The organism is Rhizobium sp. YAF28, assembly GCF_052113285.1.
Taxonomy (GTDB): Bacteria; Pseudomonadota; Alphaproteobacteria; order Rhizobiales; family Rhizobiaceae; genus Rhizobium.
In genome coordinates this window covers 55,694-487,899 of the sequence record NZ_JBFRCX010000003.1, presented here as the reverse complement: position 1 = coordinate 487,899, position 432,206 = coordinate 55,694, and the positions used below count along the sequence as shown (strand labels likewise).

Genomic DNA, 432,206 nt, shown 5'->3' with positions numbered 1-432,206 from the left:
ACCCGCTCCAAACCTAAGCCAAGAGCAACAAACCAGCATTCCGCCAATCCGCTTGAGTTTCTTTAGAACGAAAGACTTCGTCGCCAGCAGCGCCGCCGCCCTCGTTCAGTGAGTGGGCTTATAAKCCTCACACATCGAAACAGTCAACACTACTCATCCAACTTTTTTGACATTTTTGTAACAGGTTGATTTTGCTGACAATTTTATCGCCTCCGGTCAAAGGGAGGAATTTCCCCGTCAAATCACCCCGTTTCAGATCGACTTTCGCCGATTCCGGCCAATTAGCGGCGGCTTCGCGTACTGCCTTTATATGGGGCGGCGCGCAGGTGATTTCCAGGGCGCTTGCCTCAACCGTCCCAATCGGTAGTTTGACACGGATATATCCATGCCTTTGGGGAGTTCGGAATGCTTGTCCTCGATGAAGATCAGACGCGGTCAGCTCTGCCCTGGGTGCAGCTCATAGATGCGATCGAGGCGATGTTTCGAAGTGATTGCGTCATGCCCGTCCGCCATCATCACGACATGGAGGTTCCGGGAGAAGAGAATGCTACCCTGCTGCTCATGCCTGCCTGGCTTCCCGGACAATATACGGGCATCAAGACGGTTTCGGTGTTTCCCGGCAATGTTCGTCGTAGCCTGCCTGCAATCTTCGGGAGCTATCTGCTTTCTTCTGCGGCAAGCGGGCAGATGCTGGCTGTCATGGAGGGCGGAGAATTGACGGCGCGGCGGACGGCAGCGACCTCAGCCTTGGCATCGCGCTATCTTTCCCGAACGGATGCAGAGGAAATGCTGATCTGCGGCACCGGCCGGCTTTCACTTAATCTTATGCAGGCGCACGGGACAGTCAGGCCGATCCGGCGCTACCGTATCTGGGGGCGCAATAGCGAGGCAACGGAGAAGGCGGCGGCGGAAGCGCGGGCTCTTGGGCTGCGGGCCGAAGCGGTGAGCGATATTGAAGCGGCCGCAAGAACAGCCGATATCATTTCCTGTGCGACACTCTCCAGTGAGCCACTTGTTCGAGGCGAATGGCTGAAACCCGGCGCCCATCTCGATCTGGTTGGCGCCTTTAAGCCCAGCATGCGGGAGAGCGACGATGCGGCCGTACTGCGCGCCGCCGTCTATGTTGACACAAGGGCAGGCGCGCTGAGCGAAGGCGGCGACATCGTCCAACCATTGAGGAGCGGGCTGCTGAAAGAGAGCGATATACGCGGCGAACTGGCAGAGCTGATATCAGGTGCCTGTGACGGGCGGAAAGATGCACAAGAGATTACCCTCTTCAAATCCGTCGGCGCAGCGCTCGAGGATCTGGCGGCTGCCATCCTTGCCTATGAAATGGTGACGGCCCGAAAGTGAAGACGACGCCCTCTTTGCCGGAGCTTCCGGTTTCGCATGTGCTGCCTGATATCAGCGCGGCGCTTGGCAAGGAGAAGCGAGCCGTGCTTTCGGCTCCTCCAGGCGCCGGCAAAACGACGCTGGTACCGCTTCATCTCCTTGGCCAGGCCTGGCGTGACGAAGGGAAGATCATCCTGCTGGAACCGCGCCGGCTGGCGGCACGTGCCGCGGCGGGCCGCATGGCGTCCCTGCTCGGCGAGCAGGTGGGCGAAACGGTCGGTTACCGCATGCGCCTGGATAACAGGATATCGGCCAGGACGCGGATCGAGGTTGTCACCGAGGGCGTCTTCGCCCGTATGATCCTCGATGATCCCGAGCTCTCCGGAGTCTCCACCGTCATCTTCGACGAATTCCACGAGCGGTCGCTGGATGCCGATTTCGGCCTTGCGCTGGCGCTCGACGTTCAATCGGCGCTTCGCGAGGACCTGCGTATCCTTGTGATGTCGGCCACGCTCGATGTCGAACGGGTCGCTGCACTGCTTAATCATCCGCCTGTTGTCGAGAGTACGGGTCGAAGCTTTCCGATTGATATCCGTTATCAGGACCGGCCGGGCGGCGAGCGCATTGAAGACGCGATGGTGCGGGCGATCGCCAGTTTTCATGCGAGCGAACCCGGATCGATTCTCGCCTTCCTCCCCGGCCAGGCGGAGATCACCCGGACAGCAGAGCGGCTCGAGGGGCGGTTCGGCACCCAGACGCTGATTGCACCGCTCTACGGTAATCTCAGCCAGAAGGAGCAGGATGCGGCGATCCGCCCTGCGGCACCGGGCACGCGCAAAATCGTGCTTGCGACCTCAATTGCCGAAACTTCGATCACTATCGATGGCGTGCGGATCGTGATCGACAGCGGGCTGCAGCGACTGCCGGTCTTCGAGGCATCGACGGGCATCACGCGGCTGGAAACCGTGCGGGTGTCGCGCGCTTCGGCCGATCAGCGTGCCGGCCGCGCGGGAAGGACAGAACCTGGCATCGCGATCCGCCTGTGGCATCAGGGCCAGACGGCGGCACTTCCGGCCTTCACACCACCACAGATTCTTTCGAGCGATCTTTCCGGTCTCGTGCTCGATCTCGCCCATTGGGGCGTTCAGGATACGAAATCGCTCGCTTTTGTCGATCAACCGCCGGAGACGACAATCAAGGAAGCACGCGCGCTATTGGCGCAGCTTGGGGCGCTGGACAAAAACGGTGCGTTGACGGCGCGAGGCAAGGTGATGCGCGACCTCGCCCTGCCGCCGCGGCTGGCCGCCATGGTGGTTTCGGCTGGCGAATCGGGTCATGCTAGGGATGCGGCGCTGATATCCGTGCTGCTGACCGAGCAGGGGCTCGGCGGCACTGGCATCGATCTGGAAGAGCGTCTGCGACGGTTCAGAGGTGAAAAAGGCGAAAGGGCCGAGGCTTCGAGACGGCTCGCAGGAAGACTCTCAGAAGGTTTCAACGGGGTTTCGAGCGCTGAACCTGCGCTTGCAGGAAGGCTTCTGCTGCATGCGTTCCCGGATCGAATCGCGCTTCAGCGCGGCGCGCGCGGGCGGTATGTCATGGCGAACGGCCGAGGCGCCGAGCTTGCGGAGACCGAGCGGCTAGCCGGCAGCCAGATGCTCGTAATCGCCGATCTGACGGGTCGGGCCGCACAGGGGAGAATTCTGGCGGCAGCGGACGTTTCCCGCGCCGACATCGAAGCCGAGCTGCCGGGCGAAATCCGCACGGACGATCAGACCTTTTTCGATAGGCAGAGCCGGCAGGTGCGGGCACGCCGGGCCACAAGACTCGGCGCGATCGTTTTCGAGGAAGCGCCGCTTCCACGCCCCTCGGGCGAGGCGGTGGTACGGGCGCTTGCGCAGGGATTGCAGGAGCTGGGGCTCGATCAGCTTCCCTTTTCCAAGGAGGCTCTGCAGCTTCGGGAGCGGATCGGCTTCCTGCACCGGACGATTGGTGAACCATGGCCCGATATGAGCGACGAAGCGCTGCTTGACCGCATGGAAGACTGGTTCATCCCTTTCCAGATGGACGCGCGAGGGCTTTCGGATATTTCCGCCTCCGGGCTCTCCAACGGACTGATGGCACTCGTCCCGCACGACCTGCAGCGCGATCTCGCACGGCTTGCACCAACGCATTTCGATGCGCCGACGGGGCAACGCCATCCGATCCAATACGACGGCGAAGAGCCGACGCTGACGATCCGGGTACAAGAGCTCTTCGGTCTCAAGCAGCATCCGGCGGTCGCCGGCGGACGATTGCCTCTGCTGCTGGAGCTTACTTCGCCGGCGCACAGGCCGATCCAGACGACCCGCGACCTGCCAGGTTTCTGGGCGGGCTCGTGGAAGGATGTGCGCGCGGATATGCGGGGGCGCTATCCAAGACATCCCTGGCCGGAAAAGCCTGATGAAGCGGCGCCGACGACAAGGGCAAAGCCCCGTGGTACATAATCCGCGGCGTTGGAGCGCCGTGCGTTCATTCGGACGCGCAACGGACGCTCTAACTCTTTGAATCTACGCATCAAGCTTTCCGAAATCGATTCCGATTTTCGGAAGATGCTGTAGGAGTGTGGCGTGATTGAGAAGACCGAAATCCAGACACGGGAAGACAGGCTAAGCAGCCGCCGGCTACGCCTGCAGACTTTGGTGCGATTGCGATGGCTGGCGGTCATCGGCCAGGCGGTAACAGTCTTCATCGTCGCGTTCCTGTTAAAATTCCCCCTGCCGCTGGTTGCCAGCTGCTCGCTGATTGCCGCACTCGCCGCGGTGAATTTCTATCTGACGATACGCTATCCGCCGACTCACCGGCTTGAGCCGCGTGCCGCTTTCGCGCTTTTGGGTTTCGACCTTCTGCAGCTCTGCGCGCTGCTCTTCATTACTGGCGGCCTTGCCAATCCCTTTGCGGCACTGGTCTGCGTTCCCGTCATCATTTCCTTCGCCTCACAGCCGATCCGCTACAGCACTGCATTGATCGGCTTTGCGATGGTCTGCATTACCGTGCTTGCCTTCTCGCCCTTTCCACTTCCGTGGTTCGACGGGATGGAAATCAACGTGCACAATGTCATGCAGTTCGGCGTCTGGTGTTCAATTGCTTCGACCATGGCCTTTGCCGCCTTCTATGCCTATCGGGTGTCGATGGAAGCAAGCCAGCTTGCCGACGCGCTGGCGGCAACTGAGCTGGTGCTGCAGCGGGAAAAGCATCTTTCCCAGCTCGACGGGCTTGCGGCGGCCGCAGCCCATGAGCTCGGCACGCCGCTTGCCACGATCAGCGTCGTTGCCAAGGAGATGGAGCGCGAGCTCAAGAATGACGACCGGTTCCGCGAGGATGTGCAGCTTCTGCGCAGTCAGAGTGAGCGCTGCCGCGACATCCTTCGCCGGCTGACGACGCTCTCCGCCGAGGGCGAGGCGCATCTGCGGCGGCTACCCCTTTCCTCGATGATGGAGGAAATCGTGGCGCCACATCGCGAATTCGGCATCAAGCTGGAGTTGATGGAAAAGAGCCCGCGCAGGGGCGAGCCTGTTACCGACCGCAATGCCGGCATCATGTACGGGCTCGGCAACCTCGTCGAGAACGCTGTCGACTATGCGCGGGAGAAGGTGACGGTCACGGTCGAGCATGATCACGAAAAGGTGCTCATCGTCATCGAGGACGACGGCAACGGCTACGCGCCCGATATTCTGACGCGGATCGGCGAGCCTTACGTCACCAAACGGCAGAGGGAAGATACGGCTGGAGGCCTGGGGCTGGGGCTTTTCATCGCCAAGACGCTGCTGGAGCGCTCCGGCGCGTCTTTGATTTTCGAAAACCGTGATCCGGAAAATGCCGGCGCTCGCATTCGAATCGAATGGCCGCGCGTGTTGATAGACGCAAATTCGACAAAATGACTTTGTGGGCATAAACAGAATATAAGCGGTTGACGCATTCGGACATTCAACCGCCGGGACCGTAGCGATGACAGATCAGAACCATGAGATTTCCGCCGGCTCCAACGAGGAGCATATCGGGCCTGACCCGAGCCTGCTGATCGTCGACGACGACGGCCCGTTTTTGCGTCGTTTAGCACGGGCTATGGAGGCACGCGGCTTCCATGTGGAAACGGCCGAATCGGTGGCGGAAGGTGTGGCAAAGTCCAAGGGCCGGCCGCCGAAATATGCGGTGGTCGACTTACGACTCGGTGACGGCAACGGTCTCGATGTCATCGAAGCGATTCGCCAGCGCCGCGACGACACGCGCATCATCGTGCTGACGGGCTACGGCAATATCGCCACCGCGGTGACGGCAGTGAAGCTCGGGGCTGTGGATTACCTGGCGAAACCTGCTGATGCCGATGATGTGTTTGCGGCGTTGACGCAACGGCCCGGGGAAAAGGCGGAACTGCCGGAAAACCCCATGTCGGCGGATCGCGTGCGCTGGGAGCATATCCAGCGTGTCTACGAAATGTGTGAGCGCAACGTGTCTGAGACGGCACGCCGGCTCAACATGCACCGCCGCACGCTGCAGCGCATCCTCGCCAAACGCGCGCCGAAATAGTCAGACATCATCCACGTTGAACGGTTTGCCGTTTGCCCATTCGGCCATCATCAGCCGCTGCGCGGCTGCGCGCGAAAAGTTGAGCGTTACGGCCTTGCGGGTCGCCGGCGGCAGGCGGTGTTCAGGTGCCTCGCGCAGCATATGCGCCCCGTAACCATCTGAAAGAAAAAGGCCGCACTCCTCTGGAAATATATCGACAGGCACATCCTTGTGTGTTGCAAAGAATAGCCGGTCGCAATGCAGACGGTAATCCGGCCATTTACGATCGACCTTGAAGTCCTCGATCGACGTCTTGATCTCGATGATCCAGACCTCTCCCTTTTCAGAGATGGTAATCAAATCGGCCCGGCGGCCGCTCGCCAGAGGCAGTTCCGGCAGCACTGCGTGGCGCATATCGTGGAGCAAAATCTGCATGCCACGGCGCACCATCATGGCCCTGTCCGATTGCCGGCCATCGATTAACGGATTGTTATTGTAAACGCTCAAAATCGTCATGGATAAGTGTCAGGGGGCCTTGGTCATTGTTGCAAAAAAGCCATGCGCTTCTAATTTGCGGCGCAGATGGATTTTGTCGCACCGCAGCAGCCTTGCAAAGGCAAAGTTAATCGAAAATAAACCATAAGCAACGATGGTCGAAAGACTATCCTCCCTTGCCCCAAAACCTTCACGAGTCATCCATGCGCATCCGCAATGCATTCCCTGTATTTGGCCTGCTGGCGACCCTGGCACTGGCCGGCTGCTCCACGACGTCCGAATCCGCGTCCGTCGATGACAAGGGCGCAGGTCCGACCGTTCAGACGGCACAAATCTTCAATGACGCCTACGGTGTGACGTCGGATGCCGGATACTCCCTGCCGGCAATTCCGATCGACCGCGTCAAGCCGGAATTCCGCCGGCAGATCGTCAGCTACCAGAGCGACGAGCGTCCGGGCACGATCATCGTCAACACGCGCGAGCGTCACCTCTATTATATCCTGCCCAACGGCAAGGCCGTCCGCTACGGGATCGGCGTCGGCAAGCAGGGCTTTGCATGGTCCGGCACGGCCTATGTCGCCTGGAAGCAGGAATGGCCAAACTGGCATCCGCCGAAGGAAATGGCCGTCCGTCGTCCTGAAATCGCCAAGTATGTCGAAGACGGCATGGGTCCAGGCCTCAGCAACCCGCTCGGCGCACGCGCCATGTATCTCTTCAACGAGAAGGGCCAGGACACGCTCTTCCGCCTGCATGGTACCCCCGAATGGGCATCGATCGGCACCGCCGCTTCTTCTGGCTGCATCCGCCTGATGAACCAGGACGTGATCGATCTCTACAGCCGCGTCCGTCCGGGCAAGACCACCTCCAAGGTCATCGTTATCCAGTAAGCTAGAAGCTGAATTCGGTATAAAAAAGGCCGCCGGACTTTTGAGTCCGGCGGCCTTTTTGTATCTGGCGGGCTCAGGCGGTCTGCTTTGCCTTGAGCTCGATGCGGCGGCGATGCAGGACCGGCTCGGTGTAGCCGTTCGGCTGTTCCCTGCCCTTCAGGACCAGATCGAGTGCTGCCTGGAAGGCAATCGAATCATCGAAATTCCCGGCCATCTGGATGTAGGCCGAATCGCCGGCATTCTGCTGGTCGACGACGGCGGCCATACGCTTCATCGTTTCAACGACCTGCTCCTTCGTGACGATCTTGTGGTGCAGCCAGTTCGCCATGTGCTGGGCGGAAATCCGCAATGTCGCGCGGTCTTCCATGAGGCCGACATTGTTGATGTCAGGCACCTTGGAGCAGCCGATACCCTGGTCGACCCAGCGCACGACGTAACCCAGAATGCCCTGTGCATTGTTGTCGAGTTCGCGCTGGATTTCGTCCGGCGTCCAGTTCGGCCGTACAACGACCGGCACCGAGAGAATGTCGGCGAGCTTGGCGCGGGTGCGATCCTTCAGGCCTTGCTGCACCTTGGCGACATTGATCTGGTGATAATGCGTGGCATGCAGAGTAGCGGCCGTCGGCGACGGCACCCAGGCTGTGTTAGCCCCAGCCTTCGGATGGGCGATCTTCTGCTCCAGCATTGCGGCCATCAGATCGGGCATGGCCCACATGCCCTTGCCGATCTGCGCGTGGCCGGAGAGGCCGCATTCGAGGCCGATATCGACATTCCAGTTTTCGTAGGCTCCAATCCAGGCGGCCTGCTTCATGTCGCCTTTGCGGATCATCGGGCCGGCTTCCATAGAAGTGTGGATTTCATCGCCTGTGCGATCGAGGAAGCCCGTGTTGATGAAGACGACCCGTTCGCGGGCAGCGCGGATGCATTCCTTGAGATTGACCGTCGTGCGGCGCTCCTCGTCCATGATACCCATCTTCATGGTGTTGCGCGCCATGCCGAGGGCGTCTTCAACGCGTGAGAAGATCTCGACTGCGAAGGCGACCTCTTCGGGGCCATGCATCTTCGGCTTGACGACATACATGGAACCGGCACGCGAATTCTTGCGGCGTCCGGACGGGCCGACATCGTAGAGCGCAATCAAGCCGGTAATTACGGCATCCATGATGCCTTCCGGAACCTCGTTGCCATCGCGATCGACGATCGCCGGATTGGTCATCAGGTGGCCGACATTACGCACCAGCATCAGAGAGCGGCGATGCAGTTCGAAGCTCTGTCCGCCGGGGGCCGCGTAGGCGATATCCGGGTTGAGCTTGCGAACGAATGTCGAACCGGCCTTGGCCACTTCTTCCTGCAGGTCGCCCTTCATGAGGCCGAGCCAATTGCGGTAGACGACGACCTTGTCCTCGGCGTCGACGGCAGCAATGGAATCCTCGCAGTCCATGATCGTGGTGATGGCCGATTCCAGCCAGACGTCAGAAATATGGGCCGGATCGGTCTTGCCGATCGCGGTCGAGGCATCAAGCACGATTTCGATATGGATGCCGTTATTCTTCAGGAGAATATGGGTCGGCGCGTTCGCATCGCCGCGATAGCCGGCAAAGTGTCCGGCATCTTTCAACGCCAGTGTTTTGCCATCGACGGCAGCAATCGCCAGAGCACCATTCTTGACGGCGAGGGAGCCGACATCCTTCCAGGAGCTACCATCGAGGGGAACGGCGGAATCGAGGAAATTGCGCACCCAGGCGATGACCCTTTCGCCGCGCTTGGGGTTGTAGCCACTGCCCTTTTCGGCGCCGTCCGTTTCCGGGATGGCATCGGTGCCATAGAGCGCGTCATAGAGCGAACCCCAGCGAGCATTGGCGGCATTCAACGCATAGCGGGCGTTCATGACGGGAACGACGAGCTGCGGGCCGGCAAGAGAGGCGATCTCGGCATCGACATTGGCAGTCGAAACCTGAAAATCCGGCCCTTCGGGCAGGAGATAGCCGATCTCTTTCAGGAAGGACTGATAAGCGTCCATATCCGTCGGTGCGCCGTTCCGGCGATACCAGTCGTCGATCTTTGCCTGTAGCTGGTCGCGCTTCAAAAGCAGCGCGCGGTTCTTCGGCGCCAGATCATGTACGATCGCCGAGAAATCGGCGAAGAACTTGTCCGCATCGATGGCGAGGCCCGACAATGCCTCCTTCACGAGGAAATCATGAAGGACGGCTTCGATGAAGAGACCATTCTTTTCAATGCGGCTCATGCGGTGTCTCCCTTGCAGTGGCAGCTTTTTTCATGCTGCCACTTTGCCCGGCTTTCATTCACAGTCAATTCAGCAACAATTCGAAAGATTTATGCAGGCTTGGAAACAGTCCGGCGGGTCACGCGCATCGGAAGGCCGTTTTGCGGCTGCGTCGTCAGCTTCTGCACCGGCCAGGGATTCGTCTGATCGGTCGAATCGAAACGGTGGTGCTGCATCAAGACGGCCAGCGCGATAACCGCTTCCTGAAGCGCAAAGGTGGCGCCGATGCAGACGCGCGGACCGGCGCCGAACGGCAGGAACTGGAAACGGCCGATGGAGGCACGGTTTTCCGGCAGGAATCGTTCCGGCATATAGGCGCGCGGCCGATCCCAATGGAGTTCATGGCGATGCAATGTCCAGGGCATGACGAGCACGGTGACGCCAGCCTCGATCTCGACACGCTCGCCCTTGGGGCTCGTCCAGTAATCATCTGCAATGGCAGCGCGATTGATCGAAGGAGCGGGCGGATAAAGGCGGAGTGCCTCCTCGAAGGCGGCGCGGGTCTGTGGCATCAGATCCGGCCATTCAACCGGTTCTGCGCCTGATGCGAGGACCCTATCGATCTCCTCTTCCATCGCCTCGCGGATATGCGGGCTGTTCGATACGCAATAGAGCGTCCAGGCGAGCGCGCGGGCGGTTGTCTCGTGGCCCGCACCGATGAAGGTCAGGATATTGTCTTCGATCTCCTCCTTCGTCAGGCCATCGGGACCGGCCTGCTCCAGCAGCAGGGTCAGGAAATCGTTCGGCGCCGTGCTGCGGTCGGCCTTCATCTTGGCGAGCCGCATATCCATGGTGTTGCGGACGATGGCACGGAATTTCTCAAGGACCTTCTGGCCGCCGATGCGTGTCACACGTGGAACCCAGGACGGGGCCCGCAGCAGATCCATCGGATCGACGCGGCCCATGCGATGCAGCAGCTCGTTGACATCGTCGGCGAAGTGGCCGCTCGATGTGACGATCTCACCGGAAAACAACGTGTCTGCGAGGATGGCGAAGGTCAGCTCCGTCATGTCGGTGCTGATATCGAAAATCGTGCCGGCCTCCTCGACATCGGCATATTTGCGGGCGTAGTCCTCCGACTGGCGCAGCATCTGGTTGGCAAAGCCCTTGGCATGCCGGGGCGTGAAGACGGGGGCGACGGCCTTGCGCGAGCGTTTCCAGACAGGGCCTTCCGCAGTCAGCAGCCCGTCGCGAAGGATCGGGCGCAGGACGAGCTGACGGACATCGGACATGCGGTAATTGTTGGCGTTATCGACCAGCACATGTTTGATGAGGCCGGGATCGTTGACGATCAGCGTTCTCTGGCCGAAGAAATTGGTGCGGATCCAGGGCAGCGTATAGGATGGTTCGCCCCAGAGCTCGAGCGGGTTGCGGAAAATCGTCCTGATGATCTCGAGCCGCGACGGCGGCACGGTGCGCGGCAGCGGTGCCGGCGGTACGAAGGGGTCCGGACGCATGTCCATGAGCATAGCCTTTCGCGGGAAGCTATCGTCTTCCCAGCAGGCCTCGAAAGTTAGAGCAGGCCCTTCAGCTCGTCCAGTTTATCGTTGACCAGCCAGCCGTAATAATTCTCTTCCGGCCAGACTGTCGTGCCGGAGGAGCGATTCTTGGCGGCAAGCGCTGCTGCGCGCTGGCGAGAATTGCCGACATTATAAAGTGTGGCCGTGACTCCCGGATTGCCGGAGATATCCATGCCGGCGATCTCCTTGTAGTCGTCGATCGACCTGCGGATCGAGGCGGCGACGAAGGCAAGCGAGATGTCTGGGTCCATGATTGCCTTGTAGACCGAGCCGGCATTCTTCTCGTTCAGGTTCGGATAGCCGGAAACGCGGGATACGAGATCAGACAGCATCAACGCCGTCAGCGGGTTGACCTGGCCAAGGCCGAAGGTCTGGCCTGCGTAGAAGGGCTGGAAGAAGACGGCACTGAAGCGGTTGTTCGGGAAGCTCTTGCCACCGACGGTCTTTCCACGAAAATCACTTTCCCAGACATCCTCGCGGCAAGTCCAGAGCGTGTAGGAATCGCTCTTGCCGTTGCAGGCGGCAAATTGCGGCCGGTCGACGAAATCGTCGACGTTCTCGCCATCATAGGCAAAGCGGAAGCTCTCACCGGCATAGGAAGCGGCCTTCACATAGTAAGCCTGCAGGCGGTCATAGGCATCGACATTATAAGTATGTTCGCCGACGATCGCGCCGATCACGTGAATGGGATTGATGCCGTAAGCGTTTGATACCTTCTTGATCTTGCCCAGGAGCTCATGGTCGGTCGACAGGAGATCGTACACCTTCTCATATTTGATATCGAAGGTCGTCTTGGTGCCCTTGGTGCGGCGGACCGAAGCGCCTGGAATATCCGGCTGCTCGGCATGACGGTTTCCGGGCGGAACAGCCTGCGCCGCAAGCGCAGGGACCGAGCCCACGATAGTCATGGCAATCACAAGGCTTGTCAAAAGGCGTCGCACGATCTGCTTTCCCGTCTTTCCCTGTCGTCTTCGTGGCGGCTGACTGGACCAGAATCTTGTCCGAATAAAGCCGTACAAAAAACAAAGCGGGCCTTTCACTAAAAAGTAAAAGGCCCGCTGTCGAGAGTTCAGATCGTCAAAGTTTTTGCATTACCTGCGCAAAGACAGGAAACGACGTTCCCCCGATCACAGGATGAAGCGCGACAGGTCGGTATTCTGCGCGAGATCGCCGACATGCTCGCGTACGTAAGCGGCATCGATCTTCACATCCGTGCCGGCGCGATCCGGTGCGTTATAGGAGATGTCGTCCAGCACCCGCTCCATGACCGTCTGCAGGCGGCGCGCGCCGATATTTTCGACGGAGGAGTTCAGATGGACGGCGACATCGGCGAGCGCATCGATCGCGTCATCGGTGAAATCGAGCGTCAGGCTTTCGGTTTCCATCAGCGCCTTGTACTGGCGAATGAGGCTTGCCTCGGTTTCCGTCAAGATGCGGCGGAAGTCTTCCTTGTTCAGCGGACGAAGCTCGACGCGGATCGGCAAGCGGCCCTGCAATTCCGGCAGCAGATCCGACGGCTTGGAAACATGGAAGGCGCCGGAGGCGATGAAGAGGATGTGATCCGTCTTCACCGGGCCGTATTTGGTGGAAACCGTCGTGCCTTCGACGAGCGGCAGCAGGTCGCGCTGGACGCCTTCGCGGGAAACGCCGGCGCCAACACCGCCATCGCGGGCCGCGATCTTGTCGATTTCGTCGAGGAAGACGATGCCGTCATTTTCAACCGAGCGCACAGCCTCGCGCTGGATGACTTCGTTGTCGATAAGTTTATCGGACTCGTCGCGGACCAGGTCTGTGTAGGAGGCCTTCACCGTGGTGCGCACCTTCTTGGTGCGGCCGCCCATCGCCTTGCCGAACATTTCCGACAGGTTCAGCACACCGATATTGGCGCCCGGCATGCCGGGGATATCGAAGCCGCCCATGCCGGAGCCGGTATCGGCCACTTCGATATCGATTTCCTTATCGTCGAGTTCGCCATTGCGCAGCTTCTTGCGGAAGCTTTCACGGGTCGCGGGCGAGGCCGTCGCACCGACCAGCGCATCGAGAACGCGCTCCTCGGCGCTCATATGGGCCTTGGCCTGAACCTCGGCGCGCTTCTTTTCACGCACCAGGCCGATGCCGACTTCGACGAGATCGCGGATGATCTGCTCGACATCACGGCCGACATAACCGACCTCGGTGAACTTCGTGGCTTCGACCTTGATGAAAGGCGCGCCCGCGAGCTTGGCGAGGCGACGGGAGATTTCCGTTTTGCCGACGCCGGTCGGGCCGATCATCAGGATATTCTTCGGCATGACTTCATCGCGCAGGCTCGGATCGAGCTGATGACGGCGCCAGCGGTTACGGAGCGCGATCGCCACGGCGCGTTTGGCTTCATGCTGGCCGATGATGTAACGGTCGAGCTCGGAAACGATCTCGCGGGGAGAAAAAGTAGTCATATCAGATCCGTTTCTTCGGGTAGGTCCATAACCATGAAATGGGCTGGACCATATATGGATGTTCTCGTGTCGAAATGCCGGAAGCCTGCCTTTTCGTAAGCGCGGATCGCTCTTGCATTCGCCGGGTCGGGATCGATCACGATCCGCGTCGCGCCGGCAGCGAAAAGTTCGGCAGCCATCTGCCTGACAATCGTGCTGCCGTGACCCTTGCCCAGCAAGTCCGCATCGCCGATCGAAATATCCAGTCCAAGCGTGCCTTTCGGCTGATCCTGATAAGGATGGCCCTCTTCAAGATGCGGATCGTAACTCTGGAGATACGCAATCGGCGCCCCATCCAGCTCCACGATCATCGGCCGCGTTTCCACGCTCGTCATAGACTCCCTGATCGAAGCAAGCTCCTTGTCGACAGCGCCCCACCATTCCGCAATATGCGGCTCACCGAGCCAGCGCGCCAGAAGCGGAAAATCTCCGTCAGTGACATCGCGGAATGTATATCGGGGTACGCTGTCAGCCTTCGACATCCAGCGTTTCCACGATGACGTTGTGGTTCGTATACACGCAGATGTCGGCAGCAATATCGAGCGAGCGGCGGGCAATCTCTTCGGCGGACTTGTCTGTGTCGGCCAGCGCGAGAGCCGCGGCAAGCGCGAAATTACCACCCGAACCGATGGCCATAACGCCATGCTCAGGTTCCAGCACATCGCCATTACCGGTAATGGCAAGCGTCACCGACTTGTCGGCGACAAGCATCATGGCTTCGAGATTGCGCAAGTAACGGTCAGTACGCCAGTCCTTGGCGAGCTCGACGGCGGCGCGCATCAGCTGACCTGGATATTGCTCCAGTTTCTTCTCGAGCCTTTCCAGAAGCGTGAAGGCGTCGGCCGTCGCACCAGCGAAACCGGCGATCACTTCGCCCTTGCCGATGCGGCGGACCTTGCGGGCATTGCCCTTCATGACGGTCTGGCCGAGGCTGACCTGGCCATCGCCGGCCACCACGACCTTGCCGCCTTTTCGAACTGTAATAATTGTCGTCATCAAACACCTGTTGCCCCAACTCGCGGGCTGTTACAGCGGGCCGAACATCGGCCCTGTCCAACCCTATGTAAGAGGGTCCGCCGCGATTGCAAATGGCCTGCCTTTTCTGCCCTCGCGCTTCTGGATATTTCGCAATGCGCCTGATAAGGAACCACCTTGATTTCAAGGAGAAAGCCATATGGCCGGGACCGCAGCAAGCCGCACGGGAAGCCTTTCCCGCAAGACCAACGAGACCTCCATTTCCGTTTCCGTCAATCTCGACGGCACCGGCAAATCGACGATTTCGACGGGCGTCGGCTTCTTCGACCATATGCTGGAACAGCTTTCGCGACATTCGCTGATCGACATGGAAATCGAGGCCAAGGGTGATCTGCATATCGACGACCATCACACGGTCGAGGATACCGGCATCGCAATCGGCCAGGCGATTTCGAAGGCGCTCGGCGACCGCCGCGGCATCACGCGTTACGCCTCGATCGATCTCGCCATGGACGAGACGATGACGAAGGCGGCTGTCGATCTCTCCGGCCGTCCCTTCCTCGTCTGGAACGTCTCGTTCAGCGCGCCGAAAATCGGTACTTTCGATACCGAACTCGTGCGCGAGTTCTTCCATGCGCTTGCGCAAAATGCCGGGATCACCCTGCATATTCTCAACCACTATGGTGCCAACAACCACCATATTGCAGAGACATGCTTCAAGGCCGTTGCCCGCGTTCTGCGCACGGCGACAGAGATCGATCCGAGACAGGCGGGCCGTGTTCCCTCGACGAAGGGCACGCTCGTCTGAGCCCCAGCAGGGAGCGTCAGATGGCATCCAGCTACGTTTTTCTTGTTCCGCCTGATGGTCAGCGCGAGGACACACGCACGGTCCGCGATGGTTTCTCGTGGCTTGCCTTCCTCTTCCCCTGGATCTGGCTGCTTGCGCATCGTCTCTGGCTTCATGCAATCATTGCCTTCGCACTACAGGCGATCGGCGGCGTGTTGGCAGAGGAATCGGGCTTTGGACTGGCGGGCATGGCGCTCGCCATCGCGGTCAACCTGTTCGTCGGCTTCGAAGGACAAAATTTCCGCATTCGCAATCTCGCCTCCCGCGGCTGGCGGGAAGAGGCCGCGATCGGCGCTTCCTCGATCGACCTTGCGGAAGAGATCTATTTTTCCAGTATCGAGACCGGCGCCGATCTGAAAGCGCCCGAATGGAACCAGGTTTCCGGCCCGCAGGCGCGGCAGAGCCATTCCACTTCCCTCGGTCTCTTCGGTTTTGATGGAGGACGCAAATAATGCGCGTCGCAATTATCGATTACGGCTCTGGCAATCTGCGCTCGGCCACCAAGGCTTTCGAACGCGCGGCCCGTGAAGCCGGTATCGAGGCGGAAATCAACTTGACGGACAAGGCGGAGATCGTTGCCGCTGCCGACCGTATCGTGCTGCCGGGCGTCGGCGCCTATGCCGATTGCCGTCGCGGGCTCGATGCCGTGCCCGGCATGACGGAAGCTCTGCTCGAAGGCGTCGAGCGGAAGGCGCGCCCCTTCCTCGGCATTTGCGTCGGCATGCAGCTCATGTCCTCACACGGTCTTGAGAAGACGACGACCCAAGGCTTCGGCTGGATTCCAGGCGATGTCGTGGAGATGACGCCTGCTGATCCGGAGCTGAAGATCCCGCAGATCGGCTGGAACACGCTCGACCTGAAACATGAACATCCGCTTTTCGACGGCATCCCGACCGGGCCAGATGGCCTGCACGCCTATTTCGTGCACTCCTACCATCTCGCCGCCGAAAATGCCGGCGACGTCATTGCCACCACCGACTATGGCGGGCCGATGACGGCCTTTGTCGGGCGGGACAATATGGCCGGTTCTCAGTTCCACCCAGAAAAAAGCCAGAAGCTTGGGCTGGCGCTGATTGCGAATTTCCTGCGCTGGGCGCCGTAAGGGCTGGCTTTTAATACGCGCGCCTTATTTCTCCTGTAATTGAAAGGGCAGTTACAGGAGCGCGCTCGATGCCGGCTTCGCGGAAATCAGGCAAGATATTCTACAGGTTGCGGCCCTCCAGAGAGGGGCAACCGCCTTTTGTCGATATCAGGCTGCCCGGTGGGGCGATCATCCGCCAGGTGGATGAGGCTCTGCATCACAAAGCACTCGCGAACGCGGCCAAAGCACTCAAAGAGAGGCTCGGCGGCTGATGCAGGAGACCTTTCCAGGAAACGAGAATTCACGGTTGCGATCAGGCGAGATAAGCGCCGGCGATCTCGCCGAAGCGGTGCTGGAATTCTACATCGAAAGCGAGGATGATCTGATCGGCCTGCTTGCCTATGCACTTTACGAGCGCCAGAAGCGCGACTTTATTGTCAGCCATCGCAAGCGCAATGCCGGCCGCTCACCCAATGAGGTGGAAATCGCGGCGGTGACAAGCAACTACCTCTCCGCCGATCTGCGCAGCACGCTGCGCGACCGCGCTTCGCAGATCCTTTCGAGCTATGCCGATACCTATGTCGAAGCCATGGAGCCGCAGATCCAGCTCATGGCCACCAACAGCGAGGCGCTGCGGCAGGCGCGGGATATTGAAAAGTCGGTGAAGAAGCGCACCGGCTTCTGGCGCCAGGTCCGGGTGGCCTTCACCGTGACCCTGCTGCTGATCGTGCTTTTTGCCGCGGTCGCCATTGCCGCTGTCTTTTTTCGTTCGGATATCGTAGATGCGTGGAATGCACTGATGGTGCCCACGACGCTACGGACTTGAGACGAATGATCCTTTTTCCCGCGATCGACCTGAAGGGTGGACAATGCGTTCGCCTGAAGCTCGGCGACATGCAACAGGCAACGGTCTACAACACCGATCCGGCCGCTCAAGCGAAATCCTTCGAAGAGCAGGGTTTCGAATGGCTGCACGTGGTCGATCTCGACGGTGCCTTTGCAGGACATTCGGCCAATGGCGATGCGGTTGAAGCGATCCTCAAGGCCACGAAAAACCCGGTTCAGCTTGGCGGCGGCATCCGCACGCTCGAGCATATCGAGAACTGGCTGTCGCGCGGGCTGCGCCGCGTGATCCTCGGCACCGTTGCCGTCCGTGACCCGGCGCTCGTCATCGAAGCCTGCAAGGCATTTCCGGGCCGTGTCGCCGTCGGCATCGACGCCAAGGGTGGCAAGGTGGCTGTCGAAGGCTGGGCGGAAGCATCCGAACTCGGCATTATCGAGCTTGCGAAGAAATTCGAAGGCGCCGGCGTTGCCGCGATCATTTATACTGATATCGATCGCGATGGCATCCTGACCGGCATCAACTGGGCATCGACACTGGAGCTGGCGGACGCTGTTTCCATCCCGGTCATCGCATCTGGTGGACTCGCCTCGATCGAAGACATCAAGCGCATGCTGCAGCCGGACGCCCGCAAGCTTGAAGGCGCCATCTCCGGCCGAGCCCTTTATGATGGACGGATCGACCCCAAGGAGGCGCTCGATCTCATCAAGGCCGCACGGGCAAAGGAGACCGCATAATGACCCTGAAAGCCCGCGTGATCCCCTGCCTCGACGTCAAGGACGGCCGTGTCGTCAAGGGCGTCAATTTCCTCAATCTGGTCGATGCCGGCGATCCCGTCGAGGCGGCGAAAGCCTATGATGCGGCCGGTGCCGACGAGCTGTGCTTCCTCGACATCACCGCCTCCTCGGACAATCGCGAGACGATCTTCGATGTCGTCACACGCACGGCCGAGCAGTGCTTCATGCCGCTCACCGTCGGCGGCGGCGTGCGGACCATTGCCGATATCCGCAAGCTGCTGCTTTGCGGTGCCGACAAGGTCTCGATCAATTCGGCTGCGGTCAACAATCCGGATTTTGTCGCCGAAGCGGCTGACAAGTTCGGTGACCAGTGCATCGTCGTGTCGATCGATGCCAAGCGCCGGCTGACGCAAAAAGTCGGCGGCGACAATCTCAGCGCCTGGGAAATCTATACACATGGCGGCCGCAACGCGACCGGCATCGATGCGGTGGAATTCGCCCAGAAGATGGTCGCCCGCGGTGCTGGCGAACTGCTCGTCACCTCCATGGACCGCGACGGCACGAAGATCGGCTACGATCTGGAACTGACGCGGGCGATTGCCGATTCCGTCCGTGTGCCCGTCATTGCGTCGGGCGGTGTGGGTGATCTCGACGACCTGGTGGCCGGCGTGAAGGAAGGCCATGCCAATGCGGTGCTTGCCGCATCAATCTTCCATTTCGGCACCTATTCCGTCGGCGAAGCAAAACACTATATGTCTGAGCGCGGCATCGCGATGCGCCTCGACTGAGTTTGAAAGCAGTATCATGAGCGGATTTTCCCTTTCCGACCTTGAGCGGATCGTCGAAGAACGGGCGAAGGCCTCTCCGGACGAATCCTGGACCGCCAAGCTGGTGGCCAGCGGGCAGCAGAAAGCAGCCAAGAAACTCGGCGAGGAAGCGATCGAAGCTGTCATGGCGGCCGTCACCAACGACCGCGATAACCTCACCTATGAAGCAGCCGACGTTCTCTATCACCTAATGGTCGTATTGAAGATTGCTGAAATACCGCTAGAGAATGTCATGACCGAACTTGCGCGAAGGACCGCGCAATCCGGCCTCAAGGAAAAGGCCAGCCGGCAGAATTCATGAGCATCGCGACACAGATTATCGGAGTGGCGGAAAAGCTGGATCACTTCCAGAGTGCATCCTTTTCCCCCTATCACTTCTTCACATCGAAACAGTGGGCTAAGTTTCGTGCCGACACGCCGATGACGCTGACGGCCGATGAGGTCAAACGGCTCCGCTCCATGGGCGACCCGATCGACCTCGACGAAGTCAGGCGCATCTACCTTTCGCTCTCGCGCCTGCTTTCGGCGCATGTGGAATCCTCGCAGCTGCTGTTCGAGCAGCGCAACCGTTTCCTCAGCCTGTCGGACGTGACGAAGACGCCATTCGTGATCGGTATTGCCGGTTCGGTGGCCGTCGGCAAATCCACGACGGCGCGTATCCTGAAAGAGTTGCTCGGCCGGTGGCCGTCCAGCCCCAAGGTCGATCTCGTCACGACGGACGGTTTCCTCTATCCCAATGCCGTGCTGAAGCGCGAGAACCTGATGCAGCGCAAGGGTTTTCCGGAAAGCTACGATACGGGCGCGATCCTGCGTTTCCTGTCGGCGATCAAGGCTGGTCTGCCGGATGTGAAAGCGCCTTCCTATTCGCACCTCGTCTATGACGTGCTGCCGGACGAATATAAGATCGTCGACCGGCCTGACATCCTGATCTTCGAGGGCATCAATGTTCTGCAATCGCGCGATCTGCCAGCTGACGGCAAGATCGTCCCGATGGTGTCCGACTTCTTCGACTTCTCGATCTATATCGACGCCGAGGAAACCCAGATCCACAACTGGTATGTGACGCGTTTTATGCGGCTCAGGGAAACGGCCTTCCGGGATCCGAATTCCTACTTCCACCGTTACGCATCGATCAGCGATGAGGAAGCGATCGCGATCGCAGAGGACCTCTGGGCGAACATCAACCTCAAGAACCTGCGCCAGAACATCCTGCCGACGCGGCCGCGCGCCGATCTCATCCTGCGCAAGGGCAAGGATCATCTGATCGAGCAGGTAGCACTGCGCAAGCTCTAGGATTTTGGTGGGTTAGGGATTAACGCGGCGGAGCGTTAGGTTGATGCGGCCGCCGTTCTTCAGAAGCGTGGAGGTGGCCGGGTAGATGCGGTCCACGCCGTGGAAGCAGAGCCGCCCCTCCCCGCCGAGAATGACGAGATCACCGCTCGATAACTTGAACGACATGGTCTTGTCGTTACGGTTCACTCCACCCACGCGAAACAGGCAGGCATTGCCGAGCGAAATTGAGACGACTGGCGCTTTCAAGTCGTTCTCGTCCTTATCCTGATGCAGGCCCATGCGCGCTTCATCGGAGTAGAAATTGACGAGGCAAGCTTCGGGCGGCTTGTCATAGCCCGAAAGATCATTCCAGATTTCCAGCAATTCCGAAGGGATTGACGGCCATGGCCTGCCGGTCGCCGGATGCATCGGCTGGTAGCGGTAGCCGCGCTCCTTGTCCGTCACCCAGCCGAGCGAGCCGCAATTGGTCATCCGGACCGACATAGGTTTGCCGGTGCCGGGCATGACCGGCACGTAGAGTGGCGCTTCAGCGACGATAGCCCTGATAATGCCCACTAGCGCTTCCTGACGGGCGCGATCCAGATATTCGGGAAGATGGCGGACGCCGCTTAGGAGTTCCGGCATATCATTCTCCGCCGCCCGGCCGGCCGCGCATCTTCTTGACTTCTGAACGGCCGGATTTTTCCTTCAGCCGCCGTTCAATCGAGCCCTTGGTCGGCTTTGTCTTCTTACGCGGCGGCGGTGGCGGCTTGGCGGCCTCCAGGACCAGCTCCTTCAGCCGCTCGCGCGCATCCTCGCGGTTGCGGTCCTGGCTGCGGAACCGGCTTGCCTCAATCATCAATACGCCGTCCTTCGACATGCGCCTGCCGGCAAGCTTGATTGCATTGGTCTTGACCCGCTCGTTGAGCGAGGGCGAGTTCGGGATGTTGAAGAAGAGCTGGACGGCGGTCGACACCTTGTTGACGTTCTGACCGCCCGGACCGCCCGCCAGAACGAACTGTTCCGTCAGCTCCCATCCGGCGATGGTAATCCTGTCGTTGATATAGAGCGCGTCGCTGGCCATACCGCCTTCTAGCGCATAATGGCTGCGAATTGAAAGCGGGTGAAATCCAGCGCAAGGGCGACGAAAACCCGGCGCTGGGAACGCCGGGTTTCACGTGAATCGCCAAGAGTTTATTGGTGAATTATTCGGCAGCGACCTTGATGCCGGGTGCTGCATCGCGCACGCCGCCGTCGACATGATCTTCGAACTTGGCGAAGTTGGCGATGAACATGGAGACCAGCTTTTCGGCCTGCGCGTCATAGGCCGGCTTGTCGGCCCAGGTCGAACGCGGATCAAGGATGCCAGTTTCAACGCCTTCGACTGCGACCGGAACGGCAAAGCCGAAATTTGGATCAGCGCGAAGCTCGGCCTTGGCGAGTTCGCCCGAAAGGGCGGCCGTCAGCAATGCGCGGGTTGCCTTGATCGGCATGCGCTTGCCGATGCCGTATGCGCCGCCGGTCCAGCCGGTGTTGACGAGCCAGCACTCGACGCCGTGGCGGCCGATGAGCTCCTTCAGCAGATTGCCGTATTCGGCGGGATGGCGCGGCATGAAGGGAGCGCCGAAGCAGGTCGAGAAGGTTGCTTCCGGTTCCACGACACCCTTTTCGGTGCCTGCCACCTTGGCGGTGTACCCAGAGAGAAAGTGGTACATAGCCTGATCGGGCGTCAGCTTGGCGATCGGCGGCATGACGCCGAAAGCGTCGGCCGTCAGCATGATGATGGTTTTCGGATGGCCCGCAAGACCGGTTTCCGATGCATTCGGAATGAAGTCCATCGGGTAGGCGCAGCGCGTGTTTTCGGTCAGCGACGCATCATCGAAATCCGGCTCGCGGTTTTCGTTGAGAACGACGTTTTCAAGTACAGTGCCGAAGCGCTGGGTGGTGGCATAGATTTCCGGCTCGGCCTCTGCCGAGAGGCGAATGGTTTTGGCGTAGCAGCCACCTTCGAAATTGAAGATGCCGTTTTCACTCCAGCCGTGCTCGTCATCGCCGATCAACGTGCGGGCCGGATCGGCCGAAAGCGTCGTCTTGCCGGTGCCCGAGAGGCCGAAGAAGACAGCGGCATCGCCTTCCGGACCAACATTGGCCGAGCAGTGCATCGGCATGACGCCCTTGGCGGGCAGCAGGTAGTTCAGCACGGTGAAGACCGATTTCTTCATCTCGCCGGCATAAGAAGTGCCGGCAATCAGAACGATGCCGTTCGTCAGATCGCAGGCGATCACCGTTTCGGTACGGCAGCCATAACGCTCCGGATCGGCCTTGAAGCTCGGCAGATCGATGATTGTCAGCTTCGGCGCGAAGCCTGCGAGCGCATCGGCCTTCGGGCGGATCAGCAGGTTACGGATGAAGAGCGAGTGCCAGGCGAATTCGGTGACAACGCGGGTCGGCAGCGCCTGCTCTGCATCGGCACCGCCGATAAGATCCTGCACGAAGAGGTCCTTGCCGGCGGCGTGAGCGAGCATGTCCTTGTGCAGCAGGGCGAAATGCTCCGGCGACATCGGCTTGTTATTGTCCCACCAGATCTGGCCATCGGTGTTTTCCTCGCGGACGACGAACTTGTCGCGCGGTGAGCGGCCCGTGTGCTGGCCGGTGGTCGCGCGAAGGGCGCCTTGGGCTGTCAGTTCGGCCTCTCCCCGGCGAATCGATTCCTCATAGAGAAGAGCGGCGGAGAGGTTGTAACGTACGCTCCGTACGTCGCTGAAACCGATCGTCGCCAGCTCGATTGCCTGGTTATGAACTCCGAACGTCTCCATAGCTTTTCCCTTCGCTGAGGCGCCTTGGCCGTTAAAATTAACGCGAAAATAAGAGGAGAAATTTTAAATGGCAATAGCCCTAATCCAGGAAAAGACAATGATATCAAATAATTAATCGATTTAAATTCTATAAGTTCATTTTAAATCGTTTGAAGACCGCCTGTTGAAACAACTTGTCGCACCACTTCCGATTGCTGCTTATACGGGTAGGCAATCTACCCCTTTATCTTTGCCACAATTTGTTCCACCTTTATCCTCCATAAGCGCAACCGGTCACGAAGACCGCCTGGGGACGACCAATCCGGGAGATTGCGCACTGATGACGGAGACCAACACCATGCCGACAATCGCGCTCGTTGACGACGACCGCAACATCCTCACTTCCGTGTCGATTGCACTGGAAGCAGAAGGATATAAGGTCGAGACCTACACGGACGGCGCTTCCGCGCTGGATGGGCTGCTCGCGCGCCCGCCACAGCTGGCGATCTTCGATATCAAGATGCCGCGCATGGATGGCATGGAGTTGCTTCGCCGGCTTCGCCAGAAGTCGGACATTCCGGTCATCTTCCTAACTTCCAAGGATGAGGAGATCGACGAGCTCTTCGGCCTGAAGATGGGCGCCGACGATTTCATCACCAAGCCTTTCTCCCAGCGTCTGCTGGTTGAGCGCGTGCGCGCTGTGCTGCGCCGCGCCTCGAGCCGCGAGGCGGCAGCGGCCGGTGGCAGCGCAACTGTCGGCGCGCCGAAGGCGGGTGCAGTTCAGCAGGCCCGTTCGCTCGAGCGCGGCCAGCTGGTCATGGACCAGGAACGCCACACCTGCACCTGGAAGGGTGAGGCAGTCACCCTCACCGTCACCGAATTCCTGATCCTGCATTCGCTGGCTCAGCGCCCGGGTGTGGTGAAAAGCCGCGACGCCCTGATGGATGCCGCCTATGACGAACAGGTGTATGTTGATGACCGCACCATCGACAGCCACATCAAGCGGCTGCGCAAGAAGTTCAAGATGGTCGATACTGACTTTGATATGATTGAAACGCTTTACGGTGTGGGTTATCGCTTCCGCGAAGCAGCCTGACGCCTCGAGGCGCGGCAAGAGACGGTTGAGGGCGGCGGGCCGGTCAAGCTGGCCCCGCCCTCCGAAAGGGCCTGTCATTGGCACAGTTGGTGCAGGAAAGGGATCTGGATGATGCGGAGGGCGTGAGCACTCGACGCGTCAGAGGCCGGCGTTGGTCGCATCCCTTCACCCTGATCCGCCGCATCTTCGGCAATGCCGTCTTTTCGAGCCTGACGCGCCGCATCGTCTTCTTCAACCTTGCGGCCCTGCTCGTCCTCGTCGGTGGCATTCTCTACCTCAACCAGTTCCGCGAAGGCCTGATCGACGCGCGCGTCGAGAGCCTGCTGACACAGGGTGAAATCATCGCCGGCGCGGTTTCGGCCTCGGCCTCCGTCGACACGAACTCGATTACCATCGATCCGCAGAAGCTGCTCGAACTGCAGGCCGGCCAGAGCATTACGCCGGTTCCGAACGACGAAGATCTCGAATTCCCGATCGATCCGGAAAAGGTGGCACCGGTTCTTCGGCGGCTGATCTCGCCGACCCGCACCCGCGCCCGCATCTTCGATGCCGATGCCAATCTGCTGCTCGATTCCCGGCATCTCTATTCGCGTGGCCAGGTTCTGCGTTTCGACCTGCCGCCGGTGGAGGAAGAAAAACAGACCTGGAGCGAATGGTTCACAGCCCTCTTCAACAAGGCGCTGCAGCCGGGCAATCTTCCGGTCTACAAGGAAGCGCCTGGTGGCGACGGCTCGATCTATCCCGAGGTGATGAACGCGCTGACGGGTGTACGCGGCGCAGTCGTGCGTACGACGGAAAAGGGCGAGCTCATCGTTTCGGTTGCCGTTCCGATCCAGCGCTTCCGGGCCGTGCTTGGCGTGCTGCTGCTATCGACGCAGGCCGGCGATATCGACAATATCGTGCATGCCGAGCGTCTCGCCATCATGCGCGTCTTCGGCGTTGCGACGCTCGTCAACGTGCTGATGGCGCTCGTGCTTTCCTCGACCATCGCCAATCCGCTGCGCCGGCTTTCGGCGGCGGCCATCCGGGTGCGCCGCGGCGCCAAGGAACGAGAGGAAATTCCAGACTTTTCGGCGCGCCAGGACGAAATCGGCAACCTTTCCATAGCACTGCGCGAAATGACGACGGCTCTCTACGACCGGATCGATGCGATCGAGAGCTTTGCGGCCGATGTCAGCCATGAGCTGAAGAACCCGCTGACCTCGCTGCGCAGCGCCGTCGAAACACTGCCGCTCGCCAAATCCGACGATTCCAAGAAGCGGCTGATGGATGTCATCCAGCACGATGTCCGCCGTCTCGACCGTCTGATCAGCGATATCTCCGATGCATCCCGCCTCGATGCCGAGCTTGCGCGCGTCGATGCCGGATCTGTCGATCTGGAAGTATTTCTGCGCGACCTCATCGACGTATCGCGCCAGATCCGCAGCACCAAGAAGAAGGTCGAGATCGACTATGCCGTCGATCGCAAGCCGAACGTCAAGACGCGCTTCGTCGTCAAGGGACATGACCTGCGTATCGGCCAGATCATCACCAACCTGATTGAAAATGCCCGCTCCTTCGTGCCGGAGCAGAACGGCAAGATCACAGTGCGTCTAGTCCGTACCCGTTCCCGTTGCGTCGTCTATATCGAAGACAACGGTCCGGGCATCCAGGCAGAGAATATCGACCGCATCTTCGAACGCTTTTATACCGACCGGCCGGAATCCGAAGGCTTCGGCCAGAATTCCGGCCTCGGGCTTTCGATCAGCCGGCAGATCGCCGAGGCGCATGGCGGTTCATTGCGGGCCGAAAACATCGTCGACGACGAGAGTGGCAAGCTGCTCGGCGCTCGCTTCATCCTTGCGCTTCCGGCCGATGCCGCGGCATGATCAACATCCACGCCACCGCAATCGTCATCGGAAAGACTGGCCTGCTGTTCACCGGCCCCTCTGGCTGGGGCAAGTCGATAACCGCTTTTACTTGCATGGCGGAGGCACGGCGGCAGGGTATTTTTTCTGTTCTCGTGGCCGATGATCAAGTATTTCTTTCGAAACAGGGCGGAGCAATCATTGCCACCTGTCCGCCCGCGATTGCCGGGCTCATCGAATTGCGCGGCACCGGGATCGTAAAGCACGATCATGTCGCCCAGGCAGCGATGCATTTTGCAGTCCTGCCGGCCAGCGCCACGGGCGAAAACCGGCTCCCTGCGGGGGGAGAAACCGTCGTTCTTGCCGAGGGTTTTGAGCTGCCTGTACTGCGACTATTGCCCAATCTTCCCCTGCCTCTTGCCGTGTTGATGGCAAAAGCACCGGAAATAGGAAGTTGAGGCCTTCCGGACGGCCCGATACGGCCTATACATTTATATTTTTATCTTGCACTTCGGCTTTTGATCGCCAAGATGTGCCCCCACCGGTGGACGTAATTGCTGCGTTGCGATATTGGGGCCACGGTTTGCGTATGCCATGGGAGCAGTAATATCATGATCGGACTTGTGCTTGTCACTCATGGCAAGCTGGCTGAAGAGTTTCGTCATGCCGTAGAGCACGTCGTCGGTCCTCAGAAATTCATCGAAACGGTCTGTATCGGACCGGAAGACGATATGGACCAAAGACGACAGGACATTCTCGAAGCCGTTTCCGGCGCAGACGACGGCCATGGCGTCGTCATTCTCACCGACATGTTCGGCGGTACCCCTTCCAATCTCGCAATCTCGGTGATGAGCAGCGGCCACACCGAAGTCATCGCCGGCGTCAACCTGCCGATGCTGATCAAGCTCGCCGGCGTACGCGGCGAGAACAACATGGAAAAGGCGCTTGCCGAGGCTTCGGAGGCAGGCCGCAAGTACATCAACGTTGCGAGCCGGGTCCTGAGCGGAAAGTAAGAAGCCTCCATGACACCGCTCTCCCGGGAACTCCTTATTATCAACAAGCGCGGCCTGCATGCGCGCGCTTCGGCAAAATTCGTCCAGACGGTCGATGCCTTCGATGCAACGATCACCGTTTCCAAAGACGGCATGACGGTTGGGGGAACCTCCATCATGGGCCTTATGATGCTTGCAGCAAGCCCCGGCTCCAGCGTCATCGTCTCGGCGACCGGCAACCAGGCTGCCGAAGCACTAAATGCCCTCGATCAGCTCATCCAGAACAAGTTCGGCGAAGAAATCTGATCTTCAGCGCCATATAAAGATATAAAGACTTCTTTATATCCCCGTTGCCTTCCCGGCTGAAGCCTGCTAAACGGCGAGCATGACGTGCATTCCGCACGTGTTCGATCCGTTGCGGTCATCGTCGCGTCCTTGCGATGTTTTTGAGACGTTTTCAGCCTGGAGAGCCCTATGAGCACTGAAAAAGATTATGTTGTCGCCGATATCGGTCTTGCAGATTTCGGCCGCAAGGAAATCACCATCGCCGAAACCGAAATGCCCGGCCTCATGTCCTGCCGCGCCGAATTCGGTGAATCCAAGCCACTGAAGGGCGCGCGCATTACCGGCTCGCTGCACATGACGATCCAGACGGCTGTCCTCATCGAGACGCTGGTCGCGCTCGGCGCCGAAGTCCGCTGGGCTTCGTGCAACATCTTCTCAACGCAGGACCATGCCGCTGCGGCGATCGCCGCTTCCGGCGTTCCGGTCTTCGCAATCAAGGGCGAGTCTCTTGAGGATTATTGGGTTTACACCGACAAGATTTTCCAGTGGGCCGATGGCGGCTTCTCCAACATGATCCTCGATGATGGCGGCGATGCCACCATGTACATCCTTCTCGGCGCCCGCGCCGAAGCCGGTGAGGACGTTCTCTCCAACCCGCATTCCGAAGAAGAGGAAATCCTCTTCGCGCAGATCAAGAAGCGCCTTACCGCTTCGCCCGGCTGGTTCACCAAGCAGCGTGAAGCAATCAAGGGTGTCACTGAAGAAACCACGACAGGCGTCAACCGTCTTTACCAGCTCAGCCAGAAGGGCCTCCTGCCTTTCCCCGCGATCAACGTCAACGATTCCGTCACCAAGTCGAAGTTCGACAACAAGTACGGCTGCAAGGAATCGCTGGTTGACGGCATCCGCCGCGGCACCGACGTGATGATGGCCGGCAAGGTTGCCGTCGTCTGCGGTTACGGCGATGTTGGCAAGGGTTCTGCGGCTTCGCTTTCCGGCGCTGGCGCCCGCGTCAAGGTCACGGAAGCCGATCCGATCTGCGCCCTGCAGGCCGCCATGGACGGTTATGAAGTCGTTCTGCTCGAGGACGTCGTTTCCTCCGCCGATATCTTCATCACCACGACCGGCAACAAGGACGTCATCCGCATCGACCATATGCGTCAGATGAAGGACATGGCGATCGTCGGCAATATCGGCCACTTCGACAACGAAATCGAAGTTGCCGCGCTGCGTAACCTCAAGTGGACAAACGTCAAGCCGCAGGTCGACCTGATCGAGTTCCCGAAGGGCAACCGCATTATCCTTCTCTCCGAAGGCCGCCTCTTGAACCTCGGCAACGCAACGGGCCATCCGTCCTTCGTCATGTCGGCCTCGTTCACCAACCAGACGCTGGCGCAGATCGAGCTCTTCACCAAGCCCGGCCAGTACGAGAACAAGGTCTACATCCTGCCGAAGCACCTCGACGAGAAGGTCGCGCGCCTGCATCTCGACAAGCTCGGCGTAAAGCTTACCCAGCTCAGCGAAGAGCAGGCTGCCTATATCGGCGTGAAGCCGCAGGGTCCGTTCAAGTCCGACCACTACAGATACTGATTTCGTCTTCGATATCCACAAGATGTGGTAGCCCCAGCATTGACAAATGCTGGGGCTTATTTTTTGGGCGCTCTCTTTCCGACGATTCCCTTCCGAAGTATTGTTTTGAGACTTGATTCGTGGCTTCGGAGCTCTCCGTTTTCCACGAAAATGGGATGTCTTGTCGTGATGCGGCACATTAAAGGACGGAGACATACCGAGGATGTCGGAAATGAAACACAGCCTGCCCAGCCAGGTGGAGGGTCGCGCATATGCCGCTGACCGTCCGCTTCAGGCAGGCCAAAAATATAGGTTTGCCGCGGTCCTTGTGACTGCAAGGCAAAAGCATTGGTCTTTGGCACGTATTGCAAAGCTGTGCGCTGCGAGCACTGCAGTCGTCGCACCGGCTTGGCCGGCTCTGGCGCAGGCGCAGCCAGGTATTGGTGCGTCAGCACATCTTTTCACCTCCTCGCAAGTCGTCGGCCTTTCCGTCGTCATTGGCGTCATTTCAGCCGCCCTGCTTTCGACGCTCTGGCTGGTGCGGCAGCGCGGCAATCTCGAAAATGAAAGCCGCGAGATCCGCTCGGCACTTTCGGACGCGCAGCAGCGCATCTCCCAATATGAGGCGCTCATTGCCGACAAGAACCGGCGCATCGTCATCTGGGATGGCGTCGCCCGGCCGGAACTCCTCGGCCAGCTTCCGCCGGAAACAGGCGCTCCACAGGACAATGAATTCCTTGCCTTCGGTCTCTGGCTGAAGGCGCGGTCGGCTTCCGAGCTGGAGCGGGCGGTCGGCCGTCTCCGTGAACAGGCCGAAAGTTTCGACATGGTGATCGAGACTATCAGAGACGAGGTAATCGAAGCACAAGGCCGTGTTTCCGGCGGTCGCGCCTTCGTGCGCTTCGTGGCGCTCAACAATCTGCGCGCCGAGCTGGCTGAACTGAAGATCGAGCGCGATCGGCTGATGACGTCGATCTCGGCCTTCCAGAGCATGCTGGACGCCATCGATATGCCGGCCTGGCAGCGTGATACCGCCGGGCGTCTGACCTGGGTGAACCATGCCTATGGCGATGCCGTCGAAGCACAATCGCCGCAGCAGGCCGTCAATGAAGGCCGTGAAATCCTGACGACGATCGCCCGCGAGCGCATCCACGCCACGGCGACGCCGGAATCGCCTTTCCACGACACAATTTCGACAGTCGTGCGCGGCAACCGCACTTTCTTTGATGTGGTCGACGTAAAGGTCCCCAGCGGCTCGGCCGGTCTTGCCGTCGATGTTTCCGATATCGAAGCGGTTCGCGCCGAACTGGAGCGGACGCTTAAGAGCCATGCTGAAACACTCGATCATCTGGCGACACCCGTCGCCATTTTCGACGGCGACCGCCGGCTGCAATTCTACAATCAGGCCTTCGTCTCACTTTGGGAGCTCGATATCGCCTTCCTCGAAAGCAAGCCTGACAATAGCGAACTTCTGGAACGCCTTCGTGCCGCCAAGAAACTGCCGGACCAACTGAACTGGAAATCGTGGAAGGAAACGGCGCTTTCCGTCTATCGTTCGCTCGATACGCAATCCGATCTCTGGCACCTGCCGAACGGGCAGACGCTGCGCGTCTTTGCGACCGCGCATCCGCAGGGTGGCGCGACATGGGTCTTCGAGAACCTGACCGAGCAAGTCGATCTCGAGACGCGCTACAATACGCTGGTGAAGGTACAGGGCGAGACGATTGATCACCTTTCGGAAGGCGTTGCCGTCTTCGGGCCTGACGGCCGTATCCGCCTCTCCAACCCGGCCTTCCGGGCACTCTGGGGCATCACGGAGACTGAAGCCAAGCCCGGCACGCATATCCGCGGCATCGGCGAGGCTTGCGCCCCGTCCTATGACCAGCCCGACGGCTGGAAGACCTTCGCGGAGTTGATCACCAGCTTCGACGACGAGCGTCGTTCCAGCCAGGGAACGCTCGAACTGCTGTCCGGCCTCGTGCTCGACTTTGCTGTCATCCCGCTGCCCAACGCTCAGACCATGCTGACCTTCGTCAACATGACAGACAGCGTACGGGCCGAACGGGCGCTGACGGAAAAGAACGAAGCGCTGCGCAAGGCGGACGAGCTGAAGAATGACTTCGTGCAGCACGTCTCCTATGAGCTGCGCTCGCCGCTGACGAACATCATCGGCTTCACCGATCTGCTGCGCACGCCGGGTGTGGGCCCGCTGAACGAGCGGCAGGCCGAATATATCGACCATATCGCCACCTCGTCCTCCGTGCTCTTGACACTCGTCAACGACATCCTTGATCTCGCGACCGTCGATGCCGGCATCATGCGGCTCAACTATGCGGAAATCGATCTCGCCGATCTTCTCGACGACGTCTCCATGCAGATCGCCGACCGGCTGCACGAGAGCGGCGTTTCGCTGGAGATCACCGCGCCCGCCTATCTGGGCTCGATCGTTGCCGATCCGCAGCGGCTGAAGCAGATCCTGCTGAAGCTTCTGGCCAATGCCGCCAATTTCTCGCCCGAGGGCGTATCGATTGCGCTGGAATGCCGCCGGGAAGGTACGGACTTCGTCTTCTCGGTGCGGGATCGCGGACCTGGCATTTCGCCCGATATGATCGCGACGGTTTTCGACCGTTTCGCAACCGGCGCCAAGAGCGGAAAGCGTGGCGGCGCCGGGCTTGGCCTCTCGATCGTCGACAGCTTCGTCAGCCTGCATAATGGCGAAGTCAGCATCGACAGCGAGCCCGGCAGGGGAACAACGGTGACCTGCCGCATCCCTTCCATCAACCTGCCGCATTCCGTCGCTGCCGAATGACGCAAGGCGACGTCATCTCGTTTTTCCTGGAAGACGAGGCAGCAACCCTCCGCCTCGGCAATGATCTGGCGCTGGCGCTGAAGGCCGGTGATTGCTTGGCGCTGTCGGGCGATCTCGGCGCCGGAAAATCCTCGCTGGCGCGGGCTTTCCTGCGCACCATGGCTGATGATGACGGGCTGGAAGTTCCGAGCCCCACTTTCACGCTGGTGCAATCTTACGATCTGCGCATTCCCGTCTCGCATTTCGATCTCTACCGGCTCGGCGACCCCTCGGAACTGACGGAGCTCGGCTTCGACGAAGCGCTTGAAAACGGCATCTGCATCGTCGAATGGCCCGAGATGGCGGAAGGTGAGTTGCCCGTATCGCGCATCTCCCTGCGGCTCGAACATGAGGGTGCCGGTCGTCGCGTGACGATCAATGCACCAGAGAAGGCGGCGGCCCGCATCCATCGTGTTCTCGCAATCCGGAGATTCCTGACAGATGCAGGTTATGGCGATGCCCAGCGGCGATTCCTTACAGGAGACGCTTCGCTTCGGGCCTATGAATATTTCCATCTGAGCGACGGCACACGGAAAATCCTTATGGATTGGCGGCCCCCTCCGGAAGGCCCGCCGATCTATGACGGCAAGCCCTATCCGAAGGTCGCGCATCTGGCGGTCGACGCCTATCCATTCGTCGCGATCGCCGATGCGTTGCGCGAACGTGGTTTTGCTACGCCGATGATCGAAAAGGTCGATTACGAGCAGGGCATCCTACTGATCGAGGATCTCGGCACTGAAGGCGTTCTGGACGAGAACGGCCAGCCGATTGCCGAGCGCTACCGCGCGAGTGTCGCCTGCCTTGCCCATCTTCATTCGATGCAGATCCCGCAGGATATCCCGGTTACGGCCACACATACGCATCACATTCCGGATTTCGATCGCACCGCCATGAAGATGGAAGTGCGGCTCGTGCTCGACTGGCATATCGCCTGGAAACGAGGCACGGGGCCGACGGATGCCGAGCGTGACGATTATCTGGCGATCTGGGATAATCTGATCGACGAGCTGCAATCGGCCGAGAAGAACCTGCTGCTGCGCGATTTCCATTCGCCGAATATCATCTGGCGCGAACATGAAAGCGGCATCCGCAAGATCGGCATTATCGACTTCCAGGATGCGATGATCGGGCCAACAGCCTACGATGTTGCCTCCATCGTTCAGGATGCGCGCGTCACGATCGAACCGGATCTCTTCCAGGAGTTGATGGATGATTATCTTTCGCTCCGACAGGCCCAGGGCGGTTTTGACGAAGCTGGATTCATGAAGGCGTGGGCTATCATGTCGGCGCAACGCAACTGCAAACTTGCCGGCCTGTGGGTGCGGCTCTTGCAGCGGGACGGCAAACCCGGCTATCTGCAACATATGCCGCGTACGCTGTCTTATCTGAAGGTGGCGCTGGAACACGAGGCGCTTGCCCCCTTGCGCGAATGGTGCACAAGGGCTGGAATAGTCCCAGTCGAATCATAAGACCGGATCAGTATGACCATCAGACAAGCCATGGTACTGGCCGCGGGGCTCGGAACCCGCATGCGCCCGATTACCAACACGATTCCGAAGCCTCTGGTGAAGATCGGCGAAAAGCCGATGATCAACTATGCGCTGGATTCGCTTGTCGAAGCCGGCGTAGAGCGAGCTGCCGTCAATGTCCATCATTTCGCAGATCAGATGGAAGCTCACCTTAAGAGCTATCCCGGGCTTGATATCCTTGTTTCCGACGAGCGCGAGGCGCTGATGGATTCCGGCGGCGGGCTGGCAAAGGGGCTGAAGCTCCTCGGCCGCGAACCGGTCTTCGTCATGAATGCTGATCTCTTCTGGATCGGCGAGCCGGCGGGTCAACCCAGCAATCTGCGACGATTAGCCGGATTCTTCGACACCGAACGCATGGATATGGCGCTGCTGTGCGTGCGCATCAAGGACACGACGGGTCATAACGGCAAGAACGACTTCAGCCTGGGGCCCGACGGTCGATTGACGCGCTATCGCGACGATCCCTCCAATCCGGTTGTTTATGCCGGTGCGATTGTCATGCGCCCTGCGCTGCTGGACGATGCACCCGAAGAACCCTTCAACCTCAATGTCTATTTCGACAAGGCGATCGCCCGCGGCCGGCTTTTCGGCATGATGATGGAAGGTCATTGGCTGACGGTCGGCACGCCTGATGCGATTGACGATGCGGAGGAGACGATCCGGCGATTCCGGGCGTTTGCGTGACGCATGGTAGAGCGGCACCGGCCACGCATTCTGACGATCCCATCCGGCCTTCCCTTCCTGAAGACGCTGGCAAGTTCGCTTTGTGACGGACGCCTGACACCGCTTTTCCGGCATGATCCCGCTGATCCGCTTTCGCTTGCCAAGGTGACGATCTATCTGCCGACCCGGCGCGCCGTACGTGTCCTGCGTTCGGAATTCGTCGATCTGCTCGGCGGCCGCTCGGCGATCTTGCCGGTCATCCGGCCACTGGGAGAGACGGATGACGACAGCGGCTATTTTGACGAGGCGCTGCCCGCGACGATCGATCTTGCCCAGCCGCTTTCCAATACCGCGCGCCTTCTGGAACTGGCCCGGCTGATCCTTGCCTGGCGCAACAAGCTGCCGGAGATCGTCCGGCATATCCATTCGGAATCGCCTCTCGTCGCGCCGGCAAGCCCGGCGGATGCCATCTGGCTTGCCCGCAATCTGGCGGAATTGATCGATTCGATCGAAACCGAGGATCTTGCATGGTCTGAACTCGGCAAGCTTGATACGGGTGACTATGCGGCCTGGTGGCAATTGACGGCGGAGTTCCTGCAGATCGCCAGTGCCTTCTGGCCGGAACGCCTGATCGAACTTGGCCGATCGTCGCCGGCCCGCCATCGCAATGCCATCCTGCGCGCCGAGGCCGGCCGTCTCTCGATGATGATGAAGCCTGCCGGTCCGATCATCATCGCCGGTTCGACGGGTTCGCTTCCTGCCACGGCAGATCTCATCGGCGCCGTGGCGAACCTTCCGGAAGGCGTGATCGTGTTGCCCGGCCTCGACCTTTCCATGCCGGAGGAGCACTGGTCTCTGGTCGCTCCTGATCTCCTGCCGGGTCAACGGGCCAACCCGGCAAGCCGCACGCATCCGCAGTATGGTCTTTCCGTTCTGCTGAAGCGGCTGAAATTCAGCCGCGAGGACGTTCAGCCGATCGAGGAAGCGGAAGCCGATCTGCGCTCTCGGGCGGAAGTCCTCTCGCGGGCGCTTACTCCATCAGAGGCGACGAGCGGCTGGGGTGATTGGAAAAAAGACCTGCCGCAAGGGACCGTTGCCGCGGCATTCGCGGACGTATCGATGATCGAAGCCGCCAACGAGCGCGAGGAGGCGACAGCGATTGCCGTTGCTCTGCGGCTTGCACTGGAACAGCCGGGTAGCGATGGCGAAAGCAGAGCTGCGCTTATTACGCCAGACCGCAATCTGGCGCGCCGTGTTATGGCGGAGCTTTCCCGCTTCGGCATTCTCGCCGACGATTCAGCCGGTACGCCACTTTCGGCAACGCCGCAGGGCACGCTGCTGCAATTGCTCCTGGAGGCGACACTGCGTCCCGGCGATCCTGTCGCCATCGTTTCGCTGCTCAAACACCCGCTTGCCCGCTTCGGGCTGGAGCGCGGCTTTCTGACCGGGGCTGTCGAGGCATTGGAGTTGCTGGCACTGCGCGGCGGCGTGACAGAAGTGGATATCGGATCGCTCGAACAGCTGCTCGACCATCAGCTTTCGGAGCAAGCGCTCGACAGGCACGTGCCGGTGTGGCGCAAATCGCTGCCATCTGAAGCAGCGGAGATGGCCCGCAGGTTAGCCCAGAAAGTTGAACGTGCCGTGGAACCACTGGTATCGGCGCTCGTGCGGCATCGTGGGGATGATGATGGCCTGACGACCGGCATCTCGCTCTCGCAATGGGCCGAACGGACGGGCCGCGCCCTGGAAGGTATCGCTGTCGACGAACATGGCAATCTGGCAGGCCTCTGGTCCGGTGAAGCGGGCGATGCCCTGGCGAGCCTGCTTGGCGAAGTCATCGATACCGATGGCCAGATGGAAGCGGATGGGTCGCAATGGATCGATATCATGGTGGCGCTCTCCGCCGGCCATGCCGTCAAGCCCGGTGCCCTCAGCCACCCTCGCCTCTTTATTTTCGGGACGCTGGAAGCGCGCCTGCAGAATGTCGATACGCTGATACTCGGCAGCCTCAATGAAGGATCATGGCCAGGACAGACCGCCAACAATCCCTTCGTCTCCCGTATGATGAAGACAGAAATCGGGCTGGAGCCGCCGGAACGGCGCATCGGCCAGCTGGCGCATGATTTCGAGATGGCGAACGGGACGCGCCATCTGATCTATTCACGCGCCTTGCGCCAGGGTTCGACGCCAACGGTCGCCTCCCGGTGGCTGCAACGGCTGCTGGCGATCGGCGGCGAGGATTTCGAAGAGCAATTGCGCAAGCGGGGCGCGCGCTTCGTTCACTGGGCAAACCAGATAGACCTCGGCGACAATCAGGCGCCAGCGCAGAGGCCCTCTCCCAAGCCGCCACGGGAACTGCAGCCCAAATCCTATTCCTTCAGCGAAGTCGGTCGGCTGCGCCGCGACCCCTATGCGATTTATGCGCGGCGCGTGCTGCGGCTCGATCCTGTCGACCCATTCAATCGCGATCCGGGCGCAGCGGAACGCGGTACTCTCTACCACAAGATTATCGATCGCTTTGTTCGCGAAGACCATACAGCAGGAACGCCGGAGGCGGCAGCGGCGATGGAAATCATCCTGACCGAACTCTTCGACATAGAGCAGTTGCCGCCGCATATCGACGCCGTCTGGCGGCCGCGCTTCCGCGAAGTCGCGCGCGCTTTCCTGAAATGGGAGGCCGGGCGGCAGCCCGATGTGCAAAAGAGGCTGACGGAAGTGAGGGGCGGTGTCGAACTCGATGGGATCGATATCCGGCTCACCGGCGTTGCCGACCGTATCGATATCAAGGGGCCAAACAGCGCCGACATCATAGACTACAAGACTGGCTACAACCCCTCTCCCACACAGGCCCGCGCCTTGCTCGACCCGCAGCTCGCGCTTGAGGCCGCTGCCCTTCAGGCCGGCGCCTTCCGTGATGCCGGGAGCCTTGTACCGAACGACCTCCTCTATGTCCGCTTGCGGCCGGGCAGTCGCTTCCTGGTGGACAAGGTCAATAACGAGGAGGCCAACAGCGACAAGGCAAAATCAGCAATGCAGCTTGCCGAAGAATCGATCGACCAGCTGGTAAAATTCGTCACCCTGCTGCAGTCCGGCGAGAAGGGTTTTACCTCGCGGCTGATCCCCGCCCAACAATTCGATTTCGGCGGCGATTACGATCATCTTGCCCGCGTTGCGGAATGGGCAACTGCTGACCCGGAAGGAGGAGGCGATGAATGATCCGACCGCGCTTCCGGAGGGTGACGATCCCGGTACCTGGATCGGCTGGACGACGATCCAGCAGGCGATCGCTTCTGATCCGACCCGTTCTGCCTGGGTGTCGGCCAATGCCGGCTCCGGCAAAACGCATGTTCTGACCCAGCGGGTGATCCGGCTGCTGCTTGCCGGGGCACGGCCTTCCGCCATTCTCTGCCTCACCTATACGAAGGCTGCCGCCTCCGAAATGTCGAACCGCGTCTTCGAACGGCTGGCGGAATGGGCGATTTTCCCGGATGAGGAGCTTGCCAAGCGCATCACACAGATCGAAGGTCGTGAGCCGGATTCCCTGAAGCTTGCGGAAGCAAGACGACTGTTTGCCAAGGCACTGGAAACACCGGGTGGTCTGAAGATCCAGACGATCCACGCCTTCTGCGAAGCACTGCTGCACCAGTTTCCGCTGGAAGCAAACGTCGCCGGGCACTTCTCGGTTCTCGACGACCGGGCGGCAGAGACGCTGCTTGCCGATGCGCGGCGTTCACTTTTGACGGCAACGGCACCGGAGAACGACCGGAACCTCGCTGGTGCCTTCACCTATGTGCTTAATCTCGGTGATGAATCCGGGCTCGAAAATCTGCTCGGCGAGATCGTTGCCAACCGTAACGCCATACGCCGCTTCATAACCGCTGCCGAACGGCATGGCGGCGCCGATAAGTTGCTGCGAAAGAAACTCGGGCTTTCACCTGATGATACGGAAGAGGGGCTGGCCGAGCGATACTGGCCCTTGCCGGGTCTCTCGGATGCGGTGCTGGAACTTTATCTTTCGCTCGCCGCTGCAAAGGGTGGCGCGAAGGCTCAAGACGTCGCCGAGGGTTTGCGCCGCGCTGCCCGCGAACGGGATGTTACCGCGCGCGCGCAAATTCTGGAGAAAGTTTTCCTGACATCGAAAGGTGAGCCGAAGACGGACGGGCAATTCTTTGTCAAGGTGATGCTTGCCGAAGCGCCGCAGCTTACTGATGCTATCGCCTCTGCGCGCGCGCATGTCGTCAATTGCCGCGACCGGCTGAAATTGATGCGGATGCACACAGCAACCCATGCCGCTCTCGTGCTCGCGGACCGTCTGAACCGGGATTATGAGGAGCTGAAAAAACAGCGCAGCCATCTCGACTTCGAGGACCTGATCACCCGCACTGCGGACCTGCTCACCAAGAGTGGCGTCGGTCCGTGGATCCATTACAAGCTCGATCAGGGTATCGACCATATCCTCGTCGACGAGGCGCAGGATACCAGCCCTGTTCAATGGAGCGTCATCCAGTCGCTGGCGGAGGATTTCTTCTCAGGAGAAAGTTCGCGGCCTCTCGTCCGGACACTGTTTGCCGTCGGTGACGAGAAACAGTCGATCTATTCCTTCCAGGGCGCGCGGCCGGAACGGTTTTCCGAGGAGAAGGAACGAACGCAGCGTCGCGTGCAGAACAGCGGCCTCGCCTTCTCGACCGTTCGCCTGCCGCTGTCCTTCCGCTCTACCTCCGACGTTCTGCTCGCGGTCGATCACATCTTCACCCCACCGGAGAATGCACGCGGCCTCGGCACCGAGCCGGTCGTTCATCGCTCCAGCCGTATCGGCCATCCTGGGGCCGTCGATCTCTGGGAAATGGTCGTGCCCGATGTCGTGATAAAGGATGAGGACTGGACCGCTCCCTTCGATGCGACGCCCGAGAGCGCGCCGGCCGCCATTCTTGCACGGCGCATCGCTCATACGATCGGTACTCTTGTGGGACGCGAAACGATCGTCGAAAAGGGCAAGGAACGCTTCATAGAAGCCGGCGATATCCTCGTTCTCGTCCGCAAACGCGACGCCTTCGTCAATGCGCTGACGCGTGAACTGAAGCGGCGTGGCGACATCCCCGTCGCCGGCGCGGACCGGCTGGTGCTGACCAGTCATATCGCCGTACAGGATCTGCTGGCGCTGGGCCGTTTTCTGCTCCTGCCGGAAGACGATCTTTCGCTCGCCGCTCTCCTGAAAAGCCCTCTCTTCAATCTTTCGGAAGAGGATATTTTTGCGGTTGCGGCGCTCCGCGACGACCATGAAAGCGTCTGGCACCATCTTCGCAAATATGCCGCCGACGGCAATGAACGCCTCGGCGCGGCCGTCGCAAGGCTGGAGCTCTTTCTTGCCCAGTCCCGAAGCCTTTCGGTCCATGATTTCTATGCCCGTGTCCTCGGCAGTCATGGCGGCCGGCGGCAGTTTTTGGCGCGGCTCGGTACCGAAGTCAGCGATATCCTCGACGAATTCCTGACCTTTGCGCTCGACCACGAGACATCGGGTCTCCCCGGCCTGCAATCCTTCATCTCGACGCTTGAGCTTGAAGCGCCGGAAGTGAAGCGCGAACAGGACAAGGGCCGCAACGAGGTGCGCATCATGACGGTGCATGCCTCCAAAGGTCTCGAAGCGCCAATTGTCTTTCTGGTCGATGGCGGCTCGAAGGCTTTTACCCACACCCACCTGCCAAAGCTCCGGTTGCTTGATGCCGGGCCGGACGAGCCGCCGATACCGGTGTGGATTCCCGTCAGTGATCTCGGCAATTCGCTGACGTTGACCGATGCAGCGCGCATCCAGCTTCTTGCCGAAGAGGAATACCGGCGCCTGCTCTACGTGGCGATGACACGCGCCGCCGACCGGCTGATCGTCTGCGGCTATCGCGGCGTGCGGCTGAACAACGACACCTGGCATATGATGATTTCCACCGCGCTCGACGCCGAGCATCCGCATGTCGAAAAGGCAACTTTTGCAGGTCCGGATGGCGAGTGGGACGGCATGCGCTGGCGTGTGCCGCAGGTCGAGCGCAGCTTCGAGCGAATGGACCGTGCGCCTGAACAGGCAACGGTCATAACGGTCCCCCCTGACCTGTTCCGCCCTCTGCCGCCGCAGAAACAACTGCCGCGGCCACTTAGCCCTTCCGGTGCCGGAACGATCATCGATGAGGAGGCCGATGATCTTCTGGTGACCTCACCGCTCTTCGGCGATCAAGAGGGCAGCGATCGTTCCCTGGAAAAGGGCCGTCTTATCCATCGGATGCTTCAGGCTCTTCCCGATATTCCGGCGGAGGAGCGGGCCGATGCAGCGAAGCGTTATGCTGAACGCGCGGCGCGATTCTGGCCGGCTATAGAGCGGCAGGCTTTGGTCGATTCGGTTGTGAAACTTTTGCAAGATGAAAGGCTTCAAGCCGTCTTCAACGTTCATGCCCAGGCGGAAATCTCGATCATGGGAACCTTGACGCTGGAAGGCCGGGAATATGCCGTCTCAGGCCGGATTGACCGGCTTGCTGTCCTGCCAGACAGTGTCGTCATTCTGGACTACAAGACAAATCGCGTTCCACCGACAAGCGAAGATAAAATCCCTTTTGCGCACAAGGCGCAGCTTGCGATCTATCGGGAAATATTGAAGCCGCTCTATCCTGCCAAACGGATCGATTGCATGCTGGTTTATACAGAAAATGCGACCATCCATACTCTTGGCGAACAGGCTTTGGCTTCGGCACTTGCAGGACTCAACACAAAGTGAAATATCGGACATTGAAATTCCGGCACCGCACCCTCACATGTTACGCAACAGCAAATTCCGGTAAAGGAGCAGCCTATGGCTACCGTTAAGGTCGATATCAACAACTTCCAGTCGGAAGTTCTGGAGTCCGCAGAACCAGTCGTCGTCGATTTCTGGGCTGAATGGTGCGGTCCGTGCAAAATGATTGCTCCGAGCCTCGAAGAAATCGCCACGGAACTGGCCGGCAAGGTCAAGGTCGCCAAGCTCAACATCGATGAAAACCCGGAACTGGCCGCCCAGTTCGGCGTTCGCTCGATCCCCACGCTTGCAATCTTCAAGGGCGGTGAAGTTGCCGACATCTCCATCGGCGCAAAGCCAAAGACGGCGCTTTCCAACTGGATTTCCAGCGCAGCCTGATGATATCGATAGTTCGATGCAAAAAGCCCGGCATTTGCCGGGCTTTTTCATTTAGGGGGTGTGCCGTTTTCCGCCAGCACGTCGCCAACGAGATAAAGAGAGCCGCCGATGAGGATACGTGGCGGCGGCGCCTCCGGGTCGACGCTCGAAGCGATGGCGTCCAGGGCATCGACGACTGATGACATCGGTTCGGCCACAAGCCCGGCATCATAGGCGGCGTGGGCCAGAATCACCGGATCGATCATTGCTTCGCTGCCGCGGATTGGCACGCAATAGATCTTCTCCGCCAGATCCGCAAAGGCCTTGAAATAGCCGACCGGGTCCTTGGTGTTGATCATGCCCGATATCAGGAATAGCGGACGGGACTGGCGCTCTTCGAAATTTGCCATGGCTTCGGCAATCACTTCACCAGCACCCGGATTATGGCCGCCATCGACCCAGATTTCCGACCGGGCCGGCGCGTGGCTCAGAAGCCTGCCTTCTGTCAATTTCTGCAGGCGGCCGGGCCACTCCACCGTTTCCATTGCCTTTTCCATCATCGGTTCGGCGACGGTAAAGCCTGCGGCCTTGACCGCCCGGATGGCGGCTGCGGCATTGGCATATTGATGGCGACCGGGAAGGCGCGGCAAAGGCAGATCCGCAAGGCCGAAATCGTCCTGATAGATCAGCCGGCCATATTCCTCATGCGCGATGAAATCCTGGCCGAAAACGGCGCTCGGGCAGTGCAACCGTTCGGCCGTCGACATCAGCACGTCAAGGGCTGCGTCATACTCCTGATGGCCAATGACGACGGAATGGCCGCGCTTCATGATGCCGGCCTTTTCCGCTGCAATCAGTTCCACCCGGTCGCCGAGATAGGGCTGATGATCGAGTGAAATCGGCATGATGACCGAAACGGCGGGATCCTCGATGACATTCGTCGCGTCGAAACGACCACCGAGACCGACCTCGATGATTGCGACATCGGCTGGATGTTCAGAAAAAAGAATGAAAGTGACGGCCGTCAGTATTTCAAAGACGGTAATCTTCTCCCCGCCATTGGCCTTCGCCGCGCGTCGCAAAACTTCTGCGAAAACGCTATCATCAACCAGTTGACCACGCCCGCCTGGAACACCCAGACGGTAACGTTCATGCCAGTTTACGAGATGCGGAGAGGTATGGACATGGGCGCTGTAGCCGCCCGCTTCCAGAAGCGCGCGGCAGAAAGCTGATGTCGAGCCCTTGCCGTTGGTGCCGGCGATATGGATGACGGGGGGAAGGTTGCGCTCCGGATTGCCAAGCGCCTCCAGAAGGCGCTTGATGCGGTCCAATGACAAATCGTAGCCCTTGGGATGCAATCCCATGAGCTTTTCGATTTCCTGCGCCGCCTCACTCACCGCGATCTGGCCTCTGTCTGTCATCGGCCCGCCCTATTCTGTGAGATCTGCTGCTCAGGCGCTCGCCGCCAGAGCAATCACTCCATTGGCATCATTTGCCGCCGTAGCCGGCTTCTTGGTCAGGATTTTCAACAGACGCGCCAGCGTCTCCGGAATATCATGACGCTTGACGACCATGTCGACCACGCCGTGTTCCAGCAGATATTCCGAGGTCTGGAAGCCCTCGGGGAGCTTTTCACGCAGCGTCTGTTCGATGACGCGCTTGCCGGCAAAGCCGATTTCGGCACCCGGTTCCGCCAGATGAATATCGCCAAGCATGGCGTAGGAGGCCGTTACGCCGCCGGTGGTCGGGTTTGTCAGAACCACGATGTAGGGCTGGCCTGCTTCCTTGAGCATGTCGACGGCCACCGTCGTGCGCGGCAGCTGCATCAAGGATAGAATGCCTTCCTGCATCCGCGCGCCGCCCGAGGCCGGGAACATGACGAGCGGGCACTTCTCCGCAATCGCGCGTTCGAAGGCTTTGACGATCGCTTCGCCGGCAGCCATGCCGAGCGAACCGCCGATGAAGTTGAATTCATGAACGACCGCGACGAGCTTCAGGCCCTTCACGCTGCCGAGACCGGCGAGGATCGTATCTTCCTGCTCGGTCTTGAGGCGGCTGTCGCGCAGACGGTCGCTATACTTCTTGGAATCGCGGAACTTCAGCGGATCCTGGGCGACCTTCGGCTGCGGCAAAGCTTCGAATTCGCCGTTGTCGAACAGGTCGGCAAGGCGCGCCTTTGCCGGCATCTTCATGTGGTAGCCGGAAGCGGGAATGACCCACTTGTTGCTTTCGAGGTCCTTGTGAAAAACCATCTCGCCCGTTTCCGGGCACTTGATCCAGAGGTTCTCCGGCACTTCGCGACGGCCCAGCATGGAATTGATCCGCGGGCGAACGTAGTTAGTGATCCAGTTCAACTCGAATACTCCTGATTGACTAGTGCCAATGTGGGGAAACTATTCGGCAGCAACAAGGCGCGCCGAACGCGTTCCTGTGGAAAGACCGCGAACGAGTGTCGCAACGGCCTGAACCGTGTCGGCCGTCGCCTTTCCATCCGACGTCAGGGTGTTGGCTACCTGATTGACGATCGCCGTACCGACAACCACACCATCGGCCGAAGCACCGATGACCTTTGCGTGCTCTGCCGTCTTGACGCCGAAGCCGACGCAAACGGGCAGATCGGTATGGTCCTTGATGCGCTTGACCGCACCCGAAATCAGCGACGGATCCGGCAGAGCCGAACCGGTGATACCGTTCATAGAAACGTAATAGACGAAGCCAGACGTGTTCTTCAGCACGGTCGGCAGGCGCTTCTCATCCGTCGTCGGTGTTGCCAGGCGAATGAAATTGATGCCCTTCTTCAACGCCGGGATGCAGAGTTCGTCATCCATTTCCGGCGGCAGGTCGACGATGATCAACCCGTCGATGCCGGATGCCAGCGCATCGTCGAGAAACTTCTCGACGCCGTAGATATAGATCGGGTTGTAGTAGCCCATCATGACGATCGGCGTTGCATCGTTGGTCTTGCGGAAGTCGGCAGCGAGCTGCAGCGTCTTCTTCAGCGTTTGACCACCCTTCAGGGCGCGCTGGCCGGACAACTGGATCGCCGGGCCATCGGCCATCGGATCGGAAAAGGGCATGCCGAGTTCGATGACGTCGGAGCCGGCTTCCGGCAGCGCCTTCATGATGCCGAGCGAGGTCTCGTAATCAGGGTCGCCACCCATGAAATAGGTTACGAGCGCCGGGCGGCCTTCCGCCTTCAGATCGGCGAAGCGTTTATCCATACGTGCGGTCATGTCTCTTTACTCACCCATTCCCAGAATCTTGCCGACGGTGAAGATGTCCTTGTCGCCACGGCCGGAGAGGTTCATCAGAATGATCTCGTCCTTGCCCATCTTGGGCGCGCGCTTGATGACTTCGGCAAGCGCATGCGAAGGCTCGAGCGCGGGAATGATGCCCTCGAGACGAGTAAGTATCTGGAAGGCTTCGAGCGCCTCATGATCCATGATCGGCACGTATTCGGCGCGGCCGATATCGTTGAGCCACGAATGTTCCGGGCCGATGCCAGGATAGTCGAGGCCGGCCGAAATCGAATGGCCTTCCTTGATCTGCCCGTCATTGTCCTGCAGCAGATAGGTGCGGTTGCCGTGCAGCACGCCCGGTGAACCGGCTGTGATCGAAGCGCAGTGCTCATCGCCCTGCAGACCTTTGCCGCCCGCTTCGACGCCGACGATCTTGACGTCCTCGTCATCGAGGAAAGGATGGAAGATACCGATCGCATTCGAACCGCCGCCGACGGCAGCGATGACGAGATCCGGCAGCCGGCCTTCGGCTTCAAGGATCTGCTGCTTGGCTTCCGTGCCGATGACGGCCTGGAAATCCCGCACCATTTCCGGATAGGGATGCGGGCCGGCGGCCGTTCCGATCAAGTAATAGGTGTCATCGACGTTGGTGACCCAGTCACGCAGCGCCTCATTCATCGCATCCTTCAGCGTGCCGCTGCCGGCCGTGACCGGCTTTACCTCGGCACCCAGCAGCTTCATGCGGAAAACGTTTGGCGCCTGACGCTCGACGTCGGTGGCGCCCATATAGACGACACAGGGAAATCCGAAGCGGGCGGCGACGGTGGCGGAAGCCACGCCATGCTGGCCGGCACCGGTCTCGGCGATAATGCGCGTCTTGCCCATGCGCTTGGCGAGCAGGATTTGGCCGATACAGTTGTTGATCTTGTGCGAGCCGGTATGGTTCAGCTCTTCACGCTTGAAATAGATCTTGGCACCGCCGAGATGCTGGGTCAGGCGCTCGGCGTAATAGAGCGGGCTCGGGCGGCCGATATAGTGGGTACCGAGCTGCTTCAATTCCGCCTGAAATTCCGGATCGTCCTTCGCCTTGTTCCACTCCTCCTGCAAATCGAGGATCAAAGGCATCAGAGTTTCGGCCACGAAGCGGCCCCCATAAATGCCGAAGCGTCCGTCTTCGTCCGGACCGGCGCGGAAGGAATTCGGTTTAGGCGTCTCGTTCACTTTCAACTCCCTGAGGTCGTTTCAGGCAGGCATGCCTGTTCAACCGCATCGAAAAATTCATCGATCATGTCCAGGCTCTTCACGCCCGGCGCACTCTCGACACCAGAGGCAGTATCGACACCTGGCGCCTTCGTCATTGCAAGCGCCTGTCCGACATTGGCCTTGTTGAGCCCACCGGAAAGCATGTAGTCGACATTGCCGTCAAGCCAGGTGAGCAGACCCCAATCAAAGGAAACGCCATTGCCGCCCGGTAGTTCAGATCCTTTTGGCGGCTTGGCATCGAAGAGGAAGCGGTCGGCGATGCCAATATAGGCCTCGACCCTCTTCAGGTCATCGGTGCTGCGGACCGACAAGGCCTTGATCACGGGGATGCCATACATCGCCTTGATGGTCAGCACGCGCTCAGGGCTCTCGCTACCGTGTAGCTGCAGCATATCCGGGCGCAAAAGTGCAACGATTTCATCAAGATCATCATTGCTCGGATCGACCACGACAGCGACGATCTTCGCCTTGCCGCGCGCAGGTTCCGCGAGCTTGCCGGCAATATCCGGCTCGACGTAACGCGGGCTTTTTTGGAAAAAATTGAAGCCGATATGCGTCGCTCCGCGCTTCAATGCGCGCTCGACAGTCTCAGGCGTCTTCAAACCGCAGATCTTGATATCCGGTCTCATGGCAGCGAAGTGACATGAAACGGGCGAAGAGTCGAGCCAATTTGCAATGGCGGCAGCATTTAACGGTGGCGCTTAATCGAACTCTATAGCGTGCAACTGACTGCCGTGACGCTTCAGCCAGGACTTCGCCTCTTCCATGTGCGGGCAGAGCTTCTTGCAGAGCGCCCAGAAGTGTGGACCGTGGTTCATTTCCTTCAGATGCGCGACCTCATGGGCGGCGAGATAATCAATCACCGACGGCGGCGCCATGACGATGCGCCAGGAGAAGCTCAGATTTCCTTCCGAAGAGCAGGAACCCCAGCGGCTGCGAGTATCTTTCATCGAAATCGAGCGGATCGGCGCCTTGATGGAACCGGCATGCAGCCGCGACAATCTCTCAAGATCGCTGCGCGCCTCCTTCTTGAGGAAGGTCGCGATGCGCCGGCCGATATGTTCCGGCATGCCGCTGACGCGAAGTACCGGTTTGCCGTCCATCACGACAGCCTCAGTCAGCCCACGCAGGCTGCCTGTGTGCTCGATGCGATGTCTGACACCGCGAAAGAGAATTTCGCCGCCGTCGCGCAGGCCCGCATCCGTCGAGAATTTCGCAAGCTTGGTCAGCAGCCAGCCCTGATGCCGATCAAGGAAGGCGTTGACTTCGCGGGCGGCAAGCCCCTTCGGCACCGTCATCTTCAATGCACGGCCGCCCGGCTCGATACGGAGCGTGATCCGGGTTGCCCGATCATGCTGCTTGATCGTCAAGGGCATCAGACGGCCGGCGACATCCAGCGTCCGCTTTTCGGGCGGCGACGGTTTTTTCGTCGTACGGCGGATCTTCGGAAGCGGAAACATAGGGGTTTTCTATACGATTCGGGAGAAATCCGGGCAAAGAAAAACCGGCATCGTATCCGATGCCGGCCGTAGATTCTTTGTGATCACGCCTTACGGCGTCTGGTATTCGGCGACCGGGCCATTATCGTCGCGTCGGTTGTTCTTGCGCTCGCGCATGAAGCGATCGAATTCTTCCTGATCCTTGGCGCGACGAAGCTCGCGCAGGTAGGAATCGAATTCCTCACGCATTTCATCAAGCTTGCGGCGCTCTTCTTCCATGCGATCGAGCTCGGCCTTGCGCCAATCGTCGAAGGCGACGTTGCCCGTCGAGAAATGCGGGCGGTGACGGCCGTGCGAACGGCGGCAGCCTGCAAAGAAGCCATCCGTTGCCTGGTTGACGTCACGCTTGAAGCCACGCAGCCGCTCGCCGAAGATGATATAGGCAAGCATGGCCAGCCCCAGAGGCCAGAAAACCATGAAGCCGAGGATCATCAAGGCAACGGTAGCCGGAGTCCAATCCGGGCGAAGCAATGCTGACTGGTTCATCGTGCGGTATCCTCGCGTTCAGCACCCGACAGGATGCCGAGTGCTGAAAAAACAGATGGTTACCGCGGAACCGGCCTTCAAGACGATTTCAGGTTAAATCGAACAAGACCTTGAATCGATGGCATTAAATCAGCGTTTTCTAACTCACGCCGATTTGCCGCCCTTGATGACGCGCTGGACCGGTGGCTTCTTGGCGCGGGAATGCTGGCGCGTGAAGCTGACGATGCGGGGCGCGATCTCGCGGCGGAAGCGGGAACCGTTGAAGACGCCATAGTGGCCGACATCCGGCTGCAGGTAATGCATGCGCATCTCGTCAGGGATGTTTACACAGATGGTCTGGGCTGCATGCGTCTGGCCGACACCGGAGATATCGTCGTTCTCGCCTTCTACGGTCAGCAAGGCCACGTTGCGGATGGCTGAGGGATCAACAAGCTTGCCGCGATGCATCAACTCGCCTTTCGGCAGCGCATGCTTCATGAAGACCTGCTCCACGGTCTGCAGATAAAATTCCGCGGTGAGGTCCATGACGGCGAGATATTCGTCATAGAAATCGCGGTGCTTTTCCGGTTCGCCGTCGTTCTTCACCAGATGCATGAAGAATTCTTTGTGGGCGATCAAATGCCGGTCGAGGTTCATCGACATGAAGCCGGAAAGCTGCAGGAAACCCGGATAGACAGATCGCATGAAGCCCGGCTGCGGCCAGGGCACGTTCATGACGACATTATCGGCAAACCATTCGAGCGGCCGTTCCTTGGCAAGATTGTTGACGGCTGTCGGATTAATGCGGGTATCGATCGGACCGCCCATCAGTGTCATGGACGACGGCGCGAGCGGATCCTTGGCCTCTTCCATGATTGCGGCCGCGGCCAGCACCGGCACGGAGGGCTGACAGACGGCGACAACATGGGTGTCATGGCCGAGGAAATGCAGCATCTCGATGACGTAGTCGATATAATCGGAAAGGTCGAAGGTGCCTTCGGTCATCGGCACCATGCGCGCATCGATCCAGTCCGTGATGTAGATATCGGCGCTGGGCAGAAGGGCCTCGACGGTGCCACGCAGCAGCGTCGCATAATGGCCGGACATCGGCGCGACGATGAGGATGCGCGGGTCGCCGCTGTGGCCGGCCGGAACATCGCGGGAGAAATGGAGGAGATTACAGAAGGAGCGCGCCCAGACGACTTCCTCGCGCACGGAAACCTTCTTGCCGTCGATGACAGTCTCATTGAGTCCGAATTCAGGCTTGCCGTAACGGCGCGTCGTGCGCTCGAACATTTCGAGACTGGCCGAAATGGTGCGCCCTAGCGGGGTCTGTGAGAAGGGGTTCAGCGGATTGGAATAGGCAAAACGCATGATATCTGCTGCAGCGCGGAAAGGAGCCAACGCTGCATGGTTCAATTCATAAAGCTGGTAGAACATGGAGGGCGCCACCTTTCTCTATCCGGCAAAGACGACGCCAATTGAAGGGCACCGGACTCTTTCCGTTAACGCTGGCACATCAACGTAGGCTAACAGGTTTTTGTTGCACAGCAACATAACATTACAGTTTGAAAGAAAAATGCCGGAAAATTGATCTCCGGCATTATCTTGGCGCACAAAGTTTAAGCTTTTCAGCAAGAAAAGTCGTTAACGGTCTGCTACGAAGAGCTGCTTCTGGGTGCCGAGACCTTCGATACCGAGTTCGACGACGTCGCCGTCCTTCAGGTAACGCGGCGGCTTCATGCCCATGCCGACACCTGGAGGCGTACCCGTCGAGATAACGTCGCCCGGGTGCAGGGACATGAACTGGCTGAGATAGGACACGACGAAAGCCACGCCATAGACCATGGTTTTCGTGGAACCGTTCTGCATCGTCTGGCCGTTGACCTTGAGCCACATGCCGAGGTTCTGCGGATCGGCAACTTCGTCTTTGGTGACGAGCCAGGGGCCGATCGGTCCGAAGGTGTCGCAGGATTTACCCTTGGTCCACTGGCCCGAGCGCTCGGTCTGGAAGGCGCGCTCGGAGACGTCGTCGGAAACGCAGTAACCGGCAACGTAATCCAGCGCTTCGGCCTCGCTCACATATTTCGCGGTTTTGCCGATAACCACGCCAAGTTCGACTTCCCAGTCGGTCTTTTCAGAACCGCGCGGGATCAGCACAGTGTCGTTGGGACCAATGATCGCCGAAGTCGCCTTCATGAAGATAACGGGTTCGGGCGGAACGGTTGCACCGGTTTCAGCCGCATGGTCGGAGTAGTTCAGGCCGATGCAGATAAATTTTCCGGTGCCAGCAACACAAGCACCGATGCGGCCGGGCGCCAGTTCCGGCAGGCTCTTAGGGTCAAGGGCTGCGATTTTCGCAAGACCTGCCGGCGTGATCGCCTCGCCGCCGATATCGGCCACGTGCGCGGAAAGGTCACGGATCTTGCCATCGGCATCGAGCAGGGCCGGCTTTTCGCGGCCCGCTTCTCCAACGCGCATCAGCTTCATGAATGTCCTCCTCAATGGAAAGTAGATGTGCCACCTATGAACGAATTATTCATCGGTGTCATTATGACTTGCCACGGAAGCGGTACGCCCGCTTAGAAAATTTCCGCCAGTGATGGACCAACCGGAACAATACGCGTGGGGTTGAGGCTCTCGATCGAATAATAGCCGCGCTTGATGTGATCGAGGTTCACGGTCTCGGCAATGCCGGGCCAATCCAGCATCCGCCGGCAGAAGGACTTGAGGTTAACATAGTCAGAGAGACGCCGCAGATTGCATTTGAAGAGACCGTGATAGGCGACATCAAAACGCGCCAGCGTGACGAACAGACGGATATCGGCCTCCGTCGGATGGTCGGCAAAGAAGAAACTGCGTCCTTCAAGCTGCGGTTCTATCCAGTCGAGGCAAGCGAAAACCTCGGCAAAGGCCTCTTCATAGGCAACCTGCGTCGTTGCGAATCCGGTGCGATAAACGCCATTGTTCAAGGACGAATAGATACGCTCGTTGAAGGCATCGATTTCACCCCGTCGAGCGGCCGGATAAAGATCGAGACTGCCGCGGGCAAGATCGCCAAAGCCGCTGTTCAGCATGCGCAGAATGTCGGAGGATTCATTGTTGACGATCGTTGCACGTTTCTTGTCCCATAGAACGGGGACCGTTGCTCGCCCGGTAAAATGGGGATCCGCTTTTGTGTAGATCTCGTGCATGTAGGTGACGCCGTTCAGCTCATCCGAAGTCGCGCCGGGATAATCGCCAAAACGCCAGCCCTGCTTGCTGAGCGCCGGTTCGACGATCGAAACCGAGATGACGTCTTCGAGCCGCTTAAGCTTGCGGCCGATCAGCGTACGCGAAGCCCAGGGGCAGATATAGGCGACGTAAAGATGATAGCGTCCTGCTTCTGCGGCAAAACCACCCTCACCCGTCGGACCAGCGCTGCCGTCAGGTGTCACCCAGTTGCGGAAGCTCGATATCTGGCGGACGAAGCCACCCTTCTCATCCTTCGCCTGGACCGGCTGCCAGTCTTCGGTCCATTTCCCATTCACCAGCATGCCGCATCTCCTGATCGATCGGATTTGACGCTGCTTTACCGGGAGTTCCTCGCGCGCGTAAGGCCAGTTTCTGGAAACAGATTGTGCACTGGCCGTGACCAAACTTTGCTTGCCAAGCAAGCGAGCACGGAAATATCACTTAAGTGATCTCCGCAATGGAATCCCCCGTCCATCGCCAACTTCCGGAAGCCAGCATGACCAAAGCCAATAGCCGCGAATCCGAATATCCAATCGATCCGATGTTTCTCGACCGTTGGTCGCCCCGCGCCTTTACCGGCGAGATCATCGAGGAAGCCCAGCTTCTGACGCTTCTCGACGCCGCACACTGGGCGCCGTCCTCCGCAAATATGCAGCCCTGGCGGTTCCTCTACGCCTTAAAAGGTTCCGAGCACTGGGAAGAATTCGTGAGCCTGCTCAACGAAGCCAACCAGGAATGGGCAAAGAACGCTTCAGCGCTGATCTTCGTGGTCTCGCGCAGCTTCAACGGCGCCCGCAGCGAGGGACGGTCAAGCTATACGCACTCTTTCGATGCCGGCACGGCCTGGGGCCATCTTGCCATGCAGGCCCGCATTTCCGGCTTCCATGCCCATGGCATGGGCGGCATCAAGCATGACGAGATCAAGGAAAAGCTTGAAGTCCCCGATGGTTACCGCGTTGAAGCCGGCATTGCCGTCGGTCGCATCGCCGACAAGAGCATCCTTTCCGAGCGCAACCGGGAGCGCGAATTCCCGAGCCAGCGCAAGCCGCTCTCGGAGGTCGTCTTCAACGGCCATTTCATCGGCAACGATTGATCGCCAAATAAAAAGCCCCGCAAGCCTGATGGCTGCGGGGCTTTTTCGCGACTGATTTTTGGTCAGATATCGAGGTTTGCGACGCTCAGCGCATTGTCCTGGATGAATTCGCGCCGCGGCTCGACTTCATCGCCCATCAGGCGCGCAAAAAGGCCGTCGGCATCGGTCGCATCGTTGACCTTGACCTGCAGCAGCGAGCGAACGTTCGGATCGAGCGTCGTTTCCCAGAGCTGTTCGGCGTTCATTTCGCCGAGACCCTTATAGCGCTGCATCGTCAGGCCCTTCCGGCCGCTTGCGAAAACTGCATCGAGAAGGGCGCGTGGACCGGAAATTTCGACATCGCCATCCCGTCGGCTCAGCGCCGGCGGCGTCTGATAGATTTCCTTCATCCGCGGCGTGAGCTGGTCGATAAAACGGGCATCCTGGGAGCCGATCAGCGCCATATCGAGCACGATGACCTCCTTGACGCCGCGAACCATGCGCTCGAGGCGGATACCGCCCTCGCTGGTGAGGCTGCCTTCCCAACCACGCTCGGTTTCCTCGGCGATGATGTCGAGACGCTTTGCCACCTCGATTGCCAGTTCCTGGGCACGTTCGGCATTGCTGACGGTTTCGGCATTGAGCGCGCCGGCGATTGCCGCCTGTTCGACGACCGCACGATTGTAGCGCGAATGCAGGTTGTCGAGTAGCGCGCGCAGGCGCAGGGCATCGTGAATGACCTCATTCAGATCCTGGCCGACACGGACTTCGCCGCTGGCGAGCTTCAGCGCCGCATCTTCCAGACCCTGGCCGATCAGATAATCTTCCAGCGCTTTTTCGTTCTTGACGTACTGGACCGACTTGCCACGCGACACCTTATAGAGCGGCGGCTGGGCGATGTAGAGGTGGCCGCGCTCGATCAGTTCCGGCATCTGGCGGAAGAAGAAGGTGAGCAGCAGCGTGCGAATGTGAGCGCCGTCGACGTCGGCATCCGTCATGATGATGATCTTATGGTAGCGCAGCTTTTCGACATTGAACTCGTCCTTGCCGATTCCGGTGCCGAGCGCAGTGATAAGCGTGCCGATTTCCTGGCTCGACAGCATCTTGTCGAAGCGTGCACGCTCGACATTCAGGATCTTGCCGCGCAGCGGCAGGATCGCCTGATTTTCGCGCGAGCGCCCCTGCTTTGCAGAACCGCCTGCCGAGTCACCCTCGACGAGGAAGACTTCAGACTTGGCCGGATCGCGCTCCGAGCAGTCGGCGAGCTTGCCGGGCAGCGAGGCGATATCGAGCGCACCCTTGCGGCGCGTCAGTTCGCGCGCCTTGCGGGCGGCTTCACGGGCGGCGGCGGCTTCAACGACCTTGCCGACGAGAATCTTGGCTTCGCTCGGATGTTCCTCGAACCAGGTATTCAAGGCCTCATTGACGAGGCTTTCGACGACAGGGCGAACTTCCGACGAAACAAGTTTGTCTTTCGTCTGCGATGAGAATTTTGGATCCGGTACCTTGACCGACAAGACTGCGGTCAGACCTTCGCGACAATCTTCGCCCTGCAGCGTCACCTTTTCCTTTTTCGTAATGCCGGAATTATCGGCATAGGAAACGACCTGACGCGTCAGTGCGGCGCGGAAGCCGGCCATATGCGTGCCGCCATCGCGCTGGGGGATGTTGTTGGTGAAGCAAAGCACGTTCTCGTGATAGCTGTCGTTCCACCACATGGCCACCTCGACGGTAATGCCATCCTTCTCGCCGCGGATCGCGACGGGCTTTTCGACGAGCGGTTTCTTGGCGCGGTCGAGATAGGAAACGAAGGCCTCGAGGCCGCCGTCATACATCATCTCTTCCTGCTTGATGTCGGAATGGCGCTTGTCCGTCAGCAGAATGCGGACGCCGGAGTTGAGGAAGGCCAGCTCTCGCAGGCGGTGCTCAAGTGTGCCGTAGTCGAACTCCGTCATGGTGAAGGTTCCGGTGCTCGGCATGAAGCTGACTTCCGTGCCGGTCTCGTTGCCCGCTTCGCCCGTCACCTTCAACGGAGCATCCGCAACGCCGTGGGTGAAGCTCATCTCATGAACCTTGCCCTGGCGACGGATCTTCAGCTTCAGCCAGACGGACAGTGCATTGACCACCGAAACGCCGACGCCGTGCAGACCACCCGAAACTTTATAGGAATTCTGGTCGAACTTACCGCCGGCATGGAGCTGGGTCATGATGACCTCGGCTGCCGACACGCCTTCGCCGCTGTGAATATCGGTCGGGATGCCGCGGCCGTTGTCCGTCACGGTCACAGAGCCATCGGGATTGAGCGCAACGGTGACGATGTCGGCATGGCCGGCCAACGCTTCATCGATCGCGTTATCGACGACTTCATAGACCATGTGGTGGAGGCCCGAGCCGTCGTCGGTATCGCCGATATACATACCGGGGCGCTTGCGCACGGCATCGAGGCCCTTCAGGACCTTGATGGAGTCTGCGCCATATTCGGTGTTTACGCCGTTTTCCGTCGCGGGTGCATCGGTCATTCTGTCGAGGTTTTCCCTGTTGTCGTAAGCAACGGCGCGCCTTGCGAATCACCGGCTTTTTCAATGTCGAATATAGGTTTTTTGCAGCGAGTTCCCAATGGCAAGGCCCTAAAACAAGGCATAAATCAGGGGATTATGACGCTTTTCCGTCCCCTTTGCCGTCATTTTCAAGAAGCGCCGATAACCGGGCGATATCGGCGCTGTCAAGGCTGCGAATTCGCTTGGCCAGACGATTGGCAAATTCGGTATATTCGGGCGGCAGGCCCGAGGTATCGACGACCACGCGCGGATCGGAAGAGCCGGCAACGAGGAAGAGTTCTTCGGCCTCGTCCCAGATGATGTTGAAGTAGCCGGCGATGCGCTGCAGCAGATCGAAGCTTGGCACGCCGCGCTTTCCATGCTCGAGCGCCGAGAGATAGGCAGGCGAAACATTGAGCGCCGCCGCCATCTGTTTCTGCGTCACGCCCTTGCGGGCGCGCAGCTTGCGAACTGCTTCTGCAAACGGCGTCACGATGTTTCCCCGGCCCGCCGCGAGAGGCGGATATAGAGGGCGCCCGCGCCACCATGATGTTGGGCCGCTGGCTCATAGGACGAAATCAGAAAACGGAATTCCGGCTTGGAGAACCAGAGCGGCACTGCGCGCTTCAAGGCGCCTTCGCTGCCCATGGAGCTGCCCTTGCCTGTGATGACGAGGACGTGCCGCATGCCGCGTTCATGCGCACGGATCAGGAAATCGAGCAGGAAGGAATGCGCTTCGCTCTGGACCATGCCGTGAAGATCGATCCGTGCTTCCAGCGCCAGTTTTCCTTTGGCGATCTTGCGCTTGACCGGCCGCTCCAGTGGATGGTGGACGCCCGAGGGCTGTTTTACAGGCGTCTGAGCTACCGGTTGCTGCGGAAGTGGCGTGGCCGTCTTCTGCTTTTCCGCCTTTTCCTGTTCGGCTGCCGCTTCGGCCTCCGCCAGGAAGGCGTCGAGCGCAGTCAGTTCATCCGTCTTGCCTGGCATGGGCCGGGTACTGCGGGCTACCCTTCCCCAGAGGATTCTCTCGTCTGAGCTGAGCTTGCGGTCCTTCGCCATCAGAGGAACCTCGCTGCAGCGGCATTTGGGATGAGAATTGCGAAATCGGCATCGTTGCGTACTGTTCCCGCCAACTCGCCTGCAGCATGGCCCGAACCGGTGAAAATGTCGCCGCGCGCGGGGCCGACAATTGCCGAACCAGTGTCCAGCGCCAGCATCAGCCGTTGAAACGGCTTACCGGCATCGAGATGCGTCAGGCTTTCGGAGCGGATGAAGAATGGAAAACCGAAAGTATGGATCAGGCGGTCGACGGCGAGCGAACGCCCCGCAAGCAGCGGCACCTTCGCGGCGGCGATCGGTCCGGCATTCGGATTGTCCACCGGTGCGTCCCGGAAGAAAATATAGGATCGGTTATGCCGGAGGACTTCGTCGACTTGGTCCGGATGTGTGGCAAGCCATGCGCGGACCGACTGCATGGAAATTTTCGCGCGCTCGATCTCGCCACGGTCGATCAATAGCTTGCCGATCGCCGAAAATGGGTGGCCGGCTTTTGCGGCGTAGGTGATGCGGCCGATCCTGCCATCCGGATAGCGCAGACGGGCAGCGCCCTGCACGTGGACGAAGAAAAGATCGACCTTCGATTTCGCCCAGGCGATCTCAAGACCACGGCCCTCAAGATAGCCCTGATCGATGTCGTGGCGATCCGGATAGGCATCGATCAGCCCATCACGCAAGCGTCCAAATGCGTAGGAGCCATCAAACTGCGCGGGACGATTTTGATCATCGAGATCGATGAGATCATCCGGGCGCCGGTAGATCGGAAAACGGAAGGTCGCATCCTGTCTGTCGGAAACTTCAATTTCGGGTTCGTAGAAGGCGGTGACGAAACCACTGACGCCGTCAGCCCGGACAATCCGGAATGGCTGGCAGTGTTTTTCAAAAAAGCCACGCGCTTCCTCCGGCGAAGACGGGCGAAATGTCTCTGCTTCCTCCAGCAATGGAAGGAGATCGGCTGAACTCAGCCCCAGCGAACCGTTACGATAAGGTTTCGTTTCGGAAATATGCCGGCGACAGGTAGCCATGACTTCAAAAAGGCTGGAGGGATCATCATCCCTCCAGCCTTCCATTGCGTCGAAACTGACTGCCTGAAGGGCAAAGCCGGCGGCGTCAGTCATGTTCCGATTCAGTCGCGACGAGTTTCCAGTTGGGGTCGCGCGATCGCGTATCGCGAGCGAACGTCCAGAGATCGTTGACCTCCGCGACATTCTCTGCATCGCCGTCGATCAGCGTGTCGTTCTTGTCGTAGGAGGCAGAGATCAGCTGACTGATGATGCGCACGGTGATCTGCGCCTCGCTGCCCTTGGTCTCGGCATGGGTGATCTCAGCCTTGTCGATGCCCACGAAAGTGGACTTCATCTTCTCGCCCTTGTTTTCGCGATCGCTGATCGCCGCGTCGAAGCCGTCATAGACTTCTCGGGAGAGAAGGTTCTTCAGCGATTTGCGGTCACCATCAGCAAAGGCCATGACGATCATCTCGTAGGCCATACGGGCGCCATTCAAGAATTCCTTCGGGTCGAAGGAGGGATCGGCTCTGTTGAGCGCGCGCAGCGATTCGTTCAGCGGCGTGCCGGCCGGTGCGAAAGCGTCGATGGCGGAAAAGCGGTCTTCCTCTTCTCCGTTCACATCGCGCCGCGGCAGGGTTACGACCTTGCCGGCATCGGCGCTGTCGTTCTGCGCGGCATCCCGTGGCGTATAGAGATCACGCGGCGGCTTCTCATTTCCCGTGCGGCGTCCGAGAACGGATCGAAGCTGAAAGAAAATCAGCACCGCCGCCACCAAGAAAAATAATGTGATGAAGTCGTTTGAACTCATATCCCGCCGTTCACTGTTAACATCCCTGATTTCTACCCCCATATAGTCCGGCTATACGAATGATTCAAATCATGGCTGGTATCTTCGCCAGTGCCAAGAGGAGCCCGAGCCACTCGGGGTAAAGAGATGCGTTTTTCCATGCTGCCGGTTTTCGCGCTGCTTCTGCCGCTTGCCGAGATCGCTGGCTTCGTAATTGTCGGCCGCGCAATCGGACTTGCCGCGACGCTGGCGCTTGTCGTACTGGGCTTTGTCGTCGGCTCCTTCCTCTTGCGCCGGCAGGGTATTGGCATCCTGCGCCGCATGTCCGCCGAAGGGCGCAGCGGTACCGTGCCCGGGCGGGAGCTGCTCAATCCGGCGATGACTGTCATCGCCTCGCTGCTCTTCATCATCCCGGGCTTTCTGTCCGATATACTGGCGATCCTGCTTCTTATCCCGCAGGTTCGCAATCTGCTCTGGCGGTCGATCGCAAAGCGTTTCGTTGTCGTTGGCGCGAGCGGCGACGGTTTTTCGGCTTCCTCGCGTTCGGAATTTCGAGGCAAGCCGGGCGATTCAAAGGTGGTCGATCTCGATGAAGAGGACTATCATCGGGAACCGAACGGCAAGTCGCCCTGGTCCGGCAAACGGCTCGGAGACTGATATGGCGGCGCATTAACTGCGCCGGACGCCCAGGGTTGTAAGCCTATTCCCGAAATGTTAGATGGCGGCACCATTCAATGCCCCTCGAGGAAAATCCCATGGCAGACGATAACAGCAGCAACGGCGCAGCGAGCCCGACCCTTTCGATCCTTGCCCAGTACGTCAAGGATCTTTCCTTCGAAAACCCGGGCGCACCGCGCTCGCTTCAGGCCCGCGACAAGGCACCGGCGATCAACATCAATGTAAACGTCAATGCCAATCCGCTGTCCGAAACGGATTTCGATGTCGTGCTTTCGCTGATCGCTGAAGCCAAGGAAGGCGACAAGACGGTCTTCCACACCGAGCTCGTCTATGGCGGCGTCTTCCGCGTTGCCGGCTTCCCGCAGGAGCACATGCTGCCGGTTCTCTTCATCGAGTGCCCGCGCATGCTCTTCCCGTTTGCCCGCCAGATCATTGCCGACGTCACGCGCAATGGCGGCTTCCCGCCGCTGATGATCGACCCGATCGATTTCGCACAGATGTTCGCACAGCGCGTTGCCGAAGAACAGGCCCGCTCCAAGGTTCAGGCCGTTCCGAACTAAGCCGGTTTTACAGGCTCTCGAACTCAAATGCCCGGGCAAACCCGGGCATTTTTATTTTCAGTTGAGCTGATCGTATTTCGACCAGACGGCCTTTTGACCAAGCTTGGCGATGAGAGCGTCATGTGCCTCAACTTCCGCTTCGCTCAATCGCGGCGCCAACGACCGCGGCCTCTCCATGATGGCAGCGACGACGACTTCTTCCACCTCGGCATCGCTCTTGTTCTGGCTCGCAGATCCCGCAACGCCGAGCCCCAGTGCAGCCTGCCGGCCGCCGATCATCTCGATATAGACTTCGGCGAGAAGTTCGGAGTCGAGGAGAGCGCCGTGTTTGGTACGGTGCGAGTTGTCGATGCCGTAACGGCGGCAGAGAGCATCGAGCGAGTTCGGCCCCATTGGATGCTTGCGCCGGGCAAGCGAGAGCGTGTCGACGACGCGATCCGGCAGGATCGGCGGAATGCCGAGCCTGGCAAGCTCGGCATTCACAAAGCCCATGTCGAAAGTGGCGTTGTGGGCGATCCACTTGCCGTCGCCGAAGAATTCCAGAATCTGCTCGAAGACATCGGCAAAAGGCGGCTTGTCCTTCAGGAATTCGTCGCTGATGCCGTGGACGGCGAGCGCATCGGGATGAACCTTCTGATCACCCGGATTGACGAAGAGGTGGAGCGTCCTTCCTGTCGGAAAATGATTGAAGAGTTCAATACCGCCGATTTCGATGATGCGGTCCATGCGGTTGTCGAGGCCGGTGGTTTCCGTATCGAAAATGATCTCACGCATGTGGGACTTCTTCCTTCGCTATCCGCTTCTTCAAGTCGGCGACGATATCTGCCACCTGTTTTCTTGTCGTCTCGATGCTGTGGCTGCTATCCACGATGTAGTCGGCCCGACGGCGTTTTTCTGTATCTGATATCTGGCGGGAGAGAATCATATTGAATTTTTCTTCCGTCATGTTCGGCCGCGCAAGCACCCTCTCCCGCTGAATCTGTGGATCGGCGCTGACGACGACAATAACATCCACCCTCTGATCGGCGTCGGTTTCGAAAAGCAGAGGGATGTCGAGCAGGACCATATCTGCTCCCGCGGCCTCCTGCCGTGCCAGGAATTCACTCTCCCGCTTGCGCACCAAGGGATGAACAATCTGTTCGAGCCGCTTGAAGCCAGCTGGATCTCGAGCGAGTTGCCGGCCAAGTTTCTGACGGTCGACGGTACCGTTCTTCATCGTGCCGGGGAAAGCTGCATCGACCAGAGGTGCCGCTTCACCCGCATAGAGATCGTGCACAACAGCGTCAGAATCGTTGACCGCGACGCCGGCCTCGGCAAAGAGCTTCGCCGCCGTCGACTTGCCCATTCCGATGGAGCCAGTGAGGCCGATCTTCAGCATCAGTGTTTTTCCATATCCGCTGTTATCAATGCGCGCAGCGTTTCATCAACGACAGGCCGCATGCCGAACCATTTTTCAAATCCCGGAACCGCCTGGTGCAGGAGCATGCCGAGGCCATCTACGATGGCAAAACCTTGTTCCTCTGCCTGTGCGAGGATCGGTGTTTTCAGCGGCACATAGACAATATCCGTGACGACTGCGTCCGAAAGCATTGGCGAGAAATCAATGGCGGGTGCCGCCTCTCCATCCATGCCGAGAGAGGTGGTGTTGATGAACAGCCCCGCCCCGGTCATTACTTCGGCGAGTGCTGCGGTCGGATGCGCATGGACCTTCGGGCCGAAGCGGTCGGCCAGTTCCTGCGCCCGCTCGACTGTGCGGTTGACGACGTGGATTTCTTTGAAGCCGCGGTCGCGGACCGCCTGAATGACAGCGCGACTTGCACCGCCGGCACCGAAGATGACGACTCGGTCATGTCGGTCCCAGCCGGGATGGCGTTCATCGAGATTGGCGGTAAAGCCGCGGCCGTCCGTGTTCGTCGCAAGAAGTTTTCCATCCTCCAGCCACAGCGTATTCGATGCGCCGAGTTCTTCCGAAAGCTCATCCGGTTGGTCCGCCAGTTTGAACGCCATCTCCTTGTGCGGAATCGTGACATTGCCGCCAACGAAACCGGCACTGCCGTTCCTTAACGAGGCGATGAAATCCGCAAAGATTTCCGGGGCAACCTCATGCGCCCGATAGCTGCCGGGCAGATCGAGCGTCTTCAGCCAGTAGCCGTGGATCAATGGTGAGCGCGAATGCTTGACGGGAAAACCCGTGACAAACGCTTTCGGCCCATGTGTTTCACGTGAATCATCCATCGATCGCATCCAGTTCCCGGAGTTTTGCGAGGAGAGGCAACATCGGCAGACCGAGGATCGTGAAATAATCTCCGTCGATCTTCTCGAACAGCTGGATCCCTTCCCCCTCAAGCTGATAGGCACCGACGCTTGCCAGAGCCTTTGGTCCCACGCGCTTGAGATGGCGCGCGATAAAATCATCGGTCAGCGGACGCATCGTCAGTTCCGCATGCGCCACGTGTTGCCATAGGACTCCGCCATCTCTGACAATCGCAATCGCGCTGTTCAAGCTGTGTGTTCTGCCGCCAAGCATGCTCAGATGATTGGCTGCATCCGCCATATCCTTCGGCTTGTGAAAGACCTGAGCGCCAAGCGACATCGTCTGATCCGAGCCGATGACGAGTGCACCGCCGAAGCGCCGGCTGACCTCATCCGCCTTTGCTTCGGCAAGAACGAGCGCCACCTGATCGGGTGTGGCGCCCGATTTTTCCAGAGGAGCCTCGATTGCCCGCTCATCGATGTGAGCGGCATGCGCTTCAAAAGCCAGACCGGCATTTTCCATCAGCATCCGCCGGAATGGGCTCGACGATGCGAGAACGAGCTTTGGTGTCATCCCAGTTCCTCGGGAGCGATTCAGTTGTTCAGCGCTTAACGCAGCTTCGGCCGCAGGGCAACGATCGCCGCAGCCGTTTCCTCGATCGAGCGCCGAGTGACGTCGATCATCGGCCAGTTATGGCGGGCACAAAGAGAGCGCGCATACTTCAGCTCCTCCGAGATTGCTGCACGGTCGGTATAGTGTTCCTGGTCGAAACCCGGCGTCGATCCGAGCAGACGATTTTCACGGACTTGAGAAATCCGATCCGTGGTGGCGATGAGGCAGACTATCAGCGGTTTGGTCGCTGCCGCCAAAGCCTCGGGCAAGGGCACGCCATAGACGATCGGGATATTCGCGGTCTTGATGCCACGGTTTGCGAGATAAATGCTGGTCGGCGTCTTCGACGTACGGCTAATGCCGACGATGACGACGTCGGCCTCATTATAATCCTCCGGCATCTGACCATCATCATGGTCCATCGTGAAATTCAGCGCTTCGATGCGCGCGAAGTAGCCGGCGTTCATCACGTGCTGAGCGCCGACCCGCCTTCTGGAGGGAGCGCCGAGATAGATCTGGAACGCGCCGATAACCGGTTCCAAAACATTGACCGAGGCCACGCCCATTTCTGCGCAGCGTTCATCAATGATGCTGGCAAGCTCCGGATCGACGATCGTGTAGAGAACAATGCCGGGTTCACTGTCGATCGCCTGAAGCACCGGCATCAGCTGCTTGCGGTTTCTGATCAGCGGATAGACGTGTTCGATCGGCTGAGAAGACTTGAACTGCGCCGACGCGGCACGGCCGGCGGAGATCAGAGTCTCCCCGGTCGAGTCAGAAATCAGATGCAGATGGAAGAAGTTCGTTCTGTTCTCCACGCTATTTTCCGCTGCCTGTTGAAAAGACTGGACAGCGAAGAGCTAATGGCGTGGCCGGGATCGAGGCAAGGGAAAACATGCCTCCTTATCCACATCCGGAACTTTCGGAGGTCGTTTCAGAGATACCTGTGGAGTGTGGGGACTGTGGTTATGCTTCCCAAAACAATGCACAGCTTATCCACAAGATGGGTGACAAAATGAATTCCTGGAAGCTTCTGGAATCTCTGCGGGATTCGAGTTTCCTACCGCTTTAAGCGCAAATATACGAATCTTGGTTCCCGCTAACCGAGCCTGCGTGACAAATCGCGCTGTCGGTGGATGGATTTTAATCCTTGATAGACACCGACTCTAAGAAATAGAAACCTTTTAAAATATCTTTGTATTTTTATAGGGAAGAAGCGCTTGAGCGAAACGCGCCGGAAAATTATGCGGGTTCTTGATGGCGAGACCCTGACGCCCCCACCCCTCTGGCTCATGAGGCAGGCGGGTCGATATCTGCCCGAGTACAGGGAAACGCGCGCGAAGGCGGGAAGTTTCCTCGATCTCTGTTATTCGCCTGATCATGCCGTCGAGGTCACGCTTCAGCCGATACGCCGCTATGGCTTTGATGCCGCCATCCTGTTTTCTGATATCCTGGTCATCCCCGATGCGATGAAGCGCAATGTACGCTTTACCGAGGGGCATGGCCCTGAGATGGATCCGATCGACGAGGCGGGTATCGCCGGCCTGGATGGAGAAAGCGTTGTCGATTACCTGCAGCCAGTTCTGGAGACGGTGAAGCGCCTGAGGAATGAGCTGCCCACCGAGACAACCCTCCTTGGCTTCTGTGGCGCGCCCTGGACGGTTGCGACATACATGATTGCTGGTCATGGCACGCCGGATCAGGCACCCGCTCGCCTCTTCGCCTACAGGCATCCGCGCGCCTTCGAATATCTGTTGACGCTGCTCGCGGATGTCTCTGCAGATTATCTCGTGGCGCAGATCGATGCTGGCGCTGATGCGGTGCAAATCTTCGATTCCTGGGCCGGTGTTCTCGGCGAGAGGGAATTTGAAGCTTTCGCAATCCGTCCCGTGACGCGCATGATCGCTTCGATCAGGGCACGGCGGCCGCAGGCGCGGATCATCGCCTTTGCCAAAGGCGCGGGCTACATGCTCAAGACTTACCGGCAGAAAACCGGAGCGGATGCGATCGGGCTCGATTGGTCCGTACCACTTGCCTTTGCGGCCGAGCTGCAGAGGGACGGACCCGTGCAGGGCAATCTCGATCCGATGCGTGTCGTGGCTGGCGGTCGTTCGCTGGAGGAAGGTATCGACGATATTCTTCAAGCGCTCGGAAACGGACCGCTGATCTTCAATCTCGGTCATGGCATCACGCCGCAAGCGGATCCGGAGAATGTACGCCTTCTTGTCGATCGCGTGCGTGGCATGGGTGCTGCGTGATGGAAAAGCAGACGGATCAAAAGCCGGGTGCCTATGCCCGCCGGCGTGCCCATTTTGCGCTGGCCTTCTTCGCTCTTCTGGCTGTCGGACTGTTCGTCTGGAATCCTGATAATCTCTATCTTTGGATCAAGGCGCTTCACATCATTGCCGTGATCTCGTGGATGGCGGGGCTTTTCTACATGCCTCGTCTTTTCATCTACCACACCGATGCAGAACCTGGCTCGGTTCAATCCGAGACCTTCAAGGTGATGGAGCGGCGGCTGCTCAAGATCATCATGAACCCGGCGATGATGCTGACCTGGATCCTTGGTCTTTATCTCGCCTGGTCGGTCTATGGTTTCCACGGCGGCTGGCTACATGCGAAGATCGGGTTGGTTGTCCTCCTGACAATCGTCCATGTCTTTTTCAGCAGAGCCGTGCGGGCGTTCGAACGGGATGAAAACCGTCGCTCGGCACGTTACTGGCGCTTCATGAACGAGGCGCCAACAGCACTGATGATCCTCATCGTCATCCTGGTGGTGGTGAAGCCTTTTTGAAGCCCAGGGGTTGCTGAGGTTAAATTTCAGTCATTTTAAGCAGCCCCCTTGCGGGTCGGGTTCCGACTCGCTATTTTCCGGCCATCTCATCTTCGTGGCATGTGTGTAGAGTTCAGTCGCCTGCGAGCCCCTTTCGCAGTACCGAATACGACCCAACATCGCCTTTCCCCTTATAAAATAACGAGTATTGGTCACTTCATGGCTGAAATGAAGCTTCAGGAACTTAAGAGTAAATCCCCGACGGATCTTCTGGCTTTTGCCGAATCGCTCGAGGTCGAAAATGCGAGCACGATGCGCAAGCAGGAGCTCATGTTTGCAATCCTCAAGGTTCTTGCCAGTCAGGATATCGAAATTATCGGCGAAGGCGTCGTTGAAGTCCTGCAGGATGGTTTCGGGTTTCTGCGCTCCGCAAATGCTAACTATCTGCCCGGTCCGGACGATATCTACATCTCTCCCTCCCAGATCCGCCGCTTCTCTCTGAAGACCGGCGATACGGTCGAGGGTCCCATCCGCGGTCCGAAGGAAGGCGAACGCTATTTCGCGCTTCTCAAGGTCAACACAATCAATTTCGATGATCCCGAAAAGATCCGTCATAAGGTTCACTTCGACAACCTGACGCCGCTCTATCCGAACGACCGTTTCAAGATGGAACTGGATGTTCCAACCTCCAAGGATCTTTCGCCCCGCGTGATCGATCTCGTGGCGCCTCTCGGCAAGGGACAGCGCGGCCTGATCGTTGCTCCGCCGCGTACGGGTAAGACGGTTCTCCTGCAGAACATCGCTCACTCAATCACCGCCAACCATCCGGAATGCTATCTGATCGTTCTGCTGATCGATGAACGTCCGGAAGAAGTCACGGATATGCAGCGTTCGGTCCGCGGCGAAGTTATTTCTTCTACATTTGACGAGCCGGCGGTTCGGCACGTCCAGGTCGCCGAAATGGTGATCGAAAAGGCCAAGCGACTCGTGGAGCACGGCCGCGACGTTGTCATCCTGCTCGATTCCATCACCCGCCTTGGCCGCGCCTACAATACCGTCGTTCCTTCGTCCGGTAAGGTTCTGACTGGTGGTGTCGACGCCAACGCGCTCCAGCGCCCGAAGCGCTTCTTCGGTGCAGCACGTAACATTGAAGAAGGTGGTTCGCTGACCATCATTGCAACGGCTCTCATCGACACCGGTAGCCGCATGGACGAAGTTATCTTCGAAGAGTTCAAGGGCACCGGTAACTCTGAAATCGTTCTCGACCGTAAGGTCGCTGACAAGCGTATCTTCCCGGCCATGGATATTCTCAAGTCGGGCACGCGCAAGGAGGACCTGCTCGTTCCGCGTCAGGATCTGCAGAAGATCTTCGTTCTGCGCCGTATCCTCGCTCCGATGGGAACGACCGATGCGATTGAATTCCTCATCGACAAGCTGAAACAGACGAAGAATAATGGTGACTTCTTCGACTCGATGAATACCTGATTATTAGCCGGATTCCTCAGACTGAGGCTGGTGAGTCGTTCACACGACTGCCGGCCTTTTCTGTTTCGAATTGATTCGGAAACGAACCGATAGGCTGAAGACCATATGGAAACGTGGAACGACACCATATTTGCTCTTTCGAGTGGCGCCCCGCCGTCAGGTGTGTCGGTTGTTCGTGTCAGTGGCCCCCAGACCTGTTCTATCCTCGAGGCACTGGTTGGTCGGATTCCATCACCGCGAACGGCCGCCTACAGAACGATTCGGACTCGGAACGGTTTTCCGATCGATGCCGGGCTGGTTCTTTTCTTTCCTGGTCCGGCTTCCTTTACCGGCGAGGACTCCGCCGAATTCCAAGTTCATGGTTCCAGAGCAGTTATAACGGCTCTCTCGAGAGAACTGGCAACATTCTCCGGAACCAGACTTGCAATGGAAGGCGAATTCAGCCGTCGCGCCTTTGAGAACGGCAAGCTTGACCTCGTTGAGGTCGAGGGGTTAGCGGACCTTATAGCGGCTGAGACGGAAATGCAGCGTCGCCTAGCGCTGGAGCAGAGCTCGGGCGGTCTGTCGCGCCTATACGATTCGTGGGCGGAACGAATTACGCGCTCCCGCGCTTTGATTGAAGCCGAACTGGACTTTCCGGATGAAGACGATGTTCCCGGCTCTGTAGCGGATCAGATCTGGGTGTCGCTGGCGGAGCTTCGGCGAGAGATGGAGGATCATCTTTCTCATGCCGAAATGGGAGAGATTGTCCGAGATGGTTTTAAAGTTGTTATTGCCGGGGCGCCCAATGCTGGAAAGTCCAGCCTGATGAACTGGTTTGCGCAAAGGGACGTGGCGATCGTTACCGACATAGCAGGCACGACGCGCGACGTGCTTCATGTCGATATCAATCTGAATGGCTATCTGGTCAAGCTTTATGACACAGCGGGTCTGAGAGACACCGGCGATATAGTGGAGCAGGAAGGTATCAAGAGAGCACAGCTGGCGTTGAACAATGCTGATCTCGTGCTCTTTCTGACTGACATGGGGTCGCCATCACCAATAGATCCTATCGACTTGGAACGCGCTTCATCGCATGTTATTGTCGGCACCAAGCGGGACCTATATCCTTCAACTGTTTCATACGACCTTCAGATTTCTACAATGACAGGTGAAGGCCTTCCGGAACTTCGGGACTTTGTTTCTTCCTTCATCGAACAGAAGTTTGAGGGATTGTCTCTATCCGTTCCGACACGGGAGCGGCATAAGGATTCGCTCTCGAAATGCCTGATTGCCCTATCGGCGGCAATCGATCAGGCAGAGCAAAGCCTGGAGATCAGGGCGGAATCTTTAAGGCTCGCCGGTGATCATCTGGGGCGCATCACCGGACGGGTCGACGTTGAAGATCTTCTTGGCGTCATCTTTTCGGAGTTTTGTATCGGAAAATGATTCACGTGGAACGCCGGTGGCAGCGGCGTGAGAAGTTTCACGTGAAACCTTTTGTGGAGTAGCGCATGAGCGCCAGTAGTTATGACGTTATCGTGATCGGAGGCGGTCATGCCGGATCGGAAGCAGCCGCGGCTGCCGCGAGGATGGGCGCAAAAACTGCCTTGATCACGCATCGGCGCGACACGATCGGCGTAATGTCCTGCAATCCGGCCATCGGCGGGCTTGGCAAGGGCCATCTTGTTCGCGAGATTGATGCGATGGATGGTCTTATGGGCCGTATTGCTGATGCAGCAGGTATCCAGTTTCGTATGTTGAATAAGAAGAAGGGTGCAGCGGTTCGTGGTCCGCGCACCCAAGCCGATCGTAGGCTCTATCGACTCGCCATGTTGACTGCCATCGAGGCAATTGAGAACCTTGATGTGATCGAAGGCGACGCATTTGATCTGGATATCAAAGGCAATCGAGTCGCTGGCGTAATAATGAAAGACGGAAGGCTCATCGTAGGCCCGTCGGTTGTTATTACGACAGGCACGTTCCTTCGGGGACTTATCCATATAGGAAATGAGAAGACACCTGCAGGCCGCACCGGGGAGCCACCTTCGATGGGGCTTTCAACGACGTTCCTGCAATTGGGTTTGAAGCTGGGCCGTCTTAAGACAGGGACACCGGCTCGCTTGAACGGGAAAACGATTGATTGGGAATCTGTCGGGCGTCAGACTGCCGATGACGAGCTGGTGCCGTTCTCCTTCATGACCGATCGGATCGTGAATCCACAGGTCGAATGCGGCGTAACGCGAACGACAGAGGCGACGCACCGTATCATCGTCTCTAACCTGCAAAAATCGGCGATGTATTCTGGACAGATCGAAGGTGTCGGTCCGCGATATTGCCCATCGATTGAAGACAAGCTCGTTAAATTTGGTGAGAGGGACGGACATCAGATTTTCTTGGAACCTGAAGGGCTTGACGACAATACCGTTTATCCAAACGGGATTTCAACGTCGCTGCCGGCCGACGTTCAAGCCGCGTTCATCAGGACGATTCCTGGTTTGGAGCGCGTAGAAATATTACATCCTGGCTACGCGATTGAATATGACCATGTCGATCCAAGAGAGTTGACAGCAACATTGGAAGTTAAAAAACTACCAGGGCTTTTCCTGGCTGGTCAGATTAACGGGACGACGGGTTATGAGGAAGCCGGCGCCCAAGGTCTTGCTGCAGGTCTCAACGCCGCATTGTCGAGTGGCAATTCCAAACCTTTTATATTCAGTCGTACAAACTCCTATATCGGCGTCATGATTGATGACCTGACGACGCGGGGTGTTACGGAGCCGTATCGAATGTTCACGTCTCGCGCGGAGTATCGATTGACACTCCGCGCCGATAATGCTGACGCGAGGCTTACGCCAGGCGCGATCGAACTTGGGTGTGTTTCCAGTGAACGCCAAGCTCGTTTTGCGGCATATCAAGACGAGTTGGAGAGCGGTCGAACGCTCCTTCAGTCTTTATCCGTTACGCCGAATGAAGCGCGTAAGGCAGGACTTAATCTGAATCTCGACGGCCAGCGCCGAACTGCCTATGAACTTCTGTCCTATCCCGAATATGCGTTTTCGCAGTTGGAGCAGGTGTGGGGAGATCTGAAGTCCTTCTCCAAGAAGGTTGTCGAGGCTCTGGAGATCGAGGCGATCTATTCGGTTTATATGGATCGTCAGACCGCGGCCATCGAGGCACAGCGGCGAGATGAGGCGCGCTTGATTCCTGAGAGCTTTGATTACAGCAGTCTATCGGGACTCTCGAATGAGCTGAAGAATAAGCTCAACACACAAAAGCCCGCCAACATCGCTCAGGCTCTGAAAGTGGACGGTATGACGCCAGCGGCGATTTCGCTCTTGCTCGTGCACTTGCGTCGCGGTGAAAGTGTTCGTGGGCAGGTCGCGTAGTCGCTGCAAGGTTTGAGAGTCTTCGGGAATGGAATTAAACGGATTGCGTGTTTCACGTGAAACACAAGAACGTCTGCAATATTTCGCAGAGCTTTTCACGAAATGGGCCAAGGCGATCAACCTCATCGCCCCTTCGACCATGAGTGATATGTGGAACCGGCATATCGCGGATAGTGCGCAGATATTTCAGATCTCCCCTCACCCGCAAACCTGGATCGATCTCGGAAGCGGCGGCGGTTTTCCGGGTGTGATCACCGCGATCTTCCTGGCCGAACAGCAACAAGGTTGGGTTCACCTGGTGGAGAGCAACAATAAGAAGGCGGCATTTCTGCGCACTGCTTTGCGAGAAACCGGCGCGCGAGGCGAGGTGCACGCTATCAGGATCGAAGATGCGCCGGTAGCAATAGCTGCTTGCGACGCTATTTCCGCCCGTGCGCTAGCCGATCTCGATAAGCTGATTGAATACGCGGCGCCCTGGATGGTTGGAAAGGAAAATAATCGCGCATATTTTCATAAAGGCCGGGATTACCAAAGAGAGATCCAGAAAGCACATGGCCGCTGGACTTTTGATCTGCTAGAACACAATAGCGCTGTTGAGCAAGATTCTGTAATTCTCGAAATATCAAGTCTCCAGCGCCTGGTTTAACGAAACGGATATTGCGGCAATGGCTGGCGAACGTAATCGGATTATCACCATCGCAAATCAAAAGGGTGGCGTTGGCAAGACGACCACCGCAATCAATTTGGCAACCGCTCTCGCCGCCATTGGCGAGCGGGTGCTGATTATCGATCTGGACCCACAGGGCAATGCAAGCACTGGTTTGGGTATTGATCGACGCAATCGTAAGCTTTCTTCTTACGATCTGATGGTCGGGCAAGCTGGTGTCGCCGAGACCGCGTTGGAAACGGCGGTTCCTAATCTCTTCATTGTTCCGTCGACGATGGATCTTCTCGGGGTCGAGATGGAAATCTCGCAGCAGAGCGATCGCGTCTTCAAGCTTAAAAAGGCATTGTTGTCCCCCGAAGCGGTGTCTTTTTCTTACATTCTTCTCGACTGCCCGCCTTCCTTCAACCTGCTGACAATGAATGCGATGGCGGCTGCCCATTCTGTGCTGGTGCCGCTGCAGTGCGAGTTCTTCGCGCTTGAAGGTCTGAGCCAGCTTCTGGAGACCGTCAACCAGGTCCGCCGAACGGTCAATCCGCAGCTCGATATTCAAGGCATTGTGCTGACGATGTTCGATGCTCGCAATAATCTTGCACAGCAAGTCGTCAACGACGTGCGGACTCATCTCGGTGAGAAGGTCTATCACACACTTATCCCGCGGAATGTCCGTGTTTCAGAGGCGCCCTCATACGGCAAGCCGGCTATTCTCTATGATCTCAAGTGCGCCGGCAGCCAGGCCTATCTGCAGCTCGCATCGGAAGTTATCCAGCGGGAGCGGCAGAGACTGGCAGCTTGAAAGAGTGCATGACAGAGTAAGCGAGTTTTAAACATGAATGACGATACATCGAAAAGACGGCTTGGCCGCGGCCTCGCAGCCCTTATAGGTGAAATGGATCAGCCTGTTCCGGCCGAGGCGGAGCGGCCTACGGTCAGCGCCGACCGGATGATCCCTATTGAGTTCGTCACTCGCAACCCTCGCAACCCTCGTCGTTTCTTTGATGACACCGAGCTTCACGACCTTGCGAGTTCGATCCGCCAGCATGGGATCGTGCAGCCAATCGTCGCCAGAACGCTCGCGCGGGACCGCTATGAAATCATAGCCGGCGAAAGACGTTGGCGGGCGGCCCAACTGGCGGGTTTGATTGAAATTCCTGTTATTATCAGAGATGTTGATGACAAGACGGCGCTGGAAATTGCGATCGTTGAGAACGTTCAACGCTCCGATCTCAACGCTCTCGAAGAAGCGCTTGGCTATGAGCAGCTCATCGCCGAATATGGATATACCCAAAATGATCTCGGTGAGATTATCGGCAAGAGCCGCAGCCATGTCGCCAATTCGTTGCGCCTGTTGAAGCTGCCCGAGCCCGTTCGGGACATGCTGGCTGCTGGGAGCCTTTCCGCGGGGCATGCGCGTGCGTTGGTTTCGACATCAGACCCCTCCGCACTCGCGCGTACAATTGTTTCCAAGGGCATGTCGGTGCGCGATGCGGAGAAGCTTGCGCAGAACGACATCAAGGCTCAGTCAGAGCCACACGCGCCTGTTCAAAGAAACCAGAAGGATTCCGATACGCTGGCTCTGGAGCGCACGCTATCGGATACGCTCGGGCTTGATGTATCCATCAATCACAAGGCCAGTGGCGGTCAGATCCGTATCTCCTACAAGTCCCTGGAGCAGCTCGAGGAAGTCTGCCGGCTTCTGGAACGCCGCTGATCAGGCTTGGGGGCGTCTTGCCGACTGCAGTGTCGTGGAGAGCAACGTCTGCATGGCGATGCTGTCTTCCAATATCTGACGCTGTCTCGTTTGCAGGACAGCTGCCTGCAGGCGCTTCGTTTCACGCGAGATGGCGTCTGCGCTCCAGCTTTTTAATGCCTGCTCTATAATCGGCTTGCGGCGGAAATGAAGATGTCTGCCCAACGTCTGCATGATCTGCGCGGGCGGCAGTCTCTTGTCATCCATCTCCGCGCGCATCGTATCGAGAAGCTGAAATTGTCGAAGGCAGGCTTGGAGAACCAGAAAAACCGAGGTTTTGGAACTGGTGATCTTCTGCATCGCATGTAGGAAACTGTTGCTGTTGCCGCTCAATATCGCATCCACAGCATCATCGACCGAAATTGCACTGGCGTCCCCGATTATTTCGGTAACGTGATGATCATCGATCGTTCCCGCGCCTCGGCAATAGAGCGCCAGTTTGCGAATTTCGTTTCTGGAAGCAATTCTGTCGCCCCCGATCAGCGCGACGAGAGCTTGCCTGGCAGCAGGCGTTATGCCCAACCCTTCGGCGGAAAGTTCGTTGTCGATCAGCGCGTTCAGCGCGCGGCCGTCGTCAGCATAGCAGGGGATGGCAACTGTTGCGCTACGAGCAGCCTCGACTGTCTTGCGTAAGGCAGATCCCTTTTTCAGATCACCTGCTTCGATGATGATGCTGACTGCTTCAAGGGAAGCGCCGGACAGAAACGCGACAGCATCGACGAGATATTTCTCGTTCGCGCCACCCCTTACCCATATCAGCTTTTCGCCGCCGAAAAGACCGATGGATTGGGCTTCATCAACCAACCGGCCAGGCTCTTTCTGTAGATCGCCGACATCAAGCTTGGTGACGGAGAACGGATCGTTCTGATCTATGCCCGTCTTTCCAGCGATCATACCGGCGCGCTCGGAAACGAGTCCACGGTCCGGACCATAGATCAGATAAATGCGGTACAGGCGTGCGGATTTCTGCAGAAACCCTTCGAACTCATGGGATTTGATTTCCGCCACGCCACCGCTCCCTTAGCGGCTGAGTGCGGCGGCGAGATCCGCTCCCACGAATTCGGCCGCCTGATTGGCGGCGCGATTTTCCGCATCGAGAATTGCTCGCTGCTTGGCAAATTCCTGGCTGGGGAAGTCAACCAGAGATGTTGCAGAGCGGCTACCGGCCTTGATGATCTGACTGTCCTTCGTCGTCCGCAACGTATAGCTGACCGTCACGGTCGCGCGCCCCGCGCGAGACGTATCCGAGGACTGAACAAGCAAAGTATCGGCAACGTATGACGAAACTTGCATATCAACCATGTAATTCGGCTTATCGACTTCTCCGGCACCGCGGGAAGCCAGGAAGATCAGACGATTGCGAACTACCTGTCCGACACGTGTACTTGCTTCGGAAAAGCCGACGGAGCCGAGCTTTTCGGTAACGCCGGTGCTTTCGGAATAGAGCGGCCGAACCTGGCAGGCGGAAAGAAACGCCGTGGACACAAGGATCGTGACGATGCCGGCGCGGCGCGCAAGCTTGCGGGCGAAATCAGACGACAATGTTTACAATCCTCTGTGGAACCACGATGATTTTCTTGGGTGCCTGGCCGTTCAAGGCGCTCTTCACCGCGTCCAATTCCAGCACGGCTTCGGTGACGGCATTCTGATCTGCGTCGCGCGAAATTGTCAATTCGGCGCGCTTCTTGCCGTTGATTTGTACGGGCAGGATCACGTCGTTCTCCACGACCAGCGATCGGTCATAGTCCGGCCAGGCCGTATGGGCGATCAGCTCCTTGTTGCCAAGGGTCATCCAGCATTCCTCAGCCAGATGCGGCGTCATGGGCGCAACGAGCTGGATGAGGATCTCGGCGGCATTTCGGATGGCAGCCCGATAGGCTGCATCGCCTTCACCGGCTGCGACCTTCGTCAGCGGGCCTGCCAGTGCGTTGACGAGTTCGTAGATGCGGGCGACTGCTTTGTTGAACCAAAGCCTGTCATAGTCGTTCTGGACCGCCTTCAGCGTCTTGTGGGCGAGCTGAGAGATTGCGAGGGCTTCGCCGTCTTTCGCGGTCTTCGGTTCTACAGTGGAGAGCACTTCAGCCGCTTCCGAAATCAGACGCCACAGCCGCTGTGTGAAGCGGTGAGCACCTTCAACGCCAGCTTCCGACCAGATCACGTCGCGCTCGGGCGGAGAGTCTGACAGAACGAAGAAGCGGGCAGTATCGGCGCCGTAGGAGGCAATGATATCGTCGGGGTCCACGACGTTCTTTTTCGACTTCGACATCTTTTCGATCGAGCCGATGGTGATTTCTTCGCCGCCTTCCAGCAGATAGGCGTTGCGCTTCCCGTCAATCTCCTCGATACGGATATCGGCGGGGGAAATCCATTCGCGATGCATGCCGGCGCCGCGGCTATAGGTTTCGTGGACCACCATCCCCTGGGTGAAGAGACCCTTGAAAGGCTCCTTGACGTCCACATGGCCTGTCTCGCGCATCGCGCGGGTGAAAAAACGCGAATAGAGCAGGTGCAGGATCGCGTGCTCGATACCGCCGATATACTGGTCCACCGGCAGCCAGCGATTGGCCGCAGCCGGGTCGGTCGGCTGCTTCTCCCAGGGTGCCGTGAAGCGGGTGAAGTACCAGCTGGAATCGACGAATGTGTCCATCGTGTCCGTCTCACGACGCGCATCCTTGCCGCATTGCGGGCAGGCGACGTGCCGCCAGGTCGGGTGACGATCCAGCGGATTACCGGGTTGATCGAAAGTCACATCCTGCGGCAGCTTTACCGGCAGGTCCTTTTTCGGAACCGGTATGACGCCGCAGTCATCGCAATGGATGACCGGAATGGGGCAGCCCCAGTAACGCTGGCGGGAGATACCCCAGTCGCGCAGGCGGAAATTGACCTTGCGTTCGCCCTGCGGCGCATTGCCGAGCAGAGTGGACGACAGCTTGTCGGCAACGATCTGGAAAGCTTCGTCTGCCGTCTTGCCATCAAGGAAGCGCGAGTTGATCATCACGCCCTCGCCGTCATAGGCGACATCGCCGATGGTGAAGCTTGCGGCATCGCCGTCCTCAGGCATGACGACCGGCACGACGGGCAGACCATATTTGCGGGCGAAATCCAGGTCTCGCTGGTCGCCGGAGGGGCAGCCGAAGATGGCGCCCGTGCCGTAGTCCAGCAAGACGAAATTGGCGACGTAGACCGGCAGCTCCCAGGAAGGATCGAGCGGGTGCTTCACACGGATCCCGGTATCCATGCCCTTTTTGTCAGCCGTCTCGAGTGCGGCAAGAGAGGTACCGGCACGGCGGCATTCCTCGCAGAAGGCCTCGATGTCAGCATTCCTTCCCGCGGCCTCCTTGGCGAGCGGATGATCAGCCGCGATCGCCAGGAAGGAGGCGCCGAACAGCGTATCCGGACGGGTCGTGTAGACCACCACTTCGGTTTCGCCGGCAGGTGCGGTTTCCGGGACAATCTCCCAGCGGATCGTGAGACCTTCAGAGCGGCCGATCCAGTTCTTCTGCATCAGCCGCACTTTTTCCGGCCACTGGTCGAGCGTATCGAGCGCGTCCAGCAGGTCCTGGCTGAAATCGGTGATCTTAAAGAACCACTGCGTCAGTTCGCGCTGTTCGACCAGCGCGCCGGACCGCCAGCCGCGGCCGTCGATGACCTGTTCGTTGGCGAGAACGGTGTTGTCGACAGGATCCCAGTTCACCTTGGACTGCTTGCGGTACACGAGGCCCTTTTCCAGGAAGTCCAGGAAGAGATGCTGCTGCTGCTGGTAATATTCGACATCGCAGGTCGCGAATTCGCGGGACCAGTCCAGCGACAGGCCCATCGCCTTCAGCTGTGCCTTCATCGAGCCGATGTTCTGATAAGTCCAGGATGCGGGGTGTACGCCGCGCTCCATCGCAGCATTTTCCGCTGGCATGCCAAAGGCGTCCCAACCCATTGGATGAAGGACGTTATAGCCGCGAGCACGCTTGTAGCGTGCCACGACATCGCCCATGGCGTAGTTGCGGACATGACCCATGTGGATACGGCCCGACGGATAGGGGAACATCTCTAGGACGTAATATTTCTCGCGCGGATCGGAGTTATCGGTCTCGAAGACCTTTTCCTCATTCCATTTCTGCTGCCAGCGGGGCTCGGCGTCGCGCGGATTGTAACGTTCGGTAGCCATGTATCAGAATTTCCGGAAAATCAGGGGAGGTTGGTCGAGACCTTCACCATGAAACCAACCAAGCGTCAAGTTTTGCGGGCGCTTCACGCGTTCGATCTTGGCTATGAGGCGATTTCACGGAGAGAAGCCTTGGCAAGCCCACGGCAGCCCAGTAGTGCATTGCCGATGAATTTATGCCTGTTATCGGGACGAAACGATGGAACTTCAAGAGCGGTTGAAAGATGTATGGTCCAGGATTGCTGCAGCGGGGCGGGATGCGGGTCGTCCGGAACGTTCCGTGCAGCTGGTGGCGGTCTCCAAGACCTTTGAGGCCGATACCATTCGCCTGGCGATCGAAGCCGGTCAGCGCGTCTTCGGTGAAAACCGCGTTCAGGAAAGCCAGGGAAAATGGCCGGAACTGAAGGCGGAAACGCTCGGCATCGAGCTGCACCTCATTGGTCCGCTGCAATCCAATAAGGCTGCCGAAGCGGTTGCGCTCTTCGACGTGATCGAGACCATTGATCGTGAGAAGATCGCGCGCGCCATTGCCGAGGAAATGAAGCGGCAGGGCAAGACGCTGCGTCTCTATGTGCAGGTCAATACCGGCCTGGAGACACAAAAGGCCGGCATTGCACCTGACGATACGGCAGCTTTCGTGAATTTCTGTCGCGATGAGCTCGGCCTTGCCATTGAAGGGTTGATGTGTATTCCGCCGGCGGATGAAAATCCCGGTCCGCATTTCGCCCTGCTCGCCAAGCTCGCAGAAAAGTGCGGCGTCAAAAAACTCTCCATGGGCATGTCCGGTGACTACGAGATTGCCATTGCGTTCGGCGCCACCAGCGTGCGCGTTGGCTCGGCGATTTTCGGCACGCGTTAACAAATGGCGGAAAACGACCTCTTCGAATCAGAGGATTGCTCATGATTCGAAGAGGTATCCGGTGGCCGTTGTTTGGAAAGCGATAATATTCATTAACACGAAAAAAAGTTTAAGACGGCGGTTTTTCCGGTTAATGCTCGGCCACACATCGTTCGCGGCATTCCCCTAAGATACTTAAATTATTGAATAATTTTTGCCGATTTCTCGCGTTTTTGCAAAGCCGGTTGACTGCCGCCGCAAGCCCTAACGAGAGCTTAAATTAAATTTTCAGCAAAGCTAATTGAGGAATTATTAACTATGTTGGGCGCAACCATTCGTTAACGGCAATGACCCAGTTCTCTTGGGTTTTGCATGAAGCGTCGCCGTTACCGGACTCGTCCGGATGACCCCTTTCACTTTGATTGCGGAAAACGGAACATGACAAGCATCCTCACCAACAACGCTGCTATGGCAGCGCTGCAGACCCTGCGCGGCGTAAATGACAGCCTCAAGGATACCCAGGGCCGCGTCTCCTCGGGCTATCGTATCGACAAAGCTGCCGACAACGCTGCTTATTGGTCGATCGCAACGACCATGCGTTCGGACAACAAGGCCCTCTCGGCTGTCTCCGACGCTCTCGGCCTCGGCGCTGCAAAGGTCGATACGGCCTACACTGCCATGGACAACGCCATCGACGTCGTCAGCGAAATCAAGTCCAAGATCGTCGCCGCAACTGAAAAGGGTGTCGACAAGACCAAGGTCCAGGAAGAAATCGACCAGCTGCAGGAACAGCTGGTAAGCATCGCTCAGTCGGCGTCCTTCTCCGGTGAAAACTGGGTTGCCGGCGCCTCGGGCACGAAGAGCGTCGTCTCCTCCTTCGTCCGTGACGGTTCCAATGCCGTTTCGGTCAAGATGACGGACTATGTTCTCAATGCCGGCACGCTCGGCAACGTGCTGTTCGGCATGAACAGCAACGGCACCATCCAGACGACGAGCGGCATCATCGGCACCGCATTCAACGGCACTTATGGCAACGTCACCATCGTCATGCCGTCGATCTATGCACTCGACATCACCACCTTCACTCAGGGCCAGCTCGATGGAGCGCTTTCCGGCGTCGAACTCGTGCTCCAGGCCATGACGAATGCAGGCTCGCAGCTCGGCTCGATTTCGACCAGAATTCAGTTGCAGGAAACCTTCGTCAGCGCTCTGGGTGACTCGATCGACTCCGGTGTCGGCCGCCTCGTCGACGCCGACATGGAAGAAGAGTCCTCCAAGCTCTCTGCCCTGCAGACGCAGCAGCAGCTCGCGATCCAGTCTCTCTCGATCGCCAATTCCTCGGCGCAGAACATTCTCTCGCTCTTCCGCAGCTAGTAGCGCGCAGGAGAACGGCAACAAAAAACCCCGCCATTGGCGGGGTTTATTCATTTCAGGATATGACGATCTCAGAAGTGATCGTCTTCATCCTCGTCCTTGGGGGTCGAGCGCAGCGAGCTCAGCTTGCGGAAGACGGCATCGGCGTCGATTTCCTTTTCTTCCTCACGCTCGTAGCTCGGCGTCAGACGCTCGGTCTCCTGAGCGGACTGCAGCGTTGCTCCGAGTTCGGCAGCGGTTGGCAGCGGACGACCCTTGGATGCCTTTTCCACTTCCATGTCGAGATCGATCTGGCTGCAAAGGCCGAGTGTGACGGGGTCCATCGGTGCCAGGTTTGCCGAATTCCAGTGGGTGCGCTCGCGGATCTGCTCGATCGTCGACTTGGTCGTGCCGACGAGACGCGAGATCTGGGCATCCTTCAGTTCCGGATGGTTACGAACCAGCCAGAGAATGGCGTTCGGGCGGTCCTGACGCTTGGAAACCGGCGTATAGCGCGGGCCACGGCGCTTGGATTCCGGCACGCGGACCTTCGGCTCGGAAAGCTTCAGCTTGTAGTTCGGGTTGCCCTCCGCGCGGGCGATTTCATCACGGGAAAGCTGGCCGGTGGCGATCGGGTCCAGGCCTTTGATGCCCTGCGCGGCTTCACCATCGGCAATCGCCTTGACTTCGAGCGGATGCAGTTTGCAAAACTGAGCGATCTGGTCGAAAGACAGGGCTGTATTGTCGACGAGCCAGATGGCAGTCGCCTTTGGCATGAGCAGCTGTTGAGCCATGGATATAGTCCTTCTATCGTCCGCGCCGGTCGCGGTCCGTGGATTGTCACCACAATGTCCGGGAAATATGGCGCTATATAACCGCACTGTCGCAGAATTGCAATTCTTCAGAAATGAAATGACCTTTGTCTAATTGCCGTCATCAGACTACCTGATATGAATTGCGCAATTCGAGTCCCGGTCGCTGCGTCGAAACCATCGGCCGTTGCATAGCCTTGTGAGGAGGAGTTCCCATGTCGGAGAAGATCTATCCGGTTTCCAAACCGGTGAAGACCCGCGCGCTGATCGATCAGGCCAAGTACGAGCAATGGTACGAGGAAAGCATTGAAAACCCCGACAAGTTCTGGGGTAAACACGGCAAGCGCATCGACTGGTTCAAGCCCTATACCAAGGTCAAGAACACGTCCTTTACCGGCAAGGTCTCGATCAAGTGGTTCGAGGATGGCCAGACCAATGTTTCCTATAATTGCATAGATCGTCACCTGAAGACGAACGGCAACCAGACCGCCATCATCTTCGAAGGCGACAACCCCTATATCGATAAAAAGATCACCTATAACGAGCTCTACGAGCATGTCTGCCGCATGGCGAACGTGCTGAAGAAGCATGGCGTCAAGAAGGGTGACCGCGTCACCATCTACATGCCGATGATCCCGGAAGCGGCCTATGCGATGCTCGCCTGCGCCCGCATCGGCGCGGTGCATTCCGTCGTCTTCGGTGGCTTCTCGCCGGAGGCGCTGGCCGGCCGTATCGTCGACTGCGAATCCACCTTCGTCATCACCTGCGACGAGGGTATCCGCGGCGGCAAGCCGGTTCCGCTAAAGGACAATACAGATACCGCCATCCATATCGCGGCTCGCCAGCATGTCACGGTCAACAAGGTGCTCGTCGTGCGCCGCACCGGCGGCAAGACCGGCTGGGCGCCGGGTCGCGACCTCTGGCACCATCAGGAAATCGCCACGGTGAAGCCGGAGTGCCCGCCAGTGAAGATGAGGGCGGAAGACCCGCTTTTCATCCTCTACACTTCGGGCTCTACAGGCAAACCGAAGGGCGTGCTGCATACGACGGGCGGTTATCTCGTCTATGCGGCGATGACACATGAATATGTCTTCGATTACCACCCCGGCGATATCTACTGGTGCACGGCCGATGTCGGCTGGGTTACCGGTCACTCCTATATCGTCTACGGGCCGCTCGCGAACTGTGCGACGACACTGATGTTCGAAGGCGTGCCGAATTTTCCGGACCAAGGCCGTTTCTGGGAAATCATCGACAAGCACAAGGTCAATATCTTCTACACGGCGCCAACGGCGATCCGCTCGCTCATGGGCGCTGGCGACCATTTCGTTACCCGCTCTTCCCGCGAGAGCCTGCGCCTGCTCGGCACGGTCGGCGAACCGATCAATCCGGAAGCCTGGGAATGGTATTACAATGTCGTCGGCGACAAGCGTTGCCCCGTGATCGATACCTGGTGGCAGACGGAAACTGGCGGCCATATGATTACGCCGCTGCCGGGCGCCACCGCCCTCAAGCCTGGTTCGGCCACCAAGCCCTTCTTCGGCGTCAAGCCGCAGCTCGTCGATAATGAAGGCAACGTGCTGGACGGTGCCGCCGACGGCAATCTCTGCATCACCGATAGCTGGCCGGGTCAGATGCGTACGGTCTATGGTGACCACGAGCGCTTCATCCAGACCTACTTCTCCACCTATAAGGGCAAGTATTTCACCGGTGACGGCTGCCGCCGCGACGAAGACGGTTATTACTGGATCACCGGCCGCGTCGATGATGTTCTGAACGTCTCCGGCCATCGTCTCGGTACGGCGGAAGTCGAATCCGCCCTCGTCTCGCACAATCTCGTCTCGGAAGCTGCTGTCGTTGGTTATCCGCACCCGATCAAAGGCCAGGGCATTTATTGCTACGTCACGCTGATGGCGGGCAATGAGGGCACAGACGAGTTGCGCCAGCAGCTTGTCAAACATGTGCGTGGGGAAATCGGCCCGATTGCAGCACCCGACAAAATCCAGTTCGCGCCCGGCCTGCCGAAGACCCGGTCCGGCAAGATCATGCGCCGCATCCTGCGCAAGATTGCCGAGGACGATTTCGGTTCGCTTGGCGATACCTCGACGCTGGCAGATCCGGCGGTTGTCGAAGATCTGATCGCTAACCGGCAGAACAAGGCTACGGCTTGAGTCAAAGGGCCGCTCCACCGTCAGGAGCGGCCCTATTCTTCCGCGCAGAAAACCTGTGGTTTGCGACCGCCATCATAGGCGCGGACCAGTCCTTCCGAAAGAAGATCCTGTGCGGGATTGCGCCCATCCGCGAAGGTGACATTGGCGAGAATTCGTCCGAAATATTTGTCGCCGGCGATCTCCCTCAGCTGGATAATGGAGACGCCTGATATCATTTGTTCAAGCGCATCTCGTGCCTCAAGACCAGCCTTCCGGATTTCAGCGCATTTCGAATGGATTTCGGGCGCATCTATGCCGCGAATGCGGACATAGACTTCCATGGTCTGCTGCGGCCAGGGTGTTGCGGCAACCAGCAGCGTATCGCCGTCAATGATCCGGATAATCTTCGCCGATACAGGACCTTCGATTTCGTCCCGTGCCGCAAGGGCTGGCACAGACGAAAGAGACAACAGAAGAATCAAAAGCGGCTTAAGCATAACAGGAATAAATTCCGATTATGTCCTGAAGTCAATGGGAATATTTACCTAGAAATCGATCGCACGGCCGTTGATTTCATAGTCGCCGAAGCGGGAGGGCTCAGCTCCGCCCCGTCCGCCGATCTCCGGTGGCAGATCGGCAAGCCTAGCGTTTTTGCGGCGCTCCTCGGCTTCGGCCAACGCACGCTTTGCGGCAGGGGAAAGCATCTTGCGCGGCGGCTCGGAGCCCTCTGGCACCGGGGTTTCCACATTATCGTTATCGGCCGTCTGCATGCTGACTCCCGCCTGAAAATATTGAAAATGGCTGGCGAATAACCAAATCATAGTGCGTTGGCGCCAGGATTTAAAGCATCGCGCTGCAATCAAGGAGATGGAGACCTCTGATGAACCTCGTGCGTACTGCCATGTTGCTTGCCTTCATGACGGCGCTTTTCATGTTTGTCGGCTTTTTGATCGGCGGCAGAGGCGGCATGATGATCGCCTTTCTCATCGCTGCCGGCATGAATTTCTTCTCCTACTGGAATGCCGACCGGATGGTATTATCGGCCTATCGGGCGCAGGAGGTCGATGAGCGCAACGCCCCGGAATTTTACCGTATCGTGCGCGATCTCGCCCATAATGCGGGCCTGCCGATGCCGAAGGTCTATCTCTACGACAGCCCTCAGCCGAATGCCTTTGCGACCGGGCGCAATCCGGAGAACGCTGCCGTCGCGGCCTCGACCGGCCTGCTTGCCGCCCTCTCGCCAGAAGAAGTTGCGGGCGTGATGGCGCATGAGCTTGCCCACGTCCAGAACCGCGATACGCTGACCATGACGATCACCGCCACGCTTGCCGGTGCGATCTCGATGCTCGGCAATTTCGCCTTCTTCTTTGGCGGCAACCGCGAGAACAACAACAATCCCCTGGGCTTCGTCGGCGTGCTCGTCGCGATGATCGTTGCACCGCTTGCCGCCATGCTGGTGCAAATGGCAATCAGCCGCACGCGCGAATATTCGGCCGACAGGCGGGGTGCTGAAATCTGCGGCAACCCGCTGTGGTTGGCCTCCGCGCTCGGCAAGATTGCCCGCGGTGCGGCGCAAGTGCCGAACTACGACGCTGAACGCAACCCGGCCACTGCGCATATGTTCATCATCAATCCGCTCTCCGGCGAGCGCATGGACAACCTGTTTTCGACCCATCCGAACACCGAAAATCGTATTGCGGCCCTACAGGAAATGGCACGGGGAGGTTTCGACGTCTCGACGCGGCCGGTTCGTGCTGCTAATCCGACACGCAAATCGCGCTCGGTTCCGAATACGGGTTCCGGCGGCGGTGGCTCGCAACCGCCAAAGGGTCCGTGGTCTTGAATTCAGACGGCAAGAAGAAGCCAGTTCACAAACATAAACCTTCCCCAGAACGCTCAGCGCAGGCGCCGATAAAACCCGGCCTGCCGGCGCGTGCTGCAGCCGCAAAAATCCTTGCCGCCGTCGTCGACAAAAAACTGCCGCTCGATGGCGCGCTGGATCACGAGCATGGAAATCCGGCCTACAAGGCGCTCGGGGAAAGCGATCGTGCTCTGGTGCGCGCCATCCTCAACACCACCCTTAGGCATCTGCCTCGCATCGATGCCGCCATTGCCTCGCTGCTCGAAACGCCGTTGCCGGAAGGTGCCCGAGCTTTGCATCATGTGCTTGCCGTTGGAGCTGCGCAGATTCTCTATCTCGACGTTCCCGATCACTCCGCCGTCGACCTTTCGGTCGAACAGGCCAATCAGGATCCTCGCAATCGGCGTTTCGCCAAGCTCGTCAATGCGATCCTGCGCCGTCTTAGCCGTGAGAAGGAGCATATCCTTGCCGAGATCGCTGACATTCCGCCAATGCCGGCGTGGTTCATCGCGCGGCTTGCGAAAGCCTACGGGAAAGAGCGGGCACTTGCCATTTCGGAATCCCAGCTTGAGCCGGCGGCGATCGATCTTACCGTTAAATCCGATGCCGCAGGCTGGGCGGAGCGCCTGAACGGCACGGTGCTACCCACTGGCGGCGTGCGACTTTCCGCTTTTGAAGGCGGTATTCCCTTGCTTGCCGGCTTTGACGAGGGTGAATGGTGGGTTCAGGATGCGGCTGCGAGCATTCCCGCGAAGCTCTTCGGTGATCTCACCGGCAAGCGTGTTGCCGATCTCTGCGCTGCGCCGGGCGGCAAGACCGCACAGCTCATCCTTGCCGGTGGCAAGGTGACGGCGATCGACCAGTCCGAAAATCGGCTGAAGCGCTTACGCTCCAATCTGGAGCGGCTGGGCCTCGAAGCCGATACGATCGCGGTGGATCTTACGAAATTCGAACCGTCGGAGCGTTTCGACGCGATTCTTCTCGACGCGCCCTGCTCTTCGACAGGTACGACGCGCCGGCATCCCGACGTGCTCTGGACGAAAGGCGCCGAGGATATCACCAAGCTCGCAGCACTGCAGGAGCGTCTTCTGCGCCATGCTATTACCCTGCTGAACCCTGGCGGCGTGCTCGTCTTTTCCAACTGCTCGCTCGATCCGCAGGAAGGCGAGGAGGTCGTGGCGCGCGTTCTCGAAGATGTGAAGGTCGTTGAACGGGTGCCGATCGACACCGAAAAATGGCCCGGTATGAGCCAGGCGATTACACCACTGGGCGAGTTCCGCACACTTCCTACAATGCTGGATATGCCTGATGGTTTTGCATCGGGCCTCGATGGCTTCTACGCTGCGGTGCTCAGACGCGTCTAAGTTCTATTATATTCCAACTTCATCACAAAATAATACATCGTGGCTAATGAAATCGGTTTTGATTCATCTATTCTTAACCACGAGGGGCAATAGACAATTGATATGCAGTCCGGTCGGCGTCTTGCGAGCATGTATGTTCGGGAAGCTTGGCGGCGCGGTACGCGCCGTGCCGCACTTCTGCGCTTGCGTTTCTTCCGCCATGCCATACCGGTGCCGGAACGCCTGATCGTCGCGCCGACGGATCTGAGAGGCGTCGATTCACACGTTGCCGAAGAAATCATGGACGGCCGGTTTCCGCTTGCCGGGCGTATGTTGGAAACCGGCGGCAAATCCCCCTTCACGTTGACGCTTCCGTCACGCGCTTTTGCGGTCAGGCTTCATAGCTTCGGCTGGCTGCGGCATATGCGGGCCAATAAGAGCGAGCGCGGTTCGGCCGTTGCCCGTGTGATCGTCGATAGTTGGCTCTCTATTCACGGGGGTCGTATTGAAGGGATCGCCTGGGAGACCGACGTCGTCTCGCAGCGTGTCATTGCCTGGCTGGCGCATTCTCCGGTCGTCCTGCAGAATGCCGATCGCGGTTTTTATCGCCGCTTCATGAAGTCGCTCGCCTTTCATATCGGTTATTTGCGCCGCATGGCGCCCTATTCGACTGGTGAAGTCCGCTTCCGCTTGCGCATCGCGCTCGCGACGGCCTCTGTCGCTATGCCAGTGCGTGCCTCGACAGTGCGGCGGGCGGCCCAGGCGCTCGACCGCGAATTCGACAGCCAGATTCTGCCTGACGGAGGCCATATCTCCCGCAATCCACGCGTCGGGCTTGAGCTGCTGCTCGATCTGCTGCCGCTGCGGCAGACCTATGTCAATCTCGGCCACGATCTGCCACAGAAGCTGATCTCCGGTATTGACCGCATGTACCCTGCCCTGCGCTTCTTCCGCCATCAGGATGGAGATCTGGCGCTCTTCAACGGTGCGACATCCACGCTGGCAGACGAGCTGATGTCCGTGCTGCGCTACGACGAGACTGCAGGCCAGCCGTTCAAAGCGCTACCGCATTCCCGCTATCAGCGACTTGCCGCCGGCAAGACGGTGATCATTGCCGATACCGGACCACCCTCGCCCGCCTGCTTCAGAACAGCCCATGCAGGCAGTCTCTCCTTCGAAATGTCCTCAGGCCGCTACCGCTTCATCGTCAACTCGGGATCGCCGAAATTCGCAGGCCAACGCTATGTCCAGATGGCCCGCACCACGGCTGCCCATTCCACCGTGGTCCTGAACGATACGTCCTCTAGTCGGTTCTCTCCCTCGGCTTTTCTGGCCCATATGATGACGGAGCCGGTAGAAACGGTTGCCGCCGAGCGCGTGGAGACCGAGGATGGCCGTGAAGGCATCAAGGCGAGGCATGACGGCTATCTCGATGCTTTTGGCGTCATCCATGAGCGGGAGCTGACGCTGAACGCCGCTGGCTCCATTGTGACCGGCATGGACCGTTTTGTGACGGACGACCGGTATCACAGTGAAGGTCCGCTGCGGGCGGTTGCCCGCTTCCACATCCATCCCGCCATCGTGCCTAGGCAGAACGATACGGAATCCGTGCTGCTGACGGCGCCGGATGGCGAAAGCTGGTTGTTTTCCTCTCCCGGCAATGAAGTGCTGATCTCGGAAGATATTTTCTTTGCTGACAGCGCCGGTATCAGCAGCTCGGACCAGATCGAGATCGATTTCGATTTGGCGGAGAAACCTGAAATTCGCTGGTTTTTATCGCGCAAGGGCTAGCAGCTGTTTGCGCCGGCTCCAAGCTGTGGTAACGCGGCCCCATCAAGCGTCCCTTGCCCGGATGTCTCCCGAAGCCCGAACGGAGAAGGTTCATGGCCGTCATTTCCAAGAAAATCCCCGCCCCCGACAAGGTCGAAGTCAAGACCGCGCTGCTCTCTGTCTTCGACAAGACCGGTATCATCGAACTTGCCCGTGCGCTTTCGGCGCGTGGCGTGCGCCTGCTGTCGACCGGCGGCACTTACAAGGCGATCGCGGCCGAAGGACTTGCGGTGACCGACGTTTCCGAAGTGACGCAGTTTCCGGAAATCATGGATGGCCGCGTGAAGACCCTGCATCCCAAGGTGCATGGCGGCCTGCTGGCGATCCGTGACGATGTCGAGCATCAGGAAGCCATGAAGGCCCATGGGATCGACGGCATCGACCTGCTGGTCGTCAATCTCTATCCCTTTGAGGATGTTCGTGCGGCCGGCGGTGACTATCCGACGACGGTCGAGAATATCGATATCGGTGGCCCGGCAATGATCCGTGCTTCCGCTAAGAACCATGCCTATGTCACCGTCATCACCGACCCGGCCGACTATGCCGAGCTGGCCGAGCAACTGTCGGCCGATGCCGGCAAGACAGCCTATGCCTTCCGCCAGCGCATGGCGGCCAAAGCCTATGCCCGTACTGCCGCCTATGACGCTGCCATCTCCAACTGGTTTGCTGAAGCGCTTTCGATCGATACGCCGCGTCATCGCACCATTGGCGGCGTGCTGAAGGAAGAGATGCGCTACGGTGAAAACCCGCACCAGAAGGCCGCCTTCTACGTGACGGGCGAAAAGCGCCCGGGCGTTTCGACAGCCGTCCTCCTGCAGGGTAAGCAACTTTCCTACAACAATATCAACGATACCGATGCAGCCTACGAACTCGTGGCCGAGTTCCTGCCGGAGAAGTCGCCGGCCTGCGCCATCATCAAGCACGCCAATCCCTGCGGTGTCGCAACCGGTTCAACACTTCTCGAGGCCTATAAGCGGGCGCTTGCCTGCGATTCCGTCTCGGCTTTCGGCGGTATCATCGCATTGAACCAGACGCTCGATGCGGCGACGGCCGAAGAAATCATCCAGCTCTTCACCGAGGTCATCATTGCGCCTGACGTCACCGAAGAAGCCAAGGCAATCGTGGCACGCAAGCCGAACCTGCGCCTGCTTTCAGCCGGCGGCCTGCCGGACGCGCGTGCGGCCGGCATCACTGCCAAGACCGTTTCCGGCGGCCTGCTCGTCCAGAGCCGCGACAACGGCATGGTCGAGGATCTGGAACTGAAGGTGGTCACTAAACGCGCGCCCACGGCTCAGGAACTCGAAGACATGAAGTTCGCCTTCAAGGTCGGCAAGCATGTGAAGTCGAATGCCGTGGTCTATGCCAAGGACGGCCAGACCGCAGGTATAGGCGCCGGCCAGATGAGCCGTGTCGATTCCGCCCGCATCGCTGCGCTCAAAGCTGAGGAAGCGGCCAAGGCGCTTGGTCTCGCCGTTCCGATGACACATGGTTCGGCAGTCGCCTCCGAGGCCTTCCTGCCCTTCGCCGATGGCTTACTGTCGATGATTGCTGCTGGCGCCACCGCCGTGATCCAGCCGGGCGGTTCTATGCGCGATCAGGAAGTCATCGATGCGGCAAACGAGCACAATGTCGCGATGGTCTTTACCGGCATGCGCCATTTCCGCCATTAAGCGGAGCAACGGATATGCCCCCGGCTTTGCGGCCGGGGGAATATGTCAGGCGCGATCCGCCGGATAGGGCGTGCGGATCAGCAGCACCAGGCCTCCGGCCAGGAACAGGATCAGCGTCGACATGCCGAGATGCGCCGATCCGGTCAAATAGGTCACAATCGAAAACAACAGCGTTGCCATGAAGCTCGTGGCGCGGCCGGACAGCGCATAGATGCCGAAATAACGGCCCGCTTCTTCGAGGCTGACGCTGCGCGCCAGATAGGAGCGCGATGAGGCCTGCACCGGGCCAAAGGCAAGACCGATCAACAGGCCATAGAGGATATAGGCTTTTTCTGCCATCGTGCCGAAAAGTCCACCGCCGTCGGCGGTCGAAAGCGGCATCAGTCCGAAGAAAGTGTAGCCGGGGCCGGTGGAAATAATGCCGATCGTGGCCAGCAACAGCATGGTGAGGCTGATGATAACAGTCACCTTCGAGCCGATCCCCCTGTCGACGCGTCCGGCAATCAGGCAGCCGAGGATTGCCACGACATTGAGAATGATCCCGTAGATGCCGATCTCGATCGTGGCCCAGCCGAACATGCCCGCCGCGAAGGCGCCGCCAAGGATCAGCAGGCCGTTGACGCCATCCTGATAGATCATGCGGGCGATAAGGAAGGTCAGGATATTGCGGCGCGTCTTCAGTTCGCCGAGCGTATTGCGCAATTCCCTGAGGCCGAAACGCACGGCAAAGCCGAAAGGCAGTCCCTTGCGGGCATCCGGTGTGAAGAAAAACATCGGCAGGATGAAGATCAGATACCAGACGGCCGAAATCGGACCGGTGACGCGCGCATCCTCGCCCGTATGAGGATCGAGACCGAAAAGCGGATCGAGGCCCAGAATGGTCTTGCCGCTTTCGGGGCTGCCGGCCAGCAGTGCCACGACGGCGATCAGCACGATCATACCGCCGAGATAACCAAGACCCCAGGCGGTGTTGGAAAGCCTGCCAACCTCATCCTTGCCGACAAGGCGCGGCATCATGGAATCGTTGAATACGATCGAAAACTCCGCCGAAATCGAGGCAAGGATCATGAAGATGACGGGATAGATAATTGGCGAGCCCGGGGCAGCAAACCAGAGGCAGCAGAGGCTGACGATCTTGATCACAGCGAAGAAGGCGATCCAGGGTTTGCGTGCGCCGGACTGGTCGGCAATGGAGCCTAGTATGGGAGACAGGATGGCGATGATGATCGAGGAGATCGTCGCCATATTGCTCCACATCGTCTGCGCGGAGACGGGATCGGCCGTCAGCCGCGAGACGAAGTAGGGGCCGAAAATGAAGGTGGTGACCACGGTGAAGAAAGGCTGGGCTGCCCAATCGAAGAGCATCCAGCCCCATATGCCCTTCTCCGTGGCTTTCGGCGGCTGCGTTCCTGTCCAGTCAATGCGATTCAAGCGTCCGCTCCTTTTTGGGGCGGACTGTCTCATCTCGCCCGGTCGCGCGCAAGGTCGGTCAGGATGCCTGCGGCAACAGTGATGCGGGCGAGGTTCGGATCGGCACCGTCGCTGAGGCTCGCAAGCTCCTCGACGATGCGGTTGATGCGGATCCTGTCCTGCGCATGCCAGGCCTGGACCGGCTGCTTTTCCTTGCCGTGATCTGAAAGTGCGGAGATCACGATATCGCGACGGGCGCTGGCGATCTGGTCGATGCTGCGGGCAAGCGCGAGGTTTTCATAGTGGTCCGACGTAATGATGCGGTTCCCCGCAGCAAGCAGCCGGCCGACACGGAAGGTCTGGGTGACGGCAAAATAGTTTTCGGCCGCACGCGGGAGCGCCTCGCCGGTCCGTTCGGCGATCTGCATGATTTCCGGCACGAGGGCGAGGGTCGGTAGAGCTGCAATTTCGGCGGCCAGTTTTTCCGGCAGGCCGGCCTGCTGGTACTCCTGCTGGCGCGCTGAGACTTCGGCTGCTGCCTGCTCGGCAAAGGCGGGTTTAAGTTTTTTCAGAGTAGCCTGCAGCCGGCTAATGATTTCCGCCATCCCGCCTCGGGTCATGCCGGTCTTCAGCAGCAGACGTGTCAGCACGGTGAAGTTATTGGTGATCTCCTCGTAAATCCGGTTCTGGACCTCGCCGGAAACCTTGTTGTCCAGGGCATCGGTTTCGGCCCATAGCCGGTTGAGATCAAAGCCGTCACGGGCGACGATCGCGGCGCGTACGACCTCAGAGGCAGAGGCCGCTGTGGCATCCATCATGCTCACCGTAAAGCCCGGCCCGCCGCGGTTGATCGCCTCATTTGCGAGGACGGTCGCGACGATTTCCCGCTTCAGCCGGTGGGTGTCGATGTCGGATGCGTTAGACTTCTGCATCTTGGCCGGGAAGTAGTTGAATAGCGTGCTGATGAAATAAGGGTCATCAGGTAACTCACTGGCGATCAGCGCGTCGAAGAGGACGATCTTGGCATAGGAGAGCAGCACGCCGATCTCGGGGCGCGTCAGTGGCCGTCCGGCCGTGTAACGTTCGGACAGCGAGGCGTCGTCGGGAAGCGTCTCGACCTTACGGTTCAGTTGGCCGGCTGCTTCCAGCACGCTCATGAAGCGGCCGAGTTCCAGGCCGTTTGCCGTTCCTTTGCGGGATGTCAGTGAGATCGCCAGGGACTGCAGGTAGTTGTTGCGCAGCACGAGGCCGGCCACTTCATCGGTCATGCTGCCGAGAAGCTGGTCGCGCTTTGCCCGGTTGAGGCGCTGTTCATGCATGGCGTTTGCCAGCGCGATCTTGATATTGACCTCGACGTCCGACGTGTTAACGCCGGCAGAGTTGTCGATAGCATCGGAATTGCTGCGTCCGCCCTTCAGGCCATAGGCAATGCGGCCCTTCTGCGTGACGCCGAGATTGGCGCCTTCGCCGATTACCTTGGCGCGCACTTCGTCGGCCGTGATGCGGATCGGATCGTTGGCGCGGTCGCCCACTTCCGCATCGGTTTCCGACGCGGCCTTCACGTAGGTGCCGATGCCGCCAAACCAGAGCAGGTCGACCGGGCTCTTCAGGATCGCCGTCATGATCTCGAAGGGCGTGGCGACCGCCTTGTCGATGCCGATTGCGGCTACGGCCTCCGGCGTCAGCGTAACCGACTTTGCCGAGCGCGAAATGATCATGGCGCCTTTCGAGAGCACGGACTTGTCGAAGTCCTGCCAGCTTGAGCGCGGTAGGTTGAACAAGCGCTGGCGCTCTGCGAGCGTCTTTTCCATATCAGGGTCGGGGTCGATGACGATGTCGCGATGATCGAAAGCGGCGACTAGCCGGATCTTCGGCGAGAGCAGCATGCCATTGCCGAAAACGTCACCGGACATGTCGCCGACGCCGGAAACTGTGAAAGGTGTCGTCTGGATACCGATGTCCATTTCGCGGAAATGACGCTTCACGGTTTCCCACGCGCCGCGTGCGGTGATGCCCATTTTCTTGTGATCGTAACCGGCCGAACCACCCGAAGCGAAGGCGTCGTCCAGCCAGAAGCCCGCTTCCTGAGCAAGGGCATTGGCGGTGTCGGAAAAGGTTGCCGTGCCCTTGTCGGCAGCGACGACGAAATAGGGGTCATCGCCATCGAGACGCACCGTGTTATCAGGCGGGACGATGTCGGCGCCGGAGATATTGTCAGTGATGGAAAGCAGCGTACGGATATAGGTTTTGTAGGCTTCCCTGCCTGCATTGAAGACCTCATCGCGGCTGCCGCCGATCGGCAGTTTCTTGGGATAGAAACCGCCCTTGGCACCGACAGGCACGATCACAGCATTCTTGACCTGCTGCGCCTTCACGAGGCCCAGAACTTCGGTACGATAGTCCTCGGCGCGGTCCGACCAGCGCAGGCCGCCACGGGCAACGCGGCCGAAGCGCAGATGCACGCCTTCCACTTCCACGCCATACACGAAGATTTCACGGAAAGGCTTCGGTTCCGGCAGGCCGTCGACCAGATGCGGGTCGAGCTTGAAGGCGAGCATCGCCTTCGGTGTCCCATCGGCATTGCGCTGGAAATAATTGGTGCGCAGCGTTGCATCGACGATATTGACATAGCGGCGCAGGATACGGTCGTCATCCAGGCTCGGCACGTCGGCAAGCTCGGCTTCGATTGCCTGATGCAGTTCGGCGAGCTTCTTGATACGCGCCTTTTCCGACAGCTTCGTATCGAGCGTGTCGTGGAACAGGCGGAAGATCGAAGCGGCGATAACAGGATATTTGTCGAGGGTGGTTGCGATATAATCCTGCGAATAGGCGATGCCGGCCTGGCGCAGATAGCGCGCATAGGCGCGCAGCACACTAACCTCGCGGGCCGAGAGACCGGCCGACAGGATCAGCCGGTTGAAGCTGTCATTGTCGATCGTGTCACTGAAGGCTGCGACGAAGGCTTCTTCGAGCGGTGCGCCAAAACGTGCGAGGTCAATGTCCGCACCGCTGCGAGCCTCGAGTTCCATGTCGTGCAGCACGACAATGTTGATGGCGCTGTCGGCGGCCGGAACTTCGATATCGAAGGTCCGTTCGCTCAGGACGTTGAAGCCGAGGTTTTCGAGTAGAGGCACGCGGCGCGACAGCGGCAGCTGTTCGCCGCTATGGAAGATCTTCAGCGACAGGATGCGGCCGCGTTCATCGTCCTGGCGATAGTAGAATTCGATGCGGATCGGCTCGCCGGCGGCGCATGCGGCGATGTCGGGCAGATCGCCGACCGCTTCATCCGGCGTGAAGGCTTCCTGGAAGGCGTTGCTGACGCCGAGCTTCGGCGCCTTGGGACCGGCGAGCATCTCGAAGCGGCTGTCCCAGCGCGCGGTGATCTGGCGGATCGTCTCCTCGAGCTTGGCCTGATGGATGCGTGGCGTCTTACCGCCCGAGCGGCCGATGATGAAGTGAACGCGAGCCACTCCACCTTCCGGGAAGGCCGGATAATAGGCGGAAACACGGCCGTCATAGACGGTTTTCAGATAGGCGCCGATGCGTTCGCGCACGATCGAGTCATATTCCTCGCGCGGCACGAAGATGATGACCGAGACGAAACGGTCGAAATGGTCGATGCGCGGCAGCACCCGCACGCGCGGGCGATCGGCGAGGTCATTGATCTGCTCTGCAAAGGTCGCGAGCAGCGGCGTATCGATCTGGAAGAGGTCGTCGCGCGGATAGGATTCCAGCGTATTGTCGAGCATACGGCCGGAGTGGCTCATCGGGTCGAAGCCGAAATGCTCCTTCACCTTCTCGATTTTGGACCGCAGTAGCGGGATTTCGGTGGCCGAGGACGTATAGGCTGTCGAGGTGAACAGGCCAACGATGCGGAGTTCCCCCGTTACGTTGCCCTGTGCGTCGAAGCGCTTGACGCCGACATAATCCATGTAGGCGCGGCGATGGACAATGGATTTCACGTTGGCTTTGGTGACGATCAGGAAATCGGGACCATCGAGGAAGGCGAGAATTTCCGGCGTCGTCGTCACGGCGTCCTTACCGGTGCGCAGAACAAGAACCTCGGGATTGGAGAGAATGCCGAGGCCTGTTCCCTTGTCGCGTTCGACCTTGGAATCGGGACCCTTGCCGGAATAGACGTAGTCGCGCATGCCGAGGAAGGTGAAGTTCTCGTCACGCAGCCAGGTCAGGAAGGCGATCGCCTCGTCACGGTCGGCTTTCTTGCGGCTGGCGTTGTAATTCGAAAGCTCTGAAATCACTTCATCGACGCGGGCAAGCATCGGCTTCCAGTCGGAAACGGCAAGCTCTACCTGCTCGAGTACTGCCTTGATCCGCTTGATCAGGTCGGCGGCCTGGGAGGGGCTCAGAGGCGAAATGTGAAGCTGGATGTGGCTCACCCGCTTTGCCGGGTCGCTCGGCACATCGGCGGAATAGAGTTCCGGAGCCTTGCCGTCTTCCAGGATCAGGATCGGATGAACTGCCATGTAGATGTCGCGGTAGGTGCTGGTCACCTCACCCATGACGGATTCGTAGAGGAAGGGCTTATTGTGATCCGTCACCGAAAGAATGGAGATTGCAACGCCATCGGGCGTGACATCGGCGACCGTGTCGATGCTGACGCGCGGCACCTTGCCGTTCCAGGCGCCGAGCTCGGCTGCCGAGTGTACGGAGGAAAGCGCAAGCATTTCCGGCGTGTAGAGTTCGAGGTCGTCGCCGCTGGCACGGCCGAAGAGAATTTCGGGATCGAGATGGGGTTCGCCGGTCGCGGCCGCGATTTTGCGCGCGCTCTCGATCTGCTTTTCCCGTTTTGGATTGTTTCTGGTGGCCATGGATCATCCCCCCGATTGTTTTGATGTGGGCAAGGTAGCAGAAGGTTCTTCGAAAGAATCCTTAAAAGAGCGCTTCGAAAAGTAGTTTTCGTGCTTTTTTGGCTATGCTGGCGAGAGATTTCGAAAGCTTTTAGGTCGTTTTATGCCTATCGACGGCGAAATGACTTTATCCGGCTTTTTCGTCCCGCCGCACATTTCCACGCTCCCGTGAAGAATGGTTGACAGCGCCTCGTCAAAAAGATCATCAACGGCGGTCGAAATTCGGATTCGGATGCCATGTCGGAAAACGCAGCGGGCGCAGTCATCGTCATCTCCAGCCATGTCGTGCGGGGGTCGGTTGGAAACCGTGCTGCGGTCTTTGCGCTGGAAACGCTCGGCCATCAGGTCTGGGCGCTGCCGACGATCGTGCTGCCCTGGCATCCCGGTCATGGCCGCTCGACACGGCTGACCTTCGCCGATGCCGATTTCGAGGCGGCGATTGACGATCTCATCCGCGCGCCATGGATCGGCGAGGTCAAGGCCGTCTTGTCGGGCTACTTCGGCAACGCCGCCCAGGCCCGCTCCGTCGCGAAACTCGTTGCATCCTTGCGCGAGAAGAATCCGGAGCTGCTCTATGTCTGCGATCCGGTCATGGGTGATCTCGGCGGCCTCTACGTCCCGGAAGCGACAGCCGAGGCGATCCGTGACCATCTGATACCGCTTGCCTCGCTCGCAACGCCGAACCGGTACGAACTTGCCTGGCTTTCAGGGGCGGCACTCGATGACAACAACGCGGTCATGGAGGCCGCTCTTTCGCTCGGCCCCTCACGCATGCTGGTCACATCGGCGGTGCCGATGATGGCGGGGGGCACCGGCAATCTCTATCTCTCCGGAAGGCATGCCCTGCTTGCCGAACACCGTGTCGTTGAAAACCCACCAAATGGGCTCGGCGACCTGCTTGCCGCCCTTTTTCTCTCTCGCCTGCTTTCGGGAATGGAGGATGAAAAGGCGCTGCAGCTGGCGACCGCCAGCGTGTTCGAAGTGTTGGCGCGCGCTGTCAAGCGCGGCAGCAACGAGCTGATGCTGGCAAGCGATGCCTCCAGTCTTTCGACGCCCATGGCAATGGTGCAGATGCGTCACCTGGTCCATCCTGCCCAGCGGCGGAAAAAATAGGTCTCAGGCTTTTGCAGCGCAGCAGTTGATCTTGGCTCACGCGCGCGCTAATCCAGAGACATGATGAGCTTCCCCAACTCCCTGCTGGACGGTTATCGCAACTTCATGAGCGGGCGATATGCCGATGCCCGCGACCGGTATCGGCAGCTTGCAGAAAACGGGCAGAACCCGACGACGCTCGTTATTGCCTGTTGCGACTCGCGCGCTGCTCCCGAGCTGATCTTCGACGCAGGGCCGGGCGAACTCTTCGTCATCCGCAACGTCGCCAACATGGTGCCGCCCTATGAACCGGATGGCCATTTCCATTCCACGTCGGCAGCGCTCGAATTCGCCGTGCAGGCGCTGAAGGTCAAGAATATCGTTGTCATGGGCCATGGCCGCTGCGGCGGTATCCGCGCAGCCCTCGATCCCGATGCCGAGCCTTTGTCATCCGGTGATTTCATCGGCCGCTGGATGTCGCTCGTTCGCCCTGCCGCCGAACAGATTGGCAGCAACAACGTCATGACGCCGGCCGAACGGCAGACTGCGCTGGAGCGGGTCTCCATCCGCAATTCGATCAACAATCTCAGATCTTTCCCTGATATCAAGGCGCTTGAAGAAGAGGGCAAGCTGGAGCTTCACGGCGCCTGGTTCGACATTTCGACCGGCGAGCTCTGGGTGATGGATTCTGAGACACTCGATTTTATCCGTCCCGAAATCTAGGGATAGACCGCTTTAGCAGTTTTTTAAGATATTCCACTAAGCTGCGCTTGCAGGCGGTATATGCGCGTGGATCAGTTATGAATTTCGAAGTGCTGAAATTCAAGAATATCAGAAGGGCAGTACTAGCCGCCATTCTGCTGCCCTTCGTCTTCATGATTGTCGAAGGAGTGGTGTTGATCCGCTCCTCGCTCATGCAGTACCGCGCGCTCGAAAATGACCATCTCTTTGCCGATGTTCTTGCTCGTGGAGGATCGATTGCTGCCAATGAGATCCTGGCGGAACTCGTCGCGACGCGAACCTACATCAACAATCCGGACGAGATAACCAGGGCGGCCATGATGGAAAGGCGGAGCGCGCTCGACAGCGAACGCGCGCGTTTCAACGCCAGTCTCCCGCCCGTTGAAACACTTGATCTCGGTCTGCAGTCACAGCTTTCCGATCTCCGCCTTGCTTACAGCCGTATCGTTGCGGCGCGTTCGGCGGTCGATCGAGGTTATTACGGCAAAGGCGGCAACCCCGTTCATATCTATGGTCAGGCCGGATTGAAGCAGCTTGGTCTCGTCTCGTCGCTTTCGTCGAGGATCCATGATCCCGTGTTGATGCGCAAATCCAGCGAGCTGATGAGTATCCTGCTGACCTACTACGGTGAGCGGCTGATCGGCAACCTTGGCCAGCGTTATTTCGACCAAACCGACTTTTCCGCCATGTCGCACGAGCAGCTCGTTCAAGGCGAAATGATGCTCGGTAACGGCATGGATCGCCTGCGTTTTCATTCTTCCTCGCCTGTCGTCCGGGAGATCCTTGCCTATAGGGCTCAGCCCGACGAGGTCTGGGCCGATACCTTCACAAAGGCCATGGTTTCCGGTGCGCTGCGGCCGGACAAGGCGATCCGAGACAAATGGATTGGTATCCAGAACGAGCGGCTGGATTTCCTGCGGCAGAAAATCGCCTCCGTAACCGATGATATTCATGTGACCGGACAGAAGCTATCGATGCGCTCGCACATTCACATGACGATCGTGCTTGCGTTGTCATCCGGACTGGTTCTGCTCGTTGCCCTTATTGCGGCGCTTGCGGTTCGGGGCATCCGCCTCGTCGCCCGTGTCACCGAAGAGCGTGAACTACTCATCAACGAGCTGCGCAATGCTGCCCAAACCGATCTTCTGACAGGCCTTTATAATCGCCGTGGCTTCGAGGCTGCCGCTTTAGCGCTTCTGATGCAGGCTGAATATGGATCACGTTGGATTTCGGTCGTGTTGTTCGATCTCGATCACTTCAAGAAAATCAACGACGTGTATGGTCATGATGCCGGCGATATCGTGCTGAAGCACGTAGCCGGCGTCGCGCGGGAAAGCTTCCGCTCCTTCGATCTGCTGGTGCGCCACGGTGGCGAGGAGTTCATGGCGTTGCTGCCGGATTCGACACCTGAGGATGCGGCGATCGTTGCGGAACGTGTCCGATTGGCCATCGAGGCTGCTGACATCGTGTTGCCGAGTGGCGAGCGTCTGCGGGTTACCGCAAGCTTCGGCTGTGCGGGGCGTGCAAATGCCGTGAGCAATCGCAATTTCGATGATCTGGTGAAGCGCGCCGATCTGGCGCTCTATGCCGCCAAGGCCTCGGGACGCAATTGTGTCGTTGCCGGGCCGATTGTTCCTTCGGCGGCACCGCAGGAAGAGCGGCGCAAGGCTGCCGGCGGAACCCACGATATCCGCAGTTGAAAAACGCCGCATTCGTATGCGGCGCTCGTATCATTTTCCTATTGAACGTCTCTTCAGTTGCCGTCGATCTGCTGACCGATATAGGCGATTGCCTGCTGATAGACCGTTGCGGCATTCCAGCCCTGGATGGCGACGAAGTTCGGCTCGCCCGGCTGGTAACCGGTGCCGGCACGCCAGCCGTGACCCTTAAGGAAATTGGCGGTAGAGGCCAGCGCATCAGCGCGGGAGCCAACCATATCGACGCGGCCGTCACCGTCACCGTCCGCGCCGTAGCTTACGACGTTGCGTGGCAGGAACTGCGTCTGGCCGATTTCGCCATGGGCAGCACCGCGGGCTTGCGGGCTGAGATAGCCTTCCGAAACGAGCTGCAAGGCTGCATAAAGCTGGTCGGTGAAATATTCCGAGCGACGGCAGTCATAGGCGAGGGTGGAGACTGCGGACATCGTATGCTGGTTGCCCATATAGCTGCCGAAGCCGGTTTCCATGCCCCAGATGGCGATCAGCGGACCGGCCGGAACGCCGAAGCGGCGCTCGATCGAAGCGAAGAGAGCCTGGTTGGCGGCTTTCATCGAACGGCCGCGAGAGATGACGGCCGCACCGCCGCGCTTCTTCATGAATGCGTCGAAGGACAGCTTGAAGCTCTTCTGGCCGCGGTCGGCGGCGATCGTCGGCTTGTTATAGCTGACATTGGCGAAGGCACGGCTCAGGACCGACTGGCTGACGCCATTGGCCGCTGCCGTCTGCTTGAAGTCGGCGACCCAGGCATCGAAACCGGCGCTGGTATTGCCGCATTGGGGACCCTGCGCGAACGCCGGTACCGTATGGAGGACGCCCATTGCCGCGGCGGCCGCCAAAATCAATTTTTTCATGCGCATTGAGAAACCCCGCTCTCGATCTGCATAGCTTTTAAGCCGGGCAAGAGAATGCCAGCCACCGGCGACTTTGTCACGATCACCTTTTAGCGAACGCTTATACGGCGGTATTTGCCCGAAAAAGCCCCGCTCGTCGAGCAGGGGCTTTAGCATATTATGGTTTACAAATGGTATCAGGCTGCCTGCTTGCGCGGCTTGACGAGGCCACGATTGATGAGCAGCTCGGCGATCTGGATGGCGTTGAGAGCCGCACCCTTGCGCAGGTTGTCGGAGACCACCCAGATGTTGAGGCCGTTTTCGACGGTCGCATCTTCGCGGATGCGCGAAATGAAAGTCGCATCCTCGCCGGCGGATTCGTATGGCGTGATGTAGCCGCCATCCTCGTGCTTGTCGATGACGAGGCAGCCCGGCGCATCGCGCAGGATATCGCGGGCCTGGTCAGCCGTAATCTCGTTTTCGAATTCGATGTTGACCGATTCAGAATGGCCGATGAAGACCGGAACGCGGACCGCGGTGCAGGTCACCTTGATCTTCGGATCCAGCATCTTCTTCGTTTCAGCCAGAACCTTCCACTCTTCCTTCGTGTAGCCGTCTTCCATGAAAGTGTCGATGTGCGGAATGACGTTGAAGGCGATACGCTTGGTGAATTTCTTGTTCTCGATCGGATCGGCAACGAAGACGGCGCGTGTCTGGTTGAAGAGCTCGTCCATGCCATCCTTGCCGGCGCCGGAAACCGACTGGTAAGTCGAGACGACGACACGCTTGATCTTGGCGAAGTCATGCAGCGGCTTCAGCGCAACGACGAGCTGGGCAGTCGAGCAGTTCGGGTTGGCAATGATGTTGCGCTTTGTGAAGAGCGAAATCGCATCCGGATTTACTTCCGGAACAATCAGCGGCACGTCGGCGTCGTAGCGCCAGGCCGAAGAATTATCGATGACGACGCAGCCCTGCTGGCCGATCTTCGGGGAGACGCGCTTGGAAACCTCGCCGCCGGCCGACATCAGGCAGATATCGGTGTCGGAGAAATCGTAATTCTCCAGATTGGAGACCTTCAGCGTCCGATCGCCGTAGGAAACCTCGAGGCCCTGGGAGCGGGAGGAGGCGAGTGCTACGACTTCATCGGCCGGGAAACCACGTTCGGAGAGAATGTTGAGCATTTCGCGCCCGACATTTCCGGTGGCTCCGGCAACTGCAACTTTGAAACCCATTTCTCAAGCTCTCTTTCTCTTCTCTCCTCTTGTCCGGTGAGGGGGGGGGAAGCGCGATATCATCGCGGCTTCCTGTCCCCAGCCGGGCCGGGGAGAGAGCGGCAGGCCAGAGACGTCAGACGGTTTTCGTCGTCGTTTTGGCCTTGGTTTTGGAAGAAACCGGAACGGCAAAATCCAACCGGGCATTTTCTGCCAGGTTATTGCGCTCAGCGATGGCGTGCTCGTGGCGAACCATGGATATTCCTTTTCCGTCGTTGCTCATAAAAGGTTTTCCACAGGAGTCAAGGTTTTTACGTGTGGGACGAGAGTAGGAGAAGGGTGCTGCAATGCTGCGGCGTTTTGTCATCCCTCTGTCATTGCCGGGGGGTATCCCCGACCCGTTGTAATAACTGCAACGAAAAACGGGGGTTTTTCCATGCGTATGCTTCTCGCCGCTTTCGCGGCCACCACGATTCTTGCCGGTGCCGCTCAGGCAGCTTCGATCTATCCGCTTGATCGCGCTACGATTCTGGCTGGTTCACCGTTCGACTTCAAGGTCGAGCTCAGCAAGCAGGTCAAGCCGGAAGACGTGAAGATCACGGTCAACGGCCAGGATTACAAAACTGTCCTCGGGGGCGAGGCACAGTTCGTCGAGCTGGAAAAGGGTAAGGAAGACAAGGCTCTCGGTTCCGCTCTCCTGCTGCGCGGCCTGAAGATTTCCGCTCCTGGCGCCTATAAGGTCGAGATCGCCGCCGGCGACGAGACGAAGTCCGTAACCTGGAACGTCTACGACACCGCGGCCCAGCCGAAGGCAAAGAACATCATCTTCCTGCTCGGCGACGGTCTTTCCGTCGCGCATCGCACGGCTGCCCGCATCATGTCCAAGGGCATGACGGAAGGTAAAGCGAATGGCCGCCTGAACATGGACGATCTCGAGCGCATGGCGTTCATCGGTACGTCGGCGACGAATGCCGTTGCCACGGACTCGGCCAACACAATGTCGGCTTACATGACGGGCCACAAGACGGCCGTCAACGCGATTGGCGTTTATGCAGACCGTACACCTGACTCGCTCGATGATCCGCGCGTTGAAACCTTCGCAGAGGCCGTTCGCCGCATGACGAAAAAGTCTGTCGGCATCGTTGCGACGGCCGAAGTCGAAGACGCCACGCCGGCTGCCGTCGTTTCCCATACCCGCAACCGCAGCGACAAGGCCGACATCGTCGGCATGTTGCTCGAAGTCAAGCCGGAAGTCCTCCTTGGCGGCGGCTCGGCCTATTTCCTCGGCAAAGAGGTCGCCGGTTCGAAGCGCAAGGACAATCAGGATTACATCAAGCTCTTCCAGGATGCCGGCTACAAGCTCGCGACCGACAAGAACGAGCTTGCGGCCAATGCATCGGCTAAAGGCAATCTTCTTGGTCTCTTCCATACCGGCAACATGGACGTCACGCTTGATCGTGAGTTCCTGAAGAAGGGCACCGTCGAAAAGTTCCCGAACCAGCCGGGTCTCGTCGACATGACCAAGGTCGCGCTCGACCGTCTGTCCAAGAATCCGGAAGGCTTCTTCCTCATGGTTGAAGGTTCCTCGATCGACAAGATGTCCCATCCGCTCGATTGGGATCGTGCCGTCGTCGATACCATCGAATTTGACAAGGCGGTCGGTGTAGCCCGCGAATTCCAGAAGGCTCATCCGGACACGTTGATCGTCGTCACCGGTGACCACACTCACGGCGTTTCCATCATCGGTACCGTCGATGATGAGAAGCCAGGCACGGAAATGCGCGAAAAGGTCGGGACCTATGCCGAAGCCGGCTTCCCTAACTACAAGGACGAGAATGGCGACGGTTATCCCGATAAGATCGACGTCAGCCGTCGCTTGTTCCTGAGCGCCAACAACGGCCCTGACCATTACGAGACCTTCCGTCCGAAGCTCGAAGGCCCGTTCGTTCCGGCTATCCAGAACGAAAAGAAGGAATATGTCGCCAACGAACAGTACAAGGATGTTCCTGGCGCTGTCTTTGTTCAGGGCAATATTCCGAAGAGCGGCGACAGCGGTGTTCACGCCGTTGACGACGTCGTTCTGCAGTCGGCCGGTCCGGGTGCTGAAGGCTTCCATGGCTACATGGAACAGAGCGATGTCTACCGCGTGCTGGCAGACACTTTCGCTCTCGGCGCCAAGCAGACGAACTGATCCAAGTCGATCCGGCAAGGCCACTTGCTGGCCTTGCCTCTTTCATCGATCATGATCCCGGCCGCTAAGCGGCCGGGAATTTGGTTCCTGGAGATCGCCATGGAAAAATTCTCTTCGCTGCAGCTCAGCAGACGCCAGCTGATCAGTGCTGCCGTCACGCTTCCCTTCGTCGGTTCCCTTGCTCGCGCTGCCGATTCTTCGCTCACTTTCGACGAGCTCTACGGCAAGTTCGGTGTGCTGGGGCTCGAATTCTCCGACAAGGTGAAAACGCTTGCCGGCAAGGACATCAGCATGAAGGGCTTCATGGCTCCGCCGCTCAAGGCAGAGGCACAATTCTTCGTGCTGACCGAAGTGCCGATGTCGCTCTGCCCGTTCTGTTCGTCGGATGCGGATTGGCCGGACAATATCGTCGTCGTTTATCTTGGCGAGAAGCAGACCTTCGTGCAGCCGAGCCAGACGATCGAGGTGCGTGGTATGCTGGAGTATGGATCCTGGCAGGATCCCGAGACTGGTTTCGTCAGCCTGCTGCGCATCCGCCAGGCCGAATATTTCACTGTCTGAGCGTCGATGCTGGCTCTCGATATTGAACATCTCGCCGTGACCTTTCCCGGCTTATCGGCGCCTGCGCTCGCGATCGATCATTTGTCGATTGCCGCCGGCAGCCGTATCGCAGTGACGGGCGGCTCGGGCTCCGGTAAAAGTACCTTCGTCAATGTCATCACCGGACTAGAGCGGGTTCGTGAAGGCCGCATCCGCTGGAAAGGCGAGGACATCGCCGCGCTCTCTGAAAGTCGCCGTGACCGCTTCCGGGCCGCCAATATCGGATTGATCATGCAGGAATTTCACCTTTTTCCCGGCCTGTCTGCTGTCGAAAACGTGTTATTGCCTGCGCGTCTTGCGCGTGCCGCTACGTCAGTAATAGTCGAGCGCGCCCACGATCTCCTTAACATCGTCGGCCTTGAACGCGCCGGGCAGAAGATTGAGACCATGTCGCGCGGCGAAATGCAGCGTGTGGCGATTGCCCGGGCGCTCCTGCGCAAGCCCGGCGTCATCGTCGCCGACGAGCCGACCGCCAGCCTCGATGCGGAAAGCGGCGATGCCGTCGGTGATCTGCTGCTCGATCTTGCCGTGGCCGAAGGCAGCACTCTGATCGTCGTGTCGCACGATTCCCGCCTTGCCAGCCGTCTCGATCGCCGCCTTACATTCCGCTCCGGCCGTATCATCGACGATTCCGACATTAAGGGAGCGGCCGCATGATCCGCTTCATCCTCGCCGATCTGCGCCGGTTGTGGGCTGGTTCCTTCGTTGTCGTGCTGCTGGTGGCGCTTGCAACGGCGCTCGGCGTTTCCGTCATCCTGCAGGAACGTGCCTTACGTCTTGGCAGCGCCCGTGCGGCCGACAAGTTCGATCTCGTCATCGGCGCGGGCGGCAGCGAAACCCAGCTCGTGCTATCGTCGATCTTCCTGCAGCCGTCTGCGCTGCCGCTGATGTCCGGCGACGTTCTGGCCAAGCTTGCCGCCGATCCGCGCGTTGAATGGGCTGCCCCCGTCGGCTTCGGCGATTCCTTCTCGGGCTATCCGATTGTCGGCACGACGAGGGCGTTGACGGAAACGATTTCCGGCGGCTTTTCCGAAGGCCAGGTTTTCGCCAGTGAGGGCGAGGCTGTCATCGGCTCGAGCGTCGACCTTGCCGTCGGCGGCGAGATCAAGCCGATGCACGGCACGATCGAAACCGGCGGCCACACCCATACGGAGCTCGCCTATCATGTGACGGGGCGCCTGCGGCCGACAGGCACAGCCTGGGACCGCGCTATCCTCGTTCCAATCCAGGCCGTCTGGCATATCCATGGACTGGAAGCGGGCGAAGAGCATGAGCATGACCACGCCGGGGAGGCGGATCCTCATGAAGAGGCCGTACACGCGGAAGGTGCCCATGAGGATGCCGACCATCATGCGGAGCCTGATCCCCATGCCGGCCTGAACGAGAGCTGGACCGCGGAAACGCCCGGTCTTCCGGCCATCCTCATCAAGCCAAAGACGATTGCCGATGCCTACAAGCTGCGGCAGGACTATCGCAACGGCACGACGATTGCCGTCTTTCCCGGCGAGGTGCTGACCAGCCTCTATGCGACGCTCGGTGATGCCAAGCAGATTCTCGTTGCTGTTGCCTCCGGCGCGCAGGGGCTCGTCGCCGCCTCGCTGATCCTCGTGACTGTCATCCATATCGGCCAGCGTCGGCGGCAGATTGGCGCGCTACGCGCCTTCGGTGCTCCCCGCGGCGCGATCTTCGGCATTGTCTGGCTGGAATTCTATGTCCTCGTCGCCGTTGGAGTCGGGCTTGGCTTTACACTCGGCTATGGCGCAGCACTCATTCTTTCCGGCTTGTTCTCGCAAAGCAGCGGCGTCAACCTGCCCGTCGGCTTTGCACGCGAAGACGGAACGCTTGCGGTGATCCTTCTCGCCTTCGCCGCTGTTCTCGCCGCCTTGCCGGCAGTGCTCGCCTACCGGCAGTCCCCGGCCCAGGCTTTGCGAGTGTGACGATTGCAGCGTGCCTGTTCCGCCACGACAAGAGCCATGCTAGAGCAATTCCATGCACAAAAATTAGACTAAAGTCATAATCCCAAAGCATCCCTCTTTCTGGCTCGTCTTTTCTGTCAAACTCTCGTCAGGCGTGTCGCGGCTAGGGGTATGCTTTGAGGAGAGTAGGCCGCGACCGTTGCTCATCACTCTGTGGAGGACAGACAATGGCAAATGTCGCAAGCGTCGACGGCGCGAAAGCCGGTCCGATGACGGGCGAGGAGAAGAAGGTCATCTTCGCCTCGTCGCTAGGCACGGTTTTCGAATGGTATGATTTCTATCTTTACGGTTCGCTCGCCACCTATATCGGCGCGACCTATTTCACCCAGTATCCGGAAGCGACACGTAACATCTTCACGCTGCTCGCCTTCGCTGCGGGTTTCCTGGTGCGTCCGTTCGGCGCATTGGTCTTCGGCCGCCTCGGCGATCTCGTCGGCCGCAAATACACCTTCCTGGTGACCATTCTCATCATGGGCTTCTCGACCTTCCTGGTCGGCATCCTGCCGGGTGCTGCCTCCATCGGTATTGCCGCTCCGATCATCCTGATCGGCCTGCGCCTGCTGCAGGGCCTGGCGCTGGGCGGCGAATATGGCGGTGCGGCCACTTACGTTGCCGAACATGCGCCGAACGGCCGCCGCGGCTATTTCACGTCCTGGATCCAGACGACGGCAACGCTCGGTCTCTTCCTGTCGCTGATCGTCATCGTCACGGTCCAGTCGATCATGGGCTCGACCGCCTTTGCCGCCTGGGGCTGGCGCATTCCGTTCCTCGTCTCGGTCGTCCTGCTCGGTATCTCCGTCTGGATCCGGTTGAAGATGAACGAGTCGCCCGCCTTCCAGCGCATGAAGGCGGAAGGCAAGGGATCGAAGGCACCGCTGACGGAAGCATTCGGCCAGTGGAAGAATGCCAAGATCGCGCTGATTGCGCTTTTCGGCGCTACCATGGGCCAGGCGGTCATCTGGTACGGCGGTCAATTCTACGCCCTGTTCTTCCTGCAGAACGTGCTGAAGGTCGATCTGCAGTCGGCCAACATCATGGTCGCGATTGCCCTCTTCCTCGCCACGCCATTCTTCGTCATCTTCGGCGGACTGTCGGACAGGATCGGCCGCAAGCCGATCATCATGGCGGGGCTGCTCATCGCAGCGGTCACCTATTTCCCGCTGTTCAAGGCGATGACTTATACGGCAAATCCAGCCCTCTATGAGGCGCAGGCGACGATCCGGGCAACGGTGACGGTGGATCCGGCGGATTGCAAATTCCAGTTCAATCCGACCGGTACCTCCAAGTTCACCAGTTCATGCGATATCGCAACGGCGTTCCTGACCAAGAACTCGGTGCCTTATGACGTGGTGCCGGGTCCGGCCGGCCAGCCGGCGACCGTGAAGGTCGGTGACGACACGATTACCGGTTACGACGCTGTCGCAGCCGGTGCCGATGCCGCCAAGACCAATGCTGCCTTCGAAAAGGGCGTCAATCTTGCCCTTCATGATGCCGGCTATCCGCTGAAGCGCGGTGTTGCCAAGGTTGCCGATGCCAAGCTCGATGCCTTCATCGCCGCCAATCCGGAACTCACCCTCAATGCCGATGCGATACGCGCGGGCCAGAAGGAAACGCTGCCGGCCGACAAACTCGTTGCCGGCAAGCTGCTGACGGCGGATGAAGCGAAAAGTGTCACCGACATGGCCGTCTACACGATCCCTGGCGGTGGTACGTTCGCGATGGTGGCTGATCCTGCTCGCGTCAACTGGATCGGCACGATCGCCGTCCTGTTCGTGCTCGTACTTTACGTGACGATGGTCTACGGCCCGATCGCGGCGCTGCTGGTCGAGCTCTTTCCGACCCGCATCCGCTATACCGGCATGTCGCTGCCCTATCATATCGGCAACGGCTGGTTCGGCGGTCTGCTGCCAGCTACGGCCTTTGCGATGAGTGCTGCCGCCGGCAACATCTATTACGGCCTCTGGTATCCGATCGTGTTCGCATCGATCACGCTGGTCATCGGCCTGCTGTTCCTGCCGGAAACCAAGAATCGGGATATTCACGCGCTGGATTAAGGCACGGCGGATATCTTGAGAACAAAGCCCGGCGCTCGAAAGGCGCCGGGTTTTTCATGCGTTATTTTTCTTACGCGTCATTTCTTATGCGTTTGGGAAGTATCGCTTGGACATCGGCCAGCCATCCGGCGCAAGTTTGAAAAGCAGGCCGTAGCGCGCACAGACGATTGCTGTCAGCAGCGAGAACCACGCGCCGAAGGCAAGGCCGGCAATGACATCACTTGGATAGTGCGCGCCGACCATGACACGCGTCATGCCGAGCCAGATGGCACCGGCGATGAAGGGCACCCGGTAACGCGGGAAGAGCAGGGCGAAGGCGGCAAAGAAGGCGCCCACCGTGGTTGAATGGCCTGACGGGAAACTTTCCAGCGCTGCATGGCCGGAGAAGGGTGTGAAGGAAAGCACCCCGAGGTCCTGGAAATGTTCGGGGCGCGCGCGGCCGATCGTGCGTTTCAGAAGGTTTGCGAGCAGGCCGGAAAAGACGACGGTCGTAAACAGGTAGGCGCCGATCCAGCTCACATAGAGTGCCTGGGCCCTTGCTTTTGCACTGTTCAAAAGCTTGTAGCCGGCTCTGCCGTGGAAAAAGAGCAGGACGCTGGTGAGGATTAGCCAGGCGGAATTGCCGAAATCGGTCAACATCTCGCCGAAGCGCTGAATGGACTCCGGCAGATGGCCGGCACCGATTGGCGCATCAAGGATCAGCATGGAAAGGATGACGGCGTTCAGCGTAATGAAAAGGCATGCGCGCCACCGCAATGGTGGCATGACGCATCTATTTCTGCGCCAGCGCCTGTCCAAGGAGACTAGAAGTTCCCGCATTCCGACTATCCGTATAACCCTTGGGTATGAGATAGGCGGTAAAAATGCACAGGATTACGACAGAGGGCGGGACTCCCGAGATAATTCTAATCAATTTTGGTAATGGTCCAATTCGTGCCCTGAAGGAGAGGATCAGGCAGAGGCGAGTGAGCGTGATAGCGATGGCAAATGCGACCCGTGCGCTGAATGCCAGACCCTACCGTGACATCATTCATAGGAGCGGGGACGCTGGCTTCAACAAAAAAGCCCTCCGCATGAGGTGCGAAGGGCCGAAAAGCGTTTCACGTGAAATATCAGGCAGAAAGGGCCTTGAACTCGTCGAGGATCGCGTCGCCCATCTCGACGGTGCCGACCTGGCGGCTGCCTGGTGCCATGATGTCGCCAGTGCGGATGCCCTTGTCGAGCACGTTGGCGATCGCCTTTTCGAGGTTGTCTGCTTCCTTGACCAGATTGAAGGAGTAGCGAAGGCACATGGCGAAGGAGGCAATCATGGCGATCGGATTGGCGATGCCCTTGCCTGCGATATCGGGTGCTGAGCCGTGAACCGGCTCATAGAGCGCCTTGCGCTTGCCGGTCTTTCCGTCAGGTGCTCCGAGCGAGGCCGACGGCAGCATGCCGAGAGAGCCGGTCAGCATGGCGGCAACGTCCGAGAGCATGTCGCCGAAGAGGTTGTCGGTGACGATGACGTCGAACTGTTTCGGCTGGCGCACGAGCTGCATGCCACCGGCATCGGCCAGCATATGCTCGAGCTGTACGTCTGAATATTTCGCCTTGTGCGTCTCGGTCACGACCTGGTTCCAGAGCACGCCAGATTTCATGACGTTGCGCTTTTCCATGGAGCAGACGCGGTTGTTGCGGGTGCGGGCCATTTCAAAGGCGACACCGGCAATGCGCTCGATCTCGTAGGTGTCGTAAACCTGCGTATCGATGCCGCGCTTCTGGCCATTGCCGAGATCGATGATTTCTTTCGGCTCGCCGAAATAAACACCGCCCGTCAGTTCGCGAATGATGAGGATGTCGAGACCCTCGACCAGTTCCGGCTTCAGCGAGGAAGCGGAGGCGAGTGCGGGATAGCAGATCGCCGGACGCAGATTGGCGAAAAGTTCCAGATCCTTGCGCAGGCGCAGTAGGCCGGCTTCCGGGCGTACTTCATAGGGAACGCTATCCCACTTCGGGCCGCCGACGGCGCCGAAGAGCACAGCGTCGGCTGCTAGCGCCTTCTTCATGTCGTCTTCGGAGATCGCTGCGCCATGCGCATCATAGGCGCAGCCGCCAACGAGGCCCTCGTCGGTGACAAAACCGGCATTCATCGCCTCATTCATGTAAGCGATGATCTTGCGGACTTCACCCATGGCTTCGGGGCCGATACCGTCACCCGGCAGCAGGAAAAGATTGCGCACTGTCATGAAACCCTCCGCGGAAAAACAAGCTGCGGCTTCTTAGACCCCGGAAATGGGCATTTCAAGCGAGAGAAGGGGTGAATCGGTACGCTTGCCTCCGCGTCATGTGATGTCTGACAAGGTTGCTCCCGTGCCTGCAAACGAGCTAGAACGACAGGCCTGCCTTTCTTTCCCTGGATATTCTCCCATGTCTTTTGCGCCCCTTCATCTCGACACTCCTCTGATCCAGACAGCACCCGATTTCAGCGCCAGCGGCAAGCCGCTTTGGTTAAAGCTCGATGCGCTACAGCCTTCAGGCAGCTTCAAGCTGCGTGGTGTCGGCCGCCTTTGCCAGCATGAGGTTCAAAACGGTGCGCGCGAGATCTTCTGCGCCTCCGGCGGCAATGCCGGCATTGCCGCAGCCTATGCCGGGCGGGCACTTGGCGTGCCTGTTACGATCGTCGTGCCTGAGACGACGGCACCTGACGTGCGTCGAACGATTGCCGCAACGGGCGCCAATGTGCTGGTTCATGGTTCTGTCTTCGATGAGGCCAATGCGCATGCGATCGAACTCGCCGAAAGCCGCAAGGCGACCTATGTGCATCCTTTCGACCATCCGCTCCTGTGGGATGGCCATGCGACGCTGATCGATGAGGTGGTGGCAAAGGGTGCCAAATTCGATTGTGTCGTTACCAGCGTCGGCGGTGGCGGTCTGCTTGCCGGCATCGTCGAGGGGCTGAAGCGGAACGGGCTTTCGGACGTGCCTGTCATTGCCGTCGAGACGGAAGGAGCTGCATCATTTCATGCAAGCCTCAAGGCCAATGAGCGTATTTCGCTGCCGGCCATTACATCGATTGCCACCTCGCTCGGCGCGCGGCAGGTGGCGCAGCATGTCTTCGATCTGCCGAAGCATCACCCGATCGAAAGTGTTCTCGTCAGCGATGCCGATGCCGTGGCCGCCTGCCTGAAATTTGCCGATGCGCAGCGCATCCTGGTCGAACCGGCCTGTGGTGCCGCACTTGCCGTTGCCGATGTGCATGCCGGTCTGCTGTCGCGCTTCGACAATCCGCTGATCGAAGTTTGCGGCGGTATCGGCGTGTCGCTTGAAAAGCTCAGCGTCTGGAGAGAAAAGTTTCTCTGAGATCCGGACAAAGAAAAAGCCGGGCGAAAGCCCGGCTCGATCTCAAAGCAATTTGGTGAGGCTCAGGCGGCCCAGGGGTGCGAAGCGGCGTTCTTCTTTTCGAACTCGTCGATCGCCTTGCCCTTTTCCATGGTCAGGCCGATATCATCGAGGCCGTTCAGCAGGCAGTGGCGCTTGAACTCGTCGAGATCGAACTTGATCGAGCCGCCGTCCGGACCGGTGATTTCGAGGTTTTCAAGGTCGACCGTCAGAATGGCGTTGGAGCCGCGCTCGGCGTCGTCCATCAGCTTGTCGAGGTCTTCGTGGCTGACCTGGATCGGCAGGATGCCGTTCTTGAAGCAGTTGTTATAGAAGATGTCGGCGAAGCTGGTGGAGATCACGCAGCGGATGCCGAAATCGAGCAGCGCCCATGGAGCGTGTTCGCGCGAGGAGCCGCAGCCGAAATTGTCACCGGCAACCAGGATCTTTGCCTCGCGGTAAGCCGGCTTGTTCAGCACGAAATCAGGGTTTTCGGAGCCGTCTTCGTTGTAGCGGGCTTCGGCGAAAAGGCCCTTGCCAAGGCCGGTGCGCTTGATGGTCTTCAGATAGTCCTTCGGAATGATCATGTCGGTGTCGATGTTGACGACCGGCAGAGGGGCTGCAACGCCCGTGAGCTTCACGAATTTATCCATGACCTATGCTCCATTTCAGCAAAACGTACTTTCTGACTTTGCATCTATTCCAGTTTCCCGCCGAAATGAAGAAGAATCTTTCGTTGATGGTGGCCACGCGGTGTTTCGCGCGGCCTGCCGATTGCGCGTGTCCCTTTACTTGGACGGTGCGTTCAGGCCCCAGAGCACGCCGAACGGATCACGAAGCTGGCCGTAACGGTCACCCCAGAACATCAGTTCGACCGGCATGACGACTTCGGCGCCGGCGGCCACTGCGCGGTTCCACCAGAAATCGATATCGTCGATCACCAGCTGGATGGCAAAACCTTCATGGCCTTTGAAGGGATGGCCGTATTCCGGATAGGCATCCGACAGCATGAGCGAGCTGCCATTAATATAGAGATGCACATGCATCGTGCGGCTGCTCTCGTCGACCGGCACGAGATAGGCTTCTTCAGCGCCGAAAGCTTTCTTGTAAAATTCCGCAGCCTTTACCGCGCCGTCGACCGTCAGATAGGGAAGCAGGCCGTTCTTGACCGGCGGCATCTTGGTCTGGTTGTTCTCCGTTGCATCCATGCTCGTCCTCCATTCGTTTTTAAAGTGCCGGCTGAATGCCTGGCTGCTTCAAGGACGTAGCATGGGAACGTGAGCCGACAATGTCGGTCAGAATTTTCAGAGAAAATGATCAGAGATCGATGATCGTGCCGCGGCCGTCGTTCCAGATGCGCATCTCGCGCTTACCATCGGCGCGGGCGCGGACGGGAGCGGGCTTCATCTTCATCGAAAGGGCGCGGCCGACCATGAGCACGGTCAGGATGCCGCCAACGGCGAGCGTGACCGAGAAGGTGAGAAGCAGCATGGCCACGAAAACGGTGGCGCCGGCAAGCATGAAGAAGATGGAGCGAATGTTCTGCATTGGTTTGAAACCTTTCTACGGAAAGGAATGTGGTCCTTCTTTTTCCTCTCTGCAAGCCAAGCGTGGCTTTTTGTTGTCTTGCCGGGCTTTGCGAAGCTTGGCACTAATGGTCCATGAGCCGAACACCACCTCTTCGTTCCCTGCGTCTGCGCCGCTCGGTGCTGAGCGTACCCGCCATCAATGCGCGTGCGCTTGAAAAGACCCATTCCCTTGATTGCGATGCGGTTATTCTCGATCTGGAGGATTCCGTCGCGCCCGAGAGGAAGGCGGAAGCGCGCGACAATCTGAAGGCCTTTTTTGCCGGGTCGCCGCTTGAGGGCAAGGAAAGGATCATCCGTATCAATTCTTTGTCATCCGGATTCGGACTGGCGGATCTGGAACTGGTCAAGGCGCTTTCGCCCGATGCCGTTCTGCTTCCAAAGGTGGATGAGCCACAGGATGTAATGGCTGTCAGCGATCTGCTTGCCGAGGCCTATGCGCCGGAGGAGTTGCGCATCTGGGCGATGATCGAGACGCCGCGTGGCGTGCTGAATGCTGCAGCGATCGCCGAATCCGGCCGCACGCCGGGCTCGCGGCTCGATTGCCTCGTGGTCGGCCTCAACGACCTGCGCAAGGAAACGGGCGTCTTGCCGCAGTCGGGGCGGACCTATCTCGTGCCCTGGCTGATGCAGGTCGTTCTGGCGGTCAAGGCCTATGGGCTCGATGCGCTTGACAGCGTCTTCAACGATTTCCGGGATGACGAAGGTTTCGATGCCGAGTGCGGGCAGGGCCGCGCCATGGGTTTTGCAGGGAAGATGCTGATCCATCCGGCGCAGATTGCAGCCGCCAACGCGCATTTCGGGCCTGACGCGGAGGAGATTGCGGAGGCGGAAGCCATCATTGCCGCTTTCGCTGATCCGGCGACCGAGGGGCTCAACGTGATCAATGCGAACGGGCGGATGATCGAGCGGCTGCATCTTGTCCAGGCCGAAGCTCTGGTCCATAAAGCGCACCTGATTTCTGCAAGAAAGCCCGCCTGATGAAACTCTACCGCTTCCTGACTGGTCCCGACGACGCTTCCTTCTGCCACAAGGTCACGACGGCACTGAACAAGGGCTGGTCTCTGTCCGGCTCGCCCAGCTATGGCTTCAATGCTGCGACCGGCCAGATGCAGTGCGGCCAGGCCGTCGTCAAGGATGTCGAGGGCAAGGATTATCACCCGGACATGAAACTGTCTGAGCAGTAAGCTTAACGTTCGGCCGCCTCTTCGGCGCTCGCCTCGATGCGCTCCATGTCATCGTCGCTGAGGCCGAAGTGGTGGCCGATCTCATGGATCAGCACATGGGTGATGATGTCACCCAGCGTTTCGTCGTTTTCGGCCCAGTAATCGAGGATCGGACGGCGATAGAGGCGGATGCGGTTCGGCATCTCGCCGGTTTCCACGGTAAAGCGCTCCGAAATGCCGCGGCCCTCGAAAAGGCCGAGCAGGTCAAAGGGCGTTTCCAGCGCCATATCTTCAAAAACTTCGTCGTCGGGGAAGTCTTCGATTTCGATGGTCAGATTGGTCGTCAGCTTGCGAAATTCGTCCGGCAGATGACTGTAGGCCTCCATTGCCAGCGACTCGAAGGTGCTGATCGCCGGCGCATGGCGGTCCCGCCAATCATCGCTCTGGTCTATGCGGGCCATAAGTATTCCTTCCTTTGCCGGCCCATATAGAACCTTTATCGCCGATTTTCGAGTGCGGAATCAAAGGCAGGAATAAATTCTTATGAAATGATTGTTGACTCTTCATTAGAGCTCTGGAATCTATAAGAACATAACAGGAACAAGACGAATGGAGAGAACGCCATGGCGCAGACCGCCCTGGCGCGCGAGCGGCTTTTTGCGCTCCGCGAAACCATTGCCCGACTGGAGGGAAAACCCGCGCCGGCGCTTGCCGCGGCGGAACGGGAAGCCCTGGCGGAAGGACGCAAGCGGCGGCAGGAGTGTATGCTGCCACACCTCCCCTTCGGGGTGGAAGCACTCGATGAAGCGCTGGAAGGCGGCCTTCAGCTCGATGCGATTACCGAATTCCGCGCGGCGAGTTCCGGTGATGCAGGGACGGCGAGTGGACTGGCGATGGCTATTGCAGCGCGACTGCAGAAGCACGAGGAGGATACCGGCAGGTTGCTGCCGCTGCTCTGGATCGGTGATGCCGTCGGCACACTGGAGGCGGGTCGTCCCTATGCTCCGGGGCTGAAGGATTTCGGGCTGAAGCCGGAAAGGTTTTTCCATGCCGCGCCGCGCAAGCTGGAGGATGCGCTCTGGCTGGCGGAAGCGGCCATCGAAAGTGCTGCCTTCTCGGTTGTCGTCTTCGAAGTGCGCGGCAATCCCCTGCATTTCGGCCTGACCGAAAGCCGCCGGCTCAGTCTCAGGGCACGCGCCGTCCGCCGTCCGCTCTTTCTCGTCCGCCAGGCCGGGGAGGAGGAGGCGAGCAGCGCTGTCTTCCGTCTGCATGTCGAGCCGGCGCCGTCTGATCTGCGGTCGTTGCCGGATGGATCAAAATTTTCCGGCAGCATCGGCAATCCGATTTTCCGTCTCACGCTGGAGAAGAGCCGCAATCCGGCCCCGCTCTCCTTTCTTCTGGAGTGGAACCCCCATGAACGCGAATTTTTCCCCGTCGACGAGCCAAGCTTCGCTCGGCCTCCAAGCGAACAGTCAGCGCATTCTGGCGCTCAGCTTTCCGCATCTGCCAACGGACCGTATCGCCCGCAGGCGATGGGGCCTGTCCTGGCGTTCGAAAGGGCGTCCTGAAGCGGCACCCCTCGTCTGTTCCGGCAAGCTCAATAATGCCATGCGGCTGACAGCGCTGGATGAATTCGCCGAGAAGCTGGGGCTGAAGAAGGAACAGGGCGTTGCCGAAGCGCGCGCCATGTTTCCGGCGCTTGATGTCCTGGAGGAGGATCCAGCAGCCGATCGACGGTTACTGGAAGGGATCGCCGACTGGTGCGACCGCTATACGCCGATGGTGGCGCTCGACGGCAAGGACGGGCTGTTTCTCGATATTACCGGCTGCGCCCATCTCTTCGGCGGTGAGGAGGCGCTTCTCAAGGATATTCTGTCCCGGCTCTTCCATATGGGGCTCGATGTGCGGGGTGCGATCTCCTCATCGCCGGGCCTTTCCTCAGCCGTCTCCCGTTTCGGGCAGGGCGGCGTCGTGGAGGATGAAGAGATGGAGCGCATGCTGATGCCGCTGCCTGTCGCGGCCTTGCGGCTGGAGGGCCAGACCGTTGATGCCCTGAGGAAACTCGGCCTCAAATATGTCGGCGACGTCATTCATGCGCCGCGGTCGCCGCTGACCCGCCGCTTCGGGCCAACGCTGCTTCTGCGCCTTGATCAGGCGCTCGGCCGTGAGGAAGAACCGATCTCGCCCCGGCTTCCTGTCGCTAGCCTCTCATCCGAACGCCGTCTGGTCGAGCCGATCGGCACGGAAGAGCAGATCCTCGCGGTTACCGGACAGGTCGCCGTGTCGCTAAAACCGTCCCTGGAAGCGCGCGGTGCCGGCGGCCGGGTGTTCGAACTGGTGCTGTTTCGTGTCGACGGCAGGGTTTTCCGCATTTCCGTCGGTGCCTCCCGGCCGCTTCGTGAACCGAAGCTCATTGCCGGGCTGTTTTCCGAGCGGTTGCAGGTGATCTATGACGATATCGATGCCGGCTATGGTTTCGAGATCTTGCGCCTGAACGTGCTGCGGCATGACCCGTTCAACGAGGCGCAGGGCGATTTCGAGGGCGACCGGCAGGGGGAGATCTCGCTTTCGAGTTTTGTCGACCGTGTCGCGGCCCGGCTTGGTTCGGACTGCCTGCAAAGCTTCCAGCTTCGCGAGAGCCATGTGCCGGAGCGCGCCGTGATCACGGTGCCGGCAATGGAGAGCCTTCCGGCCCGGCGGAAAGCGGAACAGGGCAATGCGCTGCCTTTTCGTGAGGAGCGTCCGCTGCGGCTTTTTGCAACGCCGGAGCCAGTCGAGGTCGCATTTGCCGAAGTGCCTGATGGTGCGCCGCAGACTTTCCGTTGGCGTCGCCTGCAGCATCAGGTGGCGAGGAGCGAAGGCCCTGAACGGATTGCCATGGAATGGTGGATCGATGGCGATGATGCCGAAGCGCGAGACTATTTCCGGATCGAGGATGAGGCCGGACATCGCTTCTGGATCTATCGCCGGGGTCTCTACGGTGAGAACCCCGATCCTCGCTGGTTCATGCAGGGGGTCTTTGCATGAGGCCCGAACCCGCATTTTTCGAGATCGGTGCGAAGACGAATTTCTCGTTCCTGGAAGGTGCTTCGAAGCCTGAAGAGATGGTCGTGCAGGCCGCTTGGCTGAAGCTCGGCGGTCTCGGCATTGCGGACCGGAATTCGGTTGCCGGTGTAGTGCGGGCTCATGCGCAGGCAGAACAGCTCAGAGAGAGATACAGGAACAGGGATGCGATTTTAGCCGAGGCGAAGAAGAAGGGAAAAACGGAGATCATTCTCGACCCTGTCTGGGTTCAGCCGGGCGCCCGTCTCGTTTTTTCGGATGGAACGCCTGATATCCTTGCCTATCCGCAAAACCGGCGGGGCTGGGCAAATCTCTGCCGCCTTCTCAGCGCCGGCAATCTGAAGGACGAAGCTGTAAAGGGAACCTGCATCCTGACGGAAGCGGAGCTTATGGAATGGGGTGACGAGATGATGCTCGCCCTTATCCCCGATCGGGCCGCCGTGAATGATCCTGCCCGCCAGTCGGCACTTGAAGAGTATCTGGAACGGTTTCGCAAACGCTTCCGCAAGGCATTTTTTCTGGCGCTGTCGCCGACCTATGACGGCCGCGACCGGCAGGCTTTTGCAGCGCTTGCCATGCTTGCCGTCCGCAACCGGGTGCCGCTGATTGCGACCAATCAGCCACTCTATCATGACCCCGGGCGCCGGCCGCTTTCGGATATCGTGATCGCCATACGGGAGCATGTGGAGATATCGAAAGCCGGATTCCTTCTGGCGCCGAATGGAGAGCGGTATCTCAAGGATTCACGTGAAATATCCAGGGTCTTCCGAGATTACAGAGATGCGGTCGAGAATACGCAGCTGTTTTTCGGCAAGCTGACCTTTTCGTTGAACGAGCTGAAACACAATTATCCCCCTGAAAACGAGCCAGGTGAAACGCCGCAGGAAACTCTCGAAAGGCTGACCAGAGCGGGTGCGCTAGTACGTTATCCTGGTGGCGTTCCCGAGAAAGTGGCCAAGCAGATCGATTATGAGCTGAAGCTCATCGGCGACAAGAATTACGCTTCCTATTTCTTGACGGTTCACAAGATCATTCATCACGCCCGCTATGTGCTCGAAGTTCTCTGTCAGGGGCGAGGGTCGGCGGCCAATTCAGTCATCTGCTATTGCCTGGAGATCACGGAAGTCGATCCCACAAAGACCACGCTTCTCTTCGACCGGTTCATTTCGATGGATCGGGACGAACCGCCGGATATTGACGTCGATTTCGAGCATGATCGACGGGAAGAGGTCATCCAGTCCATTTATAAAAGATATGGCCGTGAGCATGCCGGTCTGACGGCGGCTGTCACCAGCTATCGCACCCGTTCGGCCGGCCGTGAGGTCGCCAAGGCCTTCGGTCTGTCGGAGGATGTTCAATCTGCGATCAGCAGTCTCGTCTGGGGTTGGTCGGAGGATAATCTCTCCGAACGGGACGCGAAGGCGGCCGGCCTCGATATCAAAGACCCGGTGACACAGAACGTGCTCAAATATGCCTCCGAGCTTCTTGGCTTTCCCCGTCACCTTACCCAGCATGTCGGTGGTTTTGTCATTACCCGGGATCGGCTTGATGAAGTGGTGCCGATTATGAAGACGGCGATGCCGGATCGTTACATGATCGAGTGGGACAAGGATGATCTCGACAATGTCCAAATCCTCAAGGTGGATGTGCTGGCGCTCGGCATGCTGACTTGCTTACGCAGGGCCTTCACGCTGCTTGAGCTACACTACGATGTGAAAAAGACACTCGCCGACCTCGGCAATAAGGAGCACGGAGAGGAAGGCGAGCCAGTTTATAAGATGATGTGGCGTGCGGATACGCTTGGCGTTTTCCAGATCGAAAGTCGGGCACAGATGAGTATGTTGCCGCGTCTCCGCCCAAAAGAATTCTATGATCTCGTCATTGAAGTAGCGATTGTTCGTCCGGGGCCGATCCAAGGTGACATGGTTCATCCCTATCTGAAACGTCGGGAGGCAAGGGATAAGAATATCCCGATTGAATATCCGAGTCCGCAGCTAAAGGATGTTCTCAAAAGAACTCTTGGGGTTCCCTTGTTTCAAGAGCAAGCGATGCAGATCGCCATCACTGCTGCCGGATTCAAGCCAGCGGAAGCCGACCGCCTCCGACGGTCAATGGCGACCTTCAAAAGAACAGGCACAATCGATAATTTTGAAGAGCGATTTGTCGAGGGCATGGTTGAGAATGACTATCCTCGCGAATTCGCGGAGCAATGTTTCAAGCAGATCAAAGGTTTCGGCGAATACGGTTTCCCAGAAAGCCATGCAGCTTCTTTTGCACTGCTCGTCTACGCCTCTTCGTGGTTGAAGGCCTATTATCCCGACGCCTTCTGCGCTGCGATGCTGAACTCACAGCCAATGGGATTCTATGCGCCGGCGCAGCTGGTGCGGGATGCGCGCGAGCACGGGGTGGAAATCTTGTCGGCCGATATCAATCGCTCGGATTGGGAATGCACCCTTGAGGAAGCGGTTTTTGACCGAGCAAGTGTCGATTTTCGCCACGGTGAGATGCGAAATATCATTAAGACTCGCCACGCTGTGCGACTTGGCCTTCTGCAGATCAAGGGTGTTTCCATTAAAGATATGGAGCAGCTCGTCGAGAATCGTGGCGAGGGTTACCATTCTGTGCGTGATCTCTGGCTGCGCTCCGGTTTGCAGAAATCCGTTATCGAACGGCTGGCGGATGCGGATGCTTTCCAATCTCTTCAGTTATCACGACGTCAGGCGCTCTGGGCGGTGCGGGCGCTGGATGTGAAAAGCGCAACCGAGGAGCTGCCGCTCTTCGAGAAGGTCCGCCATATCGATCTTCAGCCTGAGCCGGCTGCGAAGCTGCCGGATATGCTGCCGGGAGAACAGGTCATCGAGGATTACCGTTACCTGTCGCTATCCTTGAAAGGGCACCCCGTTTCCTTCCTGCGCGAGGAGTTAGGCAAGGCAGGTGTGACGCGCAATGTCGATCTGCTTCGTGTCGCGAATGGGAGACGAGTGACGATCGCGGGGCTGGTGCTGGTGCGCCAGCAGCCGGGTTCGGCGAAAGGTGTGATCTTCATGACGTTGGAGGATGAGACCGGTGTTGCCAATGCCATCGTCTGGAAGAAGGTCTTCGAAAAATACCGCGCAGTGGTCATGGGCGCCCGGCTTGTGAAGATCTACGGCAAATTACAAAGCCAGAGCGGTGTCATCCATACCGTCGTCGAACATATCGAGGATATGACGCCGCTACTCGGTATCCTTCAGCGAGAGATAAAACGCTTTGGCGTCAGCGAGCGCTCGGACGAGGTGCTGCGCCCGACACAGGATCATCGACAGCGGAAGGCGGCGGATATTCTGGCGCGGGACAACCTGCTCAGAAAGATCGGCGAGCGAAGCCCATCAGAACAAGCGAAAGATGGTGATATCGCAGAGACTGCGAGCGTGATGCCGCGCGGGCGTAATTTTCACTGATGGGCCTTTGCAGCCAGGAAATTGATGCTTCTTAAGGACTTAAGGATGCGCTCGCTGGCGTGTGATATCCTGTCGCTGAATCGTGATCGGATGAGGGTCGCGAATTTTCTTGACAGTTCCCATCTTCTTTTGCAGAAAACACGATAGTAAGTGTCATGTTTGGAATGAAGACGTGCTCGTCTGCAGTTGCAATTACATAACCGACAAGGAAATCCGGGACGTCATCAACAATCTTCTCGATGAAGATTGTTGGCAGCTTATCGTGCCGGCGAAGGTCTATCACGCCATGGCCAAACGCGGCCGTTGCTGCGGCTGTTTCCCGAACGTTGTCGATATCATCATCCAGACAACCGAAGATTATCATGCCCGTCGCCACTCGACGGAAACGGAAATATTTGATTTCATGTCCCGCTTGAAACAATTCCACGAGGAAAACAGGAGAGCGGACATTGAAAGGCGACAAAAAAGTCATCGAGCGGCTTAACGAGGCCCTCTTTTTAGAGCTCGGTGCAGTCAACCAGTATTGGGTCCACTATCGCCTTCTTGAGGACTGGGGTTACACCAAGCTCGCCAAGAAGGAACGTGCCGAATCGATCGAGGAAATGCACCATGCCGACCGTCTGGTCGCGCGCATCATCTTCCTCGAAGGCCATCCCAATCTACAGACGCTTGCGCCGCTGCGCATCGGTCAGAACGTCAAGGAAGTTCTGGAGGCCGATCTTGCCGGCGAATATGACGCCCGCACTGCCTACAAGAAATCGCGCGATATCTGTCATGACGCCGGCGACTATGTTTCCATGAAGCTTTTCGAAGAGCTGTTGGCAGACGAGGAAGGCCATATCGACTTCCTCGAAACGCAGCTCGAACTGCTCGAGAAGATCGGCGAAGCCAAATATGGTCAGCTCAACGCAGATTCGGCCAACGAAGCCGAATAATTCGCAATCGGCAATCTTATCTCAGCCGGCCGCCTGAAAGGCGGCCGGTTTCCTTTTGGAACGCATTGCTGAGCTTCGTTCGATGCTCAATCTTCCGGGATCAAGCCGGAAAGGTGGCTGAATTCCGCCACGACCCGTTCATAGACGGCGCGCTTGAAGGGAACGATCAGGCCGGGCAGGTCTTCCATCGGCTTCCATTCCCAAGCGTCGAATTCCGGCTCATGGCCGCCGGGCGGCGGGTTGATGGCGATCTCACTTTCGTCGCCCTCGAAGCGGAAGGCGAACCAGCGCTGCGTCTGGCCGCGGTACTTGCCCCTCAGCCCGATGCCGATCAGCTGTGGCGGCAGGTCGTAATTGATCCAGTCCTTGGCCTCGGCAAGCAGGGTCACGGTCCGGATGCCGGTTTCTTCGTAAAGTTCGCGATAGGCCGCCTCCAGCGGGTCTTCGCCCTTGTCGATGCCGCCCTGCGGCATCTGCCAGAGCTGGGGTGAACCGTCATACTCCGAATTACCATCAGGAATGCGCCGCCCGGCCCAGACGAGGCCCTCGCGGTTGAGGATCATCACACCGACGCAGGGGCGATAGGGCAGGTCCTCAGCTTTTACGGTCGCTTGGCTCATGGTTTTCTCCGGTCAGGGATTCTTGGGGTCGTTGACGAGTGCAGCAACGCCGACAATCTCGATGCCGCGCATGGTCGCTTCCTCGCTCCATTTGGAGATCGCGTCAATGCTCTCGTCGAAGGCCGAGGCAACACCGATTGCCTGGCCGTTGCGGCGGGCGATGCGCTCCAGTTCGTCGAGTTTCTGCAGGATGGTGTTCACATCGACCTGGCTGTCCAGTTGCAAGTCGGCGAAAGCGTAAGGAAGCTCCGTGCCTTTGGCGACCACGGCGGTCTTGGATTGCGCTGAAGTGCCATCGTCGAGAAACAGCAGCCCGCGCTTGCCGATATCCCGCATGACCGGCTCCATGGCCTTGGGATCGGAGAGGAAACGTCCGCCCAGATAGTTCATGATGCCCGTATAGTTGGTGATCTCGCCCATCGCCCGGTGCAGGCTTTCGAGGTTGTGCGCCACAGGCTTCGACGTCAGCAGCGTATCCGGTCCTGGATCATTAGCTGGGTAATCGAACGGCTCCAGCGGCACCTGCAGCAATATTTCATGGCCGCCGCGCCGCGCATCTTGCATCCAGCGCTGCAGGCTGTTGCCACTGGCGGCGAAGGCAAAGGTGATTTCCTCCGGCAATTGCTTGATGGCGCGCTGCGTGCCGGTCTGGCTGAGACCGAGGCCGCTGAGGACGATCGCGATTCGGGTGCCGCGCGTGCCGGACCACGGCCGCGCATATTGATCCATCGGACGCCGGCCATCGGGACCCGTGATGGGCAGCCGGCCGAAGGGTGTCTCTTCGAGCAGATTGTCGTTGGGGATGGCCGTCATGCGGGGATCCTGGCCCATCTGCATGGAATCGACCAGAACCGGGCCGCTGCCATCGCGCTGGCGAGGGCTGTATTTAGTGACGACAGAACCGTCGCCTGTCACCATCCGTTCTACATTGGCGCCGGATTGTGGCTCGGAGCGCGGCATGCCGTTTGCTGCCTGATTGCCAGATGCCTGCGGCTCCTGGATCGCATCGGTCGGCGGCGCGGCCGCTGTGTCCAGCGATGCCGGAGGCTTCGACTGCTCGAGGCCATCATTGCGAAATGCCGTGTAAAGGGAAAAGCCGCCAATCGCGACAAGACAGACGCTCGCGGCAATCTGTCCGATCCGCAATATGCCGGGGCGCTTTCGCGCGGCCTTGCGGTTGCGGCCTAGAGGTGCATGCAGGTCCGTTCCCAATTCGTTGCCACTCCAAAACCGGGAAACAGCAGAAAGTCTCAAGGCCGGGCGGGCTGCCCGGCCTTGAGATCGATGGATTACTTGGCGACGACGGCCTTTTCAGGGTCCGGCGGGAAGGACGGGTCAGTCTTCTTGCCGCGCAGCAGATCGAGCGCGTAGTTGAGCTGGACGTCATCCTTCGGATCCGGCGGGACGTAGGCAACCGAGCCCGAACCTTCGTCGGTCTCGCTCTGGCCCTTGATGTGGCCGCGCAGGGCAGATTCGCCCTCGGTCACCATCTTGCCTTGCAGATCGGCCGGAAGGGGCTCTTCCACCTTGATGTCAGGCGTAATGCCGGTGCCCTGGATCGAGCGGCCCGACGGTGTGTAGTAGAGCGCCGTCGTCAGGCGCAGCGCACCGTTTTCGCCAAGCGGAATGATGGTCTGGACCGAACCCTTGCCGAAGGAACGCGTGCCGAGAACCGTGGCACGGCGCAGATCCTGCAGGGCGCCGGCAACGATTTCCGACGCGGAAGCCGAGCCGCCGTTGATGAGGACGATCAGCGGCTTGCCATCCGTCAGATCGCCCGGGCCAGCATTGAAGCGGCGGGTTTCATCCGGATTGCGGCCACGGGTCGAAACCACTTCGCCGCGCTGCAGGAAGGCGTCGGAAACATTGATCGCCTGATCGAGCAGACCGCCGGGGTTGAGACGCAGGTCAAGGACGAAGCCCTTGAGCTTGTCGGCCGGAATGGTCGCCTTGATCTTCTGGATCGCCTTTTCGAGGTCCGGATAGGTCTTCTCGGTGAAGGAGATGACGCGCAGATAGCCGACATCGTCCTCGACGCGCGACTTGACCGCCTGAACGGCAACGACGTCACGTACGATCGTAAGTTCGATCGGCTTGTCGGCGCCCTTGCGGATGAGCGTCAGCTTGATCGGCGTGTTGACGGCGCCGCGCATCTTTTCGACGGCGTCTTCGAGCTTCAGGCCGCGAACAGACTGGCCATCGATTTCCGAAATATAGTCGCCGGCCAGAACGCCAGCCTTGGCAGCCGGAGTATCGTCGATCGGGGTGATGACCTTGACGAGTTCGTCTTCCATGGTGACTTCGATACCGAGGCCGCCGAACTCACCCTTGGTCTGGGTGCGCATGTCTTCGGCGTCCTTCGCATTCATGTAGCTGGAATGCGGGTCGAGCGATGAAAGCATGCCATTGATGGCGCTTTCGATCAGCTTGTCCTCGGCCGGCGGCGTTACGTATTGTGCACGCACGCGTTCGAAGACGTCACCGAATACCGAAAGCTCCTTATAGGTCGATGCTCCCGCCGCCTCTGCAGGCACGCCTGCGGAGTAAATGACGCTCATCGCGGTCGCGCCCATCAGTGCGCCGACCAGAACAAGAGAAGCCCTACGAATCATTGCGTGCCTTTCCAGTGTCTTTGGCGGTCCACCACGGTCGGGAATCGACCGGTTTACCGTCCTTTCGAAACTCAATGTAAAGCGTTGGCCGATCTGTTTCCAGCGCCAATGCGGTTGCGCTTGCCACTCTTTTCGCACCCATCACGGCCAGGGGCTCGCCGGAGAAAACGAATTTTCCCTGACGGGTGTTGATCGTATCCATGCCTGAGAGAACCAGGTGATATCCGCCGCCAGCGTCGAGGATAATCATCTGGCCATAGCTGCGGAAGGCGCCGGCGAAAACCACCAGCCCGTCAGCAGGTGCGGTCACCACCGTTTCCGCATTGGTCGCGACCGTCATTCCCATGGCCTCGTGTCCGGTGCCGTCGGCATCGCCGAACTGGCGCAGAATATCGCCTGCCACAGGCAGCTCCAGTTTCGCCTTCAATTCTCCGAAGGGATATGCGGGCGCAATGCGGTTTTTATCGGGCACTCCGCTGTCGGCCAGGGCCTTCGCCTGGGCGCGCTGCTCGTCCGTGAGGAGCTTGCGGTTCTCCTCTGCCTGCCTGGCGGCGGCGGCGGCATCGCGCACGGAGGCGATTTCCGTTTCCATCGAAGCGACGAGGCTTTCGAGCGTCGTTGCCTTGCTTGCCAGCTCCTGAGACCGCTGCTTTTCGGCTTCCAGTTCGGCGGCATTGGAGCGGCTCAGCTTGTCGTTTTCGGCAAGCAGCAGATCCATGCGCCGCTCCTCCTCCAGGCTGTTTGCCATAGTGGTGGTCAGGCCTTCCTTCTCCTTGGCGCTTGCCGTCTGCAAAGCCGCGAGATCGGCGAGATCGGCTGCCAGCTTTTCAGTCTCCTTGCGGATACCGGGAACCACGGCGCCGAGCAGAATGGCGCTGCGGACCGAGGCAAGCGCATCATCGGGTGTGACGAGAAGGGCGGGCGGCGGGTTGCGGCCCATGCGCTGTAAGGCGGCGAGAACCTCGGCCAGGAGGCCGCGGCGCTCATGCAGCGAACGGCGGATGCCATCTTCCTTGACGCCGAGCTCGGCGAGTTTCTTCTCGCTGTCGAGAATTTTGCCTTCCAGGGATTTCCGGCGGGCGGCGGAATCGATCAGTGCCTGTCGAATACTTGCCGTACTCTTTTCCAGATTGTCGATGCTGCTCTGAAGCTCGCTCGCCTTGTCCGAGGAGAGGCTGATCGTCTTCGACAGCTTGTCGAGCTCGGCCCTCGTTTCGTCGCGCTTCTTCGCAAGTTCGGCGGCAGGATCAGGCGGCGGCTGTTTGGCTGATGTGATTGGGGCGGCCGGTTCGGCTGCTGCGGGCGGTGGCGGCGCATCCTGCGCCTGCACGGAAAAGGGGTTTCCCGAAATAACAATGGCGGCCGCACCGAGCCCTGCGGCAACGGCCGGCAGAAACAGGCGGGATCGCTTGGGGGCAGCTCTCGTCATGCGTGTCGGGGTTTACTCGTTCAAATCGCCCGGAACCTAAGCTGATTTGGGGCTGTTGGCCAGAAAGTTTGAATGAGAAGAGGCCCTGAGGCAAAACACGGCTGCGTGAGTGTTTTGGTCTGCATCAGACGCGATGATAAGGGTGGCCGGACAGGATGGTCACGGCCCGATAAAGCTGTTCGGCAATGAGCGTGCGGACAATCTGATGAGGCCAGGTCATCTTGCCAAGGCAAAGGATCATGTTGGCGCGGTCGTAGAGGGAAGGGTCGAGGCCATCGGCACCGCCGATTGCGATCATCAGGTCGCGTTTGCCTTGATCGCGGTAGCCGCCGAGAAGATTGGCGAAAGCTTCGCTGTCCAACGCCTTGCCGCGTTCGTCGAGGAGAACGAGGACACTGCCTTCGGGGAGCGATTTCAGCAGCATGGCCGCTTCCTCGCGCTTGCGGGTGTCCGCATTGGAGGCGCGGCTTTCGGCTACTTCGGCGATACGAGAAAATTCCAGGCCGATCGCAGGACCGGCCTTTGCAAAACGGTCGAAATAACGGGCCGCAAGATCCTTTTCGGGGCCGGGCTTCAGCCGTCCCACCGCAAAAAGACCAATCCGCATTCATCCGCTCCTGCTATGCCGCGCTTCCGAAGCGCAATGTGGACTTACCGGCCAGCTATCGAAAGCCGGCCCGGTCAGCTACCACGTCTCAGGCGCCGGGCGAATGCCAGGCTGCCTGTCAGTGCCGCGTTTCCTCGTCCATATCCGGAGCCGCCCACATCTTTTCGATGTTGTAGAACTCACGAATTTCGGGACGGAACACATGCACAATGATGTCACCGGTATCGATCAGGATCCAGTCACCGCCTTCCTGACCTTCGACGCGGGCAGTACCGAAGCCCTCGTCCTTGAGATCAGTCAGAAGATGATCGGCGATCGCCATGACATGCCTGTTCGAACGGCCGGAGACGACAACCATGTAGTCTCCCAGCGCCGATTTTCCGGCAATGTTGATGGTGACGATATCTTCAGCTTTGGAGTCCTCGAGGCTGACGAGGACGGCTTCCAGAGCACGGGCGGCGGCATCGGCGCCACGTTCCGCACCCTTCGGGATAACGGCAAGCGTTTTTCCCTTGGCGTGTACTGTTGTCAGTGCTTTCCCTTTCCTGGAATGACAAACCATGCACAACACGGATCCAGCACAACCGGATCATGGTTAAGATAGGCATCAAACCATTAATGTTTCAAGACGCGGCGCAGCGCGCGAACGGCCGAAAGCCGCATTTGGCGTCACGAAATCGAGATTTCGACCCTCGGTCGAGATGGAGGTGCGGTGTACAGCGTCTGCGGTCGGGCGTAAAGTGCCGGTGATTTCCGCAAATACCGACCGACATGACCGAAACCGCCAAAAATCCGCTCGCACCTGTCCTGCGAATCACCTTTCCCGATGACGATCGCCTCGGCCACGGCAAGATGGAGCTGCTCGAGCATATCCGCGAGACAGGTTCGATCTCGGCCGCCGGCCGCGCCATGGACATGTCCTATCGCCGTGCCTGGATGCTGGTCGCCGAGATGAACCGCATGTTCAAGGCGCAGGTGGTGGAATCGCAGCGCGGCGGCCAGAAGGGCGGCGGCGCGGCACTGACGCCATTCGGGGAGCAATTGCTGGCGCGCTTTCGCGACATGGAAAAGACGGTGCGCACCAGCCTTGCCGATGATCTCGCCTGGCTGGAAAACAACCGTAATCTGCAGCCGGACGATCGGCGCTGATCAGGCTTCCAGCGCCACGGTCTTGATAACGGCGAAAGCCGGCATGCCCGGGCGTAATCCCAGACGCTCGCAGGACAGCGCGGTGATGCGCGAGAGCACGGCGTTGCCGGTGCAATCGAGGCGGATCTCGACGGTTCCATCCTCCGTCGGCGAAATCTGCGTGACGGTTCCTTCCAGAATGTTGAGGGCGCTCAACCCTTCCGGCTTCCGTGTTGCCAGCATCACGTCTCGGGCGGGGATGTGGATGCGCACAGGCTTGCCTATGGCGGGCGCAGCACCCGGAACATAGAGCCTGCCCGCCTTCAGCAGCACTGTCGAAATCCGATGGGCCAAATCGATACTTTCGACTGTGCCCTCCAGCACTGCACCGGCTTCCTTTCGGTCTTCCGGGAGCAGCGACGAACGGCTGAGGATTTCTGCTGCGGGGCCTGCGGCTTCCACTTTGCCGTCGCGCATGACCACGACCTGATTTGCCAGGCGCGCGACTTCGGAGATCGAATGGCTGACGTAGACGATCGGAATATCCATCTCGTCACGCAGACGCTCGAGATAGGGCAGAATCTCGGCCTTGCGGGCTTCGTCCAATGCGGCCAATGGCTCGTCCATCAGGAGCAGGCGCGGCGAAGAAAGCAGTGCGCGACCGATCGCGACACGCTGCTTTTCGCCCCCCGACAGCTTTGAAGGGCTGCGGGCGAGCAACTGGCCGATGCCGAGCAGGTCGACGACACGATCGAAATTTTCAATGCGTGCGGATCTCGGCGTGAACCAGCGGCCGTAGGCGAGATTTGTCCGGACGCTCAAATGCGGAAAAAGCCGGGCTTCCTGGAAGACGTAGCCGAAGCGGCGGCGGTGCCGGGGAATGAAGATGCCCTTTGCCGTATCCGTCAGCGCCTCGCCGTCGAGCAGGATCCGGCCTTCGGTCGGTCGGGTAAGGCCAGCAATGATGCGGATCACGGAGGTCTTGCCAGAGCCGGAACGGCCGAAGAGCGCCGTCACGCCGCGTTCGGAGGTGAAGGCGGCATCGAGCCCGAAGGCGCCGAGGCGATGTCTTGCTTCGACGATGAGTGTCATTCCGGATCGATCCTCCTGCCGGCGAGATAGGCGAGGAATTCCGAAGCGAGCAGGGCCAGCATGGAAATGGCGATGGAAATGAGGGTGAGCCGCATCGCGACGGCGTCACCACCGGGCACCTGGGTAAAGGTATAGATGGCAGTCGACAGGGTCTGCGTTTCGCCCGGGATATTGGAGACGAAGGTGATGGTGGCGCCGAACTCGCCCATCGCCTTGGCAAAGCAGAGGATCATGCCGGTAATGACGCCGGGAATGATCAGCGGCAGCGTGACGGTCAGGAAGACCAATGCCGGGCTCGCGCCGAGCGTTCCGGCCGCTTCCTCGAGCTTGCGGTCGACGGCCTCGATGGAGAGACGGATGCTGCGCACCATCAGTGGAAAGCCCATGACGCCGCAGGCGAGTGCTGCACCCGTCCAGCGGAAGGAAAGCACGATACCCAGATATTGATCCAGCAGGCTGCCGATCGGGCCGCGGCGGCCGAAAAGGATGAGGAGAATGAAGCCGGTAACAACAGGTGGCAGGATCAGCGGCAGATGGACGATGCCATTTAGGATGGACTTGCCCCAGAAGCGGCCGCGGGCAAGCAGCAGGGCGACGAGGATGCCGAGCGGCAGGCTTGCCACCATGGCGACGAAGGAAATGCGCAGGCTCAGCAGGATCGCCGTCCATTCCTCATCGCTCAAGCCGAACATATCCAAGCGTCATCTTCTCCGAAACAGTGAAGGCCCGCCGAAGCGAGCCTTCACGCTAAGCTTTGGCCCCCAATTACGCAATTATTTCAGGATGGTGAAACCCTGCGCAGTGAAGAAAGGGGCAGCCTTGTCCGACTTCAGGAAGTCGAGATAGGCAGCGGCATCCGGGTTCTTGCTCTCGGCAAGCAGGGCGATCGGATAGATGATCGGCGGGTGGGAATCGGCCGGGAAGGTGCCGACGATCGCAACGCCCTTATCGGCGGCCGCATCGGTCTGATAGACGATGCCGTATGGCGCTTCGCCGCGGGAAACGAGGGCGAGGGCGGCACGCACGCTTTCTGAATAGGCGACCTTGGTTTCCACGGACTTCCAGACGCCGAGTTTGTCGAGTGCTGTCTGGCCGTACTTGCCGGCCGGAACCGATTTTGGCTCACCCATGGTGAGCTTGCCGTCGCCGATGAGGCTTGCGAGATCGAAGCCCGCCTTGATTTCAACTGGCTTCTGCTTGCCGTTTTCAGCGACCAGAACAAGGCGGTTGCCGAGCAGGTTGGAGCGTGTGTCCACCTTGATCAGCTTTTTATCGGCGACGTAATCCATCCAGTTCAGGTCGGCAGAAATGAAGACGTCAGCCGGGGCTGCATTTTCGATCTGCTTTGCCAGCGCGCCGCTTGCCGCGTAAGAAGCAACAGCTTCCTTGCCGCTTTCCATGGCCCAGGCGGCGTTGGCCGCATCAAGCGCATCCTTAAGGCTTGCGGCGGCGAAGACGGTTACCTTTTCGGCGGCTGCGACAGGCGTCGAAAGCGCTGCTGCGCCAAACCAGATCGCCGAGATCACGGCGGTTGCCAGTTTCATCCAGTGGCGGCGGCTCTGCATAATTTATTCTCCCCAGGCTCGAAATATTTAGACGAATATAACGGCGTGTGAACTTTGGCTAGTTGTATTTCATAAAACATAACGACGGCGGAGACGTGATTTGCCCGCGCCGTCTCTTCACGCATTCGTGAGGCGCATGGCTCCCGTCAAGCCGAGAGTTCGTGAGGCAAAAATGTGGCGCTTCTGCTTGGTAAATGGCAAGGGATCTGGCGAGCCAGTTTGGATCAACCTGTTTTTGCTGATAAAACTGGCAGGGAATTCAATTCAGTTCCACGGAGGTTTGCATTTCGTGCATTGCTGCAATGCACTAGCCTATATTCACCTTCTGAACAAATGTGCTAAAACACAATCATCCGACGGCTTCTCCTCCTCCCATAGCCGTCCGATAGGATCGACAACACTCCTCCTCCCAGTTGTCGGTCAAGTTTTAAGCCCGACGCACCTCCTCCCGCGTCGGGCTTTTCATTTCTGGGAACTTTCAAACAATCCGATTTATTCCGCGGCCTTGTGCTGATCGCCGTTGCGGATGGCTGTCGAGCTCAAAGTCGAGCGTGGACCGTGAATGAAGGTCCAGGCGGGCGCCGGCTTCTTCCAGAGAACACGGGCATCATCTTCGTCGATGCGGGCAAAGGCAAAGGTCTTGGCCATTTTCGAGGAAAGGTAAGAGAGCGTCGAGCCCGGTCGGTCGATGACAGCGATCGGAAAGGTTCGCGCGATATTCTGCCATTTCTGCCAGCGATGGAAATTTTCCAGGCTGTCGGCGCCCATGATCCAGATGAAATGCACATGCGGATTGCGCGCCTTCACGCGGGCAAGCGTATTGGCCGTGTAGCTCACGCCAGATGCCTGTTCGAAGGCTGTGACCTTGATATGCGGGTCGGTGGCAATGCTTTCGCTGCGCGCTATACGCTCCGAAAGTGGTGCCAGATAATTGCGGCTTTTCAACGGATTGCCCGGTGTCACCATCCACCAGAGCTGATCCAGACCCAGGCGGCGGATGGCGATTTCGGCAACCAGGGCATGGCCCTCATGCGGCGGATTGAATGAGCCGCCGAACAGACCGACGATCATGCCGCGTTCGCTATGCGGCATGCGGAGATAGCGCCGGTCTATATGCTCTGTGGTCACGTCAGGGCCGCGTCTGTCCATGACCGCGAACGCGGTATTTGAAGGAGGTGAGCTGCTCGACGCCAACAGGGCCGCGAGCATGCATCTTGCCGGTGGCGATGCCGATCTCCGCACCCATGCCGAATTCGCCGCCATCGGCAAACTGGGTGGAGGCGTTATGCAGCAGGATGGCCGAGTCGATCTCCGTAAAGAAGCGTTCGACGACTTCGGGGTCTTCGGCAAGCACGGCTTCGGTATGGTTCGACGAATATTTCTGGATATGGTCGATCGCGCAGGAAATGCCGTCAACGACTGCAACGGAAATGACGGCATCCAGATATTCGGTCGACCAGTCTTCTTCGGTGGCAGGCTTCAGGCCCGGCACGACCTTGAGAACCGTGGCCGAACCGCGAACCTCGCAGCCGGCTTCAACTAGGACCTCGATCAGCGGCGTCAGATGCGTGCCGATGGCGGCGCCGTCGACCAGCAGGGTCTCGGCTGCGCCGCAGACGCCGGTGCGGCGCATCTTGGCGTTGACGATGATGTTCTTGGCCATTTCGAGATCGGCGGAGGCGTCGACATAGATATGGCAGAGGCCTTCGAGATGGGCGAAAACCGGTACGCGTGCCTCGCTCTGAACGCGAGCAACGAGGCTCTTGCCGCCGCGGGGCACGATAACGTCGATTGCACCATCAAGCCCGCGCAGCATGGCGCCAACAGCGGCGCGATCGGTCACGGGCACAAGCTGGATCGCATGCTCCGGCAAGCCGGCTGCCTTCAGGCCCTCGACCATGCAGGCATGGATCGCAGCCGAGGAACGGCGCGAATCCGAACCGCAGCGCAGGATCACCGCATTGCCGGCCTTCAGGCAGAGCGCACCGGCATCGGCCGTGACGTTCGGCCGGCTTTCGAAAATGACACCGATGACGCCGAGTGGCGTACGGACACGTTCGATCTTCAGGCCATTCGGGCGATCCCAGGCGGCGATGACTTCGCCGACGGGGTCGGGAAGAGCCGCAATCGCGCGAATACCCTCGGCCATTTCCGTGACGCGCTTATCGTTCAGCGTCAGGCGGTCGACGAAGGAGGCGAGCATGTCCGTGCCCTCCACATCCTTCAAATCCTTGGCATTTTCCGACAGGATCTGAGCCTTGTTCGCCATGATAGCATCGGCCATGGCGTTCAGTGCCTTGTTCTTCGCATCGGTGGAGGCAAAGCCCAATGGTCGCGCGGCGGCCTTGGCCTTGCGGCCGATGTCGTTCATCAGCACGTCAATGTCAGGGCTCTGCGCAACTGTATCAAGCATAGCTTGCGTCCTTCTTCTGCCTTTCCGATTTCGAACCGATCTGTGCCGTCATGACCATATCGTCGCGATGGACCATGGCGGCGCGGCCGGGATAACCGAGGATCGCCTCGATGTCAGCCGATTTGCGGCCGGCGATCTGGCGGGCCTCCTCCGCATCGTAGCTGACCAGCCCACGGGCGATCTCGCGACCGGAGGGGGCGATGATCGCAACCGTATCGCCGCGGGCGAAATTGCCGGAGATGCTGCGCACGCCAGCGGGCAGCAGGCTCTTGCCAGCGCCGAGCGCCGTGACTGCGCCTTCATCGAGATGCAGCATGCCGGCCGGCTGAAGCTGTCCGGCGATCCAGGTTTTCCGGGCAGTGACGGGCGTGCCCGAAGGCGCAAACCAGGAGGAGCGCGCACCGTTTTCGATTGCCGAAAGCGGGCTTTCCGTCTTGCCCGACGCGATGATCATGGCGCAGCCCGAAGTCGTCGCAATCTTGCCGGCATCGATCTTGGTGCGCATGCCGCCGCGTGAGAGTTCGGAGGCCGCACCACCGGCCATGGCTTCGATCTCGGGGGTGATTTCCGCAATGGTTTCCAGGAATTGCGCATCCGGATCGAGATGCGGCGGGGCGGTGTAGAGACCGTCTATATCGGAGAGAAGGATCAGGAGGTCGGCGCCGGTCATGGTGGCGACGCGGGCAGCGAGGCGATCATTGTCGCCATAACGGATTTCGCTGGTCGCGACCGTGTCGTTCTCGTTGATGATGGGCACGGCGCCGATCTTCAGAAGCTGGTTGATGGTGGCGCGGGCGTTGAGGTAACGGCGCCGCTCTTCGGTATCGCCCAAGGTCAGCAGGATCTGGCCGGCGACGATCTCATCATGTGAGAGGCTTTCGGACCAAGCCCGGGCCAACGCGATCTGGCCGACGGCCGCTGCCGCCTGACTTTCCTCCAGCTTCAGGGCGCCGGAGGGAAGATCGAGCACCGAACGGCCAAGAGCGATGGCGCCGGAGGAGACCACGAGCACATCGACGCCTTTGGATTTCAGCGCAGCGATATCGGCGCACATGGCATCGAGCCATGATTTCTTCAGGCCGGTCTTGCGATCGACCAAGAGCGCCGAGCCGATCTTGATGACGACGCGGCGATAGCGATCCAGCGGCTTTCGGCTACTCATCGCTCTCGTCCTCGTCGGTGAGGATCATGTCGCGATGGCGCAGTTTTGGCGTCTTGGCCGGCTTCTCTACGGTATTGGCTTCGACGATGATGTCGCGCAGCGCGCGCAGCACTTCCGTCATTCCCTTGCCGGTGACGGCGGAAATCAGGAAGGGTGTTTTGCCGCAGGCCTTGGCGAGTTCCTTGGCCTTCTTCTTCAGGGTCGCATCGTCGAGTACGTCGATCTGCGAGAGTGCAACGATTTCCGGCTTGTCGACCAGGTCGTTGCCATAGGCTTCGAGCTCGTGCTTCACCGTCTTATAGGCTTTGCCGACCTTTTCCTCCTGGGCAGAGACGAGATGCAGCAGCACGCGCGTGCGCTCGACATGGCCGAGGAAGCGGTCGCCGATGCCCACGCCCTCATGCGCGCCTTCGATAAGACCGGGAATATCGGCAAGGATGAATTCCCGCTCGTCGATGGTGGCAACACCGAGGTTAGGGTGCAGCGTCGTGAAGGGGTAATTGGCGATCTTCGGCCGGGCGCGTGTCACGGAAGCGAGGAAGGTGGACTTGCCGGCATTCGGCAGGCCGACGAGGCCGGCATCGGCAATCAGCTTCAGATGCAGCCAGATGGTCTTTTCTTCGCCCTCCAGGCCGGGATTGGCCCAGTCCGGCGCCTGATTGACCGAAGACTTGAAGTGGGCGTTGCCGAAGCCGCCATTGCCACCTTTTGCGAGGCAGAAGCGCTGGCCTTCCTCGGTCAGGTCGCAGATGAGGCTTTCCTGATCCTCTTCGAATATCTGTGTGCCGACGGGAACCTTGAGCGTCACGTCGTCGCCATTGGCGCCGGTGCGATTCTTGCCCATGCCGTGCATGCCGACCTTGGCCTTGAAGTGCTGCTGGTAGCGAAAATCGATCAGTGTGTTGAGGCCATTGACGGCCTCTACCCAGACGTCGCCGCCGCGCCCGCCGTCGCCGCCATCCGGCCCGCCGAACTCGATGAACTTCTCACGACGGAAGGAAACGCTGCCTGCGCCGCCATCACCCGACCGGATATAGACCTTTGCTTCATCGAGAAATTTCATTTTACTTCCAGTACTCGGTGCGTTTGGGCGACCCCTCTTGGCCCATTCGATATAGGCGGTTCAGGCGGAGGTCAAAGAATATCGTGATTTTTGCGAGCTATAACATACAGTACGGCTTCGGTCTCGATGGCAGATACGATCTGGAACGCATCGCCAAAAGTCTCGAAGGCGCTGATGTCATCGCCCTGCAGGAGGTGACGAGAGGTTTCGTTCGGAACGATTATGCCGACATGCCCGCCATCATTGCGGCCTTGTTTCCCGACCATTTCTGGGTCTATGGACCGGCCTGCGACATACATGTCGAGGCGCCGGAAGGCCAGGTTTCCCCGCCGCGCGGCACCCGTTTCCAGTTCGGCAATATGGTTCTGTCGCGCTGGCCCATCCTGTCGACGCGAACGCTGCTTCTGCCGCGCAGCCGCACGGTCGACAAGATCAATTTGCAGCGCGGCGCGACGGAAGCCGTTATTGCCATCCCTGATGGTGCTGTCCGCGTCTATTCCGTCCATCTCGACCACGTTTCCATCGACGAGCGCATTGCGCAGCTCCACCATCTCGGCGACCGCATCAATGCGTTCACTCAGGAGGGTGCGTCGCTGACCGGAGCCTGCGAATTCGGGCTTCCCGAGCCGCCGCTCCCGGAGGATTACGTGATCATGGGCGATTTCAATATGGAGCCGGAATCGCCGGAATACTGCACCTTCGCCGGCGCTTTTGACGGGTTTTATGGTCGCACGGCGCGGATCGGCACGCCGATCGATGCCTTTGCGGCGCTTGGCGCCTATGGGCCCGGCAGCTACAGCTGGATGGATCCGGAAGATCACGGCAAGCGCATGCATATCGATTACTGTTTCGTCAGTTGCGGCCTCAAGGACCGGTTGAAATCCGCTGTCATTGATACGAATTCCCTGGGTTCCGATCATTTTCCCCTGAGGGTCGAGATCGGCGATTGAAAGGACGCCGCCCTTAAAGCGTGCCGCGATCTTCAGATCGCTCACCTCGCTTTAAGGTCTTTGTTTCGTGCATGTCGTTATCGCAAAACCGCTGCACACTTTTGCGCGACATGCATCAGAGCGGCGTCCTTCCGATGTCAGGCGACCTTTTTCTGCTGCAGAGCACCTGGCTGCAGCACGGTTTCGATATGGGCGACCATGGTGTTGCGGGCGAAAGAGTAGATTTCGCTGCAGCCGGTCATCCGGAAACCGAGCTTCTCCTGCAGCCGGAGCGATGCAGGATTGTCGGCAAAGACGCCCGAATGAACCGGAACGTCAGGCATGCGCCGCGAGAAACGCTCCAGCACGGCTTCCGCCGCCTCGCTCATATAGCCGCGCTGCCAGTAGTAGCGGTTCAGCCAGTAACCGAGGTGCCAGCGGCCGTGACGAAGTTCTATCGACACATTGCCGATGTGGACGTCGTCATTGCCTGTTATTGCCAGCGCCCAATCCGGCATGACGCCCGATATGACCGGAATCAGCCAGTCCAGCGCATCCTGCCGGTCGTAAGGGGCGGGAACGCGGGCCAGCATGCGGGTGACTGCGAAATCGGAAAGTGATTCCGCAATCGCCGAAGCGTCACTCAGCCTATGGGGACGAAGCGTCAGCCTCGCCGTTGATATGAGCGGCGCGGGGCCGGGCATCATGGGCTTGGTCCCGGGTCTTTGTAGGGGTGCGGCGTTCATGAGATTGCACCCCAGCTTCTGAGCGACATCCAGGTCTTGCGGTCGAGCCGGTACCATTCGACCGGCACGTTGCTGCCGAGTGCCAGCGATGCGGCAAGGCCGGATCCCTGGAACTGGAAGCCGCACTTCTGGATGACGCGGCGCGAAGCGACGTTCATGACCCGGCAGCGGGCATCGATCTGCTCGACCTGCTGCCGCGTCCTGAACACCATGTCGACGAGGGCATGGCAGGCCTCGGTCATATAACCCTGGTTCCAATAGGGTTCGCCCAGCCAGTAGCCGATCTCGACGGTCTTCTCGTCGGTATGCGGCTCTATTCCGCAGCAACCCATGAAGGCGCCATTCTCGGCCTTGGTGATGGCATAGACGCACTTGCCAATCTCGCCATTTCGCGTACGCCAAACAAAGTCGGCGGCATCATTGGCGGTATAGGGGTGCGGCATACGCGATACCATGGTGGCGACTTTGGCGTTGTTGGCGAGATGGGCAAGGGCGTCAATGTCTTCTTCGTGGGGCGCGCGCATGACGAGCCTTTCCGATAACAAGACAGGGCAATCGGTCCTTAGCCGCTCCGGCCTCAGCCGTTCCGTGGAAGACCGCTGGTCTTCCCGGGTTGACCGTGATTGGTCGACCCTTATCAATTCGCCTTGCATGTTCAGTCCTCCTGTTTGGACAAAGAAAAAGGGGAGATGGCGCCCCATCTCCCCTGTTTTCTGGACTGAACCTGGTACGGTCAGCCGGGTCGATGAGACGCCGGCTGTTTTTGAGCGCTACCGGCTTATTCCGCTGCTTCCGCTTTCGGCATTACAGACACGTACACGCGACCATTGGCCTTCGTTCGGTAGTCCACATTGCCAGCCGTAAGCGCAAAAATGGTATGATCCTTGCCGAGGCCGACATTGGCGCCCGGATGCCACTGCGTACCGCGCTGGCGAACGATGATGTTGCCGGCTACGACGTTCTCGCCGCCGAACTTCTTCACGCCGAGGCGCTTGGAATCGGAATCGCGACCGTTACGCGAGGAACCGCCAGCTTTTTTATGTGCCATTGGAGTTCTCCTTTAAACCTGAAACCCGTTGATCTTACTTGGCAGCCACGATGTCCGTGATACGGACAACCGTGTGATGCTGGCGATGGCCGCGCGAACGCTTCGAATTTTGACGACGGCGCTTCTTGAAGGCGATAACCTTCTTGCCGCGGGTCTGGTCGACGACTTCCGCCTTGACGGAGGCGCCGGCTACGAAGGGCGCACCGATCGCTGCGTCGGCGCCTTCGCCGATCACGAGGACTTCGGTGAATTCAATGGAGTCGCCAGCGGTGGCTTCAAGCTTCTCGATGGTCAGCACGTCGTTGGCTGCCACACGGTACTGCTTACCGCCGGTCTTGATGACTGCGAACATTATTTTATCCTTTCATGTTCGATCCAGCTCTCCCCGCAATACGCAGGTGGCTGTCTTCTTATCAGTCGAAGTTAAGCAGGGATTTCAGGGACTAGCCCGGAACTCTGGTCTGCCGGTGAAACCCCGCGCGAGCGCGAGGCGGGCAAGGGGCGGATTACTCCACTCCTATTGCGAAAGCGGGATACGCGAGTGACAAAAAGGTGTCAAGGCAAAAGGATGGAAAAGCTTGAGATTTCGGCTTGCCAGTCTGTCATTTGCTCGTTATGAGAACGCCCGCGCCGAACAAGCGCCGACCAAATATGCGGAGAGGTGGCAGAGTGGTCGAATGCACCGCACTCGAAATGCGGCATACCTGCAAGGGTATCGTGGGTTCAAATCCCACCCTCTCCGCCACGTCCTTTTCATAACCCTTATGAAAAGTGCTTTTTCAGCGCGGATGGCGTGATACCTGTTGTTTACCCTGATCTCAATTCTGCCAATAAGGTCGATTTCAGTTCGCAGAACGTGATCGGCTAGTGGGATATGCTTACGAGTCAGTGCTTTAACCGGCAGTGATGTGGCGCCACTATGTCGCTGATAACTAAAGGCTTTTCATAATGCTTGTTTCAGCCTGAGGTCGGCCGCGTCGAAACAGCATGCGAAACCTGCCGATGTCACAGATCAAACCTCCAGCGCTCACAATATCCGTTCTACTCAGCGATCATTTATTCTTCAGGAGCCACATTTTGCCTGCCATGGTAATGCCCTGCGCGGAGGTTTCCGGGGTCGCATCTGCGTCCAGGCTCTGCAGAAAGCCGTAATCTCGCAATTCGTTCAACGTGGCCGTTGTCAGGAATTTCACCTTGATTGGCCGCTCCTTGAAACGGTCGGTCCTGGCATAGGTGACGGTGGCGTTCAGATGGGTCCATTTATTGCCGTCCTGGGCAAACAGGTCACCGTCCTTGGCGAGCTTTAAACCCCTGATCTGGGTCGGCGTCAGCGAGACCAGTGGCGCCGGCGCGGTGTCTTTGGTGCTTTTTTCGGTTGTAGTCAAAGTTAGGTCCTTGAATGGTGTAATCGTTTTGAAATGCGGGTCTGTGACATTCTCTGCAGTCGCCTTTTATCGCCGCGCGCAGCACGGACATGGCAGGCTTGGCAGCGGGTTTGCGACCGGCATCTGCGATTTCGACCCGATACGGTTGAAAGCCGGCGGTAGCAGCTCTTCGGCATGGGCAGATTGCGGATCGGTGGCAGTTCAATACCAACGAAAAAGGCCAGACATCCGCCTGGCCTTCTATGCCTTCATCACCATGCCAGTACATCCGTGGTCATGGGGAGTTAAGCCTTAAGCGGCCTGAAGCTGGCCTGCGGACATTTTGCCGGACCTTTGGTCCTGCTCAAGTTGATAGCCAAGCTTCTGACCTTCAACGATCGAGCCCATGCCGGCGCGCTCGACTGCGGAGATGTGAACGAAGACGTCCGCACTGCCGTCGTCAGGCTGAATGAAGCCGAAGCCCTTGGTGGCGTTGAACCATTTAACTGTGCCGGTGGTCATAACAAACCCTTTCATAGCAACGATTAATCTGCCGCCGGGCGACGCACGGCGGTTGTTTCGACTTTTGAGAGGGAAAGTTGATCAAGAAGCGCGAAGCGCAGCAAAAACAAATAACGGCAAACAAAGTATCGATGGCGCTCTATATCCATTACTGGTTATCGCGTCAACCTTTGTTCCTCAAAGTTTTGAATTCGCTACCAGAGGATGTATTTCTGACTCGTTGATCTGGATCTCACTCTAATCGGCTTCGGAGATCGATATTGCGTTCGCGGGTTGGGTTGCGTGTGCGACCGACAAGACCAGCTTTCTCTTCGAGGCGGCAAGCGTCTTGACCGTTCATCCGGGTGCCCGCAACGGATTTACCCCTCAATTTCTCTCGCGAAACTATGCAATCATCTGTGGTGGTGCAACTTTTCAGGGCTTCAAGGGCTGTGATCGCCGCTCTTCCTCCGTGTAAATCTCACAACGATTTGAAAAGAGCTTTTCGCTGAGAAAATCGACGAGAACGCGGACCTTGGGTGAAAGATGCCGGTTGGATGGCCAGAGCAGGTGGAACTGGGCAGGGGCGTCTATATGGGCGTCCAGCACGGTGCGCAGCCTGCCGTCGGCCAGTGGGTCGCGCGCGAGAAAATCCGGCATGCAGCCGATGCCCATTCCGCTGATGGTGGCGCCGCGCAGCGCCTCCATATTGTTGCACGTCAGTACCGTTCGCGTTCTGATTTCCGGATGGTCAGGGGAGAGGCTGAGCGGCCAAGGCTGCAGCTTTCCGGAATTGGGAAATCGGAACCGGACGCTCCGATGGCCTTCGAGATCACGGAGGCAATCGGGGGTGCCGTGTTTCTCCAGATAGGCAGGCGCGGCGCATAGCAAGAGTTGAAACGGGCGCAGCGCACGCGACATCAGTCTCGAATCCGGTAAGGTTCCACTGCGGATTGCAACATCGACGCCTTCTTCGATCAGGTCGACAATCCGGTCGTTGAAGTCGAGATCCAGTTCGACCTCCGGGTAGAGTTTCACAAATTCCGGCAGGATCGGCAGGATCAGATGGTAGCTGACAAGCGGCACGCTGACGCGCAGCCGTCCCCGAGGGGTCGCGACAGCCTGTGCCAGTGAGGCCTGGGCGTCTTCCAGGTCATCAAGGATACGCCGGCAACGCTCGTGGAACAGGCGGCCTTCTTCCGTCAGCCGCAAGCTTCGTGTCGAGCGCTGGAACAGGCGGACGCCCAGCTGTTGTTCAAGCGCGGTCACAGCCTTGCCGACAGCGGAGGCGGAAAGGCCGAGAGCACGCCCGGCGGCGACGAAACTTCCGAGATCCGCCGTTCTGACAAATGCCGTGAGGCCACCCAGCGGCTGGTCCATATGCAGGTCCATTCGAGCGGTTTCTTCCTTTATACGCGGAACAAACCATAGGTTATCGAAGAATTATCCTCAATTTATGCTGCTTTCCGCAATCGAAGTCCAGGCGTTTCAGCGCCCCGCGCCCCTCCCAAGCGCGTCCCACCCTCGAACCAGCGGATATCAGATGACCGTTCCCCACAAGTCCAAACCTACAAGTATCGCGGAGAAAATCTTCGTCTTGATCGCCGTCTGCTCTGCGGCCGCGGCTATGCCGCTCACATTCACTGGTCCCGCGGTGGCCCTGCCGGCGATCAGTGCCGAACTTGGCGGCAGCCCTATTGCCCATAATTGGGTCACCAATGCCTTCATGCTGACATTCGGCAGCACATTGATGGCGGCCGGCGCGCTGGCAGACAGCTATGGCCGCAAACGCATCTTCCTGTGTGGCCTTGCCGCCTTCATCCTGTTTGCCGGCGGGCTTGCTTTTTCGCCTGACATTATCTGGTTCGACAGCCTTCGCGCGCTTCAGGGTTTCGGCTCGGCCGCGGCCTTTTCCGGCGGAATGGCATCGCTGGCACAGGAGTTTGACGGAAAGGAACGCATGCGCGCCTTCAGTCTCGTCGGTGCAAGTTTCGGTATTGGCCTGGCGTTCGGACCGATGGCGTCGGGCATGATGATCGAGGCCTTCGGGTGGCGAGCGATTTTCGCACTCGTGGTTGGCCTCGCAATCATCGCTTTCGTTTTCGGGGCGGTATTCCTGACGGAAACCCGCGACCCCGAGGCAAGGGGGCTCGATTGGCCGGGCGCTATCAGCTTCACGCTCGCCCTATCGCTCTTTACTTATGGCGTGCTGCGGGTGCCGGAAAGCGGCTGGGGCGATGCTCTCACGCTTGGGCTCATTCTTGGCTCGGCGCTGCTGATAGCCCTCTTCTGCTTCATCGAGCATCTCGTAAAGCGGCCGATGCTTGATCTGACGCTTTTCCGCTACCCTCGCTTTGTCGGTGTGCAGCTTCTGGCGGCGGCTCCCGCTTATGCTTTCGTCGTCCTGCTGATCCTGCTGCCGGTGCGCTTCGTCGGTGTCGAGCGTTTGAGTGCGGTTGCCGCCGGACAGATGATGATCGCGCTTTCCGGTCCGCTTCTCATCCTGCCGATCGCGGCCGGGCTGCTGACCCGGTGGTTGCCGGCAGCAACGATCTGCAGCGTCGGTCTCGTCATTTCGGCTGCCGGTCTCTTCTGGCTCGCGCACATTCCCGTCGGTTCGGACCATGTGGCGCTTATCGCACCGCTGCTGACGATCGGTATCGGCATCAGCCTGCCCTGGGGTCTCATGGACGGACTTGCCGTCAGTGTCGTGCCGAAGGAGCGTGCCGGCATGGCAACCGGGATCTTCAGTACGACCCGCGTTGCCGGCGAAGGGGTGGCGCTCGCTATCGTGAGTGCGGTCCTCTCCGCACTGACGCAGTCCTATCTTGGAACAAGCCATGAAGCGACAGTGGCGGCACAGCGACTGGTGACGGGGGATCTCAACGGTGCGGGCCAGGCTCTTTCCGGCATGGGAGAACTGGAACTCATCCGTGCCTATAATAGTGCCTTCGGCCTGCTTCTGTGGTTTCTAACCGGCATTACCATTCTGACGGCAATCGTCATTTTCACCTTCATGGGACGAGGTACCGGTGAAGCCGAGGAAGCGGTTGAAGAGTCTATCGCTGTTTGAACATATCAGGGCGGACGAACGTTTCCGCCCTTTTAACTATAGCCAACGAAAAACTACTCTTTTCTAAGCAATTTATCCTGCAAAATTACATCCCGCAGTAACGACTCCTAAAGTCCAGGCTGGCACCTTTATTCTCATTGGTATTGCGTGTGCGTATTTATTGGCTGGGGTTTTTGCAATGAGTCGTAATCGGGATGATTGGGTCAGCCAGCGGGCATATGCCATCTGGGAAGAGGAAGGCCGGCCGCATGGTCGGGGCGAAAGCCACTGGGCGCAGGCGCACAGAGAATTCGAACAGCTTGAAGCCACCAAGGCCTCTGCCGATGGGAGCGATCTCATCGAAAAGCTGAAGGCAGCCGGGCGCCTGATGCGCGCTTATGACGAGGCTGAGGCGCAGGATAGTGATAGCAGCCGGCGCAAGGCGGCTGGCCGCTAGGCTCGGCTGAGGCCGGCGTCGCAGAGGCGCTTTTATATACTGAATGCTAAAGGCTGCTGGCCGTCGCGCCGGCGGCTTTTTCATTGTCAGGCGGGCTTGTTCGCAATCATGGCCTGAACGGTCCTCGGTTCTGTATGTTCATCGAAGCCCCCAACCGAGCATCGCAGCTCCTTCCGATCCTGCCCCGATTACTGGCGAGCGGCCCAACTGAGACCGCGCCGGAGAATGAGGGGCATGTAGGGGTGGCTGAATTCAGCGGCGACATGGCCAAGTGCGGAATAGAAGATGCGGCCCTCGCCGAAATGTCGCTTGAAGACGACGGGCATCGCGACATTGCGCGCGGCAGGATCGTACTGGCCGGTGAAGGTCGTGGTAGCGAGGATTTCGACCGAGGGATCATAGTGCAGATAATACTGCTCCGAGCGGTAGTCGAAGTCTGGAATGCCCTCCATTAACGGATCGTCCTGCCGCGTTACGGCAACCCGGAAGTCAATGACATTGCCGGGATGGGCAACCCAGGTGACGCCGGAGACGTAGCGGAAGGGGGCACTTTCCTTGAAGGAGGTGGCAAGGCAGCCGTGATGGCCGCCGAGGCCGAGGCCACCGCGAACAGCTTCGACCAGGGCATCCGCATGCGGCTTTTCCAGCTTCTCGCCGGTAATGATCGGCACCAGCAGATCGGCGCTGGCGAGGAGCGGCGACCCGAATATGCCTAGATCATTGGTGATTTCGACTGCAAAGCCATCCTCGCGCAGCAATTCGCCAACGATATTGGCGGAGGGCTCCGGCTCGTGGCCCAGCCAGCCGCCCCAGACGATGATCGCCTTTTTCATATTTCCTCCTCTAGGCCTGAATAAGCAGGCTTTCGACGGTAACATTATAGCGCAACGGTTCGTCGGCCAGATGTCGCCTGATCTCTGCGACAACTAAACGGCTGAGACGGCCGCGTTCATTGCCGACGTCGCTAGCGATATAACGAATGTCTCTGATGCGAAAGCCGTTGCCGGCACACTCGAGACGTGTCCGGTTTTTTATGTGGCCGGCAAGTCAATCGCCCTGCCGAAAGGCGTATTCCGTATGCAAGCCGTCTCTAATCTTCTTATTTTTGCAGATATGTAACCGAGATAACTTTTTACTGACGTGTAACTTGGCTAAGGTCTGCGCATCTGTGGCTTGCAAAAGGTGAGATGTATGGCAGGTGAAACGGTACTCGTCGTTGGCGGCGCTGGGTATATTGGCTCGCATACGTGTCTCGATCTGGCGAACAAGGGTTACAAGCCCGTCGTCTTCGATAATTTTTCCAACGGCCATCGCGAATTCGTCAAATGGGGACCGGCGGAAGAGGGTGATATTCGCGATCGCGCCCGGCTCCATGAGGTGCTGGCAAAGCACAAGCCGTCGGCGATCCTGCATTTCGCGGCGCTGATCGAAGTCGGCGAATCGGTCAAGGATCCGGTCTCCTTCTATGAGAACAACGTCATCGGCACGCTGACGCTGCTGTCGGCAGCGCAGGCCGCCGGCATCAATGCTTTCGTCTTCTCCTCCACCTGCGCGACCTATGGTCTGCCGCAGAGCGTGCCGCTCGATGAGACGCACCGTCAGGTGCCGATCAATCCCTATGGCCGTACCAAATATATCGTCGAGCAAGCGCTTGCCGATTACGACCAGTACAAGAGCCTTCGCTCCGTCGTGCTGCGCTACTTCAATGCTGCCGGTGCCGATTTCGAAGGCCGGGTCGGCGAATGGCACCAGCCGGAAACGCATGCGATCCCGCTGGCGATCGATGCGGCGCTGGGCCGTCGCCAGGGCTTCAAGGTTTTCGGCAGCGATTACGAGACGCGCGACGGCACCTGCGTGCGCGACTATATCCATGTTCTCGATCTTGCCGACGCGCATGTGCGCGCCGTCCAATATCTGCTGGATGGCGGCGAATCCGTCGCGCTCAATCTCGGCACGGGCACCGGTACCACTGTGAAGGAATTGCTCGGCGCCATCGAGGACGTCTCCAACAAGCCCTTCCCGGTCGAGTATATCGGTCGTCGCGAAGGCGATTCGCACACGCTGGTCGCCAATAACGACAAGGCGCGGGACGTGCTGGGCTGGGTGCCACAGTATGATCTCTCGCAGATCATTCAGTCGGCCTGGAACTGGCATGCGAGATCAAATCATCACTGAACGCGGGTCACGGCGCAACGTTCTCGTCATCACTGCGGATCAATGGCGCGGCGATTGCCTCTCGGCTGTGGGGCACGCCTGCGTCCGGACACCGAATGTCGATGCCCTGGCGAAGGAGGGAACGCTTTTCCGTCGCCATTATGCCGGTGCGGCTCCCTGCTCGCCAGCGCGCGCCACACTTTATACCGGCCTCTACCAGATGAACCACCGGGTCTGCCGGAACGGCTCGCCGCTCGACCGGCGGTTCGACAATCTGGCGCTGGCGGCAAGACGGGCGGGTTACGATCCGACGCTGTTCGGCTATACGGACACGGCGCCCGATCCGCGCGATATGGATGTCAATGATCCGCATCTGACGACCTATGAAGGTGTGCTGCCGGGTTTCACTGTTCGCCAGCTTCTGCCGGAGCATGAGAGGCAATGGCTTTCCTGGCTGCGTTCGCGCGGCCGCGCTGATGCCGTCAGCCGTGATATCCATATTCCGGTCGGCACTGCAGCAGGGGAAATCTCGAATGCGGCGCCAGCCTATTCGCGCGAAGAGACGCAGACCGCTTTCCTGGCCGGGGAATTCACCCGCTGGATGGGCGAGCAGGATGCGCCGTGGTTCGCGCATATTTCCTTCCTGCGGCCGCATCCGCCCTTCTCTGTGCCGGAGCCATACAACCGCATGTTCAAGCCGGACGAAGGCCCGGCATTTGCACGTGCGATAGGCCGCGAAATGGAACAGCAAGGCCATCCCTATCTCGCCTATGCCATGCCGCGTGCCGACAAGGGCAGTTTCATCCATGGGGCGGAAGGGCCGCTCAGCGATTTGAGCGCTGCCGACTTCGACGCCATCAGGTCGATCTACTACGGCATGATTGCCGAGGTAGACGACCAGCTCGGGCGTATCTGGCAAGCGCTGAAGGATGCCGGCGAGTGGGACAACACGATCGTCGTCTTCACGTCCGATCATGCCGAGATGGCGGGTGATCACTGGACCCTCGGCAAAGGCGGCTATTTCGATGGCAGCTATCATATTCCGCTCGTCATCCGCGATCCTGGCGCGGCTTCCGCCGGCGGTATCGTCGAGAAATTCACCAGTGCCGCCGATGTGTTCCCTACGCTCTGCGATCGGCTCGGTATGAGGCCTGCCAATGGCATCGATGGGCGCTCGCTTGCGCCTTTCCTCGATGGCGGCGCAGCGCAGGGCTGGCGGGATGCGGCTTTCTGGGAATTCGATTTCCGGGATATCGTTCATGGCGAGGCGGAGCGGTATTTCGGCCTTCGGTCGAACGAGTTGAATCTTGCCGTCATCCGCGACGAGCAATTCAAATACGTGCATTTCACCGCATTGCCGGCGCTGCTTTTCGATCTCGTCAACGATCCGATGGAGCTGCGCAATCTTGCCGATCATCCGGCCTATGCCTCGGTGCGGCTCAACTATGCTGAACGGCTGCTGTCGCTCAGGGCGCGGCATCTGGATCAGACGCTTGCCTATACCGAACTGACGGAAAGAGGGCCGGTAATGTACCGGCCCTGATTAAACATCAGAAGTTTCCGAGGAAATCCCGCTTGCCGACCGGCGCACCCTGGTTGCGCAGGATGGCATGTGCCGTCGTCACGTGAAAATAGAAGTTCGGCAGCGCGAAGAGGGCGACATATTCGATGCCTGGAACGACGGAGCCATTGCGGCCCGGCACGGTGATCTCTCTCACATCGCTACCATCAAGAGCTCCGGCGGTGAAGCTCGCAAGGAAAGCTTCGGTCTTTGCCATACGTTCGCGCAGGTCGGCGATCGTCGCTTCATTGTCCTCGAATTTAGGCGCGTCAGTCGCCGTCAGACGGGCGAGCGCGAACTTGGCGCTATCGCTGGCACGCTGGTACTGGCCGGAAAGCGGCAGCATATCCGGGGCGAGGCGAGCGTTTACGAGGATGGTCGGGTCGATCTTCTTTTCCTCGGCATAGGCTTCCGCCTTGTCGAGATAGGTCTTCAGGCTGGCAATGCCGCGCTGGAACATAGGCACGGTCAGGCGATACATCGAAATGGACATTGTCCTGTCTCCAAAATCTTTAAAAAACAGCCGGTGTGCGCAGGCTGTTCGGGGCTCCGACTAGATGGGGATCTCTACGGCTTTCGCAATAAGCGCCTGTGACGGTTCACCGCCCATGATGGCCGGATTGCAACAGGCTGATCATGCAGAATTCACCACAGCAGGCGTCGGCTATTCGGCAACGACAGCCGAAATCAGCAAAGAGGCTTGACGCCGTTTCGATAAAATGGAATGAATATTCCGCGAAACAAATTTTACGGTTTGTTTGTTCCGTTTTGACGGGGCCGCCACGGGAGAGGCGGCGTGGGATTGAGGTCTGCAGACGGATGTCTGGGGCCCCGGCGTGAGGAGGGTGCAGCCGGGCACCGCTTTGTGGAGGAAATGCAATGAAAAAATTCATTCTGGGAACTGCGATGGCGCTCGTCCTGTCGACGGCCGCACACGCAGAAACCGTCGGCGTTTCGATGGCCAAATTCGACGACAACTTCCTGACCGTTCTGCGCAACGGCATGACCGATTATGCAAAGACGCTTAGTGGGGTCACACTGCAGGTTGAAGACGCGCAGAACGACGTCTCCAAGCAGCAGAGCCAGATCCAGAATTTCATCGCCTCCAAGGTCGATGCGATCATCGTCAACCCTGTCGATACCGATGCGACGACGGCGATGTCGAAGCTTGCGGCTGATGCAGGCATTCCGCTGGTTTACGTCAACCGCCAGCCGGTCAACGTCGACACGCTGCCGGACAAGCAGGCTTTCGTGGCTTCCAACGAGCAGGAATCCGGCACGCTGGAAACCAAGGAAATCTGCCGTATTCTCGGCGGCAAGGGCAAGGCCGTCGTCATCATGGGCGAACTCTCCAACCAGGCTGCGCGCATGCGGACCCAGGACGTTCATGACGTCATCAAGACGGACGAATGCAAGGGACTGGAGATCGTGGAAGAGCAGACGGCCAACTGGGATCGTACCCAGGGCGCCGACCTGATGACCAACTGGCTCTCCAGCGGCATAGAGTTCGACGCCGTGATCTCCAACAACGATGAAATGGCGATCGGCGCCATCCAGGCGCTGAAGGCAGCCGGCAAGGATATGAGCAAGGTCGTCGTCGGCGGCGTTGACGCCACGCAGGACGCGCTTGCTGCAATGCAGGCGGGTGACCTCGACGTCACCGTGTTCCAGGATGCCGCCGGCCAGGGCAAGGGCGCGCTCGATACGGCACTCAAGATTGCCAAGGGCGAAAAGGCCGACAAGAAGGTCTACATCCCCTTCCAGCTCGTCACGCCTGCCAACGTCAAGGACTTCGTCACCAAGAACTGAGGCAAACGCCAAGCAGGATGCGGGCTCTGCCCGCATCCTTTCAGCCTGTCCGTATCCGGAGGAGATGATATGGCCGTCAGCCCGTCAACCATGGCCGCCGTGCGCGCGAGCGGCGCAGTTCCGAATGCGGAATATCTCTTGAGCGCAGAGGGTGTTCGCAAGGAATTTCCAGGCGTCGTCGCGCTCGACGACGTGCAGTTCCGGCTGAAGCGTGCCTCCGTGCATGCGCTGATGGGGGAAAACGGCGCCGGCAAGTCGACGCTGATGAAGATCCTCGCCGGCATCTACACGCCCGACAAAGGCGATATCCGCCTGAAAGGGGTCGAAATCCGGTTGAAATCTCCGCTCGATGCGCTGGAAAACGGCATCGCCATGATCCATCAGGAACTGAACCTGATGCCGTTCATGACGGTTGCGGAAAATATCTGGATTCGCCGCGAGCCCAAGAACCGCTTCGGTTTCGTCGATCATGGCGCGATGCATCGCATGACCGAGGAGCTGTTTGCCCGGCTCAATATCGCGATCGATCCTGATATCGAAGTCCGCTATCTCTCGGTCGCAAACCGGCAGATGGTCGAGATCGCCAAGGCGGTTTCCTACAATTCCGACGTCCTCATCATGGACGAGCCGACTTCGGCGTTGACGGAGCGCGAGGTTGAGCATCTTTTCCGCATTATCCGCGATCTCAGGGCCCAAGGCATCGGCATCGTCTACATCACCCACAAGATGAACGAGCTTTTCGAGATCGCCGACGAATTCTCTGTCTTCCGCGACGGCCGTTATATCGGCACGCATGCCTCGACCGAGGTCACCCGCGACGACATCATCCGCATGATGGTCGGGCGCGAGATCACCCAGATGTTCCCCAAGGAAGAGGTGCCGATTGGCGAGGTCGTGCTCTCGGTCAAGGATCTCTGTCTCAACAGGGTCTTCCGCGACGTCTCCTTCGAAGTGAGAGCCGGCGAGATTCTCGGTGTGGCCGGCCTCGTCGGCTCCGGGCGCTCAAACGTCGCCGAAACGCTTTTCGGGGTAACGCCGGCGAGTTCCGGTTCGGTCGAACTCTTCGGCAAGCCGGTGACCATATCCTCGCCGACCGAGGCCATCCGTCACCAGATGGCGTTTCTGACCGAGGATCGGAAAGACACCGGTTGCCTGCTGATCCTCGATGTTCTGGAGAACATGCAGATTGCCGTCCTGCAGGACAGATATGTCAAGGGCGGCTTCGTGCAGCAGGGTGCGATCGAGGCGACCTGCGAAGACATGGCAAAAAGGCTACGCGTGAAAACGCCCAGTCTTTACGAGCGGGTCGAGAATCTTTCGGGCGGCAATCAACAGAAAGTGCTGATCGGGCGCTGGTTGCTCACCCATCCGAAGATCCTGATCCTCGACGAGCCGACACGCGGCATCGATGTCGGCGCCAAGGCGGAAATTCATCGGCTGGTCACCGAAATGGCGCGAAACGGCGTGGCGATCATCATGATCTCGTCCGAGATGCCCGAAGTGCTCGGCATGAGCGACCGCATCATGGTCATGCATGAAGGACGCGTGACCGGTTTCCTCAATCGCGATGAAGCAACGCAGATCAAGGTGATGGAACTGGCTGCGCAGTGATGCGCTGTCCGCGATCGCCAAAGGGAGGTTTGACATGACTACCAAGGCAGCAGAGGGTACGGCTCCGCTCGCAACCCGGCCGAGAAGGCGGCGTGTGCCGCCGGAACTCAGCATCTTCCTCGTGTTGGTTGGTATTGCGCTCATCTACGAAATCCTTGGCTGGATCTTCATCGGCCAGAGCTTCCTTCTGAACTCGCAGCGCCTGACGATCATGATCCTGCAGGTTTCCGTCATCGGCATTATCGCCGTCGGCGTCACCCAGGTCATCATCACCGGCGGCATCGATCTTTCGTCGGGCTCGGTCGTCGGCATGACAGCGATGATCGCAACGAGCTTCGCCCAGTCCTCTACCTGGGGACGAGCCGTCTTCCCGTCGCTGACCGACCTGCCGGCTCTCGTGCCGATCATGATCGGCCTGCTGATCGGGGCGGCGGCCGGTCTCATAAACGGCGCGCTCATCGCCTACACGAAGATACCGCCGTTTATCGCGACGCTCGGCATGTTCGTTTCGGCCAGAGGTGTGGCGAAGTGGTATACGAAGGGACAGCCGGTTTCCGGCATTACCGAGCAGTTTCATTTCATTGGAACCAAGGCGTGGCCGGTTGTCGTTTTCCTCGTCGTCGCGCTGATCTTTCATATTGCGCTGCGCTACACGCGCTATGGCAAGTTCACCTATGCCATCGGCGCGAACCCGCAGGCTGCGCGCGTATCTGGCATCAATATCGAGGCGCACCTCGTCAAGGTCTATGTGATCGCGGGACTGCTTGCCGGTCTTGCCGGTATCGTCACGGCAGCGCGCGCTGAAACCGCGCAAGCGAGCATGGGGGTCGGGTATGAACTCGACGCGATTGCCGCGACCGTCATCGGCGGCACCTCGCTTACCGGCGGCGTCGGGCGCATCACCGGCACCGTCATCGGCACCATCATCCTCGGCGTCATGACGTCAGGCTTCACTTTCCTCAGGATCGATGCCTATTACCAGGAAATCGTCAAGGGCGTCATCATCATCGCGGCCGTCGTCATTGACGTCTACAGGCAGAAGAAACGAACCAAGCACTGAACCGAAAAAAGGGGGCTTCGGCCCCCTTCATTGTTTCATGGAGAATGACTGCGATCACAACGAAGAATCCAGGGCTCCCGATATCTTCACATGTTGCATGAGTTTCTGGCGATCACCCAAAATCATCTCGGAAGGAATATCGGCCGGGTAGAAGAGAGCGATTTCCAGTCCCTCCGCGATAGCGTCATCCATTGGTCCCGGCAGCTCTTCCTCACGCATCCGTGCCTCGAAGACGGTGAGCAGAAAATCGAAGGTTTCGCCTTGTGGTGAAATAAACTTTTTTCGTTCGACTTCGATCAGATCTACCAGGTCCAAAGACACGCCGATCTCTTCAGATATCTCCCGGCGAAATGCGGCGGAGAAATCCTCGCCTTCTTCGACCGTTCCGCCCGGCAGAGACCAGCCTGCATGCATACCGCTTCTCTTCGCCAAGACGATTTGGCCTCTGGCATTATGGACGATGCCGATCGCTCCGCCCAACGCCCGGCGGGAAAAGTGCTTGTGTTTCTGTGTCTCAAAATCGGTTTCCTGCAAGGGCTGATCGGCTGTCGTCAGCCTGGCATCCGGGTATTGTCGAATAAGCGCCTGGAAAATTTCCTCACTTATGGGGTTCTCTCAGATCATTGGCAGAAAAAGACGTTCCGCGGCGGTTGAGCCTGCGGACTGCGGCATCCAAGGTATTTGCGACGTTACCTTTTTACATCGCAAAATTGCACGGTTTCTCCATTGCGCATTTGTAAAAAAATAGGTGGCGCTTTCTGCCAGCTTTTCTATTCTTGCCGCTTCGATCCGCCCGTTCGGGCAGTGCAGGAAAGCAGATGCAACTCGTATTCGACGGTCATAACGACGTTCTCCTTCGACTCTGGTCCCATGCGAAAGACGGAAGTGATCCGGTTGCGGAATTTGCGAACGGCACGACCGCAGGCCATATAGATGCCCCGCGGTCAAAGGCCGGCGGTCTGGCGGGTGGCCTTTGTGCTATCTACATTCCCTCGGGCGATCTGGTTTTTGCCGATCCGGATGGGAACGGCCACTACGCAACGCCGCTTGCTGCCCCCCTTGATCCACTGCCGTCGCTCACAATTGCTACGGAAATGGCGGCGATTGCGCTCCGGCTCGACCGTGCCGGCGCCTGGCGGCTCTGCCGCACGGTGAAAGATATCCGTAAGGCGATGGCATCAGGCATTTTCGCTGCTGTCATGCATATCGAAGGCTGTGAGGCGATCAGCGCCGATCTTGCTGCGCTTGATGTCTTTTATGCCGCCGGGCTGCGCTCGCTCGGCCCGGTGTGGAGCCGGCACAATATCTTCGGTCATGGCGTGCCCTTTGCCTTCCCGAGCTCGCCGGATACGGCGCCGGGTCTGACGGAAGCCGGCTTCGCGCTGGTGAGCGAGTGCAATCGTCTCGGCATCATGGTCGACCTTGCCCATATCACCGAGAAGGGCTTCTGGGATGTGGCGAAGACGAGCGATCAGCCGCTTGTAGCCAGCCATTCCAACGTCCATGCGCTGACGCCGGTCGCGCGCAACCTCACCGACAGGCAGCTTGATGCGATCCGTGAGCGTCGCGGGCTCGTTGGCGTGAACTACGCCACCGCCATGCTTCGTCCAGACGGCCGCTCCGATGTAGACACGCCGCTTTCCGACATGATCCGCCATATCGACTATCTCGTGAACCGCGTCGGGATCGACTGCGTGGCGCTCGGCTCGGACTTTGACGGTGCTACCATTCCGGAAGAAATCGGTGATGCCTCGGGCAACCAGAGGCTGATTGCCGCTCTCCGGCAAGCTGGCTATGGTGAGGAGGACTTGACCAAAATGGCCAGCGAAAACTGGCTTCGCATTCTGGCTTCGGCGTGGAGGGAAGAGGACGCCTGAAACCAAATAATACTTAGTAATCAATCAAAACAGGGGAACAAACCATGATGATTACCAAACTCAACCGCAGCTTTCGTCTTCTTTCCGCAGGGGCTGCGCTTTCGCTCCTGATGGTAGCAGCGCCTGCGGTCTTTGCAGAGACGCCGAAGGACACGCTCGTCGAAGGTTTTGCCATCGACGACATCATCACGATGGATCCGGGCGAAGCTTTCGAGCTTTCGACTGCGGAAGTCACAAGCAACACCTACAGCCTGCTCGTTCGTCTCGACATGAACGACACGTCAAAGATCAAGGGCGATCTCGCCGACAGCTGGACCGTTTCCGATGACGGCCTGACCTATACGTTCAAGCTGAAGCCGGATCTGAAGTTTGCTTCCGGCAATCCGATCACCGCCGAAGACGTTGCCTGGTCCTTCGAGCGTGCCGTGAAGCTCGACAAGAGCCCGGCCTTCATTCTCACCCAGTTCGGCTTGACTGGCGATAACGTCACCGAAAAGGCAAAGGCCGTCGATCCGACCACCTTCACCTTCACTGTCGACAAGGCCTATGCGCCGAGCTTCGTGCTGAACTGCCTGACGGCAACGGTGGCTTCTGTCGTCGACAAGAAGCTGGTTCTCGATCATGTGAAACCGGTCACTGTCGATGCCGACCACAAATACGACAACGACTTCGGCAACGAGTGGCTGAAGACGAATTATGCCGGCTCCGGCGCTTACAAGCTGCGTGAGTGGCGCGCCAACGAAGTCGTCGTCATGGAGCGTAACGACAATTATTACGGCGAGAAGGCAAAGCTTAATCGCGTCATTTACCGCTACATGAAGGAAAGCTCCGCTCAGCGCCTGGCGCTTGAGGCCGGTGATATCGATATCGCCCGCAACCTGGAGCCCGGTGACCTCGACGCCGTGACCAAGAATGCGGATCTGGCGACGACCAATGCGCCGAAGAGCACGGTCTATTATGTCAGCCTTAACGGCAAGAACGAGAATCTGAAGAAGCCTGAGGTCCAGGAAGCCTTCAAATATCTCGTCGACTACGATGCAATCGGCGCGACCCTCATCAAGGGCATCGGCGAGATCCACCAGACTTTCCTGCCGACCGGCCAGCTCGGTGCGCTGAATGAGAACCCCTACAAGCTCGACGTTGCAAAGGCGAAGGAACTGCTCGCCAAGGCCGGCCTGCCGGATGGTTTCTCGGTCACCATGGATGTGCGCAACACGCAGCCGGTCACCGGCATTGCCGAATCCATGCAGCAGACACTCGCCCAGGCCGGCGTGAAGATGGAAATCATCCCCGGTGACGGCAAGCAGACGCTGACCAAGTACCGCGCTCGCACGCACGACATATATATCGGCCAGTGGGGCTCGGACTATTTCGACCCGAACTCCAACGCCGACACGTTCACATCCAACCCGGACAATTCCGACGCCGGTACGGTGAAGACGCTCGCATGGCGCAATACCTGGGAAGCGCCCGAACTCGACAAGGAAACGAAGGCCGCCCTTCTTGAACGTGACGCCGCTAAGCGTGCGGCCATGTATGAGGATGTCCAGAAAAAGTTCCTGGCCAACAGCCCCTTCGTCGTCATCTTCCAGCAGATCGAAGTGGCCGGCTATCGCAAGAGCCTCAAGGACTTCAAGCTGGGTCCCAGCTTCGACACGAACTATGTAGGCCCGATCTCGAAGTGATGAGCCGGCTAGGCTGATCCAGTGAGCATCGTCGAAACAAGACAGGAGGCGCGGCCCCGCAAGGGCCGTGCACTCTCCTTTGCGAAGGCGCTGGGGCGTTTCCTCTTCGCCGCCGCCACCACCTATCTCGGCCTTCTGGCCGTCACCTTCTTCATCGGCCGCGTTGTGCCGATCGATCCCGTGCTCGCCATACTCGGCGACCGCGCGCCGACCCATGTCGTCGAGCGAGTCCGCCGCGAGATGGGCTTTGACCTGCCGCTCTACGAGCAGTTCTATATCTATCTAAAAGGCATCCTTTCCGGTGATTTCGGCAATTCCGTCCTGACCACCAATCCGGTCATGGTCGATATTCGCCGCGTCTTCCCGGCGACGCTGGAACTTGCGACCGTCGGCACGATCATCGGCTCTGTTGTCGGTGTGCCGCTTGGCGTTCTCGCTGCCGTGCGCCGCGGCAGCATTGCCGACCAGGTCGTGCGCGTCATCGGCCTCGTCGGCTATTCGGTGCCGATCTTCTGGCTGGCGCTGATCTCGCTCGTCATCTTCTATGCGCGGCTGCGCTGGGTGGCTTTCCCTGGCCGTATCGACATCGTCTATGAGTACAGTTTTACGCCGGTCACCGGCTTCTATCTCCTCGATAGTGCCTGGCAGGGGCAGTGGGATGTTTTCTACGACGTCTTCCGCCACATCATCCTGCCGGCCTCGCTGCTGGGCTATTTCTCGCTCGCCTATATCAGCCGTATGACCCGCAGCTTCATGCTGAATGAGCTGTCGCAGGAATATGTGGTGGCAGCCCGCGCCAAGGGCCTATCGGAAACGCGGGTGATCTGGGGTCATGCGCTGAGAAATGCGGCGGTGCCGCTCGTCACCGTCATAGCGCTTTCCTATGCGGGCCTGCTTGAAGGCTCGGTGCTGACGGAGACGGTCTTCTCCTGGCCGGGCATCGGCCTCTACATCACCAACTCGCTGCAAAACGCCGACATGAACGCCGTACTTGGCGGCACGATCATCATCGGCACGGTCTTTGTCGGCATCAACCTTATTTCCGATCTTCTCTATCGGATACTCGACCCGAGGACGCGCAACCGATGACGGTTCCGACCACGCCTTCCACGCCCTTGAGCCGCCGTGACTGGTTGCTGTCCGACCGGCCGCAGTCACGCATGCAGGCCCGGCTCGGCCGCGCCTACGTTACCTGGCGGCAGTTTACGGCAAACCGGCTTGCCGTCGTGGGCCTGCTGATCATCGTGGCGCTGCTACTGATTGCTGCGTTTGCCAATCTGATCGCCACCCACAATCCCGTTGTCGGCGATCTCATGAATGCCCGCCTGCTGCCGCCCGGCAGCGCCGGCTATCTGCTCGGCACCGACGATCAGGGCCGCGATATCTTCTCACGTCTCGTTTACGGCTCGCGGCTGACATTGCTCGTGGTCGTGCTGGTCGCCATCATCTCCGCGCCTGTTGGACTCATCGTCGGCACTGTGTCGGGCTATGCCGGAGGATGGGTGGATGCGACGCTGATGCGTATCACCGATATCTTCCTTGCCTTCCCGAAGCTCGTCCTCGCGCTCGCCTTCGTCGCAGCCCTCGGGCCCGGCATCCAGAACGCCATCATCGCCATCGCCATCACCTCCTGGCCGCCTTATGCGCGCATCGCCCGCGCCGAGACACTGACGGTCCGGCGGTCCGACTATATCTCGGCGGTCAAGCTGATGGGCGCCTCGCCGCTGCGCATCATTATCAGGCACGTCATGCCGCTCTGCATCTCCTCGTTGATCGTGCGCGTGACGCTCGACATGGCGGGTATCATCCTGACGGCCGCCGGCCTCGGCTTCCTCGGCCTCGGCGCACAGCCGCCACTGCCGGAATGGGGCGCATTGATCGCCTCCGGGCGCCGCTTCATCCTCGACCAGTGGTGGGTCGCGGCCATGCCCGGCATTGCCATCCTCGTCGTCAGCCTCGGCTTCAACCTGTTGGGTGACGGCCTGCGCGATGCGCTCGATCCGAAGGAGGCCGGCCAATGAGCTCGCTTCTGACCGTCGAAAACCTGCGTGTCAGCTATCCGACCCGCACTGGTGTTATCGAGGCCGTGCGCAGCGTGTCGTTCACGCTCGGCAAGGAGCGTCTCGGTATCGTCGGCGAATCCGGCTCCGGCAAGTCGCAGACCGGCCGCGCCATCATGGGGCTGACACCGACGCATGGTGTCGTCACCGCCGACGCGCTGGATTTCAGCGGCCTCGATCTCCTCAAGGCTTCGGCTGCCGAACGGCGCAAGCTGCGCGGCAAACGTATCGCCATGATCCTCCAGGATCCGAAATATTCGCTCGATCCGGTCATGACCATCGGCAAGCAGATCTGTGAAACATTGCGCACCCATGAGAAGGTCGGCAAAGGCGAGGCGCGAGACCGTGCGCTCGACATGCTGGAAGCGGTACAGATCCGCGATCCCAACCGTGTCTTCGGTCTCTATCCTCACGAGGTTTCGGGTGGCATGGGCCAGCGCGCGATGATCGCCATGATGCTGATCGCCGGGCCGGAACTGCTGATCGCCGACGAGCCCACTTCGGCCCTCGACGTAACAGTCCAGCTCGATGTCTTGAGGATCATGGACCGGCTGGTGTCCGACCGTGGTATGGGGCTGATCTTCGTCTCCCACGATCTGAGACTCGTCTCCTCTTTCTGCGACCGTGTCATCGTCATGTATGCCGGTCGTATCGTCGAAGAGATCGCCGCATCCGAGCTTCGCAACGCGAAGCATCCCTATACGCAAGGCCTGCTGAACTGCATGCCGCAGATCGGTGAAGACAGGCATCCGCTGCCGGTTCTCGACCGCAAGCCGGAGTGGGCTCTATGAGTACGGCGCTGTCTGCAGACCACCTTGGTGTCGTCTACGACCATTTCCATGCGCTGAAGGATGTGAGCGTTTCCATCGAAAGCGGCGAATCCTTCGGCCTCGTCGGTGAGTCCGGCTCGGGCAAATCGACGCTGCTGCGCGCGGTCGCCGGGCTTGCGCCTGTCAGCGAGGGAACGATCCGCATTCACGGCGAGCCGCTTAAAGGTTCGAAGCGCAGCAAAGGCTTCTATCGAAGCGTCCAGATGGTCTTCCAGGATCCCTACGGGTCGCTGCATCCGCGCCAGACCGTCGACCGGCTGCTTCTGGAACCGCTCGCCATCCACGGTATCAGCGACAGCGAGAAGCGCATCGCACGGGCGCTTGACGAAGTCGGGCTCGGCAATGGTTTCCGCTTCCGCTACCCGCATCAGCTTTCCGGAGGCCAGCGGCAGCGTGTGGCGATCGCCCGCGCATTGATTGTCGAGCCATCCATCCTGCTGCTCGATGAGCCGACATCGGCGCTCGACGCCTCCGTACAGGCGGAGGTTCTCAATCTGCTGGAGCAGATCCGGCGGGACCGGAAACTGACATTCGTCATGGTCAGCCACGATCTTGGGGTCATCACCCATATGTGCAAGAGGCTTGCCGTGATGCGCGGCGGCGCTGTTGTTGAACGGCTGACATCGGCCGAACTTGCCGCCGGGAGCGTTCACGAGGAGTACACGCGAAATTTGATGATCGCGAGCAAGGGTTTCGTGAAGGCTTGAAAGCCAATGTTTTCAAGCCCTTGAAAAATATCGCATGCCGTCGGCGTTAAGGATAATGTTTCCCTAAAACACGACCATTCGACTAGACTATTGACAGCTGCCTTAGTTCTGTCATGATCCCGTTAACGACCGTTAGCTTTCGTGATCGATGGAGGTTGAGGCATGTTCTTTCTCGGTGGGATGACCATGGGTTACCTCGATCCTCCTGTTAAGGTCGAGCGGAGGGAAACCGCCTCCGTGACTATCCCGGCAGAAAAGGATCGCCGGTTGATCGAGACATCCCCCAATGCACCCCAGAGCGACAGCGCCGTCGAGCGTTCCTGGATCTGGGCATGGCGCACGCTCTGCTGAGTTGGCGCCTGGGTGGATTTTCTCTTCCGTCTGCTCTGGACGGAATTTTATCTCTATCTACCTTATAGAGAATGTAAGAATATAAATGCGAGCTGGCAATTCGGCCGCAAAACAAACAGGCGGAGGCGACACATGGCAAATCTGGGTATTTCGCATACTCACGTGAACCAGTACGGATCCGTACCGGCAAAGAAGCCGGTCACTACGCGGCACAGAATCCAGACCGCGATCCATGCAACATTTTTCACGGCGGCTTTCCTTTTCGTCGTCGCTATGGTTTGCGGCGTCGTCGGCTGACACCGGCGCGTTCGAGGCGCTGACTGATGGCGTCTATTTGATTGAATATTCTCCTATCCGGAACAATTGGGATGCGTTGGCATTCTCCTGACACTTCGGTGTTGTTTAGGGAGAGTGGTCGTGAAAGGCATCCTGCTATGGCAGATCGGTATCCCGATCCCGTCATCATCCTTCTTTACCTGTTCCACGCAATCTAGCCCATTCCGGAAAGTAGACGTGAGGCGCTGATAGTGCCGTGAACGCCGTGCAGGCGCATGGATATCGTCCATGCGCCTTTTTCACGCCGGCGGAAGGGCAGCGGAGAAACAGGGTCCTTTGACTTGAATTATCGCAAGAATGTCCAACTTTCCCGGGTGGCTTCGCAGGGAGGGCATAAGTCGGCCATGACCGTCGCAAAGTTACGTCCGAAGCCGGTCGGTTCGTTACTCCAAAGCGCTCCGACCGTCCGTTTATCTTGCTTTCCCGACTTCGAAGATGACCGGCGCGTTCATGCAAGAGTCATCGTAAGCAATGCAGAACCTAGCCGAAATCATAACGTCGTTTGGATCCAGAACCGAACCCATGGCCATTTCAAGTCCGTCTCCGAGCCTGTCGTACGAGCCTGAGAACAAGCAGATCGACCACAGTGATTCGATCCGCTCGACTTATCTGTCCAACGAGGACATCAGGGCCATGGGCGAAAGCGTAGCCTGCGGCACCGTGAGCGAGTTGCCGGCCTTCGCAGCGTTCGATTTCTTTGCGCGCCACAAGGAAAACGAGAAGGAAATCCTGCGCGTCTACCGCACAACTGCGACCGACGCCGAGGCCGGGGAGGCGATCACGCCGGCCGCCGAATGGCTGCTGGACAATCACTACATCGTCGAGGAAGCAATTCAGGAAGTCCGCCGCGACTTCCCGCGCCGGTTCTATCAAGAACTGCCGCTCATGAAAGTCGGCGGCGTCGAGATCCCCCGCACGCTCGTACTGGCCTGGCTTTATGTCGCCCATACTCACGGCACCATCTCACAGGAAAGCCTGACAGCGCTGGTCGACGGCTTCCAGCAGCACGAAACCCTCAAGATCGGTGAGCTCTGGGCGTTGCCGTCGCTGGTGCGCTACGTGCTGGTCGAAAACCTCCGTCGTATTTCGAGCCGCGTCGAGCGAAGCCGCCGCCTGCGCCGTCGCGCCAACGAGGCCGCCAACGAATTGGTGCGTCTCGCTGATACCGCAAAGGCTGCCGCCTATCTGAAGACGCTGGAAGAGCTTGCCGAGGATAACACTTTCTCGACCCAATTCCTCTACCGCATGCGTGATGGTTCGCAGACGTCGAGCCTGGCGATCTCCTGGCTCGACGAGCGTTTGGAAAAGCTTGGGCGCGACAGCGAGGAGGCGATGATGGCGGAGCATAGCCGCCTCTCCGCCGGCAATGTCACGATGGGCAACATCATCCGCAGCCTGCGCGAGATCAACGATGCGGAGTGGTCGGTTTGGGTCGAGCAGGTCAGCCACGTCGACAGGTTGCTCTGGGATCAGTCCGGCTACGGTGCTCTCGACTCCGGTTCGCGCAACAGCTATCGCCGGCAGATCGAAAGGCTTGCCAGGCGCTCGCCGCTGAGCGAGGTGCAAATCGCCCAGCTTGCTGTCGATATGGTGTCCGAGGCCAGGCTTTCCGATGAGCCGCTGCCGCATGAGCCTGACATTGGCGGCTTCATTGCGGGCGCTCAACGCCTAAAATTCGAAGCGCGCGCAGACTACCGCCCGACGCTGGCGCAGCACGTCATTCGCGCGGTGCGCAAATTCAATTGGATGGCCATCGCCATTCCGGTCGCGCTGATCACGATCATCGCCATGGGGATCGTCGGCGGGTTTATGGCCAATGCCGGCATGGGGTCGGTTGAAATCGCCCTGCTGCTCATCCTGTTCGCATTGCCGGCCTCGGAAGGTGCGAGCGGGCTTTTCAACACTGTTCTCTCTTTCTTCGTCACGCCGGCGCGGCTTGTCGGTTATGAGTTCAAACAAGGCATTCCGGAGGATGCGCGCACGCTCCTCGTCGTGCCGTGCTTGATTTCTGATCGCGATAGCGTCGATGAGATGGTGCGCAATCTCGAGGTCCATTATCTCGCCAATCCACGCGGCGAGATCTATTTCGCGTTGCTGAGCGACTGGCCGGATAGCGAGGTTGAGGAAACTTCCGCCGATCTCGAAGTGTTGGAATATGCACGCCGGGAGGTCGCTAATCTCTCAGCCCGCTATGCCCATGACGGCAAGACGCGCTTCTATCTGCTGCATCGCCGCCGCCTCTACAATCCATCTGAAGGTGTGTGGATGGGCTGGGAGCGCAAGCGCGGCAAGCTGCACGAGTTGAACCTGCTGCTGCGCGGCGACCGCGATACGACCTATCTGCCAGGCGCCAACACCGTGCCGGCCGATATAGAATATGTCATGACGCTCGATGCCGATACGCGCCTGATGCGCGATACCGTCACGAAACTCGTCGGCAAGCTCCATCATCCGATCAACCGCCCGGTCATTAACCCGGAAAGCGGGCGTGTCGAAAGCGGCTACGGCATTCTGCAGCCGCGCGTCACACCGTCGCTGACGACGGGCAAGGATGCGTCAGTCTTTCAACGCGTCTTTTCGATCAATCGCGGTCTCGATCCCTATGTTTTCACGGTTTCGGATGTCTATCAGGATCTTGCCGGCGAAGGCACATTCACCGGCAAGGGCCTCTATCATGTCGATGCCTTCGAGGCTTCACTGAAGGGGCGTATCGAGGAGAATTCGGTGCTCAGCCATGACCTTCTCGAAGGTTCGATGGCACGTTGCGCACTCGTCACGGATCTCGAACTCGTCGAGGACTTTCCGGTACGCTACGAGGTCGAAACCTCGCGCCAGCATCGCTGGGTGCGCGGCGATTGGCAGCTTCTGCCCTATATGTTCAGTCCGAAACACGGCGTCACCGCGCTCGGGCGCTGGAAGATGTTCGACAATCTGCGCCGGTCGCTGACACCGATCACCTGGTTCGTCGCTTCCGTGCTCGGCTGGTATCTGATGGAGCCATTTGGGGCGCTGATCTGGCAGATCCTGTTGATTTTCTGCCTATTCGTGGCGCCAACCCTTTCGCTCATCAATGGCATCATCCCGCGCAGCAGCGATATTGTCGCCAGCGCCCATCTTTATACTGTCTGGTCGGATATTGCGGCTGCCGATGCCCAGGTGGCGCTGCGCATCATCTTCATTGCCGACACCGTCTGCATGATGGTGGATGCTATCGGCCGATCGCTCCACCGTCTCTTCGTCAGCCGCAAGCTGCTCTTGCAGTGGCGCACTGCGGCCAGCGTCGGGGCAGGCAGGCAGGGTACCATCCTCTCCTACTATAGAGCGATGTGGCATGCTCCGGTTCTGGCGATTCTGTCGGTCGCTTTCGCCGCATTGTCGGGAAATAACTCATTCCTCGTTGGCATTCCCTTTGCGCTCCTTTGGATCTGCTCGCCCGTCGTCGCCTGGTATGTGAGCCAGTCGGCCGAGACGGAAGACCGGCTCGACGTGCCGGATGCAGTCTCCAGCGAGCTGCGCAAGATCGCGCGCCGCACCTGGCGCTACTTCGAGACCTTCACGACGGCGGAGCAGAACTATCTGCCGCCCGACAACGTGCAGGAAACGCCCCATGTCATCGTGGCGACGCGCACTTCGCCCACAAATATTGGCGTCTATCTCCTGTCCGTCATTTCCGGTCGCCATTTCGGCTGGTTCTCCTTCGAGGAGACGATCGAGCGCCTGGAGCAGACGATCGCCACGGTCGACCGCATGGAAAAGTTCCGCGGCCATCTCTTCAACTGGTATCACACCGATACGCTGCAGACGCTGGGACCTCGCTACGTATCGGCGGTCGACAGCGGCAATCTCGCTGGTCACCTGATTGCCATTTCCTCGGCCTGCCGTGACTGGGCGGAAGCACCCTCGGCACATGTCCAGGGCAATCTCGACGGTGTCGGTGACACGGCCGGCATTCTTGATGAAGTGCTGGCTGACCTGCCTGACGACCGCAAGACCGTGCGGCCGCTGCGCCGCCGTCTGGAAGAGCGAATTGCCGGCTTCCAGAATGCGCTTGCCGCCGTCAAGCGCGAGCACGAATTTGCCTCGATCCGTGTCATCAACCTTGCCGTTCTGGCGCGCGACATCCAGAACCTTGCCGGCAACTTGCATCACGAGGTGAAGTCGAAGCAGACGGAAGAGGTCACGTTGTGGGCGGCCTCGCTGGTCAAGGTCTGCGAGGCACACATCTCCGATAGTACCTTCGACCTTTCCAATATCGATGCGTTGCGCCCCCGCCTGATCGCGCTCCGCGACAAGGCCCGCGATCTCGCCTTTTCGATGGATTTCGGCTTCCTATACCGTCCGGAGCGTCGCCTGCTGTCGATCGGGTATCGCGTGGAAAGCGGCGAGCTCGATGCGGCCTGCTACGACCTTCTGGCCTCGGAATGCCGTCTTACCTCGCTCTTCGGTATCGCCAAGGGCGATTTGCCGACGGAGCATTGGTACAAGCTTGGACGCCAGGTCGTGCCGGTCGGCTCTCGTGGTGCACTGGTCTCCTGGTCCGGCTCGATGTTCGAATATCTGATGCCGCCGCTCGTCATGCAGGAGCGCGGCGGAGGCATCCTCAACCAGACCAACAATCTCGTCATTGTCGAACAGATGAACCATGCCCGTAAGCTCGGTACGCCCTGGGGCATCTCGGAAGCGGCCTTCAATGCCCGCGACCATAACCTCAACTATCAGTACACGAACTTCGGCGTGCCTACGCTCGGCCTGAAGCGCGGTCTCGGCCACAATGCCGTCATCGCGCCCTATGCCTCGCTGCTCGCCAGCCAATATGACCCGGAAGCATCGCTCGAAAACCTGCAGAGGCTTCGCAAGCTCGGCGCTCTCGGCAAGTTCGGCTTTCACGACGCCGTCGACTTCACGCCGACACGCGTTCCTGAAGGCAGGAAATGTGCAGTCGTCTATAATTACTATGCCCACCACCATGGCATGTCGATCGCCGCTGTCGCCAACGTTGCCTTCAACGGCCATCTGCGTGAACTCTTCCACTCCGATCCGGTCATCGAAGCGGCCGAACTGCTGCTGCAGGAAAAAGCGCCGCGCGACATCCCGGTCATGAGCGGCAAGGATGAATCCGATACGCCCGCCAGCATCCAGGACGAGTTGATGCGGCCCGTCATCCGTAAAATCGCCGATCCGGCATCGCGCGAACGAGAGCTCGTCTTCCTGTCGAACGGCCATTATTCCCTGATGCTGACTGCAACGGGCGCGGGTTATGCCCGCTGGAACGGTCTATCCGTCTCCCGCTGGAAGCCAGATCCGACCGAAGACCGCTGGGGCAATTTCATCTTCCTGCGCGATACGGTGACCAATGAATGGTGGTCGGCAACATCAGAGCCGAAGAGCGTGGAGGGCGAAACAGTCCGAGTGGAGTTTGCTGACGAGAAGGCCGTGTTCAGCAAGGTTCTTGGCGAGCTTACGAGCGAGGTCGAATGTATCGTTGCCACCGAGCATGATGCGGAAGCCCGCCGCCTGACGCTGTTCAACATGGGTGTGGAGGATCGCTTCATTGAAGTGACGTCCTATCTCGAACCGGTCATCACATCCGACGACACGGACAACGCGCATCCGGCTTTCGCCCGCATGTTCGTCAAAACGGAGATCGACACGCGCGGCGATGTCATCCGTGCCGAGCGCAACAAGCGCGATCCGAACGAAGCGAATATGAGTATCGCGCATCTGATTGTCGACAACGCCGGGGATACGCGACATACGGAATTCGAAACGGAGCGGAGGACGTTCATCGGTCGTGGCCGCAGCCTTTCGAATGCCGCTGCTTTCGATCCGGGTGCCAGCCTTTCCGGCACCGACGGTTTCACGCTGGATCCTGTCCTGTCGTTGCGCCGGACTGTGCGCGTGCCGGCTGGCAAGAAGGTCAGCGTGATCTTCTGGACGATTGCAGCACCTAGCCGTGCCGAGGTGGATAAGGCCATCGATCGCTACCGCCATCCGGATGCCTTCAACCACGAACTCATCCAGGCCTGGACGCGTACACAGGTGCAGATGCGCCATGTCGGTGTCAGTTCGCAGCAGGCGGCAGCGTTCCAGTATCTCGGCCGCTATCTTGTCTATCCCGACATGCAGCTTCGCGGCGAATATGGCGCCGTCCGGGCCGGCATGCAGTCGCAGTCGGCGCTCTGGCCGCTGGCGATTTCGGGCGATTTCCCGATCTTCACGCTGCGCATCGATGACGAGATGGATCTAGAAATCGCCCGCGAAGCGCTGCTGGCGCAGGAATATCTGCGTTCACGCGGGGTGACCGCCGATCTCGTCATCATGAACGAACGGGCCTCTTCCTATGCACAGGATATGCAGCACGCGCTCGACGCCATGTGCGAGGGCGTGCGCCGCATGGGCCAGGCCGATGGTCTGCGCCAGCACATCTTCGCAGTCCGTAAGGATCTAATGGAAGAGGGCACCTATCAGGCACTGCTCGGCGCCTCGCGCGTAACGCTGCATGCGAAGAACGGTAAGGTGGTTGATCAGATCAACCGCGCCCGCCTGCTGTTTACCCCTGTCAAGGAGGAGCCAGAGGACACGGAGATGCCGGTCAAGCGCATACCGCCTCTACCTGCCCCGGCTATCAAGACTATTGCCATTGAGGAGGAAGGCGATCTCGACTTCTGGAATGGCATCGGTGGCTTTGCCCGCGACGGCCGTGAATATGTCGTGCGCCTGCCGGGCGGACAGGCGACGCCGCAGCCTTGGATCAATGTCATCTCGAATGACCGGTTCGGCTTCCATGTATCGGCGGAAGGTGCCGGTTTCACCTGGAGCGTCAATTCGCGTGATTACCAGCTCACCTGCTGGTCGAACGATGCAGTCATCAACCGTTCCGGCGAAGCCCTCTACATAGCGGACCTCGAAAGTGGCGCGGTCATGACGCCGTTTGCAGGGCTTTCCCGTCGCAACGACATTCGCTTCGAAGCGCGCCACGGTCTCGGTTACTCTACTTTCTCCAGCACGCAGCACGAGATCGCGCTGGAAGTGACGCAGACCGTGCATCGCGAGAAGCCGGTGAAGCTGCAGCGCCTGCGTCTGCGTAACACCGGTTCGGCAAGCCGCAAGCTCAGGCTCTACGCCTATGTGGAATGGGTCCTTGGGAATAATCCGCAGAAGACCGCCTCTTTCATCCTGTCGAAACGTGACGAAGAGACAGGCGCGCTGTTTGCGACGAACCCCTACAGCATCGACTATTCGGGTCGCACCGCCTTCCTCGCCGCAAGCGAGACGGTTTCGAGTTTCTCGGCAAGCCGTCGCGAGTTCATCGGCAAGAGCGGGACGATTGAGGCGCCTGTCGCCGTGACCACAGCCGCTGCTCTTTCCGGCTCCACGGACCTTGAAGGCGATCCAGCGGCGATCCTTGCGATCGATATCGAGCTCGGCGCTGACGAAGCGCGCGACGTCACTTTCTTCCTGGGTGATGCGTCCACCGAAGAGGAGGCGCGCACCCTGCTTGCCGATATCAGAAAGGCCTCGTTCGATGAAGCGGTGCAGGCGAACCGGGGCTTTTGGCAGGAGTTTACCGGCAAGCTGCAGATCTCGACGCCGGATCAAGGCATGAACAACCTCGTCAATACCTGGCTGCCCTATCAGAGCCTCGGCTGCCGCATCATGGCCCGGACGGCCTTCTACCAGGCGAGCGGCGCCTTCGGCTTCCGCGACCAGTTGCAGGATACACTCGCCTTCGTGCTGCAGGAGCCTGCGCTTGCGCGAGGCCAGATCATCAATGCGGCCTCGCGCCAGTTCCGCGAGGGGGACGTACAGCACTGGTGGCTGCCGGGGACGGGAGCCGGCGTACGCACCATGATTTCCGACGATGTCGTGTGGCTCGCCTATGCGATCGATCATTATTGCAGTGTCAGCGGTGACAAGAGCGTGCTCGATGAGCAGCTTGCCTTCCTCGAAGGTCCGGCGCTGCTGGAGGGTCAGCACGACTCCTTCTTCAAGCCGGAAATATCCGAGGATACGGTAAGCATCTACGAACATGCAGCCCTCGCGCTCGATCTCGCCATTGCTCGCAAGGGAACGAACGGCCTGCCGCTCTTCCTCGGTGGCGACTGGAACGACGGGATGAATCGCGTCGGCATCGACGGCAGTGGCACGAGTGTCTGGCTCGGCTGGTTCCTTGCCGGCACACTGCGCTCTTTCATACCGTATGCCGAAGACCGGGGCGACAAGGCCCGTGCGAAGCGCTGGAAGGCTCATCTCATCGAACTCAAGAAGGCGCTCGAAAGCGCTGCCTGGGACGGCGATTATTACCGCCGTGGCACTTTCGATGACGGCACGCCGCTCGGCTCGAAGGAGAGCCTGGAATGCCAGATCGATTCGATTGCACAGTCCTGGAGCGTGCTCTCAGGTGAAGGTGATCCGAAGCGGGCCATCAAGGCGATGGATGCGGTGCTCGACCGGCTGGTTGACGAAGATGCACGGATCATCGGCCTCTTCACACCGCCTTTTGAAAGGTCGCTGAAGGATCCGGGCTATATCAAGGCTTATCCGCCGGGCGTTCGCGAGAATGGTGGCCAGTACACACACGCCTCGACCTGGGTGGTCATGGCGCTGGCGGAATTGAAGCGGGGTGACGATGCCCTGCGCTGCTTCCAGATCCTCAATCCGATCACCCATTCGCTGGACAAGGCGGCGGCCGAACGGTATCGCGTCGAGCCCTATGTCGTGGCGGCCGATGTCTATGGCCATGCCCCCTATGTCGGGCGCGGTGGCTGGACCTGGTACACCGGCTCGGCCGGCTGGCTCTACCGCGCGGCGGTGGAAGGTATCCTCGGTATCCGGCTAAAGGGTGGACAACTTTTTGTGAACCCGTCGCTCCCTTCCAATTGGGACGGGTTTGCGGCAGAGATCGAACGCGACGGAAGCAAATACCGCATTTCGGTCTCAAAAGCGTCCAATGCTGAAGGCTACACTCTGTCGATAAACGGCAGCGAAGTCGCCAATCCCCACGAGGGATATCCGGTCGGATAACAGCAATCTCCAAGCTGATTTTCCGACGATTCGCACGGCCAAAGGGGGAACCCTTTTGGCCGGCGTAGCGTTTGCAAAACGGATAACAGGAGAGACACCATGGCAGGTATGCCGACCAAAGCCATTGGCGCCCAACGAAGTTCCATATCAGTGGCGGCGTCCAAGCGTGATACGAGGCTCGATGTGATTCGTGGTCTCGCGCTCATCACGATCTTCATCAATCACGTTCCGGGGCAAATCTTCGAATATATCACGACCAAGAATTTCGGCTTTTCCGATGCCGCCGAAGCCTTCGTGCTGATCTCGGGCATTGCAGTCGGTCTTGCCTATGGCTCGCGCTTCAAAGCGGGTAAGCGGCTGGAAATGGCGATCAAGGCGGCAAGGCGCGCCTTCACACTTTACCTCGCCCATATGATTACCACCTTCGTAACGCTCGCGCTCTTCATCTGCGGCGCCTGGCTGTTCCACCGGCCGGGCCTGTTGGTCGAAATCAACATTCTGGCGGTGCTGATGAACCTGAAGGAGGGCATTCCCGCACTGCTCTTGCTCGGCCATCAGATCGGCTACAACAATATCCTGCCGATGTATGGCGCACTGATGCTGATGGTGCCGTTGATCCTGCTGCTGAACGAGAAGAGCGCGTTGCTGGCGCTTGCCGTTTCCGGCACCGTCTGGCTGCTTGCGGGCATTTACCAGATCGCGCCGCAGAACATGCTTTTCGAGGGAGACTGGTTCCTCAATCCCTTCTCCTGGCAGTTCCTGTTCACGATCGGCATCGTGTCGATGATGCATGTCAAGCGCGGCGGCACGCTTCCCCACCATCCGCTGCTTTTCGCGCTGGCACTCGGCTATGTCGTGCTCTCCTTCATCTGGGTGACGGCGCGTCTTTGGGATATCGGAAACTATCTTGCAGCACTTGGCCTGCCTGCCGTGCTGACCGGCTTCGACAAGACATTCCTGTCGCTGCCGCGCCTCCTGCATGTGCTGGCGCTCGCCTATCTGGTGATCAATATTCCGACGGTGTCCCAGGCTTTCCGCCGCCCGGCCGATCATCCGCTGACGATCCTCGGCCGGCACTCGCTCAATATCTTTGTCGCCGGCACCATCCTGGCGATGGTCGGGCAGGTGCTGCTCTACATTACCAACCGTGACCAGATCATCGGTCCGATCTTTGTGCTTGTCGGCATCGCCGCCCAGTTCGCCTATGCCTATCATCTCGAATACAAGCGCGAACAGGAAAACACTCGGCCTCTTGCCAGCGGCGGCGCTATTCCGGTGCCCGTCCGCATCAGCCGTGGAGTGGACGCCTATAGCCAGGGCAAGCGCAAATAGGCAGGCTTCCTTAAGGAATACGGAGCCGGCGGTCGAAGAGGCCGCCGGCTTTTTCGCCGAGCGTTGGGTGGTTACGCCTTGACGCAGTTGTTCCAGGTGGAATGCGCAGCCGCAAGCGGGACCTCCGGGATCACTATGAGATTTTGATTTTTTAGCTGTTCATCACGAATGGAACGGCTACGCGCCTCGCTCCATTTTGGCTTCCTGAGGCAATGCCAATGATAGGGAGCACGAAGATGTACTTCGAACTCAAGGACGCCACAGCCGATATCCTCGCCAGGAGCCGTCGGCATAACGAACTCTGCGATCTTCCGCTTGACCTGATCTCCTCCAAACGTGAGGCCTATGACATTCAGGCGATTGCGCAGGATGCGCTGGGTTTCGAGCGTAAGGGCTATGCGCTCGTCGGTACGAGCGAGGAATCGCGCCACACTCTCGGTCTTGCAAAGCCGATCTATTCCGAAATTCCTGCCTCCGCACTGTTTGCCGGCACGAAGGAATTCCGGCTGCCGCAAGGCACCATCGGTGTCCAGGGTGAGCTGGTTTTCAGGATGCTGCGGTCTTATCCGGATATCGGAGAACCGATCAACCTCGACAGTGCTGCTGAAGCCGTGCTCGATTGCCGCCCGGCCGTCGGCATTCTCGGCCGGCGCACGCGGCGGGTCTTTACGGGAGATTACGCAGCGATCGCCGACTTCGGCCTGCATGTCGCAACCCTGTGCGGTGATCATACCGGGGCGCTGACATCAGCCGATCTTGCCAGCATCGATATTACAACCTTCCTGTTCAAGCAGACGGTCTTTTCGGGGACATCCGCATCGGTCATGGGCAATCCGCTCAATGCCGTCGTCTGGCTGGCAAACCAACTTTCGGCGAACGGCAGGCAGCTTCAGGCCAACAATATCGTTGCGACGGGATCGTGCACCACCATTCTTCAGGTTTGGCCCGGCCAGCATCTGGCGGCTGATTTCGGACCGCTTGGACAAGTCGAATGCATCTTTGCGTGACACGCATTTCAAGCGGAAAGGACAGGTTATGAGGTCGCAGCGAAAGCCATTCATTGTCGAGATCAAGAAGACGAAACAGTTCTGCCGCAAGCCGGTTCCGGCTGAGGCCAATCGCCCGGACGCAGCGATGAAGACAGGGACAAAGACGGCTGTCGGCCTGGCCATCCGGAGCGAGGGTCGCGCCTGATGGTTAGTCGCAACATTCCTCACGAATATTTCCTGCTTGATGCCGCGAAGGCAGACGGCCCTGTGGTCGGTCATCTTCGCGGCAAACCGATTTCTGCCGTGGTCATCGACCGGAACGGTGGCTGCTATCGGTTTGTCGGCGTTGCCGCCAGAGATGGCCGCGGCAGACTTGATGTCATGTCGCTCAAACAGGGCGAATGGATACTTGCACCTGACCTCGTCTATGCAGAAGCGGCTAAGAGACTCTACGGATCAATCCTTACCGATGATGAGAACAAGCGGGTCTGCCCACAGCGATTCACAGGGAATCCCGCGCAACAAAAAGGCCGGAAGAGCGATGCCCTTCCGGCCTTTTGTCGTGTCCTTGCGAAGCCGATCAGGCAGCTTCGGTCGTATGGGCCTTGCGGACTTCGTCGTCCGTCAGGATGCCGCTGGCGCGGAGCAGAGCGGCGAAGCGGCCGTTCGAGTGGCTGAGCTCATCGAAGCTGCCGTGCTCGACGATGCGGCCGTTATCCAGGAACAGCACCATATCCGCCTCGCGGACCGTCGAGAGACGGTGGGCGATGATGAAGGTGGTGCGGTTCTGGCGCAGGTTGTCGATCGCCGCCTTGACGCGGGCTTCCGTCTCGACGTCGAGAGCGGAGGTCGCCTCGTCCAGCACCAGGATCGGCGCATCCTTAAGAATGGCTCGGGCGATCGCGATACGCTGGCGTTCACCGCCGGAGAGCTTGTTGCCGCGCTCGCCGACATGGGTGTCGTACTGCTCGTCGCGGTTCTCGATGAAGTCGGCAGCGGCAGCCGCTTCGGCGGCGCGGCGCATATCCTCTTCCGAAGCGTTCTCGCGGCCGAGGCGGATATTGTCGCTGATCGAGCGGTTCAACAGGCCCGCGTCCTGGAAGACGGTGGCGATATAGCGGCGCAGCGACTTGCGCGTGACCTTGCTGATATCGTGGCCGTCGACGAGGATCTGGCCGCCCTGCGGGTCATAGACGCGTTGGAGCAGGTTGACGAGCGTCGTCTTGCCAGCGCCGGTCGGGCCGACGATCGCAACCGTCTGGCCGGCCTTCACCTTGAAGGAGACGTTGTGCAGGCCCTGCGAGCTGTTGGCGAAGCCGAAGGAGACGTCGTTGAACTCGACATCACCCTTGACGTCCTTGATCTCGCCGTTGCCGGCCGGCTCTTCGCGTTCGCGGACGGAATCTTCCAGATTGTAGAAGTCTTCCAGCTTCGAACGGGCTTCGAAAATCTGCGTGGCGAACTGACGCATCAGGTCAAGGCGGGCAATCAGCAGGTTGGCGAAGCCAATGAAGGCGATAACGTCGCCGACGCGCAGTTCGCCGTTCTGGACGAGCACGGTGCCGATGACGAGCACGACCATCATGGCGATCGTCGAGGCCATGCGGTTCAGCGCGCTCGCAAGCGCCCACCAGTCGAGTACCGGATACTGCGCCTGCAGCAGGCGATCGGCGAAGGACTTCAGCGCACGCGTCTCGGCATCGATGCGGTTATAGCTATGGAGAACCGAGACGTTGCTGATGGAATCGCTGACATGGCCGAAGACGGTATGATAGTGGTTTTCGACCGAAGCCTGGCCGTCCTTGGTGCGGCTCATGACCACACGGCCGATGATCCAATAGGCGATACCGAGCACGATCAGGACTGCGGAGAGGCGCAGATCCATGGACATTGCGGTCGGAATGAGCAGACCAAGCGCAATGACCGTCGAAAGATGGTTGCGCATGAACTCCAGCCACAGGCCGAACAGGGTTTCGCAAGCGCGCAGCAGCGTGTGCAGCGCGTTGGATGTGCCCCGCTGGTGGTGCCAGGAAAGCGGCATGGAGATGATGCGGCCGAATGCCTCGGTCAGAAGCGTCGCGCGGCGGCCATGGGCCAACCTGTCGGCTTCGCGTGCCACGAGGACGAACGCTATGGTGTTGAAGACGGCAAACGCCGCCCACATCATGAGGATCGGCTTGACCTCGCCCTTGCCGGAAATCGCATCGATGATACGGCCGAATAGTATCGGCTCGGCGATGGTGATGGCCGCCAATACGATATTCGCGATAACGACGAGGGATACGCGGAGCTTGTAGGCGCCAAGATAGCGCAGAGCCCTTGCATAGACCTTGAATAACGACACGTCGGGACCTCTTTTGCATCTGCGAAAAAACGGGATGGTGCGATGCTACAAAGATCTACCTGAACCGACGATTAACGGGATATTCAGGTTTGGAATCCGGCTTCGAAATTCGCGCGTACGGTGCGATCGCTCAGTGCGATAAGTGACCATAGTTTCGAAATTGTTGCTTAGGCATACATCGCGACAATTTGCGCTTGCATTCCCTGGAGCGTCTAGCGCACCATCCAGTTTGTGAACTGCAATTTTTTAATAAAGACCGTTCAGCGGCGGGTTATCAGGCCTGCTCCGGCGGCCTCGTTGGTCCGGGCAAGGGGCATTTTGTGCAAATTCATTCTTTAATTCAATTACTTGTGATTCTAGAGGAACATTCCGACAGCGAAAGCGCGATCGAAGAACTCGACAAGGTGATCCGCGCGAGCGGATTCGATTTCTATGGTCTGCTTCGCCACCCCAAGCAGGGAGACAACCCATGGAGTGTGACTATGGCCAGCCGGTGGCCGGACAGATGGTCACACGTCTATGCAGTGAAAAAATATGTGCTCGTCGATCCGACCGTGCGGTATCTTGCACATGCGCAGCGGCCCTTCCGCTGGCGCGACAGCATGGCCGCTTTTAGGGCCGACCCGCATCAGCGCCGCATGGAGCAGATGATGGTCGATGCCTTCGGCCATGGGCTGGAAGACGGCTATGTCTTCCCGATCTATGGACGAAACGGCATCTTGGGCAGCCTCAGCCTCGGCGGTAAGCCCGTTGAGCTTTCACCGGCTGAAATCTCGCTTTTCGAGGCGATCGCCCGCAAAACCTTCTGGCGGCTGCTCGATCTGCAGGGCGAAGCTGCGACGCTGGAAACGGTGCCGATAACCGACACACAGCTGACCCGGCGCGAAATGGAAATCCTGCATTATCTCGCCGAGGGTATGACGTCGATGGAAATCAGCAAGCATCTGAAGATCTCCAATCATACGGTCGACTGGTACATGAACGGTCTGCAGGATAAGCTGAAGGCCAAGAACCGGCAGCAGGCGGTGGCGCTTGCTTTCCGGTATGGTTTGATTACCTGAGATCCAGAGAAATTCTATTTCGTCGAGACGAGGGAAATTGAACTTTCTGTAACAGCACGTTAAGAATTCTCTTCGCGGGTGCAGCATGGCCCGTTTTTCGTGCTTTGAGGAGAGTACATTGCCCATATCGAAGATCCTTGTCGCCAACCGTTCCGAAATCGCCATCCGCGTCTTCCGCGCGGCCAATGAGCTCGGAATAAAAACGGTCGCGATATGGGCTGAGGAAGACAAGCTGGCGCTGCACCGCTTCAAGGCCGACGAGAGCTATCAAGTCGGCCGCGGCCCGCATCTCGCCCGTGATCTCGGCCCGATCGAAAGCTATCTTTCGATCGACGAAGTGATCCGTGTCGCCAAGCTTTCCGGCGCCGACGCCATTCATCCGGGCTACGGTCTGCTTTCGGAAAGCCCCGAATTCGTCGATGCCTGCAATGCTGCAGGCATCACCTTCATCGGCCCGAGGGCCGATACTATGCGTCAGCTCGGCAACAAGGTGGCAGCGCGCAATCTCGCCATTTCCGTCGGCGTTCCGGTCGTTCCGGCGACTGAGCCGCTGCCTGACGATATGGCGGAAGTTGCCAAGATGGCTGCCGCGATCGGCTATCCCGTGATGCTGAAGGCGTCCTGGGGCGGCGGCGGTCGCGGCATGCGCGTCATCCGCTCCAAAGCAGATCTCGCTCGCGAGGTAACCGAGGCCAAGCGCGAGGCGATGGCTGCTTTCGGCAAGGACGAAGTCTATCTCGAAAAACTCGTCGAGCGCGCCCGCCACGTCGAAAGCCAGATCCTCGGCGATACGCACGGCAATGTCGTGCATCTCTTCGAGCGCGACTGCTCCATCCAGCGCCGTAACCAGAAGGTCGTCGAGCGCGCGCCCGCCCCATATCTGTCGGAAGCGCAGCGTCAGGAACTTGCCGCCTATTCGCTGAAGATCGCGCAGGCGACGAACTACGTCGGCGCCGGCACCGTCGAGTATCTGATGGATGCCGATACCGGCAAATTCTACTTCATCGAAGTCAATCCGCGCATCCAGGTCGAGCATACGGTCACCGAAGTCGTGACCGGCATCGATATCGTCAAGGCGCAGATCCACATCCTCGACGGTTTCGCGATCGGCACTGAGGAATCCGGCGTGCCGAAGCAGGCGGATATCCGCCTCAACGGCCATGCGCTGCAGTGCCGCATCACGACGGAAGATCCGGAGCACAATTTCATTCCGGACTATGGCCGCATCACTGCCTATCGTTCGGCATCGGGCTTCGGCATCCGCCTCGACGGCGGCACGTCCTATACCGGCGCGATTATTACCCGCTACTACGACCCGTTGCTGGTGAAGGTGACGGCTTGGGCGCCGAACCCGCTGGAGGCGATTTCGCGCATGGACCGCGCACTGCGCGAATTCCGTATTCGCGGTGTTGCCACCAACCTGACCTTCCTGGAAGCGATCATTACGCATCCGAAGTTCAGAGATAACACCTATACGACCCGTTTCATCGACACCACGCCTGAGCTCTTCCAGCAGGTCAAGCGCCAGGACCGTGCCACCAAGCTTTTGACCTATCTCGCCGATGTCACCGTCAACGGGCATCCCGAGGCGAAGGATCGGCCACGGCCATCGCAGGATGCCGCCAAGCCGGTCGTACCCTACGCAGACGGCGGCAAGATCCCCGATGGTACGAAGCAGCTTCTCCACCAGCTCGGTCCGAAGAAATTCGGCGAGTGGATGCGCGAGCAGAAGCAGGTGCTGCTGACCGATACGACGATGCGCGACGGTCACCAGTCACTGCTCGCCACCCGCATGCGCACCTATGACATTGCCAAGATCGCCGGCACCTATGCGCATGCGCTGCCGAATCTCTTGTCGCTGGAATGTTGGGGTGGTGCGACTTTCGACGTCTCCATGCGCTTTCTGACCGAGGATCCATGGGAGCGTCTGGGGCTGATCCGCGAGGGAGCTCCCAACCTGCTGCTGCAGATGCTGCTGCGCGGCGCGAACGGCGTCGGCTACAAGAACTACCCCGACAATGTCGTCAAATACTTCGTCCGACAGGCCGCCAAGGGCGGTATCGACCTTTTCCGCGTCTTCGACTGCCTGAACTGGGTGGAGAATATGCGCGTGTCGATGGATGCTGTGGTCGAGGAGAACAAGCTCTGCGAGGCAGCGATCTGCTATACGGGCGATATCCTCAATTCGGCGCGACCGAAGTATGACCTGAAATATTATACGGATCTTGCCGTCGAGCTCGAAAAGGCCGGCGCGCATATCATCGCGCTGAAGGACATGGCGGGCCTCCTGAAGCCGGCCGCGGCCAAGGTGCTGTTCAAGGCGCTGCGCGAGGCAACCAGCCTGCCGATCCACTTCCACACGCATGATACGTCGGGCATTGCCGCGGCCACGGTTCTTGCTGCCGTGGATGCAGGCGTCGATGCCGTCGATGCAGCGATGGATGCACTGTCAGGTAATACCTCGCAGCCCTGCCTAGGCTCCATCGTCGAAGCGCTGCGTGGCTCCGAGCGCGATCCGGGCCTCGATCCGGAATGGATCCGCCGCATCTCTTTCTATTGGGAAGCGGTTCGCAATCAATATGCGGCCTTCGAGAGTGACCTCAAGGGACCTGCTTCGGAAGTCTACCTGCACGAAATGCCGGGCGGCCAGTTCACTAACCTCAAGGAACAGGCCCGTTCGCTAGGGCTCGAGACCCGCTGGCACCAGGTGGCGCAGGCCTATGCCGACGCCAACCAGATGTTCGGCGATATCGTCAAGGTGACGCCGTCGTCCAAGGTCGTTGGCGATATGGCGCTGATGATGGTGAGCCAAGACCTGACAGTTGCCGACGTCGTTAGCCCGGATAGGGAGGTTTCCTTCCCTGAATCGGTGGTCTCGATGCTGAAGGGCGATCTCGGCCAGCCCCCATCAGGATGGCCGGAGGCGCTGCAGAAGAAGGCGCTGAAAGGCGATCAGCCCTATACGGTGCGCCCTGGCTCGTTGCTTGACGATGCCGACCTCGACGCGGAGCGCAAGGCGATCGAGACCAAGCTGGAGCGTGAGGTCAGCGACTTCGAGTTTGCCTCCTACCTGATGTATCCGAAGGTCTTCACCGATTTCGCATTGGCTGCGGACACTTATGGTCCGGTCTCGGTGCTGCCGACGCCCTCCTATTTCTACGGCCTCAAGGATGGCGAAGAGCTGTTTGCCGATATCGAAAAGGGCAAGACGCTGGTCATCGTGAACCAGGCGATGAGCGGTACCGATAGCCAGGGCATGGTCACCGTCTTCTTCGAACTCAATGGCCAACCGCGCCGCATCAAGGTGCCGGATCGGGCGCACGGCGCTTCGGGGGCTGCGGCCCGCCGCAAGGCGGAAGCCGGCAATGCCGTCCATGTCGGGGCGCCGATGCCAGGCGTCATCTCGCGTGTCTTCATTGCGCCTGGCCAGGTCGTCAGTGCCGGTGACGTACTCGTCTCCATCGAGGCGATGAAGATGGAAACGGCGCTGCATGCGGAAAAGGACGGCACGATTTCGGAAGTCCTGGTCAAGGCCGGCGACCAGATCGACGCCAAGGATCTGCTCGTCGTCTATGCCGGTTAAGAAGACGACGGACGATCGTTTCCGGCATCACCCGATTGTGTACGATCGTGTCGTTAAAAAGCTGATTTTTCTATGAGTTAGCAGCCTTCTCGCCTTGCCGGGCGAGGAGGCTTTCTCATAGACTTGAGCTCCCATCACCGCCCCCAAGATCAATCAGGGATCATCTCATGAGCAAGTTGAAGATTGCCGTCATCGTTGGCAGCACGCGTATTGGCCGTTTCGCTGAACATCCGGCCAAGTGGATCGCCGAGCTCGTCGACCAGCGTTCCGATCTCGAAGTCGAGGTTCTCGATCTTCTCGACTACCCGATGCATTTCTTCGGCGAAGCGCGCGCCACCACGGCGGAAAGCGAAACCGCCGAGCGCTGGAAGAAGAAGCTGCGCGAATTCGACGGCTTCATCTTCACGGTCGCCGAATATAACCATGCTCCGACGGCTGTTCTGAAAAACGCGATCGATCTCGGCGAATTCATCCATAAGCCGGTCGGCTTCGTCGGTTACGGCGGCGTCGGTGGCGCACGCGCCGTCGAGCAGCTTCGTCTGGTCTTCGTCGAAATGAGTGCAGCTTCTGTCAGGACGGGGGTACACATCGCGTTCAGCGAATATCTTGCCGTTCTGAAGGAAGGCAAGAGCCTCGGCGATTACGCGCATCTGAACGAAGCTGCCAAGAACCTGCTCGATCAGCTGACCTGGTGGGGAAATGCGCTGAAGGCAGCACGTGCCGTCGTCACTGCCGCCTGATCGGGATTTCCGTATGCCGGGATTTCGCATCCCGGCATCGCCTCAAATATCGTAGGTATGAGCGGCGTTGATGGTAGAGATGAAGCGCTTGGTGCGCTCCTTCTCCGGCGTATTGAAGATCGCTCTGGCGCTGCCGGTTTCCACCACGCTGCCGGCCTCCAGAAAAACCACGTCATTGGCAATCTTGGAGGCGAGGCGAAGATCATGGGTCGCCATGACCATGGTCGTGCCTTCCCTGGCAAGCTGACCCAGCACATCCACCACTTCCGCTGACAGTTCCGGATCAAGCGCAGACGTCGGCTCGTCGCAGAGCAATACGCGCGGCGAAGGCGCAAGAGCGCGGGCGATCGCCACGCGCTGCTGCTGGCCGCCGGAGAGCGTCGAGGGCCAGGCATCGGTCTTGTGCGCCATGCCGACCTTGGTCAGCAGCTCCATGGCGCGTTCGCGCGCCTTTTCCCTTGGCCATTTCAGCACTGTGACCAGACCTTCCATGACGTTTTCGATCGCCGTCTGATGCGGAAAGAGCTGAAAGTTCTGGAACACCATGCCGGTCTGACGACGGATCTTCTGAATTGCCTGCCAGCCGACACGCTTGCCGGGCGTGAAAGAGAGCGTTTCTTCGCCGAGGCGGATGGTGCCTACAGTCGGAATCTCCAGGAGATTGATGCAGCGGAGCAGGGTGCTCTTGCCGCCGCCGGAGGGGCCGACGAGGGCGGTAACGCTGCCTTCCGGGATGCGGATGCTGATATCCTTCAAGATGACGGCGTCGCCGAAGCGCTTTTCGATATTGGAAAGCTCGATCATGCATTTGCCTCCAGCATTCCGCCATAACGGGCGAAGCGACGCTCCAGCCGCTGCTGCAGCGTCGAGAGTACGGAGCTCAAGGCGAGATAGATCAGCGCCGCCTCGATATAAAGGATCAGCGGTTCGTAGGTGGTCGCGACGATGCGCTGCGCGGCCTGGAAGAGCTCGGGTACTGTGATGGCTGCTGCGAGCGAGGTATCCTTGACCAGTGAAATGAAGGTATTCGACAGCGGCGGTACTGCGACGCGGGCGGCTTGTGGCAGGATGGTGCGGCTCATGGCCTGGCGCCAGCTCATGCCGATGGAATAGGCCGCTTCCCATTGGCCCTTGGGCACAGAGGAGATGACGGCACGGATGATTTCGGAGCTATAGGCGCCGATATTCAGCGTGAAGCCGATGAGCGCTGCCGGGAAGGCGTCGAGCAGGATGCCGATGCTCGGCAGGCCGTAGAAGATCACGAAGAGCTGGACGAGCAGCGGCGTGCCGCGGATGACCCAGACATAGAAACGGGCAATGGCTGCAACAGGCGCGGGTCCGAAAAGACGGGCGATGGCGGTGATCAGTCCCAGGATCAGGCCGAAGGCGAAGGAAAGCAAGGTCAAGGGGATGGTAAAGATCAGCCCCGCCCAGAGGAGCGAGGGAAGCGATTCCGCCATCAGTTGGAGCCAGTGCGGCAAGGGCGTGTCCTCAAGAAAAGACGCGTCCGGCGAGTGTTCGCCGGACGCTTTCTCATGCAGCTATAAATGATATGGCGGCAGCGCGAAACCGCCGGTGTCAGGACTTACTTCGAAACGTCCTGGCCGAAATACTTGTCGGCGATCTTCTTGTAGGTGCCATCAGCCTTGATATCGGCGAGCGCCTTGTTGATCGCTTCGAGCAGTTCCGGCTCGCCCTTGCGGATGATGATGCCGGAATAGTCGGCATTTTCCTGCTGGGCCACGATCTTCACTGGAGCGTCCGGCTTGTGCTTCTTGAAGTCCAGGAAGGAGAGGCTGTCGTTGATCGTTGCGTCGGCGCGCTTCGTCAGGACGAGCTGGATCGACTGATCGAAGCCGTCGGTGCCGACGAGTTCGGCGCCCGCTTCCGTGGCGATCTTGCCGAAGTTGCTGGTCAGCGACTGGGCGGACTTCTTGCCCTTGAGATCGGCGAAGGTCTTGATGCTGTCGTCGCCGTCGCGAACGATCAGTACGGCCTTCGACGCGATATAGGGTTCGGAGAAGTCGTACTTCTGCTTGCGTGCGTCGGTGATACCGACCTGGTTGATGACGGTGTCATAACGCTTGGCGTCGAGGCCGGCGATCAGGCCGTCCCATTTGCCTTCGATGAACTCCGCCTTGACGCCGAGCTTGGCGGCCACCGCTTCGCCGATCTCGACGTCGAAGCCGACGAGCTTGCCGCTTTCGTCATGATAGGTGAAGGGCGCATAGGTGCCTTCCGTGCCGATCTTGAAGACGCCGGCAGACTTGATGGCGTTGAGGTTTTCGCCGGCATGGGCGGGCAGCAGGGCTGCAGCCTGAATGAGGGCGGCGGCGGCGACGGTTTTCAACCAGTTCATTGTTCTATCCATCCTTGGGAAGATTGTGTTCGGATGGTCGATACATCGCAGAAAATTGCGGTATCGAAAGCGTAGAAAACTGCAAATAAAAGCGGCAACTGCGAATATTTTTCTCAAGCTGCCACTCTGACCACGAATCTGGCTGAAACCGGTATCAGGCCACGGCGCGACGACGCAATTTTTCGCTGACGATGATGATCAAGCCCGCGCCAAGAATCATCACCGCACCAACGACGACATTCTGCGTGGGTACATCAGCCCAAATCAGATAGCCGAGGATGAAGGCCCAGACGAGCGATGTATATTCGAAGGGCGCGAGCACCGACACTGGAGCCTGACGCATGCCTTCAAAGAGGGCGAACTGGGCGCAGCCGGCGACGACACCGGTGCCGATGAGCAGGGCGAGTTGCGTGAGAGTTGGGGTCTGCCAGGTGTAGATCACGGCAATACCGGTCATTATGAGGAAGAAGACGTTGGAGACCGCAAGCTGGATGATAGTCTTCTCATGCAGCGAGGTTTTGCGCAGCAATACCATGGCGGAAGCCCAGAGCACGGCTGCCTGCAGCGCCAGATAGACCGGCCAGGAGATCGTGAGCCCGACGGGATTGCTGGCGATGAGCACACCGACGAAGCCGACACCGACCGCTAGCCAACGGGCGGGGGTGACCTCTTCCTTCAGGATGAACCAGGCGAGCAAGGTGCCGACGACAGGCGCTGCGTAATAGAGCGTCGTGACCTCGGCGAGCTGCAGATGACTTGCGGCCGTGTAGTATGAAAGCCATGCACAGAGCAGAAGGATGCTGCGGGCAATCATCGGCTTGATGATCGGCGAGGTGATCGCCTGATGCACAAGTTTGCTGCGGCCATAGGCGAGGCAGCCGAGAAGGATGGTGAGGCTGCGGAAGAACAGGATCTGCCAAACGGGAATGCTCGCCGTCAAAACCTTGACGATCGCATCATGGAAAGTGAACGCCATATAGGCGGCGGTCGTGAGCAGGATGCCCAGGCTGACGGAGTTTTTCACGGGGATGTACCAGAGGCGGGCTATGCCGGCGGGAATCGGGAATGCCTGATCGATAGTCCTGCCCCCGGACACGGTCAATATGCGAGATTTCGCCCTGTTCGTGGAGCTTTGTTTCAGAGCGTCAGAAAACGTGTGATCGTGCATGTTGCGTGCACGGTTATCAGTGTTTATGCATGATTTCAGATTTTGAAGGGTTGATCCGGTATAAACATGCAAGATTTCCTGTTGCGGGAACGCCAGACTGTCATTTCCGAGCGACTGAAGACGCATGGCCGCGTGCTGGCTGCAGAACTGGCACTCGAATTCGGCGTCTCGGAGGATACGGTGCGGCGCGATCTGCGCGAGATGGCGGCGGCAGGGCTCTGTGAGAGGGTATATGGCGGAGCGTTGCCGATTTCGCCGGCGCACGGAAGTCTGACCCAGCGCATGAGCTTTGCTGCCGACCGGAAACAGGCGCTGGCCCGCGCCGCGGCAGAGGAAATCGTCGCAGGTACGACGGTATTCTTCGATGCCGGCAGCACCAATCTGGCGATTGCCAATGCTCTGCCGGCCGATCTTCCGTTGACCGCTGCCACAAATGCGCCGGCGATTGCCGCGGCCCTGATCGAGAAGCCCGGTGTAAACGTGATCCTGATCGGTGGTCTGGTCGACCGCCAGACCGGCGGATCGCTTGGCGCAAAAGCCTTGCGGGACATGGAGCAGCTAGCGCCCGACCTTTGCATCCTGGGCGCCTGCGGCGTCGATATCGAGGCGGGTTTGACGACATTCGGCTTCGAGGATGCGGAGTTCAAGAGGTTCGCCACATCCAGGAGCAAGCGGGTCATGGTCGCTGCGACATCGGAAAAATTCGGTACGGCTGCGCCACACAGCGTTCTGCCGGTCGCGCATTGCGAATGCCTTATCGTCGAGCACGATGCGGATGCCGCCATGCTCGAACAATACCGTGCACGCGGGTGCCGGACGATCATTGCGGATAAGACGGCTTGAGACCGTTCCGCCTTTTACAGGGATCGGGCAGGCAAGCCCGATCAAGAGGAAAGACAAGGAAATGGATAATAATGTGAGTGCAGCGCCGTGGGTACGGAGCGGCTTCATTACCAGGAGCAGAGCGGCGGTCTCGCTGCTCTTTCTCATGAATGGTTTCGTCGTCGGCTGCTGGGCGCCGAAGATTCCCGACTTTGCCGAGCGGCTGGGACTCACCAAGTTCGAGCTTGGGCTGATGATTCTCGTCTTCGGTTTCGGCTCGCTGGTGATGATGCCAATCGCCGGCGCGCAGATCGCCAAGCATGGTTCACGCGTTGTCGTGCGGGTGCTTGCCGTCTGTTTGCTGCCAATGCTTCTGGCGCTGACGCTGTCTCCCAACGTCATCACAGGGGCGATCTCGCTCTTTCTGTTCGGCGGTTTCATGGGCGCGATGGACGTGGCAATGAACGCCAATGCCGTGGCGGTGGAAAAATCCATGCGCCGCGCGATCATGTCATCCTGCCATGCGTTCTGGAGCCTTGGCGGTCTGATAGGCTCCGGCCTTGGCGGCCTGGTGATCTCCAGGCTCGGCATTCTCGGCCACGCGGAACTGGCGACCGTGCTGGCCGCTATCTTCCTTGCCGTCGCCTGGCCGATGGTTCTGGCCGATCCGCCGCATCCCGATACCAAGAAGGAGAAGACGAAGCTGCCGATGGTGCCGCTGCCGTGGCTGCTCGGCGTTATGGCGCTGTTCTGTATGGTGCCGGAAGGTGCTGTCCTCGACTGGGGTGCGCTTTATCTCAGGCAGGAAATGGGTGCGTCGGTTGCCCTCTCCGGCCTCGGCTTTGCGGCCTTCTCGGCGGCCATGGCGACCATGCGCTTTGCCGGCGATCTCGTCCGCGATCGTCTCGGCGGGGTTAAGACGCTGCGCATCTGCACGCTCTTTGCCATCGTCGGCATGCTGCTTGCTAGCCTTGCGCCGAATGCCGAAATCGCCATCATCGGCTTCGCACTTTGCGGTATTGGTATTTCGAACATGGTGCCGATCGCGTTTTCGGCGGCGGGCAACATCCCCGGCCTGAAGCCCGGTATCGGCATCTCCGTCGTCACGACCCTGGGCTATTCCGGCATGCTGGTGGCGCCTTCGGTGATCGGCTTCGTGGCCGAGCATGTGGGTTTTGCGGCCGTCTTTATGGCGCTGCCGGTGCTGCTGCTCGTGGTTCTCGCATTCTCCAGGCTCGCGCAATATGCCGACGGGGTCTCGGGCGGCGGCCACTGAGCCGCCTCCAAACAAAAGTGATATACGGGGCGGTTGACAAGCTCGCGGGCTTGATCCACCTGAAAGGCTCTGTTTTCCGGGTGTAAGAGCTCTTTATGTCTGCTTTTGATTTCGATCCGAAACCGCGCCGCGCTTCCGTTGCCGTCGATGTCGGCGGTGTCATCGTCGGCGGCGGTGCGCCGGTCGTCGTGCAATCCATGACCAACACCGATACGGCGGATGTGGATTCCACGGTTGCGCAGGTGGCCGCACTCCATCGCGCCGGTTCGGAGCTGGTGCGCATCACCGTCGACCGCGACGAAAGCGCTGCCGCCGTGCCGAAGATCCGCGAGCGGCTGCTGCGCCTCGGCATGGATGTGCCACTGATCGGCGACTTCCACTATATCGGCCACAAGCTGCTTGCCGATCATCCGGCCTGCGCCGAAGCGCTGGCGAAGTATCGCATCAATCCCGGCAATGTCGGCTTCAAGGACAAGAAGGACAAGCAGTTCGCCGAAATCATCGAGATGGCGATCCGCTATAACAAACCGGTGCGCATCGGGGTCAACTGGGGTTCGCTGGACCAGGAACTGCTGACGCAGCTGATGGACAAGAACCAGGCCGAAGGATCGCCGCTTTCGGCCCGGCAGGTGACGCACGAGGCGATCGTGCAGTCGGCGCTGCTGTCTGCCCAGCTTGCCGAAGAGATCGGCCTGCCGCGCAACCGCATCATCCTGTCGGCCAAGGTCAGCCAGGTTCAGGATCTGATCGCCGTCAATTCCATGCTCGCCGAACGCTCCAACCATGCGCTGCATCTCGGCTTGACCGAAGCCGGCATGGGCACCAAGGGCATCGTCGCCTCTTCGGCTGCCATGGGCTATGTGCTGCAGAACGGCATCGGCGATACGATCCGCATTTCGCTGACGCCGGAGCCGAATGGTGACCGCACCCGCGAGGTGCAGGTGGCGCAAGAACTGCTGCAGGTCATGGGTTTCCGCCAGTTTGTGCCTGTCGTCGCGGCCTGTCCCGGCTGTGGACGCACGACCTCGACGGTATTCCAGGAGCTCGCGCAGAACATCCAGAGCGACATCCGCAAGAACATGCCGATCTGGCGTGAGAAATATCCGGGTGTAGAAGCACTCAATGTCGCCGTGATGGGCTGTATCGTCAATGGACCGGGCGAAAGCAAACATGCCGATATCGGCATTTCGCTTCCCGGCACCGGCGAGACGCCGGCTGCCCCCGTCTTCATCGACGGCAAGAAGGCCCTGACGCTGCGCGGCCCAAATATCGCCTCGGATTTCGAGGCGCTCGTCATCGACTATATCGAGAAGCGTTTCGGCCAGAAGACGGCAGCGGAGTAATCACTCCGCTTTTCGATGAACTGGAGCAGGGCTGGATGGTACCGCCCTTCCTCTGTCTCAATTCTTGCGTTCGGCCACGAAGTGGGCCGTGGCGATCAGCACTGCGGCGCGTTCACCATAGGGGGCGAGCAGCTCTTCTGCGTCCTCGACATGCTGACGCAGCCGCTTCTCCGCCCATTCCATGCCGTGAAGCGCCACCAGCGTTCCCTTGCCGCGGGCGGCATCTTTGCCGGTCGCCTTGCCCATCGTCTTGATATCGGAGATCAGGTCGAGAATATCATCGGCAAGCTGGAAGGCGAGGCCGATCTTCTCGCCGAAGCGGCGCAGGCGCTGCCGGTCTTCGGCCGAAGCGCCGGCAATGATGGCGCCGGCCTCGCAGGCGAAGCGGATCAGCGCACCCGTCTTCATCGCCTGCAGGCGGATGATGCCAGCTTCATCGGGCGCCTGCTTTTCCGCTGCAAGATCAAGGGCTTGCCCGCCGGCCATGCCGCCGAGGCCCGCGGCGCGGGCGATCGCCAGAACGAGTTCTGTCTTGCTGCGGTCCGGCAGGTCGGTTTCCGGGGCTGCGATGATGTCGAAGGCGTAGGTCAGCAGGCTGTCGCCGGCCAGAATGGCGGTCGCTTCGTCGAATTTGATGTGTACGGTCGGCTTGCCGCGGCGCAGGTCGTCGTCGTCCATAGCGGGCAGATCGTCGTGAACGAGCGAATAGCAATGGATGCATTCGAGTGCTGCGCCGACGCGAAGTGCTGCCTGCCTGTTGCCGCCGAGAAGTGCTGTGCTTTCCACGACAAGAAAGGGGCGCAGGCGTTTGCCGCCATTCAGGACGGCGTAGTGCATGGCGCTACGCAAGAGGTCGGGACGGGCGATCTCGTCGGACAGTACGGTGGGAGAGAGCAGGAGATCGAGCAGCGCCTCGATCTCAGCGGCGCTGTTTTTCAACCGTGTCTCGAATGTTTCCCGCTTAGCGTCCATGCGCGCTCTTTGGCACGGCAGAACGGCTGCTGGCAACGGAATTGTCGATCGCCGCGTCAAGATTTCCGCTGCACTCTGGCAATGATGGTTTTCAGGCGGTATGACAACGACAAGGGCGAAATCGGACTGGGACATTGGATATAGCGCCGCAGACAGAGGAGAGCGTCGAGGCGCCGGTTCGCCGGCGCTGGGTTGGAGACCGCCAGGTGCTGAAGCGCATTGTTCTTGCCGTTCTGGCGGTGATGCTTTTTCCCTATGTGCTGATCCTTCTCTATCTGCTGCCCTTCATCCATCCGGTTTCGACGCTGATGCTGCGCGATCTCTTGCTTCTGCGCGGTTATGACCGACGGTGGGTGTCGATCGACGATGTTGCGCCTGTGCTCGTGCAATCGGTGATGATGTCGGAAGACGGGCAATATTGCTTCCACGGCGGTGTCGACTGGGGCGAGATGCGTATGCTGGTCGAAGACACGCTGAAGGGCCAGGAGACGCGTGGCGGCAGCACCATTCCCATGCAGACGGCGAAGAACCTCTTCCTCTGGAACAGCCGCTCCTTCATCCGCAAGGGATTGGAACTGCCGCTGGCTGTCGGCTCCGATTTCGTCTGGTCGAAGCGACGGCTGATGGAGATTTATCTCAATATCGCCGAATGGGGGCCAGGCATTTACGGTATCGAGGCGGCTGCGCAATATCACTTCAAGGTGCCTGCCTCGAAGCTTACGCGCCGCCAGGCATCGTTGCTTGCGGTTTCGCTACCGAACCCGATCGATCGCAATGCCGGAAAACCCGGACGAGGGCTGCGCAGGCTTGCAGCGCTCATCGAACGGCGGGCGCAGGGCTCGGGCGATTACATCAAGTGCATCTATGATTGAATCAGAACTTGTCGTTGGAAGCGGCAAGCGTCATCTGACATTCTTGATCCTGCCATATGGGCGAATGCATCAGCAATCAAAGCCCCGAGTCGCCCATGACCACCACGACACTTTCGCCCGAGCTTCTCCAGTATTCGAAGACCCATAATCCGGCTCCGCCGCGGCATCTCGGCTCCCGCTACCAGAAGCTCGGCGGCTTCCTGCCCGAGCGGGGTAACACGATCGTCTGCCATCCCCCGAGGGGCTCACGAACGCAGCAGGTGCTGATCGAAGCGCGTGAGAGATATCTGGCGATGCCCGAGGCACCACAATTCATCTTCACGCCAATCACCAGCCTCCATATGACGCTTTTTGAAGGCGTGATCGAGACCGGCCGCAAGGAGAACCATTGGCCTGATAATATTCCGCTCGATACGCCGATCGATGACATGACAGAGCTCATGGGCGCGCGGCTCGAAGGCTTCAAGATGTTCGATCCCTTCAAGGTCGCGATCGTCGAAGCCCGTCCGTCCGGCCTGCTCCTCGAGGGTGCGACAGAGGATGACCGCAAGGTTATGCGCGCCTGGCGCGACGCATTCGCCGATCTCCTGGGTTACCGTCAGCCCCACCATGAGAATTACAAGTTCCACATGACCTTCACCTATGCGATCGAGCGGCTGGAAGACGAGGCGCTGCCGCGCTGGCAGGCAATGCTTGACGAGGTGACAGAGGATATCCGCAGCAGGGCGCCGGTACTGGAACTCAACCCGCCGGCCTTCTGCGTGTTCGAGGATATGAACCACTTCCACGAACTGCTGATCTTCGATTTCGAACCCTGACAGGAACACACCATGGACAAGCTGACGCTCTATATCGCCAACAAGAACTACTCTTCCTGGTCCTTCCGGCCGTGGATGGCGCTGACGGGCGTCGGCATCGATTTCGAAGAGGTGCTGATCCCCTTCGATTATCCAAACAGCAATCCCAATATCAAGGCGGTCTCTCCGAGCGGCCATGTGCCCCTGCTGCAGCATGGTGCGCTGAAGATCTGGGAATCCTTCGCGATCATCGAATATGTAGCCGAGCTTTACCCAAATGCCGGGTTGCTGCCGAAGGATCGCGCCGAGCGGGCGCTCGCCCGTTCGGCCTCCATGGAGATGATGTCGAGCTTCCGGGCGCTGCGCAGCGCCTGCCCGATGAATATTCGCCGCCCGAAGGGCAAGATCGCGCTGCCTGACGGCGTCTCTGCCGATATCAGTCGCATCGAGACAATCTGGCGCGACCTGCTGCAGAAATCCGGTGGACCGTTCCTCTTCGGTGCATTCAGCGGAGCGGATGCGATGTTTGCGCCCGTCGTCAATCGCTTCGATATCTATGATCTCGTCAGCAGCACCGATATACTGGCCTACATGAGCGCGATGAAGGCGCATCCGGCCTGGCGGAAGTGGGAAGAAGCAGCCCGAGCCGAGCCGTGGATTGTGCCGGAAGACGAAGTCTGAGCAGACAATCAGAGGCATCGCAAAAAATACATATGGGGACTGGTCAAGGCCGCCCCTTGCATGTATAAGCGCGCAAAATTCCGAAATCGCGACATGTCCGTTTCGGCCGCCAGTCTGGCCGTGGGAATGTTTTGCCCGCAAGTGGAGTAAGAGAAATGGCTGTACCGAAGAGAAAAACGAGCCCGTCCAAGCGCGGCATGCGCCGTTCGGCTGATGCGCTGAAGGCTCCGACCTATGTCGAAGACAAGAACTCCGGCGAACTGCGCCGCCCGCACCATATCGATCTAAAGACCGGTATGTACCGTGGCCGCCAGGTTCTGACGCCGAAGGAAAGCGCATAATTCTTTATGCGGCTTGTCCGATGAAAGTTTTGAAGGCCGGCTCTATGCCGGCCTTTTCTTTTCAAGATATTATAATCTTCAGTGCCTTGAAGTGAGACGGTGATGTCAGGCAGTATTCCCTAGAGATCTGGGAGATATTTCTGCATGATTACCGTAATGCCGCTGATGGTTATTCCATTTATTCTTTACAATCTGGCGATGCTGGGCCTGATGGGTGGCGGCGGCATTCCCTCGCTCCAGCACGATGTGATCGTACTGTCGATGCTTTCGGGAGCGATCTGGAGTATGGCGCTCGGCGATCTTTTCATCGTCGTGGCGCTCGTCGTACTCTTCTTCGAGATCTTGAAGGCGACCCGGAACGCTTCCGGCAACCTCATCAACCACATGCTGTCGATGCTGGTCTTCATCGCCTTCCTGGTCGAGTTTCTTCTCGTCCAGGATGCGGCGACCCAGGTCTTCTTCATCCTGATGACCATTGCGCTGATCGACGTGATCGGCGGCTTTGCGGTGTCGATCCGCAGCGCCGGCCGGGACGTTTCTATCGGCCTATAGGTTGTCGAGCTTGTTCTGCAGCGCGCGAAGCTGTTCCTTCAGCTCGTCGATGTCCTTCGCCTCCGCCTTGCGGCTTTCCTTGGGCGGCGGCGTCATGAAGGGTGAGAACATCTGCATGGCCTGCTGGAACATCTCGGTATTCCGGCGGACCTGTTCCTCGACCATTTGCATGGGAAGCTGCAGGTTCTTGCTGAGCGGCGTTTCGCCGAAGGCACGGTTCACCTGCTCACGGATCTGCGACTGCTGTTCCGTGAAGGCGCGCATGGAATGTTCCAGGAAGCTCGGAACGACCATCTGCATCTGGTCGCCGTAGTAGGTGATCAGCTGACGCAGGAAGGAGATCGGAAGCAGCGTGTTGCCGGTCTTCGATTCCTGCTCGAAAATAATCTGGGTCAGTACCGAATGCGTGATGTCGTCACCGCTTTTGGCGTCCTGAACGACAAAATCCTCCCCCTTCTTCACCATCTCCGCCAGGTCTTCCAGCGTCACATAGGTGCTGGTGCCTGTATTATAGAGGCGGCGATTGGCATATTTCTTGATTACGATCTGACCCTCAGTCTTCGCCATATCAGTCTCCCGAACCCCGTCTGATTGTATGGATACTCCTCCACCAGAGACTGTAGACGCAAAAGAAGGGCGGTGACAATCTCTTTGTGCGATGCGGCAAGCCCTTTCCCTGTACGGATAAATCCATTTGAGGGCGCTGCAGCAAATGGTGGAATAGTCTTGGCATTTGACTTGCGCCTGCAGCTTTGTCAGTTTCCACTTATATGTGTGACGAGAAACGAGGAAACCACCCCATGAGCAGTTCATCCGTCGTCATCGCCAGCGCAGCGCGCACCGCTGTCGGTTCCTTCAACGGTGCTTTCGGCACAATTCCCGCTCACGAGCTCGGCGCTGCCGCCATCAAAGGCGCGCTGGAGCGGGCAAGTGTTTCCCCTGAAGACGTGGACGAGGTCATCCTTGGCCAGGTCCTGCAGGCGGGCGAGGGCCAGAACCCCGCTCGCCAGGCGGCGATGAAGGCCGATGTTCCCAAGGAGGCGACGGCCTGGAGCGTCAACCAGCTCTGCGGTTCCGGCCTGCGTGCCGTTGCCCTCGGCATGCAGCAGATCGCGCTCGGTGATGCGAAGATCATCGTCGCCGGCGGTCAGGAATCCATGTCGATGGCGCCACACGCGGCACATTTGCGCGGCGGCGTGAAGATGGGCGACATGAAGATGATCGACACCATGATCAAGGACGGTCTAACCGACGCCTTTTACGGCTATCACATGGGCGTTACTGCTGAAAATATCGCACGCCAATGGCAGCTTTCACGCGACGACCAGGACCACTTCGCCGTCGGCTCGCAGAACAAGGCGGAAGCCGCACAGAAGGCTGGCCGCTTCCGGGACGAAATCGTTCCCTTCATCATTCAGGGCCGCAAGGGTGACGTAACCGTCGATGCCGACGAATATATCCGCCACGGCGCGACGCTGGAGGCCATGGGCAAGCTGCGACCCGCCTTCGACAAGGATGGCACGGTGACCGCGGCGAATGCCTCCGGTCTTAACGACGGCGCTGCCGCAGCCGTGCTGATGAGCGAAGCGGAAGCGTCGCGTCGCGGCATCCAGCCGCTTGCCCGCATCGTTTCCTGGGCAACAGCCGGTGTCGATCCGCAAGTTATGGGGACCGGCCCGATCCCTGCTTCCCGCAAGGCGCTGGAAAAGGCCGGCTGGTCCGTCGGCGATCTAGACCTCGTCGAGGCCAATGAAGCCTTCGCGGCCCAAGCCTGCGCCGTGAACAAGGATCTCGGCTGGGATCCTGATATCGTCAACGTCAATGGCGGCGCGATCGCGATCGGTCATCCGATCGGCGCTTCGGGTGCGCGCGTCCTCAATACGCTCCTCTTCGAAATGAAGCGCCGCGGCGCCAAAAAGGGTCTCGCCACGCTTTGCATCGGCGGCGGCATGGGTGTCGCGATGTGCTTCGAGGCAATGTAAATAGCGTACAATGCATGTTTCTTGAGGCCTGCCCGAGAGCGGGCTGACAATAACTGGGGAGCGGAACATGAGCAGAGTGGCTTTGGTCACTGGTGGTACGCGCGGCATTGGCGCGGCAATTTCGATGGCTCTAAAGAATGCCGGCTATAAGGTTGCTGCCAACTATGCCGGCAATGATGAAAAGGCCAAGGCATTTCATAATGTTACCGGCGTGCCCGTCTTCAAGTGGGACGTGTCCGACTATCTTGCCTGCGGCGAAGGTATTGCGAGGGTCCAGGCCGAACTCGGCCCGGTCGAGATCCTCGTCAACAATGCCGGCATCACGCGCGATGCGATGTTTCACAAGATGACGCCGCAGCAGTGGCATGAGGTGATCAATACCAACCTCACCGGTCTCTTCAACATGACGCACCATGTGTGGAGCGGCATGCGTGACCGCAGCTTCGGCCGCATCGTCAATATCTCCTCCATCAACGGCCAGAAGGGCCAGATGGGGCAGGTGAACTATTCTGCCGCCAAAGCCGGCGACCTCGGGTTTACCAAGGCGCTTGCCCAGGAAGGTGCGGTCAAGAACATTACCGTCAATGCCATCTGCCCCGGTTATATCGGGACGGAGATGGTGCTTGCGGTGCCGGAAAAGGTGCTGAATGAGAAGATCATTCCGCAAATCCCGGTCGGGCGCCTCGGCGAACCCGAGGAGATCGCGCGCTGCGTGACCTTCCTCGTTTCCGAGGATGCCGGTTTCATTACCGGTTCGACGTTGACGGCCAATGGCGGTCAGTTCTTCGTCTGAACCTATTTCTTCTGGCTGTGGGCGTAGTTGCTCGGGAAGCTGCCGGCACTGTCATAGGGGCCGGCAGATGCGCCATAGGCCGCGAGGGCAATGGTGATGAGGGCGGCGATTGCGATGATCTTGTTCATAGTCTTATCTCCCTGCAGACGGGCGCTCGTATAGTTGCCGTTACGCGGTTCGGTTCATTGATGGCGTCAGGCGTTGGGATGGCGCCGTCTATTGGCTTTGACGGGCACTTTCTGGACGGCGCGGTCCTGGCTGCGGAGGGCGGCGACTGCCGTCGTGAGGAAAGCCGAGGCGATCAGGACGGCGACGGCGGAATTCAGGAAAATCTGGGCCATGGTAGCGTTCCTTTTCTTTCACGGGCGACACAGGCTCTGCTCTTGTGATGTTGAAAGGAATATGCGCTTGGTCCCGGTGGCGCGGTAGATTTGACTTCAGCGACCGATCGTCAACGCGGCGTTGACGACAAAAGCGCGCAAGAAAAACGGGCGCCGAAGCGCCCGTTCAAAATTTCCGATGGGCCGATGCTGATTAGCGGCAACGCGCTTCGTAACGGCGGCCGTAACGGTCGCGATAGATGCAGTAGCCTTGACGTTCGACCGAATGGCCGATCAGTGCGCCTGTCAGACCGCCGGCGACTGCGCCGACTGCCGCGCCACCCCAGCTGTTGCTGACGGCGCCGCCGATGATGGCGCCCGTGCCCGCACCAATCGCCGTGCCCTGCTCCGTCGGGGTGCAGGAGGCGAGAGCGCCAATGAGAGCGCAGCTAAGAACAATCTTTTTCATGTCTAACTCCCCAGGTTACCGGCCTTTAAATTCGGCCCATCAGTACAAGAATGATAATGATGACGAGAACTAACCCCAAACCACCGGAAGGTCCATAGCCCCAGCCGCGGCTATAACCCCAATTCGGCAAGGCGCCGACCAATAACAGAATAAGGATAATAAGAAGTATCGTGCCAAGCATGGTTTTTGTCCTGCCTCATTCTCATTTCGACTGGACTAGAAACCCGCATCCGCGATTTTTGTTCCCGGCTAAACTCTCAGAATATCACGGCGGCGTTATCACCATTGCGACAGAAGCCGTATTTAGCCGGTTCCTTCGAAAGCAAGTCGGCGAAATGCTATCTAGTATTTTCCGGGTATGGTTAAAATTCTCTTTGAATACAATATGTTGCGGTGAACAAAGCAGGAAAATGAAGATGTCTCCGATTCGTCGGCGATTCGTTCCGGCTTTGATCAGCCATGACTTTCCTCAGCCTGTCGGCGCCAGCCTGCTTAAGGCTCCGTAAATTCGGCATGCAAAATATTAATGCGATCCGACCGCTCGGAACGGCTGCGGCAAACCCGGAACCCGTATGTTGGGATCGGTGGCGAAAGTGCCCACAAGATCTCGCCGTGAACGAAAGGGGAAAACCTCGAGATCGGCGATTCGTCTCCGATTCGTTCCGGCTTTGGTCGAAGCGTTAATTTCGGGCTTGACCTTTGCGCCTTTACGATGCGGAAAAAAGCGTTAATCGCGGTTGCCAGCATTTGTTCTCAGGCGAGTCTGCGGATTCAGCATCTAGTGTAAAAAAGCGATTCAAAATCAATACTTAGCCGTGAACAAAAGCTGAATCCGCCGGAGTCAGCGATTCGTCTCCGATTCGTTCTCAAGCTGTTCCGAATCTTAAATCAAGGACTTAGCGGGCTGTGACTTCCGTGCTCAATCCCAAGTCTATTTCAAATCTGCCCTTGCGTTTGAAGCTTCGGCTGTCCATGTGTTCTGTGCCTCATTCGCAGCTCCGACTTGACCCTGGGGCGTCACCGCCTCACTTGCATGGAATATGACCCTGACTTCGCAGCCGATGATACTGAGCGGGCGCGGCGTGACCGCGGTGCTCGGGCCGACCAATACCGGCAAGACCCATTATGCGATCGAACGCATGGTGGCGCATGGGACGGGTGTCATCGGCCTGCCGCTCCGCCTGCTGGCGCGCGAAGTCTACACGCGCGTGGTCGAAAAGGTCGGCGCCCACAACGTGGCGCTAGTGACCGGCGAAGAAAAGATCTCGCCGCCGAATGCGCGTTTCTCGGTCTGTACGGTCGAAGCGATGCCACGGGAAACCAAGGCAGCCTTCGTCGCCATCGATGAAGTGCAGCTCGCTGGAGATCTCGAGCGCGGCCATATCTTTACAGACCGCATCCTGCACCTGCGCGGGCGCGAGGAGACGCTTCTGCTAGGTGCTGCCACAATGCGGCCGATCCTGCAGCAGCTTCTGCCGGGGATTACGGTCACGGAGCGGCCGCGGCTTTCCCACCTTCTCTATGCCGGGCAGAAGAAGATCACCCGGCTGCCGCAGCGTTCGGCAATCGTCGCCTTCTCGGCGGACGAAGTTTATGCGATCGCGGAACTGATCCGGCGCCAGCGCGGCGGTGCGGCTGTCGTGCTCGGAGCGCTCAGCCCCCGCACCCGCAATGCGCAGGTCGCGCTCTATCAGGAGGGCGACGTCGAATATCTCGTCGCGACCGATGCGATCGGCATGGGTCTCAATCTCGATGTCGACCATGTGGCCTTCGCGCAGGACCGGAAGTTCGACGGGTATCAATTCCGCAACCTCAACCCCGGCGAACTCGGCCAGATCGCTGGCCGCGCCGGCCGTCATGTGCGTGACGGAACCTTTGGCGTAACCGGCCAGGTTTCACCCTTCGACGAGGAACTGGTGCAGCGCATCGAGGGCCATGAGTTCGACAATATCAAGGTTCTGCAGTGGCGTACCAAGGATCTCGATTTTTCCTCGATACAATCCCTGCGGGCAAGCCTTGAGACCGGCCCCCGCGTACCGGGTCTGACCCGGGCGCTGCCGGCCGTCGACCAGCAAGCGCTCGAACATTTGTCGCGCTATCCGGAAATTATTGATCTCGCTAGCACGCCGGCGCGGGTCGAAAAGCTCTGGGAGGCTTGCGCTCTGCCGGACTATCGGCGCATAACGCCTGCGCAACATGCCGATCTTATTTCTACCCTCTTTTCCGATCTAGTGCGCTATGGCACGGTGAACGAGCAGTTTCTAGCCGAACAGGTTCATCGTTCGGATCGGACGGATGGAGAAATTGACACGCTTTCGGCGCGAATCGCGCAGATAAGGACCTGGACCTATGTATCGAATCGGCCCGGCTGGCTTGCCGATCCGACACACTGGCAGGAAAAGACGCGGGAAATCGAAGATCGATTGTCCGATGCGTTACATGAAAGGTTGACGAAACGCTTTGTTGATCGCAGGACATCTGTGCTCATGAAGCGCCTGAGAGAGAATGCGATGCTGGAAGCTGAAATCAGTGTGAATGGCGATGTCTTTGTTGAAGGACATCATGTGGGGCAGTTGACCGGGTTCCGTTTCACGCCTGTTGGGGGAACGGACGGGCCGGATGCCAAGGCGGTTCAGGCTGCGTCGCAGAAGGCGCTTGCTCTCGAATTCGAAGCTCGTGCCGCACGCTTGCATGCCGCAGGCAATGCCGATCTGGCGATCGGATCGGATGGACTCGTCCGGTGGCTCGGCGATCCTGTCGGCCGCCTTTCGGGCAGCGATCATGTGATGCGTCCGCGTGTCATCCTGCTTGCCGACGAGCAGCTCACGGGCAATGCGCGCGACCATGTCGCCGCCCGTATCGAGCGCTTCGTCAATCATCATATCAGCACGGTGCTGAAGCCGCTCGACGACCTGTCGCGCGCCGAAGACCTGCAGGGCCTTGCCAAGGGGCTTGCCTTCCAGCTCGTCGAGAATCTCGGCGTGCTCTTCCGCCGCGACGTGACGGAAGAAGTGAAGTCTCTGGATCAGGATGCGCGCGCTTCCATGCGCCGATACGGCATTCGCTTCGGCGCTTATCATATCTTCGTGCCGGCGCTTCTGAAGCCGGCGCCGGCGGAGCTCATCACCCTGCTCTGGGCGCTGAAGAATGACGGTCTCGACAAGCCGGGCTACGGTGATCTCATTCCGGTGCTCGCCGCCGGCCGTACCTCTGTGGTCACCGATCCGAGCTTCGAGCGTATGTTCTACAAGCTCGCGGGCTTCCGTTTCCTCGGCAAGCGCGCCGTGCGCATCGACATCCTGGAGCGTCTTGCCGATCTCATCCGTCCGCTCCTGCAGTGGAAGCCGGGTCAAGGCACGCGTCCCGAAGGCGCCTATGACGGTCGCCGTTTCACGACGACGACGGCGATGCTATCCATTCTCGGCGCGACGCTCGAAGACATGGAAGAGATTCTCAAGGGTCTCGGCTACCGCGCCGATGCCGTGAAGGCCGAAGAGGCAGCCGCATTCCTCGCAACGCAGGATGCAGCATCCGTTCCGGCTTCAGCGGTGACTGAGGCCGCAGCAGAGGAAACGGCTGAAAAGGCCGACCACGATGACGCAGACGGCGCTTCGGAAGAAACGCCCGCTGTCGAAGCCGCACCTGTAGCTGAGGAAACGCCTGCAGTTGCCGAAGATTCGGCTGAGGCGGGCGAAGCTGCAGAGCCGAAGCCGGTTCTCCTGTGGCGCCTCGGTGGCCGCAACGAAAACCAGCGCCAAGCGCGCGGCCATGGCGACCGCCGCGGCGGACAGGGCCAAGGCCAGGGTCAGGACCGCGGTGAGCGCAACAATCGCCGTCAGGGCGGTGGCGAAGGTGGCGAGAGCCGGGACGGTAATCGCAACAACAACCGCAACCGGGATGGCGGCAATCGCGACGGTAACCGGGAAGGCGGCAATCGTGACGGCGGCAATCGTGATGGGGGCAGGCCTCAGCATGCGCGTAATGACCGCAACGAGCAGCGCGGCGACCGTCAGGACCGCAAGGATCGTGGCGATCGCAACGACCGCAACAACAATCGCGGCAATTCGCAGCCGCTGCGCTTCGAGGCCAAGCCGCCGCGCAAGGAGAAGCCGATCGATCCGGATTCGCCGTTTGCCAAGCTTGCAGCGCTCAAGGAGCAGATGAAGAAGTAGTCATGAGTGGAGAGACACAGCCAGGGAGCGGTTCGCGCCAGCGCATCGACAAATGGCTGTTCTTCGCACGCATGGTGAAATCGCGCTCGCTGGCGCAGAGCCATATCCAATCCGGTCACGTCAGCATCAATGGCGCACGCTGTGCACAGCCGAGCCAGATGGTCAAGGTGGGCGATCGCGTTGAGCTGAGGCTGGAGCGGCGGGATGTCATTCTCGTTGTCCGGCTGCCGGGCGAGCGGCGCGGACCCTATGAGGAGGCGAAGCTGCTCTATGAGGATCTGTCGCCGCCTCCGGATGTGGCAAAACGCCTCACGCCCTATGAGCAAGCTATTCGGGCCACCGGCTCCGGAAGACCGACGAAAAAGGAACGGCGCGCAATCGACAGGCTGATGTCGGATGAGGATTAGAAAACTCTTCCTGCCGTCAGCTTTTCGGAGATCGTTTGTCCTTGAAATCCTGCTGTAAAGCCGATACGTGACACACAACCTGCCGGGTAGCGTGCTTGCCTCCCAAGCCTGTCCACGCTTTCTCTCCGGCTTAGGGGACAGGCGCGACGTTCCAGGTTGCCCGGCCCCGCCCGCGTGGAAATCCTGGAGTTCTTCATGACCTATGTCGTGACCGACAATTGCATTCGCTGCAAATATACCGACTGTGTTGAAGTCTGCCCCGTCGACTGTTTCTACGAGGGCGAGAATTTCCTCGTCATCCATCCCGATGAGTGCATCGACTGCGGTGTTTGCGAGCCGGAATGTCCGGCCGAGGCGATTAAGCCCGATACCGAACCGGGTCTCGACAAGTGGCTGAAGATTAACGCTGAATATGCGAGCATCTGGCCGAATATCACGGTCAAGAAAGAGCCGATGGCCGAGGCCAAGGAGATGGACGGCGAGACCGGAAAATTCGAGAAATACTTCTCGGAAAAGCCCGGTAGCGGCGACTGAAAATTTCGACGTGCGGTGCCGATGAAACCGGGTTCAGCGGCAGGTTAAACGTTTCAAATTACGCGTGAGTCACATGGGGGCTATGTGTTGCCCACATGACTCACGTTAAGCAAATTATTGATTTCCTCATATTTTTGTGATACGTTCACCACACTGTTCCATTTGTGGCATGAAGCATGCCCAAAACCATCACGAAAGTAAAACAAATCCGTACGCGGTTTCCGTGACATATCAATAACTTGAGCTGTCGGATCCCAAGATCGCGCGCAAGGATACCTTTTGCTTCTGTCTGGTGGAACCAGAGTGAAGTCACCCGACGGATTTAACCGTCTCATCCGGGCCTGACTGACCCGGCTCCGGCCGCCGCCGGTAGCGTAACAGGGAGTTTTTGATTAGAATGACCACCCAGCAGAAAAAACCTTCTACCGCACGTCACGGCTTCAAGACTGGTGAATCGATCGTGTACCCCGCACATGGCGTCGGTACCATCACGGCTATCGAAGAGCAAGAAGTCGCCGGCATGAAGCTTGAACTTTTCGTCATCGATTTCGAAAAGGACAAGATGCGGCTGAAGGTTCCGGTCGCGAAGGCCATGAGCATTGGCATGCGTAAGCTTTCCGAGACCGATTTCGTCGAGCGCGCCCTCAAGGTCGTGCAGGGCAAGGCTCGCGTCAAGCGCACCATGTGGTCCCGTCGCGCTCAGGAATATGATGCCAAGATCAATTCCGGCGACCTGATTTCCATCGCAGAGGTCGTTCGCGATCTTTATCGTGCCGAGAACCAGCCGGAACAGTCCTATTCCGAGCGTCAGCTCTATGAGGCTGCTCTTGACCGCATGGCTCGCGAAATCGCTGCCGTCAACAAAATGTCTGAAACCGAAGCAGTTCGCCTCGTCGAGACCAATCTCAACAAGGGTCCGAAGCGTGGCAAGGTAATCGAAGAAGACGACTCGCAGGACGAAGCCGCTTAATAGCGCATTGTTTTTGCTGATGAAAAAACCCGGCCTTGGTGCCGGGTTTTTTATTGGAACTTTTTCGCCGCTACGACGTTCATACACAGTAGTGCGGACATGACCGGAGCCTATAAAGCTCGGTTTGACTTCCGCCGAAGCTGTCAACGTTCGATGAGGAGAGGATCATGATTTCCAGAATTTGCCTTTCCGGTAATCTCAAGAAACAGATCCAATCCTGCCGTCTTGGCGGCACATGACGAGAGATAGGGCCTCCTCCTGAAAAGTCCAGGAGGAGGCCTTTATGCATTCAAGACCCTAGTTTGCTCCGGCGCAGCGATGTTCCGGAAACGGTGTTTGCTTGTTCATTTTTAGGCACGTGGCCCATTTAGGAGAGCGATATGAAGAACATGTCTGCAGATCGGCGCATGATCAAAATAGCAATGGCGGCTCCCTATCTTGCCCGTGAAGAAGAGCATAACCTGGCCATTCGTTGGAAAGATCATGAAGACCGCGGCGCCCGCAACCAGATCGCCATGGCGCATATGCGCCTCGTCATTTCCATGGCAGGCAAGTTCCGCAATTTCGGCCTGCCGATGAGCGATCTCGTACAGGAAGGTTATGTCGGGCTTCTGGAGGCCGCGGCCCGGTTCGAACCGGCGCGCGATGTGCGCTTTTCCACGTATGCAAGCTGGTGGATCCGCGCCTCGATCCAGGACTATATCCTGCGCAATTGGTCGATCGTGCGCGGCGGTACGAGTTCGGCGCAGAAGGCACTTTTCTTCAATCTGCGGCGCCTGCGCGCCAAGCTGGCCAAGGGCGATACGCAGCTGACACTGCAATCCATTCATCAGGAAATCGCGGCTGCCCTCGGTGTCAGCCTTGCTGACGTGCAGACCATGGATGCGCGCCTTTCCGGCAACGATGCCTCGTTGCAGGCGCCTTCCGTTTCGGGTGATGCCGACAGTGCAGAAAAGATGGATTTCCTCGTCAGCGACGAACCTCTGCCGGATGAGCAGGTCTCAAACATGATCGACGGCGAACGCCGTCGTGTCTGGCTTGCCTCTGCCCTCAAGCATCTCAACGAGCGTGAAATGAAGATCATCAGCGCGCGCCGGCTTGCCGAAGACGGGGCGACACTCGAAGAGCTCGGCGCTGACCTCGGCATTTCCAAAGAGCGCGTGCGCCAGATCGAAAGCCGGGCGATGGAAAAGCTTCGTACGGCGCTCGTCAGCGCCGATCCGCACATGGCAGCCTATGCCTGACAGGAATTACTCCCCAGCAGCACAGACTGGCCCGGCACAAGCCGGGCCTTCTTTTATTCGGAGATAATCTTCACGCGGTCGCCGGGAGAAACGGCAGCGCCCGTCGGCAGGGCGTTGATCAGTTTGAAGAGATCGAGCTTGCGATCGGTACCCATCATGCGGGAAGCGAGCGTGGTGATGTTCTCGCCAGGGCGGACTGTGACCACCCGCACGCGTAGCGGCTTCAGCGAAGCGGCTTCGTCCGGCGTCATACGGCGGAAGCTTGCGCGCAGAACGTCTGCCGTCGGCTCCAGCGACGGGCTGCCTTTCGGCACCGCCGTCAGAAAGCGGAAGATCTGATTGTTGTTTCTGATGACCGTGACATCGAAGTCCCAACGGTCGGCAGTGGCGCGCGCGGTCGCAGCCTCCATGCCATTGACGTTGATCGGCTGGATGGTCGACGGATCGAGGCCGGTAACCCAGCCGCTGGAAATGTAATTCGTCAGGCTCTGGTTCTGGTTGTCGGCCACGCCGTCAAAGCGGATGGCGATATCGTTCGGGCCGGTTGCCATGACGGCCTCGACCTTGTTGTCGATGCTGAAGTCAGGCGGCACGTCGAAGCGGATGCCGAGGCCGCCGTGCAGGAAGGTCTGGCCGCGCACATAGCCCTCTTCCGGACTGTCGCCGTAGAGAAGGCCGTCGATGCCATCGAGATAGTAGTCACGGCCTTTATCGCCGACGGAGCCTTCCTGGCCAAAGGCGCGAGCGTGGGTGCGGGCAAGCTCGATGCGCTGGGCGGAATTCGGATGGCTCGACAGGAAGTCCAGGCTCTGGTCTGCCTCGGGATCGACCGACATGAAGCGGCTGTAAGCGGCCATGGAGTCGAGGAAACGGGCTGCGGCATAAGGATCATAGCCGGCTTCACCGAGCATGCGTACGCCGATGACGTCGGCCTGCAGTTCCTGCTGACGAGAGAAGGCGGCAAGACGCAGCTTGCCGCGGGCAAGCGCCTGTTTGCCGGCTATATCGCTCGACAGCACTTCGGCGACGACACGGCTGGCAATGACTTCCGCCTCTTCACGCTTCTGCCGCTCGATGCCATGGTTTGCGGTGACGTGGCCCATCTCGTGTGACAGCACGGCCGCGACTTCCGAGGCATCGTTGGCGAGCGCCAACAGGCCGCGGGTGACATAGAGATAACCGCCCGGCAGCGCGAAGGCGTTGATAGCGGGCGAGTTCAGGATGGTGATGCGGTAGGACTGGCTCGGATTCTCCGAGACGGCCGTCAGTGCGCCGGCGATACGCGCGACGAGGCGCTCGGTCCTGGCGTCCTTATACTCGCCGCCATAACTCGCAACGATGCGCGGATGCTCGCGGGCGCCCATGGCGGCGCGAGGGTCGTTCTTCTGCACTTCGTCGACGATTTGCGGATTAGACGAAGGGCCGACGGTCGGCTGATAGGATTGTTGGATCAACGACTCGCAGCCGTTCAGCGCGACGGCGCAGGCCAACAGCAGCAGGAAACGGCGCGCCCAACGGCGCGGCGCAAAAAAGGCATCACTGGAAAGCGCGGGCGATTTCCACGTCGTCATACTGTCCAGTCTGTCTCTCCGCACCATTTTAAGTCGCCGGTCTGCCGCATCTTCGGGCCGGCCGTTGCCAGGAAAATTCAATAGGCTTCCGCCTCGGTTCTCGCGCTGTACAATCGGCCGATCCAAGTCTTTGCTGTAGCCGATTTCCGCGTGGGTTGCATAGCGAGACTCTATCTAAATGTGGCGCCGTTGCATTTCGGCAATGCCCCGCCTGTCGAGGCACTTCTCGCTCCGATGAAATTATGGCGAAAGTTCCATCGCGAGTGCAGATTCCGGCTGCACTGCGGAAAAAATCGGTCAGTACGGCGACCGATGCGGGCACGCGTAACATTCGCGCGAATAATACAATTAATAGTGGTGTTTTCGAGCCGACTAAATTGAAGAGGCGCGGAGGCCGCGCGCTCTGTGCTTACTCCGCGGCTTCGGCGGCGGCGGCGGTGGTCTGGCTGGTCTTCTGTTCGCCGGCGCGGGGGAGCTGCACCGGCTTCAGCATGATGGCGGCGATCAGACCGATCAAAGCGATGCCGCAGGAGGTCATGAACAGCGGCGAGAAGGCGGAGGCGTAAGCATTAGCCACCGCCTGACGGCTGGCCTCGGGAAGTGCTGCCATCATTTTCGGCGTCAGCTCCTCGATATTGGCCACCCCTGGGATGGAGGAGCCGAGCCTGCCGAGCTGCGATGCAATGATTGCACCGTAGATGGAGATGGCAATCGAGGCGCCGCCCATACGCGACAGCGTGACCGAGCCGGTTGCAGCACCCACATCGCGGGCCGGTGCGGCATTCTGAACGCCGATGACCGGAACCTGCTGGGCAAGGCCGATACCGACGCCGTGCAGCAGCATGATCGCGCCGATGAAGGCAATCGGTGTGCCGGCGTGAACCTGTGAGATCAGTGCAAAAGCGATGGCGCTGCAGGTGAGGCTGGCAATTGCGAAGGGCTTGTAGCGGCCTGTCTTCGAAATGATGCGGCCGGCATTCAGGGAGCCGCAGACGAGACCGCCTGTCAGCAGAATGAAGAGCAGACCGGCGCCCGACGGCGAAAGGCCTGTCGTCGTCTGAAGGAACAGCGCGAGGTAGTTGACCATGCCGATGGCGATTGCGCCGCCCATGATGGAGATCACCAGCAGCAGGCTGAACGTGGAATTGCGGAACAGCGGCAGCGGCACGATCGGTTCCGGCGCGCGACGTTCGACGAAAACCCAGGTGATGGCGCAAACCACGCCGAAGGCGATTATGCCGATGCTCTGCGGCGAGATCAGCGCACCGAAAAGCTCGCTGCTGTCGGTCGCAAGCACGATGCTGGTTGTTGTCAGCGCCAGCAGGAGTGCGCCGGCATAATCGATCTTCGGCCGGCGATGCGGCTTGCGGTAGGGCAGCATGAAGGCGAGGCCGGTAAGCACGATGAAGCCGATCGGCACGTTGACGAGGAAGATCGAGCGCCAGCCGAAGAGATCGCTCATCGTGCCGCCAAGGACCGGGCCGATGGCGCCGGAGGCCATCAGTACGAGGCTGGAATAGCTCTGGTAGCGGGCGCGTTCGCGCGGCTCGAAGAGGTCGGCATTGACGGCGAAAATCGAAACCATGATGCCGCCGCCGCCGAAGCCCTGCAGCACGCGGGCGGCAATCAGCGTGTTCATCGAGACGGCGAGACCGCAGACGGCGGAGCCCACCGTGAAGATCGCGATTGCCGTCATCATCACATATTTGCGTCCGAAGAGATCGCCGAGCTTGCCATAGAGCGGCATCACGGCGCTGAGCGCCAGCAGATAGGCCGAACCGATCCAGCCGAAGCGGTCCAGATGACCGAACTCGCCGACGATGGTCGGCAGTGCCGTGGAGACGATCTGGTTATCCAACGTCGCCATGAACATAGCGGTCATCAGGAAGAAGAAGAGGATGAGCCGCCGACGGGGATCCGTTACGAGCGGGGCGGGGGCAAGTTGCATATCCATGGGATGGGCCATTCTCGTTATATAGATATGTTATGTGCTAATGTCATATATTTGTCAACGGCACATTATTGATATTGGCATATTTTATTTTCAACTCCGGTCTGTTATGATTCCGTCATGAACGAGACCTTGACCAAGACAAGAACGACCGAGCTTGATGATCCTTTGGACAGCGTGCCGCGCATCGGCCGCACCATGACGCGCATGCGAATGATGACGGGACGCCGGCTGATCGGCCGCCTGGCGATCCAGAGCGTGGCGCCGGATCTGGAGCTGTCTCATCTCGACGTACTCGATGCCGTGCGTCGCGCACAGGAAAATGGCGAGGTGACGGTCGGCGCCATTGCCGAGATGCTACGCATCGACCCGTCGAGGGCAAGCCGCGTCGTGTCCGATATGGTGGGCCGCAACGTCCTGCGCCGTGAGGCTTCGCAGGCGGATGCGCGACGTATCGTCGTCGTCATGACTCCGCTCGGGAAGGATCTGCTGGCGGAAATCCGGGCCCAGAAGCTCGCCTTCGTTTCCGAGGTTGTGCGGGACTGGCCACAGGAGGAGATCGACACTTTCTCGCTGCTGTTCGAGAAATTCATCGGCGGCTACGAGGCGATCTTCCTTTCGCGCGACAAGGATACGCCGGGCTAAGAAAATAGTCCGAGCGTTTGATCTCGCTCAAGCCGACCCATCCAAGGCAAGCCTAAGTCTCTCCTCGTTCGACGACATCAGGAGAGATTCACATGAAACATCATCCGCTTCGGCTGAGGGGTATTTTTGCCGCTATCGTTTTCGCATCCTTCGGGCATGCGGCGCTTTCGGCCGATCTGGCGCCTTCGGCGGGCTCGCCAATGGCCACGCAAAGCCCATGGCAGGTACGTCTTCGTGCGCTTGGCGTGATCACGCGCGACAACGGCTCAGTCGATGGCATCCCCGGATCCGATCTGTCCTATTCGGACACGGTGATTCCGGAAGTGGATATCTCCTATTTCTTCACCGACAATATTTCCGCGGAGCTCATTCTCGGCACGACCTATGCCAATGTGCATGGCGAAGGCTCGATTGCCGGCCTCGGGGAAATCGGCAAGACGTGGCTGCTGCCGCCGACGCTGACGCTGCAGTATCATTTCACCGATTTCGGTGCCTTCCAGCCCTATCTCGGTGCCGGTGTGAACTACACTGTCTTCTACAACCAGTCCGGCAAGAGTGCCGACAGCCTCGATGTGAAGAACACATTCGGCGTCGCGCTGCAGGCCGGTTTCGACTACATGTTCGATGAGCATTGGGGTGCGAACCTGGATGTGAAGAAAATCTTCCTGCGTCCGGATTTCGATGCGACCGTCGGCGGTGCCGATGTCAGCGGCAAGGCGAAACTGGATCCCTGGCTGATCGGTGCCGGTGTCACCTATCGCTTCTAGAGCATTTGATTACGCAATTCCCGCAAAACGGCTGCACGCTTTTGCGGGAATTGCTTTGAGGGAAAGGCACCGGATCTGCGGCGCCTCTTCCCCTTCACCCCCCGTTTGCGCTATGGGCAATGCCCATGAGCCAATCCACCTTCACCATCCTGCTCGGCGGGGCACTCAGCCTGACGGATCGTCTGCGCGACGCCGTGCGGGAAAGCCGGTTCATCGCGGCCGACGGCGGCATGCGGCATGCGGCGGCGCTGGGCGTGGTGCCGGAACTGTGGGTTGGCGATTTCGATTCGACACCGCCCGATCTCGACCGCGCTTTTCCTGACGTACCGCGCCAGCCCTATCCAGTCGCAAAGGCTGCGACGGATGGTGAAATTGCCGTTAGCGAGGCGATCGAGCGTGGTGCCAAACGCCTGATCCTTGCGGGTGCGCTGGGCGGTGAACGGTCCGACCACGCCCTGCAGCATCTGCTCTACGCCGTGGAGTTGGCGGAAGAAGGCTTCGATATGCTGCTGACCTCGGGCAGTGAGGAGGCCGTGCCTTTGCTTCCCGGCTCGCTGGAGATCGATCTTCCGCCGGGCAGTCTGTTTTCCGTGCCAGGCTTCAGCGAGCTGCGTGGCCTGTTCATCGAAAATGCCCGCTATCCGCTCGCCGACTTCCATTTGCCCTTCGGCTCGTCGCGCACCATTTCCAATGTGGCGGAGGGGCCTGTGCGCTTCACGCTTGCCAGCGGCAGGGCCATCGTGCTCGCGCGGCCCTATGATCTTTCCGGAGTCTGATACTTGGCGCCTCCCATTCTGAAACTCGACGATATCTTCCTGAGCTTCGGCGGTGCACCGCTTCTGGCGGGCGCTGCCCTGCAGGTGGAGTCCGGCGACAAGATCTGTCTCGTGGGCCGCAACGGCTCGGGCAAATCGACGCTTCTGAAGATCGCCGCCGGCCTGGTCGACGCGCAGTCAGGTGACGTCTTCCGCCATCCAGCGTCAACGGTGCGCTATCTGGAGCAGGCGCCGGATTTTGCCGACTTCCAGACCGTGCAGGCCTATGCCGAAGCCGGTCTCGGGCCGGGCGACGATCCCTATCGTGTCAGCTACCTGCTCTCGCATCTCGGGCTGACCGGCGAGGAAAATCCTAAGAACCTTTCTGGCGGCGAAGCGCGTCGCGCAGCACTTGCGCGCGTACTGGCGCCGGAGCCCGACATCCTGCTGCTCGACGAGCCAACCAACCATCTCGACCTGCCGACCATCGAGTGGCTGGAAGGCGAATTGCAGAAGACGCGCAGTGCGCTGGTGCTGATCTCGCACGACCGCCGCTTCCTCGAAAAGGTCTCGACGGCCACCGTCTGGCTTGACCGCGGCACGTCTCGACGGCTCGACAAGGGCTTTGCGTTTTTCGAGGCGTGGCGGGACCAGGTGCTGGAGGCAGAGGAGCTGGAGCAGCACAAGCTCGGCAAGGCGATCGAGCGGGAAGAACACTGGCTGCGCTATGGCGTGACGGCACGACGCAAGCGCAACATGCGCCGGCTTGGCGAGCTGCAGACGATGCGTTCGCAGTATCGTGGCCACAAAGGGCCGCAGGGAACGGTACAGGCAAGCGCTTCCGATGCGCAGGAATCCGGCAAGCTGGTGATCGAGGCCGACAAGATCACCAAAAGCTATGACGACCGGCCGATCGTCGCGCCGTTCTCGATCCGCGTGCATCGTGGCGATTGCATCGGTCTCGTCGGCCCGAACGGCGCCGGCAAGACGACGCTTTTGAAGATGCTGACCGGCCAGCTTGCGCCCGACAGCGGTACGGTGAAGCTCGGCACCAATCTTGATATCGCGACCCTCGACCAGAAGCGTGAGGATCTGAACCTCGACGATACGCTTGCCAACTACCTGACGGATGGGCGTGGCGAGAACCTGCTGGTCAATGGCGAGCAGCGGCATGTGACCGGCTACATGAAGGAATTCCTGTTCCAGCCGGAGCAGGCGCGCACGCCGATCAAGAACCTCTCCGGCGGCGAACGCGCCCGGCTGATGCTGGCGCGCATCCTGTCGCGGCCGACGAACCTGCTCATCCTCGACGAGCCGACTAACGATCTCGACATCGAGACGCTGGACCTCTTGCAGGAGATCGTCACGGGTTTTGCCGGCACCGTCATCCTCGTCAGCCACGATCGCGACTTCCTCGACCGGACGGTGACCTCGACAATTGCGCCGGCCAATCCGGAAGCGCCGGACGGGCGCTGGATCGAATATGCCGGCGGCTATTCCGACATGCTGGCGCAGCGCAAGGGTGCAGCCGAGGAGCGCCGCAGGGCCGAGAAGGCGGCGGAAAAGCCTAAGGCGCAGGAGACGGCTGCCGCACCTTCTGCCTCGAAGGTCAAGCTCTCCTACAAGCAGAAATTCGCACTCGAAAACCTGCCGAAAGAAATGGCCAAGGCAGAGGCGGAGATCGGCAAGCGTGAGGAGAAGATGGCCGATCCGAACCTCTTCACCAAGGACCCGGCAACCTTCAACCGGCTGGCATCCGAGATGGAGAAACTGCGCGAAAGCCTGACCAAGATGGAAGAGGAATGGCTGGAACTCGAAATGCTGCGCGAGGAGCTGGAAGGCTGATCCGATAAAAATTTCCTGAAATGTCGGATCGGGTGGTTTTCTCCGTCCTTGGGCCGAACGTGATCAACGGCATGGTGCCGCCACGTCATTAGGGAGATTTTTTCATGCGCATGATTTTCGTGAACCTGCCGGTCAAGGACCTCGTCAAGTCGAAGGAATTCTTCTCGGCGCTCGGCTTTTCCTACAATCCGAATTTTACCACCGACGATGCTGCCTGCATGATTGTCGAGGAAAACATCTATGTGATGCTGCTGACCCACGGTCATTTCCAGCAGTTCATCGAGGGCGATATCGCCGATACGACGAAGGGCAAGGAAGTGCTGACCTGCCTTTCGGCCGGTAGCCGCGACGAGGTGGATGATTACCTCAAGAAGGCGCTGGCAGTGGGCGGCAAGCCCTGGAAGCCGATCCTCGATATGGGGCCGATGTATGGATGCAGCTTCCAGGACCTCGACGGCCATGTCTGGGAAATCATGTACATGGACATGTCTGCTGCCGGTTGAGCCGGTCTTTTCAAAGGTCTTTCGCGGACTCCGGCGTCTGGAACCGGATTGTCGGGGTCCGCTTTCCTCACTTTTCCTTGATTCGCCCGCGCCGCGTCATGCGGCATAGAGTGCCGCTCAGCTGGGGATCGTGCCGATCAATGGCGACAAGGAAGAGTTACATGTCTTGCAAATCCTATACCAGAATATTGACGGCGCTTGCCGCCAGCGGCTTCGTCGTGCTTAGCCTTTCGCAGGCGGCGATTGCTCAGGAAAACCAGCGCGTGCGCGTTCGTGGCACGATCGAGAGTCTCAACGGCGACACGCTAACCGTCAAGACCCGCGAGGGCAGCGATGCGACGGTGGCGCTCAAGTCCGGCTGGAAGGTCTCGGGTATCAGGAATGCTTCTGTCGATGATATCAAGGTCGGCGATTTCGTTGGTGTCGCCTCCTTGCCGAAGGGCACAGGTCCCGATGGCGCGATCGAGGTGCTGATCTTCCCGGCCGCGATGAAGGGCACCGGCGAAGGCAGCCGTCCGTGGGACGTGCAGCCGAACAGTTCGATGACGAATGCGACCGTCAGCAATGCGGTCAAGGCTGTCGACGGCCACACGATCACGCTCACCTATCAGGGCAAGGAAAAGACCATCTCGATTGCCGAGGGCACGCCGATCGTTACCTTTGCGCCGGCAACGAAAGATGATCTGAAGCCGGGCGCCGGCGTTATCGTCATGGCGGAAAGGGCAGCCGACGGCAGTATCTCGGCCGCTCAGGTCGCCGTCGGCATCAACGGCGTGATGCCGCCGATGTAAGCTCTCCTGGAGCAATTTCAGCCAAACCGCCGCACACTTCTTCTACTGGAATTGATCAGAGCGCCGGGGCACGAGCTGTCGCGGCGCTTGATCCTGCGACGGATGCTACCGGTTCTTCATCGGATTTCGAAGGCAGCGCCAGCAGATGCAGTATGCGCGGATGCAGCGCTTCCAGATAGGTCTCCGAGCGGCCGATATAGATCATGCCGGTGTCCGGCATCGTGGTAAGCAGCTTCGTCATAGTGCGCTGCCATTCCGGCTCCATGCCTTCGAGCACTTCGTCGAAGACGGCCCAGCGCGGCTTGACGAGGAGCAGGCGGGCAAAGCCGATAGCCTTCTGTTCATCGGCATCGAGAAGCTTGTCCCAGCGCGCGCGGCTATCGAGGCGGGCGACCAGGGAATGCAAGCCGGCAGCCTCAAGTGCGGCTTCGATGGCCGCGGTGTCATAGGCTTCGGGTTTTTGGGGGAATGCGATCGCCTCGCGCAGCGTTCCACCCGGCACATAGGCAACCTGGGGGATGAACAGGATGTCGTCAATCGGCGGCAGGCCTATTGTGCCTTTGCCGCAGGGCCAGAGGCCGGCCATGGCCTGGAAGAGCAGGCGGCGGTTCACGCTGTGATCGCCGTTGATCATGACCTTTTCGCCGGCCCTGATCGTCACATCCGTTTCGCGCATCTGGAAGCCGCCGCAATCGTCGATATCCTCGCCAAGCTTGGCAACGATGACGATATCCTTCAGCGTCAGCCTGTCGGGCGCGGTTTCCTCGTAGACGATTGCGTCCTTCAAATCGAAGTCATCATCCATCTCCTGAAGCGCCTGGCGGAAATCGGTGACGCGCATCAGCGTGGCGCGCCATTCGGCAATCGGGCCGAAGTTGGCGACATACCAGCGCAGCGCCGTATTGACCTGGTTGAAGGCGCCGACCGACATCATCAGCTGGCCGAATGTGAGGCCGCCGGAGAAATAGGCGGGGGCTGCAACAATGATCGGGATAACGATAACCAGCCAGCCATAACCCGCCGAGACCCAGGTCAGGTTGGTATTGGCCATGGCGAGCCGCTTGATGACGGTAAGGACGTTGCTGATATCGCCGTTGATGCGTTTGCGCTCGTTCTCTTCGCCACGCGCCACTGTTATCGCCGGCATATTCTCGTTGGCATGCATTAGCGCAAAGCGCAGTTCGGCTTCCTTCGAGAATCGGTCGGCATTGAGCTTGACGAGCTTGCGGCCAACGACCTGGCTCAATAGCGAGGCCGATGCGGCGTAGAAGATCGCCGCCCAGACCATGTAGCCGGGGATGGTGAAGCTGTGGCCGCTGATATGGAAGATGAAACCGCTCGAAAGCTCCCACAAGACGCCGATGAAGCTGACGAGCAGAATGGTCGATTGCAGGAGGCCGAGAGCGAGGTTGGTGGTGCTTTCGGCAAGATTGCGGGAATCTTCGTGAAGACGCTGGTCCGGGTTAACGCCGAGGATGCCGATGGTGGAGAGCTTGAGGGCGCGCTTGCGCTCCAGCCACTGATCGACGAGATCGCGTGAGAGGCCTTCGCGCATGTAGAGGGCGGTCATCTGGTTCAGCCATGCCTGCAACACGTTGAGCAGCAACAGCGCACCGGCGATCATCGCGAAGACTTCGAGCTGGCGGAAGAACTCGCCGAGATCACGACGCTCGAGGGAATCGTAGAAAGGGGCGTTCCATTCGTTGAGGATCACCTGTCCATAGGCGGTCATCAGGATGATGACGACAAGCAGGATCGCAAGTCCCACGACCTTGCCGCGAACCTGCGAATTCCAGAATGCGGAGAACATCACTCCAAGCCGATATGTCAGGCTGAGATCATACCCCACCCGGTCCTGACTCTGGATGCCCTTCCCCCCTTTGACGTCATTTTTCATTATTTTTTCCAAAATCGCCCATCACACCATTAATAACATGGGGGCGTTACTGGTCCATCAACAGATTCCACCACCCATAAAGAAAGCGTGATGGCTTGTGCAGCTGTCTCTATTGACAGTTGATTCGCAGCGCGACTGGCGCTAATTAGGATGCCTCGTGGTGATTTGGCCGGCCGGCTTGCAGCCACGTTAAATAAATCGCTAAAGGGCCGCGTGCGGACCGGTAGCGATTCTTTCGCCGCCGGTTTTTTATTTTGATCGAGTTGACCGCAATGCCCATCAAGATCCCCGATACGCTGCCTGCCTTCGAAACCCTCGTGAACGAGGGCGTGCGGGTGATGACCGAAACGGTGGCGATCCGCCAGGATATCCGCCCCTTGCACATCGGGCTGCTCAACCTCATGCCGAACAAGATCAAGACAGAAGTGCAGATGGCGCGCCTGGTGGGCGCTTCGCCGCTGCAGGTGGAATTCTCGCTGATCCGTGTCGGCAACCACAAAGCTAAGAACACGTCTGAAGAACATCTGCTCGCCTTCTACCAGACCTGGGAGGAAGTGAAGCACCGCAAGTTCGACGGCTTCATCATCACGGGCGCGCCGATCGAGACGCTGCCTTACGAGGACGTTACCTATTGGAAGGAAATGCAGCAGATTTTCGACTGGACGCAGACAAACGTCCATTCGACCATGAATGTCTGCTGGGGTGCGATGGCGGGGATTTATCATTTCCACGGCGTGCCGAAGTATGAACTGAAGGAAAAGGCCTTCGGCGTTTACCGCCACCGTAATCTCAAACCCTCTTCCGTTTATCTCAACGGTTTCTCTGATAATTTCGAGGTTCCGGTGTCGCGCTGGACCGAGGTGCGCCGGGCCGACATCGAGAAGGTCGACGGCCTCGAGATCCTAATGGAATCGAGTGAGATGGGCGTCTGTCTCGTCCACGAGCCGAAGGGTCGGCGGCTTTATATCTTCAACCATGTCGAATATGATTCCACATCTCTTTCGGACGAATATTTCCGCGACGTGAATGCTGGCGTGCCGATCAAGATGCCGCACAACTACTTCCCGCATAACGATCCGGCGCTTGCGCCGCAGAACCGCTGGCGCAGCCATGCGCATCTGCTTTTCGGCAACTGGATCAATGAGATCTACCAGACGACGCCCTACGATATCGAAGAGATCGGCTCGGACATCTGAGCGCCACCGGTCCAGTTTAGAAATGATCCGGTCGCATTTCTGCGACGGCATTTTGTTTTCCGGCCCTGCCCGGTTGCGGTTTGCGGCGAATGGGGGCAGGTTCCGGTTCCTGAATTCTAGGGATGGAGTAAGCGTCGATCATGACGGACAAGTTGGAACGGGAAGTTTTCGGACAGACGAAGGACGGGGAGACCGTCCATCGCGTCGTCATCCGCGGCGGCGGACTGACGGTCAAGGTATTGAGCTGGGGCGCAGTAATCCAGGATATCAGCCTCGAGGGCCATAATGCCCCGCTGGTGCTCGGCTTCGAGGATTTAGGCAGCTACCTCGCGCATTCGCCTTTCTTCGGCGCGACACCGGGACGCTGTGCCAACCGCATCGGCGACGGCAAGTTCACGCTCGACGGCAAGGACTACCAGCTCGAACTGAACGAGAAGGGTGTCACGCATCTTCATGGCGGCAGTAACAATATCGGTACACTCGTTTGGACGATCGTCGAGCACGAGACCGACCGTGTCGTGCTGAAGATCGTCGATCCCGATGGCCGCGCCGGTTATCCCGGCAACTGCACGATCCAGGCGACCTATCGCGTGCATGGCAATGGCGAGCTTTCCGTCAACTACGAGACGACGACGGACCAGCCGACGATCGCCAATGTCTGCCAGCACTCCTATTTCAATCTCGATGGCCGGGAGGATGCGCTGGCGCACGACATCATGATCGCTGCCGACCACTATCTGCCGACCAATGAGAAGCAGATACCGACCGGCGAGATCCGCTCTATCGAAGGCACCGCGTTCGATTTCCGCGCGATGGCGCCGATGAAGCGTTTCGCCGGTCAGGAGCAGGCGCTCTACGATCATAATTTTTGCTTCTCGAGCGAGCGCACGGCCAAGCGCTCCGTCGTACTTGCCCGCAGCCTGCATTCCGGCGTCTCGCTGGAAGTGCGCACGACCGAGCCTGGCGTACAGTTCTATGCCGGCTTCAAGCTCGGCGTGCCGGTGCCGGGTCTCGGTGGCCGCAAGTATGCGCCATTCGCAGGCTTCTGCCTGGAAACGCAGATCTGGCCCGACGCCATCAATCATGCAGGCTTTCCGAACGCGGTTCTGCGTCCAGGGGAGGTGCTGCGGCAGGAAACGGATTACATCTTCACGAAGAACTGAGATCACCCATCCGTCAGGATCAATGAAAACCCTCGCGGTGTCCCGCGAGGGTTTTTCTTTTTGGTGAAGCGAATCCGACTTGCCGATTGGTTCTAAATAGGTTCTATTATGCGTCCATGGATAGAACCAGTCTGATAGCGGAACTGAATGGTCGTGGGCTGCGCGATGAGGCGGCAACGGGGCCGCTTTACAAGCGGCTGGCGCAGGCGCTCACGGGCCTCATTCAGGAAGGTCTGCTGAAGCCCGGAACAACGCTGCCCGGCGAACGCGATCTGGCGGAAGCCCTGAAGCTTGGTCGCGTGACGGTTCGGACAGCCTATCGCGATCTCATGACATCGGGTGCGCTGGAATCGCGCCACGGCAGCGGCACCTTCGTTTCAAGCAAGGTGGAGCGCATGGAGCAGTCGCTATGGCGGCTTTCCTCCTTCTCGGCGGACATGCGCTCGCGCGGACGCTCGCCGGCGGCGAAGATCCTGTCGCGTACCATCAACAATCCGTCTCCCGAAGAATCCTTCCTGCTCGGCCTCGGTGTCGATGAGCCCGTGCTGCGGCTCGACCGCCTTCGTCTGGCTGACGGGCTGCCCCTCGCCATCGAACGCGCGGTCGTGCCGGTCAAGTTTCTCGGCGAGGATGCCGGCGGTGAAGGCTCGCTCTATGATGCGCTCGCCCAGAGCGGCCACAAGCCGGTGCGCGCCATGCAGCGGCTGACCGCCGTCACGCTCGATCCTTCATCGGCGGCTATCCTCGATGTCAAGGCCGGTGCGCCGGCGCTTCTGATCGAACGCGTTTCACGCCTGGAAGACCAGCGCGTCGTTGAATACACCCGCTCGCATTATCGTGGTGACGCCTATGATTTCGTCGCCGAACTGAGAATTGGAGATGACCTATGAGTGAGAACCAGTCGTTGATGCTGCAGGAGGCGGGCCAATCGCCCGAAGTGGTCGCTACCCTGCTCGAAAAAGAAAAGCCGGTCTTCGCAGAAATCGCTCGGCTGTTCTCGTCCGCCCGCCCGAGCGTCGTCACGACAGCGGCGCGCGGCTCTTCCGACCATGCTGCGACCTTCTTCAAATATCTGTTCGAGATTACCTGCGGCGTGCCGGTCGCCTCGATTGGGCCGTCTATTGCTTCCGTTTATGGTGCCTCCCTGCATCTGAAGGGCGGCATCCATTTCACCGTTTCACAGTCGGGCGCGAGCCCTGACATCGTGGCGCTGCAGGAGGCGGCCAAGAAGGGCGGGGCGACGACGATTGCCGTCGTCAACGTCACTGACAGCCCGCTCGCCAAGCAGGCCGATCTCGTTCTTGGCCTCAATGCCGGTGCTGAAAAGAGCGTTGCGGCGACCAAATCCTTCATCGCATCTGTTGCCGCCCTCGCTGGCGTGACGGCTGCGATCAGCGGCAAGGCCGATCTGCAGGCGGCGCTCGAGAAGCTTCCGGCCGCTCTTTCCGCGACGTCCGGCATCGAAACCAAGGCAGCCGAGGATGTGCTGTTCAATGCCGCCTCACTTTATACCGGCGGCCGCGGCCCGGCTTTCGCCATCGCTCTCGAGGCGGCCCTGAAGGCCAAGGAGACAGCTGGTCTTCACGCTGAGGCCTTCTCTCTTGCGGAACTGATGCACGGCCCGATGCGCCTCGTACAACCTGGCTTCCCGATCATCGGTTTCGTGCCTGAAGATGCCGCCTACGACAACAATGTAAAGGCGCTGGAGCGTCTGCAGAAGCTTGGCGCTACCACCGTGCCCTTTTCGACGAAGCCGCTCGCCGGCGTCAATCTGCAGGTTCCGACGACCGGCAACGGTCTCGTCGATCCCCTGGTTTCGCTACTCGTCTACTATCGCCTGATCGAGTCCGTCACCCGCCGGAAGGGCTTTGATCCGGACAAGCCGGCCAACCTTCTCAAGGTGACGGAGACCGTCTGATGACCCGCAAGATCTTCACCGGCGCGCGTATCTTCGATGGCGAACGTTTCCATGATGAACGGGCGCTAATCGTCAAGGACGGACGCGTCGAGGCGATCGTCGGCCCGAATGATCTGCCCGAGGGCGAGGTCGTGATACTGGCAGGCGGCGTGCTGTCTGCCGGTTTCATCGATGCGCAGGTCAATGGTGGTGGCGGCCGCATGCTGAACGACGAGCCGTCGCCGGGTTCGATGTATATGATCGCCGACGGGCATCGGCCGTATGGAACGACGGCGCTGCTGCCGACGCTGATTACCGATACGGCAGAAGCGACGGCCGCCGCGATCGAGGCGGCGAAGATTGCGGTGAAGACCAACCGCGGCGTTGCCGGCCTGCATCTGGAAGGTCCGCATCTGGCGCCGGCGCGCAAGGGTGCACATCTCGCCGAGCTGATGCGTCCGGTCGAGGACAAGGACGTCAAGGGCTTTATCGCCGCGCGCGAGGCGATCGGCACGCTGCTCGTCACCATGGCGGCGGAACAGGTGGCAGTTTCGCAGGTGCGCGAACTGAGCGAAGCGGGCGTCATCGTCAGCATCGGCCATTCCGACAGCACCAGTGAGGCGGCGGAAGCCCGCTTCGATGCCGGGGCTCGCGGTGTGACGCATCTCTTTAACGCCATGAGCCAGCTGGCGCACCGCGCGCCGGGGCTCGTTGGTGCGGCGATCGATCATCCGGCGGTCTGGTGCGGTATCATCGCCGACGGCCATCATGTCGATCCGAAGGCGTTGCGCACGGCGCTGCGTGCCAAGCGCGGCGAGGGCAAACTTTTCTTTGTGACCGACGCCATGTCGCTGGTCGGCTCGCAGATGGATACGTTCACGCTGAACGGCCGCACCGTGCGACGCGAAAGGGGCGGCTTCTGTTCGAAACTGGTCCTTTCGGACGGCACGCTAGCGGGTTCGGATGTCGACATGGCTTCAACGATCCGCTACGGCGTCACCTATCTGGAACTGACGCTTGCCGAGGCACTCAGGATGGCGACGCTCTATCCGGCGCGTTTCCTTCGGCTTGCCGATCGCGGCCACCTTTCGCCAGGCGCGCGCGCCGATCTCGTGCATTTCACCGATGCAATCGAAGTGACGGCGACCTGGCTAAACGGCGAAGCGGCTTGAAGGAGAGCGGCGGATGAGTGACATCACGGACGCGTATTTCTCCAATCTGATCGGCCGGCTGGAAGAGTTGAAGCGGGCACTGGCCGAACCAATGGCGCAGGCCGCCGCCGCGATCCTTGAGGCTGCCCGTGGCGACAAGCGTGTCTATGTCTTCGGCACCGGCCATTCGCATATGCTGGCGGAAGAGGTGCATTACCGTGCCGGCGGACTTGCCTTTACCGTGCCCGTTCTCGTCGGCTCGGCCATGCTGCATGAGGGTGCGGTCATCAGCTCGGTCTATGAGCGCACCCAAGGGCTGGTGCGGCCAATGCTGGAGCGTTACGGCATGCAGCCGGGTGATGTGATCATCATCGCCTCCAATTCAGGCGTGAATGCCGCGCCGATCGAGGCGGCCGACTACGCGCGCGAGATCGGCGCCAAGGTGATCGCCATCACCTCGATCGCCTATTCGACGGCGATCGCCAATGGGCGCCGGCGGCTTGCCGATGTGGCCGACGTGGTGCTGGATAACGGGCTGCCGCCGGGTGACGCCGTTCTTGATCTCGATGGCACGGGCCTTCGGGTCGGGCCGGTCTCGACGGCTGTGGGCGTCACCGTCATCAATGCCATCTTTGCGGATGTCGCCTCCGAGCTTTCGAAATCGGGCGATGCGCCTGTTTACCTCAGCGCCAACATGCCGGGCGCTGCAGAAATCAATCAGAAGCTGGTGAAGAAATACCGGCCGCGTAACCCGCATCTCTGAGCGGGAGGCCGGCGTTTTTGCCGGTCTTTGTCTATTGGCGCTGCCGGAAGCGAATGTGTATTTCCGATCAAATGAAAACGGCCCGAAGCGGTTGCTTCAGGCCGTCCGAATGTCTGGAAACTGATGCAATCAGTTCTTGGCGCGCTCGACGTAGGAATTGTCTTCCGTTGCAATGACGACGCGGGTGCCGGCATCGATATGCGGCGGAACCAAAGTGCGGATGCCATTCGACAGGATCGCCGGCTTGTATGAGGAGGATGCCGTCTGGCCCTTCACGACCGGTTCGGTCTCAACGATCTCGAGGGTGACGTGGCGCGGCAGTTCGAGCGCCAGCGGAATACCTTCGTGGATCGACAGGATGCAGGTCATGCCTTCCTGGAGGAAGGCCTTCTGGTCGCCCATGGTGTCAACGTCGACGACGACCTGATCATAGGTGGCCGGGTTCATGAAGTGGAAGCCTTCGCCGTCTTCATAAAGGTACTGGAAGTTCACATCTTCGACGAAGGCGCGCTCGACCTGCTCGGTGGTGCGCCAACGCTCGGAAACCTTCACGCCGTCAACGATGCGGCGCATGTCGACCTGGGTAACCGGCGTGCCCTTGCCCGGGTGGAAATTCTGAGCCGTGAGAACGACGTAGAGCTTGCCGTCGACATCGAGAACGTTGCCCTTGCGGACCGAAGAGGCGATGACCTTGACCATAAGACTTCCTTGTAAGTCGGCTTTCGGCGTCGTAGAGGACAGTCAGAATGGCCCTGAAGACGCAAAATGTTTTTTCTTCGGGGCGGCACTAACCTAAAATCGCGTAAATAGCCACCCCATCCCGGCCGAATCCGGCAAGGAAAGCGTTGAATGAACCTCACGAGCGCCACAGCGTCTCCCTGGTGGACACCATCAGTGCATGCCGATCGCCGCCCGTTCCTTATCGGGCGTAACGCGATCCAGTCAGCGCTGCGAGGTTATTTCGCCCGTGAGGATTTCATCGAGGTCGATACTGCGACGCTGCAGGTGTCTCCAGGCAACGAGGCGCATCTGCATGCCTTTGCGACGCAAGCGCTGACGACGGACGGACAGGCTGCGCCCTTCTACCTGCACACGTCGCCGGAATTTGCCTGCAAGAAGCTTTTGGCCGCCGGTGAAGAACGCATCGCCTGCTTTGCGCATGTCTATCGCAACCGCGAGCGCGGGCCGCTGCATCATCCTGAGTTCACAATGCTCGAATGGTATCGGGCGGGCGAGAGCTATGAGAGCCTGATGATGGATTGCGTGCGTATGCTGGCGCTCGCTGCCGAAACGGTGAAGACCGCAACGCTTACCTATCGCGGCGCTGAGTGCGATCCCTTCGCCGGGCCGGAGCGCATCAGCGTTGCAGAAGCGTTCGGTCGCCATGCCGGCATCGATCTTCTGGCTTCTGTATCTGCTGACGGCTCGACCGAACGCGAGCATCTTGCCGCGGAAATGCGGCGGGTCGGCATGCGCGTTGCCGATGACGATCATTGGGCTGATCTCTTCAGTCGGGTGCTGGTGGAGAAGGTCGAGCCTTATCTCGGCTTTGGCCGTGTCACCATTCTCGACGAATATCCTGTTTCAGAAGCGGCTCTTGCGCGGCCTTCGGCGCGCGATCCGCGCGTAGCGGAGCGCTTCGAGTTCTATGCGTGCGGGGTCGAGCTTGCCAACGGCTTTGGCGAACTTACAAATGCCGCCGAGCAGCGGCGCCGTTTCGAGATCGAGATGGCGGAGAAGATGCGGGTCTATGGCGAGACCTATCCGCTCGACGAGGATTTTCTGGCGGCGCTGGCGGTCATGCCGGAAGCGAGCGGCATCGCGCTCGGCTTCGACCGGTTGGTGATGCTGGCGACAGGTGCATCGCGGATCGATCAGGTGCTCTGGGCGCCGGTCGCGGAGTACGGCCGATGAATGTCATGCGTCCGATCAAGAGCGTCGACGATCTCGTCAGGGCGGGGCTGGTCGAGGACACGGAGCGACTGGCGCTCGATGAGGTCGCCGCGCGCTATGCCATCGCGCTGACACCTGCCATGGCAAGGTTGATCGATTATGCCGATCCGGCCGATCCGATTGCCCGTCAGTTCGTGCCCGATGTGGCGGAACTCGTTACCACGCCCGAGGAACGGGCCGACCCCATCGGGGACCATGCGCACAGCCCGGTCGAGGGCATCGTGCATCGCTATCCGGACCGCGTGCTGTTGAAGGCCGTGCATGTCTGCCCGGTCTATTGCCGCTTCTGCTTCCGGCGCGAGATGGTGGGGCCGCAGGGGCTCGGCATGCTCGATCCGGCGGCGCTGGCTGCAGCCGTCGACTATATCCGCGGGCATGGCGAGATCTGGGAAGTGATCCTGACCGGCGGCGATCCGCTGGTGCTTTCACCAAGGCGTCTCGGCGACATTCTAAGCGAGCTTGCTGAGATCGAGCATGTGAAGATCGTGCGCTTCCACACGCGCGTGCCCGTCGTCGATCCGCAGAAGATTGATGCGGAGCTGATTGCGGCGCTGAAAGCGAGTGGCAAGACTGTCTATGTCGCGCTTCACGCCAACCATCCGCGTGAGCTGACGACTGAAGCACGCGCCGCCTGCGCCCGGCTGGTGGATGCCGGCATCGTCATGGTCAGCCAGTCGGTGCTCCTGAAGGGCGTCAATGACGATCCCGACGTGCTGGCAGAACTTATGCGGGCCTTCGTCGAGACGCGCGTGAAACCTTATTATCTGCATCATCCGGACCTTGCGCCCGGCACCAGCCATTTCAGGCTGTCGATAGAAGAGGGGCAGAAGATCGTTGCCTCGCTTCGCGGCCGCATCTCCGGTCTCTGCCAGCCCACCTATATTCTCGATATTCCCGGTGGTTACGGCAAGGCTGTCATCGGTGCGAGCGCTGTGAAGACGACCGGGGAGGGCTGCTACTCGGTGTCGGACTATCGCGGCGGCGAGCATTCCTATCCTCCTGCCGGTTAACGCAAAAGCGTGCTCCCGGCGTACCATTTCTGCACTCGATACAGCCGGGGCCATTTACTGCCGGTCGTCTCGGGCCACATCAAACTATTGATAGGAATGAAGTATTAGGCCTCAAGCGGGCATTATTTGTAAAATACAAAGTATGAATGATAGTCATATTTAACTAATTACATTAGCGGAATTTTCTGTTTTCCGCACTAAAAGCACTCCCATGAAAAGGCGATGAATGCCGGCTCAGGATCATGAAAATCTGGAGTTAATGGGATGAACAAGACAATCCGCGACCTCGTAGCCAAGTTCGGTAAGCTTCCTGTTCCTGTTGATCAGGTTGCCGACGATGCGGATCTCTACGCTGCGGGTCTGACGTCCTTCGCCTCGGTGCAGCTCATGCTTGGCATCGAAGAGGCATTCGATATTGAATTTCCTGACAATCTCCTGAACCGCAAGTCCTTCGCAAGCATCTCGGCGATCGCCAAGACGGTCGATCTCATCCGGGATAGCCGAAAGGTCGCCTGATGAACTTCCCGGTCAAGATCACGGAAGACAGCCTGGTCGCAAGGGCTGCCCGGGTCGCAGAAATTGCGGCAAAACATGCGGATGCCGTCGATTTCGAAGGCCGGTTCCCGCAGGAAGCCGTCAACGCGATGAAGACCGAGCGCCTGCTCGGCATCCAGATTCCCCGCCATCTCGGTGGCGAGGCCGCTTCCATCACCCAGATCGCCGAATTGTGCTCGATTCTTGGCCAGGCCTGCGCGGCAAGCGCGATGGTCTTCGCCATGCACCAGATCAAGCTTTCGAGCCTCGTCGAACACGGCGTCGACAGCGAATGGCATAGCGCCTTCATGCGCCGTATCGCCGCCGAACAACTTCTGATCGCTTCCGCCACCACCGAAGGTGGGATCGGCGGCAATCTGCGCAACAGCATCTGCGCCATCGAAATCGACGGCGATATCTGCAGGCTGCAAAAGGATGCGACCGTCATTTCCTACGGCTCGCATGCCGATGCAATTCTCATCACCTCGCGCAGCCATCCGCAGGCCGCTTCTTCCGATCAGGTGCTGACTGCCTTCCTTAGGGATCAGTACACGCTCGAAAAGACGCATATCTGGAACACGCTCGGCATGCGCGGTACCTGCTCCGACGGCTTCCTCTTCAAGGGCGAAGCGCCGGCCGCACAGATCCTGCCGAAGCCCTTCGCTGAAATCGCTGCGCAGTCGATGCTCGCCTCCTCGCACCTGCTCTGGAGCGGTGTCTGGTACGGCATCGCGGTCGATGCCGTTTCCCGCGCACAGGGTTTCGTGCGTGCCGCTGCCCGCAAGTCTCCCGACGCCACGCCGCCCGGCGCGCTTCGCCTCGCGGAGGTTTCCAACCTCCTGCAGATGGTGAAATCGAACGTCGTTGCCGGCCTCAAGGCCTATGAGGATGCCAAGGTTGACGGCGACAAGCTCTCGTCGATGGGTTTTGCCGTGGCGATGAACAATGTGAAGATCGCCTCTTCGGAAACGATCCTGGAAATCGTCAATCATACCATGCTGATCTGCGGCATCATGGGCTACAAGAACGGTACGCCCTTCAGCCTCGGACGTCATCTGCGCGATGCCCATTCCGCACAGCTCATGATCTCGAACGACCGCATCCTCGGCAATACGTCGAGCATGCTCCTCGTCCATAAGCAGGACACTAGCCTACTGGGGTAAAGCCATGGATATGCAGACTTCGTTTCTGGACCGGCTCTTCGAGTCTGGTCTGCTGATCGATACCGGCGTTGACGGTCTTTATGGCCGCAGCGGCCAGTTCGAAGATGTCATCGCTGCCTTCGAGCGGCTGATCGACAAGTTCGGCGGCGGCGATGGCGCCGAAGCGATGCGCTTTCCGCCCGGCATGAACCGCGCGCTCTTCGAAAAGAGCGGCTACATGAAGAGCTTTCCGCAGCTTGCCGGCACGGTGCACAGCTTCTGCGGCGCCGAGCTCGACCATATGAGCCTGCTGCAGTGCATGGAAGTCGGCGAGGACTGGACCAAGGACCAGAAGGCGACCGACATCGTGCTGACGCCGGCAGCCTGCTATCCGCTTTATCCGACGGTCGCCAAGCGCGGCAACCTGCCGGCCAAAGGCGGTCTCTTCGATCTGCAATCCTATTGCTTCCGTCATGAGCCTTCCAAGGATCCGGCCCGGCAGCAGCTTTTCCGCATGCGCGAATATGTCTGCATGGGCACCGAGCAGCATGTGACCGATTTCCGCCAGAGCTGGATGGACCGCGGTGTCGAAATGATGAAGCAGGTCGGTCTCGACGTGACGATCGACGTTGCCAACGACCCGTTCTTCGGCCGTGCCGGCAAGATGATGGTCAACAACCAGCGCGACCAGAACCTGAAGTTCGAGCTCTTGATCCCGATCACCTCCTCTGCAAACCCGACGGCCTGCATGAGCTTCAACTATCATCAGGACTCGTTCGGCGTGAAGTGGGGCCTGAACCTTGAAGACGGCAGCGTGGCCCACACCGCCTGCGTCGGCTTCGGGCTGGAGCGCATTGCGCTCGCGCTCTTCCATCATCACGGCCTTGACGTCAAGGAATGGCCGGCAAGTGTGCGGAAAGTCCTGTGGGGCTGAGCGGCTCGATGACATCGGTCTTTGCGGGTATCGATCCCGATACCTACAAGGCGCATGCGCTGCATTCCGGTGAGCGCATGTGGCCGGAGACCAATTGCTACATCGATCTCTGGATCGAGGTTCTCTCGACCTTCGGTGTTGCGCCGGAAGCGATGCTCGGTTTCACGTTGACCCAGGATTTCGAGGGCGACCAGTTCACCTTCTTCAAGGTGCCGCTGGAGGATCTCGAAGCGCTCTACGGCATTCGCGCCACCGAGCTTGCGATCTACGACCGCGTCGAGCGACATATCGAGGTGCAGATCGCCCGCGGGCGGCTCTGCCTCATCGAGATGGATTCCTTCTACATGCCAGATACGCGCGGCACCGCCTACCGGCAGGAACATGGCAAGACGACGGTTGCGATCAACCGGCTGGACTTTGCCGGCAAGCGTGTCGACTACTTCCATAATGCCGGTTATTTCCGCATCGAGGGCGAGGATTTCGACGGCTTGTTCCAATCCCATCTGACGGATGAGGATGCGCCGTTCCTGCCCTATACCGAATTCGCCAAGTTCCCGGAACGCCCTGTCGGCGAAGCACATCTGCGCGAGGTTTCGCGGCGGCTCCTGGGCTTCCATTTCCATCGCCGCCCAAGCGCCAATCCGATCCGCGCCTTTGCCGAGGTCTTTCCGTTGCAGGTTGAGGCAGTAGCCGATCGGCCCTTCGGTTTCTTCCACAAATATGCCTTCAACACGCTGCGGCAGGTAGGTGCGAATTTCGAACTCGCGGCCGATCATCTGACTTGGCTTTCAGCCGGCGAGTTTGGTGTTGCGGCCGGAGAGGCGCGCCGGATCTCGGAAGTGGCGAAGTCGGTTCAGTTCCAGCTTGCCCGCGCCGTCACCCGCCGCAAGTTCGAGCCTTTGAAAGCGGCACTTGATCCGGCAGCCGATGCATGGGATTCGATGATGGCATCGCTCGCGGAGCGAGTCTGAGGCCGGAGATCTGACCATGCGGGGGCGGTTGGCAAGCATCGGGGCTGAGGAAAGCTTGCTTTCCGAAGGGTGGAATCTGGTTCTGACCGAGCCTGGCGCCTGCGCGACACCCCACGACATCCATCTTTCGGCGCAGTTCATTCCTGCACCTGTTCCCGGCACCGTTGCAGCGGCGCTCGAAAGAGCAGGGCTGTTCGACCGGGAAAATCCACAGCCGCTGAACACCAAGGATGCCTGGTACCTGACCCGCCTCTTCGATACGGAGCCGGGTGAGGCGATCCTGCGTTTTGAGGGGCTGGCGACGATCTGCCATGTTTTTCTCAACGGCCAGGAAATCCTCTTTTCCGAGAGCATGTTCACTGCGCACGAAATGCCGGTGACGCTGACAGGCGGTGATGAACTGGCGCTCTGTTTCCGGGCGCTTGGCCCTCGTCTGTCGGAGCCGGGGCCGCGTGCTCGCTGGCGACCGCAGATGATTACGCCTCAAGGGCTGAAGAATGTCCGCAACACACTGCTCGGGCATATGCCCGGCTGGTGTCCGGAGATCCATGCCGTTGGGCCGTGGCGGCAGATTTCGCTCGTGCGCCGGGGCGTGGCCTCGGTCGATCATGTTTCGGTGCGCGCGGTGTTGGAGGAAAACGGCGCGGGGCGACTCAGCGTTTCGCTTTATACCGCTGGCGAAGAGCCGGTGATGCTGTTGCGTTGCGCCGGCGCCGAGCAGGGTTTCGAGAAGATCGGCGATCGGCATTATTCGGCGATTCTCAAGCTTTCCGACATCGAGGCGTGGTGGCCGCATACGCATGGTGTGCCGCATCTCTATGATGTGACGCTGGTTATCGATGGCGAAGAACATTCGCTGGGCAAAGCCGGCTTTCGTCGTATCGAGGTTGAGCATGGCGCTGATGGCAATGATTTCGCGCTTGTCATAAACGGCGAGCAGGTCTTCTGCCGCGGCGCGGTCTGGACAACGGCCGATATCGCACGGCTGCCTGGCGAGCGGGCCGATTACGAGCCCTTCCTGCGGCTTGCTGCCGAGGCTGGCATGAACATGATCCGCATCGGCGGTACCATGGCCTATGAAACGCCTGACTTTTTCGCGCTCTGCGATGTGCTCGGGCTGATGGTCTGGCAAGACTTCATGTTCGCCAATTTCGACTATCCGAAGAATGACAAGGCTTTTATCGGCCATGTACATACCGAGGTGGAAGAGTTTCTGCATGGCGTACAGCTCTCGCCCTCGCTTGCCGTGCTCTGCGGCGGCAGCGAAATCCACCAGCAGGCGGCGATGTTCGGTCTGCCCCCGGATTTCTGGAGCGGGCCGATCACCGACGAGATCATCCCGGCGATCTGCCAGCGCATGCGGCCGGATGTGCCCTATGTGCCGAATTCGCCCTATGGCGGGGCGATGCCCTTTTCGCCCAACGCCGGCGTGACGCATTATTACGGCGTCGGCGCCTATATGCGGCCACTCGAGGATGCGCGCCGCGCCGAGGTGCGCTTTGCGGCCGAAAGCCTCGCCTTTGCCCATGTGCCGCAGCAGCGGACCTTGCAACGGCATCTCGACGTGCCCCCAGTTCACAGTCCGCTCTGGAAAGAGCGGGTGCCGCGCGACCGCGGTGCTTCCTGGGATTTCGAGGATATCAGAGATTTCTATCTCGGGCTTCTCTACGATCTCGATGCGGCCAGGCTCCGTCGAGAAGACCCCGAGCGTTATCTCGATCTTTCGCGCGCTGTGACGAGCGAGGTGCTGGAGGAGACTTTTGCCGAATGGCGACGCAAGGGATCGTCCTGTAATGGCGCGCTCGTCTGGACCCTGCAGGATCTGTTGCCAGGTCCCGGCTGGGGCGTGATCGACTCAACCGGCGAGCCGAAGCCTGTCTGGCATGCAATGCGCCGCGCCTTCCGTCCGGTGCAGGCGGTTTTTACGGACGAGGGGACGAACGGCCTCTATGTCCACGTCATCAACGAAACGGATAAGGTGGTCGCTGTCGAACTCGATGTCGCCTGCCTGCGCGAGGGGCGCCAGCAGGTCGCGAGCGGCAGCAAGGCTTTCAATCTCGACCCGAGAAGCGTGGAGCGTATCGCTTGCACCGATCTCTTCGGCGGCTTCTTCGATGCGACCTATGCCTTCCGTTTTGGCGCGCCGTCGCATGACGTCAGCGTTGCCTGGCTGCGGTCGACGATGGACGGAGCGTTGCTCGCACAGGCTTTCCATTTTCCGCGAGGCCGAGCCAAAGCCTTCCACGACGCGACGATCGAGGCATCTTTCATGCGTGAGGGCGATGATTGGTTCATCACGCTTGCGACCGACAGGCTGGCCCAATCTGTCCATATCGATGTCGAAGGCTACCGGGCGGAAGAGGACTGGTTCCATCTGGCACCGGGCCCTGCCAAGCGAGTGAAGCTCATCGCCGCTGCGGGCACTGATGGCGATGCATTGCCGGCAGGCGAAATCAGGAGCGTCGGCGCCGCGCGCCGTTTCGCGCTTTAAGGGCTAGGGAGCGGTCATGACCATCAGAGTGCAGGCGGAAGAGGCTCTGCGGGGCGTCTATCGGAGCGTGCGCGGGCATCTGCTGCAGCGGCTTATCGTCAAATCGCGGCTTGCCTTCAATCCGCGCCGGCCGGTTGAGATTGTCGGCTATCTGTCGATGGCGGCGGGTGTAGGCGAATCCGCGCGACTTTGCGTTGGTGCGCTTTCGCGGGCGGGCCGTGAGATCATGCTGGCTGATGTCAGCACGCATCCGGATGAAGGCAAGCTGGTGGAGTGGGCATCTACACAGGTTTCCGACGGCCAGCCGGGAAGCCGCATATGGCATCTCAATCCGCCCATGCTGCCGCGCGCGATCCTGAAGAAAGGCCTCGGGAATTTCACTCGTGCCTTCAACATCGGCTACTGGGCCTGGGAGCTTGAAGTGGTGCCGGCGGAATGGCGCAATGCCATGCACTATATGAGCGCCGTCTTCGTTCCCTCCGAATTCACCAGGCGAGCAATCGCGCCGCATACGACTGCACCTGTCATTGTCGTGCCGCACCCTGTTACCGAGCGGCCGGCGGCTGACGGTATCAGGCAGAAATTCGGAATTGCCGAGGATGCTTTCCTCGTATCGTTCATCTTCAGTGCCGGCTCCTCGATCAACCGCAAGAACCCGCAGGCGGTGATCGAAGCCTTCAGGCTCTTCAGCGCCGAATGCCCCAATGCCTTCCTGCTGATGAAGGCGAGCGGCAACCCGGCCAGGGACGAGACGCTTCGGGCACTCATGCAGTCCGTGGAAGGCGACCGCAACATCCGGATCGTTACCGACAATCTGGCGAGTTCGGAGATCAACGGCATTATCCGCGATTCCAATGCCTATCTTTCGCTGCACCGCTCGGAGGGCTTCGGCCTGACGGTGGCTGAAGCGATCATGCACCGCACGCCCGTCATCTCGACAGGATGGTCGGGCACGGCCGATTTCTGTGATCCCGACAATACCTGGCTGGTCGAGCCGTCGCTCATTCCCGTCGTCGACAGCCATCCGGAATTTGCCGATCTCAAGAATGCCGTCTGGGCCGATCCCTCGCCAGTGGCCGCGGCAGCGCATCTGAAGAGCATCTATTCCGATTCTGATGGTGCGAGGCGAAAAGCGGAGGGGGCTCGGACCTATCTGATGCGCCATCTTGCCGAGCACAGTTATGACAAGGCGCTTTCGAGGCTTTCGACGATGCAGGCGAGCTAAGCTGAGTGCCTCACTCCCCTTTATTTTAACGTTTCCAATTTAGAGATGGCTTGTTTTTCGGCCGCGATGCGGCTTCTAGCGGATGGACGGATGTCGAAGGGCATTATTGCAAACTCGGTGATGAATGCGGCGGCTGGCATGCTGCTTCTGGTGACGGGATTCGTATCCTCGATCATAACCGCACGCCTGCTCGGCCCCGAGGCCAACGGTATCGTCGCCTTTTCGCTCTGGCTCGTTGTCACAGGGGCCTCGATTGCTGAGCTCGGCTCCAGCATCACGCTTCTGAAGACGCTGCCGCAGCTTTCGGCGCAGGGCTACAGTTTCGAGCAACGTAGGGGATTTGCCTCGATCCTGGTCACCTTCATGGTCTGCTCCACGTTGGTGCTGCTGGGGCTCTATGCCCTGTTCTTCCTGACATCGGAGGAAATGCACTGGGCTGATACCGCGCCGTCGGTGGCGCTTGTGACAGGCATTCTCTTCTTCGTCCAGGCGATTGGCTCCTTCGTCAAATTCTACCTCATCGGCGAAAAGCGGCTTGGCACCTTCTTTCAGCTGACGCTGATCGTCTCGGTCTTTCAGCTTGTGGGTGTGGCGGTCGGTGCCGTTTTTTATGGGGTGCTGGGCGTGCTCGTCGGCTATGCGCTCGGCCAGCTCGTGCTTTTCGTCGCTACCTTGCCGATCCTCTTTACCCGTCGTGACCGCTGCGGCGTCTCGCTCAAATATCTGGCTTCGTCGTCGGTCATCCTGTCGATGCAGTTCATCATCGATTCGATCTTCCTCAACCGTATCGAACTGCTCTTCCTGCAGCAGTTCTGGTCGGTGGAAATGGTCGGTTTCTATGCTGCCGGCCTGTCGATCGCCAATATCGCGCTGCAGCTTCCCATCCAGATGAGCGGCAGCCTGCTGCCCTATTATTCTGAACGGCGGCATGCCAGCGCCGACTCGAAATTCCCGGTCGAGGCCTTTGCCGCCGTCATCCGCAGCATGGCCTATATTGTGCTGCCGATGAGCCTCGGGCTTGCTGCGATCTCTACTGAACTTGTGCATGTGGTCTTCGGCGAAGCCTTCGACCGAAGCGGCGGAGTAGTCGCCCTGCTTGCGCTTGTCGCGCCTGCCTACACTCTCATGCAGGTTCTCAGCCTGTACCTGCTTTCAATCGACAAGGCCAATGTACGGTTGAAAATCAGTGTGATAGGTGGCCTCCTGATGGTAGTGGGTTGTTTACTCATCGTACCTAGTCTTGCCGCCGAGGGTGCCGCGCTTGTGCGCATAGCCGTATTTGTTGCGATGTCGGTAATGATGGTCAGGCAAACGGGATTCGGAACTCAGCTTTCGGGCCTTTATCTCAGCCTTACGAAGATTACTCTCGCGGCGGTATTTTGCGGCTGCGGTGCCATCACTGCACTTGAGCTCATCCAGGGTCCGATTGGTCTTGTCGCGGCGATCATCGCTGGCACATTTACTTATTTTGCTGCGTTGAAAGTCCTGCGCGCCGTTCCGGCCGAAGATATCCAGGTGCTGCGCTCGATCCTCGACAAGATGCCGGCGCTGCTGAAGGGACCGGCAAGGCGCGTGGTCAATTTCATCACCCCGCCGACCCGAGAAGGAGAAGCGAAGAAGCCGGTCAACGAAGAATTCTCGCGTGAACCAGCAGAAGGCGCCGGCCGTGCCGCTGCTCTTCCCGTTGTCTTCGATGGCACGATTGGTCTGTTCATGCCCGAAAAGCCTGATGTCGCAAGACGCTCGGCTGCCGTCCTCTTCGTCAGCCCATGGGGTTTCGAGGAAATGTGCACGCGGAAATTCTATCGTGTGGCGGCAGAGCATTTTTCCGATATCGGTGTACCGAGCCTGCGGTTCGACTATACGGGCACGGGTGACGCACTCGATTTCGGAAATCAGACGCCGAGCCTGGAAATCTGGAAGAACTCCATCCGCGCGGCCGCTGTAAAGCTGAAGACGCTCAGCGGCTGCTCGCAGATCATCCTTGTCGGCCAGGGTCTCGGCGGCACGCTTGCTCATTTGACTGGCCATTCGATCGAGGGCGTCGACAGTGTCGCGCTGCTTGCGCCTATTCTAAGCGGCAGGGGGCATCTGCGCGAAATCAACATGTGGTCGCGGATCATCCATGCCGACCTCGGTCTCGGCAAGGAGCATGCGCCGAGCGCCCAGGTGCAGATCGCCGGTCTGACCTTGCCCGACGCGATTGCTGCGGAAATCGGCAAGCTCAATATCAGTTCACCGCAGGGCCTGGCGGCGCCGAATTACCTCATCCTCGAACGCCCGGTTCGGGGTGACGATACGGCCTTCGCCGACGCCCTGAAGGCGCTCGGCGGCAATGTCGAGCAGCGCGTTTTCGAAGGTTATGACGAGCTGGTCACGAACCCGCTCTTTGCCAAGACGCCGATGGCAGTCATCGCGCTGCTCACCGAATGGCTTGTCGAGACAACCGTGTCTGCCGCATCCGCGGGGCACTCTCCGCAGGAAGTCGGAAACCAGTCGCTCGCGGGTGATGGTTTTGAGGAAATTCCGGTTCGATTCGGAGCCTTCCAGCATCTGATCGGCGTCATCAGCCGGCCGCAGGGCGAGATCAAGGGTAATGCCGTGCTCTTTATGTCGACGGCCTATGACCGGCATGCCGGCTGGGGTCGTACGACTGTCGATATGGCGCGTGCGCTCGCTCGCCAGGGCGTCGTTTCACTCCGCTTCGATTCCGCCAATGTCGGCGACAGCGTTCCGCGCCCGGATGCGCCGGAACAGGTTCTCTATTCGGCGACACAGACGGAAGACGCGCTCGCCTCGCTGGATCTCTTGGAAAGCTTTGTCGCCGGACCGATCATGGTCGCAGGTCGCTGCAGCGGCGGCTATGTGGCCCTGCGCGCGGGCATCGAGGATGAGCGTTTGAAGGCGATCGTTTCGATTAATCCCTTCGTCTACTACTGGGATCCCGAGATGCCGGTGCGGCGCGAGCATGTCGTCTCTGTTCCGCGCAGCGTCGACGACTACGGTCAGCGGATGATGCGGCTCGACACGGTCAGACGGCTGTTCCGCGGCGAGGTCGATGTCTTTGCGGCCCTGCAGAACATCTTCATCGCGATCGGCCGCCGGCTTTCGCCGCGCATCGCGCCGCTTGTCGAACTCATTCCAGGCCGCCGTCATATCGCGCGGCAAGTGCGCCAGTCCTTTGCGGCGCTTGGCAGGCGCAAGGTGCCGCTGACGCTGATCTACAGCGAAGGCGATGTCGGTCTCGACCACATGTATTTCCATTTCGGCCCGCGCGGGCACAAGTTTACACGGCATCCGAATGTGCGGGTGGTGATGCTGCAGGATGCTGATCACAACCTGACGCCGCCGGAATCGCGCAAGCTGGTGCTGGACGAGATCGTTCGGTTAGCGAAGGCCTGAGAATTTCCTGCTTTGTTGGAGCACTTCCCGCAAAACTGCGCAGCGGTTTTGTGTTCGGAATTGCGCTAGGCGGCAATGCCGATCGACCGGTAGAGGTCGATATAGCGTTCGGCGACTGCGTCCCACGAATAAGCGTGCGCGGCCTGAACAAGGCTCTCCCGCAGTGCTGTACCCTCGGCGCTTACTTTCCGGTAGGCTTCCTCGATCGCGTCAGCGGCCCGATCCGGCTTCATGAAGTCGGCGAGAATGATCTGCTCGTGCCGCCCGGCAAGTACGCGGTAAGCCTCATTGGAGTTCAGGACTGGCTGCAGGCCGGCACTCATCGCTTCCAGCGCGACGAGGCCGAAGCCCTCATATTCCGAGGCGGAAGCGAAAAGAGAAGCTTTCGCGATGATCTCGCGGATCGTTTGATTATCCGGCGAAATAGTCAGAGTGACGGCCGTGTCCAGCGACCTTGCGGTGATCTCGCGCCTGAGATTGGCGGCATTGAGATCGGATTCGGCGCCGATGATATCGAGACGCCAGCCGGGATTGCGTTCGACGAGCGCTGCCGTTGCATCCAGTAGCAGATCGAGCCGTTTGTTTACCGAGAAGCGCCCGATAGTGACGACGCGCCGTTCGGGGGTGCGCGAGGAGGCATCGGCGAATTTGCCGATATCGGCGCCATTCTCGATGGTAATGCCATCGGGGACGATCTGGATGAACTGGCTGAGATCGGACGCGCTGCAGCAGACTACGCGGCGATAGGCGCTCGCCGAGCGCCGTGTCAGCGTCCTGAACCAGACCTTCTTGATCGCCAGGAATTTCTTCGTGTGAAAGAAGCCGCCATGGGTCGTGACGACCATGGGCTTGCGGTGCAGGAACCTGCCCCAGGCGAGTGCATCGAAGAAGAAGTCGATCGCATGGACATGGATCAGGTCGGCATCGCCGATATGACGGAACACCTGCGGCGCCAGCGGATAGCGGCTGCTGCCCGACCAGGGGATGCGCACGATCTCGATGTCGTCGATGATTTCGCGCGCCGGCAGCTTGTTTTCAGGTGCGGTAAAGAGGGAATTGAGCGTGACGACGCGAACGCGGTATCCGCGTTTCAGGGTCTGGCGGGCGAGATTGGCGACCACATCTTCCAGGCCGCCGCGGTTCGGCAGAAACTGGCGCACGACGTGCACGATGAGAGGCGCAGCATCAAGCTGCGGCCTTTTTTCGACGGTCACTGTCATGGAGACGGACATTTCCCACCTATTCTCTGTGGGAATGACCAGCCACGCCGGCCGTTAAGGTGCGGTATATGAAGATGCACCCCGAGCGGCTTTATTAACAAAAGGGTTAACTGGTTCAGAACGCCTTGAAGGTCAATGTCGTCAGCGAACGGACGATGCCGGGGATGTTGGCGATGTTGTCATTGATGAACTTGCCGATATCCTGGCCTTCTTCGATGTAGACCTTGAGCAGCAGGTCGTAATTGCCTGATGTCGAATAGAGCTCCGAGACCAGTTCGGTCTTGTAGATGGCGTCGGCGACCTCATAGGTCTTGCCTGGAGCACACTGGAGCTGGACGAAGATCGGCTTCATGGGAATTTCCTGCATCGAATTCTGATGGCGCGCATAATGGTCGAAACCGCTGCTGCGATGCAAGCCTTCCTTACATTTCAGGACCCGAACGGGCTTCGGAGACAATCCAGTCGCGGAAGGCGGCAAGCGGAGCGTAATCTGCGCGTTCCGGCGGAAAAGCGAGATAATAGCGTTCGCGGCTTTCCATCTCGCGGTCGACGGCGGGGATGAGATCGCCGCGCTTCAGTTCTTCCTGGATGAGGAAAGTCGGCAGCAGGGCAACACCGAGGCCGGCGATCGCTGCCTGCGCTGCCGTCGCAAACTGGTCGAACAGCATGCCGTGCACGCTTTCGAAGACGACGCCGTTGTCGGCAAACCAGCGTTCCCAGGCGTCGGGCCGGGTTGTCAGATGCAGGAGGGGCGCTGTCAGCAGGTCTTCCGCGCGGGAGATCGCGTTGCGTTTGAGGAAATCCGGGCTGCAGGCGGGCAGCGTGCGTTCCGACATCAGAAAGGCGAGTTCCGCGCCCGGCCAGTGGGGATGACCGAAGTGGATGGCGGCATCGATGGTATCGAGCCGGAAATCGAAGGAGGAGAGCCGGGTCACGAGGTTGATCGTGACGCCCGGATTGGTGGCGAGAAAGCGGCCGAGGCGCGGCGCCAGCCAGCGCGTGCCGAAGGTCGGCAGAATTGCGAGGTTCAAAGTACCGCCATGCGGGTTAGCGCGGAGGTTTAGCGAGGCGCTGGAGATACGGCGGAGTGCCTCGCGGATCTCACGCGCGTAGGCGTCTCCGGCAAGAGTAAGTCGCACGGTCTGGCGTTCGCGCAGGAAAAGCTCGACGCCGAGTTGCTCCTCCAGCGCCTTGATCTGGCGGCTGACGGCGCTCTGTGTCAGGTCGAGTTCGCGGGCGGCTGACGTAACGCTGCCGGTGCGGGCGACCGCCTCGAAGGCGGCGAGGTGCGAGATCGACGGCAAAAAACGTCTTGGTGAGAGCATGATCATTCCATTTCAGAATGAACTATTTCCGAAACGTCGATATTCACCGCTTCGGCGGCCTTGTAAAGAACTTCATCCTGCAAAATCGGAATGAACGCGGAGTTTCTTCATGCCCGGCGCTTTCGTCTCCACGGATCGCATCCGTTCGCTTTTCACCGAAGCCATGTCGCAGATGTACCGGACGGAGGTGCCGCAATACGGCACGCTGATCGAGCTCGTGGGAGAGGTCAACGCCGAAGTCCTCGCAAAAGACCAGGGACTGAGCGAGCGGCTTCGGCGCGCAGGCGAGCTCGAGCGCATCGATGTCGAGCGTCATGGCGCGATCCGTCTCGGAACGGCCGAAGAGCTGTTTACGATCCGCCGGCTCTTTGCCGTCATGGGGATGCAGTCGGTCGGTTACTACGATCTCTCGGTCGCCGGCGTTCCCGTACATTCCACCTGCTTCCGGCCTGTCGATGAAGCGGCGCTGAACGTCAATCCGTTCCGCGTCTTCACCTCGTTGTTGCGCCTGGAACTGATCGAAGACGAAGAGTTGCGCGCTGAAGCCGCGGCAATCCTCGCAAGACGGCGCATCTACACACCGCGCGCCATCGTCCTCATCGAACAGCATGAGAAAGCCGGCGGTCTGACGGAAGCGGAAGCTGCGGAGTTCGTTGCTGGGGCGCTGGAAACCTTCCGCTGGCACGGCGAGGCGACGGTCAGCGCCGAGACCTACAAGCGTCTGCATGATGCCCACCGCCTCATTGCAGACGTCGTCAGTTTCAAGGGGCCGCATATCAACCATCTGACGCCGCGCACGCTCGATATTGATGAAGTGCAACGGCGCATGCCGGAGCGCGGCATCACGCCCAAGGCCGTCATCGAAGGCCCGCCGCGACGCAATTGCGATATCCTGCTGCGGCAGACGAGCTTCAAGGCTCTGGAAGAACCGATTGCTTTTGCCGGCGAGGCCGGGACGACATCAGGCACGCATACGGCCCGCTTCGGCGAGATCGAACAGCGCGGCGTGGCGCTGACGGCCAAGGGCCGGGCGCTCTATGATCGGCTGCTTGCCTCGGTGCGCGGCGAAGTGCAGGTCGGCGCATCCGGCGCCAAGGCCGGCGACTACGATGTCGAACTTGCCGAGCGTTTCAAAGCACTGCCGGACAGCTGGGACGAGCTGCGGCGCGAGGGGTTTGCCTTCTTCCACTATTCGGCGACGCCCGAAGGTATTGCGGCCAAGGGACAGCTGCCCTCCGATCCGGATGCGTTGATCGCCGAGGGCTATCTGCGGTTCGATCCCATCATCTACGAGGATTTCCTGCCCGTCAGCGCGGCCGGTATCTTCCAGTCGAACCTCGGCACGGACCAGCAGCAGAATTATGCGACACGCTCGAATCGGGATGCCTTCGAGGAGGCGCTCGGCGCGAAGGTCCAGGACGAGCTCGCGCTCTATGCCGAGCGGCAGGCCGCCTCGCTCGACATGGCCATGGAAAAGCTCTGCCTTTCCGGCCTGAAGCTAAAGACGGTCGCCTGATATTTGGCCGCTTCCGCAAGGGCGGAGGCGGCGCTAGAGTGCCGATTTCGATCCTGACTGGACTGTCTGATGCTCAATGATCCGCGCTCCCACGGCCTGTGGGAAAAGACTGCTCCCCAGCCACCCGTCACCTCTGTGCTGGAAGGCGCTATCGAGGCCGATGTCGTCATCGTCGGTGGCGGTTATACGGGTCTTTCTTCCGGCCTGCATCTGGCCGAAGCCGGATCGCGGGTCGTGCTGCTCGAGGCCAAGGAGATCGGTTTCGGCGGCGCAGGTCGCAATGTCGGCCTCATCAATGCCGGCATGTGGGTCATGCCTGATGACCTGCCCGGTGTGCTCGGCCCGGTTTATGGCGAGCGTCTGCTCGACCTGCTTGGCAACGCGCCACGGCTGGTGATGGAACTGATCGAAAAGCATGGCATTGCTTGCGAGCTCGAAAAGCAGGGTACGCTGCATTGCGCCGTCGGTCCCGATGGGTTGAAGGAAGTCGAGGAGCGCTACAAGCAATGGTCGGCGCGCGGCGCGCCCGTCACATTGCTCAATGCGGATGAGACGGCAAAACGCATCGGTACGAATGCCTATGCCGGATCGCTGCTCGATATGCGGGCCGGCACGCTGCAGCCACTTGCCTATGCGCGCGGGCTTGCCCATGCGGCGCAGAAGGCGGGTGTCGTGTTGCATACGGCAAGCCCTATTATCGCAACCGAGCGGCAGGGCAGCCGCTGGGTGGTGAAGACGGCGCGCGGACAGGTCACGGCAAACTGGATCATTGTAGCGACGGATGCCTATAGCACTGGACCCTGGGAGCAGGTGCGCAACGAGCAGGTGTTTTTGCCCTATTTCAATTTTGCCACCGTGCCGCTCGGCGACAATCTGCGCCAGTCGATCCTGCCCAATCGCGAGGGTGCGTGGGATACAAAGGAAATCCTCTCCTCCTTCCGGATGGATCAGGCCGGCCGCCTGGTCTTCGGCAGTGTCGGGGCGTTGCGCAATACTGGCCTTTCCGTGCACAAAGGCTGGGCGAAGCGCTCGCTGAAGCGGCTTTTCCCCGAGATCGGCGATATCGAATTCGAGTGCGAATGGTACGGGCAGATTGGCATGACCGACAATGCACTGCCGCGCTTCCACAAATTCGCTCCCAATGTCATCGGCTTTTCGGGCTATAATGGCCGCGGGATCGCGCCCGGGACAGTGTTCGGCCGCACTTTGGCGGAGCATATTCTTGGCCGGATGGCCGAAGCGGATCTGCCTTTGCCACTGACCGATCCGCGTGAGCCGAGCTTCCGCGCACTCAAGGAATTATGGTACGAAGCCGGCGCTCAGGTCGCCCATTTCGCCGATGCCCGTTTCTGAGAACAACAAGAATGGAACCAAGACAATGACCATCGCCGTCCTCGATCTCGCCACCGAAACCGCCAAGCTGCTCGCCGATCTCGGCGTCGATGCCAACAGATATACCGGCGGTACGCTTTCGGTGACATCACCGATCACGGGCAAGGAAATTGGAAAGCTTAAGGAGCATTCTGTTGCGGACGCCAAGGCGGCGATCGACGCGGCGCACAAGGCGTTCCTCGAATGGCGTGCCGTTCCGGCGCCGAAACGCGGCGAGCTGATCCGCCTGCTCGGCGAAGAGCTGCGGGCCTCCAAGGTTGCACTCGGCCGCCTGGTCTCGATCGAAGTCGGCAAGATCACCTCCGAAGGCCTCGGCGAAGTGCAGGAAATGATCGATATCTGCGATTTCGCAGTCGGCCTTTCCCGCCAGCTCTATGGCCTGACGATCGCCACCGAGCGCGCCGAGCACCGGATGATGGAAAGCTGGCATCCACTTGGCGCCATCGGCATCATCTCGGCGTTCAATTTCCCTGTGGCTGTCTGGTCGTGGAATGCAGCACTCGCCATCGTCTGCGGCAATTCCACGGTCTGGAAGCCTTCGGAAAAGACGCCGCTGACAGCGCTTGCCGTCCAGGCGCTGTTCGAGAAGGCGCTGAAGCGTTTTGTTGCTGAAGGCGGCAAGGCGCCGGCAAATCTCTCGACGCTCCTGATCGGCGGCCGCGAGGTTGGCGAAGTGCTGGTCGACCATCCGAAGATCCCGCTCGTTTCGGCCACCGGCTCCACGGCCATGGGCCGCGCCGTAGGCCCGCGCCTGTCGCAGCGCTTTGCCCGCGCAATCCTGGAGCTTGGCGGCAACAATGCCGCAATCGTCTGCCCGACGGCCGATCTTGATCTGACGCTGCGGGGCGTTGCCTTCGCGGCCATGGGCACGGCCGGCCAGCGCTGCACGACGCTGCGCCGTCTCTTCGTGCATGAGAGCGTCTACGACCAGCTCGTTCCACGGCTGAAGAAGGCCTATGGTTCGGTGACGATCGGCAACCCGCTGGAAACAGGCACGCTGGTCGGCCCGCTGATCGACGGGCAGGCCTTTGACAAGATGCAGACGGCCCTCGGCCAGGCAAAGGCCGCCGGCGGCGCTGTCGTCGGTGGTGAGCGCGTCGAGAACGGTTCGGCAGAAGCCTTCTATGTTCGTCCCGCACTCGTCGAAATGTCTGAGCAGACCGGCCCGGTCGAGCAGGAAACCTTCGCGCCGATCCTCTACGTCATCAAGTACAGCGATTTCGACGCTGTGCTGGAGCTGCACAACGCTGTGCCGCAGGGTCTGTCGTCCTCGATCTTCACCAACAATATGCGCGAAGCGGAGACCTTCCTGTCTTCGCGTGGTTCGGATTGCGGCATCGCCAATGTCAATATTGGTCCGTCCGGTGCTGAGATCGGCGGAGCCTTTGGCGGCGAGAAGGAGACAGGCGGCGGCCGTGAATCCGGTTCGGATGCCTGGAAGGCTTACATGCGACGCTCCACCAACACCGTCAATTACGGCAAGACGCTGCCGCTGGCGCAGGGCGTCAAGTTCGACGTCGAATAAGCTAACGCATTGGAATCTAAGAAGCGACGCCTCGCCGGCGTCGCTTTTTTTGACGAAATCCGGATTTATTCCCCGCGAAGATGAAAGATTGAGTCAAGATAATGTGATGTTATTTTTGACCTCGAAACTTGAAGTAATCAGTCAACAAAAATATACGCCTGCCATCACCCTTGGGAGCTCGGGTGACATCGCCACGGAGGCCATCATGAAAATTGCTCTTAACCGTCTTTCCGGCGCGCTTGCGCTTGCCGCTTCACTTCTCGCAGCCACCGCGCTCGCAGGCAGTGCCAATGCGCAGCAGTCCGAAGGCATCGTCGTCTATAATGCCCAGCACGAAAGCCTCGGCCGCGAATGGATCGATGCCTTCACCAAGGAGACCGGCATCAAGGTCACCATGCGCCAGGGCAGCGATATGCAGTTCGCCAACCAGATCATCCAGGAAGGCGATGCTTCGCCCGCCGACGTTTTCCTCACCGAAAACTCGCCGGCCATGACGCTGGTCGATGGCGCCGGCCTGTTTGCGCCCGTCGATAAGGACACGCTGGAGCAGGTTCCGGAGCAGTATCGCCCGGCCGACGGCATGTGGACCGGCATTGCCGCGCGCACGACCGTTTTTGCCTATGACAAGACGAAGCTGACCGAAGACAAACTGCCGAAGTCGATGCTCGATCTGCAGGACCCGGCCTGGAAGGGTCGCTGGGGCGCGGCTCCCGCAGGCGCCGACTTCCAGGCAATCGTTGCCGCCTTCCTGCAGCTGAAGGGTGAAGACGCCACCAAGGCCTGGCTGAAAGGTCTCAAGGACAATGCCACCCCCTACAAGGGCAACAGCGTTGCCATGAAGGCGGTTAATGCCGGTGAAGTCGAAGGCGCGATCATCTATCACTACTACTGGTTCGGCGATCAGGCCAAGACCGGTGAGAACAGCAAGAATGTCGGCCTGCACTATTTCAAGAACCAGGATCCGGGCGCCTTCGTCAGCGTTTCGGGCAGCGGTATCCTGAAGTCCACGCAACACATGAAGGAAGCTCAGGCTTTCCTGAACTACCTCACCAGCAAGGCTGGCCAGACCGTGCTCAAGGACGGCGATTCCTTTGAATACGCCATCGGCAAGGATGCGGCCTCCAACGACAGGCTGGTGCCGCTTTCCGACCTCAACGCGCCGAAGGTTGAAGCCTCGACCCTCGACAGCAAGAAGGTCGTGGAGCTGATGACGGCCGCCGGCCTTATCTAACCTTTCTGCCGCAGTCTTCTTCCAGCCAAAACTATTGCTTTTGGCTCAAGAAAACCTTAGGGCATGACGAAATCTGGCAACCGCTCCTCAAAGGCGGTTGCCTTCCTTTTTCAGCGTGTGAAGGCATCGGCCTTGCTGCAGGACAATAGATTGCTCGCATCCGGCAACGAGGCGCCAAGGACCTCGCGAATGGTTTTGCCGCGCTGGCGCGTGCCGCACGCTTCCGTCGTTCTCGTCGCATCGATCGTAGCGATTTTCAGCCTCGTGCCGCTCGGCTTCATCGGCTGGGTAACCTATGATGTCGGCTGGGGAACGGTAAAAACGCTGGTCTTTCGCCCGCGTGTCGGCGAGCTTCTCGTCAATACGGTTCTTTTGGAATCGATCACCGTTCCGCTGTCTATCGCGCTTGCCGTCACACTTGCCTGGCTGACGGAGCGGACAGATATCCCGTTCGCACGGCTCTGGGCATGGCTGGCCATCGCCCCGCTTGCCGTGCCGGCCTTCGTGCATTCCTATGCCTGGGTGAGCCTGCTTCCAGGCATGCGCGGGTCGCAGAGCGGCGTATTCGTTTCGGTGCTTGCCTATTACCCCTTCCTCTATCTGCCGGTTGCCGCGGCACTCCGCCGGCTCGATCCCGCCATCGAGGATGCCGCTGCTTCGCTTGGCCTCGATCCTTGGCGGGTCTTCTTCCGCACGGTCTTGCCGCAGCTTCGCCTGGCCATCTGCGGCGGCTCGCTGCTGATCGCGCTGCACCTGCTGTCGGAATACGGTCTGTTCGTGATGATCCGCTTCGATACCTTTGCGACCGCGATCGTCGATCAGTTCCAGTCTTCCTACAACAGCCCGGCTTCCAACATGCTCGGCGGCGTGCTCGTCGCCTGCTGCCTGTTCCTGCTCGGCCTCGAGATCCTGCTGCGCGGCAATGAGCGATATGCACGCGTTGGCTCCGGCTCAGCGCGCCCGGCAGACCGTCGCCGGCTCGGCTGGTTCGTAGTGCCCGCCGTGGCTCTGCCGATCGTCCTCGCAGCGCTGACGCTCGGCGTGCCGCTGATCACGCTCGGCCGTTGGCTCTATCTCGGCGGACTCGGCATCTGGCGCATCGAGGTGGCGAGTGCCTTTGCACAGACGATCGTTCTCGCCGTCGCCGGTGGCGTGCTGACGACGATCGCTGCTGCCCCTATGGCCTGGCTCTCGGTGCGCGCGCCGGGCCGCCTCCAGCGCATCCTCGAAGCCTGCCACTATTATGTCGGTTCGCTGCCCGGTGTCGTCGTGGCGCTTGCGCTTGTCTCGATCACCGTCCGTCTCATCCTGCCGCTCTACCAGACCTTTGCAACGCTGCTCGTCGCCTATGTACTGCTCTTCCTGCCGCGCGCCATGGTCGGCCTGCGCGCCAGCATTGCGCAGGCGCCTGTCGAGCTGGAGCGGGCGGCAATGGGGCTTGGCCGCACGCCGGGACAGGCCGTGCGCCAGATAACCATGCGGCTCGCAGCGCCGGGGGCCGCCGCCAGCGTGGCGCTCGCAGCACTCGGCATCACCAATGAACTGACGGCGACGCTGATGTTGTCGCCAAACGGCGTCGATACGCTGGCGACGAAATTTTGGTCGATGACCAGCGAGATCGATTATGTCTCTGCAGCACCCTATGCCTTCATGATGGTCGTGCTGTCGCTGCCACTCACCCTTATGCTCTATGCCCAATCGAAACGGACTGCCGGCCAATGACGCTGCTTACGATCGACGCTATCAGCAAGCGTTATGGGCCGGTTCAGGCCTTGAAGGATATCTCGCTTGAAGTGCAGGCGGGCAGCCGTACGGCGGTTGTCGGTCCCTCCGGTTCCGGCAAGACGACGCTGCTGCGCATCATTGCCGGCTTCGAACAGCCTGACGCCGGCCGGGTAACGCTCGATGGTGAGGTGCTCGCTGACGGGCCGGCATGTGTTCCTGCCCACAAGCGCGGCATCGGCATCGTCTCGCAGGATGGCGCGCTCTTTCCGCATCTGAGCGTGGCCGAGAATATCGGTTTCGGTTTCGAGCGCGGCGCGCCGGATCGCGAGAAGCGAATTCGCGACCTTCTGGAAATGGTGGAGCTGGAAAACAGTATGCTGGATCGCCGCCCGCACCAGCTTTCGGGCGGCCAGCAGCAGCGTGTGGCGCTTGCCCGTGCGCTCGGCCGCCGGCCGCGCCTGATGCTGCTGGATGAGCCGTTTTCGGCCCTGGATACGGGGCTGCGCGAAAACATGCGCAAGGCGGTGGCCCGCGTGTTGCAGGCCGCCGGCATCACCGCCGTCCTCGTGACCCACGATCAGGGTGAGGCCCTGTCCTTTGCCGATCAGGTTGCGGTATTGCGCGAGGGGAGGCTTGTGCAGGCCGGCACGCCGCAGACGCTCTATCTCAAGCCGCGGGATCGCGAGACGGCGCTTTTCCTTGGCGATGCGGTGATGCTGCCGGCGATCATCAAGAATGGTTTTGCCGATTGTGCGCTCGGCAGCGTGCCGGTTGAGGGAGCCCATCAGGGCAAGGCGGAAATCATGCTGCGGCCGGAGCAGATCCGCGTCGTTGTCGGTGAGGACAATGCGAAATATGGCGGGCGTGTCGTGGATGTAGAATTCGGCGGCGCGACCTGCACGGTGGCGGTGTCGCTTGCCGCTGTCGCCCTGCCGCCGATCCTCATCAAGACATCGAGTGTGGCGTTGCCGGCGCGGGGCGATCTCGTTCGCCTCGATATCGCCGGCAAGGCGCATGTCTTTTCGCGTTAGGTTCAGCCCGCCTTCAGAACCAGTTCCTGCGGCTCTTCGCCGGCCAGCCAGCCGCCGGTGAAGCCAGCGCGCTCGAGGCCGAGGCGGATGACCGGCGACTTGCGCATCAGCTTCCAGATGAAGTCTGAGCGGTCGTTCTCGATCGTCATGACGAGAAGGCCCTGGTCTATGGCCACGGTTCGGTCATCGACCCAACCCTCAGGCCGCTTGGTCTGGACTGTTGGGTTGAAGCCGCCAGGGAAGCCGCCTTCCAGGAGCAGGTTCGGATAGGTCGTCAGCAGCGCCTTGGTGCCGTCCAGGGCAGCCTGCCGGTCGTAGGGCAGGCAGCCGAGCGCTGCCCAGGGCGCGATCGTGCCGTCATCGGGGCCGAGCGGAGCACCGCGGGCAGCATAACCCAGTACTTTCGGGCTGCGGCCACCGCGCATGCGCCGCGTCGGCGGCGGGCCATCGCAAGCCGTGAAGCCCCAGATATCCTTGCTGTAGCCGACGAACTGGCCGGGATTGCGTTCCGCGTAGTCGCGCTGGACGTTGATGACGACCTGCGTGTTGCGGAAATAGTCCCAGTTCCGCTCGACCATCGGCTTGTCCTGGATGCCTCGGAAATCGATCCAGGCATGGGAGAAGAGATGGATGAAGAGCGGGCCGGCATAGAGATAGGGCTGCTCGTTGAAGATCATCCACGAATAGCTTGCCGTGAAGGCGTCATAACTCGATTGCGGGATCGGGTAGGTCGGTGATGCCAGCGCCAGTGTGTAGAGAATGATCGCTTCATCGAAGCCATGGTAGCGCCAGCGCAGAAAGCCCGAAGAGGGCTTCCAGCCCATCGAGATACAATCGCCCTTGTTCAGCGCCCAGCGCCAGTCGACGCGCTCATAGATGAATTTTGCGAGCGCGCGAATCTCGGTCTCGGTTTGATCCTCGCCGTCGAAATATTGCGCGGCGGTCAGGATACCGGCGACGAGCAGAGCAGTATCGATGGTCGAAAGCTCGCTGTTCCAGGCGCGGTTGCCGGTATCCACGTGCAGGAAGTGGTAGAAGAAACCGCGATGCCCGGTCGCGTGGCGTTCCGTGCCCTGCTTGGCGTTGGCGAAAAAATGCAGCGTGTTGAAGACGCGTTCGGCAGCTTCCGCGCGGCTGATCCAGCCGCGCTCGACGCCGACGGGATAGGAGGAAAGTCCGAAGCCGACCGCGGCGATGCTCGCCGGCACGCCGGGGATCGACGTATCCGGCACAAGGCCGTTTTCAGAATTGGAATACTTCAGGAAATATTTGAACGCTGAATGCTGCAGCCTATCGACTAGCGCGGCATCAATGTCTTCAATCCGTTGCAGCATGTGCTCCTGCCCAACTGTTCTATCGCCCCATGCTTCAACATGGTGGCTGCCCCCAGGCAAATCAAACCTTTTTGATTCGCAAGGATAAGAGAACACAAACGTCGCCGATTGGCGTTAATAATTCCCACTGAAATAATATCTGGAATAAATGATATAAGCGATGCAGCAAAAGGGATTAAACCGCACCCCCCGTATGTGGTCCGTTCCGTGCAATACCTACCATCCCTAAACTGTCCGTTGAGCCTCCTGGACTAGCTCAGGCGGCTTCCTCCATCCGCACCATATGGCCTGCTACGACCTCGCGGAACTGACGCTTCGGAGGCACGTAACCCACGGGGCGGACGGGGCTTTTCAGTTCGTCGGTGCCGAGGTTGCGGCGAATGCCGCGGCGGGCGGGATCGGGCACCGGAACAGCCGCCATCAGCTTCTTGGTGTAGGGATGCTGCGGATTGCGGAAGAGCTCTTCGCGCGGGCCGATCTCGACGATCTCGCCGAGATACATGACCGCAACGCGGTGGCTGACGCGTTCGACCACCGCCATGTCGTGAGAGATGAAAAGGAAGGCGAGGTTGAGGCTCTGCTGCAGATCCATCAGCAGATTGCAGACCTGCGCCTTGATCGAAACATCGAGGGCGGACACGCTTTCATCCGCGACGATCACCTTCGGGTCGAGCGCAAGAGCGCGGGCGATGCAGATGCGCTGGCGCTGACCGCCGGAAAATTCATGCGGGTAACGCTTCATCATATCCGGCTTCAGGCCGACGCGTTCGAGCAGGTCGGCGGCCTTTTCGCGAGCCTGGGCACGGGTGCCTAGACCATGTTCGACAATGGGTTCGGCGACGGCAGCCCCTATCGTCATGCGCGGATTGAGGCTGGCGAAGGGGTCCTGGAAGATCATCTGGATGCTGCGGCGCATCTGACGCAGGCTGATCGCGTCGAGGTTCAGCACGTCATAGCCGTCAAGGCTGACGGAGCCGGCGTTCGGCTGCACCAGGCGTGTGATCGAACGTCCAGTGGTGGATTTACCGCAGCCGGATTCGCCGACGAGCGACAGCGTCTCGCCCTGGAAGAGTTCGAAGGACACATCCTCCACGGCGTGGATGGCGCCGGTCTTGCGGCCGAGGAGACCGCCGCGAATATCGAAGCGGGTAACGAGGTTCTTCACTTCGAGGATCGGCGTCTTGCGGCGGTCGACGGTTTCGGCCACTTCCACCGGCTCGCGGCGTTCGCCAGTCGCCGTGTCGATCACCGGGAAACGCAGCGGCCATTTGCGGCCATCCATCGAGCCGAGCCGCGGCACGGCAGAGAGCAGGGCCTGCGTATAGGGATGTTTGCCGCGATTGAATATATCGTCCGTCGTGCCGGTTTCGACCGCTTCGCCGCGATACATGACGATAGTGCGATCGGCGATCTCGGCGACGACGCCCATGTCATGGGTGATGAAGAGAACGGACATGCCTTCCTCTTCCTGCAGCACCTTGATGAGATCAAGGATCTGGCCCTGGATGGTGACGTCGAGCGCGGTGGTCGGTTCGTCGGCGATCAAAAGCTTCGGCCTTGATGCGAGTGCCATGGCAATCATGACCCGCTGGCGCATGCCGCCGGAAAACTGGTGCGGATATTCATCGAAGCGGGATGCGGCGTTCGGAATGCGCACCTTCTCCAGGAGGCGGATCGTTTCGGCTCGTGCGTCAGCCTTGCTGATATCGCCGTGGCAGGTGAGTGCCTCGGAAATCTGCCGGCCAATGGTGAAGATCGGGTTCAGGCTGGTCATCGGTTCCTGAAAGATCATGGCGGCATCCTTGCCGCGCACGGAACGCATCTCCTTGTCGGAGAGGGAAAGGATATCGCGCCCGTTGAGCGTGATGCTCCCCTCGACGCGGCTTGAGCCTTTGGCGAGCAGGCGCATGATGGAAAGCGAGGTGACGCTCTTGCCGGACCCGCTCTCGCCGACGATGGCGACCGTTTCCCCCGGCATGACATCGAAGGAGACATTGCGGACGACGGATCTCCACTCGCCGTCGGCGAGAAAGGAGGTTGTCAGGTTCCGGACGGAAAGAACCGGAGAGACGGGTGCTGCAGGCTGATCACTCATATCGTTCCCTTATTCTTTTTGTGCCGGAGGGGCTTTCAGGTCTTCAGAGGCGTGGCGAAGGAGGCCGACGGCCGTCCTTCCGCAAGGCGCACCGCTTCCAGCGCCGCGATCTTTTCATCGATCTCGCGCCTGTCAATCATTCCGTTCGGGTTCGCTTTGGTCGCCATCGTTTCGGCGACATGCATGTAGCGCTCCTGGGCCACCGCATAGAGCCGGCGCAGTTCGGCGAGCGGATCGGGATGATCGTCCGCGCGGATGCTAAGCCAGGGATAATCCTGATCGCGGTGGACGAGGAGAGCGGCAGACTGCTTGCCACGCTTGTCGCCGCCGGCATCTTCGCCGGCCTGCATGGCTTCGAGCAGGCGCTCGATGAAGGGCTTATCCAACGCCTTCTTATAGGTAGCAAGCGTCTCGGCGACGACATTGGGGCCGGCCAGCATATTGCCGGCGACGGAAACATTGTCGTCGATCAGATGACCGGCCCAGTCGATGCATTGGGCGCCGGTGAAGGCGGCGTTGCGGCCGCGCGCATCGATCAGGTGAAGCTGGCGCTGGTCTCGGCCGGCATCACGGGCGGTCAGTTCGGTGATGATCTCATCCGGCGCCTTGCCGGTAGCAAGCAAAGCGAGCCCATCCGTACCGTAGAGCGGGCTTACGAAAGCCTGCGTCGCGACTGCGCCGATGCCGCCGCGGATATGCGGCACCAGCCCGCCGACCGCAAAGAAGCGGGTGGCGACGGCAATGCCGAGATAGCCTGTCTCAGGATCACGGGCGACGATGGACCAGGTCATACCTACCTCCCGACCGCATAGGCCTGCATGAGGCGCGGCGTGGCGGCGGCACGCAACAGCCCGTCGGCATCGCGGCGGGCTGCTGTCAGGCGACCGATGGTCCAAGGCTCGGCGACGGTGAGCTTGTGGCCGCGGGCACGCAGACTGTCGAGTACTGTAGCGCTGAAATTGCCTTCCACCATCAGACCACCCGGTTCACGTGTGCGCGGATAGAAGGAGCCGGGGAAATGCGAGGTGTGGAAGAGCGGCTGGTCGATTGCCGCCTGCAGGTTCATCTTGTGGTGCACATAGCGCAAGAAGAAGGAGAGCTGCCACTGTTCCTGCTGGTCGCCGCCGGGCGTGCCGAAGGCGAGCGTCGGGCGTCCTTCATAAAGGCCGAGCGAAGGCGTGAGCGTGGTACGGGGGCGCTTGCCAGGAGCAAGCGATGTCGGCAGTCCGGGCTTCAGCCAGAACATCTGGGCCCGCGAATTCAAGCAGAAGCCGAGGCCCGGAACGATCGGCGAGGACTGCAGCCAGCCGCCCGAGGGGGTGACCGAGACCATGTTGCCTTCACGGTCGATGACGTCGATGTGGACGGTGTCGCCGCGCTTTTCCGTCAGATGCGCCATGGTCGGCTCGTAGACGGCGCCGGTCTTGGAGTCTGCGCCGAGCATGTCCATCGTTACATCATATTGCTGCTCGAAACCCGCCACCTTGCCGGGGCGAAGATCGAAGGAGGCTTCGCCCGTGATGAGCTTGCGGCGGGCGGCGGCGTAGGTGTCCGACAGAAGATGGTCGAGCGGTATATCGGAGAAAGCGGGATCGCCATAGTAGACCTCGCGGTCGGCAAAGGCGAGCTTCATGGCCTCGGTGACAGTATGGACGAAATCGGCACCGTCTGGCGCCATCGAGGCGATGTCCATATCCTTGAGGAGCGACAGCGTCTGCAGGAAGACAGGACCCTGGCCCCAGGGGCCGATCTTGGCGACCGTCCAGCCGTGATAGTCATAGGTCTGCGGCTCCTCGATCGTCGCCGACCAGTTCGCCATATCGTCTGCCATCAGCACCGCCTTGTGGCGACTGCCGCTTGCATCCATCACTTCGGCCGTCTTCAGATAGTTTGCGATCTTTTCGGCAACGAAGCCGCGGTAAAAGGCGTCGCGGGCCGCTTCGATCTGCGCCTCGCGGCCCTGCTTTGCTTCCGCTTCGGAAATGATGCGCTTCCAAGTTTCGGCGAGAACCGGGTTCTTGAAGTTGGAATGTGGCTCGGGAACCGAACCGCCCGGCACCCAGGTCTCATAGGAGGTCGGCCATTCCTTTTCGAAGAATTCGGCAAGACCCGTGATGGTGGCGGAGACGCGCGGCAGCATGGGATGGCCTTTTTCGGCGTAATAGATTGCCGGCTCCAGCACGTCGCGCACGCTCAGCCTGCCGTAGTCGCGCAGCATCAGCATCCAGCCGTCGAAGGAGCCGGGAATGACGGTTGCAAGCAGGCCGTCGCCGGGGATCAGCTTCAGGCCCTCGGACGTATAGTGCTCGATAGTGGCGCCTGCCGGGGCAGGGCCCTGAGCACAGATGACCTCGACCTTGTCCTTCTTCTTCGAATAGATGATCGCCGGCATGTCGCCGCCGGGGCCGACGAGGTGCGGCTCGAGGATCTGCAGGGTGAAGCCGGTAGCAACCGCCGCATCGAAGGCGTTGCCGCCCTTTTCCAGGATGCTCATGCCGACGGCCGAAGCGATCCAGTGCGTTGAGGTGACGACGCCGAATGTGCCCAGAATTTCGGGGCGGGTCGTAAATGCGGTCATTTCATATGTCCTTTCGAAGAGTCATGCTTCGCGCGGATCGAGCGCATCGCGCAGCCCGTCGCCCAAGAGATTGAAACCGATAACGACGAGGAAGATGGCAATGCCGGGCCACATCGCCATCCACGGCGCCTGGCTCAGGAAGTTCTTGGCAACGTTCAGCATCGAGCCCCAGCTTGGCGCCGGCGGCTGCTGGCCGAGGCCGAGGAAGGAGAGGCTGGCTTCGGCGATGATGGCGGTTGCTATCGTCAGCGTCGCCTGCACGAGGATCGGCGCGAAAACATTCGGCAGGATGTAGCGGGTGATGATGCTGAAATGGCGAAGACCGATGGAACGCGCGCCTTCGATATATTCTTCGGTCTTGACCGCCAGTACCTGGCCACGCGTCAGCCGCACGAAGATAGGCATGGCCGAAAGGCCGATCGCGATCATCGCATTGCTGAGGCTCGGGCCGAGGAAGGCGGCAAGCGCGATCGCGGTGATCAGGAAAGGCATCGCCAGGAAGGCTTCGGTGATGCGGGAGATGATCATGTCGATCCAGCCGCCGAAATAGCCTGAGATCAGGCCGAAGGGCACGCCGATGAGAACGGCGATCGCCACGGAAAAGACGCCGGCCATCAGCGAGGCCTGCGCGCCCCAGATCATGCGCGAGAGAATATCGCGGCCGATGTCGTCGGTGCCGAGCCAATGGGCTGCTGACGGCGCCTTGCGGATCGTCGACCAGCTCGTGGCGTTCGGATCGGGGAGCGGCAGGAGCGGCGCGATGATGGCAAGGATTGCGAAGAAGGCGATGATGGCGAGGCCGACGAGCGCGCCCTTGTTGGCTTTCAGCTTGCGCCAGGCGCGGCTCGGCGAACGCTGCTCTGCAGACGTGGCGGGCGCGGCTGCGACTTGATCGACTGCGGTCATAGCGAAGCTCTCATGCGCGGATTGAGAAGAACATAGAGCACATCGGCCACAAGGTTCATCAGGATAAAGCCAATCGCCGTGCAGATGACGACGCCCTGGACGACAGCATAATCGCGGTTAAAGACGGCATCGACGATGAGTTTTCCGAAGCCTGGAATGGTGAAAATCTGCTCCGTAAGAACCGCACCGGCAAGCAGCTCGCCAAAGAGCAGTGCAGTGAGTGTGACGATCGGCAGGAGGGCATTGCGGAAGCTGTGCTCCAAGACCACGGATCCTTCCGAAAGCCCCTTGGCGCGGGCAGTGCGGATATAGTCGGCGCTCAAGACGCTCAGCATCGCCGACCGGGTGTGGCGCATCAGTGTGGCGGCAAGTGCATTGCCGAGCACGAAGGAGGGCATCAGCATCGTCTGGATCGAGCGCAATGGATTGGAGAAGAAGGGTTCGTAGCCCGAGGCCGGAAGCCAGCCAAGATTAACTGAGACCAGCAGGATCAGCATGATGCCGAGCCAAAAGTTCGGGATCGACAGGCCGGTGAGTGCGATGAGGTTGGCGAGATAATCAATAATCGTGTTTTTCTTGACCGCGGCCAGGATGCCCATGGGGACGCCGATGACGAAGGCGAAGATCATCGACATGATCGCAAGCTGGATGGTGACCGGCAGCTTTTCGGCAACGAGTTCGAGCACCGGCTGGTTGGTGCGCAGCGAAATGCCAAGATCACCCTTCAGGGCCGAGCCCAGCCAGTAGAAATACTGGTAAGGAACGGGGTCGTTGAGGTGATATTTTTCCCGCAGGAATTCCAACACCTGTGGATCACGCTCTTCGCCGGCCATGGCTAGAACTGGATCGCCCGGCAGAAGTTTCTGCAGCGAGAAGACAAAGACCGAAATGATCAGCAAAGTTGGAATGGCGACCAACAGCCGCTTGGCGATAAACCTGTACATGGGCGCTCCGATACCATCAGCGGAACGCGGCGAGGGTCGTCGCGTTCCTGAAGCGTGTGGCTATCAGCCTTCCTTCTTCACACCGACGAGGCGGATCATGCCGTCGGGCGATGCGACGAAGCCGGTGATGTTCTTGTGCAGCGCCCAGATCCAGGACTGGTGGCCAAGGAAGATGATCGGCAAATCGTCATTGAGGATTGCGGTTGCAGCATCATATTTCTGCTTGCGCACGGAATCGTCAGGAGACTGGCGAGCCTCGTTCAGCAGCTTGTCGACGTCAGCATTGCAATATTTGCTGTCGTTCAGTCCGGCGCCGCAGGTGACGAACTGCTGGATATTGCCGTCAGGATCGACGCGGCCGGACCAGTCGGAGCGGCTGAGCTGGTAGTTGCCGGCGGTCTGCTCATTAAGCAGGGTCGCAAATTCCGTCGCTTTCAGGCTGACATCGAAACCGGCTTCGGCGACCATGGACTGGATGATCTGCATCATCTGCATCGTGACCGGGCTGTTCGGAACCTGCATTTCGACCGGCACGCGGTCGAAGCCTGCAGCCTTGACGAGGGCCTTTGCCTTCTCGACGTCACGAGCCTGAACCGGGACGTCCTTGTCGAACCACGGGCTGCTCGGCGGGAAGGGCTGGTTGCCGGCTACGCCGGTGCCTTCGAAGACGATCTGCATGGCAGCATCTCGGTCGATTGCCAGCGAGAAGGCCTGGCGCAGACGCTTGTCCTTGCCCAGCGGGTTGTCGGCGCGCGCACCATTGCCGACATTGGCATAGATGCCGAGCCAGCCGGTATTGACGACATCCTTGTAGACGAGGTTCGGATCGCTCTTGACCGTCTCGGCGTCGGTTGCGGCCAGGCGTTCGATCATGTCGAGATCGCCGGAACGCAGGTTGGCGAGGCGTACGGTCGAATCCGGGATCGGCAGATAGGTAAGCTTGTCGATGAAGACATTGTCCTTGTTCCAGTAGTCCTGGAACTTTTCGAGCACGATACGGTCCTGCTGGACGCGTTCGACGAATTTGAAGGGGCCCGCGCAGACGGGATGGTCGCCAAACTTTGCGCCGAGTTCCTTTGCGGCCTTCGGCGAGACGATCATGCCGGCGCGGTCGGAAAGTTGGGCCAGCAGGGTGACGTCGGGGCTCTTCAGCGTGAACTTGACTTCGTATTCGCCTGTCGCCTCGACCTTCTGGACGGAGCTCAACTCGCTCTTGCGACGCGATTCCGGCAGGGTCATGTTGCGCTCGATGGTGGCGACGACGGCTTCAGCATTGAAGGGCGTTTCGTCCTGGAACTTCACGCCCTGGCGAAGCTTCATGGTGAGCGCCTTGCCGTCGGCCGACCAGTTCCATTCCGTCGCAAGCTGCGGCACGATCTTCAGGTCGGGCGAGACGTCGACGAGCTTGTCGCACATTGCGGTATAGACGATGCGGCCGACGAAGGTGCGCGACTGCGCGGGATCAAGCACGTCTGCATCGTCCTGCAGGCCGATCTTCAGTTCGACCGCGAAAGCGGGAAGCGCAAAGAGCGCTGCCGCTGTGGCTGTGGTCAGCAATCTGGCGAATTTCATTTCATTCTCCTCTGTTATGTTTTTGTTTCACGTTTGTCGTGCCGAGCCGGCGGTTATCTCCGCCGTGCTTTTTCCCCGCTCAGGTGGGCTCCTTCTCGACCTCCGTTTCGGTGTGGTCGAGAGAGGTGATGCGGATGAGGCTTTCCTGCAGCGTAAGCAGGTGCTGGCGCATGGCTTCGCCGGCTTTTCCCGGATCGCGGGCGGCGATAGCATCGACGATGGCTGTGTGCTGGCCATGGGTGACTTCGCGCGTGCGGCTGGCGCTGCGGGCGCGCTCGCGGATCGTCTGCCAGGCTTCGTCCTGGCGCACTCGGTTGATGACGTCGAAGATCGTCAGGAAGAATGTATTGCCGGCGCATTGGGCGATCTGGCGATGCAGCGCGCCATCCCAGAGTTCGCGGCCGTCGGCATCCGTGCTTTCGTAGATCTTCTTCACCAGATCATACATGCGCTCGACGTCGGCGGCCTTGGCGCGCATGGCCGCAAGCTGTGCAAGCTGCGGTTCGACGCGCAGGCGCACTTCCATGATTTCCATGAGATCGGTGTCGGCGATGATGGAATCGACATGGTTGCTCCAACCGTCCGGCCGCTTGCCGGCAAAGGTGCCGGAGCCTTGCCGGCGCCAGATGCGGCCTTCGGCTTCCAGCACTTCCAGCGCGCGCCGGATGGAGCGGCGACTGACGCCGAGGATTTCGGAGAGCGTACGTTCGGTTGGCAGCTTGCCATCGGCATCGAGACTATCCGACTGCAGGAGAGCTCTCAGCTTCTCCAGCGCATAGTTCGAATTGCCTTGCGTTTCGTCCATGATTGGCTGAACCAATTTAATATTGGTTCAATGCAAAACCAAATCCGGCGGATCGTCAAGCGCTTTTTTGTGCAGATAAATATCTGCCTGTTTATTGGTCGAATGGCCTGGATTTGCGGCAAATCAAACGGCAGGCGCACGTCTTGACGAGAACCGCACGCCAGGCAAGCGTGCGGTACCAAAAATCAATTGGTTCGCCTTTCAAGCCTCAGCGGTTCGCGGAGCGCGCAGAAAGGAAAGCCTGCGGCTCGAAGCTGAAATCCTTGTCGAAAGGATAGGTCGGGTGCTCTTTGCGCAGGCGCGGCAGGCGCTCGACGAACTGGTCGACGACGCCGGCCGAGAGCGCCATCAGTTTGGGATTGGCGATCGGTGCGAGTTCCGGCGAGAGATAACCCGACTTGACGACGACGATCTTTGCCGTGTGCGGATCAAGACCGAGGCGGGTAAAATCGGCGATGTTGTGATAGGGGCGGCGCTTGGCGGAGAGCACCAGATCGATGCCATCGATCGAGACGACGGCCTGGCGGTCGGCCGCGTCAGCGGTCTCGTGCAGGAACTTCACCATGAAGCGTCCCGTCACCGGCTTGCTGCCCTTGGTATCGAGCGAGGCGCCGACCGTCAGCTCCAGAGTGGCGCCGACGCCCTCAGCATAACAGGTCTCGGTGGCCGCCTTATCGGCGATGCCGGCGAAGACGACACCGGTGGCGCCCTTCGCAATCAGCTCGGCCAATACGTCAGCACGATCGCCCACACCGCCGCCGGTCGGATTGTCGCCGGATTCGGCAAGCACGACGGGGCCGGTGGGGCTGGCGATCGCCTTGGCAACGCATTCCTCGATCGAGCCGGTCTCGCAGCCGAACACGAATTCCTCACGGACGTCCCAATAGGCCTTTGCCAGACGCTTTGCCTCGCGCTCCAGCACCGCGCGGTCGGTGCCGGTCATGATGGCGGCGGCGGTGGCGCGGGGTTCGTCAGCCCAGACGTAGCCGACCATCAGCGAAGCATCCCAGACGCCGTCTAGCGCGTCGATGCCGGGCAGTTCGGCGTAAAGGCTCTTTGCCGGTTCATCGACGGTGCTGGTGCGTTCGCCCGGCAGGACGGCGGGGATCGGCGCCCAGAGCAAGGTGGGCTTCACGCCGGTCTTCAGGCTTTTCACCAGCATGGAGACCGAGCGTCGCATGGTCTCCTCGACATCGATATGCGGCGCAGTGCGATAGGTGGAATACATATCGAGCGCATCGAGGATGCGCTGGGTGACGTTGCCATGCAGGTCATAACTGGCCGAAACCGTGCAGTGATCGCCAACAAGCGCGCGGGCAGAACTGATCCAGTCGCCTTCTGCATCCTCCATGCCCTCGACATACATGGCGCCGTGCATGGCGAGATAGAGGCCGTCGAGCGGCAGCAGGGGCTTCAAGCGTTCCAGGAACTCAGTCTTGAAGGCCTCATAGGTGTGGCGCGCGACCGGGCCGCCGGCAATGGCACGAGCATGGATCGTCGGCAGGAATTCGGCGTCGTAGTCCCCAAGGAAGGCGAAATAGGGGGCTGCCAACAGTCCCTCGCCGCGCACCACCCGGAAATCCTTCTCCTCGTTCAGGACGGGATTGTATGTGCTGCATTCGATGTGAATGCCACCGACGGCGATGCGCATGGGAAACCTCAGCTTAAATTGGGACCAATCAGGAAATTATGGGCGGCGATGCTGGCGGCGCCCCGCGCCCAGACGTCACTATCGACGCGACGGGTGCGGATCGGCGTCTGGCCGGCATAACGCGGAAGAACATTGGCTTCGATCGCCTGCTGCACGACCGTGCCGAACAAGCCTTCGAAGGAACCTTCGACATGGGTGACGAGGATCATGCCCGGATCGTTCATCTGAATCAGATGCGAGATCGCCAGGCCAAGAGCCGCGCCGGCCTTGTGGATGATGGAAATCGCTTCGGCCGTGCCGTGCGATGCTTCCTCTTCCAGTTCCGACAGCGAGGTGCATTTCAGGCCGGCGGCTCTGGCCATCTCCTTAATCGCTTTCATGGAGGCGATCGTATCCAGGCAACCGCGTTTGCCGCAACGGCAGGGTGCACCGCCGGGCTCGATCGTCGCATGGGCGATTTCGCCCGCACCGCCATGATTGCCGCGATAGAGCTTGCCGTCGATGAAATGGGCACAGCCGATGCCGTCTCCCAGCGAAACGACCGAGAAATTCGGCGTGTCGCGGGCAATACCGAACAGTTTCTCGCTGACGGCGACGGCCTTGGCGTCGTTTTCGATGAAGGTATCGACGCCGCTTGCGTGGCGGATGATTTCGGCAAGCGGCACATCTTGCCAGCCAAGCAGGGTGGACTGCACGCAGGTTGCCTGCTTTTCATCGACGAAACCGGACAGCGCCACGCCGATGCCGGCAAGCTTCGAGCTTGCCTGCGGGTGGCCCTTCAGGATTTCCGGCAGGCCGTAGGCGATGGCATTGGCGATGACCTTGGGATCACGGGAATGGGGCAACTGCTGACGGGCGATGATATTGCCGTTGAGATCGCTGAGGATCATTGGAGCGGGATCTTCAAGAAGCGAGATGCCAATGAAGAAGGCGCATTCGGGTTTCAGGTCGAGCAGCACGGAGGGCCGGCCCTGGCCGTAGATGGTCTCCGTCTCGTGCAGCACGCCGCGATCGATAAGCTCGCGGGCAATGCCGCTCATCGCCGCTTTGCTGAGCCCGATCGCGGAAGCAAGATCGGTCCGGCTTAAAGGGCCCGACTCGCTTATGACCCGCAGGAGCTCGCGCTGCGACGAATTGAACATACAAATTCCCGATCTGCCGACGTGCTATTTTGCCTTGACAATAAGTTTACAAAATGAACCAATCAACCAAAATAAATTACAAAATTGATCAAAGCCGACCTGAGAGCCGGTTTCAAGAATCAACAAGAGGGTGAACCAATGGAAATCATTCGCAAGAGATTTATCAGTACTCGACATTTCGCATTGAGCTGCGCTGTTGCCGGAGCGCTGTTTGCGCCGTTTTCGGCCTTCGCTTCCACGCTGACGGTCATGCAGACAGAAGCGCCGCGCTCGATGGATCCGGGTGATCAGACGGCGACGTTTACAGCCGCGGTTCTGGACCCGATGTATGAGGGCCTGCTTTCCCGCGCCAAGGATTTGAGCCTCCAGCCGGCGCTCGCTACGGAATGGTCGAGCGATGCCGCCGGCATCGTCTGGACCTTCAAGCTGCGCCCGGGCGTGAAATTTCATGACGGCACGCCGTTCGATGCAGATGCCGTGGCGAAGAATTTCGCCCGCCATCTCGACACCAAGCGCGGCCTTGCCGCTAGCGGTCGTCTGCGCACCTTTATCGACAGCGTTACGGCCATCGATTCCTCGACCGTGCAATTCAAGCTCAAAAAGCCTTACCCGGCCTTTCTCGCGCTGCTGACCACAGGCGCCTGCCTCATGGTCAGCCCGACCTCGGATGCTGCCGGCACGATCGGCAGCAAGGCCGTCGGCACCGGCCCCTATAAGCTGCAGGAATACAAGTCCGGCGAATATGTGCTGGAAACGAAGAACACCGACTGGTGGGGAGGCGCGCCGAAGGGTGCCGACGAGATCAAGTGGACCTGGACGGCCGAGCCGTCGGTCATGAACATGGCGCTGCAGACGGGTGATGCCGATATCGTCAACCCGCTGCCGGCGGCCTTTGCCAAGCAGCTCGCAACCAATCCGGACATGAAGGTCAACAAATCAGACGGTTCGGCCGTGTTCTGGGTATCTCTCAACACCAAGCTGAAGCCGCTCGACGATGCGCGCGTGCGCCAGGCTCTGAACTATGCGACCGACCGCGACGGTCTCGTCAAGGCGATCATGCAGGGCAATGCTACGCCGGCAAATTCGCCCTTGGCGCCGGTCACACCCGGCTATGACAAGACGCTTGCGCCATACACCTATGACGTCGACAAGGCGAAAAAGCTGCTCGCCGATGCCGGCTATCCTGATGGCTTCTCGATGACAACCATCGTGCAGGAGCCCGAGGCACGCATCGGCGAACTGCTGCAGGCCATGTGGGCGAAGGCCGGCGTGAAGCTTGACGTGCAGCGCATGGAAAGCGGCGTCTGGGCGAAGGCGGCCTTTGCCGATCCGGCCGGCAAGGCGGCTGCTAATACGGGTTCGGTGATCGCGTCGTGGTCTTCGGGCGTCAATGGCGCCGACCTACAGTTCCGTCCGCTCTATTATTCGGCAAGTGCTTCGCCTGCCAGCGCCAATCTCGGCTTCTTCAACGATCCGAAGCTCGATGAGTTGATCGACAAGGCAGCCTCGACGCTGGACGAGACGGCGCGTAATGCGATCTATGTCGATGCCCAAAAGGAGGTCAACGAGCAGGCACCGCACGTTCTCCTCTATACGACGCAGGATCTCTATGCCGCCCGCAACAATGTGAAGGGCGCCTGGGTCATCCCGGGAGGCCAGGTCGTGGTCAAGGAAGCCACCAAGGACTGATGCGTAACCGGGCGGGCCGCGCAATGCGCCGTCCGCCTGCTTCACTGACAATGACGGTCCGATGAAAGCCTATATTCTCAAGAAGCTGCTCGCATTGCCGCTGATCCTGATCGGCGTGTCGCTGCTCATCTTCATCGCCATCCGCGCGCTTCCCGGCGATCCGGCCCGCATGATGGCCGGCCCCGAAGCCACGCAGGAGGCGGTCGATAATATGCGCGCCCGCCTGGGGCTCGATCGCAGCATTGCCGAACAGTATGGTTCGTTCGCCTATGGCGCCGTCAGGGGCGATCTCGGCATGTCCCTCAAGTCGAAGCTGCCTGTCGTCGATGAAATCGCCGAGAGGATGCCCTTTACGCTGGGTCTTGCTATCACCGCCTATCTGCTGGCGATTGCGATCGGCGTGCCGGCCGGCATGATCGGCGCGATCTACCGGCATGGCTGGCCGGACCAGGCCGTGATGTTGCTTGCCATCGCCGGCGCTTCCATTGCCAATTTCTGGCTGGCGCTGATGGCGATGAACACGTTCTCCGTCAGTCTCGGTTGGTTGCCGCTTCTTGGCGCCACCTCGTGGAAGAGCTTCATCCTGCCGTCGATCACACTCGCGGTGCTGCCGATGGCTGTTATCGCCCGCATGACGCGCTCCAGCATGATCGAAGTGCTGGCACAGGATTATATCCGCACGGCGCGAGCCAAGGGTGTGGCACCCAGGTCGATCTACTGGAGCCATGCGCTGCGAAACGCGCTGATCCCGATCGTCACTATCGTGGGGCTGAATTTCGGCAGTCTGATCGGCGGTGCCGTCGTCACCGAATCGGTCTTCAACTGGCCTGGCATCGGCCGCTTGCTCGTCGATTCGGTGCGCTATCGCGACTATCCGGTCATCCAGGGTGTGACGCTCGTCGCTGTCACGGGTGTCGTCGTCATGAATTTCCTGGCGGAAATGGCGATCGCCGCGCTCAACCCGAAGATAAGGTTCGACTGATGGCAATGAGCGAAGCGGAAAAGGTTTCGACCGGCAACAGCGGCTTGCGCTGGCTTGCGACGCATAAGGGCATCACCATCGGCGGCGGGTTTATCGGCATCATTGTGCTGATGGCGATCTTTGCGCCACTCATCACCTCGGCCGATCCTTATTCGCAGGATCTGCTTTCGACCATGCTGGAACCATCCTGGGAACATCCCTTCGGCACCGACGATAACGGCCGGGACATTTTCGCCCGCGTGCTCTACGGCGCTCGCATTTCGCTGCTGGAGGTCATTCTCAGCGTCGGGCTTGCCATCATGGTCGGCGTGCCGCTCGGCATTGTCTCGGGCATGACGGGGCGCTATGTCGACCAGGCAATCATGTGGTGCATGGATATTCTCTTCGCCTTTCCAGGCATCGTACTCGCCATCCTGATCGTCAGCGTGCTCGGCACCAGTCTCGTTAACCTGCTGATTGCCATCGCGATCTTCTCGGTCCCAGTTTACGCGCGGCTCAGCCGTAACCTGACGCTCGGCCTCAAGGCGATGGACTATGTGGAGGCGGCAATTTCGCTCGGCGTTTCGCGCCATCGAATCATGACGCATTACATCCTGCGCAACGCGATCGGCCCGATCATCGTGCAGTCGACGCTGACGGCAGGCACCGTCATCCTGTCGGCCGCAAGCCTGTCATTCCTCGGCCTCGGCGCGCAGCCGCCGCTTCCGGAATGGGGTGCGATGATGAGCGACGGCCGCAACTATCTCGGTCTCAACATCTACATGTCGCTCTTTCCGGGTCTCGCGATCATGGTCACCGTGCTCGGCTTCAACATTCTCGGCGATGGCCTGCGCGATCTACTCGATCCGCGAAAATAGCAAATAAACGCAATGCGCAATGTGTTGCGCGGTAAGCAGGACCGATTGTCCAGGAGTCGAGCCTCGTTTGGAGCCCTGCCTGCGATGTATCACCATCGCCACGGAGAAGGCCGTGCTCATCCGTTCTCGCATCATTCTCCGTCGCCCGGCCCAGGAACCCTGCGCCAGATCCTGGCATTGCAAAATCGCTCGATGGAGGAAACAGACGAAAAAATCCTCGCTCTGTTGAAAAAGCTGGGCCTGGCGCATCCTCTCACACCTGGCGACCTAGACAGCGAGCAAGACTGGTCCACTTTGCTGTCGCCACGCGAACAAAGGCTCGTTGCACTTGCAAGCGCGATTATCGCAGCTCCATCCCATATTCTGCTGAGAAGGCCGATGCCATCTTCGGCTACGAACTTCTGCCCGACATCGTCGGGCTCCTGGCGGAACGAGGGATTGCGTGCGTCAACTTCGCCGAACCGGGTGCTCCACGCGCAGCCTATGATGCTGTTCTCGAATATCGTTCGGACGGCTCTTGGAAGTGGATCGACCAAAATCGGAAGGAGTGACTATTCCAGGGGCTGGGATACCTTGTTCATGATCGACTCGTCCTTCATCGAGCCATCGGATCAGAGCCGGTGGCGGAGGTTGAACAGCTGAGCTCGCGAGCGCCGTCATAACCAGCCGTCTGAAAAGCCCGCTCGTCTTAGCCCGACGACGACCGGCTCGCATCGACGCATGATGTTCCACAGCAAGCCCGTTCGGTAGTTTTCGATCATCAGGACGACAGGCCCTTGGTCGATGCCGAAATGGTAGGGGCTGACCCACCATCCTTCATCCTTGTCTTCCATCGTATATGTCTGATTGAACGATGGTCTGAATCCATAGAGGCGCGTCATGCCAAGCTGCATTCGAGCAAAGTTTCGCACGGTTGGGACAACGATTTCCGGAGCGAATGGCAGCGAGGCGACCACGACCCACGGAGATACGGTTCCGTCATCCGGTCCATAGGGTGCGCCACGCGCAACGTAGTCGAAGAATTCCCTGTCGATGCCGTCCACGTTTCGCTTTGTCCAACCGGGTCCATCACTTGCTGTGAAACCCCAGCAATGTTCGCCGTAGCCTTTGAAGTTCAGCGGATTGCGGATTGCATATTCCTGCTGAACGAAAGTGGCGTGTCGGCTGTTCCGGAAGTAGTCGCTGTCATGCTCGCGCATGAACGTGTCGCGAATTTCGCGAAAATCGATCCACATATGCGAAAGCTGATGCGTAAAGAGCGGGCCGGAATAGAGCAGTTCGCGACCAAAGATGTTTCGCCATTCGTAGCTCTCCGTATAGGCCCTGTAACTCTCGGGCGGCAGCGGGTGGCTGGGCGAGCCGAGTCCGAGAATGTAAAGAAGCAGACCTTCGTCATAGCCGCGCCACCGATAGGGAATAAATCCGTTTTCCGGCCGCCAGCCATGGGTGAGGGTAGCCCCGTTGTCACGCGCCCAATTCCAGTCCACGCGCTCATAGAGCGATTTGGCGAGTGCGCGAACCTTTGCCTCGTCTTCGGTGTCTGCGTCAAAATAGGCCGCGACGGTCAAAGCACCTGCGAACAGGAAGGCCGAGTCGATGGTTGACAACTCGCACTGCCAAACCCGTCGTCCTGTCTCAATGTCCAGGAAATGGTAGAAGAAGCCCTTGTAGCCGGACGCGTCAGGTTCCGGTCCCTGGTGGCAGGACATCAGGAATTCCAGTCGACGCCGGGCAATCTTAGCGGCAAACTCGCGAATGACGATGCCGCGCTCCACGACGACAGGAATGGTGGCAAGCGCCATGCCGACGGCAGCAATACTTGCCGGTGCGCCGGCCTGTGTCTTGTCCCGAACCAATCCGTTATCCGGATTCGTGCAATGCAGATAGTAGAGCAATGTCGTGAACTGAAGACGACCGAGATCCTGCTCCGTCGGCATTCGGTTCAGTTCGGGATCGGTGGACAGTAACTCCGACATGATAGGTTAACCGAGGAGATCAGATGGTTTCGTCGAGCATCTGGAGGCGGCCTCGATAGGACGCCTGCCGGCATGATCGTTTGCGCGCAACGCGTAGCCTAGGCATTGTCTCCCTCTGTGGAGGTCGCAGCCTTCGCTTTCTCCGCACTCTTGACGCCCCATGTCCAGCCGCTGATCTGCGGCATGTCATCACCGTGCGCTTCGATATATTGGCGATGCTCGATCAGCCTGCCGCGGATCGCCTGCTTGAAGTAGGCCGCGCGCGCGCCAAGTTGCGGCAGCCGATCGATCACGTCTTCTACGAGATGAAAGCGATCGAGCTGGTTCAGAACGACCATGTCGAACGGTGTCGTGGTTGTTCCTTCCTCCTTGTACCCTCGAACATGCAGATTCTTATGGTTGGTCCGTCGATAAGTCAGCCGGTGAATCAACCAGGGATATCCGTGGAACGCGAAGATGATCGGCTTGTCCTTTGTGAAAAGCGCATCGAAGTCAGGGTCCGAAAGCCCATGGGGATGTTCGCTTGAGGGCTGCAGCTTCATCAGATTGACTATATTGATGACCCGCACCTTCAATTGGGGGAGGTGTTCTCGGATCAGCTGGACGGCAGCGAGCGTTTCCAGAGTCGGCACATCGCCACAGCAGGCCATGACCACATCCGGTTCCGAGCCTCGGTCATTGCTGGCCCATTCCCAGATGCCGAGGCCTTCGGCACAGTGTTTGATGGCCTCATCCATAGTCAGCCATTGGGGCGCGGGCTGCTTGCCGGCCACAACCACATTCACATAGTTGCGGCTGCGCAGACAGTGGTCGGTAACGGATAGAAGTGTATTGGCGTCCGGCGGAAGATAGACCCGGATAACCTCTGCCTTCTTGTTGATCACATGGTCGATGAAGCCCGGATCCTGATGAGAAAACCCATTGTGATCCTGCCTCCAGACATGCGAACTCAGGAAGTAGTTCAGCGAGGCGATCGGTCGCCGCCAGGGAATGTGGTTACACACTTTCAGCCACTTGGCGTGCTGATTGAACATCGAGTCTATGATGTGAATGAACGCCTCGTAGCAGGAGAAGAAGCCGTGACGCCCGGTCAACAGATAGCCTTCAAGCCAGCCCTGGCATTGATGCTCGCTTAAGACCTCCATGATGCGGCCGTTAGGGGAAAGGTGGTCGTCCTCGGGATAGATCTCGGCCATATAGCAACGATCGGTGACCTCCAGCACGTCCTGCCAACGGTTGGAATTGTTCTCGTCGGGGCTAAATAGCCGAAAGTTATTGTTGCGAAGGTTCAGCTTCATCACGTCGCGCAGGAACTTGCCCATGACGCGAGCGGATTCTGCGGTCACCGTTCCGGGTTTGGGCACCGAGACGGCATAATCGCGGAAATCCGGCATCTTCAGATCGCGTAATAACAAACCACCGTTTGCGTGCGGATTGTCACTCATCCGGCGATGTCCCGTCGGTGCCAGGGCAGCCAATTCAGCCCGCAGCCTTCCGTCGCCGTCGAAAAGTTCTTCGGGTCTGTAGGTCTTCATCCAGTGTTGAAGCACCCTGATATGGTCCGGTTTGTCCATATCGCCCATCGGAACCTGGTGCGAGCGCCAATAGTCTTCGCATTTCTTGCCGTCGATTTCTGACGGGCAGGTCCAGCCCTTCGGTGTGCGGAAGACGATCATCGGCCAAGCCGGGCGGGTAACATTCCCCTTGTCCCGCGCTTCCGTCCAGATTGTCTTGATCGTCGCGACGGCGGTGTCCATGGCTGCGGCAAGCTGCTGCTGCACCTGATCGGGCTCATGGCCTTCGACGAAGAGAGGCGCATACCCCATGCCCTCGAAAAACTTCTCCAACTCCTCCCTGGGAATACGGGCAAGGAAACAGGGATTGGCGATCTTGTAGCCATTGAGATGCAGGATCGGCAGAACGCATCCGTCGCGAGCGGGATTGAGAAACTTGTTGCCATGCCATCCCGTGGCGAGGGGGCCGGTTTCGGCTTCCCCGTCACCGACGACACAGGCGACGATCAGATCGGGATTGTCGAAGGCTGCGCCATAGGCGTGGCTGAGTGCATAGCCGAGCTCGCCACCTTCATGGATGCTCCCCGGTGTTTCGGGAGCGACGTGGCTCGGGATGCCGCCGGGAAAGCTGAACTGCTTGAAAAGCCGTTTCATGCCCTCCTCGTCCTGGCCAATATTCGGGTAGAATTCGCTGTAGGTTCCCTCCAGATAGGCATGTGCAACGAGCGACGGTCCACCGTGGCCGGGGCCGATTACATAAATCATGTTGAGATCGTCGCGCTTGATTACCCTGTTAAGGTGCACATAGAGCATGTTCAGGCCCGGCGAAGTTCCCCAATGGCCGAGCAGCCGCGGCTTGATGTGCGCGCGTGCGAGGGGTTTTTTGAGCAAGGGATTGTCGAGCAGGTAGATCTGCCCGACCGACAGATAGTTCGATGCGCGCCAGTAAGCGTCCATCAGGCGGAGTTCCTCGGCTAAGAGCGTTGCTTTTCCATGCGACGCTACCGAGGCTGTTTTTTTCATCACTGCCGTGTCGGGCGAAACCATCTGAGTCTCCCAATCAAAATGACATTGCTGAATCTCATGAGGCCTTTTTCATGAAGGCCGGGGCAGTCTCATGTCGGCGCTGTGGCACTATTGAGGAGGAGATTCCGGGAAATGCTCCACCACGCCGCGGACACCGTTGACGCCCTCCGCCAGAATCCGCGCGGCCCTGCGGCGAGCCGCCGTGTCGACGTTACCCCAAAAATGCACGATCCCGTCAGTGACCGTGACGGACACGTCCAATCCCTCCAGGCCGGTATTTTCACCGAGCCGAACGAGAATGCTGCGGCGAATGGCTTCGTCCCCAGCTGCTGTATCATCCGGTTTTGCGGAGTAGATTACCTGCAGGAGGTCGGCGCGGCTGACGATGCCGACCAGTTTACCGTCCCGCAGAACCGGAATGCGCTTGATGCCATGGTCCTGCATGAGGCTGGCGACACGCGAAAGGGGGGCATCCTCGTCAATTGTTACAGGATCGGGCGTCATGACGTCACCCACTCTCCAGCCGCATCGCTTGACGAAGGCGTTCGCTCTCTCATCGGCGCCAACTCCCATGTCCGCCTTCAGGACGAATGCGCCACTCGACAGTTCCGTTCGGCGGATCAGATCGCCCTCGCTGATGACGCCCAGCAAGCGCCCACCGTCGTCAACGACAGGAGCGCCGCTTATGTGCTGATCGGACATCAGCTTGGCTGCATGCCGAACGCTATGGTCAGGTGATAATCCGACGACCTTTGTCGTCATTACATCTTTGACCAGCATGTCGATATAACTCCGGCTATATCCTCTCAAGATACTACAGTTAGCTGTCGCTAATTTAAATCCATCATTGGGTTCGGCAACAAGCGTTCACCATGCGTCGTGAGGAGACAGAACGACGCGGACCCTGTCCGCCTGCGCAAGGTGTGGAAAAACCTAGCCAGATACCGCCGTCGTTTGCATTGAGTAGGATCAATCGGGGCCGAAAGTTGTGAAGGAAACCGTGACCGATGGTTTTATGAGGATCGATCTGCGGTGGTGGTGCAGCCGGAGCGTTGGGCAGGAAGGCACCCGAAGGATATCTGTCTGAGTGAAAGCGGACCCTGTTAGCGAGATCGCGGGTACCGTCAGTATCCCATCAAAGGTGTGAAGTAGCCGATCGGCTACGTCAAAAGAGGCCTGAGAGCGTGGCCACACATGGAACCCAACATCTTCATTGATATGAGAAGGAAACTGGAGCGGGCGAAGGGATTCGAACCCTCGACCCCAACCTTGGCAAGGTTGTGCTCTACCCCTGAGCTACACCCGCTCAAATCCGCACTGGTCCGGGGTAGTAAGTAGCGGACCGTGGGCGCCACCTTGCGGCGACGGGCGCTATATCGCCCAAACGATTTTCAAATGCAACAGGGAAATGACGGAAAAACGAAGAAAAGTTCTAGCGGTGGAAAACCGGCTTCGGAAACGCCGCGAAAGCAGGGCAAAGCGTCGGTCCTGAAGATTGCCAAGCTCATGAGGCAGACGTAAGCAGACAGTCCAATCTGCCTCTCTCCTGTCTGATGGAATGACGATGACCGAAAACAAGCCCAAGACTCGCCAGGATCTTCTCGCCTTTCTCGACGGCCTTGGCATTGTCCACAGCACCAAGGACCATGCGCCGGTCTTCACGGTGGCCGAATCGGTGGCGCTGCGGGATGAGATCCCGGGCGGGCACACCAAGAACCTGTTCGTGAAGGACAAGAAAGATCGTTATTTCCTGCTGACCGTGGAAGAAAATGCCGCCGTCGACCTCAAACAGGTCCATACTCTTATCGGTGCTTCAGGCCGCGTCTCTTTCGGCAAACCCGAGAAGCTGATGGAATATCTTGGTGTCATTCCGGGCGCTGTCACCGCACTCGGCGCGATTAACGATGCCGGCAACAATGTCACCTTCGTGCTCGATGCGGATCTGATGCATGACGAGATCATCAACTGCCATCCGCTTTCCAATGATGCGACGACCTCGATCGCGAGCGCCGATCTGATACGATTCATGGAAGCGACAGGGCATAAGCCGCTTGTCTTGAAAGTGACGTCCTGACATACGATTTTAGCGCTATCAGAGACGCCGGCAGATCGGCGCGGCGGGAGATACCTATGAGCGGCAGCGACAATCCTTATAACGGTTCCTTTGGCAACCAGATGTCGGCAACGGCAAATTATGGCGCGGTACCTCAGCCAGCGGCGGGTGGCGGCTATATCAAGGACACGACGACGGCGAATTTCACCAAGGACGTCCTCGAGGAATCGCGCAACCAGCCGGTGCTGGTCGATTTCTGGGCGCCATGGTGCGGCCCGTGCAAGCAGCTGACGCCGGTGCTGGAAAAGGTTGTCAATGAAGGTCAGGGCCGCGTCAAGCTGGTCAAGATGAACATTGACGATCATCCCTCGATCGCCGGCCAGCTCGGCATCCAGTCCATTCCAGCCGTCATCGCCTTCGTCAACGGCCGCCCGGCCGATGGCTTCATGGGCGCTGTACCGGAAAGCCAGGTTCGCCAGTTCATCGATCGGCTTGCAGGTCCTGAGGGTGCGGATCAGGCTGCCGAAATCGAGGGTGTTCTGGCACAGGCTGGCGAGTTGCTTGCTGCCGGCAACATCAATGAAGCGGGCCAGCTTTATGGCGCGGTCATGCAGGCCGATCCGGAAAATGCCAAGGCGCTTGCCGGCATGGCCGAATGCCTGATCGCAGCCGACCAGCACGGTGAAGCCCGCCAGATGCTGAGCGAGCTGCCGGAAGAGCTTGGCAAGGATGCCGGCATCCAGGCGGTCCTGAAGAAGCTCGACCAGATCGAAGAAGCCCGCAAGCTCGGCGATCCCGTCGCCCTGGAGCGCGAGCTGGCCTTGAACCCAGATCACCATGAAGCCCGCCTGAAACTCGCCAAGATCCTCAATGTCGAGGGCAAGCGCGAGGAGGCGGCCGAACACCTGCTCACCATCATGCGCAAGGATCGCGCCTTCGATGATGATGGTGCGCGTCGCCAGCTTCTGCAGTTCTTCGAGGTTTGGGGCTTCAAGGATCCGGCGACGGTTTCGGCCCGCCGCAAGCTTTCATCGATCCTGTTTTCCTGAGTTTGCCGCATCCGCCCTTGCGTTTTTACGCAAGGACACCACATTTCTCGTGAGGACGGGCGCCGCAGATGCGCGCGCCGAGAGAGCGCGGGACTAGTCTTCATGCAAGTCGGCAATGCGAGATATCTGAAGCCCGGCGATCTACCGGATGAGATTGCAGTTTTTCCCTTGACCGGTGCGCTTCTCCTGCCTGCCGGGCAGCTGCCGCTCAATATCTTCGAGCCGCGTTATCTTGCGATGTTCGATGCCGCACTGACCGGCAACCGTCTGATCGGCATGGTGCAGCCGGCACACGGCGAACATGAAGACAAGACGCATGCCCCTGAGCTTGCGGCTGTCGGCTGCCTTGGCCGGATTACCTCTTATGCCGAAACCGGTGACGGGCGCTATATCGTCTCGCTCACGGGCGTGTGCCGCTTCCGGCTGCTGGAAGAGAGATCGCATGGCCAACCATTCCGCAGCTTTCGCATCGCGCCGTTCATATCAGATCTCTCCGCCGAGAACGAAGAAGATGCCGTTGACCGCAGCGCGCTGCTGACGGCTTTCAAGGCCTATCTTGATGCCAATAAGCTCGAGGCGGACTGGGAGAGCGTGGAGCGGGCGAGCAACCTTACCCTCGTCAATTCGCTCGCGATGATGTCGCCTTTCGGCCCGGCCGAAAAACAGGCGCTGCTCGAAGCGCCCGATCTCAAGACGAGGGCGGAAACCCTGATAGCCATCACCGAAATCGTGCTTGCCCGCGTTTTCGGCGATTCCGATACCGTGCTGCAGTAGAGGGCGCGATGGACGAAAAACTGAGCCGGGTCGATCCCAAACTTCTCGAACTTCTCGTCTGCCCGCTCACCAAGGGACGGCTTTCCTATGACCGCGAACACAACGAGTTGGTCTCGGAAAAGGCGCGTCTTGCCTATCCGATCAGGGACGGCATTCCGATCATGCTCGTTTCAGAAGCGCGCACACTCGAAGACTGAGCTCTAAAGAGTTCCTTTGTTTTTACGCAATTCCGGACGCAAAACCGCAGCACACTTTTGCTGGAATTGCTCTCATTCAGATCGTTTCGCCCGACAGCAGCCGCGGATTGTCCTTGGCGGTCGTTCCTGCCGCCTGGCCGATGAAGAAGGATTTCAGGCCCGGCAGGCGATCGACGATGCCGAGGCCGAAGTCGCGGGCGATGCGGATTGGCGCCATGTCATTGGAAAACAGCCGGTTCAACACATCTGTCGTGACGCCCATGCGGAAGGTATCGAAGCGGCGCCAGCTCTGGTAGCGCTCCAGAATATTGATGGCGCCGATGTCGAGCCCAAGGCGATCGGCGTCCACGATGGTTTCGGCGAGGGCGGCCACATCCTTGAAGCCGAGATTGAGGCCCTGGCCGGAAATCGGATGGATGCCATGTGCGGCATCACCGGCAAGCGCAAAGCGCGGCGCGACGAAGGAGCGGGCAAGTGTGAGGCCGAGCGGGAAGGCGCGCTTGTCGCCAACCACCTTGAGAGCGCCGAGCTTGTGGCCGAAACGGCGTTCAAGTTCCTCCTCGAAAACCAGATCGTCGGCGGCAACGAGACGGTTGGCGTCATTCGTTCGCTCGGTCCAGACCAGTGACGAGCGGTTGTTGCGCAGCGGCAGGATAGCGAAGGGGCCGGATGGCAGGAAATGTTCTTCGGCGCAGCCGTGGTGCGGGCGCTCGTGCTCGACGGTCGTGACGATGCCGGACTGACCGTAATCCCAGGTGACAGTCTTGATCCCTGCAAAACCGCGCAGTCTGGAGCGCACGCCATCGCAGGCAACCAGCAGGCGCGATTGCAGCGTGCTGCCGTCGGACAGGCTGATCTCGATATCGGTATCACCCGTCTTCAGGCCGGTGGCGCTCAAGCCATGGCGGATTTCGATGCCGAGCCGCTCGCAGGCGCCGCGCAGCGCGCCGACCATAACGACATTTGGGATCATGTGGGCAAATGGCCGGCCGTCGGCGACTTCGCCATCGAAGGTCAGGAAGATCGGGCGGACAGGATCGGACATCTTGGAATCGGTTACGATCATCTTGGTGATCGGCTGGGCCTCCGGCTCGATCTCGTTCCAGATACCGAAGACTTCGAGCATCTTCGTCGCCGCCGCAATGATGGCAGAAGCGCGCATATCCTTTTTCCAGGCATGCTCGGGTGCCGCCTCGGCGACGCCGATACTGAGATGCGGTGCGGCCTGCTTGACCGCCAAGGCCACGGACAGGCCGACATAACCTCCGCCTACAACCAGCATGTCCAGCATCGTCCGCTCCTGTTACTTTCTACGATCAGATGCGATCTATATAGATCATCAAGTTATCACTTCCTACCGCCGGGAGCTGAACAAATGACGGAACAAACGGGCAAGCCCACTGCCATGGAAACATTGATTTCGACGCTCGATATCGAGCCGATCGAGGTGGATATCTTTCGCGGCCGCAGTCCGCAGGTCGGCTGGCAGCGCGTATTCGGTGGGCAGGTGATCGCCCAGGCGCTGATGGCGGCGCAGCGCACTGTGGAAGGCGAGCGGTTCATTCACTCGCTGCACGCCTATTTCATGCGTCCTGGTGATCCCTCCGTGCCGATCATCTATCAGGTCGAGCGCATCCGGGACGGGTCGAGCTTCAACACACGCCGGGCCGTCGCGATCCAGCACGGCAAGGCGATCTTCGCACTGTCGGCCTCGTTCCAGGTCGAGGAACCGGGCTTCGACCACCAGATGCCTATGCCGCCGGTACCGATGCCGGAAACGCTGCTCGGCGAACAGCAGATCAAGGAGCAGTATCTCGCTCATGCTCCGGCGGCGGTGCGCAAATATTGGGAGCGCGAAAGGCCGATCGAAATCCGGCCCATCTCGCTCAAGCACTATTTTACGAGTGAGAAGCTCGAGCCGCGGCAGGATATCTGGGTTCGTGCTACCGGTCCCGTGCCGGACAGCAGGCTCTATCAGGCCGCCGTGCTTGCCTATCTCTCGGACATGACGCTGCTTGATGCATCGCTGCATGCCCACGGAACATCCATTTTCGACCAGAACCTGCAGGTTGCAAGCCTCGACCATGCCATGTGGTTCCACCGTCCCGACAAGCTTGATGACTGGCTGCTCTATACACAGGACAGTCCGTCGGCTTCGGGCGCTCGGGGATTGACTCGCGGTAGCCTTTTTACTCGATCCGGTGTCCTGATCGCGTCGGTGGCGCAGGAGGGTCTGATTCGGAAAAAGGCAAATGAATAAAAAATGTGCATATTTATAAATTTGCGCATTATTTGTGCGCTTATTGGCCCATCATTTGCCTGTTTATTGGCGTCTTCAATTATAATCTTTATATTTCAATAACTTATAGACTGCCACGAATCTGGCACGTCCTTTGAATGTCTATCGCCGGTCGCTGGTCAGGAAACCGTCAGCGGCAAGGAGAGTCGGCTCCGCGCCGAGGATAACGAAGGATGGGAAACCAGATGAAAATTGTGATGGCCATTATCAAGCCGTTCAAGCTCGATGAGGTCCGCGAAGCCCTCACGGCGATCGGCATTCAGGGCCTGACTGTGACCGAAGTGAAGGGCTACGGTCGCCAGAAGGGGCACACTGAAATCTATCGCGGCACAGAATATGCGGTCAGCTTCCTGCCGAAGCTCAAGATCGAAATCGCGGTCGCATCCGAAATCGTCGACAAGGCGGTAGAGGCCATCGCAGCATCTGCCAAGACCGGCCAGATCGGTGACGGCAAAATCTTCGTCTACTCGATCGACCATGCCGTGCGCATCCGTACGGGCGAGACCGATTCAGAAGCGCTGTAAAAGAACGGCAGATCAAGGAGCTATTTCCAATGTCAATTTCGAAGTTTTCCTCCAACATCGCACGGGTAGGCGCCCTTTCGGCCGCTCTCCTGGCGCCGGTCGTCGCTTTCGCGCAGGAAGCAGCCCCGGCAGCCGCCGATGCTGCAGCCGCTGCTGCTCCGGCCTTCACCATGGACAAGGGTGACAATACCTGGATGCTCGTCTCCTCGGCGCTCGTCCTCCTGATGACGATCCCCGGCCTTGCGCTTTTCTACGGCGGCCTCGTACGTGCCAAGAACATGCTCTCCGTGCTGATGCAGGTCTTCATGATCACCGCCGTCGTGGCGCTGATCTGGGTGACCTACGGCTATTCGCTCGCCTTCACCGACGGTGGCTCGCTGAACAGCTTCGTCGGCGGCTTCTCCAAGGCTTTCCTCGCCGGGGTTAACACCTCATCGCTCGCAGAGACCTTCTCGAAGGGCGTCGCCATCCCTGAATACACCTTCATCGTATTCCAGATGACCTTCGCCTGCATCACGCCCGGCCTGATCGTCGGCGCATTCGCCGAGCGCATCAAGTTCTCGGCCGTCATGCTGTTCGTCGTGCTCTGGGTTACCTTTATCTACTTCCCGATGGCGCACATGGTCTGGTTCTGGGGCGGTCCGAGTTCCTACACCTCGCCGGCCGGCCTGATCTTCTCCTATGGCGCAATCGATTTCGCCGGCGGCACGGTCGTTCACATCAATGCCGGTATCGCCGGCCTCGTCGGCGCGATCATGCTCGGCAAGCGCACCGGCTATAAGAAGGAGATCATGGCTCCGCACTCGATGACGCTCACCATGGTCGGCGCATCGCTGCTCTGGGTCGGCTGGTTCGGCTTCAACGCCGGCTCTAACCTCGAAGCCAATGCCTATGCATCGCTCGCCATGATCAACACCTTCGTCGCGACGGCCGCCGCCGCCGTGTCCTGGTGCATCGTCGAAAGCTTCGCTCGCGGTAAGGCTTCCATGCTCGGCGGCGCTTCCGGCGCCGTCGCCGGCCTCGTCGCTGTCACTCCGGCGGCAGGCTTTGCCGGCCCGATGGGTTCGATTGTTCTCGGTCTCATCGTCTCGCCGGTCTGCTACTTCTTCGTCGACGTCGTGAAGAACAAGTTCAACTATGACGACAGCCTCGACGTCTTCGGTGTCCATTGCATCGGCGGCATCATCGGCGCTCTCGGTACCGGCATCCTCGTCAACCCGGCCCTCGGCGGCGCCGGTATCGTCGACTACTCGACGGCTGATTTCGCTGCCTCCTATGCCGGCACGGCTACGCAGGTCCTGGCCCAGGCCAAGGGCGTGCTCACGACGCTGCTATGGTCGGGCATCGGCTCGGCGATCCTCTACAAGATCGTCGATGTCATCATCGGCCTGCGCGTTTCGGTCGAAGCCGAGCGCGAAGGTCTCGACCTCGCAACGCACGGCGAAGCCGCTTACCACTCCTGATCACAGGGTTTGCGGCGCCTGGCACAAGGGCGCCGCTGAACGGCCCGTCGCGGCCTATCTAACCATAAGCCGCTCTTGGCCCGGACCTTCACAGGTTCGGGCCCTTTTCTTTTTAGTGATCCGGCATATGCATGGTTAACATCGCTTTAACTCTACTTTGATTAGGTGGAGCGGACGCATTTGGCGCGGCGAAGCATTGGCGATTCGCGTGCCCCCAGGCATTGGACGGGTTAGACACATGGCAAGAAGCACGTCGCCGGCGATGGATGGTCGTCCTGACCGGTTCTCCTTCTCGGCATTCATGCTGCGGCAGATCCAGGCTCTCATCGGCTTCGCGGTCTTCCTGGTCTTAGCGCTCGCGGTTGCGGCGCTTGCGACATGGAACGTCACCGATCCCAGCTATTCCTACGCCACGGGCAACCTGCCGACCAACATACTCGGTTATAGCGGTGCTGCCTTTGCCGACGTCGCCATGCAGTTCCTGGGGCTCGCAAGCGTCGTTTCGATGCTGCCGATCGTCGCTTGGGCGCTGGCGCTGATTTCCGGCCGTCGCATCAGCCGTATTCCGGCGCGCGCCGGCGCCTGGCTCGTGGGCACCATACTTTCCTCCGCCGTCATCGGCTGTTTCCCGCCACCGCTCACCTGGCCGATCCCGAACGGTATCGGCGGTGTTATCGGCGACATGATCCTGCGTTTTCCCGCACTCTTCGTCGGCGCCTATCCGACCGGCGTTTTCGCCACTGCCGTCGGCTGCATCTTCGCCGTCCCGACCGCGTGGATGATGCTCTTTGCAGCCGGCATCGTCGGCCGCAGCGAACTCGATGAGGAGGAAAACGAAGAAGAGGATTATGTCGATACACGCAGCAAGGTGCGTGTCGTCGGCGATGAGGACGATGAGGACGATGGATCCCGCTGGATGGCCTTTAGCGGTGCCATGACTCACGCCTGGTATATGAACCAGGCGCGTTTCCGACGGCTTTTCGGCATGGGACCGCGCAAGCGCCGCCAGAGCGATTTCGAATCGCCTTATGACTTCAACGATGACGAATTCGGTACGCTGAACGAGCCGGTGCGCGCCAAGCCCGCAGCGCGCGGCGAGCGCATGGATCCTTCCATGGAGCCGCGTGCCGCTTCGAGCCGTCGGGTCGTTTCGGCGCCTTCCGTCTCGCTCAACGACGATGAGGACGAGGACGACGATCCGCCATTCGATACCGACATGCCGCCGCGTCCGGCCGATATCCTGCCTGATGACGATGATGACGATTGGATGATCCGCGCGCCGGCCAAATCGGCCGGTAAACCCGAGCCGCGTATCATTCCTGCCTCCGCCCGTCCAAAGCCCGGCGCCCGTGTCGAACGCGAGGCGCAAGGTTCGTTCATCCGGCCGGAAGGCTTCCAGCTTCCCTCCATGCATCTGCTTGCGGAGCCGAAGAATGTCGTGCGCGATTCCACGCTTTCGGCCGATGCGCTGGAGCAGAATGCCCGCATGCTGGAAGGCGTACTGGAAGATTTCGGCGTTAAGGGCGAGATTATCCATGTTCGCCCCGGTCCGGTCGTCACACTCTATGAACTGGAGCCGGCACCCGGCATCAAATCGTCCCGCGTCATCGGCCTTGCCGACGACATCGCCCGCTCGATGAGTGCGATTGCCGCCCGCGTCGCCGTCGTGCCGGGCCGCAATGCGATCGGCATCGAGCTGCCGAACCAGACGCGTGAAACCGTCTATCTGCGCGAGCTCATCGCCTCGCGTGATTTCGAAGGCTCCAAGGCGAAGCTTGCCATGGCGCTCGGCAAGACGATCGGCGGCGAAGCCGTGATCGCCGATCTCGCCAAGATGCCGCATCTGCTGGTGGCCGGTACGACCGGTTCGGGTAAGTCCGTCGCTATTAACACGATGATCCTGTCGCTGCTTTACCGCATGACGCCGGAACAGTGCCGTCTCATCATGATCGATCCGAAGATGTTGGAACTCTCCGTCTACGACGGCATTCCGCATCTGCTTTCCCCTGTCGTCACCGATCCGAAGAAGGCAGTCGTCGCGCTCAAATGGACCGTCCGCGAGATGGAAGAGCGCTACAAGAAGATGTCTAAGATCGGTGTTCGCAACATCGACGGCTTCAATACGCGCGTCGAGCAGGCACTTGCCAAGGGCGACACGATCTCGCGCACGGTGCAGACCGGTTTTGACCGGCAGACCGGCGAAGCTGTCTACGAGACCGAAGAATTCGATCTGCAGCCGATGCCGTATATCGTCGTTATCATCGACGAAATGGCCGACCTGATGATGGTCGCCGGCAAGGATATTGAAGGTGCCGTGCAGCGCCTCGCGCAGATGGCGCGCGCGGCCGGTATCCATGTCATTATGGCAACGCAGCGTCCGTCCGTTGACGTCATCACCGGCACGATCAAGGCGAACTTCCCGACCCGCATCTCCTTCCAGGTTACGTCCAAGATCGACAGCCGCACGATCCTCGGCGAGCAGGGTGCCGAACAACTGCTCGGCATGGGTGATATGCTCTATATGGCAGGCGGCGGTCGCATTCAGCGCGTCCATGGTCCGTTCGTGTCCGACGTTGAGGTCGAAGAGATCGTCTCCTACCTGAAGACGCAAGGTTCGCCGCAATATCTCGATGCCATCACTGCCGATGACGACGAGGACGGCGATTATGGTGGCGGTCCGGCAGGTACGTCAAATCTTGCCGATTCCGAAGATCCCTACGATCAGGCCGTCGCCATTGTGCTGCGCGATGGCAAGGCCTCTACTTCCTATGTTCAGCGCAGGCTCGGTATCGGATATAATCGTGCGGCATCGCTGATCGAACGCATGGAGCAGGAGGGCATCATTGGCCCGGCGAACCATGCCGGTAAACGCGAGATTCTTGTGCCGACAGATGGAGATATCCTCGACCGTTGAGGAAAGAATATTTGATGGCGCAGCCCATTCGGTGGAAACCTCGGAGGATGTAATCCGTTACCTTTCACCGGGCGATCGCGGCGCCTTGAAGACGCCGCCTTTCGGCGGCATGCAGACCGCATACAGGAGGTTCACATGACCAACTCCGCGTCCATCTTTTCCGGCCTGCCGGTAACCCGCCGTGACGTTCTTGGCGTCTTTGCTGTTGCGGCCGTTGCAAGCGCCGTTCCGTTTCCCGCTCTCGCCCAGGTCGCTCAGGTGGCAGCACCCGCTGCCAACAGCGCCACGGCACAGGCGATTGCCGATCATTTCTCCAGTGTCGCCACCATGCAGGGCGAGTTCGTACAGTTTGGGCCCCGTGGCGAACAGACCGGGGGCAAGTTCTTCATCGAACGTCCCGGCAAGCTGCGCTTCAACTATGACGATCCGTCGCCGATGCGCGTCATTGCCGACGGCAGGAACGTCGCGATCGGCAATGTGAAGCTGAAGACCTGGGATCTCTATCCGCTTTCCAAGACGCCGCTCAGCCTACTCCTCGCGCCGCATATCGACCTTTCCGCCGGCATGGTGAAGGGCGTGAAGCAAGAGTCCGATCTGACGACGATCTCGCTCGGAAACAATACGGTGTTCGGCAATTCGACCATCACAATGATGTTCGACCCGAAGACCTATGACTTGCGCCAGTGGACGATCACCGACAACCAGGGCAAGGACACGTCGGTGATGATCTTCAACGTGAAGACCGGAGTTGCCTTCGACGAGCGCGTCTTCCGCGTGCCCTACGAGGATATCAAGGGCACATCGGCAAACCGCGACTAGAGCCCCGTGTGTCCATTCGGGCGCACAGAGGACGCTCTATCTCGTCGAATCCACGCATCAGGCTTTCCGAAAATCGATCCCGATTTTCGGGCCGGTGCTGTAGCGCTTTTCGGTTGATCGCCGACCGCTTTTGCCTGCGGCCGGTTTTCTCGCTGACGCCTTTGCTCTAAAGCCTTTTCAGAGGGATCTGAAAGGGTATGGCATGAGCTTCTCCATCACCACCTGGAATATCAATTCGGTGCGGCTGCGCATGCCGATCGTCGAGCAGCTCGTGCTGAAGCACAGGCCCGATATCCTCTGCCTGCAGGAAACCAAGGTTACGAACGATCTCTTCCCGTTGGCACCCTTGCGCGCCATGGGTTACGAGCACATCATCATCCACGGCCAGAAGGGCTATCACGGCGTTGCCATCGCCTCGCGCCTACCGCTGACCGAGGATCACCGGCAGGATTACTGCAATGTCGGCGATGCGCGCCATATCTCGGCGGTCTTCGAGCGCGGCAACCGGCGCATCCGTCTGCATAATTTCTATGTTCCTGCCGGCGGCGACGAGCCGGACCGGATGATCAATCCGAAATTCGGCCACAAGCTCGATTTCATCGAGGAGATGAAGAACCTCAAGGCGAGCGCCGAGCCGAACACGTCAGCCATTCTCGTCGGCGATCTCAATATCGCGCCGCTGGAACATGATGTCTGGTCGCACAAGCAGCTTTTAAAGATCGTCAGCCATACGCCGGTCGAAACCGACGGGCTGCTCGAGGTGATGAAGCGTGGCGGCTGGCACGATCTCATGCGCCAGCATGTACCTGCCAATGAGAAGCTCTATACGTGGTGGAGCTATCGCGCGAAGGATTGGGAAGCTGCCGACAAGGGCCGGCGCCTCGACCATATCTGGTCCTCGCCCGACCTCGGTCCGCATCTGCAGCGCATTGAGGTGCTGAAGGAAGCACGCGGTTGGGAGCGGCCGTCCGACCATGTGCCGGTGACCGTACATCTCAACCTCTGAAACGTCAGCTGAAACGGTGAAACTGGCTTGCGGCCTGTGCCGCGAGATCGGCAATGCTGTCGCGGATACGGTTTTCCATAATGCGCGCCGCCGAGGGATATTCCTCGATCAGGCGAAGGAACAGCGCCCGCGTAATGCGGATGATGCCGGTATCTTCGCGGGCAATTGCCGTGAACTTGCGCTCCACCAGCGTTATAAGGGCCAGCTCCGAGATCAATGCACCGGCGCCAGCGATGGCTTCGGTTCGCGCCATGCCATCCGAGCCCGTCACGCTAAGTTCGAGGCTGCCGCTCGTGATCACATAGGCGCTTTCGGCGGGCGAGCCCTGACGGAACAGCATCTGCCCGGCCGCAATCACGCGACGGTCTGCGCCGAAGGCAATCAGGCGCAACTGGTCGTCGTTCATGTCCTTGAAGAGCGGAAGCTGCGCCAGCAGATGGATATCGTCGGAAAGAGACATGCTACGGGATGATCTTGTAGCCGCCGTTTTCCGTCACGAGGATCTCGGCGTTGGACGGATCCCGCTCGATCTTCTGGCGCAGACGGTAAACGTGGGTTTCCAGCGTGTGCGTCGTGACGCCGGAATTGTAGCCCCAGACTTCTTCCAGCAACACGTCGCGGGTCACGACCTTTTGTTCGGCGCGGTAGAGGTAGCGGATGATCGCCGCCTCCTTTTCCGTCAGACGGATCTTCTGGCCGTTGTCTGTGGTCAGCAGCTTCTGGCTCGGCTTGAAGAGATAAGGGCCGACAGTGAAAGTGGCATCTTCGCTCTGCTCGTGCTGGCGAAGCTGCACGCGGATGCGAGCCAAAAGCACGGCGAAGCGGAAAGGTTTTGTCACATAGTCGTTGGCGCCGGCCTCAAGGCCAAGGATCGTGTCTGAATCCGTGTCATGACCGGTCAGCATGATGATCGGCGCCTTGAAGCCACCCTTGCGCAGCAGCTTTACCGCCTCGCGGCCGTCCATATCGGGCAGGCCGACGTCCATGATCAGCAGATCGACCGGATTGGAGCGGGCGGCCTGGACGCCCTTGCCCGCGGTCGCTTCCTGCAGGACCGAGAATTCCTCATACAACGACAATTGCTCCGTCAGCGTCTGGCGAAGGTCGTCGTCGTCATCCACCAGAAGAATGGTGCGTGCGGTCATGCGGGTGCGTCCTTGCGTTGGTCAGATACTCCTACGCCAAATTCCACATTTGGCAAGGATTGGCGATCTGCTGCTGTTGCTGCCTAGGGTCTCATATGGTTTCAATCGAAGCCCAAGGCAATTCAAGAACATGCGAGAAAAATGGAAAAAGCAAGGCGAGAGCGAAATGGGCAGCCCTCAACGCTCGTGGTGCGTGCCGCGCCGGGCCAGCCAAACAGAGCTATTGTCTGTTTTGGCCCGCTTACCTTGCCTGCTGCGATCGGCCGTAGCGGCCGAACCGTGATCAAGCGCGAAGGCGACGGGGCAACGCCGATTGCTGCCATGCGGCTGCTCTACGGTTTCCGGCGCGGCGAACGACACGGCCGTCTCCCTACGGCGCTGCCCATCAAGCGCATCCGCTCCGACATGCTGTGGTGCGATCAGCCCGCCGATGCGAATTACAACAGGCTGGTCAAGGCGCCGTTCAAACCGAGCCATGAGGAGATGAAGCGAAAGGACGGGCTTTACGATATCTGCCTGGTGCTCGACTGGAACGTGACCTCTCGGGCGCGCAATCGCGGCTCAGCGATCTTTTTCCATCTGATCCGGCCAGGATACGAGCCGACCGCCGGCTGTGTTGCGATCAGCGCTCGCGACATGCGCCGCATTCTGCCTCACCTCAGAAAGGGAACGATCCTCCGCGTTCTCTGATTGTATTGCGGGCTCTCTGTCCTATATGGACTTTCGACCGGATGCGCGGGCTGCGATGCGTCCAGGGAAAACCGCTTCACGGCTTCAATTCATGCCCCATTCCATTCGTGTCTTGGCCATTCCTTCAAACTTCCGGAGATATATTGTGACCACTCAGCCCATCATTACTTTCCACGACGGACATTCCATTCCCCAGGTGGGTCTCGGCGTCTGGCAGACGCCGCAAGATATCGCGGCTCCGACCGTGCGCACCGCACTGGCCGCCGGCTATCGCCACATCGATACGGCGTCCGGTTATGACAATGAAGAGGGCGTCGGCGAAGGCATCCGCTCCTCCGGCATCGACCGCAAGGATATCTTCGTCACCACGAAACTGCGCAATACCGACCAGGGCTATGACAATGCACTGCGTGCCTTCGAGGTCAGCCTGAAGAAGCTCGGTAGCGATTATATCGATCTCTATCTGATCCACTGGCCGTCGCCGCATCGCGGGCTTTATCGCGAAACCTGGAAGGCTTTCGTGCGCTTGAGGGAAGAGGGTCGTGTCCGCTCCATCGGTGTGTCGAACTTCTATCCGGACCATCTCGACCATATCGTCGGCGATACAGGCGTGGTTCCCGTCATCAACCAGATCGAGCTGCATCCGGACTTTCAGCAGAAGGCGGCGCAGGAGGCGCATAAGAAGCTGAACATCGTCACGGAATCCTGGAGCCCGCTCGGTCAGGGCCGTTTCATTTCCAATCCGGTCATCGGTCAGATTGCTGCCAAGCACGGCAAGACGCCAGCGCAGGTGATCATCCGCTGGCACATCGATACCGGCCTCGTCGTCATTCCGAAGTCGGTGACGCCCTCGCGCATCGAGGAGAACTTGAACGTCTTCGATTTCAAGCTGGATGGCGAAGACATGGCCGTGATCGCCAAGCTCGACAGCGCCGGCGCCCGCATGGGTCCGGATCCGTACACGGCGACGTTCTAAGCGCTGTCTCCTCTGCATCTGCTCAACTAAAAAGCCCGGCGCGAGCGCCGGGCTTTTATCATGTCAGATGTGCGAGAAAGATCAGTTCCACTCGCGGATATCGACGAAGTGGCCGGCAATCGCGGCTGCAGCGGCCATGGCCGGCGAGACGAGATGTGTGCGGCCCTTGAAGCCCTGGCGGCCTTCAAAGTTGCGGTTCGAGGTCGAGGCGCAACGCTCGCCCGGCTTCAGGCGGTCGTCGTTCATGGCGAGACACATGGAGCAGCCCGGCTCACGCCAGTCGAAACCGGCCGCCTTGAAGATCTTGTCGAGGCCTTCGGCTTCCGCCTGTTCCTTCACGAGGCCAGAGCCCGGAACGATCATGGCATCGACGGTCGACGCAACGGTCTTGCCTTCAACAACCTTGGCGACCTCGCGCAGATCCTCGATACGGCCGTTGGTGCAGGAGCCGATGAAGACGCGGTCGAGGGTGATATCGGTCATTTTGGTGCCCGGCTTCAGCCCCATATAGTCGAGCGCGCGCCATTTGGAGGTGCGCTTCGTTTCGTCCTGGATATCGTCAGGGTTCGGTACGATACCCTGCACGGAAATCACGTCCTCGGGTGAGGAACCCCAGGATACGATCGGCGGCAGGTTGGCAGCATCGAGCACGACGACGCGGTCGTAATGAGCACCTTCATCGGTCTGCAGTGTCTTCCAGTAGGCAATCGCCTGTTCCAGCGCCTCGCCCTTCGGCGCACGCGGCTTGCCCTTGATGTATTCGAAGGTCTTTTCGTCAGGGGCGATCAGACCAGCGCGGGCTCCGCCTTCGATCGTCATGTTGCAGATCGTCATGCGACCTTCCATCGACAGCGCGCGGATAGCTTCGCCCGCAAATTCGATGACGTGGCCGGTGCCGCCGGCCGTGCCGATCTCGCCAATGATGGCGAGGATGATGTCCTTGGCGGTTACATGCGGTGGAAGCAGGCCGTCGACCCGCACCAGCATGTTCTTCGCCTTCTTCTGGATCAGCGTCTGGGTCGCCAGGACATGTTCGACCTCGGAGGTGCCGATCCCATGCGCCAGCGCGCCGAAGGCGCCGTGCGTCGAGGTGTGGCTGTCGCCGCAGACAATGGTCATGCCGGGCAAGGTGAAACCCTGTTCCGGACCGACGATGTGAACGATGCCCTGACGCTTGTCGCTTGCCGAGTAATACTCGACGCCGAATTCGGCCGCATTGGTTGCCAACGCTTCGACCTGGATGCGGCTTTCCTCATTCTTGATGCCGAGATGGCGGTCGGGTGAGGTCGGAACGTTATGGTCGACGACGGCAAGCGTCTTTTCAGGCGCGCGAACCTTGCGGTGGGTCATGCGCAGGCCTTCGAAGGCCTGCGGCGAGGTGACTTCATGGACCAGGTGACGGTCGATATAGAGAAGACAGGTGCCGTCAGGCTGTTCATCCACCAGGTGGTCGGCCCAGATCTTGTCGTAAAGGGTACGCGGTGCGCTCATGGCTATAGTCCGTTTTGGCTGGAGCATGGAACTTAAGGATATGGCGGACAGGCTCCGCCGGCCGTCATTCGATCAACGAAGTCGGCTGTTGAGCGCACCGGAAACGGACGCAAAGAAACGCGCCGGCAGGCGATAATGGTCCTGCAGCACGAAAATATGCGCACCGATGCATCTGAACTTGGATTCCATGGCGCTGGATATAGCGATTTTTGATCGAAACGGCAATTCGAATCGTGCGACGGCTCTAGCGTCGCGGCATCTGCTTCATCTTCTTCTCGATCCGCCGCAGGAAGAGCGACAGGCCGATTGTCAGGATCAGGTAGATATAGGTGACGATCGAATAGGTCTCGAAGAAGCGGAAGGAGCCGGAGGCATAGACCTTGCCCATCTGCGTGATGTCGGCGACGCCGAGAACGGAGACGAGGGAGGAATCCTTCACCATCGAGACGAAGTCGTTGGAGAGCGGCGGGAAGACCACCCGGATCGCTTGCGGGAAGACAACGAGCCTGAAACGGCGGTAGCGCGACAGGCCGAGCGACTTGGCCGCCTCGATCTGGCCGATATCGACCGACTGGAAACCGGCGCGAAAGATTTCGGCGATGAAAGAGGAATAGCCGATCATCAGGGCGATGATGGCGCGCCACATCAGCGACAGATCACGCACGAGGATCGGCTCGGCAATACCGGCCTTCACCAGGGGGGTGATCAGGAAATTATAGGCTGCGACAACGCCCGGCGCGCCGACGAAGGCGATATAGAAGAGCAGCACGAGGATTGGAATGCCCCGGATGATCTCGATGTAGAAGCGGGCGACCTGGCGCAGCACGATATTGTCGGAGAGGCCAAGTAGCGCAATGCCCAGACCGAGCACGGTCGCCAGCACAAAGGCGACGAGTGTCACGAAGACGGTAATGCCGGCACCATTCACGACGGTCCGGAAGACCTGCGTGTAAATATCGTTGGTAATGATGACGACGGCGAGAACGACGCCGATCAGAACAAGGACGACCAGCCACCAGGGACGGTCGTCCTTCTCGTGTCGCGGGGATGGTGGTAATGCCATCTGCGATCGCTCGGGGGACTACTGGCCCATCTTGTAGTCGAGGAACCACTTCTTGTTCAGCGCATCAAAGGTGCCGTCCGCCTTCAGGTCGGCAATGGCGGCATTGACGGGAGCGACGAGATCGGAGCCCTTCGGGAAGATGAAGCCGAAATCCTCGGTGCCGAGCGGTTCGCCGACGACCTTCAGCCCGCCATTCGAGGAATCGACATAACCCTTGGCAGCGACACTGTCGGTCAGGACGAGATCGACATCGCCGGTCTTCAGAGCCTGCACGGTTGCGCCGAAGGTTTCGAAGAGTTTGATGCGCGGGTTCTGTTCGTTGCCATCGAGGATTTCATAGACGGCGGTATAGAAAGGCGAAGTGCCGGGCTGGGCGCCGATCAGGCCATCGTTGAAGGCACCGAAGCTCTTGGCGTCGGTGAAGCGCTTCTCATCGCCACGAACAAGCATGAATTGCTGCGAGCGCATATAGGGATCGGAGAAATCAACCTTCTGCTTGCGATCGTCCTTGATGGTGATGCCGGTCATGCCGATGTTGTACTGGCCGTCGGATACGGCCTGGATCATCGCGTCCCAGCTGGTGTTCTGGTATTCGACCTTGAAGTTCAGCCGCTTGGCAATTTCGTTCATCGCGTCATATTCCCAGCCGATCTGCTGACCGGACTTGGGGTCGACGAACTGCAGCGGCGGATAGGCGTTTTCCGTCACCACGACGACAGTCTTGCCGCCAAGGTCCGGCAGGCTGCCGGCGAAAGCTGCGAGCGGCGAAAGCATTGCGGCGGTCAGGCTGGCAAGAACAGTGCGGCGAAAGAACATGGTGTGGCTCCCCAATATTTGAACGGCAGAATTGTCATGGAAGATGCTGATATGGCAAGGCTGCAAGCGCTGCACACTGGCGCAAAAAAGAAAAGGCGGCCCAAAGACCGCCTTTCCCATGCAATGATTTCGCTTTCGCGAGCTGCTTATTCAGCCGAACCTTCAGCAGCGGCTGCAGCTTCTGCGGCGGCCTTTGCTTCAGCGGCTTCTGCTGCTGCCTTTTCGGCGGCGAGAGCCTGAGCTGCTGCAACCTTTTCAGCTTCGATACGTGCCTTTTCCTCGGCAAGGGCCTGACGCTCGGCATCGTTGAGCTTGCGGGCGCGGGTGCCGGTGTTCTCGACGATACGAGCCGACTTACCGCGACGATCGCGCAGGTAATAGAGCTTGGCGCGACGGACCTTACCGCGGCGAACGACTTCGACGCTTTCGATCATCGGGGAGTAGACCGGGAATACGCGCTCGACGCCTTCGCCGTAGGAGATCTTGCGGACCGTGAAGTTTTCCTGCAGACCGCCGCCGGAGCGCGCGATGCAAACGCCTTCGTAGGCCTGAACGCGGGTACGGTTGCCTTCCGTGACCTTCACGTTGACACGGACGGTGTCGCCCGGGGAGAATTCAGGAAGGGTGCGCTTGGCTTCGATCTTGGCGGCCTGTTCGGCCTCAAGCTGCTGAATGATGTTCATCGTCTTAACCTTTGGTTCTTCTGAAACAGCCAGAGCGCTCACACTGTCCTTCGGTCGATGCCTCCGGAGTTTGCCCTTGCGGGCGGGAGCGGATTCGCCATTCTTTGTTTGCTGGCAGACAGGGTTAAACCCCATTTCCGCGTGCGCCATTACACGAAAGACTTCCACCTGTCATCCCTTGGGCGACAAATTTATGAAATCAGCCCGCTTTTTCGGGCTTCTGCGCCCCAATCAGGTCTGGCCGCCGTTCTTTTGTCAGCGAGACGGATTGTTCATGGCGCCACTTCTCGATGGCGCCGTGATTGCCGGAAGTGAGGATCGCAGGTATCTCGCGGCCTTCCCATTCCTGCGGGCGGGTATAATGCGGATGTTCCAGAAGTCCGCCTTCGAAGCTTTCATGCAGGCCGGAGAGGTCATTGCCCATGACGCCCGGAAGGATGCGCACGATCGCGTCGAGCAGGATCAACGCTGCCGGCTCGCCGCCTGACAGTACGTAATCGCCAATCGAGACTTCCTCGAGTTCGCGTGCCTCGATCACACGCTGGTCGACGCCTTCGAACCGGCCGCAGACGATGATCACCCCGTCGCCGACCGCCAGCTGCCGCACGCGCTCCTGCGTCAGCGGTTTGCCGCGCGGGCTCATCAGCAAGCGCGGGCGGTTGTCATTTTCAGAAGCGCTGTCGATGGCCCGGGCGAGTACATCGGGCTTCAGCACCATGCCGGCGCCGCCGCCGGCCGGTGTATCATCGACGGTTCGGTGCTTATCCGCCGCAAAATCGCGGATCTGCACGGTATCGAGCGACCATTGTCCACGCTCTGCCGCCTTGCCGGCGAGCGAAAAATCCAGATGGCCCGGAAACATTTCCGGGTAGAGTGTCAGCACGGTCGCCCGGAAAGCCATGGCGCCTACTTCTTTTTCTTCGGCTTGCCGGGGGCGAGCCCCTTCAGGTCGTCGGGATTGTCGACGAGGCCGGCTGCAAGCGGATCAATGAGCAGCTTGCCGGCTTCAAGGTCGATTTCCAGCACGGAGGCTTCCGAAAAGGGGATCAGCACCGGACGTTTGCCGGGACCTTTGAGCTCCAGAAGATCGCCGGCGCCGAAATCGAAGACCCCGGTCACTGTGCCGTAACTGATGCCCTGATCGTCGAAGGCTTCGAGCCCTTCCAGATCGGCATAGAAGAACTCGTCGTCCTCCAGTTCCTCATCCGACAGATTGTCGCGTTCGATATAGAGTTCCAGGCCGTTCAACGCCTCGGCGGCGTTGCGGTCGTTGACGCCGCGGAAGCGGACGACGACGATGTTCTTCATTTCGCGCAATTCGAGAACTTCGAAAACGCGTCCATCCATGCTGTGCAGGTGGCCATAGTCGCCGAGCGCGGTCGGATCGGCCGTATAGGCCTTTACGCGCACCTCGCCGCGAATGCCCTGCGCGCCGCCGATGGTTGCCATCAGCACCGGATTTTCAAGCTTGGTCATGGGTTCCTTCATTCGAACGCAGGCAAGAAGCTGAGATCACGCTTCTCATAAACGAAGTGCGTGGGAATGGAAACGAAAACGGGCGGCATGTCGCCATGCCGCCCGTCCGGATTGGGTCGAAACCTATTATTCGGCGGAAGCAGCAGCTTCAGCGGCGTCAGCAGCCTTCTGAGCCTTTTCGGCAGCGCGCTCCTGAGCCTTCTTGCCCGGCTTTGCCTTTTCCGGGTTGTTGCGGGTTTCGCGCTTGGAGATGCCGGCTTCATCGAGGAAGCGCAGGACGCGGTCGGTCGGCAGCGCGCCCTGGTCGAGCCAGTGCTTGATGCGCTCGCCGTTCAGCTGAACGCGCTTTTCGTCGTCCTTGGCGAGCATCGGGTTCCAGGAACCGAGGCTCTCGAGGAAGCGGCCGTCACGCGGGCTGCGGGCATCGGCGAGAACGACGTGGTAGTACGGGCGCTTCTTGGAACCACCGCGTGCGAGACGAATTTTCAGTGCCATATTCTTTACTCCTTAGGCTTTTCTTGAACCGCTTCGTTGAGCGGCATGGTTATCGGGCTGCGGCGCTCTGTTCAGCGTGGTCCGCAGCGATCTGCTCATGATGCCGGATGACTTCCTTGATGACGAAGTTCAGGAACTTCTCGGCGAAATCCGGGTCCAGATGCGCATCTTCGGCAAGCTGACGAAGACGAGCGATCTGGTATTCCTCGCGCGCCGGATCCGCCGGCGGCAACTTGTACTTAGCCTTCAGCACGCCGACCTCTTTGGTGCAGCGAAAGCGTTCGGCCAGAATGTGGACGAGCGCCGCGTCGATATTGTCGATCGACTGGCGGTAGCTCGAAAGCTGGGCTTTGACGTCTGGATCAATCATGGGGCAGGCGATCCTTTCACTTCTTCTTGGGCAATCCGGGCAGGCCCGGGAAACCACCACCGAGGCCCGGCAGCTTTGCGCCGCCAAGACCGGGCAATCCGCCCGGCAAGCCTCCGCCTAGACCGGGCATACCCCCACCCGGCTTTCCGAGACCCGCGGCTTCCGCCTGCTTCTGTAGCGCTTCAAGCTGCTTCGGGTCGATATTCGAGAGATCAGGCATGCCGCCCATGCCGCCGAGGCCCCCCAGCCCCATTTTGCCGGCAAGGCCGCCCATCATCTGCTTCATCATGCCGCCTTTGCCCTTGCCGCCCATCATCTTCATCATGTCGGCCATCTGCCGATGCATCTTCAGAAGCTTGTTGATGGCGGCCGCATCCGTGCCGGAGCCGGCGGCGATGCGCTTCTTGCGCGAATGCTTGAGCAGGTCGGGATTGGCGCGCTCGGCCTTGGTCATCGACTGGATGATGGCGATCTGGCGGCCGAACAGCTTGTCGTCCAAGCCGGCGGCGGCCATCTTGTCCTTCATGCCGGCCATACCGGGCATCAGGCCCATGATGCCGCCCATGCCGCCCATCTTCTGCATCTGACGCAGCTGGTCGGCGAGGTCGTTCAGGTCAAACTTGCCCTTGGCCATCTTGGCGGCCATGGCAGCCGCCTTTTCGGCGTCGATGTTTTCAGCCGCCTTCTCGACGAGCGAGATGATATCGCCCATGCCGAGGATACGGTCAGCGATACGACGGGGATGGAATTCCTCCAGTTCGCCCATTCGTTCGCCGACGCCGATCAGTTTGATCGGCTTGCCGGTGACGGCGCGCATGGAAAGGGCCGCACCGCCGCGTCCATCGCCATCCATGCGGGTCAGTACGAGGCCGGTGATGCCGACACGTTCATCGAAGTTGCGGGCAAGGTTGACGGCGTCCTGGCCGGTCAGGCTATCGGCGACCAGCAGGATTTCGTGCGGGTTCGACTTCTTCTTGATGTCGGCCATTTCGACCATCAAGGGTTCGTCGATATGGGTACGGCCGGCGGTGTCGAGAATGACGACGTCATGGCCGCCGAGCTTGGCGGCCTGAACGGCGCGGGCGGCGATATCGGTCGGAGACTGGCCGGCAATAACAGGCAGGGTGTCGATGTTTGCCTGAGCGCCGAGTTGGCGAAGCTGCTCTTGCGCTGCCGGACGGCGCGTGTCGAGCGATGCCATCAGCACCTTCTTCTTCTCGCGCGTCGTCAGGCGATTGGCGATCTTTGCCGTCGTCGTCGTCTTACCGGAGCCCTGCAGGCCGACCATCATGATGACGACTGGGGCGGCTGCATGAAGGTCGACACCGACACCCTCGCCGCCGAGCATTTCGATGAGCTCGTCATGGACGATCTTGACGACCATCTGGCCGGGCTTGATCGACTTCAGGATCTCGGCGCCAACGGCCTTTTCACGCACGCGGTCGGTAAAGGAGCGGACCACCTCCAGCGAAACGTCGGCTTCCAGAAGCGCACGGCGAACCTCCCGCAGCGCTGCGGAAACATCACTTTCCGAAAGCGCGCCACGGCCTGTCAGTCCATTCAGGATGGAACCAAGACGGTCCTGGAGGTTCTCAAACATCGGCTCTTCCTTGATACGTTTCGGGGAGTTTTTGGATGCCCTGGAACGTCGTGCTTTTCCTTGACGAAAACAAGACGCAAAGCCAAAAAGCACCCGAGGGCGCAGCGCGCTGTCGGGTGTTGACCTCCGGAATCCAGTCCCGGTCGGCGGCTCGGAGTCTGTTACTCGTCGCAGATTTGGCGCGATAAACAGGAAAGCCGCGGGAAAGTCAAGGCGAATGCGTTCAACGACGTCGTGGCGGACTTTTCTGAAGTCGTGTGGTCTGAAGTCGTACGGCAGGAGCGGTGCGTGGATATTCCGCTATGCAGCCGGTCGCGGCAACGGAAGTACATATTTGTATATACTAACATATCCGCTTTAAAATTCACCCATATTTAGTTGAATATTTTGATCGGCAAGCCGAATTCGCGCTGAATGCCAGTTGCAAAATATTCAGCTTCTGATTCTACTTTCTACTTAAGTAAATTCTGTAAAATGATTCGTGAATATCCTTGATGCCGAATGAATCGGCGGAGATATCAAATGATAAACCCAGATATAGAAAGCTGGGCGTTGGCGCGCGCCCATAATATAGTTCTGCGGGAAGGCCTGAATTTGGCGAAGGCGGCACAAGACCTGGATCGCAAGCGGTCCCGCTTGCTGGTCTACGAGCTCAGAAAGGTGATTACCGCTGCTATCGTCGAAGCCCACGCGGCGTCTCTCAATCCCGAGGGCACGGTGCGATAGATCTGGATTTTGCGCGATTCCAAAGGCTGACTGTGCCGTACCCGTTCTGATTTGCGGGGCCTGGCTTTTATGCGTAAGAAAGAGGGCGAACCTCGCTTGGCGCTCACCCACTGGTAATCCCCGAGCATTTCCGCCATATACAGCCAAAACGCAGCGGAAATAGTCAGATGAGTAACACGGTCGAATTCGCGAAGATGAACGGGCTTGGCAACAAGATCCTGGTTGTCGACATGCGTGGGCGGACCGACAAGGTGACGCCGCAGGCGGCGATCGCGCTTAATGCCGATTCTGAGACGCAATTCGATCAGATCATGGCGATCCATGATCCGAAGGTCCAGGGAACCGACGCATATATCGACATCCTCAATTCCGATGGCTCGAAGGCGCAGGCCTGCGGCAATGGTACGCGTTGCGTCGTGCAGGCGCTGGCCGCCGAGACCGGCAAGAAGGCCTTCACCTTCCAGACGGTCGCCGGCATCCTGAACGCAGTCGAGCATGAGGATGGCACGATCTCCGTCGACATGGGCCGGCCGGTTTTCGAATGGAATCGTATTCCACTCGCAGAAGAATTTCACGATACGAGCCGCATCGAGCTGCAGATCGGGCCGATCGACAATCCGGTGCTGCATTCGCCTTCGGCCATGTCGATGGGTAATCCGCATGCGATCTTCTGGGTCGACCGCGATCCGATGAGCTTCGATCTCGAACGTTTCGGGCCGCTGCTCGAAAACCATCCGATGTTCCCGGAAAAGGCCAATATCACGCTGGCGCAGGTCATCTCGGATTCGGCGCTGCGGACACGCACCTGGGAGCGCGGCGCCGGCCTGACGCTTGCCTGCGGTTCTGCCGCCTGCGCCTCTGCCGTCAGTGCTGCGCGCACCGGCCGCACCGGCCGCAAGGTGACGATCGACGTCGCCTCCAGCCCGATCCGCCAGCCGCTGGTCATCGACTGGCGCGAGGATGACCATGTTGTCATGACCGGCCCTGCCGAATGGGAATGGTCCGGTGCGCTCGATCCTTCGACCGGCACATGGTCTCGCGATGCCGAACGTGGGGCGGAAGCGCGGTGAGCGGCGTCGAGGTCATTACCTTCGGCTGCCGTCTCAATACCTATGAATCCGAAGTCATGAGATCGCAGGCGGAAGCGGCCGGGCTCAACAATGCCATTCTGGTCAATACCTGCGCCGTGACCGGCGAGGCCGTTCGCCAGGCCCGGCAGGCGATCCGCCGCGCGCGCCGCGACAATCCGCATGCCCGCATCATCGTCACTGGCTGTGCCGCCCAGACTGAAAAGCAGACCTTCGCGGAAATGGCCGAGGTTGATGCCGTGCTCGGCAATGAGGAGAAGCTGAAGGCTGCCTCTTATCGCGCGCTTCCGGATTTCGGCGTTTCGGCGGAAGAGAAGCTTCGTGTCAACGATATCATGAGTGTGCGCCACACCGCGCCACAGATGGTCAAGCATATTGACGGCCACGTGCGCGCCTTCATCCAGGTGCAGAACGGCTGCGACCATCGCTGCACATTCTGCATTATCCCCTATGGCCGCGGCAATTCGCGTTCGGTGCCGATGGGGGCCGTGGTCGATCAGGCCCGCAATCTCGTTGACAGCGGCTATCGCGAAATCGTTCTGACCGGCGTCGATGCTACGAGCTATGGCGCAGATCTTCCCGGCGAGCCGACGCTTGGTCTGCTCGCAAAGGCACTTCTCAAGCAGGTGCCTGACATACGCAGGCTGCGGCTATCGTCGATCGATAGTATCGAGGCCGATCGCCATCTCATGGACCTCATCGCGGGCGAACCGCGTTTCATGCCGCATCTGCATCTTTCCCTGCAGCACGGCGATGACATGATCCTCAAGCGCATGAAACGCCGCCATCTGCGTGCCGATGCTCTGCGTTTCATCGAAGACGTGCGCCGGCTGCGGCCGGAGATAAGTTTTGGCGCAGACATGATCGCCGGCTTCCCGACGGAGACCGAGGAGATGTTCGAGAACGCGGCGCGCCTCGCCGAAGAAGCCGACATCGCGCATCTGCACGTCTTCCCCTACAGCCCGCGGCCCGGCACGCCTGCCGCGCGCATGCCGCAGCTCGATCGCTCGCTCATCAAGGATCGCGCCGCTCGCCTCCGCGCCACTGGACAGATGCTGCACCAGCGCCATCTGGACAAGATGGTCGGAACGCGGCAATGGCTGCTGGTGGAAAATAATGGTCTTGCCCATACGGAAAACTTCACGCTTGTCACTGTCCTCGGTCTTCGCCCGCGCGATATCGTCGAAGCGACGATATCAGGCCACAACGGCAAGCATCTCCACATGCAATTGACGGCTGCCGCGGCGGCCTGACTTCACGGACAGCTCATGGCGCTCAGTTTCATCAAAAAGGTCTTCACCTTCGGCAAGCCGGCGGAAGAGCCTGTGCCGGAGGCAGTTGAAAGGGAGCTGGAGCCGCGCTCGCGCGACGAAGATCTGCCAGTTGCTGACGATCCAGTTCTTGCCGAGGAGATGGACACGGCTGGCGGACCTGCGGCCGATCTCGATGAAGCTGTAGCGGAACAGGAGCCTATTGAAGGCGAGCCGGAATTGCTCCCGATCGCCGATGATCTGAGCGATATGGGTGTCGTGCCCTTGTCGCTACTGGAAGCCGAAGCGGAAGCGGCTGCAGATGACGTCGCGGTGGCGCCCCCCTCTGTCGCTTCGGGACATCTCCCCCACAAGGGGAAAGATCATTTGGAGGATGCTGCTGCCGTAAGAGCGGAAGGCAGGGTCGAGCCAACTGAGACATTTCCAGAAGAGATTCCGACTCGCGACGCCCTGGAAATTTCGGCTGAGCTAGAGCAGGATTCTCGTTCCATGCCGATCTCCCCTCTTGGGGAAATGTCCGACAGGACAGAGGAGGGTGCCACCTCCGACAGATCGGCACCGAACCCCATCCTTCCCAAAGGCTTCGCTACCGGACCGGCCGCTGAACCGGAACCGGTAGCCGCGCCGCAGCCGAGACTCTCCTGGTTCCAGCGCCTGCGCAATGGTCTGGCGCGCACCTCCTCGCAGCTTACTGGCCAGATCACCGCACTCTTCACCAAGCGCAAGCTTGACGACGAGACGCTTCAGGATCTCGAAGACCTGCTCATCCAGGCCGACCTCGGCGTCGAGACAGCTATGCGGGTGACCGATACGCTCGCTTCGGAGCGTTACGGCAAGGATGTGACCGGCGAAGATGTCAGCCGTATCATGGCGAACGAAATCGCTAAGGTGCTGAAGCCGGTCGCCAAGCCGCTGCAGCTCGATCTTTCGCACAAGCCGCATGTGATCCTCGTTGTCGGCGTCAACGGCACCGGCAAGACGACGACGATCGGTAAGCTTGCGGCGAAGCTATCTGGCTCCGGCCTGAAGGTGATGCTGGCGGCCGGCGATACGTTCCGTGCTGCGGCCATCGAGCAGCTGAAGATCTGGGCCGATCGCACCAAGTCCGAATTCATCGGCACCAAGCTCGGCGCGGATGCGGCAGGCCTTGCCTATGACGCTTTTGAGCAGGCGAGGGCTAGGAAATGCGATGTGCTGATCATTGATACGGCTGGCCGCCTGCAAAACAAGGCGGAGCTGATGGCCGAGCTCGAGAAGATCGTGCGCGTGCTCGGCAAGCTCGACCCAGATGCGCCGCACACCGTTCTCCAGACGCTCGATGCGACGACGGGCCAGAACGCGCTCAATCAGGTGGAAATCTTCCGCAATGTCGCCGGCGTCAGCGGGCTGATCATGACCAAGCTTGACGGCACGGCGCGCGGCGGCATTCTGGTAGCGATCTCCGCCAAGCATAAGCTGCCAGTCTATTTCATCGGTGTCGGGGAAGGGGTCGACGATCTCGAACCGTTCGAGGCAGAGGATTTTGCGCAGGCCATTGCCGGCATTGGCCAATGATGCCACAGATTAGCCGTTGATGGCTTGCATGCATTGCAAAAAAGCAGGTTTGAAGAAGCATGACGACTGAAAGCGATATTACTCCCAGCGCCGCAGACCGGCATCATCCGCTTCTAAAACTGGCCCTGGAACTCGGACCGCTTATGGTCTTTTTCTTTGCCAATCTGCGTGGTGAATGGCTTGTCGCGCGTTTTCCGGCATTGGCCGAACTCGGCGGTCCGCTCTTCGTGGCGACCGGGCTGTTCATGGGCGCAACTATTCTCTCGCTGGTGGTTTCCAAGATCATGCTCGGCCATCTGCCGATCATGCCCTTCGTTTCGGGCATCGTCGTGTTGATCTTCGGTTCTCTGTCGATCTGGCTGCAGAACGAAACCTTCATCAAGATGAAGCCGACGATCGTCAATGCGCTCTTCGGTTTTGCCCTGCTTGGCGGCCTCGCCTTCGGCAAGTCGCTGCTCGGCTATGTCTTCAACGCCGCCTTCCAGCTCGATGCCGAAGGCTGGCGCAAGCTGACGATCCGCTGGGGTATCTTCTTCCTGTTTCTTGCGGTGCTGAACGAAGTCGTCTGGCGTAATTTCTCGGATAATTTCTGGATTACCTTCAAGGTCTGGGGCACGATGCCGATCACCATCATCTTCACCATGGCGCAGATGCCGCTGGTGCTGAAGCACAGCATTTCCACCGAGGCTGAAAGCGAGAAGTGACTGTTATCGAGGGCACCGACCGGTCACGGCATCAGATCTTCTGGTTTTCCGCCTGCCTTGCGGTGCTGGTCGCGCAGATCGTTGCCGAATATCTGATGGGCCGGGTGCCGATCTGCACTTGCGGCTATGTCAAGCTGTGGGAAGGCACGGTCAATTCCAGCGGCAATTCCCAGCACCTGTCCGACTGGTACACGCCGTCGCATATCATTCACGGTTTCCTGTTCTACGGGCTGGCGCATCTCGTGCTACGCGGCAAGCCGTTTGCGGCGCGCCTGCTCCTGGCTGTTCTCATCGAATCCGGCTGGGAGCTTCTGGAAAATTCGCCTCTGATCATCGACCGCTACCGCACGGCGACGATCTCGCTCGACTATTACGGCGACAGCATCATCAATTCGGCCATGGACACGATCTTCATGGCCATCGGCTTCTTCTTCGCCTCGAGAGCGCCTGTGGCGCTGACCGTTGCCATTGCCATCTTCTTCGAGATTTTCACCGGTTATATGATCCGGGACAATCTGACGCTGAATGTGCTGATGCTGATCTGGCCGGTCGAAGCGATCAAGGTCTGGCAGGGCGGTGTTTAGAGGCTTTCCTGGTCAGAATTCTGCAATCTCACCAGGAAGACTCTAGGAAAGCGGCTTGCCTAGTGCCTTTTCCATTGCTGGAAAAAGACCTTCCTTCAGGCTGATATCGTCGAAGGGGCCGACACGCTTGTAGATGATCGTGCCATCGGGCGCGACAAGATAGCTTTCCGGAATGCCGTAGACGCCCCAGTCGATCGCCGCCTTGCCGTTCGGGTCGACGCCGATGGCGTGGTAGGGATTGCCGAGTTCACCGAGGAAACGCAAGGCGTTCTCGTTCTTGTCCTTGTAGTTGATCGCGACGATATTCAGCCGCCCATCCTCGGCAAGCTGCTTGAGAAGGGGATGTTCATCGCGGCAGGGAATGCACCAGGAGGCGAAGACGTTGACGAGGGTGAGCTTGCCCTTGACCGCTTCATCCGTCAGCGCCGGCAGATTGGAGCCTTCGAGCGGCGGCAGGTTCAGCGACGGCGCCTTGGTGCCGATTAAAGCCGAGGGAATTTCGGCGATATTCTTGCCATGAAAATCCTGGTCGTAGAGCATTTTGGCTGCCGTTGCCGCGATGCCGCCGAAGACGAGCAGCGGGATCAGGGCAAGCGCATAGCGACTGACGCTGCGGCTTTTCGGCCTATTCTCTTGCGGAGCCGCGGTCATTCGTCGTCCTTCGGTCTGGCGGACCGGCGACGGATACCGGCGGCTTCAAGCGCTGCCAATTCCTTCTGGCGTGCACGCCCGTCAGTCCAGGTCCAGAGCGTCACTGCGATCGTCACAATAGCGGCAAAGCCATAGGAGCCGTAGACGTAGAAGGCGTAGGAGCCCATCGTCAGTCCTCCCGGCTTGCCATGCGGGCGGCCATGCGGCGCTGGGAGGCGATGCGGCGGCGCCAGATCTCGTTTCTCATCGCCATCAGATGCAGCGTGAAGAAGAGCAGGGTGAAGGCGATCGCCATGATCAGCAGCGGGCGCAGGAATTCCGGATCGATCGCCGGTCCATCGAGGCGCAGGACGCTTGCAGACTGATGCAGCGTGTTCCACCAGTCGACCGAAAACTTGATGATCGGAATATTGACGAAGCCGACGAGAATGAGGACGGCGGTGACGCGCGCAGCCTTCGAGGGCTCATCCATGGCGCGGTTCAGCGCTATCAGGCCGAGATACATCAGGAAGAGGATGAAGACGGAGGTCAGCCGCGCATCCCAGACCCACCATGTGCCCCACATGGGCTTGCCCCAGAGTGAGCCGGTGACGAGTGCAAGGAGCGTGAAGGCAGCGCCGAGCGGAGCTGCGGCCTTGGCCGAAACATCCGCCAGCGGATGGCGCCAGACGAGCGTGCCGATCGCCGAAATGCTCATGATCGTATAGCACATCATGGAGAGCCAGGCGGAAGGTACATGCACGTACATGATGCGTACCGTCTCGCCCTGCTGATAGTCGCCCTCGGTCGAGAAGCTCAGATAGAGCCCGGTGATAAAACAGAGGGCCGTGATGCCGGCCAGCCATGGAATGACGCGCGATGCCAGCGCCAGAAACCGCGTCGGGTTGGCGAGATCGCTGAATTTGCTGATGGCAAGGCTCGTTTCGCTCATATCCGCTTCCTTACCTTGATCCGCCGGGAGCCGCAATCGAAGCGCCGATCAATCCGCCGTGTTTCTGAGCGCAAGGGCTGCCGCTGCCGGACCGATGACGGCGAAGAAGAGCGTCAGGGCGATGAGGATCAGAAACGGCGGCAGGAAGGGCGACGGTCCCACAACCGCGGCATATGTAGCGCTGACGCCAAAGATCAGCACGGGGATCGTCAGCGGCAGGATCAGTACCGAGACCAGCAGGCCGCCGCGAGGTAGCGCGACGGCAACGGCTGCGCCGACAGCGCCAATGAAGGTGATTGCCGGCGAGCCGACAAGGAGCGTGAGCATGGTCGCGCCGATCGCCGTTTCGTTCATGTTCATGAAGAGGCCGAGCAATGGGGAGGCGATGACGAGCGGCAGGCTTGTCGCCGTCCAGTGTGCGGCGCATTTGATGAGCACGGTCAGCACCAGCGGCGTTTCCTGCATCAGCATCAAATCGAGCGAACCGTCGTCACGCTCCGCCTGGAACAAGCGGTCGAGCCCGAGCAGGGCAGCGAGCAGCGCACCGATCCAGACAATGGCCGGGCCGATGCGGGAGAGAAGTGCAAGATCAGGCCCGACGCCGAACGGGATGACGGCGACGATCGTCAGGAAGAACAGAATGCCGATCAGGGCACCGCCGCCGGCGCGGATGGAGAGTCTCAGGTCACGCAGGAAGAGGGCGGTCATCCCCACACTCCCTGGTCCACCCCGGCAAAACCGGTCATTTTCAATTCCTTAGTCCCTTCCAGCCCAAGAGGTTGATGCGTCGCGGCGACGACAATTCCGCCTTCCCTGCGATGCGCTTCAATCAATTCCGTGAACAACCGGTCTGCACTTGCATCCAGCGCCGCAGTCGGCTCGTCCAGGATCCAGATCGGGCGATGCGCGACCAGAAGCTTGGCGAAGGCGAAGCGGCGTTGCTGGCCGGCCGAGAGGTAGCCGAAGGGCAGGTGGGTAATGCCGGGCAGGCCGACGGCTTCGGCGGCTTCCTCGATGCTCATGCTGGCGGCTTTGCCGGGTCCAAGGAAGGATCTCCAGAAATCCAGATTCTCTGCAACCGTAAGTTCTGTCTTCATGGCGTTACGATGGCCAAGGTAGTGGCTCGCTTCCGCTGCCGGACGCCTCTCGGCACCGACCGAATCAGCGACTGTAACGGAGCCTTTTTCCGGCCTCAAAAGACCGGCGATAACGCGCAATAAAGTGGACTTTCCCGATCCGTTTTTACCCGTCAGAATCAGCGCTTCGCCAGCCTGCAAGTGAAAGGAAACGTTAACGAAAATCAGATCCTCACCGCGCCGGGCTGCCAGATTTTCAGCGGTGAGATGCATGCATCGGCTCTTTCTTCATTGGCACCATCGGCAAGCTCAAAAAATGTCCGATTTTGACCTTTGTCGCTATGGCAAGTCTCTACGAAATTATCTATAAGACCTGCAACCACGCCAGCGGTCGGCGTGAATTTCATCCTTGCGCCGAACTTGGGGTCTTTCCTCACGTGCGGACAGCGGAAATGGCCGTACCCGCATCCTGATGTGCATTAAGTGCATAGGCGTTCGCACGACTGTGTTGGCTATCAGAAACGGGGTCTCTCGTGTCTAAATCTCTTGACAGTTTCAATTGTCGGTCCACGCTTTCCGTGAACGGAAAGGACTACGTCTACTACAGCCTGCCGAAGGCTGAGGCAAACGGTCTCCCCGGCGTATCGAAGCTCCCCTATTCGATGAAGGTGCTGCTGGAAAACCTGCTGCGCTTTGAAGACGGTCAGTCGGTCACCAAGGAGCACATCCTTGCCGTCGCCGAATGGTTGAACAACAAGGGCGCTGTCGAGAATGAAATCGCCTATCGTCCGGCCCGCGTGCTGATGCAGGACTTCACCGGCGTTCCCGCCGTCGTCGACCTTGCCGCAATGCGCGACGCAATGGTCTCGCTCGGCGGCGACCCGGAAAAGATCAATCCGCTTGTTCCCGTCGACCTCGTCATCGACCACTCGGTCATCGTCGACGAATTCGGCACGCCGCAGGCTTTCGCCAGGAATGTCGAGCTGGAATATCAGCGCAACGGCGAGCGTTACCGCTTCCTGAAGTGGGGTCAGCAGGCATTCAAGAATTTCCGCGTCGTTCCTCCGGGCACCGGCATCTGTCACCAGGTCAATCTCGAATATCTCGGCCAGACTGTCTGGACGAAGGAAGAGGACGGCGAAACGATCGCTTATCCGGACACCTGCGTCGGCACCGACTCGCATACGACAATGATCAACGGCCTCGGCGTTCTCGGCTGGGGTGTCGGTGGTATCGAAGCTGAAGCCGCCATGCTCGGCCAGCCGGTCTCGATGCTTCTGCCCGAAGTTATCGGCTTCAAGCTGACCGGCAAGCTGAAGGAAGGCGTAACCGCGACCGACCTCGTTCTGACCGTCGTGCAGATGCTGCGCAAGAAGGGCGTCGTTTCCAAGTTCGTCGAATTCTTCGGCCCGGGCATGGACAACATGCCGCTCGCCGATCGCGCGACAATCGGCAACATGGGTCCGGAATACGGCGCGACCTGCGGCTTCTTCCCGGTCGATGGCGAAACCATCAACTACCTCACGATGTCCGGCCGCACGCATGACCGGATCGCGCTTGTCGAAGCCTATTCGAAGGCCCAGGGCATGTGGCGCGACGGTGATGGTTCCGACCTCGTCTTCACCGACACGCTGGAACTCGACCTCGGCGACGTCGTGCCGTCGATGGCCGGTCCGAAGCGTCCGGAAGGCCGCATCGCGCTCGAAAACATCGCTACCGGCTTTGCCGGTTCGATGGATGCCGACTACAAGAAGCCCGGTCAGCTGAACAACCGCTATGCGGTCGAAGGCACGGATTTCGATCTCGGCCATGGTGACGTCGCGATTGCCGCCATCACCTCCTGCACCAACACCTCCAACCCGTCGGTGCTGATCGCAGCCGGCCTTCTCGCCCGCAATGCCGTTGCCAAGGGCCTGAAGACCAAGCCGTGGGTCAAAACCTCGCTTGCTCCGGGATCGCAGGTCGTCGGCGAATATCTCGCCAAGTCCGGCCTGCAGGCTGACCTCGACAAGCTCGGCTTCAACCTCGTTGGCTTCGGCTGCACGACCTGCATCGGCAATTCCGGCCCGCTGCCGGCGCCGATCTCCAAGACGATCAACGACAAGGGCCTGATCGTTTCCGGCGTGCTCTCGGGCAACCGCAACTTCGAAGGCCGCATTTCGCCCGACGTTCAGGCGAACTACCTCGCTTCGCCGCCGCTCGTCGTCGCCTACGCTCTTGCCGGTACGGTCCAGAAGGATCTGACCAAGGAGCCGATCGGCGAAGACCAGGATGGCAATCCGGTTTATCTCAAGGATATCTGGCCGACTTCAAAGGAAGTTCAGGAATTCATCCTGAAGTACGTCACCCGCGAACTCTACGAAACAAAGTACGCCGACGTCTTCAAGGGTGACGAAAACTGGCAGGCCGTTCAGGTTCCCCCGGGCCAGACCTATGCGTGGGACGACGATTCGACCTATGTCCAGAACCCGCCCTACTTTGTCGGCATGGGCAAGAAGGGCACCGGCATTTCCGACATAAAGGGCGCCCGCGTTCTCGGCCTCTTCGGCGACAAGATCACCACCGACCACATTTCCCCGGCCGGTTCGATCAAGGCTGCTTCGCCGGCAGGCGCCTACCTGCTTGGCCACGACGTCGCAGTTGCCGACTTCAACCAGTACGGCACGCGCCGCGGCAATCACGAAGTGATGATGCGCGGCACCTTTGCCAATATTCGCATCCGCAACTTCATGCTCGGTGCGAACGGCAAGGAAGGTGGCTACACCATCCACTATCCGTCCAAGGAAGAGACCTCGATCTACGATGCGGCCATGCAGTACAAGGCCGAAGGCGTTCCGCTCGTCATCTTCGCCGGCGTGGAATATGGCAACGGTTCCTCGCGTGACTGGGCTGCGAAGGGCACGAACCTGCTCGGCGTCAAGGCCGTGATCGCCCAGAGCTTCGAGCGTATCCACCGTTCGAACCTGGTCGGCATGGGTGTCATCCCCTTCGTCTTCGAAGAGGGCACGACATGGCAGAGCCTCAACCTTAAGGGCGACGAACTCGTTACCATCGAGGGCCTCGAAAACATCAAGCCGCGCGAAAAGAAGATCGCCAAGATCACCTATGCCGACGGCACGGTGAAGGACGTTCCGCTGGTGTCGCGCGTCGACACGCTGGACGAGGTCGTCTACCTCAACAATGGCGGCATCCTGCAGACGGTTCTGCGCGATCTCGCAGCCTGATTGTTAAGATACTTGCCTGATAATGACCGCCGGAGAGCAATTTCCGGCGGTTTTTCTTTGTGGAAAACGAGGCTGTTTCGCTGCTCACGGTGATGTGTTTCGGCCGTCGTCCGCCTGGGGCTCCGTCTCACCCGTTCGTGACTTTCCGTTTGGACCCGGAAGGATTATTCGTACGTTCATATCTCAGAGCCGGCAGTTCAGGACCGCTGCTGACCCTGGAAAAGAGGTGCTGGTGAATGTCCCCGCGTTTTATGATCCCGCTGATCGCCGGGCTTGCTTTTGCAAGTCCGCTCCTCGCCGAAGATGGTACGCCGAAAGGCGTCGTTGAGCTGTTCACGGCGCAGGGCTGCGCCTCCTGTCCGCCGGCCGATGCCGCATTCCGCAAGCTCGTCAGCCAGGGCAATGTCATCGCCCTCGCCTATCACGTCGATTACTGGAATTATCTCGGCTGGGCCGACACGCTGAGCTCGAAGGAAAATACCGAGCGGCAGTACGGCTATGCCCGAATGATGGGCCGCAGCAACGTCTATACGCCGCAGGCAATCGTCAATGGCCGTGACCATCTCGCAGGCGCCGATCTTGCCGGCATCAACGGCAAGATAAATGGCTATGCCAACGAGGGCAAAGGCCTGACCGTGCCTGTCAGCGCTCGCATGAGCGGCGACCAACTAGAGATCAAGCTCGGCGCCGGCCAGGGCAAGGCCAATGTGGTGATCGTCTATTTCGACAAGGAAAAAACGATCGACGTCGAGAAGGGCGAAAACAGCGGCCAGAAGATCTCCTACCTCCACAGCGTGACCGATGTGGAGACCGTCGGTATGTGGGATGGCAAGGCAACGACGCTCACTCTGCCGGCCAGCGTGATGGAAAAACCAGATCTCGAGGGATCAGCGATTCTCTTGCAGTCCGTGACTGATAACGGCGATCCGGGAGCGATCCTCGGCGCGACAGTCGTCATGGCGGGAAAAAATATCTAAGGATTTCATCTACTTGTTGATGAAAGTCAGGCGGCCCGGCCAAGCGTATTCGGGGCTGGGGTTAAGGTCGATACGCTCCGCCGGGCCCTTTGGCGCGCTGGCGCCAAACTGGAGCCTATAGTTCTCTTGGAAATGAGGCGCTGTTTTGACTGAAATGCGGCACACCGGAGAAAGCAGGTTTCGTCCCCAGTGTGACAGTCGGTCCCTTGCAATTTGCCGCGGCTCGGGCAAACTGTCACTCTCCTGTCACACGTGGAGGTCTTGGGAGTCTGATGACAGATACGCCGGATTTGCGACACGGCGAAAGCCGCTCCGTCGACAATAGCTCTTCAACCGTCGTTGATCTCAAGGAATACAGACAAAATAAAGATCCGATGCCAGTGACATTTCACCGGCGGGAGCTCGACCAGATTCTGTGGATCTACGGTCGAATGGTGGGCGAAGGCGAGTGGAAAGACTATGCCATCGACCACACGGGGGAGAAGGCGGTGTTCTCCGTCTTCAAGCGCTCGGGCGAAATGCCGCTCTTCCGCATCGAGAAGAATCCGAAGCTTGCTGCCAAGCAGGGCGCCTTTTCGGTCGTGAACACCAACGGCATGATCCTGAAGCGCGGCCACGAGCTTGGGCCAGTCCTGAAGGTTTTCGACAAATCGCTGAAGCTCGTCGACAAGTAAGCGATATCACCCCTTGAACAGCGTGCCCGGATAGGCCTCAGGATCGGGATGGGTTTCCGTTCCTTCGCCCAGTCTGCGCTGCATCAGCATCGTATCCAGCCAGCGGCCGTGCTTGTAACCGGCGCCCTTCATCAGACCGATCTCTTCAAAACCCAGTGAACGGTGAAGCGAGATAGAAGCCGGGCTTGCACCGCCGATGACGGCGGTCATCTGGCGGAAGCCAGAGACGGTGCAGCGCGAAATCAACTCTCCAAGGAGTAGTTTGCCGATACCCTTGCCGCGCGCCTCCGTGCCCAGATAAATCGAATCCTCGACCAGCCAGCGATAGGCAGGACGGGTGCGGAATGCCGAGGCATAGGCATAGCCGAGCAGGCTTCCGTCCTCGGCTGTAGCGGCGATGTAGGGATAGCCCTGCTCGCGAATGGCGGAGTAGCGAGCCGTCATTTCCGCTTCGTTTGGCGGCACGATTTCATAACTCGAGATGCCGTTCAGCACGGACTCGCGGTAGATTTCAGTAATGGCGGGAAGATCGGAAGGAAGGGTGTCGCGCAGGAGAGGGAGCATTTCGTATCGATCGGCACGGTTGAACGAAGGCTCACGTTGAAGCACTCCAGCGAACCGACCGCAACAAAAAAGGCGGCCGAAGCCGCCTTTTCGTTTTTCAGTCCGGCCTGCTTACTTACGGTTGCCCATGAGCTGCAGCAGGAACATGAAGAGGTTGATGAAGTCGAGGTAGAGCGTCAGCGCGCCCATGATGGCCTTGCGGCCGGCGACGTCATAACCGTCTGCTTCGAAATACATTTCCTTGATGCGCTGCGTGTCGTAGGCGGTGAGGCCTGCAAAGATCAGCACGCCGATCGCGGAGATCGCGAACTGCACGGCGGACGAAGCCAGGAAGATGTTGACGATCGAAGCGATGATCAGGCCGAAGAGGCCCATGATCAGGAACGAACCCATTGCCGACAGGTTGCGCTTGGTCGTGTAGCCGTAAAGCGACAGCGCACCGAAGGAGGCGGCCGTCACGAAGAAGGTCTGTACGATGCTCTGGCCCGTATAGATTATGAAGATTGACGAGAGCGACAACCCGACCAGTGCGGAATAGACCCAGAAAGTGGTCTGCGCTGCAGCCACGCTCATCTGGTTAATACGGAAGCTCAGAAAGAACACGGCAGCAAGCGGTGCAAGGATCACAACCCACCGAAGCGGGCTCGCATAAATAGCCTGACCGAATGCAGTTAGCTCGCCATTGGCGAAAGCGAACTGGAATGACAGATAGGCGGCCACACCAGTGATCGCCAGACCCAGCGCCATCAGGTTGTAGACCTTGAGCATATAAGCGCGGAGGCCTTGATCAATCACTTCGCCGGCTTGTGCGCGGCTTTGATAGTTACGGAGATCAGCCATAGTTTCCTCTTACAAGCTCCGATGGAAATACGGTGTCGGGTTTACGACCCGGGCGCCGCTGCGGAGCTTCCAGCATGCCTGCTGACAATATGAGGCTTTCGTCCAATTCAAACAAGGCCTTTGCAATCTGCCGTTCGGTTAAATCGCCGTAAGGTGAAGGGATTTGGGGCCTTCACCCATTACAGCTCGCGCAAAACTGGTGCTGCCTTCTGTCCGAGGACGCGCCAGGTGCCGATCAAGCCGATACCGACGGTCAATACTAGGGCTGTAACAAGGGTGAGACCTGCGACATCCGGCATGAAGCTGGAGGGTAGGCGCATGATGCGGCTGACGATGAACCAGGCAGCCACACTGCCGGCAAAAAGCGCGAAAATGGCGGTGGCAACACCGAGGATGAGATATTCATAGCTGAAGGCGCGGATCAGCATGGTTCTCGTCGCACCAAGTGTCTTCAGCACCACCGCATCATGCGTGCGCGCCCGATTTCCGGCGGCAAGTGCGCCTGCCAGCACGAGAACGGAGGCGATCAGTGCAACGGAAGCTGCGGCGCGGATCGCAGTCGCAAGCTCGCCGACCAGCTGGTTGACGATATCGATCGCGTCCTTGACGCGCACGCTCGTGATCGTCGGATAGGCGTTGGTCACCGATTTCAGGATCGCGGCGTCTTCAGTCTCGGTCGATGCGGGATCCGTCAGTGTCGCCAACCATGCATGCGGAGCGCCACGAAAGGTGTTCGGCGAGAACACCATGACGAAATTGATCGACAGCGATTCCCATTCGACCCGCCGCAGATTGGCAACTTTGGCAGTGATGTTGCGGCCGAGAACGTTGACGGTGACGGTATCGCCGATCTTGAGGCCCAGTTCATGCGCCTCCTCGCTCGAGAAGGAGACAAGCGGCTCGCCGCTATAGTCCTTGCCCCACCACTGGCCTTCGGTAAGGACGGAATTCTCCGGTGGGCTTTCCTCGTAGGTAATGCCGCGGTCGCCATTCAGCACCCAGCGGCCCGCTGCCGGCACATTCATCTTGGTCACATCCTGGCCATTGAAGGCGATGATGCGGCCGCGCAGCATCGGCACTTCCACCAGCTTGCCATTCGGGGACTGGGTATGGATCAGGTTGCGGAAGGCATCGACCTCGGCGCTCTGGATATCGACGAAGAAGAAGTTCGGCGCACCCTCGTTCATGCGGCCGGTCAGCTGCTGGCGCAGGTTGCCGTCGATCAGTGTGAGGGTGACCAGCAACGCAAGGCCGAGACCGAGCGAGAGGACGACGGAGGGTGTCAGTGCTCCGGGGCGATGGATATTGCCGATCGCCAGCCGCAGCGCCGGCGAGTTGACGCGCGGGCTTCTGCGCGCCAGCCAGGCGATCAAGGCTGCGACGAGGCGCAGGATGACGAAGGCGAAGATGATGGCGCCGACGAAGATCACTGCGATGAAGCGGTCATAGGCGGTAAAGATGGCAAGGCCTGCGAGCGCAGCCATGAAGAGCGCGGCGAGTAACACATAGGGCCAGGAGGGCAGGTGGCGTGCCTCAAAACCCTGCTCGCGGAAGAGTGCGGTTGCCGGCACTTCGCGCGCATGGCCGAGCGGCAGGATGGCAAAGGCAAGCATCGTCAGCATGCCGAAGAGGGCCGCAAGCACTAGAGCGCCGGGATAGAGGGTCGGATCGGTAGAGACCGGCAGGAACTGGGCGAGGAACTGTGCAGCCAGCATCGGGGACAAGGCGCCGAGCACAAGACCGATCAGGATGCCGGCTGCTGCGATGATGGCGATCTGGAAGAGATAGATCCAGACCACGACGGCTGCCGGGGCGCCCAGGCATTTGAAGGTCGCGATCGTCGTACGTTTGGCATCAAGGAAGGCGCGCACGGCATTGGCGACGCCGACGCCGCCGACGATCAGAGCGGTCAGGCCGACCAGCGTGAGGAATTGCGAAAAGCGGGTTATGTTTTCCGTCAGCGATGGGGCGGCGCGATCGCTGGTGCGGACGGACCAACCGGCCGAAGGGAATTCTGTGGTGGCGCGGGCCTGGATACCGCTCATCGTGCTGCGGTCTTCCAGCTTGATCTTGTAGGCATGTTCCACAAGGCTGCCGGTCTGGATCAGGCCGGATGCCTGAAGTGCGTTTCGGCTGACGAGCATGCGGGGGGCGAAGCCGAAGCCTTCCGAGAGCGCATCCGGCTCGGTCTTGACCGTGCCCGTGATGCTGAGCTTGACGTTGCCGAGCAGCAGTTCGTCGCCGATCTGCAATCCCAGTCGCTCCAGCAGCAGTGGAGCTACGACAGCGCCATAGGTGCCGCCTTCGCCTGATAGCAGGGAGGCGAGCGGGTAGTTCGGCTCCGCTTCAAAGGTGCCGTAGAGCGGATAGGCATCGTCGACGGCCTTGACCTCGACCAGCGCTTGATCGGATCCATCCGGCTTGCGAGCCATGGAGCGCAGGCCGGTGGAAACGGAGACTTCGCCAAGGCCACGCAGGAAATTCATTTCCTCTGGCGTTGCCTCGCGGTTGTTAAGCTCGAAGCGGACGTCACCGGCCAAGAGTTCCTGCCCCTGCGAGGCGATCGTATCGGTGATCGACTGTGAGACAGAGTTGACGGCAGCGATCGCGGCGGTGCCGAGCGCGATACAGGCGAGGAAGATGTAGAAGCCCCTCAAGCCGCCGCGCAGCTCGCGAAGGGCCAGACGGAAGGCGAGCGAGATGCGCGGAGTGACGATCGTCATGCAATCGCCGCCTCGGACTGACGGACTGCGCTATCGCCCTCGATGCGCCCGGAGCGGACGCGGATCTGGCGCGAGCAACGATTGGCGAGGCCGATATCGTGGGTCACAAGCAGCAGGGTCATGCCGCGCTCGGCCTGCTTGGAAAACAGGAGGTCGGCAATCTGCCGGCCGGTATCGGTGTCGAGATTGCCGGTCGGCTCGTCAGCAATCAGCAGGGCGGGCGAGGGGGCGATCGCACGGGCGATCGCCACACGCTGCTGCTCGCCGCCCGAGAGCTGGCCGGGATAATGGCTCAGGCGTTCACCAAGGCCGACGGAATTCAGCTCGCGTTCGGCGATCTCGAAGGGGTTGGGAACGTTGGCGAGCTCAAGCGGCACTGCGACATTTTCCAGCGCCGTCATGTTGGCGATCAGATGGAAGGACTGGAAGACGATGCCGATGTTGCGGCCGCGGAAATCGGCGACCTGATCCTCACTCAGCGCATGCAGGGGCGTGTCATTGATGTTGATCTCGCCGCTGTCGAGCTTTTCCAGGCCTGCAAGCACCATCAACAGCGTGGACTTGCCGGAGCCCGAAGGGCCGACGATGCCGACGGATTCGCCCGCGCTGATCTCCAGGTCAATGCCTTTCAGCACATGGACCGAGGCAGCGGCATTACCGAGCGTCAAATCGGCGTGTTTCAGATCGATGATGGTTTTGGCCAACAGAAATCGCCCTATATAGTTCCGTAACCGAATGGCCGCATAACGGCACCTAGCCAATCTAGGGAAAGCATTATGAGATTTAAAGTTGCCGCCCTTCACTTCGCTGTCATCGTCTTCTCGCTGATTTTCTCGACAGTTGCCGAAGCGCGCACGATCAATCTGGTCGGGTTTGGCGACAGCCTGATGGCGGGTTACCAGTTGCCGCCAGGCGACGGCTTTCCCGAGAAGCTGCAGGCAGCACTGAAGGCCGGAGGGATCGACGTTTCGATCACCAATGCCGGCGTCTCGGGCGACACGACCACGGGCGGGCTTGCGCGAATCGACTGGTCCATTCCTGACGGAACCGACGGGGTGATTCTCGAACTCGGCGCCAATGATGCGCTTCGCGGCATCCCGCCGGAGCAGAGCGAAAAGAATCTCGACCAGATGATAAGCCGGTTAAAAGAGCGCGGCATTGCTGTATTCCTTGCCGGCATGATGGCGCCGCCGAACATGGGTGCGGACTATGCCGAACGCTTCAACCCGATCTACCAGAAACTTGCGGAAAAACATGGGGTTGAGCTTTATCCATTTTTTCTCGACGGTGTGGTCCTGGATGCCGGCCTGAAGCTCGATGATGGCATGCATCCCAATGCCAAGGGGGTGGATGTGATGGTGGAGAAGATGGAGCCGGCTGTCACAAAATTCGTCGAGACGATTTCTTCTGTGAAGAAATAGGGGCTTGCACAGGTTTGTAATGCGTGATTCCGTGTGAGCACCTGCAAAAGATTCGGGGAGTGCTCGTTATGCCGAGACTTTTTACCGCCCTCGAAATTCCGCGCAATGCGGCGATGAGCCTGTCATTGTTGCGCGGTGGTCTTCCCGGAGCACGATGGATCGATGTGGAGAATTACCACATCACACTTCGCTTCATCGGCGATGTCGATGGACGCACGGCAGACGAAATCGTCGAGCGTCTCGATCGCATCGACCGGCCGGAATTCCAGCTCCGGCTTGAAGGCATCGGCTCCTTCGGCTCCAAAAAACCGCATTCGATCTGGGCGGGAGTTTCTCCTTCGCCTGAAATGTACGCCTTGCAGGGCGAGATCGAGCGGATCTGCCAGCGCATCGGCCTGCCGCCGGACCCGCGCAAGTTCACGCCGCATGTCACGCTTGCCCGCCTGAAATATTCGCGCGTCGACGATGTCGTCCATTACCTCGCCGGCCGCGGCAACTTCCAGACCTCGACCTTCACCGTGCCGCGCTTCGTGCTTCTGTCGTCGCGCGAATCGGTTGGCGGCGGACCTTACCTGACTGAAGAGGTCTTCCCGCTCCACGAGCCAAGGCTGGTGCCGAGCCTCTCTACCAGCGTGCTACAGCCGCTGAAGAGCCTGGCGTAAACGAACTCGAAGTCTTCCCGGTCGCCATAATAGGGATCGGGAATATCTTCCCCGGTGCCGAGCGCGAAATCGCCGAAGAGATGGACGTTGTCTGCGTACGATGAACGCCGGCTCAATTCCGCGACATTCGAGCGGTCCATGGCGAGGATCAGATCGAAATCGTCAAAATCCTCAGGTAATATCTTCCGGGCGCGCTGCCCGGTGATGTCGATGCCATGCGCGCTTGCGGTGATGATCGAGCGTCGGTCGGGAAGTTCTCCCTGATGCCAGCCGCCGAGACCGGCGGAACCGATGCGGAAAGCATCGCCAAGGCCCGCCTCACCCGCGACATGGCAAAATATCCCCTCGGCAAGCGGAGAGCGGCAGATATTGCCCATGCAAACAAAGAGGATGCTGATACGTTTCATCTGAGGATCCGACGGAAGGATGAAAGGAACATGGCATGAAAATGGAAAAGCTGGAAAGGCCGGCAATCAACCAGTTGCTTGGCGAACTCACGGGTTGGACGCTCGATGATGTGGCAGGTTCGATTTCGAAGACATTCAAATTCGCGAATTTCGTGGAAGCTTTCGGTTTCATGACGGAATCGGCGCTTGCGGCCGAAAAACTCAACCATCATCCGGAATGGTTCAACGTCTATTCCCGCGTCGAGGTGAAGCTCAACACGCATGATGCTGGCGGGTTGACGGAGCTGGATTTCAAGCTCGCAAAGGCCATGGAGAAGGCGGCGGCGCGGCGGGCTTGATTGAATCGGCCGATTGAAACGGCTTGCGCCGTCACCATATTTTCGGAGCGACCATAAGGGATATCGGGATGGACGACGTCAAATACGGGGAAATTCTGTTGCCGGGCGACGAGGATACGCAGAACCGTCGTGAAAAGACGGTGCGGCAGAAATTCTGGCCGACCTTTCGCCGCGCCGTGCGGCAGATTCCATTCTCCCGCGATGTGGTTGCCGGTTTCTATTGCGCGCTCGATCCGCAGACGCCCACCAGAGTGCGCGGCGTTCTTCTGGCAGCCCTTGCCTACTTCGTCATGCCGGTCGATATCATCCCCGATATCTTCGCCGTTATCGGCTTTTCGGACGATGTCGCTGTCCTGTCGGCAGCCTTTGCCATGGTGAGGGGCAATATCCGGCCGAGCCACTACGAGGCGGCCGATCGCGTTCTCGCGGACCGTTCCGAAGACGGCATGAAGACGATCTAAAGCGCGTCGCGATCTTTCAGATCCGCTCGCCGCGCTTTAGGTCTTTGTTTTACGCATGTCGTTATCGCAAAACCGCTGCACACTTTTGCGCGACATGCTTTAGACCTCTTCTCGCTCCAGCAGGTTTCTGAGCTTGCCGAAGGCGAGCCTGATGCGCGATTTCACCGTGCCGAGCGGCAGGCCGGTCGCATCTGCGATTTCGGTATGCGACTGGCCAAGGAAGAAGGCAGCCTGCAGCAGCGCCCGCTGCTCCTCGGGCAACTGACTGACGGCATCGCGCACCTGGGCATCGCGGTCGTCATTGGCGACGATTTCGTCGGCGCGCAATTCCGCCGGCGGCTGCAGCGTCGGATCCTCGCCATCGAGAACACGAACCTGAGCGCGGCGCTGCAGATCGATGCGCCGGTTGCGGGCGATGCAAAAAAGCCAGGTGGAAAGCGAGGATCGGGCCGGGTCATAGAGGGCGGCCTTATGCCAGAGAACGATCATGATTTCCTGCACCAGTTCCTCGGCCTCGCCTGGTGTCATTTTCTGGCGCATCAGCCATGATTTCAGGCGCGGTGCGAAATAGTCGAAGAGTACGGAGAATGCGGACTCGTCGCGCTCATCGGCAACGGCCTTTGCGAGGGCAGCGAAACGCTGTCTTTCCTCGGCATCCATCCCTCTCACGAACTCCCTGCAGTCAAGATTTCGGTCTGAATTTCCTTATCTTAACGACCTACAACGGATTTTAGAAAGGTCAAACTCTTGCCTGAATCTTTGTGTCTTAAATTCACCCGAACCGATGGGCTGGGCCATCAAGACAGAGCGCAATCCCACGCGCCGCTGTCGGTTCGCAAGTTAACAGTCGGGCGAAAATGAAACAGGCAGATACAATTCGCAGCCATTGTTGACCATTTGGTAACCTGAATTAAGTCAAAATAAAGCAGATCGTGATTATGCGCCGCCCGCAATGATCGCTTCGGGCCTTGAACCGCAAGAACCGGCAGGAATTCCATGTTCGTAAAAAGTATCGTATCCGCTTTCGCCCTCACAGTTGTTATGACCGGAGTGGCGGCAGCGCAGCAGGCGGCTCCGACCCGCATCCAGCAGTTCCAGGCATGGGGCGCTTATTCCTATAAATCGGGCGCTTCCACCGTCTGCTACGTGCTTTCGGTGCCGACCGCCAAGCAGCCGGCGAGTGTCGATCACGGCGACAATTTCTTCATCGTGTCGCAGCGCCCGGGTCAGAACATCTCCTACGAGCCGCAGGCGATGATGGGCTATTCGCTGCAGGAAAACTCCAAGGTCAACGTGGTCATCGACAACAAGACCTTCGTGATGTTTACCAAGGACAAGGCCGCCTGGGTCGAGAACGCCGCGCAGGAGCCTGCGCTCGTCGCAGCCATGAAGACGGGTCATTCCATGACTGTCAACGCGGTTTCGCGCAAGGGTACCGGCACCTCTTACAGCTATTCGCTCTCAGGCATTTCGGCCGCGCTGAAGCAGATCGAAAGCTGCAAGTAAGCTGATTACTTCAGGCAATGTTTCGAAGGCCGGCCTTGTGCTGGCCTTCGTCGTTTCCATCTATAGTGACGTGGGCCGAAAATGATGCTAAAGCGGCGCGCAACTGCGGAAGGATGGCGATCTTATCGCCGCTCCGCCCATTCATTTCTGCAATCATGCGTCAACGGCCCCGTAAGTCTTCCGGCTTTCCGGGATGGTTGCCATGTTGAGTTCGGGATTAGAAGATTATGTCCGTTATGGATGCGATGACCGTTGCCAAGCCTGCTGCGCGGGCGCCTCTCGGCACGGAGCTTTCGCCAAAGCCCTCGCTGATCGGTCTGACGCGCGAGGAAATGGGTGCGGCGCTGCGCGAAAAGGGCGTGCCGGACAAGCAGATCAAGATGCGCGTTTCGCAGCTCTGGAACTGGATCTATGTGCGCGGCGTCTCCGACTTCGACCACATGACGAATGTCGCCAAGGACATGCGCGAGATGCTGAAGCAGCATTTCACCATTGCCCGGCCTGAAATCGTCGAAGAACAGATTTCCAACGACGGTACGCGCAAGTGGCTGCTACGCTTTCCGCCGCGCGGCGCCGGCCGTCCGGTCGAGATCGAGGCTGTCTACATTCCCGAGGAAGGGCGCGGCACGCTCTGCATTTCCAGCCAGGTCGGCTGCACACTGACCTGTTCCTTCTGTCATACCGGCACGCAGCGGCTGGTGCGCAACCTGACGGCCGAGGAAATCCTCTCCCAGCTTCTGTTGGCCAGAGACCGGCTGGGCGACTTCCCGGACCGCGACGTGCCGGTCGGCGCCGTCGTGCCCGCCGAGGGCCGCAAGGTCAGCAACATCGTGATGATGGGCATGGGCGAGCCGCTCTATAATTTCGACTCCGTGAAGCAGGCCTTGCTGATTGCTACGGATGGTGATGGCCTATCGTTGTCCAAGCGCCGCGTAACGCTTTCTACCTCGGGCGTCGTGCCTGAGATCTTCCGAACCGGCGATGAAATCGGCGTCATGCTGGCGATCTCGCTGCATGCGGTGCGCGACGACCTGCGCGATATCCTCGTGCCGATCAACAAGAAGTATCCGCTGAAGGAACTGATCGACGCCTGCCGGAGCTATCCGGGGCTTTCGAATGCACGGCGCATCACGTTTGAATATGTGATGCTGAAGGACGTCAATGACAGCCTGGAAGACGCCAAGGGGCTCATCCAGCTTCTGAAGGGCGTGCCGGCAAAGATCAATCTCATCCCTTTCAATCCCTGGCCGGGCACGAACTACCAGTGTTCCGAATGGTCGCAGATCGAGAAGTTTGCCGATTTCATCAATTCGGCCGGCTACGCTTCGCCGATCCGCACGCCGCGTGGCCGCGACATTCTCGCCGCCTGCGGCCAGCTCAAGTCAGAATCCGAGCGCATGCGCAAAACCGAGCGCCTTGCCTTCGAAGCGATGATGATCGCCAACCACGGCGCCGATGACTGATCAGCAAGTTTGATCCTCATTACAATTCTCCGCGATTGATTAAAGGGGGCGCTTTTCCTAAAAGTGCCTCCAAAATCATCTTGGAGGACACTCATGCGTTCAATTCTTCTGGCTTTTGCCGCAACTTTGGCCGTGACGCTGCCGGCGAAGGCCGATGATGTCACGGTTGCCGTAACTGCGATCGTCGAACATCCGGCGCTCGATGCGGCCCGCAACGGCGTGCGCGATGCGCTGGCCGCTGCCGGCTACAAGGAAGGCGAGAACCTCAAGTTCGTCTTCGAATCCGCGCAGGGCAATCCGGCAACGGCAGCCCAGATCGCTCGCCAGTTCGCGGGTGACGAACCCAATGTCATCGTGCCGATCTCCACGCCGTCGGCCCAGGCCGTCGTTTCCTCAACGCGTGATATCCCCGTCGTCTTTACCGCCGTGTCCGATCCGCTCGGCGCGCAGCTTGTCAAAAACATGGACAAGCCAGGTGGCAACGTGACCGGTCTTTCCGACATGTCGCCGGTCGGCGAGCATATCGCGCTCATCAAGGAAATCCTGCCGAACGTGAAGACGATCGGCTACCTCTACAATTCCGGCGAGGCGAACTCCGTCTCGCTGCTCGCCGCGCTGAAGGCCGAAGCCGACAAGGCCGGCATCACCATTGTTGAATCGGCTGCAACGAAGTCCGCCGAAGTGCAGGGCGCAGCGCGTGCGCTCGTCGGTCGCGCCGACGCCATCTACATCCCGACCGATAACACGATCATCTCGGCCCTCGAAGGTGCGGTTGCCGTTGCGGAAGAAAGCAAGCTGCCGCTCTTTACCGCTGATACGGATTCCGTTTCGCGTGGCTCGATCGCAGCGCTTGGCTTCAACTACTATGATGTCGGCAAGCAGACGGGAGAGATCGTCGTGCGGGTGCTGAAGGGTGAAAACCCGGGCGACATCGCGGTGAAGACCGCAGCTGGCAGCGACCTCGTCATCAACAAGGCTGCCGCAGCCAAGATGGGCGTGACTCTGCCGGAAAGCGTCGTTTCACGCGCCAACAAGGTCATTGAATAAACGGCCGTCGTTCCAAGGTCTTAGTGACAATCAGCCGCTCCCGTCTGCACGGGGCGGCTGTTGCATTACAGCGCCGCGCGCCAGATGGCGCGCAAAGGACGCTGTAACAGTGTAAAAACTGCGCATAATCCTTTCCTTAAATCGGTTCCGATTTAAGGGGTTATGCGCTAAAAGGCTCCGGTTTCGCGACGGGCGGAACGGAAACAAAAAGGGGCTGAAAGCCTTGAGCCAAATCGCATTCTGGGGGGCCGTCGAGCTCGGCCTGGTCTATTCTTTCGTCGCTCTCGGCGTCTATCTAGCTTTCCGAGTCCTCGATTTTCCGGACCTGACGGTGGACGGCTCGTTTCCGCTCGGTGCAGCCGTGACAGCCGTATTGATCATCGCCGGCGTCAATGCGTGGGTTGCGGCGCTGATCGCGATGGGAGCGGGGGCTGCTGCCGGCATGGTGACGGCACTCCTCAATGTGCGCTTCAAGATCCTCAACCTTCTCGCCTCGATCCTGACGATGATTGCGCTTTTTTCCGTCAATCTACGGGTGATGGGAAAGCCGAATGTCGCGCTCATCAATGCCGATACGATGATCAGCCCCTTCTTCGGCCATGGGCTCAGGGATTTTTACGTGCGGCCGCTCTTCGTTGGCGTTCTGGTTGTCATCGCTGTCATCGTCGTCTGGCGCTTCCTTGAAAGCGATGCCGGGCTTGCGATGCGTGCGACAGGCGCCAATGCCCGCATGGCCCGTGCGCAGGGCGTCGATACCAGCCGGCAGATCTATCTGGGCATGGCGATTTCCAATGCGCTGGTGGCGCTTGGCGGCGCGCTCTTTGCGCAGACCAACGGTTTTGCGGATGTCACTTCGGGTGTCGGCACCATCGTCGTCGGCCTAGCTGCCGTCATCATCGGTGAGACGCTGCTCGGTCGGCGCGGACTGCTGATTGCACTTGTCGGATGCGTGTTCGGCTCGATCATCTACCGCATCGCCATCCAGCTTGCGCTGTCGAGCGATGTCATCGGCCTGCAGGCCTCCGACCTCAATTTCGTGACCGCGGTTCTCGTGACGGTCGCGCTTATTCTTCCCCGCCTTCGCGGAGGTGCCGCATCGTGATCAGTGTCAAGGATATCAAGGTTGTTTTCGGGCGTGGCACGCCGCTGCAGAAACAGGCGCTGAACGGTGTCAGCCTCACTATTGAGGAGGGCTCTTTCGTGACCGTCATCGGCTCCAACGGCGCCGGCAAATCGACATTGCTCGGCGTGCTTGCTGGCGATGTCATTCCGAGCGAAGGCTCGGTTCTGATCGGCAAGACCGATGTGACGCGCAAGTCCACATCGGCACGCGCCGGTCTGGTGGCACGTGTCTTCCAGGATCCGCTGACGGGAAGCTGCGGTGCGCTGTCAATCGAGGAGAACCTTGCTCTAGCCGCCCGCCGTGGCGAAAAACGTGGGCTTGCATCAGCGCTTGGCGGCAACAGGCGCGACTATTTCCGGGAGCGGATTGCGGAGCTGAACCTCGGGCTGGAAAACCGGCTGAAGGACCGAATGGATCTTCTCTCGGGTGGCCAGAGGCAGGCCGTGTCGCTCGTCATGGCGACGCTTGCCGGCTCCGAAGTGCTGCTGCTCGATGAACATACGGCAGCGCTCGATCCGGGCATGGCGGAGTTCGTGATGAACCTCACGCAGAAGATCGTCTCGGAGCGCAAGCTGACGACGATGATGGTGACACATTCCATGCGGCAGGCGTTGGATTACGGCCACCGCACGATCATGCTGCATGGCGGCGAGATCGTTCTCGACGTGGCCGGCGACAATAGGAAGAACCTGCAGGTTGAAGACCTGATCGCCATGTTCCGCAAGATGCGTGGCCAAACGCTCGATGACGACGCCTTGCTGATAGGCTGATCAGCGTGCCTGTGTAAGCAGGATCTTGGCGGCAAAGACCGAGAAGACGCCGGCAAAAGTATAATCCATGCCGCGCAGCACCTTCCTGTTGTTCTGCAGCCAGCTCGACAGCCAGTCGGCCGCCATGACGACGGCCGCGTTGACCGGCATGCCGATCACGATAAAGCAGAAGCCGAGGAAGAGCAGCTTGTGCGTGACGGCGGGATCGTTGGCGCTGACGAACTGCGGCAGGAAGGTCATGAAGAAGATGATGACCTTCGGGTTCAGTAGGTTAACCCAGAAACCCGAGGAAATGTTCGACAGGATGGTGCCCTTCGGGCCTTCGACCTTGGCAACCGTCAGCTTCGAGCCGTAGCGGATCGCCTGCACGGCCAGCCAGAAAAGATAGGCCGCACCGCCGGTCTTCAGGATCAGGAAGGCGGTCGGGGAAGCGGTAATCAGTGCCGAAATACCGAAGGCAACCAGCATCGTGTGTACGACGATGCCGAGGCTCGTGCCGAGCACCACGAAAAGCGCTGCCTTCTTGCCCTGCGCAAGCGCACGGCTGATCGACAGAGTCATGTCGGGGCCTGGTGTCGCCGCAAGCAACAGTGTGGCGGCGGCAAAGGCGAGAAGCGTCGGAAAGCTCGGCAGGAAATCCATGGTCTACTCTGAAAGCCGGAAAGTTCTGACGATCTCTTACCCGGCTTTCTGAAAATTACCAATCAAACCTTCTGATGGTGCCGATTACTTCTGCTCAAGGAAAGCCATGAACTTATCGGCGTAGTCCTTGTGCCAGCGCGATAGCGGCGGGCGGTTCTCGATAATATCGCCCATCGCCCAGGCCATGCGCCGCTCGTCCACAGGACGCGCGACATCGTTATCAGGGCAGAGGATGTAGAAATCACCGCGTTCAAGGCTTTCGACCATGAAATCAACAGTCTGTTCCGGCGTCCAGGCGCCAGCAGGCTTTTCCCTGCGGTCGCCTTTGGTGAGGCCGGTGAAGACGAAGCCGGGGATCAGCAAGTGCGCGGAAATACCTGCGCCTTCAGTGTTGCGCAGTTCATGCTCAAGCGCTTCGGTGAAGACCTTCACACCGGCTTTGGAGACGTTATAGGCCGGGTTGCCGGGCGGTGTGGTGATCCCCTGCTTGGAGCCGGTGTTGATGATGAGGCCGGGTTCGTTATGGGCGACCATGCCGGGACCGAAGGTTCTGACGCCGCTGATGACGCCGAGAAGGTTGACGGCGAGGATATTGTCCCAATTGGACTGGGCGCTGAAGATCGAGGTTTCCGGGCCGATGCCGGCATTGTTCATCAGCACATGCACGCGGCCGAAGCGCTGGATGACGGCGCGTTCGAGGGCCTCGACCTGCTCCTTCTGAGAGACATCGGTCTCGACGGCCATCACATGTTCCTGGCCGGCAATTGCCTCGAGTTCGGCGCGGGCATCCGCCAGCCTGTCGCCGCCAAGGTCGGCGATCACGACGCTCATACCGACCTTTGCAAAGTATTTCGCGGCGGCAAGGCCGATGCCGGAAGCACCGCCGGTGATGACGGCAACATTGGATTTCTTGAAAATGGCTTGAATATTCGTCACGGGACGGGCCTCTCCTCAGAGCATTGTTCGGACGATGCCGAATATGGGCTCCGGTTCCGTGCTGTCAAACCTTATCGGGCCCTATCGGGCCGGTTGCTATCCTCGTTGCCCTTGCGTCACGCGCCAATCTCGATAAAAGTGCCGCGATACCGGGCTTTGCGGGTGTGCCGCGGCCTCTATGCAACGGACCTCATCATCATGGCATCATACAAAGACGTGAAGAAAGTCGTGCTCGCCTATTCGGGCGGTCTCGATACCTCGATCATCCTGAAGTGGCTGCAGACCGAACTCGGTGCTGAAGTCGTCACCTTCACGGCCGATCTCGGCCAGGGCGAAGAGCTGGAGCCGGCGCGCAAGAAGGCCGAGATGCTCGGCATCAAGGAGATCTATATCGAGGACGTGCGCGAGGAATTCGTGCGCGATTTCGTCTTTCCGATGTTCCGTGCCAATGCCGTCTATGAAGGCGTCTACCTGCTCGGCACGTCGATTGCCCGTCCGCTGATTTCCAAGCACCTCATCGATATCGCCCGGAAGACCGGCGCAGATGCGATCGCGCACGGCGCGACCGGCAAGGGCAACGACCAGGTTCGTTTCGAGCTTTCGGCCTATGCACTGAATCCCGATATCAAGATCATCGCGCCGTGGCGCGACTGGTCGTTCAAGAGCCGTACCGATCTGCTCGAATTTGCCGAAAAGCACCAGATCCCGGTCGCCAAGGACAAGAAGGGCGAAGCGCCTTTCTCCGTCGACGCCAACCTGCTGCACTCCTCTTCCGAGGGCAAGGTTCTGGAAGATCCGGCGCAGGAAGCTCCTGAGTACGTGCATATGCGCACCATTTCGCCGGAAGCGGCCCCCGACAAGGCAACCACCATCAAGGTCGGTTTCCGCAAGGGCGACGCCGTCTCGATCAATGGTGTCGAGATGTCTCCGGCTACGCTGCTCGCGACCCTCAACAATTACGGCCGTGACAACGGCATCGGTCGCCTCGATCTCGTCGAGAACCGCTACGTCGGGATGAAATCGCGCGGTGTCTACGAGACGCCCGGCGGCACGATCCTGCTTGCGGCCCATCGTGCCATCGAGTCGATCACGCTCGATCGGGGTGCTGCTCATCTCAAGGACGAGCTGATGCCCCGTTATGCCGAGCTCATCTATTACGGTTTCTGGTTCTCGCCGGAACGCGAGATGCTGCAGGCCCTCATCGACAAGAGCCAGGAGCATGTCGAAGGCGAAGTGACGCTGAAGCTCTACAAGGGCAATGTCATGGTCATCGGCCGCGAGAGCGAAAAGTCGCTCTATTCCGACAAGCTCGTTACCTTCGAAGACGACCAGGGCGCTTACGATCAGAAGGATGCTGCCGGCTTCATCAAGCTCAACGCGCTGCGTCTTCGCACGCTCGGCAAGCGTAACCTGAAGAAGTAAGTCACGCCAGACCGATCCTGAAAGGCCCGCCGGCTCTGCCGCGCGGGCCTTTTTTTGTCGCACCGATTGCAGGTTGTAATGTCTTGACGCGGCAGGGCTATCGCATAAGCTGAGTCGTCATTACCGGAGCATTTCCATGCCGCTTTCCCTGCTTCTCGGCGCCTTTCTGGCGGCGCTTTTTTATGTACTCATTCCCGGCCCGGCCTTCCTGCAGCTTCTCGGCATTGGCGCCGGGCAGGGGCGCAAGGCTGGTGCCTTCTTCATGATGGGTCATCTCGTTGGCGACATCATCTGGTCGGGACTGGCGCTGATTGCGATCGTCGGGGCCAAGACGATCGGCACCTTCGTGTTCGACCTGCTCGGGCTTGCCTGCGGTTTCTATCTCGCCTGGATCGGCTGGAGTGCCGTCAATGCCAAGCCGAAGGCCGAGGGGCAGGCGCTGATGGTGGTGGAGCGGCCATTCCGCCGCGGACTGATTTTCGGCGTCACCAATCCGAAGGGCTATCCAGTGGCGCTTGCCACCTTCACGGCACTGGTCGCGGGCTCGGCAAGCGCGCTCGATTTCGAGGCTCTCCCCATGCTGCTCAGCGTTTCCTTCGTCGGTTTCGTCACGGCTGACATCATCCTGATCGGCATCATCGGCGCCGGCGTCGTGCGTCGCTTCTACCGCGCGCATGAGCGGCTGATCGTCCGCTGCTCCGGCGTGCTCTTCATGGGCTTTGCCGTACAGGCGCTGTGGCACGCCACACCCGGCCTACTTGGCTGGCGAAAGGCCTGATCAGGCCTCGTTGACGAGGAAGCCGACGACCGAATTCAGCGTCTGAACCTCATTCGGATCGCCGATCGACATGGCGATCTGAAGCTGGTTGCGATAATAGTCGAGGAAGTTGAAGCTCGTGCCGTCTGTGACGTTGGACAGGTCGATGACATTGCCGAGCGGATCGATCGCGTGCATCGGCAGCGGTTCGGATATTGCGGCAAACGTATTCTGATCGATCAGGCCGTTATCGTAGCCCTGGCGCGCATAGCTGCGCAATTCACCCGGGCTGACGGCTGTAAAATCGAGCGCCTGCCTGTTGTCAGAGTCTTCGATCTGGAATGAGCCTTGGGCGAGAGTGGGCTTCGGCTCAATTGTAGTATCAGCGGTCTTCGAACTTTTTGCGTTATTATTGGGATTATTTTTGAATAGCAAACTCTGAGAAGACCGCACGGAAAAGATTTCCATGCGCATGTCCTCTTACATGAAGATTAAAGAGAAACTAGCGTCTTGGCCTGATTCGCGTCAATCGTTAACGATTGGTTAATTTTTATGTATCAATTCTTGCCCCTAAGATTTAGCCGGGCGGGCAAAAGTCCAAGTCAGCCACATATCAATCCCATGATAGCCTCCCTATATTACCGATCCACTTGCCGGCATAAAGGACTTTCATATGTCTTCTCCCAGTCAATTCAATCAGGCACTTGTCAACTGGAATGGCCTTCATGGCCTGCCGCGTTTCGATGCGGTCGCCGATGGCGATTTCGCTGACGCCTTCGAGTCTGCACTTGCCTCGCACGAAAGAGAGATCGACGCGATCGCCGGTAACAAGGAAGAACCGAGTTTCGACAATACGGTCGTCGCGCTCGAAATCGCCGGAGATGAGCTGTCGCGCGTTTCCGCGCTTTTCTGGAATCGGGCAGGCGCCCATACCAACGACGTAATCCAGGCGCTGGAGCGGGATATTTCGCCGAAGATGTCGCGGCATTATTCGAAGATCGGCATGAATGCGGATCTCTTCAAGCGCATTGATACACTCTGGGAAAAGCGCGAAAGCCTCGGTCTGACGCTGGAACAGACACGCGTGCTGGAGCGGCACTGGAAAGGCTTCGTGAAATCGGGCGCCAAGCTGCCGAAGGCCGAGCAGGAGAAACTTGCCACGATCAACGAAAAGCTCGCAGGCCTCAGCACCAGCTTCGGGCAGAATGTGCTCGCCGACGAGAAGAGCTGGTCGCTGATCCTCTCCAGCGAAGACGAACTTGCCGGCATTCCCGATTTCCTGCGCGACGCGATGGCGGCGGCTGCCCGTGAGCGCGGTGAGGGTGGCAAATATGCCGTGACCCTGTCGCGCTCGATCATCGAGCCCTTCCTGACTTTTTCGGAGCGCCGGGATCTGCGTGAGCAGGCCTTCAAGGCCTGGGTGGCGCGCGGTGAGAATGTCGGTGCGACCGACAATCGCGGCATTATCAGAGAGACGTTGGCCCTGCGCGACGAAGTGGCGAAACTTCTCGGCTACGGCAACTTCGCCGAATTGAAGCTCGATAACACGATGGCGAAGACACCCGAGGCTGTGAACAATCTGTTGCGCGCTGTCTGGGCCAGAGCGGTGAAACGCGCTCATGAGGAAGAAGCCGATATCGCCGGGCTGATCGCTGCCGAGGGCAAGAACCACGAGGTCATGCCTTGGGACTGGCGCCATTACGCGGAGAAGATCCGCGCGCTGCGGTTCAATTTCTCGGAAGCGGAATTGAAGCCCTATCTGCAGCTCGAAAAGATCATCGATGCCTGCTTCGATGTAGCCGGCCGGCTGTTCGGCATTCGCGCGGTGGAGAAGAAGGGCATTGCTGCCTATCATCCCGACGTGCGCGTCTTCGAGATCCGCGATCGGGATGACAAGCTGGTCGCGCTCTTCCTCGGCGATTATTTCGCTCGTAGCTCGAAACGCTCAGGCGCCTGGATGAGCTCCTTCCAGTCCCAGCACAAGCTGGTGCTGAAGAATGGCCATCACGGCGAGTTGCCGATCATCTACAATGTCTGCAACTTCGCAAAACCCGCCGAAGGCAAGCCCGCCCTGCTTTCGCTCGACGATGCGCGCACGCTGTTTCACGAGTTCGGTCATGCGCTGCATGGCATGCTCTCCAACGTCACCTATCCCTCGGTCGCCGGTACAGGCGTCTCGCGTGATTTTGTGGAATTGCCCTCGCAGCTCTACGAACACTGGCTGACGGTTCCCGCCGTCCTCAAGGAATATGCCGTACATTTCGAGACCGGGCAGCCGATGCCGCAGGCATTGCTCGACAAGGTTCTGGCAGCCCGCACCTTCAATTCCGGCTTCAACACGGTGGAGTTCACCTCCTCGGCATTGGTCGACATGGCCTTCCATACCCGCGACAAGGTGGAAGACCCGATGGCGGTGCAGGCGGAAGTGCTTGCTGAAATCGGCATGCCGAAATCGATCGTCATGCGCCACGCCACGCCGCACTTCCAGCATATCTTCTCCGGCGGCTATTCGGCGGGTTATTACAGCTACATGTGGTCGGAAGTGCTCGATGCCGATGCCTTCGCCGCCTTCGAGGAGACGGGCGATGCCTTTAATGGCGAAATGGCCAGGAAGCTTCGGGACAATATCTACTCCACGGGCGGCTCCGTCGATCCGGAAGATGCTTACAAGGCTTTCCGCGGCAAGCTGCCGAGCCCGGACGCGATGCTGGTCAAGAAGGGGCTTGCGACCTTCGAGGAATTGACAGGCAGCGACGCTTAAGACAGTTTGATGACATGGAGCAGAGCGGCATGGTGATAGCCATGCCGCAGCTTTCGCGTGCCACCCCCTTTCGCAATCGCGAAAAAAACGGTATGAGCGCGCCAAACATAAATGGCGCGTCCACTAAGCGTAGCGCCCCAGCCTCAGAGATTATGACAAATGGCACTTCGCAACATCGCGATCATCGCGCACGTTGACCATGGCAAAACGACCCTCGTCGACGAGCTCCTGAAACAGTCCGGTTCGTTCCGCGAGAACCAGCGCGTTGCAGAACGCGTGATGGACTCGAACGATCTCGAAAAGGAGCGCGGCATCACCATTCTCGCCAAGGCGACCTCGGTGGAATGGAAAGGTGTCCGCATCAACATCGTCGACACCCCCGGCCACGCCGACTTCGGCGGTGAAGTCGAGCGCATTCTTTCGATGGTGGATGGCGCGATCGTTCTCGTCGACTCCTCCGAAGGCCCGATGCCGCAGACGAAGTTCGTTGTCTCGAAGGCATTGAAGGTCGGTCTTCGTCCGATCGTCGCGATCAACAAGATCGACCGTCCGGATGGCCGCCATGAAGAAGTCATCAACGAAGTCTTTGATCTCTTCGCCAATCTCGATGCGACCGACGAGCAGCTCGACTTCCCGATCCTCTACGGTTCCGGTCGCGATGGCTGGATGAACGTCAACCCGGAAGGTCCGAAGGATCAGGGTCTCGCGCCGCTTCTCGACCTGGTGCTCAAGCATGTGCCTGAGCCGACTGTCGAAGAAGGTCCGTTCCGCATGATCGGCACGATCCTCGAAGCCAACCCCTTCCTCGGCCGTATCATCACCGGCCGCATCGCATCGGGCTCGATCAAGCCGAACCAGGCCGTCAAGGTCCTCGGCCAGGACGGCAAGCTGATCGAAACCGGCAGAATTTCCAAGATCCTCGCCTTCCGCGGCATTGAGCGCACGGCGATCGAAGAAGCGCATGCGGGCGACATCGTCGCGATTGCAGGCCTCTCCAAGGGTACCGTCGCCGACACTTTCTGTGATCCGGCCGTCTCGGAAGCCATGAAGGCGCAGCCTATCGATCCGCCGACAGTCACCATGTCCTTCATCGTAAACGACAGCCCGCTGGCGGGCACCGAAGGCGACAAGGTGACGAGCCGCGTCATCCGCGACCGTCTCTTCAAGGAAGCCGAAGGCAACGTCGCCCTGAAGATCGAGGAAGCCGAAGGCAAGGATTCGTTCTACGTGTCCGGCCGCGGCGAACTTCAGCTCGCCGTTCTCATCGAAACCATGCGTCGCGAAGGCTTCGAACTTGCCGTATCGCGTCCGCGTGTCGTGATGCACAAGGATGAAAGCGGCCAGCTTCTGGAGCCGATCGAGGAAGTCGTCGTCGACGTCGACGAAGAACATTCCGGTGTCGTCGTGCAGAAGATGTCCGAGCGCAAGGCCGAAATGGTCGAGCTGCGTCCGTCGGGCGGCAATCGTCTTCGCCTGCGTTTCTACGCACCGACCCGTGGCCTGATCGGCTACCAGTCGGAGCTACTGACGGATACGCGGGGCACGGCGATCATGAACCGCCTGTTCCACGACTACCAGCCCTACAAGGGCGTCATCGGTGGCCGCGTTAACGGCGTGCTGCTCGCCAACGCTTCCGGCGAAGCCGTCGCTTACGCAATGTTCAACCTGGAAGATCGCGGCCCGATGATCATCGAGCCGGGCGAAAAGGTCTATGCCGGCATGATTATCGGCATCCATTCGCGCGACAACGACCTTGAAGTGAACGTCCTGAAGGGCAAGCAGCTCACCAACATCCGCGCCGCCGGCAAGGACGAAGCGGTGAAGCTGACGCCGCCGATCCGCATGACGCTCGATCGCGCGCTCTCCTGGATCCAGGACGACGAACTGATGGAAGTGACGCCGAAGAACATTCGTCTGCGCAAGATGTATCTCGATGCCAACGACCGCAAGCGTTTCGAAAAGTCGAAGGCAGCTCTCTAAGAGCCTCGGCTACTCCTTTAAAACCCCGGCCTTCGCGCCGGGGTTTTTTATTGTGCGCTGCGTCGATTCCGACTTGTGACAATCGTTAAAAAAGCGTTAAATTTTGCCTGTCGTCCACATATCAAGTCTGTGGGCAATCGATCACAATGCGGTCGACGCATATGGTTAATTGCCTCCGGCAGGACCAGAGTAAGCGTTATGAAGACGTTGTCGATCGATGTCCGGCGGGCTGAACCGCATGATGCCCGAGCCATTTCGGAAGCCCATCGGCTTTCCTGGCAGCATACTTATGCGGGCATCATTCCGCATCGTGCTCTGAACCAGATGATCGAGCGCCGCGGTGAAAACTGGTGGCGCAAGGCAACTCGCGGCCCGGCGACATTGCTCGTTCTAGATGTGGCGGGGACCGTCGCTGGTTACGCGACCCTCGGCCTTAATCGCGCACGCGCGCTGCCTCAGGAAGGCGAAATCTACGAGCTCTATTTGCGTCCGGAATATCAGGGTATCGGCCTCGGCAAGCTGCTTTTTGGCGAAGCCCGGCGGCTTTTGAAATCTCTGGGCTGCAACGGCCTGGTCGTCTGGTGCCTGGAAGAAAATGAAACGGCCGCCGACTTTTATCGCGACCATGGCGGTATCGATTTCTGCGAAGGTATAGAAAATTTCGACCATAAGCAGATTAAAAAGATCGGCTTCATCTGGAACTGATCGCGGCTTCACAAGCGGCCCATTTCATACTGCAAATATTCCACCTTTGGATGTCTTCGCATATTAAGCATTGCTTGCGAGGCATGTTGCGTTGCGAGATGAAACCGATTAACTGGCTTCGAAGCAATTCAATCTTGCGGGAGTTTCCTATGCGCATCGATGCCGTTTCAATCGGTAAGAATCCACCTGAAGACGTCAACGTTATCGTCGAAGTTCCCGTCGGCGGTCATCCGATCAAGTATGAAATGGACAAGGAAGCCGGTACGCTGGTTGTCGATCGCTTCCTCTATACCCCGATGACCTATCCGGGTAACTACGGCTTCGTGCCGCACACGCTTTCCGAAGACGGCGACCCGATCGACGTGCTGATCGCCAGCACCCGTCCGCTGGTTCCGGGCTGCGTCATCAACGTCCGCCCGATCGGCGTTCTGAAGATGGAAGACAATTCGGGCAAGGATGAGAAGATCATTGCCGTTCCGTCGCCGAAGCTGACGCAGCGCTATGACAAGGTCAAGGATTACACCGACCTTCCGGAAATCACGCTGAAGCAGATCGAACACTTCTTCGAGCACTACAAGGATCTGGAACCCGGCAAGTGGGTAAAGATCTTCGGCTGGGGTGATTACAAGGAAGCCGGTGAGCTCATCCTCGAAGCGATCGAACGCGCCAAGAAGGAAAAGGCCTGAGCCTAGCTTTTACGCAATTTCGGACGCAAAACCGCTGCACAGTTTTGCTGGAATTGCTTTAGCCGAACAGCCCTTCGAGCTTTTTCATCACATCCTCCGGGTCGCCATCGATCCGGAGGATTTTTTTGCGCGACGTATCGCCGGAAGCAAGGCTGACCGAGGACTTAGGAATACCCAAAGACTTGGCGACGAGCGCTATCATTGCCTTGTTGGCTTTTCCCTTTTCCGGTACGGCGGTGACGCGCGCCTTCAAGAGCATGCCGCCTTCGCCATCTGGTTCGATGCCGTCGACGGCATCCCGCCCGCCATTCGGCGTCAGCCGTACAGCAAGACGGATGTGATCACCGGAAAGCCTCCAGGGGGGGTTCAAGCGACCAGCGAGAACAGGAAGGGCCTGATCGGATTGTTGAGTATGGCCTGTATGAATAGGATGATCAGCAGCAGGATAATCGGAGAGATGTCGATGCCACCCAGATTGGGCAGAAAGCGGCGTATGGGCCGCAATGCAGGTTCAGTCGCGTTATAGAAGAACATACCCAACTGGTTCACAAACTGGTTGTTCGAATTGATGACGTTGAATGCGTACAGCCACGAGAAAATGGCGCTGGCAATGATCACGTACCAATAGAGGTTCAAAGCCACATTGATGATTAGAAATATGGCTTCAAGAATTCCCGCCATTACCGTCTCCAGTTCGTTGTTGACAGATATGTAGACATTGGCGATTAAACGAGCAAGGGCCGTGTGGAGACGCACGGCAAATCATGTTTAACGGGTCGCTCCGCAGGCAATTCCGCACCCGCTTTCTCGGAAAAGCTTCATGTCGCTTTCGCCCACCGGAGACCGTTTTGCCGCGTTCCGGCATCCGTCCTATACACGCTTCTTCTTCGCGCGGTTCCTGCTTTCCTTCTCACAGCAGATCGTCAGCGTCGCGGTTGGCTGGCAAATGTACGACCAGACCGGGAGCGCCATCTATCTCGGTCTGATCGGGCTTGTGCAGTTCCTGCCGTCTCTTGTGCTCATCCTCGTCACCGGCTCGGTGGCGGATCGGCATAATCGCCGCGCCATCGCCTCGATCTGCTCGCTCGTCAGCGCGATCTGCACGCTCGCGCTGCTCGGAATGACGATCACCGGCAGCTTTTCACCGATCCCGGTCTTCATCGTGCTTTTGGTCTTCGGCATCGAGCGGGCGTTCATGACGCCGGCCGTGCAGTCGCTTGCGCCGAACCTCGTGCCGGAGAAGGATCTCTCCAATGCGATCGCATGGAATTCGTCCTCCTGGCAGCTGGCGGCCATCACCGGCCCTGTGCTCGGCGGTCTGCTTTACGGCGTCAGCGCTTCGACGGCCTATACGGTCGCCGTCATCTTTTCTGCGCTCGGTGCGATCCTGCTCTACATGATCCCCAAGCCGCCGCAGAAGACGATGGGCGAGGCCAGGAACTGGGACATGATCCTCGGCGGCTTCCGCTATATCCGGGAAGAAAAGGTGGTGCTTGGCGCCATCTCGCTCGATCTATTCGCCGTTCTGCTTGGCGGCGCTACCGCGCTGATGCCGATCTTTGCGCGCGATATCCTGACGCTCGGGCCGTGGGGTCTCGGCCTGCTTCGCTCGGCGCCGGGCGTGGGCGCCATCATCATGGCGATCTTCCTTGCCGCCTATCCGCTGAAGCATAAGGCCGGCATATACATGTTCATCGGCGTGGCGATCTTCGGCCTCGGTACGATCGTGTTCGGCCTCTCGACCAATACCGAGGTGTCCATCGCTGCGCTTGCCATCATGGGCGCTGCGGACATGATCTCGGTCTATGTCCGTGAAAGCCTGATCGCGCTCTGGACGCCTGATCATCTGCGCGGCCGTGTCAACGCGGTCAATACGGTGTTTGTCGGCGCATCCAACGAGCTCGGGGAATTCCGTGCGGGTACTATGGCAGCGGTTTTCGGCGCCGTCCCGGCCGTCATTATCGGTGGCATCGGTACGCTCGCCGTAGCCGCCATCTGGGCAAGCGGTTTTCCGAAACTCAGGAAGATCGATACGCTCGACGCGCCTATACGAGAAGCGGTGTAGCAGCTGCTGCCGTTTTGCCCTCGAAGACGATATCCAGGAAGTCGCCGAGCCACGCTTTAAGCGGCGCATCGAACAGCATGCGGCCTTCCAGATGCTCGCGTCCCTGCTGCGCGTTCGGCAGGATGAAGCGGTGCGCGCCGTGCACGACCCAGCGATGCATCATCACCCGTGTCAGCTCCGCATGGAATTGCAGGCCCCAGGCATTGTCGTTGTAGCGGAAGGCCTGGTTGGGATAGGCGTCGCCGGATGCCAGCAACTCGGCGCCATGCGGCAGTTCGAAACCTTCCCGGTGGAAGTGATAGACCATTTTCGGCCAACGCATCAGCCGCCGGCCTCTCTCGGTCGTATGCAGCGGATACCAGCCGATCTCTGTCGACCCGTCACTATTGGCGGCGACCTTGCTGCCGAGATTGCGAGCCAGCATCTGTGCACCGAGGCAGATGCCGAGATAGGGGCGATTTTCCCTGAGGGGGACATCTAGCCAGTCGATCTCCGCCTTGACGAATTCGTCTGGGTCATTGGCGCTCATCGGGCCGCCGAAAATCACTGCACCGGCATGGTTTTCAAGGGTGCAAGGCAAAGGGTCGCCAAGGACGGGGCGACGGATATCGAGATCATAACCTTTCTCGACGAGAAGCTGGCCGACACGACCGGGGCTGGAACGCTCCTGATGAAGAATGATGAGAATGGGGCGCCTGTCGCGTCTCATGCTTCTGTCAGTCAGTGTCATCCTGCACCACCTGTGCGTCCGTGACCCTGGCGGCCGCCTCCTGCCGCTTCTGAATGCGCTCACGGGAAGACACACCCAGGAGATCGGCAATCCGCCAGATCACATGGTCTTCCATTTCGCTTCGCTCGCCATCGGCATAGACGATATCCCAGAGAATACCGATCAGCTCCAGACGCTGCTCGGTATTGAGATGTCTCTTAAGATCGGAGGTGAAGCGGAAATAATCAACCGCCGAGCTTTCGGCTTCCAGCCCCGCGGCCATCAGCGCATCAAGCTGTTTGCCGTCGAGCGCATATTGCTCCTTCAGGAGTTTGCGCAGCCGCTTCTTTTCGCTGTCCTTGATCTGGCCGTCGGCCTCCATGACCTGCATACAGAGTGCAGCAACTGCGATGCGTGGGTCATCGGGGGCGAAGCCTGCCTTAGGGCGGTCGGCGGTCAGATTCTGGAAGAATGCCTGAAAGCGTTCGAACATGCGGTTTTTTGTTCCATTTTAGAAAAGGCGGAGCCGTGTCTTGGGTTCCGGTTCCACCTTGGGGTCGCGGACGCCCGGATCATCCGGCAGGCCGCCAAAGAAGGGTTTAGGTTCAGACGTAGCAGGAACCGGCCGGGAGGCGGACGGTTCGGCAGTTTTTGCCGGTGTGGGTGCCGAAGTTGCCGGGCGCACGGCTTCGGCAATCGTCGCTGCCCGTTCCAGCTCGATGATGCGGTGGTCGTTGACCACGCTTTCCGGCCGGGTTTCGCGCAGCGGCGGTAGTGTCTTCAGCGCCGTTTCGATAGAGGCGGTCGAACCTTCCTCGACCGGTCCTTCGAGCTGGCCGAAAGGTGCCTTCCATTCGAAGGCGTCGAGACGGCCGGTCACCGGCGAGACCGGCAGCCATTTGTCGGAAACGAAACCATCGGCAACCCAGGCCGGATCACGCGGCGCCTTCAGTGCCTGTGCCAGCCAATGGCGCACGCGACCCTGATCGCCGGTTTCCGCTTCCTCGATATCCGCAAGCAACAAGAAGGCCGCCTCGCGGGGCTCGATACGGGCGGCAGCTTCCGCCTTGGCGCGGGCCTTGGAGAATTCCCGTGCATCGAGCGCCGCCTGTGCGACGACGAGGAGAGATTCGACATTGTTCGGCCGCATGCCTTCCAGCCGCTCGGCGCGCTTCAGGCGGTCGAGCGTTGAATCCCCGCTGCGGGCGCGGACATAGACGCGGCCAATCTCGGGATGCGGTCCAGCCTTCCAGGTCTGTTCGAGAATGGTGGCAGCCTTGCGGATACCGCCTTCGCGGAAAAGCGCCTTTGCGGCAATCAGGGCGGCAGGTACAAAATCCGCCGACAGCTTCAGTGCCTGTAGGGCATCATCGCGGGCGCCGGCGGGATTGCTTTCCAGCTTGTCATCGGCACGGGCAGTCAGCAGCACAGCATGCAGGCGGTTTGCTTCGGCTTTTTCGACAACCTTGGCGGCCTTCTGCTGTTCCAGCAGACGGATGGCGTCGTCCCAGCGACCGGACTGACTGCGATATTCGAGCGTCGCCTGCGCGGCCCATGGCAGGTAAGGCGCGTTATCTGCGGCCTTTTCGGCGTACTGGCGGGCAGCTTCGTTGGCACCGAGGCGTTTGGCCTCCAGATAAAGACCACGCAGGCCAAGTTCGCGCGTTTCAGGATCGTTGGCCATGGCCTCGAATTTGGAACGGGCTTCATCATAGCGGCCTTCGATGAGAGCGGCCTGTGCTTCGAGAAGATTGATCAGCGGCTCTTGGTCGGCGCGGATGAGGCCGCGCGAGCGGGCGGCCATCTTGCGCGCGAGCAGGGCGTTGCCTGCGCCGGCGGCAATGAGGCCGGTCGACAGGGCCTGGTAGCCGCGATCGCGTTTGCGAGCGCGGAAAAAGCGCGTCACCGAATGCGGAGAGGTCCAGATCAGGCGGACGAACCACCAGGCCACCATGACGGCAGCGATCAGCGCAATGATGGCGCTTGCCGCGACGATCAGTCTGGTCTGGTAGATCTGGCCTTCCCAGATCAGCGATAGATCGCCGGGGCGATCGGCAAGCCAGGAGAAACCATAGGCGAGAACGAGGACGAGGAGCGCGAAGACAACCAGGCGGACCATGCTCATCCTTCCTTGCCGGTGCCGGAAATGGCCTTGGAGAGAGCACCGCCAACGAGATCCTCGACGCGGATACGAGCTTCGAGTGATTGCTTGAAGGCGGCGGAAGCCTGTTTTGCGGTCGCAGGCAGGCTGTTCCATTCGGTGGCTGCACCGGGCAGGTCGCCGTTCTTCACCTTGTCCTCCATGCGCGCGGCGATCGCTTCAACGCTTTCGCCTTCGACATTGCCGACGGGGCGGACCGAGACCAGAGATTTGGCGCTCGACATAAGCCGGTCCGACCAGCTCTGGTTCGGATCGGGCTGGTTGACGGATTCGACGATGGCGTTGGCGACATCGGGAACCTGACGGATCAGCTCGGCGCGTGATGGCACACCGGTCTCGGCAAAGCCGCGCAGATCAGTTGCAGCGGGATCATCGGGTGCTACGCCGGCAAATGTATCGAGTTCGGCGATGAAGGGGCCGCCACGGTCGATCGCGGCCTTGAGAGCTGCGGCTGCTATGGCGCGGGCAACGGCGACATCCTCGCGCGGTTCGTTCAGCTTCTTTTCGGCTTCGGCAAGGCGGCTCGTAATGTCGGCACCGTTTGAGGCCTGCTGTTCGGTGGTCTGCGCAAGGCTCGTCTTCAACTGATCAATCTGAGCTGTCAGATCTGCAATCTTCTGGTTGAGTGCTTCGACATCGGCCGAGTCGGTCGATATGCTGGGCGCCGGTGTCTGAGGGGCCGTTTCGAGAGCTGCGATACGCTTTTCGAGGGCACTGTTATCGACGGCTGGCGCCGGATTGGCGGCAAGGCTTGCGACCGATTGCTTGAGGCCTTCGATCTCGCCGGAGAGGTCGGCCACTTCGGCAGAGTTCGTCTGCTGGGTGGAGGAGCCCGGCAGATAACCGGCATATTGAATCGCGCCGGCGCCAAGCAAGGCGACAAGGCCGCCGAAAATGCCGGCGGCAATCAGGCCCGACGTGACCACGCCCTTCTGTGGCGGAGGCGGCTGTACCGGTTCCGATGGCAGGGGCTCCTTCGGGAGGGGCTCTTCTTGCGCGCCGGCAGCGCGGTCGCTCTCGTGTTCCGACAGCGGTTCACCGCCGGCTTCCGCAGCGGCTACGGCTTCGGCGACAGGTGCGTTATCGGCTGCTTGTGCGGCTTCTTCGGCAGGCTTTTCAGAATCAGCCGCCGAGGCGAAGTCCTGCGCGTCCAGGTCAATCGTGACCGGCTTGTCGGAGCTCTTCGAGTGGCGTGGCGGATTTCCCGATACCATGAGGTCCTCATTATCCTGCATTGCAACGAAACTAGACAGGGATGGCAATTAAGGGAAGAGGTTAGATCAAATTTGGGCGGCTAAGGCCTTCTAAGCAGCGACAAAAGGCTTTTTTCATCCGGCATCGGCGAAATCTCCAGGACTGTCCTCAAAACGGATGGAACAGCTTCTGCTACAGTGTTGCTGAGACAAATGAGACGGATTTTCGGCAGCTGCAGCAAAAGGGACTCTACCTGCGGGATATGAAAGAAATTTCCGGCCGTGTGGCGGGAATAGAAAAGAACAGCATCAGGAGGGTTGTTCGCCAGGAGAGCTGCGACGGTCTCGGGGCTGGGCGCGACAGGCTCCATCCGGTAACACTCGGCCACCGAGAAATACCGCCCGAGCTCCCTCAGACGCGTCTCGAAGGTCTCGGCGCGCGGACTGCCGGCGAGATAGAGAAGCCTATCGACCTTGTTTGCCGCGATCAGCTCGGCCAGCTCGCGGCCGCTGCCCGACGATGCTGTGACAGAATGAAACCCCAACTTGCGGGCCTCGTCGGCCGTCGTTTCGCCAACGGCAAAGAGACGGCGCGAAAAGTGAGGTGCCAGCGCCTCCCCCAGAGACTGCAAGGTGCGCACCGTTTCGGCGCTCGTTATGGCTATCGCCCCGATGGTTGTTTCCAGAGCCTGCCGAGCGGCCGCCATGTCGTGGACGGGACGGGTGAGCGGCAGCAATAGTGGCTCGTGACCCAGCTCGCGCAAACGTTGAGCGGTGCGCTCGCCCGAATGCGCTGGACGGGTGACGAGCACGCGCATGCAGGCTAGCTCCAGTCCTCGAAGAAGCTGCTACCGGCCCTTGCGCGCACGTCCTGTCCGGCGCGAGTGCCAAGTGCAGCGGCGTCGCGGCGGTTGCCGTCGATGGTGATCGCATGCTGGTGGCGGCCGTCAGGAGTGAGGATGAGGCCCGAGAAGCGGATCTGATCACCCTCGCAGACGGCGTAACCGCCGATCGGCGTGCGACAGGAGCCATCGAGGGCGGCAAGGAAGGCGCGCTCGCAGGAGACTGTGTCGAAGGTCGGCGCATCGTTGATCGGCGCCAGCAGCTCGTCGATCCTTGTGTCGCCGATGCGGCTTTCGATGCAGATCGCGCCCTGGGCAGGTGCCGGTGGGAAGCTGTCGGGGTCGAGGATATCGGTGATCACCTCGACCTTGCCGAGGCGCTTGAGGCCGGCAAGCGCCAGAAGCGTCGCATCGACCTCGCCTTCCTGCAGCTTACGCAGGCGAGTGTCCACGAGGCCGCGGAAAGTGATGACGTTGATGTCCGGCCGCATGCGGTGGATCAGGGCCTGGCGGCGAAGCGAGGACGAACCGACGGTCGCGCCATGCGGCAGATCGATCAGTTTCGGCGCGGTGCGGCCGATCACGGCATCGCGAATATCTTCGCGCGGTAGATAGGCCGAAAGGTAGAGGCCTTCCGGCAGGTTCGTTGCCATGTCCTTGCTCGAATGCACGGCGAAATCGAGGTCACCGGACACAAGCTTTTGCTCGAGTTCTGCCGTGAAAAGTCCCTTGCCGCCGATCTCGGCCAGCGAGCGGTCGGTGATGCTATCGCCCTTGGTGGTCAGCACGACGATCTCGAACATCTCCTGCGGCAGATTGTGGGCTGCCATCAGCCGGTCGCGGGCTTCGTGTGCCTGCGCGAGCGCCAGCGGGCTGCCGCGTGTGCCGATCCGGAAAGGTTTTGTTTGCATCCGCTTTGATCCGTTGTTACCGGAGTTCTCGTAAACAGGTTTAAACCCTATCGCAATCAACGAACAGGTTTCATGGCTCCCTTTCTGCGCATCCTCGGCATCGAGACAAGCTGCGACGAGACCGCCGCTGCGGTCGTCGAGCGCGATGCGGAAGGCCGCTCCAACGTGCTGTCGGACGTCGTTCTTTCCCAGCTGGACGAGCATAGTGCCTATGGCGGCGTGGTGCCGGAGATCGCCGCGCGCGCCCATGTCGAAGCGCTGGACGAGTTGATCGACGAGGCCCTGAAGCGCGCCAACGTGTCGCTCTCGGATGTCGATGCGATCGCCGCGACTTCAGGGCCTGGCCTGATCGGGGGGCTGCTTGTCGGGCTGATGACCGGCAAGGCGATCGCCAAGGCAGCCGGCAAGCCGCTTTATGCAGTCAACCATCTCGAAGGCCATGCGCTGACGGCGCGGCTGACAGACGGTCTTTCTTTTCCCTATCTCATGCTGCTGGTTTCCGGTGGCCATACCCAGCTCATCCTCGTGCGCGGCATCGGCGAGTACGAGCGCTGGGGCACGACGATCGACGATGCACTGGGTGAAGCCTTCGACAAGACGGCGAAACTGCTCGGCCTTCCCTATCCCGGCGGGCCGGCAGTGGAGCAGATGGCGCAGGGTGGCAATGCCGATCGTTTCAATTTTCCGCGGCCGCTCGTCGGCGAGGCACGGCTCGATTTTTCGTTCTCGGGCCTGAAGACGGCTGTGCGGCAGGCGGCGACCGAGATTGCGCCGCTGACGGATCAGGATGTCGCCGATATCTGCGCCTCGTTCCAGAAGGCGATTTCCCGTACGATGAAGGATCGCATCGGCCGCGGCCTGCAGCGGTTCAAGACGGAATTTCCAAACCTCCCGGAAAAGCCTGCGCTGGTGGTGGCTGGTGGTGTCGCAGCCAATCTGGAAATCCGCAGCACCCTTCAGGCGCTCTGCGACAAGAATGGCTTCCGCTTCATTGCGCCGCCGCTCCGCCTCTGCACCGACAATGCTGTGATGATCGCCTGGGCCGGGCTGGAGCGCATGGCGAAGGGTGTTGCGCCTGACGATCTCGATGTGCAGCCGCGTTCGCGTTGGCCGCTCGACTCCAGAGCCGTGACCATGCTCGGATCCGGAAAGCGGGGAGCCAAGGCATGAGCGAGCGCATCGCCGTCGTCGGATCGGGTGCTTTCGGAACGGCGCTTGCGGCCGTGGTCGCCCTGACCGGGCGAAATTCGGCGATCCTTGTTGGCCGCGATCCGTCGCTGATCGAAGACCTCAAGGCGGAGCGGCTGCATGATGCTGTTCTGCCTGGCATCCCACTGCCGGAAATACTGGAGTTCTCTGCTGAGGCGGATGCAATCGGCGATGCGGGCATCGTGCTCTTTGCCATGCCGTCACAGGCGCAGGCGGATGCCGCGCGGCAGTATGGTCCTTACCTGGCTAAGGACGCTATTGTGGTCACCTGCGCGAAGGGGATCGAACGGCCGACCGGTGCGCTTCTGACCGACATGCTGGAGCGGGAATTGCCCGATCATCCGGTTGGCGTGCTCTCGGGTCCAGGCTTTGCCGCTGATATCGCCAAGGGGCTGCCGACAGCCATGGCGATCGCTGCGGCTGACATGCAGGTTGCCGAGCGGCTGGCGCAGGCGATTTCCGGCCGCACCTTCCGGCTCTATGCCTCGGCAGACCGCATCGGCGTGCAGCTTGGCGGAGCATTGAAGAATGTACTGGCGATTGCCTGCGGTATCGTCGAAGGCCGCGGTATCGGCGATTCGGCGCGTGCGGCGTTGATTGCCCGCGGGCTTGCCGAGATGTCGCGCTTCATCGTCGCCAAGGGCGGCAATGCCGATACGGCGCGGGGGCTTTCCGGCCTCGGTGATCTGGTGCTGACGGCAACCAGCCATCAGTCGCGCAACCTGCGTTTCGGCATTGCACTCGGGCGCGGCGAAAAGGTCGACCCTTCGCGCGGCGAGTTGGTGGAAGGGGCTTTTGCTGCAGCGGTTGCCTCGCGGCTTGCCGAAGAGCTCGGCGTCGAGATGCCGATCACCGATGCGGTTTCAGCGATCATTGAAGGTAAGCTCGGCATATCCGAAGCCATCGAACAATTGATGACACGTCCGATTACGACCGAATAGGAGACAGACATGCTTTTCGCCCTTCTCTGCAAGGACAAGCCCGGCCATCTCAACGTGCGCATGGAAACGCGCTCGACCCATCTCGATTATCTCAACAAGCTGAATGCCGAAGGCAAGCTTGCCATGGCCGGCCCGTTCCTCGATGCCGAAGGCAAGCCGAACGGCAGCCTCGTGATGGTCCATGCCGAAACAGCTGATGATGCCAAGGCACTCGGCGCTGCCGATCCCTATGCACTCGCCGGCCTGTTCGAAAGCGTCGAGGTGAAGCCCTTTAACTGGGTCTTCAACAAGCCGGAGGCTTAAGCGGGATGGCGCACTGGCTTTATAAATCCGAGCCCGCAGCCTGGTCCTGGGAAAAGCAGAAGGCGGCTGGCGAGAAGGGTACCGAATGGACCGGTGTGCGCAACTACCTTGCGCGCAACAATATGCGGGCCATGCAGATCGGCGACAAGGGGTTCTTCTATCATTCCAATGACGGGCTGGAGATCGTCGGTATCGTCGAGGTCTGCGCGCTTTCGCATCCGGATTCGACGGCGAAGGGCGACGATCGCTGGGATTGTGTCGATATCCGTGCCGTCGTGGATGTGCCGAAGCCGGTGACGCTGAAGGATATCAAGGCAAACGAAAAGCTGTCCAAGATGTCGCTGGTCACCTCGATGCGGCTTTCCGTGCAGCCGGTGACGGATGACGAATGGGCCGAGGTCTGCCGCATGGGCGGTTTTGACAACCCGCCGCGCTGAGCAGCTTTGAAAACCGACCCGGAAACCTTCATCCGCGCCAATACCAGCCTGCTTGCGCCGCCGCATGTGCCGGAAATCCGGCTGTACCTGGCCAGCGAAGCCCACGAGCTCTGGCTGAAGACGGAAGACGAGCTGGAGGCGATCGGCCTGCCGCCGCCTTTCTGGGCATTTGCCTGGGCGGGCGGGCAGGGGCTGGCGCGCTATGTTCTCGATCACCGCGAAACGGTCAAGGGAAAGCGCATACTGGATTTCGCGAGCGGTTCCGGATTGGTGGGAATTGCCGCAAGCCAGGCAGGTGCGGCCAAGGCGACGGCCTCCGATATCGATCCGTGGTCACAGACGGCGGTGCGGCTGAATGCGGCCGCCAATTCGGTCTCGCTGGACTTCACCGGGGCCGATCTTATCGGTCAGAATGTCGATGCGGATGTGGTTCTCGCCGGCGACGTTTTCTACGACAAATCCTTCGCCGGTGCGCTGGTGCCTTGGTTCGAGACGCTCGCGGCCGGAGGCAAGGACGTGCTGGTCGGCGATCCCGGGCGCGCCTATTTGCCGAAAGACAGGCTGGAATTCTGCGCCGTCTATGAAGTGCCCGTCACCCGGGCGCTCGAAGACAGCGAGGTCAAGAAGACGACTGTCTGGCGGTTCAGGCCCTAGGGCCGGATAACACAGACATTGGCCTCATAAGAGCAGGGGTCATCGGCGATGCCGACATCGATCACCTTGGCCTTCGGGGCAAGGTTACGTTCCGGCGCAGCCAGACGATAGTACCCGTCGCCGCCGACATAGGTTCCGCCATCCGTCTGGTAGGCATAGGACGATCCGGCGTAGAGGCCGTTGCTCCCGTAGTTCTGGTCATAGCTCTGGGGCTGGGACGTAATGACGACGATGTTGCTGCGGCCATAGCGACTTGTCCCCGGATAGTTGAACTGCTTCAGAAAAGGGGTGCGCGGGTGATAGCGGATGACGTTGTCGCGTGTGAAGTGCAAGCCGCTATCCCAGTGGGTGCGCCTGCCGAGGAAGACGCCGTCATTAAAGCCGCCATGGCGCGGAAAGCGATGATCGAAGTGGCGCTCTCCGGCTGCTGCAGGCAGCGCTGTCAGCACCGCAAGGAGAGCAAGGATGGTCTTGGACAGACTGCGAAACATGGACCAAACTCCGAAACGCTAACAAATCGTTAACGCCAGATTGCGCCAAAAGGCGGGGCTTGTCCACGCAGCCGTGCGGTCAGCTTAAAAATTGAGCGAAAGAGACGAGTTTCATCGAGTTGAAAACTTCCCGGTAACGCGAATCGATTAAATTAAAAGCAGGCAGCAATTATGCTTGTCGTCAGGGGTTTCGGTGATTAAACGTCGACAATGATGCAACGCACACAGAATTTTGTCATTCGTGTGGTTGACTGAGAAATGCCCCTGACATCAAGGGCAAAGAGAAGACGCCGCGAGGTTCTGATGGCGAATGTGACAAACCGGCCCCTGTCGCCGCATCTACAAATTTACAAGCCAATTCCCACCATGGTCATGTCCATCGTTCACCGCATCACCGGTGGCGCTCTGTACTTCGGCACGCTGCTGGTCGCCTGGTGGCTGATCGCGGCTGCCAGCGGCCAGGGCTATTATGACTGGGCCAACTGGGTACTCGGCAGCATTATCGGCAAGCTCGTCCTGCTCGGTTACACCTGGGCGCTGATCCACCACCTGCTCGGCGGCTTCCGCCACTTCATGTGGGACCTCGGACATGGTTTCGAGAAAGAATTCTCGACCAAGCTCGCCATCGCCAATATCATCGGATCGCTCTGTCTGACCGTGCTGGTCTGGGTGATCGGCTTCATCATTCGCTTCTGAAGGTCGCACTCATGGATATGCGCACTCCTCTGGGCAAGGTTCGCGGCCTCGGTTCCGCCAAGGAAGGCACCGATCACTTTTGGCGCCAGCGCCTGACGGCCGTTGCCAACGTGCCCCTCATCATCTTTTTCGCGATCTTCATGATCGTCTATGCGGGTGCGCCTTATGCCGACGTGGTTCGCGCCCTCTCGAACCCGTTCGTCGCCGTCATCATGGGACTGATGATCATATCCGGCACTATCCACATGAAGCTCGGCATGCAGGTCATCATCGAAGACTATGTTCACGGCGAGATCGGCAAGCTGCTGCTCCTGATGCTGAACACCTTCTTCGCGGTTCTGATCGCCGGCCTCTGTCTCTTCGCCATTCTGAAAATTGCATTCGTAGGATAACCGTATCATGGCAACGTCTTCACCCGCTCAGAATGGGAAGGCCTACACCTATGTCGACCATTCCTATGACGTAATCGTCGTCGGCGCCGGTGGCGCCGGCCTGCGTGCCACGCTCGGCATGGCCGAACAGGGCTTCCGCACGGCCTGCATCACAAAGGTATTCCCGACCCGGTCGCACACGGTTGCGGCCCAGGGCGGCATCGCTGCCTCGCTGCAGAACATGACGCCGGATAGCTGGCAATGGCACCTCTATGACACCGTCAAGGGTTCCGACTGGCTCGGCGACGTCGACGCCATGCAGTATCTCACCATGGAAGCGCCGAAGGCGGTCTATGAGCTTGAGCACTACGGTGTGCCCTTCTCGCGTAACGAGGAAGGCAAGATCTACCAGCGTCCGTTTGGCGGCCACATGCAGAATTTCGGTGAAGGCCCGCCGGTGCAGCGCACCTGCGCCGTTGCCGACCGTACCGGCCACGCCATCCTGCACACGCTCTACGGCCAGTCGCTGCGCAACAATGCCGAATTCTTCGTCGAATATTTCGCGCTCGACCTCATCATGTCCGATGACGGCAGCCGTTGCACCGGCGTGATCGCATGGTGCCTGGACGATGGCACGATCCATCGCTTCGCGGCCAAGATGGTGGTGCTCGCGACCGGCGGTTACGGTCGCGCCTATTTCTCCGCGACCTCGGCCCATACCTGCACCGGCGACGGCGGTGGCATGGTCGCCCGTGCCGGCCTGCCGCTGCAGGATATGGAATTCGTGCAGTTCCACCCGACCGGCATCTACGGTTCCGGCTGTCTGATCACCGAGGGTGCGCGCGGCGAGGGCGGCTACCTCGTCAACTCCGAAGGCGAGCGCTTCATGGAGCGCTATGCGCCGTCTGCCAAGGATCTGGCCTCGCGTGACGTCGTTTCGCGCTGCATGACGCTGGAAATCCGCGAAGGCCGCGGTGTCGGCAAGAACAAGGATCACATCTTCTTGCACCTCGATCATCTCGATCCGGCCGTGCTGCATGAGCGCCTGCCGGGCATTTCCGAGAGCGCCAAGATCTTCGCCGGCGTCGATGTGACCCGCGAACCGATCCCGGTTCTGCCGACCGTTCACTACAACATGGGCGGCATTCCGACGAACTACTGGGGTGAGGTTCTCAATGCCGACAGCTCCAATCCGGAACGCATCATCCCCGGCCTGATGGCCGTCGGTGAAGCCGGCTGCGCATCGGTTCACGGCGCAAACCGTCTCGGCTCCAATTCGCTGATCGACCTCGTGGTCTTCGGTCGCGCTGCGGCGATCCGCGCCGGCGAGGTCATCGACCGCGCATCGCCGGTGCCGGCGCTGAACATCGCCGCCTGCGACAAGATCATGGATCGGTTCGACAGTCTGCGTCACGCAAGTGGCGGCACGCCGACGGCCGTGCTGCGCGAGAAGATGCAGCGCGCCATGCAGGAAGATGCGGCGGTGTTCCGTACGCAGGAATCGCTGGAATCCGGCTGCCGTCGTCTTTCGGAAATCTGGGGCGAACTCAAGGACATCAAGGTCACCGACCGCTCGATGATCTGGAATTCCGACCTCGTCGAAACGCTCGAGCTGCAGAACCTGATGGCCAATGCCATCACCACGATCTACGGCGCCGAAGCCCGCAAGGAAAGCCGCGGCTCGCATGCCCGCGAGGACTATACGTCAGGTCCGTTCGCAGGTCGCGACGACGTCAACTGGCGCAAGCACACGCTGGCCTGGGTGAACGAGGCTGGTGATGTGAAGCTCGATTACCGGCCTGTCCACACCGACCTCATCGCAGACGGCATCGATCCCCATAAGATCGAGCCGAAGGCCCGCGTATACTGATCAGAGGAACCTGACATGGTTGAACTCGCTCTCCCCAAGAATTCACAGATGCGCGAAGGCAAGGTGTGGCCGAAGCCGACGGGTGCCAAGAACACCCGTGAGTTCCGCGTCTATCGCTGGAGCCCGGATGACGGCCAGAACCCGTCGATCGACACCTTCTACGTCGATGTCGACGATTGCGGGCCGATGGTTCTCGATGCGCTTCTCTACATCAAGAACAAGATCGATCCGACGCTGACGCTGCGCCGTTCCTGTCGTGAAGGCATCTGCGGTTCCTGCGCGATGAATATCGACGGCACGAACACGCTTGCCTGCACCAAGGGCATGGACGACATCAAGGGCACGGTGAAGATCTACCCACTGCCGCATATGCCCGTGGTCAAGGATCTGGTCCCGGATCTCAGCAATTTCTATGCCCAGCACCGTTCCATCGAGCCCTGGCTGAAGACGGTTTCGCCGACGCCGGCCAAGGAATGGAAGCAGAGCCATGAGGACCGCCAGAAGCTCGACGGTCTCTATGAGTGCATCCTCTGTGCCTGCTGCTCGACCTCCTGTCCGAGCTACTGGTGGAACGGCGACCGTTACCTCGGTCCGGCCGTCCTGCTGCAGGCCTATCGCTGGCTGATCGATAGCCGTGACGAAGCGACTGGCGAACGTCTCGACAATCTCGAGGATCCGTTCCGCCTTTATCGTTGCCACACGATCATGAACTGCGCGCAGACCTGCCCGAAGGGTCTGAACCCGGCCAAGGCAATCGCCGAAATCAAGAAGATGATGGTCGAGCGTCGCGTGTGAGTGCTGACGCTTCAGCCGGCATTGAAGATTTTGATTCCGAGGCGGTCGCCGAAATCCGATCGCGGCTCGCCTCGGTGAAACAGCATGGTATACGCATCGGTTTTGCGATCGAAAGCGGAAGCCGCGCCTGGGGCTTTCCCTCGCCAGACAGCGACTATGATTGCCGTTTCGTTTATGTCCGTCCGGTCGCTGACCATATCGGACTGGTCTCGCATCGGGATGTAATCGAGTTTCCGATCGTGGGTGATATAGACACTGGCGGCTGGGATCTGCGCAAGGCGCTGCTGCTTGCCCTCAAAGGCAATGCCGTTGTCGTCGAATGGGTAAAATCGCCAATCGCCTATGAAGAAGAGCCCGGATTTCGCAGCCGTCTTTCCAGCGTGCTTGACGAGATCATGCTGCCGCAGAAGGTCGCGCTGCATTATGTCGGTCTGCTGCGCAGTCACTGGCAGATGCATGGGGACGGGCCAATCAAGCTCAAGAAGCTGCTATATGCGATCCGTCCGGCAATTGCGCTCGAATGGATGCGCTCGAATGAGTTTCAGAAGCTGCCGCCGATGAACATGATGCAGTGTCTGGCGGCAGTCACCATCGATGAGGGCTTGCGCAAGGCGATTCATGAATTGGTGATCGTCAAAAGCCAGACGCGCGAGATGGGCGAGGGTCTGCCGCCCAAGCGTATCCAATCCTTTCTCGCGACATCAATTGAGCGTTATCAGGACTTCGCCGAGCGAATCAAACTTGGTCAGGAAGCGGACGGTCGAGCACAACACCTTGCTGACATATTTTATCAGCAAGAAGTCCGGCGAGCGGTCGGTTGAATTGTGCCGGCCTTGCTATAGGTGTCACGAAGGCCGATTTGCGTTGTGCTGACTTGATTAACCAAAGTGAAATACGGTAATTCGAACCTACAATTGAAATATCTCTGCGGTTGAGACGGACATTCGGGAGCTTGATGATGCAGTTGCGATATGTGGTGACGGGTCTAACGGCCGCTCTGGCCTTGGCGGGATGCCAGCGCACCTCATATGATTACAGCAGTAACAACGCACCTCCGCCGTTGACCGCGCAGCCGGTACCCTCCGTGCAGGGCGGCCAGCTTCCGCCGCCGGCCGGGCAGTTTCCTGCCGCGCCGACCTCGACGGCGCCGATGGCTGGTGTTCAGCAGGGTGGCGCAGCACCCGCGACCTCTCTTGATGTCACCAAGGAATCGATGGTCGGCAGCTGGCGTGTCAACGGTACCTGCGACATGTTCCTGACGCTCACCAATCTCGGCAGCGGATCGCGCGGCGGTACGCGCGGTTGTGTTGGCGAGCTGACGGCTATGGGTTCCTGGGAAGTTTCCGGCAAGCAGGTTCTGCTCAAGGACCGCAGCGGCAACCAGATCGGTTCCGTCTACAAGGTTGCCGATAACAGCTTCAATGGCCAGACCTCGACCGGGCAGCCGATCACCCTCAGCCGGTAACTCAATCCGGCGGGGTTCCGCCGGTTGCGCATAGGCGGACAAGCCCTCATGCAGCCAATGCCAGACTATTCGCTCAGCGTCACCGAGCAGCTCAAATCGCTGACAGCTTCGGAGACGTTGCAGGTTGATTCCGCCCAGATGGATGTGGCCAAATGCCTCGACCGGGTGCTTGCCGCTCTCAAGCAGAAGCGGCCTGCCTCCAAGAGCAGCGCGCTCGGCTGGCTGTTTGCGTCCAAGAAGAAGACGGAGAGCGGCATCAAGGGCCTCTATATCCATGGCAGCGTCGGGCGCGGCAAGACGATGCTCATGGACATGTTCTTCCAAATGGCGCCCTGCCGGAAAAAGCGGCGCGCGCATTTCCATGAGTTCATGGCCGATGTGCACAATCGCATCGCTGCTCACCGGCTGAAGCTAAAGAACGGCGAGACGAAGCAGGCCGATCCGATGCCGCCGGTCGCCGCTGCCCTTTTCGAGGAAGCGGAACTGCTCTGCTTCGACGAATTCACCGTCACCGATATCGCCGATGCGATGATCCTGTCGCGGCTGTTTTCCGAGCTTTTCGCGCGCGGCTGCGTGCTGGTGGCGACCTCGAACGTCGAGCCCGACAATCTCTACAAGGACGGCCTCAATCGCGGGCTTTTCCTGCCTTTCGTCGGTCTCCTCAAAAAACATGTCGAGATCGTCTCGCTCGATTCGCCGACCGACTACCGGATGGAGAAGCTGAACAGTCAGCCGGTCTACCTCATCCCGATCGACGAGCGCACCGACATGGCGATGGATGCGTCCTGGACGCAGGCGCTGCACGGTCGCAAGGCGCAGCCGACGGACATTGCCATGAAGGGGCGGGCAATCCATGTGCCGCTCGCCGTCGACCGCATGGCGCGCTTCTCCTTCTCCGATCTCTGCGAAAAGCCGCTGGGTGCTGCCGATTTCCTAGCCATCGCCGAACGCTTCGATACGATCTTCCTCGATCACATTCCCTTGCTCGGCCCTGAAAAGCGGAACCAGATCAAACGCTTCATCATTCTGATCGATACGTTCTACGATCATGGCACCTGCCTCTATGCTTCCGCCGCCGCCATGCCCGAAAATCTGCTCGTCGAAAGACGCGGCACCGAAGGCTTTGAATTCGATCGTACGGCATCTCGTCTTTTTGAGATGAGAAGCGCGGAATATCTTGCGGCGCATCATGAACGGCGGGCTGCCGAGTAACACTTTGGTGACAATTGATCTTACGTTTACGTAAGAATTTTAATATCTAAACGATTGAAATTGCTGCACCAAAAATAATGGATTGCCATTTTTTGGCTTTAGGTCTATGCGATTGCGGCATTGGGCGATGCCCGCGCGTCGCCCGACGGATTTTGATCGCAAAGGAAAAGCGAAATGGCGCGTAACAAGATCGCACTCATCGGTTCTGGCATGATTGGTGGCACGCTGGCGCATCTCGCCGGCCTGAAGGAGCTGGGCGACATCGTCCTCTTCGACATCGCCGACGGTATCCCCCAGGGCAAGGGTCTCGACATCGCACAGTCCTCCCCGGTTGAAGGCTTCGACGCCAATCTGACCGGCGCCAGCGACTATTCCGCGATCGAAGGCGCTGACGTCTGCATCGTCACGGCCGGCGTTCCGCGCAAGCCGGGCATGAGCCGCGATGACCTTCTCGGCATCAACCTCAAGGTCATGGAGCAGGTCGGCGCCGGCATCAAGAAGTATGCCCCGAACGCTTTCGTGATCTGCATCACCAACCCGCTCGACGCGATGGTCTGGGCGTTGCAGAAGTTCTCCGGCCTCCCGGCCAACAAGGTCGTCGGCATGGCCGGCGTTCTCGACTCTTCGCGCTTCCGTCTTTTCCTCGCCAAGGAATTCAACGTTTCCGTTCAGGACGTCACGGCCTTCGTTCTCGGCGGCCACGGCGACACTATGGTGCCGCTCGCCCGTTATTCGACCGTTGGCGGCATTCCGCTGACCGACCTCGTCACCATGGGCTGGGTCACCAAGGAACGCCTCGAAGAAATCATCCAGCGCACCCGTGACGGCGGCGCCGAAATCGTCGGCCTGCTCAAGACCGGTTCGGCCTATTACGCTCCGGCCGCTTCCGCGATCGAAATGGCCGAATCCTACCTCAAGGACAAGAAGCGCGTTCTGCCCTGCGCTGCCCACCTCACGGGCCAGTACGGCGTGAAGGACATGTATGTCGGCGTTCCCACCGTCATCGGTGCCGGCGGCGTCGAGCGCATCATCGAGATCGACCTCAACAAGACCGAGAAGGAAGCCTTCGACAAGTCCGTCGGCGCCGTTGCCGGTCTCTGCGAAGCCTGCATCAACATCGCGCCCGCCCTCAAGTAACTGGTGCGCTGAAGTTATCGAAATAGGGATAAACCCATGAACATTCATGAATATCAGGCCAAGGCTCTGCTGAAGGGCTATGGCGCGCCGGTCGCGCAGGGTGTGGCGATCCTCAAGGTTGAAGAAGCCGAGGCTGCCGCCAGGTCGCTTCCCGGCCCGCTCTACGTGGTCAAGAGCCAGATCCATGCAGGCGGCCGCGGCAAGGGCAAGTTTAGGGAACTCGGCCCGGATGCCAAGGGTGGTGTCCGTCTCGCCAAGTCGATCGATGAAGTCGTTGCGCATGCCAAGGAAATGCTTGGCAATACGCTGGTAACCGCGCAGACCGGCGAAGCCGGCAAGCAGGTCAATCGCCTCTACATCGAAGACGGTGCCGACATTGCTCGCGAGCTCTATTGCTCGCTCCTGGTCGACCGTTCGGTCGGCAAGGTGGCCTTCGTCGTTTCGACCGAAGGCGGCATGGATATCGAAGCAGTCGCTCACGATACGCCTGAGAAGATCCACACGATCGCCATCGATCCGGAAGCTGGTGTGACGGCTGCCGACGTTGCAGCGATCTCCAAGGCGCTTCAGCTCGACGGTGCAGCTGCCGAAGACGCCAAGACGCTCTTCCCGGCGCTCTATAAAGCCTTCGGCGAAAAGGACATGGCCCTGCTCGAGGTCAATCCGCTGATCGTCATGAAGGATGGCCACCTGCGCGTCCTCGATGCAAAGATGTCTTTCGATGGCAACGCTCTTTTCCGCCACGATGACGTGAAGACGCTTCGCGACGAGACGGAAGAAGACGCCAAGGAAATCGAGGCCTCCAAGTGGGACCTCGCCTATGTCGCGCTTGACGGCAACATCGGCTGCATGGTCAACGGTGCTGGCCTTGCCATGGCGACGATGGATATCATCAAGCTTTACGGCAAGGAGCCGGCAAACTTCTGCGACGTCGGCGGCGGCGCCGGCAAGGAGAAGGTTGCTGCGGCCTTCAAGATCATCACCGCTGACCCCAAGGTGGAAGGCATTCTCGTCAACATCTTCGGCGGCATCATGAAGTGCGATGTCATCGCCGAGGGCGTCATTGCCGCGGTCAAGGAAGTCGGTCTCAAGGTTCCGCTCGTCGTTCGCCTTGAAGGCACGAATGTCGATCTCGGCAAGAAGATCCTGAACGAATCGGGTCTGGCGATCACGGCGGCTGACGATCTCGACGATGCGGCCAAGAAGATCGTCGCTGCGATCAACGGTTGAGAACGGTCATGGCTTTCCAGTCCACGCCCAGTGCTGCTCATCTCCGCCTCGATGCCTTTGCCGGTGTCTGGGAGGGGGAAGAGCATGTCGCGGCTTCGGCGTGGACAAAAGAAGGCAAGGCCAGCGCTTCGCTTTCTGGCGAGGCGCTGTTCGGCGGATTTTTCCTCGAGCAGCGTTACTGCCAGATGCGCGACGGCGAAGTTTCCTTCGAAGCCCGCAATGTTTTCGGCTTCGATAGTTCGGACCAGAGCTACAAACTCTACCAGTTCGACAGCGTCGGTTTTGCTCCGCCCACGCCGGCTTCCGGCGCGTGGAATGGCGATGAACTCGTGCTGATCAAGACTTCTCCGCGCGGAAGGCAGCGCACCGCGTTCACATTTGAAAATGAAGACTGCTACCGGATGGGCGTCAGCTTTTCGCCTGCAGGCAGCGATACTTGGCAGGAGGTCGTCAGCGGCATCTATCGTCGCGCGTCTCTTACGTCTTCCAACCTCTTCTAGACAAAGGCCCCGCATGTCTATTCTCGTCAACAAAGACACCAAGATCCTGGTTCAGGGTCTGACCGGCAAGACCGGTACATTCCACACCGAACAGGCGCTTGCTTACTACGGCACGCAGATGGTCGGTGGTATTCACCCGAAGAAGGGTGGCGAAACCTGGACCGGCTCCAAGGGCGAAAGCCTGCCGATCTTCGCAACCGTTGCCGAAGGCAAGGAAAAGACCGGCGCCAACGCGTCCGTCATCTATGTTCCGCCGGCAGGCGCAGCCGATGCGATCATCGAGGCGATCGACGCCGAGATCCCGTTCATCACCTGTATCACCGAAGGTATCCCGGTCCTGGACATGGTTCGCGTCAAGGCTCGCCTCGAGCGCTCCAAGTCGCGCCTGCTCGGCCCGAACTGCCCAGGCATCCTGACGCCGGAAGAATGCAAGATCGGCATTATGCCGGGCTCGATCTTCCGCAAGGGTTCGGTCGGTATCGTTTCCCGCTCCGGCACGCTGACCTACGAAGCTGTCTTCCAGACCTCCAACGAAGGTCTCGGCCAGACGACGGCTGTCGGCATCGGCGGCGACCCGGTCAAGGGCACCGAATTCATCGACGTGCTCGAAATGTTCCTCGCCGACGAAGCCACGACCTCGATCATCATGATCGGCGAAATCGGCGGTTCGGCTGAAGAAGACGCAGCGCAGTTCCTCAAGGACGAGGCCAAGAAGGGCCGCAAGAAGCCGATGGCGGGCTTCATCGCGGGCCGTACGGCGCCGAAGGGCCGCACGATGGGCCATGCCGGTGCTGTGGTTTCCGGTGGCAAGGGCGACGCTGAATCGAAGATCGCGGCGATGGAATCGGCAGGCATCAAGGTGTCGCCGTCTCCGGCTCGCCTCGGCAAGACGCTGGTTGAAGTCCTCAAGGGCTAAACCAACTTATATACCCCGGGCGGAGGAACGGCATCCTGGCCTCCGCCCGGCTCTCCACTTACTCAATGCGGATGCGCCGCGGACAGGCGGCAATCGGAATGCGGCAGCCGGCGATGAAGCCGGCAAATTCATCTAAGTCAGGAGGCGGGCGGAAGCGTCCGCGTAACACCATGGCACGGCAAGAAGCCAACGAGCAATTTCAGATCACCTCGTTTCTGGATGGCGCCAATGCTGCCTATATCGAGCAGCTCTACGCCCGTTATGAAGACGATCCCAACTCGGTCGACGATCAGTGGCGGTCCTTCTTCAAGGCGCTGGAAGACGATCCTGCTGATGTGAAGAAGGCGGCCAAGGGAGCATCCTGGCGCAAGAAGAACTGGCCGCTGCAGGCAAGCGGCGATCTCGTCTCGGCGCTCGACGGCGACTGGGGCATCGTCGAAAAGGTCATCGAGACCAAGGTAAAGGCCAAGGCCGAAGCCGCCGGCCAGCCGGCAGGCGCCGCCGACGTGCTGCAGGCGACGCGCGATTCCGTCCGCGCCATCATGATGATCCGCGCATATCGCATGCGTGGCCATCTGCACGCCAAGCTCGATCCGCTTGGCATCGCCGCCCCGGTCGACGACTATCACGAGCTTTCGCCCGAAAATTACGGCTTCACGGCTGCCGACTACGATCGCAAGATCTTCATCGATAACGTGCTCGGCCTCGAATATGCGACCCTCCGCGAGATGATCGAGATCCTCGAGCGCACCTATTGCTCGACCCTCGGCGTCGAATTCATGCACATTTCCAATCCGGAAGAAAAGGCATGGATCCAGGAACGTATCGAAGGTCCGGACAAGGGCGTTGCTTTCTCGGCTGAAGGCAAGAAGGCGATCCTCGCCAAGCTCGTCGAAGCCGAAGGCTACGAACAGTTCCTCGACGTCAAGTTCAAGGGCACCAAGCGCTTCGGCCTGGACGGCGGTGAATCACTGATCCCGGCACTCGAACAGATCCTCAAGCGTGGCGGCCATCTCGGCCTCAAGGAAGCCGTGTTCGGCATGGCCCATCGCGGTCGCCTGAACGTGCTTTCCCAGGTCATGGGCAAGCCGCACCGCGCCATCTTCCACGAGTTCAAAGGCGGCTCCTATGCGCCTGATGAGGTCGAAGGTTCAGGCGACGTGAAGTACCATCTGGGTGCTTCCTCCGACCGCGAATTCGACGGCAACAAGGTGCACGTCTCGCTGACGGCAAACCCGTCGCACCTCGAGATCGTGGACCCGGTCGTCATGGGCAAGGCGCGCGCCAAGCAGGACATGAGTGCCACCGTCTGGGACGGCGACATCATTCCGCTGTCGGAACGCGCCAAGGTTCTGCCGCTCCTGATCCACGGCGACGCGGCCTTTGCCGGCCAGGGCGTCATTGCCGAAATCCTCGGCCTGTCCGGTCTGCGCGGCCATCGCGTTGCCGGCACGATGCACGTCATCATCAACAACCAGATCGGCTTCACCACGAACCCGGCCTTTTCGCGCTCGTCGCCCTATCCGTCCGACGTCGCCAAGATGATCGAAGCACCGATCCTGCACGTCAATGGCGACGATCCGGAAGCCGTGGTCTATGCGGCGAAGATCGCGATGGAATTCCGCATGAAATTCCACAAGCCTGTCGTGCTCGACATGTTCTGCTATCGCCGCTACGGCCACAATGAAGGCGATGAGCCGTCCTTCACGCAGCCGAAGATGTACAAGGTCATTCGTGGTCACAAGACAGTCCTGCAGCTCTATGCAGACCGTCTCGTTCGCGAAGGCCTGCTCACCGACGGCGAAGTCGAAAAGATGAAGGCCGACTGGCGCGCCCATCTCGAGCAGGAGTTCGAAGCCGGTCAGCACTACAAGCCGAACAAGGCCGATTGGCTGGACGGCGAATGGTCCGGCCTGCGCACAGCTGACAATGCGGACGAGCAGCGTCGTGGCAAGACCGCTGTGCCGATGAAGACGCTCAAGGATATCGGCCGCAAGCTGTCGGAAATCCCGGCCGGTTTTAATGCGCATCGCACGATCCAGCGCTTCATGGAAAACCGCGCCAACATGGTCCAGAGTGGCGAAGGCCTCGACTGGGCGATGGCCGAAGCGCTGGCTTTCGGTGCGCTCGTGGTCGAGGGCCACAAGATCCGTCTGTCCGGTCAGGATTGCGAACGCGGTACCTTCTCGCAGCGCCACTCGGTTCTCTACGATCAGGAAACCGAAGAGCGCTACATTCCGCTTGCGAACCTGTCGCCGACACAGGCCCGTTACGAAGTCATCAACTCGATGCTTTCGGAAGAAGCCGTTCTCGGCTTCGAATACGGCTATTCGCTGGCTCGTCCGAATGCGCTGACGCTCTGGGAAGCCCAGTTCGGCGACTTCGCAAACGGTGCGCAGGTCGTGTTCGACCAGTTCATCTCGTCTGGCGAACGCAAGTGGCTGCGCATGTCGGGCCTCGTCTGCCTGCTGCCGCATGGCTATGAAGGCCAGGGTCCGGAACACTCGTCCGCCCGTCTGGAGCGCTATCTCCAGCTCTGCGCGGAAGACAACATGCAGGTCGCCAACGTCACGACGCCGGCGAACTACTTCCACATCCTGCGCCGCCAGCTGAAGCGCGATTTCCGCAAGCCGCTGATCCTGATGACGCCGAAGTCGCTGCTGCGCCACAAGCGCGCTGTCTCGACGCTTGCCGAAATGGCTGGCGAATCCTCCTTCCACCGTCTCCTGTGGGACGATGCGGAGGTCATCAAGGACGGTCCGATCAAGCTGCAGAAGGATGCCAAGATCCGTCGCGTCGTCATCTGCACCGGCAAGGTCTATTACGACCTGCTGGAAGAGCGCGAAAAGCGCGGTATCGACGACATCTACCTGCTGCGTATCGAGCAGCTCTATCCGTTCCCGGCCAAGGCGCTCATCAACGAGCTGTCCCGCTTCCGGAATGCAGAGATGGTGTGGTGCCAGGAAGAGCCGAAGAACATGGGTGCGTGGTCGTTCATCGACCCGTATCTGGAATGGGTGCTCGCCCATATCGATGCGAAGTACCAGCGCGTTCGCTATACGGGTCGCCCGGCCGCCGCTTCGCCGGCAACGGGCCTGATGTCCAAGCATCTGTCGCAGCTCGCCGCGTTCCTCGAGGATGCGCTGGGCGGCTAACAAAAAAGGGGGAGCGCGATGGCATATTTCTTCATGAGACTTGTGCCGCCGCGCTCCACATTCCCGCATGACGGGACCGGGGAGGAAATGGCGGCGATGAAACGCCATGCCGAATATTGGCACCAGAACGTTCTTGCAGGATCGGCGATTGCCGTTGGTCCTGTCTTCGAGGGTGAAGGGGCTTTCGGTATCGCGGTCGTCGAGGTTGCAGACCAGGCAGCAGCGCAGGCGCTTGCCGATGCGGACCCGATCATCACTTCCGGCTTCGGTTTTCGTTTCGACGTCTTGCCAATGCCCTCCGTCATTCTCCGGCCCTAAGCCGGGACCGCTGTCTAACACGATAACAAGCACAATCAGGATTTGAACAATGGCCACAGAAATCCGCGTTCCAACACTCGGTGAATCCGTCAGCGAGGCAACCGTCGGCACCTGGTTCAAGAAGGTCGGCGATGCCGTGAAGGCCGACGAGCCCATTCTCGAGCTTGAAACCGACAAGGTGACCATCGAAGTTCCGGCTCCGGCATCCGGCACGCTTTCGGAAATCGTCGCCCAGGCTGGCGAGACGGTTGGTCTCGGTGCGCTTCTCGGCCAGATCGCCGAAGGTGCGGCTGCCGCAGCTGCTCCAGCTGCGGCAGCCCCGGCAGCAGCACCTGCTGCACCTGCTCCGACGCCAACTGCTCCGGTTGCTGCCGCTGCTGCTCCGGCCGCCTCCGTATCCTCCATGCCGCCGGCTCCGGCTGCGGCAAAGATGCTGGCGGAAAACAATCTCTCGGCCGATCAGGTTGATGGCAGCGGCAAGCGCGGCCAGGTTTTGAAGGGTGATGTCATCGCCGCTGTCGCCAAGGCTGCAGCAGCTCCAGCCGCTGCACCGGCAGCGCCTGCCGCTCCGCGCGGTCCTTCGACGGTAGAAGATGCGGGACGCGAAGAGCGCGTGAAGATGACGCGCCTGCGCCAGACGATCGCCAAGCGCCTCAAGGATGCGCAGAACACGGCTGCCATGCTGACCACCTACAACGAGGTGGACATGAAGGCCGTCATGGACCTGCGCAACAAGTATAAGGATGTCTTTGAGAAGAAGCACGGCGTGAAGCTCGGCTTCATGGGCTTCTTCACCAAGGCCGTCACGCACGCGCTCAAGGAACTGCCGGCCGTCAACGCCGAGATCGACGGTACCGACATCATCTACAAGAACTACTGCCATGTCGGCATGGCTGTCGGTACCGACAAGGGCCTCGTCGTTCCCGTCATCCGTGACGCCGACCAGATGTCGATCGCCGAAATCGAGAAGGAGCTCGGCCGTCTTGCCAAGGCAGCCCGTGACGGCTCGCTCTCGATGGCCGAGATGCAGGGCGGCACCTTCACCATCACCAATGGTGGCGTCTACGGCTCGCTGATGTCTTCGCCGATCCTGAACGCGCCGCAGTCGGGCATTCTCGGCATGCACAAGATCCAGGAGCGCCCGGTCGCCATCGGCGGTCAGGTTGTCATCCGCCCGATGATGTATCTGGCCCTCTCCTACGACCACCGCATCGTCGACGGCAAGGAAGCCGTGACCTTCCTCGTGCGCGTCAAGGAAAGCCTGGAAGATCCGGAACGTCTGGTTCTGGACCTCTAAGCGGAGCGATCTGCCATGCGAGACCGGATCATGCGAGCGGCGGGCGCAGTGTTCTGCGCCACGGTTGCCTTCATGCCGGTCTCGGCTCTCGCCTTCGATGTGAACAAGGCGAGCAGCAATTTCGACTTCGTGTCGCTTGATGATGCCGAGCTTTCTGCACGCCACATCAAGACTGTCGACATGGGCAATGTCGAACTGACCTCGGGCCGTATCGTTGCCGCCGATCCGTTGGCACAGCCGGATCGGCGGGCATTGGCAAAGACGGTTCCTGTCGGTGAATATCCGGTACGGCTCTACGAGGCTTTCGGGCGGGTTGCGGCGTCAAGCATGCGCATTGCCGAGGGTAAGCCCGATCACTGGGAGCTTGCGACCATTCCGGGCCAGGATGTCGCTACGCTGAAGGATGACGAGATCTTCGGCTATCCCGTCGATGCCGGTCTCGGCAGCTACATGGATGCCGACACGCTTGATCTGATCGGGCAACGCGAGCAGCAGGTGCAGGCTGCAAAGCCGGATTCCGACGTGAACTACTATGACGTGGTCGCCTCCGAACTCGATGCCAACAAGGGGGTCTATGACCTGCACCGGCCGATCGCCGGCAAGAAGGGCAATGTGGCGATATTCTGGAGTGGCTGGGGCGATGGCTTCTATCCGGTATTTTGGGGACTGGACAAGGACGGGCGTCCGCTGGTGCTGCTGACGGATTTCCAGGTCACCGAGAATGCCGACGGGCGCAGGGAGCCGAACCACAAATGAACGGGCAGGGCACATGCTGACCAAGCAGAAAAGTGTAGTTGCGATGATGATCGCCGCGCTTTCCTGCGCGCCGGCTTCGGCCGTTGCCGCCGATTGCCAGCAGGGCAAGGCGATCTACGCTGATCGCGATGGCGCCTACGAACTGCGCTTTTCGCCGATTACGTCTGAAGCCGTGTCGTCAAGCCACCAGTTCAAGCTCAGCGCGCTCAAGACCTCAGTCGTCATGGATGGCTATGTCATGTCCTCGGACGATCCGGAGCGCACCATGGGCATGGTCCTGTTCAACTGCCCGGATGGCGATGTCACGGGTGCCGATCTCGATGGCTGCACGGTCTGGCAGGGCTTCGTCTATCGCGCAAGTGCCGATGGCGGGCTCGATAACCTGCAGTCCGGCGACAGCCCGGCAACCGAAAAGATCGTCTTTCCCGGCCTCGGCCCAGCGATCCGCCAGTCTTCCGCCTGGGGTGACGGCAAGGCGACCGTCGCTCCCTGGGACGTCCTCGATTTCAAGGGATGTGCACAATGACCGACAGTCCCGTTCTTCTCGTTACCGGTGGTAGCCGTGGCATAGGTGCTGCAGCCTGCCTGGCTGCCGCACGTCACGGCTGGCGCGTTGCGGTGAACTATGCCTCGAATGAAGAGGCGGCAAATGCCGTGGTCTCGGAGATCAAGAAGGCTGGCGGCAATGCGATCGCGATCAAGGGCGATGTCGGCAATGCCGCCGATATCGTCTCGATGTTCGAGGCGATCGATAGGCATTTCGGGCGGCTGGATGGGCTGGTGAACAATGCCGGTATTGTCGATTACATCGCACGTGTCGATGAAATGTCGGCCGAGCGCCTCGAGCGGATGATGCGGATCAATGTGACGGGTTCGATCCTTTGCGCCGGCGAGGCAGTGCGGCGCATGTCCACCCGGCATGGCGGACAAGGCGGCGCGATCGTCAATGTCTCCTCCATGGCGGCGGTGATTGGCGGGCCGGCACAATATGTCGACTATGCCGCATCGAAGGCAGCCATCGATACGTTCACGATCGGACTTTCCAAGGAAGTCGCGGCCGAGGGTATCAGGGTGAATGCGATCCGTCCCGGCATCATCGAAACGGATATTCATGCCTCCGGCGGGCAGCCGGACAGGCCGAAAGAAATGGCTTCATCGATCCCGATGAAGCGAACCGGACAGGCGGAGGAGGTGGCCGATGCGATCGTCTATCTGCTTTCGTCTTCGGCATCGTACATAACAGGCGCGATCCTCAATGTGAGCGGCGGGCGCTAGTCAATAACGCAAAGGGAAAAAGTAATGTCCTATGATGTGATTGTTATCGGAACCGGCCCTGGCGGCTATGTCGCGGCAATCAAGGCTGCGCAACTCGGCCTCAAGGTTGCCGTCGTCGAGAAGCGCGCCACTTACGGCGGCACCTGCCTGAATGTCGGCTGCATCCCCTCCAAGGCGCTGCTGCACGCTTCCGAGATGTTCCACGCAACGCATCACATGGAAGAGCTCGGCATCGAGGTCGCCGCTCCGAAGCTCAATCTCGAAAAGATGCTGGCGCACAAGGATGCGACGGTAAAGTCGAACGTCGACGGCGTTGCCTTCCTCTTCAAGAAGAACAAGATCGATGCCTTCCACGGCACCGGCAAGATCGTCTCCGCCGGCAAGGTCTCGGTGACCGCCGAAGACGGCACGGTTCAAGAAATCGAAGGCAAGAACATCGTCATTGCCACCGGTTCCGACGTCGCCGGCATTCCGGGCGTGAAGGTCGATATCGATGAGAAGATCATCGTATCCTCCACCGGCGCCATTGCACTGGAAAAAGTGCCGGAAACGATGATCGTCGTTGGTGGCGGTGTCATCGGCCTCGAGCTTGGTTCGGTCTGGTCGCGACTCGGTGCGAAGGTCACCGTCATCGAATTTCTCGACAAGATCCTCGGCGCGATGGATGCCGATGTCTCAAAGCAGTTCCAGCGCATGCTCGGCAAGCAGGGCATCGACATCAAGCTGAGTTCCAAGGTGACTGGCGTCGAGAAGGGCGACAAGGGCGCCAAGGTGACATTCGAGCCGGTCGCTGGCGGCGCTGCGCAGACGCTTGAAGCGGATGTCGTCCTGATTTCCACTGGCCGCATTCCCTACACGGCAGGCCTTGGTCTCGAAGAAGCTGGCGTCAAGCTCGACAATCGCGGTCGTGTTGAAATCGACAGCCACTTCAAGACCAATGTCGAAGGTATCTACGCGATCGGCGACGTCGTGACGGGTCCGATGCTGGCGCACAAGGCCGAAGACGAAGGTGTGGCACTTGCCGAAATCCTCGCTGGCCAGCACGGTCATGTGAACTATGACGTCATCCCGAGCGTCGTCTACACGCAGCCGGAGGTCGCCTCCGTCGGCAAGACTGAGGAAGAGCTGAAGGCCGCCGGTGTCGCTTACAAGGTGGGCAAGTTCCCGTTCACAGCAAACGGCCGCGCCCGCGCGATGCTGGCGACCGAAGGTTTCGTGAAGATCCTGTCCGACAAGGAAACCGACCAGGTGCTCGGCGGTCATATCGTCGGCTTCGGCGCCGGCGAGATGATCCACGAGATTACCGTGCTGATGGAATTCGGTGGTTCGGCAGAAGACCTCGGCCGCACCTGCCATGCGCATCCGACCATGTCGGAGGCCGTGAAGGAGGCAGCACTGGCCGCCTTCTTCAAGCCGATCCATCTGTAAGATTAAATATCAGCAATCATTCATAATGCCGCTTGCCTTCGGGCAGGCGGCGTTTTTATTTGGTGGGCAAGTTTCGCTAACTATTTGACGAAAGCCAAGAAAATGAATGATCGTGTCGTGTCCGGCTACAGTCTCTCCCAGCGTTTCCTTCACTGGGCGACCGTGCTCCTGGTCCTCTTCAACCTTCTTTTCCCTGATGGCATGAATGCCTGGTACCGGCTTATCCGCCATGGCGGCACGCCATCACCCGAACAGATCGCTTCGGCCAATATCCACGCCTATGTCGGTATCGCAATCCTGCTTATGACAATCCTGAGACTCGGCCTGCGCTTCGTGCAGGGCGTACCGCCTGAAGCCGCAGACGAACCGGCGATCTTTCGGCTCGCCGCACGGCTGGCGCATGCGAGCCTCTATCTGCTGCTGCTCGCCCTGCCGGCTTCAGGCATCGCGGTCTATTATTTGGGTGTGGAAGCATTGGGCGCGCTGCATGCCGACGTCCTGAAGCTCATCCTCTGGATCGTCATCGTCGCGCATGTCTTTGGTGCGCTGGTCCACCAGTTCTATTGGAAGACAGATGTATTGCGGCGGATGACGATGGGCTGAGAAGGACGACGGTCAGTTGACCGCGGTGACCGTGAAACCCTGCTGACGCAGCAGTTCGATGACACCATCCTTGCCTGGGAGGTGAAGGGCACCGACGGCCATGAAGACGTTGCCGTTGGCGAGGATGGGGGCGGCGCGTTCGGCCATCACCTTGTTGCGGTCGAGGATGATGCGCTGTTCGAAGGCGGCGTAATCGCTGCTCTCGTCGCTGCCTTCCGGCGATACGGTCTTCAGCATCGGCATGGTCATGCCGATATCGCCGGAGAGATAGATGGCGGTCATGGTTTCGACAACGTCGTTCATCTTGGCTCCGAGTTCCAAGGTTTCGATCAGCGACTTCAGATGAAATTCGATCGGCAGCTCGGCCATGGCCTGCAGCTGCTCGGCCAGGGTTTCCAGCCCCTTGACCTGCTTGCCCTCAGCGGCCGCATCGGCAGCGATCTTCTGGTCGAGGAACTGCACTCCCTTGGCCTTACGGGCGATCTCGCAGGCGGGAAGTGCGACAGCGCTTGCGATCATCCAGGGGCGCATGCGCGAAACGGCCGAGAGCGGGATGCCGCGCTGCTTCAATCCGGCTTCGAGGCGGGTATAGTCCTGAGGCGAAAGAAGCTTTTCGATGGTCGTGCCGTCCGTGAACATCATCAGGTCCGGCCTCATCAGAAGTGATGCAGTGGCCTTCTTCTCATCGAGGATTTCGTCGGACTCGATGACGACAGTATCGGCACCGTCATGGGCTTCCTGCGCGCGGGGCGGCAGGTTCAAGACGCGTGGATCGGTGACGTGCATGGTGCCGAGCAGCCAGGAAGTTTTGAGGCCGGGTTTTTCTATCTTCCAGAAAACGCCTTTGCCGTTCGGTGTGGCATCTGCCTCTTTCACCGCTTCGGCATACCGGCCCGGTTCGTTCTGCTGCAACTCCGTGAGCAAGTTCTTTCCGGTGCAGCTATCTTCGGCGGCATCGGCCGATGTGACGGAAAAGACGGCAGCGAGCAATGCGGCGGCAAGCAGCATGTGAAAAGCGGCGATCAGCCAGAGCAGGATACTGCCCGGCTGCGCGATATGGAAAGTGCGGTGGCCGATGGAGATCGTCATGATGGTAATCCGGTCACATGTGCTTCAAGCCTCATGCTCTACGCCGGGCTTGCGCATATTCCTTTAAGAGACAGCGTTAACGAAGGCTTACGCACGCGGATGCGCCCTATCATACACCTCCAGAAGCCTTGATGCATCGACGCCGGTATAGACCTGCGTGGTGGAAAGGCTGGCATGGCCGAGCAACTCCTGAATGGTGCGCAGGTCACCGCCGCCGGCCAGCAGATGCGTGGCGAAGGAGTGGCGCAGCGCATGCGGGGTCGCCGTTTCCGGCAGGCCGAAGGCACTGCGCAATTTCTGCATGGCGCGCTGGATGATGGCAGGCTGCAGCTTACCGCCGCGGGCGCCGCGAAAGAGCGGCTCGCCTTCGTCAAGATGAAAGGGGCAGAGCGCTCGGTATCTCTCAACCGCTTCGAAAACGATGGGCAACAACGGCACGAGGCGCGTCTTGTTGCCTTTACCGGTGATGCGCAGCGTGGTGGTGCCGGTCCTGATATCAGCAGGCGTCAGGTCGAGTGCTTCGGAAATGCGCAGGCCGCAACCATAAAGCAGCGTCATAACGGCGGCATCGCGCGCGGCAATCCATGGCTCGTCATGGAGCTGGGCTTCATTGCTGACTACGGTGATGGCCTGTCTGTCAGAGAGAGGCTTCGGAAGAGATTTCGGTTGCTTCGGGGATCGCACGGCGCCGGCGCCCGCGGCATTCACGAGGCCCTTCTTTTCAAGGTGACGCAGAAAGGAGCGAATGCCGGCGAGATTGCGAGCAACCGAGCGAGCGCCGGAGCCCTCTTTGCGCCGGGCGGCCAGAAAGGCGCGGAAGTCTGCCGGGCGCAGCGTTTCGATATCGCGCAGCGTCGTCGGGCCACCGAGATGACCGGTCATGAAGGTCAGGAACTGACGCGTGTCACGTTCATAGGCATCGAGCGTATGTTCGGAAAGGCGGCGTTCCCGGGCGAGGTTTTCGAGCCAGGCGCTGCGTTCCGTCATCAGGTGCGGATCGGCGATGATCAGGAGTTCATTCATGATTTTGGCTCTTGAATTTGCTTTTGGTGACGCCAATTCTGAAACAGTGGCGTTATGGAATTGCTAATGCTTGCCAAGCCCTTGTCATGTATCGATCATAATTCATTGAGATAGCTTATAGCTTCCGTAAAACAGGAATTTTCATGGCACGGCGCGATTCCATGACGGCCTTTGGACAGCTCGCGGAAGCGATTGCCCTGGTTTCACACGGAAAGCCCGGCCATATCGTCGATATGCTGATTGCCGAGCGCGGACAGAAGATCGTCCGCCATCCTCTGTGGCCGCTCATGCGGCCGTTTCTCTATACGCTGCTGCGCTACAACAAGGCGATCGAATTCGCCAATGACGTTGCCAACATGCCGGGCTTCCAGTCGTTCGAATATATGAGCAACCTGCTGAAGCTCGATATCAATGTCACCAATGCCGAGCGCATTCCGGCATCCGGCGGCTTCATTCTCGTCAGCAATCATCCAACCGGCATTGCCGATGGCGTGGCGGTGTTCGATCTCCTGAAGACGCGCCGGCCGGACATGATGTTCTTCGCCAACCGCGATGCGGTGCGCGTCAACCCACGCTTTGCGGAGATGATCATCCCGGTCGAATGGCGCGAGGAATTCAAGAGCAAGCTCAAGGCGCGCGAGACGCTGCAGCTCACCAACCTTGCGGTGAAGGAGGGCAAGGCGACCGTGCTGTTCCCTTCGGGCCGTATCGCCTATTGGGCAAATGGGCGATTGAACGAGCGGCCGTGGAAAACCTCTGCCGTCGGCCTTGCCCGTAAATACGGTCTGCCGATCCTCCCTGTTCACATGACAGCGCGCAATTCCGGGCTTTTCTACTGGTTTGCCAAATGGTCGACCGAACTGCGCGACATGACGGTCTTCTATGAACTTCTGAACAAGAAGAGTGACCGCTTCGATTTCGTCATCGGCAATCTCATTCCCGCAGAAGAGCTCGACGGCGACCTGAACGAGGTGACCAAGGCGCTCGAGAGGCACACGGTCTATGACATGGCTGTTGATGGCGACTCACGCTTCATGCCTGTGTCCCGGCAACTGGTTCCGGAGGCCGTTGCGGCCCATTCTTTTTAGCGTTGCTTTGCGCTAAAGCGGATGCATGCGTCTTCGCTCCATGTTTGCCAAGAATTACCGGTCACTGCGCTCGATCCGCATGGATCTGGCGGATACGACGCTGTTTCTCGGCGAGAACGGCGCCGGCAAGTCCAATCTCTATCGTGCGCTGCAGCTTGTGCAGTCGGCGGTTCGCGGGCGGCTGGCTTATGAACTTGCTGCCGAAGGCGGGATGCTCTCGGCTCTCTGGTCCGGGCCACGCCGCACATCCGATGGGCCAGCTCGAATCCGCCTGGAAGTTGAGATCCTCGACGAGGAGCGTGCCGTCACATTCCGATATTCTGTCGAAGCGGGGTTGCGCCCACCGAAGGCCGCTGCGGGCTTTGCGCTCGAACCGCAGATCAAAGCTGAAGAGCTTTCCGTCGAAACCGGCCGCCGCGCGGTGGCGATGATGAAGCGGTCCGGTCCGGGCATCTCCGTTCGCGATGGTGCTGGGCGCATGCAGACCTATCCAGACGAGGCGCTGACATCCGAAACGGCGATCGCCCTGCTCGGCGATGCCGGCCATTTCCCCGAGGTTGCCGCCTTCCGTCGCATCGTCAACAATTGGCGCTTCTTTCACGGTTTTCGCACTGACAGGGCTTCTCCGCTTCGCCATCCCTGCCTTGCCGTCACCAGTCCCATGCTAGATGAGGATGGTGCCAATCTCGCCGCCGTCTTTGCGACGATTGCCCACACGCGGCAGGATACGGCCGAGCTCGATCGCATCCTGGCATCGGCGCTCGGCGGCGCAAGGCTTGTCGTGCCTGAGCCGGGCGAGACAGCGGAGTTCGGCCTGATGCTTCCCGACTTCCCGCACCGCGTCTTTCATCCGCGTGAACTGTCTGACGGGCAGATCCGCTTTCTCGGCCTTGCGGCTGCACTGCTCTCCTACAGGCTGCCGGCGCTCATCGCTCTGAACGAGCCGGAGGCGAGCCTGCATCCCGATATGCTGGTGCCGCTCGCCGACATGATCGCCGAAGCGTCAAAGAGCAGCCAGGTCTGGATCGTCACCCATTCGGTGCAACTGGCAGAGGCGGTGCGCGAACGCTGCGGCGTTCGTCCGCGAAAGGTTATTCGTGAGAATGGCGCCACGTGGATCGAAGGCATGCGGTTGACGGGAACGATCGCTGGTGAAGACGATGATGATTAACCCTCATTGTCGGCGGGTTCCATTTTACGGCCGTTGCGGGCATGGTCTGCCGCGATGAGTATAGATTCGTCCGATCTCTTTGGCGCGCTTTTCGAAGCCCCGCCCGTGACCCGCACGGTTCCGGTGCTGGTACCGATGCCGGCGCCAAGGCCCTATTCCTATTCGGTGCCTGAAGGCATGGCAGTCGAGCCCGGCTCGGTCGTGCAGGTGCCGCTTGGGCCGCGCCAGGTGATCGGTGTCGTCTGGGATGGCGGCGAAGATGGTGTGGATCCAAAGAAGCTCAGGCCCATCACCCATGTCTTCGATTGCCCGCCACTGACCAAGGAGATGCGGGATTTCATCGACTGGGTCGCCGCCTATACGCTTTCCCCACCCGGATTGGTGGCGCGCATGGCGCTGAGGGCGCCGAATGCCTTCGAGCCGGAGCCGATGGTGGAAGGGTTGCGTTTCATCGGCGGTGAGCCGGCGCGGATGACACCGGCACGCGCACGCGTGCTCGACACCGCCGCGGACGGGTTGTCCTGGACGCGGACCGGTCTTGCCCATGCTGCCGGTGTTTCCACCAGCGTTGTCGACGGGCTGATTGCACAAGGCATTTTCGAGACGATCTTCCTACCGCCGCCACCTGTCGTCGCCGAGCCTGATCCGGACTTTACCGGTGCCCGCCTCGAAGGTCCGCAGAAGGAGGCGGCCGAAGAAATTCTGGACGAAGTGCGCAAGGGCGAATTCGCGGTTTCGCTGATCGACGGCGTGACCGGTTCCGGCAAGACGGAAGTCTATTTCGAGGCGATCGCCGAGACGCTGAGGCGCGGCAAACAGGTACTGATCTTGCTGCCGGAGATCGCGCTCACTGCAAGTTTTCTCGAACGCTTCCAGGATCGGTTCGGTGCGAAACCTGCCGAGTGGCATTCCGACCTTGCCCCGCGTATGCGCGAAAAGGTCTGGCGGCAGGCGGTAACGGGAGAGGTGCGGGTCGTTGCCGGCGCGCGTTCGGCGCTGTTCCTGCCTTTCGAAGATCTCGGCCTCATCATTGTCGATGAAGAGCATGATCCTGCCTATAAGCAGGAAGACCGCGTCTACTACAACGCGCGTGACATGGCGGTCGTTAGGGCGCGGATCGGCGATTTTCCCGTAGTACTCGTTTCGGCGACGCCTTCGGTCGAAAGCCAGGTCAACGGCCAGAGCGGTCGCTACAGCACGATCCATCTGCCGACGCGTTTCGGCGATGCCGCGCTGCCCGACCTGCATCTGGTCGACATGCGGCGCCATGCGCCGGAACGCGGCGGTTTTCTGTCGCCGGTACTGATCCGGGCGATCGGCAAGACGGTGGAAAAGGGCGAGCAGGCCCTGCTCTTCCTCAATCGCCGCGGCTACGCTCCGCTGACGCTCTGCCGTGTGTGCGGCCATCGTTTCCAGTGCCCGCAATGTTCGAGCTGGCTGGTGGAGCATCGCTTTCGCCGGCAGCTGCAATGCCATCAGTGTGGTCATTCCGAGCCGACACCGGAGGCTTGCCCGGAATGCGGAACGCTCGACCACCTCGTCGCCTGCGGGCCGGGTGTGGAGCGCATCGCGGAAGAGGTGGAGCGGCATTTTCCGGACGCGCGCACCATCGTGCTCTCCTCCGACATCATGGGCGGAGTGAAGCGGCTGCGGCTGGAGCTCGACGCCATCGCCAAGGGCGAGGCGGATATCGTGATCGGCACGCAGCTTGTCGCCAAGGGACACAACTTTCCGCTGATGACGCTGGTCGGCATTGTCGACGCGGATCTCGGGCTCGCGAATGGCGACCCTCGCGCAGCGGAGCGGACCTTTCAGCTTCTGTCACAGGTTACGGGCCGCGCCGGTCGAACGGGCCTGAAGAGCCATGGCCTGCTGCAGACCTATCAGCCGCAGCATCCTGTCATGCAGGCAATCGTCTCCGGCGATGCGCGGGCTTTCTATGATCGTGAAATCGGCGAGCGGGAACGCGCTGCCCTGCCGCCCTTCGGCAGGCTCGCCTCGATCATCGTATCGGCAGACACGCGGCAGGATGCGGAAAACCATGCGCGCGGCATGCGCAACGCCGCGCCGCAGATTTCGGGCATTTCCGTTCTAGGGCCGGCGGAGGCGCCGTTGGCGCTGGTGCGTGGGCGCCATCGTTTCCGCCTCCTCGTGCATGGGCGCCGGAATTCCGACATGCAGGCCTATCTCAGGGCATTGCTCGCACAAGCGCCGAAGGAGCGCGGATCGGTTCAGGTGCAGCTCGATATCGATCCGCAGAGCTTCCTGTAGATCGTTACAGCCTCAGCGTTTCCGGATGTCGCTGATCATGGCATAAACGCAGAATCAGCTGATGATTTGGGGTTGAGGCATGGAATTCTACTTTCCGACGGAATTTGGCGAGCAGCTTGCCTTTGGTGCTGCGGCCTTCACCGCGCTTGCTGGCTTCATCATCATGTTCGCCCCCGGTCTTGCCATGCGGGCCTTCGGTCTGGAGCCACGGGGCGAGCGGCGTGAGGGTTACAGCGAAGTTCGATCGATGGGCGGCCTCTATCTTGGTCTCGGGGTTGCCGCGATCATGCTGGCGCAGGACTGGACCTATCTGGCGCTCGGAGCTTCCTTCGCGATGGCTGCTTTTGCGCGCATCATCTCCATCCTTTCTGATAAGGGGAGTACGCTCCTCAATTATTTACTTCTGGTTGTGCAGGCGGTCATAGCCGCATTGCCCCTGCTTCATGTGTTCGGCTTCCTTCAGAGCTGATCCAGAGCTGAAAATAAAGCGTTTCGCAGGCCGCTTTCGGGCGTTTCGGCAATTTTGCTGATAGAAAATCATGCGAATGGCGTATTCGGGCGCTACGCGTGTTGCGAGTCCGGAGATCCTATGTTAGACGGACCCCGAATTTCGGAAGAAGCAAGAGGCTTCTCTTGCGATTTCTGGGGGAAATCAAAACGAATTCAAAGTCATAGGTTCGGCGCCCGCCGAAAGTCGGATTTTGAATTGAAATCAGGGAAATTTGTGCCCGTGGCAGACACGTCCCAGCTTACTTCTGGTGTTGCAGAGCGCTATGCCTCGTCGCTTTTCGAGCTCGCGCTCGAAGAAGGCGCCGTCGACAGCGTTACCGCTGATCTCGATCGTTTCCAGGCCATGCTGGACGAAAGCGAAGACCTGAAGCGCTTTGTCCTGAGCCCGGTCTTTTCCGCAGAAGATCAACTCAAGGCCATCATCGCTCTCAGCGAAAAGGCTGGTCTCTCTGGCTTCTTTGTCAATTTCCTGAAGGTCGTGGCGCGTAACCGCCGCCTGTTTGCCCTGCCGGGCATGATCAAGGCCTTCCGCATCATTGCCGCCAACCATCGCGGCGAAATTTCTGCCGAAGTCACTTCGGCCCATGCTCTCTCCGTAGAGCAGGAAAATGAATTGAAGGTGGCGCTGAAGGGCGTCACCGGCAAAGACGTGGCAATTGCTGTCACGGTTGATCCGTCAATTCTTGGTGGTCTGATCGTCAAGGTCGGGTCCCGTCAGATTGATACGTCTCTTCGTACCAAACTCTCTACCCTTAAGCTTGCATTGAAAGAGGTCGGCTGATGGATATCCGCGCTGCGGAAATTTCCGCAATTCTTAAAGACCAGATCAAGAACTTCGGCAAAGAGGCAGAAGTCTCGGAAGTCGGCCAGGTTCTCTCCGTTGGTGACGGTATCGCTCGCGTTTACGGCCTGGACAACGTCCAGGCTGGTGAAATGGTCGAGTTCCCCGGCGGCATCCGCGGCATGGCGCTGAACCTTGAATCCGACAATGTCGGTGTCGTTATTTTCGGCTCCGACCGCGACATCAAGGAAGGCGACACTGTCAAGCGTACCGGCGCGATCGTCGACGTTCCGGTCGGTCCGGAACTGCTCGGCCGCGTTGTCGACGCTCTCGGCAACCCGATCGATGGCAAGGGCCCGATCAATGCGACCCGCCGTTCGCGCGTCGACATCAAGGCTCCGGGCATCATTCCGCGCAAGTCGGTCCATGAGCCGATGTCAACCGGCCTCAAGGCCATCGACGCGCTCATCCCGGTCGGTCGCGGCCAGCGCGAGCTCGTCATCGGCGACCGCCAGACCGGCAAGACCGCGATCCTTCTCGACGCGTTCCTCAACCAGAAGGCCATCCATGACAACGGTCCGGAAGGCGAAAAGCTTTACTGCGTCTACGTCGCTGTCGGCCAGAAGCGTTCGACCGTCGCGCAGTTCGTCAAGGTGCTCGAAGAACGTGGCGCACTGAAGTATTCGATCATCGTCGCTGCGACCGCTTCCGATCCGGCGCCGATGCAGTTCCTGGCTCCGTTTGCCGGCTGCGCCATGGGCGAATATTTCCGTGATAACGGCATGCATGCGCTGATCGGTTATGACGACCTGTCCAAACAGGCCGTTTCCTACCGTCAGATGTCGCTGCTGCTGCGCCGCCCGCCGGGCCGCGAAGCTTATCCGGGTGACGTTTTCTACCTGCACTCGCGTCTTCTCGAGCGCGCTGCAAAGATGAACGACGACAAGGGCGCCGGTTCGCTGACCGCTCTGCCGGTCATCGAAACCCAGGGTAACGACGTTTCGGCCTTCATTCCGACCAACGTGATCTCGATCACCGACGGCCAGATCTTCCTCGAAACCGACCTGTTCTATCAGGGTATCCGTCCGGCCGTTAACGTCGGTCTGTCGGTTTCCCGCGTCGGTTCCTCGGCTCAGATCAAGGCCATGAAGCAGGTTGCCGGCTCGATCAAGGGCGAACTTGCCCAGTATCGCGAAATGGCTGCCTTCGCCCAGTTCGGTTCGGACCTTGACGCTGCTACCCAGCGCCTGCTGAACCGCGGTGCACGCCTGACCGAGCTCCTGAAGCAGCCGCAGTTCTCGCCGCTGAAGACGGAAGAGCAGGTCGCCGTGATCTTCGCAGGCGTCAATGGTTACCTCGACAAGCTGCCGGTCACTCAGGTCGGCAAGTTCGAACAGGGCCTGTTGTCCTATCTGCGTTCGGAAGGCTCTGCCATCCTCGATGCGATCCGCACGGAAAAGGCTATCAGCGACGCTACGAAGGGCAAGCTCGTTGCTGCTCTCGACAGCTTCGCCAAGTCTTTCCAGTAATCAGGCCCTAGGTTAGGACGGATAGCGGATGCCTTCACTTAAGGATCTGAAAAACCGGATCGCCTCCGTCAAGGCGACGCAGAAGATCACCAAGGCGATGAAGATGGTCGCCGCGGCGAAGCTTCGGCGTGCGCAGGAGGCGGCCGAGGCCGCCCGGCCTTATTCGCAGCGTATGGGTGCGGTCCTGGCGAATATCGCCAAGGCCGTTACCGATGCGGACGGCGCGCCGGTCCTGATGACCGGTACGGGCAAGGATCAGGTACACCTGCTCGTCGTCTGCACGGCCGAACGCGGCCTGTGTGGCGGCTTCAATTCGCAGATTGCTCGCTTTGCTCGCGATCACGTTCGCAAGCTGGTCGCCGAAGGCAAGACTGTGAAGATCTTCACCGTCGGCAAGAAGGGCTATGACATCCTGCGTCGCGAATTCGCGTCGCTGATCGTCGAGCGCAAGGAACTGCGCGAAGTCAAGAAGATCGGTTTCGAGAATGCCGATCAGATCGGCAAGCGTATCATCGAGATGTATGAAGCCGGTGAGTTCGACGTTTGCACGCTGTTCTACTCGGAATTCAAGTCGGTGATCAGCCAGATCCCAACCGCGCAGCAGCTCATCCCGGCCAAGGCTCCTGAAGCTGTCACCGAAGATGCAGCCCATGCTGGTGCCGTCTATGAATACGAGCCGGATCCGGCGTCGATCCTCGACGAGCTGATCCCGCGCAACATCTCTGTCCAGATCTTCCGAGCTCTCCTTGAGAACGTTGCGGGCGAAATGGGTGCCAAGATGAGCGCGATGGACAATGCGACGCGCAATGCTGGTGAGATGATCAACAAGCTGACGTTGAGCTACAACCGTCAGCGTCAGGCTCAGATCACCAAGGAACTGATTGAAATCATTTCGGGCGCGGAAGCGCTCTGAGGTTAGGAAAAGAGGGTCAGAAAATGGCTGAGGCAGCTACCCCCAAGACCGGCTCTGTCGGCAGAGTCACACAGGTTATCGGCGCCGTCGTTGACGTTGCTTTCGAAGGCGAACTGCCGAAGATCCTGAATGCGCTGGAAACCGACAACAACGGCAACCGTCTGGTTCTCGAAGTTGCTCAGCACCTCGGCGAAAACGTAGTCCGTACCATTGCGATGGACTCGTCCGAAGGTCTTGTTCGCGGTCAGAAAGTCACTGATACCGGTGCTCCGATCATGGTTCCGGTCGGTAACGAGACGCTCGGCCGTATCATGAACGTCATCGGTGAGCCGGTCGACGAAGCTGGTCCGTTGGTTACCGCTCACAAGCGTTCGATCCACCAGGACGCTCCGGCTTACGTCGATCAGTCCACGGAAGCGCAGATCCTTGTCACCGGCATCAAGGTCGTCGACCTTCTCGCGCCTTACGCACGCGGCGGCAAGATCGGCCTTTTCGGTGGTGCAGGCGTCGGCAAGACCGTTCTCATCATGGAACTGATCAACAACGTTGCCAAGGCGCATGGTGGTTACTCGGTTTTCGCAGGGGTCGGTGAACGCACCCGCGAAGGCAACGACCTCTACCACGAAATGATCGAATCGAATGTCAACAAGCACGGCGGTGGCGAAGGTTCCAAGGCTGCGCTCGTTTACGGCCAGATGAACGAACCGCCGGGCGCCCGCGCTCGCGTCGCTCTGACCGGTCTGACGGTTGCAGAACACTTCCGCGACCAGGGCCAGGACGTTCTGTTCTTCGTCGACAACATCTTCCGCTTCACGCAGGCTGGCTCGGAAGTGTCGGCTCTGCTCGGCCGTATTCCTTCGGCCGTGGGTTATCAGCCGACGCTCGCAACCGACATGGGTCAGATGCAGGAACGCATCACCACGACGACGACGGGCTCGATCACCTCGGTTCAGGCCATTTACGTTCCGGCCGACGACTTGACCGACCCGGCACCGGCAACCTCGTTTGCTCACCTGGACGCAACGACCGTTCTGTCGCGTTCGATCGCTGAAAAGGGCATCTACCCGGCCGTCGATCCGCTCGACTCCACGTCGCGCATGCTCGACCCGATGGTTGTCGGCGAAGAGCATTACGAAGTGGCCCGCAAGGTCCAGTCGACGCTGCAGCGCTACAAGGCCCTGCAGGACATCATCGCGATCCTTGGCATGGACGAACTGTCCGAAGAGGACAAGATTGCCGTTGCCCGCGCCCGCAAGATCGAGCGCTTCCTGTCGCAGCCATTCTTTGTTGCCGAAGTCTTCACCGGCTCGCCGGGCAAGCTCGTTGCTCTCGAAGACACGATCAAGGGCTTCAAGGGCCTCGTCAACGGCGAGTACGACCATCTGCCGGAAGCAGCCTTTTACATGGTTGGTTCGATGGACGAAGCTGTCGAGAAAGCCAAGAAGCTCGCAGCAGCTTGATGAGCGACGCTCGGGACGAGATATTCTGCTGCGACACCCTCAAAAGTGTCGTGGCAGAGCTTCCTGAACCGGCAGCGCCGACCATCTACCGTGCCGATAACGGCGTGATGATGATGGTCGTCGGGTTGGCTCAGAGCGAGGAAGGCCTCGGTTATCTCGACCATGCGATAATGCACTGCCCGTTCTGCGGGACCAAACTGCAAGATGCAGAAGCCATAGCCGAGAAGGTAAGTCACTGATGGCTGACAATTTCAACTTTGAGCTCGTTTCGCCGGAGCGTCTGCTGCTGTCGGAGATGGTGACCGAGGTCGTCATTCCCGCGACCGAAGGCGAAATGACTGTTATGGCCAACCATGCTCCGACGATGACGACCATCAAGCCGGGTATCGTGAGCGTGCGTTCCGGTTCCGGATCGAAGCAGGATTACGTCGTGTTCGGCGGTTTCGCCGACATCCTACCGACTGGCTGCACGCTGCTTGCCGAATCCGCTGTTCCGGTCCAAGAGCTCAACAAGGATGAACTCACTCGCCGCATCGAAGCTGCGAAGAAGGAACTCGAAGATGCCGAGCATCACGAGCACAAGTCCAGGCTAGAGCACTTCATCATGGAACTGACCCACCTGCGCGGTGTCGTCCAGCAAGACTGATCGGCTCGGCCCGAGATAAACACAGTGAGAAAAGCGGCTTTCAAGGCCGCTTTTCTTTTTGCTAAGCCGCTCTGAACGGGGCTCAGCCATTCGCCATGCAGAGAACCGCATGGAGGCGAGCTGAGACATCCTGGAAAGTTTCTTGATGCCGAGGAGGCAGTTCTTATCACGGCGAAGGCTGCTGTTTCCACCCGGACCACGGAAACGAAAACAGGCGGCTTTTGACTGCCTGTGCCGGAGATTTCCTTAGCAGGACCTTCTTAGAAGCCAGTGCCACCGCGTAGTTCGGACAGCAGCGTGCCGAACAGGATCTTCATATCCAGCCAGAGGCTGAAATTTCTGATGTAATAGATATCGCTGGCGATGCGGGCTCGTGCCTCTGTCGGGCGCCCTGTCGGACCGCGCCAGCCGCGCGTCTGGGCGAGGCCGGTAATGCCCGGCCGCATCAGATGGCGATAATGATATTCGGGCACCAGTTCTTCGTAGAGCATGCCGGCCGCGCGCATGTTGATAGCATGGCAGCGGGGGCCGACGAGCGACATATCGCCTTTGATGACGTTGAGGAGTTGCGGCAGCTCGTCGATGTTGGTCTTGCGCAGGAATGCGCCGATCCGCGTCACGCGCCGGTCATCCTTGACTGTCTGTTCGATGCCGGTGGGATCGCAGAGATCCGCACGCATGGAGCGGAACTTGTAGACGGTGATCTTGCTGCCCTTCAGGCCCCAGCGAATCTGCCGGAAAAATACCGGCCCGCCATCATCGATCACGATGAGAAGCGCAATCGTCAGAAGTACGGGAAACAGGATGACCAGCGCGCCTGTTGCACCGAAAATGTCGAAAGCTCTCTTCAAGCCGAGCTGAAGCCTGTTCCGGCCATCCAAAGAGACAAAGCTTTCCGGCTGGCGAATGTTGGAATTCGCTGCGTCGAGAGCCATCATCTTCACTGCTTTTGCAGAGAAGGCCGTGTCTTGGAGCTTATTTGAAGTAAACACGTTCATTAAGCAACGTCCGTGGAAATACTCGCATATTGCGTCGCGCTGGCACAAATACATGGACGGGATCGATTTGTCACCCGCTTCCTTAATGTTTTCGTAACCATAACAGAGCCAAATTTGGGAGTATTTCGAATATGTTCCTGATATTTTTGGTTGGTTGGGAATTAACTATATTGAGTAGTGGCTGAATTCTTGCGCGTTATGCGTGCGGCGCGCCGTATTGCCTGTCGTTCGACAGCGAAATAGCTGAAGCTTGCGAGAAGAAAAGTGATCGCCGTCGCAAAGATGCAGCCGATAAACCAGTCCCGTAGCGGATGATCTTCGCCGATGCCGAATATGGCTGGAGAGATCGTCTGCATCGAGGTTAGAACGATGTCCTGCCAGATATAGATGCCGAATGAGACGGTTGCCGTGAAGCGCATGAAGGTATTGTCGAGCAATGCCGCAAGCAGCACGGAGCGTGAGAGGGCCACAAGCGCAACAGCGATCATGGCCGGAAACAGCGGAAAGGCGTAGGGGATTCCGAGCCATCCATAGGCTTCCCAAGGTCCGCCTGTTGAAAGCGGCAGCTGGGAGCCGGCGGTGACCAGGCAGGCAAGCGCAACGATGTCGAACCAGATCTGATGCTTTCGCGGCAACATGATCTGAATGCCGGCTGCGAGCGTACCGAGCGCAAAGACGGCGAAGAAGCCGACGGGATTATAGTTCGGCATCCACTCCTTCGCGCCGCCCTGCATGCCATATTGCCAGCCACGATCAATCTCGTTGGGGGGAACAAGCGTACGGAAGGTCTCATGGGTAAGCAGCGTCACGGCAATGATGCCGAACCAGGCAAGGCGCGTGACGAGCGGAGAACGGCGTTTTTCCGGGATAGCGAAAAGCCAGAGGAAGCCAAGCGGCAGCAGCACGTAGCTCGTTACTTCGAAAGATATGGACCAGAGCGGGCCGTTGCCTTCGACAGGAAAAAAGGTGCGCCAGTGCCATTGGCTCATGAAGAAGAGACCGCTGACATAGCGCATAACAAGTTCCGGCGTCAGTGCGTGCCCGAGCAGAGTAATGCTGAGGATGAAGCCCGCCGTCAGAGCCACCCAATAACCGGGCACGATGCGGGCCGCGCGACGCAGCACGTAGGTGCGCAGGTCAGGCATGGCGCAACCGGCATCAAGGGAACGCCAGAACGGCAAGGCCAGCAGGAAACCGCTGAGGATGAAGAAGATGGCGACGCCGAAATTGCCGAAGCGCAGGGCGGTCAGCGTCGGCCGCAATCCCTCGGTCTTGTTGAGGTCGATGCGCAGAATGAGATGGTGGATAAGGACAAGCAGGCAGGCGGCTGCACGCAAGAAATCCGCTCCGGCCACCCGGTCCTGCTGCTGCATGTCACTCCCTCGCTCCTTGCCGGACTTTGCAGCGGAAAGCTGCTGCCGGCAAGGGCAGGGTCATCTCAGCCAAGCAGATCGTTGGTGTAATAGCCGGAAAAATCGGGCTTTTCCTTCAACGCCGCACCATTGGCATCGAGCAGGATGCCATGGTCGAACAGGAAAGCGCCGATCGCTTCGGCCTTGGCCGGATCGATGATGCCGATCGTGCCATTGTCGCCCTTGAGGAAATGGCCTTCGACCAGCGCCTTTTGCGATGCCTTGACCAGTTCGGTATTCAGCAACGCGCCGTTGCTGCCGGCAATCAGGAGGTCACAGGCCTCGTCCGGATTATCGACCGAATAGGCGTAACCCTTGAGCGTTGCCTGGATGAAGGCGCGGGCATTTTGCGGATTGGCCGAGAGATAGGCGTCACTGGAAGCGATCGCGGTCGTCTGTTCGTCAGGTATGCCGTAATCGCTATAGCGCCAGCGGCCGACCTGCCGGTTCTCCAGTTGGGCCGCGATGCCCTCCCAGGTGTAGATTTCCAGCGTGAAGTCCACGGCGCCGTTATCGAGCGCCTCATAGGCCGAGGTGCCGAGCGTGACATTCTGGAAGGTTCCCTTGCCGCCGTCGTTGCGGATCATCGCGGAGATGAGCGCCTCCTCCCATGCGCCGCCGAAGCCGCCATAGGTTTTTCCGTCCAGGTCCTTGGGGCTTTTGATATCGTTGCGGCCGCCCTTGAAGATCAGCCTGCCGGTTTCCGTCTGCACGACGGCATAGACGAGTTTCACATCAGCGCCGGCGGCGCGCTGGGTAAAGGTCTCGATCTCTCCGCAAATGCCGAAATCGGCAACGCCGTTCGCGACCAGCGTGCCAGCGCTGGTATCGGCATAGGGTAGGATCTCGACATCGAGGCCGGCGGCCTCATAGAAGCCCTTCGCCTTGGCGACATAGATGCCGATATGATTGGTGTTCGGCGTCCAGTCGAGCGCGATACGCACCTTGGCGGCGGATTGGGCGAAGGCAGCACGGCCGGCGAGGCTTGCGGCCATGGCGGCAAAAAGGGTTTGTCGGCGGGTGAGAAGCATCGGGACCTCCTCAGGTTCTTTGCGGATGCAGCAATGTTTGAAGAATTTCGGTTTCGATCGCCTGGGCGGCCGGGGAGCCGAGATCGGCAAGCGTGCGCGGCCTTTTCAGCGGCACTTCGAACTCCCTGATCACGGTCGCCGGGCGGGCAGAAAGCACATAGATGCGGTCAGACAGGAAAACGGCTTCCCGCACATCATGGGTGATCAGCAGGGCCGTCCAGCGATGATCGGTCCACATGCCCTGCAGCCATTCCTGCATCTGGGTGCGGGTCAGCGCGTCGAGTGCCCCGAAAGGCTCGTCGAGCAGCAGCATGTCCTGCCGCTGGATCACGGTGCGCAGCAGGGCCGCGCGCTGGCGCATGCCGCCTGAAAGGGCCGCGGGATAGTGATTTTCGAAACCGGCAAGGCCGAAGCGTTCAAAGAGAGGGGCGGCAACCGCTCGTGCCTGGCTGCGGCGCATACCGTGCACTTCGAGGCCAAGGATCGCATTGTCGATGACGCTTCGCCACGGCATCAGCGCATCGCGCTGGGGCATGAAGGCGAATGCGTGCGCCGCTTGCGAAAGCGACATGCCGTCAAAGAGAATGTGGCCTTTATCGGCCTGCAGCGCCTGTGTCAGCAAACGGAGGATCGTCGATTTGCCGGAGCCGGAGGGGCCGACGATCGAGACGAATTCTCCTCTGGCGATATGAAGAGAAATGTCCTTCAGCACTTCCATGCCGTCGAAGGACTTCGAGACGTTCTTCAGCTCAAGCATCCCGCTCATCGGCGTTTCTCCGCAGGAGATTGCCAGGGCATGACGAAACGCTGCACCGCCAGCGTGAGACCGAAGAGGCAGAGGGTGAGGAGGGCGCTCACGACGACGGCGGCAAGCACGAGGTCGGGCCGAAAATTGTTCTTGGCATTGAGGATATAGATCCCGAGGCCACGTGCGGCACCTGCATATTCGGCGAAGATAGCGCCGACCACGGCATAGGTGATCGAAATGCGCAGGCCGGCAAAGAAGAAGGGCATGGCGGAGGGAAGCCTCGCCAGGCAGAAGATGCGCCAGCGGCTTGCCTTCATGGAACTCAGAAGCTCGGCGATATCTCGGTCCGTCGCTTCATAGCCCTGAAGCAGGGCTACCAGCAGCGGAAAGAAAGTGACGAGAGCAACGAGCAGAAGCTTCGGCAGCAGCCCGAAACCGAACCAGAGCACGACCAAGGGGGCAATCGCGACCAGCGGTAATGTCTGGCTGACGATGAAGAGCGGCAGCAGCGCGCGGCGCATGAAGGGCACGAAATCCATCAGCACAGACGAGGCGAAGGCGAAGACCAGCGACAAAGCGAAACCGCCGAGCGTCGCGCCAAGCGTCGGCCAGGTGTTGTCGAGCAGCGCCTGCCTGTTCAGCCAGCCCTGTGTCAGGATGCGCGAAGGCGAGGGCAGAATGGAGGGCTTGATGCCGGAGAGATCGACATAGAGCTCCCAGACGGCCAGGAAGGCAAACACGGCAAGAATGGCGGGCAAGGCCCGCCTCAGTGGCGCAAATGTCGAATCCGGTTTCGATAAGGTCATTGCCGTCAAGCGTCTCAGGCTTTGCTCGGGCTGTTCGCGGAGACCGTGATATCCAGCGTCACATGGCCTTCGGGATCGCCAAAGCGATAGAAGGCTTCATGGATGGTCGCGAAGATCGCGCCGGCATCGCCGCGCAACTTGGTGCAGAAATTCTTGGAGCGGTCGAATGTGCCCGAGCGCTTCAGGAAATCGATGCAGCCGTAGATCTCGTCCATATGGGTGCCCGTTCCCATAACGTACAGAGAAAATTGGGCGGCCGTTGGCTGGCCGGTTTCTGTGGTGTCCTTGACTGCCGCGATCGCGGCTTCCACTCGCTCGGCGAGCGGCTCGGATCGGCTGGAAGACAGGCCGGCGCCACAGATCGCATCATCCGGTTCGCCGGGGCAGCCCCGCGAGATCGCGGCGGACAATACGCAATGCTCGCCGCTTGCGGCAGCCGAGACGAAGAGGTCGCGCATGGCGGCAAACAACACGTCGGGCGGGCCGACCATCAGCGTGGAAATATCGTCGGTTTCGATGCGAAGACGATCACGATAGGGATCGAGAGCCTTGATAGCGTCAAGGATGATGCCGACGAAATTGCCGGACATCGGATATAGAGACACTTGTGCGCCGGAAAACATTTGGACCTCGCTCCGCTGGCATTACCCAGATCAGCTTTGAAGGGTCCGGAGGCATGCGCCTCACATCTCAGCCCCGGCAATTCGGAGCTCCCCCGTGAAATTGTGGCGGAAGCTAGCACCGGGCCTGCGATACCGCAACCGTAAAATTCCTATCCGGCTACACGGTCGGAAAGGGCCAGGGCAGTTCGGACGCAGCTGTCAAGTGTTGGGAGGAACACCCGGACGGAGGTCCTGTCCGGGTGCCCAGCCGGTTCCGTACCTGCCAGAGACGGAATCGGATGTCGTTGTCTCAGGCGGCGATGCCGGCATAAGGAGTGTCGCTGCGGGCGGCGATCAGCGCCTCAGTCCACCATTGCAACTGGGCCATCATTCGGGAAAGCCGGCGCAACGTATCTTCCGTATCCTGCAGTCGGCCTTCATTGTCGAAACGGCGCCAGGGGGAACTGAAGCTGACGGCATCGCAAATCGTGACGGCGTGAAGCTCCGCAAAGACGAGGCGGAGCTGTTCGACCGCCCGCAATCCGCCGGAGACGCCGCCATAGCAGACGAAGGCGATCGGCTTGCCGTGCCACGGCTCGGCGAAGAGATCGATGAGGAATTTCAGGGAAGCGGTGAAACTGTGGTTATATTCCGGCGTGACGAGGATGAAGCCATCAGCCTGATGGAGCCTGTCAGCAAGCCGCCTTGCCTCCGGATGATGTGGTAGATGCTCTCGCGGCAGCGAGAATGCCAGGGGGTCGATGATGTCGATCTCGAATTGTGGAAAGCGGGTCAACTCTCTTTCGAGCCATTTCACAACCCTGTCGCAGATGCGCCCCTCACGCGTGCTGCCGTAGATGACCGCAAGCCTCATGGGTTTCTGCATGCATTGCTCCTTCTCGTTGCGGCTTTACGGCCTCGGGAGCGGAGTCTATAAAACCTCAACTAATATAGAGGTCAATAGGCGATGCAGCAAAATCCGGCATTCTCCTTGAGCAGGCTCCTGACGGTGGGCGAGGTGGCAGAGCGCAGCGGACTTGCGGTTTCTGCCCTGCATTTCTACGAGGCGAAGGGGCTGATCTCCAGCATCCGCACCCGCGGCAACCAGCGCCGATACGGCCGCGATGTGCTACGGCGCCTCGGCATTATCAAGGTGGCGCAACGGGTCGGCATTCCGCTTGCCGAAATCCAGACTGCCTTCGAAACTCTGCCGCAGAGCCGGACGCCGACAGTCGGGGACTGGCAGAAACTGTCTGCGCTCTGGAAGGATGATCTCGATGCGCGCATCAAGCAGCTGAGCCTGCTGCGTGACCATCTGACGAGCTGTATTGGCTGCGGCTGTCTCTCGATCGACGCCTGTCCGCTACGCAATCCCTTTGACGTGCTCGGCAGGCAAGGCGCCGGTGCGCGGCTTCTCGACCCGGGGGCTTAGACCTTCGGGCTTTCTTTTGGCCGATGGCCGCATATGTTAGGCCTGATAGCGCAAGCGGCGGGCCGGCCCGCAAGGAGGAGAGCTTCGTGTTTCATCCCAAATTGTTCGAAAACCGCAATGTCGTCGTGACAGGTGCAGGCCGCGGTATCGGCCTCGAAGTTGCCCGGCAGTTTCTGGATTGCGGTGCGCGCGTGCTTGTCCATACCGGGCGCGATGGGGAACGTGAATTGCCGGATTTTCTGCTGACCGCCGAATCGGAACGTCGGGCCCTGCTGTTGCCCGCAGATTTCCTGCAGCCGGGCGGGGCTGCGAAGTTTGCGGAAGAGGCGCTCGAATTCTTCGACAAGGTGCATGTGCTGGTCAACAATGCCGGCACGATGTATGGGCGTTTTCCCGCAGGTGAGTTGACCGATGCCGATTATGAGACTGTCGTGCGCCTCAACCAGACGTCGGTGGTGGAGTTGACACGAGCGCTGCTTCCGGCGCTCCGGGCGGCAGGGGGCGCTGCTATCGTCAACACCGTTTCGATTTCGGCGCTGACGGGCGGAAGCCCCGGTTCTGCAATATATTCCGCATCGAAGGCATTTGTTGCGACCTATTCGAAAGCGCTGGCCCGAGAGCTTGCGCCTGATGGTATCAGGGTCAACTGCGTCTCGCCCGGCACGATCGAAACCGATTTCCATGCACGCTATTCATCGCGTGAAAAGCTGGAGCAGACGCGCAAGTCGATCCCACTACAGCGGCTCGGAACAGCAGAGGATTGTGCCCCCGCCTATCTCTTCCTGGCGGCTCCATCACTCTCAGGTTACATCACGGGTCAAGTCCTGGAGATCAATGGTGGCCAGCTTATTTGCTGATTTGTTTGGACTTTTTTTGGCATTTCGCGACATTTGACGAATTCGCTTCTGCGAATATGATATTGTACTGATCTATCCTATTACCTCCTTCCGAGAAGCAAATGCCATTGCCTAAACCGAAGCCGGGCATGACCGGCCAGGACTTGCAGAAGCTTGCTGACAAAGCCCACGAGGCGAGCGATCTCCTGAAGGCGCTAGCCCATCAGACCCGGTTGCTCATCCTCTGTATCCTGTCGGAAGGGGAAAAGACGGTCGGCGAAATCGAGGATATCCTTGGAATACAGCAGGCTATGGTGTCCCAGCAGCTTGCGCGACTGAGGCTCGAAGGCCTCGTCAATACGCGGCGCGACGGGCGGCTTGTCTATTACAGCATGGGCAACGAAAGCGTCATGGCTTTCCTCGAATCACTTTTCAGTCTCTTTCCGGTTGCCGAGACGGGCTGAGCCTGCCAGCTCTTGCGAAGCCGGACGGCAAGCCGCAAAGATAGGCCTCATGCCCAATTCGGCAGGGAGGCCGGATGATCGACAAGCTGGAATTCTTCATCGCACTCGCTAATGAGAAACATTTCGGTCGTGCGGCAGAGGAATGCGGCGTCTCCCAACCCACGCTCTCGGCCGCCATTCGCCAGCTGGAAGATCAGCTGGGCGTCATGCTGGTGCAGCGTGGCTCCCGCTTTCAAGGATTGACGCCGGAAGGACAGCGTGTGCTCGAATGGGCGCGCCGCATCGTCGGGGACACGCGCACGATGCGCGAGGAAATGCGCGCCGCCCGCAAGGGTCTCTCCGGCCATCTGCGTCTGGCGTCCATTCCGACCGCGCTCGCGATGCTGTCGCGAATCACAACGCCCTTCCAGGAACGGCATCCCGACGTCACCTTCTCCATCGTCTCGCGCAATTCGCTGCAGGTGCTGAGCATGCTCGAAAACCTCGAGATCGATGCCGGCGTCACCTATCTGGAAAACGAGCCGCTCGGGCGCGTCACTTCTGTGCCCCTCTATGCGGAGCGCTATAATCTCATCACCGCCGCCGGCAGTCCGCTCTCGGATCGCGAGAGTGTGACATGGCGTGAAGTGGGTGATCTTCGGCTTTGCCTATTGACGGCTGACATGCAGAACCGGCGTATCATCAACCGGCATTTGGCCGAAGCAGGCGCAACAGTCCATCCGACACTCGAATCGAATTCGATGATCGTTCTTTTTTCGCACGTGCGGACTGGCCGCTGGGCAAGCATCATGCCGCGTAACGTTGCGATATCATTCGGCTTTCCTGCGGAGATCCGGATGATCCCGATCGTCGAGCCGGAGGCGCACCATCTCGTCGGCCTTGTCGCTCCTTATCGGGAACCTTTCACGCCGCTTGTCTCCGCCTTGTTGCATGAAGCAAGAACACTCGTTGAAGACGCGGAACTATGATAGAAAAAAGCTATCAATCAACAAGACTGCTTTATTGATTGCAACCTGCTTCCCTGAGACAGTTCCCTAGAAATCGCAATGACATGGGGAGTTTTGCGGTTCCCAGGGAATGCGCAAGCCGAAGGGAGGCTGCTGATGAATATACGTATCGCCCAGGGCGATATCGCCGGGCGTATCCGTTCGATCGTTGCTGATCTTCGATCCCTCGAAGGCCCACTGCTCCCCATTCTGCATGAGGTTCAGGACGAGTTCGGTTACGTGCCGCAGGAGGCCCTGCCAGTCATCGCAGATGAGCTCAATCTTTCTCGCGCCGAGGTCCACGGTGTCGTAACCTTCTATCATGATTATCGTGATCATCCTGCCGGTCGGCACGTGCTGAAGCTCTGTCGCGCCGAAGCCTGCCAGTCGATGGGTGGCGATGCACTGGCCGAGCGTATCAAGACCCTGCTCGGCATCGATTTTCATCAAACGACACACGACGGCAGCGTCACGCTGGAGCCTGTCTACTGTCTCGGTCTCTGTGCCTGCGCGCCGGCCGCCATGTTCGATGGCGAAGTGCATGGCCGCGTCGATGACGACCTGGCGGCCGAACTCGTCGAGGAGGCGCGCCGATGACTGTGAAGATTTATGTTCCGCGCGATGCCGCAGCGCTCTCGCTCGGGGCCGAGAAGGTGGCAATGGCGATTACCCAGGAGATCGCCGCCCGCGGCCTTGATGCGACCGTCGTGCGCAACGGCTCGCGCGGAATGTTCTGGCTGGAGCCGCTGGTTGAGGTTGAGGTGTCCGGGAAACGGATCGGCTATGGGCCGGTCAAGGCGAAGGATGTCGTCGGGCTGTTCGATGCGGGACTGATTGACGGCGGGGCGCATGCGCTCTGTCTTGGGGAGGTCGAGGACCTCCCGTTCCTGAAAGGGCAGACCCGTCTCACCTTTGCCCGCTGCGGCATTACCGATCCGCTTTCGCTTGATGATTACGAGGCCCACGGTGGGCTTGCCGGTCTTCGCCGTGCAGTGTCGATGCAGCCTGCCGATGTCGTCAAGGAAGTCACCGATTCCGGCCTTCGCGGCCGCGGCGGCGCGGGCTTTCCGACCGGCATCAAATGGAAGACGGTGCTCGATGCCGCCGGTTCGCGCAAATATATCGTCTGCAATGCAGATGAGGGCGACAGCGGTACCTTTGCCGACCGGATGATCATGGAAGGCGATCCTTTCGTGCTCATCGAAGGCATGGCGATTGCCGGGCTTGCGACTGGCGCCACGAAAGGTTTCGTCTATACGCGTTCGGAATATCCGCATGCGATCGCCACGATGACGCAGGCGGTGGAAATCGCCCGAAAGGCTGGCATTCTGGGCGCTTCGGTGCTCGGCTCCGGCAAGGAATTCGACATGGAGATCCGCACCGGTGCGGGCGCCTATGTGTGCGGCGAGGAAACGGCGCTGCTCAACAGCCTCGAAGGCAAGCGGGGCATCGTGCGCGCCAAGCCGCCGCTGCCGGCGCATAAGGGCCTGTTCAACTGTCCGACCGTCATCAACAATGTCATCTCGCTCGCGTCCGTGCCTGTGATCATGGACAAGGGGGCCGCCTTCTATCGCGATTTCGGCATGGGCCGGTCACGCGGCACCATCCCGCTGCAGATCGGCGGCAATGTAAAATATGGCGGTCTCTACGAAACCGCCTTCGGTCTTTCGCTCGGCGATATCGTCGACAAGATCGGCGGCGGCACTGTGTCCGGCCGGCCGGTGAAGGCGGTGCAGGTGGGAGGGCCGCTTGGCGCCTATTTCCCGCGTGCGCTGTTCGATACCCCGTTCGACTATGAGGCCTTTGCCGCCAAGGATGGGCTTATCGGTCATGCTGGTCTGGTCATCTTCGATGATACGGCCGACATGCTGAAGCAGGCACGCTTTGCGATGGAATTCTGCGCGGTGGAAAGCTGCGGCAAGTGCACGCCCTGCCGCATCGGCTCGACCCGCGGGGTCGAAACCGCAGACAAGATCGCCCAGGGCATCGAGCCCGAAAAGAACCGCGAACTGCTCGCAGATCTCTGCAACACGATGAAGTTCGGCTCGCTCTGTGCGCTCGGCGGCTTCACGCCCTATCCTGTCATGAGCGCGATGACGCATTTCCCGGACGATTTTGCTCCGGTCCCTCTCATTGAAGCAGCGGAATAGACCATGTCTCTTGTTCACGAAATCGACTACGGAACACCGGCTTCGAAATCCGAAACGATGGTGACGCTGACCATCGACGGCCGGCAGGTGACGGTTCCTGAGGGAACCTCGATCATGCGCGCCTCCATGGATGCCGGCATTCAGGTGCCGAAGCTCTGCGCGACCGATATGGTCGATGCCTTCGGCTCCTGCCGTCTCTGTCTGATCGAAATCGACGGCCGCAACGGAACGCCCGCCTCCTGCACCACGCCGGTGGCGTCCGGCATCGTCGTCCATACGCAGACGGAGCGGCTGAAGAATATCCGCCGCGGCGTCATGGAGCTTTATATCTCCGACCATCCGCTCGACTGCCTGACCTGTGCAGCCAATGGTGATTGCGAGTTGCAGGACATGGCGGGCGCCGTCGGTCTGCGCGATGTGCGTTATGGCTATGAGGGCGACAATCATGTCAAGGCGCGCAACAGCGGCGAGATCAATCTGAAATGGATGCCGAAGGACGAGTCCAATCCGTACTTCACCTATGATCCGTCGAAGTGCATCGTCTGCTCCCGCTGCGTACGTGCCTGCGAGGAGGTTCAAGGCACCTTTGCGCTGACGATCGAGGGGCGCGGTTTCGGGTCGCGCGTTTCGCCCGGTATGCACGAGCATTTCGTCGATTCCGAATGCGTGTCCTGCGGCGCCTGCGTGCAGGCCTGTCCGACCGCGACGCTGACGGAAAAATCAGTCATCCGCATCGGCCAGCCGGAACATTCGGCCGTCACGACCTGCGCCTATTGCGGCGTAGGCTGCTCCTTCAAGGCGGAAATGCGTGGCGAAGAGCTGGTCCGCATGGTGCCGTGGAAGGATGGGCAGGCAAACCGCGGCCATTCCTGCGTCAAGGGTCGCTTCGCCTATGGCTACTCAACCCACAAGGACCGCATCCTCAACCCGATGATCCGCGAGAAGGTGACGGATCCCTGGCGTGAGGTGACCTGGGACGAGGCCTACGCCCATGTCGCTTCCGAGTTCCGCCGCATCCAGTATCAGTATGGTCGCGAAGCGATCGGCGGTATCACATCGTCCCGCTGCACCAATGAAGAGACTTACCTTGTCCAGAAGCTGATCCGCGCCGGCTTCGGCAACAACAATGTCGATACCTGCGCTCGCGTCTGCCATTCGCCGACAGGCTATGGGCTAGGTCAGGCCTTCGGCACATCGGCTGGCACGCAGAATTTCGACAGCGTCGAACAGTCCGATGTGGTCATCATCATCGGTGCCAATCCGACCGACGGCCATCCGGTCTTCGGTTCACGCCTGAAGAAGCGGCTGCGGCAGGGTGCCAAGCTTATTGTCATCGATCCGCGTCGTATCGATATTATCCGCTCGCCGCATGTGGAGGCATCTTTCCATCTGCCGCTGAAGCCCGGCACCAATGTCGCAATCATGACGGCGCTTGCGCATGTGATCGTGACCGAAGGCCTCTACGACGAGAAATTCATCCGTGAGCGTTGCGACTGGTCGGAGTTCGAGGATTGGGCGGCTTTTGTCGCCGAGCCGCAGCATAGCCCGGAAGCCGTCGAGAAGTTTACCGGCGTGAAGCCGGAAGATGTGCGCGGCGCTGCCCGGCTTTTCGCGACCGGCGGCAATGGCGCTATCTATTACGGTCTCGGCGTGACCGAACACAGCCAGGGCTCGACGACGGTCATGGCGATCGCCAATCTTGCCATGGCGACCGGCAATATCGGCCGTCCAGGCGTCGGTGTGAATCCGCTGCGTGGCCAGAACAATGTACAGGGCTCCTGCGACATGGGCTCCTTCCCGCACGAGCTGCCGGGCTATCGCCATATCTCCGACGATGCGACGCGCGATATCTTCGAAAAGCTCTGGGGCGTGAAGCTCAATAACGAGCCGGGCCTGCGTATTCCGAACATGCTGGATGCTGCCGTCGATGGCTCCTTCAAGGGTATCTACATTCAGGGCGAGGACATCCTGCAGTCCGATCCCGATACCAAACATGTCGCCGCCGGTCTTGCCGCCATGGAATGCGTCGTCGTGCAGGATCTCTTCCTGAACGAGACGGCGAACTATGCGCATGTCTTCCTGCCGGGTTCTACTTTCCTCGAAAAGGACGGCACCTTCACCAATGCCGAGCGCCGCATCAACCGCGTGCGTAAGGTCATGACGCCACGCAACGGCTATGGCGACTGGGAAGTAACGCAGAAGCTCGCCCAGGCCATGGGCCTCGACTGGCACTATACGCATCCGTCCGAGATCATGGACGAGATTGCCGCGACGACGCCGAGCTTCGCTTCGGTCTCTTACGACTATCTCGACAAGATGGGCTCCGTTCAGTGGCCCTGCAACGAGCAGCATCCGCTCGGCTCGCCGATCATGCATGTGGATGGGTTCGTGCGCGGCAAGGGCAAGTTCATCCGCACGGAATATGTGGCAACCGACGAGCGCACAGGTCCGCGCTTCCCGCTGCTTCTCACCACCGGCCGCATTCTTAGCCAGTATAATGTCGGGGCACAGACACGCCGCACCGATAATGTCATCTGGCACTCCGAAGACCGGCTGGAAATTCATCCGCATGATGCCGAACAGCGCGGCATCCGCGATGGCGATTGGGTGAAGCTCGGGAGCCGCTCCGGCGATACGACGCTGCGCGCATTGATCACCGATCGCGTGGCGCCCGGCGTCGTCTATACGACCTTCCACCATCCGGATACGCAGGCGAATGTCATCACGACGGACTTTTCCGACTGGGCGACCAACTGCCCGGAATACAAGGTGACGGCGGTGCAGGTTTCGCCTTCCAACGGCCCGTCCGAGTGGCAGGTCGAGTATGACGAGCAGGCCCGTCAGTCCCGCCGCATCGCCAGCAAGATGGAGGCGGCGGAATAATGACGGAAAGGCCGACCCGCATAAGCGTGACGGAGGTCGCCCGGAGGGGCGGCGTCATGACACGGGGCGAGCGTATCGTGCCCGAGGAAGTGCCGATCGCCTTTTCCTATGGCGGCAGTTCGCATGCGGTCATGATGGCCACGCCCGGTGACCTCGAGGATTTCGCGGTCGGTTTCAGCCTTACGGAGGGCATTATCACCGACCGCAGCCAGGTCGCTGGTGTCGAGCTCATCGAGGACGAGAAGGGTATCGACGTCCAGGTGACGCTTGTTGATGATGTCGAGGACGCGCTCAGAAAGCGGCGGCGCAGCATGGCGGGGCCTGTCGGCTGCGGCCTCTGCGGCATCGAGTCGATCGAGCAGGCGGTCAGGAAGGTGCCTGATGTTTCCAAGACTGAGCTGTCGCTGTCGCATGCTGATATCGTGCAGGCGATCGCGCTGCTCAACGATTCCCAGCCGCTGCATCGCGAGACGCGAGCCGTTCATGGCGCCGGCTTCTACATCCCCGGCAAGGGATTGATCGCCGTGCGTGAGGATGTCGGCCGGCACAATGCGCTCGACAAGCTCTGTGGCGCCGTCATCAGGGCGGGGCAGGCCGGCGCTTCCGGCGCTGTCGCTGTTACCAGCCGCCTATCCGTCGAAATGGTTCAGAAGACGGCGATCCTCGGCGCGCCCGTGCTGATCGCCATTTCCGCGCCGACCGCACTTGCCATCCGCACGGCCGAGGAAGCCGGCATGACGCTGGTCGCCCTCGTTCGCGGCGAGGATTTCGAGATTTTCACCCACCCGCATCGCCTGTCGCCTGGAAGCATCGCCGATGTCGCATGATACCAAGACCAAACTCGTCTATATGGCAAACCAGATCGCAACCTTCTTCAAGACACAGCCCGAAAGCGAGGCTGCGCAAGGGGTTGCAACGCATATCAACAAATTCTGGGAGCCGCGCATGCGGCGGCAACTCTTCGAAATCCTGGAAAAGGAAGATAATGGCCTCGACGCACTCGTGCTGCAGGCTGTGCCCCTGATCCGGAAACCAGAGCCGGCAGAACAGCCACTTCGATAAACCGACATCGGCGGGCGGTTTTTCGGGGTGCCGACCAAAGGCTATGATCAGTAGGAGCTCGTGCCGCTTTTGCTGCGGCACGCGCTATTCGACTGAAACTGGTTCAGAATTCTTCCGAGCTTTCGGCGGCTGGCGCCGCTGCGCCACGGGCTCTCGGGACGCGGGTAACAAGATGCAGGGCCGGAGAGGCCGCTAGCTCTGTCATGTGCCGCGTCGCGGCGATATTACCGCCGGGGAGCTGGAACTGCGTGAGCAACGTCCGCAATGCATCGGCTTCTGCGGCAAGATCACGACTGGCGGCTGTGTTCTCCTCCACCATCGCGGCGTGGCGGCGGTAAATTTTCTGTATAAAAGCGAATACTAATAAATATGCATTTTCGCGAGAAAATTACACGTTCAGCTCGCATTGAAGCGTGAACAATAAAAAACCGCCCTTGCGGGGCGGTTCTTATCTCAATTATTTGGCAAACTGCTTGGCGTGGCGATCAGGCGGCCAGTTCGTCCGTCTCGTTTTCCTTGAACATCTTTGCGAGGTTCAGGAAGCAGATCATGCCGTTTTCGGAAGCGATGATACCTTCGCAGAACGCACGGTCGAAGGACGCGGTCACTTCCGGAACGGGTTGAACATGGCTGGAAGAAATCGTCAGGATGTCGGAAACACGATCAACCAGCATGCCGATGACCATATTGTGCACTTCTGCGACGACAATGGCGCTGCGTTCATTGGCGACAGTGCTCTTCATGCCGAGCTTGTAGGCGAGGTCGATGATCGGGATGACCGAACCGCGCAGGTTCATGACACCGATGACATCTTCCGGAGAGTGCGGGATCGGCGTCGACGGCGCCCAGCCGCGGATTTCGCGGATGGTCGTGGTCTTCACGCAAAACTCCTGATCGTGCAGGCGGAAGGCAATGATTTCGAGCGTGTCGCCGCTGAAGCTAGTGGAGTTGATCGTGGCCATTAGAATTCTTCCCAACTATCGTAAGCCAGGGCAGAAGCGACAGCGCCACCATTGGCGCGGACGAGCTTTGCCTTCATACCACGCGATGGCTTTGCACCCGGCGAAGCATCGTTACGGTTATCGATGACATTAACGGAAGAGTGTTGCCCAAATCTAAACTGTGAGACGAGATTGCGAAGGTTTTCAGTCTCGGACGAGAGTCGGGCGCTGGCCGCCGTCGTCTCTTCCACCATGGCAGCATTCTGCTGTGTGCCCTGATCCATGATGTTGACAGCCTTGTTGATTTCCACAAGCCCGGTCGATTGTTCGCGCGAGGACTCGACGATCGCCGTGACGTTGATGTCGATATTGCCGACCTGGGCGACGATCCGTTCCAGTGCCTGACCGGTCTGGCCGACAAGGTCGACACCGCTTTTCACGTGCTCCGAGGAGGTGGTAATGAGCGCCTTGATCTCCTTGGCGGCGCTGGCCGAGCGCTGTGCGAGTTCACGCACCTCCTGGGCGACGACTGCAAAACCCTTGCCGGCTTCGCCGGCACGCGCCGCCTCGACGCCGGCGTTCAGCGCCAGCAGGTTGGTCTGGAAAGCGATCTCGTCGATCACGCCGATGATATTGCTGATCTCGCGCGAGGATTTCTCGATCTGACCCATGGCGTCGACCGCCTTGCGGACGATACTGCCGGAATGTTCTGCGCCGCGCTTCGTTTCCGCGACAAGCCCGCCTGCTTCGGCGGCGCGGCCGGCGCTGTCGGCAACAGTCTGGGTGATTTCATCGAGTGCGGCGGCGGTTTCCTCGACGGTTGCGGCCTGCTGTTCGGTGCGTTTGGACAGCACGTCTGCGGCTTCCTTCGTTTCACGCGCACCGCTGGCGATCGCCTCGGCGTTGTTGAGAACCGTGCGCATGGCGCTGCCGAGCCTGTCGATCGCGGCATTGAAATCGGTCCGGACCTTCTCCAGCGCGGGCGGGAAAGGATTTTCGACATGCTTCGTCAGATCGCCCTCGGCAAGCGCGGTCAGGCCGGCTGCCAGATCATCGACAGCACGGACGCGTTCGGTGACGTCGGTCGCGAATTTAACGACCTTGAAGATCCGGCCGCTCATGTCAAAGATAGGGTTATAGGATGCCTGGATCCAGACGACCTTGCCGCCCTTGCCGATGCGCAGAAACTCCTCGGCAACGAACTGGCCGGCGGCGAGCTTCTTCCAGAATTCCTTATAGGCTTCGGAGCGCACATAGTCTGGCTCGCAGAACATACTGTGGTGCTTGCCGCGGATCTCCTCCAGCCGGTAACCCATGACCGAGAGGAAATTGTCGTTCGCCAGCAGGATTTCGCCATCCGGCGTGAACTCGATGACGGCTTGAGCCCGCGAGAGGGCAGCGATCTTGCCTTCGGCATCGGCAGCTTTCAGCTTGATGGCGGTCACGTCGCTTGCCAGCTTGACGATCTTGTAGGGTTTGCCGCCCGACATCAGCGGGTTGTAACTAGCCTGGATCCAGACTTCGCGGCCATCCTTGCCGATACGCTTGTATTCACCGGCATCGAATTCGCCCCGACCGAGCTTCCGCCAGAATTCCCGGTAGGCTGCGGAGGCAACATAATCCGGCTCGCAGAAAATACTGTGATGCTTGCCGACAATGTCGCTGAGCTTGTAGCCCAGCGCCCGGCAGAAATTCTCGTTCGCGTTCAGGATCTTTCCCTGCAGGTCGAATTCAATCGTCGCCTGCGATTTCATGAGAGCTGTGACGATCGCACGCGAATCCGGCGTCGCACCCAACGAAAACAATGACATTTCAATCCCCCGATGTGTGATGGCAACCAGCCGATGTCTCGGAGAATGGTTCGGATTTCGCGCATGACGGACCGCAGTAAAACTGCAGTATATCCGGCAATACTTGAAAGTCCGTCCGGCCCCGCAAACGCGGCGGATCGGCCCAATTCATTCGTGAACCCCATGGCTCTAAGATGCGGAGCTGATCTCTAATCGCATCAATTAAATATAATTTCTTGATTAAGAATTAGTAACCAAATCTACTTTCGACCGGATTTTGACAGCTTCGCATGAATTTTAACAGATGAAATGTAGTTTCATCTGAGAATATCCGGCATCGGTTGCAAAGTAATCCGCAACTTTACTTTAGGTTATTGTCTTTTCAATTTGCGAGATCGCCCAATCGACCTGTTCCTTGGTGATGACCAGCGGCGGCGCGAAGCGAATCGTGTGGTCGTGTGTATCCTTGGCGAGAAGGCCGCGATCCTTGAGGGCGTAACAATATTGCCGGGCACCACCGGCCTCCGGCTCCAATTCGACCGCGAGCATGAGGCCACGGCCGCGCACGTCCTTGACGATGTTGGAGCGAATGGAGCGCAGGCCTTCGAGAAAGTAGTCGCCCATCGTCTCGGCGTTCTCGATCATTCCTTCTTCAGTCAGCACCTTCAGGGCCGCGCGGGCGACCGCACAGGCCAACGGGTTGCCGCCGAAGGTCGAGCCATGCTGGCCGGGTTTGAGCACGCCGAGGACTTCAGAATTCGAAAGCACGGCTGAAACAGGATAAAAACCGCCGGAAAGCGCCTTGCCGATGAGAGTCACGTCGGCTTCGATACCTTCATGTTCTTCGGCGAGCAGCTTGCCGGTGCGCCCAAGGCCGGTCTGGATTTCGTCGAGGATGAGCGTGACGTTGTTTGCCGTGCAGAGCTCGCGCACACGGGTGAAGTAACCGGCCGGCGGAATGATGACGCCAGCCTCGCCCTGGATCGGCTCGATCAGTGCTGCGACGGTATTGGCATTGATGGCCGTCGCGAAGGCCTCTGCATCACCGAAGGGAACGATGCGGAAGCCCGGCGTATAGGGCCCGAAGCCGGTACGGGCGTCGGGGTCAGTCGAGAAGCTGATGATGCTCAGCGTGCGGCCGTGGAAATTGTTGGCGCAGACGATGATCTCCGCCTTGCCCTCCGGGACGCCCTTCACCTCATAGCCCCATTTGCGAACCGCCTTGATGGCAGTCTCGACGGCTTCCGCACCTGAGTTCATCGGCAGGATCTTGTGGGAACCAGTCAGCGCGGCCAGCTCTTCATAGAGATAGGCGAGCTGGTCGTTGCGGAAGGCGCGCGAGGTGAGTGTCAGGCGGCCGGCCTGCTCGACCATGGCGGCAAGGATCTTCGGATGGCAATGGCCCTGGTTGACGGCAGAATAGGCCGAGAGGCAGTCGAGGTAGCGCTTGCCATCCGTATCCCAGACATGAACACCTTCCCCCCGCGTCAGCACGACATCAAGCGGCTTGTAGTTATTGGCTCCAAGACGTTGTTCGGTGGCGATGAGGTTCGACGAGATGTTCATGGCCGGTGCTCCCTTATGCGGCGCGTGTAGGACGATCGAAGATACGGCGGCCGAAGAGGCTTGCCGTCATCTCCACCATGATGCGGGCGCTCTTGCCGCGGTCATCAAGGAAAGGATTGAGTTCGACGAGGTCGAGCGAGGAGACGAGGCCGCTGTCGGACAGCATCTCCATGATGAGGTGCGCTTCGCGGAAGGTGGCGCCGCCGGGAACGGTGGTGCCGACGCCGGGCGCAAAATCCGGATCGAGGAAATCGACGTCGAAGCTGACATGCAGCAGGCCGTTCGCCTTCTCGATCGTTTCCAGGATCTGGCGGAGGATAATAGCCACGCCCTGTTCATCGAGCGAGCGCATGTCGAAGACATTGACGCCGTGCTTGTGGATTTCGACGCGCTCGGAGGCATCGACTGAGCGGATGCCGACCTGGAAGATCTTCTTCGGATCGACGAGTGCACGGTCCTTCGGCAGAATCTCTGCAAAATCTGCCAGACCGCAGAAGAAGGCGACGGGCATGCCGTGAATATTGCCTGACGGCGAGGTCTCGGGCGTATTGAAATCCGAATGGGCGTCGAGCCACAGTACGAAGAGCGGGCGGTCCTTTTCGGCGGCATAACGCGCCATGCCTGAGACACTGCCCATGGAGAGGCTGTGGTCGCCACCCAGGATCAGCGGGAAGTGGCCGGCTTTCGCCGCATCATAGGTGGCTGCTTCGAGCGCACGCGTGTAGGCGCCGACGATGCGAAGATTATGTGCCTTCGAATGATTGGGAAGGTCCCTGGCCGGGACGATGCTGAGATCGCCCGTGTCGACAACAGTGTGGCCGAGATCGCTGAGCGCCTTGTCGATACCCGCAATACGCAATGCTGTTGGTCCCATGCCCGCGCCTCTGCGGCCGGAACCTTCTTCGAGGGGAACACCGATAAGAGCGACAGATCGAGATTGTACTTCCATTCCGAGGGCTCCGTTCTGAGGCCTGTTTTGGCCGATAGTGGGATAAAGTGGCGGCGGCAAATAGATGGAAAAGTGTCAGAAATGGATTATGATTACGCAGATTGATAAAGCTAATTTGACAAAGTGAAACCGTGGACGATCTCGACAACGAGCTTCTGAGTGCGCTTCGGCACAATGCGCGAATCTCCGTCTCCTCGCTTGCGGCGCTGACGGGGGCTTCGCGGGCGACGGTTGCCACGCGCATCGACCGGCTGGTCGAAAATGGCACGATTGCCGGCTTCACCATCCGCACCGGTCACGAGACGCGTTCCGCCGGCGTTCGGGCCATCGTCATGATCGAAGTGCATGGTAAACTTGCCGACAAGGTGGCAACCCAGCTTCGCGGCTTGCCGCAGGTGCGCGCGCTGCACAGCACCAACGGCAAATGGGATTTCGTCGCCGAGCTCGAGGATCGTGACCTCGTCTCCTTCGACGAGACGCTGCGCCGGATACGCCTCTTCGACGGCATCAATACCACCGAAACCAACATTCTGCTGAAGACCAGCAAGGCGAGCTTTTAGGCTTCAATTTTCCAGGCTGGCCTCAATATTCATGCTCGTAGACGATGCCCGCTTCGCCTGCACCATTGCCGCCGGCGGCACCCCGCAGCTTCACACCGCGGCCGACATCCAGATTGATGATTGCCTTGGCGCCGGCTTCTCCGCCCTGCTGCAGCTCGAAATAGGTCCGTTCGTTGAGGTAGCGGCCGACACTGACGCTGGTCCGGCCTTTTGCATCCGTGCTGATGTCGAGGTCGTCGACGCCGAGCTGGTTGCGGAGGCCTTCGAAGAGCGAGGTCGAGCGATTGCCGGCGAGCTGGCTGACGGCATCGGCAAGCTGGGCGATCTGCACCGGCGACAGGCGGGACATGGATTGGCCGAAGATGAGCTGGGCCAGCACTTCGTCCTGCGGTAGGGCAGGCGACGAGGAGAAAGTGATGGCGGGGTCGGTCGCGAGGCCCGCGACATCCACCGTGAGCGTCGTCGTGCCTGACGTGGAAGTGGCCTCCATGTCGAGGGCGGGCGTCAGGTCGCCAGCAAATGTGATGCGGCTGCGGTCGGAAAAATCGAGACGGCGGTTGAGGATCGTCAGACGGCCGCGACGCATGGTGAAGGCACCGGCAACTTCGGGCGCGGCAGCCGAGCCGCGGATCGTGATGTTGCCGCCGACTTCCGCATCGATGCCACGGCCGCGCACGAAGATCTGCGAGGGTGCATCGAGCTGGATATCCAGCATGATGGTCGAAGATTTTTCCCGGGGCTGCTGCTGAGCATTGTCCCTGAGCTGGGCGAGCACGGCGGGCGGCGCGTGGATATGGCGGATATCGATTTCACGCAGCGATGTCGGCAGCCTCTCCGGTACGGTGATCGAAGCCTTGTCGATGTGAAGCTTACCATCAAGCGTGGGATTGGAAAGCAGCGGTCCCCTAAGGCCGAGCGTGCCGTCGACTGTTGCGACAACCAGCGTGCCGTCGACATAGACCGCGTGGTCCAGGCGGATGGAAAGATCGGCGGGGAAACTGCCGCTGATGCCAACCGAGCCGCTCGCCGAGATCGAGCCGCCGCTTGCGAGCCTGCCGTTCAGCCGCGAAATGACGGCCTGCTGGCCGTTGAACGTGATGGTCGCGCCAAGGCCTTCGAGGGCGAGGTTGCGGCGCACGTCGATCAGCTTCGCGCCATCCGTCGTCACTGTGCCGTTGATGACAGGGGCAGCCGTCGTGCCGCTGACCTCCAGATTCACATTGGCGACGCCTTCGGCAACGAGACCTTGCTGGGCGAGCTGCGCGCCGAGAACGGCGAAGGGAAGGCTGCCGTTGAAACGCATCGACATGGCACGGTTGCCTGTCATCGCGAGAGTGCCGCCGCCTTTCAGAGAAAGTCCACCGTCGCCGACGAGACTTGTGTCGACCGTCAGGCGGTTGTCTGCCAGCTTGCCGCTAGCGCCGATTGTAAGCGGCGCAAGGCCGGCGCCCTTGGTCTGGCTCGTTTCGGCATTCTTCCAGTCGACCTTGAAATCGACCGAGGGAAGGGGGAGCGATCCCGAGGCAGTCGCTGTCGCCGTGATGGCGCCTTCGGCACCAAGGTTTGGAACGAACCCATTGGCGACGGCCGCCGGCAGATTGGTGACATCGGCCTTGGCGTTGACGCCCTTGACGGTCGTCCCGGCTATATCGAGATTGCCCGCTGCCTTCAGCGAGACACCGCCATTGCCGTTGAGATTGGCGTCGAAATCCAGCCGGTCTTTGCTGAGTTTGCCCGAAGCGGCGAGCGTCAGGCCGGAGAGGCCGGCAGTCCTGGTCTGTTTCGTTCCGGCGTTTTTCCAGTCGATCTTGAAATCGGCGGAGGGGGCGGTGAGCGATCCGGAGGCCGTCGCCGTCGCTGTGATGATGCCTTCGGCTCCAATATCAGGGACGAACCCGTTGGCGACAGCAGCCGGCAGATTGGTGATATCGGCCTTTGCATCGATGCCCTGGATTGTGGTGCCCGTCAATGCGAGATTGCCGGCCGCTTTCAGCGAGACGCCACCTTTGCCATTCAAACTGGCGTCGAAATCCAGACGGTTGCTGACGTATTTTCCCGAAGCGGCAAGCGCCAGGCCAGAAAGACCGGCGGTCTTGGTTTGGCGCGTTGCTGCGTTCGTCCAGTCGAGCTTGAAATCGATCACCGGCTCTGTCGGCGTGCCTGAGGTGACGGCAGTGCCGGAGATTATGCCCTCAGCACCAAGGCCGGGCACGAAGCCGTTTGCGAGGTTTGCGGGCAGGCCGGCAATGTCAGCGTTGACGGCGAGGTCGCGAATGGCGCTGCCGTCGATCGTCACGCCGCCGTTCGCTTTCAGCAGCGCCCCGTTGCCGCTGCCGAGATTGGCGTCGAAATCGACCCTGTTGTTTTCATATTTGCCGGTGGCCTTGGCAGAGAGATCGGTGAGGCCGTTGCTCTTTGTCTGGCGCGTTGCCGCATTTGCCCAGGCCAGATCGAAGGTGACTGCCGGTGTCGGCAGCGAGCCGGAGGCCGACGCCTTGCCGGAAATCGTGCCTTCGGCGCCCAGATCGGGAACGAAGCCGTTCGCAAGGCCGGCTGGAAGGTTTGCGAGATCTGCATCGACCTTTAGATTGCGCACCGCCGTCCCAGCAAGCTCGACATTGCCCGTCGCCTTCAGCGACAGAGCTTTCGGTCCGGCGAGTTTGGCATCGAAATCGAGTTTCTGGTCGGCAAAATGGCCGGCTGCCGCAAGGTCCAGTCCGGTCAGGCCGGCGGTCTTGGTGTGCCGTGTCGTGGCATCCTGCCATCTGAGCTTGAAATTGGCAGCCGGTGCGGCAGGCGTGCCTGACGCCGAGGCTGTGCCGGAAATCGTTCCGCCGGCGTCGAGATCCTTCACGAAACCGTTGGTGATATTGGCCGGAACATTCGCAAGTTCGGCATCGACCTTGATGTTGCCGATCGTGGTTCCGGTAATAGCGACATTACCGAGCGCTTTCAGCGATAGTCCGCCCTTGCCGGTGAGCGCCGTATCGAAATCGAGCTTGTTATCCGCAAACCTGCCGGATGCGTTGAGCGACAGACCGGCAAGCTTGGCGCTCTTTGTCTGGCTCGTCGCGGCGTTTTTCCAGTTCAGCTTGAAATCGGCCGCTGGTGCCGCGGGCGTGCCTGTTGCCGTGACCGTTCCCGAAATCGTACCTTCTGCAGCAAGATCGGGAACAAAACCGTTGGCGAGCTTTGCCGGCAGGCTGACGATGTCGGCGTTGATATTGAGGGTCGGGCCATTCGGATCCGCAAGGCCGACGTCGCCCGCCGCCTTCAAGGAAAGGCCGTCAGCGCCGCTAATGCCGCCATCGAAGTTCAGCTTGTTGTCGGCGAAGGTGCCCGATGTCGAGATGCCGAGAGGGGCGATGCTGGCGCCTTTTGTATGGCTGGTGGCCGCATCCTTCCAATCGAGCTTGAAATTGACAGCGGGGGCGGCCGGTGTCCCGGTTACGTTCACCGTCCCGGAAATCGTGCCGTCAGCGGCAAGATTGGGAACGAAGCTGTTGGCAAGGCTTGCCGGCAGGTCGGTGATCACGGCATCGAGCTTCAGGGTCTCACCAGCCGAACCGGTGACCGATACCGAGCCGCTGCCGGTCTTGACGGTCAGGCCGTTCAGGCTGACAACTCCCTTGGTGACGTTGACCTGTGCGGGTGACGCCAGTTCGACCGGAATGTTGTGCGGCTTGGCGGCGAAGCGATCGAGACTGAGATCGATCATACCGCCTGCAGACTGCACGCTGCCGGCGGCCTGCAGCGGATTGCCGTCATAGCCTGCATCCAGATTGAAGTCGGTGCGGGTCTGCTGCTGGACGAAATCAAGCGCAATGCCGGTAAGCTTGTTGGTCCCGACGCCGAACTCGTCGGCCCGTATCGTGCCGCTCGCCGCAAAAGCCATGATATCGCTGACGGTCACGTCGATCGTCGGCTTGGCGATCGTCAGCGTATTTCGGCGAATGCCGCTGCCGTTGGCGGCAACCTTGAGCGCGATCTTGCCGTCATTGCCGGTGATATCGACGGAGCCCTTGAGGTCGCCTTCCGCCTTCTGGCCACCGAGAGCGGCAAGCAGGCTGATATCAGGGAAGTCAAAGGTGAGCGCACCAGCCGGCGTCATGCCTGACGAAAGCGTGAGGTTGCCCGCCAGGCGATTGCTGCCGACATCGGCCGTCAGCGCGGGGATAGAAATGATCCCCTTCTCGGATTTGACGTCCCCATTGATGCCGATCGGCTGGCCGTCGATCGTGCCGGTGGCGGCGATCCGGCCCTGCGGAGCAGCAGGATCGGCAGAGCCCGTCAGGTCGATGTTGAGATCGCCGACCTTGCGATCGGCCATCTGCAGGCTGGCGGCTTTCACATTGGCGGTGAGCGCAAGTGCTGGAAGCGTGCCGCTTGCCTTGATGCTGTAATCCGCTTCCCCGCTCGTGCCCGACAGCAGCTTGCCGATATCGGGAAGCTTGCCGGCGAGATCGGCCGTCAGCACGTCATCTTCGAGCGCGACATTGCCGCCTGCCTCGATGGTCGGGGATTTGATCGTGATGTTCGATAGCGTCACCTTGGAGGGGATCGTGCCGGCAATCTGGGTTTCGAGGTTGATCGGTGCATCGAACTTTTCGGCAACAGCCGGCGGCAAGGCGGCGGGCTGGACGGTAAATTTCGCATTGCCGGTCAGCGTATTGTCGGCCAGGCGATAGGAGCCGTTGAGATCGGCGCCGATATTGGCGCTTTCGACGGTCGTGCCGTTGAAGCCGATGCCGTTGCGCGAAATCTGAAGCGGCGCGACGAGTGTGATCGGACCCCGAACGGCGCGGTTGAGGTTGGGCTCGGTGAAGGTGGCGTCACCCGCGACGAGGCGCAACTGGATATCGCCGGCACCATTGGCGAGATTGAAAGCATCGCTCTTGGCCGTCAGCTTGACGTTGCCGATATCGGCCTGCGGCATCGTGGCGGAATCCAGCGATCCGCTGGCATTGATGCGCACGGCCTGCGCCTGTCCGGTCATCGCCAGATTGAGGCCCGAAATCATGAAGCGCGCTTCGCCATCGGCAAGCGGCCAGCGGAAATCGACCGGACCCGAGGTGCCGAGCACATTGGCATTCAGGCTGTTATTGCCGGCAGGATCGAGCGTGCCGGAAGCGGCGATGACGACGCTGCCGGTCGCGAGATTGCCGGTCTGAATATCGATCTTGCCATGATTGTCGAAGGTCGCGGATACATCGATATTCGTCTGGCCTGCAAAAAGCGGCCGGAATGCCATGGGGAGCAACGAGCTTACATCGCCGCCGCCCTTGAGGTCGAGATGATGCAAGCCGTCGGGCGTGATTGCGTGCTTGCCTTCCAGCGAGGCGCGTTGCTGGCCATCGAGGGCAGCCTGCAGCTTGCCGTTCCAGTCCGAGATCGGACCTTCGCCGTTGAGCGCGATATTGACCGCCGGGCTGCCGGGCAGACCGAGAAAGCCGGCGAGCAGGCCGCCCTGCGGTTCGGCAAGTTGGGCGTTCAGCCGCAAATGGCTGTTTGCCGGGGTGAAGGCGATATCGGCGGAGAGCTCGGCGTCGGGAACCTGATGGCGGTTGACGTTAACCAGCGCTTCACCGCCATCGCCATCGGCTCTGAGGTTGCCGGTGGCGGCAAGCGAGAAGGCGCGGCCGGTCAGCGGTGCGCCAAGGGAAATATCGGGCAAGGCGATATGCTCGATATCGATCTTCAGCGGCAGCCGGAAGCCCCCGCTGCTTCCTTCCTCCGGAGTCGCCGGCCTGGAAGGGAGGGTGCGTACCGGTTGGCGCCGCACGTCGATGGAGGCCACTGAGACCTGTCTGGCGTGGAAGGTACCAGTCAGCAGCGCTAGTGGATTCCAGTCGACGGCGATGCCGCGGATTTCTGCAAATGTGCCACGCGTGTCCGACAGGGTGATCTCGGCTGCGCGCAAGCCGCCGGTCAGCAGGCCCTCGGGTTCGCGCACGGATATCGTCATATCGCGGTTGGAGAGCGCGGAAGCGACATTTTCGGTGATGATGCGGGCACCGAAGGAGGTGAAGCCGAAGATCGCCAAAGCAATGACGGCAAGGATAATCGCCGCGCCGAGGCCGTAGCCGACGAGCCGCATTATCCAGTTCATGATTTTCGCCAACATTTGCATAAGAGCGGACACTATCCCGTTTTCATGACAGCTCACAGGTCGGAAAACACTGCGAAATCGGCATTTCTGATAACTGGCCTAGAACGACTGGCCTATGCCGGCATAAATTCCATAATCCGTCCCACCGTCGTACTTGTTCAGCGGTACGGCAAAATCAAGCCGAAGGGGGCCGAAAGGTGTTGCATAGCGGATACCGGCGCCTGCGCCGGCCCTGATATCGGAAAAATCAGGCGCAATGCTGTCCGAAACCGTGCCGACATCGAGGAAGGGCACAATGCCGATCGTATCGGTGATCCTGATACGCGCCTCAAAGGAGCCGGTTACATAGGAGCGACCACCGGTGGCCTCGTCGTTTTCGTTATAGGGCGAGATTTCCTGATAGCCGTAACCACGCACGGAACCGCCGCCGCCGGCGAAGAAACGCTGGGTGGCGGGAATATCCTGAACGCCGTCGCCGCCGATCAGCGTGCCGGCCGCGAGCTTGGCGGCGAGGACGATGCCGTCTTCGGCGCCGAGACCGAGATAGCCTGATATCGAGCCCTCGAAGGCCGAATAGACCGTTCCGTTCAAGAACTCATAGCCCGGCTTTGCCGACAGCGTGGCGTGGTAGCCCCCGGTCGGATTGAATTTGTCGTCGCGGGCGTCGCGATCATAGGTGATCGGCAGCGTGAAGGTCAGATAATTGTTGTTGCCGAAAGCGTCGTCGTCATTCTCAAAGCTCACCTCGCCGGCTGCGGAGATGGTGTCCTGATCCGTCAATTCATAGGAGAGGCCGAGCGAGGCGGTGATGAGCTTGGCATTATAGGCATCCGGATTTTGCGTCTTGGCGACGATCCCGGCCTTAAGGGTGGCGGACGGATTGATGAAGCCCGGTTTCGTGAAGAGAATGCCGGCGGAGTAGTCGAGATCGCCGAGGTCGGACGCTTCGCCGAGGCGTGAGACGGCGCCTTCGATGCGCAGCGATTCGGCCCCGCCGAACAGGTTGCGATGGCCCCAGTAACCGTTGACGCCGAAACCGTCGATCGTCGAATATTGCGCGCCGATGCCGAGGTAGCGCCGCTTGCCCTCGGAAACCTCGATCGTCATGGGCAAGGTACCAGCGGAGGCCAGTGCGTCGCCTTCGTGGATCGTCACACTGGAGAACACGCCAAGCGCGCGCAGGCGCTCGCCTGCCTTCCTCAATGCCTCGGGCGAATAGGCTTCGCCCTTCTGCAGGCGGGAATAACGTTGGATGAATTCCGGCTTGACCCTTTCCTCGCCAGTGACGCCGACGTCGCCGATCGGAGCAACCGGACCACCTTCGGCAGCGAGAACGATATCGACGGTGTTCTTGCTATGGTCGGCGACCACGCGCCGCTCCGTCAGCTTGGCAAAGGGCCTGCCTTCGCTCTTCAACTGGTCGACGATCGTATCACCGGCTTTGATGACGGCGAGCGAGCCGGCTTGCTCGCCGGGCGCCAGATCATAATCGGCGGGATTGCGGTGCGCGGCATCGCCGCCGAACTGCACTTCATTGACAGTGAAGACCGGGCCAGGTGCTATATCCACCTTGACCGGGACGGGCTTTGAACGATCGAAAGTCGGGTTCGGCGGCAGATTGTCTATGTTGCGGCCGTCGATGGTAATCGTCACCACGCCGCCGTAGCGCGCCTTTTCGTAGAGTGTGGCGATCAGCCTGTCGCGGTCGTCGCGGGCTTTCACGACGACCCCCAGATCGCCTGAAACCGGACGGTTCTTGTCGCCGACGAGACGAGAGCTGTTCTCCAGCGCCTCCTTGAGGTCGCTATCGGCCGTCCCGGCTTCGAGGTCGACATCATACCGCACAGGATCGGGCACCTGCAGGTTCTCGTCCTCGTCCTTGCCGAATATGGTGATGCCAAAAAGCTTGAATGCGTAAGCATTGCCCACGAGGACTGGTGAAAATGCAGCCGCCGCTGCGACCACCACCATGGCGCCTGCTCGATACGCAATACCCGTTCTCAGGCCCGTCCCTCTAATCCGCATCCGCCGCTTTTTGGTTACATTAAAATGAAGCTCTGCGTTGCCCAGCCGATAGCAAGCTTAGCGGCAAAATCGCGCCACGTGTACCAATTTAAACTGCTGGCGCACTAATTTAGTACAAAAAAATCCCGGACGAGGGTCCGGGATTTCCATTTTTCCCATTCTGATTGCAGATCTCAGCGGCAATCATCGATGTAGCGGCGACCGTACCGGTCCCGGTAATAGCATTGGCCGGGCTGTTCTGCGACCCTGCCGATAAGCGCGCCCGAAACGCCGCCGATCGCTGCGCCGACTGCCGCGCCGCGCACGTCGCCGGTGACCACGCCGCCGATAACGGCACCAGACGCTGCGCCGATACCGGCACCTTGTTGCGTGGGCGTGCAGCTTGCGATCGAAAGGCCGATCAACGCGAGTACGAGGACTTTTTTCATTCTTTTCTCCGAGGTTTTGGCGCCCCAGCGGGCGGATGTCGTCCCTAACCTGTTTTTTCTCAGGCTAGCCCGAAAACTATGTCGCAAGAAGGGCTTGTCCACCATCAGCGAGCTTTTTTTAGTAAGGCGCGGGTTTCTTTCCACGATTAAAAGCGAATTTTCCGCCGGAATTGACGTCGATCAATTTCCCTGATCACGGCTCGCGTATTTTTTATCTGGAATCATTCAAAAGTCTGCGCCTTTTGCCGCAGTTGATGTTAAATCAGGGACGAAAGGGTTGACGTGCGGTTGCCGTCTCAGCAAGAAACAGCCGTACGAACTGGAGCATATGATGGATTTCGAAGCGTTTTTCAAAAGCGAGCTGGACGGGCTTCACACTGAGGGCCGTTACCGCGTTTTTGCCGATCTGGAGCGCCATCGCGGTAACTTTCCGCGTGCGACGCGCCACACGGCGAATGGCGAACAGGAAGTGACCGTCTGGTGCTCCAACGACTATCTCGGCATGGGCCAGCACCCCAAGGTGATCGAGGCGATGAAGGAAGCCATCGATCACTGTGGCGCGGGTGCGGGAGGCACCCGGAATATCTCTGGCACCAACCACTACCATGTTCTGCTTGAGCAGGAGCTCGCTGATCTGCATGGCAAGGAAGCCGCGCTGACGTTCACGTCCGGCTATGTTTCCAACTGGGCCGCGCTTGGTACGCTTGGCGCCAAGATCCCCGGCCTCATCATCTTCTCCGATGCTTTCAACCATGCCTCGATGATCGAGGGCATCCGCTACGCCAAGTGCGAGAAGGTCATCTGGAAGCACAATGACGTGGCCGACCTCGAAGCCAGGCTCGCTGCTGCCGATCCCAAGGCGCCGAAGCTCATAGCCTTCGAATCCGTCTATTCGATGGATGGCGATATCGCGCCAATCAAGGAAATCTGCGATCTCGCCGACAAGTATGGCGCCATGACCTATCTCGATGAAGTGCATGCCGTCGGCATGTACGGCCCGCGCGGCGGCGGTATTGCCGAGCGCGAAGGCCTGATGGACCGGATCACCGTCATCGAAGGCACGCTTGCGAAGGCATTCGGCGTCATGGGCGGTTATATCGCGGCTTCTACGGCGCTCTGTGATTTCATCCGCTCTTTTGCATCGGGCTTCATCTTCACGACGTCGCTGCCGCCGGCCCTCGCTGCCGGCTCGATCGCTTCGATCCGGCATCTAAAGGCGAGCCCCTTCGAGCGAGCTCGCCATCAGGATCGCGTTCGGAAGCTGCGCACGCTGCTTGACCAGCAGGGCATTCCGCACATGCCGAACCCGAGCCATATTGTGCCGGTCATGGTCGGCGATGCTGCCAAGTGCAAGTGGATATCGGATCTGCTGCTCGACAATTTCGGTGTCTATGTGCAGCCGATCAACTATCCGACGGTGCCGAAGAAGACCGAGCGCCTGCGCATCACGCCGACGCCGCTGCATTCGGATGCCGATATCGAGCATCTCGTCAGCGCGCTGCATTCGCTCTGGTCGCGCTGTGCGCTTGCCCGTCACGTCGCTTGACGTCACGGCGCCTGATAAGAAAATTTCTTTATCGGATGAGCCCGGCAGCCCGCTGCCGGGCTTCCTTGTCTGCGGCGAACACGTCGTCCATCGTCGCGGCCGCTGGCAGATTGATGAGATCGTCCATCACTTTTTCGGTGATCTCGGCCATGGCGAGGAAGGGCAGGCGACCCTCGATGAAGGCTTCGAGCGCCACTTCCTTGGCGCCGTTCAGCACTGCGCCCTGGACGCCGCCGCGCGTCATCGCCAACCGGGCAAGCCGGAGGGCAGGGAAACGTTTTTCATCCGGAGCCTCGAAGTCCAGCCGCGCGAGCTTGGCGAAATCCAGCCGCTCGATCGGCAGGTTCGCTCGGCGCGGATGGGAGAGGGCGTAGCCGATTGCGGTGCGCATATCCGGTGCGCCGAGCTGTGCCAGCACCGAGCCATCCGTATAGCCGACCATCGAATGGATGACCGACTGCGGATGAACGATCACCTCCACCTGCTCGGGGCGCAGGCCGAAAAGGTGCTTCGCCTCGATCATCTCCAGCGCCTTGTTGAACAGCGACGCACTGTCGATGGAAATCTTCAGGCCCATCGACCATCTCGGATGGGCGCGTGCGGTCTCGACCGTGACGTTGGCCATCTCCTCCAGCGAGGACGTGCGGAAGGGACCGCCTGATGCCGTCAGGATGATACGTTCCACCGCATGCCGCTGGTTTTCCTCCAGCACCTGGAAGATCGCATTGTGTTCGCTATCGACAGGCAACAGCTTGCCGCCACCGTTTCTCACCGACTCGATGAAGAGATCGCCTGCCGAAACAAGACATTCCTTGTTGGCGAGCGCGATATCGGCGCCGCGGCGCGCCGCGGCAAGAGTAGGAGCAAGGCCGGCCGTGCCGACGATGGCTGCCATCACCCAGTCCGCCTCGCGGTCTGCCGCCTCCATCAGGCCGGATTTGCCGGCAGCGACTGCGATGCCGCTGCCCGAAAGCTCGCTTTTCAGTGATTCGTAATGCCGGTCATTGGCGATGACGGCCAGCTGCGCGCCCGACGATTTCGCTTGCTGGGCCAGCAATTCTACATTGCCGTTGCCGGTCAGGACGGAAATTTCGAAATTGTCCCGGCCGCCCAGATGATCGATGACATTGAGCGTATTTTGGCCGATCGAGCCGGTCGAACCGAAGATACTGAGGCGCCGAGGCGCGGTTTCGCTCGTCATCATGGTCGATTTCGCAAGAAATTGCATATTCGGCATCGGCTCTACAGGGGATCGTGGGAGGCAGCAAGTGTGCGGTGCAGCAAATTTCAACTCCAGAGGGGTTTACATAGGTTCGCCATGATGTGATCCTGACAACAGTCCTCAAGGGGATGATCATTTGCTGCGGCCGGTTGCGGTCGAAAAAGGCAAATCCGCTGGGCACTGATGTGCCCGACGAGCAACCGGCAATTTATGCCACTGGCCGCGGGGCCAAACAAAAATCGAAGACTGAACCGGGATTGTGTGTCTGCGCCATCCTTCATTGCGTTCGATGCGAGCGCTCCACGTCCGCTCTGCGCCTATTGGTGCGCGATCGGCGTGCTAGTTCAAAACGATGCGATATTATGACGAAAATAAAGATTGCATGCTTTGTTTTTGCCCTTCTGCCGCTGGCCAATCCGGTATTTGCGGATGATCTGGTGATCTGGTCGCCGGTGAAGGTATCCACCAGTTCCTACAAAACGACGGTCGGGTTCCGCCTGCCGATGGAATGGGAGACGAGCGCCGGCGCAGATCTCGCGCTAGCCTCCAACAAGAGCGGGGCACCGTTGCCGAATTCTGGCCAGGCGATGCTCTGGGGCAAGCTGCAGAAGGTGAGCGTTACGCCGGCCAGCCGTGCGCAGCAGGATGTGACGCTGCAGGTCGATACGTTACGCGGCAGCGGCGCGCTTATGCTCAGCCGTTCGCGAAGCTGGATACTCTCAGATTCGCTCGACATGCAGACGACACGCGCGGTGAGCCTCGGTTACAGCGCCGTCGATGCGCGGCAGGCGACGGTGTCGGCTTCCCAGGCGGTCAAGCTGATCTATCCGTGGACCGGCACATCGATTTCGGCCGGGAGCAGCGTCAGCGATTTCAATGGCGACTTTTCCAGTACCGTTGCCGTCAGCCAGAACATCCTACCCAATCTCGGCCTGAGCGCGTCTGTGTCCGATCCGCTTTCGACGGGGCGGACGGGAAATGTCAATTTGAACTATCAGCTTCGCTGGTAGGCGAAACCAAAGTCCTGTCAGCAGCGTTTCTCCCTCACCACCAAGGAGGACAGAACGATGGTCTTCAAGGAACAGACATTTCATGGTCATCTGCCCGAAGCTGAGGCTGAATATGCCAATCGTGCGACGCTGGAATCTGCGGTTGCCAATGCACTGGCCGTTGCTGGCGGTATCGATGCATCCGATGTCGAGGTTACGGCCGAAGGCGACGAGATCGTTTTGAGCGGCCACGTCGGTACGGTTGATGAAATCGAGCGGGCAACAGTCATCGCAAGAACAGTTGAAGGCGTGCATACGGTTCGCAACCGTATTTTGCTTGCGGACTCGATGGTTAATGTTCGACATTAACTATTAACCAAATATTAACTTTCCGTAAGTTTATTCGCGCCGACCTCTGACCTAGGTTTGGACCTATTCCAGCCCCCGAAAGTCAGGTGTTTTGATGCATCAGATGGAAATGATCAATCGTCGGACATGGAGCAGCCCGCTCTCCCGACGCGACTATCGCAATAGCAACGGCTTCATCAATGAAGGCGAACGTATGGCGCTTGGCATTGGCCTCGCCAATGCGAAGGGCGGCAGCGTCCTCGATATCGGTGTCGGCGGAGGCCGCACCGCAGCGCTTCTTGCCAGCGAGGCGGACAACTATGTCGGTATCGACTATACGCCCGAGATGGTGACGCTTGCGCGCTCCAACCATCCGGGCCTTCGTTTTGAAAATATGGATGCACGTGATCTTTCAGCCTTTGCCAATGGCTCCTTCGATCTCGTCGTTTTCAGCTATAACGGTATCGACTCCGTCGATGCGGATGGACGCAGATCGGTCCTGCGTGAAGTATCGCGCGTGCTGAAGGCCGGCGGCACGTTTGCCTTTTCGACCTTCAATCGCAATTGGCATGGTTTTGGTGAAAACCGCGCCCGTTCTTCCATCGTCTGGTCCAATCATCCGGTGAAGCTGAGCTTCCGGCTCCTCAAGCACGCAATGGGACTGGTGCGGGAACGTCGTTTCGCGCCACTGGAGCAGCGGCATGGCGAACATGCGATCTTGCTGCATCGCGCCCATGATTTCGGCATCATGGTCTATGCCACGACACCCGGTCAGCTGCGCTCACAACTCACCGAAAGCCGTTTTACCGGCGAGCCGTTGCTCTTTTCAGTCGATGGTCGCCCGCTTGGTGGCGAAACGCTGGCAGACGAGGAATATTTCCACGTCGTGGCACGCAAGCCGTCGCTCAGCTGATCAGCCGAAGCGCTCGGTCAGGAAACCGGCGGGGGCCTTTTCACCGACGAGCCGATCGGTCTTATGTGTGGCGACGGGGCCTTGCGGCTGGTAGCTGATGGCGATGAGCAGACCGCAGGCGATTGTGCCGCCAATTGCAAGAAGAGTCATTCGAATACGCATGATGAATACTCCTGTTTTGCCGGTAAAACGCGGGAAAAATTCCGAAGTTCCTCATGTTTGAGAACAGCAGACCCCGGCCGGGTCTCCAGCCGGGGTCTTCGTATCTTAGCGGCAGACACGGGTCTTCCTGATCACGGTTTCGCCGTGGCTATGGATGCGTTCCGTGCGGGTCACGCAATCATGCGAAACGCGGCGCGGCGGCAGGTGATGGCGGTAGTAAGGACGATCCGCCATGCGGTGGTGATATCCGTCTCCGCCATTGTCATTTGTGATGGTTACGCTGGCCGCCTGCGAAGGCAGAGCAGCGGCGAAAATCGTAACCGCAGCAAATGCAGAAGCGATGATAATATTCTTCATGACAAGCCTCTCTTTCTAAGTTGGTCGGGTGATCAACTCGAACGAAGCGCAATCAGTTCAATCACATAGCGTTACCAAATGTGTCAGTGGCAACCTTTGCCCGCTCGAAATCGTTCTGGTGTCGGAACAGCCGGAGACATCGTCATGGGACAGATTGGAAGGGCAGTCACACTAGTCGTTGGACTTGCCGGCGGCACGCTTTTCTCGCAGGCGCCGGAATTCGCACAGCAATATCGCCAGCGTATCGGCGGGGCGATCGACGAGCTCAGGATCATCGTCGACGACTTCACGAAACAGGCCGCCGACCATCATCTCGATCGTCAGCAGGCGCTCGATGTCTATGCCCGTTCTCCCGACGATTTCCTGCGCGATCGCGGCCTTTCGATGCGCAGTACGCTGGAGCGCTATGAGCGCCTCGTCACCCAGCAATCGGATCTCGGCAGTGCGCCGCCGGTCGCCAAGCCCTTCGTGTTGATGCGCGATGCCGATGAGGGGATAATTGCCAATACATGGCGCGACTTCGTGCCCGGCGTCCCCGTCAGCTTCGCCGGCCTCGTCTGGGCGGCAATCGGCTTCCTCGGCAGTTGGATCGTCGCGGCACTGTTCGGGGTTGGCGCAAAACGCGCCGTGCGGTGGCGACCTGGCTATCGGTGAGAGAGTGGTGATCCCGACGCGATTCGAACGCGTGACCCCCAGATTAGGAATCTGGTGCTCTATCCTGCTGAGCTACGGGACCACTTGGATGCCATGCATACAAAAGGCTTGGCAGGAAGCCAAGCCTTTTCAGTATTTCTAATGTCGTTTCATCTCAGGCGCCGAGGCGCTGTTCGGCAAGGCGCACCCAGTAGGAAATGCCGTGGGCGATGGCTTCGTCGTTGAAGTCGTAGGCCGGGTTATGCAGGCCGGCGGTGTCGCCGTTGCCGATGAAGATGAAGGCGCCGGGGCGGACGTTCAGCATGTAGGAGAAATCCTCGCCGCCCATCATCGGATCGACCTCGGGATTGACGTTGGCTTCGCCGGCAATGTCGCTGGCGATGGCGACGGCATGTTCCGTTTCATCCGCATGGTTGAAGGTGACGGGGTAGTTGCGGTGGAAGTTGATGTCGGCTGCCGCACCATGGGCAGCGCAGATGCCTTCCACGACTTCGCGAAGGCGTGCTTCGGCCTGGGCGCGCACCTCGTCATCAAGCGTGCGGATCGTGCCGGCGAAGGTTGCGTCATTGGGGATGACGTTATGGGCGAAGCCGGCATTGAACTTGGTGACGGAGACGACGACCGAGCGCAGCGGATTGACGCTGCGCGAGGCGATCAGCTGCAGGTTCGAGACGATCTGCGCGCCGATGGCGATCGGGTCGATCGTACGGTGCGGCTGCGCTGCATGGCCGCCGCGGCCCTTGATGGTGACGGTGAATTCGTCGGTCGCCGCCATGATGGGACCTTTGCGGGTGGCGAACTGACCGACGGGCAGGCCCGGCAGATTGTGCATGCCGTAGACCTCTTCGATGCCGAAGCGCTCCATCATGCCGTCCTTGACCATCAGGTTGCCGCCGCCGCCGCCTTCTTCGGCGGGCTGAAAGATCACAGCGACATTGCCATTGAAGTTGCGGGTCTCTGCGAGATATTTCGCGGCACCGAGCAGCATGGCGGTATGGCCGTCATGACCGCAGGCGTGCATCTTGCCAGGTGTTTTCGATGCCCAAGGTTTGCCAGTGATTTCGGTGAGCGGCAGGGCATCCATATCGGCGCGCAGGCCGACCGTGCGGGCGCCCTCGCCCTTGCCCTTGATGAGGCCGACGACGCCTGTGCGACCGATGCCGGTGACGATTTCATCGACGCCGAATTCCTTAAGCTTTTCAGCAACGAAGGCAGCGGTATTTTCGACTGCGAAGAGAAGTTCCGGCCGCGCATGGATGTGGCGGCGCCACTCTGCGACTTCGTCCTGAAGTTCGGCGGCTCTATTCAGAATCGGCATTCTTGGCTTCCTGTGAATGAAATGCGTGGGGCCTGTCTGAAAGCATCACAAGGGCGTGATGCCTTGGAAATAACTTAGTCAATGACCTTTGCCATGTCATAGCCATATAGGGTAAATAGGGGAAGGTTTCGAGATAATTCCCTGAAGGACGAGCACTTGTCGACGCGCCACGATCGTTTGTTCGCCGCTTTGCGGCCCTTTTCTTTTATAGCGACAGCAACAGCGGTTCTTGTCTCGTCCGTTACCTTTGCTGAGGCCAATCCGCATATTCTCGTCGACGTGCAGACCGGCCGGGTGCTGGAGCATGAAGAAGCCTTCCGCAAGTGGTATCCGGCTTCACTGACCAAACTCATGACCGTTTATACGGTATTCGATGCACTCCGCTCCGGCCAGATCAGCCTCGACACGCCCGTTGTCATGAGCAAGCGGGCAGCCGCCGAACCGCCGGCCAAGATGGGCTTCAAGCCGGGCCAGAAATTCACGCTCGACAGCGCGCTCAAGATCCTGATGGTGAAGTCGGCGAACGATATCGCGGTCGCCGTCGCCGAGGCGGTCAGCGGCACCGAGGAAGCTTTCGTTGTCCGCATGAATGCCGAAGCGGCGAAGCTCGGCATGTCGGATTCGCATTTCATCAATCCGAACGGCCTGCCGGGCAAGGGGCAGTTTACGACGGCTCGCGACCTCGCGATCCTGTCGGTGGCGCTGCGCCGGGACTTCCCGCAATATGCCGGCTATTTTTCGCTGGAAGGCTTTACGACCGGCAAGCAGAACGTTCCGAACATCAATATGCTGATCGGCCGTTTTGCCGGTGCCGACGGTATGAAGACCGGCTTTATCTGCGCTTCGGGCTTCAACCAGATCGGTTCGGCGACACGCAGCGGCCGCACGCTGGTTTCCGTCGTGCTCGGCACCGACAGCCTGGCGGCCCGCGCTGACGCCACTGCCAATCTGCTGCAGAAGGGCTTCACCACGCAGTTTGCGGCAAATGATACACTAGGTTCGCTGAGGCCCTACGGTCCGGGGCAGGACCAGGTGAATGACATCACGGCCGATATTTGCAGCGCCAAGGGCGCGAAGGTGCGCAGCGAAACGCGCGACGAGGTCGGCCGCATGAAGGTGCAGTCGCCCTATATCCACGAAATGGATCACGAGCCGCAATTCGTCTTCGCCGGCCTCATTCCCGGCCAGGATCCGCAACCGGTCGCGCAAAACGACAAGACCGCCAAGGGCGATGCCGTGGAAGCGCTCGCCAATGTGCCGGTTCCGCTCCCGCGGCCGAAATCCTTCTAAGGAAAAACCATGAGCACGTTTAGCGACAAGATCCCGGTCACAATCCTGACCGGCTTCCTCGGCGCCGGAAAATCGACGCTTCTGAACCGTATCCTCAAAGATCCTGCCATGAAGGATGCGGCCGTCATCATCAATGAATTCGGCGATGTCGGCATCGACCATCTGCTGGTCGAAAGCTCCGGCGATTCCATTATCGAGCTCTCCGACGGCTGCCTCTGCTGCACCGTGCGCGGGGAACTGGTCGATACGCTGGCGAACCTTATGGATGCCGTGCAGACAGGCCGTGTGAAGCCGGTCAAGCGCGTGGTCATCGAAACCACCGGCCTTGCCGATCCGGCTCCCGTCATGCAGGCGATCATGGGCAATCCGATTATTGCGCAGAATTTCGAGCTCGATGGTGTGGTCACCGTCGTCGATGCCGTGAATGGTCTGCAGACGCTCGACAATCATGAGGAGGCGCGCAAGCAGACGGCCGTCGCCGATCGGCTCATCGTTTCGAAACAGAGCATAGCGGGTGACACGGATGCGCTGATGGCACGTCTGCATGGCCTCAATCCGCGTGCCGCCATCATGGATGCCGACAGCGATGAGGCAGGCTCAGCGCGTATTTTCGTCAACGGGCTTTATGATCCCGGCACAAAAATCGCCGATGTCCGCCGCTGGCTGCATGATGAGGACGAGCATGAGGGCCATCATCATCACGATCATGGCCACGATCACGGTCATCACCACCATCATCATGGCCACGAGCATCAGGACCCGCACGACGTCAATCGTCACGATGCGTCGATCCGTTCCTTCTCGATCATCGAGGAGAAGGCAATCGATCCGATGGCGCTCGAAATGTTCATCGATCTCCTGCGTTCGGCGCATGGAGAGAAGCTTCTGCGCATGAAGGCGATCATCGCCACATCAGACCGGCCGGAACGCCCGCTGGTGCTGCACGGCGTCCAGAGCATCTTCCACCCGCCGGTGCGGCTTGCTGCCTGGCCGGATCCTGAGGACCGGCGCACGCGCATGGTGCTGATCACCAAGGATCTGCCGGAGGCTTTCGTGAAAGATCTTTTCGATGCCTTCCTCGGCAAGCCGCGGATCGATACGCCTGATCGGGCTGCGCTCAGCGACAATCCGCTCGCCATTCCGGGCATGCGGACCTAATCAGAAAAGACTCTACCCCTTGCGGATCAGGAAACGGTGGCCGCGCTCGGTCTTTTCCGTGCTGACAAGCTCGTGGCCATCTTCATTGCAGAAATGCGGGATGTCGATGGCGGCAAGCGGATCGCTGGTGTCGACGAGGATCATCGCACCACTCGGCATGGCCGTCAGCTTCTTGCGCGTCTTGATGACGGGGAGCGGGCATTTCAGCCCGCGCAGATCGTAGAGAATGGCGTCCAAGCCGATCAGTTCCTGGCCCAGAACTTCCAGAACGGCTTCTTGGTGGCGTCGGCGGTTTCCTGCGGCGCGGGCTCGGGCGCGGCATAGGCCAGCGGGTTCTGCATCGGCACCGGAATATTGGCCGGCAGCGCTGCAGCGACGGTCGTGGCTTGAGCCTGCGTCGTCGGCGTCGCAGTCGCTGCGGTCTTGGTAGCAACGCTCTTCGCGGCCTGATTGGCCATCATGTCTTCGAGTTCGGCAACCTTGACCATGCGGCCGGCTTCCAGCGAGGTGCCCGTTGGCGCAAAAGCCAGTTCGCGGCCTTTGCGGAGCTTGGCGACAACAGCCTTGCGCTCGGCCTCTGTCGGGTCGTACCAGGCAAGGCCGTCATATTTTTTCAGGGCCGTCTGATAGTCGGCGTCATAGGTCTTGTCGTAGGAAGCGAGAGCCGCCGTCAGTGCCGGCGGCGTTGACATGGCCGGGCACTTGCCGGCCGGATTGAAGCTGCCGCCATCGGTTGCCTGCTGGTTGAAGACGTATTTCTTCTCGCAGACATTCACTTCCGGCGGGCGCTTGGTGACTTCGAAATTGTCGTAGCCGACCTTCAGCATCTTCCAGAAATCGTAGTTCTGATCGAGACGATGCTTGACCATGTTCTCGGCCGTCATGCGGAAGGGGAAGGCCTGAAGCTGTACCGTTTCCTGACCACCCTTGAGGGCGTCGCGGGCAAAGGCGTAGATTTCCAGAACCTGCTGGTCGGTCATGGAGTAGCAGCCTGACGACGAGCAGGCGCCATGGATCATCAGATCACTGCCGGAGCGGCCGTTGACGGCATCATAGCGGTTCGGGAAACCGGTGTTGATGGCGAGATAATATTTGGAATTAGGGTTCAGGTTAGCGCGAGTGAGGTTGTAGAAACCTTCTGGCGCCTGACGGTCGCCGGACTTCACCTTCGGGCCGAGTTTGCCGGACCAGGCGCAGATCTTGTAGTCGGCGATCTTGTCGAAACGGTTGTTCGTCTTCGCCTTCCAGATTTCCAGCGCGCCTTCTTCCTTGAAGATGCGGATCATGATCGGCGAGTTGCGGTCCATGCCCTTGGCCGACATGTCGGCAAGGATGCGGCTCGGAAGCGGCTGCTCCACCTTGTTCCTGACTGTCGAGAGGTCGATACCCTGCGCGGATTCCAATGCGTCATTGCAGCCGGTCAGAGCCAGCGCCATGAGCGAAACATAGGCAAGATGACGTATGCGCATTCAATCAGCCCATCAATAATGAGACCCAACCCGCTTACGAAAACCGGGCGTAGCGCGGAATCATAGGCGGCTTATACTTGATAAATCCTTACCAGCCTATGACTTACCCCGAAGTGCCCTGCAAGCGCTGATGTTACAGATAACATTATTGTGGCCAAGATTTGGCCCCAATCAATTACGCAGACCTGTGGATTTTACAGATTGCGGCCCATGGCGAGGAACTTCTGGCGGCGGTCATTGCGCAGTTGCTCGCCGGAACGGGAGGCCATTTCGGCAAGCGCGTTGGAGATTATATCGCCGGTGGCGGCGATGACGCTGTCGGGATCACGGTGGGCGCCGCCGAGCGGCTCGGGGATAATGCCGTCGATGACGCCGAGTGCCTTCAAGTCCTCCGCCGTGATCTTCATATTGGTCGCCGCTTCCTTGGCGCGGGTGGAATCACGCCAGAGGATCGAGGCGGCGCCTTCCGGCGAGATGACGCTGTAGATCGAATGTTCGAGCATGTAGACGCGGTTGCCGGTAGCAATCGCGATCGCGCCGCCTGAGCCGCCTTCGCCGATGACGATCGAGATCAGCGGCACCTTCACGCCGAGGCACATCTCCGTCGAACGGGCGATGGCTTCGGCCTGACCGCGCTCTTCGGCGCCGACACCCGGATAGGCGCCTGCGGTATCGACGAGGGTGATGACCGGGAGCTGAAAACGATCCGCCATTTCGAGGATGCGGATCGCCTTGCGGTAACCTTCAGGACGGGCGCTGCCGAAATTGTGCTTCAGGCGGCTCTTGGTGTCGTTGCCCTTTTCCTGGCCGATGACGGCGACCGGCTGGCCGCGGAAGCGGGCAAGGCCAGCCTGGATGGCGGCATCCTCGGAAAACTTGCGGTCGCCGGCAAGCGGCGTGAATTCCTGGAAGAGCGTCTTGGCATAATCGACGAAATGGGGACGCTGCGGATGGCGCGCGACCTGCGTCTTCTGCCAGGCGTTGAGCTTCGAATAGATCTCGACGATCGCCTCGCGGACGCGGACTTCGAGCCTGCCGACCTCGTCGGAGGTGTCGATGCTTTCGTCTTCCGTCGCCAGCTTCTTAAGCTCGATGATCTTACCTTCGAGGTCGGAGATCGGCTTTTCGAAGTCGAGATAGTTGTGCATGAGGTGCGTTTCCGTTCCTTGTGCGCGGGGCAGTTTCCTGGTTCCGTCCCTTGTCGCCGGTCCTATTCGTGCTTTTTCGCCTGTTTTGCAAGGGGGTGGTGCGTATGGACGAGTTGCTGGAGCCGTTCTTCCAGAACATGCGTATAGATTTGTGTCGTCGAAATGTCTGAATGGCCGAGGAGTTCCTGCACCACGCGCAGGTCCGCGCCGTTGGCCAGAAGGTGGCTCGCGAAGGCGTGTCGCATGACGTGCGGCGAAATCATCGAAGGTGTGAGGCCGGCGCGGATTGCCAGATTCTTGAGATCGCGGGCGAAGACCTGGCGCGGCAAGTATCCCTCTTTCGAGGCGGCCGGGAAGAGCCAGGGGCTCTCCTGGGGCTGTTTTGACGCGGCGTTTTCCGACGCCAGCATGCCGCCGTAGGATTTCAGAGCGGCAATGGCCGATTGGGAAAGCGGTACCAGCCGCTCCTTGTTGCCCTTGCCGCGGATCATCAGGAAACGGCCTTCCTGATCGAGAACGCGGGCTGGAAGCGAGACGAGCTCGCTGACACGCATGCCGGTGGCATAGAGCAGTTCCAGCAGCGCCAGCATGCGCATGCGGTGAAGCTGGCCGGGGGCAGGGTCAGCGGCCTCGGTTTCTGCCTGAGTAAGCAGCTTGGTCACCTCCTCGACGCCCATCGTCTTCGGCAGGGAGCGGCCCTTTTTCGGCGCGTCGAGAATGCCGGTCGGATCGTCGGTGCGCAGGCCCTCGGCATAGAGGAATTTGTAGAACTGCCGCATGGAGGCAAGGCGGCGGGCCTGCGAGGAAGGCTTGAAACCCTGCGCGGATAGCGAGCCGAGATAAGCGCCGAGATCGCCCGAAGCCGCCTCTGTCAGGCGAATGCTGCGGCCGTGCAGGAAGGAGTGCAAGTCGTCCAGGTCGCGTTCGTAGGATTGCAGCGTATTGACCGCAGCACCCCGCTCGGCACTCATCATTTCCAGAAATGATTCCACATGGACGCGGCCGAGATCCTTCATCGCGTCACTTCTTCGTGGTGTTGATCGTGCCCGTCGAGGGCGGGTTTACCCGCTCGGAAGGGATGCGGATCGTGACGTCGCGCTCCTGCGGCTCGACGAAGGTGACGAGCGCCCACATCGCTCCATAGATCAGTCCGGCGATGACCGCCAGGACGGACAGGAAACGGATTAGGCTCGGCATCCGGTTACTCCTTAGAACTCTGCTTCTGTTATAAGAAGCATGCTTGCAAGTGCAAGAAGCGGCAGTGAGACCATGATTCCCTTGCCCGCGACTTGACGCTACACCCGCATTTGTCGATACCGTTTGCAAACAAAGTGTGAATGGACCGATGAGTGAACCCCCAGTTTCCGTTGCAGACAGCCTGAGAGACAGAGCTCGCGCCGCGCTCGGTTCACGCAATCTGATCCTCGTCGGCCTTATGGGCGCGGGAAAATCCTCGGTCGGCCGCCTCCTTGCGCAGCAGCTCGGCGTTCCCTTCATCGACAGCGATATAGAGATCGAGCGCGTTTCGCGCATGACGATCACGGAGCTTTTCGCGGCCTATGGAGAAGAAGAGTTCCGGGCGCTCGAAGCACGGGTGATGAAGCGTCTGCTGAAAGGCGGGCCACGTGTCGTCTCTACCGGCGGCGGCGCCTTCATCAACGCCCGTACGCGCAGGCATATCAAGAAGGGCGGCCTTTCGGTCTGGCTGAAGGCCGATCTCGACGTGCTCTGGGACCGGGTCAACAAGCGCGATACACGTCCGCTGCTCAAGACCGAAAACCCGAAGCAGACGCTCGAAAATCTGATGAACGCCCGCTACCCCGTTTATGCCGAAGCCGATCTCACGGTGCTTTCGCGCGACGTGCGCAAGGAAGTCATGGCCGATGAAGTGCTGAGAGCCGTGGTCGAGGCCCAGAAGGAAAGTGCAGTATCATGAACGCGATCACCTCCGCTTCCGCCGTCCGCAAGGTGCATGTACCGCTTGGCGAACGTGCCTATGACATTCTGATCGGGCCAGGGCTGATCGCCAGCGCCGGGGGCGAGATCGGCTCGCGGCTCAAGGGCCGCAAGGCGGCTATCATCACCGACGAGCATGTGGCACCGCTTTATCTCGATGCCTTGAAGGCGAGCCTCGATACCGCCGGCATCGCATCGGCGGCGGTCGTGCTGCCAGCCGGAGAGAAGACCAAGAGTTTCGAGCATCTGGTCAATGTCTGCGACAAGGTTCTCGAAGCGCGCGTCGAACGCAATGACTATGTCATCGCGCTTGGCGGCGGCGTCATCGGCGACCTCTCGGGTTTTGCGGCCGGCATCGTCAGGCGCGGCGTGCGCTTCGTACAGGTGCCGACTTCGCTGCTCGCTCAGGTGGATTCCTCCGTCGGCGGCAAGACCGGCATCAATAGCCGCCACGGCAAGAACCTCATCGGCGTTTTCCATCAGCCGGATCTTGTTCTCGCCGATACCGATGTCCTAAATTCCCTGAGTGAACGCGAATTCCGCGCCGGTTATGCCGAAGTCGCCAAGTATGGCCTGATCGACAAGCCGGACTTCTTCGCCTGGCTGGAGAACAACTGGCAGGCGGTCTTTGCAGGCGGTTCGGCCCGTATCGAAGCAATTGCGGTCAGCTGCCAGGCGAAGGCGGATGTCGTGGTTGCTGACGAGCGGGAAAACGGCCAGCGGGCGCTGCTCAATCTCGGCCACACCTTCGGCCACGCGCTGGAGGCCGCGACCGCCTATGACAGCAGCCGGCTGGTTCATGGTGAAGGCGTTTCGATCGGCATGGTGCTGGCGCATGAATTTTCGGCGCGTATGAACCTTGCGAGCCCCGATGATGCCCGCCGCGTCGAGGCGCATCTTAAGGCTGTCGGCCTGCCGACCCGCATGTCGGAAATCCTGGGAACCCTGCCGCCGGCCGAAGTGCTGATGGATGCGATCGCGCAGGACAAGAAGGTCAAGGGTGGTAAGCTCACCTTCATTCTCACTCGCGGCATCGGCCAGTCCTTCGTCGCCGATGACGTGCCGGCTTCCGAAGTGATCAGCTTTCTCAAGGAAAAACATCCCTGATGTCAGTCGAAGGCACCCTGGCGTTTTTATCGGTCTACTGGCCGGAGATCGTTTCGATCGTGGCCCTGGTATTGATGTCTGCCTTCTTTTCGGGATCCGAAACCGCGCTGACCGCCGTTTCGAGAAGCCGGATCCATACACTGGAGGCCAATGGCGATGAGCGCGCCGGTCTCGTCAGGACCCTCATCGAGCGTCGTGACCGGCTGATCGGTGCGCTGCTGATCGGTAACAACCTCGCCAATATTCTCTCCTCGTCGCTGGCGACAAGCGTATTTCTGGGGATCTTCGGCAATTCCGGTGTGGCGCTGGCGACGCTTGCCATGACCATTATCCTCGTCATCTTCGCGGAGGTTCTGCCGAAGAGCTGGGCGATCTCCACGCCGGAGCGTTTTGCGCTCAATGTTGCAATACCGACACGGCTCTTCGTCGCCGTGGTCGGTCCACTCTCTTCCTTCGTCAATGCGATCGTGCGCCAGATCCTCGGTCTTTTCGGGATCAACCTGTCGCGTGAAGTCTCGATGCTGTCAGCGCATGAGGAGCTGCGCGGCGCCGTCGACCTGCTGCATCGCGAGGGTTCTGTCGTGAAGGCCGACCGTGACCGTCTCGGCGGCGTGCTCGATCTCGGCGAACTCGAGCTTTCCGATATCATGGTCCACCGCATGGCGATGCGGGCGATCAATGCCGACGATCCGCCGGAATCCGTGGTCCGGGCGATCCTCGAAAGCCCTTATACACGCATGCCGCTGTGGCGCGGTACGATCGACAACATCATCGGCGTCGTACACGCCAAGGATCTGTTGCGGGCGCTCGCCGAGCCGAACATGGAGCCGCAGCAGCTCGATATCGTGAAAATCGCCCAGAAACCCTGGTTCGTGCCCGACAGCACCAATCTCGAAGACCAGCTCAATGCCTTCCTGCGCCGCAAGCAGCATTTCGCCGTCGTCGTCGACGAATATGGCGAGGTGCAGGGCGTCGTGACGCTCGAGGATATTCTGGAGGAGATCGTCGGCGATATCTCCGACGAGCACGATATTGATATACAGGGCGTACGACAGGAGGCCGACGGTTCCATCGTCGTCGATGGTGGCGTATCAATCCGCGATCTCAACCGCGCGCTGGACTGGAACCTGCCGGATGAGGAAGCCACGACGATTGCCGGTCTCGTCATCCATGAATCGATGACCATTCCCGAGGAGCGACAGGCCTTCACTTTCTACGGCAAGCGCTTCGTCGTCATGAAGCGGGAAAAGAACCGCATCACCAAGCTGCGCATCCGCCCCGCCGAGGAAGACGAGACGAAACCCGCTTGACCAAGATTTCCGTTACCGGCGGCATCTCCGTGCGCTGGCTCATCCTACAGGATCTGACATGTTCGACATTCTCTGGCGATCCGTCGCCATCGGCATCGGGGCAACCGTCCTCATGGATATCTGGGCGATTCTGCTCGCAAAGCTCGGCGTGACGCCGTCGCCGAACTGGGCGCCGGCCGGCCGCTGGTTCTGGCATCTCGGCAAGGGCAAGGTCTTTCACGATAATATCGCTGATGCCGCGCCCTATGCCAACGAGCTGGCGCTCGGCTGGATCGGCCACTACGCGGTTGGAATCCTCTACGGCATTCTGCTGGCGATCTTCGTCGGTCCGGTCTGGTTTGCCGCGCCGACTTTCCTGCCGGCCTGGATCCTCGGCATCGTCACCGTCGGTGCGGGCTGGTTTCTGATGCAGCCGGGTCTTGGGCTTGGCTGGGCGGCGTCGAAGACGCCGAACCCCACGAAGGTCCGTGTGCTCAATCTGCTCGCCCATACCGTCTTCGGTTTCGGGCTTTACGCGACGGCGCTCATTATCCGCTAGAGCAATTCACGCAAAAGTGCGCAGCGGTTTGTGTCCGGAATTGCGTGAAAGTAGGCTCTACCAGCGCGTCGGTTCGCCCGGCGCTGCCGGCTCGACGGCCAATGCGTGAAGCCCGGCATCCAGCTCGGGCTTCAAGAGGTCGGTGATCGCCCTATGCCGTTGCAGCCGAGACATGCCGACGAATTTTGCAGAGACGATGCGAACGCGCATATGCGTCTCGCCGGTGCCCGTGATATCCGGTTGGTGGCCGGCGTGCAGATGGCTCTCGTTGATGACGGAGAGGCGTTCGGGTGCGAAGGTCGCCTTGAGCTTCTCTTCGATGCTGGTCTGGAGTGTCATCACGGGGTCTTCTGAGTTCATGAAAAAGGTTCCCACCAAGCCAGCAACATTCCCGTTTGTCAATTCTTGTTGTCAGCAGTCAGCAGCCCCATAATTAGCGCCGCTATGAGACTTGATTCCAAATACTTCGATCGCATCCGAACGCGCCGCAGGCGAGAGCAGGAGCCCGAACAGGCACCTCCAAGCTGTCAGTGGGACGGCTGCGACAAAAAAGGCACGCATCGCGCTCCTGTGGGACGCAATGCGGAAGGCCAATTCTTTTTGTTCTGTTTCGAACACGTCAAGGACTACAACAAGGGATACAATTATTTCTCCGGCCTCTCGGACGGCGAAATTGCGCGCTACCAGAAGGAGGCGATCACCGGCCATCGCCCCACCTGGACGGTCGGCGTCAACAAGGATGCCAAGAACAGCCCGCTGCATGCCGAAGTTCGCTCCGGCGCCTATTCGCGCGTGCGTGATCCGTTCGGTTTCGTGAAGGAAGGTAGCGGCAAGGGCAGCGGCCCGCGTTTCCCGCAGGCCCGCAAGCTGAAATCGCTGGAAGCCAAGGCTTTCGATACGATGGGACTTGCGGCGAACGCCACTTCGGCGGAGATCAAGAGCAAGTACAAGGAACTGGTCAAGAAGCATCACCCCGACGCGAATGGCGGCGATCGCGGCTCGGAAGAGCGTTTCCGCGCCGTCATCCAGGCCTATCAATTATTGAAGCAGAACGGTTTTTGTTAATTCCCGTCCTTGCTCTTAAGCTTCAATCGGGTATGGTCCACATCGGCTGAGGCCGCAGGCAATCGCGGCATACATATTTGCGCGTTTTCCCGACATCGCCTCTGCCGACCTTCCGGACGCGGCGTTTCTTGTCCGGGACTCTTTCAAGAATGCTCGCAAGCGGTCATTATCCCGCCGAGGTTTCGTTTCAGTCCCGGAGAAGTATCGCCGACGTTCCGACTCTTGGAGAACGCGGAAAAGATACTGCGGCGCCATGGTTGCGCAATGGCTGAGATAGTGTGGTCGGGTGGCCGTCACCCGCCTTGGAGACATGATGAGCAAGATTGACCTTGATATTTCCGAACTGCCCGACACCACCGTTTCGGTCCGGGAGGTCTTCGGCATCGATTCCGACATTCGTGTGCCCGCCTACAGCAAGGGCGACGCCTATGTTCCGGATCTCGACTCCGACTATCTCTTCGACCGCGAGACGACGCTCGCGATCCTCGCCGGCTTTGCCCATAACCGACGCGTGATGATCTCCGGCTACCACGGCACGGGCAAGTCTTCGCATATCGAGCAGGTTGCCGCGCGCCTCAACTGGCCTTGCGTGCGTATCAACCTCGATAGCCATGTCAGCCGTATCGATCTCGTCGGCAAGGACGCGATCGTCGTCAAGGACGGGCTGCAGGTCACCGAATTCAAGGACGGCATCCTGCCCTGGGCCTATCAGCACAATGTCGCGCTCGTCTTCGACGAATATGATGCCGGCCGCCCGGACGTGATGTTCGTCATCCAGCGCGTACTGGAATCCTCCGGCCGCCTGACGCTGCTCGACCAGAGCCGTGTCATCCGTCCTCACCCGGCCTTCCGCCTGTTTGCGACCGCCAACACCATCGGTCTTGGGGATACGACGGGTCTCTATCACGGCACGCAGCAGATCAACCAGGCACAGATGGACCGCTGGTCGATCGTCTCGACGCTGAACTATCTGCCGCACGACCATGAAGTAAATATCGTCGCCGCCAAGGTGAAGAGCTTCGGCAAGGACAAGGAAGGCCGCGATACGGTTTCCAAGATGGTTCGCGTTGCCGATCTCACGCGCGCTTCGTTCATGAACGGTGATCTCTCCACGGTCATGAGCCCGCGTACCGTCATCACCTGGGCCGAGAATGCCGAGATCTTCGGCGATATCGCCTTCGCCTTCCGCGTCACCTTCCTCAACAAGTGTGACGAGCTTGAGCGTCCTCTGGTGGCCGAGCACTATCAGCGCGCCTTCGGCGTGGAACTGAAGGAAAGCGCGGCCAACATCGTGCTGGGGGCTTGAGGCCAGTCGATCATGGCATCTCGTGGTGACAATTCGAAAGCAAAGCCTGGTGCGCCCGTCGATGTCGAGCCGTTGCGGCGGGCGATAACGGGCTGCGTGCGCGCAATCGCGGGCGATGACCAGGTCGAAGTGGCCTTCGCCAATGAGCGTCCCGGCATGACGGGTGAGCGCATTCGTCTGCCGGAGCTTTCCAAGCGTCCGACGGCGCATGAGTTGGCGGTGACGCGGGGCCTTGGCGATTCCATGGCACTGCGTATCGCCTGCCACGACGAGAAGGTCCATTCCAGCATGGCGCCGCAGGGTTCGGATGCCCGGGCGATCTTCGACGCTGTCGAGCAGGCGCGCGTGGAATCGATCGGTTCGCTGCGGATGGAAGGCATGGCTGCCAATCTGCGTTCCATGACCGAGGAGAAGTACGCCAAGGCGAATTTCACCGGCATCGAACGGCAGGAAGATGCGCCGATCGGCGAAGCCGTTGCGATGATGGTGCGCGAAAAGCTCACCGGCCAGAAGCCCCCGGCTTCGGCCGGAAAAGTTCTCGACCTGTGGCGTTCCTTTATCGAAGACAAGGCTGGCAGCGAGCTCAACAATCTCACCGGTGTCATCAACGACCAGCAGGCCTTCTCGAAGGTCATCCGCAATATGCTTTCGGCCATGGAAATGGCCGAGGAATATGGCGATGACGACAGCGATCCTGACGCCGATGATCAGTCCAACGAGGATGATCAGCCGACGGGCGACGAGCAGAACGAAGATGAGGTCGACGAGGATGCCGGCAGCGATGCGGCGCCTGTCGAGGACAGCGAAGTCTCCGACGAGCAGATGGAGGACGGCGAAACCGAAGGCGCCGAAATCTCCGACGATGACATGATGGAAGAAGGCGACGACGATTCCGAGACGCCGGGCGAAACCCGCCGTCCGAATACGCCATTCGCCGATTTCAATGAGAAGGTCGATTACCACGTCTATACGGAGGAATTCGACGAGATCATCACGGCCGAAGAGCTGTGCGATGCCGCCGAACTGGAGCGCCTGCGCGCCTTTCTCGACAAGCAGCTGGCGCATCTTCAAGGCGCTGTCGGCCGTCTTGCAAACCGCCTGCAGCGCAAGCTGATGGCGCAGCAGAACCGTTCCTGGGATTTCGATCTCGAGGAAGGCTATCTCGATACGGCGCGACTGCAGCGCATCATCATCGACCCGACGCAACCGCTCTCCTTCAAGATGGAGCGCGACACGCAGTTCCGCGATACGGTCGTGACATTGCTGATCGACAATTCCGGCTCCATGCGCGGCCGGCCGATCACGGTTGCCGCGACTTGCGCCGATATCCTGGCGCGCACGCTGGAGCGTTGCGGCGTCAAGGTGGAGATCCTCGGCTTCACGACGAAGGCCTGGAAAGGCGGTCAGGCACGCGAGAGCTGGCTTGCCAATGGCAAGCCGCAGACGCCCGGCCGTCTCAACGACCTGCGCCACATCATCTACAAGTCGGCCGATGCCCCGTGGCGGCGCGCGCGCACCAATCTCGGCCTGATGATGCGCGAAGGCCTGCTCAAGGAAAACATCGATGGCGAGGCGCTGATCTGGGCGCATAATCGCCTGCTGGCGCGGCGCGAGCAGCGCCGCATCCTGATGATGATTTCGGATGGTGCGCCGGTCGATGATTCCACGCTTTCGGTCAATCCGGGCAATTATCTGGAGCGGCATCTGCGCGCCGTGATCGAACAGATCGAGACGCGTTCTCCGGTCGAGCTTCTGGCAATCGGCATCGGCCATGACGTGACGCGTTACTATCGCCGCGCCGTGACGATCGTCGATGCGGACGAGCTTGCCGGCGCCATGACCGAGCAGCTTGCCGAATTGTTCGAGGACCATGCCGCACAGCCGCGCGGTGGCCGCCTACGCCGCGCTGGCTGATACAGTCTTGGGGAAACATCCGCATGGCGTTTGAAAACCTGTCTCGCGCGGCTCTGGTCGTTCTTGGCCTCGCGACAGGCTTGTCAGGCGCTCATGCGGGCGAGCCTGCGAAGATCATCAGCCGCAAGATTTCGGATTTTCATATAGGTCGCAACGAAAGCCGCTTCGGCCCCTTGGAATTTATCGGCGGGCTGGAGATGGTGTCGAGCAACTCCCTCTTCGGCTCGCTTTCCTCCATCCGAATGCGCCCTGACGGCAACAGTTTCGTCGGCGTGCTCGATACCGGGCACTGGCTGACGGGCAGCATCGAGCGCGATGCCAAGGGCAGGCTGTCCGGTCTTTCCGGTGTCGAGATCACGCCGATGCGGGACCGTGTTGGCCGGACCTATGAGGGCAAGGGGCGCATGGATGCCGAAGGCCTCGCACTGGATGGCGACCGGATTCTTGTTTCCTTCGAGCAGGACCATCGCGTCGATGTCTATCCGAACCCCGGTTTTCTCGACTCGCGATCCCTGTCGACGGTCGGGATCCTCATTCCCCGCGACGAGATGCGGGCAAACCGCGGCATCGAAACCGTTGTCGTAGCCCCCGCCTCGAGCCCGCTGAAAGGCGCGCCCGTAATCGTGGCGGAGCGTAGCCTCGACGAGGACGGTAACCGGCTTGCGGCTATTCTGGCCGGGCCGCAGAAGGGGCAGTTCACCGTCGAGAAGGATGGCAGCTTCGATGTGACTGACGGTGCCTTCCTGCCGGGTGGCGACCTGTTGCTGCTGGAGCGGCGCTTCAACATGGCCGAAGGTATCGGCATGCGCATTCGCCGAATCAAGGGAGCAGACATCAAGCCCGGCGCCATCGTGAACGGCGAGCTGCTCGTCGAGGGCAACTTCAATTACAATATCGACAATATGGAAGGGCTCGATGCCTTCCAGGCAGCCGATGGCACGACGCATATCATCCTGGTGTCGGACGACAATCACTCCATCCTGCAGCGCAATCTGATGCTGGAATTCCGGCTGGTCGATTGAGCGGCCTTCGAACGGCTGTCATAACTCTGCGCTATGCGGACCATCCCTTTCGATACCAGCCTTTGAGAGTTGTATGATGCGCATCCATATCACGGGGGCCTCGGGCTCCGGCACGACCACGCTTGGCCTGGCGCTGGCCGAGCTGCTCGACATCCGTCATCTCGATACAGATCATTTCTTCTGGATGCCCACCGATCCGCCCTTCACGACGCAGCGCGAGGTTGGGGCGCGTATCTCGATGCTCAGGCAAGAAGCGCTGCCCGATGCCGGCTGGGTGCTTTCCGGCTCGGCGATAAAATGGGGTGCGGAATTCGAGCCACTATACGATCTGGTGGTCTTTCTGAGGATCGATCCCGTCGCGCGTATGGAGCGCATCCGCAAGCGCGAGGAGGAGCACTACGGCGAGAGGATCAGGCCCGGTGGCGACATGGCGGTGAAAAGCCGCGAATTCATGGAATGGGCAGAGAGCTACGATACGGCGGGACCGGAACGCCGAAGTCTCGTTAGGCATGAGGAGTGGCTGAAGACGCTGACGAGGCCGATTTTGCGGCTCGATTCATCACGGCCTGTCGATGAACTCATCGCGGAGGTGCTGAGCCACCCGGCGGTCATTGCAGGGCGCCTTCAGTCGTCGTGAGATCTGCAGTTGGCGTTGCCATCGGTTGGTGCGGGCTGGCTGCAGTAAGGTCTGCAGCCAGCCCGTCCAGCATTCATGATCAGAGCGTTTTCCTGGGTCGCTCGACCAGAAATGATCGCCATCCAGGCGAAAGGTGGGGAATGCGAGGATTCCGATCCGAGGGCGGATTGTGGGACGGTATTTACCGTGCCGCAGCGGACGGCACCGGGCGCAGCACGTTCATGAGTGCGCCATAGGGCAGCAGCATCACCAGGCCGACAAGCATCTTCACCGAGAAATCACCGAGCGCCCAAGAGATCCAGCGCGGGGCTTCCGTCGAGAGGACGCCGAAGATCGGCGCGTTTTCCAGCGCAAACGGCTCGTTCGGGCCGAGGAAGACAAAGAAGGCGGCAAAGGACAGCGAGAAGAACATCACCGTATCCAGCGCCGAGCCGATCAGCGAGCCGACGAGCGGTGCGCGCCACCAGGCCTGACGACGCAGGCGGTTGAAGACGGCGATATCGAGAAGCTGGCCGGCGAGATAGGCCGAGCCAGAGGCGATCGCAATACGCGGAACCGAGGTGAAGAAGGAAAGGGCGACACCAACGACAAAGCCGGCGAAAACCACCTTACGCGCAGCCTGCGGGCCGAACTGGCGGTTCGTCAGGTCGGTGATCAGGAAGGCGATCGGATAGGAAAAGGCGCCCCAGGTGAGAATGTCGGCGAGATTGATGCCGGCAACCGTGGCGTTCAACGGAAACTGGACGAGGAAATTGGACGCGACGACGACGAGCGTCATCAGCGCGACATAGATAAGGGTATAGCGGGTCGTCAGCATTTTTTTATCCTGGGTGATGCCACCAGTTCGAGTGAGATTTCAGCCAGGAACAAGGCCGGGCCAACAAGCAAAAGGCTTGTCCGGATATTATCCGTGCAAGCCTTTTGAAGCTTTTGAAAGACTGAGGCCGAGCTTAGGCAGCAGCAACTGCTGCTTCGGCGGTCTTCTTGACGATCTGGCGACGCAGCAGGCGAGCGCGCATCGAAAGTTCGCCTTCATTTGCCTTCAGCAGGAAGGCATCGAGGCCGCCACGATGCTCGACGGAACGAAGAGCAGCAGCCGAAACGCGAAGACGGTAACGCTGGCCGAGCGCGTCGGAGATCAGCGTAACCTGGCACAGGTTCGGGAGGAACCGGCGCTTGGTCTTGTTGTTGGCATGGCTGACATTGTTACCAGTCAGGACTGCCTTGCCGGTCAATTCGCACATGCGGGACATGGAACACCTATTTCTTGTTTTTCTCGGGCCATTGAATGACAATCCGGCAACAACCGGCTGCGCAATCCATCAGGCCATGATTGGAAAGTTGCGGTTCTATAGTCAGACCGGTCGCGCGCGTCAAGCCAAACCTTGGCCTTTCCCGCAATTCTGTCAAAAAGCTGCTGTTTTCTTCGTGATGCGGCAGGAGTATAGACCGCAGTGCAAGGGCGCAAGCGGCCCGGCAAGACAAGGCTCTCACCATGGCTCATCTGGGCAGACGGATTTTAGTTTCGGCATTCGCGGCGCTTCTGGCCTTGCCGGCCGGTGCGAGCGAAGTACAGCACCGCACGGAGTACAAGGTAGCCCTTGCCGGCCTGACGATCGCGCGGGCTGCCTTTCTCACCAAGATCGAAGACGATCACAGTTACAAAATCGACGGTGACATCAAATCGGCCGGACTTGCCGATCTCGTGACCGACATCCTAGCAAAGACCAGCGTTACCGGGGTGGTACGCGACGACCGGCTGCAGGCGGCAAAATATGTCCTCTATTACAAGACCGGCAAAAAGGTTCGCACCTATGAGGTCAGCTACCGCAACGGCAATATCGTTTCGGCCACCACGACACCGGAGCCGCGCCGGCCGAAGGAATGGATTCCGGTAACACAGGGCGACATGCGCTCTGTGCTTGACCCCATTTCGGGACTCATCTTCACCGGCGATACCGATGTCTGCTCGCAGAAGCTGCCGATCTTCGATGGCGAGACGCGCATGGACCTCGTGCTTTCACCGAAAGGCGACGAGGATTTCTCGACCGATGGGTTCAAAGGCAAGGCGATTGTCTGCGGCGTGCGCTTCATTCCGCGCTCCGGCTACAAGAAGGGCCGCAAGGATCTCGTCTACCTCAGCAAGAGTAACCGCATGGAAATCTGGTTTGCCAAGGCGGCGGCGGCAAATGTATATGCTCCGGTCTACGTCCGCATTCCCACGGAATACGGGACGGTGACGATCACGGCTGTGAAGTACAGCAGCGTGAACAGCTGACGGAGCCTTCGTAAGTCTCCGCGAGGGGGATGGGTGAAGCTTCAGGCAACGTTGATCGGTTTTACGGCCATTCTGATGTGGTCGTTCCTGGCGCTCTTTACAGCTGCTTCCGGCAAGATGCCGCCGTTCCAGCTTTCGGCCATCTGCTTTGCCATCGGCAGCATTCCCGGCATTCTCGTACTCATCCTCAACCCGTCGCGGATCGCGCTCCTGAAGCAGCCGGCAAAGATCTGGATCACGGGCATTGCCGGCCTGTTCGGCTATCATTTTCTCTATTTCACGGCGCTCAGGAATGCGCCGGCCGTCGAGGCGGGATTGATTGCCTATCTCTGGCCGTTGCTGATCGTCGTCGGTTCGGCACTGCTGCCGGGCGAGAGGCAGCGCTGGTACCACATTGTCGGCGCTCTGGCCGGTCTGTGTGGCACCTTCATGATTGTCGGGCGCAACGGCATCGATTTCGACGGCGCCTATGCCGTCGGCTACGGGGCGGCCTTCCTCTGTGCCTTCACATGGTCGGGCTATTCGCTGCTGACGCGGCGTTTTGATGCCGTCTCCACCGATGTCGTTACTGGCTTCTGCCTTGCGACATCGGTGCTTTCGCTGCTCTGCCATCTGGGGCTTGAGACCACGGTCTGGCCGGAGACGAGCTTCGAATGGCTTGCCGTGCTCGGCCTCGGTCTCTTTCCGGTGGGAGCTGCCTTCTATGCCTGGGATCATGGGGTCAAGAACGGCGACATCCAGATCCTTGGTGCCGCAAGTTACGCCGCGCCGCTGCTTTCGACACTGATCCTGACTGTTTTCGGTATTGCCGAGCCGAGCTGGCGCATCGCGCTTGCCTGTCTGCTGATCACGGGCGGTGCAGTGCTTGCGGCACAAGAGATGTTCCGCCGCAAGCCACAGATGCAGCCGGTCGCGGCGGAGCAGGCCTAGAGCCTTTCTTGGTCAGAATAATTCAATTTGACCAGGAAAAGCTCTAGATAATACCGGGCTTCCAGTCCGGTGGCGCCATCTCGAATTTGGAAAATTCAAAACCGGGCGCCACCGTGCAGCCGACCAGCGTATAGTCGCCCAGGGTTTCGGCCGATTGCCACCAATTGGCAGGGATGATGGCCTGCGGCCGCTCACCGCCGGCAATATCCGTGCCGAGCTTCAGCGTCTCGCTGTGGCGACCGTCTCCGGAGCGGTGCAGGGCGAGCGGCGCGCCGGCATAGTAGTGCCAGACCTCTGCCGCATCATGGACACGGTGCCAGTGCGAGCGCTCTCCCCTTGCGAGCAGATAATAGATCGCCGTCGAATGGCCGCGTTCGCCGCCATTGATGTCGCGGAAGGTCTGTGCATACCAGCCGCCTTCGGGGTGCGGCTGCATGCTAAGCTCGCGGATGATCTCCTCGGTGGTGAGTTCTCTCCCGGCCATGTCCTAGAAATTATCCTTGCGCTTGCGGATTTCGGCGAAGACCTCTTCATTGGTCTTGCCTTCCATCAGCAGATTGCGGCGGACGGCGGGATCCGCCGCGCGCAGGAAGGGGTTGGTTTCCTTTTCGAGCGCCAGCGTCGTCGGAATGGTGAACTTACCATCGGCCCGCAGTGCCTCGATCTCCGCCGCGCGGCTCTTCAGGCGCTCATTGCCGGGATCGATCGTAACCGCAAAACGGGCGTTGGAGAGCGTATATTCGTGGCCGAAATAGACGGCGGTCTCATCCGGAAGAACGGCAAGCTTCTGCAGCGAATGCCACATGTCGGCGGCGGGGCGTTCAAACAGGCGGCCGCAGCCGAGCGCAAAGAGCGTATCAGCAGCAAAGAGGAGCTTGTCGTCGGCAAAGTGATAGCAGATGTGGCCGGCAGTATGGCCGGGCGTTTCGATGACGTTGACCGTATGATCGCCGAAGAGGAAGCTGTCGCCGTCGCCCACCGTCTTGTCGAGGCCGGGAATCGCCACCGCTTCGTTGACCGGGCCGATAATCTCCAGGCCGTACTGCTCCTTTAGCGGCAGGTTGCCTTCCACGTGGTCGATATGGTGATGGGTCGTGAAAATATGGGTGATGGTCCAGCCACGGCGGACAGCAGCAGCTTCCACGGCTGCCGCATCAGGCGCATCGATCGAGGCGGTCTGCCCGGTTTCCGGGTCATGGACGAGAACACCGAAATTGTCGCTGCGGCAGAGAAAAACTTCTAATTCCAAAGGTTTCATCGCTCAAATAGTCCCTTATCCCTCGTACTGACCGGGAATGTAGAGGTTCCGGCCTTGAAGTCCAACCGGTCACTGATAACATTTGTCTTAATGCACGCCGATATCGTCGACCTTCGCCAATTCTATCATTCCGAGCTTGGGCACATGGCCGAGCAGTCGATTGCCATGGCGCTATCGTCGCTCTGGGTGCGCCTGCCGCAGGAGCGACTTGTGGGCATTGGTTATTCCGTGCCCTTCCTTGACCGGTTCCAGGCTGATACGGAACGCACCTTCGCTTTCATGCCCGCTGGACAGGGGGCTGTGAACTGGCCTGTCGGTTCGCTTTCTTCCACCGCATTGATCTTCGACGAGGAATTGCCGCTGCCGGATTCCTCAATCGACCGGGTGCTGATGGTGCATTCGCTGGAATTTGCCGAAAGTCCGCGCGAGACCCTGAAGGAGCTCTGGCGGGTGCTGGCGCCGGGCGGACGCCTCGTTATCGTGGTACCGAACCGCCGTGGTGTCTGGGCGCGCATGGAACATACGCCCTTCGGCTCCGGCCGGCCCTATTCGCGCGGCCAGCTGACCCATCTGCTGCGCGAGACCAACTTCACGCCGGGCGCGACGGCCGAAGCGCTGTTCTTCCCGCCGTCGAAACTGCGTGCGGTGCTGCGCCTGCGCCGCGGCTTCGAGCGGATCGGCCGCACGCTCTGGCCGGCTTTTTCCGGCGTCATCATCGTCGAGGCGCAGAAGCGGCTTTACCAGGGCCTGCCGGTTGCCGCGCGCGCCTCGCGGCGCGTTTTCGTGCCCGTGCTTGCGCCGCATGGCGTGCCGACCACGCGCAGCCGCTGAGCGCTGCAGCACTCGACAAAATCGCCATTCCGCTTTAATTGCACTCAAGTCTTTCGCCGGCTTTCCGGCAATTTCCAAGGTCGATCCATGAGTGTTGAGATGAGCAAGCCCGTTCCGCGTCCCGGTATTCTGGATATTGCAGCCTATGTGCCGGGCAAGGAGCATGCACCGGGTGTGGCCCGCGTCTACAAGCTCTCCTCCAACGAGACGCCGCTTGGCGCGAGCCCCAAGGCGATCGAAGCATTCAAGGCGGCCGCAGGCAATCTCGAGCGTTACCCGGACGGTCAAGCGCACGAGCTGCGCGAGGCGATCGCTTCAGTGCACGGCCTCAACCCGGCAAACATCCTGTGCGGCAACGGCTCCGACGAGCTGCTCGGCTTGCTCTGCCAGGTCTATCTCGGCGCCGGCGACGAGGGCATCATCACCGAGCACGGATTCCTCGTTTATAAGATCCAGATCATGGGCGCGGGTGCGACGCCTGTCGTGGTCAAGGAAAAGAACCACACTGTCGATGTCGATGCGATCCTTACTGCGGTGACAGGCAAGACGAAGATCGTCTTCATTGCCAATCCTGGCAATCCGACCGGCACCTATATTCCCGTGAGCGAGATTCGCCGCCTACAGGCCGGCCTGCCGAAGCACGTCATCCTCGTGCTCGATGCTGCCTATGCGGAATATGTTCGCCGCAACGACTATGAAGCCGGTATCGAGGTGGTCTCGTCTAACGCCAATGTCGTCATGACCCGTACCTTCTCTAAGGTCTATGGCCTTGCAGCGTTGCGTGTCGGCTGGATGTATGCGCCGGTCGACATCATCGACGCCCTAAACCGCGTGCGTGGGCCATTCAACATGAATGCGCCGGCAATTGCCGCGGGCGCTGCCGCGATCCGCGACCAGTCCTTCATTCAGGATGTTGTGTCTTTCAACCAGATGTGGATCGAGAAGCTGACGAGCGCATTCGAGGCCATCGGCCTGGAGGTTACGCCATCTGTGACCAACTTCGTTCTCATCCATTTCCCCGATGTCGACGGCAAGCGGGCGGCGGATGCCGATGAGTTCCTGACGAGCCGCGGCTATATCCTGCGCGCGGTGCGCGGCTACGGCTTTCCCAACTCGCTGCGGATGAGCGTCGGTCCGGAAGAGGCCAATGACGGCGTCATCGAGGCGCTTGGCGAATTCATGGGACGTAAGGCATGACAGCGCAGTTCAATCGCATCACCCTGATCGGTATCGGCCTGATTGGCTCTTCGCTTGCCCATGACATCAAGCGTCTGGGCCTTGCCAATGAAGTCGTCGTCGCCACACGCAGTGTCGAGACGCTGAAGCGTGCCGAAGAGCTGCAGCTCGGCGATCGATATACGACCTCGTCGGCAGAGGCGGTAAAGGATGCCGATCTCGTCATTGTGTCGGTGCCGGTCGGCGCCTCCGAAAGTGTCGCGAAAGAGATCGCCAGCAGCCTGAAACCCGGCGCGATCGTTACTGATGTCGGCTCCACCAAAGCTTCCGTGATCGCGCAGATGCAGCCGCACATGCCTGATCATGTGCATTTCATTGCCGGCCATCCGATCGCGGGCACGGAAAAGTCCGGCCCGGATGCAGGCTTCCCCGGCCTGTTTCAGGGACGCTGGTGCATCTTGACGCCGCTCGAAGGAACTGACCCGACAGCGCTGAAGACGTTGCGCAGCTTCTGGGAAGCGCTCGGCTCCCGAGTCGACGAGATGGACGCCCAGCATCACGACAAGGTGCTTGCGATCGTCTCCCATCTGCCGCATCTCATAGCCTACAATATTGTGGGAACGGCTGACGATCTCGAGACGGTAACGGAATCGGAAGTTATCAAATATTCCGCCTCCGGCTTCCGCGATTTCACCCGTCTTGCCGCATCAGATCCGACGATGTGGCGCGACGTCTGCCTGCACAATCGTGACGCGATCCTCGAAATGCTGGCGCGTTTCTCGGAAGATCTCGCCTATCTGCAGCGAGCGATCCGCTGGGGCGAGGGTGACAAGATTTTCGAACTCTTCACCCGCACTCGTGCCATCCGACGCTCGATCGTCCAGGCAGGCCAGGATGTGGATGCGCCGGACTTCGGCCGCCCACATCCGCTGGAAAAGAAATAGTCTCATGGTGGAGATCGCGAAGCCGGGCCAGACGGAGAAGGAATGGCTGCTTCGCGAGGATCACCATGTCGGCGAGGCCTGGATTTCGCGCTGCATCGATCTCGGCGAATATCTGATCGCCCGCGAGCAAGGCGAGATTGTCGGCTTCCTGCGCTTCTCCCGCTTCTGGGGCAGGATTCCCTACATGGAAATGATCCGGGTGCTGGATGGCCATCGCCGGTCCGGCGTCGGCACGGCGCTGTTTCTTGCCTGGGAAACGGAGATGCGCGAGAGCGGCGCGCGTCTTTTGATGACATCAAGCGAGTGCGATGAAAGCCGCCCGCAGGACTGGCATCGCCGCAACGGATTTTCTGAAACCGGGTCGATCGAACTGCCCGGCATCCAGACGGTGCCGGAAGTCTTCTTCCTTAAAAAACTCGATTAAACCGGCGGGATCTTGCCGAGCGGGATGAAGCCGCTCACTGTCGCATTGCCGTGATCGACGACCAGATCGACGGAAACCTTATCGCCGCCGCCGGCAAGCGCCTTCAACAGCTTGGTTGCGGTATCGACCGTCGAGGCGATATCGGGGAAGGCCTCCTTGATGCTCTTGCCCCAGGGGCCGAGTTGCTCGATCTCCAGCTTGAACTTGCCCGAGAGGAAGCCCTGTTCGTCGAAGGCGAAGGGGCCGGAAATGGTCATTACCTTGCCATCGCCGATATCGGCGACGATGCGGCGAAGCTCGCCCTGAGAGCCGTGGATGCCTTGTTCGTCGGTGCCGTCGATCATTCCGGCCTTGCCAATCAGCGTCAGGTCGGCGCTGGCGGAGAATTTCGGGAAGACCTGCGGCCAGTCCTTGACGATCGCATTGGCGTTTTCGACCGAGATTGCGCCGTCAAGATCCGCTCCGTTCTGCCGCAGGTGGATCTCGGTGCGGGCGGCATCGAAATTGACAGTCTGCCCGGTAAAGGAGGAGATGGCCACGGCCTTCAACCCGTCAATGACGGTCGAGGTGCGGTCGATGCCCTGCGCCTTGGTAACGAGGCTCGATTGCAGATTGTCCCATTGGGCATTGATGGTCAGGCCCTGCGCGGTGCGGATCTCGGCCGGGGAGTCGAGTTCCCAGACGATATGGCCGGGGGCATAGACCTGGGCGGCGGAGCGAAGCGCGCCGAAGGTGGCGGATATGCCGTTCACATTATCGTCCACATCCACCTTGGAGCAGAAAAGTCCGATGCGGAAAGGAAAGCCGCGGAATTCAATATCGGAGCACTCGCCGCTCACGCCCACTTCGGCACGAGGAGCGATTGCGGTCAGAACGGTCTGTTTCAACGCAGAGGCCGCATAGAACCAGCCGCCTGCATAGAGAGCGATCACCAGAAGGATAGCGCCGCCCAGCAACCAGAATTTCCTGCCGTTGCTGTATTGGCCGCTGCCGGATTGGCTTGACGCTGCCATGATGTTCTCCAATGGTGAAAACGAAATCTGATTTTGATCTGGCGTGCGATATGGACGAATTTTGGGTATTTGGCTACGGCTCGTTGATGTGGAATCCGGGCTTCGAATTCGTTGAGCGGTCGCAGGCATTGGTTTATGGCTACCGGCGCTCGCTCTGCGTCCGTTCTTTCGTGCATCGCGGCAGCCGCGAAAATCCCGGCCTTGTTCTCGGCCTCGACAGAGGCGGCGCCTGCCGCGGCATGGCTTTTCGCGTAGCGACAGAGAAATGGCATGAGGTGATTGATTATCTGCGCGCCCGCGAACTCGTCACAAACGTCTATCTGGAACGGCACCTGCCGTTGCAGCTTCCGGATGGTCGCAGTGCGCGGGCGGTCGCCTATGTGGTCGACCGCGCCCATGAGCAATATGCCGGCGCACTGGATGCGTTTGCCGCCGCACGGATCGTTAATGTCTCTGTCGGCCAGTCGGGCCCGAACGATGCCTATGTCTTCAATACGCTCGCGCATTTGAAGGAGATGGGCATTCGCGACCAGTGGCTGGAACAGGTGGTCGAGGAAGTCACGCGGCTGCGTGCCGCGGCTTAGATCCTTCCCGGAAAAGATCTATCTCTTTGTTTTTATGTAATTCCGACGCAAATCGCTGCACGCTTTTGCTGGAATTGTTTCAAGCCGTCGCGGCCTTTGCCTTGCGCAACTCGGCCAGCCTCTCTACCGCCGTCGGCGGCAGCGGCACATGCGGGTTGTGTTCGACCGTGTCGATCAGAAGCTGATCGCTGGCGCTTTCCGTCACGTCGATCAGATGGGCGAAGAACGCGTCGGGATCCATGCCAGGCATGATGGGCGGCAGGATCTGTACCTTGAAATGACCGGGATAACGCATGGTGCTGCGGCGCGGCCAGAACAGGCCGGGATGCATGACGATGGGTACGACCGGGAGCTGCAGGTCGCGATACATGCGGGCGATGCCATATTTGTACATCGGCTCGGCACCCGGTGGGCGTCGCGTGCCCTCGGGATAGATGATGAGCTGGCGGCCGGTGGCGAGCTCTTCCTTGGTGCGCTTCAACACCTCCACCATCACCTTGCCGCGCGCGCCACGATCGACCGGAATCATGCGCTGCCTCTTCGCGTACCAGCCGAAAAGCGGGATCCACATCAGCTCGCGCTTGAGGATATAGACCGGATCCTTGAGGTTGGGCAGCAGCGCATAAGTATCCCAGAAGGACTGATGCTTCGGCGCAATGATGTAGCTGCCGTCAGGCAGGTTCTCCAAGCCCTCGATCTCGAAAGTGGTGCCGACGATCACCCGCATCAGCCAGTGGTTCGAGCGCGCCCAGTTCTTGGGGACGTTGTAGGCGAGCTTGCGCGGCGCGATGAAGTAGAAGGGGGAGAGCACGATCATCCTGATGATGAGGTTGGCATAGAAGATCGTGTTGAACAGAACGGAACGCAGGGCGATCATGAAACTTTCCCGAGGCACGGTCACGCCGACCGGCCTACACGATATTGCCTGTCAGAAAAAGCGTCTGATTGCCGAAGTGCGTAAAAGCCTCAGTTCTGATCGGCCAGGCTGGCGGAACGCAGGCCGGTATGGCGCAGGCCGACGATGTTGCGCCCGCCTGCCAGCAGCACCTTGGCATACTCGGCCAGCATGACGCGCATGGCGTTCGGATCGGTGAACCAATCGCGTGTCTTCAGATCAGAATTGACGACGGGATAGGGAATGAACTCGATGTCAGGATCGACATAGGAGAGTTCGGCGAGGCTGCGCGGCATATGGTAGTTGTTGGTGACGACGAGGATGCTCTTATAGCCCTTTGCATGAATCCAGTTCGAGGCTTCCTCGGCGTTGCCGATCGTATCGAGCGCGTCATAGCCGATGTCGACACAGCAGGAAAAGAGATCGGCGGACCCTTGAGTCATCCTGCGGATCTGCGTCGGCGTGGTGGAGGGATGCGCACCAGAGATCAGCAGCCGCTTGCCGGCGCCTTTCTGCAGGAGTTCGACGGCCTGATCGATACGCTGGTAGCCGCCGGTCAGTACGATGATTGCGTCCGCCCGCGGCTCGGCAGGAGGCTTCAGGGTCGTGACCGAATCTGCAAAGCGTAAAAAACCGCCGAAGATCAGCGCGGCGATCAACACGCAGGAAAAGCCCATCCAGCGTAAGACGCGACGGATTGGGCCGCGACGCGGCAAGACGTTCTCGGGGCGTTCATGCTCCGGGTCTGGGCGAATCGGATTGCGTGTCGTATGGCCCATCGTCATGAGTCGTGATTATACGCTGATTGCGGCGCGGAACAGACGCTTTCATGGCGGCATGGCTGCGATCAATTCACGATGCCGTCAGCCCGCGTCGGATCGGAACGTAATATATCGATTTCATAGATCGTGCGCATGACGGTGAGCCGCGCCGTCAGCGTCGTCAGCAGTGCGATCACGATCATCGTCGCGAAGATGCCGAGATAGCCGAGGGCGCCAACCGAAAATGTGCCGAAGAGGGCCGTTGCCTGATCGGTCTCGGGCGTGGCGATCGTCTTGCTCTGCAAGAAGCCGGCGGCGGCGAAAAAGAGGGCGGCCAGTGCGCTGCCGATCGCCGAACCCTTGAGGCTGATTTTCAGGAAATGCTTCTGGAATTCCGTTGCGACGAACGAGCTCTCGGCGCCGACAAAATGCAACACTTCGACGATGTGGCGGTTGCCCGAGAGCACGCCACGCGTCGCAAAGACCACTGTCAGCACCATGGCGGCGAAAACGAGCAGCAGGATGCCGGTGCCGATCATGACCGTCGTACGGGCCATCGCAACCAGCCGGTCGACCCAGGTACGGTGGTCATCGAGGAAGGCCTGCGGAATGCTTTCCTTCAGAAGGTCCCGCATTGCCGCAAAGTCGGGTGGATGGCTCTCGTCAATGGTGACGATGACGAGGCGCGGCACGGGAAGTTCCTTGATGTCCAGGCCGCTGCCGAGCCAGGGCTCCAGAAGGCGTGCGGTGGCGGCTTCGTCGACGATCTGACCACTCTTCGTGCCGACGAAGGTCAGCGCGATATCGCGGGCCTGGACGAGGGCCTTTTCCATGTCCAGATTGTCGTCCGGCTTGATCTGAATGGTGACTTCGCGGGAAATCTGGCTTTCCCAGCTCGCTGCCGTCGAGCGAACCATGCTGACGCCGCCGAGCGTTAGGCAGGCGAGGAAGGCCATGATGGCAATGACAACCATCAGCGCATTGCCCTGAATGTTTGATGGCGGCAGGATCGGTGCCGTGGGGCGCACGCGCATCTCCGGCCGCTTGGGCTGTTGGGCGGCAGCGGCGGGCGCCTTCGCGCGGGTCCTGGTGGGCGTTTTAGTCATAAATATCGAGATGCCCTTCCGAGAGGATCATGCGGCGGGCTTCCACCTGGTCCATCAGCGAGAGATCGTGGGTGGCGATCACCACTGCGGTGCCTAGACGGTTGAGTTCCATGAAGAGGTTCAGAAGGCGTTTGGCCATCGGCGGATCGACATTGCCGGTCGGCTCGTCGGCGAGCAGCACTTCCGGCCGATCCATCAGCGCGCGGGCGATCGCAGCACGCTGTTTCTCGCCACCCGAGAGCACCGGCGGCAGCACGTTGATGCGTTCGCCGAGCCCGACCCATTTCAAAAGTTCCAGCACGTCGGTCTTGTAGGTGCTTTCATCCTTGCCGCGCACGCGAAGCGGCAGGGCCACATTCTCATAGGTCGTCAGATGGTCGAGGAGACGAAAATCCTGAAAGACGATGCCGACGCGGCGACGCAGCAGCGGCAGCTCCGGACGAGGGATCTCGGATATGTCGCGCCCGAACATGCGGATCAGGCCGCGGGTCGGCTGCAGCGACATGAAGAGCAGGCGCAGCAGCGTGGTCTTGCCGGCGCCGGACGGGCCAGTCAGAAACTGGAAGGACTTTTTCGGGATGTCGAAAGTCAGGTCCCGGAGAATTTCCGGGCCCATACCATATCGCAAACCGACATTCTCGAAATGGATCAACGGGGTAGCTCAGTCTTTCGTGGTTTCACCGCATGACTTGTTAACCAACACCGTTAACAGCGGGTAAATTTTGCCGGAAAGACGCCCGTTTGATGGCGATCTTTGCGAAGCATTAACCATTGAAATTTACGACTGGGCTGGATTCGTTTCAATGCCAAGATTGTCTTAGGCAGCGAAACCATGTGGACATCCGAGAGGTCGCCACCATGGAAGCATCCTCCTTCAGACGACCGGCCGCCGGCCGGGCCTATGATTTTCTGCCGCCGGAGCGGGTTATCCGCCAACCCCGCCGCATGCCGCGCACGGATGACGTAGCCGATGCCGAATTCGTGGTCGTCGGTGAGGCGCGGCCGCAAGGTGCATCTGCCAGTGCCCGCGACGCGACCCAAAACGACAATCGCCGTCGTAGCGTTCCGCCCGAGACGCAGCCTCCGGTCTGGCTTGCCACCGCTGCCGCGGTCTTGCGTGGCATGGAGGTCTGGCTGCAACAGGCGTCGCTTCGGGGCTTTGCGGCACTGGTGATCTCGCTCTTCGTGCTGGTCTTCGGACTTGCCGGCGGGTTCTCCGGACTTTTGAAGAGTGGAGCGTCGCCGGCTACTACGCTCCACTTTTCGCATGTGACGATTACCCCGCGCGACGCCAATGGCATGCGCATCCTGCTGATCAACGGCATCGTCGAGAATGAAAGCGGCGTGACACAACAGGTCAAGCCGATCCGCGCCGATCTCGTCGCCGACGAGCGATTGACCGCCAGTATCGTCATCGCACCGCCGACGGATGCCATTTATGCAGGCCAGAGCCGCGGCTTTTCAGCCCGCGTGCAGCATGCCGGCGGCAAGGTGCCGGAGGTGCGGCTTTCGTTCATGCCATGAGCGCGAGGCGCGTTTTTGGATTGATCGATGGGAAAAACCTGTCTCTCCGGGGTGTTTCGCCGGAATTAATGTGCTAACGGCTTACCCTTCATTTTACGGAGCAAGCCTTTATGCCTGTCGTGCGCGGAAAAAACATCGAGCCGCTCTTCACTGCCGAGCAGATAGCCGAGCGCAATCATTCCATGGCGCAGGATATCGCCGCCGGTCCGACGAAGGACCTGCTGGTCATCGCCGTGCTCAAGGGCTCCTTTATTTTTGCGGCCGACCTGCTGCGCGCTCTGCAT

The 432,206-nt window shown here is 59.8% G+C and carries 406 protein-coding genes, 3 tRNA genes and 2 riboswitches (1 of these 411 cut by a window edge); of the genes, 235 read left to right on the top strand and 174 right to left on the bottom strand.

Annotation, left to right across the window (positions count from 1 at the left end; genetic code table 11):
• Positions 1 to 405 precede the first annotated feature (405 nt).
• The 4 genes from AB4Z13_RS09990 to AB4Z13_RS09975 all read left to right on the top strand — a co-directional run bounded on the left by AB4Z13_RS09990 (position 406) and on the right by AB4Z13_RS09975 (position 5,895).
• Positions 406 to 1,353 (top strand): ornithine cyclodeaminase family protein, encoded by a 948-nt coding sequence (locus tag AB4Z13_RS09990; RefSeq protein ID WP_439016951.1) that lies wholly within the window; start codon positions 406 to 408, stop codon positions 1,351 to 1,353.
• Entirely contained in the window at positions 1,350 to 3,815 is a 2,466-nt protein-coding gene (gene hrpB / locus AB4Z13_RS09985; protein WP_439016950.1) for an ATP-dependent helicase HrpB, read from the top strand. The genes AB4Z13_RS09990 and hrpB overlap by 4 nt, the downstream gene beginning before the upstream one ends.
• Before the next feature lie 123 nt (positions 3,816 to 3,938).
• Positions 3,939 to 5,249 (top strand): ActS/PrrB/RegB family redox-sensitive histidine kinase, encoded by a 1,311-nt coding sequence (locus tag AB4Z13_RS09980; protein ID WP_439016949.1) that lies wholly within the window; start codon positions 3,939 to 3,941, stop codon positions 5,247 to 5,249.
• A gap of 67 nt (positions 5,250 to 5,316) precedes the next feature.
• Positions 5,317 to 5,895: an ActR/PrrA/RegA family redox response regulator transcription factor gene (locus AB4Z13_RS09975; protein WP_025670009.1), complete on the top strand. Its 579-nt coding sequence runs from the start codon at positions 5,317 to 5,319 to the stop codon at positions 5,893 to 5,895.
• Here AB4Z13_RS09975 and AB4Z13_RS09970 read toward each other — a convergent pair whose 3' ends face one another.
• Positions 5,896 to 6,390: an MmcB family DNA repair protein gene (locus AB4Z13_RS09970; protein WP_037070647.1), complete on the bottom strand. Its 495-nt coding sequence runs from the start codon at positions 6,388 to 6,390 to the stop codon at positions 5,896 to 5,898.
• Between the two features lie 9 nt (positions 6,391 to 6,399).
• A complete protein-coding gene (locus tag AB4Z13_RS09965; protein ID WP_162747990.1) occupies positions 6,400 to 6,570 on the bottom strand; it encodes a hypothetical protein in 171 nt (56 codons plus the stop codon).
• 2 nt (positions 6,571 to 6,572) lie between these two features.
• Here AB4Z13_RS09965 and AB4Z13_RS09960 point away from each other — a divergent pair, with 2 nt between their 5' ends.
• The gene (locus AB4Z13_RS09960; RefSeq protein WP_113322127.1) at positions 6,573 to 7,256 is read left to right on the top strand and encodes a L,D-transpeptidase; all 684 of its coding nucleotides are present in this window, start codon (positions 6,573 to 6,575) and stop codon (positions 7,254 to 7,256) included.
• Positions 7,257 to 7,329: 73 nt separating this feature from the next.
• On the opposite strand, the gene AB4Z13_RS09955 is transcribed toward AB4Z13_RS09960, so the two are convergent.
• From AB4Z13_RS09955 to hslV, 6 genes are all read right to left on the bottom strand, one after another.
• The gene (locus AB4Z13_RS09955) at positions 7,330 to 9,501 is read right to left on the bottom strand and encodes a malate synthase G (RefSeq protein ID WP_439016948.1); all 2,172 of its coding nucleotides are present in this window, start codon (positions 9,499 to 9,501) and stop codon (positions 7,330 to 7,332) included.
• Positions 9,502 to 9,590: 89 nt separating this feature from the next.
• Complete coding sequence (locus tag AB4Z13_RS09950) at positions 9,591 to 11,003, bottom strand: cytochrome P450 (RefSeq protein ID WP_439016947.1); 1,413 nt, start codon at positions 11,001 to 11,003, stop codon at positions 9,591 to 9,593.
• A 50-nt stretch (positions 11,004 to 11,053) separates the two neighbouring features.
• Positions 11,054 to 12,001 (bottom strand): DUF1402 family protein, encoded by a 948-nt coding sequence (locus AB4Z13_RS09945; RefSeq protein WP_439016946.1) that lies wholly within the window; start codon positions 11,999 to 12,001, stop codon positions 11,054 to 11,056.
• A gap of 186 nt (positions 12,002 to 12,187) precedes the next feature.
• Complete coding sequence (gene hslU / locus AB4Z13_RS09940; RefSeq protein WP_113183717.1) at positions 12,188 to 13,495, bottom strand: ATP-dependent protease ATPase subunit HslU; 1,308 nt, start codon at positions 13,493 to 13,495, stop codon at positions 12,188 to 12,190.
• Entirely contained in the window at positions 13,492 to 14,016 is a 525-nt protein-coding gene (locus AB4Z13_RS09935) for a GNAT family N-acetyltransferase (RefSeq protein ID WP_439016945.1), read from the bottom strand. Before AB4Z13_RS09935 ends, hslU begins: the two co-directional genes overlap by 4 nt.
• Entirely contained in the window at positions 14,003 to 14,530 is a 528-nt protein-coding gene (gene hslV, locus AB4Z13_RS09930; RefSeq protein ID WP_113322131.1) for an ATP-dependent protease subunit HslV, read from the bottom strand. The genes AB4Z13_RS09935 and hslV overlap by 14 nt, the downstream gene beginning before the upstream one ends.
• Positions 14,531 to 14,708: 178 nt before the next feature.
• Between hslV and hisB the strand changes: the two genes are divergently transcribed.
• The 9 genes from hisB to coaA all read left to right on the top strand — a co-directional run bounded on the left by hisB (position 14,709) and on the right by coaA (position 20,135).
• A complete protein-coding gene (gene hisB, locus AB4Z13_RS09925; RefSeq protein ID WP_439016944.1) occupies positions 14,709 to 15,317 on the top strand; it encodes an imidazoleglycerol-phosphate dehydratase HisB in 609 nt (202 codons plus the stop codon).
• Positions 15,318 to 15,337: 20 nt separating this feature from the next.
• The gene (locus AB4Z13_RS09920; RefSeq protein ID WP_439016943.1) at positions 15,338 to 15,808 is read left to right on the top strand and encodes a DUF2628 domain-containing protein; all 471 of its coding nucleotides are present in this window, start codon (positions 15,338 to 15,340) and stop codon (positions 15,806 to 15,808) included.
• Positions 15,808 to 16,458: an imidazole glycerol phosphate synthase subunit HisH gene (gene hisH, locus AB4Z13_RS09915; RefSeq protein WP_439016942.1), complete on the top strand. Its 651-nt coding sequence runs from the start codon at positions 15,808 to 15,810 to the stop codon at positions 16,456 to 16,458. Before AB4Z13_RS09920 ends, hisH begins: the two co-directional genes overlap by 1 nt.
• 68 nt (positions 16,459 to 16,526) lie before the next feature.
• Positions 16,527 to 16,709 (top strand): hypothetical protein, encoded by a 183-nt coding sequence (locus tag AB4Z13_RS09910; RefSeq protein ID WP_113322135.1) that lies wholly within the window; start codon positions 16,527 to 16,529, stop codon positions 16,707 to 16,709.
• Entirely contained in the window at positions 16,709 to 17,263 is a 555-nt protein-coding gene (locus AB4Z13_RS09905) for a hypothetical protein (protein WP_113322136.1), read from the top strand. Before AB4Z13_RS09910 ends, AB4Z13_RS09905 begins: the two co-directional genes overlap by 1 nt.
• A 5-nt stretch (positions 17,264 to 17,268) precedes the next feature.
• Positions 17,269 to 18,015, top strand: coding sequence for a 1-(5-phosphoribosyl)-5-[(5-phosphoribosylamino)methylideneamino]imidazole-4-carboxamide isomerase (gene hisA / locus AB4Z13_RS09900; RefSeq protein WP_113322137.1), 747 nt, complete (start codon positions 17,269 to 17,271; stop codon positions 18,013 to 18,015).
• Positions 18,015 to 18,803 carry an imidazole glycerol phosphate synthase subunit HisF gene (gene hisF, locus AB4Z13_RS09895; RefSeq protein ID WP_439016941.1) on the top strand — a complete coding sequence of 263 codons (789 nt, stop codon included), beginning with the start codon at positions 18,015 to 18,017 and terminating at the stop codon, positions 18,801 to 18,803. Before hisA ends, hisF begins: the two co-directional genes overlap by 1 nt.
• Before the next feature lie 16 nt (positions 18,804 to 18,819).
• A complete protein-coding gene (locus AB4Z13_RS09890) occupies positions 18,820 to 19,143 on the top strand; it encodes a phosphoribosyl-ATP diphosphatase (protein ID WP_113322139.1) in 324 nt (107 codons plus the stop codon).
• Complete coding sequence (coaA, locus tag AB4Z13_RS09885) at positions 19,140 to 20,135, top strand: type I pantothenate kinase (protein ID WP_310389856.1); 996 nt, start codon at positions 19,140 to 19,142, stop codon at positions 20,133 to 20,135. The genes AB4Z13_RS09890 and coaA overlap by 4 nt, the downstream gene beginning before the upstream one ends.
• 12 nt (positions 20,136 to 20,147) lie before the next feature.
• Here coaA and AB4Z13_RS09880 read toward each other — a convergent pair whose 3' ends face one another.
• The 3 genes from AB4Z13_RS09880 to AB4Z13_RS09870 all read right to left on the bottom strand — a co-directional run bounded on the left by AB4Z13_RS09880 (position 20,148) and on the right by AB4Z13_RS09870 (position 22,930).
• On the bottom strand, positions 20,148 to 20,759 hold the full coding sequence (locus AB4Z13_RS09880; RefSeq protein WP_310389854.1) for an alpha-ketoglutarate-dependent dioxygenase AlkB: 612 nt from the start codon (positions 20,757 to 20,759) through the stop codon (positions 20,148 to 20,150).
• 1 nt (position 20,760) lies between these two features.
• Entirely contained in the window at positions 20,761 to 21,198 is a 438-nt protein-coding gene (gene arfB, locus AB4Z13_RS09875) for an alternative ribosome rescue aminoacyl-tRNA hydrolase ArfB (protein ID WP_439016939.1), read from the bottom strand.
• 121 nt (positions 21,199 to 21,319) lie between these two features.
• Positions 21,320 to 22,930, bottom strand: a complete 1,611-nt coding sequence (locus AB4Z13_RS09870) for a phosphoenolpyruvate carboxykinase (protein ID WP_439016938.1) — start codon at positions 22,928 to 22,930, stop codon at positions 21,320 to 21,322.
• A gap of 337 nt (positions 22,931 to 23,267) precedes the next feature.
• Between AB4Z13_RS09870 and AB4Z13_RS09865 the strand changes: the two genes are divergently transcribed.
• The 12 genes from AB4Z13_RS09865 to trxA (AB4Z13_RS09810) all read left to right on the top strand — a co-directional run bounded on the left by AB4Z13_RS09865 (position 23,268) and on the right by trxA (AB4Z13_RS09810) (position 40,888).
• Complete coding sequence (locus AB4Z13_RS09865) at positions 23,268 to 24,005, top strand: response regulator transcription factor (RefSeq protein WP_439017291.1); 738 nt, start codon at positions 23,268 to 23,270, stop codon at positions 24,003 to 24,005.
• Between the two features lie 77 nt (positions 24,006 to 24,082).
• Positions 24,083 to 25,873: a sensor histidine kinase gene (locus tag AB4Z13_RS09860; RefSeq protein ID WP_007813741.1), complete on the top strand. Its 1,791-nt coding sequence runs from the start codon at positions 24,083 to 24,085 to the stop codon at positions 25,871 to 25,873.
• Positions 25,870 to 26,310 (top strand): HPr kinase/phosphorylase, encoded by a 441-nt coding sequence (locus tag AB4Z13_RS09855; protein WP_439016937.1) that lies wholly within the window; start codon positions 25,870 to 25,872, stop codon positions 26,308 to 26,310. Before AB4Z13_RS09860 ends, AB4Z13_RS09855 begins: the two co-directional genes overlap by 4 nt.
• 153 nt (positions 26,311 to 26,463) lie before the next feature.
• Positions 26,464 to 26,865 carry a PTS sugar transporter subunit IIA gene (locus AB4Z13_RS09850; RefSeq protein ID WP_007813746.1) on the top strand — a complete coding sequence of 134 codons (402 nt, stop codon included), beginning with the start codon at positions 26,464 to 26,466 and terminating at the stop codon, positions 26,863 to 26,865.
• Positions 26,866 to 26,874: 9 nt separating this feature from the next.
• Positions 26,875 to 27,150 (top strand): HPr family phosphocarrier protein, encoded by a 276-nt coding sequence (locus tag AB4Z13_RS09845; RefSeq protein WP_007813748.1) that lies wholly within the window; start codon positions 26,875 to 26,877, stop codon positions 27,148 to 27,150.
• A gap of 168 nt (positions 27,151 to 27,318) precedes the next feature.
• Entirely contained in the window at positions 27,319 to 28,719 is a 1,401-nt protein-coding gene (gene ahcY, locus AB4Z13_RS09840) for an adenosylhomocysteinase (protein WP_113322147.1), read from the top strand.
• A 202-nt stretch (positions 28,720 to 28,921) separates the two neighbouring features.
• Positions 28,922 to 31,507, top strand: coding sequence for an ATP-binding protein (locus tag AB4Z13_RS09835; RefSeq protein ID WP_439016936.1), 2,586 nt, complete (start codon positions 28,922 to 28,924; stop codon positions 31,505 to 31,507).
• Positions 31,504 to 33,015 carry a tRNA (adenosine(37)-N6)-threonylcarbamoyltransferase complex ATPase subunit type 1 TsaE gene (gene tsaE / locus AB4Z13_RS09830; RefSeq protein ID WP_439016935.1) on the top strand — a complete coding sequence of 504 codons (1,512 nt, stop codon included), beginning with the start codon at positions 31,504 to 31,506 and terminating at the stop codon, positions 33,013 to 33,015. Before AB4Z13_RS09835 ends, tsaE begins: the two co-directional genes overlap by 4 nt.
• Before the next feature lie 12 nt (positions 33,016 to 33,027).
• Positions 33,028 to 33,759, top strand: coding sequence for a nucleotidyltransferase family protein (locus tag AB4Z13_RS09825; RefSeq protein ID WP_439016934.1), 732 nt, complete (start codon positions 33,028 to 33,030; stop codon positions 33,757 to 33,759).
• Between the two features lie 3 nt (positions 33,760 to 33,762).
• Positions 33,763 to 36,954, top strand: a complete 3,192-nt coding sequence (addB, locus tag AB4Z13_RS09820) for a double-strand break repair protein AddB (RefSeq protein WP_439016933.1) — start codon at positions 33,763 to 33,765, stop codon at positions 36,952 to 36,954.
• The gene (gene addA / locus AB4Z13_RS09815; protein ID WP_439016932.1) at positions 36,947 to 40,492 is read left to right on the top strand and encodes a double-strand break repair helicase AddA; all 3,546 of its coding nucleotides are present in this window, start codon (positions 36,947 to 36,949) and stop codon (positions 40,490 to 40,492) included. Before addB ends, addA begins: the two co-directional genes overlap by 8 nt.
• Before the next feature lie 75 nt (positions 40,493 to 40,567).
• Complete coding sequence (gene trxA / locus AB4Z13_RS09810; protein ID WP_007813761.1) at positions 40,568 to 40,888, top strand: thioredoxin; 321 nt, start codon at positions 40,568 to 40,570, stop codon at positions 40,886 to 40,888.
• 47 nt (positions 40,889 to 40,935) lie between these two features.
• Here the strand turns inward: trxA (AB4Z13_RS09810) and AB4Z13_RS09805 are convergent, their stop codons facing one another.
• The 10 genes from AB4Z13_RS09805 to AB4Z13_RS09760 all read right to left on the bottom strand — a co-directional run bounded on the left by AB4Z13_RS09805 (position 40,936) and on the right by AB4Z13_RS09760 (position 50,869).
• Positions 40,936 to 42,288: a bifunctional folylpolyglutamate synthase/dihydrofolate synthase gene (locus AB4Z13_RS09805; RefSeq protein WP_439016931.1), complete on the bottom strand. Its 1,353-nt coding sequence runs from the start codon at positions 42,286 to 42,288 to the stop codon at positions 40,936 to 40,938.
• 30 nt (positions 42,289 to 42,318) lie between these two features.
• Positions 42,319 to 43,221 carry an acetyl-CoA carboxylase, carboxyltransferase subunit beta gene (accD, locus tag AB4Z13_RS09800; RefSeq protein WP_439016930.1) on the bottom strand — a complete coding sequence of 301 codons (903 nt, stop codon included), beginning with the start codon at positions 43,219 to 43,221 and terminating at the stop codon, positions 42,319 to 42,321.
• 39 nt (positions 43,222 to 43,260) lie between these two features.
• A complete protein-coding gene (trpA, locus tag AB4Z13_RS09795; RefSeq protein WP_439016929.1) occupies positions 43,261 to 44,100 on the bottom strand; it encodes a tryptophan synthase subunit alpha in 840 nt (279 codons plus the stop codon).
• A 6-nt stretch (positions 44,101 to 44,106) separates the two neighbouring features.
• The gene (gene trpB / locus AB4Z13_RS09790; protein WP_439016928.1) at positions 44,107 to 45,327 is read right to left on the bottom strand and encodes a tryptophan synthase subunit beta; all 1,221 of its coding nucleotides are present in this window, start codon (positions 45,325 to 45,327) and stop codon (positions 44,107 to 44,109) included.
• 2 nt (positions 45,328 to 45,329) lie between these two features.
• Positions 45,330 to 45,998 (bottom strand): phosphoribosylanthranilate isomerase, encoded by a 669-nt coding sequence (locus AB4Z13_RS09785; RefSeq protein ID WP_439016927.1) that lies wholly within the window; start codon positions 45,996 to 45,998, stop codon positions 45,330 to 45,332.
• Between the two features lie 72 nt (positions 45,999 to 46,070).
• The gene (locus tag AB4Z13_RS09780) at positions 46,071 to 46,829 is read right to left on the bottom strand and encodes a M48 family metallopeptidase (RefSeq protein WP_007813775.1); all 759 of its coding nucleotides are present in this window, start codon (positions 46,827 to 46,829) and stop codon (positions 46,071 to 46,073) included.
• A 90-nt stretch (positions 46,830 to 46,919) separates the two neighbouring features.
• Positions 46,920 to 47,354: a DUF2852 domain-containing protein gene (locus tag AB4Z13_RS09775; protein WP_113300854.1), complete on the bottom strand. Its 435-nt coding sequence runs from the start codon at positions 47,352 to 47,354 to the stop codon at positions 46,920 to 46,922.
• Between the two features lie 144 nt (positions 47,355 to 47,498).
• The gene (locus AB4Z13_RS09770; RefSeq protein WP_439017290.1) at positions 47,499 to 48,773 is read right to left on the bottom strand and encodes a polyhydroxyalkanoate depolymerase; all 1,275 of its coding nucleotides are present in this window, start codon (positions 48,771 to 48,773) and stop codon (positions 47,499 to 47,501) included.
• 207 nt (positions 48,774 to 48,980) lie between these two features.
• On the bottom strand, positions 48,981 to 49,823 hold the full coding sequence (locus AB4Z13_RS09765) for a fumarylacetoacetate hydrolase family protein (protein WP_442205971.1): 843 nt from the start codon (positions 49,821 to 49,823) through the stop codon (positions 48,981 to 48,983).
• A gap of 92 nt (positions 49,824 to 49,915) precedes the next feature.
• Positions 49,916 to 50,869 carry a glutathione S-transferase family protein gene (locus tag AB4Z13_RS09760; protein ID WP_439016925.1) on the bottom strand — a complete coding sequence of 318 codons (954 nt, stop codon included), beginning with the start codon at positions 50,867 to 50,869 and terminating at the stop codon, positions 49,916 to 49,918.
• Between the two features lie 194 nt (positions 50,870 to 51,063).
• On the opposite strand from AB4Z13_RS09760, the gene AB4Z13_RS09755 reads away from it, so the two are divergent.
• On the top strand, positions 51,064 to 51,660 hold the full coding sequence (locus AB4Z13_RS09755) for a nitroreductase family protein (RefSeq protein ID WP_439016924.1): 597 nt from the start codon (positions 51,064 to 51,066) through the stop codon (positions 51,658 to 51,660).
• Between the two features lie 62 nt (positions 51,661 to 51,722).
• Here AB4Z13_RS09755 and gyrB read toward each other — a convergent pair whose 3' ends face one another.
• The 5 genes from gyrB to AB4Z13_RS09730 all read right to left on the bottom strand — a co-directional run bounded on the left by gyrB (position 51,723) and on the right by AB4Z13_RS09730 (position 57,047).
• Positions 51,723 to 54,158 carry a DNA topoisomerase (ATP-hydrolyzing) subunit B gene (gyrB, locus tag AB4Z13_RS09750; protein WP_113322163.1) on the bottom strand — a complete coding sequence of 812 codons (2,436 nt, stop codon included), beginning with the start codon at positions 54,156 to 54,158 and terminating at the stop codon, positions 51,723 to 51,725.
• A 133-nt stretch (positions 54,159 to 54,291) separates the two neighbouring features.
• Positions 54,292 to 54,669, bottom strand: coding sequence for a helix-turn-helix domain-containing protein (locus tag AB4Z13_RS09745; RefSeq protein WP_113322164.1), 378 nt, complete (start codon positions 54,667 to 54,669; stop codon positions 54,292 to 54,294).
• A complete protein-coding gene (locus AB4Z13_RS09740) occupies positions 54,666 to 55,235 on the bottom strand; it encodes a Smr/MutS family protein (protein WP_439016923.1) in 570 nt (189 codons plus the stop codon). The genes AB4Z13_RS09745 and AB4Z13_RS09740 overlap by 4 nt, the downstream gene beginning before the upstream one ends.
• On the bottom strand, positions 55,235 to 56,350 hold the full coding sequence (gene mltA, locus AB4Z13_RS09735; RefSeq protein WP_439016922.1) for a murein transglycosylase A: 1,116 nt from the start codon (positions 56,348 to 56,350) through the stop codon (positions 55,235 to 55,237). The genes AB4Z13_RS09740 and mltA overlap by 1 nt, the downstream gene beginning before the upstream one ends.
• Positions 56,343 to 57,047 carry a Tim44/TimA family putative adaptor protein gene (locus AB4Z13_RS09730; protein ID WP_113322167.1) on the bottom strand — a complete coding sequence of 235 codons (705 nt, stop codon included), beginning with the start codon at positions 57,045 to 57,047 and terminating at the stop codon, positions 56,343 to 56,345. Before AB4Z13_RS09730 ends, mltA begins: the two co-directional genes overlap by 8 nt.
• 126 nt (positions 57,048 to 57,173) lie before the next feature.
• Between AB4Z13_RS09730 and AB4Z13_RS09725 the strand changes: the two genes are divergently transcribed.
• A complete protein-coding gene (locus tag AB4Z13_RS09725) occupies positions 57,174 to 57,683 on the top strand; it encodes an FxsA family protein (RefSeq protein ID WP_439016921.1) in 510 nt (169 codons plus the stop codon).
• Between the two features lie 98 nt (positions 57,684 to 57,781).
• Positions 57,782 to 58,264: a protein-export chaperone SecB gene (gene secB, locus AB4Z13_RS09720; protein WP_007813799.1), complete on the top strand. Its 483-nt coding sequence runs from the start codon at positions 57,782 to 57,784 to the stop codon at positions 58,262 to 58,264.
• Positions 58,265 to 58,321: 57 nt separating this feature from the next.
• On the opposite strand, the gene dnaQ is transcribed toward secB, so the two are convergent.
• The 5 genes from dnaQ to AB4Z13_RS09695 are packed head-to-tail and all read right to left on the bottom strand — an operon-like array spanning position 58,322 to position 61,948.
• The gene (dnaQ, locus tag AB4Z13_RS09715; RefSeq protein ID WP_439016920.1) at positions 58,322 to 59,038 is read right to left on the bottom strand and encodes a DNA polymerase III subunit epsilon; all 717 of its coding nucleotides are present in this window, start codon (positions 59,036 to 59,038) and stop codon (positions 58,322 to 58,324) included.
• Positions 59,031 to 59,642: a dephospho-CoA kinase gene (gene coaE, locus AB4Z13_RS09710; RefSeq protein WP_442205970.1), complete on the bottom strand. Its 612-nt coding sequence runs from the start codon at positions 59,640 to 59,642 to the stop codon at positions 59,031 to 59,033. Before coaE ends, dnaQ begins: the two co-directional genes overlap by 8 nt.
• The gene (locus AB4Z13_RS09705) at positions 59,642 to 60,499 is read right to left on the bottom strand and encodes a shikimate dehydrogenase (protein WP_439016919.1); all 858 of its coding nucleotides are present in this window, start codon (positions 60,497 to 60,499) and stop codon (positions 59,642 to 59,644) included. Before AB4Z13_RS09705 ends, coaE begins: the two co-directional genes overlap by 1 nt.
• Complete coding sequence (locus AB4Z13_RS09700) at positions 60,492 to 61,091, bottom strand: Maf-like protein (RefSeq protein WP_439016918.1); 600 nt, start codon at positions 61,089 to 61,091, stop codon at positions 60,492 to 60,494. Before AB4Z13_RS09700 ends, AB4Z13_RS09705 begins: the two co-directional genes overlap by 8 nt.
• Positions 61,092 to 61,126: 35 nt before the next feature.
• Positions 61,127 to 61,948 (bottom strand): pyruvate, water dikinase regulatory protein, encoded by an 822-nt coding sequence (locus tag AB4Z13_RS09695; RefSeq protein ID WP_007813808.1) that lies wholly within the window; start codon positions 61,946 to 61,948, stop codon positions 61,127 to 61,129.
• A gap of 402 nt (positions 61,949 to 62,350) precedes the next feature.
• Between AB4Z13_RS09695 and hemE the strand changes: the two genes are divergently transcribed.
• From hemE to AB4Z13_RS09655, 8 genes are all read left to right on the top strand, one after another.
• Positions 62,351 to 63,388 carry a uroporphyrinogen decarboxylase gene (gene hemE, locus AB4Z13_RS09690; protein WP_439016917.1) on the top strand — a complete coding sequence of 346 codons (1,038 nt, stop codon included), beginning with the start codon at positions 62,351 to 62,353 and terminating at the stop codon, positions 63,386 to 63,388.
• The gene (gene hemJ / locus AB4Z13_RS09685) at positions 63,388 to 63,924 is read left to right on the top strand and encodes a protoporphyrinogen oxidase HemJ (RefSeq protein WP_007813813.1); all 537 of its coding nucleotides are present in this window, start codon (positions 63,388 to 63,390) and stop codon (positions 63,922 to 63,924) included. The genes hemE and hemJ overlap by 1 nt, the downstream gene beginning before the upstream one ends.
• A 198-nt stretch (positions 63,925 to 64,122) precedes the next feature.
• Positions 64,123 to 65,388 (top strand): transcription termination factor Rho, encoded by a 1,266-nt coding sequence (gene rho / locus AB4Z13_RS09680; protein ID WP_113322177.1) that lies wholly within the window; start codon positions 64,123 to 64,125, stop codon positions 65,386 to 65,388.
• A 105-nt stretch (positions 65,389 to 65,493) separates the two neighbouring features.
• Complete coding sequence (gene mnmE / locus AB4Z13_RS09675; RefSeq protein WP_439016916.1) at positions 65,494 to 66,816, top strand: tRNA uridine-5-carboxymethylaminomethyl(34) synthesis GTPase MnmE; 1,323 nt, start codon at positions 65,494 to 65,496, stop codon at positions 66,814 to 66,816.
• Positions 66,817 to 66,881: 65 nt separating this feature from the next.
• Positions 66,882 to 68,756 carry a tRNA uridine-5-carboxymethylaminomethyl(34) synthesis enzyme MnmG gene (gene mnmG, locus AB4Z13_RS09670; RefSeq protein WP_439016915.1) on the top strand — a complete coding sequence of 625 codons (1,875 nt, stop codon included), beginning with the start codon at positions 66,882 to 66,884 and terminating at the stop codon, positions 68,754 to 68,756.
• A gap of 28 nt (positions 68,757 to 68,784) precedes the next feature.
• A complete protein-coding gene (gene rsmG / locus AB4Z13_RS09665) occupies positions 68,785 to 69,402 on the top strand; it encodes a 16S rRNA (guanine(527)-N(7))-methyltransferase RsmG (protein WP_113322180.1) in 618 nt (205 codons plus the stop codon).
• Positions 69,403 to 69,421: 19 nt separating this feature from the next.
• Positions 69,422 to 70,216, top strand: a complete 795-nt coding sequence (locus AB4Z13_RS09660) for a ParA family protein (protein WP_439016914.1) — start codon at positions 69,422 to 69,424, stop codon at positions 70,214 to 70,216.
• 33 nt (positions 70,217 to 70,249) lie between these two features.
• Entirely contained in the window at positions 70,250 to 71,131 is an 882-nt protein-coding gene (locus tag AB4Z13_RS09655; protein WP_439016913.1) for a ParB/RepB/Spo0J family partition protein, read from the top strand.
• Here AB4Z13_RS09655 and holA read toward each other — a convergent pair whose 3' ends face one another.
• From holA to leuS, 3 genes are read right to left on the bottom strand one after another with little or no spacing between them, the layout of a single operon-like run.
• The gene (holA, locus tag AB4Z13_RS09650; protein ID WP_439016912.1) at positions 71,132 to 72,178 is read right to left on the bottom strand and encodes a DNA polymerase III subunit delta; all 1,047 of its coding nucleotides are present in this window, start codon (positions 72,176 to 72,178) and stop codon (positions 71,132 to 71,134) included. It lies immediately after the preceding gene.
• 12 nt (positions 72,179 to 72,190) lie between these two features.
• A complete protein-coding gene (lptE, locus tag AB4Z13_RS09645) occupies positions 72,191 to 72,712 on the bottom strand; it encodes an LPS assembly lipoprotein LptE (protein ID WP_113322184.1) in 522 nt (173 codons plus the stop codon).
• On the bottom strand, positions 72,702 to 75,332 hold the full coding sequence (gene leuS, locus AB4Z13_RS09640; RefSeq protein ID WP_439016911.1) for a leucine--tRNA ligase: 2,631 nt from the start codon (positions 75,330 to 75,332) through the stop codon (positions 72,702 to 72,704). Before leuS ends, lptE begins: the two co-directional genes overlap by 11 nt.
• Positions 75,333 to 75,528: 196 nt before the next feature.
• Here leuS and AB4Z13_RS09635 point away from each other — a divergent pair, with 196 nt between their 5' ends.
• Both AB4Z13_RS09635 and AB4Z13_RS09630 read left to right on the top strand, forming a co-directional pair.
• A complete protein-coding gene (locus tag AB4Z13_RS09635) occupies positions 75,529 to 76,188 on the top strand; it encodes a YggS family pyridoxal phosphate-dependent enzyme (RefSeq protein ID WP_439016910.1) in 660 nt (219 codons plus the stop codon).
• A gap of 417 nt (positions 76,189 to 76,605) precedes the next feature.
• Positions 76,606 to 77,541 carry a flagellin N-terminal helical domain-containing protein gene (locus AB4Z13_RS09630; protein ID WP_439016909.1) on the top strand — a complete coding sequence of 312 codons (936 nt, stop codon included), beginning with the start codon at positions 76,606 to 76,608 and terminating at the stop codon, positions 77,539 to 77,541.
• Between the two features lie 71 nt (positions 77,542 to 77,612).
• Here the strand turns inward: AB4Z13_RS09630 and AB4Z13_RS09625 are convergent, their stop codons facing one another.
• Complete coding sequence (locus AB4Z13_RS09625) at positions 77,613 to 78,314, bottom strand: DUF1013 domain-containing protein (protein WP_037102176.1); 702 nt, start codon at positions 78,312 to 78,314, stop codon at positions 77,613 to 77,615.
• 233 nt (positions 78,315 to 78,547) lie between these two features.
• On the opposite strand from AB4Z13_RS09625, the gene acs reads away from it, so the two are divergent.
• A complete protein-coding gene (gene acs, locus AB4Z13_RS09620) occupies positions 78,548 to 80,503 on the top strand; it encodes an acetate--CoA ligase (RefSeq protein ID WP_439016908.1) in 1,956 nt (651 codons plus the stop codon).
• A 32-nt stretch (positions 80,504 to 80,535) separates the two neighbouring features.
• On the opposite strand, the gene AB4Z13_RS09615 is transcribed toward acs, so the two are convergent.
• Positions 80,536 to 80,952 carry a thermonuclease family protein gene (locus tag AB4Z13_RS09615; protein ID WP_439016907.1) on the bottom strand — a complete coding sequence of 139 codons (417 nt, stop codon included), beginning with the start codon at positions 80,950 to 80,952 and terminating at the stop codon, positions 80,536 to 80,538.
• A gap of 75 nt (positions 80,953 to 81,027) precedes the next feature.
• The gene (locus AB4Z13_RS09610; protein WP_310389758.1) at positions 81,028 to 81,252 is read right to left on the bottom strand and encodes a DUF1674 domain-containing protein; all 225 of its coding nucleotides are present in this window, start codon (positions 81,250 to 81,252) and stop codon (positions 81,028 to 81,030) included.
• A gap of 110 nt (positions 81,253 to 81,362) precedes the next feature.
• On the opposite strand from AB4Z13_RS09610, the gene htpX reads away from it, so the two are divergent.
• The 4 genes from htpX to purH all read left to right on the top strand — a co-directional run bounded on the left by htpX (position 81,363) and on the right by purH (position 87,186).
• Positions 81,363 to 82,325, top strand: coding sequence for a zinc metalloprotease HtpX (gene htpX / locus AB4Z13_RS09605; RefSeq protein ID WP_439016906.1), 963 nt, complete (start codon positions 81,363 to 81,365; stop codon positions 82,323 to 82,325).
• Positions 82,316 to 83,707, top strand: a complete 1,392-nt coding sequence (locus AB4Z13_RS09600) for an RsmB/NOP family class I SAM-dependent RNA methyltransferase (protein ID WP_439016905.1) — start codon at positions 82,316 to 82,318, stop codon at positions 83,705 to 83,707. The genes htpX and AB4Z13_RS09600 overlap by 10 nt, the downstream gene beginning before the upstream one ends.
• A gap of 102 nt (positions 83,708 to 83,809) precedes the next feature.
• A complete protein-coding gene (locus tag AB4Z13_RS09595; RefSeq protein WP_310389752.1) occupies positions 83,810 to 85,477 on the top strand; it encodes a heparinase II/III family protein in 1,668 nt (555 codons plus the stop codon).
• A 92-nt stretch (positions 85,478 to 85,569) separates the two neighbouring features.
• Positions 85,570 to 87,186, top strand: coding sequence for a bifunctional phosphoribosylaminoimidazolecarboxamide formyltransferase/IMP cyclohydrolase (purH, locus tag AB4Z13_RS09590; protein WP_310389750.1), 1,617 nt, complete (start codon positions 85,570 to 85,572; stop codon positions 87,184 to 87,186).
• A gap of 45 nt (positions 87,187 to 87,231) precedes the next feature.
• On the opposite strand, the gene AB4Z13_RS09585 is transcribed toward purH, so the two are convergent.
• Positions 87,232 to 88,650 (bottom strand): MFS transporter, encoded by a 1,419-nt coding sequence (locus tag AB4Z13_RS09585; RefSeq protein ID WP_439016904.1) that lies wholly within the window; start codon positions 88,648 to 88,650, stop codon positions 87,232 to 87,234.
• Positions 88,647 to 93,425 carry an NAD-glutamate dehydrogenase gene (locus AB4Z13_RS09580; protein ID WP_439016903.1) on the bottom strand — a complete coding sequence of 1,593 codons (4,779 nt, stop codon included), beginning with the start codon at positions 93,423 to 93,425 and terminating at the stop codon, positions 88,647 to 88,649. The genes AB4Z13_RS09585 and AB4Z13_RS09580 overlap by 4 nt, the downstream gene beginning before the upstream one ends.
• Before the next feature lie 276 nt (positions 93,426 to 93,701).
• Between AB4Z13_RS09580 and pdxY the strand changes: the two genes are divergently transcribed.
• The 3 genes from pdxY to AB4Z13_RS09565 all read left to right on the top strand — a co-directional run bounded on the left by pdxY (position 93,702) and on the right by AB4Z13_RS09565 (position 96,997).
• The gene (gene pdxY / locus AB4Z13_RS09575; protein WP_439016902.1) at positions 93,702 to 94,577 is read left to right on the top strand and encodes a pyridoxal kinase PdxY; all 876 of its coding nucleotides are present in this window, start codon (positions 93,702 to 93,704) and stop codon (positions 94,575 to 94,577) included.
• A gap of 60 nt (positions 94,578 to 94,637) precedes the next feature.
• Complete coding sequence (locus AB4Z13_RS09570) at positions 94,638 to 95,279, top strand: carbonic anhydrase (protein WP_037072467.1); 642 nt, start codon at positions 94,638 to 94,640, stop codon at positions 95,277 to 95,279.
• A gap of 92 nt (positions 95,280 to 95,371) precedes the next feature.
• Positions 95,372 to 96,997 carry a GGDEF domain-containing protein gene (locus AB4Z13_RS09565; RefSeq protein WP_439017289.1) on the top strand — a complete coding sequence of 542 codons (1,626 nt, stop codon included), beginning with the start codon at positions 95,372 to 95,374 and terminating at the stop codon, positions 96,995 to 96,997.
• Positions 96,998 to 97,050: 53 nt separating this feature from the next.
• Here the strand turns inward: AB4Z13_RS09565 and AB4Z13_RS09560 are convergent, their stop codons facing one another.
• From AB4Z13_RS09560 to AB4Z13_RS09550, 3 genes are all read right to left on the bottom strand, one after another.
• Positions 97,051 to 97,872 carry a lytic murein transglycosylase gene (locus AB4Z13_RS09560; protein WP_439016901.1) on the bottom strand — a complete coding sequence of 274 codons (822 nt, stop codon included), beginning with the start codon at positions 97,870 to 97,872 and terminating at the stop codon, positions 97,051 to 97,053.
• 170 nt (positions 97,873 to 98,042) lie between these two features.
• Positions 98,043 to 99,077, bottom strand: a complete 1,035-nt coding sequence (locus tag AB4Z13_RS09555; RefSeq protein WP_113322194.1) for an aspartate-semialdehyde dehydrogenase — start codon at positions 99,075 to 99,077, stop codon at positions 98,043 to 98,045.
• 115 nt (positions 99,078 to 99,192) lie between these two features.
• Positions 99,193 to 99,423 carry a hypothetical protein gene (locus tag AB4Z13_RS09550; RefSeq protein ID WP_439016900.1) on the bottom strand — a complete coding sequence of 77 codons (231 nt, stop codon included), beginning with the start codon at positions 99,421 to 99,423 and terminating at the stop codon, positions 99,193 to 99,195.
• 69 nt (positions 99,424 to 99,492) lie between these two features.
• Here AB4Z13_RS09550 and AB4Z13_RS09545 point away from each other — a divergent pair, with 69 nt between their 5' ends.
• From AB4Z13_RS09545 to AB4Z13_RS09525, 5 genes are all read left to right on the top strand, one after another.
• On the top strand, positions 99,493 to 101,247 hold the full coding sequence (locus AB4Z13_RS09545) for an alkaline phosphatase (RefSeq protein WP_442205969.1): 1,755 nt from the start codon (positions 99,493 to 99,495) through the stop codon (positions 101,245 to 101,247).
• A gap of 99 nt (positions 101,248 to 101,346) precedes the next feature.
• Positions 101,347 to 101,808, top strand: coding sequence for a hypothetical protein (locus AB4Z13_RS09540; protein ID WP_113322196.1), 462 nt, complete (start codon positions 101,347 to 101,349; stop codon positions 101,806 to 101,808).
• A 6-nt stretch (positions 101,809 to 101,814) separates the two neighbouring features.
• Complete coding sequence (locus AB4Z13_RS09535) at positions 101,815 to 102,504, top strand: ABC transporter ATP-binding protein (RefSeq protein ID WP_439016898.1); 690 nt, start codon at positions 101,815 to 101,817, stop codon at positions 102,502 to 102,504.
• Positions 102,501 to 103,784, top strand: coding sequence for an FtsX-like permease family protein (locus AB4Z13_RS09530; RefSeq protein ID WP_439016897.1), 1,284 nt, complete (start codon positions 102,501 to 102,503; stop codon positions 103,782 to 103,784). The genes AB4Z13_RS09535 and AB4Z13_RS09530 overlap by 4 nt, the downstream gene beginning before the upstream one ends.
• A 206-nt stretch (positions 103,785 to 103,990) precedes the next feature.
• Positions 103,991 to 105,877 (top strand): MFS transporter, encoded by a 1,887-nt coding sequence (locus AB4Z13_RS09525; protein ID WP_439016896.1) that lies wholly within the window; start codon positions 103,991 to 103,993, stop codon positions 105,875 to 105,877.
• An 84-nt stretch (positions 105,878 to 105,961) separates the two neighbouring features.
• Here AB4Z13_RS09525 and lpxE read toward each other — a convergent pair whose 3' ends face one another.
• Together lpxE and leuB are read right to left on the bottom strand one after the other, a co-directional pair.
• Entirely contained in the window at positions 105,962 to 106,696 is a 735-nt protein-coding gene (gene lpxE / locus AB4Z13_RS09520) for a lipid A 1-phosphatase LpxE (protein WP_439016895.1), read from the bottom strand.
• Between the two features lie 293 nt (positions 106,697 to 106,989).
• Positions 106,990 to 108,102, bottom strand: a complete 1,113-nt coding sequence (gene leuB / locus AB4Z13_RS09515; RefSeq protein ID WP_037102127.1) for a 3-isopropylmalate dehydrogenase — start codon at positions 108,100 to 108,102, stop codon at positions 106,990 to 106,992.
• A gap of 181 nt (positions 108,103 to 108,283) precedes the next feature.
• Here leuB and AB4Z13_RS09510 point away from each other — a divergent pair, with 181 nt between their 5' ends.
• Complete coding sequence (locus AB4Z13_RS09510; protein WP_113322201.1) at positions 108,284 to 109,216, top strand: pyridoxal-phosphate dependent enzyme; 933 nt, start codon at positions 108,284 to 108,286, stop codon at positions 109,214 to 109,216.
• A gap of 62 nt (positions 109,217 to 109,278) precedes the next feature.
• Here the strand turns inward: AB4Z13_RS09510 and leuD are convergent, their stop codons facing one another.
• The 3 genes from leuD to AB4Z13_RS09495 all read right to left on the bottom strand — a co-directional run bounded on the left by leuD (position 109,279) and on the right by AB4Z13_RS09495 (position 110,782).
• The gene (leuD, locus tag AB4Z13_RS09505; protein WP_113322202.1) at positions 109,279 to 109,887 is read right to left on the bottom strand and encodes a 3-isopropylmalate dehydratase small subunit; all 609 of its coding nucleotides are present in this window, start codon (positions 109,885 to 109,887) and stop codon (positions 109,279 to 109,281) included.
• A 135-nt stretch (positions 109,888 to 110,022) separates the two neighbouring features.
• Complete coding sequence (locus AB4Z13_RS09500; protein WP_439016894.1) at positions 110,023 to 110,442, bottom strand: VOC family protein; 420 nt, start codon at positions 110,440 to 110,442, stop codon at positions 110,023 to 110,025.
• Positions 110,443 to 110,551: 109 nt separating this feature from the next.
• On the bottom strand, positions 110,552 to 110,782 hold the full coding sequence (locus AB4Z13_RS09495; protein WP_007824784.1) for a hypothetical protein: 231 nt from the start codon (positions 110,780 to 110,782) through the stop codon (positions 110,552 to 110,554).
• 113 nt (positions 110,783 to 110,895) lie between these two features.
• Here AB4Z13_RS09495 and AB4Z13_RS09490 point away from each other — a divergent pair, with 113 nt between their 5' ends.
• Positions 110,896 to 111,801, top strand: a complete 906-nt coding sequence (locus tag AB4Z13_RS09490) for an HpcH/HpaI aldolase/citrate lyase family protein (protein WP_439016893.1) — start codon at positions 110,896 to 110,898, stop codon at positions 111,799 to 111,801.
• A complete protein-coding gene (locus tag AB4Z13_RS09485; protein WP_113322205.1) occupies positions 111,801 to 112,007 on the top strand; it encodes a DUF1737 domain-containing protein in 207 nt (68 codons plus the stop codon). Before AB4Z13_RS09490 ends, AB4Z13_RS09485 begins: the two co-directional genes overlap by 1 nt.
• A gap of 2 nt (positions 112,008 to 112,009) precedes the next feature.
• On the opposite strand, the gene AB4Z13_RS09480 is transcribed toward AB4Z13_RS09485, so the two are convergent.
• A complete protein-coding gene (locus tag AB4Z13_RS09480) occupies positions 112,010 to 112,447 on the bottom strand; it encodes a metallopeptidase family protein (protein WP_113322206.1) in 438 nt (145 codons plus the stop codon).
• 162 nt (positions 112,448 to 112,609) lie between these two features.
• Here AB4Z13_RS09480 and AB4Z13_RS09475 point away from each other — a divergent pair, with 162 nt between their 5' ends.
• The 5 genes from AB4Z13_RS09475 (at position 112,610) to bfr (ending at position 119,424) form a co-directional block, all read left to right on the top strand.
• Positions 112,610 to 113,554 (top strand): ImuA family protein, encoded by a 945-nt coding sequence (locus AB4Z13_RS09475; RefSeq protein ID WP_442205968.1) that lies wholly within the window; start codon positions 112,610 to 112,612, stop codon positions 113,552 to 113,554.
• Positions 113,466 to 115,013: a Y-family DNA polymerase gene (locus AB4Z13_RS09470; RefSeq protein ID WP_439017288.1), complete on the top strand. Its 1,548-nt coding sequence runs from the start codon at positions 113,466 to 113,468 to the stop codon at positions 115,011 to 115,013. Before AB4Z13_RS09475 ends, AB4Z13_RS09470 begins: the two co-directional genes overlap by 89 nt.
• Positions 115,010 to 118,489 carry an error-prone DNA polymerase gene (locus tag AB4Z13_RS09465; protein WP_442205967.1) on the top strand — a complete coding sequence of 1,160 codons (3,480 nt, stop codon included), beginning with the start codon at positions 115,010 to 115,012 and terminating at the stop codon, positions 118,487 to 118,489. The genes AB4Z13_RS09470 and AB4Z13_RS09465 overlap by 4 nt, the downstream gene beginning before the upstream one ends.
• Positions 118,490 to 118,598: 109 nt before the next feature.
• Positions 118,599 to 118,973 (top strand): BFD-like (2Fe-2S) protein, encoded by a 375-nt coding sequence (locus tag AB4Z13_RS09460; RefSeq protein ID WP_081493316.1) that lies wholly within the window; start codon positions 118,599 to 118,601, stop codon positions 118,971 to 118,973.
• The gene (gene bfr / locus AB4Z13_RS09455; protein ID WP_007824799.1) at positions 118,939 to 119,424 is read left to right on the top strand and encodes a bacterioferritin; all 486 of its coding nucleotides are present in this window, start codon (positions 118,939 to 118,941) and stop codon (positions 119,422 to 119,424) included. Before AB4Z13_RS09460 ends, bfr begins: the two co-directional genes overlap by 35 nt.
• An 86-nt stretch (positions 119,425 to 119,510) precedes the next feature.
• Here the strand turns inward: bfr and AB4Z13_RS09450 are convergent, their stop codons facing one another.
• The 6 genes from AB4Z13_RS09450 to rsfS form a co-directional block, all read right to left on the bottom strand.
• A complete protein-coding gene (locus AB4Z13_RS09450; RefSeq protein WP_007824800.1) occupies positions 119,511 to 120,044 on the bottom strand; it encodes an RNA pyrophosphohydrolase in 534 nt (177 codons plus the stop codon).
• Between the two features lie 12 nt (positions 120,045 to 120,056).
• On the bottom strand, positions 120,057 to 121,256 hold the full coding sequence (locus tag AB4Z13_RS09445; RefSeq protein WP_439016889.1) for a divergent polysaccharide deacetylase family protein: 1,200 nt from the start codon (positions 121,254 to 121,256) through the stop codon (positions 120,057 to 120,059).
• A 77-nt stretch (positions 121,257 to 121,333) separates the two neighbouring features.
• Positions 121,334 to 122,656, bottom strand: a complete 1,323-nt coding sequence (locus tag AB4Z13_RS09440) for a S41 family peptidase (RefSeq protein ID WP_113183655.1) — start codon at positions 122,654 to 122,656, stop codon at positions 121,334 to 121,336.
• Positions 122,646 to 124,055 (bottom strand): murein hydrolase activator EnvC family protein, encoded by a 1,410-nt coding sequence (locus tag AB4Z13_RS09435; protein WP_439017287.1) that lies wholly within the window; start codon positions 124,053 to 124,055, stop codon positions 122,646 to 122,648. Before AB4Z13_RS09435 ends, AB4Z13_RS09440 begins: the two co-directional genes overlap by 11 nt.
• A 154-nt stretch (positions 124,056 to 124,209) precedes the next feature.
• Entirely contained in the window at positions 124,210 to 124,692 is a 483-nt protein-coding gene (gene rlmH, locus AB4Z13_RS09430; RefSeq protein WP_439016888.1) for a 23S rRNA (pseudouridine(1915)-N(3))-methyltransferase RlmH, read from the bottom strand.
• Positions 124,693 to 124,810: 118 nt separating this feature from the next.
• Positions 124,811 to 125,254 carry a ribosome silencing factor gene (gene rsfS, locus AB4Z13_RS09425; RefSeq protein WP_007824813.1) on the bottom strand — a complete coding sequence of 148 codons (444 nt, stop codon included), beginning with the start codon at positions 125,252 to 125,254 and terminating at the stop codon, positions 124,811 to 124,813.
• A 209-nt stretch (positions 125,255 to 125,463) separates the two neighbouring features.
• On the opposite strand from rsfS, the gene AB4Z13_RS09420 reads away from it, so the two are divergent.
• On the top strand, positions 125,464 to 125,841 hold the full coding sequence (locus AB4Z13_RS09420) for a winged helix-turn-helix domain-containing protein (protein ID WP_439016887.1): 378 nt from the start codon (positions 125,464 to 125,466) through the stop codon (positions 125,839 to 125,841).
• Here AB4Z13_RS09420 and modC read toward each other — a convergent pair whose 3' ends face one another.
• The 7 genes from modC to obgE all read right to left on the bottom strand — a co-directional run bounded on the left by modC (position 125,842) and on the right by obgE (position 133,115).
• Entirely contained in the window at positions 125,842 to 126,912 is a 1,071-nt protein-coding gene (gene modC, locus AB4Z13_RS09415; RefSeq protein WP_439016886.1) for a molybdenum ABC transporter ATP-binding protein, read from the bottom strand.
• Positions 126,909 to 127,610 carry a molybdate ABC transporter permease subunit gene (modB, locus tag AB4Z13_RS09410; protein ID WP_439016885.1) on the bottom strand — a complete coding sequence of 234 codons (702 nt, stop codon included), beginning with the start codon at positions 127,608 to 127,610 and terminating at the stop codon, positions 126,909 to 126,911. The genes modC and modB overlap by 4 nt, the downstream gene beginning before the upstream one ends.
• A gap of 75 nt (positions 127,611 to 127,685) precedes the next feature.
• On the bottom strand, positions 127,686 to 128,477 hold the full coding sequence (modA, locus tag AB4Z13_RS09405; RefSeq protein ID WP_439016884.1) for a molybdate ABC transporter substrate-binding protein: 792 nt from the start codon (positions 128,475 to 128,477) through the stop codon (positions 127,686 to 127,688).
• 492 nt (positions 128,478 to 128,969) lie between these two features.
• On the bottom strand, positions 128,970 to 129,569 hold the full coding sequence (locus AB4Z13_RS09400) for a nicotinate-nucleotide adenylyltransferase (protein ID WP_439017286.1): 600 nt from the start codon (positions 129,567 to 129,569) through the stop codon (positions 128,970 to 128,972).
• Between the two features lie 37 nt (positions 129,570 to 129,606).
• Complete coding sequence (locus AB4Z13_RS09395) at positions 129,607 to 130,890, bottom strand: glutamate-5-semialdehyde dehydrogenase (RefSeq protein WP_439016883.1); 1,284 nt, start codon at positions 130,888 to 130,890, stop codon at positions 129,607 to 129,609.
• Complete coding sequence (gene proB, locus AB4Z13_RS09390) at positions 130,883 to 132,052, bottom strand: glutamate 5-kinase (RefSeq protein WP_439016882.1); 1,170 nt, start codon at positions 132,050 to 132,052, stop codon at positions 130,883 to 130,885. The genes AB4Z13_RS09395 and proB overlap by 8 nt, the downstream gene beginning before the upstream one ends.
• On the bottom strand, positions 132,045 to 133,115 hold the full coding sequence (gene obgE, locus AB4Z13_RS09385; protein WP_310389691.1) for a GTPase ObgE: 1,071 nt from the start codon (positions 133,113 to 133,115) through the stop codon (positions 132,045 to 132,047). Before obgE ends, proB begins: the two co-directional genes overlap by 8 nt.
• Positions 133,116 to 133,198: 83 nt before the next feature.
• On the opposite strand from obgE, the gene AB4Z13_RS09380 reads away from it, so the two are divergent.
• Positions 133,199 to 134,065 carry an endonuclease/exonuclease/phosphatase family protein gene (locus AB4Z13_RS09380; protein WP_439016881.1) on the top strand — a complete coding sequence of 289 codons (867 nt, stop codon included), beginning with the start codon at positions 133,199 to 133,201 and terminating at the stop codon, positions 134,063 to 134,065.
• 137 nt (positions 134,066 to 134,202) lie between these two features.
• On the opposite strand, the gene AB4Z13_RS09375 is transcribed toward AB4Z13_RS09380, so the two are convergent.
• The 4 genes from AB4Z13_RS09375 to rplU all read right to left on the bottom strand — a co-directional run bounded on the left by AB4Z13_RS09375 (position 134,203) and on the right by rplU (position 136,190).
• The gene (locus AB4Z13_RS09375) at positions 134,203 to 134,790 is read right to left on the bottom strand and encodes a GNAT family N-acetyltransferase (protein WP_439016880.1); all 588 of its coding nucleotides are present in this window, start codon (positions 134,788 to 134,790) and stop codon (positions 134,203 to 134,205) included.
• The gene (locus AB4Z13_RS09370; protein WP_310389685.1) at positions 134,787 to 135,443 is read right to left on the bottom strand and encodes a GNAT family N-acetyltransferase; all 657 of its coding nucleotides are present in this window, start codon (positions 135,441 to 135,443) and stop codon (positions 134,787 to 134,789) included. The genes AB4Z13_RS09375 and AB4Z13_RS09370 overlap by 4 nt, the downstream gene beginning before the upstream one ends.
• Before the next feature lie 125 nt (positions 135,444 to 135,568).
• On the bottom strand, positions 135,569 to 135,838 hold the full coding sequence (rpmA, locus tag AB4Z13_RS09365; protein WP_007824841.1) for a 50S ribosomal protein L27: 270 nt from the start codon (positions 135,836 to 135,838) through the stop codon (positions 135,569 to 135,571).
• 34 nt (positions 135,839 to 135,872) lie between these two features.
• Entirely contained in the window at positions 135,873 to 136,190 is a 318-nt protein-coding gene (gene rplU, locus AB4Z13_RS09360; protein WP_088677425.1) for a 50S ribosomal protein L21, read from the bottom strand.
• 303 nt (positions 136,191 to 136,493) lie between these two features.
• Between rplU and AB4Z13_RS09355 the strand changes: the two genes are divergently transcribed.
• A tRNA-Ser gene (locus tag AB4Z13_RS09355) sits at positions 136,494 to 136,583 on the top strand.
• 307 nt (positions 136,584 to 136,890) lie between these two features.
• Here AB4Z13_RS09355 and AB4Z13_RS09350 read toward each other — a convergent pair.
• From AB4Z13_RS09350 to AB4Z13_RS09340, 3 genes are all read right to left on the bottom strand, one after another.
• Positions 136,891 to 137,178 carry a hypothetical protein gene (locus AB4Z13_RS09350; protein WP_162747993.1) on the bottom strand — a complete coding sequence of 96 codons (288 nt, stop codon included), beginning with the start codon at positions 137,176 to 137,178 and terminating at the stop codon, positions 136,891 to 136,893.
• A gap of 336 nt (positions 137,179 to 137,514) precedes the next feature.
• Positions 137,515 to 137,724 (bottom strand): cold-shock protein, encoded by a 210-nt coding sequence (locus tag AB4Z13_RS09345; RefSeq protein ID WP_007824862.1) that lies wholly within the window; start codon positions 137,722 to 137,724, stop codon positions 137,515 to 137,517.
• Between the two features lie 414 nt (positions 137,725 to 138,138).
• Positions 138,139 to 139,083: a LysR family transcriptional regulator gene (locus AB4Z13_RS09340; protein WP_439017285.1), complete on the bottom strand. Its 945-nt coding sequence runs from the start codon at positions 139,081 to 139,083 to the stop codon at positions 138,139 to 138,141.
• 163 nt (positions 139,084 to 139,246) lie between these two features.
• Here AB4Z13_RS09340 and AB4Z13_RS09335 point away from each other — a divergent pair, with 163 nt between their 5' ends.
• Both AB4Z13_RS09335 and AB4Z13_RS09330 read left to right on the top strand, forming a co-directional pair.
• Entirely contained in the window at positions 139,247 to 140,776 is a 1,530-nt protein-coding gene (locus AB4Z13_RS09335; protein WP_439016879.1) for an MFS transporter, read from the top strand.
• A gap of 178 nt (positions 140,777 to 140,954) precedes the next feature.
• On the top strand, positions 140,955 to 141,212 hold the full coding sequence (locus AB4Z13_RS09330; RefSeq protein WP_439016878.1) for a DUF2934 domain-containing protein: 258 nt from the start codon (positions 140,955 to 140,957) through the stop codon (positions 141,210 to 141,212).
• A gap of 188 nt (positions 141,213 to 141,400) precedes the next feature.
• On the opposite strand, the gene AB4Z13_RS09325 is transcribed toward AB4Z13_RS09330, so the two are convergent.
• Positions 141,401 to 142,045 carry a ThuA domain-containing protein gene (locus AB4Z13_RS09325; protein ID WP_439016877.1) on the bottom strand — a complete coding sequence of 215 codons (645 nt, stop codon included), beginning with the start codon at positions 142,043 to 142,045 and terminating at the stop codon, positions 141,401 to 141,403.
• Between the two features lie 358 nt (positions 142,046 to 142,403).
• Here AB4Z13_RS09325 and galE point away from each other — a divergent pair, with 358 nt between their 5' ends.
• Together galE and AB4Z13_RS09315 are read left to right on the top strand one after the other, a co-directional pair.
• Complete coding sequence (galE, locus tag AB4Z13_RS09320; RefSeq protein WP_439016876.1) at positions 142,404 to 143,387, top strand: UDP-glucose 4-epimerase GalE; 984 nt, start codon at positions 142,404 to 142,406, stop codon at positions 143,385 to 143,387.
• Positions 143,365 to 144,909 carry an alkaline phosphatase family protein gene (locus tag AB4Z13_RS09315; protein ID WP_439016875.1) on the top strand — a complete coding sequence of 515 codons (1,545 nt, stop codon included), beginning with the start codon at positions 143,365 to 143,367 and terminating at the stop codon, positions 144,907 to 144,909. Before galE ends, AB4Z13_RS09315 begins: the two co-directional genes overlap by 23 nt.
• A gap of 7 nt (positions 144,910 to 144,916) precedes the next feature.
• On the opposite strand, the gene AB4Z13_RS09310 is transcribed toward AB4Z13_RS09315, so the two are convergent.
• Positions 144,917 to 145,420 (bottom strand): DUF1993 domain-containing protein, encoded by a 504-nt coding sequence (locus AB4Z13_RS09310; RefSeq protein ID WP_113319869.1) that lies wholly within the window; start codon positions 145,418 to 145,420, stop codon positions 144,917 to 144,919.
• Between the two features lie 386 nt (positions 145,421 to 145,806).
• Here AB4Z13_RS09310 and AB4Z13_RS09305 point away from each other — a divergent pair, with 386 nt between their 5' ends.
• The 3 genes from AB4Z13_RS09305 (at position 145,807) to AB4Z13_RS09295 (ending at position 149,407) form a co-directional block, all read left to right on the top strand.
• On the top strand, positions 145,807 to 146,736 hold the full coding sequence (locus AB4Z13_RS09305) for a sugar ABC transporter substrate-binding protein (protein ID WP_310385441.1): 930 nt from the start codon (positions 145,807 to 145,809) through the stop codon (positions 146,734 to 146,736).
• A 69-nt stretch (positions 146,737 to 146,805) separates the two neighbouring features.
• Positions 146,806 to 148,347 carry a sugar ABC transporter ATP-binding protein gene (locus AB4Z13_RS09300; RefSeq protein ID WP_439016874.1) on the top strand — a complete coding sequence of 514 codons (1,542 nt, stop codon included), beginning with the start codon at positions 146,806 to 146,808 and terminating at the stop codon, positions 148,345 to 148,347.
• 34 nt (positions 148,348 to 148,381) lie between these two features.
• Positions 148,382 to 149,407, top strand: coding sequence for an ABC transporter permease (locus AB4Z13_RS09295; protein WP_310385437.1), 1,026 nt, complete (start codon positions 148,382 to 148,384; stop codon positions 149,405 to 149,407).
• Between the two features lie 54 nt (positions 149,408 to 149,461).
• Here the strand turns inward: AB4Z13_RS09295 and AB4Z13_RS09290 are convergent, their stop codons facing one another.
• Complete coding sequence (locus AB4Z13_RS09290) at positions 149,462 to 149,941, bottom strand: NUDIX hydrolase (protein ID WP_439016873.1); 480 nt, start codon at positions 149,939 to 149,941, stop codon at positions 149,462 to 149,464.
• A gap of 284 nt (positions 149,942 to 150,225) precedes the next feature.
• On the opposite strand from AB4Z13_RS09290, the gene AB4Z13_RS09285 reads away from it, so the two are divergent.
• The 11 genes from AB4Z13_RS09285 to AB4Z13_RS09235 all read left to right on the top strand — a co-directional run bounded on the left by AB4Z13_RS09285 (position 150,226) and on the right by AB4Z13_RS09235 (position 168,803).
• Positions 150,226 to 151,284, top strand: coding sequence for a dipeptidase (locus AB4Z13_RS09285; protein WP_439016872.1), 1,059 nt, complete (start codon positions 150,226 to 150,228; stop codon positions 151,282 to 151,284).
• A 44-nt stretch (positions 151,285 to 151,328) separates the two neighbouring features.
• Positions 151,329 to 152,969, top strand: coding sequence for an ABC transporter substrate-binding protein (locus tag AB4Z13_RS09280; RefSeq protein ID WP_439016871.1), 1,641 nt, complete (start codon positions 151,329 to 151,331; stop codon positions 152,967 to 152,969).
• Between the two features lie 21 nt (positions 152,970 to 152,990).
• On the top strand, positions 152,991 to 154,058 hold the full coding sequence (locus AB4Z13_RS09275; protein ID WP_439016870.1) for an ABC transporter permease: 1,068 nt from the start codon (positions 152,991 to 152,993) through the stop codon (positions 154,056 to 154,058).
• Complete coding sequence (locus tag AB4Z13_RS09270; protein ID WP_442205966.1) at positions 154,055 to 154,990, top strand: ABC transporter permease; 936 nt, start codon at positions 154,055 to 154,057, stop codon at positions 154,988 to 154,990. The genes AB4Z13_RS09275 and AB4Z13_RS09270 overlap by 4 nt, the downstream gene beginning before the upstream one ends.
• The gene (locus tag AB4Z13_RS09265) at positions 154,987 to 155,820 is read left to right on the top strand and encodes an ABC transporter ATP-binding protein (RefSeq protein ID WP_113319860.1); all 834 of its coding nucleotides are present in this window, start codon (positions 154,987 to 154,989) and stop codon (positions 155,818 to 155,820) included. Before AB4Z13_RS09270 ends, AB4Z13_RS09265 begins: the two co-directional genes overlap by 4 nt.
• On the top strand, positions 155,817 to 156,566 hold the full coding sequence (locus AB4Z13_RS09260) for an ABC transporter ATP-binding protein (protein ID WP_439016869.1): 750 nt from the start codon (positions 155,817 to 155,819) through the stop codon (positions 156,564 to 156,566). Before AB4Z13_RS09265 ends, AB4Z13_RS09260 begins: the two co-directional genes overlap by 4 nt.
• 162 nt (positions 156,567 to 156,728) lie before the next feature.
• Positions 156,729 to 156,917 (top strand): hypothetical protein, encoded by a 189-nt coding sequence (locus AB4Z13_RS09255; RefSeq protein ID WP_113319858.1) that lies wholly within the window; start codon positions 156,729 to 156,731, stop codon positions 156,915 to 156,917.
• 858 nt (positions 156,918 to 157,775) lie between these two features.
• On the top strand, positions 157,776 to 166,277 hold the full coding sequence (locus AB4Z13_RS09250) for a GH36-type glycosyl hydrolase domain-containing protein (RefSeq protein ID WP_442205965.1): 8,502 nt from the start codon (positions 157,776 to 157,778) through the stop codon (positions 166,275 to 166,277).
• A 99-nt stretch (positions 166,278 to 166,376) separates the two neighbouring features.
• Positions 166,377 to 167,609, top strand: a complete 1,233-nt coding sequence (locus tag AB4Z13_RS09245; RefSeq protein WP_439016867.1) for an OpgC family protein — start codon at positions 166,377 to 166,379, stop codon at positions 167,607 to 167,609.
• Positions 167,610 to 167,845: 236 nt separating this feature from the next.
• A complete protein-coding gene (locus AB4Z13_RS09240; protein WP_439016866.1) occupies positions 167,846 to 168,616 on the top strand; it encodes a 2-keto-4-pentenoate hydratase in 771 nt (256 codons plus the stop codon).
• A gap of 28 nt (positions 168,617 to 168,644) precedes the next feature.
• Positions 168,645 to 168,803: a hypothetical protein gene (locus tag AB4Z13_RS09235; protein ID WP_310385411.1), complete on the top strand. Its 159-nt coding sequence runs from the start codon at positions 168,645 to 168,647 to the stop codon at positions 168,801 to 168,803.
• 375 nt (positions 168,804 to 169,178) lie between these two features.
• Here AB4Z13_RS09235 and AB4Z13_RS09230 read toward each other — a convergent pair whose 3' ends face one another.
• Positions 169,179 to 170,942 (bottom strand): glucan ABC transporter ATP-binding protein/ permease, encoded by a 1,764-nt coding sequence (locus AB4Z13_RS09230; protein ID WP_113319853.1) that lies wholly within the window; start codon positions 170,940 to 170,942, stop codon positions 169,179 to 169,181.
• A 320-nt stretch (positions 170,943 to 171,262) separates the two neighbouring features.
• On the opposite strand from AB4Z13_RS09230, the gene AB4Z13_RS09225 reads away from it, so the two are divergent.
• The 3 genes from AB4Z13_RS09225 (at position 171,263) to AB4Z13_RS09215 (ending at position 176,326) form a co-directional block, all read left to right on the top strand.
• The gene (locus AB4Z13_RS09225) at positions 171,263 to 172,003 is read left to right on the top strand and encodes a LuxR family transcriptional regulator (RefSeq protein WP_113319852.1); all 741 of its coding nucleotides are present in this window, start codon (positions 171,263 to 171,265) and stop codon (positions 172,001 to 172,003) included.
• A 118-nt stretch (positions 172,004 to 172,121) separates the two neighbouring features.
• Complete coding sequence (gene pyc, locus AB4Z13_RS09220) at positions 172,122 to 175,586, top strand: pyruvate carboxylase (protein WP_439016865.1); 3,465 nt, start codon at positions 172,122 to 172,124, stop codon at positions 175,584 to 175,586.
• 167 nt (positions 175,587 to 175,753) lie between these two features.
• The gene (locus AB4Z13_RS09215; protein WP_113319850.1) at positions 175,754 to 176,326 is read left to right on the top strand and encodes an NAD(P)H-dependent oxidoreductase; all 573 of its coding nucleotides are present in this window, start codon (positions 175,754 to 175,756) and stop codon (positions 176,324 to 176,326) included.
• Between the two features lie 42 nt (positions 176,327 to 176,368).
• Here AB4Z13_RS09215 and AB4Z13_RS09210 read toward each other — a convergent pair whose 3' ends face one another.
• The 4 genes from AB4Z13_RS09210 to AB4Z13_RS09195 all read right to left on the bottom strand — a co-directional run bounded on the left by AB4Z13_RS09210 (position 176,369) and on the right by AB4Z13_RS09195 (position 179,709).
• Complete coding sequence (locus AB4Z13_RS09210) at positions 176,369 to 177,130, bottom strand: amino acid ABC transporter ATP-binding protein (RefSeq protein ID WP_113183627.1); 762 nt, start codon at positions 177,128 to 177,130, stop codon at positions 176,369 to 176,371.
• A complete protein-coding gene (locus AB4Z13_RS09205) occupies positions 177,127 to 177,807 on the bottom strand; it encodes an amino acid ABC transporter permease (RefSeq protein WP_113183626.1) in 681 nt (226 codons plus the stop codon). Before AB4Z13_RS09205 ends, AB4Z13_RS09210 begins: the two co-directional genes overlap by 4 nt.
• 104 nt (positions 177,808 to 177,911) lie before the next feature.
• Entirely contained in the window at positions 177,912 to 178,685 is a 774-nt protein-coding gene (locus AB4Z13_RS09200; protein WP_439016864.1) for an amino acid ABC transporter substrate-binding protein, read from the bottom strand.
• Positions 178,686 to 178,839: 154 nt separating this feature from the next.
• Positions 178,840 to 179,709: a DMT family transporter gene (locus AB4Z13_RS09195; RefSeq protein ID WP_310385396.1), complete on the bottom strand. Its 870-nt coding sequence runs from the start codon at positions 179,707 to 179,709 to the stop codon at positions 178,840 to 178,842.
• 210 nt (positions 179,710 to 179,919) lie between these two features.
• Here AB4Z13_RS09195 and AB4Z13_RS09190 point away from each other — a divergent pair, with 210 nt between their 5' ends.
• The 3 genes from AB4Z13_RS09190 to ispG all read left to right on the top strand — a co-directional run bounded on the left by AB4Z13_RS09190 (position 179,920) and on the right by ispG (position 183,294).
• Positions 179,920 to 180,696 (top strand): DeoR/GlpR family DNA-binding transcription regulator, encoded by a 777-nt coding sequence (locus AB4Z13_RS09190; protein ID WP_439016863.1) that lies wholly within the window; start codon positions 179,920 to 179,922, stop codon positions 180,694 to 180,696.
• Positions 180,697 to 180,757: 61 nt separating this feature from the next.
• Positions 180,758 to 181,951: an MFS transporter gene (locus AB4Z13_RS09185; protein ID WP_439016862.1), complete on the top strand. Its 1,194-nt coding sequence runs from the start codon at positions 180,758 to 180,760 to the stop codon at positions 181,949 to 181,951.
• A gap of 95 nt (positions 181,952 to 182,046) precedes the next feature.
• Positions 182,047 to 183,294, top strand: a complete 1,248-nt coding sequence (gene ispG / locus AB4Z13_RS09180) for a flavodoxin-dependent (E)-4-hydroxy-3-methylbut-2-enyl-diphosphate synthase (protein ID WP_439016861.1) — start codon at positions 182,047 to 182,049, stop codon at positions 183,292 to 183,294.
• A 57-nt stretch (positions 183,295 to 183,351) separates the two neighbouring features.
• On the opposite strand, the gene AB4Z13_RS09175 is transcribed toward ispG, so the two are convergent.
• Positions 183,352 to 184,266, bottom strand: a complete 915-nt coding sequence (locus AB4Z13_RS09175; RefSeq protein WP_439016860.1) for a polyprenyl synthetase family protein — start codon at positions 184,264 to 184,266, stop codon at positions 183,352 to 183,354.
• Between the two features lie 134 nt (positions 184,267 to 184,400).
• Between AB4Z13_RS09175 and mtgA the strand changes: the two genes are divergently transcribed.
• The 5 genes from mtgA (at position 184,401) to AB4Z13_RS09150 (ending at position 187,509) form a co-directional block, all read left to right on the top strand.
• Positions 184,401 to 185,138, top strand: coding sequence for a monofunctional biosynthetic peptidoglycan transglycosylase (mtgA, locus tag AB4Z13_RS09170; protein WP_439016859.1), 738 nt, complete (start codon positions 184,401 to 184,403; stop codon positions 185,136 to 185,138).
• 95 nt (positions 185,139 to 185,233) lie between these two features.
• Entirely contained in the window at positions 185,234 to 185,956 is a 723-nt protein-coding gene (locus AB4Z13_RS09165; protein WP_439016858.1) for a DUF1868 domain-containing protein, read from the top strand.
• Between the two features lie 12 nt (positions 185,957 to 185,968).
• The gene (locus AB4Z13_RS09160) at positions 185,969 to 186,616 is read left to right on the top strand and encodes a glutathione S-transferase family protein (protein WP_439016857.1); all 648 of its coding nucleotides are present in this window, start codon (positions 185,969 to 185,971) and stop codon (positions 186,614 to 186,616) included.
• A gap of 155 nt (positions 186,617 to 186,771) precedes the next feature.
• Positions 186,772 to 186,957 (top strand): 50S ribosomal protein L32, encoded by a 186-nt coding sequence (gene rpmF / locus AB4Z13_RS09155; protein ID WP_003543812.1) that lies wholly within the window; start codon positions 186,772 to 186,774, stop codon positions 186,955 to 186,957.
• A 144-nt stretch (positions 186,958 to 187,101) separates the two neighbouring features.
• On the top strand, positions 187,102 to 187,509 hold the full coding sequence (locus AB4Z13_RS09150; protein ID WP_439016856.1) for a hypothetical protein: 408 nt from the start codon (positions 187,102 to 187,104) through the stop codon (positions 187,507 to 187,509).
• Here the strand turns inward: AB4Z13_RS09150 and phaR are convergent.
• Positions 187,504 to 188,076: a polyhydroxyalkanoate synthesis repressor PhaR gene (gene phaR / locus AB4Z13_RS09145; RefSeq protein ID WP_113319841.1), complete on the bottom strand. Its 573-nt coding sequence runs from the start codon at positions 188,074 to 188,076 to the stop codon at positions 187,504 to 187,506. The two genes, AB4Z13_RS09150 and phaR, sit on opposite strands and share 6 nt — an antisense overlap.
• Positions 188,077 to 188,309: 233 nt before the next feature.
• Here phaR and AB4Z13_RS09140 point away from each other — a divergent pair, with 233 nt between their 5' ends.
• On the top strand, positions 188,310 to 189,491 hold the full coding sequence (locus tag AB4Z13_RS09140; RefSeq protein WP_439016855.1) for an acetyl-CoA C-acetyltransferase: 1,182 nt from the start codon (positions 188,310 to 188,312) through the stop codon (positions 189,489 to 189,491).
• A 67-nt stretch (positions 189,492 to 189,558) separates the two neighbouring features.
• Positions 189,559 to 190,284 (top strand): beta-ketoacyl-ACP reductase, encoded by a 726-nt coding sequence (locus AB4Z13_RS09135; RefSeq protein WP_439016853.1) that lies wholly within the window; start codon positions 189,559 to 189,561, stop codon positions 190,282 to 190,284.
• Between the two features lie 2 nt (positions 190,285 to 190,286).
• Here the strand turns inward: AB4Z13_RS09135 and AB4Z13_RS09130 are convergent, their stop codons facing one another.
• From AB4Z13_RS09130 to AB4Z13_RS09115, 4 genes are all read right to left on the bottom strand, one after another.
• Positions 190,287 to 190,412 (bottom strand): hypothetical protein, encoded by a 126-nt coding sequence (locus tag AB4Z13_RS09130; RefSeq protein WP_439016852.1) that lies wholly within the window; start codon positions 190,410 to 190,412, stop codon positions 190,287 to 190,289.
• 66 nt (positions 190,413 to 190,478) lie between these two features.
• Positions 190,479 to 190,625, bottom strand: a complete 147-nt coding sequence (locus tag AB4Z13_RS09125; RefSeq protein WP_439016851.1) for a hypothetical protein — start codon at positions 190,623 to 190,625, stop codon at positions 190,479 to 190,481.
• A 193-nt stretch (positions 190,626 to 190,818) separates the two neighbouring features.
• Positions 190,819 to 191,073: a YMGG-like glycine zipper-containing protein gene (locus AB4Z13_RS09120; RefSeq protein ID WP_132655954.1), complete on the bottom strand. Its 255-nt coding sequence runs from the start codon at positions 191,071 to 191,073 to the stop codon at positions 190,819 to 190,821.
• Positions 191,074 to 191,098: 25 nt separating this feature from the next.
• Positions 191,099 to 191,254 carry a DUF3309 family protein gene (locus AB4Z13_RS09115; RefSeq protein ID WP_007825451.1) on the bottom strand — a complete coding sequence of 52 codons (156 nt, stop codon included), beginning with the start codon at positions 191,252 to 191,254 and terminating at the stop codon, positions 191,099 to 191,101.
• Positions 191,255 to 192,113: 859 nt separating this feature from the next.
• On the opposite strand from AB4Z13_RS09115, the gene AB4Z13_RS09110 reads away from it, so the two are divergent.
• The 5 genes from AB4Z13_RS09110 (at position 192,114) to AB4Z13_RS09090 (ending at position 198,400) form a co-directional block, all read left to right on the top strand.
• Positions 192,114 to 195,245 carry a helicase-related protein gene (locus tag AB4Z13_RS09110; protein WP_439016850.1) on the top strand — a complete coding sequence of 1,044 codons (3,132 nt, stop codon included), beginning with the start codon at positions 192,114 to 192,116 and terminating at the stop codon, positions 195,243 to 195,245.
• Between the two features lie 2 nt (positions 195,246 to 195,247).
• Positions 195,248 to 195,652, top strand: coding sequence for an RNA-binding S4 domain-containing protein (locus AB4Z13_RS09105; protein ID WP_113319837.1), 405 nt, complete (start codon positions 195,248 to 195,250; stop codon positions 195,650 to 195,652).
• Between the two features lie 195 nt (positions 195,653 to 195,847).
• A complete protein-coding gene (fdxA, locus tag AB4Z13_RS09100; RefSeq protein ID WP_007825445.1) occupies positions 195,848 to 196,186 on the top strand; it encodes a ferredoxin FdxA in 339 nt (112 codons plus the stop codon).
• A gap of 397 nt (positions 196,187 to 196,583) precedes the next feature.
• Positions 196,584 to 197,156 carry a CarD family transcriptional regulator gene (locus tag AB4Z13_RS09095; RefSeq protein ID WP_007825443.1) on the top strand — a complete coding sequence of 191 codons (573 nt, stop codon included), beginning with the start codon at positions 196,584 to 196,586 and terminating at the stop codon, positions 197,154 to 197,156.
• Positions 197,157 to 197,536: 380 nt separating this feature from the next.
• The gene (locus AB4Z13_RS09090) at positions 197,537 to 198,400 is read left to right on the top strand and encodes an RNA polymerase factor sigma-32 (RefSeq protein WP_007825441.1); all 864 of its coding nucleotides are present in this window, start codon (positions 197,537 to 197,539) and stop codon (positions 198,398 to 198,400) included.
• Positions 198,401 to 198,453: 53 nt separating this feature from the next.
• Here AB4Z13_RS09090 and AB4Z13_RS09085 read toward each other — a convergent pair whose 3' ends face one another.
• Both AB4Z13_RS09085 and AB4Z13_RS09080 read right to left on the bottom strand, forming a co-directional pair.
• Positions 198,454 to 199,998 carry a M48 family metalloprotease gene (locus AB4Z13_RS09085; protein WP_439016847.1) on the bottom strand — a complete coding sequence of 515 codons (1,545 nt, stop codon included), beginning with the start codon at positions 199,996 to 199,998 and terminating at the stop codon, positions 198,454 to 198,456.
• 382 nt (positions 199,999 to 200,380) lie between these two features.
• A complete protein-coding gene (locus AB4Z13_RS09080; protein WP_439016846.1) occupies positions 200,381 to 201,925 on the bottom strand; it encodes an MDR family MFS transporter in 1,545 nt (514 codons plus the stop codon).
• Between the two features lie 117 nt (positions 201,926 to 202,042).
• Between AB4Z13_RS09080 and AB4Z13_RS09075 the strand changes: the two genes are divergently transcribed.
• The 6 genes from AB4Z13_RS09075 (at position 202,043) to AB4Z13_RS09050 (ending at position 207,228) form a co-directional block, all read left to right on the top strand.
• Positions 202,043 to 202,567, top strand: a complete 525-nt coding sequence (locus AB4Z13_RS09075; RefSeq protein ID WP_113319833.1) for a MarR family winged helix-turn-helix transcriptional regulator — start codon at positions 202,043 to 202,045, stop codon at positions 202,565 to 202,567.
• A 92-nt stretch (positions 202,568 to 202,659) separates the two neighbouring features.
• Positions 202,660 to 203,334 (top strand): OmpW/AlkL family protein, encoded by a 675-nt coding sequence (locus tag AB4Z13_RS09070; protein WP_113319832.1) that lies wholly within the window; start codon positions 202,660 to 202,662, stop codon positions 203,332 to 203,334.
• Positions 203,335 to 203,459: 125 nt separating this feature from the next.
• Positions 203,460 to 204,110 (top strand): thiamine diphosphokinase, encoded by a 651-nt coding sequence (locus AB4Z13_RS09065; protein WP_113319831.1) that lies wholly within the window; start codon positions 203,460 to 203,462, stop codon positions 204,108 to 204,110.
• A 3-nt stretch (positions 204,111 to 204,113) separates the two neighbouring features.
• Positions 204,114 to 205,934: an ABC-F family ATP-binding cassette domain-containing protein gene (locus AB4Z13_RS09060; RefSeq protein ID WP_439016845.1), complete on the top strand. Its 1,821-nt coding sequence runs from the start codon at positions 204,114 to 204,116 to the stop codon at positions 205,932 to 205,934.
• 104 nt (positions 205,935 to 206,038) lie between these two features.
• A complete protein-coding gene (locus AB4Z13_RS09055) occupies positions 206,039 to 206,437 on the top strand; it encodes a VOC family protein (protein ID WP_113319829.1) in 399 nt (132 codons plus the stop codon).
• A 161-nt stretch (positions 206,438 to 206,598) separates the two neighbouring features.
• The gene (locus AB4Z13_RS09050; RefSeq protein WP_310385203.1) at positions 206,599 to 207,228 is read left to right on the top strand and encodes a DUF5666 domain-containing protein; all 630 of its coding nucleotides are present in this window, start codon (positions 206,599 to 206,601) and stop codon (positions 207,226 to 207,228) included.
• A gap of 55 nt (positions 207,229 to 207,283) precedes the next feature.
• On the opposite strand, the gene AB4Z13_RS09045 is transcribed toward AB4Z13_RS09050, so the two are convergent.
• Positions 207,284 to 209,125 carry an ABC transporter ATP-binding protein/permease gene (locus tag AB4Z13_RS09045; protein ID WP_113319827.1) on the bottom strand — a complete coding sequence of 614 codons (1,842 nt, stop codon included), beginning with the start codon at positions 209,123 to 209,125 and terminating at the stop codon, positions 207,284 to 207,286.
• A 147-nt stretch (positions 209,126 to 209,272) separates the two neighbouring features.
• Positions 209,273 to 209,350, top strand: a riboswitch (SAM riboswitch).
• A 47-nt stretch (positions 209,351 to 209,397) separates the two neighbouring features.
• On the opposite strand from AB4Z13_RS09045, the gene metA reads away from it, so the two are divergent.
• From metA to AB4Z13_RS09015, 6 genes are all read left to right on the top strand, one after another.
• Positions 209,398 to 210,321: a homoserine O-acetyltransferase MetA gene (metA, locus tag AB4Z13_RS09040; protein WP_113319826.1), complete on the top strand. Its 924-nt coding sequence runs from the start codon at positions 209,398 to 209,400 to the stop codon at positions 210,319 to 210,321.
• A gap of 140 nt (positions 210,322 to 210,461) precedes the next feature.
• Positions 210,462 to 211,484 carry an aldose epimerase family protein gene (locus AB4Z13_RS09035; RefSeq protein WP_113319825.1) on the top strand — a complete coding sequence of 341 codons (1,023 nt, stop codon included), beginning with the start codon at positions 210,462 to 210,464 and terminating at the stop codon, positions 211,482 to 211,484.
• 116 nt (positions 211,485 to 211,600) lie between these two features.
• Entirely contained in the window at positions 211,601 to 212,374 is a 774-nt protein-coding gene (locus AB4Z13_RS09030) for a GntR family transcriptional regulator (protein ID WP_113319824.1), read from the top strand.
• Entirely contained in the window at positions 212,371 to 213,402 is a 1,032-nt protein-coding gene (locus AB4Z13_RS09025; protein ID WP_442205964.1) for an SIS domain-containing protein, read from the top strand. Before AB4Z13_RS09030 ends, AB4Z13_RS09025 begins: the two co-directional genes overlap by 4 nt.
• Complete coding sequence (gene nagA / locus AB4Z13_RS09020; protein WP_439016842.1) at positions 213,402 to 214,553, top strand: N-acetylglucosamine-6-phosphate deacetylase; 1,152 nt, start codon at positions 213,402 to 213,404, stop codon at positions 214,551 to 214,553. The genes AB4Z13_RS09025 and nagA overlap by 1 nt, the downstream gene beginning before the upstream one ends.
• A gap of 13 nt (positions 214,554 to 214,566) precedes the next feature.
• Positions 214,567 to 215,295 (top strand): SIS domain-containing protein, encoded by a 729-nt coding sequence (locus AB4Z13_RS09015; protein WP_037101955.1) that lies wholly within the window; start codon positions 214,567 to 214,569, stop codon positions 215,293 to 215,295.
• Positions 215,296 to 215,424: 129 nt separating this feature from the next.
• Here the strand turns inward: AB4Z13_RS09015 and efp are convergent, their stop codons facing one another.
• Positions 215,425 to 215,994, bottom strand: a complete 570-nt coding sequence (gene efp, locus AB4Z13_RS09010; RefSeq protein WP_037101953.1) for an elongation factor P — start codon at positions 215,992 to 215,994, stop codon at positions 215,425 to 215,427.
• A 150-nt stretch (positions 215,995 to 216,144) separates the two neighbouring features.
• On the opposite strand from efp, the gene epmA reads away from it, so the two are divergent.
• The 9 genes from epmA to AB4Z13_RS08965 all read left to right on the top strand — a co-directional run bounded on the left by epmA (position 216,145) and on the right by AB4Z13_RS08965 (position 228,957).
• Positions 216,145 to 217,209: an EF-P lysine aminoacylase EpmA gene (gene epmA / locus AB4Z13_RS09005; protein WP_439016841.1), complete on the top strand. Its 1,065-nt coding sequence runs from the start codon at positions 216,145 to 216,147 to the stop codon at positions 217,207 to 217,209.
• Positions 217,206 to 218,258, top strand: coding sequence for a lysine-2,3-aminomutase-like protein (locus tag AB4Z13_RS09000; RefSeq protein ID WP_439016839.1), 1,053 nt, complete (start codon positions 217,206 to 217,208; stop codon positions 218,256 to 218,258). The genes epmA and AB4Z13_RS09000 overlap by 4 nt, the downstream gene beginning before the upstream one ends.
• Positions 218,259 to 218,522: 264 nt before the next feature.
• A complete protein-coding gene (locus AB4Z13_RS08995; protein WP_112564399.1) occupies positions 218,523 to 218,774 on the top strand; it encodes an acyl carrier protein in 252 nt (83 codons plus the stop codon).
• Positions 218,774 to 219,955: an acyl-CoA dehydrogenase family protein gene (locus AB4Z13_RS08990; RefSeq protein ID WP_439016838.1), complete on the top strand. Its 1,182-nt coding sequence runs from the start codon at positions 218,774 to 218,776 to the stop codon at positions 219,953 to 219,955. Before AB4Z13_RS08995 ends, AB4Z13_RS08990 begins: the two co-directional genes overlap by 1 nt.
• A gap of 4 nt (positions 219,956 to 219,959) precedes the next feature.
• A complete protein-coding gene (locus tag AB4Z13_RS08985) occupies positions 219,960 to 220,868 on the top strand; it encodes an amino acid--[acyl-carrier-protein] ligase (RefSeq protein WP_439016837.1) in 909 nt (302 codons plus the stop codon).
• The gene (locus AB4Z13_RS08980) at positions 220,859 to 221,839 is read left to right on the top strand and encodes a DUF1839 family protein (RefSeq protein WP_442205963.1); all 981 of its coding nucleotides are present in this window, start codon (positions 220,859 to 220,861) and stop codon (positions 221,837 to 221,839) included. Before AB4Z13_RS08985 ends, AB4Z13_RS08980 begins: the two co-directional genes overlap by 10 nt.
• Positions 221,840 to 221,855: 16 nt before the next feature.
• The gene (locus AB4Z13_RS08975) at positions 221,856 to 224,330 is read left to right on the top strand and encodes a glycosyl hydrolase 2 galactose-binding domain-containing protein (RefSeq protein WP_439016835.1); all 2,475 of its coding nucleotides are present in this window, start codon (positions 221,856 to 221,858) and stop codon (positions 224,328 to 224,330) included.
• Positions 224,331 to 224,376: 46 nt separating this feature from the next.
• Positions 224,377 to 225,555: a glycosyltransferase family 4 protein gene (locus AB4Z13_RS08970; RefSeq protein ID WP_439017284.1), complete on the top strand. Its 1,179-nt coding sequence runs from the start codon at positions 224,377 to 224,379 to the stop codon at positions 225,553 to 225,555.
• Between the two features lie 90 nt (positions 225,556 to 225,645).
• Positions 225,646 to 228,957, top strand: a complete 3,312-nt coding sequence (locus AB4Z13_RS08965) for an oligosaccharide flippase family protein (protein WP_439016834.1) — start codon at positions 225,646 to 225,648, stop codon at positions 228,955 to 228,957.
• Between the two features lie 65 nt (positions 228,958 to 229,022).
• Here AB4Z13_RS08965 and AB4Z13_RS08960 read toward each other — a convergent pair whose 3' ends face one another.
• The 3 genes from AB4Z13_RS08960 to AB4Z13_RS08950 all read right to left on the bottom strand — a co-directional run bounded on the left by AB4Z13_RS08960 (position 229,023) and on the right by AB4Z13_RS08950 (position 231,508).
• On the bottom strand, positions 229,023 to 230,189 hold the full coding sequence (locus tag AB4Z13_RS08960) for a glycosyltransferase family 4 protein (RefSeq protein ID WP_439016833.1): 1,167 nt from the start codon (positions 230,187 to 230,189) through the stop codon (positions 229,023 to 229,025).
• A 103-nt stretch (positions 230,190 to 230,292) separates the two neighbouring features.
• A complete protein-coding gene (locus AB4Z13_RS08955; RefSeq protein WP_007825394.1) occupies positions 230,293 to 230,529 on the bottom strand; it encodes an Lrp/AsnC ligand binding domain-containing protein in 237 nt (78 codons plus the stop codon).
• A 70-nt stretch (positions 230,530 to 230,599) separates the two neighbouring features.
• Positions 230,600 to 231,508, bottom strand: coding sequence for a LysR family transcriptional regulator (locus AB4Z13_RS08950; protein WP_439016832.1), 909 nt, complete (start codon positions 231,506 to 231,508; stop codon positions 230,600 to 230,602).
• A 103-nt stretch (positions 231,509 to 231,611) separates the two neighbouring features.
• Here AB4Z13_RS08950 and hglS point away from each other — a divergent pair, with 103 nt between their 5' ends.
• The 6 genes from hglS to AB4Z13_RS08920 all read left to right on the top strand — a co-directional run bounded on the left by hglS (position 231,612) and on the right by AB4Z13_RS08920 (position 239,922).
• Entirely contained in the window at positions 231,612 to 233,018 is a 1,407-nt protein-coding gene (gene hglS, locus AB4Z13_RS08945; RefSeq protein WP_439016831.1) for a 2-oxoadipate dioxygenase/decarboxylase HglS, read from the top strand.
• 69 nt (positions 233,019 to 233,087) lie between these two features.
• Complete coding sequence (locus tag AB4Z13_RS08940; RefSeq protein ID WP_439016830.1) at positions 233,088 to 234,371, top strand: NAD(P)/FAD-dependent oxidoreductase; 1,284 nt, start codon at positions 233,088 to 233,090, stop codon at positions 234,369 to 234,371.
• A 25-nt stretch (positions 234,372 to 234,396) separates the two neighbouring features.
• Entirely contained in the window at positions 234,397 to 235,935 is a 1,539-nt protein-coding gene (gene amaB / locus AB4Z13_RS08935; protein WP_439016829.1) for an L-piperidine-6-carboxylate dehydrogenase, read from the top strand.
• A gap of 205 nt (positions 235,936 to 236,140) precedes the next feature.
• Positions 236,141 to 237,166 (top strand): iron ABC transporter substrate-binding protein, encoded by a 1,026-nt coding sequence (locus tag AB4Z13_RS08930; protein ID WP_439016828.1) that lies wholly within the window; start codon positions 236,141 to 236,143, stop codon positions 237,164 to 237,166.
• A gap of 63 nt (positions 237,167 to 237,229) precedes the next feature.
• Complete coding sequence (locus AB4Z13_RS08925; protein WP_442205962.1) at positions 237,230 to 238,888, top strand: ABC transporter permease; 1,659 nt, start codon at positions 237,230 to 237,232, stop codon at positions 238,886 to 238,888.
• Positions 238,885 to 239,922 carry an ABC transporter ATP-binding protein gene (locus tag AB4Z13_RS08920; protein WP_310385156.1) on the top strand — a complete coding sequence of 346 codons (1,038 nt, stop codon included), beginning with the start codon at positions 238,885 to 238,887 and terminating at the stop codon, positions 239,920 to 239,922. Before AB4Z13_RS08925 ends, AB4Z13_RS08920 begins: the two co-directional genes overlap by 4 nt.
• A 2-nt stretch (positions 239,923 to 239,924) precedes the next feature.
• On the opposite strand, the gene AB4Z13_RS08915 is transcribed toward AB4Z13_RS08920, so the two are convergent.
• The 10 genes from AB4Z13_RS08915 to AB4Z13_RS08870 all read right to left on the bottom strand — a co-directional run bounded on the left by AB4Z13_RS08915 (position 239,925) and on the right by AB4Z13_RS08870 (position 252,949).
• On the bottom strand, positions 239,925 to 241,256 hold the full coding sequence (locus AB4Z13_RS08915; protein WP_007825384.1) for a glucoamylase family protein: 1,332 nt from the start codon (positions 241,254 to 241,256) through the stop codon (positions 239,925 to 239,927).
• Between the two features lie 256 nt (positions 241,257 to 241,512).
• Complete coding sequence (locus tag AB4Z13_RS08910; protein WP_439016826.1) at positions 241,513 to 243,351, bottom strand: ABC transporter ATP-binding protein; 1,839 nt, start codon at positions 243,349 to 243,351, stop codon at positions 241,513 to 241,515.
• A 35-nt stretch (positions 243,352 to 243,386) separates the two neighbouring features.
• On the bottom strand, positions 243,387 to 244,142 hold the full coding sequence (locus AB4Z13_RS08905; protein WP_439016825.1) for a DUF1028 domain-containing protein: 756 nt from the start codon (positions 244,140 to 244,142) through the stop codon (positions 243,387 to 243,389).
• Positions 244,143 to 244,144: 2 nt separating this feature from the next.
• Positions 244,145 to 245,929 (bottom strand): gamma-glutamyltransferase family protein, encoded by a 1,785-nt coding sequence (locus AB4Z13_RS08900; RefSeq protein WP_439016824.1) that lies wholly within the window; start codon positions 245,927 to 245,929, stop codon positions 244,145 to 244,147.
• A 21-nt stretch (positions 245,930 to 245,950) separates the two neighbouring features.
• On the bottom strand, positions 245,951 to 246,835 hold the full coding sequence (locus AB4Z13_RS08895) for an ABC transporter permease (RefSeq protein ID WP_439016822.1): 885 nt from the start codon (positions 246,833 to 246,835) through the stop codon (positions 245,951 to 245,953).
• Entirely contained in the window at positions 246,832 to 247,779 is a 948-nt protein-coding gene (locus AB4Z13_RS08890; protein WP_113319804.1) for an ABC transporter permease, read from the bottom strand. The genes AB4Z13_RS08895 and AB4Z13_RS08890 overlap by 4 nt, the downstream gene beginning before the upstream one ends.
• A 63-nt stretch (positions 247,780 to 247,842) precedes the next feature.
• A complete protein-coding gene (locus AB4Z13_RS08885) occupies positions 247,843 to 249,351 on the bottom strand; it encodes an ABC transporter substrate-binding protein (protein ID WP_439016821.1) in 1,509 nt (502 codons plus the stop codon).
• A gap of 79 nt (positions 249,352 to 249,430) precedes the next feature.
• Complete coding sequence (locus tag AB4Z13_RS08880; protein ID WP_113319802.1) at positions 249,431 to 250,156, bottom strand: FadR/GntR family transcriptional regulator; 726 nt, start codon at positions 250,154 to 250,156, stop codon at positions 249,431 to 249,433.
• 208 nt (positions 250,157 to 250,364) lie between these two features.
• Positions 250,365 to 251,807: a M81 family metallopeptidase gene (locus AB4Z13_RS08875; protein WP_439016820.1), complete on the bottom strand. Its 1,443-nt coding sequence runs from the start codon at positions 251,805 to 251,807 to the stop codon at positions 250,365 to 250,367.
• Between the two features lie 8 nt (positions 251,808 to 251,815).
• Positions 251,816 to 252,949: an ROK family transcriptional regulator gene (locus AB4Z13_RS08870; protein WP_113319800.1), complete on the bottom strand. Its 1,134-nt coding sequence runs from the start codon at positions 252,947 to 252,949 to the stop codon at positions 251,816 to 251,818.
• Between the two features lie 138 nt (positions 252,950 to 253,087).
• Here AB4Z13_RS08870 and AB4Z13_RS08865 point away from each other — a divergent pair, with 138 nt between their 5' ends.
• From AB4Z13_RS08865 to AB4Z13_RS08855, 3 genes are all read left to right on the top strand, one after another.
• Positions 253,088 to 254,638, top strand: a complete 1,551-nt coding sequence (locus AB4Z13_RS08865; RefSeq protein ID WP_439016819.1) for an ABC transporter substrate-binding protein — start codon at positions 253,088 to 253,090, stop codon at positions 254,636 to 254,638.
• Between the two features lie 61 nt (positions 254,639 to 254,699).
• Positions 254,700 to 255,620, top strand: coding sequence for an ABC transporter permease (locus AB4Z13_RS08860; protein ID WP_439016818.1), 921 nt, complete (start codon positions 254,700 to 254,702; stop codon positions 255,618 to 255,620).
• Positions 255,620 to 256,477, top strand: coding sequence for an ABC transporter permease (locus AB4Z13_RS08855; RefSeq protein WP_439016817.1), 858 nt, complete (start codon positions 255,620 to 255,622; stop codon positions 256,475 to 256,477). Before AB4Z13_RS08860 ends, AB4Z13_RS08855 begins: the two co-directional genes overlap by 1 nt.
• 656 nt (positions 256,478 to 257,133) lie before the next feature.
• Here AB4Z13_RS08855 and AB4Z13_RS08850 read toward each other — a convergent pair.
• The 4 genes from AB4Z13_RS08850 to AB4Z13_RS08835 all read right to left on the bottom strand — a co-directional run bounded on the left by AB4Z13_RS08850 (position 257,134) and on the right by AB4Z13_RS08835 (position 262,299).
• On the bottom strand, positions 257,134 to 258,453 hold the full coding sequence (locus AB4Z13_RS08850) for a glucoamylase family protein (RefSeq protein WP_442205961.1): 1,320 nt from the start codon (positions 258,451 to 258,453) through the stop codon (positions 257,134 to 257,136).
• Positions 258,454 to 258,551: 98 nt separating this feature from the next.
• Complete coding sequence (locus tag AB4Z13_RS08845) at positions 258,552 to 261,014, bottom strand: phosphoketolase family protein (RefSeq protein ID WP_439016816.1); 2,463 nt, start codon at positions 261,012 to 261,014, stop codon at positions 258,552 to 258,554.
• Positions 261,015 to 261,101: 87 nt separating this feature from the next.
• Positions 261,102 to 261,773, bottom strand: coding sequence for a CBS domain-containing protein (locus AB4Z13_RS08840; RefSeq protein ID WP_439016814.1), 672 nt, complete (start codon positions 261,771 to 261,773; stop codon positions 261,102 to 261,104).
• 451 nt (positions 261,774 to 262,224) lie between these two features.
• A tRNA-Gly gene (locus AB4Z13_RS08835) sits at positions 262,225 to 262,299 on the bottom strand.
• Positions 262,300 to 262,557: 258 nt separating this feature from the next.
• Here AB4Z13_RS08835 and AB4Z13_RS08830 point away from each other — a divergent pair.
• From AB4Z13_RS08830 to AB4Z13_RS08815, 4 genes are all read left to right on the top strand, one after another.
• Positions 262,558 to 263,067, top strand: coding sequence for a prolyl-tRNA synthetase associated domain-containing protein (locus tag AB4Z13_RS08830; protein WP_113319793.1), 510 nt, complete (start codon positions 262,558 to 262,560; stop codon positions 263,065 to 263,067).
• A 56-nt stretch (positions 263,068 to 263,123) separates the two neighbouring features.
• A complete protein-coding gene (gene trxA, locus AB4Z13_RS08825; protein ID WP_439016813.1) occupies positions 263,124 to 264,095 on the top strand; it encodes a thioredoxin in 972 nt (323 codons plus the stop codon).
• A gap of 102 nt (positions 264,096 to 264,197) precedes the next feature.
• Positions 264,198 to 264,869, top strand: a complete 672-nt coding sequence (locus AB4Z13_RS08820) for an LON peptidase substrate-binding domain-containing protein (RefSeq protein WP_007814604.1) — start codon at positions 264,198 to 264,200, stop codon at positions 264,867 to 264,869.
• Positions 264,870 to 264,877: 8 nt separating this feature from the next.
• The gene (locus tag AB4Z13_RS08815; protein ID WP_007814601.1) at positions 264,878 to 265,066 is read left to right on the top strand and encodes a Trm112 family protein; all 189 of its coding nucleotides are present in this window, start codon (positions 264,878 to 264,880) and stop codon (positions 265,064 to 265,066) included.
• Positions 265,067 to 265,142: 76 nt separating this feature from the next.
• On the opposite strand, the gene AB4Z13_RS08810 is transcribed toward AB4Z13_RS08815, so the two are convergent.
• Positions 265,143 to 266,357 carry a ubiquinone biosynthesis hydroxylase gene (locus AB4Z13_RS08810; RefSeq protein ID WP_439016812.1) on the bottom strand — a complete coding sequence of 405 codons (1,215 nt, stop codon included), beginning with the start codon at positions 266,355 to 266,357 and terminating at the stop codon, positions 265,143 to 265,145.
• A gap of 84 nt (positions 266,358 to 266,441) precedes the next feature.
• Here AB4Z13_RS08810 and tesB point away from each other — a divergent pair, with 84 nt between their 5' ends.
• The 6 genes from tesB (at position 266,442) to AB4Z13_RS08780 (ending at position 274,091) form a co-directional block, all read left to right on the top strand.
• Positions 266,442 to 267,326 (top strand): acyl-CoA thioesterase II, encoded by an 885-nt coding sequence (tesB, locus tag AB4Z13_RS08805; RefSeq protein ID WP_439016811.1) that lies wholly within the window; start codon positions 266,442 to 266,444, stop codon positions 267,324 to 267,326.
• A 212-nt stretch (positions 267,327 to 267,538) separates the two neighbouring features.
• Positions 267,539 to 267,889, top strand: a complete 351-nt coding sequence (locus AB4Z13_RS08800) for a P-II family nitrogen regulator (protein ID WP_007814595.1) — start codon at positions 267,539 to 267,541, stop codon at positions 267,887 to 267,889.
• Between the two features lie 29 nt (positions 267,890 to 267,918).
• Positions 267,919 to 269,352: an ammonium transporter gene (locus AB4Z13_RS08795; RefSeq protein WP_310385116.1), complete on the top strand. Its 1,434-nt coding sequence runs from the start codon at positions 267,919 to 267,921 to the stop codon at positions 269,350 to 269,352.
• 238 nt (positions 269,353 to 269,590) lie between these two features.
• Entirely contained in the window at positions 269,591 to 272,266 is a 2,676-nt protein-coding gene (locus tag AB4Z13_RS08790; RefSeq protein ID WP_439016810.1) for a DNA translocase FtsK 4TM domain-containing protein, read from the top strand.
• Positions 272,267 to 272,401: 135 nt separating this feature from the next.
• Positions 272,402 to 273,085, top strand: a complete 684-nt coding sequence (locus AB4Z13_RS08785; RefSeq protein WP_439016809.1) for an outer membrane lipoprotein carrier protein LolA — start codon at positions 272,402 to 272,404, stop codon at positions 273,083 to 273,085.
• 202 nt (positions 273,086 to 273,287) lie between these two features.
• Positions 273,288 to 274,091: an exodeoxyribonuclease III gene (locus AB4Z13_RS08780; RefSeq protein WP_439016808.1), complete on the top strand. Its 804-nt coding sequence runs from the start codon at positions 273,288 to 273,290 to the stop codon at positions 274,089 to 274,091.
• 4 nt (positions 274,092 to 274,095) lie between these two features.
• Here the strand turns inward: AB4Z13_RS08780 and AB4Z13_RS08775 are convergent, their stop codons facing one another.
• Both AB4Z13_RS08775 and AB4Z13_RS08770 read right to left on the bottom strand, forming a co-directional pair.
• Positions 274,096 to 274,551 carry a cyclic nucleotide-binding domain-containing protein gene (locus AB4Z13_RS08775; protein ID WP_439016807.1) on the bottom strand — a complete coding sequence of 152 codons (456 nt, stop codon included), beginning with the start codon at positions 274,549 to 274,551 and terminating at the stop codon, positions 274,096 to 274,098.
• A 1-nt stretch (position 274,552) separates the two neighbouring features.
• The gene (locus AB4Z13_RS08770) at positions 274,553 to 275,236 is read right to left on the bottom strand and encodes a response regulator transcription factor (protein WP_007814583.1); all 684 of its coding nucleotides are present in this window, start codon (positions 275,234 to 275,236) and stop codon (positions 274,553 to 274,555) included.
• Positions 275,237 to 275,377: 141 nt separating this feature from the next.
• Between AB4Z13_RS08770 and AB4Z13_RS08765 the strand changes: the two genes are divergently transcribed.
• Both AB4Z13_RS08765 and AB4Z13_RS08760 read left to right on the top strand, forming a co-directional pair.
• Complete coding sequence (locus AB4Z13_RS08765) at positions 275,378 to 275,926, top strand: L,D-transpeptidase family protein (RefSeq protein ID WP_439016806.1); 549 nt, start codon at positions 275,378 to 275,380, stop codon at positions 275,924 to 275,926.
• 145 nt (positions 275,927 to 276,071) lie between these two features.
• Positions 276,072 to 276,902, top strand: a complete 831-nt coding sequence (locus AB4Z13_RS08760) for an aldo/keto reductase (RefSeq protein WP_439016805.1) — start codon at positions 276,072 to 276,074, stop codon at positions 276,900 to 276,902.
• A gap of 81 nt (positions 276,903 to 276,983) precedes the next feature.
• Here AB4Z13_RS08760 and leuC read toward each other — a convergent pair whose 3' ends face one another.
• The 9 genes from leuC to ffh all read right to left on the bottom strand — a co-directional run bounded on the left by leuC (position 276,984) and on the right by ffh (position 284,896).
• Complete coding sequence (leuC, locus tag AB4Z13_RS08755; RefSeq protein WP_113319781.1) at positions 276,984 to 278,393, bottom strand: 3-isopropylmalate dehydratase large subunit; 1,410 nt, start codon at positions 278,391 to 278,393, stop codon at positions 276,984 to 276,986.
• 244 nt (positions 278,394 to 278,637) lie between these two features.
• The gene (locus AB4Z13_RS08750) at positions 278,638 to 279,456 is read right to left on the bottom strand and encodes an amino acid ABC transporter permease (protein WP_439016804.1); all 819 of its coding nucleotides are present in this window, start codon (positions 279,454 to 279,456) and stop codon (positions 278,638 to 278,640) included.
• A gap of 18 nt (positions 279,457 to 279,474) precedes the next feature.
• The gene (locus AB4Z13_RS08745) at positions 279,475 to 280,272 is read right to left on the bottom strand and encodes a basic amino acid ABC transporter substrate-binding protein (protein ID WP_113319779.1); all 798 of its coding nucleotides are present in this window, start codon (positions 280,270 to 280,272) and stop codon (positions 279,475 to 279,477) included.
• Between the two features lie 146 nt (positions 280,273 to 280,418).
• The gene (gene rplS / locus AB4Z13_RS08740; RefSeq protein WP_037070794.1) at positions 280,419 to 280,955 is read right to left on the bottom strand and encodes a 50S ribosomal protein L19; all 537 of its coding nucleotides are present in this window, start codon (positions 280,953 to 280,955) and stop codon (positions 280,419 to 280,421) included.
• A gap of 199 nt (positions 280,956 to 281,154) precedes the next feature.
• Entirely contained in the window at positions 281,155 to 281,856 is a 702-nt protein-coding gene (trmD, locus tag AB4Z13_RS08735) for a tRNA (guanosine(37)-N1)-methyltransferase TrmD (protein ID WP_310385092.1), read from the bottom strand.
• Positions 281,857 to 281,861: 5 nt separating this feature from the next.
• On the bottom strand, positions 281,862 to 282,431 hold the full coding sequence (gene rimM / locus AB4Z13_RS08730; RefSeq protein WP_113319875.1) for a ribosome maturation factor RimM: 570 nt from the start codon (positions 282,429 to 282,431) through the stop codon (positions 281,862 to 281,864).
• A 126-nt stretch (positions 282,432 to 282,557) separates the two neighbouring features.
• Positions 282,558 to 282,926, bottom strand: a complete 369-nt coding sequence (rpsP, locus tag AB4Z13_RS08725; protein WP_113319777.1) for a 30S ribosomal protein S16 — start codon at positions 282,924 to 282,926, stop codon at positions 282,558 to 282,560.
• A gap of 49 nt (positions 282,927 to 282,975) precedes the next feature.
• Positions 282,976 to 283,296: a chorismate mutase gene (locus tag AB4Z13_RS08720; RefSeq protein WP_037101839.1), complete on the bottom strand. Its 321-nt coding sequence runs from the start codon at positions 283,294 to 283,296 to the stop codon at positions 282,976 to 282,978.
• Positions 283,297 to 283,312: 16 nt separating this feature from the next.
• Positions 283,313 to 284,896: a signal recognition particle protein gene (ffh, locus tag AB4Z13_RS08715; RefSeq protein WP_113319776.1), complete on the bottom strand. Its 1,584-nt coding sequence runs from the start codon at positions 284,894 to 284,896 to the stop codon at positions 283,313 to 283,315.
• Positions 284,897 to 285,397: 501 nt separating this feature from the next.
• On the opposite strand from ffh, the gene AB4Z13_RS08710 reads away from it, so the two are divergent.
• The 6 genes from AB4Z13_RS08710 (at position 285,398) to AB4Z13_RS08685 (ending at position 290,823) form a co-directional block, all read left to right on the top strand.
• The gene (locus tag AB4Z13_RS08710; protein WP_310385081.1) at positions 285,398 to 285,622 is read left to right on the top strand and encodes a hypothetical protein; all 225 of its coding nucleotides are present in this window, start codon (positions 285,398 to 285,400) and stop codon (positions 285,620 to 285,622) included.
• Positions 285,623 to 285,789: 167 nt separating this feature from the next.
• The gene (gene dapF / locus AB4Z13_RS08705) at positions 285,790 to 286,692 is read left to right on the top strand and encodes a diaminopimelate epimerase (protein ID WP_439016803.1); all 903 of its coding nucleotides are present in this window, start codon (positions 285,790 to 285,792) and stop codon (positions 286,690 to 286,692) included.
• On the top strand, positions 286,689 to 287,963 hold the full coding sequence (gene mtaB, locus AB4Z13_RS08700; RefSeq protein WP_439016802.1) for a tRNA (N(6)-L-threonylcarbamoyladenosine(37)-C(2))-methylthiotransferase MtaB: 1,275 nt from the start codon (positions 286,689 to 286,691) through the stop codon (positions 287,961 to 287,963). The genes dapF and mtaB overlap by 4 nt, the downstream gene beginning before the upstream one ends.
• Positions 287,964 to 287,978: 15 nt before the next feature.
• Positions 287,979 to 289,535, top strand: a complete 1,557-nt coding sequence (gene ftsY, locus AB4Z13_RS08695; RefSeq protein WP_439016801.1) for a signal recognition particle-docking protein FtsY — start codon at positions 287,979 to 287,981, stop codon at positions 289,533 to 289,535.
• Positions 289,536 to 289,594: 59 nt separating this feature from the next.
• Complete coding sequence (locus tag AB4Z13_RS08690) at positions 289,595 to 290,239, top strand: septation protein A (RefSeq protein WP_113319771.1); 645 nt, start codon at positions 289,595 to 289,597, stop codon at positions 290,237 to 290,239.
• A complete protein-coding gene (locus AB4Z13_RS08685) occupies positions 290,236 to 290,823 on the top strand; it encodes a DUF2585 domain-containing protein (protein WP_439016800.1) in 588 nt (195 codons plus the stop codon). Before AB4Z13_RS08690 ends, AB4Z13_RS08685 begins: the two co-directional genes overlap by 4 nt.
• A 42-nt stretch (positions 290,824 to 290,865) precedes the next feature.
• Here the strand turns inward: AB4Z13_RS08685 and AB4Z13_RS08680 are convergent, their stop codons facing one another.
• The 5 genes from AB4Z13_RS08680 to ccmA are packed head-to-tail and all read right to left on the bottom strand — an operon-like array spanning position 290,866 to position 293,754.
• A complete protein-coding gene (locus tag AB4Z13_RS08680; protein WP_439016799.1) occupies positions 290,866 to 291,474 on the bottom strand; it encodes a DsbE family thiol:disulfide interchange protein in 609 nt (202 codons plus the stop codon).
• Positions 291,471 to 291,641: a heme exporter protein CcmD gene (gene ccmD / locus AB4Z13_RS08675; RefSeq protein ID WP_439016798.1), complete on the bottom strand. Its 171-nt coding sequence runs from the start codon at positions 291,639 to 291,641 to the stop codon at positions 291,471 to 291,473. Before ccmD ends, AB4Z13_RS08680 begins: the two co-directional genes overlap by 4 nt.
• Positions 291,642 to 291,643: 2 nt before the next feature.
• Positions 291,644 to 292,405 carry a heme ABC transporter permease gene (locus AB4Z13_RS08670; RefSeq protein WP_439016797.1) on the bottom strand — a complete coding sequence of 254 codons (762 nt, stop codon included), beginning with the start codon at positions 292,403 to 292,405 and terminating at the stop codon, positions 291,644 to 291,646.
• Between the two features lie 48 nt (positions 292,406 to 292,453).
• Entirely contained in the window at positions 292,454 to 293,113 is a 660-nt protein-coding gene (ccmB, locus tag AB4Z13_RS08665; RefSeq protein WP_007814552.1) for a heme exporter protein CcmB, read from the bottom strand.
• Positions 293,110 to 293,754: a heme ABC exporter ATP-binding protein CcmA gene (ccmA, locus tag AB4Z13_RS08660; RefSeq protein WP_439016796.1), complete on the bottom strand. Its 645-nt coding sequence runs from the start codon at positions 293,752 to 293,754 to the stop codon at positions 293,110 to 293,112. Before ccmA ends, ccmB begins: the two co-directional genes overlap by 4 nt.
• Positions 293,755 to 294,014: 260 nt before the next feature.
• On the opposite strand from ccmA, the gene acnA reads away from it, so the two are divergent.
• From acnA to AB4Z13_RS08645, 3 genes are all read left to right on the top strand, one after another.
• Positions 294,015 to 296,705 (top strand): aconitate hydratase AcnA, encoded by a 2,691-nt coding sequence (gene acnA, locus AB4Z13_RS08655; protein ID WP_439016795.1) that lies wholly within the window; start codon positions 294,015 to 294,017, stop codon positions 296,703 to 296,705.
• Between the two features lie 236 nt (positions 296,706 to 296,941).
• Positions 296,942 to 297,682, top strand: coding sequence for a DUF1223 domain-containing protein (locus tag AB4Z13_RS08650; protein WP_439016794.1), 741 nt, complete (start codon positions 296,942 to 296,944; stop codon positions 297,680 to 297,682).
• A gap of 272 nt (positions 297,683 to 297,954) precedes the next feature.
• Complete coding sequence (locus AB4Z13_RS08645) at positions 297,955 to 298,356, top strand: DUF2794 domain-containing protein (RefSeq protein WP_113319764.1); 402 nt, start codon at positions 297,955 to 297,957, stop codon at positions 298,354 to 298,356.
• A gap of 6 nt (positions 298,357 to 298,362) precedes the next feature.
• On the opposite strand, the gene AB4Z13_RS08640 is transcribed toward AB4Z13_RS08645, so the two are convergent.
• The 4 genes from AB4Z13_RS08640 to AB4Z13_RS08625 all read right to left on the bottom strand — a co-directional run bounded on the left by AB4Z13_RS08640 (position 298,363) and on the right by AB4Z13_RS08625 (position 303,187).
• A complete protein-coding gene (locus AB4Z13_RS08640) occupies positions 298,363 to 298,920 on the bottom strand; it encodes a GNAT family N-acetyltransferase (protein ID WP_439016793.1) in 558 nt (185 codons plus the stop codon).
• Between the two features lie 111 nt (positions 298,921 to 299,031).
• Positions 299,032 to 299,760 (bottom strand): Bax inhibitor-1/YccA family protein, encoded by a 729-nt coding sequence (locus tag AB4Z13_RS08635; protein ID WP_439016792.1) that lies wholly within the window; start codon positions 299,758 to 299,760, stop codon positions 299,032 to 299,034.
• A 179-nt stretch (positions 299,761 to 299,939) separates the two neighbouring features.
• On the bottom strand, positions 299,940 to 302,483 hold the full coding sequence (locus AB4Z13_RS08630; protein WP_439016791.1) for an ABC transporter permease: 2,544 nt from the start codon (positions 302,481 to 302,483) through the stop codon (positions 299,940 to 299,942).
• Positions 302,480 to 303,187, bottom strand: a complete 708-nt coding sequence (locus tag AB4Z13_RS08625; RefSeq protein WP_439016790.1) for an ABC transporter ATP-binding protein — start codon at positions 303,185 to 303,187, stop codon at positions 302,480 to 302,482. The genes AB4Z13_RS08630 and AB4Z13_RS08625 overlap by 4 nt, the downstream gene beginning before the upstream one ends.
• A gap of 72 nt (positions 303,188 to 303,259) precedes the next feature.
• On the opposite strand from AB4Z13_RS08625, the gene AB4Z13_RS08620 reads away from it, so the two are divergent.
• Together AB4Z13_RS08620 and thpR are read left to right on the top strand one after the other, a co-directional pair.
• Positions 303,260 to 303,904: an arylesterase gene (locus AB4Z13_RS08620; protein WP_439016789.1), complete on the top strand. Its 645-nt coding sequence runs from the start codon at positions 303,260 to 303,262 to the stop codon at positions 303,902 to 303,904.
• A gap of 68 nt (positions 303,905 to 303,972) precedes the next feature.
• Positions 303,973 to 304,566 carry an RNA 2',3'-cyclic phosphodiesterase gene (gene thpR / locus AB4Z13_RS08615; protein ID WP_007814535.1) on the top strand — a complete coding sequence of 198 codons (594 nt, stop codon included), beginning with the start codon at positions 303,973 to 303,975 and terminating at the stop codon, positions 304,564 to 304,566.
• On the opposite strand, the gene AB4Z13_RS08610 is transcribed toward thpR, so the two are convergent.
• Positions 304,473 to 304,973: a low molecular weight protein-tyrosine-phosphatase gene (locus tag AB4Z13_RS08610; RefSeq protein WP_113319760.1), complete on the bottom strand. Its 501-nt coding sequence runs from the start codon at positions 304,971 to 304,973 to the stop codon at positions 304,473 to 304,475. The two genes, thpR and AB4Z13_RS08610, sit on opposite strands and share 94 nt — an antisense overlap.
• A 35-nt stretch (positions 304,974 to 305,008) precedes the next feature.
• Here AB4Z13_RS08610 and AB4Z13_RS08605 point away from each other — a divergent pair, with 35 nt between their 5' ends.
• A complete protein-coding gene (locus tag AB4Z13_RS08605; protein ID WP_113319759.1) occupies positions 305,009 to 305,311 on the top strand; it encodes a 4a-hydroxytetrahydrobiopterin dehydratase in 303 nt (100 codons plus the stop codon).
• Positions 305,312 to 305,379: 68 nt separating this feature from the next.
• Positions 305,380 to 305,772 carry a YkvA family protein gene (locus AB4Z13_RS08600; protein WP_113206154.1) on the top strand — a complete coding sequence of 131 codons (393 nt, stop codon included), beginning with the start codon at positions 305,380 to 305,382 and terminating at the stop codon, positions 305,770 to 305,772.
• Between the two features lie 99 nt (positions 305,773 to 305,871).
• Here AB4Z13_RS08600 and AB4Z13_RS08595 read toward each other — a convergent pair whose 3' ends face one another.
• A complete protein-coding gene (locus AB4Z13_RS08595) occupies positions 305,872 to 306,432 on the bottom strand; it encodes a sigma-70 family RNA polymerase sigma factor (RefSeq protein ID WP_113319757.1) in 561 nt (186 codons plus the stop codon).
• A gap of 336 nt (positions 306,433 to 306,768) precedes the next feature.
• On the opposite strand from AB4Z13_RS08595, the gene AB4Z13_RS08590 reads away from it, so the two are divergent.
• The 5 genes from AB4Z13_RS08590 (at position 306,769) to AB4Z13_RS08570 (ending at position 311,681) form a co-directional block, all read left to right on the top strand.
• The gene (locus AB4Z13_RS08590) at positions 306,769 to 307,278 is read left to right on the top strand and encodes an invasion associated locus B family protein (RefSeq protein WP_113319756.1); all 510 of its coding nucleotides are present in this window, start codon (positions 306,769 to 306,771) and stop codon (positions 307,276 to 307,278) included.
• A 227-nt stretch (positions 307,279 to 307,505) separates the two neighbouring features.
• Entirely contained in the window at positions 307,506 to 308,741 is a 1,236-nt protein-coding gene (rlmN, locus tag AB4Z13_RS08585; RefSeq protein WP_439016788.1) for a 23S rRNA (adenine(2503)-C(2))-methyltransferase RlmN, read from the top strand.
• A 93-nt stretch (positions 308,742 to 308,834) separates the two neighbouring features.
• On the top strand, positions 308,835 to 309,788 hold the full coding sequence (locus AB4Z13_RS08580) for an ABC transporter substrate-binding protein (RefSeq protein ID WP_310385043.1): 954 nt from the start codon (positions 308,835 to 308,837) through the stop codon (positions 309,786 to 309,788).
• A gap of 223 nt (positions 309,789 to 310,011) precedes the next feature.
• Positions 310,012 to 310,890, top strand: coding sequence for an ABC transporter permease (locus AB4Z13_RS08575; RefSeq protein WP_310385041.1), 879 nt, complete (start codon positions 310,012 to 310,014; stop codon positions 310,888 to 310,890).
• On the top strand, positions 310,887 to 311,681 hold the full coding sequence (locus AB4Z13_RS08570) for an ABC transporter ATP-binding protein (protein ID WP_310385039.1): 795 nt from the start codon (positions 310,887 to 310,889) through the stop codon (positions 311,679 to 311,681). Before AB4Z13_RS08575 ends, AB4Z13_RS08570 begins: the two co-directional genes overlap by 4 nt.
• On the opposite strand, the gene AB4Z13_RS08565 is transcribed toward AB4Z13_RS08570, so the two are convergent.
• Complete coding sequence (locus AB4Z13_RS08565; RefSeq protein ID WP_113299633.1) at positions 311,682 to 312,323, bottom strand: LysE family translocator; 642 nt, start codon at positions 312,321 to 312,323, stop codon at positions 311,682 to 311,684. It lies immediately after the preceding gene.
• Between the two features lie 84 nt (positions 312,324 to 312,407).
• Positions 312,408 to 313,259, bottom strand: coding sequence for an SDR family NAD(P)-dependent oxidoreductase (locus AB4Z13_RS08560; RefSeq protein WP_439016787.1), 852 nt, complete (start codon positions 313,257 to 313,259; stop codon positions 312,408 to 312,410).
• 198 nt (positions 313,260 to 313,457) lie between these two features.
• Between AB4Z13_RS08560 and AB4Z13_RS08555 the strand changes: the two genes are divergently transcribed.
• Positions 313,458 to 314,681 (top strand): argininosuccinate synthase, encoded by a 1,224-nt coding sequence (locus AB4Z13_RS08555; protein ID WP_007814510.1) that lies wholly within the window; start codon positions 313,458 to 313,460, stop codon positions 314,679 to 314,681.
• 136 nt (positions 314,682 to 314,817) lie between these two features.
• Positions 314,818 to 315,459, top strand: coding sequence for a LysE family translocator (locus AB4Z13_RS08550; RefSeq protein ID WP_310385033.1), 642 nt, complete (start codon positions 314,818 to 314,820; stop codon positions 315,457 to 315,459).
• Here AB4Z13_RS08550 and AB4Z13_RS08545 read toward each other — a convergent pair whose 3' ends face one another.
• A complete protein-coding gene (locus AB4Z13_RS08545) occupies positions 315,460 to 315,906 on the bottom strand; it encodes a hypothetical protein (RefSeq protein ID WP_439016786.1) in 447 nt (148 codons plus the stop codon).
• Between the two features lie 205 nt (positions 315,907 to 316,111).
• Between AB4Z13_RS08545 and AB4Z13_RS08540 the strand changes: the two genes are divergently transcribed.
• From AB4Z13_RS08540 to ppa, 4 genes are all read left to right on the top strand, one after another.
• Positions 316,112 to 318,199 carry a M3 family metallopeptidase gene (locus AB4Z13_RS08540; RefSeq protein WP_439016785.1) on the top strand — a complete coding sequence of 696 codons (2,088 nt, stop codon included), beginning with the start codon at positions 316,112 to 316,114 and terminating at the stop codon, positions 318,197 to 318,199.
• Between the two features lie 159 nt (positions 318,200 to 318,358).
• Complete coding sequence (gene typA / locus AB4Z13_RS08535) at positions 318,359 to 320,179, top strand: translational GTPase TypA (protein ID WP_097617978.1); 1,821 nt, start codon at positions 318,359 to 318,361, stop codon at positions 320,177 to 320,179.
• 198 nt (positions 320,180 to 320,377) lie between these two features.
• Positions 320,378 to 320,884, top strand: a complete 507-nt coding sequence (locus AB4Z13_RS08530) for a GNAT family N-acetyltransferase (RefSeq protein WP_113319748.1) — start codon at positions 320,378 to 320,380, stop codon at positions 320,882 to 320,884.
• Positions 320,885 to 321,033: 149 nt separating this feature from the next.
• A complete protein-coding gene (gene ppa / locus AB4Z13_RS08525) occupies positions 321,034 to 321,570 on the top strand; it encodes an inorganic diphosphatase (RefSeq protein WP_037101776.1) in 537 nt (178 codons plus the stop codon).
• A gap of 58 nt (positions 321,571 to 321,628) precedes the next feature.
• Here ppa and AB4Z13_RS08520 read toward each other — a convergent pair whose 3' ends face one another.
• Entirely contained in the window at positions 321,629 to 321,940 is a 312-nt protein-coding gene (locus AB4Z13_RS08520) for a DUF167 domain-containing protein (RefSeq protein WP_439016784.1), read from the bottom strand.
• A complete protein-coding gene (locus AB4Z13_RS08515; protein WP_439016783.1) occupies positions 321,937 to 322,251 on the bottom strand; it encodes a YggT family protein in 315 nt (104 codons plus the stop codon). The genes AB4Z13_RS08520 and AB4Z13_RS08515 overlap by 4 nt, the downstream gene beginning before the upstream one ends.
• Before the next feature lie 139 nt (positions 322,252 to 322,390).
• On the opposite strand from AB4Z13_RS08515, the gene AB4Z13_RS08510 reads away from it, so the two are divergent.
• A complete protein-coding gene (locus AB4Z13_RS08510; RefSeq protein ID WP_439016782.1) occupies positions 322,391 to 323,635 on the top strand; it encodes an MFS transporter in 1,245 nt (414 codons plus the stop codon).
• Here the strand turns inward: AB4Z13_RS08510 and AB4Z13_RS08505 are convergent.
• The 6 genes from AB4Z13_RS08505 to hemC are packed head-to-tail and all read right to left on the bottom strand — an operon-like array spanning position 323,616 to position 329,451.
• Positions 323,616 to 324,365: a glutamine amidotransferase gene (locus AB4Z13_RS08505; protein ID WP_439016781.1), complete on the bottom strand. Its 750-nt coding sequence runs from the start codon at positions 324,363 to 324,365 to the stop codon at positions 323,616 to 323,618. The genes AB4Z13_RS08510 and AB4Z13_RS08505 overlap by 20 nt on opposite strands.
• On the bottom strand, positions 324,352 to 324,837 hold the full coding sequence (locus AB4Z13_RS08500; protein WP_439016780.1) for a TerB family tellurite resistance protein: 486 nt from the start codon (positions 324,835 to 324,837) through the stop codon (positions 324,352 to 324,354). Before AB4Z13_RS08500 ends, AB4Z13_RS08505 begins: the two co-directional genes overlap by 14 nt.
• 18 nt (positions 324,838 to 324,855) lie before the next feature.
• Positions 324,856 to 326,463, bottom strand: a complete 1,608-nt coding sequence (locus AB4Z13_RS08495) for a heme biosynthesis protein HemY (RefSeq protein WP_439016779.1) — start codon at positions 326,461 to 326,463, stop codon at positions 324,856 to 324,858.
• 2 nt (positions 326,464 to 326,465) lie between these two features.
• Positions 326,466 to 327,740 carry a COG4223 family protein gene (locus AB4Z13_RS08490; protein ID WP_439016778.1) on the bottom strand — a complete coding sequence of 425 codons (1,275 nt, stop codon included), beginning with the start codon at positions 327,738 to 327,740 and terminating at the stop codon, positions 326,466 to 326,468.
• 59 nt (positions 327,741 to 327,799) lie between these two features.
• Positions 327,800 to 328,516: a uroporphyrinogen-III synthase gene (locus tag AB4Z13_RS08485; RefSeq protein ID WP_439016777.1), complete on the bottom strand. Its 717-nt coding sequence runs from the start codon at positions 328,514 to 328,516 to the stop codon at positions 327,800 to 327,802.
• Between the two features lie 5 nt (positions 328,517 to 328,521).
• Positions 328,522 to 329,451, bottom strand: a complete 930-nt coding sequence (hemC, locus tag AB4Z13_RS08480; RefSeq protein WP_439016776.1) for a hydroxymethylbilane synthase — start codon at positions 329,449 to 329,451, stop codon at positions 328,522 to 328,524.
• Between the two features lie 72 nt (positions 329,452 to 329,523).
• Here hemC and tsaD point away from each other — a divergent pair, with 72 nt between their 5' ends.
• Genes tsaD through AB4Z13_RS08455 form a run of 5 tightly spaced genes read left to right on the top strand, consistent with a single transcriptional unit; the run spans position 329,524 to position 332,995 of the window.
• The gene (gene tsaD / locus AB4Z13_RS08475) at positions 329,524 to 330,621 is read left to right on the top strand and encodes a tRNA (adenosine(37)-N6)-threonylcarbamoyltransferase complex transferase subunit TsaD (RefSeq protein WP_310385004.1); all 1,098 of its coding nucleotides are present in this window, start codon (positions 329,524 to 329,526) and stop codon (positions 330,619 to 330,621) included.
• Positions 330,618 to 331,601, top strand: coding sequence for an NAD(P)H-dependent glycerol-3-phosphate dehydrogenase (locus AB4Z13_RS08470; protein WP_439016775.1), 984 nt, complete (start codon positions 330,618 to 330,620; stop codon positions 331,599 to 331,601). Before tsaD ends, AB4Z13_RS08470 begins: the two co-directional genes overlap by 4 nt.
• Before the next feature lie 9 nt (positions 331,602 to 331,610).
• Entirely contained in the window at positions 331,611 to 331,904 is a 294-nt protein-coding gene (locus AB4Z13_RS08465) for a YciI-like protein (protein WP_007814473.1), read from the top strand.
• A 5-nt stretch (positions 331,905 to 331,909) separates the two neighbouring features.
• Positions 331,910 to 332,341 carry an EVE domain-containing protein gene (locus AB4Z13_RS08460; protein ID WP_113319736.1) on the top strand — a complete coding sequence of 144 codons (432 nt, stop codon included), beginning with the start codon at positions 331,910 to 331,912 and terminating at the stop codon, positions 332,339 to 332,341.
• 6 nt (positions 332,342 to 332,347) lie between these two features.
• Positions 332,348 to 332,995, top strand: coding sequence for a class I SAM-dependent methyltransferase (locus tag AB4Z13_RS08455; RefSeq protein ID WP_439016774.1), 648 nt, complete (start codon positions 332,348 to 332,350; stop codon positions 332,993 to 332,995).
• Here AB4Z13_RS08455 and AB4Z13_RS08450 read toward each other — a convergent pair.
• Positions 332,992 to 333,486: a hypothetical protein gene (locus AB4Z13_RS08450; protein WP_439016773.1), complete on the bottom strand. Its 495-nt coding sequence runs from the start codon at positions 333,484 to 333,486 to the stop codon at positions 332,992 to 332,994. The two genes, AB4Z13_RS08455 and AB4Z13_RS08450, sit on opposite strands and share 4 nt — an antisense overlap.
• Before the next feature lie 303 nt (positions 333,487 to 333,789).
• Between AB4Z13_RS08450 and sdhC the strand changes: the two genes are divergently transcribed.
• The 19 genes from sdhC (at position 333,790) to AB4Z13_RS08355 (ending at position 352,510) form a co-directional block, all read left to right on the top strand.
• Positions 333,790 to 334,182 (top strand): succinate dehydrogenase, cytochrome b556 subunit, encoded by a 393-nt coding sequence (sdhC, locus tag AB4Z13_RS08445; protein ID WP_439016772.1) that lies wholly within the window; start codon positions 333,790 to 333,792, stop codon positions 334,180 to 334,182.
• Positions 334,183 to 334,193: 11 nt separating this feature from the next.
• Complete coding sequence (gene sdhD / locus AB4Z13_RS08440; protein WP_113324704.1) at positions 334,194 to 334,574, top strand: succinate dehydrogenase, hydrophobic membrane anchor protein; 381 nt, start codon at positions 334,194 to 334,196, stop codon at positions 334,572 to 334,574.
• A gap of 7 nt (positions 334,575 to 334,581) precedes the next feature.
• Positions 334,582 to 336,423 (top strand): succinate dehydrogenase flavoprotein subunit, encoded by a 1,842-nt coding sequence (gene sdhA, locus AB4Z13_RS08435; RefSeq protein WP_113324705.1) that lies wholly within the window; start codon positions 334,582 to 334,584, stop codon positions 336,421 to 336,423.
• A gap of 15 nt (positions 336,424 to 336,438) precedes the next feature.
• Positions 336,439 to 337,218 carry a succinate dehydrogenase iron-sulfur subunit gene (locus tag AB4Z13_RS08430; RefSeq protein WP_113324706.1) on the top strand — a complete coding sequence of 260 codons (780 nt, stop codon included), beginning with the start codon at positions 336,439 to 336,441 and terminating at the stop codon, positions 337,216 to 337,218.
• Complete coding sequence (locus tag AB4Z13_RS08425; protein ID WP_442205960.1) at positions 337,215 to 338,039, top strand: nucleotidyltransferase domain-containing protein; 825 nt, start codon at positions 337,215 to 337,217, stop codon at positions 338,037 to 338,039. Before AB4Z13_RS08430 ends, AB4Z13_RS08425 begins: the two co-directional genes overlap by 4 nt.
• A 137-nt stretch (positions 338,040 to 338,176) precedes the next feature.
• A complete protein-coding gene (locus tag AB4Z13_RS08420) occupies positions 338,177 to 338,683 on the top strand; it encodes a protease inhibitor Inh/omp19 family protein (protein ID WP_439016770.1) in 507 nt (168 codons plus the stop codon).
• Between the two features lie 48 nt (positions 338,684 to 338,731).
• A complete protein-coding gene (zapE, locus tag AB4Z13_RS08415) occupies positions 338,732 to 339,895 on the top strand; it encodes a cell division protein ZapE (RefSeq protein WP_439016769.1) in 1,164 nt (387 codons plus the stop codon).
• 174 nt (positions 339,896 to 340,069) lie between these two features.
• The gene (mdh, locus tag AB4Z13_RS08410) at positions 340,070 to 341,032 is read left to right on the top strand and encodes a malate dehydrogenase (RefSeq protein WP_007822364.1); all 963 of its coding nucleotides are present in this window, start codon (positions 340,070 to 340,072) and stop codon (positions 341,030 to 341,032) included.
• Positions 341,033 to 341,068: 36 nt separating this feature from the next.
• The gene (gene sucC / locus AB4Z13_RS08405; RefSeq protein ID WP_439016768.1) at positions 341,069 to 342,262 is read left to right on the top strand and encodes an ADP-forming succinate--CoA ligase subunit beta; all 1,194 of its coding nucleotides are present in this window, start codon (positions 341,069 to 341,071) and stop codon (positions 342,260 to 342,262) included.
• 8 nt (positions 342,263 to 342,270) lie between these two features.
• Positions 342,271 to 342,762, top strand: coding sequence for a DUF1579 family protein (locus AB4Z13_RS08400; protein ID WP_439016767.1), 492 nt, complete (start codon positions 342,271 to 342,273; stop codon positions 342,760 to 342,762).
• Positions 342,763 to 342,775: 13 nt separating this feature from the next.
• Positions 342,776 to 343,678: a succinate--CoA ligase subunit alpha gene (gene sucD / locus AB4Z13_RS08395; RefSeq protein ID WP_310384981.1), complete on the top strand. Its 903-nt coding sequence runs from the start codon at positions 342,776 to 342,778 to the stop codon at positions 343,676 to 343,678.
• Positions 343,679 to 343,848: 170 nt separating this feature from the next.
• On the top strand, positions 343,849 to 346,833 hold the full coding sequence (locus AB4Z13_RS08390; protein ID WP_113324711.1) for a 2-oxoglutarate dehydrogenase E1 component: 2,985 nt from the start codon (positions 343,849 to 343,851) through the stop codon (positions 346,831 to 346,833).
• Between the two features lie 18 nt (positions 346,834 to 346,851).
• Complete coding sequence (locus AB4Z13_RS08385) at positions 346,852 to 347,151, top strand: YciI family protein (protein ID WP_310384978.1); 300 nt, start codon at positions 346,852 to 346,854, stop codon at positions 347,149 to 347,151.
• A 49-nt stretch (positions 347,152 to 347,200) separates the two neighbouring features.
• Positions 347,201 to 348,448, top strand: coding sequence for a 2-oxoglutarate dehydrogenase complex dihydrolipoyllysine-residue succinyltransferase (odhB, locus tag AB4Z13_RS08380; RefSeq protein ID WP_113324713.1), 1,248 nt, complete (start codon positions 347,201 to 347,203; stop codon positions 348,446 to 348,448).
• A 15-nt stretch (positions 348,449 to 348,463) separates the two neighbouring features.
• Positions 348,464 to 349,204: a DUF4241 domain-containing protein gene (locus AB4Z13_RS08375; RefSeq protein WP_439016766.1), complete on the top strand. Its 741-nt coding sequence runs from the start codon at positions 348,464 to 348,466 to the stop codon at positions 349,202 to 349,204.
• Between the two features lie 13 nt (positions 349,205 to 349,217).
• Positions 349,218 to 349,730, top strand: a complete 513-nt coding sequence (locus AB4Z13_RS08370; protein ID WP_439016765.1) for a hypothetical protein — start codon at positions 349,218 to 349,220, stop codon at positions 349,728 to 349,730.
• Complete coding sequence (locus AB4Z13_RS08365; RefSeq protein ID WP_113324716.1) at positions 349,727 to 350,479, top strand: SDR family oxidoreductase; 753 nt, start codon at positions 349,727 to 349,729, stop codon at positions 350,477 to 350,479. Before AB4Z13_RS08370 ends, AB4Z13_RS08365 begins: the two co-directional genes overlap by 4 nt.
• Before the next feature lie 24 nt (positions 350,480 to 350,503).
• On the top strand, positions 350,504 to 351,907 hold the full coding sequence (gene lpdA, locus AB4Z13_RS08360) for a dihydrolipoyl dehydrogenase (RefSeq protein ID WP_439016764.1): 1,404 nt from the start codon (positions 350,504 to 350,506) through the stop codon (positions 351,905 to 351,907).
• Between the two features lie 102 nt (positions 351,908 to 352,009).
• Positions 352,010 to 352,510 (top strand): cytochrome b, encoded by a 501-nt coding sequence (locus AB4Z13_RS08355; RefSeq protein ID WP_439016763.1) that lies wholly within the window; start codon positions 352,010 to 352,012, stop codon positions 352,508 to 352,510.
• Positions 352,511 to 352,522: 12 nt separating this feature from the next.
• Here AB4Z13_RS08355 and AB4Z13_RS08350 read toward each other — a convergent pair whose 3' ends face one another.
• Entirely contained in the window at positions 352,523 to 353,599 is a 1,077-nt protein-coding gene (locus tag AB4Z13_RS08350) for a TraB/GumN family protein (RefSeq protein ID WP_439016761.1), read from the bottom strand.
• Positions 353,600 to 353,686: 87 nt separating this feature from the next.
• Positions 353,687 to 354,622, bottom strand: coding sequence for a tyrosine recombinase XerC (locus tag AB4Z13_RS08345; protein WP_439016760.1), 936 nt, complete (start codon positions 354,620 to 354,622; stop codon positions 353,687 to 353,689).
• Between the two features lie 143 nt (positions 354,623 to 354,765).
• On the opposite strand from AB4Z13_RS08345, the gene AB4Z13_RS08340 reads away from it, so the two are divergent.
• The 10 genes from AB4Z13_RS08340 (at position 354,766) to AB4Z13_RS08295 (ending at position 364,991) form a co-directional block, all read left to right on the top strand.
• Entirely contained in the window at positions 354,766 to 355,710 is a 945-nt protein-coding gene (locus AB4Z13_RS08340; RefSeq protein ID WP_439016759.1) for a GNAT family N-acetyltransferase, read from the top strand.
• Between the two features lie 25 nt (positions 355,711 to 355,735).
• Positions 355,736 to 356,881, top strand: a complete 1,146-nt coding sequence (locus AB4Z13_RS08335) for an AAA family ATPase (RefSeq protein ID WP_439016758.1) — start codon at positions 355,736 to 355,738, stop codon at positions 356,879 to 356,881.
• Positions 356,882 to 356,935: 54 nt separating this feature from the next.
• On the top strand, positions 356,936 to 359,152 hold the full coding sequence (locus AB4Z13_RS08330; protein WP_310384958.1) for a primosomal protein N': 2,217 nt from the start codon (positions 356,936 to 356,938) through the stop codon (positions 359,150 to 359,152).
• 79 nt (positions 359,153 to 359,231) lie between these two features.
• Positions 359,232 to 359,621, top strand: a complete 390-nt coding sequence (locus AB4Z13_RS08325) for an AGROH133_08824 family phage infection protein (protein WP_442205959.1) — start codon at positions 359,232 to 359,234, stop codon at positions 359,619 to 359,621.
• A gap of 255 nt (positions 359,622 to 359,876) precedes the next feature.
• Positions 359,877 to 360,443 (top strand): F0F1 ATP synthase subunit delta, encoded by a 567-nt coding sequence (locus AB4Z13_RS08320; protein WP_310385471.1) that lies wholly within the window; start codon positions 359,877 to 359,879, stop codon positions 360,441 to 360,443.
• A complete protein-coding gene (gene atpA / locus AB4Z13_RS08315) occupies positions 360,443 to 361,972 on the top strand; it encodes a F0F1 ATP synthase subunit alpha (RefSeq protein WP_113324255.1) in 1,530 nt (509 codons plus the stop codon). The genes AB4Z13_RS08320 and atpA overlap by 1 nt, the downstream gene beginning before the upstream one ends.
• 28 nt (positions 361,973 to 362,000) lie before the next feature.
• A complete protein-coding gene (locus AB4Z13_RS08310) occupies positions 362,001 to 362,885 on the top strand; it encodes a F0F1 ATP synthase subunit gamma (RefSeq protein WP_113324254.1) in 885 nt (294 codons plus the stop codon).
• 23 nt (positions 362,886 to 362,908) lie between these two features.
• Positions 362,909 to 364,345, top strand: coding sequence for a F0F1 ATP synthase subunit beta (atpD, locus tag AB4Z13_RS08305; RefSeq protein ID WP_310384953.1), 1,437 nt, complete (start codon positions 362,909 to 362,911; stop codon positions 364,343 to 364,345).
• The gene (locus tag AB4Z13_RS08300) at positions 364,345 to 364,584 is read left to right on the top strand and encodes a hypothetical protein (RefSeq protein ID WP_439016757.1); all 240 of its coding nucleotides are present in this window, start codon (positions 364,345 to 364,347) and stop codon (positions 364,582 to 364,584) included. The genes atpD and AB4Z13_RS08300 overlap by 1 nt, the downstream gene beginning before the upstream one ends.
• On the top strand, positions 364,584 to 364,991 hold the full coding sequence (locus tag AB4Z13_RS08295; RefSeq protein ID WP_113324251.1) for a F0F1 ATP synthase subunit epsilon: 408 nt from the start codon (positions 364,584 to 364,586) through the stop codon (positions 364,989 to 364,991). Before AB4Z13_RS08300 ends, AB4Z13_RS08295 begins: the two co-directional genes overlap by 1 nt.
• 260 nt (positions 364,992 to 365,251) lie before the next feature.
• On the opposite strand, the gene AB4Z13_RS08290 is transcribed toward AB4Z13_RS08295, so the two are convergent.
• The 7 genes from AB4Z13_RS08290 to AB4Z13_RS08260 all read right to left on the bottom strand — a co-directional run bounded on the left by AB4Z13_RS08290 (position 365,252) and on the right by AB4Z13_RS08260 (position 371,474).
• On the bottom strand, positions 365,252 to 365,989 hold the full coding sequence (locus AB4Z13_RS08290) for a sugar transferase (RefSeq protein ID WP_405049739.1): 738 nt from the start codon (positions 365,987 to 365,989) through the stop codon (positions 365,252 to 365,254).
• Positions 365,990 to 366,150: 161 nt separating this feature from the next.
• On the bottom strand, positions 366,151 to 367,362 hold the full coding sequence (locus AB4Z13_RS08285; RefSeq protein WP_439016756.1) for an acyltransferase family protein: 1,212 nt from the start codon (positions 367,360 to 367,362) through the stop codon (positions 366,151 to 366,153).
• A 65-nt stretch (positions 367,363 to 367,427) separates the two neighbouring features.
• On the bottom strand, positions 367,428 to 368,432 hold the full coding sequence (locus AB4Z13_RS08280) for an ABC transporter substrate-binding protein (protein ID WP_439016755.1): 1,005 nt from the start codon (positions 368,430 to 368,432) through the stop codon (positions 367,428 to 367,430).
• 10 nt (positions 368,433 to 368,442) lie between these two features.
• The gene (locus tag AB4Z13_RS08275) at positions 368,443 to 369,198 is read right to left on the bottom strand and encodes an ABC transporter ATP-binding protein (protein WP_113324247.1); all 756 of its coding nucleotides are present in this window, start codon (positions 369,196 to 369,198) and stop codon (positions 368,443 to 368,445) included.
• On the bottom strand, positions 369,195 to 369,986 hold the full coding sequence (locus AB4Z13_RS08270; protein WP_439016754.1) for an ABC transporter permease: 792 nt from the start codon (positions 369,984 to 369,986) through the stop codon (positions 369,195 to 369,197). The genes AB4Z13_RS08275 and AB4Z13_RS08270 overlap by 4 nt, the downstream gene beginning before the upstream one ends.
• A 14-nt stretch (positions 369,987 to 370,000) precedes the next feature.
• Positions 370,001 to 370,609: a YkoF family thiamine/hydroxymethylpyrimidine-binding protein gene (locus AB4Z13_RS08265; protein WP_439016753.1), complete on the bottom strand. Its 609-nt coding sequence runs from the start codon at positions 370,607 to 370,609 to the stop codon at positions 370,001 to 370,003.
• A riboswitch (TPP riboswitch) is annotated at positions 370,600 to 370,713 on the bottom strand. Its footprint overlaps the gene before it by 10 nt.
• Positions 370,714 to 370,898: 185 nt before the next feature.
• Positions 370,899 to 371,474, bottom strand: a complete 576-nt coding sequence (locus AB4Z13_RS08260) for an NAD(P)H-dependent oxidoreductase (protein ID WP_113324244.1) — start codon at positions 371,472 to 371,474, stop codon at positions 370,899 to 370,901.
• Positions 371,475 to 371,555: 81 nt separating this feature from the next.
• Here AB4Z13_RS08260 and soxR point away from each other — a divergent pair, with 81 nt between their 5' ends.
• The 9 genes from soxR (at position 371,556) to AB4Z13_RS08215 (ending at position 380,401) form a co-directional block, all read left to right on the top strand.
• Positions 371,556 to 372,020 (top strand): redox-sensitive transcriptional activator SoxR, encoded by a 465-nt coding sequence (gene soxR, locus AB4Z13_RS08255; protein WP_113324243.1) that lies wholly within the window; start codon positions 371,556 to 371,558, stop codon positions 372,018 to 372,020.
• A gap of 86 nt (positions 372,021 to 372,106) precedes the next feature.
• Complete coding sequence (locus tag AB4Z13_RS08250; protein ID WP_113324242.1) at positions 372,107 to 372,877, top strand: SDR family oxidoreductase; 771 nt, start codon at positions 372,107 to 372,109, stop codon at positions 372,875 to 372,877.
• A gap of 101 nt (positions 372,878 to 372,978) precedes the next feature.
• Entirely contained in the window at positions 372,979 to 373,320 is a 342-nt protein-coding gene (locus tag AB4Z13_RS08245) for an ArsR/SmtB family transcription factor (RefSeq protein WP_113324241.1), read from the top strand.
• 74 nt (positions 373,321 to 373,394) lie between these two features.
• Positions 373,395 to 374,288, top strand: coding sequence for a LysR family transcriptional regulator (locus tag AB4Z13_RS08240; protein WP_113324240.1), 894 nt, complete (start codon positions 373,395 to 373,397; stop codon positions 374,286 to 374,288).
• 135 nt (positions 374,289 to 374,423) lie between these two features.
• Positions 374,424 to 374,903, top strand: coding sequence for a formate dehydrogenase subunit gamma (locus tag AB4Z13_RS08235; protein WP_113324239.1), 480 nt, complete (start codon positions 374,424 to 374,426; stop codon positions 374,901 to 374,903).
• A complete protein-coding gene (locus AB4Z13_RS08230) occupies positions 374,900 to 376,456 on the top strand; it encodes a formate dehydrogenase beta subunit (RefSeq protein WP_439016752.1) in 1,557 nt (518 codons plus the stop codon). Before AB4Z13_RS08235 ends, AB4Z13_RS08230 begins: the two co-directional genes overlap by 4 nt.
• Positions 376,457 to 376,459: 3 nt before the next feature.
• A complete protein-coding gene (gene fdhF / locus AB4Z13_RS08225) occupies positions 376,460 to 379,339 on the top strand; it encodes a formate dehydrogenase subunit alpha (RefSeq protein WP_439016751.1) in 2,880 nt (959 codons plus the stop codon).
• Positions 379,339 to 380,166, top strand: a complete 828-nt coding sequence (gene fdhD / locus AB4Z13_RS08220; RefSeq protein ID WP_113324236.1) for a formate dehydrogenase accessory sulfurtransferase FdhD — start codon at positions 379,339 to 379,341, stop codon at positions 380,164 to 380,166. Before fdhF ends, fdhD begins: the two co-directional genes overlap by 1 nt.
• Positions 380,156 to 380,401 (top strand): formate dehydrogenase subunit delta, encoded by a 246-nt coding sequence (locus AB4Z13_RS08215; protein WP_192728947.1) that lies wholly within the window; start codon positions 380,156 to 380,158, stop codon positions 380,399 to 380,401. The genes fdhD and AB4Z13_RS08215 overlap by 11 nt, the downstream gene beginning before the upstream one ends.
• A 485-nt stretch (positions 380,402 to 380,886) precedes the next feature.
• On the opposite strand, the gene AB4Z13_RS08210 is transcribed toward AB4Z13_RS08215, so the two are convergent.
• From AB4Z13_RS08210 to rocF, 4 genes are all read right to left on the bottom strand, one after another.
• The gene (locus AB4Z13_RS08210) at positions 380,887 to 381,363 is read right to left on the bottom strand and encodes a chemotaxis protein CheW (protein WP_113324233.1); all 477 of its coding nucleotides are present in this window, start codon (positions 381,361 to 381,363) and stop codon (positions 380,887 to 380,889) included.
• The gene (locus AB4Z13_RS08205) at positions 381,363 to 383,153 is read right to left on the bottom strand and encodes a methyl-accepting chemotaxis protein (RefSeq protein ID WP_442205958.1); all 1,791 of its coding nucleotides are present in this window, start codon (positions 383,151 to 383,153) and stop codon (positions 381,363 to 381,365) included. The genes AB4Z13_RS08210 and AB4Z13_RS08205 overlap by 1 nt, the downstream gene beginning before the upstream one ends.
• Before the next feature lie 345 nt (positions 383,154 to 383,498).
• Entirely contained in the window at positions 383,499 to 384,698 is a 1,200-nt protein-coding gene (gene rocD / locus AB4Z13_RS08200) for an ornithine--oxo-acid transaminase (RefSeq protein WP_439016749.1), read from the bottom strand.
• Between the two features lie 13 nt (positions 384,699 to 384,711).
• Complete coding sequence (gene rocF / locus AB4Z13_RS08195; RefSeq protein ID WP_439016748.1) at positions 384,712 to 385,647, bottom strand: arginase; 936 nt, start codon at positions 385,645 to 385,647, stop codon at positions 384,712 to 384,714.
• A gap of 131 nt (positions 385,648 to 385,778) precedes the next feature.
• On the opposite strand from rocF, the gene AB4Z13_RS08190 reads away from it, so the two are divergent.
• Complete coding sequence (locus AB4Z13_RS08190; protein ID WP_113324229.1) at positions 385,779 to 386,207, top strand: Lrp/AsnC family transcriptional regulator; 429 nt, start codon at positions 385,779 to 385,781, stop codon at positions 386,205 to 386,207.
• 22 nt (positions 386,208 to 386,229) lie between these two features.
• On the opposite strand, the gene AB4Z13_RS08185 is transcribed toward AB4Z13_RS08190, so the two are convergent.
• The 3 genes from AB4Z13_RS08185 to AB4Z13_RS08175 all read right to left on the bottom strand — a co-directional run bounded on the left by AB4Z13_RS08185 (position 386,230) and on the right by AB4Z13_RS08175 (position 394,769).
• Complete coding sequence (locus tag AB4Z13_RS08185) at positions 386,230 to 392,337, bottom strand: translocation/assembly module TamB domain-containing protein (protein ID WP_442205972.1); 6,108 nt, start codon at positions 392,335 to 392,337, stop codon at positions 386,230 to 386,232.
• 78 nt (positions 392,338 to 392,415) lie between these two features.
• On the bottom strand, positions 392,416 to 394,341 hold the full coding sequence (locus tag AB4Z13_RS08180; protein ID WP_442205957.1) for an autotransporter assembly complex protein TamA: 1,926 nt from the start codon (positions 394,339 to 394,341) through the stop codon (positions 392,416 to 392,418).
• Between the two features lie 173 nt (positions 394,342 to 394,514).
• Positions 394,515 to 394,769: a YMGG-like glycine zipper-containing protein gene (locus AB4Z13_RS08175; RefSeq protein ID WP_007822262.1), complete on the bottom strand. Its 255-nt coding sequence runs from the start codon at positions 394,767 to 394,769 to the stop codon at positions 394,515 to 394,517.
• A gap of 331 nt (positions 394,770 to 395,100) precedes the next feature.
• Here AB4Z13_RS08175 and hemA point away from each other — a divergent pair, with 331 nt between their 5' ends.
• The gene (gene hemA / locus AB4Z13_RS08170) at positions 395,101 to 396,315 is read left to right on the top strand and encodes a 5-aminolevulinate synthase (RefSeq protein WP_439016745.1); all 1,215 of its coding nucleotides are present in this window, start codon (positions 395,101 to 395,103) and stop codon (positions 396,313 to 396,315) included.
• A gap of 28 nt (positions 396,316 to 396,343) precedes the next feature.
• Here the strand turns inward: hemA and dxr are convergent, their stop codons facing one another.
• Positions 396,344 to 397,519 carry a 1-deoxy-D-xylulose-5-phosphate reductoisomerase gene (gene dxr / locus AB4Z13_RS08165; RefSeq protein ID WP_439016744.1) on the bottom strand — a complete coding sequence of 392 codons (1,176 nt, stop codon included), beginning with the start codon at positions 397,517 to 397,519 and terminating at the stop codon, positions 396,344 to 396,346.
• Positions 397,520 to 397,899: 380 nt separating this feature from the next.
• On the opposite strand from dxr, the gene AB4Z13_RS08160 reads away from it, so the two are divergent.
• The 3 genes from AB4Z13_RS08160 (at position 397,900) to AB4Z13_RS08150 (ending at position 399,787) form a co-directional block, all read left to right on the top strand.
• On the top strand, positions 397,900 to 398,547 hold the full coding sequence (locus AB4Z13_RS08160; RefSeq protein WP_310384911.1) for a hypothetical protein: 648 nt from the start codon (positions 397,900 to 397,902) through the stop codon (positions 398,545 to 398,547).
• A gap of 57 nt (positions 398,548 to 398,604) precedes the next feature.
• Positions 398,605 to 398,895, top strand: coding sequence for a BON domain-containing protein (locus AB4Z13_RS08155; protein WP_113319726.1), 291 nt, complete (start codon positions 398,605 to 398,607; stop codon positions 398,893 to 398,895).
• A 103-nt stretch (positions 398,896 to 398,998) separates the two neighbouring features.
• Positions 398,999 to 399,787, top strand: coding sequence for a class I SAM-dependent methyltransferase (locus AB4Z13_RS08150; protein WP_442205956.1), 789 nt, complete (start codon positions 398,999 to 399,001; stop codon positions 399,785 to 399,787).
• On the opposite strand, the gene AB4Z13_RS08145 is transcribed toward AB4Z13_RS08150, so the two are convergent.
• Both AB4Z13_RS08145 and AB4Z13_RS08140 read right to left on the bottom strand, forming a co-directional pair.
• Entirely contained in the window at positions 399,788 to 399,949 is a 162-nt protein-coding gene (locus AB4Z13_RS08145; protein ID WP_439016743.1) for a hypothetical protein, read from the bottom strand.
• Between the two features lie 105 nt (positions 399,950 to 400,054).
• A complete protein-coding gene (locus AB4Z13_RS08140; protein WP_113319724.1) occupies positions 400,055 to 400,306 on the bottom strand; it encodes a hypothetical protein in 252 nt (83 codons plus the stop codon).
• Between the two features lie 144 nt (positions 400,307 to 400,450).
• Between AB4Z13_RS08140 and AB4Z13_RS08135 the strand changes: the two genes are divergently transcribed.
• On the top strand, positions 400,451 to 400,960 hold the full coding sequence (locus AB4Z13_RS08135) for a DUF2937 family protein (protein ID WP_113319723.1): 510 nt from the start codon (positions 400,451 to 400,453) through the stop codon (positions 400,958 to 400,960).
• Between the two features lie 5 nt (positions 400,961 to 400,965).
• Here AB4Z13_RS08135 and AB4Z13_RS08130 read toward each other — a convergent pair.
• Together AB4Z13_RS08130 and AB4Z13_RS08125 are read right to left on the bottom strand one after the other, a co-directional pair.
• Positions 400,966 to 401,042: transfer RNA gene (locus tag AB4Z13_RS08130), tRNA-Arg, on the bottom strand.
• Positions 401,043 to 401,114: 72 nt separating this feature from the next.
• Positions 401,115 to 402,278 carry a M20 aminoacylase family protein gene (locus AB4Z13_RS08125; protein ID WP_113319722.1) on the bottom strand — a complete coding sequence of 388 codons (1,164 nt, stop codon included), beginning with the start codon at positions 402,276 to 402,278 and terminating at the stop codon, positions 401,115 to 401,117.
• Positions 402,279 to 402,434: 156 nt separating this feature from the next.
• On the opposite strand from AB4Z13_RS08125, the gene AB4Z13_RS08120 reads away from it, so the two are divergent.
• Both AB4Z13_RS08120 and AB4Z13_RS08115 read left to right on the top strand, forming a co-directional pair.
• Positions 402,435 to 403,568, top strand: a complete 1,134-nt coding sequence (locus AB4Z13_RS08120; protein WP_113319721.1) for a D-alanyl-D-alanine carboxypeptidase family protein — start codon at positions 402,435 to 402,437, stop codon at positions 403,566 to 403,568.
• Positions 403,569 to 403,577: 9 nt separating this feature from the next.
• On the top strand, positions 403,578 to 404,726 hold the full coding sequence (locus tag AB4Z13_RS08115; protein ID WP_439016742.1) for a CobW family GTP-binding protein: 1,149 nt from the start codon (positions 403,578 to 403,580) through the stop codon (positions 404,724 to 404,726).
• 12 nt (positions 404,727 to 404,738) lie between these two features.
• Here the strand turns inward: AB4Z13_RS08115 and AB4Z13_RS08110 are convergent, their stop codons facing one another.
• The 5 genes from AB4Z13_RS08110 to AB4Z13_RS08090 all read right to left on the bottom strand — a co-directional run bounded on the left by AB4Z13_RS08110 (position 404,739) and on the right by AB4Z13_RS08090 (position 408,540).
• A complete protein-coding gene (locus AB4Z13_RS08110; protein WP_439016741.1) occupies positions 404,739 to 404,963 on the bottom strand; it encodes a sulfurtransferase TusA family protein in 225 nt (74 codons plus the stop codon).
• 5 nt (positions 404,964 to 404,968) lie between these two features.
• A complete protein-coding gene (locus AB4Z13_RS08105) occupies positions 404,969 to 406,195 on the bottom strand; it encodes a L,D-transpeptidase family protein (protein ID WP_439016740.1) in 1,227 nt (408 codons plus the stop codon).
• 194 nt (positions 406,196 to 406,389) lie between these two features.
• Positions 406,390 to 407,343, bottom strand: coding sequence for an acetyl-CoA carboxylase carboxyltransferase subunit alpha (locus AB4Z13_RS08100; RefSeq protein ID WP_113319717.1), 954 nt, complete (start codon positions 407,341 to 407,343; stop codon positions 406,390 to 406,392).
• Positions 407,344 to 407,405: 62 nt separating this feature from the next.
• Positions 407,406 to 408,359, bottom strand: a complete 954-nt coding sequence (gene xerD / locus AB4Z13_RS08095; protein WP_439016739.1) for a site-specific tyrosine recombinase XerD — start codon at positions 408,357 to 408,359, stop codon at positions 407,406 to 407,408.
• Positions 408,360 to 408,363: 4 nt separating this feature from the next.
• Positions 408,364 to 408,540: a hypothetical protein gene (locus AB4Z13_RS08090; RefSeq protein ID WP_007822234.1), complete on the bottom strand. Its 177-nt coding sequence runs from the start codon at positions 408,538 to 408,540 to the stop codon at positions 408,364 to 408,366.
• 148 nt (positions 408,541 to 408,688) lie between these two features.
• Between AB4Z13_RS08090 and AB4Z13_RS08085 the strand changes: the two genes are divergently transcribed.
• Genes AB4Z13_RS08085 through AB4Z13_RS08070 form a run of 4 tightly spaced genes read left to right on the top strand, consistent with a single transcriptional unit; the run spans position 408,689 to position 412,254 of the window.
• Positions 408,689 to 409,279, top strand: a complete 591-nt coding sequence (locus AB4Z13_RS08085; RefSeq protein ID WP_007822233.1) for a shikimate kinase — start codon at positions 408,689 to 408,691, stop codon at positions 409,277 to 409,279.
• Complete coding sequence (aroB, locus tag AB4Z13_RS08080; protein WP_439016738.1) at positions 409,276 to 410,406, top strand: 3-dehydroquinate synthase; 1,131 nt, start codon at positions 409,276 to 409,278, stop codon at positions 410,404 to 410,406. The genes AB4Z13_RS08085 and aroB overlap by 4 nt, the downstream gene beginning before the upstream one ends.
• Positions 410,406 to 411,716 (top strand): HlyC/CorC family transporter, encoded by a 1,311-nt coding sequence (locus AB4Z13_RS08075; protein ID WP_113319714.1) that lies wholly within the window; start codon positions 410,406 to 410,408, stop codon positions 411,714 to 411,716. The genes aroB and AB4Z13_RS08075 overlap by 1 nt, the downstream gene beginning before the upstream one ends.
• A 58-nt stretch (positions 411,717 to 411,774) precedes the next feature.
• On the top strand, positions 411,775 to 412,254 hold the full coding sequence (locus tag AB4Z13_RS08070; protein ID WP_113319713.1) for a DUF2938 domain-containing protein: 480 nt from the start codon (positions 411,775 to 411,777) through the stop codon (positions 412,252 to 412,254).
• A gap of 57 nt (positions 412,255 to 412,311) precedes the next feature.
• Here the strand turns inward: AB4Z13_RS08070 and AB4Z13_RS08065 are convergent, their stop codons facing one another.
• Positions 412,312 to 412,593: a BolA family protein gene (locus AB4Z13_RS08065; RefSeq protein WP_037071995.1), complete on the bottom strand. Its 282-nt coding sequence runs from the start codon at positions 412,591 to 412,593 to the stop codon at positions 412,312 to 412,314.
• A 105-nt stretch (positions 412,594 to 412,698) separates the two neighbouring features.
• On the opposite strand from AB4Z13_RS08065, the gene AB4Z13_RS08060 reads away from it, so the two are divergent.
• The 5 genes from AB4Z13_RS08060 to AB4Z13_RS08040 all read left to right on the top strand — a co-directional run bounded on the left by AB4Z13_RS08060 (position 412,699) and on the right by AB4Z13_RS08040 (position 418,198).
• A complete protein-coding gene (locus AB4Z13_RS08060) occupies positions 412,699 to 413,319 on the top strand; it encodes a J domain-containing protein (RefSeq protein ID WP_113319712.1) in 621 nt (206 codons plus the stop codon).
• A gap of 313 nt (positions 413,320 to 413,632) precedes the next feature.
• Positions 413,633 to 414,625 carry a cobaltochelatase subunit CobS gene (gene cobS, locus AB4Z13_RS08055; RefSeq protein WP_007822226.1) on the top strand — a complete coding sequence of 331 codons (993 nt, stop codon included), beginning with the start codon at positions 413,633 to 413,635 and terminating at the stop codon, positions 414,623 to 414,625.
• 12 nt (positions 414,626 to 414,637) lie between these two features.
• Positions 414,638 to 416,539 carry a cobaltochelatase subunit CobT gene (gene cobT, locus AB4Z13_RS08050; protein WP_113319711.1) on the top strand — a complete coding sequence of 634 codons (1,902 nt, stop codon included), beginning with the start codon at positions 414,638 to 414,640 and terminating at the stop codon, positions 416,537 to 416,539.
• A 23-nt stretch (positions 416,540 to 416,562) separates the two neighbouring features.
• On the top strand, positions 416,563 to 417,561 hold the full coding sequence (locus AB4Z13_RS08045) for an esterase-like activity of phytase family protein (RefSeq protein ID WP_439016737.1): 999 nt from the start codon (positions 416,563 to 416,565) through the stop codon (positions 417,559 to 417,561).
• Between the two features lie 73 nt (positions 417,562 to 417,634).
• Positions 417,635 to 418,198, top strand: coding sequence for an ATP-binding protein (locus AB4Z13_RS08040; protein ID WP_439016736.1), 564 nt, complete (start codon positions 417,635 to 417,637; stop codon positions 418,196 to 418,198).
• Positions 418,199 to 418,379: 181 nt separating this feature from the next.
• Here AB4Z13_RS08040 and AB4Z13_RS08035 read toward each other — a convergent pair whose 3' ends face one another.
• Positions 418,380 to 419,015, bottom strand: coding sequence for a VUT family protein (locus AB4Z13_RS08035; RefSeq protein WP_439016735.1), 636 nt, complete (start codon positions 419,013 to 419,015; stop codon positions 418,380 to 418,382).
• Between the two features lie 133 nt (positions 419,016 to 419,148).
• Entirely contained in the window at positions 419,149 to 419,451 is a 303-nt protein-coding gene (gene rpmB, locus AB4Z13_RS08030) for a 50S ribosomal protein L28 (RefSeq protein WP_439016734.1), read from the bottom strand.
• 242 nt (positions 419,452 to 419,693) lie between these two features.
• On the opposite strand from rpmB, the gene AB4Z13_RS08025 reads away from it, so the two are divergent.
• On the top strand, positions 419,694 to 420,476 hold the full coding sequence (locus AB4Z13_RS08025) for a DUF3108 domain-containing protein (protein ID WP_439016733.1): 783 nt from the start codon (positions 419,694 to 419,696) through the stop codon (positions 420,474 to 420,476).
• 33 nt (positions 420,477 to 420,509) lie between these two features.
• Positions 420,510 to 421,406, top strand: coding sequence for an aromatic amino acid exporter YddG (gene yddG / locus AB4Z13_RS08020; protein WP_439016732.1), 897 nt, complete (start codon positions 420,510 to 420,512; stop codon positions 421,404 to 421,406).
• 43 nt (positions 421,407 to 421,449) lie between these two features.
• On the opposite strand, the gene AB4Z13_RS08015 is transcribed toward yddG, so the two are convergent.
• Both AB4Z13_RS08015 and gloB read right to left on the bottom strand, forming a co-directional pair.
• Positions 421,450 to 421,890, bottom strand: coding sequence for a cupin domain-containing protein (locus AB4Z13_RS08015; protein WP_007822202.1), 441 nt, complete (start codon positions 421,888 to 421,890; stop codon positions 421,450 to 421,452).
• 3 nt (positions 421,891 to 421,893) lie between these two features.
• Entirely contained in the window at positions 421,894 to 422,664 is a 771-nt protein-coding gene (gloB, locus tag AB4Z13_RS08010) for a hydroxyacylglutathione hydrolase (protein ID WP_439016731.1), read from the bottom strand.
• 54 nt (positions 422,665 to 422,718) lie between these two features.
• Between gloB and AB4Z13_RS08005 the strand changes: the two genes are divergently transcribed.
• From AB4Z13_RS08005 to AB4Z13_RS07990, 4 genes are all read left to right on the top strand, one after another.
• Positions 422,719 to 423,495 carry a class I SAM-dependent methyltransferase gene (locus tag AB4Z13_RS08005; protein WP_113319703.1) on the top strand — a complete coding sequence of 259 codons (777 nt, stop codon included), beginning with the start codon at positions 422,719 to 422,721 and terminating at the stop codon, positions 423,493 to 423,495.
• Between the two features lie 99 nt (positions 423,496 to 423,594).
• On the top strand, positions 423,595 to 424,692 hold the full coding sequence (hisC, locus tag AB4Z13_RS08000; protein ID WP_442205955.1) for a histidinol-phosphate transaminase: 1,098 nt from the start codon (positions 423,595 to 423,597) through the stop codon (positions 424,690 to 424,692).
• On the top strand, positions 424,689 to 425,615 hold the full coding sequence (locus AB4Z13_RS07995) for a prephenate/arogenate dehydrogenase family protein (RefSeq protein WP_439016729.1): 927 nt from the start codon (positions 424,689 to 424,691) through the stop codon (positions 425,613 to 425,615). Before hisC ends, AB4Z13_RS07995 begins: the two co-directional genes overlap by 4 nt.
• Before the next feature lie 4 nt (positions 425,616 to 425,619).
• Positions 425,620 to 426,039 carry a GNAT family N-acetyltransferase gene (locus AB4Z13_RS07990; RefSeq protein ID WP_439016728.1) on the top strand — a complete coding sequence of 140 codons (420 nt, stop codon included), beginning with the start codon at positions 425,620 to 425,622 and terminating at the stop codon, positions 426,037 to 426,039.
• Here the strand turns inward: AB4Z13_RS07990 and AB4Z13_RS07985 are convergent.
• Positions 426,036 to 427,052 (bottom strand): DUF2125 domain-containing protein, encoded by a 1,017-nt coding sequence (locus AB4Z13_RS07985; RefSeq protein ID WP_439016727.1) that lies wholly within the window; start codon positions 427,050 to 427,052, stop codon positions 426,036 to 426,038. The genes AB4Z13_RS07990 and AB4Z13_RS07985 overlap by 4 nt on opposite strands.
• A gap of 50 nt (positions 427,053 to 427,102) precedes the next feature.
• Here AB4Z13_RS07985 and AB4Z13_RS07980 point away from each other — a divergent pair, with 50 nt between their 5' ends.
• Positions 427,103 to 427,636 carry a gamma-glutamylcyclotransferase gene (locus AB4Z13_RS07980; protein WP_439016726.1) on the top strand — a complete coding sequence of 178 codons (534 nt, stop codon included), beginning with the start codon at positions 427,103 to 427,105 and terminating at the stop codon, positions 427,634 to 427,636.
• A 79-nt stretch (positions 427,637 to 427,715) separates the two neighbouring features.
• Here the strand turns inward: AB4Z13_RS07980 and AB4Z13_RS07975 are convergent, their stop codons facing one another.
• The 4 genes from AB4Z13_RS07975 to ftsE all read right to left on the bottom strand — a co-directional run bounded on the left by AB4Z13_RS07975 (position 427,716) and on the right by ftsE (position 431,050).
• Positions 427,716 to 428,513, bottom strand: a complete 798-nt coding sequence (locus tag AB4Z13_RS07975) for a lysophospholipid acyltransferase family protein (RefSeq protein ID WP_439016725.1) — start codon at positions 428,511 to 428,513, stop codon at positions 427,716 to 427,718.
• Positions 428,514 to 428,602: 89 nt separating this feature from the next.
• On the bottom strand, positions 428,603 to 429,316 hold the full coding sequence (locus tag AB4Z13_RS07970) for a YdcF family protein (protein WP_439016724.1): 714 nt from the start codon (positions 429,314 to 429,316) through the stop codon (positions 428,603 to 428,605).
• A gap of 62 nt (positions 429,317 to 429,378) precedes the next feature.
• On the bottom strand, positions 429,379 to 430,326 hold the full coding sequence (locus tag AB4Z13_RS07965; RefSeq protein WP_405049741.1) for a cell division protein FtsX: 948 nt from the start codon (positions 430,324 to 430,326) through the stop codon (positions 429,379 to 429,381).
• Positions 430,327 to 430,390: 64 nt separating this feature from the next.
• Entirely contained in the window at positions 430,391 to 431,050 is a 660-nt protein-coding gene (ftsE, locus tag AB4Z13_RS07960) for a cell division ATP-binding protein FtsE (protein WP_007825071.1), read from the bottom strand.
• A gap of 206 nt (positions 431,051 to 431,256) precedes the next feature.
• On the opposite strand from ftsE, the gene AB4Z13_RS07955 reads away from it, so the two are divergent.
• Entirely contained in the window at positions 431,257 to 431,922 is a 666-nt protein-coding gene (locus AB4Z13_RS07955) for a hypothetical protein (RefSeq protein WP_439016723.1), read from the top strand.
• Positions 431,923 to 432,032: 110 nt separating this feature from the next.
• Positions 432,033 to 432,206: the 5' end (the start) of a hypoxanthine phosphoribosyltransferase gene (hpt, locus tag AB4Z13_RS07950; RefSeq protein ID WP_007825075.1), read on the top strand. 369 nt of this gene lie beyond the right edge of the window; 174 of the gene's 543 nt are visible here — the first part of the coding sequence; its start codon is at positions 432,033 to 432,035; its stop codon lies beyond the right edge, outside the window.

Excerpts from the sequence above, each read along its gene's own strand:
- AB4Z13_RS08485 (WP_439016777.1), bottom strand. The coding sequence starts at position 328,516 with ATGCGCGTGCTCGTCACCCGTCCAGCGCATTCGGGCGAGCGCACCGCT.
- AB4Z13_RS08115 (WP_439016742.1), top strand. The coding sequence starts at position 403,578 with ATGAGCACGTTTAGCGACAAGATCCCGGTCACAATCCTGACCGGCTTC.
- AB4Z13_RS08630 (WP_439016791.1), bottom strand. The coding sequence starts at position 302,483 with ATGACGATCGTCACTCCGCGCATCTCGCTCGCCTTCCGTCTGGCCCTT.
- AB4Z13_RS08620 (WP_439016789.1), top strand. The coding sequence starts at position 303,260 with ATGAGATTTAAAGTTGCCGCCCTTCACTTCGCTGTCATCGTCTTCTCG.
- AB4Z13_RS09065 (WP_113319831.1), top strand. The coding sequence starts at position 203,460 with ATGAGCCAATCCACCTTCACCATCCTGCTCGGCGGGGCACTCAGCCTG.
- AB4Z13_RS09295 (WP_310385437.1), top strand. The coding sequence starts at position 148,382 with ATGACTACCAAGGCAGCAGAGGGTACGGCTCCGCTCGCAACCCGGCCG.
- ppa (WP_037101776.1), top strand. The coding sequence starts at position 321,034 with ATGCGCATCGATGCCGTTTCAATCGGTAAGAATCCACCTGAAGACGTC.
- atpD (WP_310384953.1), top strand. The coding sequence starts at position 362,909 with ATGGCTGAGGCAGCTACCCCCAAGACCGGCTCTGTCGGCAGAGTCACA.
- phaR (WP_113319841.1), bottom strand. The coding sequence starts at position 188,076 with ATGGCGAAGACTGAGGGTCAGATCGTAATCAAGAAATATGCCAATCGC.
- AB4Z13_RS09550 (WP_439016900.1), bottom strand. The coding sequence starts at position 99,423 with ATGACAAAACGCCGCAGCATTGCAGCACCCTTCTCCTACTCTCGTCCC.
- AB4Z13_RS09970 (WP_037070647.1), bottom strand. The coding sequence starts at position 6,390 with ATGACGATTTTGAGCGTTTACAATAACAATCCGTTAATCGATGGCCGG.
- AB4Z13_RS08905 (WP_439016825.1), bottom strand. The coding sequence starts at position 244,142 with ATGACCTGGTCCATCGTCGCCCGTGATCCTGAGACAGGCTATCTCGGC.
- AB4Z13_RS09030 (WP_113319824.1), top strand. The coding sequence starts at position 211,601 with ATGGATAGAACCAGTCTGATAGCGGAACTGAATGGTCGTGGGCTGCGC.
- AB4Z13_RS08745 (WP_113319779.1), bottom strand. The coding sequence starts at position 280,272 with ATGTTCTTTCGCCGCACTGTTCTTGCCAGCCTGACCGCCGCAATGCTT.
- AB4Z13_RS08785 (WP_439016809.1), top strand. The coding sequence starts at position 272,402 with ATGACCAACTCCGCGTCCATCTTTTCCGGCCTGCCGGTAACCCGCCGT.
- AB4Z13_RS09165 (WP_439016858.1), top strand. The coding sequence starts at position 185,234 with ATGACCACCACGACACTTTCGCCCGAGCTTCTCCAGTATTCGAAGACC.
- AB4Z13_RS09500 (WP_439016894.1), bottom strand. The coding sequence starts at position 110,442 with ATGGATGCAACGGAGAACAACCAGACCAAGATGCCGCCGGTCAAGAAC.
- AB4Z13_RS09960 (WP_113322127.1), top strand. The coding sequence starts at position 6,573 with ATGCGCATCCGCAATGCATTCCCTGTATTTGGCCTGCTGGCGACCCTG.
- tsaD (WP_310385004.1), top strand. The coding sequence starts at position 329,524 with ATGGCTCCCTTTCTGCGCATCCTCGGCATCGAGACAAGCTGCGACGAG.
- AB4Z13_RS09110 (WP_439016850.1), top strand. The coding sequence starts at position 192,114 with ATGACCCTGACTTCGCAGCCGATGATACTGAGCGGGCGCGGCGTGACC.
- sucC (WP_439016768.1), top strand. The coding sequence starts at position 341,069 with ATGAACATTCATGAATATCAGGCCAAGGCTCTGCTGAAGGGCTATGGC.
- AB4Z13_RS09080 (WP_439016846.1), bottom strand. The coding sequence starts at position 201,925 with ATGGATATGCAACTTGCCCCCGCCCCGCTCGTAACGGATCCCCGTCGG.
- AB4Z13_RS09335 (WP_439016879.1), top strand. The coding sequence starts at position 139,247 with ATGACCGTTCCCCACAAGTCCAAACCTACAAGTATCGCGGAGAAAATC.
- AB4Z13_RS08860 (WP_439016818.1), top strand. The coding sequence starts at position 254,700 with ATGAAAGCCTATATTCTCAAGAAGCTGCTCGCATTGCCGCTGATCCTG.
- mdh (WP_007822364.1), top strand. The coding sequence starts at position 340,070 with ATGGCGCGTAACAAGATCGCACTCATCGGTTCTGGCATGATTGGTGGC.
- AB4Z13_RS09075 (WP_113319833.1), top strand. The coding sequence starts at position 202,043 with ATGAACGAGACCTTGACCAAGACAAGAACGACCGAGCTTGATGATCCT.
- AB4Z13_RS08845 (WP_439016816.1), bottom strand. The coding sequence starts at position 261,014 with ATGGTTTCGCCCGACACGGCAGTGATGAAAAAAACAGCCTCGGTAGCG.
- AB4Z13_RS08090 (WP_007822234.1), bottom strand. The coding sequence starts at position 408,540 with ATGCCGAGCCTAATCCGTTTCCTGTCCGTCCTGGCGGTCATCGCCGGA.
- AB4Z13_RS09780 (WP_007813775.1), bottom strand. The coding sequence starts at position 46,829 with ATGTTTCCGCTTCCGAAGATCCGCCGTACGACGAAAAAACCGTCGCCG.
- AB4Z13_RS09975 (WP_025670009.1), top strand. The coding sequence starts at position 5,317 with ATGACAGATCAGAACCATGAGATTTCCGCCGGCTCCAACGAGGAGCAT.
- rocD (WP_439016749.1), bottom strand. The coding sequence starts at position 384,698 with ATGAACATCTCGTCGAACCTCATCGCCACCGAACAACGTCTTGGAGCC.
- AB4Z13_RS09870 (WP_439016938.1), bottom strand. The coding sequence starts at position 22,930 with ATGGAGACGTTCGGAGTTCATAACCAGGCAATCGAGCTGGCGACGATC.
- AB4Z13_RS08210 (WP_113324233.1), bottom strand. The coding sequence starts at position 381,363 with ATGGCCACGATCAACTCCACTAGCTTCAGCGGCGACACGCTCGAAATC.
- AB4Z13_RS08160 (WP_310384911.1), top strand. The coding sequence starts at position 397,900 with ATGACGAAAATAAAGATTGCATGCTTTGTTTTTGCCCTTCTGCCGCTG.
- AB4Z13_RS09935 (WP_439016945.1), bottom strand. The coding sequence starts at position 14,016 with ATGTCGAAGGCTGACAGCGTACCCCGATATACATTCCGCGATGTCACT.
- AB4Z13_RS09280 (WP_439016871.1), top strand. The coding sequence starts at position 151,329 with ATGATGATTACCAAACTCAACCGCAGCTTTCGTCTTCTTTCCGCAGGG.
- leuS (WP_439016911.1), bottom strand. The coding sequence starts at position 75,332 with ATGGCTACCGAACGTTACAATCCGCGCGACGCCGAGCCCCGCTGGCAG.
- AB4Z13_RS08385 (WP_310384978.1), top strand. The coding sequence starts at position 346,852 with ATGGCATATTTCTTCATGAGACTTGTGCCGCCGCGCTCCACATTCCCG.
- rplS (WP_037070794.1), bottom strand. The coding sequence starts at position 280,955 with ATGAACATCATTCAGCAGCTTGAGGCCGAACAGGCCGCCAAGATCGAA.
- rpmB (WP_439016734.1), bottom strand. The coding sequence starts at position 419,451 with ATGTCCCGCATGTGCGAATTGACCGGCAAGGCAGTCCTGACTGGTAAC.
- AB4Z13_RS08075 (WP_113319714.1), top strand. The coding sequence starts at position 410,406 with ATGTCAGTCGAAGGCACCCTGGCGTTTTTATCGGTCTACTGGCCGGAG.
- AB4Z13_RS09495 (WP_007824784.1), bottom strand. The coding sequence starts at position 110,782 with ATGCAGAACATTCGCTCCATCTTCTTCATGCTTGCCGGCGCCACCGTT.
- AB4Z13_RS09725 (WP_439016921.1), top strand. The coding sequence starts at position 57,174 with ATGCGTTTTTCCATGCTGCCGGTTTTCGCGCTGCTTCTGCCGCTTGCC.
- AB4Z13_RS09375 (WP_439016880.1), bottom strand. The coding sequence starts at position 134,790 with ATGAACGCCGCACCCCTACAAAGACCCGGGACCAAGCCCATGATGCCC.
- AB4Z13_RS08060 (WP_113319712.1), top strand. The coding sequence starts at position 412,699 with ATGAGACTTGATTCCAAATACTTCGATCGCATCCGAACGCGCCGCAGG.
- AB4Z13_RS09085 (WP_439016847.1), bottom strand. The coding sequence starts at position 199,998 with ATGGTGCGGAGAGACAGACTGGACAGTATGACGACGTGGAAATCGCCC.
- AB4Z13_RS09400 (WP_439017286.1), bottom strand. The coding sequence starts at position 129,569 with ATGCCGCATAGCGAACGCGGCATGATCGTCGGTCTGTTCGGCGGCTCA.
- AB4Z13_RS09120 (WP_132655954.1), bottom strand. The coding sequence starts at position 191,073 with ATGAAAAAGATTGTTCTTAGCTGCGCTCTCATTGGCGCTCTCGCCTCC.
- AB4Z13_RS09175 (WP_439016860.1), bottom strand. The coding sequence starts at position 184,266 with ATGGACGCTAAGCGGGAAACATTCGAGACACGGTTGAAAAACAGCGCC.
- AB4Z13_RS08995 (WP_112564399.1), top strand. The coding sequence starts at position 218,523 with ATGAACAAGACAATCCGCGACCTCGTAGCCAAGTTCGGTAAGCTTCCT.
- AB4Z13_RS08670 (WP_439016797.1), bottom strand. The coding sequence starts at position 292,405 with ATGAGCGAAACGAGCCTTGCCATCAGCAAATTCAGCGATCTCGCCAAC.
- AB4Z13_RS09265 (WP_113319860.1), top strand. The coding sequence starts at position 154,987 with ATGAGCTCGCTTCTGACCGTCGAAAACCTGCGTGTCAGCTATCCGACC.
- AB4Z13_RS09340 (WP_439017285.1), bottom strand. The coding sequence starts at position 139,083 with ATGGACCAGCCGCTGGGTGGCCTCACGGCATTTGTCAGAACGGCGGAT.
- rsfS (WP_007824813.1), bottom strand. The coding sequence starts at position 125,254 with ATGGTTTGTCATTCCAGGAAAGGGAAAGCACTGACAACAGTACACGCC.
- AB4Z13_RS08790 (WP_439016810.1), top strand. The coding sequence starts at position 269,591 with ATGGCAAGAAGCACGTCGCCGGCGATGGATGGTCGTCCTGACCGGTTC.
- AB4Z13_RS09595 (WP_310389752.1), top strand. The coding sequence starts at position 83,810 with ATGCAGTCCGGTCGGCGTCTTGCGAGCATGTATGTTCGGGAAGCTTGG.
- AB4Z13_RS09655 (WP_439016913.1), top strand. The coding sequence starts at position 70,250 with ATGAATGACGATACATCGAAAAGACGGCTTGGCCGCGGCCTCGCAGCC.
- AB4Z13_RS08345 (WP_439016760.1), bottom strand. The coding sequence starts at position 354,622 with ATGAATGAACTCCTGATCATCGCCGATCCGCACCTGATGACGGAACGC.
- AB4Z13_RS08300 (WP_439016757.1), top strand. The coding sequence starts at position 364,345 with ATGAGCGACGCTCGGGACGAGATATTCTGCTGCGACACCCTCAAAAGT.
- AB4Z13_RS08370 (WP_439016765.1), top strand. The coding sequence starts at position 349,218 with ATGCTGACCAAGCAGAAAAGTGTAGTTGCGATGATGATCGCCGCGCTT.
- AB4Z13_RS09315 (WP_439016875.1), top strand. The coding sequence starts at position 143,365 with ATGCGAGATCAAATCATCACTGAACGCGGGTCACGGCGCAACGTTCTC.
- purH (WP_310389750.1), top strand. The coding sequence starts at position 85,570 with ATGGCCGTCATTTCCAAGAAAATCCCCGCCCCCGACAAGGTCGAAGTC.
- AB4Z13_RS08975 (WP_439016835.1), top strand. The coding sequence starts at position 221,856 with ATGCGGGGGCGGTTGGCAAGCATCGGGGCTGAGGAAAGCTTGCTTTCC.
- AB4Z13_RS08680 (WP_439016799.1), bottom strand. The coding sequence starts at position 291,474 with ATGACCGCGGCTCCGCAAGAGAATAGGCCGAAAAGCCGCAGCGTCAGT.
- AB4Z13_RS08650 (WP_439016794.1), top strand. The coding sequence starts at position 296,942 with ATGTCCCCGCGTTTTATGATCCCGCTGATCGCCGGGCTTGCTTTTGCA.
- lpxE (WP_439016895.1), bottom strand. The coding sequence starts at position 106,696 with ATGCGGGAACTTCTAGTCTCCTTGGACAGGCGCTGGCGCAGAAATAGA.
- rpmA (WP_007824841.1), bottom strand. The coding sequence starts at position 135,838 with ATGGCACATAAAAAAGCTGGCGGTTCCTCGCGTAACGGTCGCGATTCC.
- AB4Z13_RS09990 (WP_439016951.1), top strand. The coding sequence starts at position 406 with ATGCTTGTCCTCGATGAAGATCAGACGCGGTCAGCTCTGCCCTGGGTG.
- AB4Z13_RS09880 (WP_310389854.1), bottom strand. The coding sequence starts at position 20,759 with ATGCCGGAACTCCTAAGCGGCGTCCGCCATCTTCCCGAATATCTGGAT.
- AB4Z13_RS08545 (WP_439016786.1), bottom strand. The coding sequence starts at position 315,906 with ATGGAAATCTTTTCCGTGCGGTCTTCTCAGAGTTTGCTATTCAAAAAT.
- sdhD (WP_113324704.1), top strand. The coding sequence starts at position 334,194 with ATGGATATGCGCACTCCTCTGGGCAAGGTTCGCGGCCTCGGTTCCGCC.
- tsaE (WP_439016935.1), top strand. The coding sequence starts at position 31,504 with ATGACGCAAGGCGACGTCATCTCGTTTTTCCTGGAAGACGAGGCAGCA.
- AB4Z13_RS08185 (WP_442205972.1), bottom strand. The coding sequence starts at position 392,337 with ATGCAAATGTTGGCGAAAATCATGAACTGGATAATGCGGCTCGTCGGC.
- AB4Z13_RS08965 (WP_439016834.1), top strand. The coding sequence starts at position 225,646 with ATGTCGAAGGGCATTATTGCAAACTCGGTGATGAATGCGGCGGCTGGC.
- AB4Z13_RS08590 (WP_113319756.1), top strand. The coding sequence starts at position 306,769 with ATGTTCGTAAAAAGTATCGTATCCGCTTTCGCCCTCACAGTTGTTATG.
- AB4Z13_RS08025 (WP_439016733.1), top strand. The coding sequence starts at position 419,694 with ATGGCTCATCTGGGCAGACGGATTTTAGTTTCGGCATTCGCGGCGCTT.
- AB4Z13_RS08640 (WP_439016793.1), bottom strand. The coding sequence starts at position 298,920 with ATGCTCCCTCTCCTGCGCGACACCCTTCCTTCCGATCTTCCCGCCATT.
- AB4Z13_RS09480 (WP_113322206.1), bottom strand. The coding sequence starts at position 112,447 with ATGGCCCGCATAGACCAGAGCGATGATTGGCGGGACCGCCATGCGCCG.
- AB4Z13_RS08530 (WP_113319748.1), top strand. The coding sequence starts at position 320,378 with ATGAAGACGTTGTCGATCGATGTCCGGCGGGCTGAACCGCATGATGCC.
- AB4Z13_RS08750 (WP_439016804.1), bottom strand. The coding sequence starts at position 279,456 with ATGGCATTACCACCATCCCCGCGACACGAGAAGGACGACCGTCCCTGG.
- AB4Z13_RS09055 (WP_113319829.1), top strand. The coding sequence starts at position 206,039 with ATGCGCATGATTTTCGTGAACCTGCCGGTCAAGGACCTCGTCAAGTCG.
- AB4Z13_RS09555 (WP_113322194.1), bottom strand. The coding sequence starts at position 99,077 with ATGGGTTTCAAAGTTGCAGTTGCCGGAGCCACCGGAAATGTCGGGCGC.
- AB4Z13_RS09950 (WP_439016947.1), bottom strand. The coding sequence starts at position 11,003 with ATGGACATGCGTCCGGACCCCTTCGTACCGCCGGCACCGCTGCCGCGC.
- AB4Z13_RS08335 (WP_439016758.1), top strand. The coding sequence starts at position 355,736 with ATGCGTCTTCGCTCCATGTTTGCCAAGAATTACCGGTCACTGCGCTCG.
- AB4Z13_RS09440 (WP_113183655.1), bottom strand. The coding sequence starts at position 122,656 with ATGATTCGTAGGGCTTCTCTTGTTCTGGTCGGCGCACTGATGGGCGCG.
- AB4Z13_RS08690 (WP_113319771.1), top strand. The coding sequence starts at position 289,595 with ATGACGACTGAAAGCGATATTACTCCCAGCGCCGCAGACCGGCATCAT.
- AB4Z13_RS08180 (WP_442205957.1), bottom strand. The coding sequence starts at position 394,341 with ATGCGGATTAGAGGGACGGGCCTGAGAACGGGTATTGCGTATCGAGCA.
- AB4Z13_RS08240 (WP_113324240.1), top strand. The coding sequence starts at position 373,395 with ATGATCGACAAGCTGGAATTCTTCATCGCACTCGCTAATGAGAAACAT.
- AB4Z13_RS08155 (WP_113319726.1), top strand. The coding sequence starts at position 398,605 with ATGGTCTTCAAGGAACAGACATTTCATGGTCATCTGCCCGAAGCTGAG.
- AB4Z13_RS09485 (WP_113322205.1), top strand. The coding sequence starts at position 111,801 with ATGAAACTCTACCGCTTCCTGACTGGTCCCGACGACGCTTCCTTCTGC.
- AB4Z13_RS09395 (WP_439016883.1), bottom strand. The coding sequence starts at position 130,890 with ATGCTTGATACAGTTGCGCAGAGCCCTGACATTGACGTGCTGATGAAC.
- AB4Z13_RS09585 (WP_439016904.1), bottom strand. The coding sequence starts at position 88,650 with ATGAGACAGTCCGCCCCAAAAAGGAGCGGACGCTTGAATCGCATTGAC.
- AB4Z13_RS08215 (WP_192728947.1), top strand. The coding sequence starts at position 380,156 with ATGTCGCATGATACCAAGACCAAACTCGTCTATATGGCAAACCAGATC.
- AB4Z13_RS09530 (WP_439016897.1), top strand. The coding sequence starts at position 102,501 with ATGATCCGCTTCATCCTCGCCGATCTGCGCCGGTTGTGGGCTGGTTCC.
- AB4Z13_RS09630 (WP_439016909.1), top strand. The coding sequence starts at position 76,606 with ATGACAAGCATCCTCACCAACAACGCTGCTATGGCAGCGCTGCAGACC.
- gloB (WP_439016731.1), bottom strand. The coding sequence starts at position 422,664 with ATGAAACCTTTGGAATTAGAAGTTTTTCTCTGCCGCAGCGACAATTTC.
- AB4Z13_RS08880 (WP_113319802.1), bottom strand. The coding sequence starts at position 250,156 with ATGGACGAAACGCAAGGCAATTCGAACTATGCGCTGGAGAAGCTGAGA.
- leuC (WP_113319781.1), bottom strand. The coding sequence starts at position 278,393 with ATGAGCGCACCGCGTACCCTTTACGACAAGATCTGGGCCGACCACCTG.
- AB4Z13_RS09235 (WP_310385411.1), top strand. The coding sequence starts at position 168,645 with ATGAGGTCGCAGCGAAAGCCATTCATTGTCGAGATCAAGAAGACGAAA.
- AB4Z13_RS09765 (WP_442205971.1), bottom strand. The coding sequence starts at position 49,823 with ATGAAGCTGATGCGCGTTGGAGAAGCGGGCCGCGAAAAGCCGGCCCTG.
- AB4Z13_RS08100 (WP_113319717.1), bottom strand. The coding sequence starts at position 407,343 with ATGCACAACTATCTCGACTTCGAAAAGCCGATCTCCGACCTCGAAGGT.
- AB4Z13_RS08490 (WP_439016778.1), bottom strand. The coding sequence starts at position 327,740 with ATGCAGGATAATGAGGACCTCATGGTATCGGGAAATCCGCCACGCCAC.
- AB4Z13_RS08645 (WP_113319764.1), top strand. The coding sequence starts at position 297,955 with ATGACAGATACGCCGGATTTGCGACACGGCGAAAGCCGCTCCGTCGAC.
- AB4Z13_RS08875 (WP_439016820.1), bottom strand. The coding sequence starts at position 251,807 with ATGCGCATCGCCGTCGGTGGCATTCACATCGAATGCAGCACATACAAT.
- modC (WP_439016886.1), bottom strand. The coding sequence starts at position 126,912 with ATGACACTCATCGTCGAAGCAAGACATCGCCTCGGCGCCTTCGGGCTC.
- AB4Z13_RS09700 (WP_439016918.1), bottom strand. The coding sequence starts at position 61,091 with ATGACACCAAAGCTCGTTCTCGCATCGTCGAGCCCATTCCGGCGGATG.
- AB4Z13_RS08765 (WP_439016806.1), top strand. The coding sequence starts at position 275,378 with ATGGAAAAAGCAAGGCGAGAGCGAAATGGGCAGCCCTCAACGCTCGTG.
- hisH (WP_439016942.1), top strand. The coding sequence starts at position 15,808 with ATGCGCGTCGCAATTATCGATTACGGCTCTGGCAATCTGCGCTCGGCC.
- AB4Z13_RS08275 (WP_113324247.1), bottom strand. The coding sequence starts at position 369,198 with ATGAGCGGGATGCTTGAGCTGAAGAACGTCTCGAAGTCCTTCGACGGC.
- dnaQ (WP_439016920.1), bottom strand. The coding sequence starts at position 59,038 with ATGCGTGAGATCATTTTCGATACGGAAACCACCGGCCTCGACAACCGC.
- AB4Z13_RS08450 (WP_439016773.1), bottom strand. The coding sequence starts at position 333,486 with ATGTTTCGCAGTCTGTCCAAGACCATCCTTGCTCTCCTTGCGGTGCTG.
- addA (WP_439016932.1), top strand. The coding sequence starts at position 36,947 with ATGAATGATCCGACCGCGCTTCCGGAGGGTGACGATCCCGGTACCTGG.
- mltA (WP_439016922.1), bottom strand. The coding sequence starts at position 56,350 with ATGACTGACGCCGCCGGCTTTGCCCTTCAGGCAGTCAGTTTCGACGCA.
- AB4Z13_RS08205 (WP_442205958.1), bottom strand. The coding sequence starts at position 383,153 with ATGTCATTGTTTTCGTTGGGTGCGACGCCGGATTCGCGTGCGATCGTC.
- AB4Z13_RS08795 (WP_310385116.1), top strand. The coding sequence starts at position 267,919 with ATGTCAATTTCGAAGTTTTCCTCCAACATCGCACGGGTAGGCGCCCTT.
- AB4Z13_RS09510 (WP_113322201.1), top strand. The coding sequence starts at position 108,284 with ATGTCTTTTGCGCCCCTTCATCTCGACACTCCTCTGATCCAGACAGCA.
- AB4Z13_RS08470 (WP_439016775.1), top strand. The coding sequence starts at position 330,618 with ATGAGCGAGCGCATCGCCGTCGTCGGATCGGGTGCTTTCGGAACGGCG.
- AB4Z13_RS08340 (WP_439016759.1), top strand. The coding sequence starts at position 354,766 with ATGGCACGGCGCGATTCCATGACGGCCTTTGGACAGCTCGCGGAAGCG.
- amaB (WP_439016829.1), top strand. The coding sequence starts at position 234,397 with ATGACCATCGCCGTCCTCGATCTCGCCACCGAAACCGCCAAGCTGCTC.
- AB4Z13_RS08260 (WP_113324244.1), bottom strand. The coding sequence starts at position 371,474 with ATGCAGAAACCCATGAGGCTTGCGGTCATCTACGGCAGCACGCGTGAG.
- AB4Z13_RS08555 (WP_007814510.1), top strand. The coding sequence starts at position 313,458 with ATGGCATCATACAAAGACGTGAAGAAAGTCGTGCTCGCCTATTCGGGC.
- AB4Z13_RS09200 (WP_439016864.1), bottom strand. The coding sequence starts at position 178,685 with ATGAACTGGTTGAAAACCGTCGCCGCCGCCGCCCTCATTCAGGCTGCA.
- AB4Z13_RS08150 (WP_442205956.1), top strand. The coding sequence starts at position 398,999 with ATGGAAATGATCAATCGTCGGACATGGAGCAGCCCGCTCTCCCGACGC.
- rimM (WP_113319875.1), bottom strand. The coding sequence starts at position 282,431 with ATGACCAAGCTTGAAAATCCGGTGCTGATGGCAACCATCGGCGGCGCG.
- AB4Z13_RS09770 (WP_439017290.1), bottom strand. The coding sequence starts at position 48,773 with ATGTTCTACCAGCTTTATGAATTGAACCATGCAGCGTTGGCTCCTTTC.
- AB4Z13_RS09325 (WP_439016877.1), bottom strand. The coding sequence starts at position 142,045 with ATGAAAAAGGCGATCATCGTCTGGGGCGGCTGGCTGGGCCACGAGCCG.
- odhB (WP_113324713.1), top strand. The coding sequence starts at position 347,201 with ATGGCCACAGAAATCCGCGTTCCAACACTCGGTGAATCCGTCAGCGAG.
- mnmG (WP_439016915.1), top strand. The coding sequence starts at position 66,882 with ATGAGCGCCAGTAGTTATGACGTTATCGTGATCGGAGGCGGTCATGCC.
- trxA (WP_007813761.1), top strand. The coding sequence starts at position 40,568 with ATGGCTACCGTTAAGGTCGATATCAACAACTTCCAGTCGGAAGTTCTG.
- AB4Z13_RS08460 (WP_113319736.1), top strand. The coding sequence starts at position 331,910 with ATGGCGCACTGGCTTTATAAATCCGAGCCCGCAGCCTGGTCCTGGGAA.
- AB4Z13_RS08390 (WP_113324711.1), top strand. The coding sequence starts at position 343,849 with ATGGCACGGCAAGAAGCCAACGAGCAATTTCAGATCACCTCGTTTCTG.
- AB4Z13_RS08465 (WP_007814473.1), top strand. The coding sequence starts at position 331,611 with ATGCTTTTCGCCCTTCTCTGCAAGGACAAGCCCGGCCATCTCAACGTG.
- AB4Z13_RS08070 (WP_113319713.1), top strand. The coding sequence starts at position 411,775 with ATGTTCGACATTCTCTGGCGATCCGTCGCCATCGGCATCGGGGCAACC.
- AB4Z13_RS08035 (WP_439016735.1), bottom strand. The coding sequence starts at position 419,015 with ATGCTGACGACCCGCTATACCCTTATCTATGTCGCGCTGATGACGCTC.
- AB4Z13_RS09850 (WP_007813746.1), top strand. The coding sequence starts at position 26,464 with ATGATCGGACTTGTGCTTGTCACTCATGGCAAGCTGGCTGAAGAGTTT.
- thpR (WP_007814535.1), top strand. The coding sequence starts at position 303,973 with ATGCCGAGACTTTTTACCGCCCTCGAAATTCCGCGCAATGCGGCGATG.
- acs (WP_439016908.1), top strand. The coding sequence starts at position 78,548 with ATGTCGGAGAAGATCTATCCGGTTTCCAAACCGGTGAAGACCCGCGCG.
- AB4Z13_RS08280 (WP_439016755.1), bottom strand. The coding sequence starts at position 368,432 with ATGCTTCTCACCCGCCGACAAACCCTTTTTGCCGCCATGGCCGCAAGC.
- pdxY (WP_439016902.1), top strand. The coding sequence starts at position 93,702 with ATGTCGGAAAACGCAGCGGGCGCAGTCATCGTCATCTCCAGCCATGTC.
- hemJ (WP_007813813.1), top strand. The coding sequence starts at position 63,388 with ATGGAAAAGCAGACGGATCAAAAGCCGGGTGCCTATGCCCGCCGGCGT.
- AB4Z13_RS08720 (WP_037101839.1), bottom strand. The coding sequence starts at position 283,296 with ATGATTGATCCAGACGTCAAAGCCCAGCTTTCGAGCTACCGCCAGTCG.
- AB4Z13_RS08775 (WP_439016807.1), bottom strand. The coding sequence starts at position 274,551 with ATGTCTCTTTCCGACGATATCCATCTGCTGGCGCAGCTTCCGCTCTTC.
- AB4Z13_RS09015 (WP_037101955.1), top strand. The coding sequence starts at position 214,567 with ATGAGTGACATCACGGACGCGTATTTCTCCAATCTGATCGGCCGGCTG.
- AB4Z13_RS08140 (WP_113319724.1), bottom strand. The coding sequence starts at position 400,306 with ATGAAGAATATTATCATCGCTTCTGCATTTGCTGCGGTTACGATTTTC.
- AB4Z13_RS09775 (WP_113300854.1), bottom strand. The coding sequence starts at position 47,354 with ATGAACCAGTCAGCATTGCTTCGCCCGGATTGGACTCCGGCTACCGTT.
- soxR (WP_113324243.1), top strand. The coding sequence starts at position 371,556 with ATGCAGCAAAATCCGGCATTCTCCTTGAGCAGGCTCCTGACGGTGGGC.
- AB4Z13_RS09890 (WP_113322139.1), top strand. The coding sequence starts at position 18,820 with ATGAGCGGATTTTCCCTTTCCGACCTTGAGCGGATCGTCGAAGAACGG.
- AB4Z13_RS08135 (WP_113319723.1), top strand. The coding sequence starts at position 400,451 with ATGGGACAGATTGGAAGGGCAGTCACACTAGTCGTTGGACTTGCCGGC.
- AB4Z13_RS08350 (WP_439016761.1), bottom strand. The coding sequence starts at position 353,599 with ATGACGATCTCCATCGGCCACCGCACTTTCCATATCGCGCAGCCGGGC.
- AB4Z13_RS08605 (WP_113319759.1), top strand. The coding sequence starts at position 305,009 with ATGAAAATGGAAAAGCTGGAAAGGCCGGCAATCAACCAGTTGCTTGGC.
- ispG (WP_439016861.1), top strand. The coding sequence starts at position 182,047 with ATGTCTGCTTTTGATTTCGATCCGAAACCGCGCCGCGCTTCCGTTGCC.
- AB4Z13_RS09705 (WP_439016919.1), bottom strand. The coding sequence starts at position 60,499 with ATGGATGATTCACGTGAAACACATGGGCCGAAAGCGTTTGTCACGGGT.
- AB4Z13_RS09475 (WP_442205968.1), top strand. The coding sequence starts at position 112,610 with ATGGCGCAGACCGCCCTGGCGCGCGAGCGGCTTTTTGCGCTCCGCGAA.
- AB4Z13_RS08960 (WP_439016833.1), bottom strand. The coding sequence starts at position 230,189 with ATGTCCGTCTCCATGACAGTGACCGTCGAAAAAAGGCCGCAGCTTGAT.
- AB4Z13_RS09755 (WP_439016924.1), top strand. The coding sequence starts at position 51,064 with ATGACCAAAGCCAATAGCCGCGAATCCGAATATCCAATCGATCCGATG.
- trmD (WP_310385092.1), bottom strand. The coding sequence starts at position 281,856 with ATGGCTTTCCGGGCGACCGTGCTGACACTCTACCCGGAAATGTTTCCG.
- AB4Z13_RS09760 (WP_439016925.1), bottom strand. The coding sequence starts at position 50,869 with ATGCTGGTGAATGGGAAATGGACCGAAGACTGGCAGCCGGTCCAGGCG.
- AB4Z13_RS08990 (WP_439016838.1), top strand. The coding sequence starts at position 218,774 with ATGAACTTCCCGGTCAAGATCACGGAAGACAGCCTGGTCGCAAGGGCT.
- AB4Z13_RS09580 (WP_439016903.1), bottom strand. The coding sequence starts at position 93,425 with ATGGCCACCAGAAACAATCCAAAACGGGAAAAGCAGATCGAGAGCGCG.
- AB4Z13_RS08125 (WP_113319722.1), bottom strand. The coding sequence starts at position 402,278 with ATGCCGATTCTGAATAGAGCCGCCGAACTTCAGGACGAAGTCGCAGAG.
- hisA (WP_113322137.1), top strand. The coding sequence starts at position 17,269 with ATGATCCTTTTTCCCGCGATCGACCTGAAGGGTGGACAATGCGTTCGC.
- AB4Z13_RS08325 (WP_442205959.1), top strand. The coding sequence starts at position 359,232 with ATGGAATTCTACTTTCCGACGGAATTTGGCGAGCAGCTTGCCTTTGGT.
- trpA (WP_439016929.1), bottom strand. The coding sequence starts at position 44,100 with ATGACCGCACGTATGGATAAACGCTTCGCCGATCTGAAGGCGGAAGGC.
- ccmB (WP_007814552.1), bottom strand. The coding sequence starts at position 293,113 with ATGACCGCCCTCTTCCTGCGTGACCTGAGACTCTCCATCCGCGCCGGC.
- AB4Z13_RS08895 (WP_439016822.1), bottom strand. The coding sequence starts at position 246,835 with ATGACCGCAGTCGATCAAGTCGCAGCCGCGCCCGCCACGTCTGCAGAG.
- AB4Z13_RS09420 (WP_439016887.1), top strand. The coding sequence starts at position 125,464 with ATGACCGAAACCGCCAAAAATCCGCTCGCACCTGTCCTGCGAATCACC.
- AB4Z13_RS08085 (WP_007822233.1), top strand. The coding sequence starts at position 408,689 with ATGAGTGAACCCCCAGTTTCCGTTGCAGACAGCCTGAGAGACAGAGCT.
- hslU (WP_113183717.1), bottom strand. The coding sequence starts at position 13,495 with ATGACTACTTTTTCTCCCCGCGAGATCGTTTCCGAGCTCGACCGTTAC.
- htpX (WP_439016906.1), top strand. The coding sequence starts at position 81,363 with ATGAACCTCGTGCGTACTGCCATGTTGCTTGCCTTCATGACGGCGCTT.
- sdhA (WP_113324705.1), top strand. The coding sequence starts at position 334,582 with ATGGCAACGTCTTCACCCGCTCAGAATGGGAAGGCCTACACCTATGTC.
- rho (WP_113322177.1), top strand. The coding sequence starts at position 64,123 with ATGGCTGAAATGAAGCTTCAGGAACTTAAGAGTAAATCCCCGACGGAT.
- AB4Z13_RS08930 (WP_439016828.1), top strand. The coding sequence starts at position 236,141 with ATGAAAATTGCTCTTAACCGTCTTTCCGGCGCGCTTGCGCTTGCCGCT.
- secB (WP_007813799.1), top strand. The coding sequence starts at position 57,782 with ATGGCAGACGATAACAGCAGCAACGGCGCAGCGAGCCCGACCCTTTCG.
- AB4Z13_RS09185 (WP_439016862.1), top strand. The coding sequence starts at position 180,758 with ATGGATAATAATGTGAGTGCAGCGCCGTGGGTACGGAGCGGCTTCATT.
- AB4Z13_RS09130 (WP_439016852.1), bottom strand. The coding sequence starts at position 190,412 with ATGAACAAGATCATCGCAATCGCCGCCCTCATCACCATTGCCCTCGCG.
- rplU (WP_088677425.1), bottom strand. The coding sequence starts at position 136,190 with ATGTTCGCAGTCATCAAGACCGGCGGTAAGCAGTACCGTGTGGCAGCC.
- AB4Z13_RS08355 (WP_439016763.1), top strand. The coding sequence starts at position 352,010 with ATGAATGATCGTGTCGTGTCCGGCTACAGTCTCTCCCAGCGTTTCCTT.
- AB4Z13_RS09215 (WP_113319850.1), top strand. The coding sequence starts at position 175,754 with ATGAGCAAGTTGAAGATTGCCGTCATCGTTGGCAGCACGCGTATTGGC.
- hisB (WP_439016944.1), top strand. The coding sequence starts at position 14,709 with ATGGCCGGGACCGCAGCAAGCCGCACGGGAAGCCTTTCCCGCAAGACC.
- AB4Z13_RS09150 (WP_439016856.1), top strand. The coding sequence starts at position 187,102 with ATGATTACCGTAATGCCGCTGATGGTTATTCCATTTATTCTTTACAAT.
- AB4Z13_RS07965 (WP_405049741.1), bottom strand. The coding sequence starts at position 430,326 with ATGCGCGTGCGCCCCACGGCACCGATCCTGCCGCCATCAAACATTCAG.
- xerD (WP_439016739.1), bottom strand. The coding sequence starts at position 408,359 with ATGAAGGATCTCGGCCGCGTCCATGTGGAATCATTTCTGGAAATGATG.
- AB4Z13_RS08820 (WP_007814604.1), top strand. The coding sequence starts at position 264,198 with ATGCAAGTCGGCAATGCGAGATATCTGAAGCCCGGCGATCTACCGGAT.
- AB4Z13_RS09305 (WP_310385441.1), top strand. The coding sequence starts at position 145,807 with ATGAAAAAATTCATTCTGGGAACTGCGATGGCGCTCGTCCTGTCGACG.
- AB4Z13_RS09255 (WP_113319858.1), top strand. The coding sequence starts at position 156,729 with ATGTTCTTTCTCGGTGGGATGACCATGGGTTACCTCGATCCTCCTGTT.
- AB4Z13_RS07980 (WP_439016726.1), top strand. The coding sequence starts at position 427,103 with ATGGACGAATTTTGGGTATTTGGCTACGGCTCGTTGATGTGGAATCCG.
- AB4Z13_RS09345 (WP_007824862.1), bottom strand. The coding sequence starts at position 137,724 with ATGACCACCGGCACAGTTAAATGGTTCAACGCCACCAAGGGCTTCGGC.
- AB4Z13_RS08900 (WP_439016824.1), bottom strand. The coding sequence starts at position 245,929 with ATGACCGCATTTACGACCCGCCCCGAAATTCTGGGCACATTCGGCGTC.
- AB4Z13_RS08400 (WP_439016767.1), top strand. The coding sequence starts at position 342,271 with ATGGCTTTCCAGTCCACGCCCAGTGCTGCTCATCTCCGCCTCGATGCC.
- AB4Z13_RS08940 (WP_439016830.1), top strand. The coding sequence starts at position 233,088 with ATGCTCAATGATCCGCGCTCCCACGGCCTGTGGGAAAAGACTGCTCCC.
- efp (WP_037101953.1), bottom strand. The coding sequence starts at position 215,994 with ATGGTCAAGGTCATCGCCTCTTCGGTCCGCAAGGGCAACGTTCTCGAT.
- AB4Z13_RS08830 (WP_113319793.1), top strand. The coding sequence starts at position 262,558 with ATGACCGAAAACAAGCCCAAGACTCGCCAGGATCTTCTCGCCTTTCTC.
- AB4Z13_RS09160 (WP_439016857.1), top strand. The coding sequence starts at position 185,969 with ATGGACAAGCTGACGCTCTATATCGCCAACAAGAACTACTCTTCCTGG.
- trxA (WP_439016813.1), top strand. The coding sequence starts at position 263,124 with ATGAGCGGCAGCGACAATCCTTATAACGGTTCCTTTGGCAACCAGATG.
- AB4Z13_RS08950 (WP_439016832.1), bottom strand. The coding sequence starts at position 231,508 with ATGATCATGCTCTCACCAAGACGTTTTTTGCCGTCGATCTCGCACCTC.
- cobT (WP_113319711.1), top strand. The coding sequence starts at position 414,638 with ATGGCATCTCGTGGTGACAATTCGAAAGCAAAGCCTGGTGCGCCCGTC.
- AB4Z13_RS08925 (WP_442205962.1), top strand. The coding sequence starts at position 237,230 with ATGACGAAATCTGGCAACCGCTCCTCAAAGGCGGTTGCCTTCCTTTTT.
- AB4Z13_RS09090 (WP_007825441.1), top strand. The coding sequence starts at position 197,537 with ATGAAGAACATGTCTGCAGATCGGCGCATGATCAAAATAGCAATGGCG.
- AB4Z13_RS08270 (WP_439016754.1), bottom strand. The coding sequence starts at position 369,986 with ATGACCTTATCGAAACCGGATTCGACATTTGCGCCACTGAGGCGGGCC.
- AB4Z13_RS08065 (WP_037071995.1), bottom strand. The coding sequence starts at position 412,593 with ATGACACTCCAGACCAGCATCGAAGAGAAGCTCAAGGCGACCTTCGCA.
- AB4Z13_RS08815 (WP_007814601.1), top strand. The coding sequence starts at position 264,878 with ATGGACGAAAAACTGAGCCGGGTCGATCCCAAACTTCTCGAACTTCTC.
- AB4Z13_RS08985 (WP_439016837.1), top strand. The coding sequence starts at position 219,960 with ATGGATATGCAGACTTCGTTTCTGGACCGGCTCTTCGAGTCTGGTCTG.
- mnmE (WP_439016916.1), top strand. The coding sequence starts at position 65,494 with ATGGAAACGTGGAACGACACCATATTTGCTCTTTCGAGTGGCGCCCCG.
- AB4Z13_RS09105 (WP_113319837.1), top strand. The coding sequence starts at position 195,248 with ATGAGTGGAGAGACACAGCCAGGGAGCGGTTCGCGCCAGCGCATCGAC.
- tesB (WP_439016811.1), top strand. The coding sequence starts at position 266,442 with ATGACGGAACAAACGGGCAAGCCCACTGCCATGGAAACATTGATTTCG.
- AB4Z13_RS09135 (WP_439016853.1), top strand. The coding sequence starts at position 189,559 with ATGAGCAGAGTGGCTTTGGTCACTGGTGGTACGCGCGGCATTGGCGCG.
- AB4Z13_RS09740 (WP_439016923.1), bottom strand. The coding sequence starts at position 55,235 with ATGGCGAAGGACCGCAAGCTCAGCTCAGACGAGAGAATCCTCTGGGGA.
- AB4Z13_RS09865 (WP_439017291.1), top strand. The coding sequence starts at position 23,268 with ATGCCGACAATCGCGCTCGTTGACGACGACCGCAACATCCTCACTTCC.
- AB4Z13_RS09660 (WP_439016914.1), top strand. The coding sequence starts at position 69,422 with ATGGCTGGCGAACGTAATCGGATTATCACCATCGCAAATCAAAAGGGT.
- obgE (WP_310389691.1), bottom strand. The coding sequence starts at position 133,115 with ATGAAATTTCTCGATGAAGCAAAGGTCTATATCCGGTCGGGTGATGGC.
- atpA (WP_113324255.1), top strand. The coding sequence starts at position 360,443 with ATGGATATCCGCGCTGCGGAAATTTCCGCAATTCTTAAAGACCAGATC.
- AB4Z13_RS09610 (WP_310389758.1), bottom strand. The coding sequence starts at position 81,252 with ATGCAGACGGCCGATAACGATAATGTGGAAACCCCGGTGCCAGAGGGC.
- AB4Z13_RS09330 (WP_439016878.1), top strand. The coding sequence starts at position 140,955 with ATGAGTCGTAATCGGGATGATTGGGTCAGCCAGCGGGCATATGCCATC.
- AB4Z13_RS09190 (WP_439016863.1), top strand. The coding sequence starts at position 179,920 with ATGCAAGATTTCCTGTTGCGGGAACGCCAGACTGTCATTTCCGAGCGA.
- dxr (WP_439016744.1), bottom strand. The coding sequence starts at position 397,519 with ATGATGACGAGCGAAACCGCGCCTCGGCGCCTCAGTATCTTCGGTTCG.
- AB4Z13_RS09210 (WP_113183627.1), bottom strand. The coding sequence starts at position 177,130 with ATGATCGAGCTTTCCAATATCGAAAAGCGCTTCGGCGACGCCGTCATC.
- rocF (WP_439016748.1), bottom strand. The coding sequence starts at position 385,647 with ATGGAAGTACAATCTCGATCTGTCGCTCTTATCGGTGTTCCCCTCGAA.
- AB4Z13_RS09115 (WP_007825451.1), bottom strand. The coding sequence starts at position 191,254 with ATGCTTGGCACGATACTTCTTATTATCCTTATTCTGTTATTGGTCGGC.
- AB4Z13_RS08840 (WP_439016814.1), bottom strand. The coding sequence starts at position 261,773 with ATGCTGGTCAAAGATGTAATGACGACAAAGGTCGTCGGATTATCACCT.
- hisC (WP_442205955.1), top strand. The coding sequence starts at position 423,595 with ATGAGCAAGCCCGTTCCGCGTCCCGGTATTCTGGATATTGCAGCCTAT.
- epmA (WP_439016841.1), top strand. The coding sequence starts at position 216,145 with ATGAACCTCACGAGCGCCACAGCGTCTCCCTGGTGGACACCATCAGTG.
- fdxA (WP_007825445.1), top strand. The coding sequence starts at position 195,848 with ATGACCTATGTCGTGACCGACAATTGCATTCGCTGCAAATATACCGAC.
- ccmA (WP_439016796.1), bottom strand. The coding sequence starts at position 293,754 with ATGCATCTCACCGCTGAAAATCTGGCAGCCCGGCGCGGTGAGGATCTG.
- ftsY (WP_439016801.1), top strand. The coding sequence starts at position 287,979 with ATGGCGCTCAGTTTCATCAAAAAGGTCTTCACCTTCGGCAAGCCGGCG.
- AB4Z13_RS08510 (WP_439016782.1), top strand. The coding sequence starts at position 322,391 with ATGTCGCTTTCGCCCACCGGAGACCGTTTTGCCGCGTTCCGGCATCCG.
- ccmD (WP_439016798.1), bottom strand. The coding sequence starts at position 291,641 with ATGGGCTCCTACGCCTTCTACGTCTACGGCTCCTATGGCTTTGCCGCT.
- rlmH (WP_439016888.1), bottom strand. The coding sequence starts at position 124,692 with ATGCGGATTGGTCTTTTTGCGGTGGGACGGCTGAAGCCCGGCCCCGAA.
- AB4Z13_RS08175 (WP_007822262.1), bottom strand. The coding sequence starts at position 394,769 with ATGAAAAAAGTCCTCGTACTCGCGTTGATCGGCCTTTCGATCGCAAGC.
- AB4Z13_RS09525 (WP_439016896.1), top strand. The coding sequence starts at position 103,991 with ATGGCAAATGTCGCAAGCGTCGACGGCGCGAAAGCCGGTCCGATGACG.
- AB4Z13_RS08515 (WP_439016783.1), bottom strand. The coding sequence starts at position 322,251 with ATGGCGGGAATTCTTGAAGCCATATTTCTAATCATCAATGTGGCTTTG.
- aroB (WP_439016738.1), top strand. The coding sequence starts at position 409,276 with ATGAACGCGATCACCTCCGCTTCCGCCGTCCGCAAGGTGCATGTACCG.
- hemC (WP_439016776.1), bottom strand. The coding sequence starts at position 329,451 with ATGCAAACAAAACCTTTCCGGATCGGCACACGCGGCAGCCCGCTGGCG.
- AB4Z13_RS09785 (WP_439016927.1), bottom strand. The coding sequence starts at position 45,998 with ATGAGACCGGATATCAAGATCTGCGGTTTGAAGACGCCTGAGACTGTC.
- AB4Z13_RS09535 (WP_439016898.1), top strand. The coding sequence starts at position 101,815 with ATGCTGGCTCTCGATATTGAACATCTCGCCGTGACCTTTCCCGGCTTA.
- AB4Z13_RS08595 (WP_113319757.1), bottom strand. The coding sequence starts at position 306,432 with ATGGATGCCGAGGAAAGACAGCGTTTCGCTGCCCTCGCAAAGGCCGTT.
- AB4Z13_RS08505 (WP_439016781.1), bottom strand. The coding sequence starts at position 324,365 with ATGACACTGACTGACAGAAGCATGAGACGCGACAGGCGCCCCATTCTC.
- AB4Z13_RS09465 (WP_442205967.1), top strand. The coding sequence starts at position 115,010 with ATGAGGCCCGAACCCGCATTTTTCGAGATCGGTGCGAAGACGAATTTC.
- metA (WP_113319826.1), top strand. The coding sequence starts at position 209,398 with ATGCCCATCAAGATCCCCGATACGCTGCCTGCCTTCGAAACCCTCGTG.
- AB4Z13_RS08865 (WP_439016819.1), top strand. The coding sequence starts at position 253,088 with ATGGAAATCATTCGCAAGAGATTTATCAGTACTCGACATTTCGCATTG.
- AB4Z13_RS08375 (WP_439016766.1), top strand. The coding sequence starts at position 348,464 with ATGCGAGACCGGATCATGCGAGCGGCGGGCGCAGTGTTCTGCGCCACG.
- AB4Z13_RS09625 (WP_037102176.1), bottom strand. The coding sequence starts at position 78,314 with ATGGCTCAACAGCTGCTCATGCCAAAGGCGACTGCCATCTGGCTCGTC.
- AB4Z13_RS09905 (WP_113322136.1), top strand. The coding sequence starts at position 16,709 with ATGCAGGAGACCTTTCCAGGAAACGAGAATTCACGGTTGCGATCAGGC.
- ffh (WP_113319776.1), bottom strand. The coding sequence starts at position 284,896 with ATGTTTGAGAACCTCCAGGACCGTCTTGGTTCCATCCTGAATGGACTG.
- AB4Z13_RS09245 (WP_439016867.1), top strand. The coding sequence starts at position 166,377 with ATGGCAGGTATGCCGACCAAAGCCATTGGCGCCCAACGAAGTTCCATA.
- AB4Z13_RS09805 (WP_439016931.1), bottom strand. The coding sequence starts at position 42,288 with ATGACAGACAGAGGCCAGATCGCGGTGAGTGAGGCGGCGCAGGAAATC.
- AB4Z13_RS09450 (WP_007824800.1), bottom strand. The coding sequence starts at position 120,044 with ATGAGCCAAGCGACCGTAAAAGCTGAGGACCTGCCCTATCGCCCCTGC.
- AB4Z13_RS09125 (WP_439016851.1), bottom strand. The coding sequence starts at position 190,625 with ATGGCCCAGATTTTCCTGAATTCCGCCGTCGCCGTCCTGATCGCCTCG.
- AB4Z13_RS08550 (WP_310385033.1), top strand. The coding sequence starts at position 314,818 with ATGCCGCTTTCCCTGCTTCTCGGCGCCTTTCTGGCGGCGCTTTTTTAT.
- AB4Z13_RS07985 (WP_439016727.1), bottom strand. The coding sequence starts at position 427,052 with ATGGCAGCGTCAAGCCAATCCGGCAGCGGCCAATACAGCAACGGCAGG.
- rlmN (WP_439016788.1), top strand. The coding sequence starts at position 307,506 with ATGTCCGTTATGGATGCGATGACCGTTGCCAAGCCTGCTGCGCGGGCG.
- AB4Z13_RS08890 (WP_113319804.1), bottom strand. The coding sequence starts at position 247,779 with ATGTACAGGTTTATCGCCAAGCGGCTGTTGGTCGCCATTCCAACTTTG.
- AB4Z13_RS09025 (WP_442205964.1), top strand. The coding sequence starts at position 212,371 with ATGAGTGAGAACCAGTCGTTGATGCTGCAGGAGGCGGGCCAATCGCCC.
- AB4Z13_RS08635 (WP_439016792.1), bottom strand. The coding sequence starts at position 299,760 with ATGGCTGATCTCCGTAACTATCAAAGCCGCGCACAAGCCGGCGAAGTG.
- hisF (WP_439016941.1), top strand. The coding sequence starts at position 18,015 with ATGACCCTGAAAGCCCGCGTGATCCCCTGCCTCGACGTCAAGGACGGC.
- AB4Z13_RS09955 (WP_439016948.1), bottom strand. The coding sequence starts at position 9,501 with ATGAGCCGCATTGAAAAGAATGGTCTCTTCATCGAAGCCGTCCTTCAT.
- hslV (WP_113322131.1), bottom strand. The coding sequence starts at position 14,530 with ATGACGACAATTATTACAGTTCGAAAAGGCGGCAAGGTCGTGGTGGCC.
- AB4Z13_RS08800 (WP_007814595.1), top strand. The coding sequence starts at position 267,539 with ATGGGAAACCAGATGAAAATTGTGATGGCCATTATCAAGCCGTTCAAG.
- AB4Z13_RS09270 (WP_442205966.1), top strand. The coding sequence starts at position 154,055 with ATGACGGTTCCGACCACGCCTTCCACGCCCTTGAGCCGCCGTGACTGG.
- AB4Z13_RS09050 (WP_310385203.1), top strand. The coding sequence starts at position 206,599 with ATGTCTTGCAAATCCTATACCAGAATATTGACGGCGCTTGCCGCCAGC.
- AB4Z13_RS08145 (WP_439016743.1), bottom strand. The coding sequence starts at position 399,949 with ATGCGTATTCGAATGACTCTTCTTGCAATTGGCGGCACAATCGCCTGC.
- AB4Z13_RS08610 (WP_113319760.1), bottom strand. The coding sequence starts at position 304,973 with ATGAAACGTATCAGCATCCTCTTTGTTTGCATGGGCAATATCTGCCGC.
- AB4Z13_RS09965 (WP_162747990.1), bottom strand. The coding sequence starts at position 6,570 with ATGACTCGTGAAGGTTTTGGGGCAAGGGAGGATAGTCTTTCGACCATC.
- gyrB (WP_113322163.1), bottom strand. The coding sequence starts at position 54,158 with ATGACCGATGCACCCGCGACGGAAAACGGCGTAAACACCGAATATGGC.
- AB4Z13_RS08430 (WP_113324706.1), top strand. The coding sequence starts at position 336,439 with ATGGTTGAACTCGCTCTCCCCAAGAATTCACAGATGCGCGAAGGCAAG.
- lpdA (WP_439016764.1), top strand. The coding sequence starts at position 350,504 with ATGTCCTATGATGTGATTGTTATCGGAACCGGCCCTGGCGGCTATGTC.
- AB4Z13_RS08920 (WP_310385156.1), top strand. The coding sequence starts at position 238,885 with ATGACGCTGCTTACGATCGACGCTATCAGCAAGCGTTATGGGCCGGTT.
- AB4Z13_RS08710 (WP_310385081.1), top strand. The coding sequence starts at position 285,398 with ATGAATCGGCGGAGATATCAAATGATAAACCCAGATATAGAAAGCTGG.
- galE (WP_439016876.1), top strand. The coding sequence starts at position 142,404 with ATGGCAGGTGAAACGGTACTCGTCGTTGGCGGCGCTGGGTATATTGGC.
- AB4Z13_RS08330 (WP_310384958.1), top strand. The coding sequence starts at position 356,936 with ATGAGTATAGATTCGTCCGATCTCTTTGGCGCGCTTTTCGAAGCCCCG.
- leuB (WP_037102127.1), bottom strand. The coding sequence starts at position 108,102 with ATGACAGTGCGCAATCTTTTCCTGCTGCCGGGTGACGGTATCGGCCCC.
- AB4Z13_RS09920 (WP_439016943.1), top strand. The coding sequence starts at position 15,338 with ATGGCATCCAGCTACGTTTTTCTTGTTCCGCCTGATGGTCAGCGCGAG.
- AB4Z13_RS09370 (WP_310389685.1), bottom strand. The coding sequence starts at position 135,443 with ATGCAAGGCGAATTGATAAGGGTCGACCAATCACGGTCAACCCGGGAA.
- nagA (WP_439016842.1), top strand. The coding sequence starts at position 213,402 with ATGACCCGCAAGATCTTCACCGGCGCGCGTATCTTCGATGGCGAACGT.
- AB4Z13_RS08230 (WP_439016752.1), top strand. The coding sequence starts at position 374,900 with ATGACTGTGAAGATTTATGTTCCGCGCGATGCCGCAGCGCTCTCGCTC.
- AB4Z13_RS08565 (WP_113299633.1), bottom strand. The coding sequence starts at position 312,323 with ATGGATTTCCTGCCGAGCTTTCCGACGCTTCTCGCCTTTGCCGCCGCC.
- AB4Z13_RS07975 (WP_439016725.1), bottom strand. The coding sequence starts at position 428,513 with ATGATCGCCCTGCGTTCCGTTCTGTTCAACACGATCTTCTATGCCAAC.
- fdhF (WP_439016751.1), top strand. The coding sequence starts at position 376,460 with ATGTCTCTTGTTCACGAAATCGACTACGGAACACCGGCTTCGAAATCC.
- coaE (WP_442205970.1), bottom strand. The coding sequence starts at position 59,642 with ATGCTGAAGATCGGCCTCACTGGCTCCATCGGAATGGGCAAGTCGACG.
- AB4Z13_RS09540 (WP_113322196.1), top strand. The coding sequence starts at position 101,347 with ATGGAAAAATTCTCTTCGCTGCAGCTCAGCAGACGCCAGCTGATCAGT.
- AB4Z13_RS09910 (WP_113322135.1), top strand. The coding sequence starts at position 16,527 with ATGCCGGCTTCGCGGAAATCAGGCAAGATATTCTACAGGTTGCGGCCC.
- cobS (WP_007822226.1), top strand. The coding sequence starts at position 413,633 with ATGAGCAAGATTGACCTTGATATTTCCGAACTGCCCGACACCACCGTT.
- rsmG (WP_113322180.1), top strand. The coding sequence starts at position 68,785 with ATGGAATTAAACGGATTGCGTGTTTCACGTGAAACACAAGAACGTCTG.
- AB4Z13_RS08915 (WP_007825384.1), bottom strand. The coding sequence starts at position 241,256 with ATGCTGCAACGGATTGAAGACATTGATGCCGCGCTAGTCGATAGGCTG.
- AB4Z13_RS09140 (WP_439016855.1), top strand. The coding sequence starts at position 188,310 with ATGAGCAGTTCATCCGTCGTCATCGCCAGCGCAGCGCGCACCGCTGTC.
- AB4Z13_RS09845 (WP_007813748.1), top strand. The coding sequence starts at position 26,875 with ATGACACCGCTCTCCCGGGAACTCCTTATTATCAACAAGCGCGGCCTG.
- AB4Z13_RS07955 (WP_439016723.1), top strand. The coding sequence starts at position 431,257 with ATGGAAGCATCCTCCTTCAGACGACCGGCCGCCGGCCGGGCCTATGAT.
- AB4Z13_RS09545 (WP_442205969.1), top strand. The coding sequence starts at position 99,493 with ATGCGTATGCTTCTCGCCGCTTTCGCGGCCACCACGATTCTTGCCGGT.
- coaA (WP_310389856.1), top strand. The coding sequence starts at position 19,140 with ATGAGCATCGCGACACAGATTATCGGAGTGGCGGAAAAGCTGGATCAC.
- AB4Z13_RS07990 (WP_439016728.1), top strand. The coding sequence starts at position 425,620 with ATGGTGGAGATCGCGAAGCCGGGCCAGACGGAGAAGGAATGGCTGCTT.
- AB4Z13_RS08855 (WP_439016817.1), top strand. The coding sequence starts at position 255,620 with ATGGCAATGAGCGAAGCGGAAAAGGTTTCGACCGGCAACAGCGGCTTG.
- sdhC (WP_439016772.1), top strand. The coding sequence starts at position 333,790 with ATGGCGAATGTGACAAACCGGCCCCTGTCGCCGCATCTACAAATTTAC.
- AB4Z13_RS09240 (WP_439016866.1), top strand. The coding sequence starts at position 167,846 with ATGTACTTCGAACTCAAGGACGCCACAGCCGATATCCTCGCCAGGAGC.
- AB4Z13_RS09635 (WP_439016910.1), top strand. The coding sequence starts at position 75,529 with ATGGAACTTCAAGAGCGGTTGAAAGATGTATGGTCCAGGATTGCTGCA.
- AB4Z13_RS09490 (WP_439016893.1), top strand. The coding sequence starts at position 110,896 with ATGAGCCGAACACCACCTCTTCGTTCCCTGCGTCTGCGCCGCTCGGTG.
- AB4Z13_RS08850 (WP_442205961.1), bottom strand. The coding sequence starts at position 258,453 with ATGTCGGAGTTACTGTCCACCGATCCCGAACTGAACCGAATGCCGACG.
- AB4Z13_RS08600 (WP_113206154.1), top strand. The coding sequence starts at position 305,380 with ATGGACGACGTCAAATACGGGGAAATTCTGTTGCCGGGCGACGAGGAT.
- AB4Z13_RS09035 (WP_113319825.1), top strand. The coding sequence starts at position 210,462 with ATGACGGACAAGTTGGAACGGGAAGTTTTCGGACAGACGAAGGACGGG.
- AB4Z13_RS09000 (WP_439016839.1), top strand. The coding sequence starts at position 217,206 with ATGAATGTCATGCGTCCGATCAAGAGCGTCGACGATCTCGTCAGGGCG.
- AB4Z13_RS09835 (WP_439016936.1), top strand. The coding sequence starts at position 28,922 with ATGTCGGAAATGAAACACAGCCTGCCCAGCCAGGTGGAGGGTCGCGCA.
- hemA (WP_439016745.1), top strand. The coding sequence starts at position 395,101 with ATGGATTTCGAAGCGTTTTTCAAAAGCGAGCTGGACGGGCTTCACACT.
- AB4Z13_RS08770 (WP_007814583.1), bottom strand. The coding sequence starts at position 275,236 with ATGACCGCACGCACCATTCTTCTGGTGGATGACGACGACGACCTTCGC.
- AB4Z13_RS08040 (WP_439016736.1), top strand. The coding sequence starts at position 417,635 with ATGATGCGCATCCATATCACGGGGGCCTCGGGCTCCGGCACGACCACG.
- AB4Z13_RS08500 (WP_439016780.1), bottom strand. The coding sequence starts at position 324,837 with ATGTTCGAACGCTTTCAGGCATTCTTCCAGAATCTGACCGCCGACCGC.
- AB4Z13_RS09730 (WP_113322167.1), bottom strand. The coding sequence starts at position 57,047 with ATGAGTTCAAACGACTTCATCACATTATTTTTCTTGGTGGCGGCGGTG.
- sucD (WP_310384981.1), top strand. The coding sequence starts at position 342,776 with ATGTCTATTCTCGTCAACAAAGACACCAAGATCCTGGTTCAGGGTCTG.
- AB4Z13_RS08885 (WP_439016821.1), bottom strand. The coding sequence starts at position 249,351 with ATGAAATTCGCCAGATTGCTGACCACAGCCACAGCGGCAGCGCTCTTT.
- AB4Z13_RS08810 (WP_439016812.1), bottom strand. The coding sequence starts at position 266,357 with ATGCTGGACATGCTGGTTGTAGGCGGAGGTTATGTCGGCCTGTCCGTG.
- AB4Z13_RS09560 (WP_439016901.1), bottom strand. The coding sequence starts at position 97,872 with ATGCGCATGAAAAAATTGATTTTGGCGGCCGCCGCGGCAATGGGCGTC.
- AB4Z13_RS09285 (WP_439016872.1), top strand. The coding sequence starts at position 150,226 with ATGCAACTCGTATTCGACGGTCATAACGACGTTCTCCTTCGACTCTGG.
- AB4Z13_RS09570 (WP_037072467.1), top strand. The coding sequence starts at position 94,638 with ATGATGAGCTTCCCCAACTCCCTGCTGGACGGTTATCGCAACTTCATG.
- hglS (WP_439016831.1), top strand. The coding sequence starts at position 231,612 with ATGCCCGGCGCTTTCGTCTCCACGGATCGCATCCGTTCGCTTTTCACC.
- rpmF (WP_003543812.1), top strand. The coding sequence starts at position 186,772 with ATGGCTGTACCGAAGAGAAAAACGAGCCCGTCCAAGCGCGGCATGCGC.
- rpsP (WP_113319777.1), bottom strand. The coding sequence starts at position 282,926 with ATGGCACTGAAAATTCGTCTCGCACGCGGTGGTTCCAAGAAGCGCCCG.
- AB4Z13_RS09825 (WP_439016934.1), top strand. The coding sequence starts at position 33,028 with ATGACCATCAGACAAGCCATGGTACTGGCCGCGGGGCTCGGAACCCGC.
- AB4Z13_RS08870 (WP_113319800.1), bottom strand. The coding sequence starts at position 252,949 with ATGTTCAATTCGTCGCAGCGCGAGCTCCTGCGGGTCATAAGCGAGTCG.
- AB4Z13_RS09260 (WP_439016869.1), top strand. The coding sequence starts at position 155,817 with ATGAGTACGGCGCTGTCTGCAGACCACCTTGGTGTCGTCTACGACCAT.
- AB4Z13_RS09855 (WP_439016937.1), top strand. The coding sequence starts at position 25,870 with ATGATCAACATCCACGCCACCGCAATCGTCATCGGAAAGACTGGCCTG.
- AB4Z13_RS08015 (WP_007822202.1), bottom strand. The coding sequence starts at position 421,890 with ATGGCCGGGAGAGAACTCACCACCGAGGAGATCATCCGCGAGCTTAGC.
- zapE (WP_439016769.1), top strand. The coding sequence starts at position 338,732 with ATGCAGCCAATGCCAGACTATTCGCTCAGCGTCACCGAGCAGCTCAAA.
- AB4Z13_RS08045 (WP_439016737.1), top strand. The coding sequence starts at position 416,563 with ATGGCGTTTGAAAACCTGTCTCGCGCGGCTCTGGTCGTTCTTGGCCTC.
- AB4Z13_RS08235 (WP_113324239.1), top strand. The coding sequence starts at position 374,424 with ATGAATATACGTATCGCCCAGGGCGATATCGCCGGGCGTATCCGTTCG.
- AB4Z13_RS08295 (WP_113324251.1), top strand. The coding sequence starts at position 364,584 with ATGGCTGACAATTTCAACTTTGAGCTCGTTTCGCCGGAGCGTCTGCTG.
- addB (WP_439016933.1), top strand. The coding sequence starts at position 33,763 with ATGGTAGAGCGGCACCGGCCACGCATTCTGACGATCCCATCCGGCCTT.
- AB4Z13_RS08580 (WP_310385043.1), top strand. The coding sequence starts at position 308,835 with ATGCGTTCAATTCTTCTGGCTTTTGCCGCAACTTTGGCCGTGACGCTG.
- AB4Z13_RS08285 (WP_439016756.1), bottom strand. The coding sequence starts at position 367,362 with ATGCAGCAGCAGGACCGGGTGGCCGGAGCGGATTTCTTGCGTGCAGCC.
- AB4Z13_RS08365 (WP_113324716.1), top strand. The coding sequence starts at position 349,727 with ATGACCGACAGTCCCGTTCTTCTCGTTACCGGTGGTAGCCGTGGCATA.
- AB4Z13_RS09045 (WP_113319827.1), bottom strand. The coding sequence starts at position 209,125 with ATGAAAAATGACGTCAAAGGGGGGAAGGGCATCCAGAGTCAGGACCGG.
- typA (WP_097617978.1), top strand. The coding sequence starts at position 318,359 with ATGGCACTTCGCAACATCGCGATCATCGCGCACGTTGACCATGGCAAA.
- AB4Z13_RS08105 (WP_439016740.1), bottom strand. The coding sequence starts at position 406,195 with ATGCGCATACGTCATCTTGCCTATGTTTCGCTCATGGCGCTGGCTCTG.
- dapF (WP_439016803.1), top strand. The coding sequence starts at position 285,790 with ATGAGTAACACGGTCGAATTCGCGAAGATGAACGGGCTTGGCAACAAG.
- fdhD (WP_113324236.1), top strand. The coding sequence starts at position 379,339 with ATGACGGAAAGGCCGACCCGCATAAGCGTGACGGAGGTCGCCCGGAGG.
- AB4Z13_RS07995 (WP_439016729.1), top strand. The coding sequence starts at position 424,689 with ATGACAGCGCAGTTCAATCGCATCACCCTGATCGGTATCGGCCTGATT.
- AB4Z13_RS09070 (WP_113319832.1), top strand. The coding sequence starts at position 202,660 with ATGAAACATCATCCGCTTCGGCTGAGGGGTATTTTTGCCGCTATCGTT.
- AB4Z13_RS08910 (WP_439016826.1), bottom strand. The coding sequence starts at position 243,351 with ATGAGTGATCAGCCTGCAGCACCCGTCTCTCCGGTTCTTTCCGTCCGG.
- AB4Z13_RS08265 (WP_439016753.1), bottom strand. The coding sequence starts at position 370,609 with ATGTTTTCCGGCGCACAAGTGTCTCTATATCCGATGTCCGGCAATTTC.
- AB4Z13_RS09095 (WP_007825443.1), top strand. The coding sequence starts at position 196,584 with ATGACCACCCAGCAGAAAAAACCTTCTACCGCACGTCACGGCTTCAAG.
- AB4Z13_RS08310 (WP_113324254.1), top strand. The coding sequence starts at position 362,001 with ATGCCTTCACTTAAGGATCTGAAAAACCGGATCGCCTCCGTCAAGGCG.
- AB4Z13_RS09250 (WP_442205965.1), top strand. The coding sequence starts at position 157,776 with ATGGCCATTTCAAGTCCGTCTCCGAGCCTGTCGTACGAGCCTGAGAAC.
- AB4Z13_RS09300 (WP_439016874.1), top strand. The coding sequence starts at position 146,806 with ATGGCCGTCAGCCCGTCAACCATGGCCGCCGTGCGCGCGAGCGGCGCA.
- AB4Z13_RS08540 (WP_439016785.1), top strand. The coding sequence starts at position 316,112 with ATGTCTTCTCCCAGTCAATTCAATCAGGCACTTGTCAACTGGAATGGC.
- AB4Z13_RS08495 (WP_439016779.1), bottom strand. The coding sequence starts at position 326,463 with ATGGTCCGCCTGGTTGTCTTCGCGCTCCTCGTCCTCGTTCTCGCCTAT.
- modA (WP_439016884.1), bottom strand. The coding sequence starts at position 128,477 with ATGCAGAGCCGCCGCCACTGGATGAAACTGGCAACCGCCGTGATCTCG.
- ahcY (WP_113322147.1), top strand. The coding sequence starts at position 27,319 with ATGAGCACTGAAAAAGATTATGTTGTCGCCGATATCGGTCTTGCAGAT.
- AB4Z13_RS08290 (WP_405049739.1), bottom strand. The coding sequence starts at position 365,989 with ATGAACGTGTTTACTTCAAATAAGCTCCAAGACACGGCCTTCTCTGCA.
- AB4Z13_RS08955 (WP_007825394.1), bottom strand. The coding sequence starts at position 230,529 with ATGAAGCCGATCTTCGTCCAGCTCCAGTGTGCTCCAGGCAAGACCTAT.
- proB (WP_439016882.1), bottom strand. The coding sequence starts at position 132,052 with ATGAGTAGCCGAAAGCCGCTGGATCGCTATCGCCGCGTCGTCATCAAG.
- AB4Z13_RS09310 (WP_113319869.1), bottom strand. The coding sequence starts at position 145,420 with ATGTCCATTTCGATGTATCGCCTGACCGTGCCTATGTTCCAGCGCGGC.
- AB4Z13_RS07970 (WP_439016724.1), bottom strand. The coding sequence starts at position 429,316 with ATGACGATGGGCCATACGACACGCAATCCGATTCGCCCAGACCCGGAG.
- arfB (WP_439016939.1), bottom strand. The coding sequence starts at position 21,198 with ATGGCCAGCGACGCGCTCTATATCAACGACAGGATTACCATCGCCGGA.
- AB4Z13_RS08245 (WP_113324241.1), top strand. The coding sequence starts at position 372,979 with ATGCCATTGCCTAAACCGAAGCCGGGCATGACCGGCCAGGACTTGCAG.
- AB4Z13_RS08420 (WP_439016770.1), top strand. The coding sequence starts at position 338,177 with ATGCAGTTGCGATATGTGGTGACGGGTCTAACGGCCGCTCTGGCCTTG.
- leuD (WP_113322202.1), bottom strand. The coding sequence starts at position 109,887 with ATGGATAAATTCGTGAAGCTCACGGGCGTTGCAGCCCCTCTGCCGGTC.
- AB4Z13_RS08780 (WP_439016808.1), top strand. The coding sequence starts at position 273,288 with ATGAGCTTCTCCATCACCACCTGGAATATCAATTCGGTGCGGCTGCGC.